The following is a 461,373-nucleotide window of genomic DNA, read 5'->3' on the forward strand; positions in this document are numbered from 1 at the left end:
ATTGCCTCTGTTTATCTATAGCGTGGTTTATTTCGCTCTGGTTATCGGAATTTCGCTATATCCAGGCCGTTTACTGGATACGGTCGGGCATATCCTGGCACCGCTGAAGATTTTGGCGCTGGCGATTCTGGGTATCGCCGCACTGCTTTGGCCAGCAGGCCCATTGATTCCCGCTACGGATGCTTATCAGCAAGTGCCGTTCTCCTCCGGCTTCGTGAATGGTTATCTGACCATGGATACCTTAGGAGCCTTGGTCTTCGGTATTGTTATCGTCAATGCGGCTCGTTCACGTGGCGTGGTTTCCGCCAAGTTGTTGACGCGCTATACCATCTGGGCTGGGTTGATTGCTGGGATCGGTTTGACACTGGTCTATCTGAGCTTGTTTAAGCTGGGTTCCAGCAGTGGTAGTTTGGTGCCAGAGGCACAAAATGGTGCCGTGGTATTACATGCTTACGTGCAGCACACCTTTGGTGGCTTGGGCAGTGTGTTCTTGGCTGCATTGATCTTCATCGCCTGTATGGTGACGGCGGTGGGCCTGACCTGCGCTTGTGCTGAATTCTTTGCCCAATACTTGCCATTATCTTACCGAGCGCTGGTGTTTATCCTCGGTATCTTCTCGATGATGGTCTCGAATCTGGGACTGAGCCATCTGATTCAGATCTCCATTCCGGTACTGACGGCAATTTACCCGCCATGTATCGTGCTAGTGCTGATGAGTTTCACTCTGCGCTGGTGGAATCATGCCTCACGCATTGTGGCTCCAGTGATGTTGGTCAGTTTGTTGTTTGGTATCCTTGATGCCGTGAAAGCCTCCGCTTTTGCACACTTCCTACCCGAATGGACGCAGCATTTGCCGCTGGCAGAGCAAGGTCTGGCGTGGTTATCACCTTCGCTGCTGGTATTCGTCATCGTAGGGTTGTACGATCGCGTCTGTTGTCGTCAGGAAGTTGCTGCCAAGCAATAACGGCACAGCGATAGGATTTTTTAGCCACGGCTCATACCCGTGGCTTTTTGCTGAAAAAAAGACGGGGCTTTGTTCATGGAATTACCAGTCAAAAATAAGCTGAAACGCGGCCTAACGACACGCCATATCCGTTTTATGGCATTGGGGTCAGCAATAGGTACAGGCTTATTCTATGGTTCGGCTGATGCAATAAGAATGGCGGGGCCAAGCGTATTATTGGCATACCTGATTGGTGGTGTGGTGGCATTTATCATCATGCGCGCCTTGGGCGAAATGTCAGTGAATAACCCGCAGGCCAGCTCTTTCTCTCGTTATGCACAAGATTACCTTGGGCCAATGGCGGGTTATATCACCGGCTGGACCTACTGCTTTGAGATTCTGATTGTTGCGATTGCGGATGTGACCGCCTTTGGTATCTATATGGGGGTCTGGTTCCCGCATGTCGATCACTGGGTATGGGTGCTGAGTGTTGTTCTGATCATTGGCGCAGTCAATATGATGAGCGTTAAGGTCTTTGGCGAGCTGGAGTTCTGGTTCTCATTCTTCAAAGTTGCCACCATTATCATCATGATTCTGGCCGGTATCGGCATCATCGTTTGGGGGATTGGCAACGGCGGGCAAGCAACCGGGATTCATAATCTATGGACCCATGGCGGCTTCTTTAGTAATGGTTTTGTCGGCATGATTCTATCATTACAGCTGGTGATGTTTGCTTACGGCGGTATTGAGATTATCGGTATTACTGCGGGTGAAGCTGAGAACCCGAAAAAATCCATCCCGAAAGCGATCAACTCCGTTCCATGGCGTATTTTGGTGTTCTACGTCGGTACTCTGTTCGTCATCATGTCTATTTACCCATGGAATCAAGTTGGCACCAACGGTAGTCCGTTTGTACTGACCTTCCAGCATATGGGGATTACAGTTGCGGCCGGCATTCTGAATTTTGTGGTGATCACCGCGTCGTTATCCGCCATTAACAGTGATGTGTTCGGTGTTGGGCGCATGCTGAACGGCATGGCAGAGCAGGGTCATGCACCAAAAGCCTTTGCCGCGATTTCCAAACGCGGTGTGCCGTGGGTCACGGTGTTAGTGATGATGGGCGCTATGCTGACGGCGGTTTACCTAAACTACATCATGCCGGAAAATGTGTTCTTGGTGATCGCCTCACTCGCGACCTTTGCGACCGTTTGGGTGTGGATTATGATCCTGTTCTCTCAGATTGGTTTCCGTCGCTCGCTGAGCAAAGCGCAAATTAAGGCGCTAGACTTCCCTCTGCGTGGTGGCACTTTCACCTCTGTTCTGGCTATCATTTTCTTGGTGTTTATCATTGGTCTGATTGGTTGGTTCCCAACAACCCGAATTTCACTGTATGTGGGTTTAGTGTGGATTGCGTTGCTGTTGGTGGGCTACTACTTCAAGGTCAACCACCAGAAAAAACAAGCGAAACAGGCGAAACTCGCGGAGTAATGCTGAGTTGAACTGCATATCAAACCGGGCGATGTTATCTCCCGGTTTTTTTATCGGTGCGATTTGCTTAGAACCTCTCTCCGCCCCCGCTCTCATCCCCGATATTTATGCAGATAGATGAGGGTAAGCCTCCCGTAATATGGCATTGTTTATACCGGTTACATTTAACAGGTGAATGTGTCGCGGCGTTAATGTCTGCACCAGATAGCCTTAACAGCAATCGTTTTGGTTAAAGCAGGAGAGTTTTATGCTTAGTGGTTGGCATCTACCGGTCCCGCCGTTTGTCCGTCAGCGGGGCGACGCATTGCACATGACATTTTGGTTAGATGGAGAGTGGTTGCAGGGTGATAAGTTGCCCGCGCAGGTTTTCTTGCGCTGCGAACCAGATAATGAGGAGTGGCTGCTCACTATGGAGGGGGAGCAACGTGATGGTTTCTGGTGTTACCGCGCGACCTTGCCACTGCATGAAGGTCAGCCCACACGGCGCTACTGTTTTAAGTTGCTGTGGGATGACGACCAGCTCTGGTTCGGCCCATTAGGGTTTTCAATTGTTCCTCCGGCGCAGTTGGCCCAATTTGCCATTGATGTGCCGGACAGCGGCCCGGATTGGGTTGCTGACCAAGTTTTCTATCAAATATTCCCTGATCGTTTTGCCAGCAGCCAAGGTGAGCATGGTGTGCAGGATGGCTGTTATATCCACCATGCTGCGGGCCATCCGGTCTCCCGCCGTGAGTGGCAGCAGCCGCTGGATGATGTGAATGCCGCCTCGACATTCTATGGCGGCGATCTGGCGGGTATCACGCAAAAACTCCCCTATTTGCAACAGTTGGGTGTGACTGCGCTGTACCTGAATCCCATTTTCACCGCGCCGAGTGTGCATAAATACGATACGCAAGATTATTATCAGGTCGATCCCTATCTCGGTGGTGAGGGCGCTTTTCTGCAACTACGTGCGGCCACCCGTGATGTGGGCATGAAATTGGTGCTCGATGGGGTGTTTAACCACACGGGTGATTCTCATCACTGGTTTGACCGCCATCAGCAAGGCGCGAACGGCGCTTGTCATCATCCAGATTCACCTTATCGTGGCTGGTTTAACTTCCTCCCCGATGGGCGGGCGCTGGACTGGAAAGGCAATGCCAGTTTGCCAAAACTTAACTTCGCGAATGACGACGTGGTGAATCAAATTTATCGCGGTGATAATAGCGTAGTGCGTTATTGGTTACGGCCGCCCTATAGCATTGATGGCTGGCGGTTGGATGTCGTGCACATGCTGGGGGAACAGGGCGGAGCCAGAGGGAATTTGCGGCATCTGGCCGGTATCTATCAGGCGGCGAAAGAGGAGAATTCACAAGCCTATATGCTGGGTGAACACTTTGGTGACGCGCGCAGTTGGTTACAGGCTGGCGTGGAAGATTCAGCGATGAATTACATGGGTTTTGCCCTGCCAGTGCGCGGCTTTTTGGCGGGTATTGATGTGGCTTATCATCCGATAAAACTCAAGGCCGAAGATTGCGCCTATTGGATGGATGAGTATCGTGCGGGGCTGTCGCATGATCATCAGCTTCGCTTATTTAACCAGTTGGACAGCCATGACACGGCGCGCTTTATCACGCTGCTCAAGGGTGATAAAGCCCGTATGCAAATGGCACTGGTGTGGCTGTTTAGCTGGATTGGTGTGCCTTGCCTATTTTATGGTGATGAAATTGGTCTGGACGGCGGCAATGATCCCTTCTGCCGCAAACCCTTTCCGTGGGATGAGACTCAGTGGGATGGCGAGCTACTGAAACTCTGCCAGCGAATGGCGGCTTTACGCCACAAAAGTATGGCACTGCGCCGTGGCGGCTGTCAGGTGATTCATGCTGATAATGATTCTCTGGTATTCATCCGCAGCTACCAACGCGAGCGGGTGATGGTCGCAATACAGCGTAATCACGATATGAATATCTTATTGTCCGCATCACCTTTGCTCAATGTGGCTGAGTGGCGGTGTCTGGAGGGATTTTCCAAACTGGATGTCATTGCGGCTGGGGTTAATCTTCAATTGCAGGGTGAGAGTGTCACACTATGGCGCAGCCAGTCCTAGTTAAGCACTATAGCGAGCACTAACTTAGCAGTTAGTGCGCAGTAGCAGAAATTAAGGCGGCTAAATGCCGCTTTTTCTTTGGGTGAGATAGTATGTATATAGCGGGTCTACACAGTGGGTAGGCACACTCACCAAAGGGAAAATGATATGAGCACGACTAAAAGACAGGCATTGATTATCGGCGCATCTCGGGGCTTGGGGCTGGGGTTGGTTGATGAACTAAGTCGCCGTGGCTGGTCAGTCACGGCGACGACGCGCGGTGCGGCGAAAGATACCGGTGCACATGCGGCTCATTGGTTAACATTAGATATTAATCAGCCAGAAAGCATCAAGCAGTTCCTGCCGCAGGTACAGGGCCAGAAGTTTGACCTGATATTTGTGAATGCGGGTATTTCGGGGCCAGAGCATCAATCAGCGCTGGATGCGAAACCCGAAGAGATCCTTGAACTGTTCCAAACCAATGCGATTTCACCTATCCGCATTGCTCAGCATCTGTTGGCGCAACGCAATCCTACTCACAGTGTGCTGGCCTTTATGTCCTCTCAATTGGGGAGTTTGGGGCACAATGCTTCTGGGCATAAGCCGTTGTATTCCGCCAGTAAAGCTGCGCTGAATATGATGACTCGCAATCTGGTCGCTGAGGTGGCAGACCCGACACTGACCGTGCTATCCATCCATCCGGGCTGGGTAAAAACAGACATGGGCGGAGATGCCGCACCACTGACGGTCGCGACCAGTGTGAAAGGGGTTGTTGACCAAATTGAACGCGCTTCAGGCAAGGGTGGTCACGGTTTTATCGACTATCAGGGGCATACATTGCCGTGGTGATTTATACCCATCATACTTCAAGCTGCATGTGCGTTGGCTGCTCTTGTTATTCGGCCCATCCATGGGCCTCACCTTGTTGAGGCCGCTGCAAACAGCGTTCAAATCGGTTCCCGACCGATTTGTCACCCGAATCACTTACCTGAGTAAGCTCATCGGGATTCACTCAATTGCCGCCTTCCCGCAACTCGAATTATTTTGGGTATAATTTGGGTATAAATAGACCGATAAATTTCCCCCATCGATCCATTGATGGGGGAGTCATTAATGGCTATCAGTAGCCGATGGCAGCACCCGCTGGGCGACGAACATCATTGGCTCCGTACAGATAACCTTCGCGCACTTTGCCTGAGACGGCAGAGTCATTTCCCGAGTTGGCCGGGCTGACACCGTCAACGCCAGCCAAACCGACCAGAATCAGCTCAGTCGCGCCCCACGGATTCTGCTCAACCATCTTATATCCCATCGTTTTCAGCAGGTTAAGACTATCTGCGGAGACACCACGCTGCTCGTAATAAACTTCGTCGGGCAACCATTGGTGATGAATACGCGGGGCATCCACCGCCTCTTGAGGGGCCATGCCGTGATCAATCACATTCAATGCGGTTTGTAGAGTAATCGTGATGATTCGTGAACCGCCCGGTGAACCTAACACCATAAATGTCTTACCGTCTTTGGTCACTAGTGTCGGGCTCATGGACGATAGTGGGCGCTTACCGGGGGCGATAGCATTCGTCGCTCCCTGAACCAATCCATACATATTTTGCTCACCGACTTTGACAGTGAAATCATCCATTTCATCATTGAGGAAGAAACCCGTGCCAGGGGCTATCACCACCGCACCAAAGCGACCATTCACTGTGTAGGTGGTCGAGACGGCATTGCCTTCATGATCGACGATGGAGTAGTGAGTTGTTTCCGGTTTTTCATGTGGCTGCATACCCGGTTGCACTTCTACCGATGGCGTTGCTCTGTTGGCGACGATCTGCTTGCGAATATCTGCGGCATAACTTTTACTCAGTAGGCGGTCAATCGGGTTTTTAACAAACTCCGGATCACCGAGGAAGGTATTACGGTCCATATAGGCATGGCGCATCGCTTCAGTTAGCGTGTGAATGTAAGCGGCAGAGTTAAAGCCCATACTTTTCAGGTCATAGCCTTCAAGCACATTCAAGGTTTCACATAATGTCACTCCACCTGAGCTAGGCGGAGGGGAGGAGACAAATTTATAACCACGATAGCTACAGGTAATGGGCGCGGTTTCAGTGATTTTATAATTGGCGAAATCAGCTGCCGTTAGAATGCCGCCGCCTTTTTTCGCTGCGTTTTCCACGGCCTGCGGTATTTTGCCCTGATAAAATGCATCCGGCCCCTTCTCAGAGATCGCGGTCAATGTATCAGCTAAATCAGCTTGAATTAGCCGATCTCCCGGTTGCAAGGCTTCGCCATCTTTACGCAGGAAAATACGAGCAGATTCAGGGTCCTGACGGAAGCGTTTAACCGTGGTATCCAGAATATCAGTATCGGCGCGGGTCAATGTAAAGCCTTCGCGGGCCAGCTTGATAGCGGGTGCCATGACTTGCTGGCGGGTCAATTTACCGTATTTCTTTTGTGCGCTGTCCATCCCTAAAACCGTGCCGGGAACACCCGCAGCCAGATAGCCATACAAACTGGCATCTTTGGTCACTTTACCCTCTTTATCCAAATACATATCAGCACTGGCAGCGGCAGGTGCGGTTTCACGGAAATTGATGAATGTATCGGTTCCATCAGCAAGGTGAATGGTCATAAAACCACCGCCCCCAATATTGCCGCAGCATGGATTCACCACCGCTTGTGCATATCCCACGGCGACAGCAGCATCAATGGCGTTTCCCCCCATTTTCAAAATATCGGTCCCTACCTGTGAAGCCAGATATTGGGAAGTCACAACCATGCCATTCTTTGCCTCTACTGCGGGTGTTGAAGCTGCATGCAGCGTACCACTCACCAGTAAAGCCAATATAGCCAAGGGGTTATTCCATGTTTTCAAAAGCATTCTGACTCCTGTTATATCCTGCCCGCCAGGGATTACCCGGTCATTTTTGTCTGGCAACTTAAAATCGCTGCTTATGTAATGTGCAAAACACACACCAGTAATAATTAATAGCAGAATTAATGTTTATTACAGCTAATTAATTGGTGATGGAGGGAGGATTGATGACCTACAGTCAGATTGATAGGTTGTTTTTGTTCGGAGGAGATTAAATTAAGTGAAAACAACTGATTGAAAATAAAGGGATATAACTAAGACGGTTCAACTGGGAATGAGAATTATTATATAGACTCTGCGGCGGGTGCTTGAAGCTGTCTGCTTTAAGTGCTTGCATCAGGCTGAGAGTAGGCAGAGAAAAGCCCCGTATCAATGTTAATCAATACGAGGCCCTCTGTAATGCACGACAACATTACGGTAGCCTTTTACCCGCCGAAAGGCAAGGAGGCTGAAGATGCCCAAAAATACGCTTGTTTTATGTCTGTTAATTGTTTGTATAACAGTGCTGGCATTGACATTAATTACACGTAAATCACTGTGTGAGCTACGTGCGAAAAATGGGAACAAGGAGGTTGCGGCCATTTTAGCTTACGAATCTGAACGGTAAGGCGACCGGGCGGGGAGCAATCCCCGCCTTTCGTTGTCAGGTCACAGCTTTCAAGCACCCATTGAGTTTTTGCGTAGTCAATTCAGGTGATTTGGACATGAAAAAGCCAGTCAGTATGAACTGACTGGCTTGATATCCCTGAGTAAAATCAGGGGTAGCGTAAACTGTGATTACAGTTTAGAGGCGTTTTCAGACAGGTATTTAGCAACGCCATCTGGAGATGCGCCCATACCTGCTTTGCCTTTTTCCCACTGTGCAGGGCAAACGTCACCGTGCTCTTCGTGGAATTGCAGTGCGTCAACCATACGCAGCATTTCGTCGATGTTACGGCCCAGCGGCAGATCGTTAACCACTTGGTGACGAACAACGCCGTTTTTGTCGATCAGGAAAGAGCCGCGCAGCGCAACACCTGCATCTGGGTGCTCAATACCGTAGGCTTTCTGAATTTCACGTTTGATATCAGCAACCATTGGGTACTTAACTTCACCAATACCGCCGTTATCAACCGGGGTTTTACGCCATGCGTTGTGAACAAACTCGGAGTCGAAAGAGACACCAACAACTTCAACGCCACGTTTCTGGAATTCTTCGTAACGGTGGTCGAAAGCGATCAACTCTGAAGGACAAACAAAAGTGAAGTCCATTGGCCAGAAGAACAGGACGGCAGGGCGGCCGTTCAGGTGTTTTTTCAGGTTGAAGTTTTCAACGATTTCGCCGCTACCAAGAACAGCAGCTGCTGTAAAATCAGGGGCTTGACGAGTTACCAGAACCATAAATTACTCCTGTTAATAGGGATGGATTAACCAGTTGTCTTAAAAGTATCGGCACAGCATAGGTATTTAAGCGTTATGAATAAAGGGATAAATACCAATCGCTGTGATAGCTTTTACCTATCGTTACGACGTTTTTAGTTTCGTAGTCTTGTTAAGATACCCATTTTGGTAGAAAGCGCAAGTGACTTAGCACCATATAACCATACCAAAAAAGATGTTTTTAGCTAAATCTGCTGACGTTTCGCCTGCAACATCATTGTGGGATAAAATGCCCAAAACAGCTGTTCTAACGGCTGATAGTGCTGTTCTATGTCGTGAAAAGAACCAGCAAGCGCGGCCAGTTTAGGCCGTCGATTAGCCATACCTTGTAACACATCAGCGATAAAAGGGAGTTCAGCATAGCGCTCCAGCCAACGCTCGGGCCACAAATAGGCGTTGAGGTTCTGAAAACGTTCGGGCGTCTGCTGCAAATGCGGCAAAATCTGGTTTTGCGCATATTGGGTAAAATCGGGCAGCGTAGAGTCGGGCACCAGTTTATCCCAATTGCGGGCAAGAAAATGGTCCCACAGCACATCTAGAGTAATAGGGGCAACCCGACGATAATCGGCACTGAAATAGGTACGCGCCTCTTTGACCAACGGCAAGGTATCCGTCATCACATCAACACGGCGATGCATCATGATGCCCGCGACAATTTCAGGTGTGTACTCACCCTGCGGATTACCTCGGACAAAATCTGCCAGCAGATTACCGAGTAAAGAGCTGTCAGCCAGCGTGGCGAGGTGAAGATGAGCGAGAAAGTTCATGTATCGAGTATAATTCAAATCGCTATCAACTATCCTTATTTCTTGCAGCCAGTCCCTGAGGGTTCTAGACTAGCGGCCTATTTTTGTGTACCCGCCCCCGCATCTCTGTGGGAGCGGGTCTGTGCTGATATGAAGTGGAAAGCCATGCGTGTTGCCGATTTTTCTTTCGAACTGCCGGAATCTCTGATTGCCCATTACCCCCAAGCCCAGCGCAGTGGTTGCCGCTTATTGTCACTGGATGGCCCGACTGGAGCCTTAACGCACGGTATTTTCACTGATTTGCTGGATAAGCTCGAGCCCGGTGACCTGCTGGTATTCAACAATACTCGGGTGATTCCAGCTCGCCTGTTTGGCCGTAAAGCCAGTGGCGGTAAGCTTGAAGTGCTGGTGGAACGTGTTTTGGATGACCACCGCGTTCTGGCCCATGTTAAAGCATCAAAATCACCTAAGCCCGGTACGGAGCTGTTATTAGGCGATGATGAGAGCATCCGGGCCACCATGCTGGCAAGGCATGAAACCCTTTTTGAGCTGCGGTTTGATGATGAGCGGGATGTTTTCACTATTCTGAATGCAGTCGGCCATATGCCTCTACCTCCTTATATTGATCGCCCTGATGAAGACGCTGATCGCGAACTGTATCAAACAGTATACAGTGAGCGCTTGGGGGCGGTGGCTGCGCCAACTGCGGGGCTGCATTTTGACGAGCCAATGCTGGCGGCATTGCGGGAAAAAGGTATTGAGATGGCCTTCGTGACCTTGCATGTCGGTGCAGGGACATTCCAGCCCGTGCGGGTAGACACCATCGAAGAGCATGTCATGCATTCCGAATATGCAGAAGTGCCTCAAGAGGTCGTTGACGCAGTTTTAGCCTGTAAAGCTCGTGGCAAGCGCGTGGTTGCTGTGGGTACAACCTCAGTACGTTCATTGGAGAGTGCGGCTAATGCCACGGAGAAGGGGCTGATTGCCCCCTTCTTTGGTGATACCTGTATATTTATTTATCCGGGCTATGAATACCAAGTAGTGGATGCATTGGTCACCAACTTCCATTTACCTGAGTCAACATTGATAATGCTGGTTTCTGCTTTCGCAGGTTATAAAAACACCATGAATGCATACCAGCAGGCTGTGGCAGAACAATATCGATTTTTCAGTTATGGCGATGCGATGTTCATCACTCGTAATCCACAGGCAGGTATAGAGTTGCCCCCCCTGAATGGGGCGGATAATCAGTAGATCACGTTTCCTTTATGCCTGTCTTTTTCTTGGGATGATATTCCAAAAAACAGCGTATGTGATTAACCCCTGAAACACCCGGAGCCAGAAAGTATCCGTCTCCGGGATAAATTCGGACTAATGGCCCCTGGCCGCCTCTTCAATCAATGCGATGATTTCATTGGGATGGGAGACCAGAGACGCATGGCTGGAGTCCAGACGAATGGTTTTCTTCGGTTTCATCCGTTCGGTAAACCAATGCTGAGTTTCTGGCGGTATCATATTGTCCTGGTTGGAAATCTGGTACCAACTGGGTTTGGTTTTCCACGCCGGTTCTGCCGAGGTATCTTCAAAGCAGTGGCCAGAGGTCGGTTTTTGCGCGATAGCCATCACGATGGATTCGGTTTTTTCTACGTCTTGGCAGAAACTTTCGTGGAATTTGTCCCGCTTAATCCAAAGAAAACCGTCCTGATCTGGAACCAGATTGGCAGCACCGAGAGGGGGATCGCGCAGTTGGAAAATACTGCCAAGACTTTCGCCCTTGTCTGGCGCAAAGGCGGCAACAAAGACCAATCCAACAACATGGGGCAGGTCGCCAAGTTGAGATATCACCATACCCCCATAGGAGTGGCCGACCAAAATGGTGGAACCTTCCAATGAAGCGGCCAGCTTTTTCGTGCGCTCCACGTCATCTGCAAGTGATGTTAACGGATTCTGTACCGCATAGACGGGATAACCCTTGTTATGCAGCGTAGGAATAACATGACGCCAGTGAGAGCCATCGCCCCATGCGCCGTGCACCAATAGGATATTTGGTTTTTTTGTCATTTTATGCCCCGTATCATCAGTAAAGATCATAAAATAGAGTAGTAGGTAGACTGCTATCTGCTATATCACCCATTCCTAAAAGTATAGTTCAGGCATAACTTTCTTGAAGATATCAGTCTATATCCCCAGCGGATAATGTGGCTTGTTGATGATGGAAAAGCGCTGTCGATAAAGTGGCGTGCTAATTTGGTTACCTGAATGATAAATGCCACTTAGGTTGGCTGGCTTGTGTCGCGGGTTCATCAGTTGCTATCATGCGCTCCTTTTTATCAGACATCAGACTGTATCTCTGATGCTGGAGGTTATGTGAAGTACGAATTACAAAAAACTGACGGGCGCGCACGCCGTGGTCGCCTAATATTTGAGCGCGGCGTCGTTGAGACCCCGGCATTTATGCCTGTTGGCACCTACGGCACCGTAAAAGGGATGACGCCGGAAGAGGTCAAAGAGACCGGTGCGCAGATCTTGTTGGGTAATACTTTCCATCTCTGGTTGCGTCCGGGTCAGGAAATCATGAAGTTGCATGGCGATTTGCATGATTTCATGAATTGGCATGGTCCGATTCTGACCGACTCAGGCGGTTTTCAGGTGTTCAGCCTTGGTGCGATGCGCAAAATCAAAGAAGAAGGGGTGACGTTCCAAAACCCGATCAACGGCGATAAAGTGTTCCTCAGCCCAGAAAAATCGATGGAAATACAGAACGATCTTGGCTCCGATATCGTGATGATTTTCGATGAATGTACTCCCTATCCAGCAGACTGGGATTATGCCAAGCGCTCAATGGAAATGTCCTTGCGTTGGGCTGCTCGTAGTCGCCAACGCTTTGATGAACTGAACAATAAAAATGCATTGTTCGGTATTATTCAGGGTGGTGTTTACGAAGATTTACGTGATGTGTCCGTAAAAGGGCTGGTAGATATTGGTTTTGATGGTTACGCTGTGGGCGGTTTGGCGGTAGGCGAGCCAAAAGAAGATATGCACCGCATTTTAGAGCATGTTTGCCCACAGATCCCTGCGGATAAACCACGTTACCTGATGGGTGTGGGGAAACCAGAGGATCTGGTTGAGGGGGTGCGGCGCGGTATCGACATGTTTGACTGTGTGATGCCAACCCGAAATGCGCGTAACGGCCATCTGTTCGTGACTGACGGCGTGGTAAAAATCCGTAACGCCAAGCATAAGAGTGATACTGCTACGCTAGATGAACACTGTGATTGCTACACTTGTCGCAATTATAGCCGCGCCTACTTGCATCATCTTGACCGTTGCAACGAAATACTGGGTGCGCGCCTGAACACGATTCATAACCTACGTTACTACCAGCGCTTAATGGCGGGTTTACGTCAGGCTATTGAAGAGGGTAAATTAGAGAGCTTCGTCGAAGATTTCTATGGTCGGATAGGGAAACCTGTTCCACCATTAAACGTTTGATTTTAAAATTACCATTTTGCATACCCAGAATATTTCAAGATGCAGGTAGGCGGCAAACGCGAGTAGCTAAAACATCGGCGATTTGAAAGATGACGGGTATTTTATAGATTGAACAGTTACGATTTACCGTTACTGATTTTATCGCACTGATTTCACACTATTGATATTGATAACAATGAGGGAATTTTAATGAGTCTTTTCATTTCCGATGCTGTCGCATCCGCTGGGGCTCCGGCTCAGAGCAGCCCGTACTCCCTAGTGATTATGCTGGTGGTATTTGGTCTGATTTTTTACTTCATGATCCTGCGTCCACAGCAAAAACGTGCCAAAGAACACAAAAAACTGATGGACTCTATTGGTAAGGGTGATGAAGTGTTAACCACGGGTGGTTTACTTGGTCGTGTTACTAAAGTTGCGGAAACGGGCTATATCGTAATCGCACTGAACGACACCACTGAAGTGATGATCAAACGTGACTTCGTTGCTGCCGTTTTACCGAAAGGTACTATGAAGGCTCTGTAATTTTCGATTTTCCCGAAGGGAATTGCCGTGTTAAACCGTTATCCTTTGTGGAAGTATCTGATGCTGATCGTCGTGATCTTCATCGGTCTGCTATATGCACTTCCCAACCTTTATGGTGAGGATCCGGCTGTTCAAATCACTGGTGCGCGAGGAATCGCCGCCAGTGAAACAACGCTGGTCCAAGTCCGTGATGTTTTAGAAAAAGACAACATAGCGAGCAAGTCCATTGCACTGGAAAATGGTGCAATCCTGGCTCGCTTTAGAGATCCCGACGTCCAGCTACGTGCCCGTGAGGCGCTGATGGAGGCGATGGGGGACAAATACGTTATCGCACTAAATCTGGCACCAGCAACACCTTCCTGGCTTGCCAAGTTGGGTGCTGAGCCGATGAAGCTGGGTCTTGACCTGCGTGGTGGTGTGCACTTCTTGATGGAAGTGGACATGGATACCGCACTTGGCAAACTGCAAGAGCAAACGATGGATACCCTGCGCACTGATCTGCGTGAGAAAAATATCCCGTATGCGACTGTACGTAAACTCGATAATTACGGTGTTGAAGTCCGTTTTCGCGACGATAAAACCCGTGATGACGCGATTAGCTATCTCTCTTCTCGCCACCGAGATCTGGTGATCGGCTCCAATGGCAGCAATACCTTAAAAGCTGTGATGACTGATGACCGTCTGCGGGAAGCACGCGAATATGCCGTTCAGCAAAACATTACGATCCTGCGTAACCGGGTTAACCAACTAGGTGTAGCCGAACCATTGGTTCAGCGCCAAGGGTCAGATCGTATTGTAGTTGAGTTACCGGGTATCCAAGATACTGCACGTGCCAAAGAAATTCTTGGTGCGACAGCCACGTTGGAATTCCGTCTGGTAAACAGCAATGTTGACGCTTCTGTTGCCGCCACTGGCCGTGTGCCGGGTGACTCAGAAGTCAAAAATACCCGTGAAGGTCGCCCGGTTGTCTTGTACAAGCGCGTTATTCTTACCGGTGACCATATTACCGACTCCACCTCTAGCACCGACGAATATAACCAAGCTCAGGTTAATATCTCGCTCGACAGTGCTGGTGGTTCTTTGATGTCTAATTTTACCAAAGACAATATCGGCAAGCCGATGGCGACTTTGTTCGTAGAATATAAAGACAGCGGTAAAAAAGATGCTAATGGCCGGGCGATTTTGGTTAAGCAGGAAGAAGTCATCAACGTGGCGACCATTCAGTCGCGTTTAGGTAACAGCTTCCGTATTACTGGCATTGATAACCCAGCTGAAGCTCGTCAGCTCTCCCTGTTACTGCGTGCGGGTGCGTTGATTGCTCCAATCCAAATTGTGGAAGAGCGGACTATCGGGCCAACTTTGGGTTCACAAAACATTACCCAAGGTCTGGAAGCCTGTCTGTGGGGCTTGGCTGTCTCAATCCTGTTTATGGTGATTTACTACCGTAAGTTTGGTGTGATTGCCAGTACTGCACTATTGGCTAACCTAGTGTTGATCGTGGGCGTGATGTCCCTACTACCGGGGGCGACACTAACTATGCCGGGTATTGCCGGGATCGTATTGACGCTGGCGGTAGCAGTAGATGCTAACGTACTGATTAACGAGCGAATAAAAGAAGAGTACAGAAACGGGCGGACGATCCAGCAAGCGATTCATGAAGGGTACAAAGGTGCCTTCTCAAGTATCGTCGATGCGAACGTAACGACGCTTATCACAGCGATTATTCTTTACGCTGTGGGTACTGGTTCGATTAAAGGCTTTGCTATTACAACTGCCATTGGTGTTGTAACGTCAATGTTCACCGCGATAGTCGGTACTCGTGCCATCGTCAACCTGCTTTACGGCGGCAAGCGCATTAACAAGCTGTCTATTTGAGGAGTACGTTGTGGCACAGGATTATACTGTTGAACAACTGAACTATGGCCGTAGAGTCTATGACTTTATGCGCTGGGATAACGTTGCTTTCGGCATCTCGTTGCTGCTGTTGGTCGCATCGATTGCCGTGATGTCCACCAAAGGGTTTAACTGGGGTCTTGATTTCACCGGTGGTACGGTGATTGAAATTAACCTAGAAAAGCCTGCTGATCTGGATCAATTGCGCGACACGCTGGAAAAAGCGGGCTTTGAATCGCCAATTCTGCAAAATTTTGGTAGCACCCGTGATGTGATGGTACGTATGCCACCTGCAACCGGGACTGCTGGGCAGGAGCTAGGTAACAAAGTCATATCTGTTATCAATGAGTCAGTTGATAAGAATGCATCGGTAAAACGCATCGAATTCGTCGGGCCAAGTGTGGGCAGTGATTTAGCCCAAGCGGGTGGCATGGCGTTATTGGTGGCGTTGCTCTGTATTCTGATTTACGTCGGTTTCCGTTTTGAATGGCGTTTGGCGCTGGGGGCGGTTATCGCTCTGGCCCATGACGTGGTCATTACCATGGGGATCTTGTCGTTGTTCCATATTGAGATTGACCTAACCATCATTGCTTCATTGATGTCGGTTATCGGTTACTCACTTAACGACAGTATCGTGGTATCAGACCGTATTCGTGAGAACTTCCGCAAGATTCGCCGTGGTACGCCTTACGAAATCATGAACGTGTCGCTGACTCAGACTTTGAGCCGTACTATCATGACATCTGCAACCACGCTGATGGTGGTATTGATGCTGTTTATCTTCGGTGGTGCGATGCTGCAAGGCTTCTCACTGACGATGCTGATCGGTGTTTCCATCGGTACAGTTTCATCCATCTACGTAGCGTCCGCGCTAGCGTTGAAACTGGGGATGAAACGCGAGCATATGTTGCAGCAGAAAGTTGAGAAAGAGGGCGCAGACCAGCCTTCAATTCTGCCGTAATAGCGCGTAAATTGTAGTACAAAATATAAGCCCTGATACTGTCATTGTCGGTATCAGGGCTTTTTTGTGCTAGCACGGGTTGAAACGACTGAACCAAACTAAAGGTCTTGCTTCTACCCTTTGTTGTCGCGGCACTTCGCGGTAAACTATCGATAAGTTTAGGCTCACTCATCAGGAAGCGCTATGCATTGCCCGTTTTGTGCCGCTGTGGATACTAAAGTCATTGACTCCCGTCTGGTGAGCGATGGTTCGCAAGTGCGCCGTCGCCGCCAGTGTTTAGATTGTAATGAACGCTTTACCACGTTTGAAGTTGCTGAGTTGGTTTTGCCGCGTGTGATTAAAAGTGATGATGTCCGTGAACCCTTCAATGAGGATAAATTGCGGCGTGGCATGTTGAAAGCGTTAGAGAAACGGCCTGTCAGTTCTGATGATGTTGAAACCGCGATCAGTCACATCAAATCCCAGTTACGCGCTACGGGTGAGCGTGAAGTGCCCACCAAAATGGTCGGTAATCTGGTGATGGAAGCGCTGAAACGTTTGGATAAAGTGGCTTATATCCGCTTTGCCTCGGTGTATCGCAGCTTTGAGGATATCCGGGAGTTCGGCGAAGAAATTGCTCGTTTGCAGGATTAGTCTGCATGTTACCCGCATCTTTCAGTGCGCGTATTCGGTGTAACGTAAAGCAGCTCCGCATCAAAAATAAGGAAAGCCATGCAGCCCGATGAGTTCTATATGGCTCGCGCCTTCGAATTGGCGCGAATGGGGTGTTTTACCACGCCTCCTAACCCTAACGTCGGCTGTGTGCTGGTTCGTGATGGTGAGATTGTCGGTGAGGGCTATCATTTGCGAGCCGGTGAGCCACATGCCGAAGTTCATGCATTGCGTATGGCTGGTGAGAAAGCGCATGGTGCCACGGCCTATGTCACGCTTGAGCCATGCAGCCACCACGGACGTACGCCGCCGTGCGCGGATGCATTGGTTGCCGCTGGCGTCATACGAGTCGTCGCCGCCATGCAGGACCCCAACCCGCAGGTAGCAGGGCGCGGATTATATAAGTTGAAGCAAGCGGGTATTGCTGTCGATCATGGCTTAATGCTGGCAGAGGCTGAGGCGGTTAATCTTGGATTCCTAAAACGGATGCGCACCGGTTTCCCCTATCTGCAACTGAAAATGGCCGCCTCCTTGGATGGACGAACGGCGATGGCGTCGGGAGAGAGCCAGTGGATTACCTCGCCACAGGCACGGCAAGATGTGCAGCGTTTTCGGGCTGAAAGTGCCGCGATTTTGAGCACCAGTGCCACGGTATTAGCGGATAACCCTTCACTCACGGTGCGCTGGGATGAGTTAGATGCGGAAACCCAAACTTTGTATCCTCGAGCGGCGCTGCGCCAGCCGATACGCATTATACTGGATAGCCAAAACCGTGTGACGCCGCAACATAAAGTGATACAGCAAGATGGCCCATGCTGGCTAGCACGTGTTGATGCAGATGAGCAGCCATGGCCTGAGAATATTGAGCAATTATTGTTACCTCGTCATGGCAACGGTGTGGATTTAGTGTTGTTGATGATGCAACTGGGCAAGCGGCAAATTAATTCAGTTTGGGTTGAGGCGGGGCCGCAACTGGCGGGGGCGCTACTCGAGGCTGGCGTGGTTGATGAGCTCATTTTGTATATTGCCCCCAAACTGCTGGGCAGTGATGCTCGAGGATTATGCGAACTGGCTGGATTAACGAGCTTATCGCAAGCCCCTGAGTTCGTCTTCAGTGATGTACGACAGGTGGGGCCCGATCTCCGCTTGCGCTTGAAACCGAAGTATTAAATGAAATATCCGGTGGCAATTCCCAAAGCTTAATTACCGCCTTGCCCGCGTTTTACAAATGCGCAGGGGCGGGGCGCGAAAGAATATGATAGAATCCGCCCCCCTGCGGGGTATGAACCCATTATTGAGGAAAGCTATGAACGTTATCGAAGGTGTTGTTGCTACTCCTAATGCCCGCGTGGCGATTGCGATTGCGCGTTTTAATAATTTTATCAACAACAGCTTGCTGGAAGGTGCAATCGATGCCCTGAAGCGCGTTGGCCAGGTATCCGATGACAATATTACAGTTGTTTGGGTTCCAGGGGCTTATGAGCTGCCAATGGTTGCTAATGTGTTAGCCAATACAAATCGTTACGATGCAGTCATTGCTCTGGGTACGGTGATCCGTGGGGGGACTGCGCACTTTGAGTATGTTGCTGGTGAAGCGAGTTCTGGTTTAGCCAATGTAGCCATGAACAGCGATATCCCGGTAGCTTTCGGTGTGCTGACCACAGAAAGTATTGAGCAAGCAATTGAGCGTGCCGGTACTAAAGCAGGTAATAAAGGTGCAGAAGCTGCCCTGACCGCGCTTGAAATGATTAATGTAATCAAAGCTATTAAAGGCTGAATTTAGTTAAGTTAAGGGGAATTCCGTGAAACCTGCTGCTCGTCGCCGCGCTCGTGAGTGCGCTGTTCAAGCGATCTACTCTTGGCAGTTGTCTAAAAACGACATCGCTGATGTTGAATTACAGTTCTTGTCGGAGCAGGATGTCAAAGATGTCGACATCGCCTATTTTCGCGAGTTGCTGTCTGGGGTTGCTGTTAATGCCGCATCTCTAGATGCGTTAATGGCACCATTCCTTTCCCGCCAGCTCGAAGAATTAGGTCAGGTTGAGAGAGCGGTTCTGCGTATTGCGCTGTTTGAGCTGAGCAAACGTGAGGATGTCCCTTATAAAGTGGCAATCAATGAAGCGATCGAACTAGCCAAAACTTTCGGTGCGGAAGATAGCCATAAGTTCGTCAACGGAGTGCTGGATAAGGTCGCTCCGACGGTACGTAAGCGAAAGTAACTCGTTACATTAACGACTTGAATTGGGGCCGGTTTCCGGCCTTAATTTATTGATCAGTTAACATTTCTGGAATTGTATTATGGCATGTGGCGAATTTGACCTCATTGCCCGCTACTTTGACCGGTTCAGAAGTAATCGCCGGGATGTAGAGCTGGGTATTGGAGACGACTGCGCACTTCTGACAGTGGCAGATAAACAGCTGTTAGCCATCAGTACGGATACACTGGTGTCTGGCGTTCACTTCCTTGCGGATATCGATCCCGCCGATCTGGGTTATAAATCTTTAGCGGTAAACCTGAGCGATTTAGCTGCGATGGGGGCCGACCCTGCCTGGTTATCTCTTGCTCTGACCCTACCCAATGTTAATGAAGACTGGTTGCAATCCTTCAGTGACAGTTTATTTGATCAGCTTAATTATTACGGCATGCAGTTGATTGGTGGTGATACCACTCGTGGGCCACTGAGTCTGACGCTGACCATCCAAGGTTTGATACCGGAAGGGCGGGCATTGACCCGTGCAGGCGCGCGGATTGGCGATTGGATTTATGTCACCGGGACTCTGGGTGACAGTGCTGCGGGTCTGGCTATCTTGCAAAATGAGCTGCGCGTTGATGATGAAGCTGATCGGGCGGCATTAATTCACCGCCATTTGCGGCCACAACCTCGGGTGTTGCAGGGGCAAGCGCTGCGCTCGCTAGCCAGTTCTGCTATCGATATTTCCGATGGGTTGATTTCTGATCTGCAACATGTCTTGAAAGCCAGTCATTGCGGTGCGCGCATTGAACTGGATCACTTGCCCTATTCTGATGCGCTAAAAAATCAAGTTGATGCAGAACAAGCGCTGCGCTGGGCATTGAGCGGTGGTGAGGATTACGAGCTGTGCTTTACGGTGCCAGAAATAAACCGTGGTGCATTGGATGTTGCGCTCAGTAATACCGGCGCGGACTATACTTGCATTGGTCAGATAGGCCCACAGACGGAAGGGGTTAAATTCTTCCGTGAAGGCAAAGTGGTGGATCTGGATTTCCGTGGTTTTGATCACTTCTCAACGAGCAAACCCCATGGATGAAGCCAAAGGCCGCTTGCGGTTATCTAATCCTTGGCACTTATTGGCAACCGGCTTTGGTAGCGGATTGTCTCCGTGGGCGCCCGGTACCATGGGATCTCTCGCGGCCATTCCATTTTGGCTGTTATTGATTCAACTACCTTGGCAGCTTTACTCCTTGGTGGTGATGTTCAGCATCTGTATTGGTGTGTACATCTGCCATCGGACCGCGAAAGACATGAAAGTTCATGACCACGGCAGCATTGTCTGGGATGAGTTTGTCGGGATGTGGATTACCTTGATGGCATTGCCAGTGAATGATTGGCAATGGGTCGCCGCTGGTTTTGTCGCTTTCCGCATTTTTGATATTTGGAAACCTTGGCCGATTCGTTGGTTTGATCGTAATGTCCACGGTGGGATGGGGATAATGATTGATGACATTATCGCTGGGGTGATTGCCGCCGCGATTATTTTTGTCATTGGACACTATTGGCCAATTGATCTGTTTTACTGACCCCCGCCATTTTTCAAATTGCAGGTGCGTTGGCCGCGCTTAATGGAATAAAGGCATAACCGCGAATGGCTATGCCTTAAATAGTCTTATTACACCAGCCAAGCTTCAATCTGGCGCTGTATGCCTGCAGCGTCTAAACCAAACTCAGCCCGCATCTCATCTTGCTCACCTTGTGGCACGAAATAGTCAGGTAAGCCGATATTCAGCACGGGTACTCGCTGCCGTTTTGCCATCAAAAGTTCATTTACCCCACTGCCTGCGCCACCCATGATGGCGTTCTCTTCCAACGTGACTAAGAACTCATGGCTGGCAGCCATCTTCTGCACCAACTCTTCATCTAATGGCTTCACGAAACGCATATCCACGAGTGTAGCATTCAGGTTATCGGCCACTTGTTGCGCTTGCGCCAGTAGTGTGCCGAAACACAGTATGGCAACCTTTTCACCTTCGCGACGCACGATCCCTTTGCCGATTGGCATGATCACTAATGGCTCAAGCACTGCACCTGTACCACTACCACGCGGGTAGCGCACTGCCGCAGGGCCATTGTGGTGATAACCGGTATGCAGCATTTGGCGGCACTCATTCTCATCACTTGGGGTCATGATGACCATATTGGGGATGCAACGCATGAATGAGAGATCAAACGCGCCCTGATGGGTTTGACCATCTGCGCCCACCAAGCCGCCACGGTCAATCGCAAACAGAACCGGCAAATTCTGGATCGCAACATCATGAATTAACTGATCATATGCTCGTTGCAGGAAAGTCGAGTAGATGGCAACAATGGGTTTGTAGCCACCAATCGCCAAACCTGCGGCAAAGGTCACGGCGTGTTGCTCGGCGATTGCCACATCAAAATATTGCTGCGGATATTCGCGAGAGAAGCGCACCATCCCTGAGCCTTCGCGCATTGCAGGGGTCACCGCCATCAACTGGCTATCTTTGGCGGCTGTTTCGCATAACCAGTCACCAAAAATTTTGGAGTAAGTGGGTAGAGTACCCTGACTCTTCGGTAAAGTGCCCGAAGCGGGATCAAATTTTGGCACGGCATGCCAGCCGATAGGATCTTTTTCCGCCGGGGCGTAGCCTCTGCCTTTTTTGGTCATAATATGGAGCAACTGCGGACCTTTCAGATCACGCATATTTTTTAGCGTCTGCGTCAGTGCCTGCACATCGTGACCATCGACGGGACCAATATAATTAAAACCTAACTCTTCAAATAATGTACTCGGCACGACCATGCCTTTCAGGTGCTCTTCGGTACGTTTCAGCAAATCTTTAATCGGTGGTAAACCGGAAAACGCCTTTTTGCCGCCTTCACGCAGGCTGGCGTACAGTTTCCCAGATAATAGCTGAGCTAAATGATTGTTCAGGCCACCGACGTTTTCGGAGATAGACATTTCGTTATCGTTAAGGATAACCAGCATATCTGAGTGAATATCTCCAGCATGGTTCATGGCTTCGAAAGCCATGCCGGCAGTAATCGCCCCATCACCAATGACACACACGGTACGACGCCCTTTACCCTCTCGCTCAGCGGCGACAGCCATGCCCAAACCGGCACTGATTGAGGTGGAGGAGTGGCCGACAGAAAGTACATCATATTCACTTTCACCGCGCCAAGGGAACGGATGCAAACCATCTTTCTGGCGAATAGTACCAATCTGTTCACGGCGACCAGTCAATATTTTATGGGGATAAGCCTGATGGCCTACGTCCCACACCAGATGATCAAAAGGTGTGTTGTAGACGTAATGTAACGCGACAGTTAGCTCAACCACGCCTAGCCCAGAAGCAAAATGCCCACTGGAGCGGCTGACAGACGCGAGCAAATACTGCCGTAGTTCATCACATAACTTCGGCAGACTATCTTTTGGCAACATGCGCAGTTCTTCAGGGTTCTCCGCAAGTGCCAATGTCGGGTATTTGGCTATATCAAGGCTCATTCGATGCTCATATCAAAAGTGGTATATACCCTTGCTACTTGACGTTGCAGGTGTATTCGCTTGCTGCTGGCCTGCAACGCTAGGTGCTTTGGGTATATCAGGCGTCTATTAACGACCAGTATATTTCTAGTTATCGCGCTCAATAATAAAGCAGGCTAATGCTTGCAAAGGCGCTATGTTGTAGGATTGTGCCGACAGGATATTCAGGGCGCTGAGCGCTTCCTGATACAGATCCATCGCTTTAGCTTTGGCGCAATCTAGCCCCATAAGTGCGGGATAGGTGCTTTTCCCAAGCTGCTGATCTGAACCCTGACGTTTACCAATTGTAGCTGTATCACCAATAACGTCTAAAATATCGTCCTGCACTTGAAAGGCTAGGCCGATCGCTTCGGCGTAGCGGTCAAGAAACGGTAGTGCAGCGCGCCCACGCTCACCGGCTGCCAATGCGCCGAGCCGTACTGCCGCGCGGATTAATGCGCCGGTTTTATGGCGGTGAATCTGTTCAAGATCCGCCAGTGAGATCTGACGAGCCTCGGCTTCCAAATCCAGCGCCTGACCACCACACATCCCTGCGACACCGCTGGCACGGGCTAATTCAGCCACCATCGCCAGACGATCTTTATCTGCCACATCGGACATATCTGCTTCGGCCAAAATAGAAAAGGCCAGTGTTTGCAGTGCATCACCCGCCAGAATGGCGTTGGCTTCGCCAAATTTCACGTGGCAAGTGGGCTGCCCACGGCGTAAGTCATCGTTATCCATCGCCGGTAAATCATCGTGAATCAATGAATAAGCATGGATGCACTCAATTGCCGCCGCAGGGGCATCTAAATTGACCAGCGACAGACCAAACATTTGACCCGTGGCATAGACCAAATAGGGGCGCAACCGCTTGCCGCCGAGCACGGCACCATAACGCATAGCCTCGACCAAATCGCTATCACCAAAGGGCAGGGGGGCGATAAAGTCTAGTAGCGCCTGATTGACTCGCTGCTGATGGGCAGTAAGTTGCTGGCTAAAATCAAGGGATGAGTGGACGTTAGACATAAGACTTACTCAGCATCTGGCGTGAAAGGGGCTAATGGCGCATCAACTTCGTCGCTCAGAAGAACTTGCACGCGCTGCTCGGCTTGTAACAAGGTCTGCTGCCCAAGGCGCGCCAACTGTACGCCCCGTTCAAACTCATTTAGCGCCTCTTCCAGCGGGAGTTCGCCGGACTCCAGACGAGTAACGATTTGTTCCAGTTCGCTGAGCGATGTTTCAAAACTGGCTGCTTTGTTTTCTGGTGATGCGACTTTTTTCGGCATAGTTTTTATTCGACTCATATTTTATGAAACGTAACCTTGATGGCCCGTCACGTTTTCCTGCTGGCTGATAACCACTTTCAGGCGAAAAACTGATTACTGGCTATTCTAGCGGATAATGCAGGGGAAATCGTGACGTTTAAGTCTGGTTTTTAGTACGCAGCAGGGCATCATATAGTGATATACTCCACGGCTTGCATCTTTTTGCTGACGTCTATTGACTGTTGCTACCCATAGCAACGCCATCACTCCATAACCAGACAACTAAAAACCGCCATGAAGTTTATCATCAAATTGTTCCCAGAAATCACCATTAAGAGTCAATCGGTGCGATTGCGCTTTATCAAAATTCTCACCACCAATATCCGCAACGTACTGAAAAACCTTGAGGATGACAGCCTCGCGGTGGTTCGTCATTGGGATCATATTGAAATCCGCACCAAAGATGACAATCTGGGTCCACTGATTTGTGATGCCCTGACTCGTGTACCGGGGATTCACCATATCCTCGAAGTCGAAGATCGCAGCTACACCGATATGCACAATATTTTCGAGCAAACGTTGGAAGCTTACCGCGAAACACTGGTAGGTAAAACGTTCTGTGTGCGGGTGAAACGCCGTGGTAAACATGAGTTTTCGTCTGGTGATGTTGAGCGCTATGTTGGCGGTGGCCTTAATCAGCATATTGACAGTGCCAAAGTCAAACTGACCCACCCACAAGTGACTGTGCATCTGGAAATTGATCAGGACAAACTGACGCTGATTAAGGCGCGTCACGAAGGTCTGGGCGGTTTCCCAATTGGCACGCAGGAAGATGTTTTATCTTTGATTTCAGGCGGTTTTGATTCGGGTGTCTCCAGCTATATGCTGATGCGCCGTGGTTGCCGCGTGCACTACTGCTTCTTTAATCTCGGTGGCTCAGCCCATGAAATTGGGGTTAAGCAAGTCGCACATTACCTGTGGAACCGTTTCGGTAGCTCCCACCGGGTGCGTTTTGTCGCGATCGATTTCGAACCCGTGGTGGGCGAAATTCTTGAAAAAGTCGAAGATGGCCAGATGGGTGTCGTGCTAAAACGCATGATGGTACGTGCGGCGTCGCAGGTGGCAGAACGTTATGGCGTTCAGGCACTGGTCACCGGTGAAGCACTGGGGCAGGTTTCCAGCCAAACACTGACCAACTTGCGCTTAATTGATAATGCCTCCGACACTCTGATTCTGCGCCCGCTGATCTCCCATGATAAAGAGCACATTATCAATCTGGCGCGGAAAATCGGCACGGAAGATTTCGCTAAAACCATGCCGGAATATTGCGGCGTGATCTCAAAAAGCCCGACTGTGAAAGCGGTTAAGGCCAAGATTGAGGAAGAGGAGTCTCACTTTGATTTCTCCATTTTGGATCGGGTGGTCAGCGAAGCCAAAAACGTCGATATCCGTGAGATTGCAGAGCAAAGTCGCGAGCAGGTGGTGGAAGTTGAAACCGTAGCTCAGCTAACTGATAGCGATATATTGCTTGATATCCGTGCGCCAGACGAGCAGGAAGAGAAGCCGCTGACGTTGGATCAGGTGACGGTAAAATCTGTACCATTCTATAAGTTAAGCTCGCAATTCGCCGATCTGGATCAGAGTAAGACTTACCTGTTGTACTGTGATCGTGGAGTGATGAGTCGTTTGCAGGCGCTTTATCTACGTGAGCAGGGGTATAGCAATGTGAAGGTGTACCGCCCTTAAGATGATAAGTTAACGGCTACTGCGCTTTGCCATTCTGGGCTTGCGCAGTACTCGCTGCCGTCACGTACTACGTGTACGCTCCGTTGGCTGTGCGCTGTGCACACCCAGACTGGCTTTGCTCGCTACGCCTTAATCGGGTGAGTAAAAACAGGGTGCTAAATGAATAAGAGATGTGTGGTCAACCCTTCACTCACCGACTCGTCCACCCAATATTATTCTCGATAGTTATAGATCCCCGGCGGTAGTACGAGCTGCCAGGCGATCTCTTCAGCTTTCTCCCTTCCTAGCAGTAAAAACACTATCTTCAGCGCAAAGTCGATAGAGGTTCCCGGCCCTTGGCTGGTGACTAAATTCACTCTCCGATCGTATACCACCCGCTGATCCATCCATTTTGTCGCATTGATTTTATCTTTCAGTGCCGGGAATCCGGTCATATTACCGACAGGGAATAAATTATGATGCTCAAGCACCAATGCGGGTGCGGCGCAAATAGCCGCGACCAAACGGCCCTCATTGTGGGTTTGGCGCACGGTGGCAACTAACAGCGGGCTATCGCGGAAGCACTCCGCACCTTTGATGCCACCGGGAAGCACGACCACATCAAACTTCTGATCGGCCACATCCACTAAACGCGTGTCGGCCAGTAACCGCACCCCGCGCGAGCAAGTAATCTCTAATGCGCCATCACCAGCAACACTCGCTGTCGTGACCTCAATACCTGCGCGCACCAGAATATCAATCGTGGTGACGGCTTCAGTTTCTTCACTACCAGGAGCCAGGCAAACCAGCGCCGATACGCTCATACTCATTTTCCTTACGTTTAATTAAGTCATATAGGCGGGTATTTTCTGGCAATACCATGCCGTGACTGCGCGCACGACGCAATAAATAGCCGGTAATGTAATCTATCTCGGTGTGCCGTTGGCAGCGTAAATCCTGCAACAGTGAAGAGATGTTATCTGCCGTGCTTTGGATGACATTGTTAACATAGCTGAGCAGACTCTCTGTTGAGGTGTGATAGCCCTCCATCTCCATCACACTCGCCACCTCGGCGCATAAGCGCTCGATCAGCTCAGGGTAGCGTTGCAAGTCACCATTGCGACAGTTATACAGGCCAGTCAGCGGATTAATCACGCAATTTACCGCCAGTTTTTGCCAACAGGCGGATGAAATATCGTTATGCCAGGCGACATCGGGCAAAGCCTGATGCAGTACATCGGCCAAATGGCTGATGTCCATCGCCACTGGAGACATCGGGCCAATATGGGTAATGCCGCTGGCGACATGGACAATCGTGTTGCCGTCCCGGCGCGCAGCGTGGGTGGTCACACCGTGCAGGAAAATATGCTCATCCCGAGGTAGTTCCTCCTGTGTGCCCATGCCGTTATGTAACAGTAAAATCTGACATTCAGGGTTAAGCTTAGGGAGTAATGCGCTAACCGCGCTCGACACCTGCCACGCCTTTAAGCAGACAAGCAGTAATTCGCTTTTCGATAAATGCTCTGGGTCGTTAGTCGGGAGATTTTGATTGAATGCCTCACCGCTTAACGTGATGACATTGACTGAACAAAAGGGCTGCGGCACTCGAAGCCAGCCTTGTACATCATGACCTTGCTGGTAGAGTGCTGATAGCCATAACTGCCCTAAAGCTCCGCAACCAAGCACAGTGATTTTCATTGAGACCTCCTTGGTATGAGCGGAAAGCACACTGTTTCTTTCTATGTCTTATGTTTTGATTATAGACTTTTTAGCCGCCAAACGCAGGGTTAGCGGTAACTGAGGGTGAGTTGAGCAATTGTCAGCGGCTTGGCTTTGTCTATGGGGATAAAGCGGTTATTATGCTCGCCATTCATCTTATCAGGAGGAGCGAATATGCCATCTTTCGACATTGTATCTGAAATCGATATGCAGGAAGTGCGTAACGCCGTTGAAAACGCCACCCGTGATCTGGCAAACCGTTGGGATTTCCGTAATATTCCCGCGAGTTTTGAGTTAAATGAGAAGAACGAAAGCATCAAAGTAGCTAGTGAATCTGATTTTCAGGTTGAGCAGTTGCTGGATATTTTACGCGCTCAGTTGAGCAAGCGTGGCATCGAAGGTGCAGCACTGGAGATCCCGGAAGAGATGGATCGCAGTGGTAAAACTTACAGTGTGGAAGCTAAGCTGAAACAAGGCATTGAAAGTGTGCAGGCCAAGAAACTGGTGAAGCTGATTAAAGACAGCAAGCTGAAGGTTCAGGCACAGATTCAAGGTGAGCAAGTTCGAGTCACTGGCAAAGCACGTGATGATTTACAGGGCGTGATGGCGTTGATTCGCGGAGCTGATCTGGGCCAGCCATTCCAGTTCAATAACTTCCGCGACTGATATTAGGCGGGATGCACTGTTAGCTGAATCAGGTACAAAGGTGTTGTACCTGATTCAAGCTTATATCGCGTTGACTAACTGCTCAAGCTGGCTGCGATTAGTTTTTTTTGTATCCACTTTGACATATGCGCTGCGTTCCGCAGTCACCACTACCGCTTCTGTCACGCCTGGCTGAGCTTTGATCCGCTCTTCCAATGCCGAGTCTTTTACCGCCAACTCTGACAACGTAATTCGCAAGCTACTAACATAAGGCGGCTCCTGCATGGTGGCGCTGACAGCAAACCAGATCAGTGAAATCACTGCACCAGCGGCAAACACCATACTTGCCCCTTCCATGCCAAATATCAAACCACCTAAACTCCCGCCGATAGCGACACCAATAAATTGGCTGGTGGAGTAAATCCCCATGGCCGTACCTTTATAACCCGCCGGAGACTCTTTGCTGATGAGTGACGGTAGTATGGCTTCCATCACATTGAAAGCTATAAAGAATAACTGCACCCCCGCAATAATGACCCACAATTGTTGCCCGGCAGACCATAGCACCACTTCTGCGGCAAACAACACGGCCACACAGCCCATAAAGACCTGCTTCATCCGGCGTTTGACTTCAGCATAAATAATAAATGGAACCACGGCGGCGAATGAAACCAGCATGGTGACGAGATAGACAATCCAGTGCTGAGCTGGGGCTAACCCTGCACTAGCCATAATTTGCGGTAATGCCACAAAACTCGACATTAACAAAATATGTAGGCACATAATGCCAAAATTGAGTTTAAGCAGCCGACTGTTGTTGAGCACTTTGCTCACGCTGCCTTTTACGATACTGGATTCACGGTTAAGCACATGGCTATCGGCATCCGGCACCACGGCTAACGTAATGACTATGCCGAGCAGCGCCAGTATGGCAATCGCCCAAAATAGGGCTTGCAGGCCAAAGGCGTGGGTGATGATGGGCCCGAATACCATTGCGATAGCAAAGGTAACGCCAAAGCTGACGCCGATAAACGCCATCGCTTTTGTGCGGTTTTGCTCACGGGTCAGATCCGACAGCAGCGCCATCACTGCTGCGGCGATGGCACCGGAACCCTGTAGTGCGCGACCCAAAATAATGCCCCAGATGGAGTCACTTAATGCGGCAATAATACTGCCGAGAGCAAATATTAACAGGCCACCGACGATCAGGGGCTTACGGCCAATGCGATCGGAAACCAGTCCGAACGGGATCTGGAAAACAGCTTGAGCTAAACCGTAAATACCTATAGCAATCCCAATCAGCGCTTCACTGGCTCCGGAAAGCGCCATACCGTAGGTGGTGAGGACCGGCAAAACCATAAACATGCCCAGCATACGCAGTGAGAATACTGTCCCCAGCCCCCAAGTAGCTCGAAGCTCTTGCGGGGTCATTTTATTATCGTTCATTACCACCTCAAAAAAACAATCTGCGCCATTGTAATGATCTTAGGGCCAATGGGTAAATCTATTGATGTTTAGAATGTATTACAGGCGAGTTTTTAGATAACAGCAGGGGAGAGCAGAAATAAAAAATGGCTGTCAGAAACAGCCATTTTTAGAGCAATACGACCGAATTTACCCGACGTAAGTCAGTAATCCTGCCGAGGATGGGACATTGAAATCAACTGACATCATGACACTCAATGACGTAATGGCAATGATGGAGAATACAAATAGTTTTCTCGCCCACACAATGTCATTAGTTGCTTTGTAACCGCGCAGTGCCATGCCCAACCACCAAACACTCACTGCTGCCGCGACAACCAGATATTTATAACCAGCATAGCCACTCAATGTCAGCATCAGGGTGGCTACCATAAATGCCAGAATATAAAGGGTAATATGGTTTTTGGTGACCGATATTCCTTTTATAACTGGCAGTACCGGAATGTTAGCAGCCTGATAATCCTTAAAGCGGAAAATCGCGATGGCATAAGAGTGCGGCATTTGCCACAGGCTGAAGATCAGCAGCAGTATCAATGCACCCATATCGAACTGCCCGGTAACGGCACAGTAACCAATCACTGGCGGTGCGGCACCTGACAAACTGCCAATCAAGGTGCCGTAGACAGACTTCCGCTTCATGTAGAGGCTATAAACCCCGACATAGATAACGAAACCAATGACTGCTAGCAGCATAGCTAATAGATTGGCGGCAACATAGAGCAACAGCATGCCAGCAATACCCAGCACTGAAGCATAAATCAGGCTCACTTTCGGATCGATAAGCCCTTTTACCAGGACACGATTCTTCGTTCTCTCCATGATACGGTCGATATCACGGTCGATATAGTTGTTAAACACGCACCCGGAGGCAACAACTAACGAGACACCGAACAAGGTGGCGAGAAAAAGGGGGTAATCAATCACGCCTTTGGAAGCGAGGAGAAATCCCCCAACGACAGAAATTAAATTGCCGAAGATAATTCCTGGTTTAGTTACTTGCAGGTATTGCTTAATCATCACATGCAGCTCTTCAGTCAACCATCATATTGATGTTGAGGTTGTACATAATCCAGAGTGAGCCCACAACAACGATTGCAATAATCATAGCGGTGAACAGGAATGCCACCAGATTCCAGCGCTCTTCGGACGATCCGTTCATGTGCAGGAAGTACACTAAGTGTACGATAATCTGCACAACGGCTAAACCAACCACTGTGGCCAGAATAGTGGTGTGAGAGGCAGTGCCGCTCATCACCATAGCAAATGGAATCACTGTCAGAATGACCGACAGAATGAAGCCAATAAGATATGACTTCAAGCTACCGTGGCTGGCTCCACCGTGAGTCGTTGTTGGGTGACTAGATGTTGGATGACTCATTACATAGCTCCTAACAGATAGACAACGGTGAATACGCAGATCCAGACCACATCCAAGAAGTGCCAGAACAAGCTCAGGCACATCAGGCGGGTTCGGTTCATTTCATTCAGGCCGCGTTTTGCAACTTGAATCATCATAATGATGATCCAAACCAGACCCGCGGTAACGTGAATACCATGGGTGGCAACCAGCGCGAAGAAGCTGGACAGGAACGCACTGCGATCCGGACCGTAGCCTTCAGCAATCAGGTGATGGAATTCATAGATTTCCATTGCCACAAAGCCCAGACCGAACAGGAATGTCAGACCCAACCAAGTGTTCACCTGATTTTTGTGGCCTTTATTCATGCCCAGCATCGCGATGCCGTAAGTAATACTACTGAACAGTAACAGGAAGGTTTCGACCAGAACGAAGTTCAAGTCGAAGATATCCTTGCCTGAAGGACCGCCAGCGGTCCCGTTCACCAACACTGCATAGGTCGCGAACAAGGTCGCAAACAAAATACAGTCGCTCATCAGGTAGATCCAGAAGCCGAATACTTTGGTGGCTCCTGCATCGTGATGCCCATGCTCTACATGGGCGACGTTATGGTTAGTCAGAGTTTCAGTTGACATGATTCACGCCTGCTTTGCTGATTTGTTCATGATGAAGATCTTCAATGCGCTCAACTTCTGCAACCGGCACATAGTAATCAACATCCTCGTCGAAGCTTTTCACAATCCAGGTCACAATCATGCCGACGAAGCCAACAATGGCCAGCCACCAGATATACCAGATCATGGCAAAGCCGAAGATCAAGCTGAAGCCAGCAATAATCACACCTGCACCGGTATTTCTCGGCATGTGGATCTCTTCGTATTTCGCCGGGCGTTTATACGCTTCACCTTTCTCTTTCATGTCCCAGAATTCGTCACGGTCAGTCACGACAGGAACAACTGCGAAGTTATAGAACGGCGGTGGAGAAGAGGTAGACCACTCGAGCGTACGACCACCCCATGGGTCACCAGTCAGATCGCGGTTCTGTTCACGGTCACGAATACTGACGAAGACCTGAATAACCTGACACAAGATACCGCAAGCAATCAGTGCTGCACCGCCAGCGGCCACCATTAACATCGGGTGGAATTCTGGATTGATATCTTGGCTTAAGCGACGGGTCATCCCCATAAAGCCCAGCACGTAAAGCGGCATAAAGGCAACGAAGAAACCAATGATCCAGAACCAGAATGCACGGATACCCCATTTCTCATTCAGCGTAAAGCCGAAGGACTTAGGCCACCAGTAAGTCAGGCCAGCGAAGCAACCGAATACGACACCACCGATAATCACGTTATGGAAGTGCGCAATCAGGAACAGGCTGTTATGCAGAACAAAGTTTGCCCCCGGAACGGCCAGCAGAACACCGGTCATCCCACCGATAGAGAAGGTGATGATGAACCCGACAGTCCACAGCATTGCGGAGTTAAGCTGAATACGGCCTTGGTACATGGTGAACAGCCAGTTGAATATTTTCACCCCTGTTGGGATGGATATGATCATCGTGGCAATGCCGAAGAAGGCGTTAACGTTGGCACCGGACCCCATGGTAAAGAAGTGGTGCAGCCAAACAATAAACGACAAAACGGTAATCGCGATGGTTGCCCAAACTAATGAGGTGTAACCAAACAGACGTTTTCTTGAGAAGGTCGCGGTCACTTCGGAGAACACCCCGAATACCGGCAGGACCAGAATGTACACTTCCGGATGGCCCCAGGCCCAAATCAGGTTGATGTACATCATCATGTTGCCACCCATATCATTAGTAAAGAAATGGGTGCCAAGGTAACGATCCAAGGTCAGTAACGCGACGGTGACTGTCAGAATCGGGAAAGAGACGATAATCAAAATGTTGGTGCAAAGTGCAGCCCAGGTGAAGACAGGCATCTTCATCATTGACATGCCCGGTGCACGCATCTTCAAGATAGTGGCGAAGAAGTTAACACCGGTCAGCAAGGTCCCCAAACCGGAAATCTGTAGACTCCAAATCCAGTAATCGACCCCGACACCCGGGTTGTACTCTTTACCTGACAGCGGCGGATAGGCCAGCCAGCCAGTTTGTGCGAATTCACCGACTCCCAGAGAGATGTTGATTAACACCACCCCAACGACGAAGAACCAGAAACTCAGTGAGTTCAGGAACGGGAAGGCAACGTCACGCGCACCGATTTGTAGCGGTACAACCACGTTCATCAAGCCCACAACAAAAGGCATCGCCATGAAGAAAATCATGATAACGCCGTGAGCGGTGAAAATTTGATCATAGTGATGAGGCGGCAGGAATCCTGCCTCACCAGCCGAAGCAAGTGCTTGCTGGCTACGCATCATGATGGCGTCGGCAAAACCACGCAAAAGCATGACCATGGCGACCAGAATGTACATGATACCGATTTTTTTATGGTCAACTGACGTTAGCCATTCGCTCCATAACCACTTCCATTTGCCGAAATAGGTCAGGAGGGCGACAAGCGCCAGCCCACCTAGAACGATTGCAGCAACGGTAACCATAATGATTGGTTCGTGTAGCGGAACCGCATCAAGTGTTAATTTTCCCAACATCGTTTTATTCCTCGGCTCCGGCGTGAGCGGCGTGTTCGCCCATATCCATGCCCTGGCTCATATCCATACCTTTATGGGTATCATCGCCTTTCTTGTGCATGTTCATATCGCCCATAAATTTGCCAATAATTCCTTTAAACAGCTCCGGTTTAACACTGGAGAAATACTCAACCGGGTTATTTTCGCTCGGTTCAGCCAGTTTATTGAAATCGTCAGTGGTATTCAGGGTGTTCGGCGATTTTTTCACCTGTGCGACCCACTGGTTAAACTCTTCCTGCGTCGGTGTTGCTATCGCAGTGAATTTCATACCAGAGAAGCCCTTACCGCTGAAGCTACTAGAAATACCATTGTATTTACCGGCTTCATTGGCAATCAGATGCAGCTTGGTTTGCATCCCGGCCATCGCATAGATCTGCCCGCCTAACTGAGGGATAAAGAACGAGTTCATTACTGAGTTAGAGGTGATTTTAAAATTCACCGGAACATCAGTAGGGAAGGCCAGTTCATTTACTGTAGCAATACCCTGTTCTGGATAGATAAATAGCCATTTCCAGTCAAGGGAAACCACTTCAATGGTAATTGGCTCTTTGCCAGCCACTTCAAGCGGTTTGAACGGGTCAAGTTCGTGAGAGGTTTTCCACGTTATCGTCGCCAAAATAGCGATGATAATGATTGGAACAGCCCACACAACAAGCTCAATTTTGTTGGAATGGGACCAGTTTGGGGTGTAGGTAGCACTTTTGTTGGATGCGCGATACTTCCATGCAAAAGCGAACGCCATAAAAATAACCGGAATCACGACGATCAACATTAAACCGATAGCAGTCAGTATCAGCGTTTTTTGTTCGACTCCGATTGCGCCTTTGGGATTCATCAATACCATATCGCAACCACTAAGCATTACCGTGGCTGCAAATAAAGACAACATACCCATATTTTTAATGTATTTCTTAAGTCTCATCTAACGACCTCAATTACAAAAGGGCTCTATTGTCGTTTCATGTGTGCGGGCATTTTACGGGAAGGTTGCAGGACTGTAAACATGCTTAAGATTGTGTCAGCGGCTTGTTGACACTTTATGTTAAGGGGGTCACAGATGTTGACTCGCGTGACAATTTACTAATAGCAACAATATGTTGGCGATATGGCTTAGCTGATTAACTGGGATGTTAAGGAAAAACAACAATAATTAGGGATTTATTCAGGGGAAATACGCATTCTTAATTCGTACGTAAACTTATTTTGTGTGAAGAATATGTGATGCAAAAGTAAATTAAAATATATCCCGAGGTGACATAAATAGGCACCCCGGAATCATTTAGTTAGAAATTATATTTAATTGAGTAAACGATAGCGTCTTGTAAAAAGTCTTCACCCAACTTGTTATAAGCATAACGGTACTGAATACCGGTGGTAAATTGCTTAATCGGTGTCCACCAAAGTGCAATGGCTCCGTTAACCCCGTTACGTCCACCATTACCTGCGGCATAGCGCTCAGCACGGTTGAATTCCAGCTCATTCCAGTTGGTGATGCTGAATTTCTCATCGAACGCAGTAAAGTCATAACCAGCAACCCAACCCACGACATAGCCGTTATTACCTGAGTAATAGGTCTGATCAACATAGTGCAACGCCACGAAAGGCTTCATCCACACGCCAGCGACGGTGGCGTTATAGCCGATACCATACAGGGTGTTCACTTCGTGGAAATTACTGTAATCGTTACCTTCAGCGCTTGGCAACGAGTAGGTGCCATAGATATGGCCATACAGATTGAAGCCAGTGTCACCTAAGTAGTAGCGACCGGTAGTTTTGAAAGTGTAACGTTGGTTATCACCCGGTTGTGCTGTTTTGGAATTGAACGGGTTTTCTAAATCAAAAAAGCCGTATATCTCGCCCCAGCTATAACCTGCACCACCTTCCAGCTCGATATAGGCAAAGTCATCTTTATGTGAGGAGTTACCTGATTTATGCGTAGTGCTTCGGCTCCAGTCAAGATAGTTCATGCTGATGTTACCGAAACCCCACTGGTATTCAGCTTGTACGGCGGGAGCTAAAGTGACCGTGGTCAGCGCGATAGCACCGATAAGAATTTTACGCATAAATGCCTCTGTGCAGTTGAAAGATGTCAAGGGGAAACAAAAGGACACACTCCTTAACAAAAAGTGCGCACATCATAATCTCACCGCACGAAAGGATAAAGGGCTTGAAGTGATGCTGATCTCATTTTGAGAACAATATTTTGCAACTGTTACTGTAATGTGTGACTTGATTCACTAATTTTGTGAGGTGGTTCCAAAATTGTTTATTGAGTGGGATTGTTTGTCTGGCGGATAAATGCAAAAAGGCCAGCGTAAATGCTGGCCTTTGAGGGTTGGCTTAGGTGATTACGCTAGTTTTTTCCGTTTTAACGCCAGATAATCCAATAGCCCCCCAAGAACCATACCGACCACGCTGAGCTGGATGCCACGCAGTAGCAAGGTATCAGCTACTTGTGGTGCTGCGGTCCAATCCAGTGCGTTGCTGATCAGTAAAATCAGCCATGTGGCTAACAATATGCAGCCAATGGTTAAGAAGCGTAATGCCCAGCGATACGCGGTTTTGAATTCGGTTCGAGGCATAAACTCATCTGTTTTCTGGGTATGCTCTAGAGTGTGACGGCAGATATACAGCAGTAACAAACCGGGAATGGCGGCGGCAATAGAAAACAGGTAGAACAGAGGCCAGCCGTGTGTTTCAACAAACCACCCCGCGATTGGGCCAACATAGACGCGACCCACGGCAGAGAGTGCAGATAACAGCGCAAATTGTGTGGCAGAGAAAGACTTGTTACAGAGCGTCATTAACAGTGCGACAAATGCCGCAGTACCCATGCCTCCACAGAGGTTTTCCAAGAAGATAGCGCTGCCCATGGAAAATATATTCTTATCAGTGATGGATAATAGCCAATAACCGATGTTGGAAATTGCTTGTAAAATACCGAATATCATCAAAGCACGGAATAAACTCAACCGTTGCATCAAAATGCCGCCATAGAGCGCACCAATAATGGTGGCAATCAATCCTAATGTTTTATTGACCAGCCCAACTTCACCGGCATCGAACCCGACGCCACGGATCAGGAAAGTCGTGCTCAGGCTGGCGGCAAAAGCATCGCCCATCTTATACAACACAATAAGCAACAAAATTAGCCACGCATTGTTGCGGCCAAAGAAATCACGTAATGGGGCAACGATCGCCTCTTCCAATGTTTTCGGTGGTGCAATGCGGATGTCAGGTTCAGGAGCAAATAGGGTAGCGAACACCCCAATAAGCATCAATCCGGCCATTAACCAATAAGTGGATTGCCAGCCAAGGTAGCGATCGGCTATCCACAGCGCCAGCCCGCCGGAAACCAACATCGCCAGACGGTAACCCAGCACTGAGACTGCTGCCCCTGTCCCGCGCTCTTCGGCTGTGAGCAAATCGGTTTTATAAGCATCAAAAACAATATCTTGCGACGCGGAACAGAATGCGACCAATACCGCGATAGCCGCCAACCACCATAGATGCTTAGCCGGTTCCATAAAACCCATCGCGATAATAGCGACGATCAATAACAGTTGACTAATCAATAACCAGCCGCGTCGGCGGCCAAGAAACGAGGGGGTGTAGCGGTCCATTAACGGGGACCAGAGAAACTTAAAGACGTAAGCCTGACCCACCAGAGAAAAAATACCAATGGTTTTCAGATCGACGTTTTCAACCGTCATCCACGCTTGCAGCGTACCACCAGTCAGGGCTAAGGGGAGGCCCGAAGCAAACCCCAACAACAGAAGAATAAGGGAGTTGCGCTGGGTAAAAAGGTTTGAATAGCGATTGGGCATGTGAGACCTACATGCTCCACCCGATGAGTAGGGTAGAGCATTCTGTTAAGCAGTAATAATGATGTTAAGCAAACGGCAGATTAGCGAGCATTTTGTTTGATAAAGCTGCTGACACTGGTGTCTTGAGCCATATCTGCAATCACATCGCTTAACACGGTGTTAACGGCATCTGTGATTTTTTCATTAGTCGCAGTAAATGCGCCCTGAACGTTATAGCTAGCGCGGTAATTTTTAACCTGCTTATTGCCATTTTTCGCGGTAGCGGTAATAGAGATATCCGCTTTGGTGGTGATGTTATAGCGCAGATTACCTTCCTGCACATCAGCAAATAGCTGGTTTACAACGATTTGCAAATCAACTGGCGCGCCAGAACCAATCATATAACCACGGGCCGTCATCTGTTTTTCCAACACTTCTTGTAACAAGAAGCGCAGGTCACGGGATGGGGTCAACACGACTAATTGGCCATCGCGGTTGACTTTAGCCAGTGCTGCATCTTGACGCTGATCAGCACCATTAATACTGATGGTAATCCCCATCAGGGTAGGATCTTGTGGCGGCAATACCACTTTTGGCGTGACATTCAACGTGTTGTTGCTGGCAGCACAACCCGCCAGAATAAAAACAGCCAACAGCGGGAAAAGAATTTTCTTTAGCATGTTCACTTTATCTCAATAGTTATGGAATTCTTTAATAATCAGAGCGGGATAGCAGCCATGTTATTTTGCGAGTTTGCAATGGCGACATCATAGCACTGGGATTGGCTGGTGGAAGATCCCGATGTAGAGAATTTCACCAAAAAGAGGATTTTTCCCCGAGTAACTGGCCAATTTGCATAAAGACCTTACAAATTACCTTTTTGCCTGACCATCAGATTAGCCTCATATTTTGAGTGAGCTGAAGGGAGATATTCGGGCTATTTTGTGTCTTAAATGTTATAAAACAGCGAAAATCAACTAATATTGCATTAAGAGAGTGGGCAGTTTTCTGCCTTTGCAGTAAGGAGAACAAGATGATTTTGATTCGAGAACAAATTGAAGAAAAACTAAAAATGGCATTCGAACCGGATCATCTGGAGGTCGTTAATGAAAGTTATCGCCACAATGTTCCGGCCGGTTCTGAAAGCCATTTTAAAATAGTGATCGTCAGCAATAAATTTCAAGATCAACGCTTTCTGAGCCGCCATCGTGCGATTTACAGTGTCTTAGCTGATGAGCTGGCAGCGAGTGTTCATGCGCTGGCTCTGCACACTTATACCTTAAAAGAGTGGGCAGGATTACAAGACACTGTACCGGATTCACCGTCGTGTCGCGGCGCGGGGACATTGGCGTAAACTGCGGGCCTAATCAAAAACAGGCGGGATAACAGTAGTCATTCTGGCCTGATTTAGGGTATTAGTAGATGAGAATTTCGCAAGCGGCCTATGGGCCGCTTGTTTTTCTATGATGTGCGACACCCTCATTTTATGAGTGCGCCGCCGGAGTTTTAGTCGAGGGAACGATACACGCGTGAATTTTACCGCGACAACATTCGCTTGCTTTCCTCGACTCATACTCTGTGCGCCGCTATAATGTCGCGTCTTATTTTTCCGGAATGGTTTCGGGACGCTTCTGACATCTGGGATACTCGGTTCTGTTTAATGCGGCCGTCCCGGTTCTTAGAGGGTGTTTTCAGAGTTCGCATCATTCCTGAAAGGGTAAATGGTGCTGCTTCGTTTGCAGCTTCTGGAGTTGACCGAGCACTGTGATTTTTTTGAGGTAACAAGATGCAAGTTTCTGTTGAAACCACTCAAGGCCTTGGCCGCCGTGTAACAATTACTGTTGCTGCTGACAGCATTGAGAAAGCAGTAAAAAGTGAATTAGTGAAAGCCGCTAAAAGTGTTCGTATCGACGGTTTCCGTAAAGGCCATGTGCCAATGAACATCGTTGAACAGCGCTACGGCGCATCTGTTCGCCAGGATGTACTGGGTGACCTGATGCAACGCAATTTCGTTGACGCGATCATTAAAGAAAAAATCAATCCAGCTGGCGCACCAAACTATGTGCCGGGTGAATACAAGCAGGGTGAAGATTTTACTTATTCTGTTGAGTTCGAAGTGTATCCAGAAGTTGAGCTGAAAGATCTGGAAAGCATTGAAGTAGAAAAGCCAGTTGTTGAAGTTAACGACGCTGACGTTGATACCATGCTGGAAACTCTGCGTAAGCAACAAGCAACCTGGAAAGAGACTGACGCGGCAGCAACTGCTGAAGATCGCGCAACTTTGGATTTCACCGGTTCTATCGACGGCGAAGAGTTTGAAGGTGGCAAAGCGTCTGATTTCGTACTGGCAATGGGTCAGGGTCGCATGATCCCTGGTTTCGAAGAGGGTGTTATCGGTCATAAAGCCGGTGAAGAGTTCACCATCGACGTAAACTTCCCAGAAGATTACCACGCAGAAAACCTGAAAGGTAAATCAGCTAAATTCGACATCGTGTTGAAGAAAGTTGAAGTGCGTGAGCTGCCAGAATTGACTGAAGAGTTCATCAAACGTTTCGGCGTTGCTGATGGTTCAGTTGCCGGTCTGCGTGCTGAAGTGCGTAAAAACATGGAGCGTGAGCTGAAAGGCGCAGTACGTAACCGTGTTAAGACTCAGGCGATTGACGGTCTGGTGAGCGCTAACGAAATCGACGTTCCTGCTGCACTGGTTGAAGGTGAAATTGACGTTCTGCGCCGTCAGGCTGCACAGCGTTTCGGTGGTAATGAGAAGCAAGCTGCTGAACTGCCACGTGAATTGTTCGAAGAACAAGCGAAGCGTCGCGTCGTTGTTGGTTTGCTGTTGGGCGAAGTTATCAGCCAGCACGAACTGAAAGCTGATGAAGCGCGCGTTCAAGAATTGATCGAAGAGATGGCTTCTGCGTACGAAGATCCAAAAGAAGTTATCGAGTTCTACAGCAAAAACAAAGAGCTGATGAACAATATGCGTAGCGTTGCTCTGGAAGAACAAGCGGTGGAAACTCTGCTGGCTAAAGCCAAAGTAACTGAAAAACCAACTACCTTTAGTGAGCTGATGAATCAGACCACGACTGCGTAATGTTTTTAGCGCATTAAACTGGAAATAATCCGTCCTCCAAGAAATTGGAAATGGGATATCCAGTGTTTTGATTGATTAAGCCCGTTGCCCTTGGCCACGGGCTTTTTCTTTTGGTAACAAAAATCACTCAATAGTATGATTAATCTGGCATGTTTCTCTGTAATCTGCGCTATATTTGAAATGTGAAATACGGACAAAAAATTAATTGAGCGTCGGGATTCTGGCCGGGATAGCGAGCGATTGTTAAGCTAAAAAAATGCAGCTGGGGGCTTGAAAAAGAAGATTGATCCCCAATTTACTTAGCAAACGTTCATAAGATGTTGATGAAACACTGGCTGATTACCGCTGTCGAATAGGTCTGGATAACCAGACTGTCTGCACGCACCTTGATGCATGAACATAGTCATCATTACTTATCTCAAGTAGAATCGGTTATGAATGGCGCCAAAGTAAATTCTATTAGGAGACGGTAATGTCATACAGTGGCGAACGAGATCAATTTGCACCTAACATGGCTCTGGTGCCAATGGTGGTTGAGCAGACTTCACGTGGGGAGCGTTCTTACGATATCTTCTCTCGTCTGCTGAAAGAGCGCATTATTTTCCTGACCGGCCAGGTTGAAGACCATATGGCCAACCTGATTACAGCACAGATGCTGTTTCTGGAAGCTGAGAATCCAGAAAAAGACATCTTCCTGTACATCAACTCGCCGGGTGGGGTCATTACGGCTGGCATGTCAATTTATGACACCATGCAATTCATTAAGCCTGATGTCAGCACTATCTGTATGGGGCAGGCGTGTTCAATGGGGGCATTCCTGTTGACGGCTGGCGCTAAAGGTAAACGTTTCTGCTTACCAAACTCACGGGTCATGATTCATCAACCGCTGGGTGGCTTCCAGGGCCAGGCCACAGATATTGAAATTCATGCAAGAGAGATTTTAAAAGTGAAATCGCGCATGAATGAACTGATGGCGCTTCACACGGGAAAATCTCTTGAAGAAATAGAGAGAGACACTGAGCGTGACCGTTTCTTGTCAGCTGAAGAGGCTGTAGGATATGGATTAGTTGATTCCGTGTTCACCCGTCGTGACTAACGACTTATTTCTGTGAGCCGATATACTATAATTGTGTATAAATAGAACAAGTGGTGTATGTCAATTGAACCCATGGTGGTGTCGAACCCGTTCAATTGCGTATCGTTTGTACACTATCCATTATATCGGCTGCCCGTTGTAGGCTAACGTGGCGTCCAGAAATAGCGATAATAGTCTCCCTGCCACCGTGATTTTAGATGTGGCAGATACTGAAAAAGAGGTTTACTGATGACAGATAAGCGCAAAGACGGTTCTGGAAAGCTGCTGTATTGCTCTTTCTGCGGCAAAAGCCAACATGAAGTGCGTAAGCTAATAGCCGGGCCGTCAGTGTATATCTGCGATGAATGTGTCGATTTGTGTAACGACATTATTCGCGAAGAGATCAAAGAAGTTGCCCCACATCGGGAGCGCAGTTCGCTGCCAACACCGCACGAAATTCGTCGCCACCTTGATGATTATGTTATCGGACAGGAACCGGCGAAAAAAGTGCTGGCTGTTGCGGTGTATAACCATTACAAGCGCTTACGCAATGGCGATACCAGCAATGGCATTGAGTTGGGTAAAAGTAATATTCTGCTGATCGGTCCGACGGGTAGCGGTAAGACGCTACTAGCAGAGACATTGGCTCGCTTCTTGGATGTGCCGTTTACTATGGCAGATGCGACCACACTGACTGAAGCGGGTTACGTGGGTGAAGATGTTGAAAACATCATTCAGAAGCTGTTGCAGAAATGTGACTATGACGTCCAAAAAGCGCAACGCGGTATCGTCTATATCGATGAGATTGATAAAATTTCACGTAAATCTGATAACCCGTCGATCACCCGTGATGTTTCAGGCGAAGGTGTGCAGCAGGCCCTGTTGAAATTGATTGAAGGGACAATTGCCGCCGTGCCACCGCAAGGGGGTCGCAAGCATCCGCAACAGGAGTTTTTGCAGGTTGATACCTCCAAAATTCTGTTTATCTGTGGTGGCGCTTTTGCCGGTTTGGACAAAGTGATTGGGCAGCGTATCAACACCGGGACGGGTATTGGTTTCGGCGCCACGGTGAAAGGCAAGTCAGAGAAGGCAACAGAAGGCGAGTTATTAAGCCAAGCTGAACCAGAAGACTTAATTAAATTCGGTTTAATCCCTGAATTTATCGGTCGTCTACCAGTGGTTGCTACCCTGAGCGAATTGAGCGAAGACGCATTGATTCAAATCTTGAAAGAGCCTAAAAACGCGCTGACTAAACAGTATCAAGCGTTGTTTAATCTGGAAGGTGTAGAGCTTGAGTTCCGTGATGAGGCGTTAACTGCCATTGCCAAGAAAGCGATGGCACGTAAAACAGGAGCTCGTGGCTTGCGTTCTATCGTAGAAGGCGCTTTGCTGGATACTATGTATGATTTACCATCAATGGACAGTGTGGAGAAGGTCGTCGTAGATGAGTCAGTTATTGCTGGTCAATCTGCGCCAATGCTGATCTACGGTCAACCGGAAGCACAGGCTTCTGGCGAATAATTAGACAAATAATCCAGATGGTTAGTATGACAATGGGGGATTTTATCCCCCATTTCTTTTTCCTCGCATTGTTATCGTTGAATGTCAGATATTCATCCCCATATACTCAATTACCTATTTAGTGAAATTCGTGATGATTCGCGTTTCACGAGATTTCCAGTAATCTGGCGGAAGCTAAACTAAGAGAGAGCTCTATGAACCCTGAGCGTTCCGAACGCATAGAAATCCCCGTATTGCCTCTGCGCGATGTGGTGGTTTATCCGCATATGGTGATCCCACTATTTGTTGGCCGGGAAAAGTCGATTCGGTGCCTGGAAGCTGCAATGGACCATGATAAGAAAATCATGCTGGTTGCGCAGAAAGAAGCCTCGACGGATGAGCCTGGTATCAATGATCTGTTTTCAGTCGGCACCGTAGCTTCGATTTTGCAAATGCTGAAACTGCCGGATGGCACGGTTAAAGTGCTGGTCGAAGGGTTGCAGCGTGCGCGCATCACAACGCTTTCCGATAGCGGTGAGCATTTTGCTGCTCAGGCGGAATACCTTGAATCGCCTGTGATGGATGATCGTGAACAAGAAGTATTGGTTCGCACAGCCATTAATCAGTTTGAAGGTTATATCAAACTGAACAAAAAAATCCCACCAGAAGTCTTGGCTTCGTTGCACAGCATTGATGATGCAGCACGTCTTGCTGATACTATCGCAGCGCATATGCCATTGAAATTAAACGATAAACAAGCTGTTCTGGAAATGTTCGATGTGACCGAACGTTTGGAATATCTGATGGCGATGATGGAATCAGAAATCGATCTGTTACAGGTCGAAAAACGGATTCGCAATCGCGTCAAACGGCAGATGGAAAAGAGCCAGCGCGAGTACTATCTGAATGAGCAAATGAAGGCTATTCAGAAAGAATTGGGCGAGATGGATGATACGCCTGACGAGCACGAAGCGCTAAAGCGTAAAATCGAAGCGGCTAAAATGCCGAAAGATGCGCGCGAAAAAACCGAAGCCGAACTGCAAAAGCTGAAAATGATGTCGCCGATGTCGGCGGAAGCCACGGTGGTTCGTGGCTATATCGACTGGATGTTGCAGGTTCCGTGGAACAGCCGCAGCAAAGTTAAAAAAGATTTGGTCAAAGCGCAGGAAGTTCTAGATACCGATCACTACGGCTTGGAAAGAGTTAAAGATCGTATCTTAGAATACCTCGCAGTACAGAGCCGAGTCAGCAAAATTAAGGGGCCAATCCTCTGTCTGGTGGGGCCTCCTGGGGTGGGTAAAACCTCTCTGGGGCAATCTATTGCCCGTGCCACAGGTCGTCAATATGTGCGTATGGCATTGGGTGGGGTGCGTGATGAAGCTGAAATCCGTGGTCACCGTCGTACCTATATTGGTTCTATGCCGGGTAAATTGATCCAAAAGATGGCGAAAGTTGGGGTGAAAAACCCGCTCTTCCTGTTGGATGAGATCGATAAGATGGCCTCAGATATGCGCGGTGATCCGGCCTCTGCACTGCTGGAGGTGTTAGATCCGGAACAGAACGTTGCATTTAACGATCACTATCTGGAAGTGGATTATGATCTGTCAGATGTGATGTTTGTTGCGACCTCTAACTCCATGAATATCCCGGCACCTTTGCTGGATCGTATGGAAGTGATTCGTCTGTCAGGTTATACCGAAGATGAGAAACTCAATATTGCTAAGCAGCATCTGTTGCCAAAACAATTTGAGCGCAACGCCATTAAGAAAGGCGAGCTGACCATCGATGACAGCGCTATCATGAGTATTATCCGTTATTACACCCGTGAAGCTGGGGTGCGTAGTCTGGAACGAGAAATATCCAAACTGTGTCGCAAAGCAGTAAAAAATCTGCTTATGGATAAAACGGTTAAGCACATTGAGATCACTGGCGACAATCTGAAAGATTTCTTGGGTGTGCAGAAAGTCGACTATGGCCGTGCTGATACTGAAAACCGTGTCGGTCAAGTGACTGGCTTGGCGTGGACTGAAGTTGGCGGCGATTTGCTGACCATTGAAACTGCCTGCGTTCCGGGTAAAGGGAAGCTGACTTACACCGGTTCTCTGGGTGAAGTGATGCAAGAGTCGATTCAGGCTGCATTAACCGTGGTTCGCGCGCGCGCGGATAAATTAGGGATCAATCCTGATTTCTACGAAAAACGCGATATTCACGTGCATGTGCCTGAAGGGGCGACACCGAAAGATGGTCCGAGCGCAGGTATTGCAATGTGTACCGCACTGGTCTCTTGTTTGACCGGTAATCCGGTTCGTGCTGATGTTGCAATGACTGGTGAAATCACCTTACGTGGCTTAGTTTTGCCCATCGGTGGTTTGAAAGAGAAATTACTGGCCGCTCACCGTGGTGGGATCAAAGTTGTGCTAATTCCAGAGGATAACAAACGTGATTTGGAAGAGATTCCAGACAACGTTATTGCTGATCTGGAAATCCATCCGGTTAAACGGATTGATGATGTTTTAGCCATTGCTTTGCAAAATCCTGCCTTCGGGGCACAGCCAGTAGCGTCAAAATAGTGACGTATCGCAAGAAGTATTGATAAAACTGATGCTGGTAAGTGAAATGCTACTTGCCAGCTATTTTTTGTGCCGCTAAGTTAGTTCGGCTGTCCGGTAAAAGTTTGAGCCTTTGGGCTGCTTGCTAAGGTTGGGCAGGATTGATATAACAGCTGCGCTGTCGTGTTGTCCGTAGGGATTTTCGGCGCGACGATAGAATTCTAAAGGGGATGAAAGAGTGAATAAGTCACAACTGATCGACAAAATTGCCGCAGGTGCTGATATTTCTAAAGCGGCCGCTGGGCGCGCATTAGATGCAATTATTGCTTCTGTTACTGAATCTTTGAAAGAAGGTGATGACGTAGCTCTGGTTGGTTTTGGTACTTTTGCAGTACGTGAGCGTTCTGCACGTACTGGCCGTAACCCTCAGACAGGCAAAGAAATCAGTATTCCAGCGGCTAAAGTACCAGGCTTCCGCGCCGGTAAAGGTCTGAAAGACGCTGTAAATTAATTGCCGCGTCAATTCTCACCTGTGTATTAATTGTTTGATTGTTTGTGTTAAACAATAACCTGACGCAGTTGAGCTGGTAAGGTAAGATACAAGGCGCATCGTTATTGATGCGCTTTTTTTTCGTTTAGGTTGCAGTTTTAACGCGCAGCAGCACGAATGGCTGTCGCAAGGAATGCTGGGTTTATTTAGACCTGCGCAACAGTTTTAATCCATATTACAGCGGAGTATTGTCACATTATGATGGACAATTTACGCGCGGCTGCTAATAACGTCGTGCTCAAAATCCTTCTGGCCCTAATCATGTTGTCCTTTATCCTGACCGGGGTTGGCAGCTATCTGATTGGTGGTTCCAACGACTATGCAGCTAAAGTTAATGGCCAAGAGATTAGCCGTGCTCAGCTAGAACAGGCTGTGCAGAGTGAACGTGGCCGCTTGCAGCAGCAATTAGGTGAACAGTTCTCCGCGCTGGCTGCTAACGAAGGCTACATGCTGCAACTGCGTCAGCAGGTTCTCGGCCAATTGGTCAACAACATGTTGCTTGATCAATACGCTAAAAAACTGGGCCTGACAGCCAGCGATGAACAAGTCAAAGATGCCATTCGTCAGGCACCTTATTTCCAGACCGATAATAAGTTCGATAATAATAAGTATCTCGAGCTGGTTAACCGGATGGGTTACACCCCAGATCAATTCGCGCAATTACAGCGCCAGCAGCTCATTAACCAACAGCTGTTGCAAGCCTTTGGTGATACGGGTTTTGTGCTGCCTATCGAAGCACAGGCCATGTCAGAGCTGATTTTGCAGCAACGTGAAGTTCGTCTGGCAACGGTGGACCTCAAAGCACTTCAGGCGCAGCAGAAAGTCACGGATGAAGAGCTGAAAGCCTATTATGACCAGAACAAAAATAGCTTCATTGCACCGGAACAGATGAAAGTCAGTTTCATTGCGATGGATGCTGCCGCGATGCAGGATAAAATCACCGTCACTGAAGAAGACATCGCCGCCTATTACGATCAGCATAGAAGCAGCTATACCCAACCAGAGCGCCGCAACTACAGTGTTATTCAGTTTAAAACTGAAGCTGAAGCCAAAGTAGCACTGGATGAGCTGAAGAAAGGGGCTGATTTTGCCGCGATGGCAAAAGAGAAATCGACCGATATCATCTCTCGCAAGAATGGCGGGGAGCTGGGTTGGTTGGAACCAGAGACCACGGCTGATGAACTGAAACAGGCGAACCTGAGCGAAAAAGGCCAGTTGTCTGATGTGGTTAAATCTTCTGTTGGCTACTTGATTGTCCGCTTAAATGATATCAAGCCGGAACAGGTTAAGCCGCTGTCAGAAGTGCATGATGCTCTGGCAAAACAGGTTAAACAGGAAAAAGCGGTTGACGCCTATTATGCGTTACAGCAAAAAGTGAGCGAAGCGGCAACCAGCGACAACGAATCTCTGGCTTCGGCTGAAGAGGCTGCTGGCACTAAAGCTAAGCAAACGGATTGGTTTACCCGTGACTCAATACCTACGGAAGTGAATTTCAAACCGGTGGCTCAGGCTATCTTTGATGGTGGTTTGGTCGGTGAAAACGGTGCACCGGGTAGCAACTCAGATGTCATTACTGTTGATGGCGACCGTGCTTTCGTTATCCGAATCGATGGTCACAAGCCTGAAGGCATTGAGCCATTCGACCAAGTTCGCGATCAGGTTGCTGAACTGGTGAAACGTCAGAAAGCAGAACAGCTAGCGCGCGTTGATGGTGAGAAGATCCTGACGGCGCTGAAACAAGGCAAAGGCGAAGAAGCGATGAAAGCCGCGGGTATCAGCTTTGGCGAGAAGAAAACCTTGTCACGCGCACCTGATGATGACCAACTAGTGCAGACTATCTTTACATTACCTCATCCGCAAAAAGATCAGCCTGTCTATGGTTTGTCTCAGGATCGTGAGGACAATATTGTCCTGATCGAACTGCTGTCGGTAACACCGGGTAAATTACCGGAAGGCGAAATGAAGACCTTCATTGCTAAAATGCAGGAAGGATCAAGCGGTGTGACCTTTGATGCACTGATGGCGAACCTGCGCAAACAGGCCACCATCAAGATGGGTCCTGCGGAGCAACAGCAGCCGCAGTAAGGTCATAATCGCAATAGCTCTCGCATTCATTTGCAACTCGATGTAACAACGAAAGGTCGCTTTGGCGACCTTTCGCATATCTGAAATCTGCCCTTTGCGATTAACAAGCGGTTGCGGCAAGGTAGCCATGCTGTCAAACACAAGGAGGATACAGCATGAAATTTATAGGAAAATTGTTCGTGATAACGGCATTGTTGGCCAGTATTAATATCCCGCAGATAGCTTACGCAGTGCCGGTAAACCCAACTCACCCCCCTAAGGATAAAGCTCTCAACCCGTCTGGTGTTGTTTCGAAGCAGAGTCAGGTAAAAGCTGGCGTGCAGACAAATACGGCTGAGAAGATAAGTGGGCAGGCTAGCGCCACTGTCGCTGCCCCTGCTAGCAATCTCGCGGATAACCCACAAGGCCAAGTCAATATTAACAGTGCTAATGTGGAGCAGTTGGCACAACAGCTAAGTGGAATTGGTAAGAAGAAGGCGGAAGCCATTATCACTTATCGTGAGCAGTTCGGCCCTTTCACTGATGTAGAGCAGTTGCTTGAAGTTCCCGGTATTGGCCCCTCATTTTTAGAGCGCAACAGTACCAAACTTAAAATGTAGCCTGAGTTTGTAGAGAATAAACAAGATCGCAGCGAATCAATGAGTTTATAGCGAGTAGATTCAGGTGTCAGGCAAGTACGGGTGAGTATTTGCCTGACCCTTTCGTCGCACAAATAACTCCCAACATCTCATAATGTAAGCCGCCGCTGTAGGGTGAAACTGTGATGTTGATCCAGATTATTGTGATGTTGATCCAAATTATATAGTCAGCACAGCATAAGGTTTTTTTCCTCTGCTAATCTTGCTTTGAGGTCATACCAGTTGTGCTGGTCACCCTATAACTTTTATCACTCGCTGGAGAAGCTCGCCGTCATGCATACACATATTAAAGTCAGGGGTTTCCATATTGATGTTTTTCAACACGTTAATAATGCTCGCTATTTAGAGTTTCTCGAAGAGGCGCGTTGGGAATGGCTGGAAGGAGAGCCAGCAGCACAATGGATGGCAGAGAACCAAATGGCTTTTATCGTGGTTAATATCAATATCAGTTACCGTCGCCCCGCTGTATTGGGTGATCTGTTACGCATTGATAGTCAGCTATTAAGGCTAAACGGTAAAAGTGGCGTCATGAAGCAGACCGTCTCGCTGGAACCAGAGTCTATTCCTGTCGCAGATGCTGAATTGACCTTCGTTTGTATCGACCTGCGTAGCCAGAAAGCGTTGCCAATTGAAGGTGAATTACATGAAAAGTTGCAAGAATTTGTCAACCGAGGCCTTTGATAGGGCTTAAGCTCCGCTGATAGCGGTAGTTCCCTCGCTCTAATAGAGCGAGGCCATAACCTAAAGCACAGCAATGATCAGTGCAGGATAGTGAGTTGGGTAATGAAACCGTCAAACCAGCCCGGTTTTTTGTTTCAGGCTCAATAGCACATTGGGTTTATTGGCTAGATAGAGCTCCAGCCCTTTGGCACGTAAGTGGCAGGCCGCACATTCGCCACAGCCATCACCCTGAATTCCGTTATAGCAGGTAAGGGTATGGTTACGAACAAGGTCGAGTTGCTGATAATAATCCGCTAGCGCCCATGTTTCGGCTTTATCTAGCCACATTAGTGGGGTGATGAACGCAATATCACGGCCAATACCTAAATCGATAGCATGATTAAGTGCCTTAACGAACTCATCGCGGCAATCAGGGTAGCCGGAGAAGTCAGTCTCGCAAACACCGGTGATAACCGCCTGAGCTTGCACCTGATAAGCATAAATCGCAGCTAACGTCAGGAAGAGAATATTACGGCCAGGGACAAAGGTGCTGGGAACCGTATCAGTATCGTCTTCGTTATAAGTCGGCACAGGAATATTATCTCTGGTCAGGCTGCTAACGGCCAATTCGTTGAGCATCCCCACATCCAGCACTTTGTGTGCTTTTGCACCGAGTTGTGTGGCAAGCTCGCGAGCGACGTCTATTTCTGCGCGGTGGCGTTGTCCATAATCGAATGTAATACAGTGGACTTCGTCATATTGCTGTAATGCTTGAATTAAACAGGTTGTGGAGTCTTGCCCACCACTAAAAACAACGACGGCACGTTTCATACTGTGACCTCTCACAGCTGTGGTTTGGAAAGAACAAGCCACAGCAAAAATTAAAAACTGGCCGTATGGTACTCAGTTCGCGCACTAAAAGGTAGCAACCCGCGTTTAGTGGTCAGTATGTAGTAGGTGATCAGCTTGTAGTGGGTGAGCGGTTTATAATTTGTGATCGGTTTATAGTGGATGATCAAGTTGTCGTCGGTGGTAACCATGCTTGGCTGAAGTCGAACCAGCCATATGCGGTCAGAGTCACACCGTTAATTCGTGGTGGAGCATTGACCTGATATTGGTAATTAAATAACGGCAGAATCAAGCCTGACAGCATCAGATCATTGTAATACGCCTGTAATTGGCGAAAGCGCTCTGGAGCCAGTTCAATTTGTTGAATATCAGTCAGTGTCTCTTGCTGCCGTACTAATTGCTCAGGGGAGAGAATTCCGCGCCACAGTGGATCAAGTCGGAGCCAGCTCTCCATTGTGGCTTCCGGTGATTCGCCGACTAGATGGTCAGCTAATAATAAATCGGCTTCTTCAATTTGGTGAGTCCCTTTCCACTGTTTATCGTGACTGGCTCGGATCTCTAATGTGCAACCCTGTGCCGCCAATACGGTTTTTAATTGTTCAGCGACGCTCTTAAGTTCCATTGGCGGCTGATAGGTCAGTATCAGATGGGCGGGTAGGGAGGGATTATCATCAGATGTAAACTGCGGAATTGGCCAGCCGGGCAGCATTTCATGGCTGGGGGTGATCACTTCGCGCCGAATCGACAACTCCTCTAAGATACCGGAAGTTTGTACCAACATCAGTAATTTGGCTGTTTGCTGAGGCGTCATCTTGCTGAGGTGCCGGTTGATGGCCAGATAGCAAAAGCCGAGACTCATACTGCGCTGGACGGGGCGGGCCAACGGGAAATCCTCTTCCTGACCAATGGTGATACGCACCGGGTGTTGACAACTGCCATCAGCAGACTGTGCCACAAGACTTGGCGTTATCCAGTATTCGATGATCTCCAGATAAGGGTGCTGCAAATGGTAAAACTCATGTTGCTCTAGCCGTACCAGATGTTGATCGAAGGTCGCTAACTTAAATGGACCCGCCCCGAGCAACGGATGCTCCGGGTGAAATAGTCGGCAGGGTAAGTCAGCTAATCGATGCGCCAACCAGTAATCAGACTTAATAAGGGTAAATTTCAAGCATAAAGCATGGGGGAGGGTGATAGCTGAAATATTGGCAAAACTGGGTTGGCTGCGCGGATTTTCCCGTAACAACGCCAGCGTTTGCAATAGGTGTTCTCCGCGAATATGTTCGCCGTTATGCCAACGCAACTGGCTGCGTAAGAAAAATTGCCAGGTTAAACCATCATCACTCACTTGCCAGTGATGGGCCAGATCCGGTTTTGGCTGTGGATCACCGGTGTTAAAGCGGGTCAGCCCCGCGTGCAAAGTATAAATCAGATGCTGCTCTGCCCGGCCAGTAACGATCATCGGATTTAGGGGTTCAAGTTCGCGGTAATAAGGAATACGTAGTATTGGGCTGTTTGCTTGCCATTGCCCCCCCATATGAGGGTTCAGTAACGTTTGCAGGCGTTCGGGTTCAAGCTGGGCCAAGGTGAGAGCAGCCTGATGGTCACCTTGTTCAAGGAATATTTTTAGGTAGGTTGCCCGTAGTGCATCAGGGCTTTTCAGGCATTGCAACTGCGCGCGTTTTCCTCGGCCAACTTGTGAATGCCAACTGAGCCAATCGTTCGCCTGTAGTTGCTGGATCAAGGTGCGGGCATGCCTTTCGCTGCAAAATAGCAAGCCTGCCAGTTCACCGACGGTTGTGGTTGCGGGCTGATCGCCAAACTTTTGATACAATCGTTGATATTGGGTAAGCCGGTGTATGATGCGCATAATTAAATCCGGAATAGTTTAAATTATTTGTTCACTATTAGTTCCGTAAATAGTACGCCATAATTTTACTCATACCATCAGTTTTACTCTCAGTGAGGTTTTGAATGTACCGTTTAGCCGCTTTTGATATGGATGGAACCTTACTGATGCGTGACCATAATATTGGCGGCGCGACATTAAATGCGTTGCATCAGTTAGTCGAGAGCGGGGTGATTCTGACGTTCGCGACAGGCCGGCACTATATTGATATGAAAGGGATTCTTTCTCATTCTGGGATTAACGGCTATTTGATTACCGGCAATGGCACGCGGGTCGCTGACTTGGATGGTGTGTCATTATATGGCATGGATTTACCGGCCGAGCTGGTGGAGTTTGTACTGCGAACCCCTTGGCAGACGAATGCCAGTATCCACTTATTCCGCGATGACGGCTGGTTCACTGATTGTAATGATCCCGCTCTGCTAACAGCCCATAAAACCAGTGGATTTCAGTTTCAACTCACCGCATTGGATGCACTACCACTGACCGGTAATCACAAGATCTGCTTTATTGCCTCACATCAAGAGCTAACCGAGCTTAAAACTCAGCTTGAACAGCAGATGGGCGGCCAAGCTGATTTCTGTTTCTCTGCTGCCGAATGTCTCGAAGTGCTACCTCGTGGTTGTAACAAAGGGGCGGCATTGGAACGACTAAGCCATCACCTTGATTTAACTCTGGCAGATTGCATGGCATTTGGTGATGCAATGAATGATAAAGAGATGCTGTCACGGGTGGGGCGCGGGTTGGTGATGGGAAATGCATTGCCGCAATTGAAACAAGAATTACCCCAGTTACAGGTCATTGGTCGCTGCGAGCAACAAGGTGTAGCGCACTATTTGCAACATTGGCTAAGTTCACCACACCTCACCTATTCCCCCGAATTCTGAGGTTTATACCCTGAGTTCTGATGTTACAACATCAATGACTTAGGGTATGGCTATTAGCCAGCCGGATAATCATCCGGTTTTTTTCTTCCTAAAAGGGGGCTGTTCAAGCCCCCTTGATCGGTAAATTACAGGTTATTTAGCTCATTGCGGAATGGGGTTAAATCGCCAATGTTAGCGCTCACCCACTGGGCATCATAATAGGTATCAAGATAGCGCTCGCCGCTGTCACAGAGTAATGTCACAATCGCCCCCGTTTTGCCCTGCTCGCGCATCTGTTTGGCTAATTGTAGTGCGCCCCAGACGTTAGTCCCCGTCGATGCCCCCACTTTCCGCCCCAGAATGCCCTCCAGCCAATGGATGGTTGCCACACTGGCGGCATCCGGTACGCGTAACATACTATCGATCACCTCGGGAATAAATGAAGGTTCAGCCCGTGGGCGGCCTATCCCTTCAATGCGGCTACCACAACTGCCAGTGACTGTGCGATCACGGTTGCAGAAACAGTCATAAAATACCGAGTTTTCCGGATCGACAACCACCAGTTGGGTATCATGTCCTTGATAGCGGATATAGCGCCCTAATGTGGCGGAAGTCCCGCCCGTACCTGCGCTCATCACAATGTAGTTAGGGACAGGAAAAGGTTCGCGAGCCATCTGGCGGAAGATACTGTCGGCAATATTATTATTGCCGCGCCAGTCTGTTGCTCGTTCCGCATAAGTGAACTGATCCATGTAGTGGCCGTTCAGTTCACGCGCTAATTGCTCTGATGCCGCATAGATTTGCCCTGCATGGTCAACAAAATGGCAGCGACCTCCATAGAAAGTGATTTGTTCAACTTTTCGCCTCGCGGTGCAACTCGGCATGACTGCAATAAAGGGCAAGCCAATCAGGCGAGCAAAATAGGCTTCAGATACCGCAGTGCTGCCTGAGGAGGCTTCAATTATTGTGGTTCCTTCGGTAATCCAGCCGTTACATAAGCCATAGAGGAACAACGAGCGGGCCAAACGGTGCTTTAAGCTGCCGGTAGGATGGGTGCTCTCATCTTTCAAATAGAGATAAATGCCGGGAAAAGCAGGCAGATTTAGGCGGATCAGGTGGGTATCAGCGGAGCGTTGAAAATCAGCTTCTATTTCACTGATAGCATTTTTTACCCAGATGTTGGTCATTTGGTGGCCTGCGATATAAATAGTAATCTAATGATTGCTATATTATCGGTTATCAAAGAAAAAAACGTTGCCATTTTTGCTTCTTTATCGCCAAATGGTAGAAAATTATTCTATGGATAATGGTTATGTTAGATAAAACAGACCGCAAGCTACTCTGTATGTTGCAAAAAGATTGCACGCAATCACTGCAAGTCTTGGCTGAGGCAGTCAATTTGACCTCCACGCCCTGCTGGAAACGTCTAAAGCGCCTTGAGGATGAGGGGTTTATTCGTGGGCGAGTGGCGTTACTGGACAGTGAAAAGTTAGGATTAGGGTTGACGGCATTTGTGCTGATCAAGACGCAGCAGCATAATAGCGATTGGTATCAGGCATTCGTCGAGTTCACCAAGAAAATGCCTGAGGTACTGGCGTTCTATCGTATGGCGGGTGAATATGATTATCTGATGCAGGTCGAAGTTGCCGATATGAAAAGTTACGACAGTTTTTACAAACGTATGGTTAATGGTGTGCCGGGATTGATTGATGTGACCTCGAGCTTTGCGATGGAAAAAATCAAATACACAACAATGTTGCCTGTTCCAGAGTAAAAAAGTTTTTTTGAGTAAAAATCATTTTAATGAGGGTATCCTTCTCCCTTATTGATTACGTATAGCAAGAAGCATATTGATGCTATTCAGTGTCAGACCATGGAATAAAACTGCGTGAGATTGTTTGCACAATTAGGCTGGTATTTCCGCCGAGAGTGGCGTCGCTATGTGGGTGCGGTGTTGCTGCTGATCATTATTGCTATCCTGCAATTATTGCCGCCTAAGTTGGTCGGGGTGATTGTGGATGGCATCAGTACAAAGCAGATGTCGACCGACATGCTGCTGGTGTGGATCGCGGTGATGCTGGTGACGGCAATCGTGGTCTACCTGCTGCGCTATGTCTGGCGCGTTTTACTCTTCGGCGCATCCTATCAATTGGCAGTGGAGTTGCGGTCAAACTTTTATCGCCAACTCAGCCGCCAGGCCCCCGGTTTTTACTTACGTCACCGCACCGGTGATTTAATGGCGCGCGCCACAAATGATGTCGATCGCGTGGTTTTTGCCGCAGGCGAGGGCGTTTTGACATTAGTGGATTCGCTGGTGATGGGGTGCGCTGTGCTGATTGTGATGAGCACCCAAATTAGCTGGCAACTGACGCTATTATCACTGTTACCCATGCCGGTGATGGCAATAGTGATCAAATATTATGGCGACCAACTGCATCAGCGCTTTAAATCGGCGCAGGGCGCATTTTCTAACCTTAATAATCAGGCGCAAGAAAGTCTGACCAGCATCCGCATGATTAAAGCCTTTGGTCTGGAAGATAATCAATCGCAGCAATTTGCGCAGGTCGCCGCCGAAGCGGGGGCGAAGAATATGTATGTCGCACGTATTGACGCCCGTTTTGATCCCACCATTTATATTGCTATCGGCATCGCTAATTTATTAGCTATCGGCGGGGGTAGCTGGATGGTGGTTAACCACAGCATTACTTTGGGGCAGTTGACCAGTTTTGTGATGTATCTGGGATTAATGATCTGGCCAATGCTGGCGCTGGCGTGGATGTTTAATATCGTCGAACGTGGCAGTGCAGCTTATAGCCGCATCCGCAGTTTGCTGGAAGAAGCGCCGGTGGTGAAAGATGGTGAGATCGAATTATCTAACGAGCGCAGTACATTAGCGGTAAGTATTCGCCATTTCTATTATCCGGGGGCAGAACAGCCCGCATTGCATGATGTCGCGCTGAAGTTAGCGCCGGGGCAGATGTTGGGGCTGTGTGGGCCAACGGGGTCGGGCAAGAGCACCTTGCTGGCCTTAATTCAGCGGCAATTTGATGTGGATGATGGCGCTATCTGTTATCAGGGACATGTGCTGTCGGATATCCGTCTCCATGACTGGCGCGGGCGTTTATCTGTGGTCAGCCAGACCCCCTTCCTCTTCTCTGACACCGTGGCGGGCAACATTGCGCTGGGTAAACCCGAGGCCACTCAAGAGCAGATTGAGCGGGCCGCGCGTTTAGCCAGTGTGCATGATGATATTTTGCGCCTGCCTCAAGGGTATGACACTGAAGTGGGTGAGCGCGGCGTGATGCTCTCCGGCGGCCAGAAACAGCGGATCTCCATTGCCCGAGCGCTGCTGTTGGAGACTGAAATTCTGATTCTTGATGATGCGCTTTCTGCGGTTGATGGTCAGACCGAACATGAAATCTTAAAAAATCTGCGCCTCTGGGGTGAGCATCGCACAGTGATTATCACCGCACATCGTCTTTCTGCTTTGACGGAAGCGAGCGAGATTCTGGTGATGCAACACGGTAGTGTGATGCAGCGCGGCACACATAATTTATTGGTCAATCAATCGGGTTGGTATCGCGAAATGTACCGCTATCAACAGCTGGAAGCAGCGTTAGATGATGGTGAGCCGGAGGCCAAAAACTGATGAGTAAACCTCAGCAACTTTGGCCAACACTCAAACGCCTGCTCTCTTATGGTTCTCCCTATCGCAAGCCATTAGGGCTGGCGGTGGTGATGCTCTGGGTTGCCGCCGCCGCAGAAGTCAGCGGCCCGCTGCTGATCAGCTATTTTATTGACCATGTCGTGGCGAAAGGGACGTTGCCGCTCGGTTTGGTGAGCGGGCTGGCATTAGCCTATCTGCTGCTGCAATTACTGGCGGCGACCTTGCACTATTTTCAAGCATTGCTGTTTAACCGTGCTGCGGTTGGCGTGGTCCAGCGGCTGCGTATTGAAGTGATGGATGCAGCTTTACGCCAGCCGCTCAGTGCTTTTGATACCCAGCCTGTCGGGCAATTGATCTCCCGCGTCACCAATGACACTGAAGTCATCAAAGACCTCTATGTGATGGTGGTGTCCACGGTGCTAAAAAGTGCCGCGTTAATTGGCGCAATGCTGGTGGCGATGTTCAGTCTGGATTGGCGCATGGCGCTGATTTCAATCTGCATCTTCCCTGCGGTACTGGTCGTCATGGCCATTTACCAGCGCTACAGCACACCCGTGGTGCGGCGGGTTCGGGCCTATCTGGCCGATATCAACGACGGCTTTAATGAAGTGATCAATGGCATGGGTGTCATTCAACAGTTTCGTCAGCAAGCGCGTTTCGGGGAGAGGATGGAGTCTGCCAGCCGCGCGCATTATCGGGCGCGGATGCAAACGCTGCGCTTGGAAGGTTTTCTGTTACGCCCGCTGTTGAGTCTGTTCTCTGCCATGGTGCTATGCGGTTTGTTGCTGCTTTTCGGTTTCAGCCCAGAAGGTTCCGTCGGGGTGGGGGTGTTGTATGCATTCATTAACTATCTGGGGCGCTTAAATGAGCCATTGATTGAGCTAACATCCCAGCAATCCATCCTGCAACAAGCGGTGGTGGCGGGGGAGCGTATTTTCGATCTGATGGATCGCGCTCAGCAAGGCTATGGCACCGATGACCGCCCACTGACCAGTGGCCGTATTCAGGTAAATAATGTCAGCTTTGCTTATCGTCACGATAAAATGGTGCTGCAAAATATCTCGCTTGATGTGCCGTCGCGTGGATTTATCGCCTTGGTCGGGCATACCGGCAGTGGCAAGAGCACGCTGGCTAACCTGCTGATGGGCTACTACCCGGTGCAGCAAGGGGAGGTTCTGCTTGATGGCCGACCGCTGCCAGAGTTATCTCATCAGACACTGCGCCAAGGGGTTGCCATGGTGCAACAAGATCCGGTGGTGTTAGCCGACTCTTTCTTTGCCAATGTGACTTTAGGCCGTGATATCAGTGAACAGCAAGTTTGGGAAGCTTTGGAGACCGTGCAACTTGCGCCATTGGTCCATGCGCTACCTGACGGGCTGCACAGCTTGCTCGGGGAGCAGGGTAATACCTTGTCTGTCGGGCAAAAACAGCTACTGGCGATGGCTCGAGTATTGGTACAAGCACCGCAAATTCTGATTTTGGATGAAGCGACCGCAAATATTGACTCGGGTACTGAACAGGCGATTCAGCGGGCATTGCAGCTCATCCGCAAAAATACCACTCTGGTCGTGATTGCTCACCGCCTCTCAACTATTGTTGATGCTGATAGCATCTTGGTATTGCACCGTGGTGTGGCAGTTGAGCAAGGCAAGCATCAAGAGCTACTCGCCGCCCACGGGCGCTATTATCAGATGTACCAGTTGCAATTAGTCAGCGAAGATTTAGCGGCTATCGACCAAGTGGAGAGTGCGGTGAATTAAGGGATAATCTGCGGGGCCAAGCGGCCTCGCACTATTTCCACCGCTCTTTTCCTGATTAGCCTTTTACCCTAATGACCCATTAACTCCCATCTGCGCATGCGCCCGCACCATAATCTTGCAATGCCACTAGGGGCTGATGCGCTAGTGCACTTTTGTGACGCGTATCGCACTAATTTAGTGCACAAAAAACACTCAACACGATCGATTCAGCCAGATAAGGGCTGACTTGATTATCTCAACCGCCCTCTGTTCGCCATTTTTATATTAAATCTCCGCTATCTTTATTTATGGCATAGCCTTTGCTTTATCTGTTTCGTGGAGACATAAATTCGACTTAATTCGAGAAGGGGCAAATATGAAGCTGGTTACCGTGGTGATAAAACCATTCAAGCTGGAGGATGTGCGTGAAGCCTTGTCCTCTGTGGGTATTCAGGGGCTGACCGTAACCGAAGTAAAAGGATTTGGTCGCCAGAAAGGGCACGCCGAACTCTATCGTGGAGCTGAATACAGCGTCAATTTCTTACCTAAAGTAAAAATAGATATCGCGATTGCCGACGATCAATTAGATGAGGTGATTGACGTGATCAGTAAGGCCGCCTATACCGGAAAAATTGGTGATGGCAAAATTTTCGTTGCTGAATTGCAACGTGTTATTCGCATCCGTACCGGCGAAACAGACGAAGCAGCACTGTAATTTGCAGGCTCAAATTTAGTGAATAGGGATGGGTTGATGATGAAAAAACTTTTATCCGTGTTGGGCCTAAGTTCGGTAGCGATGCTGCCCTCTTTGGCAATGGCTGCTGTACCGGCTGTAGCTGACAAAGCTGATAATGCTTTTATGATGATTTGCACCGCCTTGGTGCTGTTTATGACCGTGCCCGGTATTGCCCTGTTCTACGGCGGCTTGCTGCGTTCCAAAAACGTATTATCGATGATGACTCAGGTCACCGTGACCTTCGCGCTGATCTGTGTGCTGTGGATTCTCTACGGTTATAGTCTGGCTTTCAGTACGGGTAACGCCTTCTTCGGCAGCTTCGATATGGCGATGCTGAAAGGCATTGGCCTAACGAGCTTGAGTGGTACTTTCTACCAATATATCCATGTGGTGTTTCAGGCTTCATTCGCCTGTATCACGGTCGCACTGGTGGTGGGTTCATTCGCCGAACGTATTCGTTTCTCTGCGGTATTAATCTTCGCCGTGCTGTGGTTCACCTTCTCCTACCTGCCAATGGCGCACATGGTATGGGGCGGCGGCTTCCTGGCAATGGACGGCGCGCTGGACTTTGCGGGCGGTACAGTGGTGCATATTAACGCCGCCATTGCAGGTTTAGTTGGTGCTTACTTACTGGGTAAACGCGCTGGCTTTGGCAAAGAAGCCTTCAAACCACACAACTTGCCGATGGTGTTTACCGGTACGGCGATTCTGTATATCGGCTGGTTTGGCTTCAACGCGGGTTCAGCCAGTGCCGCTAACGAAATTGCCGCACTTGCCTTCTTGAATACGGTGGTCGCAACCGCAGGTGCCATTCTCTCTTGGGTCTTTGCTGAGTGGATTTTACGCGGCAAACCCTCCTTACTGGGTGCGTGCTCCGGTTGTATCGCCGGTCTGGTGGCGATTACACCTGCGGCAGGGACTGTCGGTGTGGGGGGCGCATTGATTATCGGTCTGGTCGGCGGTGTGGCGGGTCTGTGGGGGGTGGTACTGCTGAAGAAATGGCTGCGAGTTGATGATACTTGTGACGTGTTCGGTGTCCACGGTGTGTGCGGGATTGTCGGTTGTATCCTGACCGGTGTCTTCACCTCTGCTTCACTGGGCGGCACGGGCTACGCGGCGGGTGTCACCATGGGTCATCAGGTTGGCGTTCAGTTGTTCAGCGTCGGCGTGTGTCTGGTCTGGTCTGGTGTTGTTGCCTTCGTTGCCTTCAAAATTGCTGATCTGGTTGTCGGCCTGCGAGTACCGGAAGAGCAAGAGCGCGAAGGTCTGGATGTTAACAGCCATGGCGAGAATGCTTACAACCAATAAGCTAGATAAGTATAAAACGAGATAAGTAAGGCGTTAAGTGGCCAAAATAGGCTGAGATGTTAGAAAACAAATAATAATGATGATAAGCAGCAGGGGTGATGGAGACATCACCCCTGTTTTATTTTGGAAATGCGTTTGTGGTGATATCACCGATGCAAACGGATAACCCCTTCCTGCACTGTCGATGCTACCAGCACGCCCTGCTGGTTGTAGATCTGCCCACGGACAAAGCCCCGAGCACCTGAAGCAGAGGTGCTTTCTACGGCATACAGCAACCAGTCATCCAGACGGAATGGCCGATGGAACCACATTGAATGGTCAATTGTGGCAATCTGCACACCCGGTTCAAGGAAGCCAATCCCGTGCGGCTGCAAAGCGGTTGGCAGGAAATTGAAGTCGGAAGCATAGCCCAGTAAATATTGGTGGACCCGCAAGTCATCCGGTATTGCGCCATTGGCGCGGAACCAGACATAGCGATTTGGCTCTTCGACCGAACCTTGTAGCGGGTTATGGAATTTCACCGGGCGCATTTCAATGGGCTGGTTGCCAATAAACTTATCTCGCACTTTTTCGGGGATCAAATGTGCGAATTTACGGGCAATCTCCGTTTCTGACATCAATCCATCCGGTGAAGGGACGTCCGGCATGCTGTTTTGGTGCTCAAATCCCTCTTCTTGACTCTGGAACGACGCCGTCATGTAGAAAATGGGTTTACCATTCTGAATGGCGCTGACCCGACGGGCACTGAAACTGGTGCCATCGCGTAATGTTTCGACGTCATAGATAATAGGCTTACTGCTATCCCCTGGGCGCAAAAAATAGCTGTGGAATGAGTGGACGATTCGATCCACGGGGACAGTCTGTTTTGCTGCATAGATAGCCTGACCGACTACCTGCCCCCCAAATACCTGACGCAAGCCCAGATCTTCACTTTGGCCACGAAAGATCCCTTCTTCAATTTTTTCCAGATGGAGTAGATCGAGCAGTTTTTCTAATGGCTGGCTCATGTTGTGGCCCCTGATTGTTGAGTTCACCTACAGTGTGCTGAATCTGTTAGGCAGGCGTCAATCTATTGCTGCAATCCCAGCCGCGCTAATAATCCTATTTTAAGGAATAGTCTGATAAATGGCTGAATCTGGAGGTGAACGAAAAATCTCAGCATATTATGCTATAATTAGCATGCTAGGTGGTTAAAGCCACTTGTTTAAAGCGTGCCTATTCTGTGAATAGTCAGCATCTTAATATTAGGAAGGAGTGCAGCCTATGGAACCTTGGCAATCAATGAAATTTTGGCAAATAGCGGGTGGGGCAGTGTTAATGGCCAGTCTGGCTGGGTGTGCTCACCAAGGGGCTGATGTGCCAACTTCAGGGCCAGCGGGAGTGAGCGCTGCTGTGGCACCTATTGCGCAGCCTGCGGTGCAAGGGACAGTAAACATCCGCGAGCGCATTGCATTACCACCCGATGCCGTTGTTACGGTAACACTATCGGATGCCTCTCTGGCTGATGCGCCATCACGAGTCATTGCTCAGAAAGCGGTACGCACTGAGGGCAAGCAGGCACCATTTACCTTTACCCTGCCGTTTAACCCATCAGATATCCAGCCAAATGCGCGCATCATTGTGAGTGCGGCGATCACCCATAATGGTCAGCTAATGTTTATCACTGATACCATTCAGGAAGTGATCAACCGTGGTGCCGGTACTCAGGCTAATTTACTGCTGGTGCCAGTGACTTCCGTCGCGATAGAGACTGCCCCGACGACGACATCGGGCGCTGCGACTATACAGTAAATAGTCACTATCAAGCCGCCACAGCATAACCGTTATGCTGTGGCGCTTATATTAACGGTACTGCCAACGATATTGCTGTAAATCAATTCTGCCCGTCACATCTATTTCAATCTCTTCTGCTAATAACGCCTTTTTCTGCCTCAGATAATCATCACCAATTAATGATATTTCACCATGGCGATTAATAACCCGATGCCAAGGCAGTGTAGATCCTTCCGGTAATCGCTTCAGAACGCCACCGACTTGCCGTGCTGCTCTAGGGGAACCAATCAGCCGCGCAATATCACCATAAGTCGTGACCTTCCCATAGGGGATAGCGGCCACCACCTGAAAAACCCGCTGGCGAAAACTGTCCACTATGGGCGGACTGTCCTGCTCATCCTGATACTCTGTCGCCGTAGGTTCATCCTGATTTTTGGGGGCGGTTTCTGGTGATGTCACTGCATCCTCTTCTGGCTCTATTATTTGCATTAAGGATAGCGTCGCACGCTATAAATAACATCGTCGATTATTTTTTTGCTCGAGGAAAATAGATTTAGCACTAACCGGAGTCGGTGTGTGCAATAAACCACCGGTTAGCTTGTGTTACCTTGCTATTTGGCGGGGCATGGTCGATAATGCCCACCGCTCCAGAGTACAAGGAGCCGTTAACGTCAATGGAGGTCCTGTTGGTTCTCCCGCAACACTAACTTGTGAACTCGGTCAGGTCCGGAAGGAAGCAGCCGCAGCAGGCGAGGTGTGTGCCGGGATGTAGCTGGCAGGGCCTCCACCATTTCTGATGTAGCGATGTTTTATCTTGTTGAGTTCGTCTGCTTATCCGAAGTCTTTCACCTCCTGATAGCGCTCTGCTTTAAATCTTCGTAGCCAGTCCGTCAGGTATAGCTGCACAGGCTGAGCGTTGAACAGATAAATAAGATTTATCTCGTTTCTCATTAGTCTGAACTTTCTATTTACACATTCAATCTGACATATGATTAATAATGTCATGAAACTATTAGTGGTCAGACAAAATTTTAATAAATAGAGAACTGAATCATTTTTACTTAAATGCTTTTATATAATCCTGATAAATAACAGGATTTCACCTAAGTACTGGTGTGCAATGTCGCGGGATTAAAGTTAGCCTTCAATACCGTCGTTTTATCTAAGAAACTTACCTCAAATTAGCACAGACACAAATCACCTGGCGCATTGAAGCCGATAGCAGTTATCGGCTCAACGTTGTTGTGTCTTAACCAGCGTTAAGCGGACTATTTCACATGCTGCCAAACTGTAGGTGGAATTTTATCATAAAGCTTATTCATTGTGAGTTCAGCCAGGCGATGATCAGCCGCTGAGTAAAATAATTCCAGCTCATCGTCGGAGAGTTCGTATTTATTCTTTTCAATTACACGTTCTAGCGTATCAATAGTCGTACACTTTCTTAAACGCATCAGGTAGTCAGTTTTTGTCATGGTGGTTTTTCTTCTCAATATACAAATTAATATAGGGAAACTATCCCTTAAGTTTTCATCAGGGTACAGATGTATTCTCCTGAGAAAAGTCTGAATAAACGCTCTTTGGTTTTTTGCCAGCGACGCAATTCAGGATCATTGATCCCGTAACTACTAAACAGAGTATATGTATCGTCTAAATATTCTTCCACTAACTCTGAGAAGTCGCCGTCGTCTGGGTATTTTATTTTAAAACTCATCACAAATGAAGCTATATGCTCGATCAAATCGTTGAGTTGCAGATTTACGGCTGCTGTGGGGTCATTGACCCACCCATGGTGGCTATCACCAAGCGTAGCAATGCCTTCATCATACAAACTCTCACAGAGAAACTTCAACTGGGCAATATCATGCCGCTTAGGCGAGTACTCATCCATATCATCCCCTCCGTAAAGTCTTAATTCGGTGTTGATAACACAATGTGAGTAGATTGATAATCATATAAACGCAGAAGCTTATCGTTAACCTAAATAAGCTTTCCTTGCTATGAATATAAATCATTTCTTCGTTCACCGCGCAACTTTATTACTTAATCTTACAATTCGTCAGCGGTTGATGGCCGATCATTGTTAATTATATCAAAAACGATTTTTTCCGGATGTACAATAAATGTTACAGCATTTGTTAGTGACTCTTCAGTATTGATATCCAAGCATGGGTTAAAGATATGCCACTGATAGCAGTAACTCATTGAATAATGGTTGTCTTCCAACTGAAAAATATCAAGGATTTCTAATGAACCCGCTGTGTAGCGGGCATTTTCCGAATAATACATTAAGCCGGAAACCAAACTTCCTTCAATTTCTCGGATATTATTGTCGATTACACTCTTCAGTAATGAAATTGGGTAACACCCTGAGGTGAAGTCGCCAGCTATTTCATTGTTCATTAATTGTCCGCTTATGGTGGTAACATTAATTTATTATTGCATGTTCAGGGGCGCAAAAAATGCGATGCCATTGTGTTTCTACAACTATTCGCATGATTTGAATGAAAAAAACGCACTTAATGCGGTTTTAAACCAATATGACGAGTTAACATGTCGTGAAGTTATTTGGACCATAAAGTTTCAATAACACAATTTGGCAATAAAATAACAACCCTTAACGAGGATTTCTCATATTTAGGATTATTACTTACGATTAATCTAACAACAGTCTATTAATCTAGAATGCTCTTCGGGTTTGATCAAGAGGAGGGCTGCTGTATTACTTGTTTTCTATTGTGTTATTTATCGTTTTGACTGCGTTAACGAGTCATTCTGATACTAGAGTACCAAATCCTAGCCAGCAATCACCAGTAAAGTATCAGTAAGGAAAGTTTAATTTACTGTAACTAATGATGTAAAGACTGCCTGTTTTGACGTCAGCAGAAGGCCTATTTGCGCCTATGGGTTCGCGTTGCTCGGGTATACCGTCAGAATTTGTTATTTTTGATGTCGATTTTGAGGCAGATAAAGCGCAGATGTTTGCTTGAATTCAATATCTATATGTGATGTTATAATATATCACAAAATACATGTGCTCTTCTCTGATATGAATAAATACTCTTTTCTTACCCGGCTGAATCCTTTTCCTGCCTGGACGTTGTTCTCACTCTCTTCACTACAGCGCATCGGCGGGGCTAGCCTGCTTTGCCTATTATTGTGGGGCGCGATTTATTGGGCGAATGTACTGCCATGATAAATCTGAGCAAAGTTGAAATCGGATATGACCGAAATCCACTGACGACGCCGATTGATGGCTGTTTTGCCGCAGGCTCCCTCACTGCCATTATTGGCGCAAATGGGGCCGGTAAATCCACGCTGCTGAAAACATTGGCAGGTTTGCAGCCGGTGGTGGCCGGGCAATTAACCTTCGTCGATGGGCGCACTCCTCAAATGGCCTACCTTCCCCAACAGGCTGAATTAGATAGACAGTTTCCGATCGCGGTTGAGGATCTGGTCGCAATGGGATGCTGGCCGCAAAGTGGGTTACTCGGCAGGATTAATCATCAATCGCGCCAGCGAATAAAACAGGCACTCAATATGGTTGGTATGCAGGACATGGCACGCCAGCCCGTGGGGGAGCTTTCTGGTGGACAGTTGCAAAGAGTGTTGTTTGCCCGTCTTTGGGTGCAGCAAGCACAACTGATTTTGTTGGATGAGCCTTTTACCGGCATCGACAGCCAAACGGTGCAGCTTCTCCTTGAGGTGATTCACCAGTTGCATGATGAGGGCCGAACCATTATTGCGGTCTTGCACGATATGTCGATGGTGGCTGAACACTTCCCCTCTGCATTGTGGCTAACCCCACAGGGGTATTGTTGGCAGCATTCAGAGCACGTTTTAGCCGAATTACATCACTCACACAGTACTTCATGTGCACTTTCCTCTGTGCAGCAACAGCCCGCTCCGCTGAGGATGATCAATCTATGACATTGATCCATTTGCTTTTTGATCCTTTTATGGACTTCGGCTTTATGCGGCGGGCATTAGTGGCTTGTCTGGCGCTCTCGCTCAGCTCGGCCCCTTTAGGCGTTTTCTTATTATTACGGCGAATGAGTCTAGTCGGGGATGCCCTGTCTCACGCGGTATTACCGGGGGCGGCGATAGGTTACTTGATTTCAGGGATGTCACTGGTTGCGATGGGGGTCGGTGGTTTTATTGCTGGGCTGGCGGTTGCCGTGATGTCGGGTTGGGTCAGCCGTCGAACACTGTTAAAAGAAGATGCCAGTTTTGCCGGTTTCTATCTGGGGTCGCTGGCATTAGGGGTCACGCTAGTCTCACTGCGGGGTTCTAGTATGGATCTGCTCCATGTGTTATTCGGTTCTATTTTGGCAGTTGATACCAACGCCATGACCATGGTGGGGGCTATCACTACATTCTCGATGTTGGCTTTAGCGGCCATTTACCGTGCGCTGGTGGTTGAGTCTTTCGATCCCGTCTTTCTACGGGTCAGCATGGGCCGCTGGTTGATGGTAGTTCACGCACTATTTTTATCATTGGTGGTTCTCAATCTGGTGGCGGGTTTTCAGATCCTCGGCACCCTGATGTCGGTCGGGCTGATGATGTTACCTGCTGCCAGCGCCCGTTTTTGGGCCAAGAATCTACCTCAGACACTGGGTATTGCCATGATGATTGGCATGATTGCCAGTCTTGTTGGCTTGCTGTGGTCCTATTACGCCTCGTTACCTGCCGGTCCGGCGATTGTGCTCAGCGCCAGTCTGATTTTCTTTCTGTCTATCTTATTTGGAACGCGGGGTGGCGTTTTAGTCACCGCGCGCCGTTAAGCAGTACCTGTTAATAAAGGAGAGTTAAATGAAGCGTTTATCGATTAGTTTGGCGGTAGCTGCCCTGCTGTCAAGCCCCTTGGCGATGGCTAAAACCGTTGACGTTGTTGCCAGTTTTTCTATTTTGGGTGACATCGTTCAGCAAGTGGGGGGAGAGCATGTCAATGTGGTGACTTTGGTCGGGCCGAATGGTGATCCCCATGGTTTCGAACCCACACCGAAAAATAGTCAGCAGTTGTCCAAAGCCGATATGGTGTTTGTCAGTGGGTTAGGGCTGGAAGGGTGGTTGGAACGGCTGATCAGTGCTTCCGGTTATAAAGGGCAAGTCGTCATCGCTTCCACTGGGGTAGATACCCGTAAAATGGATGAAGAGGGCAAGAGGGTGACAGATCCCCATGCATGGAACAGCATGGCGAATGGTATTAAATATGCTAACAACGTAATGAATGCATTGATTGTTGCTGATCCTGAAGATGCGGATTATTTCCGTAAACGGGGTGGGGAGTATATTCAGCAGTTGGAAAAACTGGATGCTTATGCGAAAGCGCAGTTTGCCGCAATCCCCGTCGGGCAGCGAAAAGTTCTGACCAGTCATGATGCTTTCGGTTATTTTAGCCAAGAGTATGGGGTTAACTTCTTGTCTCCAGTGGGTTTTTCAACCGAGTCTGAAGCCAGTGCCAGCGGTGTGGCGGCGTTGATTAATCAAATCAAGCAAGAGAAAATAAAAACCTACTTTATTGAAAATCAGACGGACCCGCGTTTGGTGAAACAGATTGCCGCCGCCAGTGGCGCGAAAGCGGGGGGAGAACTCTATCCTGAAGCATTGTCTCCAGCCGGTGGCCCAGCAGCGACTTATGCCGACGCTTTCAAACACAATGTCGATACCCTTGTGGGCAGCATGAAATAGTGGCATTGACCCGATAGTGGCAACAAGTACCGCTCAGCCTCTGATTTTTAGTGGAGGTTGAGTTCGCAACTCCTTTTAAGACAGTTTTTCGTCAGCAGAAAAAAAGCCCCGTTGGGCAGCAACGGGGCTTTTAGGAGAGGTGATACCGAACTCATTCTTAACGCTTCTTATGGGTTCCACCTTGAACCGCTTTAAAACGGGGATTGCTTTTACAAATCACATACACCCGACCACGGCGACGGACGATCTTGCAATCTGGATGACGATTTTTTGCTGAACGTAATGAACTCAATACTTGCATGATTAACTCTCAGAATTAGCTGGCTTTTTTGGTCAGGAAACTGCCAAAACGCTGCTGGAAACGTGCGGTACTGCCCTCTTTGGAGAACTCTTTCTGTTTACCGGTGTAATACGGATGCGAAGCCGAAGAGATATCCAGTGTGACATAAGGGTAGGTTTGACCATCGCGTTCAATCGTGCGCGCGGTGGCAATGGTTGAACCTACAGTGAAATAGGTATCTGCACTGGTGTCGTGGAAAACCACGGTCCGATAGTTAGGATGAATGCCAGGTTTCATAGAAGCTCCAATTGTTATGTTATACTATAACAATAATTATGCGCTTTTCATTTTCCTGTTTCAAGATCCGAATGAAGAAAAACTCACCAACCGAAATTAGCGGGTTTTTCATGCGCCATGATCAAAGAGGCGTTTGAGGTTCGCTGGCGGCGTGATTCTATTCTTGACGGGCACGGATGAGTTGTTGCCAGAAGGAGTGGCCGTTTTGGGGCGCAGGTGCAGCGAAGAATTCGCAGACAGTTGCGCCAACATCAGACATCGTTTTGCGGATACCAAGGCGAACAGCTTGCGGCTGTGCATTTGTCACCCCTGCGAGATAAACCAGCAGGGGGACTTGTTCCCGCGTGTGTTTACTGTGGCCGATGGTTGGGTCATTGCCGTGGTCAGCCATGACGACCAGACAATCGCCTGCTGCCATTGCCGCCTGCATCTCGCCTAGCATGTGATCGACCAATTGCAGGCGTTCAGCATAGCGGGCGACATCTTGCCCGTGGCCTGCAAGGTCAGTTTCCTGAATATTGGTACAGATAAAGGCACTGCCAGCGCGTTGGATTTCTGTCAGCGTGATATCAAAAATAGTTTTTGAATCAACTAATTGCTGATAATTTTCCCCTGCGGGGTTCGCCACAATGTCGGCGACTTTACCGACCAGTACGGTTGGGATGTTCACTTTCTCAAGTTGGTGAGGAACCTGCACTTCGGCGTCAACACCATAGCCCAAATGAATAACCTGAAAACCACGGTCGTAAACACCGGATTTTGGGCTATTAATGCCAATGTACTGCTGCTGTTTTACCTCCACCGCATCAATGATGGCTTGGCTATCCGCCAGTTGCCCGCCATAGGCGATAACGCGGTTCACCGCCACACAATGGCGAACTATCCGGCCAATCTTCTCAACCGACGCAAAATCGATGGCACTTAAATTGGCACAAATATTAAAAACTTGGCCTAAATCAGCTTCAAGATTATCACCAATAGCCACCGCGTCATTGACCCAAAGGAGTTGCAGCTCGCTGCTATCGCCAACTGCACTGCGCGGCTCAACCTGATAGCCCTGTTGACGTAATGCATCAGCCACTTGCGATTTTACGGTGGAAAATGGCATCGATAAGGGCGCGCGGGGCAGGGTGCCCATGATCTCCTGATGGCCCATAAAGGTGTCGCCGCCCTCATGCTGTAGCAGGGCAACGCCAAAACTTGCCTGCGTACTCTCTTGCATGATGCTCTCTTTGAAATCCGGCGAGCCGATATGCAGCGCATTGAGCAACCCTAATTTCTCCAGATGGGGTAAATGCATCTCAGGATAAGTTTGCAAAATGTGGGCGCAGGTATTGGCAGTGATATCCTGTGGCCGAACTTCAGCGACATCCGGCATAGCCCCAACACCAAAGCTGTCGATGACCAGTACAATAAACTTACTCATAACCCCTCCTGTCCGGTAGACGCGGGAATGGTATTACCCTGACTATCATAAATTCCGAGTAATCTGGGCTGGCCTGAATGAATCCCTGCAACTAGCGCCACATCACTGCGGGTGGCAAAAATTTGGGTACGAAAACACATCACCACCGCACAACCGACGGCAAAAGGTTCCGTGAGGCTTAGGCAGTAGTCGATGCTGTCAGTGGGGTGATTGAGCACTTTGCTCGAATGCCACTGCTGGTCATACACTAATGCATGGTTCAAATGGCCGCGCCGATAGTATCCGCCACCGTAGCAATAGCTTTTGCCTTGATGTTGATGAGAAATTTCAGTCAGATAGAGCATAGCGACATGCTCAGGCTGGTCCCCAGATTGATTGGATGGCATGGTGCCGGTCAACGAGTGCCCCGGCTCAGCATGGGTCACACCATAGCGCGCGAGCAGCGGAATACTTTCGACACAGGTCGCGGAAGGGCCATTGACCTGCTCCACGCGGATACCTTCCCGCTCAAGAATACCTTTTGCCTCAATCAAGGTATTGAGATTCGGGCTAGGTAGTGTTTTTCCTTTCTCGCTATCAAACAACATGCAAGGGAAGTGTGTCACGCCAACCAAACGGACACCGCCTAATATTTTGATTTCATTGATCACCACGGGAAGTTCATCCAGCGAAAACCCCGCCTCTTGCCCCGGATAGATAAGATCATTGGGGTGCCACACTTTTAACAGTAATGCTTGTTCTGTCTGCTGGCGCAGGGCTGCGGCGGAAATTTCGCGCGCTTTGGCGATGCTGTAGACCGTGATGACTTCTGGCTGGCGAGAAATAACTTCATCCACCATTCCGCTGGGTATTTGCACCAAATGGCCCACGTGGGCGACGGGTAAATTATGTTGATAGAGCTGGCGCGCTTCTTTGTAATCCACGGCCACGATGCCTTGATAGCCACACTCCAGCAGCAGTTTGCAGAGCTGCGGGTTGCGGCCAAACTGTTTGCTCATAAGGTAAAGTGTCATGCCATGGCGAATGGCCGTTTCGAGCAATAAACTTGCATTTTGTCTGACCTGATCGACGTCAATAACATAGCTATCAGGTTTTATCGCCCCTTGCTGCCACAGTAAAAGAGCCGCATCCATCAGTGCTGGATTCTGTTTTTGTAACGCTTTTAGTAGCATTCAAATCCCTTAAATTACGCCATAATTTTCATTTATTTGAATATTTAATTTATGGCAATGCGATCAATATTCCGTTGGCTGAACAAGATACAGAGTTCTATGCTCTCGATTTATCTTCATTTTAATGAATATTTGTATGATAGTAATTTACCGCTGCGCTGCAAATGCGCCAAGAGCTATTTGATAGATTGATCACAATATAATCATATTGACCGAATCAGCTGCTTTACCTTGATGATAAGACCCTGTTTTCTGCTGGCTCAATGCGGGGGGCAGTGGGAGACAAAATAAAAGGCCGCAGCTCATTGTGAGTGCGGCCTTTAAATATCAGATCATTTGTGGCTAATAAGTTTTACTTCGCCTTATGATCAACAGCATGTGCGTGTTCGACATCTTCGTTTCTTCGGCTAAAGCGGCGGCGAACCACCACGAAGAAGACAGGAACGAAGAAGATAGCCAATACGGTTGCGGTGACCATCCCACCCATTACACCCGTACCGACCGCGTTCTGTGCACCAGAACCGGCACCACTACTGATAACCAGCGGCATAACCCCAAGGATAAAGGCCAGTGAGGTCATCAGAATTGGGCGCAGACGCATACGCACCGCTTCCAATGTTGACTCCACTAACCCCTTGCCTTCTTTGTCCATCAAGTCCTTAGCGAACTCAACAATCAAGATGGCGTTTTTGGCCGATAGCCCAATGGTGGTCAACAAGCCAACCTGGAAGTAAACGTCGTTATTCAGGCCGCGCAGTGAGGCTGCCAATAACGCACCAACTACACCCAGTGGTACCACCAACATTACGGAGAATGGAATCGACCAACTTTCATATAGTGCAGCCAGACACAAGAAGACCACAATCAGCGAGATGGCGTACAGTGCGGGTGCTTGGTTACCCGACAGTCGTTCCTGATAGGACATACCCGTCCAGTCATAGCCGATACCGCTTGGTAACTTAGCCGCCAACTCCTGCATCAGATCCATTGCTTCACCGGTACTTTTCCCCGGTGCTGCTTGACCCAGAATCTCCATGGATGGTAAGCCGTTATAACGTTCCAGTCGTGGTGAGCCATATTCCCATTTTGCGCTAGAGAAGGTGGCAAATGAGACCATTTGACCTGCGTTATTACGAACATACCACTTATCAATATCACCCGGCAGCATACGGAATGGTGCACCAGCTTGTACGTAAACTTTCTTCACGCGACCACGGTCGATAAAGTCGTTTACATAGCTGCCGCCCATGGCAGAACCGAGGGTGGTATTGATATCAGAAATTGCGACGCCAAGTGCCTGCGCTTTTTCCTGATCAACTTCCACTTTGAACTGAGGTGTGTCTTCCAGTCCGTTAGGACGCACACCGACCAGCATATCCGGATGTTGCGCTACCATACCAAGCAGTTCGTTACGCGCTGCAGTTAATTTCTGATGCCCCACGTTACCCTGATCAATCAACTGGAAGTCGAAGCCGGTTGCTGTACCCAATTCCACAATCGCTGGCAAGTTAAAGGCGAAAACCAAGCCGTCTTTAATTTGCGAGAAAGCCGCAGATGCGCGACCCACGATCGCAGGAACTTTGTTTTGCTCGCCCGGACGCTCATCCCAGTTTTTCAGACTAACGAATGCCAAACCGGTGTTCTGACCCTGACCACTGAAACCGAAGCCGTTAACGGTAAATACTGAGTTAACCACGTCTTTTTCTTTGTCGAGATAGTAGTCAGTGACCTGATTCAACACTTTCTGCGTACGTTCTTGTGTCGCGCCTGCAGGCATTTGCACCATGGTCAGGAACACGCCCTGATCTTCTTCCGGCAAGAATGAGGAAGGTAAGCGCAAGAACAACACGCCCATACCAATCACAATCACCAGATAGATCACCAGATAACGGCCAGTGCTGCGCAAAATATTGGCAACGCTGTCGGTGTAGTGGTGGGTGCTTTTCTCGAACATGCGGTTAAACCAACCGAAGAAGCCGGTTTTCGGCCCATGTTCGCCTTTGGCGATAGGTTTCAGCATCGTTGCGCACAATGCGGGTGTCAGAATCAATGCCACCAACACCGAGAGCACCATCGCCGAAACGATAGTGATGGAGAACTGACGATAAATCGCCCCCGTAGCGCCGCCGAAGAAGGCCATCGGGATAAATACCGCAGACAGAACCATCGCGATCCCCACCAATGCACCCTGGATCTGCTCCATGGATTTTTTGGTGGCTTCTTTCGGCGGTAGCCCTTCCTCCTGCATAACACGTTCGACGTTCTCGACGACCACAATGGCGTCATCCACCAATAGCCCTATCGCCAACACCATCCCGAACATCGTTAGGGTGTTTATCGAATAGCCAAAGGCCGAGAGAATAGCAAATGTCCCCAGCAACACGACCGGCACTGCAATCGTTGGAATCAACGTTGCACGGAAGTTTTGCAGGAACAGATACATCACCAAGAACACCAAAATAATGGCTTCTACTAGCGTTTTAACCACTTCGTTAATCGAGATTTTAACGAACGGTGTGGTGTCATACGGGTAAACGACTTTCAACCCAGCGGGGAAAAATGGCTGCAATTTTGCCAGCTCAGCTTTTACCGCAGCCGAGGTGTTCAGGGCGTTAGCCCCTGTCGCCAGCTTGATACCGATACCTGCTGCCGGTTTACCGTTATAACGGGCAATGATGTTATAGCTTTCAGCACCCAGTTGAACGATAGCCACATCTTTTAGGCGAACCTGCGAACCATCAGTGTTCACTTTCAGCATGATCTGGCTGAACTCTTCAGCATTGGTCAAACGAGTCTGCGCAATGATGGATGAGTTCAGTTCCTGACCCGGTACAGGAGGTGTCCCGCCCAACTGGCCAGCGGCAACCTGATTGTTTTGTACTTTAATCGCATTGATAACATCAACCGGCGTCAGGTTGTAGTTATTCAGTTTGTGCGGGTCCATCCAGATACGCATCGCATATTGGGAACCAAACAGCTGAACATCACCTACACCCGTGGTACGGCTGATGGGATCTTTAACGTTAGAACCCACATAGTCAGCGATATCTTCTTGCTGCATGGTGCCGTCTTCAGAAATAAAGCCGGCCACCATCAGGAAGCTACTACTGGACTTTTCAACGCTCACACCTTGCTGCTGCACTTCTTGCGGCAGCAACGGCATGGCTAATTGCAGTTTGTTCTGGACCTGAACCTGAGCGATATCCGGGTCAGTGCCTGAGTTAAAGGTCAACGTCAACTGAACATTACCGGAGGAGTCACTGCTGGAAGACATATACAGCAGGTTATCGATACCGTTCATGTTCTGTTCGATAACCTGCGTCACTGTATTCTGAACAGTAGTCGCATCGGCGCCAGGGTAGTTGGCGGAGATTGAAATGGCCGGAGGCGCAATGGTCGGATATTGCGCAACAGGTAATTTCATGATCGCGAGTATACCGGCCAACATCAAAATGATGGCGATAACCCAAGCGAAAATAGGGCGATCTATAAAGAACTTAGCCATGAATTACCGGCTCCTTTTAAGACTTCTTCGCTGTATCAGCTGGGGCTGCTTCTGGTGCTGGAGTAGTAATTTCCTGCACTTTTACCTGTACGCCCGGTCTGATTTTTTGCAAGCCGGAAACAATAAGACGATCGCCTGCTTTCAACCCTTCAGTAACCAACCACTTATCACCAATGGCCTGATTAGCAACCAGCGTACGCAATTCAACTTTGTCATCGGCACCGACAACCATTGCTGTTGCTTCACCACGTGGGTTACGTGTCACACCTTGTTGAGGCACTAACAGTGCGTCAGGTCTAACACCTTCATCCAGACGAGCGCGGACAAACATCCCCGGCAGCAAGGCTTCATTCGGGTTAGGGAAGATGGCACGAATGGTAATCGAACCTGTGGTTTCATCTACGGTTACACCAGAGAATTCCAGCGTACCGGTTTCAGCGTACTCAGTACCGTTTTCCAGTAACAAGCGAACCTTGGCTTTACCGTTTTCTTGTTTGAGCGTGCCATCAGCCAGCTCTTTTTTCAGACGTAAAAACTCATCGCTTGATTGCGTTACGTCGACATACATCGGATCAAGCTGCTGAACCGTGGTCATCGCCGTTGCCTGACCACTGGTGACCAGCGCACCTTCAGTCACTGAAGATTTACCGGTACGGCCACTGATTGGCGAGGTCACTTGAGTGTATGCCAGATTAATACGTGCCGTTTCTACTGCGGCTTTTGCGGCGAGAACCGTCGCATTAGCTTGCATGGCACTCGATACCGCCTGGTCATACTCTTGTTTACTGATGTAGTTAGTACCCAGTAATGGTTTGTAGCGATTCACTGTCAGACGTGCAATTTCAGCGGCAGCTTGTGCTTTGGCTAAATCACCTTTTGCGCTGTCATAAGCGGCCTGATAAGTGGCTGGGTCAATTTGATAAAGTGATGTTCCGGCGGTGACATCACTGCCTTCAACATAGTTACGTTTAAGAATAATTCCGCTAACTTGCGGACGAACTTCTGCAACACGGAATGCGGACGTGCGGCCCGGTAGTTCGGTTGTGATATTTAGTGGTGCCGCTTTCAATGTCACAATGCCGACTTCAGGTGCCTGTTGAGCATGGGCTTGCGCCGCATCTTTGTCATTACATCCTATAAGTACTAAGCTGCCTGAAAGTACCAGAATTGCAGCCAGAGGCATTACCCCTCTGTTTTTGCTCATAGATAAACCTCAAGTGTCCGATTTTTAATTTAATTCAATGGATCACAAGCTTTAAAACCCATTGCTGCGTAAATTATATGTGCGTGCTATGGTACATACATTCGTGAATGTATGTAAATCGCACCCCCTCGAAAAAACAACGCTATGGCACGAAAAACCAAACAGCAAGCCGAAGAGACCCGGCAACAAATTCTAGATGCCGCAGTGCGGGAATTTTCTGCGCATGGCGTTTCCGGCACCTCGCTTACAGATATTGCTGCTGCCGCAGGTGTCACCCGTGGCGCAATTTACTGGCACTTCAAGAATAAGGTAGACCTGTTTAACGAAATTTGGGAGTTATCAGAGTCTAAAATTGATCAGCTCGAATCAGAGTATCAGGTAAAATATCCTGATAATCCACTCCGAATCTTACGTGAAATACTTATCTATGTTCTTGTTTCAACGCGTGAGGATTGTCGACGCCGCGCATTGATGGAAATTGTCTTCCATAAATGTGAGTTTGTCGGTGAAATGTCCTCCGTCCATGATGCACGTAAAGTTCTTGATTTAGCTAGTTATGAGCGAATTGAAGCTGTTTTGCAAGGCTGTATTAATGCGAATCAATTGCCCGTCAATCTTGATACTTGTCGTGCTGCGATTATCATGAGAGCTTATATTACAGGCTTGATGGAAAATTGGCTCTTTATGCCAGAAAGTTTTGATATAAAACAAGAGGCACCGATATTAATTGATGCTTATTTGGACATGCTAGCCCACGGCCTTTCATTGCGTAAAGAGACTAATAGCAAGGTATAGGATTATCTGGAATGGCTTATATGAGGAGTGCGTTATGAGTTCACTGGTTGTGATTGCCAATGGTGCCGCTTATGGTCATGAGTCATTATTTAATGCCCTGCGTCTATCCATTACCCTGAAAGAGCAACAAACCGATCTCGATTTACGCCTATTCTTGATGTCGGATGCTGTTATCGCCGGTATTCACGGGCAACAACCACGAGAAGGTTATCATCTGCAGCAGATGCTGGAAATTCTTACGGCACAAAATGTCCCTGTTAAATTATGCAAAACCTGCGCCGATGCCCGTGGTGTGAGTGGATTAACACTAGTTGATGGTGTGGAAATTGGTACCTTGATAGAGCTGGCGCAGTGGACGCTGGCTGCCGAGAAAGTGCTAACATTCTAAATCACGAGGGTGACAGTGAATTGTCCTCCCAATCAATGTGAATGGCTGGTGGTTACATCCTATTCAATAACAATTGCGTAACTGCCCGCATAATTGCAGCTATTCGCGCGCTGAAAGACTTTTATTATTATGGCCCGAGACTGAACGTGATAGGATTTCAGCCTCTCTGTTGAAATGAAGTTCAATTATGAACAGCAGATTTCGCAATCAATACGCCATACCACTCTCTTTGCCAATGATGGTGCCAGCAGGTCTATTTCTCTTGCGGCTCCGGGCAATGGTGATTCTGCTTATAATTTTGTTGTTATCCTCGCCACTCACGCTGGCATCAAGTATCAACATTGATGTGCCGACTCGCAGTGAAGTGCTCAGTCAGTTGGATGCATTATCAAAACAAAAAATATTGTCACCAGCGGAAAAACTCGCTCAGCAAGATCTGACTAAAACGCTGGAATACCTTGATACGATTGAGCGTACCAAACAGGAAGCTAATCAGCTTAAACAACAATTGGCGCAGGCCCCGGCGAAGTTGCGACAGGCAACCGAAGCACTGGATTCGCTTAAAGACAGTTCAGCAGATACTTTGACCCGCGAGTCACTGGCTAACTACTCATTGCGCCAGTTGGAGTCGCGTCTGAATGAAACGCTGGATGATTTGCAATCCGCGCAGGAAGATCTCTCCGCTTATAACAGCCAGCTTATTTCCCTACAAACACAGCCGGAACGGGTACAGAGTGCGATGTACAACGCTTCGATGCGTTTGATGCAGATTCGCAATCAACTCAATGGGTTATCGCCAAATCAAGACGTTCTGCGCCCAAGTCAGCAGCAAGAGTTATTGACTGAACAGGTGATGCTAAATGCACAGCTGGATTTGCAGCGTAAAAGTCTGGAAGCCAATACTACCCTACAAGATTTGCTGCAAAAACAACGGGATTACACCACTGCGCACATTAACCAACTGGAGCGTTATGTCCAGATACTGCAAGAGGTGGTCAGTGGTAAACGGTTAATTCTCTCAGAGAAAACAGCCAAAGAAGCACAAGCACCTAATGATGCAACGGACATCCAAAATGACCCGTTAGTCAGCCGTGAATTGGCGATTAACAAAGAGCTGAGCCAGCGGTTGATTAATGCCACGAAAGAGGGCAACACGCTGGTACAACAGAATATCAGGGTTAAAAACTGGCTGGACCGTGCTTTGCAATCTGAACGCAATTTAAAAGAGCAGATCACTGTATTACGCGGTAGCCTGCTACTTTCACGTATTCTCTACCAGCAGCAACTCAATTTACCGGCGTCTGGCTTAATGACCAATATGACGTCACGTATTGCTGACTTGCGGCTCGAACAATTTGAAATTAATCAGCAGCGTGACAAGCTATTTCAGGGGGATGACTACATTCAAACCCTGATGAGCGACAGCAAAGAGAAGATCAGTCCTGATGTGGAAGATGCACTCGGGCAAATTGTTGATATCCGGCGTGAACTACTGGACCAATTGAACAAGCAGTTAGGCAACCAACTAACACTGGCTATTAATCTGCAAATCAATCAACAGCAGCTACTCAGCGTCAATGAATCATTGCAACATACACTGACGCAGCAGATCTTTTGGGTTAGCAGTAATAAACCGATGGATTGGTCTTGGCTGAAAGCCTTACCGGGCGCGCTTAAAGCTGAACTAAGCAATTTCCACTTTACCCTGTCACTGGGGGATGTGGTGGCTGGTCTGATCAAATCACTGGTATTTCTGATCCCCATGCTGATTGCGGTGGGGGTGATCCGATCGCGCTATAAAATCATCAACAAACAGCTGGATAAGCTCGCCGCCGATGTCGGGCAATTAAAACACGACAGCCAAATGCATACACCCCATGCCATCATGCTTACTTTGCTGAAGGTGTTACCGGGGAGCTTAATCATCTTAGGCATCGGTTACTGGTGCCTGCGTTCAGACTTCAATCTCAGTGAGTTCTTCTGGAGCTTCTTCCAACGTCTGGCCCTGTTCTGGCTGATATTTGACCTGACTTATCGCATGCTCTCGCCGGGTGGCATCACTGAGCGACATTTTATGATCGCAGCCGATAGATGTGCGCACTATCGCCGTCAAATGGTGCGCTTGGGGGCGGCATTATTGCCAGTGATCTTCTGGTCTGCATTGGGGGAGAAAAGTCCACTTCGGCTGGTCGATGATGTCATCGGGCAGGTTGTCATTGTGATCGCGCTGGCATTGCTGGCCTTGTTTGTCTTTCCATTCTGCCGTAATAGTTGGCGCGAAAAAGATTCCCATGCGGTACGGTTGCTTATTATTACCGCAGTAGCCGCAACCCCTATAATATTGATTGGTTTAATGGTTGCTGGCTATTTCTATACCACACTGCAACTGGCGGGGCGTTGGATTGATAGCCTGTACTTGCTGTTCTTGTGGAATATCGTTTATCTGACGGCGATTCGTGGGTTAGGGGTCGCGGCGCGGCGTCTGGCCTATCGGCGGGCGATAGCACGGCGGCAAAGTTTGGTGAAAGAGGGGGCTGAAGGCGGCGAACCTGTTGAAGAGCCGCCACTGGCTTTGGACCAAATTAACCAACAATCATTGCGTTTGACCACCATGGCGCTGTTCGTGATTTTCGCCACTTGCTTCTACTGGATATGGGCTGACCTGATAACTGTTATCTCCTATCTGGACAGCATTTCGTTGTGGCACTACACCACAACAGTCGCGGGGGCGAGCGTTACACAGGCTGTGACATTGGGGAATATGCTGGTGGCCTTAATGGCATTGGTGGTCGCCTATATTCTGACGCGTAACCTACCCGGTTTGCTGGAAGTGGTGGTGTTGTCGCGTCTACAATTGCGTCAGGGCACCTCCTACGCCATCACCACCATACTGACCTACCTTATTACCGCCATTGGGGGGATAACCGCGCTCAGCTCACTTGGGGTTTCGTGGGATAAACTGCAATGGCTGGTGGCGGCGCTCTCTGTGGGTTTAGGATTTGGTTTACAGGAAATTTTTGCCAACTTTGTCTCCGGCTTGATTATTCTGTTCGAACGCCCTGTGCGTATCGGCGATACCATCACCATTGGTACCTTCTCGGGGAATGTCAGCAAAATACGTATTCGCGCGACAACTATTACTGATTTTGACCGCAAAGAAGTCATTATTCCGAACAAGGCGTTCGTGACTGAGCGGCTGATTAACTGGTCACTGTCAGATACGATTACTCGCATCATCATTAAAGTTGGCGTGGCGTATGGCTCTGATTTAGCGAAAGTAAAAGAGGTGCTCTTACAAGCCGCCCATGAAAATCCAAGGGTAATGACTGACCCTGAACCGCAGGTCTTCTTCCTGGACTTTGGCTCCAGCACTCTTGATCATGAGTTACGCTTGTATGTCCGTGAACTGCGAGATCGCAGCTATACGGTAGATGAGTTGAATCGGGCAATTGATAAATTATGTCGCGAGAATGACATCAATATCGCGTTCAACCAGTTGGAAGTCTATTTGCATCAGCCTAACGGTACGCAAATTCAGGAAGTGAATCGCCCAATTGAAGCGAAAGAGTTACCTGTCGCGCAATCTAAACTGGGGGATACACAACCCGACTTACCTGATATCAATAAGCCACTCGCATGAGACTATCTGGTAGGCGGAGAGAGAGGAGGTACAATGCTTGATTATCTATAGGGTAAATTCTTCATACCCTATAGATTTCAATCTGAGGTTTGATGGCGGAGCTTACGCTGATAATCAAGTTGCACGATCTCTAACGCCTTTAGTGCTGTTTCTGGCGCTATCTCATTGCATTCCAGCAGGTAGATAAGATCTACTGCCAGTTGTAATTCTGGTGACGCTTTTTCAACTGACATAATGTGACCAACACTTGGTTTTCAGTTAATGAGGAAAGTCTGGTGAGAATATCGCTTCGCGACAAAATTCCACCTGACTTGATTCAATCCATCTCGCCAACATGCCTACGATTTGGATGGCGACGGTATAAAACATTATAGAAAACTATTCGCTGTCGAAACCCTAACGATTCAAAAAATGTGACAAATATTCAAAAACCGTTCTCTTTTTTCTCAATACTGCGCTCTATTCTGATCAACGCTTGTCGACAACGCATTAAACGGCCCTCCAGCGCCGCGAGCTCTTTTTGTATCTTTTGCTGCTCGGAGAGCAAGCTTTGTCGACCAAGTTGACTCTCTCTATCCTGAATCATGGCCAGTATACGCCGCTCATAATCCTGATGTTCAGCTAACTTATGATAAGGGTCCAATTTACTGTCTCTGGGTTCAGGATTGGATTTCCTTAACTTTTGAGTCGCCAACTCTCTTTGCAGGGCGGAGATTTGTGCAACCAACTTCTCAGCCAAAAAAGCGACCTGCTGAGTGCGATTCTCTGCCACTACTTGTTTCAGTTGCGCCATGTTTTTGCGCACTTCCTGTAGATAGTCGCGGAAACGGTTACCATGATTGCCAAAGAGATTCAGATCAAAACGGGCCTGCTGAGAGGGGGTGTTAGCTTGAGGGCCAACCTGAGTGGACAACGCTTCAATTTGGCTTTCAAGCACCTGCAATAATTTTTCTGTACTCATGCTGCTGCTCCTGGGCATTTTCCCGTCAGCTTGCCTTCGAATGGTTGCAGTTACAAGTAAGCGGGCGCTTAAATAAAATGGATATACAGAGATTGTGCGCATAATGGCAAGAATATCTGTTGATGATAACCAGTGCATGCGCTAATGATAAGTCATGGTAATGAGTGTTATAGTGTACGCAAAGGGAGTATATGTCTCGTTGGTTATTAATCATTTTAGGGTGGCTAGCGGTGGTATTGGCGACCTTGGGTGTCGTGCTTCCTCTTTTGCCCACTACGCCATTTTTGCTATTGGCCGCGTGGTGTTTTGCACGTTCCTCCCCCCGCTTTCATCATTGGTTGCTCTATCGCTCATGGTTTGGTAGTTATATCCGCACTTGGCAGCAACATCGTGCTTTGCCGCCGGGCGTTAAGTGGAAAGCAATATTAGTTACCGTGCTGACTTTCGCTATCTCACTCTGGTTAGTGAAAATTTGGTGGGTCAGGGGCTTATTACTGGTGATATTAACGGTGCTGTTGACCTTTATGTTGCGGATGCCAGTTATTGACCTATCGCAACAAAATAAGCGCTGAGCCGTTCACACTAGTTGCATTTTAGTGTCAGTTTGCATAGATTTGAGCGTTTTCGTGCGCGGGGTGATCCCTCGTGGCGTCCTTAGGGTTAAGGATGCAGTAACTTGCGCTATCAGGGCATCATCGGTAGATAGAATAAGTTACTCAACTGATGCGATATGAGTATCAGTTGGCCGCGCTTTAGTATGTACAGCAGTTTTATCAGGCACAAATTATGACCGCTACTGCACCTAATACAGCACAACAGCTTAAATATATTAAAGACAGTATCAAAACCATCCCCGATTATCCAAAAGCGGGAATACTGTTTCGTGATGTGACCAGCTTGCTGGAAGATCCGTTAGCCTATGCCTCTAGCATCGAAATGCTGGTTGAGCGCTATCTGGATAAAGGCGTGACCAAAGTAGTGGGTACAGAAGCCCGCGGCTTTTTGTTTGGTGCGCCAGTGGCTTTGGCTCTGGGTGTGGGTTTTGTTCCCGTACGCAAGCCGGGCAAGTTACCCCGTGCAACCATCAGCGAAAGCTATGAATTGGAGTACGGCACTGACAAACTCGAGATCCACACGGACAGCATTCAGCCGGGCGATAAGGTGTTGGTCATCGACGATTTGCTGGCTACCGGCGGAACCATCGAAGCAACGGTTAAGTTGATTCGTCGACTGGGTGGTGAAGTGACTGACGCGGCGTTTGTCATTGATTTGCCTGAACTTGGGGGCGAAGCTCGCCTCACTCAGCAAGGGATTACTTGCTACAGCCTGGTCTCCTTCAGCGGGCATTGATTGTATTGAAAATATCGGCCTCGCCGTCAGTGGCGAGGCTGTGTTAGCATGACCCTCTAGATTATCCAACTTCTCCGGTATTAATGAGCTATCAGGCCCTTGCCCGTAAGTGGCGACCCCAAACGTTTGCAGATGTCGTTGGTCAGGAGCATGTTCTGACGGCGCTAGCCAATAGCCTTTCACTAGGACGAATTCATCACGCCTATCTATTCTCCGGCACCCGTGGTGTTGGTAAGACCTCTATTGCGCGATTATTAGCCAAGGGGCTCAACTGCGAAACAGGCATTACCGCCACACCGTGCGGCACTTGCGCAAACTGCCTTGAGATCGAGCAAGGCCGTTTTGTTGATCTGATTGAGATAGATGCCGCCTCGCGGACGAAAGTCGAAGATACCCGAGAGTTGCTGGATAATGTGCAATATGCCCCCGCCCGTGGCCGCTTCAAGGTCTATTTGATCGATGAAGTACATATGTTGTCGCGCCACAGTTTCAATGCGCTGTTAAAAACGCTTGAAGAGCCGCCAGCACATGTGAAGTTCCTGCTGGCGACAACGGATCCGCAGAAGTTGCCGGTGACTATCCTTTCCCGCTGTCTGCAATTCCACCTCAAAGTGATCGATGTTGAAGTTATCCGTGCGCTGCTAGAAAAGATATTGCAGCTCGAGCACATCAGTAGTGATGCTCGCGCATTGCAATTACTGGCGCGGGCTGCCGATGGCAGTATGCGTGATGCACTTAGCCTGACGGATCAAGCGGTTGCCATGGGTGATGGAAGCATCACGACTGCCACTGTCAGCCAGATGCTCGGCACGTTGGATGATGAGCAACCGTTGGCGATTATCGAAGCTTTGGTCAGCGCTGATGGTGCGCGGGTGATGGCGCAGGTAGAACAAGCGGCATCACGTGGTGTCGATTGGGAAAACTTACTGGTTGAGACCTTAAGTTTGCTTCACCGTATTGCGATGGTGCAGTTGCTGCCATCCATGCTGGATAATCATTACGCGACGATCGAGCCACGTTTACGTGAACTTGCTCGTACATTACCGCCTGCGGACATTCAACTCTATTATCAAACACTGCTAGTGGGCCGCAAAGAGCTGGCCTACGCACCGGATCGCCGCATGGGGGTTGAAATGACCTTATTGCGGGCGCTGGCTTTTCACCCTAAAGCGATCATTGCTGAATCCCAGATTATACCCGCGTCAATGCCAGCAGCCACGGGCAACAGCGTGCCAGCCGCTCAGCGCGATCAAAACAGGCAAACTGTTCAAGCAGAGCCGCAGCAAGATGCCCCTCCACTCGGGGTTGCCGCGACAGTGAGTGCTCAGTTACCCGACTCTACCGCGCAGCTTCTTCAAGCGCGAACGCAGTTGCTGCGACAGTCGGGGACGACCACCACAAAAAAGAGTGAACCGGCGGCGTCAGGAAAAGCGCGGCCGGCAAATTCAGCACTTGAGCGCTTAGCGTCGGTGACTGAGCGTAGCCAGCAGCGGCTGGCCGCCAAATCCACGGAAGAGAAGAAACCCGCGAAGAAAGAAGCTTATCGCTGGGTTGCACAAAATCAGCCTGATGCTGTCGTTGAGCCTGTAGCCACACCTAAGGCTCTGCGTTCGGCGTTAGAACATGAAAAAACGCCAGAGCTTTCGATGAAATTAGCTGAAGAAGCCATGGTGCGGGACCCTTGGGCGGCTGAGATCAATAAGCTACAAATTCCCAAATTGGTGCAGCAACTTGCGCTGAATGCATTTAAAGAAGAAATAGAACCGGGTAATATTTGCCTTCACCTGCGTTCTGCTCAGCGCCACTTAAATTCGCCATCGGCACAAAAGGCGCTGGCGGAGGCACTGAGTGAATTACAAGGCAACACGGTTACACTCACTGTTGTTGAAGATGATAATCCAGCGGAGCGTACCCCGTTGGAGTGGCGGCAGGCCATTTATGAAGAAAAACTGGCGCAAGCGCGTCAGTCAATTATCGCGGATAATAATATTCAGACACTGCGTCGTTTCTTCGACGCCGAGCTGGATGAAGAGAGTATCCGACCAGTTTAACCGCTGCGATAAGTGCATGGTGCACTGACGCGGCCCCTTGCTATGAGAGATGACTATGTTTGGTAAAGGCGGTATTGGCAATTTAATGAAACAAGCCCAGCAGATGCAGGAAAAAATGCAGCAGATGCAGGAAGAAGTCGCCAAATTAGAAGTTACCGGTGAATCTGGCGCGGGCTTGGTAAAAGTGACAATTAATGGGGCGCATAACTGCCGCCGGGTTGAAATCGACCCAAGCCTGTTAGTTGAAGACGATAAAGAGATGCTGGAAGATTTGATTGCCGCCGCATTGAATGATGCCGCGCGTCGTATTGATGAAACGCAAAAAGAGAAAATGGCCTCTGTATCCAGTGGCATGCAATTGCCACCAGGCTTTAAGATGCCGTTCTAATGCAAACCAGTCCACTCCTTGAATCATTAATGGAGGCGTTGCGCTGCTTGCCGGGTGTTGGCCCGAAATCAGCGCAACGTATGGCATTCCAGCTGCTACAGCGTGACCGTAGCGGTGGAATGCGCTTGGCACAGTCTTTGACCCGTGCGATGTCCGAAATCGGCCACTGTGCTGACTGCCGTACATTTACCGAGCAAGACCGCTGCACTATTTGCTCCAATCCTCGTCGTCAGCAAAATGGCCAAATCTGTGTGGTCGAAAGCCCAGCAGATATCCATGCTATCGAACAAACTGGCCAATTTGGTGGGCGCTATTTTGTACTCATGGGGCATTTATCCCCTATGGATGGCATTGGTCCGGGTGATATTGGTTTGGATTTGCTAGAAAAACGGCTTGAATCTGAAACCATTACGGAAGTTATTCTGGCAACCAACCCGACTGTCGAGGGGGATGCCACTGCCAACTATATCGGCCAAATGTGTGGTCAGTATGGGGTATTAGCCAGCCGGATTGCACATGGTGTACCAGTCGGCGGCGAGCTGGAAATGGTTGATGGTACGACACTATCCCATTCATTAGCCGGGCGTAATCCCATTAAGTATTAATCTCATGCCATCGTGCGGGCGATTGTTTTGTTATTGATTATCATATGAATAATTTTATTTGTGATACTCAATGAATCGCCCCTGATTCTCTGTTTTTTCTGTATTGAGACTTGAAACCCCCTCCTATTGGCCCCACTTAATCCTCATTGTTCGATTTTATCTGTACCCGTCATCTTTCAAGTTTGCCGCTCTCCTGCACCTTGAAATCTATTGGGTATGACTATCGGTAATTTGGATTGAGGTAATTAATGAGTATGAAAGGCCAAGAAACCCGTGGATTCCAGTCTGAAGTTAAACAACTTCTCCATTTGATGATTCACTCGCTCTACTCCAATAAAGAAATTTTCTTGCGCGAGCTGATCTCCAATGCCTCTGATGCGGCAGATAAATTGCGTTTCCGCGCGCTGTCTCACCCTGAGTTGTTCGAAGGTGACGGCGAGCTGCGTGTACGTTTATCTTTTGATAAAGAAAAACGGACTTTGACCCTAAGTGATAACGGCATCGGTATGAGCCGTGAAGAAGTCATAGATAATCTCGGTACTATCGCGAAATCAGGGACCAAAGCATTCCTTGAGTCTATTGGTTCAGATCAAGCCAAAGATAGCCAACTCATTGGTCAGTTTGGTGTTGGTTTCTATTCTGCCTTCATCGTGGCGGATAAAGTCACTGTGCGCACCCGGGCTGCCGGTGCCCCAGCGGATGCTGGCGTGTTCTGGGAATCAGAAGGTGAGGGCGATTACACCATTGCCGATATCACCAAAGAGGAGCGTGGTACTGAAATTACCCTGCACCTGCGTGAAGGTGAAGACGAATATCTTGACGATTGGCGTCTGCGTTCTGTTATCAGCAAATACTCAGACCATATTGCGTTACCGGTTGAAGTTCAAAGTGAAAATGAAGAAGACGGCACCATTACCTGGGAGAAAATCAACAAAGCTCAGGCATTGTGGACCTGCAATAAAGCCGATATCACGGACGACGAATACAAAGCATTTTATAAGCATATCGCCCATGACTTTACCGATCCCTTAATCTGGAGCCACAACCGCGTCGAAGGTAAGCAGGAGTACACCAGCTTGTTGTATATCCCGGCACAAGCTCCGTGGGATATGTGGAATCGTGATCACAAGCATGGCTTGAAACTTTACGTTCAGCGCGTATTCATCATGGATGACGCAGAGCAGTTCATGCCGAACTACCTACGGTTTGTTCGTGGCTTAATCGATTCTAATGATCTACCGCTCAACGTCTCGCGAGAGATTCTGCAAGATAGCCGTGTGACTCAGAATCTACGCAGTGCGTTGACCAAACGTGTGCTGCAAATGCTGGAGAAACTGGCTAAAGACGATGCTGAAAAATATCAGCAGTTCTGGCAGCAGTTTGGCATGGCGCTGAAAGAGGGGCCGGCTGAAGACGGTAGCAATAAAGAAACCATCGCCAAGTTACTGCGCTTTGCTTCAACACACACTGACAGCTCAGCACAGACGGTGTCATTGGAAGAGTATGTCAGCCGTATGACCGAAGGGCAGGAGAAGATCTATTACATCACTGCTGACAGCTATGCGGCGGCGAAGAACAGCCCACATTTGGAACTGTTCCGCAAAAAAGGCATTGAAGTTCTACTGCTATCCGATCGTATTGATGAATGGATGATGAGTTACCTGACTGAATTTGACGGCAAGATTTTCCAGTCAGTCAGTAAAGCTGATGATTCGCTGAATAAGCTGGCAGATGAAGAGCGCCCAGAGCAGCAAGAAGCTGACAAAGCACTGGAGCCATTCGTCGAGCGTGTTAAAACCCTGCTGGGTGAGCGAGTGAAGGATGTGCGTCTGACACATCGCCTGACCGATACACCGGCAATTGTCACGACAGACGCCGATGAGATGAGTACGCAGATGGCGAAATTATTCGCCGCTGCGGGTCAGCAAGCGCCTGAAGTGAAGTACATTTTCGAACTGAATCCAGAACATGGCTTAGTAAAACGAGCTGCTGATGTGACGGACGACGCCCAGTTTGCTGAATGGGTAGAGTTATTGCTGGATCAAGCGCTGTTAGCTGAGCGGGGAACACTAGATGACCCTAACCAGTTCATTCGCAGAATGAATCAGTTATTAACGGCTTAATTGCGTCATGAGAACGTCTCTGGCATTTAGTTCGCCAGAGACGTTTTTTTATTTATTTCAGCATCTTATATTATATTATCCACTTGGTGCTACTGAACCCATCCCGCCAATCCACCTCGCACTCCTTGAGCCAACCCCCCTGAAAATGGTATGGTTGTTCGTTTTCCGCATTTTCGTTTTATTTAAGTAAAAACACATAGAAAAACTACATAGCAAGGGGATTTACGCAATGCGTATCATTCTGCTGGGCGCTCCGGGCGCTGGTAAGGGTACTCAGGCTCAATTCATCATGGAGAAATACGGTATTCCGCAAATCTCTACGGGTGACATGTTGCGCGCCGCTGTAAAAGCAGGTTCTGAGTTAGGTCTGAAAGCGAAAGAAATTATGGATGCCGGCAAACTGGTGACTGATGAACTGGTTATCGCATTGGTTAAAGAGCGCATCACACAGGACGATTGTCGTGACGGTTTCCTGTTAGATGGATTCCCGCGTACCATTCCTCAAGCTGATGCCATGAAAGAAGCGGGCATCAAGGTTGATTATGTACTGGAATTTGATGTTCCGGATGAGCTGATTGTCGAACGTATCGTTGGCCGTCGGGTACATGCTGCTTCAGGCCGTGTTTACCACGTTAAATTCAACCCACCTAAAGTTGAAGATAAAGATGACGTGACCGGTGATGAGCTGACGATTCGTAAAGACGATCAGGAAGCCACTGTACGAAAACGTCTGATTGAGTATCATCAACAAACTGCGCCATTGGTCTCTTACTACCGTAAAGAAGCTGATGCGGGTAATACGCAGTACTTTAAACTGGACGGAACCCGCAAAGTAGCAGAAGTCAGTGCTGAACTGGCGACTATTCTCGGTTAATTCTGAATGGTAAGATAGCGAAGGCGGCCTGAGGTCGCCTTTCGTATTTTACGGATCTTATTGAAAGTTTAATGATTAGCTCGAATAATACGCGTGAAAGCCAAACAAGGACTTGTGCATGATGCAAACTAAGCTCGGTGTACTGATGGTCAATCTGGGGACACCAGATGCTCCTACGTCGCAAGCGGTCAAACGCTATCTGGCTGAGTTCCTGAGTGACCGCAGGGTTGTTGACACATCCCCATTGCTTTGGTGGCCTCTATTACGCGGTGTCATTCTGCCAATTCGATCGCCTCGTGTCGCCAAACTCTATCAATCCGTTTGGATGGAAGAGGGTTCACCTTTATTGGTCTATAGCCGGCGGCAACAGAAAGCGTTGGCGGCGCGTATGCCAGATATTCCTGTCGAGTTAGGGATGAGCTACGGCTCGCCAAATCTGCCAGATGCTATTGATAAACTGCTCGCGCAAGGTGTGACTAAATTGGTGGTATTGCCGCTTTATCCGCAATACTCCTGCTCAACCAGCGCCGCTGTTTGGGATGCTGTTGCTCGGATTCTGAAAGGATATCGCCGCTTACCCTCAGTTTCGTTTATTCGCGATTATGCGGAGCACCCAACTTATATTTCAGCATTAAAACAAAGTGTTGAACGCTCTTTTGCACAACATGGTAAGCCAGACCGGTTAGTGATGTCATTTCATGGCATTCCTAAGCGCTATGCCCAATTGGGTGATGACTATCCTATCCGTTGTGAAGAGACCAGCCGCGCGTTACAGGCTGAACTAACACTGCCGCCAGAACAAATCATGATGACATATCAATCTCGATTTGGCCGTGAACCTTGGCTCACCCCCTATACCGACGAAACATTAAAAAACCTGCCTGCTCAGGGAGTTGAACATATTCAACTCATCTGCCCTGGCTTCTCTGCCGATTGTCTAGAAACTCTAGAAGAGATCAAAGAGCAAAATCGCGAAATTTTCTTGCATGCGGGGGGCAAAAAGTTCGAATATATCCCAGCGCTGAATGATGACGTAGGGCATATAGACCTTTTAGAACAATTAGTTAGAGAGTATATGTAGTGTTAATGGTTGGATAATCAAACAGCTACGATATTGATTTTTATTGAAATAATTGCATATGAATAAATGCCCCTCTAATCTAATAAAGTAGAATGATGTTTTTCTATTTTTGAAATCAGAATAAACCGAATTGATATTTTTATAATCTAGTGTAGGAAATTAGTTGTGTATTGAGAAATGTTCAAGAATGATATGTTTCACATTTTTCTTGTAATGATAGGTTATATGTTAGAAAATTAGCCATAATATTAGTACTTAGTAGCTATTTTTGCTTAACTGAAAATGCGGTGAGTTTTTTTCATCTCTTTTGGTCAGGCCAGTAGGTTACATAAATGCAGGTGCTACGTGGTGTTACATGCCTATGTTATTTATCAGTGCATTGGTTACTGCAAGCCAAGGGCGGTAGCATTGCTTTTAATCTAGTGAATTTATCTAGCCATTGATATTTTCGTAACAACTAAGTTTTATAATTAATTTATTTCATTTCACTTTAATCTCAGCTTAAATAATCTATTTTGAGATGATATAAAAACATTCCCCACTAAATCTATTTTAGTCAGGCTTAAAATATGCCCTTCAATATAAAGCTACAACCATCAGGAGTTATTTTTGATGCTGAAGGATCTAAAACGATCTTAGATTCAGCTTTAGAAAATAACATCAATATCGAATATGGTTGCAAAGATGGTACCTGCGGTTCCTGTAAGGCAAAGTTAATTTCTGGTGAAATAGAACAGGATGATAATACGTCTTTGACCAATGAGGATGTTTCTAACGGATTTATTCTTACTTGTTGTTCCAAACCTAAAAGTGATATAGAAATCAATGTAAAATATTATCCAGAGCTAAGTCATATAACGGAAAAAACGTATCCATGTAAACTCGATAATATTGAATTTATTGGCAATGATATAGCCATTCTAACATTACGCTTACCTCCAGCATCTAAGATAGAATATTTGTCAGGTCAATTTATTGATTTAATCATTAATGGTCAGAGACGTAGTTATTCTATTGCTAATGCACCCGATAAAAAAATCGAGTTACATATAAGAAAAGTCCCAAATGGTCTTTTCAGCGAAATCATTTTTAATGAGCTTAAGCTACAGCAGCTTCTTCGCATTGAGGGCCCGCAAGGCACGTTTTTTGTCCGCGATAATAGCCGACCGCTCATCTTCTTAGCGGGAGGGACGGGCTTCGCACCGGTTAAGGCAATGGTTGAGGAACTCATAAGTAAGAATGATAAACGTCCCATTCATATTTACTGGGGAATGCCTGAAAGCAAACTTTTCTATTCTGATATAGCCCAAAAATGGGTGGCAGAATATCCACATATTCAATATGTCCCTGTAGTTTCGGGGGAAGATAGATCTTGGCATGGTCAAACAGGGTTCGTTCATAAGGCTGTTATTAACGATTTCCCTGAGCTAAGTCACTACAGTATTTATGCTTGTGGTTCACTTGCTATGATCTCAGCCGCACATCAGGAATTTATTCAATATGGACTGGCTGAAGACCAATTCTTCTCTGACGCCTTTGTACCATCAAAGTAATTAATATGGAGAGTAAAGTGAAAGCAGTTATTCTTGCCGGTGGTTTAGGTACTCGTCTTAGTGAAGAAACGGTAGTTAAACCGAAACCGATGGTAGAGATCGGTGGGATGCCTATTTTATGGCACATTATGAAACTTTACTCTGCTTATGGGATTAATGATTTTATCATCTGCTGTGGTTACAAAGGCTATGTAATAAAAGAATATTTCGCTAATTACTTTATGCATATGTCCGATATCACTTTCTCTATGCGTGATAATGAAATGAAAGTACATCACAAACGAGTAGAACCGTGGAATGTCACACTTGTTGATACTGGTGAACATTCAATGACCGGTGGTCGTTTGAAGCGTGTCAAGGATTATGTAAAAGATGATGAGGCGTTTTGCTTCACTTATGGTGATGGTGTTAGTGACGTTAATATTGCTGAATTAATTGAATTCCATAAAAACCATGGCAAGCAAGCAACATTAACTGCTACTTATCCACCAGGCCGCTTTGGTGCATTGGATATTCAGAATCAGCAGGTACGTAGCTTTAAAGAAAAACCGAAAGGTGATGGTGCATTGATCAATGGTGGATATTTTGTTTTATCACCTAAAGTAATCGATCTTATTGATGGTGATAAATCAACTTGGGAACAAGAACCATTAATGACGTTAGCTGAACAAGGTGAGTTAATGGCTTTTGAACATACCGGTTTTTGGCAGCCAATGGATACCTTACGCGACAAAGTCTACCTGCATGAATTATGGGAAGCGGGTCGAGCTCCTTGGAAAGTCTGGGAATAAATATCATGATTGATAAACGCTTTTGGCAAGGTAAACGTGTTTTTATTACCGGACACACTGGTTTTAAAGGGGGGTGGTTGAGCCTATGGCTGCAAAACATGGGAGCAACGGTAAAAGGCTATGCTCTGGTTGCACCAACCGAGCCAAGTCTGTTCGAAACCGCACGCATTGCCGATGGTATGATTTCGGAAGTGGGTGATATTCGTAATTATGACCAGCTACTAAAATCAATTAGCGACTTTAAACCTGAAATTGTTTTCCATATGGCCGCGCAACCTTTAGTGCGATTATCCTACTCAGAACCCGTTGAGACATACTCTACTAATGTGATGGGTACTGTTTATCTGCTAGAAGCTCTTCGGCATGTTGGTGGTACCAAAGCCATTATTAATATCACCAGCGATAAATGTTACGACAATAAAGAATGGGTTTGGGGATACCGTGAAAATGAAGCTATGGGAGGATATGATCCCTATTCAAACAGCAAAGGTTGTGCCGAGTTAGTCACATCTTCCTACCGAAACTCCTTCTTTAACCCTGCTAAATACGGGCAGCATGGTACAGCATTAGCAACTGTGCGTGCTGGTAATGTGATTGGTGGCGGAGATTGGGCATTAGATCGTGTCGTCCCTGATATTTTACGTGCATTCGAAAGATCATCGCCGGTTATTATTCGCAACCCACATGCAATTCGCCCATGGCAGCATGTGCTAGAACCCCTATCTGGTTATTTGTTGCTGGCACAAAAAATGTATTGTGAAGGAGCCAAATTTGCTGATGGTTGGAATTTTGGACCTAATGATACCGATGCAACACCAGTACAGAATATCGTAGAGAAAATGGTGTCATTCTGGGGGCAAGATGCCAGTTGGCAGTTAGACGGCAATGAGCATCCTCATGAAGCACACTATTTGAAACTTGATTGTTCTAAAGCAAAAATGCAATTAGGTTGGCACCCTCGATGGAGTCTCGATACAACATTAGCTCGTATTGTTGACTGGCATCAGGCTTGGCTGTCAGATACTGACATGCATGATTACAGTATTAACGAAATTAATAGCTACATGAACACTAAATGATTTGAGGTCATAGATAAATGAGTCAAGAACAATTACGTCAACAGATTGCTGAGTTAGTGGCTCAGTATGCTGAAACGGCTATGGCCCCAAAGCCATTTGAAGCAGGTAAGAGTGTTGTGCCTCCATCAGGCAAAGTTATTGGCGCTAAAGAATTACAACTGATGGTTGAAGCATCCTTGGATGGATGGTTAACCACTGGGCGTTTTAACGATGCTTTCGAAAAGAAATTGGGTGAGTATATTGGCGTCCCTTATGTGTTGACGACCACTTCAGGTTCCTCTGCCAACCTACTTGCACTGACCGCATTAACATCCCCTAAATTAGGAGCTCGTGCTCTCAAGCCTGGTGATGAGGTTATTACTGTTGCTGCGGGATTCCCGACAACAGTAAACCCAACCATTCAAAATGGCTTAATTCCCGTATTTGTTGATGTTGATATTCCAACGTATAACGTCAACGCCAGCCTAATCGAAGCTGCTGTTAGCGATAAAACTAAAGCAATCATGATTGCGCATACTTTAGGCAACTTATTTGATCTGGCTGAAGTTCGTCGAGTAGCAGATAAATATAACCTATGGCTGATTGAAGACTGTTGTGATGCTTTAGGCTCCAAATATGATGGAAAAATGGCCGGAACGTTTGGTGATATCGGTACTGTCAGTTTCTATCCAGCTCACCATATTACAATGGGTGAGGGCGGTGCGGTATTTACAAAATCAGCCGAACTTAAATCTATTATCGAGTCATTCAGGGATTGGGGACGTGACTGTTATTGCGCACCAGGCTGTGATAATACCTGTAAGAAGCGCTTTGGCCAGCAACTAGGTTCTCTACCATTTGGTTATGATCATAAATATACCTATTCACACTTGGGTTATAACTTAAAAATTACCGATATGCAGGCGGCATGTGGTTTGGCTCAACTCGAACGTGTGGAAGAGTTTGTTGAAACACGTAAAGCAAACTTTAAGTATCTCAAAGAAGCACTTCAATCATGTGTAGATTTTATTGAGTTACCTGAAGCCACTGAAAACTCAGATCCATCATGGTTTGGTTTCCCGATAACTCTGAAAGAAGATTGCGGGATTAGCCGTATTGATCTGGTTAAATTCCTTGATGAAGCTAAAGTGGGAACTCGACTACTATTTGCCGGTAACTTAACTCGCCAACCCTATTTCCATGATGTGAAATATCGTGTTGTTGGTGAATTGACAAATACCGATAGAATTATGAATCAAACTTTCTGGATTGGTATCTATCCAGGACTGACACATGATCACTTAGATTATGTAGTGAGTAAGTTTGAAGAGTTCTTTGGTTTGAATTTCTAATTAGGTAAGAGGTATTTAATACCTCATTTTATTATGAAAATTCTTATTACTGGTATTAGTGGCTATTTGGGGAGTCAATTAGCTAATGCTTTAATACAAGAGCATGACGTCACTGGAACAGTACGTTCAGGATCTGTATGTGGACGTATCTCTGATGTCAGAGATATTAATTTTATTAATGTTTCTGATAGTAATTGGTTAGATAAGATTGTATCACTTTCTCCTGATGTAGTTATTAATACCGCCGCATTATATGGACGGAAAGGGGAGCTACTTTCAGAGCTAGTAAATGCTAATATCCAATTTCCATTACGGATACTGGAAGCATTAGTCTCAACAGGAAAATGCCTATTTCTCCAATGCGGAACTTCTCTACCTGCGAATGTTAGTCAATATTCTTTGACTAAGAGCCAATTTAGCATTCTCGCCAAAGAATATTGCAGTAAGTCTAGCTGTAAATTTATAGACTTGAAGTTAGAGCATTTTTTCGGTCCTTTTGATGACTTAACTAAATTTACAACTTATGTCATTAATAGCTGCAGAAATAATGTTGATCTAAAACTAACGACTGGTTTACAGCAGCGTGACTTTATTTATATCACTGATCTTATTAGTGCCTTCAAAACTCTCATTTCAAAATCAGAATATCTCATATCAGGTGAGAGTATTTCTATTGGGTCTGGACAAGCAATAACAATTAGAGAATTCGTTGATACTGTGATTGAAATTACTAATTATCAAGGTGATGTTCAATTTGGCGCAATACCATCTAGAAAGAATGAAATTATGTATAGCTGTGCAACGTTAGAACGGCTGCATGAGCTTGGATGGGAGTGTGAATATTTATTGGATAATGCAATAAAAGATATTTTAATTAAGGAATAAAAATGAAGCTTTTAATCACTGGGGGCTGTGGTTTTCTAGGTAGCAATTTAGCATCACACGCTATCCAATTAGGTATGGAAGTTGTTGTATTTGATAACTTATCACGCCATGGTTCATATGAGAACCTTAGATGGCTAGAGTCTATTGGTAAATTTACACATGTACATGGTGATATTCGTAATAAGAATGATGTAGTTAAATTGATTCAGCAGTATCAACCACATAATATCTTCCATCTAGCTGGCCAAGTTGCAATGACAACATCTATCGATAATCCCCAAAAGGACTTTGATATCAATGTTGGTGGTACATTCAATTTGCTTGAGGCAATACGCTTATTTAATCCAAATTGCGGTGTTATTTATTCTTCAACTAACAAAGTATATGGAGATTTAGAGCAGTTCACATATAGGGAGACAGATACGCGCTATGAATGTATCGAAATGCCTGATGGGTTTGATGAGAATGTCCAGTTAACTTTCCATTCACCTTATGGCTGCTCTAAGGGGGCTGCGGACCAATATATGCTTGATTATGCACGAATATACGGACTTAAAACTGCAGTTTTTCGTCATTCTTCAATGTATGGTGGACGCCAGTTTGCAACAGTAGATCAAGGTTGGGTTGGTTGGTTTTGTCAACAAGCTATAGAGACTTCCAAAAATAATGTAATTACGCCATTTACAATATCAGGCACAGGCAAGCAAGTTAGAGACCTTTTGCATGCGGATGATATGATTAAACTTTATTTCTCAGGGATGAGGAAGATCGATAAAATTTCGGGTGAAGTATTTAATATTGGCGGAGGGATTGTCAATAGCCTGTCACTCTTAGAACTATTTAAGATCTTAGAGAATAATACTAGTACTAAACTGATATATAAAAATTTACCAGCCAGATCAAGTGATCAAAGAGTCTTTGTGGCAAATATACGGAAGGCATCAGAAGCCTTTAATTGGGTACCAACAGTCTCATCCGAAGAAGGAGTAAAGAAAATGTTGGAGTGGTGCAAGAATTGCGCCTAATAAGCGTATGTAACTCCTATGGCTAACTGTACAAACATTGTTCAATGGTGACGTGGTAAAATAATGGAATTATCAATTTGTATTCCGACTTATAATCGAAGTGGTAGCTTAATAAAACAAATTAATTTTGTATTAGAGGATGCTATATCAATAATGTCAGATGATATGTTTGAAATTATTATTTCTGATAATAAATCTGATGACGAACATCATAAGAAAATAATTAAAGAAATAGAGGGGCTCAAACAAAAATACCCTACAGTTAATTTATATTATTTTTCTAATAAAGAAAATGTTGGCTTAGTTAGGAATTTAAAGGTATTGGCAAATATTGCAAAAGGTAAATACATTTGGTTTGTGGGTGATGATGATGAAATCCATAAAGGTATTATTAGTAAAATATTGCCATTATTGAATGAGAATAAAGGGATGGTTTTTATAAACCACAGAGCTGTAGATAAAGATAATAATATTTTAATGGACAAAGCTTTCATTGGAAATAAGCATAAATCATTGTATGAAATATTTAAACATAGCAATACGACGATGATGTTTATAACAGCATGTGTATATAAGAAAGAGTTTGTTGATGAAGTCTTTGAAAATGAAGATAGTCGATTATCACTCCCCTTTTACCTGTCATTTTATTGTTTTGAAAAGTCAGGTGCTACATTAGTTAATGATATTATGATAGATAATTATTGGGGGGACACATCTTGGAGTGATAGTTCTTGGATTGTATTTAATAATCAGATACCAAGGGATATATTTAAGATAATAAAGGAAAGTAAGAATAAAAAAGATGCAGTTTTTGCTTTTTATCCATTTTTGATTAAGACATTTGTGTCGATTGCAAAACATAAAATATTTAAATTTATAAAATTTTTTTTGAAAAAAAATGATAAATAACTCAAATAAAATTGCGCTGCTATCAATAATATCCCAGATAGTGAGAGTGTTTTCTGGCCCTTTAGTTATTATTGTGGTTGCAAAAACTCTCACTACAGGGGAAATGTCCCTGTACTATGCGTTTTTCAATGTTATTGCTCTGCAGCAGATAATGGAAATGGGGATTGGGTTTACAATAAAGCAATATATATCACATTCTTATAAACTCACGGAAAAAAACGAATGGGGCCAAGAATCAAAAGCTAATATAATATCTTATATGAAATTTTCGTTTTTGTGGTATTTGGTTATTTCTCTTTTTATATTTTTTATACTTGGTTATGTTGGTAGTGTATTTTTCAGTAGCTATAAAGGAAGTACAGACTGGAAAGGTGCATGGTGGATGTTGGTATTTATAACTGGATTCTTTACAATAGTAACACCTTTTCAGTTTTTAATTGAGGGATGTCAGCGACAAATCTCAATATATAAGTCCAGACTTCTATCTGGTATATTTTTATCATTAGTTTTAGGTTTAAGCTTATATTATGGTGCGGGATTGTATAGTATTGCGATTGCCGTTTTCATTTCAAATTTAATTTTTTATCTATACTTGTTTAAAACAATTAAGGAATTAGTCAGCGAACTGATTGGTGTTAAAACTAAAAAAAATATAAAAACAACATTTATTGAAGTCTGGGATATGCTTTCTAAAATATCTGTAACATGGATTTTAGGATACTTCTTTTGGAACTCATTTAATCTTATAGCCTTTAAAATGCTCACCAATGACTTAGCAGGTAGATTTGGTTTTACTCTTAGTTTAGTTCGTGCAGGATATTCAATTGCAGAATCTATAGTTGCAAGCCAAACAACTATCTATGCGTCCTATATCAGTGCAGGGGAAGTTAAGCTAGCAAGAAGACAGTTTGAAAAATCAATGTATATATCTATGGCATTACTAATTTCGGGATATTTTTTATATATAGCCGTTTATAAGATATTGCCAGGATTATTTATTTTTGATAAAACGTTAAATTTAACTTATACGATAGAAATGTTTCTATATTTTGTTCTATTGCTACCTGTAACATCTCAGGCTAATTATTGTCGCTGTTTTAAAAATGAGCCATATTTTAAATTATCACTGTTTATGAATATTCAGGTGCCGATAGTTTTTTATCTAACATGTTATTATGTCGGTGAGCCTAACTTCATATATTTACTGCCATTTAGCATGTTGTCACTTATATGGTCTTGCTATATATATTATGATACTGAGAATAGATATAAAATTAAGTGCCGCCAAGAGAATATGAAATGAACGATTTAAAAAAGAGTGTAAGTATAAGTATTTTAATTTGTTGTTATAATAGCGAGTCTAGAATAAAACAAGTATTAAGTTCACTAGAAAAACAAAAAATATCAACGAATCTACTAGAGGTTATTATAATCGATAATGCTTCCTTAGATACGACTTATTCTGTTTCCACATCCTATATTGATAGTTTCCCGTTTAAACTTAGTGTTTTTAAAGAGCCTATTTCAGGATTGATGAATGCAAGAATTAGAGGAATAAAAGAGGCTAAAAATGATTTAATTATATTTGTTGATGATGATAATCTTCTTGATACAGATTACTGTTATAAGGCTCATCAGCTTTTTTCGGAAAAAACAGATATTGCGTTTGCAGGGGGAGAATCAAGGCTTCCACTGTATATATCACCTCCTACGTGGTTTGATAAATATTCTAAATGCTATGCTGTAGGGCCTCAATATAATGAGTCTCGATATCTTTGTGGTGCCGAAATATTATGGGGAGCAGGTTTAATCGTTAGAAGAGAGATGTTACTAACTATTATAAATTATGATTTTAAGTGCGTAGGAAGAAAAGGCAACATCCAATTGTCAGGCGATGATAGTGAGTTATGCTATCTTCTTATATTGAATGGTGGGATCGGATACTATTATTCTGAATTAAAATTACAGCATGCAATAGATACCTCAAGATTTAATATCGATAAGTTGTTGCAAGTTTATCGAGGCTTTGGTCAAAGCTTTCCTATACTAGTAAAATATAGAATGAGAATAGTGACTGGTAATAATCTAGGAAAAATAAAAAATATAATTTATTCAAATCGGAAGCTATTTGTTTTTTATTCATACATTCGCAGGTATGAGGCTATTTGTAGGGGCAATAAACTAATGATTGAATATTGGAATGGGTGCTTAAAAACATTAAATAATTTGCCTAATTAGTGGTGTGCTGATTTATCAAGATGACTTCGATTTCAATATGATTTACTATTAATGAGGCAAAATGGGGCAATCATTTTTTTTTCAAAATTTTAAAATAAGCATAATTACTATTGTATATAATGCGGCATCTGAGTTAAAAGAAACAATTGATTCAGTAAGATCGCAAAAGTATGCAGATATAGAATATGTCGTTATTGATGGTGATTCAAAAGATAATACTATTAAAATAATTCAAGCTAATACAGATATAATAAACATATGGATCAGTGAATCAGATAAAGGCATTTATGATGCAATGAATAAAGGTGTCAAGTTATGTTCGGGAGATTACATCATCTTTATGAATGCGGGCGATACCTTTTATGACCAGAATTCCATTGCAAATGCAATGTCACAGCCTAATATCCATATGTATGATGTAATCTATGGTGATTATAGCGTAATAAATGCATATAGAAGAAATGGACACCGGAAAGCAAAAGATATTAATGAGCTATGGAAGGGTATGCCAACATCTCATCAAGCAATGTTTTTTAAACGATTATCGAACACCCCAGTTATATATAATTTAGAGTCAGGGCTTGCGGCCGATCATGATCTAGTGGTTAGAAAATTCCTAGCTAATGAAAAATTTTTGCGTTTAGATAGTATACTAATTGCAAATTATTCTGGAGGCGGAATTTCCGATAAAAAAAGAACGGATGTGTATCGTTCTTTATATAAAAATTCAAAACTACTTAATAAAAATCACTTTCAACTATCTTCCTATTATGGTTATATGTTTTTAAGAACATTAATAAGAACGACTATTTTAAATGTTTCCCAGTATTTTAAAAGATAAATTCATATGATTAGTTTTGGCTAATGTAGCATCTATTAAACAAAAATAAATTAAAAGTGCCAACTATAATGTCATATAATAAATTTGCTCACATACTGATTTTTATTGGAATAGCGATTACTCCATTACTTAATTCATCAGAAGTAATTGCATTATTTACAAGAAGCAGTTCTAATAATATTAACCTAAATGTAACCATACTAACATCTATTTACTTAAAGATATTTAAGGATATTGTTTTTTCTCTTATATTCGTTGTGTTCTTACTAGCTGTTGCTTATGGGAGAAGTTTAAAAAAATTTCAAATATCCTTCCTTTATATAGTTATTTTCCTTATGGGAGGGGCATTGTTAAACTCCATGTTTTATTATCCCTTTCCCATTTTACTCTCCGGCATCAGATTTCTATTTCCATTGCTTGTTTTCGTTGCCATATATCGTGAAATAGATACTGAAACAATGTTGAATATAACTAACATAATTAATTATGTTTTTATATTTCATTTGGTTATGCAGATTATTGAGTTTTTCTTCTCTGGTGACTACTACGGAATTTTTCTGGGAAGTTATGCATTACGTAATCCTGGTGTGTTTTTAATTCCTTCATCAGGGGCGATATTCTCACTTTGCGCGTATATATTTATGTATTACTTTGGCCAGAGTAATAAGATATTTTTGTTCTCTAGTGTTTTGTTAAGTGTTCTTCTTACAACTAGTGTTACAGGGTTAGGTATTTTTATTTTCATTTCTCTATTCCAGATCTTTCGGCATTTTCGATTTTCACCTTTTCTAGCTTTATCGACAGTTCTTATCATTATTATTATCAGCGCTCCTGCTATATTTGAACTTATCAGGCATTTTGGACGCGGTGATGATTTAATAAAAATATCTGGTGGCACTAGATTAAATATATTTCTGGATGAGTTAAAATTAGAAAACTATATATCTAATAAATTTGGATCTGCAACAAATACTGGTCATTTGGTTGGGTTAGCTTTTGGGCTGAAAGGAACTGAAATTGCGGATTCTACATATGCTAGTATGATTATGAATCTAGGATATATTGCCCTTGTAATTTACACTGGTTTCTTAAGTTACTTAATATATTCAGGTCTTCGATATAAAAATGATTTTTTATTTTTAATTTCAATATTTACTTTCCTGATTTCGTTTTCAACCATATGGCTTGAGTTATATCCAATAAATCTTTTGATTATAATTGCCATCTCGTACTGCTTAAATTATCAACTGTCAGCGGACAACGGTATGGATATAAAATCATCTAATAATAAGTGATAATTATGAAAGTTTGCGTTATTTCGTTTTCAGATAATAGAGGTGGGGCAGCTAAAGCGGCAAATCGTCAAGTTAAGGCAATAAAAAAATACTGTCCTGACTGGTCTGTTAATTTTCTTGTAGCAGAAAAAATCAGTAACGATGATTCGATCATAGGGCCTAATAAACTAGATAAAACAATCCATTTTTTTCTTAGAGTAATGTCATTTTTAATAACAAAGCTACAAATAACTAAAAATAAGTCCAAACACTCATTAAATATCTTTAGTTCTCGACATGTAATTAATTCAATTGATTATAGTTCTGATGTAATCCACCTTCACTGGTTCAATAATGATACTATCTCACTTAGTAAGTTAATGGGAATACTATCTGAATATAAAGGCAAGATTGTAATAACAATGCATGACGATTGGCTATTTTGTGGTTTAGAGCACTCATCTTATGAGAGTGTTAGGTTTATTGATGGCTATCATGCTAACAATAGTGATAATTTACTGCTGGATCTAGATAGAGCTATTTTCAATAAAAAATTAAAAATAAAATCTCTTTTAGAAAGGAAAAAAGTCATTTTAACGACTCCATCTTTATGGATGTTAAAGCGAGCATCTAGTAGCTTATTATTACGTAATGCCAATTTAAAATATGTTCCTAATATTATTGATTGCGACTTATTTAAACCATATCCTAAATTAGGATGTCGCCATAAGTTAGAAATATCAAATGAGAGTTTTGTTATATCCTTCGGTGCTGTTGGTGGAGTGTCAAATCCACTCAAGGGGTATGATCTTTTGATTCGTGTTTTAAATCATCTCAACAAAAACTATACAGAAATGAAATGCGTTGAATTACTTGTTTTTGGTGGAGATACCCAATGCAAAGAAAGCCTTTGTGGTTTCAATATTACTTATACTGGTGTGATTGAGTCGACAGAAGATATGGCAATGCTATATTCATCAGCTGATTTGGTTTTAGTTCCTTCTCTAATCGAATCTTTTGGTCAGGTTGCCGCAGAGAGTTTAGCTTGTGAGACCCCTGTGATTGCATTTGATAATTCTGGAGTCTCGGAGGTTATTAGGGATAATGGTGGTATTATTATAGATGCATTCGATATTGAAGAATTTAGTAAGAGTATATTTTCATTTTACTCATTATCAGAGCTTGAACGTAGATCTATGGGCAGGAAAGGTAGACTGGCAATGATAAAAAAATATAGCCCGGAAACTGTATCTGCAAAATGGAAGGATGTTTACTGTGATGATAACAAATAAATATTAAAATCTGTTGTTAATAAGATTTTTTCAAAACACTACTAATACACTGATGTGTATAGTGCTATTGATTTCCATCAAGTGTGGAATGTGAATTATTGTTGGGTGATTATAACATTATGAAAAAAGCATTAATTACTGGTGTTACCGGTCAAGATGGCTCTTATTTAGTAGAGTTGCTATTGAGCAAAGGATATGAGGTTCATGGTATTAAACGCCGTTCATCTTCTTTTAATACCAGCCGTATTGATCATATTTATCAAGACCGCCATGAAGAAAATCCTCGTTTCTTTTTACATTATGGCGATTTAACTGATACGTCGAATCTAGTTCGACTTATCCAGGAAATTCAACCGGATGAAATTTATAATTTGGGGGCCCAGTCCCATGTGGCAGTTTCATTTGAATCGCCAGAATACACTGCGGATGTTGATGCTATGGGTACACTGCGCTTACTAGAGGCTATTCGTATCAATGGTCTCGAAAAGAAGACTCGTTTCTATCAAGCTTCAACTTCAGAGCTTTATGGTTTAGTGCAAGAAACCCCACAACGTGAAACAACACCATTCTACCCGCGCTCTCCTTATGCTGTGGCTAAAATGTATGCTTACTGGATTACAGTAAACTATCGCGAATCATATGGCATGTATGCTTGTAATGGCATCTTATTTAACCATGAGTCTCCTCGTCGTGGTGAAACATTTGTTACTCGGAAAATTACTCGAGCTGTTGCAAATATTGCATTAGGTCTGGAAAAATGCCTTTATCTAGGCAATATTGACTCACTGCGGGATTGGGGTCATGCAAAAGATTACGTGCGCATGCAATGGATGATGTTGCAACAAGACAAACCAGAAGATTTTGTTATTGCTACTGGCAAGCAAATTACTGTTCGTGAGTTTGTGCGTATGTCGGCGAGAGAAGCTGGGATTGAATTGCAGTTTAGTGGTGAAGGTGTTGAAGAGATTGCTACTGTTGTTGCAGTTAATGGTAGCCATGCATCTTCAGTTAACATTGGGGATGTCATTGTTCGCATAGACCCACGTTATTTCCGTCCTGCTGAAGTTGAAACATTGCTAGGTGATCCAACGAAAGCTAAGAAAATATTGGGTTGGGTGCCTGAAATTACCGTCGAAGAAATGTGCGCAGAAATGGTTGCTAGCGATTTAGAACAAGCTAAGCAATATGCACTGTTAAAAGCTAACGGCTTTGACGTATCCATTTCATTGGAGAGTTAATAACGTGGATAAGAAACGCGTATTTGTCGCTGGGCATCGTGGTATGGTGGGTTCTGCCATTGTACGTCAACTTGAAAAACGCAACGATATTGAATTGATTGTTAGGACTCGAACTGAACTCGAACTCATGTCCCAATCAGCGGTACAAGAATTTTTTGCCTCCGAAAAAATTGATGAAGTCTACTTAGCGGCTGCAAAAGTAGGAGGAATTCAGGCGAATAATAATTATCCGGCAGAGTTTATCTACGAAAATTTAATGATTGAATGTAATATCATTCATGCGGCTCACCTAGCTGACATTCAGAAGCTATTGTTTTTGGGTTCATCCTGCATCTATCCAAAATTTGCTGTACAACCAATGACAGAGGAAACTCTGTTGACCGGTGTTTTGGAACCGACTAATGAACCTTATGCAATTGCTAAAATTGCGGGTATTAAACTGTGTGAATCTTATAATCGACAATATGGCCGCGATTATCGCAGTGTTATGCCAACTAACCTTTATGGTGAAAATGATAATTTTCATCCCGAAAACTCCCATGTTATTCCTGCCTTATTGCGTCGCTTCTATGAAGCTAAAATGCGTGATGATAAAGAAATGGTTGTGTGGGGAACGGGCAAACCAATGCGTGAGTTTCTACATGTAGATGATATGGCTGCTGCCAGTGTGCATGTTATGGAGCTGTCTGATCAAATTTATCAAGCTAATACTCAACCGATGCTTTCTCATATTAACGTTGGTACGGGGGAGGATTGCACCATCCGCGAATTGGCAGAAACTATGGCTAAAGTGATCGGTTTTAGCGGTAATTTAGTCTTTGATTCGACTAAGCCAGACGGAGCTCCTCGAAAACTGATGGACGTAAGCCGTCTGGCTAAGTTGGGCTGGCACTATCAGATCTCGCTTGAGAAAGGTTTAATGATGACTTACCAATGGTTCTTGGAGCATCAGAATAATTTCAGAAAATAATATAGTCTGATATGAATTATCCTTTGGTAACTACTGATAGAGATCTTATTGATCAGTTCCTGGCTATAAGCTAATAATCAGGTCTATTTCAAGTACCAAATTCTATTTTCACGATAGGACGTAATTGCTTATGCTATTACCTGTAATTATGGCTGGAGGTGCTGGTAGCCGTTTATGGCCATTATCCCGAGCTCTTTATCCTAAGCAATTCTTAGCGCTCACATCAGATTCGACGATGCTACAAGAAACCCTATTGCGCTTAGAAGGCCTTCCACATCTTGCACCACTAGTCATTTGCAACGAAGATCATCGCTTCATTATTGCTGAACAGTTACGTCAGAAGGGTCTGGTTCATAGCGGAATAGTACTAGAGCCAGTTGGGCGTAATACTGCGCCAGCTATAGCACTAGCAGCGTTGCATGCAACCATGGATGGAGAAGATCCTCTGTTGCTGGTCTTAGCGGCTGATCACGTAATTCAGGATAAGCCAGCATTTATTCGTGCAGTCCAATGTGCTGAACCGCTTGCAAATGCGGGGAAACTGGTCACTTTTGGTATCGTACCGAATAGCCCAGAAACAGGATATGGATATATTCGTCATGGAGGGCAGGTTGCTGATGGTGCTTATAAGGTTGCTGCTTTTGTTGAAAAGCCTGACCTGACGACAGCAGAACAGTATTTATCTTCGGGCAACTATTATTGGAATAGCGGCATGTTTGTATTTAAAGCATCTCGCTACTTAGAAGAGTTAGGATTGCATCGCCCTGATATTTTGGCTGCCTGTAAGCGAGCAATAGCGGGTCAACATGCAGATTTAGACTTTATCCGTATCAATAAAGAGGCTTTCTCTAGTTGCCCTGACGAGTCTATTGATTATGCTGTGATGGAAAAAACGTGTGATGCAGTCGTAGTCCCAATGGATGCACAATGGAGTGATGTTGGGTGCTGGTCAGCTCTTTGGGAGATTAATGCTAAAGATGATCACGGGAATGTAATACGTGGTGATGTATTAATGGAAGATACGAACAACAGTTACGTATATTCCCAAAATAGACTCGTTGCAACTGTAGGAATTAACGAGTTAGTCATTGTTGAAACTAAAGATGCTATTTTAGTTGCTCATAAAGATAAAGTACAAAACGTCAAAGAGATTGTTGGACAGCTTAAACTTGAATCTCGATGTGAATATCTACAGCACCGAGAAGTGTACCGCCCTTGGGGATCACACGATGCTATAGCTGAGGGGGTTCGTTACCATGTTCAGCATGTAACCGTGAAACCGGGCCAACGGATAGCGACTCAGATTCATTACCACAGAGCTGAACATTGGATTGTAGTTTCTGGTATTGCTAAAGTTCATTATGGTAATGAAACTTATCTCGTTAATGAAAATGAATCTACTTATATACCTGTTGGTGTCGCACACTCTATTGAAAACCCAGGAAAGATTCCTTTGGAAATAATAGAAGTCCATACAGGAAACTACCTTTCAGAGAATGATGTAGAACGAATTGATAATTTAGGTGTAGGGTATTAAGTATGAAAGTAAGCATTATTACCGCTACATATAATAGCGAGAAGACAATATCTGATACTTTATTATCTTTAGAAAATCAAACTTATAGAGATATTGAATATATCATTGTTGATGGTGCATCAAAGGATCGTACATTAACTGTTATTAATCAGGACTCAACACGAGTTACTAAAGTTATTAGTGAGCCTGATGATGGTATTTATGATGCACTGAATAAAGGAATTGATGCCGCAACAGGTGATATTGTTGGTTTTTTACATTCTGATGATTTATTTGCTTATCCAGATGTCTTGACAGATATCGTGGCAATTTTCGAAAAAAAACAATGTGACGCTGTATATGGTGATTTGCAATATGTCGCAAAAAATGATTTAACTAAAGTCATTAGGTGTTGGGAAAGTGGTTTTTTTAACCATAGAAAAATGAAATATGGTTGGATGCCTCCTCATCCTACATTTTATATGAAACGAGACCTTTATGTGAGCTTGGGGGGATTTGATTTGAATTATAAAATATCAGCTGATTATGATTCTCTCACTCGTTATATAATTAATCATCAAATTAAAATATCCTATTTGCCTAAAGTTCTTATTAAGATGAGAGTCGGAGGGATTAGTAATCGTTCATTTAGAAGTATGTTATTAAAGTCTAAAGAAGATATTAAAATAATGAGAGTGCGCGGGCTGTTTTGGCCTGTTTCATTGTTATGCAAGAACTTATCTAAATTCCCCCAGTTTATAAAGTGATAACATGTCTAAACTAACCTGTTTCAAAGCTTATGATATTCGTGGCCGACTAGGTGATGAATTAAATGAAGATATAGCTTATCGTATAGGTCGTGCTTATGGTGAGTTTGCTAAACCTAAGAAGGTTGTAGTTGGTGGTGATGTTAGATTAACTAGTGAAAATCTTAAGTTAGCTTTGAGCAAAGGCTTGCAGGATGCGGGAACTGATGTTTTTGATATTGGTTTATCAGGCACGGAAGAAATGTATTTTGCTACCTTCCATCTTGGAGTTGATGGTGGTATCGAAGTCACTGCTAGCCATAATCCAATAGATTACAACGGAATGAAACTTGTTCGTGAGGATTCTAGGCCCATCAGTGGAGATACAGGATTGCTGGATATTCAATATTTAGCTGAGCAGAATGAATTTCCAATCGTAGATAGTAATAAAATAGGTAGTTATAAAAAGATATCTATTCTTGATGAGTATATCGATCATTTAATTAGTTATATATCTCCACCTAATTTTAAGCCTTTAAAATTAGTGATTAACAGTGGTAATGGTGCTGCTGGTCATGTTATTGATGCATTGGAAAAACGGTTTTCTGAATTAACTATTCCGATAACTTTGATAAAAATAAATCATGAACCAGATGGGACATTCCCTAATGGTATCCCAAATCCATTATTACCTGAGTGTCGGCAAGATACCACTGATGCCGTTTTAGCATATGGCGCGGATATGGGGATTGCTTTTGATGGTGACTTTGATCGTTGTTTTTTCTTTAATAACAAAGGTGAATTTATCGAGGGATACTATATTGTTGGACTTTTAGCCGAGAGCTTTTTGCAGAAAAATGCTGGCGCTAAAATTATTCATGATCCTCGTTTGAGTTGGAATACTATAGATATAGTTAATACCTTAGGTGGGAAACCTATAATGTCCAAAACCGGACATGCGTTTATTAAAGAACGTATGCGAAAAGAAGATGCAGTTTATGGTGGTGAAATGAGTGCTCATCATTATTTTCGCGATTTTTCTTATTGTGACTCAGGAATGATTCCATGGTTGCTTATCTCTGAAATTATATCCGTCAAAGGGAAAAGTCTGGAACAATTAGTTAAAGAGCGTATGCTCGCTTACCCTGCATCTGGAGAAATAAACTCTAAGTTAATCGATCCAATCTCTGCAATAGCAAGAGTTCGTTCTGCATATGAAGATAGAGCTATTAGTATTAATGAAATTGATGGGATTAGTATGGAGTTTTCTGAGTGGCGATTTAATTTGCGCAGCTCAAACACCGAGTCTGTTGTACGATTAAATGTTGAATCAAAGCGTGATAAACAGCTAATGGAAATAGAAACATCGAATATTTTAAGAATATTAAGGAAGTGATTTTTTATAACTATATGACTTAATACAGTACTATCAGAAATGATAGTATAGAAAATACTAGAATAAATTACTTTTAACTTGTCCGGATGTTTTAATAATAGTGTATAGCTGAGTGCTGAGCAAGCCCTAAACTTGCTAAGAGAAAGTTGGGCTGGTAAGCGAAAAAGGATTTATCTGACATACTTCAAAATGCCTGAGATGGTAAAATCTGCATCAGAACAGCTATAACTGATAGCTCTTTCTTCGTAATTAATAGTTACTACTCTAATAGAAATGGATAAAATTGATGAATGGCAGATCTATAGATGATAAGAAGTTATCTTCCTTTGAGCAATATAAGTTATCTTCTAATAAGGATGAAATAGATCTCATAGAACTAGTATCTATTGTGTTAAATTCATATAAGTCAGTTGTTTTTATTACCCTAGCGTTTGTTTTTTTTGGGGGGTGTACTATATTTTTCTCTCCAAAAAACTGGGTCAGTTCTGCGGCTGTTTCTCTCCCTTCCGATCTTCAACTTCAATCTCTAGAAACTGTAAATACCTCACTGTTGTTATTAAATATTGATATTAATATTAGTCAAGAGGATGTTTTTGGGGTATTTAGAAAGTATTACTCATCTCAGGATCTATTTAATAAGTACTTAGATACTCTGAAGGTTAAGCCGGTAGGGAGTGTGTCGGTTACAGGAATTGTTACAGATAAAAATGCTTATATTCTCAGTTACAATTCTAGTATAGATTCTGGTATGAAAGAAATATTGTCTGGCTACATTGATTATGTTAACAGACAAGTGAGTAATAATATAAATTATAATATTGAACTTATATTAGATACTTCCAAAAAAACAGCGAATGAAGAGTATCAGCTTGCTTTACAGCAAGCTGAAAATGAGCAGAAGGTTAAAATACAACGATTGGAATATGCTGCGTTAATAGCTAAAGCCGCTGGATTGCAAAAACCAATTAACAATGAGTTTGAGAGTCTTGATAAAATTTCGAGTTATCCTATTTCATTGGGTTATGATGCATTAGATAAGCAATTAGAAATTGAAAAATCAATATCAGATCTAACGACAATTAATGCTGAGTTACTTAATAAAAAACTCTATCTAGATAAAATTAATGCACTTCAGCCAGTGATCATTCATCTTGATGCATTCGAATATTTACAGTTCCCTTCTGAACCAGTGCAGCAAGATGCTAAAAAGCGTCTTCTCACAATAATTATATTTGGCTTTATTGGCTTTGTTAGTTCTATTGGATTTGTCTTGGTTCGTCATTATATTCGTGAACGACAGGCTGCATTACTTAAATTGCCGAACGAATAATATCTTTGCTTTATCCTCTTCATGATTAGGGCGATGGTGTAGTTTAAGCCATCGCCCTTTCTGTTTTTGTGACCTCTTTGTATTAGTCCTATTCCCCAGAGAACTTCCAACCGATTTTGTAATATTTCCGTTACTGACATACCTCACATTTTGTTTGGAGAGTAGTCAAAAAGACTAAAGCAAACCTCGGTTCTGTGTTCCAAAGATTTCATCCCGCCATATTTCGATTCCAGTTATAGTCACTGGCTTTCGACACACCACTCTCGTAGCAAATATTCCCCCACATGTTAGTCACCTGAAACTTCCTCTAAGGCCGCAGAATATTAATTGTCGTAACACGAAGCTACAGCATAAAACCACTGCTAACTGATTGTATTTTAATCAGGTAATGATGGGGTGTGGTATGGGAAATCTAGGTGAGGCAATAAGTTATGTACAAAATTAGTACAAATAAATGGCGGTTTTTCCATATCTATGATTAGTTAATACTACTAACTAAAGGTAATTTTTGGAAATAACCTGTCGATTTATGAATTTATGGCTAAGCTTTACCTTGTAAAATGTCAGTGCATTGGCTGCTGTGAGCCAAGGGCGGTAGCGTTCTATTAGTCTCCCCAGTGTCAGGATTGTTTGATTTCACTCATAAACGATTGGCACGGTTGTCTAAAATTTTTTGGGGAATTTGACACGACAAAAACGTTCCACACTGTCTCTGGCACAATCCATATCCGTGATTTGATATTATTGTTGCTACAGCACGAGAGCTTCATATCTCATGATGACAATCTCAGAATTTGCCATGAATCTTTTAAGATCAAAGTACGATTGGGACTAAAATGAAAAAAGCGCTAATAACAGGGATTACTGGTCAAGATGGTTCCTACCTTGCTGAATTTTTACTAAGTAAGGGTTATGAAGTTCACGGAATAAAACGCCGAGCATCCTCCTTTAATACCAGTCGTGTTGATCATATTTATCAAGATCGCCACGAAACCAATCCTCGCTTCTTTTTGCACTATGGTGACTTGACTGATAGCTCTAATCTCATTCGGCTAATTAAAGAAATTCAGCCAGATGAAATTTATAATTTAGGCGCTCAGTCCCATGTGGCCGTTTCTTTTGAATCTCCTGAATATACTGCTGATGTTGATGCTATGGGAACGTTACGCCTTCTTGAAGCCATTCGTATTAACGAATTAGAAAAAAAGACGCGTTTCTATCAGGCATCGACATCCGAGCTTTATGGACTAGTACAAGAAATCCCGCAAAAAGAGACTACTCCCTTTTACCCCCGTTCACCTTATGCTGTGGCAAAATTATATGCTTACTGGATTACGGTTAATTATCGTGAGTCCTATGGGATTTATGCATGTAACGGCATTTTATTTAATCATGAGTCACCACGCCGTGGTGAGACTTTTGTTACCCGCAAGATCACTCGTGCTATTGCTAATATTGCACAGGGTTTGGAACACTGTCTCTACTTGGGGAATATCGATTCCCTGCGAGATTGGGGACATGCAAAAGATTATGTGCGGTTGCAATGGATGATGTTGCAGCAGGATCAACCGGAAGATTTTGTTATTGCTACCGGTAAACAAATTACAGTGCGTGAGTTTGTTTGTATGTCTGCCAAAGAAGTTGGTATTGAACTCGAATTCAGTGGTGTTGGCATTAATGAGATTGCTACCGTCAAATCACTTTCAGGTAATCATTCACCGTTTGTAAAAGTAGGGGATATTATTGTTCGTATCGATCCTCGTTATTTTCGTCCAGCTGAAGTTGAAACGTTATTGGGCGATCCATCCAAAGCGAAGTGTAAATTAGGTTGGGTACCAGAGATTACGGTAGAGGAAATGTGTGCGGAAATGGTTGCCAGTGATTTACAACAGGCAAAACAGCATGCTTTGTTGAAAGCCAATGGCTTTGATGTCTCCATATCTTTAGAGAGATAATTGCGATGAATGAAAAATGTTTGTTTGTCTCGGGTCATCATGGAGTGGTAATACCTGCTGTTGTTTGCCGACTAGTCAATGTACAAGATATTTAATAAGTGCTAGCTATATTTCTTCTGGCATCATTCATGTTATTGGTAATGCTGAATTAGCTCCATTTTTGTTTGTGTGTAAGCATTTAAATTAAAATGGTTTTATAGGACTAGAAAAGTCAGGAGTAAGTTTTTAAGCCCTGGGTTTTTTACTGAGTAGGTTTTGAATAAATATAACTATTACTCTTGAGTATTCCTGTTGATGAAACCTATTTCCATAATGTGATTTATTTAATAGGGCGGTTTTATTTAATTATTTCCTATATTCAGACTAAATGTTTGAAGTGCAAACCCTCGACACCAAATATGAATCATTCCAACGAAGACAATAATATCAGTTTTCAAAGCACCGCTGGGTGTCTGATTGGAGTAAACTAAATTGTTTTTATCTCTTTGGCGCCATCGCAGTTTGGTTATTGAACTGACAAAACGAGAGTTTTCCGGAAAATATCGTGGCTCTTTCGGGGGGGCTATTTGGTCTCTGATACAGCCTCTATTTATGCTTGCAGTTTATACCGTTGCCTTTGGTGTTATTCTCAAAGCAAGATGGGGATTTTCTGGTTCGACGGTGGACTATGCCCTTATGCTATTTGCAGGTTTGATTGTTTTTAATCTATTTTCTGAAGTTCTTACTAAATCAACAATGCTGATTGTCGGGCAACCCAACTTTGTCAAAAAGGTGGTTTTTCCTTTGGAGTTGCTGCCCGTAATTACGGTGTTCACAGCATTGGTTCATGCTTTTATTGGTATTGCTGTATGGTTGGTAGGATATCAGTTGCTGATAGGTACACCAAAGCTGACGATACTATATTTCCCTCTGGTTTTATTCTGTTTTTTGCCGGTTTTATTAGGTGTGGGATGGCTACTTTCATCGATTGGAGTGATTTTTCGTGATATTAGCCAGATAACTAGCATGCTTAATCATGTATTACTTTTTTTGACCCCAATTTTTTTTAGTATTGAAGCCGCCCCCCCCTTGTTACAAAAATTTCTGCTGTTAAATCCATTGACCTTTATTGTCGAACAATTCCGCCTGATCTTGTTTTATGGAGAAATACCTATGTTCAATGGCCTGGCTATATATTTTGTGTTGGCAACGCTATTTGCCTGGCTCTCGTTTATGTTGTTCAGACGTTTGCGTCCCAACTTTGCAAACATGGTGTAAATGATGACCAATGTCGCCATTTCAGTTCGTAATGTCAGTAAATGTTACCGTGTATTTGATGATCAACGCTCTCGATTGCTACACGCTATTTGGCCCAAATATGTAAATGGCATGCAAGATGTTTGGGCCTTGAAAGATATTAACTTTGAGGTACAGCGGGGGGAAGCTATTGCGCTTATCGGCCGCAATGGTGGTGGCAAAAGTACTCTGCTTGAAATATTGACAGGCACGCTGACGCCCACGACAGGAGAGGTCAATGTCAACGGCCGCGTCTCCGCCTTGTTGGAACTCGGTAGTGGTTTTAATCCTGAATATTCAGGAAGGGATAACGTCATATTAAATGGTTTGCTATTGGGATTAAGCAAACAGGAAATAGTGGAGCGTTTTGATGAAATTGAGGCTTTTGCAGAAATAGGTACGGCTATTGAACGGCCTGTCAAAACCTATTCCAGTGGCATGATGATGCGTTTGGCTTTCTCGGTACAAGTCCTTTGTGAACCGGATATTCTCATTATTGATGAAGCACTTAGTGTGGGAGATTTTTTCTTTCAGCAAAAGTGTTTTAGCTATATTCGGGGGTTGCGTACTAAAGGCGTTACGCTGCTATTCGTTTCACATGATATGGGTACAGTGCGGGATCTGTGTAGCCATGCACTCTATCTGCAACAAGGGCAGTTGGTGTGGAATGGCGAGGTTAATGCGGCAATTCAGCGCTATCTTGGTGGGGAGTCATCGGTGAAAACGTCGGTGGATACAGTATGTCCCCCAGACAATCTCATATCTGCAAAAGATCTTAGCTCAGAAAACCCATGGGGAAACGTGGCCTTATGGCAGAGAGCAAGAAGGGCGGATCAGATGACACAAATTGTGGCCGTTGTGATAGAGGATATTGTCGGTAATGCCACACAGGTGATACGACTCGGAGAAACACTACGTTTGATAGTGTGGTATCAGGCCAACGAAGTTGGGCCCGTGCATGTTAGCGTGCTGATAAAAAATGCTTATGAACAACTGGTTAATTGCACCAGTTCTTACACGTTAGGCATCCCAATGCTGGCGAGTACTGGCTGTCATCTTGCTACTTTTACGCTTGATCTTGACTTCAATCTTGAGGCTGGACAGTACTCGCTCATGGTCAGTTTAGGGGTGATCGGTGAGCAGCCCAATCAAGGGACGATACTGGATGAAACACCTTATTTGGGACCATTAACTGTCCGTTGGGACTATTCAGTCGATATTCCACCATTTTTAGGCATGTTCGGAGTGCCAGTTCGTGCCAATTCTCCTGTGCTTTACCAAGAAGAGATTTAGTCGTTATGGATATTCCAAAAAATATGGGATTTACATAGTTCTGCTTTTCCAAAATAGTTGGTTTATCTGCGGACATCCTTTTTGCATTATTACCGCCTAAGAGATTCTTAATACCAGATTTTTATCTGGTACGAGAGAGGTTAGTGTAACGCGGAGAAAAATGGAGAGTGTCTTCACGATTTTTTATTGAATAAGTGGTGTAGACTTTGAACTATTATCTAAATATGTGTCAATACTGTCTTTTCCTCGCCACTCACTAATAATCATGTACCCGATGGTCGGTAGAAACTAAAAGGTATATTTAAGAAAATGGAAAATTCTTGGGGGCTCTATGGGAGCGGTAAATTTCTCTATTGATCCAAATTTGGTTAGCATATTAAAGAAGGCAATTCCGCTGGATATTTTTGTCGAAACAGGAACTTTCAAGGGAGATACTATTGAGTCGGTTCGGGATCAGTTCAGCGAGATCTATTCTGTAGAATTATCACGTGAATATTATGATACGGCAGTACAACGTTTTGATGGCGATGTGCACATAAATTTGGTTCATTCGGACTCTCCTTCGGCAATGCAGGTGTGGGGACCAAAATTAAGTGAGCAATCGGTGTTGTATTTTCTTGATGCACATTGGTGCGCTGCAGAAAATACAGCGAGTATCTCGTCTCAGTGCCCATTGCTGGAAGAAATAAAAGCGATTGGCAGACTCAATATTGAAAGTGTTATTGTTATTGACGATGCCCGTTTATTTCTGGCTCCACCATTAGCACCGCACGAAATATCTCAATGGCCTAGTTTTCATCAGATTGTTTCTAGTCTCCTTTCAATGAGTTGCAATCATGAATTAATGGTTGTTAATGATGTCATTGTTTTTTATCCCAAACAGTCCAACATTGCGATGCAAAATTACGCACAAACTTACGGGATCGATTGGCTGATAGCAGCACAAAGTATTCGTAATGAATGGTTGGCAGAGGCTGAGAAAAAGGAGCATGTGATACAGCAACTGAGTCAATCTTTATCTGACAAAGATATTCTGCTTGAAAAGCAATATAAAACAATTCATGCTTATCGTGCTGCATATGGCAGCCTTGCCCTGCTTGGGCCTGTTGCTCGAGTCATTCGTAGACTATATGAAATAGCCAGACCTCGATTAGGTAATCTTAATCAATATGCACCTAGGGAAATGAGTATCGGGCTTTATCAAACAAATAAAAATCTTAATTACTACCCATTAATCTCAATCGTGACACCTTCATACAATCAAGGTGAATTTATTGAGAGAACAATTACCAGCATCCTCGATCAGCAATATCCCAAGTTAGAGTATTACGTTCAGGATGGTGGTTCAACAGACCGTACTGTCGAGGTACTGAAGCAATATCAGGCTAGACTTTCTGGCTGGGCTTCGGAACCAGATAGCGGACAATCGCAAGCCATCAATCGCGGGTTATCGAAAACCAGTGGTGAAATTATGGCTTGGCTCAATTCCGATGATTTACTGTTGCCGGGCGCTTTGCATGTCGTGGCTGATTATTTTAACCGCCATCCAGACATTGATGTTGTATATGGTAACCGATTGCTGATAGACGAAAACGATAAGGAAATTGGCCGCTGGATCCTACCGGGACATAATAATGAAGTCTTATCGTGGACAGATTATGTCCCACAAGAAACCTTATTTTGGCGGCGAAGTATCTGGGAGAAAGCCGGTGGTGAAATTGATGAGTCATTCCGTTTTGCCATGGATTGGGATCTATTAGTGCGCTTTAGGGATGCTGGTGCCCACTTTGGGCATATTGACCAATTCTTGGGCGCATTCAGGATTCATGCATCTCAGAAAACATCATCTGAAATAAATGAAGTCGGTCATCAAGAAATGGACCGAATCCGTATGCGTGTTCTGGGTTCAGTTCCGGATCAGAAAGCGATCCGTAAAGCTATTTTCCCCTACTTGATTAAACACATCGCGATGGATATGAATTACCGAATTAGAACCCGGTTGGGAATGAAAGTATAAAAACAGTTTTCCCTTTTATCGTTGGCACGTTGCAAAACAGAATTAAGGAAAATGCTTATTATGTCTGCTTTCTTATTTACCTTGGGTATTTTTGCCTTCTGGGCGATGCTTGGTTATGCAGTTATTACGGTTTTTCAGCCTCGATTACGCATACTTCAAGGGATATTAATATCACCAGCCGTTGGTATCGCTGTTACCGTACTCGCTGTTTTTTTTATTAATCGGGCTGGAATTCCAGTTAAAGATTTTGGTCGATGGTTACTTATCTCCTTTGCCGTTATTTCAATTATCGTATTCGTTATAAAAAGGCCAATTTTTCCATTTAAAAAATTGCTCCCATTTATTGGCATCCTGTTAGCGGCCCTCATTCTCAATGCCTGGCCGATGTTCAGTTATGGATTCAATTGGGCTAGTTTTGCCAACGATGACATGGCTAATTATGCGCTAGCGGCACAACGTTTCCTCAATCATGGTTTTTTTGAGCAGCCTAACTTTGATGATTTGCTAGCGGGAAAAGATTATTCCTTAATGTACTGGTTTATGCATGTTCGGGATGGTGTCCGCTCAGGTAGTGAATTGATGCTGGCTGTGGTGTGGGCGTTTTCAGGCTTAAATGCACATCAAATCTTTATGCCAGTCATTATGGCTTTGCATCTAGCGCTACTGACGGTAACCGGAGCAATGGTGTCAGGCTGGGGGTACTCCAGAAGAGTGGCCTTGATCGCTGTATCACTGATAGCAATTTCGCCAATGTCATCATTTGGCGCAATTTATCAGTTGATTGGCCAGGAAGGTGGGTTGGTTTTGCTGGGTGCTGCCATCACCCTGATGTGTCGTCCTTACTCGCTCAGGCCGGTCATTACTCGTGCTTGGGGGCTAATTCCTGCTGTTGCAGTCTTTTCAGGGCTATTTGTTTGGTATCCAGAGCTGCTGCCATTTTTAGGTCTGGGATGGATACTCTACACTTACTTGTTACTACGCCGGAGCAAAGAGAAAGCCGTAAAGGTTATTATTCCAGCGATGGTGATTGGCATTTTTGTGCTGATGGTGCTGAACAAATATGTATTAGCGGCCTTAACGTTTATGTTCATACAATCGACCACTGGTATGGCATCGAGTGATCCGAGTGGATTTTCATTCCCTAATTATATGGTTCCTGGCGGTATTGCAGTACTGTGGGGATTAATACCAACTACAAGTATTCTAGAACCTTCTCTCTCCATCGCAATTGCTGGTGGTCTGTTGCTTACCTACTGGATTGTGTGTCGGATCATGCCAAGTCAGATAAAACAGGGAATGGTTCCGGTTAGTTTCTTATCGATTATGGTATTGTTGGGGGGGACCCTGTTCTTCCGTAACAACGATTTTGGTCTTTTTAAATTAGCAATGTATATCCAGCCTTTCTTGGTAGGAGTGGTAGCTATAGCTCTTGCAGCATGGAAATTTAGGAAAACGTCATTTTTGATAATTCCATTTTCAGCAACAATATTTATTTCAATGATGGCTTCCAATATTTACTTTACCAGTAAGAGTACTGGTGAGAATTCAGCAGGGGAATTCATTGAAATACGGAATGTATCCAAGGAAAAGGTTTTTCAGCAACTCCAAACACTATTTAACTCACCGCAGCTGATGGCAGATGAATATATATCTAGTATAGATAATGTTGTATTGGCAAAGCTTATGGTACTGTACTCACAGGGGAGAAGTGTAATTTTTCCGAGCAGAGATTATTTTATCCGCATTATAAATACAAAAAAAGAAGAGAGTGTAAACAAAAAAGAAGCAAAATATGAAAGTGAGCGATTCCGCGAGTATCAAATCGAAACTAATTCAAAAATAAATAGATTCCTTATACCTGCGGGTAATGAGAGGTTACTCTCTAGGCCTTTGATCGCTTCCGCCGCAAAGCAAAACATTTTTAATGGCAGGGATTCAACTGATGGACAGGGCTATTTCGAGCTGATACCTTCTCCTCTGAATTATCTTATATTCATACACTCAGAGCTAGGCAATCACTATTATCATTCAGATGATCGTAAAAAAACAGCGTTTTACACGTTGGAAAATGATCCTATGTTCCCTGGAAGAACATTCTCTGCACTCGGTCAAGACTTATTATTCCTAGCGATAAAACCAACAAAAACTCCGCGAGTCGTTATGGAATTAACTTCGACAATAGTAAAGCAATATGACAGCGAATTACCCACGCCGAAGGTGCAGAATGTTCCGATTGGCTTTGTTGGACGAGGGAGCGGACGTATTTTCTCTGACCCCATTGAGCTGACTGATATAGATGGTATGTCTTTTGTCTCTGTGGATATGGGGCGCGAGGGTAAACAGATGTCAAATTCTCATAAGGGACTTATGTTGTTATATGGTAGAGATGTATCACTTGATTCCCGCTATATCACGACATTTGGGCGAAATATTTCTCTGATCTCTGAAGAGCAGTATCAATTGTTACAGCCGCCGCAGAGTGTCACCCATTTCCCAGCCGATCTGGCGAACCCAAATCTTGAATATTCTGGCATCTATGAAGATGGTTGGATTTCGGAACACTCATTTTTCAAATTTAAAGTTGGGAAAGAAACAGATAAATTTATTGTACGTGGTGTGATTCCACAACTCGGTAAGAGTGCTGATTTTGCGACCGAACTGAAAATTCGTATCAATGGTCAATTGGTCGCCCAACAGAAACTGGGCGTGGGGGCGTTTTCGGTGGAAGTCCCTGTAACTGGTTTAAGCGATAACCCACGTGTTGATCTCGAGTTTACGAATTATCAAAAACTTCCAGGTGATGATGGCCGTATTACCGCAGGCAAGATTGACTTTATAGGATTTAACTAACATGAACCCTACTCATTTGACGTCTCATTACACTCCACAAATATCGCTGATTGTCCCCGTTTATAAAGAAGAGGCCAATATCCGCCCTTTTCTGCAACGAACGGAAGCTGTATTTCTGAAGATGAGCGTAACTTATGAAATCATATTTGCCTTGGACCCGTCGCCGGATAAAACAGAAGAAATTATTCTTGAGGAAATTAATCGCAATTCTAATATTAAGCTGATGGTATTCTCACGCCGTTTTGGTCAACCCGCAGCCACCATGGCAGGTATTCTAAGTTGTATCGGTGAAACCTGTGTGGTGATTGATGTTGACTTGCAGGACCAACCAGAACTGATTGAGCAGATGTTTGCCAAGTTACAAGAAGGGTACGAAGTTGTCTGTGCAAAACGGCGCTCCCGCAAAGGCGAAACGCTGATTAAACGTATTATCGCTCATCTTGGATATGGGTTGATCAATAAGCTGAGCGATGTGGAGATCCCGCGTAACACTGGTGACTTTCGTATTATGACGCGTCGTGTTATTGAGGAGTTACGCCGATTGAACGAATGCCATGGATTTTTACGCGGATTGGTGGCTTATGTTGGCTTTCGGCAGGCATTTATAGAATATGACCGGGATGAGCGATATGCGGGAAAGGGAAATTACAATCGTTTTACTGGTTCATTTAAGATTGGGCTCAATGGATTAATTAGCTTCAGCTCCAAGCCACTATTTGTGATGTCAATTAGTGGTTTTATACTTGCCGGTTTGAGTTTTCTTATTGGTGCATGGTATGTCTTTCAAAAGATGATTGGGATTGATATTACTCCCGGTCTGCCAACGACGGTATTGATCATCAGTTTCTTCGCTGGAGTACAGCTATTGGGACTTGGATTAATCGGTGAATATGTGGGGCGTATATACGATGAGGTCAAGCGTCGACCAATGTATATTTTGGATCGACAGATTAATATGGAGAAATTAAAATGAAGTCCCCATTAAATTTACCAGTACCAGACGGCTATACAGAGTTACCTGAATGGAATATGCGAAGTTTTTCTCGATAGCCAGAATGATTAATCCAAAAATAAGGTGTGATAATGAAAAAGGACAAAGATACTAACCAACAAACGCCAGCTTCAGAAAAAATGAATGCTGATTATTTCTTAACCGGACATTCAGACTATAAGAAACAAATAGAGTCGATTGATACTTATAAGTTTATTTCACAGGCGTTAGATAATAAACTGCATGGCGTTGATAAATTGCTTGATATCGGAAATGGCGGTATCTTTGATTATTCAACTGAGAATATTTCTGAAATATTTGGGTTGGATTTATTTCTGGATAGCATCACAGATGATGTAGTGGTACCTGATAATGTGAGGATGATACAGGGTAGCGCTCTTGATATACCTGAATCATTGAGTAATTTTGATGCCGTCTTAATGGTTATGTTAATTCATCATCTTGTTGGGAAAGATGTTCAATCATGTGTGGATAATGCCCGCAGATCTTTTGAGGAGGCCTATAGAGTAGTTAAGCCCGGTGGTCGGTTGTTAGTTATGGATTCGTGTGTTCCTGCATGGTTTTACGCTATTGAAACTAGATTATTTAAAGCCGCATCTTGGGTTATAGAACGTACAATTAAGCATCCTCCAGTCTTGCAGCATACAAATTCTGGTATCGCCGAACTCATGAAGAATGTGGGTTTTGGTGATATAGAAATAATTATTGTTCCAAAAGGAAAATATATCGTACAGTTTGGTGTAAAAGTGCCTTCTTTTATTACGCCAACACAACCTGTTTTAATCATTGGGCATAAAAATGAGTGAACGCTATGGCCTTCCTTTGATGAAATATTTATTTATAGGAATTCTTAATACACTACTCTTTACGAGCATTTTGTTCAGTCTCCTCAAATATACGTTGTATCCAGAATTCTTTTCTGTTGCTATTGCATTTTCAATATGTATGTGTTTTCAGTATTCGGCTAATAGATTTTTTACGTTTCGTTCTAAGCAATCTATTTCGGTTGAAATACCTAAATACATAAGTGGCGCTGTTCTCAACTACTTAATTGGTGTCGGTGTTGTTATTTTAACAAGAAATTTTTTTGGATTTTCTGATTTATTATGCAGTGTAATTAGTAGTGTAGCTTTGGCATTCTCTGGATTTATTATTTCGTCATTATGGATTTATAGAAGGATAGATTGATGGGCGATTTTATTGTAACTGGCGCAGCAGGTTTCATTGGCAGTAGCCTGATTGATCGATTATTAAATGATGGCCACGAAGTTCGTGGTATAGACAATTTTAGCACGGGTCAGCGCCGCTTTCTTGAAAGTGCTTTGACGAATTCGAATTTTAGCTTAATCGAAGCTGATCTTCTGGATATCGATACAATAACGCCAGCATTCTCAGGAGCTGATATCGTATTCCATCTTGCAGCTAACGCGGATGTTCGATTTGGTACACAGCATCCTCGCAAGGATCTGGAGCAGAATACCATCGTCACCTATAACATACTTGAAGCGATGCGGGCCAATGGAGTCAAAAAAATTGCGTTTTCATCTACTGGGTCGGTATATGGCGAAGCTCCAGTACCAACACCTGAGGATGGACCATTTCCCATTCAAACTTCACTGTATGGTGCTTCTAAAGTTGCTGGTGAAGGCTTAATTTCCGCCTATTGTGAGGGTTTTGGTTTTCAGGCATTTATATTTCGTTTTGTCTCAATTTTGGGAGAGCGTTATACGCACGGTCATATATTCGATTTCTACCAGAAATTGAAGGCTGATCCTACGTGCCTCCCAGTATTAGGGAATGGAAAACAACGAAAATCCTATCTTTATGTACAAGATTGCATTGATGCCATGCTTTTTGCTGTAGATAAAGCTTCTGATAAAGTTAATATTTTCAACCTCGGAGTCGATGGATATTGTGAAGTGAATGACTCTATTGGTTGGATTTGCGATGAGTTGGGTGTTCGTCCGCGTCTGGAGTATTCGGGAGGTGACAGAGGCTGGATTGGAGATAACCCATTTATCTTCTTAGATACGACGAGAATCCGCTCTTTGGGTTGGCGGCCAAAGTTTGATATTCGGGAGGGGGTCATCAAAACCGTGCAGTACCTTCGTGAAAATGAATGGGTATTTGAATCCAGAGGGATGAAATAATCAGAAATTATGCATATGAAACTTATTATTTCTTTTTTGTGGTGAGAGTTAGAAAATATTAGGCTAATTATGGCACAGACTCAACTGTAGATTATATTAGTGCTATAGAAAGTGGTAATGACGATATTAAACTCAAAAATGGTCGATCTGCGCTATCAATTTTCGGCCCAGCCTTATGGGGTTGCAATATAATTATGAGGAAATTAGCTGTAATTACTGGTGCTACAGGTGGGTTAGGTCGAGAGTTGACCCGCAAATTCTGGGATGCTGGATATAGCTTGATTTTAGTTTCAAGGCGAGCTGATGAATTAAATTCTTTATTCCGAACACTGGCTGATAAAGTTAATCAATCAGTTCATTGTGCAACAACTGATCTATCCAACCCTTTACAACTCTCTTTATTATCTGATCTATTAACTAAAAAGCAACCTAATGTATTAATCAACAATGCAGCCATTCAGGGGCCTATTGGTCCGTCATGGGAAAACGACATGACTGAAATTCAATCGACTATTCAGGTGAATCTATTAGCCCCAATTGAATTATGTCGAGCTGTCGTGTCGGGGATGATAGTGAATGGTGGTGGCGCAATTATTAATATATCGGGTGGCGGCGCGACAGCACCTCGCGCTAACTTTACGTCATACGCAACGGCAAAGGCTGGATTAATAAGATATAGCGAAACACTAGCCGTGGAAACCACCGCATATGGCATTAAGGTCAATTGCATCGCACCTGGTGCAATGAGAACAGGCATGTTGGGTGAAATACTCAAGTGTGGTGCCAAGGTGGCAGGTGAACGTGAATTCACTATGGCCAATAAAGTGTTTGCTGAAGGGGGAGCATCGATGGAATCGGTGGCACAGCTAGCTCTATTTTTAACCAGTGAAGCGAGCAATGGTATCACTGGGAAACTGGTCAGCGCCGTTTGGGACGACTGGCCTCACTGGACGGAACATCTGGATGAACTCTCCTCTAGCGATGTTTACACTCTGCGCCGTATTACTGGACGAGATCGTGGCTTTACGTGGGGCGACAAATGACTGAAAACGGGCAGGTATTCGGTGTTGGCATCATTGGCTGTGGGTTGATTGGTAAAAAACGGGCTAAGGCGTTGGGTCAAGCAGGGAAACTTTTGGCTTGTGCTGATATTGATGTGAGCCGAGCAGAAAACTTGGCAAATAGTTACGGCGCCAAAGTGTTCCACGATTGGAGAGAGTTGGTGTTACACCCCGGCGTTGAGGTAGTGATTGTTGCGACGCTCCATGACTCTCTGGCTGAAATCACTCGTGTTGCAATTGAAGCTGGGCGGCATGTATTGGTCGAAAAACCAGCGGCCAGAACAGCAGGCGAATTGAAGCCAGTGATGGCAGCGGCGGCCAAGCACAATGCCAAGGTGCATGTCGGATTTAACCACCGTTATCATCGTTCCTTGCGCAAAGCCCGCGAAATTGTGGATAGCGGCGCACTAGGCGATCTCATGTTCATTCGTGCCCGATATGGGCATGGCGGTCGTATCGGATATGACCAAGAGTGGCGTGCAAATCCTGAGTTATCGGGTGGGGGAGAGTTGATTGATCAAGGACCACATTTGATCGACCTTTCTCGTTGGTTCTTGGGTGATTTTACTGAGGTTCATGGATTTGCGCATACCTATTACTGGGATATGCCTGTTGATGATAACGGATTTATGATGCTCAAGACGGATCAGAAACAAATCGCGTTTTTGCATGCTTCATGCACCGAATGGAAGAATATGTTCTCGCTGGAAATCTACGGCAAGTCAGGCAAATTGGATTTGTCTGGTTTGGGCGGTAGTTACGGTGTAGAAAAAATCACTTGGTACAAAATGTTGCCTGAAATGGGGCCACCAGACACCATTTCATGGGAATTCCCCATGGAAGATGATTCATGGGCTGTAGAGCTTGCCGAATTTTTTGAGGATATCCGACTGGATCGTAAACCCGCAGCAGGATTACGTGATGCACAGGCGGCATTAACAATAGTGGAGTCAATCTATAAGGAGTCTGGCTATGATAATGGCACGTAGTCCATTGCGCATTACCTTGGGCGGTGGAGGTACAGATCTACCCTCATATTATCGAGAACATGAAGGTTTCCTGATTTCCGCAGCTATAGATAAATATGTATACGTGACAGTTATGAGGCCCTTTACCGAAGGTATCTACCTCAAGTATTCACAGCTGGAACATATTAAAAACATTACTGAAGTCAAGCATCCCATCATCAAAGAAGCCTTGCAGATACTCGAGTTCCGAACTCCACAGATTGAGATCACCACACTGGCAGACATTCCCGCTGGTACCGGACTAGGATCTTCGGGCAGCTTCACCACAGCCCTATTGAAAGCACTTTATACCCACCGCAAGCGCCATCTCCACCAGGAGGAACTGGCCGAATTAGCCTGCCATATAGAGATTGATCGTTTAGGTGAACCGATAGGTAAGCAAGATCAGTATATCGCCGCTGTCGGCGGTGTTACCTGCTTTACTTTCCATAAGGACGATAGGGTAACCGCTTCTCCTTTGGGGATATCCATGGACACCATGTTTAGTCTCGAGGACAACCTACTGCTGTTTTTCACGGGTTTTTCGCGCAGTGCAAGCGGGATACTGAAAGACCAAAACGTCAAATCACAGCAAAACGATGTGGAGATGCTCAACAATTTACATTACGTAAAGGAGCTGGGCTATCGCAGTCAGGATGCTTTGGTTCAGGGGCGGTTGGAGCTGTTTGGTGAACTCATGCATGAGCACTGGGAACATAAGAAACGTCGCTCTGGTGGAATGAGTAATCCACAAATTAATGAGTGGTACGAGTTGGGTATGAAGAATGGGGCGGTAGGTGGCAAGTTAGTCGGTGCTGGTGGCGGTGGCTTTCTGATGTTTATGGCCCATGATCGCAGCAAATTACGTGATGCGATGGCAGTGGCAGGTTTGGAAGAGGTGCGTTTCAAATTTGATTTTGAAGGCACGAAAGTTGTGATGTCCCATTGATACTTTGAGCAGGAGGCTTTCATGTTTCCTATTGCAATCTTGGCGGGAGGATTGGCGACCCGTTTGCGCCCCATTACTGAGACGATTCCAAAAGCATTAGTCGATGTGGCGGGTGTACCTTTTATTTATCGACAGCTCAATTACTTACATGAGCAGGGAATTGAAAGGGTTGTACTGTGCATTGGCTACCTTGGTGGAATGATTGAAGCCTTGGTGGGTAATGGCGAGCGATTTGGCTTACAGGTCAGCTATTCATCTGATGGTGCTACTTTGTTGGGAACGGGTGGTGCACTCAGAAAAGCTCTACCACTATTGGGTGAACAATTTTTTGTGCTGTATGGGGACTCTTTTCTGCCGGTAGATTTTTCAGCTGTTCAACGGGCATATGTACGCAGCGGGCAGCAGGGATTGATGACGGTACTGAAAAATAGCGATCGTTGGGATAAGAGCAATGTTTTATTTGTCGATGGGCAGTTGGTTGAATACAACAAGCGAATTCCACGAGCAGAGATGGCCTATATCGATTATGGCTTAGGGGTACTCTCTGCTGGGGTTTTATCTCATCATCCCCCGGATCACTCTTTTGACCTCGCGGATACTTATCACACTTTGTCTGTGAGGGGGCAGCTTGCTGGAATGGAAGTGCAGGAACGTTTCTATGAGATTGGTTCACATAGTGGACTAAAAGAAGCCGAAGAATACTTTTTAGCGAAGGAGTCATCATGAGTTACGCGTTACAGCATTTGAAAGAAACGACAGAGATTATTCAAAGAATGGATATCGATGCGATTGAAAAAATGGCGGACTTATTGGTAACAGTTAAAGCCGATGGGGGGCGGATTTTTTTCCTTGGTGTGGGGGGGAGCGCAGGTAATTGCTCTCATGCGGTTAATGATTTCCGCAAGATTGTGGGTATTGAATGCTACGCGCCAACCGATAATGTTTCGGAATTAACTGCCCGAACCAATGATGATGGCTGGGCGAGTGTATTTGTCGAGTGGCTTAAAATCAGCAAGTTACAGGCTAAAGATCTCTTGTTCATCTTCTCTGTAGGAGGGGGCAATCTTGAAAAAAATATCAGTCCTAACTTGGTTGAAGCCATTAGGCTGGCAAAAACCGTTGATGCTAAGGTCGCCGGAGTGGTAGGTCGGGACGGAGGTTACACAGCTCAGTCAGCTGATGCTTGTGTGATTGTGCCTACAGTGAATCCAGACAACATTACTCCGCACTCAGAGGCATTTCAGGCCGTATTGTGGCATCTGCTGGTTTCCCATCCAAAACTTAAGGTCAATCAAACTAAATGGGAATCTGCGGTTAAATAAGGTAGGTAAATGAATTGCAACCTATGCGAAAGGCCGTTTTTTTGGATAGAGATGGGGTCATTAACCGCGCCCTAGTGCGTGATGGTAAACCTTATCCGCCTGCTGATCTCGCCTCAGTGGAAATACTGCCGGGCGTCGATGTGGCAACGCAAGCACTACACGATGCGGGCTGGTTACTTATTGTGGTAACTAACCAGCCTGATGTTGCCCGGGGCACAACAGCACGTGCTGAAGTAGACGCTATTAATCATTATTTACAGCAAACCCTGCCAATTGATGAGTTTCGTACTTGTTATCACGATTCTGATGATCACTGCGATTGCCGTAAACCATTACCCGGATTGTTATTAGCCGCTGCAAAGATCCACGATATTGACCTTTCCGCCAGTTATATGGTCGGTGATCGCTGGCGCGATATTGAAGCTGGTGAATGTGCCGGATGCAAAAATATTTTTATTGATTATGGCTATGCTGAGAAACAACCCACGATTTTTAACTTTCGCGTTCACTCTCTATTAGAAGCAGCGCGTATTATTTTAGGAATAAGGGCATGAAAAAAATAGAAGATCTTAATATTCAGATTTTTGCTGATGGTGCTGATAAATCTGGCATGTTGGAAATGTATGCCAAACCTTATATAAAAGGATTGACCACCAATCCTACTTTGATGAAAAAAGCGAACATTACTGATTACCGCGTATTTTGCAAAGACATCCTCACCCATATAAAAGACAAGCCTTTGTCGTTCGAAGTTTTTTCTGATGATTTCGCCGAGATGGAACGTCAAGCGATGGAGATTGCCAGTTGGGGCGATAATGTCTATGTCAAAATTCCTGTGACCAATACAAAGGAAGAGACTTGCTACGCATTAGTTAAAAAGCTTGGTGCCCAAAACGTTAAAATGAATATCACTGCCATGATGACGTTAACTCAGGTTCGTGAAGTCGTGGCCTCTCTTAATCCCCATGTTCCCAGTTATGTCTCTGTCTTTGCTGGACGTATTGCCGATACAGGGCGAGATCCCGTTCCAATGATGGCCGCCGCGGTTGAAATGCTTAAAGTTGCACCGGCTGCTGAGTTGATCTGGGCTAGCCCGCGTGAATTGCTCAATATTTTTCAGGCCGACCAAATTGGTTGCCACGTCATTACAGTGACCAACGATATTCTGAAAAAGCTCTCCTTGGTGGGTTATGACCTAAGCGCATATTCGCTAGATACGGTGAAGATGTTCTATAACGATGCTGTAGCTGCCGGATTCAAACTTTGATCAAGGTTCTTTAATCGCAGGAATAATAGGCCAAAATGGCCCTTGTCGTGCTGAATTATTATTCAGTAAGGGTCTTAAATGGCCTGAAATAAAGGCTCCCTCCCATGACTCCACTGGTCACCATTGCTGTTCCATCTTTTAACCAAGGTCAGTTTCTTGACGATGCACTGTCATCCATTTTTCACCAACAGGTTCCTGTCGAGGTGTTTGTTCTGGATGGCGGTTCAACAGATAACTCGGTTGATATTATCCGCAAATGGGATAACCAATTAGCGGGTTGGCGTAGCCGTGCTGATGATGGGCAGGCATCTGCTATTAATGAAGGAATTGCTTTAGGCAGTGCGCCTTTTGTGTGCTGGTTAAACAGTGATGATTGGTTTTTACCTAATGCGTTATCAACATTGCTTAATGAGCTGCAAGCTCATCCTGAAGCACCCGCAGTGTATGGACGTTGCTGGAATGTGGTGCAAAAAACAGGGGAGCAGACGCCGGTATGGGTTGAACCATTTGCGGAGAAGCGACTAGCACTGCGTTGTATTATTTCGCAGCCCGCGACGCTCATTCGCCGTTCTGCATGGGACTCTGTCGGGGGGCTGGACAGCGAGCTGCATTTGGCGATGGATTATGATTTGTGGTGGCGCTTGTACAAACAAATAGGCGCTTTGTATTTTGTGGACGAGTTCGTTGCGACTAATCGGGAGCATGAGGCCACCAAAACTAAAACCTTTCGTTATCGTCACTACCAAGAAGCCATCGCAGTAGTGCGAAAGCACCATGGGCGTGTACCACTCAAGTGGTGGTTAGCTCAACCCTATGCCGTGTGGTTCAAATCAATAGCCGGATAAGCTGAAAATTTTTGGCGGGTATATATGAGAGTTCTTCATTTTTATAAGACGGCATTTCCAGACACTATGGGTGGAGTTGAACAAACTATTGATCAGATAGCCAGAGGGGCTAACAAGTTAGGTATTGAGATTGATGTATTATCACTGACATCGCGGCAAGTGCCTCGGACGATTGAGATTGATGGTTACTTAGCGCATCGGGCCAAGCTAGATTTGCAAATTGCATCAACCGGTTTTTCCATATCCGCTTTCTTGCGTTTTTCTCAGTTGGCAAAGAAAGCAGATATAATCCATTACCATTTTCCCTGGCCATTTATGGATGTCGTGCACTTTGCAACCAGGGTAAAAAAACCTACAGTGGTGACGTATCATTCAGATATTATTCGCCAAAAAAATTTACTCAAAATATATCAGCCGCTTCAGTGGAAGTTTTTAGGCGATGTGGATCGAATCGTTGCTACGTCGCCAAATTATCTTGCAACCAGTAGCATATTGGCAAAGTACAGTCATAAAGTTAGCGTTATTCCTATTGGCTTGGACAAACCGACTTATCCCGTGCCATCTCAGGCAAAATTGGACTATTGGCGTAGAATGGTGGGGGCAAAATTCTTCCTTTTTATTGGCGTCATACGTTACTACAAAGGCTTACATATATTGATGGAGGCTGCGCAGGGAACTGATTATCCCATAGTCATTGTCGGTGCAGGCCCGATTGAGATGGAACTCAAAGCTCAGGCGAATAGGTTGAATTTACGCAATATCTATTTCTTAGGGCAATTACCCGATGAAGACAAGGTTTCATTATTAACGCTTTGCTATGCCATTCTTTTCCCTTCTCATCTACGCTCAGAAGCGTTTGGCATATCTTTATTGGAAGGTGCCATGTACGGTAAGCCGATGATCTCCAGTGAGATTGGAACAGGAACAACATTTATTAATATAGCAAATCAAACCGGATTGGTTATACCGCCTAGCGATCCATTGGCAATGCGTCAGGCAATGAATTACCTATGGGAGCATCCTGAACAGGCTGCTGAAATGGGGCGTCGTGCTGAGGCGCGATATTGGGAGTATTTTACGGCAGATCGGATGGTGGAATCATACATAGATTTGTATGCTGATTTAATTAAGTCAGCGGGCTGTACGGAGAGCGTCATCAACTAATATCGATCACTTTCCTCATCAACAAATATGCTACCATTCCGTTTTCTCATTTCTATACTCCTAGAATCACCACAATGAAATTTCCCGGTAAGCGCAAGTCTAAACACTATTTCCCTGTTAATGCCCGTGATCCATTATTGCAACCGGCGCAGGCTGAAAATGAAGTGAGTACCTCTTATATCGTGGGCATTGATCAGACGCTGGTTGATATTGAAGCGAAGGTCGATGAGGGCTTTATTACACGTTATGGGCTTAGCCAGGGGCACTCTTTAGTCATTGAGGATGATGTGGCTGAGCGCCTTTATCAGGAACTCACACTCAATGGGCTAATTACTCATGAATTTGCGGGTGGCACCATTGGTAATACGTTGCACAACTATTCAGTGTTAGCCGATGATCGTTCCATTCTGTTGGGGACGATGTGCAGCAATATCAAAATTGGTAGCTATGCCTATCGTTATTTGTGTAATACCTCTAGTCGGACTGACCTGAATTATTTGCAGGCCGTCGATGGGGCGATTGGCCGCTGCTTTACCTTGATTACCGATAATGGTGAGCGGACATTCGCGATCAGTCCCGGTCAAATGAATCAACTACGCCCTGAGAGTATTCCTGAAGAGGTGATTGCAGGGGCATCGGCTTTAGTTTTGACAGCTTATCTGGTGCGCTGTAAACCGGGTGAGCCGATGCCAGAAGCCACTATGCAGGCAATCAGTTATGCGAAGAAACATAATGTTCCGGTGGTGATGACGCTAGGCACTAAGTATGTTATTGCAGATAATCCGCAGTGGTGGCGTGATTTCCTTAATGATCATGTCTCTATATTAGCGATGAATGAAGATGAGGCTTATGAGCTGACGGGACTGAATGATCCATTGATGGCCTCAGATATGGCACTGAACTGGGTCGATTTAGTGCTGTGTACCGCAGGTCCTAATGGGCTTTATATGGCGGGTTATACCGAGGAGGCGAACAAGCGTCAGACTCAGCATCCGTTATTGCCTGGGGCGATTGCAGAGTTTAATTTGTATGAATTTAGCAGGGCGATGCGCAAAGAGTATTGTGATCATCCATTCCGTATTTATTCTCACATCGCACCTTATATGGGCGGGCCTGAGAAAATAATGAATACCAATGGGGCAGGGGATGGCGCACTATCCGCTGTACTGCATGATATCGCCGCCAATGGCTATCATCGTAATAATGTGCCTAACTCCAGCAAACATGTCCGTAGCTATCTGAGTTACTCTTCATTGGCCCAAGTGTGCAAATATGCCAATAGGGTCAGTTATCAGGTATTGAATCAGCACTCACCGCGTTTAACGCGTGGTTTGCCTGAGCGGGAAGATAGTTTGGAAGAGTCGTACTGGGAACGATAATATATCCATCATCTTTCAAACTGCAGGTGTGTTGGCTACTCTCGTTACTCAGCCCATCCCTGAGCCTCGCCTCTATGAGGCCGCTGCAAGCAGCGTTCAAATCTGCTCCCGGCAGATTTGTCACCCGAATCACTTACCGATGTAAGCTCATCGGGACTCTCTTGCTTGCCGCCTTCCTGCACCTTGAAATCTATTGGATATAGAACATCGGATATAAACAAACAGGGCCGGCAAATATGCTGGCCCTGTTTGTTTATATAGAGTAATGAATGACAGAAATAGAGCTTAAATTGGGCAGACAGGGCGCTTATCCTCTTCTGTAAGCGTGTCTATTTTCAGCATATTCAGCATACTGTTGGCAATTTCACGTTCGCCCATAACAACCTGATTGGCACCCCGGTCTGAGATATAAACTACTTCATCGTCATAATGGGCGCGGGCAATGATCTCAAGATCGGGCCGTTTAATTCTGGCTGATGCAACAATTTCACCGGCTTCGTAACCATTGGGAATGGTCAGTAATAACCAGCGGGCACAATCCAGACGCGCCAGCGACATAATATCGGCGCTTGCAGCATTGCCTAATACCGCATTAATACCTTGTTCGCGCAGAGCTTCTACTCTTGGGCGGGAATTCTCAATAACGACTAGTGGGATGCCTTCGGCATGAAGTTTTGCCCCTAATAAGCTCCCGACCCGACCATAACCCACCAATAATGCATGGTTGCACAGGTCGACAGGGATCTGTTTTTCCTCTTCGACCGCCTCTTCCAGAATGAGATCTTCCATGGTTTCGTTCTTGGCTAAATAACGATCCAGCAGGGTGAAAAGTAATGGGTTGAGCATAATGGACAGAATCGCCCCTGCCAGAACTAAATTACGACCATGCTCAGACATTAAGCCCAGTGAGATCCCCAGCCCCGCCAGAATAAAGGCGAACTCCCCGATTTGTGCCAAGCTCACAGAGATGGTGAGTGCGGTGCGCTTCGAGTGACCAAACAGCCGCACTAACGCGAAAGCGATGACTGACTTACCGAAGATGATGATCGCTAATGACGCCAGCACAGCGAGGGGCTCATGTAGCAAGATCATCGGATCGAACAGCATACCCACTGACACGAAGAACAGCACCGCGAAGGCGTCGCGTAGCGGTAAGGTATCTTGCGCCGCACGGTGGCTAAGCTCTGATTCATTCAATACCATTCCGGCGAAGAACGCGCCGAGAGCGAAGGAGACATCAAACAGCCCTACAGCCCCGTAGGCAATGCCGAGTGCCAAAACCAGAACGGCCAGTGTAAACAGCTCCCGCGAGCCCGTGCTGGCGGTTTTTGCCAGTATCCATGGCACCAATCGGCGGCCAACAACAATCATCAATGTAATGAATGCGATCACTTTACCAATGGTAATGGCTAATTCGGTGAAGAGTTGGCTCAAACTGGTGGTTTCGTTGCCCATGACACCGGCAAAAGCGGGTAATAACACCAATGTCAGTACCATGGCTAAATCTTCGACAATCAGCCAACCAATGGCAATTTGCCCCCGCTGGCTATCAATCAGTTGCCGCTCTTCCAATGCCCGCAGTAATACCACGGTACTGGCGGTTGACAGACACAGACCGAAGACAAAACCTGTCATCAAATCCCAGCCCAATAAATGCGATAACCCCATCCCTAGCAGAGTGGCGACGGCTATTTGAGCCACGGCTCCGGGGATGGCGATTGATTTTACGGCGAGGAGGTCTTTGAGCGAGAAGTGAAGTCCGACACCAAACATCAACAAAATAACACCGATCTCAGCCAGTTCGGGTGCTAATGAGGTATCAGCGACAAAACCTGGCGTGAATGGCCCGGCGAGCACCCCTGCAGCAAGGTATCCCACCAAGGGTGAGATGCGCAGGCGATGAGCCAGTGTGCCTAAGAGGAAGGCGAGAACTAAGCCTCCGACGATCGTGGTAATTAAGGGTGTTGAGTGGTGCATCCAGACTCCTTCTAATTATTCCCGTCATCTTTCAAGTCGCAGGTGTGTTGGCTGCGCTCAATCACAGCAATAACATCAGTTTATTGCATTTATGCGATCAATGCGCGATAAAAATTCATTTTTTATCGATAAAAGTTAGCTTTGGCATGGAAATTGTTTGAAGTGGTTGTTTGTGAGGGATTTGCTTTTTTTGTCACGACTACACAGGCAGATCTCCCGACTGAAATAGACATCTCAGTCGGGATTATAGGGTTATTACTATTACTTATCTTCTATATTGGGCAGTAAGGCAGTGAATATCCCGAGTAAAGGTAAGAATGCACATATTTGATAAACCAATTCAATACTGGTCAAATCAGCAACATACCCTAGTACAGCCGCACCTAAACCCCCCATACCGAAAGCAAAACCGAAGAATAGGCCGGATACCATCCCCACTTTTCCCGGTATTAGCTCCTGCGCGTAGACCAGTATCGCAGAGAAGGCCGATGCAAGGATGACACCAATGATCACGGTTAAAATACCCATCCAGTACAAGGAAGCGTAGGGTAAAATGAGGGTAAATGGTGCAACACCTAATATAGACCCCCAAATAACATATTTTCGTCCTATTCTGTCCCCAAGAGGGCCGCCAATAATGGTGCCAGCCGCCACGGCAAATAAGAACACAAATAAATGTATTTGCGCATTTTGTACCGAAACGCCGAACTTATGCATCAAATAGAAGGTGTAATAGCTACTGATACTGGTCAAATAGAAGTATTTAGAGAATATCAGCACCATCAAGATAGCTAACGTCTTAATAACAGTCTTTTTGGGCAGCATTTTTGCCGATGAGATTTTTATGGCTTTCCCATGAGTGGCCCTTTGTTGCTGCTGGTACCACTTACTAACTTGCAATAGCACGACAATAGCGAGTAATGCCGCGAGTGAAAACCAGCCGACATTACCTTTACCATAAGGGGCAATCAGGATGGCGGCCAGTAACGGCCCGAGCGCGCTACCGAAGTTGCCCCCGACCTGAAACACGGATTGAGCCATGCCATGACGGCCACCAGATGCCATGCGGGCGACTCGTGATGATTCTGGATGGAACACCGACGAACCCGTCCCCACCAGCGCGGCGGCCAGTAATACCACGGGGAAAGTGGTTGCCACGGCGAGCAGTAAGATACCCGACAAGGTGAATCCCATACCAATCGGCAGGGAGTAGGGTTGCGGGTGCTTGTCGGTATACAGGCCAATCAGCGGCTGTAACATTGAAGCCGTCAGCTGATAAGTCAGTGTGATTAGCCCTATTTGCGCAAAACTCAGTGAAAATTCGGCTTGTAATAGAGGATAAATCGCCAGAATCAACGACTGGATCATATCGTTGAGCAAGTGAGATACGCTAATCGCCCCCAGAATTGAGAAGGATGTCCGTTTTACTGATGCATTGGCGGCTGGGGGAAGTGCGGTATCAGAACGATCGGTCATAGTGAGTATTCGCCTAATAAATTTCACTGTTAATAGTACGTTGGTAATGAATACATACTATGCAGATCGAATGATTTTTACTACAACTGACATAATTTGATATATATTCCAAAGTTCTGAAATGTATCAGTGCGTTACCTCATAGCAATACGAGGCGTGTCACAGTATGGCATTGATTTATCGTGCTATTGCTATGCATTACACCATTTTCACTGATTAAGTTGGCACTTATCGAGCTGGCTTTAACGACAATATGGAGATTTGCCATGCGTTTTTCATTATCGACCACAGCATGTGCCTTGGCTGTGTCGCTGGCGTTTGCACCGGGATGGGCGGCTGCCTGGGAAAAAGATAAAACTTACGATATCACCATACTGCATACCAATGATCACCATGGACACTTCTGGCAAAACGATCACGGCGAGTATGGTCTGGCGGCACAAAAAACGCTGGTAGATAGCATTCGCAAACAAGTTGCCGCAGAAGGTGGGAGCCTGTTACTGCTCTCCGGTGGTGATATTAATACTGGTGTTCCGGAGTCCGATTTACAAGATGCAGAGCCTGACTTTCGTGGTATGAATTTGGTCGGATATGACGCGATGGCTATCGGCAACCATGAGTTTGATAATCCGCTGAGTGTGCTGCGTCAGCAGGAAAAGTGGGCGACCTTCCCACTCTTGTCCGCCAATATCTACCAGAAAAGCACGCAACAGCGGCTCTTTAAGCCTTATGCCCTGTTTGATAAACAGGGGGTGAAAATTGCGGTGCTAGGGTTAACCACTGACGATACCGCTAAAATCGGTAATCCTGAGTATTTTACCGATATTGAATTCCGGCAGCCAGCGGCAGAAGCGAAACAAGTGGTTGAGCAACTGCGGAAAACCGAGAAGCCTGACATCATTATCGCGGCGACCCATATGGGGCATTACGATGATGGCAAGCATGGATCTAATGCACCGGGTGATGTCGAAATGGCCCGCAGCTTACCGGCAGGCTATTTGGATATGATAGTGGGTGGTCACTCACAGGACCCTGTCTGTATGGCCAGCGAGAACCATAAGCAAGCCGATTATGTGCCGGGCACCCCTTGTGCACCGGATCGGCAGAATGGGACTTGGATTGTTCAGGCCCATGAGTGGGGTAAATATGTCGGCCGGGCGGATTTCAAATTCCGCAACGGCGAGTTGAAGTTGGTGAGTTATCAGTTAATCCCGATCAATTTAAAGAAAAAAGTCGAGAAAGCCGATGGCACCAGTGAGCGGGTCTTTTATACGCAAGAGATTGCCGAAGATCCGTCAATGCTGAAACTGCTGACCCCCTTTGAAGAGCAGGGCAAGGCGCAACTGGATGTCAAAGTGGGCAGCGTGAATGGCAAACTTGAGGGCGACCGCAGCAAAGTTCGTTTCGAGCAGACCAATCTGGCGCGTGTGTTATTGGCTGCGCAAATGGAACGAGCGGGAGCTGACTTTGCCGTGATGAGTGGCGGCGGTGTTCGTGACTCTATCGACGCGGGTGATATCACCTATAAAGATGTGCTCAAGGTTCAGCCATTTGGTAATACGCTGGTTTACGCGGATATGAAGGGCAGCGAAGTTGAGAAATATCTGGCGGTGGTAGCCAATAAAAAAGTCGATTCAGGGGCTTATGCGCAGTTTGCCAATGTGAGTCTGATTGCTGATGGCAATGGTGTCAGCGAGGTGAAAATACAGGGTAAACCATTAGATCCGAATAAAACTTATCGTCTGGCGACCTTGAATTTCAATGCGTTAGGCGGGGATGGCTATCCGAAGATTGATACCCTGCCGGGTTATGTCAATACCGGTTTTATCGACGCAGAAGTGCTGAAACAGTATATTGAAAAGCACTCTCCGCTGGATGCCAGCCAGTATCAGCCGAAAGGCGAGATTGTTTATAAGTAGTTGTTATTCGTCGGGATGGAGTGCTTCTGTACTCCGTTTGGATTAATCCCATTCTATTCGCCCACAGCGCTTCTGTGGGCGAATAACGAATAATGTTTTTATTATATAAAAGAATATAGCCATTAAAATTTTCCGTGAATACATTTCTTAAATAGAATCTGGGACAGGCCCCCTGACGTACGGGATTTTTACCATGCACAGTAAAAGATTAATGATGACTCTTATGTCTAACAACCTGCACATGCAGGATTGCAACATAACTCACAGCACCAAGCATCAGGATCATCTTCTGAAGGTGATGGGAACTGAGCATCGCAATTTTTCTTTATTACCTCAACTGTTGTTGCTATCGATGACAAACCATTGGGATTCGTTGGAGCCTTATCTTGACCAAAAGTACAAAATGAAGACAGCATTAATGCAAGAACGAAAATTAGCTTTTTCATAAAACCTCCATAACTCAGTTATAGAATGGTATGAAAACATACGCTAAGCGGTATCAAAAAGCGGAAAAAAACAGTTAAGTCTCAAAAAGAAGAAGATCCGATATTTGGAACCGCTTTGGGGCCTGTCCCAGATTCTATGTCAATGCCCGATTGACCTCTTCGAACATTAAATTGCTTAATAGAACTTAATCATAATATATGTTTATAGGATTGGCGGGCTTATTTTTAAATAATTAACTTATTGTTTTCTGTATACACATGTTATATCCGAACTTGTTGTTGATTATTAAGCTAAAATTTTATGGTAAGTAAAGGCTATACTCACTGCTGTGGAGTTTTACTTATCGCTCTTATCATTATTAAATTTATTATTTTATGAGTTGCATTTACCCTAAATTCAGAGTGAGAAAATAATATTAAATATAAGTATATGTCACATAATAAATAAGAAAATAATTGCGAATGCAATTCTCTCTTATTGTGTGCGATATAGGCCGTGCGCCGCAGAGTTTTTAATTCAATAGATGAATCAATCCCGCTTTGCGATATCGGCAAAGGTGCCTTGCAGTAATCGGCATAAATCGGTTGCGGCCAATTCAATATCCAACCCCCGTTTCCCGCCGGAAACAAAAATAGTGGCATAATCTTGTGCGGGGCAATCAATCACTGTCGGTAAGCGCTTTTTCTGCCCCAATGGGCTGATGCCGCCGACTAGATAGCCGGTGATCCGCTGTGCTAATTGGGGGTCAGCCATTTCTGCCTTTTTGGCTCCGAAGGCGCGTGCGACTTTCTTCAGATCAAGCTGAGTTGCCACTGGCGTGACGGCCACCGCCAGATTTTTTGCGTCACCATTGAGTGCAACCAGCAGTGTTTTATAAACCTGGTCTGCATTTAGCCCCAGTTTTTTAACGGCTTCATCACCAAAGTGGGTTTCTGTTGCATCGTGGTGGTAGGGGTGCAAGGTGAAAGGAACTTTTTGTTTTTCCAGTAAAATGACGGCGGGTGTCATAATAAACGTCCAGCTAAAAATGAAAATTTATTCAGGTGAGTTATCCTACACGTAATTATTGCAGCAGGGGAAATAATTAACCTAATAAAATCAGCATCATGATTTTTAGTTGCGTGAGTATGATGAATGTCAGTTGCTAATCTCATCATCAGGTTGCTAACCTATGCTTGCTGCTCAGACACTCCGCAAGGAGTGAGAGCGCTTAATAACTAAAATAATGAAAATTCCTCTTTGACTGGCCGATAGCGATATCGGCCATTTTTTTACGGCTATTGTTGATGACTGATAGTTGGTTTTAATAGCTCAGGTAGATTTCCCTCGCCGTATAAATGCAACGCACCCACCGCCACCACATAGCGTCCTGACGGTAACTGTTCCAGCAGGTGTTGCCAACGTTTGTTGCGCTGAATCATCAGCACGTCATAGAGGTTTTGGCTAAAGGTGGGGGCCAGCGTCGTCAGATCAGTGGTCGGATGGTGTTCGAGCCACCAGCCAATCATGGTTTGCAGCAGGCGGGCATTGGTGTGCCAATGAGTCAGGGTATCCAGCAGCAAAGACATGCCGTTATCCGGTAGAGTCTCCAGTAGATCAATCTGCATCTGTGCGCCCTCCAGCTCAATAATCTTTTTCTCCTGCGCGGCGGCGGCTTTCAACAATTGATAATCGATGCCATATTCGCCCCGTAATCCCAGCCGTTGTGCCTGACGAGCTTGAAGCATCAATGCCACCTGCCATGCGGGCAAAAATGCCATCGACAGCGGATCATTGTCCAGCTCTTCGCAGCGCTGTAACAACTGCTGATAGTGCTCCTCGGACAAGCGATCGACCAAGGGTTCAGCCAGCGTATCCTGACCCAAAGAGGGGCTGGATTCGGTGATATCCGCTTCGACAATCAGTGCATCAGCCTGATTCAATTTATTCAGCAATTCATGGGGGAGGGGGAACATACCATCGGTTCCCATATGGATACTGCCGACCATATGAAAGTGGCGCTCACCGGGTAAGCTGATATCCAGCGCGGGATAGGGGTAAGTAGCAGGCGTGGTCATCCCGAGGAGTGTGGCAATGCGGCGTAACAATTGGCCCATGTCGTTCCCTTATTAGCATTTCCTCTATGCTAAACGCTAAAGCGCGCACAAGAAAGTGTTGTGCGCGCTCTTCGTCCTTGAAGCCGCAGGGGATTAGCTGCGACGCCAATGACTTTGGGTATCGTTGAGGGATTACTGCTTGGGCTTATAGCGCAGTAAACGGTTGGCGTTACTGACCACGGTGATGGATGACAACGCCATAGCCGCGCCCGCGACAACTGGGCTGAGCAGTGTTCCGGTGAATGGGAACAGGATACCCGCCGCAATAGGAATGCCCAGCACGTTATAGATAAATGCGCCCAGCAGGTTCTGTTTCATATTCCGCAAGGTGGCTTTGGACAACTCCACGGCATCCGCCACCCCATGCAAGCTATGGCGCATCAGGGTAATGGCGGCGGTTTCAATCGCGATATCACTGCCACCCCCCATGGCAATCCCCACATCGGCTTGCGCCAGTGCGGGGGCATCATTGATGCCGTCACCGATCATGGCCACTTTATGTCCTGCCGCTTGTAACTGCTTGATAGCATCCGCTTTACCTTCGGGCAGGACGCCAGCGATGACCTCATCAATCCCGGCTTCCTTGGCGATAGCATTGGCGGTAATCGGGTTGTCTCCGGTTAACATCACCAAGTTGTATCCCAGCTTATGCAGCCGTTGCAGGGCGCTGACACTATCACTGCGCAGCGGGTCGCGAATAGAGAGCAGTGCGGCCGGACTCCCATTCGCGGTCAAGATAACCGGAGTCGCACCACTTTCAGCTTGTTGCTGCATCAGTGATTGCAACTCGTGGGTATCAATCTGTTGCTCTTCCAGCAGGCGATTGTTACCCAATAACAGCGGAACGCCGTCTACTTCACCACTGACCCCCAAGCCGCGCAAGGTGCGGAACTGGTTGACGCTCGCCAGTGTTACTCCCTCGGCGCGCTGCAAAATAGCGCGGGCCAGCGGATGATTAGAGCCAGTTTCCAGTGCGGCGGCCCACGCCAGCGCTTGCTGTTCGCTCACGCCATTGAAGGTGTGGATAGCCACCACCTGTGGATGCCCTTCGGTCAGAGTGCCAGTTTTGTCGAACACCAAAGTGTCGAGGTTGCTGGCTTGCTGCAATGCATCGGCATCACGTACCAAGACACCAAACTCGGCGGCGCGGCCCACGCCGGAGATAATCGACATCGGTGTTGCCAGCCCGAGTGCGCAAGGGCAGGCGATGATCAACACGGTGGTGGCGACCACCAAGGTGTAGACCAATTGTGGTTGCGGGCCGAAGAAGAACCAGATCAGTCCGGAGAACACGGCAATCGCGACTACCGTCGGCACAAAGACCGCCGAGATCCTATCCGCCAACTTACCGATTTCCGGCTTGCTGCTTTGGGCCTGCCGCACCAGCTTGATAATGCGCGCCAAGGTGGTTTGGCTGCCGATCGCATTGGCACGAAACAGCACTGAGCCATCCTGTACTTGAGTCCCGGCGTGTACCACATCACCGGCTGATTTCTGCTGCGGAATAGGTTCACCGGTCAGCATGGCTTCATCCATCCACACCTCCCCTTGCACTATCTCACCATCAACCGGCACACGGTCACCGGTGGTCAGGCGCAAGGTCATGCCCAGTTGGACATCCGCAAGCGGGATCACTTTCTCACCCTCATCCGTCACTAGCCGTGCGGTGGGGGGCGCGAGATCCAGCAACCGCTCTAACGCATTGGATGAGCGCTGTCTGGCCCGTTGCTCCATGGCATGACCGAGGTTAATTAACCCGATAATCATGGCGCTGGCTTCATAATAGAGGTGGCGGGCTTCCATCGGGAAAACATCTGGCCAGATATTCACCGTGATGGAGTACAACCACGCCGCCCCCGTGCCTAACGCCACTAAGGTGTCCATTGTGGCACTGCCATTTTTCAGGCTAACCCAGGCATTACGATAGAAATGGCCGCCAGCCAAGATCATCACCAGCAGGGTGATGACCCCAACAATCAGCCACGGCGTCTGGGTTTCTGGGGTCAGAGTCATGCTGCCGCCAAATAACCCCCAGCCCATCAATGGGATACCTAATAACAGACCCAGTGCCGCTTGCCACTGGAAGCGCTTCATGCTGGCTTGCGACATCTGCTGCTGGCGCTCGCGCCGCTCTGCTTCGTCCTCAATGATCTCCGCGCCATAACCGGCATTTTTGACTGCCGCGATCAGGGCGTCATGACTCGGATTGCCGGTCACCAAGGCGCTGCGCTCCGCCAGATTGACCCGAGCGACCTCGACGCCATCCACACTCTCCAGCGCATGTTGTACTTTGGATACGCAACTGGCGCAGCTCATCCCGTTGAGCAATAACTGAACGCTATCGCTCTCTGTCGCGGGGGGGGCCTGAGTTATCTCTGTCTCGTTCGTATCATTTGCTGCCGGAATGGTTGTTACCGCAGGAATGGTTTTTTTTCCTGTTGGAGTCGTTTTTGTTACCGCCGGAATTGTTGACGAGGCCGCTGCCTGATATTCCGGCTGAGATGGGGCTGAGTGAGTCAGCGGCTCAGTTTTTGGGGATTGCGCCCCTTGCAGTGTGGCGTGATAGCCCGCCTGTTCTACCGCCTCAATCAGTGTTTGCGCATCAACCTTGCCGTAGACTTTGGCACTATCGAGGGTGACTTCTGCGGCAATCACACCGGGAACCGCTTCCAGTGCTTTGCGCGTCGTTTCGGTACAATGCCCGCAACTTAAACCGGAGAGCTGCAACTCGACATCCGGCTCTTGAGCTTCTTGTGCTTGATAACCCGCTTGTTGGACAGCATCAATCAGCGCTTTGGTCTCGGCTTCACCGGTCACTTTGGCGTAGTGAACATTCACTTCTGCATGATGAACATCTTCGCGGCTCTCTAATGCGGTTTTCACGCGTTTGGCACAATTCATACAGGAGAGCCCATTTAAGGCCAGCACTGTGGTTTGCAACATAATTAACTCCTTATCGAGTAGCAACCTATCCGTTAATCTCGTCGGCATAAGTCTAGTCGGTATTCCCAGTCGCCTATCGCGCTCTTCGCAATAATGGACTGAACCCTAACCTTGAACTGTACAGCTTTTATTCCGCTTGACTGACTGCGCCATTCTCACTAATTATGGAGGTTAAACCTTCCAGCAAGGGTAAGGTCAAGGGGGAAATATGAACATTAGTGATGTCGCCAAAAAAACGGGTTTGACCAGCAAAGCCATCCGTTTTTACGAAGAAAAAAAACTGGTGACCCCTCCCATCCGCACTGATAACGGCTATCGCAGCTACAGCGCTAAGCATATTGAAGAGTTAACACTGTTGCGGCAGGCGCGGCAGGTGGGCTTTACACTGGATGAGTGTCGCGAGTTGCTGGCGCTGTTCCATAATCCAGCCCGACACAGTGCGGATGTGAAAGCCGCGACCTTGCTAAAAGTAGCGGAAATCGAGCAACATATTAATGATCTTAATCAGATGCGCTTGCGGTTGTTGGCTTTAGCGGAGGAGTGTCCGGGAGATGATGGGGCTGATTGCCCGATTATCAATAATCTGGCGGGATGTTGCCACGCGAATGATAAGCAGAAAGTGGGGTGATAACAGAGGATAGGGTTGGCTGACATCAGGGTGGAAAGGCGTATTCAGATAAATACGCCTGAGACTGTGATTAAAATTGTGACGGAATAGCAATGGCTAACCGATATCAGTGACGAACTTCTCGCACATGCAAGGTGTTGCCTTCCACTAATATCACTTCAACTTCGGCACCGGCAGTCAAATCGATGGCGCTGTAAATACGCCAACTGCTGTCGCCCACCCGCATACGGCCAAAGCCATCAATGGTGGGTTCCGTCAGTGTTGCCCGTGTCCCCAACAATTGATGGGTACGTTGGTTAAGCATGGCCGGTTGTGGTTTGGTGCGTTTACTCAGCCAATACCACCACAGGAATGCCGCGACCACCGTCAGGACGGCAAACAGCACACCTTGCATCTCCCAGCTAAAGGGAAATAGCCAGACCAACGCGCCCACTACCACGGCAGCAACCCCGCTCCACAGCATATAACCACTGGCACCTAGCATCTCAGCGGCCAGTAATAGCCCGCCGAGAGAGAGCCAAAACCAACTTGGGTTCGCTGCAATTTCCTCCAGCATGGTTATTTACCCCGGCTGTTTTTACTCTCACCAATCAGTTCTGCAATACCGCCGATAGCGCCCATCAAGCTGCTGGCTTCCAGCGGCATCATGATCACTTTGCTGTTATTGGCCGAGCCGATATGTTGCAGTGCGTCGGTATACTTCTGCGCCACAAAGTAGTTAATGGCTTGGATATCACCGGCAGCGATAGCTTCAGAAACCATTCTAGTCGCCTGAGCTTCTGCTTCAGCGCCACGCTCACGGGCTTCCGCCTGTAAGAATGCCGACTGACGCTCACCTTCAGCTTTCAGAATCTGTGATTGTTTCTCACCTTCAGCTCGCAAAATAGCTGCCTGACGAACCCCTTCGGCTTCCAGAATATCAGCACGTTTGGTACGTTCCGCTTTCATCTGCGCATTCATCGCAGAGATCAGTTCAGCGGGTGGACGCACGTCACGAACTTCAATACGCGTCACTTTGATGCCCCACGGGTTAGTGGCTTCATCGACGATATGTAACAGACGACCATTGATGTTGTCGCGTTGGGACAACATTTCATCCAGCTCCATGGAGCCTAAAACGGTACGGAAGTTGGTCATGGTCAGGTTGATGATCGCCGATTCCAAGTTGCTGACTTCATAAGCGGCTTTCACCGGGTCAATAACCTGAATAAAGCAGACGGCATCAATGGCCACGTTGGCGTTATCGCGGGAGATGATCTCTTGGGATGGGATATCCAAGACTTGTTCCATCATATTGATTTTACGACCAACACGATCCATAAATGGCACAACGATATTCAGGCCGGGCATCAATGTTTTGGTGTAACGACCAAAACGCTCGACAGTCCACTGAAAACCTTGTGGGACGATTTTGATTGAGGAGAAGACCACAATCAGGGCAACAACGATAAGAACAGGGATGACTGTAAACATATTTAACTTCCTGTCAGCAATGATTTTTGTTTCTTAATATTACGTGACGGGTTGCTAAATACCTAACTAAAGGCAGGTAAAAGCGTGTAAAGGAGAAAAAACGCGGCTGGAGCAGAACAAAACAGCGCGGGATGGCCCCGCGCAGGAGCAAATAAGGTCATCGCCCCAAAAATGACGGCGATGAACTTTTGCGATCAGTACTGCATTGAATTCGGTGTCGCGATGAATTCAGTACAGCAATGAATTTAGTACAGTAATGAATAAAGCTGACGGCGATATTTGGCGGCCAGTGCATCACCGGTGCCTAATGCGGCCAAAATATCCATTAATGTCTTACGCGCAGTGCCATTGGCGGCGGCCAAATCTTTTTTTAGATGGCCCAGCAACAGTTCCAGTGCCTCTTCATTGCGGCCGACCTGATGCAGTTGCAATGCCAATTGGACCGCCAACTCAACATTCTCTGGCTGCTCTGCCAGTTGTTGCTGTAGTTGTTGGATCTCCGGGGTATCGGCGGCCTGTTTCAACAGCTCAATCTGAGCAATCAGCCCCTGATAGCGGGTATCACGGTCTTGCAGCGGAATCGTCGCCAAAACCGCTTCGGCATCTTCACTGCGATTCAGTTGGATTTGTGCTTCAGCCAGTTGCAGGCCAATTTCACTGTTTTGCCCGCTCAACGACCACGCTTCTTTCAGCAGCGGCAGGGCTTCCTGCACTTTACCTTCGCTCATCAATTGCGCGGCTTCTGCGGCTTTCAACTCTTCGGGTTTGGGTAGCACGCGTTGCAGCAGTTCGCGGATCACCTCTTCTGGTTGTGGCCCTTGGAAGCCATCGACTGGCTGGCCATCCTTAAACAGATAAACCGCCGGAATAGAGCGCAGGCCAAACTGGGAGGCCACCATCTGCTGCGCGTCACAATCGACCCGCGCCAGAATAAATTGCCCGGCATATTCAGCGGCCAGTTTATCCAGCACCGGAGTCAATTGCAGGCAGTGCTGGCTGCGTTCGGACCAAAAGTAGAACAGCACCGGTACCGTCATGGATTGTTCTAAGGTCTGGTGTAGGTTGGCTTCGGTAATATCAATCGTTGTAGGGGTTAGCATAAATTATTTCTCTCGTCCGTTTTAGCAGTAGATGGGGGCAAGTTAGGTAGCTTCAACCCTCATCACTATTATCAAGAATTGCCCCGCAGGACTTTATCTAACATCCGCCCCGGCAATATGCGGCGCAGTAGGGTCAATGCATGGGCGACCAAAGTGACCGGATAGCGCAATTTCGGGCGCGGGCTTTCCAGCGCGTGGCGCAATTTAGGCAGTATAGCTTCCGGTGGCAGTGTAAAACGCTTGGCGATACCGGGATTATTCACCGGCTTATGGGCTTCGGCCTGATTCACATTTTGCGTGAAATGGGTGCTGATGGGGCCGGGTTCAATCAGGCTGACATGAATCCCGCTGTCGTGCAGCTCCATGCGCAGCGCGTCAGACCACGCCTCTAGCGCATATTTACTGGCGGCATAAGCCCCGCGCCCGGCAGTAGAAACCAGCCCCATCACTGAGCTGGTTTGAATGATGCGCCCTTCGCCATGGGGCAGCATGGCTGGCAGTAACAGTTGTGTCAGTTGGTGAGTCCCAAATAGATTGGTGGAGAATTGCTGCTCCAACTGCTGACGGGAGATGGTCTGCAACGGGCCATACAGACCAAAACCACCGTTATTAAACAGTCCATACAAGCGGCCGTCCGTCAGTGCGATAACCTCTGCCGCCGCCCGTTCAACACTGGCACTGTCATCCAAATCCAGCTCAATACCTTCCAGCCCTAACTGTGTCATCTTTGCCACATCATCGGGTTTACGGCAGGCCGCCAGCACGCGGTAGCCGCGGTTTTTCAAGTCTTGCGCCGCGACCAAACCAATGCCACTGGAACAACCGGTAATTAATACTGCTTTTTGCATAACTTTACCTAATGAGTGATTCTATTTGCTTATACAAGTGGTTAACTAACGCATTACTGTACATTAATCACTAACGGCTTGAGTTGTTGTGCCATCCATTCAGCGATAAACGGCTGGGCCTCGGCGTTAGGGTGTAAACCATCATCCTGCATCCACTCGGGCTTGACGGCAACGTGTTCCATAAAGAAAGGTACCAACGGAATACTGAATTGCTCGGCAAGTTGTGGATACAGCGCGGTGAAAGCATCAGTATAGCGGCGGCCATAGTTAGGTGGAATGCGGATTTGCATCAATAAAGGTTGGGCTTTTGCTTTCTGTACCAGATTGATAATTTGTGTCAGATCTCGTTGAATATCCTGCGTTGGAAAACCGCGCAGTCCATCATTCGCGCCCAGCTCAATCAACACCCAGCGTGGCTGATGTTGCTTGAGCAGCGCAGGCAAGCGGGCCAAACCTTGTGCGGCAGTATCGCCACTAATACTGGCGTTGACCACCTTCGGCAATGTGGGGGTCGCCTGCCAGGTTTTATCCAGCCGCGAAGGCCAAGCTTCGGCAATAGGCAAGCGGTAACCGGCGCTCAAACTGTCGCCGAGAATCAAAAGTGTATCGGTTGCGGCGGCACGCAAACTGAATAATCCCAACAGCAATAGGAAGGGAAGATGCCAGCGGAAAACGTTCTTGAAGTTCATCATCTTAATAAACACGTCGGTCAGGGTGAGCAACAGCTCTCCATCCTTACCGGAGTTGAGCTCGTTGTCAAACCCGCTCAGACAATTGCACTGATTGGTGAGTCAGGTTCAGGTAAATCCACTTTGCTGGGGATTCTGGCTGGCTTGGATGATGGCAGCAGTGGCGAGGTGAGTCTGCTCGGCCACTCTTTGACGGCGATGGATGAAGAGGGGCGCGCGCAACTGCGGGCAAAAAATGTCGGCTTTGTCTTTCAATCATTTATGTTGGTGCCGACTCTCAATACGCTGGAAAACGTCCAGCTCCCTGCCTTGCTGCGGGGAGAGAGCGAGCGCGACAGTAAAGCCCATGCCATTGAGCTGTTAACGCTGGTGGGATTGGATAAGCGCCTGCATCATCTTCCGGCGCAACTTTCTGGCGGCGAACAGCAGCGGGTGGCTCTGGCCCGCGCTTTCAGCGGGCGGCCTAAAGTGCTATTTGCCGATGAGCCAACCGGCAATCTTGATCGCCATACGGGTGATCGCATTGCCGACTTGCTGTTCTCCCTGAATCGCGACTACGACACCACCCTCATTTTGGTCACCCATGATGTGCAACTGGCGGGCCGTTGCCAGCGTCGGCTGCGCTTGCAAGACGGTAAATTGTGGGAGGAAGCATGATTTGGCGCTGGTTTTGGCGTGAGTGGCGATCGCCTTCACTGTTAATTGTCTGGCTGGCATTAACACTGGCGGTGGCCTGTGTGCTGGCATTGGGCACTATCAGTGACCGCATGGAGAAAGGGCTGAGCCAGCAGAGCCGCGATTTTCTGGCGGGGGATCGGGTGCTGAGTGCCGCGCATCCGGTGCCTGAAGGCTGGTTGCTGGAGGCGAAAGAGCAGGGGCTGACCGTCAGCCGCCAGCTCTCCTTTATGACCATGACGTTTGCCGGTGATCGCCCGCAGTTGGCAGACGTCAAAGCCACCGATTTGGCCTATCCGCTGTATGGAAAACTGGAAACACTGCCCGCTGGGGCGGCACTTGAGCCGGGCACCGTACTGGTGGCACCACGGCTGTTGTCGCTGCTGGGGGTGAAGGTCGGCGACATATTAGAGGTGGGGGATACCTCGCTGAAAATTGTCGGCGAAGTGATTCAGGAGCCGGATTCTGGCTTTAACCCATTCCAGACCTCGCCACGTATCCTCATTAATCTCGCCGATGTGGAGAAAACCGGCGCGATACAGCCGGGCAGCCGCCTGACTTATCGCTACATGTTTGCCGGTTCACCGGAGGCGGTGGCGCAGTTCAGCGACTGGCTCACCCCGCAATTGAAGCCGGAGCAGCGCTGGTATGGTTTGCAAGAGTCCGGTGGCGCATTGGGGAAATCCCTGCAACGGGCGCAGCAATTCTTGCTGTTATCGGCGCTCTTGACGCTACTGCTCTCGATTGCCGCCGTGGCGGTGGCGATGGGGCACTATTGCCGCAGCCGCTATGATTTGGTGGCGGTGCTGAAAACCTTGGGGGCCGGACGAAATGCACTGCGGCGGCTGATTATCGGCCAGTGGCTATCAGTGCTAGTGCTGGCGGGGCTGTGTGGTAGCCTGATTGGGCTGCTGTTCGAGAAGATACTGGTGCGATTATTATCTCCGGTTTTACCGGCGGCACTGCCCTCCGCGGGTTTATGGCCATGGGTATGGTCAATGGGATCGCTGGTATTGATTTCGTTGCTGGTGGGTATTCGCCCTTATCGGCAACTGTTGGCGACACAGCCACTGCGGGTTTTACGCCGCGATGTGTCGGCGAATGTCTGGCCGCTGCGTTACTTTATTCCCGCGATGATGGTGATCGTGGTGGGGCTGTTGGCACTACTGATGGGCGGCAACGCCCTGCTGTGGGCCATTCTCGGTGGCATGGTGGTGTTGGCGTTACTGCTCGGCGTGATTGGCTGGGGCGGTTTATTGTTGTTGCGCCGTCTGACCGTCACCCGCTTATCACTGCGGTTAGCCATCAATCGCTTGCTACGCCAGCCGTGGATGACACTGACGCAACTGGCCGCATTTTCTTTATCTTTTATGCTGTTGGCGCTGCTATTAGTGTTGCGCGGGGATTTGCTGGATCGCTGGCAACAGCAGCTGCCGCCAGATAGCCCGAACTACTTCTTGCTGAATATGACACCACAACAGGTGCCGCAAGTGACCGAATTCCTGGCGCAGCATCAGATCACCCCTTCGACCTTCTACCCGATTGTTCGGGTGCGATTGAGTGAAATTAACCAGCAACTGGCGACTGAGCGGGTCCATGAAGATGATCCCGGCGGTGAAGCGGTTAACCGTGAATTGAATCTGACTTGGCAGCAGGATTTACCGCCGCACAACATTTTAACTGCGGGTCAGTGGCCACCGAAGGCGGATGAAGTGTCGATGGAGAAGGGGATTGCGGATCGACTGGGGATTAACATCGGCGATAAGCTGACATTCAGTGGCGATACGCAATCATTCGAGGCCATTGTGAGCAGCATTCGTCAGGTGGACTGGGAGAGTCTGCGGCCTAATTTCTACTTTATCTTCCCGCCGGGTGCGCTGGATAAGCAGCCACAAACTTGGCTGACTAGTTTCCGTTATCAGGGGGATGGCGAAGCGCTGACGCAATTGAACCGCCAGTTCCCGACCCTCAGCTTGCTGGATATCGGAGCGATGCTAAAACAGGTCGGGCAGGTGTTACAACAGGTTAGTCGTGCGCTGGAAGTGATGGTGGTGCTGGTGATTATTTGTGGCACTTTGCTGCTATTGGCACAGGTACAGGTAGGAATGCGCCAGCGTCGTCAGGAATTGGTGGTCTACCGCACGCTCGGCGCGAGTAAACGCTTACTTCGAGGCACCTTATGGTGGGAGTTTGCTCTGCTAGGAGGAGTGGCAGGTTTGGCGGCAGCCATCGGCGCGGAAGCGGCGCTTTGGGCATTACAGCGGCTCGTCTTTGACTTCCCATGGCAGCCTAACTGGGTCATGTGGTGGCTATTACCGTTGGCGGCGGCGCTGCTGTTGTCACTCTGTGGCGGCTGGCTGGGGGCGCGGTTGTTGCGGGGCAGGGCTTTGTTCCGCAACTATGAGGGGTAGATTTTATTCGCGGGCAGCATGAGTTGCCCGCGAAATATTTACAGCTTCGTCTGCGCCCAGCGCAGGGCGTTTTGGTACTCCGCAGGCAGCAATGGTGCCAGCTCGGCGAGCGCGGTACTTAATGCTGCGCTATCGGGATCATTCAAATTCAAATGACCCACCTTGCGCCCTTCGCGCACCTCTTTTTCGTACCAGTGCAGATGCACCAAAGGCAGCGACAACCACTGGGTATTGACGGCAGTGCCAATCAGATTGACCATTGCAGATGGGGTGTTCACCACCGGCTTGGGCAGCGGCAAGTCCAAAATGGCGCGCAGATGCAGCTCAAACTGGCTGATGGAGGCACCATTTTGAGTCCAGTGACCACTGTTATGCACTCGTGGCGCTAACTCATTGATCAGCAAACTGTCACCGACGATAAAGCACTCCATCGCCATCACGCCGACATAATTCAACTCATCCATAATGGCCGAGAGCATGGTTTCCGCTTGCTGCTGTAAACGGCTATCTGGCTGGGGGAGTGCGACACTGATGCGCAAGATGCCATCTTCGTGCAAATTGTGAGTCAGCGGGTAAAAAACAGATTTATCCTGATGGCTACGCGCACCAATCAGCGACACTTCGCCAGAGAAATTAATGCCCTGCTCGACAATACACTCGCCGTAAGCATCTGCGGGCAAAGTCTCTTGCTCACCCGAGCGCAAACGCCACTGGCCCCGGCCATCATAGCCGCCGACCCGACGTTTCACGATGGCGAGTTCGCCCAGTGTGGCGAAAACCTGTGGCCATTCGCTGGCACTGGCCAATAACTGCCAAGGGGCTGTTGCCAGATTTAGGCTATCGAGTAACTGTTTTTGGGTCAGGCGATCAGCTAAACGGGGGAAAATATCGCGGTTCACAAACGCGGTATGGGTGGCTAGCTCGCGGGTTAAGGCCGTTTCCGGCCAGCGCTCAATCTCAGCGGTAATCACACTGTGCTGATACGGCACCGCTTCTGGCTCGGCATCCAAACCCACCGGATACACGGCAATGCCCAGTGGTTCGCCAGCTTGGCGCAACATACGCCCTAACTGACCATTACCTAATACGCAAACCGGCTTCATGCTTCCTCCCTCGGATCGGGATTATCTAGCACTTCATCAGTTTGGTTTTGACGCCAGTGAGCCAAACGGCCAGCTAATTCAGGGTCATGCAGCGCCAATATTTGAGCCGCGAGCAGTGCCGCATTCGCCGCGCCTGCTTTGCCAATAGCCAGTGTTCCCACCGGTATACCGCGTGGCATCTGCACAATGGAGTAGAGGCTATCGACGCCACTTAAGGCCGCACTTTGCACCGGTACACCCAAAACCGGCACCAGTGTTTTAGCCGCCAGCATCCCCGGCAAATGAGCAGCACCGCCCGCGCCCGCAATAATGACATGTAAGCCATTGGCGTCCGCTTGTTCGGCAAAACTGAACAGTTTGTCGGGGGTTCTGTGGGCAGAAACCACTTCGACATGAAACGGTACATTGAGCGTGGTGAGCACGTCGGCGGCGAACTGCATGGTGGCCCAGTCACTTTTGGACCCCATTACGATAGCGATTTTAACCCCGGCTGCATAAGCCGAATCGAGGTTGGCTCCCATGAGGGTAAGGCTCCTGTGATTGCGCAAGCGTCGGCCAGAACGAAGGTCGATATCGTGGCTGGCGATGAGGGCGTAGAGCATATCATGAGCCAAAGACGAGGAAAACGGTTGCGTCGCGGCTTTTAGTGGGATTTTGCGGTTTTTTTAGTGGTGCGGTGATGGTAAATCGCGCGGCAATTATTGGCCGCGGGCGGTTAAAACGGAAATTTAATCAACTCAACACTTTCGGCGGTGACTTTTACCATCGAGCCTTCAACATGCCAGGCCCCCAAAACCACCCGATGTGCGGTTGCTGTGGGCAGCTCTACCTGATGAACCGCCGGGCGATGAGTATGCCCATGAATCATCCAACTGACCTGATGGCGCTGAAATGCATCAATAACAGCTTGGGGATTCACATCCATGATGAGTTGCGACTTACCGCTATTATTCTGTTGGCTTTGATTGCGCATATAAGCGGCAATCCGTAAGCGAAAACGCAGCGGGAGCCATAGGAAGAGTTTTTGAATCAGGGGGTTGTGCACTCTGCGGCGAAAATGCTGATAATCGGCATCATCGGTACATAAAGTATCACCATGCAAAATCACTATTCTGCGGCCATACAGCTCAACGACCACTTCTTCCGCGAGTAACGTCATGCCACTTTCAGCTGCAAAGCGTTTGCCGAGCAGAAAATCGCGGTTACCGTGAATAAAATAGCAGGGCACACCCTGTTGCTGGAGTGATTTTAACGCGCTAGCGACTTGCCGATAGAGTGGCTCGGGATCATCATCGCCAATCCAAGACTCGAATAAATCGCCAAGGATATATAAAGCATCAGCATGAATAGCATCGCGCTGTATAAAATGCAGGAAACCGGCAGTAATTGCCGGTTCCTGAACGCTAAGATGCAAATCTGCAATAAAAAGCGTGCTCATTAAGTCGCTATTACTCGCTTACAGTAACGCTTTTAATAATGACGTCTTCTTTTGGCACATCCTGATGCATACCGCTACGGCCTGTCGCGACGTTTTTGATTTTCTCAACCACGTCCAAACCCTCAGTCACTTCAGCAAATACGCAATAACCCCAACCATCTGGGCGCTCTGAACGGAAGTTCAGGAAGTCATTATCTGCGACATTAATAAAGAACTGAGCAGTGGCAGAGTGTGGATCATTGGTACGTGCCATTGCCAGCGTGCCACGGGTGTTTTTCAGACCGTTATTGGCTTCGTTCTTGATAGGAGCATCTGTCTCTTTCTGATTCATGCCCGGCTCGAAACCACCGCCTTGAATCATGAAACCATCAATAACACGGTGGAAAATAGTGTTATCATAGAAACCTTTACGGCAGTAGTTCAGGAAGTTCTCAACGGTAACCGGCGCTTTATCCGCGAAGGTATTGACGACGATATCGCCGTGATTAGTATGAAACGTGACCATAATAATATTCCTGCTAGTGTGTAAATAAGTGTATTCACAAATGGGTCGAAACCCTTTAGACGGCTCTTATATCATATCTCTGAGATTGAGTCAGCACTGGAAACACGGCTTATAGGGGCGAAAAAGTGCTGTATCACGGGCCGATTTACCGCATAATCTGATGATATCTTGTTTATCGATGCGTACCGCAAAATAAAACCACGGAATGTCCCAATGCTAAAGATTTTTAATACACTGAGTCGCCAAAAAGAGGAATTCAAGCCTATCCATGCCGGTAAAGTGGGTATGTATGTATGCGGGATCACTATTTATGACCTGTGTCACATTGGGCATGGGCGCACTTTTGTCGCTTTCGACGTTGTTGCGCGTTATTTGCGTTATTTAGGTTACTCGCTGACGTATGTCCGCAATGTCACTGATGTTGACGATAAAATCATCAAACGTGCGATTGAAAACAGTGAAACCTGCGAGCAGTTGACCACGCGCATGCTGGCGGAGATGCATAAAGACTTCGATGCATTAAATCTCCAACGGCCTGATTTAGAGCCGCGTGCGACCCACCATATTCCTGAAATCATCGAGATGACCGAGCGGTTAATCGCCCGTGATCACGCCTATGTGGCGTCAAATGGCGATGTGATGTTCGCCGTAGACAGTGACCCGGATTACGGCCTGCTGTCTCGTCAGGATCTGGATCAGCTACAGGCCGGTGCGCGAGTTGAGGTGGCTGATGTCAAACGCAATCCGATGGATTTCGTGCTGTGGAAAATGTCTAAACCGGGCGAGCCGAGCTGGCAATCTCCTTGGGGGCCGGGTCGCCCTGGCTGGCATATTGAGTGTTCAGCGATGAACAGTAAGCAGCTCGGTGCGCATTTCGATATCCACGGTGGCGGCTCTGATTTGATGTTCCCACATCACGAAAATGAGATTGCACAATCTACCTGTGCCCATGATGGCCCCTATGTGAATTACTGGATGCATTCCGGTATGGTGATGATTGACAAAGAAAAAATGTCAAAATCGCTGAATAACTTCTTCACTATTCGCGACGTACTGGCCTATTACGATGCTGAAACCGTGCGCTATTTCCTGATGTCTGGGCACTACCGCAGCCAACTGAACTACAGTGAAGAGAATCTCAAACAGGCTCGTGCTTCACTGGAGCGCTTATATACCGCACTACGTGGCACTGACGCGAACGCCACTCCAAAGGGGGGGGCTGAGTTCGAAGCGCGTTTCCGTGCGGCTATGGACGATGATTTCAATACACCAGAGGCATATTCTGTGCTGTTTGACATCGCCCGCGAAGTGAATCGCTTAAAAACTGAAGATATCACTGCGGCAAATGGTTTGGCAGCAGAACTGCGGAAGCTGGCCCATGTGCTGGGCTTGCTGGAACAAGATCCAGAGCTATTTTTGCAAAGTGGTGCGCAGACAGATAATGATGAAGTCGCGAAAATTGAAGCGCTGATTAAGCAGCGCAACGATGCCCGAAGCAGCAAAGATTGGGCGCTGGCCGACTCTGCCCGTGATCAATTGAATGAGCTGGGTATTGTGTTGGAAGATGGCCCACAAGGCACAACATGGCGTCGTAAATAGTACTGAGCTTAGGGGCTAGACAGGGGGGCTGTTTAGCTCACTAAAACTAAAAAATATTGCGGTTCTGGCGCTGACCAGTAACCGCAATTTTTTTGCCAATATCATTGGCATAAGCAAACTAAACTCGTGATTGTCGAGATTATTAGGCTTTAACCTGCACTTTCATGCCTTGAAACTCAACAACTTGGTCAGCAATGATTTTGCAGCGCTTGCGCGTTTCTACATTTCCGTCGACTTTTACCTGACCATCAGCGATGGCGGCTTTTGCTGAGGCACCGCTATCATTCCAGCCTTGCAACTTTAATAAGTCACACAGCTCAACGTGCGGGTGTTTTTCCAAATGAAAAATGTCCATTACTATCCTTTCAATCAATTATCGTTGATGTCGTGATATTCCTCGCAGGCTTGCAAGGTATTTTGTATCAGTGTCGCAACGGTCATTGGCCCAACGCCACCGGGAACCGGTGTAATCCAACCCGCACGTTCAACGGCGACATCAAATTCTACATCACCGACCACTTTACCACTTTCCAGTCGGTTAATGCCGACATCAATTACGATAGCGCCTGGTTTTATCCACTCACCGGGAATAAAACCGGGTTTACCCACCGCAACAACTAATAAGTCAGCATTTTCGACATGCTGGCGCAAATTTTTGGTAAAGCGATGCGTAACGGTCGTGGTGCAGCCAGCCAGCAGTAACTCAAGGCTCATTGGGCGACCCACAATATTGGATGCGCCGACCACGACAGCGTTTAGGCCGTAAGTGGGGATGTTATAGCGATCAAGCAGGGTCACGATACCACGTGGGGTGCAAGGGCGTAGCTTGGGGGCACGTTGGCATAAGCGACCCACGTTGTAAGGATGGAATCCGTCGACATCTTTATCGGGATGAATGCGTTCCAGCACTTTGACATTATCAATGCCAGCAGGCAGTGGTAGTTGTACCAGAATTCCATCGATCTCATTATCGCCATTCAATGAATCAATCAATGCTAGCAGTTCAGCTTCAGTGGTGGTTATCGGGAGGTCATAAGAGCGAGAGATAAAACCGACCTCTTCGCATGCCTTACGTTTGCTGGCGACGTATATTTGTGACGCCGGATTCTCGCCAACCAATACAACAGCAAGGCCGGGAGCTCGCTTACCTGTCGCCAGACGTTTCTGTACTAACGCAGCAACTTCGCTTCTGACCTGCTGCGCAATCGTTTTACCATCAATAATTTTTGCTGACATCAGTGGAGGGGTCCATCAATTGAAAAAAACAGGAATTTACCTATTTTGTCAGAAGCGGGGCGCGCTGTCAGGCGTATAATAACGATTAATTAACGATTAAATAGCCAGTTGATAAACAGTCAGGTGAAAACCCATTGACTCGAAAGCGACGGCCCGTATAATCCAACCCGCAACTGACTACCCACGGCGTTCTATGCTGCGGTGAATATCAAATGCGCCCTTAGCTCAGTTGGATAGAGCAACGGCCTTCTAAGCCGTAGGTCACAGGTTCGAGCCCTGTAGGGCGTACCATTTTCAAGTCAATACACCTCTACTGAATTCTCTTTTTATCCCTTATACTCCCTGAAATTACTGAATTTTTCTGTCACGAGTTCTATCGAAGTCAACTCAGTTATACCTAAATCAAGTGGTATCTGGGGGCCTTTGAGGGGGCTCATCTCGTTCAATGGAAATTAGGGGCCCCTTTATGCCACTAAATGCACGACAGATTGATACTGCAAAACCCAAAGAAAAAGAATATAAGCTCACTGATGGCGGTGGCCTGTATCTGTTAGTAAAGCCTAACGGTGCGAAGTACTGGCGTTTGAAGTATCGTTTTTTGGGTAAAGAAAAAAAGCTCTCTATTGGTGTTTATCCTGATATCTCTTTGGCTGATGCTCGCTTGAAGCGAGAAGAAGCTCGTAAAGTGATCGCTTTAGGTGGAGATCCTGGAGAAGAAAAGAAAGCAGAAAAATTGGCTCAAAAGGCCAATGTCGAAAATACCTTCAAGGCTATCGCCCTGGAATGGCATGAGTACAAGCGGCCTAACTGGTCGAAAGGCTATGCCGAAGATCTGATGGAAGCATTCGAGAACGACATCTTTCCTGATATTGGTAAGCGTCCCATTGCTGAGATCAAACCACTCGAAGTGCTCAGTTCGCTGCGTAAACTTGAAAAGCGGGGTGTGCTCGATAAGCTGCGTAAAATCCGTCAGGCCTGCAATCAGGTATTCCGCTATGCCATCGTCACCGGCAGAGCTGAAACAAACCCTGCCTCTGAACTGGCAAGTGCTTTAACTGCACCTAGATCCACCCATTATCCCCACCTGTTAGCTGATGAACTCCCTGATTTCTTACAGGCTCTTGCCGCGTACTCTGGTAGCCCGATTACCCGACTGGCTACTCGTATTCTGATGTTGACCGGAGTTCGCACCGTCGAACTCCGCCAGGCTGAATGGAAAGAGTTTGATTTCGATAAACGTGTTTGGGAAGTTCCGGTCGAAAGGATGAAGATGCGTCGTCCGCACCTGGTCCCTCTGTCCGATCAAGTTGTGGCAGCACTGCGAGAGATCCAGGCAGTGACGGGCCGTTACAACCTGGTTTTCCCAGGCCGTAACGACATTACGAAACCGATGAGTGAAGCGAGTATCAACCAGGTACTGAAAAGGATTGGTTATCATGGGAAGGCTACGGGGCACGGTTTCCGGCACACGATGAGTACTATCCTGCATGAACAGGGCTATAACACGGCATGGATCGAGTTACAGCTTGCGCATGTGGATAAGAACACCATTCGTGGGACATACAACCATGCGCAGTATCTGGAGCAGCGCAGGGAGATGTTGCAGTGGTATGGGGATTATGTGGATGAGTTGGAAGACAGTGTCCTTTGGGCAGAAAATATTCAAGTGTATAACTAAGAACACTTCATTATGAATATGCTTTAGATAGAGAATTATATTTATTAGTCATTTGATAAAGTTAATCAGTTGAATTGATTATGCATGACTTCCCCGATGAACTGAAATGTGTCGGGGAAGTTAGTTTATTATGATGTGAATATTTTAATATCTATACCCATTTCATCAGCCGTACTTAGCCAATCTTCAATTAATTGGAATGCTTGGATCGTTTCAGATTGCTGGTTGGTTTCCTTAGACATCTCTTCAATAAAATGCTGTTTAGAGAAAGAATTACCCATTACTATCCATATTTCTTTACTGCATAGCGGTGATTTTCTTCTTTCTGAAATCAATTCCCAAGCTTTATCCTTAAGCTTGTTTTTCGCATCTGGAATTATTCCCTTTTTATTGAAAGCAAGCCGAAAACGAGAGTTAAGTTGATGTTTTGCTGTTGGTGAAGGCCATGGCTTATCCCAGATGGAAAAGTTCCCAGGTATATTGTTAGTTGAATGTGAAATTAGGTATAATAAATTTTTCATTGCCTGACTACCGACTTCTGCAATTGCTCCAGCAGATGACTTAGGCGAACTTTGTGAATCCCCACATTTTACATGAATGAAACATAATTTTTCAGCAGACGAAACGATGAAATCACACGGCTCAGTATTCATGTCTGTGCAAATAACAAGGTCGCAATTGGGGATAAACGAATAAAAAGGGCCTAGTTCGATAATGGTAGGATTATCATTAGAATAGTTACTTAATTGATCAATCAAATAAAAAATAGAATCTTTATCAAATTTTGTGCTTGTGGTATTAATATACATATCTTTTTTATCATATTTTCCCTTTTCTTTAAGGCCCTTAGAAAGCAGTGCTGGAATGCTTATAAGTGAGCGTCCTGCCCAACTTTCCTCAGCCGTAACACCTTTTTCACAAGGAAGTGAGAATCTATAAAATTTCGATGCACTGTATGTTGTTCCGTCTAAGAAAAGAATCCTAAAAGAGTCATTGTTTAAATAAGATATTATTTTATTGAAATCATCATTGTTGTTAGTGGTTGTCAAAAAGTAGCTATGTTTCTCTTCTGCATAATTAGTGTGTATTTTAAATGACGTTGAACCAATAAAAAACTCCGCACCTTCATTCTCTGAATATTGAAGGTAATAATAGTCTGGTAGGAAATTCTTTTCGGAAATTAATTCAGTGTCGAAATCTGATAGGTCTAGAATAATTGAAACTATATTGGAATTAGGTTTTTCATTTATAGGTTGTGAGAAGGATTTTATCAATCTGCCATTATTAGTTGCTTCCTTGGCTGTTCCTAAATCTATTTTTTCAATCCATTCAGATAGTTCTTCTATACTAAAATTCCTTTCCATTTGGTCAGAAACTCGACCAGACCTGACTCCTAAATAGAAACTACTATCACTTTTCCCTTGTTCATCCTTATTAACTACTTTCAATGTTGTTAATGTATACATTGCATTACGCTGAGTACTATTTATATTTTCTAGGTTTTTACCTTTTAAGGATATCGCTTCCGGTCTATTCTTTGCAGTACCTATGGCCCTTGAGTGAGCCTCTTTTATTTCACGGGCCTTAGTAACTGCTGCTAATGCTGTTAATCTGTTAATATTTATAGGATTTACAAGGTTTAAGTCGATTCTGTTAGCATACTTGCCACCAGAACTGTCAAATATAGCTATGCTATTAGATAGCTCTTTAATTATTATTATTTCTAATTTAGGTTCAAAAAATAGTTTATCAGAAAGATACCTAGAGCTATTGAATGATATGTATAGATATATGGATACATCATGGTCATTTTCTATTTGTTTAACGAGTGAACCTTGTGTATGCAGTTCCCAATATATCTTATCCAAGAGAAGAGGTGTTGAGTAATTAGGCCCTTTTTCTATAAAACAAACGGATGCCAATGGTATTGAAATATCATTGGCATTTATGGATTGCAAGTCCAATCTTTCTCTGAAACGACTGGAGAAGTAGCTGTATTCAGGGAAGTTATCAAGAAATCCTTTTATTAGGTTAGTTGTGCTTAGCGATTTTATAAATCCTTTTGAACCGCTAGGTGTGGATATGTAGTCATCAAATACGCGGTAACTTTGCCACATTCTTTCATTGGATGAACTAGCTAGATCTATTATCATCGGTTTTATTGAATTGTAATTCCTAACAACTCTCCCAATAGTTTGAACTAATTCTCTACCACTTCCAACTTGATAGGTTAAAACTAGTAATTTTGCTTCAGGAAAATCTACACCTTCATCAAGTTTATGTTGATGAATTAGAACTCTTATGTTGTCAGATTTTAATGCGGAATTTACTGATTTAAACTTACCGCTAGCTTCATCATTTCTAAATGTCTCATGTATACTTGCTGTTTTGAATTTTTTAGAAATTGACTCGTGGTATAGATATATGTCATTAGCATCTTTACATTTTATTATGCATTTTATGTTTTCATTTTTCGCTAGAAAAATCTGTACTTCTTGAAGCATTTTCTCCATTGAATTCACTTGAATGAAATTTGGCTCAGTAATTATTTTATCAGAAATAGCCTGTTTAAATGTAAAGATAAAATAATCATCTAAGTCAACGTTTAATTCGAAAAGATCATTTCTATATGGTGTTGCCGTTATTACAACTTTTATTGCATCTGATTGCCGTACGATTTCTCGCCATACAGGAGATGGTTCAGAATGACCCTCATCAATAATAATAAGATCAAAGAAACTTTGTGTCTTATCTAGGTCTTCTGGTGATAACATTGATAGTTTTTGAAATGTTGATATATATATACCTTCTTCATTTAAATTATTAATGTTTTTAAATGTATTTTTTAATTTTATATCTGGATCGTTTAACGTCACTCTAAAAAATCTACTTGATACTTCTTTATAGAGCTGTTCCTTAACTGCTCTCCTATGACAGATAATTAAAATATTTCTCTCTTTACTTAGATGCGATATTAAACTTATGACACCTGTTTTACCCGCTCCCGTTGGCAAGTTAATTAAGCATGCCTTATCACGAATATTTTTTTTCTTAAATTTAAAGAATTTCTCAACAGCTTCTTCTTGGCATTTTCTTATTTTACCTGTGAAGGATTTTAAGTATTTTAATAAATTTCTTTGCATGTAATCTCCTTTGCATATTTAAAAAAATTCAATAAATTCAATTATGATAAGAGGGTTTATAACCAATCCCCTTGGTCCGCACTGAGATCTTCCCGAATTGCATCTTGTTGATAGCTTGCAGCAATACGGTCTAGGCAAGCTGCCGTACGAGGCCATTCAAATCGAAGATCATCAGCATCTTGTTTATAGCGCTCTACCAGTATTCGTTCTTGCTCCCCTCCATCATGTGGCATACGTATAGTTACGCCACGACGGTTGTAAACCCCAACTTTAAAACCATCGTCCATTGCTCTGCTCCGTGCATACTCAAGAACTTCTCGAACAGGTTCTGGCGGCCATGCTTCATTTTTTGTTCGCTTTGCGGCAGAGAGAATCATGCCTATCTTGTCATCACCAATTTCACCACGACCTGCAGCCTTCAATAATTGACGAGCTTGTTTGACCCATGACATCAACGCAGAAGAGTCAATAGTCCCGTGTTGATCTGTACCAGGTACGATGCTCCAATCATGCAAAACTTGATATGCCTGGCTTGCCATATCACGGGCTTGCTTAGGATTTGTTGGTTCAGGTTCAACCACATCACTATCTTCTTTAGGCAGGTAGAGTAATTTCATTAGGGAAGTAAAAAATACAGGATCTCGGGCTAGAGCCTGATGTAGGTTCCTGGCTGGATGTCGTGAATGGCGTAAGACTTGGAAGTAGATCCATTCTAGCCTCACAATTTCTTCTTTTGAAGTATTTACATCACTCTCCAAATAATCCAAGAGAATACCGATATAATAGCTCGACATCGTATTATCATTATTGAATTTTTCTTTGGCACTTACAGCAGCATGCATTGCTCTAATAATAAGAGAACCATCTGGTTTAATTGTTATATTATTAGAAAGCCACGCAAGGGCATCGTGACTTCTATTTGCCAAAAGTAAATAGTCAATGACATATTTAGCCTCTACATTTCCGGAAACCATAAATACAGGGAGGGTTTCCCAATATATTTTACTAATATTGCCTGGTCTTGACTCAATTTTAAGCCAAAGCGACATTATAGTTGGCAAAACTTGGGCAATGCGTACTTCCGCTAACTCCCCCCAATTCTCAGTTATAGCTTGTTCCCATAATGCTTGAACCCAAGTTTCGCTTTCTGAACCTTTCGTGGCTTTGAGTCCATAAAGAATTCCCAAACCAATATTTGCTATATCTAAATCACCAGACATTAGGGCTTTTTTCATTAGAATATGTTTATGCCCACACTTTGTTGAGGATCGCGCTAAAGCAAGACCAAAATCGTAGTGCTGCGTAATTGTTGAAGAGAAATGAAATATTTGTTCAAATTCAAGTTCTGCAAGTAAGAACTCTACTGCTTCCGATTGTCTCTCTTCGAGCCTATTTCGTTGTGTTTGCCAATCATAATTTTCGCCTAACTCATTGGCCCCCGCACAAAATAGCCAGCGAAAACGCTCCTCGACATTTTCTGGTGTTAGTGAAAGAAATATAGCATCCAATGGTGTTAATTCTTCTTCAGACAGAGCCCATGGAGCATCTTTGAAGCCACGGTTTCTCTGTAAAAAACGCCGTAACTCATTCCACAACCTTTCTTTTTCATCAGTAGATGTGAGGTTAAGGGAGTAATCAGTTAATTGCTTAGCTGCTGAAAATTTCCAGTTTGAATCAAAATTCCCCCAAAGGTGAAAAAGTTCAAACCACCGTTCGGACCTCCCATTTATATACATTAATAATCTGTCACCGATTTCACATGCTGCTGTTGCAACAGAGGACCAGATAATCGACTCCGGCTCATTAGGAGTGAAATCACGCCAATTTGGCATAGAAGAAGGTTCTGAAGTATCGTGTGAACGAGGTGCTAATGCGAGCAATAACTTCCAACCAGCAATTGGATGCAGCGAGATGATCCGATCAATGACCTTAATACGTTGTGATGAATTAGCATAAGTTTGTGGTGACCAACTAACAAAAATCCGCCTTAATGAAACTGCTGGACGGTTTCCCCATCGACCTCCAGGATCAACATCATCTAACCAAGCAAGTAAAAGTGCAGATTGCATTAGATAACGCGGGCTACGCGCTAACATCTCTAATGCCCATAATAAACTTGAAAGATACTCTGTGGGTTGCATTATCCCTTCATCACTTCGGAATAATGACAAAATCTGAGGTGAATCGCCTTCCAACCCAGCTTCTACAGCGTCTAGAAATACCGTCGGGGCAGCTTCTGCAAGATTATGGAAATCCTGAGACAAAGACCACCAAAGTGGCTCAGTTGCATTATTAAGCAACTTATACATCGCACTATTCACATGAGAAGATACATCTGTAATAAGCGTTGCTACCTCAGGGAAAACAGCCAAGGCAATCATCGATTCTGTTAAGCCACGTCTGATGCTACCTGATGGTTTCCCTACGCTATTATCTTCATAGAAGGTATCGGTATTAGGTTGAGTCTCAAAATGGGGATCAATGGCGCTCATCACCGAATGGAACGCATTCTCAAAGCGCTTTAGTTGGTTGGAAGTTAGCTGATTACCTACTTGAGTCCAAAGATCTCGTAATGAAACTACTTTCCAAAGATTACCAGAGCGAATTAATGGACCACCAAAAGTGGATGCTAGCGGTGCCAAGATTTCTTCTACCTGCTCATAAGAGCAACCAGCTAAATCACTAATAATTTTTTGATCTTGAGATGAGGTTTCATCCCAGCCCCCCGCGAACATTGCGGCAATAAGCTCAGATGAAACATGTTCAGCCCATTGTGGTTTATAGTCTGGGGCTATGGGCATTAAACGCCTTAATACCGTAATACTGCGGCCTGATGCGTGTGCATAACGATGAGCATCTTCCTCATTTAATCCAGCATGAGTTAATGCTATTTTTAGCTCAAATCTCCAGGGACGGGGGAGGCGTATTGAATGACCGGATAGATGAGACACATCTGAGCCATAGATAGCGTAGACATGGTGACCATTATTAACAAGAGATTGTGCAATCCCCGGTTCTGAAATAGTGAGAACAATGATTAATGGCATGCCTAAACCAGCTAATTGCCGGGCTGTTGTTGCGTTGTCAACTACGACACATTTACTCCAATAGAACAGCTTATACTCTTCAGGCAGAGGACTTATAGACGCATAAAGAAAAGCTAGTGCTTCATCGGGAGCTTCGGCTTGCACCGAGAGTTGTTGCGGTGAATCTCTTAACCACCTAAGGACTTTTGTTTTTTCTTCATCACGTCCGGCCAAGATAACATCGGGAGTGAGAGGTGTTCTCGTTGCGTGAATCCACTCGCTCCATGACTCTTCAATATTACGTAATCCCTGTGGCCGATGACCTATTTTTACTGACAACCACTGAGCGACCGCAGGGTAGATTTCTAACCAATGGACAAGATCATCAGCGTCAATGGCACAGACATTCAGCCAAATATTGAGAGCTTTTTTCTCCTCTACCCACTTATTTTTACCAGGAAAGCGTTGTGGAGTAACGAATACATACGTTGTTTTGTCTGGACTATACCCGAGTGGATTCCCAGATCTTTTATTAAAATCCTCTTCTGCCTTAGCGCGGATAGAGGTACGTTGAGCACCAATTTCCCAAACAGAATCACCCTCAGGAACAAAGCCCAAACCCAAACTCGTTTTACACTCACCATCCCAACCAGGATATTGCACACTCTCATCTGATGGGAAATGAACTTTTGCGGCAGGACCTACCGTTGCAAAAATTAAGCGTCGTAATAATTCAGGAATACCACTCTGACCATCTCTCCGTTCACCCCACTGTGAAAGGTGAGTTGCATTAATCCAGCGCATCAAAGAGCCAGGTTTTACATTTTCAGGTGGTTGTAACATACCCCTTTCAACTACCCCACCAGCTATAAACTGCAAACCTTCAGCCTCTACACCCTGCCATATTTCTGCGTGATGAGGTGCCGGGGGAGTGCTGGATCACTCTCGTATTAACGAAGCGATCAGCATTGCCACCGGGGAGTATAAGCATGTTCTGGTCAGCCCGACCGATGATGTTCAACTGGCCGCGACTGAGCTGCCCATTGTGGGAGAACTGACGTGGACATGACCGACAGCCAACTATTAATAAACCTCCTGCCGAGTCAAATCATAAATACAAAACCGGGCTTAATGGCCCGGTCTATTTACCTATAATTTGTTAGACAGTATTAGAAGTTATATTTAATTCCTAACATCACTGCAGTATCGCTATAGCCTTTATTACCAATTTGCTGTCCGACATTACCCCAGACATTCACTTTCTTATTTATCTGGCCTTCTACACCCACTTTCAGTTCACCAATATTGGCGGCACCGTCTTGCTTCACGGTTACATTATCCATTGTGGTACCAAAGTCCTTAGTATTGTGGATCCAGTTTGCTTCAATAAACGGCTGGAATTCACGGTCTTTACCCTTATCCAGATCGCTGTAACCATTCATAAAGGCTTTTACACCTAGACGGGTTTGGATATTTCCATCACCTTCACCAAAAACATTAGTGCCGTTGGCTTCTTTATGGTCGTCAGCTTTAACACCCATCCAGGAAACCTGCGCTTTAGGCTGGATAAAGTAGGTGGCATTCTTAGCTGCATTTTCACCCACTTTAAAGGTATAGCCACTTTCAAGAGAGGCAGTCACACCTTTAGATTTGTACTCTTCATTTTCCAAGTTTTGACCGTGAACAGTGTTGTTGAACCAGCTGTATTGCGCAGAGCTGTCCACATATAAGCCAGATTTATCGGCTTCGTTAGCATACCAAGTACCGTATACACCCAAGCTGTAACCATCAGTTGTCCCTTTTGCGTTGTAACCGGACAGTTGTGAAACAGTGGTGCTTTTGCTGTTACCATACCCGGCCATAACGCCCAGGCGGGTACTGTCTTTGTCGTTATTGCTCCATTGGGCAATATCGCCCCCTAGTTGCACGACATAACGATTAGCCTGTGTACTCAGTTGACCCGAAGTATCACGAGAGCGGTTATGACCACCCTCGTTACGTAACCACAGACTGGTCACTTTATGTTCGCCAGTCAATGCATCGATATATTGGGTTTCACCCACACGGTCATGTAAGCTCGTGACAAACATACCATTTGCCGCTGCTAGATTAGCTGTGTAACTGCCAGCTTCCGGACGTTCAATAATTAATGCTGGTTCAACAGGGTTGGTAAGATCAACTGCGTTGGTCAAATACCAGTTACTCGCATTGGTTCCTACCCCGCGAGCCAGAGAGTAATCATACGCACCGGCAACAATACGTCCCTGCTTAACAAACTCACCGTTCGACAGTCCATTCACCTTAATCAACTCAATACCGTTTAATGTCGTCGCGCCACTGCCACCCAAGTTAGTTACAGCCACATGAGTGGTGCCAGCAGTATTACCATTAACGACTAATTTATCAGTAACTGAAGCATCATTATTGAGTGCTGAGTTAAAGTTGAGCAGACCGTCATTGCCGATGTAATCACCGGATACCGTTAGAATCGTACCTGGTGCACCGTTAAGGCTCACAGTACCGCTATTACTTAGACTGTTCAGTGTCTGGTCGAAACCGGCTAAATCCAGTTCCCCCGCAGTCTCGACAATATATTCAGAAGCTGTACTGAAGCTGCTTGCCGCACCAGCCTTTAAGGTGCCAGCATTAACCGTTGTCGTACCACTATAGGTATTTACGCCATTTAATACCGTCATACCACTGTAAACTGCCACTTTACCACTGCCAGCAATGGCAGAATTAAACTGATAATCAGTATCAATATGGTTAAAGACAATTGAGCTATCACCGCTACCTAAGGTGATAAGTGGTGTATTAATATAACCGGCTGATGAAGCAGTATAATTAGCTGCGCTACCAATATTCAGTACTCCGGTTGAAGTTGCATCTTTAGCAATGATTAAATTATCGGTTTTAACAGTCCCACTGTTATTAATAGTCAGTGAGGCGTTACCGCCAAACTCCCCAAAACTAATATCACCTGTATTAACCCAATTGGAATTAACACCAGTGACCAAAACGTCACCTTTTGAGCCAGCGGCATAGCCGACATAGCTACCAGAACTACTGAGATTCCCGCCATCGGAGACGACGACAGAGCCATTTCCATTGTTACCTATAACCAAGCTGTTAGAGTTTTGCCAAGAAGAATCTGTACCTGAGATATTTACTTGGCCAGTGGCATCTTTTCCTGCACCAACATAACCAAAACTATCAGTTACAACACCACCATTAGTGATATTTAGAGTACTATTAGAACCTACTGATGCGTAAAATGAACCAATTTGCAGGGTCTCGGCATTATCCCAACGAGAGTCGGTGCCGGTAATTTCTACCACTCCGATAGAGTCATTAATATTCCCGCTTTGACTGGCTACTACACCACCATCAGAAACAACCATGGTGGCAGGGCCATTTGTTCCTATATCAAGCAATGTACCCACTTGCCAGCGGGAACCTGCACCGCTCACTTCTACATAACCGGTTGAAGTAGTTCCTGCCGCAACGCTTGCTTTCGTTGCCGTGGTAACAATGCCGCCATTGGTGATTTTAAGACTGCCATCACCTTCATGGCCGATGAACATACGATTACCAGCATTCCAGATTGAGCCTAGACCTGTGACTTCAACGCTACCGGTTGAACCTGGGCGATACGCAATATCAGCATCATTTTGGTTGGTGACTACAGCACCATCGGTAATTCGCATCATGCCATTACTATCATTTTCGCCACCAATGCGTAACTCACCTCCGTTGGTTAGTTGTGAACCAGTTCCACTGACTTCAAGATAACCAACAGCCCCAACACCAAAACCAACATGTGTCGCGTTAACAGGGTTATTTACAACTCCACCATCCGATATCTGTAATGTGCCGTTACCGTTATAACCAACAAAGAGCACTCCGTTATTTATCCACTTAGAGTCAGAGCCAGTAATAACTACCTCACCGGTAGCTGTAGAACTATAGCCAATATAGCTCCATAGCCCAGCGGCTACGTTTCCGCTGGTCAACGTTCCACCATTTCCGCTGTTCAACGGTCCACCATTGAAAATCTCCATAGCACCAAATGACGTATTACCAACAATTATTACCCCTGGAATATCCCAATCAGGGTTGTCAGGTATTACATCACCTGTAAAACCGATGTCAGCATAAGAAGTTGTGGTATTAATCGCAGATATAATAGTTAAGGCGATACAAGATAATTTGTAGTTAAATAATTTCATTTTAAGTAATAACCCTGATATAAAATATGATAAAAAGAATGAATTTATTAATATGAATTCTCGTTTACTTTTTAAAATACATATGAGCATCAAACTTATTACTACAACGATAATTCATGAACTCACAATAACGTGATCCGGATCAAAAAATAATCAGACACTAGGGGTGGTTTTGTAGGAATTTTCCTGTTTTTCGTTTAAGTATCTCAATTTATGTATCCAGATAATCAGTTTAAAATAATATTTATATTAATAATTGCATTAATTTTTCATCAATGTGGTTGGGTGCTGAACCGACTTTATGGAGAGATGAACCTACCGAATCGACCACTTTCTGGTTATATATAGAGAAATTTTAATTGCCATTATGAACCCATAATAAATTGTTAAATTGATGGTAAAATAACAACCATGCGATGATATTAAATCATTCTAATAGCAAATGTCGTCTTTCACGATTCTTGGTATTTTTAATTATACAGGTTTGGGGAGGGAAGGTTATTTGGGGGTGTCTTGAAAATTTAACTTATTTAACAGTATATCACACGTTTAATTTAATTCCTTTAGGACCATTAAAATCAATGAGTACCCTCGATTTACCCTCTAATTATCAGCAACCTTTTTCAAAAATGCCAAATTAGTGACATTAATCCCCATAACATCATCAATTTTACGTGCATGCTCAGTTAAATTATTTGGCGACAAGTGGACATACCGGCGCACCATTTCTATGCTTTCCCATCCGCCCATTTTTGTGGTTGCCAGTCTGGTCTCGTAATAACCGGCATTCGGTGTCGTTGAGAGCCATTGTCACAACGGCTCTCTTGATATCATTGAAAATTAATAATCCTTACGGATATTTATACGCACTGGAAGGTAAGACGAGCAACGCCATTAACGAGTAAATGAGTATCTATATCAGTCTTCACTTCTTTCATGGCTTTATTTTGTGTCCTACAAAAATCTGACGCTTTTTTGCTGGCTGTGCCAATAGCACCTTTAATTCGACCTGCAGCAGGGGCAGCCTCAACTTCTGTGAAGTAGTCGCCGTTATCTAGCTTTTTGATATCTGACTGATATGTCAAGCCTATGCCGTGAAGCTGTGTTTTGTCATTTTGTACGGCACATCCACTTAAAATGGCACTGAATATAACGGTTGCTGCAATGATTGAAATTTTCAAATGAAAAGGTTCCTTTATATGTCTAGTGGGCCTTTATTTTACAATAAGTGATGAAACAATAATTAAACCAATGATAAGTTACTAATTGGCTATCTTTTTTTTGCATTGAAATTTATGGTTTTTTTCAGGTTAAGGTATTGGTTAATCAGCGCGTCGAGCTGTCTTGATGTATCAGCGTATAATCTTTATCAGTTACAGACAGCATAAATGTAATGCATTACCAATGAAGATAATAATTATTATCAATAGTAGTTAAACAAACCAACTTATTTGATTGATTAGTAGGTGTGATGAATTAATGATTAGGGTGGCTATTGCAAGTGACTAAAAGCAATAGTCGAATCGTCCGTCACTTTAGGCGGTTAATCATGGAGGAAGTTACGATGAAAGATATGTTAAAAGGCTTACTGTTAGTTGGTATTATGTCGGTATCTGCGGGTGCTATGGCTGAAGAATGCAATCCATCCAGCAAGTGGTGGCCGTATTGTAATGATCCCGCAACGGGGCCAGATGTCGGCACTCCAGAACATGAACACTGCCAAGCTAACGGTGGATGCACAAATAATTAAATAGCACGAAGATTCCCTATATCGGGCGTCACATGTTATGTATTAAATATTATTATCAAGCCGCCTACGGGCGGTTTTTTATTATCAGGTTTAGCACCATCATCTGGATTCCTCACACTTCTTTCTTAAGTCATCAACAGCAGCTTGCGGCATTGGCGCTGTCATCATTACGCGGTACTGCATACACTCCTTCGTTTCTTCATGTTTGCTAGGGGTAGCGCAGCTAACGGTAGACAGTGCGATGGTGATAATTATCGGGCGTAACAGTTCCATGAACCAATCTCCTCTGAGTGAAAACAGAGTTTAACAGATTGACCTGCTCCCAGTATTTGGTTAGTCAGCAGCAACGGTAAAGGCATTAATGTCAGTCCTGTCTCAGGGGACATGAAAAAGATGAAGAAAGTCAACATATAGGCATGCAGGAAATCCAAAGCGTCCATTAATTCAACGCCATCACCCAGACTATGGAGACAATATTATTCGCAGAATGAAGCACTATCGGCATTAGCAGGCTGCCGGTTCTTATTCTGACCTCACAAAGGATCGCAGAAAAAATAAACAGCGAAATAAATGTCGTCGGAAATAGATATTGAGTGTGTACCAGTGCGAACAGCAGAGAGGTGATCACTATCGCCAACTGCCGACCTCTAAGGCCAAACCCCATCCCTGTATTCAGTAAGAACCCACGGAAGATAATCTCCTCCGAAACCGGGGCTAACACGCAAAGGGTTATTACTAACAGGATTTGGGTGAAGATTGATGGCTGCAACAAGCTTTCTATCCATGGCTCCGGCTGGCCAAAAAACTGGAAAATTGCTGTTAATCCTAGCAGCGCAAGACCCGGGATCAACATATCCCGCAGGGCTATTTTCCCCAGCGGCATCAAGCCAAACGACTTCTGATAGTGCTTCCACGCCAGCAATGCAAAGGGGAACCAGAAAATGATGTACAACAGAGGTGTGGCCATGCCAGAGCGATACATTCTTACATGGTCTGGAAACAGCAACAGGGAAAATGAAAGCGCAAACCATCCTCCCCAGACAGAAACACAAGTCAGGGCATGTGTGATCCGATCAATTTTTGCATTCATCATTATATTCCGTTAATTCAATCCAGACAGTTGGCAATCTATTTTATTTTCATGATGTTATCTTGGCATTGATAATGCATTCTGTCACGTCACTCTCAACCTGATCCAGATTAGCTATTACAGCCAGTTGAGTATCCATCAATATAATGGTGGGCTGTCATTCAATGAAACAGAATGATTATTTTGGGAAACTCTAAAACCGTGGCCTGTTTTTGTTGACCACTACGATGGATACCTATTGTAAAAATTAGATTTTCTATTGCCTGCTCGTTTTTTGCTCAAATCACACTCAAATAAACTAAAGTTAATACAGGCATTGCACTGACTGTGGAGCCTACTATGTACCATAAAATCAATGGCAGTGAATACCGACGTATTTTTGTTGTCGGTGATATTCATGGCTGCTATAAAAAACTGATGGATGCTTTGGAGCGTGTGCAGTTTGAGCGCGCGGTTGATTTACTGGTCTCTGTCGGGGATTTAGCGGATCGCGGCCCACAGAATATTGAATGTTATGAACTAATCAATGCCAATTGGTTTCGTGCTGTCCGTGGCAATCATGAGCAAATGGCGATTGAGGTGCTGGCAGGGGGCGAAGCTGATACTTGGATGGCAAATGGCGGGCGCTGGTTTTTCTTACTGGACGATAGCAAGAGATCTCAAGTTGAAGAGCTTATTAAGCGGGCTGGGCAGTTGCCGCTAGTGCTAGAGATTACGACAGATCGCGGCAAATATGTTATCGCCCATGCAGATTATCCTTCGAATGAATATGTGTACGGCAGGCCTATCAATGAGCATTTAGTGGTATGGAACCGCAAGCGCCTTAATGCTGCCATGAAGGGGGAGAGCGAGGAAATTACGGGCGCAGATAAATTTATTTTCGGCCATACACCACTGGTGAAACCATTGCTGTTTAAAAATCAACTTTATATCGATACCGGTGCGGTGTTTGGTAATACGCTAACCCTGATCCAGATTCAATAAATAAGCAAAGTGCTAAGCTCCCTTGCTTGCTGGGCACTGATAGCCCCACTTAATGCAGAGGCTATCAGATAACATCTATTAAAATGAGATAAATCGTGATGTATATTTATTGAGTAATAGGAGCCTTGATAACAGTACCGAAGCGGCAAATACGGATAGCAAGAGTGTAAATCTCAATGTGACATCTGATAAGTTATATGCACTGGAAATAAAATAGAAAATCCCATCATGTAATATATAGACCCCGATCATTGAAGGGCTGATATAGGCTAATGTTTTCTTTATCCACTCGTGCTTAGTATTAAAGTTATCAAATATGACAAATAAGCATAAACTTAGAATTAAAACGTGCAAATTATCGAGGAAATAGCCCGCATTCACTGTTTTGTAGACATGTATCGACATAAAACTTTCATAATAATACATAGAAATAGCTGTCGGGATGAGCAGTACTTTAGCAATGAAACGTATTCTCGGCAGCTTTGTTATTTTTTGGCATATCCTCGAGCACAAAAATCTACCGGTCATATAATAGAAAATCCAGGTCCATAACCTGAAATATTGTGGGAAGTCAATTAGGTAGGGTCTTTCAGTCAATGCACTGATTAGGTCGATAGTCACAGAGAAGATAACCAAGCATGAAAGGGTGATTATTGCAGTTCTGTTACTTTTTAAGACTTTAGAGATTATCGGATTAATCAGATAAATAATAGCAATGCTGAATAATAGCCAACTTTGCAGGAAATAGCCCCGCTTGAAACCATCCTCATTGATAAAGTAGAAGAGGACGTTCCAGAAGATAATAATGGTGATGATAGACTTTAACTTTCTAAGGATATCTTGTTGATCTATCTCATCATTGGAGTCGATATAACCAATAATCATGAAGAACAAAGGGGTCGCGATGATCGACAAGAAGTAAAGAACACTCATCACTTCACCACCTAAAAAACACTGTTCAGTACAGGTTTTACTGGCGGAATAGAAAGTCACAGCAGAAAAGCAGCTTAACGTTTTTAGGGCATGTAAACCGACGTTTCTCATAAAGTAGCTTGACCTACTAATAAGGTTAGATGAGAAAGCAGCGTCATAGGGTATCTGGTTTGCATTGGGACTTTCCTATTCAGACTACTAATTTTTCTATATTTTTGCATACAATCTGAAAGCTGTCACGCCCAGTGAAATTTATCATAAGCAAATAACCAAGAAATATTTTCCATAGAAAAAGACATTTCCTACACCTTCCGGTGTTGACATCCTATTTATCTCCTGCCCCCCCTATGGTTTACTGAGCAAACAGAGGTGTGTCCTGGGTTATCTTTATAATTTTTAATGATATTTCCTTCATTATAAACAGGTCTGAGTTAATGATTTAAGGGGTGCTTAGGCACTAACGGGTGTGGCCAATATGATAAGCTGTATGATAGTCGATAACGATAAATATCAAACACTGGGTATGGTGGCTATCGTAAAAAAAATATTCACATCGTTAGGGTTTAAGAAAGAGATTAAATTCTATCGGAAATCATTCTATTCAGCCGATATCATTTTTATTGGCGTTGATGAATTTAGTTTTTTCGATGCACTAAAAAGTTTGGATAGATCACCTTCAGAAGCAGATGTTTTTTTGATTTGCGATGCTAGATTAAATAGTTTTCTACAGGGAATTCCACGATTCAGTAATGTGACGATGATCTTCAGAGAAGACTCACTCGAAGCCGTCACCAATAAAATAGCGACTGTGTTTAAACGCAAGCTTCGTGGGCTTAAAGAAAACTTAACCGAGCGAAAAAGTACTCATGTATTAAGTCTGGCGTCATCAGAGCGTCAGTATTTGACTCCCAATGAAAATATTGTGCTGAAGTTATTTAATGAAGGTTTTTCAGGCGGTGATATCGCCAGAATTCTGAAAAAGAGTGAGAAGACAGTGAGCGGGCAAAAACGCTCAGCGATGAAAAAACTGGGTGCCCGTACTGACGTTGAATTAATTAAAATGTTTATGTTCAAATAGTTAATATGAAGAATGGACTGGATTTTTTTGTTACTTTTAGCGTCAACACCAGAGAATATCAAAGGGATGTTTTATTATCGCCGGCAGGGATGCCAGCATCAAAACTTCGGAGCAACTCGGGTGGCCCCAAAAGCGATTTAGGGCCATTTATGGGAGTGGATATCCACAGTCTCAATAGAAAACAATTTCAGTAGAAAATCGTCTCAGTAGAGAATAGTCAGCATTAAATACACTTCAACTTAGCAACCGTACTCTCAATATCGACTTCATGCTCTGAAAATGTATAAGTGACATTTTGAAATGTGGTTATCGACAACATTTTCAGTGGTACCATTTTTTCTGCAATATCCTCTTCCTGCGGCCGGATTTTATTCATCAGTAAATTTACTGAGAGGACGGTATTCGCTTTGTCGACTTCAGCCTGCGCAGGAACTTCTTTAGTGAAAGTATTGAATGACTTAATGCTGGTGAGTTTGATTCTCTCGTTGGCGATGAATATATATTTACTCTCAATAGCCACTTTGACTGCAAATGCGGACAATCCTTTGGTATTGGTTGTCGGCTCAAAAGTGACCTCTGCCCCTTTTTTGATCATCTCGGGATTAGCAACTTTAATAACGTGAAAATAACGGTTATCTCCGTTCTCATCGGTGATAAAACCAAAGCCTTTATCTTCAAAAAAAGTTGTTATTCTACCGTTCATCATGCATCTCATATTAGCGTATCCAATGGGTAAGTATAATACAGGGGAATAGCTTTCAGATACAGTCTGGCGGTTTTATGGCGGGTTTTTAGACCCAGTTAAGGTGAGCTGAAAAAGCAAAAAATGCGGTTTTCTGTGCTAAAAATGAGCATTAAAAGGTGGGGTTTTCTCTTTTTATCTCTTTTTTGTGATCTCTGCTGTGGACAAGAATCGGTTCTATTGCTGTACTGTATCTGACACACATTTTGTGTCCAACATTCCACGTAAAGGTAAGTTTGATGTCTAAGATTAAAGGTAGCGTTAAGTGGTTCAATGAGTCCAAAGGTTTCGGCTTCATTACCCCAGAAGATGGCAGCAAGGACGTTTTCGTTCATTTCTCAGCCATCGCTAGCAACGGTTTCAAAACTCTTGCTGAAGGCCAGCGTGTAGAATTTGAAATCACGAACGGTGCCAAAGGGCCATCTGCTGCTAATGTTATCGCTATCTAAGTAGCCCATATCTCTTAAAACCCGCCTCAATAGGCGGGTTTTTTATGAGCAGTGCTTTTTTATGGGTAGCACTGTATCGCGAAAGAAATGGCACTTGCTAAAAGAGATATATTTTTAAAAAAAGCACGGTGATAAACAGGCAGAAAATCACTGTTATCCACTCAATCCGCGTTTTAGGTAATCCAAACATAGCCATATCCAGCACTTCAGCTACCACCATCGGTTAACTGTTCTCTACACCATGATTATCGGGCTCGTAGATTAAGAAAACATTAAGACGGTGCAACTCGTGGTATTACTGCCCTGTGAAGTGATTGACCAACAGAAAGGCCAACATGGTCATAGCAAGTGAACCCGCCAGATTCAGTAGGACCGTACCTGCGGCCCAGGCCAGTTTACCATCCTGAATTAAATAGACCACTTCGACAGAGAAGGTGGAAAACGTAGTTAAGCCACCACAGAAACCGGTGGTAATCAGTAACTTCCAAACGGGATCAATATGTGTAAGTCGGGTAAAAAGTGCCAATGTCAGGCCAATAATAAAGGCCCCAATCAGGTTTACCACCAGTGTCCCTACCGGGATATTGTGCGATAGACTGTTTAGCTTCATGCTGACCAACCAGCGGGCTACACTGCCGACACCACCACCAATAAATACTGCAAGTAATGTATTAAACATAAATACCTTTCTTTATGAATACCTGCTGTGCGGGTACTTTGTCGTTATAGAGGCTTTCAGAAAGGCTTAGGCGTAACGCTACGGCCTTAGTGAAAAGGTTACGTAGACATCATCAGCCTTGATGGGCGATGTCATCTCCAGCATTTAAAGGTCAATGCTTGAAAGCTAATAATACACTGAGTGAATGCTAATTTGTAGCCCGCAACTTAGCTCGCCAATTCAATACGATTACGGCCATTATCTTTTGCCAGATACAGTGCGGAGTCGGCGGCTTTCAGCCATTGCTGATAGTTAATCATGTCATGCCGATAATCAGCGATACCGGCGCTAACTCTCAATTGCAGGGATGGCGCTTGTGCAAAAACCAAATCGGCCAGCTTCTCCTGAATTCGTGTTAATACTTCCCGTGTCTGTTCTGCCGTTGTATTGGGCAAAATAGCGCCAAACTCATCTCCACCATAGCGGCCAACAATATCAATGGCCCTCAACCCCAGTAATAACTCTTCGGCAAGGACGGTTATCGCATCGTCGCCGACAGCATGACCAAAAGTGTCATTAATAGATTTGAAGTTGTCAATATCAAGTAAAATCAGAGTGGCGCCATGCTGATAACGTCGACAACTGTCAAATTGATTATGTAACTGATGCTCCCAATGCCTGCGGTTATATAACCCAGTCAATCCATCTCTGACGCTGATGCGTAACAGCTCTTCTTTATTTTCGGCCAGACGTTTTGCTGTTCGATAGGTCACTAATCCCAGTAGGGAAGGGTAGACGATGATCATTGGTAGGCAGGCATAGACCTGAAGTGGTGAGGTTTCAGGTTTAAAAGGTAAATTAAATATCCATGCGGTCAATAAGCTACAGGCAATTTGTAATGCCAGCCCTTTGCAAAACACGTTTTTGCCGCCTGAAGCAATATTATTCATACTCATCATTGATAAAATGACAACGGATGGCAGAGCATTGAACGACATTATCGCCACCCAGACCCCACCGAGGGCTGAGTCTATTTTCATGTTGAGTATTTCTTGCTCAAATGGTTCTTCAGAGCGCGAAGCTAGCAGGAATGCGATGTGTGGCCAGACTAACCCGTTGAGTGTGAGCGCTATCCATAACCACAGCGGTGCATTCTGAGTGTAGAGCACGGAGCTAACACATAACATGCCAATACCTAAGCCAAATGCTCGAGGTAAATAAGTCCTTTTAGCGAAACTTAATCCCGATCGACGGGTGTTTATTCTGGTTGAATAAGGCAATTGGCGGTTCCCTCGTTTTTTACTTTGGGGGGATGTTAACGGCAATGTCTCATCCGGAATGAGTCAAAATGAGCGAGAATAGACTCTTGAGTAAATCATAGTTCACTAACGAAATCTGTTACATATTACTCTTGTTTTAATCGGAAATTTATTCGTAAATAGCCCATGATTTAATGAACAGAACTCATCAAGAAGGTATATATGGAAGGTATCAGCATCACCAAATTGTTGGTTGTTGGCATACTGATTGTGTTGTTGTTTGGGACGAGTAAATTACGCACGCTGGGTGCGGATTTGGGCGCAGCTTTAAAAGGCTTCAAAAAAGCCATGGGTAATGATGATGCGCCAGCAGCGGGTTCTACCGCTGAGTCTAAAGCCGCAACTGAAACCAAAACAACACCGCCGATCGAGCACAAAGACTGATTGTTGCCGCAGGTTTAGTGGTTTTTTGAGCTAACAGGGCAGCGCGATCATACATTTGCGACATTATTATCGGCATTAATATTATGCCTGATGACAAAAAACGGATCTCCATTGGAAATCCGTTTTTGGTTGTCTGCAGTATAAGGTGTAATAAATTATTTCAGTCATATCGGGCCTGAATGGATGTTCAGGCCCGATATGCTTATTTGACTTCCAAACCTTTTGCTTGCAGGTCAGCGTGGTAAGAGGAGCGAACAAACGGGCCGCAAGCTGCATGGGTAAAGCCCATCGCCATAGCTTCCGCTTTCATTTCATCAAACTCAGCCGGGCTGACATAACGCTGTACTGGCAAATGGTGACGGCTAGGCTGCAAGTATTGGCCTAGCGTTAACATGGTTACCCCGTGACGGCGTAAATCACGCATAACTTCAACGATTTCAGCATTTGTTTCACCCAGACCGACCATCAAACCAGACTTGGTTGGGATATCAGGATGCGCTTCTTTAAAGCGTTCCAATAATTTGAGCGACCACTCGTAGTTAGCGCCGGGGCGCACTTGGCGATAGACCCGTGGAACGTTTTCCAGATTGTGGTTAAATACATCGGGTGGTGTGGCGGTCAAAATATCTAATGCGCGATCCATACGGCCACGGAAATCAGGCACCAGCGTTTCAATCTTAATGGTTGGATTCTTGGCACGAATCGCGGAGATACAATCAGCAAAATGCTGAGCACCGCCATCACGCAGGTCATCACGGTCAACTGAGGTGATCACAACATAGCGCAGGCCCATATCTTGAATGGTCTGCCCCAGTTTTTCTGGCTCATTGGCATCCGGTGTGACCGGGCGGCCATGTGCTACATCACAGAATGGACAACGGCGAGTACAAATTGCGCCGAGGATCATAAAGGTCGCCGTGCCGTGGTTAAAACACTCAGAGAGGTTAGGGCAGGAGGCTTCTTCGCAAACCGAATGCAGACCGTTTTTACGCAGTGCGGCCTTGATGCCCTGAATACGACCGGAGTCGGCAGGGAGTTTGATCTTCATCCATTCGGGCTTACGCAGCAGCTCCTGACGTTCGGTAACCACGGTTTTAATCGGGATTAACGCCATTTTATCTGCGTCACGGTATTTTACGCCGCGTTCCATCTGAATCGGTTTACTCATAATCGTGCAGGTTCCAGTTCTGAATCTCTCAATTTGAGATTTTTCATTGAATTCAACGTGATGCAGCTTTCGTTAAAAAATATTTGAAAATTGTATAAAATCATAACATCTTTACCCCACCGCATTCAGCCCCAATTTACGCTTCTTAACTCGAAGCTGTCATGGTATCTGTTGGGTCACTTGTAATGCGTCAGAGGATAAATAATCAGTCAATGACCAAGGGTAAAGCTCTGCGTCTGGGTAACCTAGCTGGCGGGTGAATTCGCGCACTAATATCGGCTGGATATCCGCTACGGTTGTAGCCGCTTTCAACGCACTGACTTGGGTCATTTGCATCCCCGCATAGCCACAGGGATTAATGCGCTGGAAAGGTTCCAGATCCATAGCGATATTTAATGCCAGACCATGAAACGAGCAGCCTCTGCGGATACGTAGCCCCAGTGAGCATATCTTCTGCTGACCAACGTAGACGCCGGGCGCATCCGGCCGGGCCTGTGAATCAATGTCAAAAGAGGCCAGTGTTTGTATCACCGTATTCTCAATCGCCGTCACTAGCTGTCGCACGCCCATTTTGGCGCGTTTGAGATCAATCATGATATACATCACCTGCTGTCCGGGACCGTGGTAGGTGACTTGGCCGCCCCTATCACTTTGGATTACCGGAATATCACCGGGCATCAAGAGATGTTCAGCTTTTCCTGCCTGACCCTGAGTGAAGACTTGCTGATGCTCAACCAGCCAGATTTCATCCGCTGTAGTATCAGTGCGGAACTCAGTGAAGTTATGCATAGCTTGGGATACGGGGGCATAAGGTTGTAACCCCAGCTGACGTAAAATGATCTTGTGTTGTTGCAAGCGAGGCATCATCTGGTTACAGAAATGGTGGCGTCAGTATACCAGCCCAGTGGTGTGGAGCCACTATTTTGGCATGTAAAAACAGATTTGATAATTATAAAAGCAGGCTTGATGGTGCGACAATTGAGTTAATGGGTAAAAAATAAAGCCCGGAGTGGTCATCCCAGTCCGGGCATTATAGGTTTAGATTGGATAGTTTACCTGTAGCAGTCCGTGTCGATTACAGTACCATCCGCACCAATTCAAGCTTACCTAACTCTTCGTACAGCGTTTCCACCTGATCAATATGGGTCGCGGTGATGGTGATTGAAACGGAGTGATAGTTGCCTTTGCTGCTCGGTTTTACCTGCGGGGTGTAGTCACCCGGAGCATGGCGCTGTACCACTTCAACCACCTGAGTAACCAATCGAGGCTCAGCAATGCCCATTACCTTGTAGGTAAAAGAACAAGGGAACTCAAGCAGTTCGTGCAGTTTAGTTTTCATGTGCGCTCCTGGGTTGTATCACTGAATGACAAAATGTATTCAGCTACAAAATTATAACTCCCGCCGGAGCGGGAGTTTTATATTATTTATAATGTGGGGGCAATTTTCTGGCTTTCAAGCACTCAGTGCTCTCAGTACCAAATGATTAGCCGAACCAGCGGTGGAACATCAATTTGATGTAATCCACCATGCGGCTAAAGATTCCGCCCTCTTTCACTTCATTCATTACCACCAGTGGGCGCTGGTCGATAGTTTTGCCATCCAACTGGAAGTTAATCATCCCGACAACCTGATTTTTTGCCAGTGGGGCATGAATTTCAGGTGTATTCAGCACATAGCTGGCTTTCAGATCTTTCATGCGACCACGTGGAATCGTCAGGTATACGTCTTTATCAACGCCCAACTGCACGCGATCACTGTCACCAAACCAGACTGGCTCTGAAGCAAACTCTTTACCGACTTTCAGTGGTGCCACGGTTTCAAAGAAACGGAAGCCCCATGTTAGCAATTTCTTGCTTTCAGTTTCGCGGCCTTTATAAGTGCGCCCACCCAGCACGGCAGAAATCAAACGCATTTGCCCATCAGTGGCTGAGGCCACCAAATTATAGCCAGCAGAGGCAGTATGGCCGGTTTTGATGCCATCAACATTCAAGCTGGTATCCCACAGTAAACCGTTACGGTTCATCTGACGGATATTGTTGAATGTGAACTCTTTCTCTTTGTAGATGGTGTACTCATCCGGTACATCACGAATCAGCGCTTGACCAATCAGTGCCATATCACGCGCAGAGCTGAATTGACCATCAGCATCTAAGCCGTGCACGGTTTTGAAATGGGTATTTTGCAAGCCCAGCGCGTTAACGTAGTTATTCATCAGGTTAACGAATGAGTCTTGGCTGCCAGCGACGTAATCGGCCATCGCCACACAAGCATCGTTACCCGATTGCAGGTTGATACCCCGGGTCAGTTTTGAGACCGGGACGCGGTCACCGGGTTTCAGGAACATCAACGAGGAGCCTTGGAATTCCGGATTGCCGGTCGCCCAAGCATCTTTACCCACGGTAACCATATCTTCCGGCCCGATTTTGCCCGCTTTAATCGCCTGACCGATAACATAACTGGTCATCATTTTGGTCAAGCTGGCTGGGTTACGGCGTGCATCAGCATTCATTTCTGCCAATACTTTGCCTGAGTTGTAATCAATCAGAATATAGGCTTCCGCGTCGATCTGTGGCACGCCGGGGATCATGGTTTTCAGATTGACGTCATCAGCGTTTGCAGCAGAAGCTGCGCTCATAACAATAACAGTGCCGAGCGCCAGGCTCTTGATAATGCGAGAAGTAGTTACATATTTCATGATCAGGACAACAACATCCGTGGGAGTAAGTTAAGAACGTGCCACACTATAACATACCCTGCTTAATTGGCGTTGCAGCTGTGTTAGCCGCTCTTGCTGGCTAAAGGCAACACCAATTGATTTGGGTAATGTACTTATGCGGCGTTTATATATTTGCACTGGAGGTTATCACCCCCAGTGACTGTTATGGCCTCAACCGTAACATCCTGTTTGTACAGTCGGTTACGGTTATTTTTATCTGCTCAGCCTTAAATTGCTACAAGGCGTGTCCGGCTTAAGGTGCCGCAACCACAAATGACTGTTGCTGTGCTTCGCTCGACAGGCGCTGTTGCAGTTCAACGGCCTGCTGACGGCTACTAAACGGCCCAAGTTGGACACGGTGTACGCTGCCATTGGTGGCTACTTTGCCCGGTACACCGAAACGTTGACTCAGGCTTTGCTGCCAAGTTTGCGCCCGCTGAGCATCACTCAATGCCCCGACCTGAACCACATAGCCATAACCGCCTGACGTTGCTGCGCCAGTTGATGCTGAGGCGACTGAGGATGTGACGGGGCCTGGATTGGCGACAACCGGTGGCGTGACGGGTGCTGAACTCATTGCTGAAGATGACACCGTGGCAGGTTCTGAACCTTCCAGCACGCCGACTGGCACTGGGGTCGATGCACGCAGGAAGCCGCTGCTTTGTGGCGCGACAGGCTGCGTGGCATCAGCGCCAGACAAATGACTATTATCGATAGGGAGTACCGGCGCACTGACTGCAGGGGCATCCTGCTGTATTGGTGTCCCCATCCCGCTGGAGCCTAAATCGGGACGGCTCGGTAACGCATAACTCTGTTTGGCGATGGTGGTTCCCACCATGCCGGGGCCAGATAGTGAACCATCGGGTGCGACATTGATAAAATCAATCTTCACCTTGGTATTATTTGAGATATTAAGGCGATCGGCAGCCGCTTTGGATAAATCAATCACCCGCCCTGAGGTGTATGGGCCACGATCATTCACGCGTACCACAATCTGGCGACCATTGCTGACGTTGGTGACCCGTACATAACTTGGAATGGGTAACGTCGGGTGGGCGGCGGTTAATGCATTGGGATCAAAGGTTTCACCGGTCGCTGTCGTGTTGCCGTTAGCCTCTTCACCATACCAAGCCGCCAAGCCTATCTGGGAGAAGTTTTGTGGGTCTTTGACGATGCTATAGGATTGACCATTAACCTTATAATCCTGATTGAAACTAGGATTGAAAGGTTCGTAGCGCGGTTCTGCGCCACCAATCTCGACAACTGGGCCATTGTACGTCTGCTGTACTTGTTGTTGTGGTGCTGGGGGCTGACTGGTACATGCCGATAACAGCACGCCTGCGATGCCGATCCAAAGCCATTCCTTACGCATTGCTCACCTCTATAAATTCTTAGATAACATTTTTCGATGAGTATGTATCGACATCACGATACCAAACCCGGCCATCAGAACTATCAGCGCCGAGCCTCCGTAGCTGACCAAAGGCAAAGGTACGCCAACCACAGGCAAAATTCCACTGACCATGCCTACGTTAACAAACACATAAACAAAGAGTATCAGCATTAATCCCCCGACCATAACCCGGCCAAAGGTAGTTTGTGCATGGGCAGCAATCACCAAACCGCGCATGATCAGACACAGATAAAGCCCCAACAGCGCCAAAAAGCCAATTAATCCCAGTTCCTCTGCCAGCACGGCAAAGATGAAGTCAGTATGGCGCTCTGGTAGGAATTCCAACTGCGACTGAGTGCCATGCAGCCAGCCTTTGCCTGATAATCCACCTGAGCCAATCGCAATTTTAGATTGAATAATATGATAACCCGCACCGAGTGGATCACTTTCTGGGTCCAGTAGCATCATCACGCGATCCTGCTGATATCCATGCATCAGGAAGAACCACAAAATAGGAATAAACCCCGCGACCAAGACGGCGGCAATAGCGATTAAACGCCAGCTCATTCCCGAAAGGAATAGGACAAACAGACCCGAGGCAGCAATCAGAATCGAGGTGCCAAGGTCGGGCTGAGCGGCCACTAATAAGGTCGGCATAAAGATTAAAATCAGCGCGATGCCAGTATTTTTTAGTGAAGGTGGGCAGACGTCACGGTTCATAAATCGTGCAACCATTAACGGCACTGCAATTTTAGCAATTTCAGAGGGTTGGAAGCGGATAAAGCCCAAATCTAACCAGCGCTGTGCCCCTTTACTGATTTGACCAAAAACATCAACCAGAACCAGTAAAATCACGCAAACAAAATAGAGGTAGGGTGCCCAGCTTTCATAGACGCGTGGCGGTATCTGTGCCATCACCAACATGACAACCAGACCCATGGCAATTTGGCCGACCTTGCGCTCCATCATGCCAATGTCTTGCCCGCTCGCACTCCACATCACGAAGGCGCTATAAGCCAGCAGCGCCAGGACGCAAAGCAGAAACGGCAGGTCAATGTGCATTTTGTACCACAAAGAGCCTTTTTGTTGATTATCAGTCATGAGTTACCTTAATCCACTTCAGCTAGTCTGCTTCTACACCCGGAGGAAGAGGGGCCGCATCCGGTAATTCAGTATTGTTATCACCTAACAGGATATGGTCGAGGATTTGGCGAGTAATGGTACCCACCGCAGGTCCCGCGCCGCCATTTTCCAGAATCATAGCAACAGACACTGTTGGGTTTTCGTAGGGGGCAAAGGCAACCATCAATTTGTGGTCACGCAAATGCTCCGCGACTTTGTGCGCATTATAGGTTTCATAGCTGTAAACCTGTGCCGTCCCTGATTTTGCCGCAGCCTTATACGGCGTGCCTTCAAAGAACTTACGGCCTGTCCCGTTAGGGCGGTTGGCGACACCATACATGCCATCTTTGGCGATTTCCCAATAGCCAGAATGAATATCACCAATTTGCGTGGTATCTTCTTGTTTATACGGTACTAATACGCCATCAATTCGTGTGCTTTGCAGCAGGTGGGGTGTTTTAACCGCGCCATCATTAATCAGTGTCATCAATGCTTTTGCCATCTGAATTGGCGTGGCTGTCCAGTAACCCTGGCCGATGCCTACTGGGATAGTATCCCCTTGATACCACGGTTTTTTGTGGCGTTTTTGTTTCCATTCCCGCGTTGGCATCAGACCAGCCCGCTCTTCGGAGAGATCAATGCCAGTATATTCACCGTAACCAAACTTGGTCATCCATGCGGATAAGCGGTCAATTCCCATGTCATAAGCAACCTGATAGAAGAAGGTATCCGCCGACTCCTCCAATGCTTTGGTGACATTCAACCGACCATGGCCCCATTTTTTCCAGTCGCGGAAACGTTTTTCCGAGCCGGGAAGTTGCCACCAGCCGGGGTCAAACAGGCTAGTACTTTTGGTGATGACGCCAGCACTCAGTGCAGAAACCGCGATATAGGGTTTTACCGTCGATGCAGGAGGATAAACACCTTGAGTGGCGCGGTTAATCAGTGGACGGTTAGGATCATTTAGCAGCCCCTGATAATCCTTGTTGGTGATGCCATCGACAAACAGATTTGGGTCATAGCTTGGATTCGACACCAAGGCCAATATGCCACCCGTGCGTGGGTCCGTGACCACTACCGCAGCACGACTTCCGCTAAGTAGTTGTTCAATATAAGTTTGCAGGTGTAAATCGAGCGTCAGATAGATATCTTTACCGGCTTGCGGTGGTTGCTCATGCAACTGGCGAATCACTCGGCCACGGTTATTCACTTCAACTTCTTCATAACCGGTTTTGCCGTGCAATACAGATTCATAGTAACGCTCAATACCCAGTTTGCCGATATCGTGGGTTGCGGCATAGTTAGCAAGAATGCCCTCTTTATCCAACCGTTCGACATCTTTATCATTGATCTTGGAAACATACCCGATAACGTGGGTCAGGGCAGAGCCATAGGGGTAGAAGCGGCGCTGATAGCCTTTGACTTCAATTCCGGGGAAGCGGAATTGGTTAACGGCGAAGCGGGCGACCTGAACCTCGGTGAGCGGTGTTTTAACCGCAATAGAGGTAAAACGGCGTGAGCGCTTACGCTCTTTTTCAAAATTGGCGATATCCTCATCCGTCAAATCCACTATCGGGCGTAGTGCATTGAGTGTGGCGGGGAGGTCTTCGATTTTTTCCGGCATCAATTCTAGCTGATAAATAGTGCGATTCATCGCCAGTGGGGTGCCGTTGCGGTCAAATATCATGCCACGGCTCGGGGCGATAGGAACCAGCTTGATGCGGTTTTCATTGGAACGGGTGCGATAGTCTTCGAAACGCACTATCTGCAAATTGTACATGTTAGCGACCAATACCCCGCTTAGCAGCAGGATACCGAGGAAAGCCACCAAGGCACGGCGGACAAACAGGGCTGACTCAGCCGAATAGTCGCGAAAAGAGTTAGGTTCTTTTTTCATCCCGCAGCTACTTCATGTTGTCCAAAACCCACATTTTTCCCAAAACCAGCACATCACTTAAAGCCATCATTTTACTCAGGTTCATCGCCCGCTTATTCCCGGTGATAGGGGTGATTGGTCGTAATACTCCAGGCGCGGTAGAGACTCTCGGCCACTAAAACACGCACTAAAGGATGGGGTAGCGTTAGCGGAGAGAGCGACCAGCTCTGCTCTGCGGCAGCTTTACAGGCCGGGGCTAATCCCTCAGGCCCGCCAATCAACAGACTGACATCACGGCCATCCTGCTTCCAGCGTTCTAATTGCTGAGCTAATTGCGGGGTCTCCCAGGGAGTGCCTGGGATATCCAGCGTGACAATGCGGTTGTTCTTGCCAACCGCCGCCAGCATTAGCTCGCCCTCTTTTTCCAAAATGCGTTTGATATCCGCATTCTTGCCCCGCTTACCTGCCGGTATCTCTACCAACTCGAAGGGCATATCTTTGGGAAAGCGGCGCAGGTAATCGATAAAACCTGTCTGCACCCAGTCTGGCATTTTAGTGCCGACGGCTACCAGTTGCAGTTTCACCGCTTAGCTCCAGAGTTTTTCCAATTCGTACAGACGGCGACTCTCTTCTTGCATCACATGGACAATGACTTCGCCCAGATCAACCACAACCCAGTCAGAGACACCCTGACCTTCAACGCCCAGTGGGATCATGCCTGCAACACGGGATTCCTGTACCAGATTGTCTGCCAGCGCCATAACATGGCGGGTGGACGTACCGGTACAAATGATCATGCAATCAGTGATACTGGACTTACCTTGAACATCCAAAGCAATAATGTCCTGGCCTTTCAAATCATCGAGCTTGTCGATAACAAATTCTTGGAGCGCTTTACCTTGCAAAGGTTCCCCCTAGGGTAATACCTGAAATTTAGCGGCGGAGTATAACATGGGTCAATGTCTCGGGATATAAACCCTCGGCTCTCAGCCGCGATACAGACCTTGTAACTCAATATATCGCTGAACAGCACGCGGTAACAGATCATCACAACTTTCACCATGATGGCGGCGACGGCGAATATCGGTCGCAGAAATATCTAACAGCGGCGTATCTGCCAGATAGATTGTTCCCTGTGGTCGCTGGCTCAACAGGTGTGGATCAAAGACCCGGTGTTCGTCGAGCCACTGCTGTAACTCTGGTGTTTCCAGTGTTTGGGCGTAACCAGGACGGGCACAAACTAACAGATGGCACACATCCAACAGTGATTCCCAGCGATGCCATTTATGCAGTGATAATAATGAGTCCTGCCCAATAATAAACGCTAAAGGCCGTTCAGCACCACGTTCTTTACGCAGGGATTCCAGTGTCTCGATGGTGAATGATGGCGCGTCACGTAATAACTCTCGCGAATCAACGCTGAACAGCGGATTGCCAGCAACCGCCAACTCAACCATTTTTAGCCGCTGCTGTGCATTGGCCTCAGGTTGGGGACGATGGGGCGGTACATTATTGGGCAGTAAAATGATGTGTTGTAGGCCAACTTGCTGAGCCAAGGCTTCAACTGGCTTCAAATGGCCATAATGGATTGGATCAAAAGTACCGCCGAACAGGGCATGTAGTGTGCGAGTCGGGGAGTTATTGGGCATCAAAAAAGCTCTCAGGTAATATTTTGCCACACATCAGCATAGACAGCGTTTCTAACTCAGGCCAGATGGATTGACCATAATCCTGCTTCAGGCGAATTTCCATTTGTGTCAACAAATGAACGGCTTGATGCAGTTGCTGCATGGAGAGACGTTGCAGTGCTTGAGTCATCATCGGTCGGCGGTTCTGCCACACTTTGAATTGATCAAACAGAGTTCGTAGTGGCACCTGATCCATACGGCGCTTGAGCGTTAACAACTGCAATAATTCACGTTGTAGGGTGCGCAGCAAAATAATGGGTTCGCTATCTTCCTGCTGTAACTGTTGCAGGATATGCCATGCCCGTTTGCTTTTACCGGCGAGTAAGGCATCCAGCCAGTGATACGGCGTAAAATGCGCAGCATCATTGACCGCTTGCTCGACTTTTGGCAGTGTCAATTTGCCATCGGGATAGAGCAGGGAGAGGCGTTCTAATGCTTGCGATAGCGCCAGCAAATTGCCTTCGTAGCAGTAACACAGCAGTTGAATGGCGGCATCATCAACATCCAGACTCAAGCTCTTGGCACGTGTGCTGACCCACCGTGGAAGCTGTGCCTGTTCGGGTGTTTGGCAACTAACAAAAACACCGTTCTTGCTGAGAGCCTTAAACCAGGGGCTGTTTTCTTGTGCTTTGGTGAGCTTGTTTGCCCGCAATATCAGCAAAATATCGGGGTGTAGTAGCCCGGATAATTTGACCAATTGCTCGTTCATTGGTGCAGTCAACCCACTGTCAGGGAAACTCAAAAGCAGTGTCTGACGGCTGGCGAATAGACTCAGCGCCTGACAGAGGCTAAAGATGCTGTCCCATTCGGTGTGGGCATCCAGTGCAAAACTGAAATGCTCGGTGAAGTCGTGTTGGGCTGCCACTCGACGAATATGGTCCTGACTCTCCTGTAACAGTAATGGCTCATTGCCACATAACAGGTAGCAAGCGCGCAGCCCCTCATGGAGCTGCGCGACAAGTTGTTCAGGATAGACTCGGATCATTGGGCAGGGGTACTGACTGCAGGTTTGCCGATATTAATCTCTTTGACCGGGGCTGTTTTAGCGGTGCCGGTTGTATTGCTATTGCTAACCGATTTATCACCATTTTCCTGTGCGTTTTTGATTTCCGCAGCATGTACGGTCAGGAGCTGCCGCACTAACTGCTGAGCCGCCTGATCGCGCATCTCTTGGCGAAGAACCTCAGCTTCAGCATCTTTTGCCAGCGCAGTCAGCGGGTTATCGAAGAAGGAGCGGAAGATATTAACTCGTAGCGGGTAAATATCATGACCCGGTATCAATACCTGCGCCTGCACATGCAACACTAACTGGTACTCAGCCGTCACGCCGTTTCGGAAGATTGACACGGTATCCTGATTTTCGGATGAGCCAATTATCCGCAAGGCCGGTAGGTCTTTGCGCATTGGGTCATCAACAATGGTGACGTTGCTTAAACGCAATTGTTGACGTACTGCACGGGTTAGCGGGCCATAAGGATCGCCACTTTCCAGCAATAATTTTTGCAGTTCAGGTGGCACCTGAGTGGTGCCCCGCAGATTAAAGCCACAGCCAGCGGTGACCAGCACCGCTAACCCCAGCAACAGCGTCAGAATAGGATGTCGCACAACTCCTCCTTGTCTTAACCCACAACCAGGTTAAGCAGTTTGCCAGGGACATAGATGACTTTACGCACAGTAACCCCATCTAGGTATTTAGCCACCAAGTGCTCTTGACCAGCACGTTCGCGAACTTGCTCTTCAGTGGCATCGGCAGGCACAGTAATTCTGCCACGCACTTTACCATTAACCTGTACGACAACTAACTTAGAGTCTTCGACCATCGCCTGTTCATCAGCAATTGGCCATGGTGCAGTATCGATATCACCTTCGCCACCCAGTGCTTGCCACAAGGTGAAGCAGACGTGAGGGGTGAAGGGATAAAGCATCCGAACCACTGCCAGTAATGCTTCTTGCAGCAGAGCGCGATCTTGCTCAGTTTCCTGAGGTGAGCGGCCTAACTTGTTCATCAACTCCATCACCGCAGCGATAGCGGTGTTGAAGGTTTGACGGCGACCCACATCATCAGTGACTTTAGCTATAGTCTTGTGCAGATCGCGACGCAGAGATTTCTGTTCGTCCGTCAGGCTGGCGATATCCAGCGGAGCAGTGGCCCCTTTTGCTGTGTGATCAAAGACCAGACGCCAGACACGTTTCAGGAAGCGGTTAGCCCCTTCAACGCCAGACTCTTGCCATTCCAAGGTCATTTCTGCCGGGGAAGCAAACATCATAAACAGACGTACGGTATCAGCACCGTATTTCTCTACCATAACCTGCGGGTCGATACCGTTATTTTTCGATTTCGACATTTTGCTCATACCGGCATACACCAGTTCATGGCCTTCAGCATCGGTCGCTTTAATAATACGGCCTTTATCATCACGTTCGACGATAGCATCAACCGGCGAAACCCAAATACGTTCACCGCCAGTACCGGTGTAGTAGAAGGCATCTGCCAATACCATGCCCTGACACAGCAGACGTTTGGCTGGTTCATCGGAGTCCACCAGACCTGCGTCACGCAGCAGTTTGTGGAAGAAGCGGAAGTACATCAGGTGCATGATGGCATGTTCGATACCACCGACATACTGATCGACTGGCAGCCAGTAGTTGGCGGCGGCCGGGTCCAGCATACCTTCATCATATTGCGGACAGGTGTAGCGCGCGTAATACCAAGATGACTCCATAAAGGTATCAAAGGTATCGGTTTCACGCAGACCCGGCATCCCATTCACCGTGGTTTTAGCCCACTCAGGATCTGCCTTGATTGGGCTGGAAATACCGTCCATCACCACATCTTCTGGCAGGATAACCGGCAGTTGATCTTCTGGCGTCGGTACTACAGTACCGTCTTCCAGTGTCACCATCGGGATTGGGGCACCCCAATAACGCTGGCGGGAGACACCCCAGTCACGTAAGCGGTAATTGACTTTGCGCTGACCCACGCCGAGCGCGACCAGTTTGTCGGCGATGGCATTAAAGCCCTCTTCGTAATCCAAACCATCAAACTCGCCAGAGTTGAACAGGACGCCTTTCTCGGTCAGGGCTTCTTTCGTGACATCAGGTTCGCTACCGTCTGCGGCCAAAATAACCGGTTTGATTGGTAGGTTGTATTTGGTGGCGAACTCCCAGTCACGAGCATCGTGGCCTGGAACGGCCATGACCGCACCAGTACCGTAATCCATCAAGACAAAGTTAGCGGCCCAGATAGCTAATTTCTCGCCAGTTAGCGGATGGATGGCATACAGACCTGTCGCCATGCCTTTTTTCTCCATGGTGGCCATTTCAGCTTCGGCAACCTTGGTATTACGGCATTCTGCAACAAAATCGGCCAGTGCAGGGTTGGTTTCAGCCGCTTGCAGTGACAGAGGATGACCTGCAGCAACCGCCACATAGGTCACGCCCATAAAGGTATCTGGACGGGTGGTATAAACAGACAGTTTATCTTCGCTATCCGCGACATCGAAAACGATATCAACCCCTTCGGAGCGGCCAATCCAGTTGCGCTGCATGGTTTTCACCTGCTCAGGCCAGCTTTCCAGCGTGTCCAGATCATTAAGCAACTGATCAGCGTAATCGGTGATTTTGATAAACCACTGCGGGATCTCTTTACGTTCAACTTTGGTATCACAGCGCCAGCAGCAACCGTCGATCACCTGCTCGTTCGCCAGCACGGTCAGATCGTGTGGACACCAGTTAACCGCAGAGGTCTTTTTGTAGACCATGCCTTTTTCGTACAACTTGGTGAAGAACCACTGTTCCCAACGGTAGTAGTCAGGTTTACAGGTGGCAATTTCACGATCCCAGTCATAGCCGAAGCCCAGTAGTTTTAACTGGTTCTTCATGTATTCGATATTGTCGTAGGTCCAGGGAGCGGGGGCGGTATTATTTTTTACCGCAGCGCCTTCAGCAGGTAGGCCAAATGCATCCCAGCCAATCGGTTGTAACACGTTCTTGCCCAGCATACGTTGGTAGCGGGAGATAACATCACCAATAGTGTAGTTACGAACGTGCCCCATATGTAGGCGCCCTGAAGGGTACGGCAGCATAGATAGGCAGTAATATTTTTCTTTGCTAGCGTCTTCAGTGACTTTAAACGTCTGCTTCTCTTGCCAGTGAAGCTGTACTTGCGTTTCGATATCTTCTGGGCGGTATTGCTCTTGCATGGCGGCCGGTGGTCCTATAGTGAAAAACAGCTACGCCTGTAGCATCATCTGTTTCATATCATAAAGAGAGATCCGCATAGCATAGCCGATAAGCGGCAGCGGCAACAACACTCAGCACCCTACAGGCGGCTTTTTCTGCGTAGTGGGTGGCAGAAATTGCCAAAGTGAGGGGGAAACACCCTGATGATGCAGTGACTTCAGTCATTTACGACTAAAATTATTAACGTTAACTTTATTATCTGAGTAAGTGGCTTTAAACCCAGGAGCCAGATAATCGCCAGCGGGTAAGAATTTGCCTGTTGATTTTTGTGCTTCATCACAACTTTGCTTTATCACAAACCGTCGATCGAGGAGAGATTATGAACAAGGTAGCTCAATATTATCGTGAGTTAGTGACATCACTGACTGAACGCTTGAAAAATGGTGAACGTGATATCGATAAGCTGGTGGACAGCGCTGAACAGCGGCTGGATGCTGTAGAGGAGTTAACCCGCAGTGAAGTTGAGCAAATCATTCAGGCGGTGCGCCGTGATCTGGAAGAGTTTGCGCGTAGCTACGAAGAGAGTAAGGATGAATTCACTGACAGTGTATTTATGCGGGTGATAAAAGAGAGTTTATGGCAGGAGTTGGCCGATATCACCGATAAAACCCAGCTAGAATGGCGCGAGGTGTTTAAAGATGTTAGTCATCATGGGGTTTATCACAGTGGTGAGGTTGTCGGGCTAGGGAATCTGGTCTGCGAAAAGTGCCATCATCATCTCGCCTTCTATACCCCGGAAGTGCTACCACTCTGCCCAAAATGTGGTCATGACCAATTCAATCGCCGGCCATTCCAGCCTTAGCCCTGTGAAGTAGGATTTGCCCCTCTCTATTGAGGGAGGGGCGATGTAATAATCTAATGTTAGTGCAGATTAATGCAGGATTTTTGCCAGGAAGTCTTTGGCGCGGTCAGATTTAGGATTGTTAAAGAAATCATCTTTGTTGCTGTCTTCGACGATTTTCCCTTCATCCATAAAGATAACCCGGTTAGCCACTTTGCGGGCAAAACCCATTTCGTGGGTCACCACCATCATGGTCATCCCCTCCAGTGCCAGTTTGACCATCACATCCAACACTTCATTGATCATTTCCGGATCAAGGGCTGACGTGGGTTCGTCAAACAGCATCGCGATGGGGTCCATGCAGAGTGCACGAGCAATCGCCACTCGTTGCTGCTGGCCGCCAGATAACTGCGAAGGGAATTTATCGGCGTGGGTTGTCAGACCGACACGCTCCAACAGTTTCAAGCCCTTTTCGCGCGCGGCGGCTTTATCGCGCCCCAACACTTTGATTTGCGCCAGTGTCAGGTTTTCAATGATCGACAGGTGTGGGAAGAGTTCGAAGTGCTGGAACACCATCCCTACTTTGGAACGCAACTGCGCCAAATTGGTCCCTTTATCATTAACACCAATACCATTAACCGTAATGCTGCCTTTTTGAATAGGTTCCAGCCCGTTGACAGTTTTGATTAAGGTTGATTTACCTGAGCCGGAAGGGCCGCAGACCACCACGACCTCACCTTTTTTAACTTCGGTGGTGCAGTCAGACAGCACCTGAAAGTGGCCGTACCACTTAGAAACATTTTTCAGGGAAATCATCAAACAGTCCTTTTCTTCAAATAGTTAACCAGCATCGACGCGGCAATACTGATAACGAAATAAACTAAACCGGCAAACAGCACCATTTCGACCCGAGTGCCGTCCCGCTCGCCAATGTTGGTGGCGGTGCGGAAAAAATCGGCCAGACTAAGGACATACACCAGTGATGTATCCTGAAATAACACTATTCCCTGAGTTAACAGCAGCGGCACCATGGCGCGGAAAGCTTGTGGCAGGATAACCAATCTCATCGACTGGCCCTGTGTCATGCCCAACGCTAAGGCGGCGGAGGATTGCCCACGGGAGATACTTTGAATCCCGGCGCGAATAATCTCTGAGTAGTAGGCCGCTTCAAACAGCGAAAAGGCTACCATGGCAGAGATTAACCGAATATCAGTTTTTGGTGATAAGCCCAGCACATTTTGTAATAAGCTCGGGACCACCAGATAAAACCATAACAGCACCATGACCAACGGAATAGAGCGGAACACGTTGACATAGACGGTCGCAAACCAGCTGATAGCTTTAATCGGTGACAGGCGCATCACCGCCAGAACGGTTCCCCAGATAATCCCAAACACGATAGCGGTGATAGTTATCTTGGCGGTCACCACCAAGCCTTGCAGCAGGTAAGGAATGCTTGGGCCGATAGAACTCCAATCAAATTCGTACATTATTTACTCCCCAGATTGCCGGGTAACTGCACTTTCTTCTCAACTAATCGCATCACCAGCATGATCACGGCATTGATCAGCACATAACCAAGGGTGATGGCGGTGAAGGACTCATAAGCGTGAGCTGAATAATCCAGCAATTTACCCGCTTGTGCCGCCATATCCACCAGACCGATTGTTGAGGCAATCGCTGAGTTTTTAACCAGATTAACCATTTCTGAGGTCATCGGGGGAATAATCACCCGGTAAGCATTCGGCAGTAAAACATAGCGATAAGTCTGTGGCAGGGTTAACCCCATTGCTAGACCCGCCGCTTTCTGACCACGAGGCAGAGATTGAATCCCGGCGCGTACCTGCTCGCAAACCCGTGCTGCGGTGAATAAGCCAAGGCAAATCACGGAGGAGAGGAAAAACTGGATGTTCGGGTCTAGCTCGCTTTTAAACCACATGCCAATATCAACTGGCAACAGTTCAGGGACCACCAGATACCAAGTAAAAAATTGCACAATCAGGGGGACGTTACGAAATAACTCAACGTAACAGGTGCCGATTCCTGACAGAATTCGATTGGGCACGGTTCTTAAAATGCCAAACAGTGAACCAATGAAGAAGGCGATCACCCATGCGCACAGTGATAACGCAATGGTGACTTGAAAGCCGGACCAAATCCAGCCGAGATAGGTGGTATTGCCGAAAGGGGCAGCTTGCAAGAAAATGCCCCAGTTCCAGTCTATTGACATAACGAACTCCCTTAAAAGGATGGATAAGCCATCCTGATGACTGATGATTCAATGCGTTGCGGCCTCCCGAGGGTTAACAAAAAAATGCGGAGTGGGGAACGGCCACCCCGCATCAAGTAACCCAATCGGTCCATCATCAATCAGTAGGGCAGGCAGTGCCCGCCCTGATTATTATTGTTAGTTCAATGCTTTATCGTTAGGTGCTTTGAACAGCGCCTTCATTTCATCAGACAGTGAGAAATTCAGGTTAAGATTTTTAGGTGGAATTGGGTTTTTGAACCAGCGATCAAATGACTTCTCAGCCACACCTGAGGTTTGTGCGGTGGCGATGGTCTCATCCAATAGCGCTTTGAAAGCAGGGTCATTTTTACGCAGCATACAGCCGTAAGCTTCCTGAGACTGCGCCGTACCGACGATATCCCATTGATCTGGTTTCTTCGCTTTTGCACGTTCGCCAGCCAACAGCGCATCATCCATCATAAAGGCGACAGCACGACCACTTTCCAGTGTGCGGAAAGAGTCACCATGGTCTTTGGCGCTGATGATGCGCATATTCAAGTTATCTTTTTCATTCAGCTTATTCAGCAGAACTTCGGATGTGGTACCGGATGTTACAACGACAGTCTTACCAGCCAAGTCTTTGAAATCTTTAACTTCAGAACCTTTTTTGGTCAACAAGCGGGTGCCGACAACAAAAATGGTGTTAGAGAACGAGGCTTGTTGCTGACGTTCCAGATTATTGGTGGTAGAGCCACACTCGAAATCAAAAGTGCCATTTTGCAGCAGTGGAATACGGTTTTGTGAGGTGATCGGAATCAGTTTTACCTGCAAATCAGGTGCGTTAAGTTTTTTCTTAACCGCATCAACGATCAGATCAGAATAATCTTGTGCATAACCCACCACTTTCTGCTGATTATCATAATAAGAGAATGGAACGGAAGACTCACGGTGGCCCACAACGATAACGCCACTGTCTTTAATTTTCTTCAGAGTATCAACGGAGGCTTCCGCTTTCGCTGCGGGTTGCGCTGCCGCTTCTTCTGCTTGGGCTACGCTACTTGCCATCCCAGCTAACAGTAGCGCTAACGCCAATTTACGCATATGCATGGTCCAACTCCTTTGCTGTTGTTTTATTACTTAATGTTGTGTTTAAAAACAATGTCGTACAAAAAACGGTGTGCAGCTAAATGTTGTTAGGCGAGAAATCGTTTTATTTCGTTTTGGTGTCACAACCACCGATGTTTTGTTCGCTAACACTGAATTTTCGCTGTTACTTGTATCAGATTATCTGTAAAAAATAGCAAATTGTTATGCAATTGATGAATAAATGTTTGTTTTTTGAGACGCGAATCGCACCAAATAGAGGCAACAAAAGCCTACTGCACTTCTGTGGTGCGTGATGCGCCCCATAAATGTGCGGGCGAAAAAACGCCACCCTTCATTCGAAACTACCCTTTGCGTGCCGACTGCGGCAATACCCTACAATGACTAAATGCTTGGCGGGTATTCGCGGACAGTTAACACATTATGATTAGAATCAATGCAAGGTCTGTGCCAGTCGCGGGGAGACGAGGGGGATAAAGCCCTGCTGATTGAGGGCTATCGGCGAGAAATGGGGGCAGCTACCCAGCGGTTGCTTTTAACAGCGGGTCAGCTTAATTGATGATTATTGAGTGCCAGATGGGCCTTAAACACGTCCAGTGCCGTCGGAACATCTTCTTTTCCCACATGTTTTTTAGGATTCCACAGGTCGGCAAAGGTAATCGCACGGCCGCAGTGAATGAATACTTCATCCACTTCAATCACTAATATACTGAGGGCAGGGTGGCCATTTTGGCTGAAACGCGCACAAAGCTCAGGATCAACCGAAATTTTTGCGCGACCATTCACCCGAAAACCTTCAGTCCAGCCGGGGATCAGGAACAAAATACCGACAAATGGGTTATGCAGTAGATTGCGGATACCATCAAGGCGATTATTCCCTGGACGGTCTGGTAGCATTAAGGTTTTGCTGTCCTGCACATGGATAAAACCTGGCTCTCCGCCTTTTGGCGAGCAATCTATCCCGTTAACACCCAGTGTGCCCAACACGGCAAAAGGCGCTGCGGCGATCAGCTTTTTAGCATAATCATCAATGTGATCTATCTGTTTCTTCATTACATTTTTGTTAGGCGGGGAGTAATGTTCGTTTAATTGCGCTTCGGTGGTGAGGATAAATTCAGGATTCAGTGACATAAGGCTCTCAAATTGCAAATCATGCTAATTATTTGTACTAAGCGGCAAGATAACAGCCGTGATAACGATTCGCAATACCGATAGTGGGGGAATAAAGTGAGGCTGCGAGCATGTTGATGGCATGCCCGCAGAGAGGGTTATTTTTTGTCAGCACGGCAGCGTACGGCATGGTACAGCGTTAATGCCCCAAGAACCCATGTGATAATCCACATCGGCCATGAGCCAAAACGGGCGTAAGGTGTGACACCGGTTGTTGGCGTGACTTTAACTTCCAGCACCTGCTGAGTGAATTGCGGGATCTGCGCCAGCACTTCACCACTCGGGCCAACTGCCGCAGTAATACCATTGTTGGTGCTGCGCAGCAAAGGACGGCCCAATTCAAGGGCGCGCATCCGTGCCATCTGGAAATGCTGCCATGGCCCGATAGAGTGACCGAACCAAGCATCGTTTGAGATAGTCAGCAGGAAATTGGTATCAGGGTTAAAGTTATCCCTCACCTGTTGACCCAGCACAATTTCATAGCAGATGGCGGCAGTCAGGTTAAATCCGGCGACCTTGAGCTGGGGTTGTACATAACCCCCTCGGCTGAATGATGACATTGGTAAATCAAAGAAGGGAGCCAGCGGGCGCAGCAGAGACTCTAGCGGCACAAACTCACCAAAGGGAACCAGATGATGTTTGCTATAACGATTTTGGGTCGGATACTGATAGGGCTCTTTGCCCCCCAACACAATGATGCTGTTGAAGAAGTGGTAGTCTTTGCCCTCAGGGCGACGCTGAGCATCAACAATCCCGGTAATTAGGCTGCTGTGGTTGGCCCGCATCAGGTCATCAACCATCGTCAGGAAAGGAGCCTGATCGGTTTCAATATCAGGAATAGCAGATTCCGGCCAGATGATAATGGGGGCTTTCCCCATGAATGGGCGGGTTTCATCCAGATAGATTTGTAGTGTGCTTAGCAGGACTTTGGGGTCCCACTTCATTGACTGAGCGATATTACCTTGCACCATTGCGATATTAACTGCGCGTTCAGGCTCTGGCGTGAACCAATGCCACTGGCGCAGTGGCATTGGCAGCAATAGCAGTGCCAATGCTACAACCGCAGCCGTTACTCGGCGCTGATAGCAGGCGTAAACCAGCAACCCACTGATTGACATCAACATAAAGGTGATGCCATCAACACCAAGAATCGGTGCGATACCTTGCAATGGGCCATTAATCTGGCTGTAACCAAATTGCAGCCACGGGAAGCCGGTCAACACCCAGCCGCGTAGGAACTCAGTCAGTTGCCACACGACCGGTGCGGCAATAGCCAGCCGCCACCACGTCGTTTTCGGGCAGATTCGAGCCAATAGACCGGCGAACAGTAGGGTATAGAGCGACAGATATGCCGCCAGTAACACTACTAGGAAGATGTTGATTGCCGTCGGCATCCCGCCAAATTCGGAAATACTGACATACACCCAGTTAATACCAGTGCCGAACTGCCCCATCCCCCAACAAAAGCCAATAAACGCGGCTTGTTTGGTGCTGCGATTCAGTGTCAGGCTGAGTAAGCCAAAGAGCGAAACGATAGCCGCGGGCCAGTGATCGAATGGCGAATAGGCCAGCGTGCCGCAGGCGCCAAAAAATAGCGCCAGTAGGGCGCGAACCCACTGGCGTTGAAGGTATGAAGCGATAGGCATCGAGAATTTATTCTTCCAGTTTGGGTTGCGGGGCATCATCCGGGATTTTTACGTGAACTTGAATGATACGTCGGCTATCCGCCATAGCAACTTTAAATAGGTAACCTTCAATTTCAATGGTTTCACCTCGGGAAGGTAAGTGGCCAAAAGCTTGCATGACCAAACCGCCAATGGTGTCCACTTCATCGTCGCTGAAATGGGTGTTGAAAACTTCATTGAAATCTTCAATTTGGGTCAGCGCACGAATGGTATAGGTGTGCCGACTGAGTTGACGGACATCTCTGTCTTCTTCATCGTCATACTCATCTTCTATCTCGCCAACGATCAGCTCAAGAATATCTTCAATGGTCACCAGCCCTGAAACACCGCCAAACTCATCAATGACAATGGCCATGTGATAGCGCTGAGAACGGAACTCCTTCAGCATCCGATCGACACGCTTACTTTCTGGCACTACAATCGCCGGCCGTAAGACTTTATCAATGCTGAATGGCTCGGAGTCTGTGCGCATAAACGGCAACAGATCCTTAGCCATCAGGATACCTTCAATGTGATCTTTATCTTCACTGATCACCGGAAAGCGGGAGTGAGCAGATTCAATAATCACATCCAGACACTCATCCAGCGTTTGATTACGCTTTAATGTGACCATCTGAGAGCGGGGGATCATGATGTCCCGCACACGCTGTTCGGCGATATCCATCACGCCCTCTAGCATGTCTCGGGTATCAGGATCGATCAGATCGTTCTGCTCAGAATCACGGATAAGCTCTACCAAATCACCACGGTTTTTAGGTTCACCGTGGAATAACTGGTTAAGGATGAGAGTAAAGAACCCTTTCTTGGGACTGGGGCTATCATTGTTTTGTGAGTGGTCGTCGCTCATGGCGTTTTAGTTAAGTTTACCCATATTAGTGATCATTATTTCAGCAGCGGTAAATTCACACTGCTGACGGTTTATTCGGGGTCTTTCTCTGAAATATAGGGATCTGGATAACCCAGACTCTGCATGATTTCAGTCTCAATCGACTCCATTTCTTCTGCTTCATCGTCAACGATATGGTCATACCCTAGCAGATGGAGACTGCCGTGAACAACCATATGCGCCCAATGCGCAAATAGTGCTTTCTCTTGCTCGACAGCTTCTTGTTCAACAACCTGACGACAAATGATTAAATCACCCAATAACGGCAGTTCAATTTCAGGTGGCGCCTCAAAAGGGAAAGACAACACATTGGTTGATTTATCTTTACCACGATAGGTCAGGTTCAACTCATGGCTTTCCGCTTCATCCACCAAGCGGATGGTGACCTCAGAGACAGCTTGAAATTGAGGTAACACTGCTTCTAGCCACCGCTGAAAATCAGCTTCTGTCGGTAAACCCTGACTATCGGCGCAGGCAATTTGTAAATCGAGTATAACTTGGCTCACGGAGCCTCCTGCTCAGACGGGGTATGATTTTCCCGCTTACGTTGTTCGGCAATAGCCTCTTTGCGTTTTTGTTCTGCCGCTTCCCAAGCTTCATAGGCGATAACCACCTGTGCGACCACCGGGTGGCGGACCACATCTTCGCTATGGAAGAAATTAAAGCTCAGCTCTTCTACTCCAGACAACACTTCAATGGCGTGGCTTAAGCCAGATTTTTGGTGACGTGGTAAGTCAGTTTGCGTGATGTCACCGGTAATCACCGCCTTGGAGTTGAAGCCCATGCGCGTCAGGAACATTTTCATCTGTTCGATAGTGGTGTTCTGGCTCTCATCCAAAATGATAAACGCATCATTCAGAGTACGGCCCCGCATGTAGGCCAGAGGGGCGACTTCAATCACATTGCGCTCAATCAGTTTTTCAACCCGTTCGAAGCCTAGCATTTCAAACAGGGCGTCATACAGTGGGCGCAGATAAGGGTCCACTTTCTGGTTCAGGTCACCGGGCAAGAAGCCGAGTTTTTCACCCGCTTCAACCGCCGGGCGGGTCAGCAAGATACGCCGCACATTCTGGCGCTCCAGTGCATCGACTGCGGCGGCAACCGCCAGATAGGTTTTCCCCGTACCGGCTGGACCAATGCCGAAAGTAATATCGTGATCGAGAATATTGGCGATGTACTGGGCTTGATTGGGTGTGCGGGGTTTGACCATCCCTCGTTTGGTTCGGATATTCACGGCTTTACCGTAATCCGGCACACTCTCAGCGGTTTGCTCCAGCACGCGGCTCTCTTTTACCGCGAGGTGGATATCTTCTGGCGAGATATCTGGGATCACACCCCGAATTGGGGCGGTATCAACATACAGATGGCGCAGGATATCTGCCGCTGCAACCACGCAGATATTCTTACCGACTAACTTAAAACGGTTATCACGGCGATTAATTTCGATGCCTAATCGGCGCTCCAACTGTTTAATGTTGTCATCAAAAGGACCACACAGGCTCAGCAAGCGCTGATTATCGGCGGGTTCCAGTAAGATTTCTTGTGTCACTACGTGCAAACTGTTTCTCTGAGTCACTGCGTTCCTCTGGGTATATCATTCATCGATATAACGTCAATCATACATGTCATTTGAGAATTATTCATGGTACACGACACAGACGCAAGTTTACGTCTTTCTGTGCCTATTCAAATAGTGGTTGCTGTGCGGTGCAACTTAAACAGTCTGAATCTGCGCAGCGTCACACTAAAATAAAATAGGCACTGACAATGCAGCGCCTACTTAATGCGAGTTAACTCGCAGAATCAGGTGTTAGGGAATTCGGTATCAGGGGTGATACTGACCCACGCTGATCTCATTCTCTTTACGCGTGCGGGCAATGACCGATTGCGGTGATTCATGTACTCGCAGATCCATTTGGTCTTCAGTCCGAAGCAAAATACCGCGCAGTGAGCTGGCATAAACATCAATAATTTCCACATCAACGAACTGGCCAATCATGCTTGGTACTCCTTCAAAATTCACCACCCGGTTATTTTCAGTGCGCCCGGCCAGCTCCATGGCATTTTTGCGGGAGGGGCCTTCCACCAGAATACGCTGCACACTGCCAATCATCTTACGGCTGATTTCCATGGCCTGTTGAGTAATGCGCTGTTGCAAAATATGTAGCCGCTGCTTTTTCTCCTCTTCCGACACATCGTCTGGCAGATCCGCCGCAGGTGTACCGGGGCGTGAAGAGTAGATAAAGCTGTAGCTGGTATCAAAATGGATATCCGCCACCAGTTTCAGGGTTTGCTCAAAATCATGCTGAGTCTCACCGGGGAAACCGATAATAAAATCAGAGCTAATTTGGATGTCGGGCCGCGCTTGGCGCAGTTTGCGGATGATAGCTTTGTATTCCAGCGCGGTGTGGGCGCGTTTCATCATGGTTAAAATGCGGTCAGAACCACTTTGTACTGGCAGATGCAGGAAGCTCACCAACTCAGGAGTATCACGATAAACATCAATGATATCGTCGGTAAACTCAATGGGGTGGCTGGTGGTAAAGCGCAGACGGTCAATGCCGTCAATGGCGGCAACCAAGCGCAATAATTCGGCAAAACTACAGATATCGCCATCATAGGTAGGGCCACGATAAGCATTCACATTCTGACCAAGCAGATTTACTTCCCGCACACCCTGAGCTGCTAACTGTGCGATTTCAAAGAGAATATCGTCACTTGGACGGCTGACTTCTTCGCCACGGGTATAAGGCACCACGCAGAAAGTACAGTATTTATTGCAGCCTTCCATGATAGAGACAAATGCAGTCGGGCCTTCAGCGCGAGGCTCCGGCAGGCGGTCAAATTTTTCTATTTCAGGGAAACTGATATCCACCACCGAGCTGTGTGAGCCTTGTACGTGGTTAATCATTTCCGGCAAGCGATGCAGGGTTTGTGGCCCGAAAATAATATCGACGCAGGGTGCGCGCTGGCGCAAATGTTCTCCTTCCTGCGAGGCCACACAGCCGCCGACACCAATGATCAGCTCGGGATTTTTCTCTTTCAGTGATTTCCAGTGGCCCAACAGACTGAACACCTTCTCTTGGGCTTTTTCGCGAATAGAGCAGGTATTGAGCAGCAGTAAATCAGCGTCTTCAGGGGTCTCTGTCAACTGGTAGCCATGGGTACTGGCCAACAAATCAGCCATTTTAGATGAATCATATTCATTCATCTGGCAGCCCCAAGTTTTGATGTGCAGTTTTTTAGTCATTGGATTATTCATCATAAAAATCACATCGCGCGGCATTTCGTGCGGTGTTTTGCAAGCGAGAGTGGTGCCCCGCAATTGAACGGTAGTTAGCGTAAAGTCTAAGTCATTGAGGGGTATTGTAGTCATTTGCTGGTGCGATGACCACCGTATAACGGCTTACTTATTCTGATGCAGGATGAAAAATCCGGTACACTTATGCCAAACAAAATACTTGTCTATGCAAGTGTTATTTTAACTTTTTAAAGCATAACTAAAATGAATAAATCGCAACCAAATTATGATGTTGTGGTCGTCGGCGGTGGCATGGTTGGCGCTGCTGCTGCATTAGGGCTGGCACAAACAGGCTGGTCCGTGGCGTTACTAGAGCATGAGGCTCCGGCTCCGTTTGAGACCAATAGCGTGCCGGATTTACGGGTTTCCGCCATTGGTTGTACTTCGGTGACATTGCTAAAGCAGCTTGGGGCTTGGTCAAAGGTCCAGCAGATGCGCTATGCACCTTATCGTCGATTGGAGACTTGGGAACAGCCTGGCTCGCAGGTTATCTTTGATGCAGCATCACTTTCGCTGCCTGAACTGGGTTTTATGGTTGAAAATCGAGTTTTGCAGTTAGCACTGTGGCAACAGATGGCAGAGTGCCAAAATTTGACGTTGCTGTGCCCGTCACGGCTGCAAAGTATGGTTAGAGTAGACGACTACTGGAAAATTACGTTAGATGCGCAGCAAGAGATACAGGGCCATTTAGTGGTAGGTGCGGATGGTGCGAACTCTCTGGTGCGGCGTTTGGCAAGTATTGGCACCAGTGGCTGGCAGTATCGCCAGTCTTGCATGTTAATCACGGTAGAAACCGATACCGCTCAACAAGATACCACTTGGCAGCAGTTCTTCCCCTCTGGGCCACGTGCTTTTCTACCGCTGTTTGATCACTGGGCATCTCTGGTCTGGTACGACAGCCCACAGCGTATCCGCCAGCTTCAGGCGATGCCGATGACACAATTGAATCAGGAGATCGCGGCAGCCTTTCCGTCCCGTCTGGGGGAGGTAAAGGCGATAGCTGCTGGTTCTTTCCCGCTAGTCCGTCGCCATGCGCAGCAATATGTACAGCCCGGGCTAGTGTTGCTTGGGGATGCGGCCCACACCATTAATCCTTTAGCAGGGCAGGGCGTTAATTTGGGGTATCGGGATGTTGACGCGTTGCTTAATGTGTTGAATCAGGCCCGTGAACTGGCTGAACCTTGGTACAGTGAGCAGGTACTACTGCGTTATCAGCGCCGTCGCCGTACCGATAATCTGGTGATGCAAAGTGGTATGGATCTGTTCTACACCGCCTTCAGCAATGACTTACCGCCCGTGAGATTTGTGCGTAATTTAGCGCTGATGGCTGCGCAGCGTGCCGGTAAGCTTAAAGAGCAAGCATTGAAGTATGCGCTGGGGTTGTAGGGGGATTGGGTTAGGTTAGGTGTCAGGTTCGGTTGATTACCGAGCTAATTCACCTAATCAATAACTCACAGATACTTTCCCAATTCACTATAGAGCTCAGCGGATTGTGAAATTCTAAAATGCAAAAAGCCCGCCGAAGCGAGCTTTTCTAAATTTGGCTGGGGTACGAGGATTCGAACCTCGGAATGCTGGAATCAGAATCCAGTGCCTTACCGCTTGGCGATACCCCAAAAGATGGTGGCTACGACGGGAATCGAACCTGTGACCCCAGCATTATGAGTGCTGTGCTCTAACCAGCTGAGCTACGTAGCCATCCTAAAATCTTTATTTTTGAGAAATTGTATGGCTGGGATACCAGGATTCGAACCTGGGAATGCCAGGATCAAAACCTGGTGCCTTACCGCTTGGCGATATCCCAACTGAAATACAATTTTTTTTGTTACACCACAACTTTGCTGTCTTACAACTCACCATCAAAAAGATGGCTGGGATACCAGGATTCGAACCTGGGAATGCCAGGATCAAAACCTGGTGCCTTACCGCTTGGCGATATCCCATCCGCTGTGACAAACCGATGAACGAATAATGGTGCGGGAGGCGAGACTTGAACTCGCACACCTTGCGGCGCTAGAACCTAAATCTAGTGCGTCTACCAATTTCGCCACTCCCGCAAAAAGATGGTGGCTACGACGGGAATCGAACCTGTGACCCCAGCATTATGAGTGCTGTGCTCTAACCAGCTGAGCTACGTAGCCATCTTTTTCCGCATTACCTTCATCGGCGTTGCGGGGCGCATTATGCGTATATGGCCGAATTGCGTCAACTAATTTTTTCCCGAAAAAGCGCTGAAAGGGTTCGTTTGTTTGGCTTGTGAACAGTCTGATGATTAAATGAACGATAATAGGAATTAATTATTGAATTTGCCCGCAAAAGGAATCATTGGCGAGATCCTGAATCCCTGACCGGAGGCGGGTTATTCCAGATAAAAAACAAGGCCGCCAAAGCGACCTTGATAGCAGGATGTTGAACACGGATGGATTGATTATCCGCATTCGAATTCAGTTATTTATAAGCGTCCTGATGGACCCCTACCGCACGACCTGATGGATCGTCCATATTTTTGAATGATTCATCCCACTCGATAGCTTTAGCTGATGAACATGCGACTGAAGGGCCGCCAGGTACGCATTCAGCCGCACTTGGTAGCGGGAACAGCTCTTCAAAAATTTCGCGATACAAGTAGCCCTCTTTTGAGGATGGCGTGTTGTATGGGAAGCGGAAGTGAGCTGTTTCCATTTGTTGATCAGTGACTTGCTCGGCGGCTTTCTCTTTTAGTGTATCAATCCAGCTATATCCCACGCCATCAGAGAATTGTTCTTTCTGACGCCATGCAACGCTGTGCGGCAAGTAGGATTCAAAACATTCACGCAGGACATGTTTTTCCATTTTGCCATTACCGCACATTTTGTCCTGCGGATTGATACGCATCGCGACATCAAGGAAGTTTTTATCCAAGAACGGCACGCGGGCTTCAACGCCCCAAGCGGACATCGCTTTGTTGGCGCGGGCGCAGTCAAACATATGCAGGGCTAGCAACTTACGCACGGTTTCTTCATGCAACTCTTTGGCGTTTGGTGCTTTGTGGAAGTAGAGGTAGCCCCCGAATACTTCGTCAGAACCCTCGCCTGATAGCACCATTTTGATACCCATCGCCTTGATTTTACGTGACATCAGATACATGGGTGTCGAGGCGCGGATAGTGGTGACATCATAGGTTTCAATGTGATAAATCACATCGCGGATAGCATCCAGACCTTCCTGCACGGTGAAATGAATTTCATGGTGTACCGTGCCTAAGTGGTTAGCTACTTCTTTCGCAGCACGCAAATCGGGTGAGCCAATCAAGCCTACGGCGAAGGAGTGCAGCTGTGGCCACCAAGCTTCACTGCGCTCATCGTCTTCGACTCGACGGGCAGCAAATTTTTTGGTGATGGCAGAGATCACGGAGGAGTCCAGACCGCCAGACAGCAACACGCCGTAAGGAACATCCGACATCAGGTGGCTTTTCACCGCTTCTTCTAATGCGTTAGCCAGTTGTACTTTATCGGTAACATTGTCTTTGACGTTATCGAAATCAAACCAATCGCGATGATAATACTCGCGAATTTCGCCATCTTGACTCCATAGGTAGCTGCCCGCAGGGAACTCTTTGATGGTGCGGCAAACAGGGACCAGTGCTTTCATTTCAGAGGCGACATACATGTTGCCGTGTTCGTCGTGGCCCATATACAGCGGGATAATCCCCAGATGGTCACGGCCAATCAGGTAAGCGTCTTTTTCAGTGTCGTATAGGACGAAAGCGAACATGCCTTGCAGATCATCAAGGAATTCAGGCCCTTTCTCCTGATATAGCGCCAAAATAACTTCACAATCGGAGCCCGTTTGGAATGCGTATTTGTCGCCATATTGCTGACGCAAGGCTTGATGGTTATAGATTTCACCGTTAACCGCCAGAATATGGGTGCGAGCCTCATTCAGCAGAGGTTGGGCACCGGTATTGACGTCAACAATGGATAGGCGTTCGTGGGCGAGAATGGCTTTATCATTTGCCCACACACCAGACCAATCCGGCCCACGGTGGCGCATTAAACGTGACATTTCCAGCGCTTTTTTGCGCAGTTCAATGGGGTCGGTTTTAAGGTCGAGGACCCCGAAAATAGAACACATATTTATCTCCCTAACTTCTCTGCTTTGGCGGTGATGATGTTGAATTTGAGTCGTTCATCGCTGGAACTTTTTTTCGTACATTGGCTTGTGATTGATGCAAGCTATGCCCCATGACGATGCAGTCATCCGAATAATATTAAGCTGTATGTAAGAATTATATGCAAAAAACACGCCAATTTACCGAGCTGAGCTTTTGGCGCGATAGCTGATTCGGCGGCAAAAGCTTCTACTCAAAGCACTTGGCGTTGCAGCTAGGCCGCAAGCTCATTGGGTGAGTGTGCGTAGTTAGCAACCCTGCCACTTCAAAGACGAAGGGGACAAAGAGAAAATGCGCCAAAATAGGGAGGAATGGCAAGAAACTTTGGTGCATTGCACTAAAAAAGGGAGTGAGACCTAAAAAAGGCGTGGCGGCCATTGCCGCCAGCAGGGATTAGATAATATCGATTTCGGCAACAGAGGGGTAAACGTAACTCGGGCGGAATGGCATGGCTTCTATATCTGGCAATGTTGAAACGCCGGACAGGACCAAAATCGTCTCAAGGCCCGCCTGAAAACCGGCCAAAATATCGGTACGCAAGTTATCACCCACAATGACCGTGCTTTCTGAATGTGCCTGCATTTTATTCAGCGCGGCGCGGATGATCCACGGGCTGGGTTTGCCCACATAAAATGGCTTGCGACCGGAGATTTTCTCAATCGGGGCGCAGAGCGCACCACAGGCGGGCGAAAAGCCGTGACCGTGGCTATCTGGATTGGTGGCAATGAAGCGTGCGCCATTGGCGACAAAATAGGCGGCTTTATGCATCATGTCCCAGTTATAAGAGCGAGTTTCACCGACAATCACAAAGTCAGGATTGATGTCAGTGATGGTAAATCCCGCTTTATACAATTCGTGAACCAATGCGCCTTCGCCTACTACATAGGCTTTTTTACCATCCTGACGGCGCAGGAAATCAGCGGTTGCCATGGCTGAGGTGTAAAATGCACTTTCCGGCACATCAAGCCCGGCGGTGATAAAACGGTTAGCCAGATCTTGTGCTGTTTGTGACGGGTAGTTGGTCAAAATAACCAGTGGCATTCCGGCGTTTTGCACACGGGCCAAGAAATCATTGGCACCCGGAATTGCTTTATTGTCATGCAGTAATACACCATCGATGTCACATATAACGCTTTTAATTGTCATTGTTTAAATTACTCTTTTAGCGCGGTAATGAGCCACTATAACATGGTCGATTAGGGGATAGACCATGCAACTTCCTTATCAGCAGCTTAGTTTTCTAACAAGCGCTGCAACAAAACACCATTCAACATGGCGCGTTTCGCCAAGGCAAAAGCCCCGATTGCGGATTGGTGATCGAGCTGCGAAGTGACGATTGGCAAATTTTGGCGGAAATTTTTGAGCACTTGGGTGTTAATACAACCTTGAATGGCAGGAAGCAGGATTTTCTCGGCTTCAATGATTTCACCGGCAATGACAACTTTTTGCGGGTTAAATAAGTTGATGGCGATAGAGATGGCTTTGCCCAAGTAGCGGCCCACATGCTCAATCACTTCACTCGCCAGCAAGTCACCCCGATTAGCCGCTTTGCAGATAGCGCCAATATGACAATCATCCAGTGTTAGCTTGCTCGGATAGCCCTGCGAGAGCAGGTGCCGCACGCGGTTTTCAATCGCAGCATTGGAGGCGACGGTTTCCAGACAACCAAAGTTGCCGCAATAACAGCGCTCACCTAAGGGGTCAATCTGAATGTGGCCGATTTCGCCTACGTTGCCGTTACTGCCTAAGAATATCTGGCTGTTGACGATGATACCGGCCCCCGTCCCTCGGTGCAGGCGAACCAATATGGAGTCTTCGCAATCACGGGTTGCACCAAAATAGTGCTCAGCCAGCGCCAGACTACGAATATCGTGGCCGACAAAGCTGGTGACATTGAACCGATTTTGCAGGTTTTCGACTAATGGCCAGTTGCTGACACTGATATGTGGCATGTAGCGCACAATGCCTTTGTGCGGCTCGACTAAGCCTGGGAGGATAACAGCAATGGCAATCAGTTCACGTAATTTGCGCTGATAAGTATCGATAAACTGGCTGATAATATTAAACAGCGCATGTTCCAGTGTTTCTTGGGTGCGCTCGGGCAGCGAATAGTGCTCTTCACCCAGCGACTTACCACTCATATCAAACAGGGTAATGGTGGCATCATGACGGCCAAGACGGACGGCAATGGTGTGGAACTGGCGATTTTCTGTCACGATGGAGATTGCACGGCGACCCCCGGTGGAGGCTTGCTGATCGACTTCTTTGATCAGCCCGCGCTCCAACAGTTGACGGGTGATTTTAGTGACACTGGCGGGGGCTAGCTGGCTGAGATCGGCAATCTGAATGCGCGAAATCGGGCCTTGCTGATCAATAAGCCGATAAACTACGGCACCATTGAGTTGCTTCACAAGATCCACATTACCAATTTGTGACTGTCCGCCGGTGCTCATCAATAAAATTACTCGCTTATTTTAAAACCTCGTTACCGTTAACGATGGTTTTAGTGATTTTATAATCACGGGTAAAGGCAGTCAGGTTGGCTACTTTGCCGACTTCAATACTCCCTAACTGCTTATCCACGCCAATGGCGCGGGCCGCATACAGTGTCGCCATACGCAAGACTTCGTCCAGTGCAATGCCAACATGTTCAACACTGTTTTGTACTGCCTCGATCATCGTCAGTGCTGAACCGCTTAGTGTGCCATTCTCATCCACACATAAGCCATCGCGATAGTATATTGTTTTGCCAGCAAAAATAAATTGATCAATTTCAGCGCCTGCCGGTGCGGTGGCATCAGTGACCAAAACCAGTTTGTCGCCTTTTAGGCGTTTGGCATTGCGGATATTGGCCCAATCGACATGCAGACCGTCAGCAATGACACCCGTGTAAACTTCTGGTGTATCGAAAATAGCCCCAATCAGGCCGGGTTCCCGCCCTGAAATGTAAGGCATTGCATTATAAAGGTGCGTGGCGAAGCGGATACCGGCGGTAAACCCTTTGCGGGCTTGCGGGTAAGTGGCGTTCGAGTGACCCGCAGAGACCAGAATGCCGGCTTCAGTCAGTTGACGAATATATTTAGCATCAACCATTTCTGGTGCAAGGGTAACTTTGGTGATCACATCAGCATTGGCACACAGAAAATCAATCATCTCAGCGCTGGGTTTGCGAATAAAAGCAGGGTTATGGGTGCCTTTCTTCAGCGGGTTGAGATATGGCCCTTCCAGATGCAGACCCAGTGCTTTATGCTGATTTTTTTGCAAATATGAGCGCATGACATTGACTGCATGCTTCATGAACTCATCACTTGAGGTGATCATGGTTGGCAGGAAGCTGGTGCAACCTGATTTTTCATTAGCGCGTTGCATGATATCCAATGTTTCTTCTGAGATAGCCTCAAGAGAGTCATTGAATTGCACGCCGCCGCAACCATTCAACTGAACATCAATAAAACCGGGGGCCAGAATGGCACCACCCAAATCACGTATCTCAATACCAGCCGGTAGTTCATCGACAGGACAGATACGTTCGATCAATCCATCAGCCACGACAACAGCATGATTCTCCAATACTTCATGGCTGGTATAGATACGGCCGTGAGTTAAAGCGTACATCTTAGCCCCCTGATAACAATTAAAGATTTTTGACGTTTTCAGCTTCTAATTCGCGGAAATATTTTACAGTTTTGACCTTCAATTCCATCGTGGACGGCTCATCACACACCATAATGGCTTTAGCATGCAGTTGCAGGCAACTGATGGTCCACATGTGGTTGATGCTACCTTCAACAGCGGCCTGTAGAGCTTGAGCTTTGCCGTGTCCCGTCACCAGAATCATCACTTCTTCTGCATCCAACAATGTACCCACACCTACTGTAAGTGCATATTTCGGCACGAGGTTTGCATCACCACCAAAGAAACGTGAGTTAGCGATACGGGTTTCTTGGGTCAGGGTTTTGATACGGGTACGGGAAGCCAAAGAGGAAGCCGGTTCATTAAAGGCGATGTGACCGTCAACGCCTACGCCACCCATGAACAGGTTAATTTTACCGTAAGACTTAATTTTTTCTTCGTAACGGCGACACTCTTCATCGATATCCGGCGCGTTACCATTCAACAGATTAATATTCTCGGCAGGGATATCAACGTGATCGAAGAAGTTAGTGTGCATGAAGGTGTAGTAGCTTTCCGGGTGTTCTTGCGGCAAGCCGACATACTCATCCATGTTGAAGGTGACCACATTTTTAAAGCTGATTTCACCGGCTTTGTGCAGCGCAACCAAATGTTTGTAAGCTTCCATAGGCGTTCCACCGGTTGGCAGGCCCAGAACAAACGGGCGCTCAGCAGTGGGTTTGAACGCATTAATGCGATTTACGATATGACGTGCTGCCCATTTACCAACTTCGGTGGTGTTTTTCAGTGGGATAAGTCTCATCTTGCACCTCTTAGGATTGCGAATAGTGGCTATACTCTACGCGGTTTGAATCATTCAGCTAAGCGTAACTCAGATTTTGACTCATGCGTTGGTACAATGCTTCGTTCATTTTTCGAATGATAAAATAAGTTTTGTATCATGGCTAGTGTGTTGGTGCTTTTTCACTGGTTTTTGGTGACATTTATCACAAAGTAGGGGGTTTTAATTTGCGTTACGAAATAATTTTTTTACACTCCACAATGAGTCATGCGTGCTGTAAATAAATATCGTGCTGTGAATAAATATAAAGTGTGCAATGCGTTTTTCTAAAAGGTAGTGAGTCAAAATAAATAAACTACTTAAAGGGTCCGATATCGGACGAATAGGGGGAAAGGTGAATATTCTTAGTTATTTGCAAAAAGTGGGTCGGGCTTTGATGGTCCCTGTGGCCACACTGCCTGCTGCCGCAATATTGATGGGTGTAGGTTATTGGATCGACCCCGTTAGCTGGGGGGGTGATAATGCGCTAGCGGCATTATTTATCAAATCCGGTGCCGCCATTATCGACAACATGTCCGTGCTGTTCGCCATTGGTGTGGCTTACGGCATGTCAAAAGACAAAGACGGTGCTGCTGCACTGACCGGCTTTGTGGGCTTCTTGGTATTAACCACGCTCTGCTCGCCAGCTGCGGTTTCGATGATTCAAAAGATTCCGGTTGATCAGGTTCCAGCCGCCTTCGGCAAAATCAACAACCAGTTCGTGGGTATCTTGGTGGGTATCATCTCCGCTGAGTTGTACAACCGCTTCAGCAGTGTTGAATTGCCAAAAGCACTCTCCTTCTTCAGCGGTCGCCGTCTGGTTCCCATTCTGACGTCTTTCTTGATGATCGTGGTTGCTTTCATCCTGATGTACGTTTGGCCGCTGATTTATAATGCATTGGTGACCTTTGGCGAATACATCAAAGATATGGGTTCTGTTGGCGCAGGTATCTATGCCTTCTTCAACCGCTTACTGATCCCCGTCGGTCTGCATCATGCTCTGAACTCCGTGTTCTGGTTTGACGTGGCCGGCATTAACGATATTCCTAATTTCTTGGGTGGCCAACAGTCTATCGACGCCGGTAAAGCCGTTGTGGGTATCACTGGCCGATATCAGGCAGGTTTCTTCCCGATTATGATGTTCGGTTTACCGGGTGCGGCATTGGCGATTTATCACTGTGCACGTCCGGAAAATAGAGCGAAAGTGGCCGGTATCATGTTGGCGGGGGCATTTGCCGCCTTCTTCACCGGTATCACTGAACCGCTTGAATTCTCCTTCATGTTCGTCGCACCAGTGCTGTATTTCATTCACGCCGTGCTGACCGGTATTTCCGTGTTCATCGCTGCGAGTATGCATTGGATCGCGGGCTTTGGTTTCAGCGCCGGTTTGGTGGATATGGTGCTCTCTTCCCGTAACCCGCTGGCGACTCACTGGTACATGCTGATCCCACAAGGTCTGGTGTTCTTCGCCATTTACTACGTGGTGTTCCGTTTCACTATCCAGAAATTCAACTTGCTCACTCCAGGCCGTGAACTGGCTGTTGAAGGTAGCGAAGAAGATGGTTACGACGTAAACGTGAACAACACGCCAGCCGTCAATGAAAGTGAAATCAATGGCTTGGCCCGTCGCTATATTGGTGCTATTGGGGGGTCAGATAACCTAACTGGTATCGACGCCTGTATTACCCGCCTGCGTTTGAACGTGAAAGATTCTGCATTGGTTAATGACAATGTGGCGAAGCGTTTAGGGGCATCAGGGGTGATTCGCCTGAACAAACAGAGTGTGCAAGTGATTGTCGGTACGCGTGCTGAGCTGATTGCTTCGGCGATGCGCGCAGTATTAGCAGGTGGCCCGGTTCCAGCGGCAAGCACCACTGCTGCACCGGCTGCGGCCCAGCCGCAAGCTGTGATTAACAGCGCCAAAACAGCTTCATTAGTCTTGGTGTCGCCGATTACCGGTGATGTTGTGGCACTGGAGCAGGTTCCTGATGAAGCCTTTGCCAGCAAAGCGGTCGGTGAGGGTGTTGCCATCCGTCCTACCGATAAAACGGTGGTTTCTCCGGCCAACGGCACCATCGTTAAAATCTTCAATACTGACCATGCATTCTGTCTGGAAACTGAAACCGGTGCTGAAATTGTGGTTCATATCGGGATTGATACGGTGAAACTGAATGGTCAGGGCTTTACCCGCTTGGTTGAAGAGGGGGCCACTGTGGTCGCCGGTCAACCTGTTCTGGAGCTGGATCTGGCTTACTTGAATGCTAATGCGCACTCAATGATTAGCCCAGTTGTGGTTAGCAACATTGAGGATTATGCCGGTATCTCGCTGTTGGCAGGTGACTCTGTGGTCGCCGGTCAAAGCCAATTGTTTGAGATTCGTGGCAAATAATCAGTTTAGATAGGGACTGAAGTCCTGAATACCTGACCTGAGTTTTCAGCAAACTAGCGGGAAGAGAGCGATCTCTTCCCGTTTTTTTGTTTTGTTTAGGGTAACAAACGGTTGTTTCCGGGCCGGGCTTGTTGGATTATATGCGGTTATATTTGTTGCGTTTGCATTGAGGAATAGAACAATGAGTGAGGCAGAAGCCCGCCCGAGTAATTTTATCCGTCAGATCATTGACGAAGATTTAGCCAGCGGCAAACACACGTCGGTTCATACCCGCTTCCCGCCGGAGCCAAACGGTTACCTGCATATTGGACATGCGAAATCCATTTGCCTGAATTTTGGCATCGCCCAAGATTATAACGGCCAATGCAATCTGCGTTTTGACGACACCAATCCGGTGAAAGAAGACGTCGAGTTCGTTGAGTCAATTAAGCACGACGTAGAGTGGTTAGGCTTCACCTGGAGCGGTGATGTACGTTACTCCTCAGACTATTTTGACCAACTGTACCAGTACGCGATAGAGCTGATTAACAAGGGGCTGGCGTATGTGGATGAGTTAACGGCAGAGCAAATGCGCGAATATCGCGGCACACTGACTGCGCCGGGTAAAAACAGCCCATATCGCGACCGCAGTGTGGAAGAGAACTTGGCGCTGTTTGAAAAAATGCGCGCCGGGGGCTTTGCTGAAGGCACCGCTTGCCTGCGTGCCAAAATCGACATGGCGTCACCTTTCATTGTGATGCGTGATCCGGTGCTGTACCGCATTAAATTTGCTGAACACCATCAGTCTGGTAACAAGTGGTGCATCTACCCGATGTATGACTTTACCCATTGTATTTCTGATGCGATTGAAGGGATCACCCATTCACTCTGTACTTTGGAGTTCCAGGATAACCGTCGTTTGTATGATTGGGTGCTGGATAATATCTCCATTGAATGTCATCCGCGCCAGTATGAGTTCTCCCGCCTGAATCTCGAATACGCCATTATGTCTAAGCGTAAGCTGAACCAACTGGTGACTGAGAAGGTGGTAGAGGGCTGGGATGACCCACGTATGCCAACCATCTCTGGCTTGCGTCGCCGTGGCTACACCGCCGCCTCTATCCGTGAATTCTGCCGTCGTATTGGTGTTACCAAGCAGGATAACCACGTTGAAATGATGTCACTGGAGTCATGCATCCGTGATGATTTGAACGAAAATGCCCCTCGGGCGATGGCGGTTCTTGACCCGATCAAAGTGATTATCGAAAATCACGTGGCTGGGGAAGAGTGGCTGACGATGCCCAATCATCCGAATAATCCGGATATGGGTACCCGTCAGGTTCCATTTGATCGCGAAATTTACATCGATCGCGCTGACTTCCGCGAAGAAGCCAATAAGCAGTACAAGCGCTTGGTGCTGGGCAAAGAAGTGCGCCTGCGCAATGCTTACGTGATCAAAGCTGAACGTGTCGAGAAAGACGCTGAAGGTAATATCACGACGCTTTATTGCAGCTATGACGCCGAAACATTAAACAAAGATCCCGCAGATGGCCGCAAAGTGAAAGGCGTTATTCACTGGGTTTCTGTTAAACATGCCCTGCCAGCAGAAATTCGTTTATACGATCGTCTGTTTAGTGTGGCAAACCCAGCCGCAGCGGAAGACTTCCTGTCGACGATTAACCCTGAGTCTTTGGTTATCCGCCAAGGCTTCGTTGAGCCGAGCTTGGCTGATGCGGTGCCAGAGAGAACCTATCAGTTTGAACGTGAAGGTTATTTCTGTGCCGATAGCCGCTACTCTCGCCCTGATGCGCTGGTCTTTAACCGCACAGTTGGCTTGCGTGATACTTGGACTGCAAAAGCAATAAACTAAGCTTTTGCACTCAAATTCAACTTCATTGGCGTGGCTGAGTCCACGCCTTTTTTATACTTAAAAATCCCATTTGTTTAATTTGTTAAACATGAATGCCCGCCTCTTCAATTTCCTCCTTTCTGCTTTTTCTTTTGGTCAATATCGACTGATTGCCCATTTTTTCCATGATGATACAGCGAACTGTAAGTCATTCTTAAATATTCGCTTTACGAATTAACTGAGTGAAAAGTCCGATTTACCTCAGGGATATTCCCTGTTTTATTGTGTTTGCTGAAACCATTCAATATGTCAATGAGAGACGATTTCTGAGTTCACAGATGGCCTTATGCATTGTTTTTAAAGCTTTTGTGAACTTAGTAATAATTTTTCACAGTTATGTGCTCATTGTCATACTTTGAATAATTATCGACTTTTTTAATTGATAATTCGCGTCACGAAAAATAGTCTGTACTCCAGCAGCAATCTTTAGAGCGTTTATCGAAAGAGACGTTTTTTTAAATTCAGTATCGGTGGATGGAGATTTCTCCTTCGCCAAATTTTACCCACTTAGGGTTTTTTTGAGGCTAAACCTGTGAGCTGTGGTGGACACAGGCAACGCACTTTAAATGTGATGTCAAAGAGGAATTTTTTCTTATGGTTACGCACGATGCTAAACGTAAAACGTTAGTGCTCGCCGTCGCGGGTGCATTGTTAGGAACGGGGTTTATGGTAACCCCAGAGGCCAAGGCAGAAGGCTTTGTTGATGATTCGTCACTGACCGGCGGTATTTATTATTGGCAGCGCCAGCGTGATCGTAAGGATTTAACTCCCGGCAGTGCAGAGTACGGCAAATATGTCGCTAACCTGCATCACTCCACCTTTAACGCCAATCTGGACTTCTCATCCGGTTACGCGGCTGACATGTTTGGTATCGACTTAGCGGCTTTCGGTGCCGTTGAAATGACTAACAGTGGCCCGGCTGCCCCTAACGAAATTGGTTTCAGTGATGCTAAAACTCGTTGGGATGAAAAATGGACTGGCGATAAGAGCGGTGTTAGCGTTTATAAAGCGGCAGCCAAGTTTAAATTGGGTGATTTCTGGGCGCGTGGGGGGTATATCCAGCCCACGGGGCAGACACTGTTAGCGCCACACTGGAGCTTCATGCCGGGGACTTATCGTGGTGCTGAAGGCGGCGCGAAATTCGATTTTGATACGGCAGGCGCACTGTCCATGTCTTACATGTGGACTGATGAATATAAAGCACCGTGGTATCAAAATATGTACAACTTCCGCCAAGCTGATGGTCTGACGGGCGTGAGTTACTTGCATTCAATCGGTGCCAAATACGACTTCAAAAATAAGTTGGTGATGGAAGCGGCATTCGGCCAAGCCAAAGACTACATGGATCAGTACTTTGCCAAAGCGTCTTACGCCTTCCCAGTTGCGGGCAATGATCTGCGTACCTCTTACCAATTCTACGGCGCGAAAGACAAAGTTGATGGCGGCGCCAGCAATGTGAATGACGTCTATGACGGCTTAGCGTGGTTGCAAGCATTGACGTTGGGTTACACCACGGGGCCATTTGACCTGCGTTTGGAAGGGACATGGGCCAAAGCTGAGGGTAACCAAGGCTACTTCCTGCAACGTATGACCCCCGGTTATGCGTCCTCGAATGGCCGTTTGGATGTTTGGTGGGACTCCCGCTCTGACTTCAACGCCAACGGTGAAAAAGCGCTGTTTGGTGGCGTGATGTATGACCTGAAAAATTGGAATATGGCGGGTTGGTCGGTAGGGACTTCCTATGCGTATGGCTGGGATGCGAAGCCAAGCAGCAATCCAAAATTTGATCAGAATACGCGCTTGAAAGAGTCCGCATGGAACTTTGACGTGCTCTACACCCTGCAAGAGGGCCGGGCGAAAGGCACTTTATTCAAACTGCACTACACCATGTACGACAACCATACCAATATCCCAAGCTATGGTGGCGGTTTCGGCAACGTGTTCCAGGATGAGAAAGACGTGAAATTCATCGTAATCGCGCCATTTACGATCTTCTGATAGTAGCAATTAAGCTAACAATAATTCAGCCAGCAGCAATACTTCCAGTAGTGACTCTGGCTGCAATTATTAATTACGGATGAGGTTAGTGATGAACAAATTCAAATTAAATACGTTAGCGGCGATCACCGCGACCTTTGGCTTGATGGGGGCCGCCAATGCCGACACCGCCAATCAACAGATTGTAGACCAGCTCAGTACCTTGAAAGTGAACTATAAAGTGTTGGATAACCGTGCTGGCGAGAATGGGGTTGATTGTGCCAAGTTGGGAGCTGACTGGGCATCGTGCAATAGAGTCATGATTACGCTGACCAACACTGGGGATGAGATCAAAGGCCAGGATTGGGCCATTTACTTCCACAGCATTCGCCAAATTCTGACGGTAGATAATGATCAGTTTAAAATCACTCACCTGACCGGTGACCTGCATAAAATTGAACCTACGGCTAAATTCGCCGGTTTCCCTGCCAATCAGGCGGTTGAAATCCCGATAACCGGTGAGTATTGGCAGCTATTTGCCACTGACTTTATGCCGCGCTGGTATGCCACATCGGGCGATGCGAAACCCAAGGTGCTAAAAAGTACCGACACTGAAGATATCAACGAATATCTAACCCAATTTACGGGCGATCAGTGGAAACGCACCAAAGACGATAATAATGTGCTGATGACGCCGGAATCCCGTTTCGTCAAAAATGACGCGGTGAAAACATTAACGGCGACGAACTTACGCGGGCAGATTATTCCGACCCCAATGGCGGTCGAGATTCACTCGCAAGATGTGAATTTGAGCCAAGGTGTGGCACTGGACCTGAGCGCCTTGCCTAAACCGGCTGCCGAGGTGGTACAGCAGCGTTTCGAATTGCTCGGCCTGAAGCTGAATGCTGCGGGTTTCCCGATAAAAACCTCGATCCAACCGGCTGCGTTTAAGGGCGATTTAGCGGTCTCTGGTGCCTATGAGCTGAAAATCGGCGAGAAGGGCGCACAGGTTATTGGCTTTGATCCCACAGGCGTCTTCTATGGTCTGCAATCTATTCTCTCTTTGGTGCCCACTGACGGTAGCCAGAAAATAGCGACATTGGACGCAAAAGATGCGCCGCGCTTTGAATATCGTGGCGTCTTCCTTGATGTCGGCCGTAACTTCAAAACCAAAGATGCCGTGTTGCGTTTACTGGATCAGATGGCCGCTTACAAGCTGAACAAATTCCATTTCCATCTGAGCGACGATGAGGGCTGGCGTATTGAGATCCCCGGCCTGCCAGAGCTGACTGATGTGGGCAGTAAACGTTGCCACGATTTGACTGAAAACAGCTGTTTGTTGCCGCAGTTGGGGTCTGGCCCGGATAGCAATAATCTGGGGAGTGGTCACTTCACCCGCGATGATTACATCGAAATTCTGAAATACGCCAAAGCGCGCCAGATTGATGTCATTCCTGAAATCGACATGCCCGCCCATGCTCGTGCGGCGGTGGTCTCCATGGAGGCCCGTTACAACAATCTGATGAAGCAGGGTAAAGAGCAAGAGGCCAATGAGTTCCGCCTGCTTGACCCGACAGATGACTCCAATACTACCTCCGTGCAGTTCTATGAGCGCAAAAGCTACCTGAACCCTTGTCTGGACTCCTCTAAGCGCTTCGTTGATAAAGTGATCGGCGAAATGGCTCAGATGCACAAAGAGGCGGGGATGCCGCTGACCACTTGGCACTTTGGCGGTGATGAGGCGAAAAATATCCGTCTGGGGGCCGGTTTCCAAGACAAAAATGGCCCGATTGAGCCGGGTAAAGGCATCATTGATAAGAGTGTTGAAGATAAGCCATGGGCCAAGTCGCAGGTATGTCAGGAGATGGTCAAGCAAGGCAAAGTTCAGGACGTGGAGCATCTCTCCAGCCACTTCGCCATTGAAGTGAGCAAATTGGTGAATGCCCATGGCATCGAAAAAATGCAAGCTTGGCAGGATGGCCTGAAAGATGCCAAAGGCGCGAAAGACTTTGCGACTCAACGTGTTGGTGTCAACTTCTGGGACACCTTGTTCTGGGGCGGCGCTGATTCAATCAACGATTGGGCCAATAAAGGCTACGAAGTGGTAGCCTCCAACCCGGATTATGTCTACTTCGACATGCCGTATGAAGTTAACCCGAATGAACGAGGCTACTACTGGGCCACCCGTTTTAACGACGAGGCTAAAGTCTTCAGCTTCGCGCCAGATAACATGCCGCAAAACGCCGAAACCTCTGTCGATCGCGATGGCAATCACTTCAGCGCGAAGAGTGATAAGCCGTGGCCGGGCGTACACGGTATTTCCGGTCAGTCGTGGAATGAAACCGTCCGCACTGATGAGCAGATGGAGTACATGATCTTCCCGCGCGTCTTACCACTGGCGGAACGTGCCTGGCATCGCGCGTCATGGGAGCAAGATTATAAAGCGGGCCGCGAGTACAAAGGCGGTGAGACGCATTGGGTTGATACCAAGGCGCTGGACACCGATTGGCAGCGTTTTGCCAATATTATGGGCCAACGTGAACTGGCGAAATTGGATAAAGCGGGCATTGCTTACCGCCTACCAGTACCTGGAGCACGGGTGGTTGCGGGTCAATTAGAGGCCAATATCTCATTGCCGGGCTTGATCATCCAGTACTCCACTGATGGCGGTAAGCAATGGCAGCAATATGATGCCAAAGCGCAACCTAAAGTCAGCGGTGATGTGATGATCCGTTCAACCAGCCCGGATGGTAAACGTAGTAGTCGGGCCGAGCCGGTTAAAGTGTGATGATGAGTTTCAAAACGCTGTGTCTGCTGTTTTCTTTATTTTGCGATAAACAAAATTAAGTGAAGTTGAGTTGATGGTTTTTCCCCCGGCTTGCCGGGGTTTTTTTACGTCAAAATTCATGCAGGCAGCCTAATCACTGAGTCATGATAAACAGCGAAAATATGTCATGTAAGATTAGGGGATGACGGGATATCAATAAGAGTGACCACCCGGCTCCCGCTGAGGTGAGCGTACGGGAAAGGTGGCCATTTTGCTGGGACTTATGTTAACCCGATAATTAAATAGCACTATCAGGGCCAAAAATAAACCTAACGTGATTCAGTGCTTAAAATCTTTATAAGATCAGCGCGATAACGCGGCATTATCTTTTATCGTGTGCAGACTCATTTTCACGGCAGTCGCCGGATTCACAGTGGCCATACAAATACAGGCTGTGATTGGTCAGCTTGATACCGTGTTGCTTAGATATTTCACGTTGAAGAGTTTCAATCGCTTCATTGCTAAACTCGATCACTTTACCGCAATCCAGACAAATCAGGTGATCGTGATGATGCTGCTGCGTCAACTCAAAGACTGATTTACCGCCTTCGAAATTGTGGCGGGTCACAATACCGGCATCGTCAAATTGATTCAGTACGCGGTAAACCGTCGCCAGACCAATCTCTTCACCGATATCGATCAGCTTTTTATAAAGATCTTCCGCGCTGACGTGGTGGCACGCCGGATCTTGCAACACTTCCAGAATCTTCAGCCGGGGCAGTGTTACTTTAAGGCCAGCGTTTTTTAAGGCTTTGTTGTTGTCAGTCATGCGGATTCAGTCCTGTTACTATCGATTCAAATTAAGGCTGTTCAGCCTATGACATCCGTGGCGCAATAATTACAATTGCGTCTCATTATAGAACTGCTAGCCCCAAATGAAAACCGTGGTTGTTAACAAAGATATAATTGCACACTTTGCCAGATTAATCATGCAGTGTATTGATGAATGGGGATGTAGCATCATTTTAGTCTATATCCGCTACGCATAACGTTACAAATTTGTAGCGACTTATTTTTATTATTCACTAATGAAGATGTGGAATTGTGGGCTGCTTAACAGAGAAGGGTGAAAGGGGTGAAAAGCAGCGGAGACGCCCGACGATAATAATACGCCATTGCGCCTCCACAGTAACAAATTAGCCGGTGATCTCAGACAGATTCATCTCTTCACTGATCTGTTTTACCCAAGCATCAACACGTTCATTCGTCAGTTCTGGTTGGCGATCTTCATCGATAGCTAAACCGATAAAGTGATCGTCATCAGCCAAACCTTTGGAGGCTTCGAAGTGGTAGCCTGCGGTTGGCCAGTGACCGACAATCGCGGCACCTCGTGGCTCGATGATGTCACGCACGGTGCCCATCGCATCGCAGAAATACTCCGCGTAGTCTTCCTGATCGCCGCAACCAAATAGGGCAACCAGTTTGCCGTTGAAATCGATCTCTTCCAGTGTCGGGAAGAAATCATCCCAGTCACACTGTGCTTCGCCGTAATACCAAGTTGGGATACCGATCAGCAGGATATCGAAGGCTTCTAAGTCTTCTTTGCTGCTTTTGGCAATGTCGTGAACCTCAGCAACCTCTTTGCCCAGTTGCTTTTGGATCATCTTGGCAATGTTTTCGGTATTGCCAGTATCGCTGCCAAAGAAAATGCCTACAGTTGCCATATAACTTAATACCTTATAAATTCAAATAGTTATGCAGATTATCGCGCTTTCTGCCCAATAATATAACACATTTCATAGGGCGGCATAATGCCAGAAAACCCCGTCAGACGGGTATCAAGTTTATGCGATATTAAATTTTTGTGAGTTGCTCAACCTTATAACGTCATTGCCGATAACCGTTGTGTAACTGAAAGGTTGCAATTAGCGGTGCCAGGGGGAAACCGTCAGATGAAAATTTGCCGGAAAGGAGTTGTCGTTAGCTGTATGGAACGTCCTTTATTGCTTTTCGGTCATCAAATAACACCTGAGTCTCTAACGGTAACCATCCGATATATAAGGGGAACGAACATGCAGTTTTTAAAAAATATTACTATCAGAGCCGCGCTACTTTGGGTGCTTGGTGCCTTTTGCCTGCTCTGGGGCGGCGTCTCTGCTTATACATTGTTATCACTGAATCAACTTACACAATCGTCTAACGCGAACAGTGTGCTGGTTGATAACATGACTTTAGTTAATCAGGGGACGGATCAATATTTCCGCATGGTGACACGTCTTGCCCGCGCAGTAGATTATCGTCAGAGCGGCAACATCGCGGATGCAGACAAAGAACTCAAATCGTCCAATATTGCACTGGAAAATCTGAAGAAACGACTCGCGGAATTTAAGGCCATCGACCACGCACAGATTGATCCCGCTTTAGTCTCTAGGGTGATTGATGGGTGGAGTGGATTGATTGAGCAGGGGGTGACACCGCTTTATCAGGCGGCAATGGATAACAATACGGCCGCTTATCAAGAACTGGCGAAAAAAACGGTACCCGCATTAAGCCGCCAATATGGCTCGGTTGCCGAGGGGTTTAATCAGGCCGCCTCAAAGGCCATTGGCGTAGCAAAAGAGCAATTCTCGCAACTGACGAAAGTGAGCAGTATTACGCTTATCTCTGCGTTGGTGGCCGGTCTGGTGATTTTACTGGCAACTGATCGCTATTTGTTGGCCAATCTGGTGCGCCCGTTGGATGATATCCGTGCACATTTTCGGGTGATTGCTTCTGGTCAACTGGGGCAGCCTATCGTCGATTTTGGGCGTAACTGTGTTGGGCAGCTCTTCCCGTTATTACGCGATGTACAAACCAGTTTGGTCAATACCGTCGAGGCTATTCGTAGCAGCACTGATGGGATTTATCACGGCGCGGCCGAAATTTCTGCGGGCAATACCGATTTATCCTCCCGCACTGAGCAGCAGGCCGCCGCGCTGGAAGAGACCGCAGCCAGCATGGAGCAGCTAACCGCAACAGTAAAACACAATGCTGATAATGCGCACCATGCTAGCCAATTGGCGGCGAATGCTTCCATAACGGCGAAAAAAGGGGGGGCGCTGGTGGCTGACGTGGTTCACACCATGGATGAGATCTCAGCCAGTTCGCGCAAAATTGCGGATATCACCACTGTGATTAACAGTATTGCTTTCCAGACCAATATTCTGGCGCTGAATGCTGCGGTGGAAGCGGCCAGAGCGGGTGAACAGGGGCGTGGTTTTGCGGTGGTCGCCAGTGAAGTGCGAAATCTGGCACAGCGCAGTGCACAGGCGGCGAAGGAGATTGATGGTTTGATAACTGAGTCGGTCAACCGAGTCAAAAGTGGCTCGGCATTGGTGGAAAGTGCGGGCATCACCATGGATGAAATCGTTCGTTCCATTACTAATGTCACGGATTTGATGGGGGAGATCGCCTCGGCTTCTGATGAGCAAAGTAAAGGTATCAGTCAGGTTGGGCAAGCGGTGGCAGAGATGGACAGTGTGACCCAGCAAAATGCGGCGTTGGTGCAGGAGGCCTCGCGTGCTGCGGCCTCGCTGGAAGAGCAGGCGACACAGTTAAACCGAGCGGTGGCGGTATTTAAATTACAATCGGATGATGCACGGGCAAAACCGGCGATGAAACCTCGGGCGAATCCATTAACTTTGACTCCGGTCGCTACCAAGGCGGACAGCAACGCCAACTGGGAAACCTTCTAGCCAGATATTTCAAATACGAAGGGAATAAAGAAATAACGGCGTGGCGTAAGTATTTACGCCACGCCGTCGTGGAAGCTGATGGGGTTAAAACCCGTCTTGATCGTGGGCTAATTGAGCAAGTAACATCTGTTCAATCAATTCACTGCGGCTGATGTTGCGCTGCTCAGCAAGACTGTTGAGAGCATCGACGGCATCGGCATTAATCTTCAGTTCCACGCGTCGTAAGCCACGTACTTTATCGCGCCGTAGTTGATTTCGCTTATTAATTCTAAGCTGTTCATCACGGGATAATGGGTTTGTTTTCGGGCGCCCCGGACGGCGTTCATCTGCGAACAGATCCAGCGTCGTGCGATCCGTTTGTTCTTTTGCCATAGGTAGCGGTACTACAAGGGAGTTACATCAGAAAGCGTAACATAGCCTTTCTCGATGATTTGGTTGACACATTCCAAGCTTATAACAGAGATAGAACGCATTAAATAACCTCTCTGCCAGCCGCTTGAATTTGCATTTGCTACCCAACACCGCAGCAAATTTATAGCGCGCCATAATACCCCAGCCAACCGAGCAACGACAATGCTTTACTGTGATTAGATTGGGCTAATTCACTCTTTTTTGCACAATTTTTCCACAGGAAATACATTTCTTTTCCCCAAGGTATAATTTTTAATCAACATCCATGGCGCGCTCTGTTTTATTTAATCAGTATGCTTTTTCACTCGTGGATTTTTCATCGATAAAACGATGGATAGCCCGCAAGACAGAATCTGGTTTTTCAGCATGTACCCAGTGGCCAGTTCCAGCAACAACATGGGCGCGGGCTTGCGGGAATTGGCGGGCAATATCATCGCGGTAGCTATCTTGGATATAGGGCGATAACTCACCACGGATAAACAAAATAGGGTGGGGCCAAGGGGGAATGGGCTGCCAACCGACAATATTTTCATATTGATCCCACAGCGCAGGCACGTTAAAGCGCCATTCGCCATTTTGAAATGACTTTAGTAAGAACTGGATTACGCCCTCTTCCTTTATTGAGTCACGCATCAGTTGGGCCGCTTCTTGACGCTGAGTCACCCCTGCGGCACTCACTGCATTGAGCGCGGTAAAAATGGCGTCGTGGCGGCGGACCTGATAATCGACCGGAGCAACATCAATGGCGACCACTTTTTCAATGCGGTCCGGTGCCATTGCCGTCAGCGCCATGGCCACTTTTCCGCCCATCGAATGGCCGATAATGATCGCTCTCTCTATCGCCAACTGGTCCATTAACTCCAGCACATCTTGCGCCATATCGGGGTAATTCACTTGTGGCGAACGGGGCGATAAACCGTGATCACGCAAATCAACCTGAATCACGTTATGCTCTTTTTGCAGGTCACGGGCCAGTACACCCAGATTATCGAGATTACCGAATAACCCATGGAGCAGAATGATGGGCAGTGATGGCGTGGGAGAAAGTGCGTTTTGTAAGCGGAAGTTTAATTTCATGGCGAAGTTCATGCTGAGAGATATTCTGGTTAGGGTATCATGACTGGGCGAAAGAGTGCTGCGTCACGATTTTATCAGGCATCGATTTATCAGGTCTATGTGGATTGTTGAATAGCGGCTGTTAGTGCCCGTTATTATCCTGATAAAACCATGATAAAGGTACTCGTTAGCGTGCTTTAACTTTATAATCCTTGGATATGCATAAGAAAGTAGAAACCCGTACTGGATAATGATGAAAACTATTGAACTCGACGAAGAGCTTTATCGCTATATTGCCAGTCATACGCAACACATTGGTGAAAGCGCGTCCGACATTTTGCGGCGTATGCTGAAATTTACTGCGGGTCAGCCGGTAGCCACTACAGCTACCCGCCATGATGCGGAGAAAGTGGTGGTGGCTCCGGCACCACGAGATCGGGTTCGTGCGGTGCGCGAATTACTGCTGTCCGATGAATATGCGGAGCAAAGCAGGGCGGTTAACCGCTTTATGCTGGTGCTATCAACACTCTACACGCTGGATGCTCAAGCATTTACCGAGGCGACAGAATCATTACATGGCCGCACTCGGGTCTATTTTGCTGGAGATCAACAAACGCTATTGCAAAATGGGACACATACCAAGCCCAAACATGTCCCCGGTACGCCATACTGGGTAATTACCAATACCAATACCGAGCGTAAGCGCAGCATGGTGCAACACATCATGTTGGCAATGCAGTTCCCGCCGGATTTGACTGACAAAGTGTGCGGAACTATCTAATTTCGTTGAAACTGTGCCCAATCGATTTCAAGATGCAGGAAGGCCGTGAACAAGCGCGGCCAAAATCTCCGCAACTTGGAAGATAACGGGTATATAGGGAGTAGTTATTGTGGCTAACCACCCTCGTGCTGGGCAAGCAGCTCAGCAAAGCGATTTGATTAATGTTGCTCAGTTGACATCGCAATACTATGTATTGCAGCCAGAGGCAGAAAACCCAGCCCATGCCGTCAAATTTGGGACGTCTGGGCACCGTGGCAGTTCATTACGCCACAGCTTTAATGAAGCACACATTCTGGCTATCGCACAGGCGATCGCGGAAGTTCGCCATCAACACGGTATTACTGGCCCGTGTTATGTGGGCAAAGATACCCACGCCCTGTCTGAACCGGCCTTTATTTCGGTGTTAGAAGTGCTGACGGCGAATGGCGTAGATGTCGTGGTGCAACAAGATAATGGTTTCACCCCGACCCCCGCTATCTCACATGCCATTCTGTGCCATAACGTGCAGGGTAAAGCTTTGGCTGACGGCATTGTGATCACGCCGTCCCACAATCCCCCTGAAGATGGTGGCATCAAGTACAACCCACCCAATGGCGGCCCAGCGGACACCAATCTCACCTCGGTGATTGAAAAGCGCGCCAACCAGCTACTCGGCCTGAAATTACAGGGCGTGAAGCGCCAAACGCTGGATAAAGCCTGGCGCGGCAATCATCTGTGTGAACAAGATTTGATTCAGCCGTATGTGGAAGGCTTGGTCGATGTGGTGGATATCCCCGCGATTCAGGGCGCAGGTTTGAAATTAGGGGTCGATCCGCTCGGTGGCTCAGGGATTGCTTACTGGCAACGCATTGGTGAGCACTATAAATTGGACCTGACACTGGTCAACGATTCTATCGATCAAACCTTCCGCTTTATGCATCTTGACCACGATGGAGTGATCCGTATGGATTGCTCATCAGAATCGGCGATGGCGGGGCTGTTGGCGCTGCGCGACAAGTTTGATCTGGCCTTTGCCAACGATCCCGACTATGACCGCCATGGCATTGTGACACCCGCCGGATTGATGAACCCGAATCATTACCTTGCTGTCTCGATCAACTACCTGTTCCAGCATCGCCCACAATGGGGTGCCGATGTGGCGGTGGGTAAAACACTGGTTTCCAGCGCGATGATCGACCGCGTAGTGGCAGATTTGGGTCGTAAGTTGGTGGAAGTGCCGGTTGGCTTTAAATGGTTTGTCGATGGGTTGCATGATGGCAGCTTTGGTTTTGGCGGCGAAGAGAGTGCGGGTGCATCCTTCCTGCGCTTTGACGGCACCCCTTGGTCCACCGACAAAGACGGCATCATCATGTGCTTACTGGCGGCAGAGATTACAGCCGTGACCGGTAAAAACCCGCAGCATCACTACGATGATTTAGCACAACGTTTTGGTGCACCAAGCTATAACCGCATTCAGGCTCCGGCCACGCAAGCACAGAAAAACGCATTGTCTAAGCTGTCACCTGAAATGGTCAACGCGAGTATGTTGGCAGGTGACCCCATCACCGCACGCTTAACCACTGCACCGGGCAATGGTGCATCCATTGGCGGGCTAAAGGTGATGACGGACAACGGTTGGTTTGCTGCCCGCCCATCCGGCACAGAAGAGGCTTATAAAATTTACTGTGAAAGCTTCCTTGGCGCAGAACACCGCGAAAAGATAGAGCAGGAAGCGGTCAATATTGTCAGTGACGTGCTGGCTGGCGCGAAATAGCTGGCGGTAAGCAGGCATTGAAGGCAGCTCAGTGCTGCCTTCAATGCCCCATCACCCCAATGCCACCATCAAAGCTCCGGCGGTAATCAAGGCGACCCCCAATCCTGCCACCAGCGATATTTTCTCGCCAAACAGAATAAAGGCCAGAATGACGGCGAAAACGACGCTGAGCTTATCAATGGGTGCGACTTGGGAAACATTACCGTTTTTAATGGCCATAAAGTAAAACAGCCAAGACAAAGCCCCGGCGACACCACTCAGCACCACAAACAGCAGCGCCTTTTTATCTGCCAAAACGGCACCGACCAGATTAAATTTCCCCTGAACTACCACCACACCCACCAAAAACAGCGCCATCACCACGGCACGGACGGCGGTTGCGGTATTGGCATCTAAATGTTGCAGACCAATTTTACCGAAGATTGCCACCAAAGAGGCGGTGAGGGCAGACAGCAGGGCGTAAATTAGCCATGTACTCATCACGAATAAGACCTATTTTTATAGCAAAAATACGATGTTACGCCCTGAGGTATCCTTTGCCTACCTTATTTTCATCCATGAATTTGGTGTATTATAACTTAATCAATGAAGTAATTAAGTTTGCTACATTTTTGGGTATAAACTCATGGCCAGAATAACCGGCTAGTGCCCATGCTTCTTGCAATGATATTGCGTCTACCAGCATGGCTAAATTCTCCTCAGTATTGCTCCCCGTCATGATGGGATTAAAAATAGATGAGACTTTGTTAATTCTATAAGCGCGTTCATGCTTTAACATATCACCAATATCATGGTCTTCAATTTCACCTAAATCAGGAGTGCGCTCGCCGAAGATATTGGGTAGTTGTATCCTAAATTCAGATTCTGCTCTACCTGGCGGCGATTTTGTTATTAGCCACTTAATTTTAGGCCCATTATTACTTATCTGATCTTTGACTAAAACCCGCAGGTTATCGCCTGTTTTTTTGCTGGTGATTAATAGATTGGTATTATGTCGTGTCATTTTTAGCTCGAGGAGTAAATGGTCATTAAAAATAACAGCATTACTGTTTTCCGAGATTTCATTTATTATATTTGCGCCATCACCAAAAGAGAAATGATAGTGATCATCCCCTTCTCCACCATCCAGAAAATCCTTTCCTTTACCCGGAATGATAACGTCATTTCCTTTGTTACCCCATAAATGGTCACTGCCGATATTATTTTTATGTTCTGGCTCTGGATAGTAAGATTCGCCATCGCCCTCTATTAGATCATCGCCATCACCACCGAATATCAGGTCATCATTATTACCACCAAATAGAAAATCATTATCAGCATCTCCAGAAATATAATCATTACCGGCGTTACCCTCGATATAATCTTTTTGATTCCCGCCTTGTATCATGTCAGCGCCCATCCCACCGGCAATGGCGTCAGCACCATCATCACCATTAATCGCATCATTACCCTCGCCACCGAATAAGTGGTCACCTCCGTTGCCACCAGAAATGAAATCGTCACCAGTACCCGCTTTAATGATATCCCAGCCATTGCCACCGTTTATATCATCATTACCACCATGGCCATAGATAATATCGTCTTGATTGCTTCCTAGAATTATGTTGTCATGGTTGCTTCCAATGACTTTCATTTTACTGATATAACAGTTGAGATCGATGTGTCGTTTTTTTTTGTTGAGTACGACTACTCGTAAACTATCTCTTATCTTGGTTGCGGAACCAATAAATACGAATAATATATCTTCTATTTTCATGTTCTTATTTGTCACGATTTTACTTAAATCAATTGTATCAACGAAGTATCTCGCTTTGTACTTATAACTATCTTTAATACCAATGATATACTTATGGTTTACTTTTTTAATAAATAGCTCATAGGGTTCTATGTTGTGAAATGTCAGTGAGACGTTACCGTGTTTATCAATTTTTTCTGTTATTTTTCTATACTTATCATTACGGTGACTTGAACTTCTCTCATATACTAATTTTGTCTGCACTATAGTTTTCATGATATTCTCCTTTGAGTGTCTCATAAATAATGATAGTTTTCTTTTTTCATTTTATAAACTGATTTTTATTATGAATGTTTATAGTGAATATGCCGTGATGTGTTATTTATAAGTCTAAGAAATATCTATTTTAATACAGATAAGGTGATGGGTTTTCTGATTAAAGAATAAATCGATAGCCGACTCCGGTCTCAGTCAGAAGGTGTTTTGGACGAGTGGGGTCAGTTTCTAGTTTCTGGCGTAAGTGGCCCATATAAATGCGCAGGTAGTGGCTGTGCTCGACATAATTTGGCCCCCAGACTTGGGTAAGTAACTGGCGTTGGGTGATCACCTTGCCCGCATTCGCCAGCAAGGCTGAGAGCAAGCGAAACTCAATCGGCGTCAGGTGCAAATTTTCACCTGCACGGGTGACTTGGCGGTTGATTAAATCCACACTGATATCAGCAAAATTCACCAACGGGCTTTCCGCGCTGCCACCGCTATGGCGGCGCAATGCCACCCGCACCCGAGCCAGTAGCTCACTGATACCAAAGGGCTTACTCAGGTAATCATCCGCCCCGGCATCCAATGCGGCCACTTTATCTTCTTCGCTGTTACGGGCTGACAGCACAATAATGGGGATAGCACTCCACTGGCGGAGATCCTGAATATAGGTCAGGCCATCGCCATCAGGTAGCCCTAAATCCAAAATGATCAGATCCGGCTTACGGGTGCCCGCTTCAATCAGGCCCCGTTGCAGAGTATCACTCTCAAATACCCGCCAGCCCTCACTCTCCAGCGCAATGCGCACAAAGCGGCGGATCTCTTTTTCATCTTCAACAATCAGGATGTTCGTGGTGGTACTAGAGATAGTTAACTCTCCTTTCGCCGACATCATTAGGCTATTTTATTTGCCATTTTGAACTAGGGCAGTGCTCAGAATCCTCACGTACTTCGTGTACGCTCCGGTTCTTCCGCGCTGTCCATGTTCAAACTGCCTGCAACAATTACGCCTAATGAGATAGGCTCTTTGCGCCTACATAGCAGGCTATTTTATTTGCCGTCATTCATTGTATCAATGTACTCGATATCAACGTTATCGGCATCAATATCCGGTGCGGCTTCCAAAGGTAAAGTAAAGTGGAAGCGAGCGCCGCCATCTTGGCTCTTTTCTACCCAGATTCGCCCACCATGGACATCGATAATGGCACGACAAATGGCTAAACCTAAGCCGACGCCAGGAATGGCTGACTCTTTGTTTCCACGAGAGAATTTATCAAAAATAAGCTGCTCTTGCCCCAGGGTGACACCGGGGCCGTTATCCCACACTTCTACATTTAGCCACTCACCTTGCACCGTCGCCCTGATCCCCAGTAACGCCTCATGACCGGCGTATTTATGGGCATTCTCTAGCAGGTTGATAAACACTCGCTCCAGCAAGCTGCCGTCACAGTTGATGAGCACCATTTCATCCGGCAGCTCGACACGAATCTGATGGTGGCTCAGGGTGGTCTCCAGCATATGTAGCGCGCTGCCGACTATCTCCTCTAGTGACTGCCACTCTTTGCGCAGGTTAAAACCGCCAGACTGAATGCGCGCCATATCCAGCAAATTATTGACCAGTCGGGTGGTACTCAGCACTTGTTGGCGAATTTGATTAGCCTGTGGGGCGTGGCGTGAACCCTCGGCGGCCAAGTCCAGCGTCAGTATTTCCGCCTGACCAAATAGCACGGTGAGTGGGGTGCGCAGATCATGTGACAGCGCGGCGAGCAGTGAGTTACGCAGTTGCTCCCGCTCCGCATCCAACTTGGCCAGTTCCGCACTGCGCGCCAGATGAAGCCTCTCCAGCGCGTTGGCAATCAGGCTGGTAAAGGTTTGCAGCAACCGCTGTTGCTCCGGCACCATCAATTGGCGCAAGTTAGCTGGCTCAATCGCCAGTACCCCAAATGTCTGTTTGGACGCCGTGAGCGGCAATAATTGATAAGGCACTCCCGGCAGGGTATCTGTCCCCGCACCAGCAGGTGCCCCTTTGTCAAAACTCCAACGGGCGATGGCTTCGTCAACGGAAAGAGATCCGCCCTCATCAGTGGCGATTTGCTGTAAACGGCCATCTTCTTGTGGCAGTAACAGATCTGTTTTGGCCTGAAAACTGCTGGAGAGGAAATGGCGGCTGGTTTTGGCAATATCCGCAGGGGTGAGGGCGCGGCTTAATCCACGCGACATTTCGTAGAGATGGCGGGCGCGTTGCTCTCGATAACGGGCAATTCTGGCTTGATAGCGCACGCCTGCGGTCAGATTACCCACCACGATCCCTACTATCAGCATTACGCCAAAAGTCACCAAATATTGCACATCAGTGACCGCCAGTGACCCGTGTGGCTGGACAAAAAAGAGATCGAAGCTGACGACATTAATCACTGCCGCCAATACCGAGGGCCAGCGACCATAGAACAGCGCAATAATGACCACACCGAGTAAGTAAACCATCACCAGATTAGCTTGGTCGAAACCGGGGATTAGCCACTGTGATAAAACTGTGATCAGGGCACATAAGCCGATGGCGGCGAGACAGCCACGCAATTGCATCCGCCACTTCTCGGCGAAGGTGCGCGCGTCACTCTCTTTTGCGACACTGGCGGCACGATCCTCTTCCAGCGCGATAATCACCAGATCCAGATCCGGCCCCAATTTACCGAGGCGATCAGCAAAGCTGCCGCGCAGTTTCCACTGTTTTTCTACCCGACGGCCAATAATGATTTTGCCCAGATTATGTTCTCGGGCGTAGCGCAGTACCGCTTTCTCTTCACTGGGTTCGGACAGCGTGGCCGTCTCCGCCCCCAGCTCTTGTGCCAGTTTTAGCACCCGCAAGATAGCCCGACGCCGGGCTTCCGGCAGACCATGTAGGCGCGGGGTCTCCACATAGACCGCGTGCCAGATACAGCCTAATCGGGCTGCCAGTCGAGCGGCGGTGCGCACCAGTTTTTCGTTACCGCTGTTGTGGCCGATACAGAGTAAAATAGCGTCACGAGTATGCCAGACGCGTTCGCGCCCCTGAGTATCACGGAAGGCGCGCATCTGGTCATCAACCCGATCGGCAGTGCGGCGTAGGGCCAGTTCGCGCAGGGCGATTAAATTGCCTTTGCGGAAGAAGTGCTCGATGGCCCGCTCTGCTTGACCAGAGATATAGACTTTGCCCTCATTCAGGCGCTGGCGCAGGTCGTCCGGGGGGAGGTCAACCAACACCACTTCCGTGGCCTCATCAAACATATGGTCGGGCACGGTTTCCCGCACTCGAATGCCCGTCACGCCACCGACCACATCATTCAAGCTTTCCAAGTGCTGCACATTGATGGTGGTGAGCACATCAATACCGGCATCCAACAGCTCTTCCACATCTTGCCAGCGCTTAGGATGGCGCGAGCCGTGGGCATTGCTGTGCGCCAGTTCATCTATCAGAATCAGCGCCGGATGGCGGGCCAGTGCGGCATCCAGATCAAACTCTCGCACTTGGCGATTGCGGTGAGAGATGCGCTTTTGTGGCAGGATTGTCAGCCCTTCGAGCAAGGCAGCGGTTTCACTCCTCCCGTGGGTCTCGACCACGCCCACCAACACATCCAAGCCCTGCGCCCGCAGGCGCTGAGCTTCTTGCAGCATGGCGTAAGTTTTCCCCACCCCCGCACAGGCACCAAAAAAGACTTTCAGCCGACCACGGGGCTTTTCATTGGCGACCGCAAGTAGGCTGTCGGGGTCTGGGCGGGTTGGTTCTGCATCCACCATCATATGTCCTTAAGGTTTTGCCGGGCTGGCGGGTACTGTCACGTGACTTTGGGCATCCAGTGCCATATTCAGGTTCAGCACATTGACGACGGATTCACCGAAGAAATTAGGTATCGCTTTCTCTATGTTGTTATCAATCAATTGTTTCACCTCAGACAGCGGCATTTGGCGCACGCTGGCAATGCGAGGCGCTTGATAATACGCGGCTTCCAGCGAAATACTCGGGTCCAGACCACTGCCGGACGCGGTCACCAGATCCACCGGAACCGGGCCAGTTTGCGTCGGATTGGCCTGACGCTGCAATTTAACCCGCTCACTGATCGCCTGATCCAGTGCCGGATTGCTGATCGCCAAATTACTGCCGCCTGAAGCCATCGGATTATAAGGCATATCTGCCGTGACGGAGGGACGACCCGTAAAATAACCCGGCTGGGTAAAGTTCTGGCCGATTAAACGGGAGCCGACCACCTCATCACCCAACATGACCAGCGAACCTTTAGCTTGCTGGGAAAACAGTAATTTTGCTAGCCCAGTGGTGAGCAGGGGATAGGCGATTCCGGTGATTAGCGTCAGTAATATCAGTAGCACCAAGGCGGGCCGTAGGTATGACTGGCGAGTGGTGGTGGAGATAGGGGTAGTCGATGACATTTTTATTCCCTCAATTTGGCTCTTAAAATGGGTCACGGCGCAAGTTTGTCGTGACCCTGACAGATGATTGATGCGGCTAGCCCAGATTTAACGCCGTAAGTACCAAGTCGATCAGTTTGATGCCGACAAAGGGCACCAGCAGGCCGCCTAAGCCGTAGATCCACAGATTGCGGCGCAGCAGGGCGGCGGCACTCATCGCCTTATAACTGACCCCTTTTAGCGCCAGCGGGATCAGGAACACAATCACCAGCGCGTTAAAGATGACCGCCGACAGGATTGCCGAGGCGGGGGAGTGCAACTGCATCACGTTTAGGGCATTAAGCTGCGGGTAGGTCGCCGCAAAAGCCGCTGGAATGATGGCGAAATACTTGGCGACGTCATTGGCGATACTGAAGGTGGTCAGTGAGCCACGGGTCATCAGCATCTGTTTGCCGATATGCACCACTTCAATCAACTTGGTGGGGTTGGAGTCCAGATCCACCATGTTGCCCGCTTCTTTAGCGGCCTGAGTTCCCGAGTTCATCGCCACCGCCACATCCGCCTGTGCCAGTGCGGGCGCGTCGTTGGTGCCGTCGCCAGTCATCGCCACCAAGCGGCCCTCTGCCTGATACTGGCGAATCAATGCCAGCTTAGCTTCAGGGGTGGCTTCCGCCAGAAAATCATCCACGCCCGCTTCAGCGGCAATGGCGGCAGCGGTCAGGCGGTTATCCCCGGTGATCATCACGGTTTTAATGCCCATTTTGCGCAGTTCAGCAAAACGCTCTTTAATGCCGCCTTTCACGATATCTTTCAGCGCCACCACACCCAACACCCGCGGCCCATCCGCCACCACCAGCGGTGTGCCGCCCGTGCGGGCAACACTCTCGACCGCATCATCCACGGCACGCGGGAAGTGACCCTGATTGGACTCCACATGGCGGCGGATAGCATCGACCGCGCCTTTGCGGATCATCCGCTCCTGCACATTGACGCCGCTCATGCGGGTTTGCGCCGAGAAGGGCACAAAGGTGGCATTCAGGCTGTGCAAATCCCGCTCACGCAAGTTAAACCGCTGTTTCGCCAGCACCACGATGCTGCGGCCTTCCGGTGTTTCGTCAGCCAGCGAAGAGAGCTGCGCGGCATCCGCCAGTTGTTGCTCGGTGACCCCCGGAGCCGGCAAGAACTCAGATGCTTGGCGATTCCCCAGTGTGATGGTGCCGGTTTTATCCAGTAGCAACACATCTACGTCACCCGCTGCTTCTACTGCGCGCCCACTGGTGGCGATCACATTGGCCCCCAACATGCGGCTCATCCCCGCCACACCAATGGCGGATAACAAGCCGCCGATGGTGGTAGGGATCAAGCAAACCAACAGCGCCACCAGCACGGTGATTGTGACTGGACTGCCCGCTTGGTTCGCCTCGACGCTGAACACGGAGAACGGATAGAGTGTTGCCGTCGCCAATAAAAAGACGATGGTCAGCGCGATCAACAAGATGGTCAGCGCCACTTCGTTTGGCGTCTTGCGCCGTTTCGCCCCTTCAACCATGGCTATCATGCGATCGAGGAAGGTTTCACCCGGATTCGCACTGCACTCAACCACCAGCCAGTCGGAGAGCACGCGGGTGCCGCCCGTGACCGAGGAGAAGTCGCCGCCCGATTCACGGATAACCGGGGCGGATTCCCCGGTAATGGCGCTCTCATCAACGGATGCGCCCCCTTCCAGCACTTCGCCATCGCAAGGCACGGTGTCGCCCGCCTCAATCAGCACCCAATCGCCTTTACGCAGACTGTCGGCGGAGACTCTCTCTTGCGGCGCATCAACGCGGGCGGCGGAGAGTTTCTTGGCCCAACTGGTTTTTTTCACTCCGCGCAGACTCTCGGCCTGCGCTTTACTGCGCCCCTCAGCCAGTGCTTCGGCAAAGTTGGCAAACAGCACGGTAAACCACAACCACAAGGCGACACTGCCGGTAAAAGTGGCACTCCCGGCGGTTTGCCCGCTTAAAATAGCCAGCCAGATCAGGGTGGTCAGCCCACTGCCCAGATAGACCACGAACATCACCGGATTACGCCACTGGACGCGCGGGTCCAGTTTCTTCATTGCATCAAGCAGCGCTGTGCGAACCAGTGCTGGCTCAAAAATCGCGCGTTGTTTGTGAGTCATCATTATTCTCTCTTAGCAATACTCTTTGTTCTTGACGTCGCAGGGGTATGAGCTGCGACGTCAATGACGTTGGGTGAAACACTCAGCGTGCTAACCAAATTTGCAGGTGCTCAGCGACCGGGCCTAAGGCCAGTGCGGGGATAAAGGTCAATGCGCCGACCAATAACACCGTGCCGACCAGTAAGCCGATAAACAGGGGGCCGGAGGTGGGCAGGGTGCCGTTACCCGCAGGCTGGCGCTTCTTCGCCACCAATGAACTGGCAATCGCCAATACCGGCAGAATGACCCCAAATCGCCCCAAGAACATCGCCGCTGCCAACAGCAGGTTATAAAACGGGGTGTTAACACTCAGGCCCGCAAAGGCACTGCCGTTGTTATTGGCCGCCGAGGAGAGGGCGTAGAGCACCTCGCTAAAACCGTGCGCGCCGGGGTTGAGAATCCCCGCTCGGCCCGCATCAGTGCAGAGCGCCAGAGCGGTGCCCAGCAGCACCACCGCTGGGGTAACCAGAATCGCCAGCGCAGTCATTTTCATGTCAAAAACGTCAATTTTCTTGCCGAGATATTCAGGGGTGCGGCCAATCATCAATCCGGCAATAAATACGGTCAGCAGCACGAATAGCAACATGCCGTACAGACCTGAACCGACGCCGCCGAACACCACTTCGCCAATCTGCATCAGCCACATCGGCACCATGCCACCGAGCGCAGTAAAGGAGTCGTGCATAGCGTTCACCGCACCGCAAGAGGCGGCGGTGGTGACCACGGCATACATGCTGGTGGCGAGAATGCCGAAGCGAGACTCTTTGCCTTCCATATTGATATTGCTGTCAGCACCCAATTGGGTTAAATGCGGGTTCCCAGCCAACTCGGCGAACATCACCACCACCACCGAGACGACAAAAATCAGTAACATCGCCCAGATCAGTGCATGGCCTTGGCGGTTGTCCCCGACCACTTGGCCGAAAGCGAAGCAGAGTGCGCAGGGGATGAGGAAAATCGCCAGCATCTGCACAAAGTTGCTGAAGGCGGTTGGATTCTCAAACGGATGCGCTGAGTTGGCACCAAAGAAGCCGCCACCGTTGGTGCCCAGCATCTTGATCGCCTCCTGTGATGCCACCGGCCCCATGGGTAAGGTCTGCTTGACCCCTTCCAGAGTGGTGATGTGCAGGTAGCTATCCAGATTTTGTAACACGCCCTGGCTGACAAAAATCAGCGCGATAAGCAGCGCAATCGGCAGCAAGACATATAAAGTGATGCGCACCAGATCGACCCAAGCATTGCCGAGTGTGGCCGCAGAGTGGCGAGCAAAGGCGCGGATCAGTGCAAATGCCACGGCAATACCGGTGGCCGCCGAGAGGAAGTTTTGTACCGTCAGCCCGGCCATTTGGCTTAAATAACTGAGGGTATTCTCTCCGCTATAGGCTTGCCAGTTGGTGTTAGTGACGAAGCTGACCGCTGTGTTCAGTGCCAGATGCCATGACATGCCCGGCATATTTTCAAGGTTCAGCGGCAGTGCGCCTTGCGCCATTAACAGGGCAAAGAGCAGCACAATACCCAGCAGGTTAAAGCTGAGGATCGCCAGCGCATATTGCCAGCCGTTCATCTCTACATTTTTGACGCCACTACAGCGCCATAAACCCGCCTCGATTTTTTGTAATGGCGCAAAAGGCTCGCCTTCGATGATTCGCGCTAAGAAGCTCCCCAACGGACGGGACAGCACCAACAGCACCAGCATGAAACTGGCGATAAGCAGAAATCCTGACGCTGCCATTTAAAAGTCCTCCGCGTTAAACAGGGCATAAACCAGATAGCCCAACAGCAGCAGAACCAGCAGCGCACCACCCAAGATGCTGAAACTCACAATACACCTCCACAGCGTATGTTTTTTGATAACCCAGTGTTGGGTAACAGATGATTTGATAACAGCAGCTTAGGAAGTTGAACGAAAAGTTCCTGATAAAAAAGCGTGAAAGAGTGTAAAAAAAGTATAAAAACGGTCAAAAAAACGACACAAAGTGGGTGTAACTTATTCAGCTTACGATGCGCGATAGCAAACCTAATCCGCTGAACGGATATTTACTGGGCGAATGCCTGTAGTTTTCTCATTGCTAGATAGCGCATAACGGTGATGTAACCAATGAGTGGCTTTAAGTTAACTTCTATGTAACAAAATTACAGAATCGACAGTTTCTGTCGTAATTTGTGCAATATAAGTGGTCGGATGAGTGGTAAAGTTTCAATCAATGCGGTAAAATTTTGTCCAGTTTCCAATTATCTTATTTTACTTTCAGCGCCACGCGGTAAATTGGCCTACCGAACACTCGGGCGGCCACCCACGACACGAAGGCGTTTTTATAGGAGGATCGTTATGTCCATGTACAACGCATACCCATTACATCAGGTTCTCTTGCGCCGCAGCGCAGTGATTCTGGTCGGTTTACTGGCACTGCCAGTGATGCTTTTCCGTAAAGATCGCGCCCGCTTTTACAGCTATCTGCACCGTGTTTGGGCGAAAACCAGTGATAAACCGGTCTGGTTGGCACAGTCTGAAATGGCGGCTCAAGATTTTTATTGATCAGTGAACCTTCTGGTTTTACGCACATAAACAGATTGTAAAACCGATGGCCCGTGAGTTAACGCTTGCGGGCTTTTTTGTTGCCTGTAGTAGGGAACTGATAAATAAAGAGATCGCGCCATATCCTGCTTCTTCGGCTACACCTGTTATGATGAAATAAGTGATGTGATGTTCAACACAGTCAAAGCAGAGGGAGACGAAAATGTCGCAAAGTCATCAGGTGATACACAGTCGTGAATATTGCCATGCCCGCGATGAACTCGATGCATTGTGTGCAGCGGGGGTCACGCGGGGGGGATTGATGGCGTTTCATAGCGGCTACAAGTTGGTGTTGCTGGCGCATTCACAACCGGAATACCGCGAAATTGGTCCTTTTATTGCTGAAATGGATAAATGGCCTTCGCTGATTGATTTCACCGCTGAGTATCGCCAGCGTTTACTGCATTTACTCTCTCATCAGCCCACGGCGGCAAATCACACCAATGTATTGATGCATGTGCAGGGCTATTTCCGGCCCTACCTCAATTCAGTCCAGCGTCAGGCGCTGGCGCAGTTGATTGACCAATATCGGCTGGGTGAATTGCCTCTGAGTACACCTATCGCCCAGATAATGGCTTATTTGATTGAGTTCCCGAATGATTATCTCTCTGGGCAGCACTACTTTACCTTCTACTCACCGCAAGGATAGAGCATGGCTACACATTTAGTTTGGTTCCGCCATGATTTACGCATCACCGATAATCTGGCCCTGCATGCGGCCTGTCAGGATGAGCAAGCTAAGGTGATGGCGGTGTTTATTGCCACGCCGAAGCAGTGGGCGGCCCATGATATGGCCCCGCGACAGGCGGCATTTTTGCGGCAAAATCTGCACCTTTTACAGGCGGCACTCGCGGATCGCGGGATACCCCTGCACTATCATCAGTGTGCTGATTTTCAGGATTCCATTCTCTGGCTGGCGGATTTTTGCCAACAACAGCAAGTTGATGCGCTGTTTTACAATCAGCAATATGAGCTGAACGAGATGCGACGTGATGAAGCATTCACCGTTCAACTTAATCGCCGATCAATTGCCTGTCATAGCTTCCATGACAGTGTGTTATTGCCGCCGGGGAGTGTCCAGACTGGCAACAATGAGATGTACAAAATATTTACCCCGTTCCGCCGAGCCTTTATTCAGCGCTTGATGATGAGTGATTGCCGCTCTGTACCTGCCCCCAAAGCGCGCCAAAATGCGGGCGCTATCACATTAACACCACTCGAACCTTTTGATTATCCTCAACAATCTGTCGACAGCCAGTTATTTCCGGCAGGTGAAGAGGCGGCATTGCAGCGCCTGCGCAGCTTCTGCCGTGAGCAAGTTCAGGACTACCTGCAACAGCGTGATCTGCCCGCCGTCGCGGGGACCAGTGGCTTATCACCCTATCTGGCGTTGGGAATACTTTCACCCCGTCAATGCTTTAACCGCCTGCGTGCAGAGTGTCCGGATCTGTTGGAGAGCAGTGATTCAGGGGCCTTTACTTGGCTGAATGAGTTGATCTGGCGTGAGTTTTATCGTCACTTATTAGTGGCCTATCCCCGTTTATGCCAGCATCATCCCTTTATGGGCTGGACTGATGCGGTAAGATGGAATCACTCAGAACCGCAATTAATCGCCTGGCAGCAGGGGCTGACGGGGTATCCTATTGTCGATGCTGCGATGCGGCAACTGAATGAAACTGGTTGGATGCATAACCGTCTGCGAATGATTACCGCCAGCTTTTTGGTGAAAGACTTACTGATCGATTGGCGGTTGGGCGAGCGCTATTTTATGTCCCAATTACTGGATGGTGATTTAGCGGCCAATAATGGCGGCTGGCAGTGGGCGGCCTCGACGGGCACGGATGCGGCACCCTATTTTCGTATTTTCAATCCCACTACGCAGGGAGAGCGTTTTGATAAAGAGGGGACTTTTATTCGCCGTTGGCTGCCGGAACTGGCCGCCGTGCCAGACCGTGACATTCATCAGCCCTGGCGTTGGGCGCAGCAGCAACAGCAACATCTGAATTACCCGCCACCCCTGGTGGATCACAAGCTGGCCAGATTGGCGACACTTGCGGCATTTGACGCCGCTAAGCGGGATGGCAGCAAGGACCCCTAATCATAAGGAGCCTTCATGTTTTTGATATACTCTTCGGCTAACCCCGTGTTACGTACTCGTCATTTGGCGAGAAAAACGCTGAACGCGGGGCTGATTTTATCGTTTAGTCTCTACAGCTCACTGGTCGCAGCGGGTTTTGAAGTGGTGGCGCTTGGCGTGGATGGCGGCGTCAGTGATGGCAACCTGACCTCTTATCTGATTCGTGATGATAGCCAGCCGGTCTATTTGGCGCTGGATGCCGGTTCAGTGTTGCCGGGCATTACCAAGGCGCTGGAAAAGGGCAGTTTCCCCGAGATTACCGATGAAATTGCCGCGCCGCTGACTCGGCAGGGTTATATCTTCCGCCAGCGCATTAACAGTTATTTCATCAGCCACGCCCATCTTGACCATGTATCCGGCCTGATTATCGGTTCACCGGAAGACAGCAAAAAAACTATTTATGCGTCGGCTTCGACCATTGATGTGCTGAGAAACTACTATTTTAACTGGCGCGTCTGGCCCAATTTTACCGACAGTGGCAGTGGCACTCGTCTGGGCACTTACCGGATGCAAATGGTGCGGCCAGCCCAGCCGTTGAGCCTCGGGTTAACGCGCCTAACGGGCGAGATGTTCCCACTCAGCCATGATAAATTGCCTTCGTCGATGCTGCTGATCACCAGTAATAATGCTGCTTTTGCTTATTTTGGCGATACCGGCCCGGATGAGATAGAGAAGTCAAAAAATCTCGATACGGTGTGGCGCAAGTTAGCTGAAAAGGTCAAACAGCAGCAGTTAAAGGGGATGATTATTGAAGTCTCCTACCCGAACGCGGTCAGTGACGGTAAGCTGAATGGCCATATGACCCCAAAATGGCTGCTGAAAGAGTTGAAAAATCTGGAAAAACAGAGTGGCGAAGGCCAGCCGTTAAAAGGTCTGCCAGTGGTGATTAGCCATATCAAACCGTCACTCCAGCAGGGGCAGGATGTGCGCAAAACCATTGCGGCTGAGTTACAGCAAGGTAATGACATGGGGGTGAATTTTATCCTGATGGATCAGGGTGATAGCCAGAAATTCTGATGGTATCAGGCTGCGTATTTGATTTTGATAACAACACTGATTGATGGGACAGACACCATGCGTAATACAGAATTAGAAACTTTACTTAATAATCAACTCAATACTGCGGCTTTTCAAGACTATGCGCCCAATGGTTTGCAGGTTGAAGGAAGAGCGGAGGTAAAGCGCATTGTGACTGGCGTCACCGCCAGTCAGGCATTGCTGGATGCGGCGGTAGAGCAACAGGCGGATGCTATTTTGGTGCACCACGGCTACTTCTGGAAGAACGAGCCGGTGGTAGTGCGCGGAATGAAACGTAACCGACTGAAAACATTGCTTACCCACGACATCAATCTGTATGGCTACCATTTGCCGCTGGATGCACACGCTGAATTGGGTAACAACGCCCAACTGGCGAAGTTGTTTGGCATTCGGGTGTTAGGTGAAATTGACTCTCTGTTGCCTTATGGTGAGTTTGATACGCCGCTAAATGCGGTGATTTTACGTGAGCGTCTGGAAAAAGTGCTGGGTCGCGAGGTGCTGCATTGTGGCGATCAGGCTCCGGCAGAGATCCGCCGCATTGCCTGGTGTAGTGGTGGCGGGCAGGGCTATATTCAGCAAGCCGCTGATTTTGGTGTAGATGCCTTTATCACGGGCGAAGTTTCTGAGCAAACCATTCACATTGCCCGTGAGATGGGGGTGAATTTTTATGCGGCAGGACACCACGCCACTGAACGCTATGGCATCAAGGCGCTGGGTGAATGGTTAGCCTCAGAGCATCAGTTTGACGTTATCTTTATTGATATCCCCAACCCCGCTTGATCCCCGTTTTGCACAGTTTATGCAGTAGGCACTGATGGTTTTCATCAGTGCATTGCTGCTATCCAAGCATTTATCCCCATTTTGAGAGTAGTTAACCCTTCATAAATCAAGGTTATATGCTGATTAAGAGTGCCAGAAACAGTCATCTCGTCATGGATGAAGGATAAGCCTACAATTTTTAAGAATATTTCCTTGCTGAACACTGATTATAAATAAGAAAAAAATCGATTGTAGCCGTCTATTCACCTCAAAAAACCGTAAATAATACCGTTTACAGTGATTCATTTTGGTCTTTACGCCGAATTTAGTGATTCTTCTTCCCTATCAGTTAATTCAGTTCTATTGACAGCGGCTAGGTGCTAACGCATAAATATGTCCTTATAACTGTTAGTTATCCAATTAAAACGTAATCAGGGGGACGTGAGTGCAACGAGCTCGATGCTATTTACTGGGAGAGAGTGCAGTGGTTCTGGAGCTGGAGCCGCCAGTCACATTAGCAAGTCAGCAACGTATTTGGGGCTTGGCTGATCGCCTGATCCATCATCCCGACGTCCTTGAGGCGATCCCCGGCATGAATAACCTCACCTTATTGCTAGTCGATCCGCAAAATACCGCGCTGGACGCCATTGAAAAGCTCCAGCGCTGGTGGGAAGAGAGTGAGTCATTAGTCCCTGATTCCCGTGATATCACTATTCCGGTGATTTATGGCGGCGAATCTGGCCCTGATCTGGCTGAAGTGGCGCGTCATACTGGCATGACTGAGCGGCAGGTGGTCGAGTGCCATGCGGGGGCGAGCTATATCGTCTATTTCCTCGGTTTCCAACCGGGCTTCTCCTATCTGGGCGGTATGCCGGAACAGCTTGCCACTCCACGGCGCGCAGAGCCACGTTTGGTGGTCGCCCCCGGCTCGGTTGGGATTGGTGGCAGCCAAACCGGTATCTATCCGCTGGCTACCCCCGGCGGCTGGCAGCTCATTGGCCGCACCTCACTGGCGCTGTTTAACCCGCTGGAGATGCCGCCTACCTTGCTACGGCCTGGTGACAATGTGCGCTTTCTACCTTTAAAGGAGGGCGTATGCTGAAAATTATTCGTTCAGGTATTTACACCACGGTGCAGGACAGCGGCCGTGGCGGTTTCCGCCGTTTAGGCATCAGTCAGGGCGGGGCGCTCGATTTGCCCGCATTAAAAATGGCCAATATGTTGGTGGGTAATGAGGCCGATGCCGCCGGGCTGGAGATCACGCTGGGCCAATTTACCGCTGAATTTACCCAGCCGGGTTGGATCGCGGTGACTGGTGCCGGGTGTGATGCCAAGCTGGATAATCAACTGCTGTGGACCGGCTGGCGCTATCCGGTCAAGCCGGGGCAGCAGCTTAAACTCAGTGTGCCACACCGTGGGATGCGCAGCTATCTGGCGATCTCTGGTGGTATTGATGTGCCAGAGATGTTGGGGTCACGCAGCACTGATCTGAAAGCGGGTTTTGGTGGCTATCAGGGGCGGCTGATCAAAGAGGGCGATGCTCTGCCACTGGGCAGACCCACTCGATTGCCGCGTGAATCGGTGGGCATCAAACAGCTACTGTTCGGTAACCGGGTTCGCGCAGTGCCGGGGCCGGAATATCATGAATTTGACGATATTGCGCAGGGGGCTTTCTGGCGCGAAGCTTGGCAGCTTAGCCCGCAAAGTAATCGGATGGGCTATCGTCTGACGGGGCGTGAGTTAACCCGTACCACCTCGCGCGAAATGTTATCCCACGGCCTATTGCCCGGTGTGGTGCAGGTGCCGCATAACGGCCAGCCGATTGTGCTGATGGCGGATGCGCAGACTACCGGGGGTTACCCGCGTATTGCCTGCGTGATTGAAGCTGATCTCTACCATTTGGCGCAAATTAGACTCGGTGAACCGGTACATTTTGTTCCCTGTACTGTCGAAGAGGCGCTCCGCGCCAAATCAGAACAGCAGCACTTCCTGCAACAGATTGAGTGGGGCTTACAGAAGGGTTTCGTCGCCACGGAGGCCAAATGAAGATTGATTTAAATGCCGATTTAGGTGAAGGCTGCGCCAATGATCAGGCGCTTTTGCAGTTGGTCAGTTCAGCCAATATTGCCTGTGGTTTTCATGCCGGTGACGCGCAGACCATGCGCCAGTCGGTGCGTTGGGCCATTGAGTATGGTGTGGCGATTGGTGCGCACCCGAGCTTCCCTGATCGCGAGAATTTCGGTCGCACCGCGATGCAACTCCCCCCCGAAACCGTCTATGCCCAAGTGATTTATCAGTTGGGGGCGCTGGCGGCTATCGTCAAAGCAGAAGGGGGCGTGATGCAGCATGTGAAACCTCACGGCATGTTGTACAACCAAGCTGCGGTCGATCCGGTGCTGGCGGAGGCCATTGCGCAGGCGGTTAACGCCGTCGATCCGGCTTTGCACCTCGTCGGGCTGGCGGGCAGTGAGTTGATCCGTGCGGGCCAACGGGTCGGTTTAGTGACGCGGCAGGAGGTATTTGCCGATCGCCGCTACCAACCCGATGGCACCTTAGTGCCGCGCAGTCAGCCCGATGCCCTGATTGAAAGTGATGAGCTGGCGCTGTCACAAACCTTAGCCATGGTACAGCGTCATCAGGTTCAGGCCCGTGATGGCAGTTGGGTTGCGGTGCAGGCAGACACGGTTTGTGTACATGGCGATGGTGCCCATGCCTTGGAGTTTGCCCGCCGTTTACGCCATAGCTTTCAGCAGGAAAATATCGTGGTAACAGCGCAATAGTTAGGTCATTAGCGCGTCATCGTTGGGCAGTCACAATCATAACCGTCTGGCCCTGACGGAATCGTTTCACATTAAATTGACTTCAGGACAGGAGAATCACCTTGGAACAAACTGTAAATCTTTGGCCGCTGATAGGTATCGCGGCGATCGTCATCGGCTTTTTACTGCGTATCAACGCAGTGCTCGTGGTGATTACCGCTGGGATCATCACTGGTGTGGCGGCATTGATGCCTATCGCCACCATTTTGGAAAAACTGGGCGAAGGATTTCTCAATACCCGTAACCTGCCGCTGATTTTGCTGTTGCCACTGGCCGTTATCGGCTTGCTTGAGCGTCACGGCTTGAAAGAGCGCGCGCAGGCGTGGATTTCGCAAATTAAAAGTGCCACTTCTGGCCGCCTACTGATTGTCTACCTGTTTGTGCGTGAAGCTACGGCAGCACTGGGTTTAACCAGCCTTGGTGGTCACCCGCAAATGGTGCGGCCATTACTGGCACCGATGGCGGAAGGTGCAGCGGAGACCCGTTACGGCGAGTTGCCAGAGAAAGTGCGTTACCGTCTGCGCGCGATGTCTGCCGCCACAGATAACGTCGGCCTGTTCTTTGGCGAAGATATTTTTGTCGCCTTTGGTGCCATTATCTTTATGCACAACTTTATGTTGGAGTCGGGCGGCATTCAGACCGAGCCGCTACACATCGCGCTGTGGGGGATTCCGACCGCGATTTGTGCTTTCTTGATCCATGCTTACCGCCTGCAACGTCTAGATAAACAACTCGCCGCTGAATTAACCGCACTGAATCAGACTGCGTTGGCCGCCAAGGGAGACGCCAAATGATTTTCCAACAACAATATTTGTACTGGCTGGCTGGTGCCGTTTTACTGATTGTCGCGTTCATGTCATTTCGTGATAAAGCCAACCCGCGCCGCATCACGACCGGCCTGTTCTGGGGGTTGTACGGTCTAATTTTTCTGGTGGGCGATTGGACCTACCGTTTGGCAAGTATGCTGGGAGGCGACGGGCCGGATGAGAAGCGCATCCTGAACATTACGGTCGGTGTGGTGGTGGTCGTGATGGCACTCATTGCGGGTTTTGGTGGCGTAAAGCTGGGCAGTTATCATCAGCGTACACCGCAAGAGCGTGAAGTAAGCGCTAAGCGATTGGGTAACCGACTGTTTATTCCCGCACTGGCGATTCCGGTGGTGACGGTGATTGGCGTGTTACTGTTCAATAATATTCCAGCACTGGATCAATGGCTGTTTGGCACCGGTAATCATGCCACCTTGGTTACTCTGTTCTCGATGACCGTCGGCTGTGTGATCGGCTTGATTATTGCCGTCGTCATGACCCACGAAACAGCAGCACAGCCAGTACAGGAAGCGCGTCGCCTGCTGGACTCCATTGGCTGGGCATTTATCTTGCCGCAAATTTTGGCCACACTGGGCTTGCTGTTTACCACCGCGGGTGTCGGTACCGCTATTGCCCATTTGACTCAAGAGTATCTGGCGGTTGATCATCGCTTTGTTGCTGTGGCGGTCTATGCGATTGGTATGGCAGTATTAACCATGATTATGGGTAATGCTTTTGCTGCCTTCCCCATTGTCACTGCCGGTATCGGTATCCCTATTTTGGTGTTGCAACACGGCGGCAATCCGGCGGTGATGGCGGCGATTGGGATGTTCTCCGGCTATTGCGGTACATTGATGACACCAATGGCAGCCAACTTTAACATTGTTCCCGCAGCCTTATTGGAGCTGCCGGACAAAAATGCGGTGATCAAAGCACAAATTCCAACCGGCGTGACTCTGTTGATAGTTAACGTATTTTTACTCTATTTCCTGATGTTCCTCTAGGAGAGGCAATGAAAAGCGTACTCATTACCGGATTTGAACCCTTTGGCGGGGAGCGAATTAATCCCTCGTGGGAAGTGGTTAAGCAGCTGAATGATCTCATGCTGAGTGGGGTTAGAGTGGTGGCCCGTCAGTTACCTTGTGCCTTTGGTGAAGCACTTACTGCGCTGAATGCCGCAATAGATGATATTCAGCCAGTATTGGTGTTAGCCGTAGGGCAAGCGGGAGGGCGTGCTGATATCTCCCTCGAACGAGTGGCGATTAACGTCGATGATGCGCGAATTCCCGATAATTTGGGCAACCAACCGGTCGATCAACCTATCGTTGAGGGGGGGCCAGCGGCCTATTTTACCCGTTTGCCAATTAAGGCGATGGTACAGGGGATGCGTGAGGCGGGTATTCCGGCTTCGGTTTCCCAAACGGCAGGAACCTATGTCTGCAACCATGTGATGTATGGCTTATTGCATCGGTTAAATCAGTTGAATACTGAGGTAAAAGGGGGATTTATCCATATCCCTTATCTGCCTGAGCAGGCGGTGGCTCACCCCGGAGCGCCGAGTATGTCGACACACTCGGTGTTGATTGCCTTGGAGTTAGCGATTTCGATCGCGTTGCAGATTGAACATGATTTGCATATTGCCGGTGGGGCCATTCACTGATTTTTCTTGTCACATCCGCGAGTTAGGAATAAAAAAAAACGCCACGTTAACCTGTGGCGTTTTTTATTGAGCAGAAATGTGAGTCAGCTTATTTATTCAGCTGGCTTTTAAAATCACGCTCGGCATAACCGGTATAAAGCTGACGCGGACGGGCGATTTTGATGCCGTCATCGTGCATCTCATTCCAGTGAGCAATCCAGCCGATAGTACGAGCGATCGCGAACATCACCGTAAACATGGAAGAGGGAATTCCCATCGCTTTCAGGATGATACCTGAATAGAAGTCCACGTTCGGATAGAGTTTTTTCTCAATGAAGTACGGGTCGTTCAGTGCGATACGTTCCAACTCCATCGCGACTTCCAGCAGGTTGTCGTTCAGATTCAGTTCTTTGAGCACTTCATGACAGGTTTCGCGCATCACGGTAGCGCGCGGGTCGTGGTTTTTATACACACGGTGACCAAAGCCCATCAGGCGGAATGAGTCATTTTTATCTTTCGCACGACGGATAAATTCAGGAATGTGCTCGACGGTTTTGATCTCTTCCAGCATCTTCAGGCAAGCTTCGTTCGCGCCACCGTGAGCAGGCCCCCACAGGGAGGCGATACCTGCGGCGATACAGGCAAACGGGTTAGCGCCAGAAGAGCCAGCGGTACGGACCGTCGAAGTCGAGGCGTTTTGTTCATGGTCGGCGTGCAGGATGAAAATGCGATCCATAGCGCGCTCAAGCACGGGGTTAACTTCATACTTTTCACAAGGCGTGGAGAACATCATGTGCAGGAAGTTACCGGCGTAAGAGAGGTCATTGCGCGGATAAACAAAAGGCTGGCCCAGTGAGTATTTGTAGCACATCGCGGCGACGGTCGGCATTTTGGACAGCAGACGGAAGGCGGTGATTTCACGATGGCGCTCATTATTTACATCCAGCGCATCATGGTAGAAAGCAGCCAGTGCGCCCGTGACCCCACACAATACGGCCATTGGGTGTGAATCGCGGCGGAAACCGTGGAACAGACGGGTGATCTGCTCATGAATCATAGTATGGCGGGTGACCGTGGTTCTGAAGGTTTCATACTCTTCTGCGGTGGGCGTTTCGCCATACAGCAGAATGTAGCAAACTTCCAAATAGGTAGACTCTTTTGCCAGTTGGGCAATCGGGAAGCCACGGTGCAGCAGAATACCTTCATCACCATCAATATAAGTGATTTTTGATTCGCAGGATGCGGTAGAGGTAAAACCGGGGTCAAAGGTAAAATACCCTTTAGAACCTAAGGTACGGACGTCAATAACGTCAGTACCGAGGGTTGGGGATAGCACGCCCAGTTCGATCGCAGCTTCGCCTTCCAGATTCAGCGTCGCCTTTTTGTTAGCCATTTACAGTCTCCTTAGCGCTTATTTTAAAACCTCTAACAACTAAAATAGCTTACATGCCTGTGAGGCAGCACTGCTCTGTTTTATTCATCGTTTATCCTTCTGACTTGATGTTGTTGCGTCGTCAAGTTCTTGGGATATAGAACGCGATTTAGGGTACAGAGTATATTGCCAATGCGGCCCGTGATCCGACTCGCTGGATCAACATGGGTGTTATAAAGTTGTTAACGATTTGTCAGGTTCTTATCTTTTATATTTCATTGCCTACGATTTGTATGGGGATATTCACTCATCACACTGTTACATAACTCGCGCTTATGGGGAAGTGTATACGCAGACATTTGGTGAATGATATGGCTTATTCCTACTTTAGTTGTAATTTAAATGTTTATTCTTTGTCAAATCAGATAATTAATTTTATGTAAATTATGTAAATCGTGATCGTAATCACTGTTCAGGGGAAATGTTCCCAATCAGATTGTGTGGGAATTGTAATAAGAATGTGAACCCCCTATACTGCCGCCAGGTCTCCGGATTACCCTGAAGTAGGAGCACCCAGCGTTATAAAGAGCACACCTTTTAAGCATTCAGGATGTGATGTCTAAATGGGTGATGTGAAGGGTTTAAACCCTTAACGCTGTCTGATTCCCACTAAGGCCCGGAGGATGGAAATTAATAAGAGCTGTGTGGGCAAAAACGTGAAAAAACAAAGACCTGTCAATTTGGATCTGCAAACGATCCGATTTCCTGTTACTGCGATAGCGTCCATTTTACACCGCGTCTCTGGCGTAATGACTTTCGTTGCCGTGGGTATCCTCCTTTGGCTGTTAGGTTTGTCAGTTTCCTCGCAAGATGGATTCATGCAAGCTGCGGCGATCATGAATAGCTTTATTGTTAAATTCATCTTCTGGGGAATACTCACTGCGCTGGCCTATCACGTTTGCGGTGGCATTCGCCACTTGCTGATGGATTTCGGCTATATCGAAGAGAGCTTGGCTGCGGGGACCCGCTCCGCCCAAGTTGCAATGGTGTTAACCTTGGTGCTGTCAGTTTTAGCTGGAGTCCTCGTATGGTAAGCAATGCTTCTGCGTTAGGGCGTAATGGAGTACACGACTGGCTGTTACTGCGTGCTTCTGCAATCGTCATCACTCTATATATTCTTTATATTCTGGGCTTCGTGGTTATCGTCCCAGATATCACCTATGAAATCTGGCGTGGCTTCTTTGCCTCGCACATCACAAAAGTGTTTACCCTGCTGACTCTGCTGTCGATTCTGGTTCACGCCTGGATTGGCCTGTGGCAGGTATTAACGGACTATATTAAGCCGCTAGCGATCCGACTGGTGTTACAGCTTGCCGTCGTGATTACGCTGCTGGTTTATCTCTTATATGGAACTATTGTGGTGTGGGGTGCTTAAATGAAACTGCCGGTCAGAGAGTTTGATGCTGTTGTTGTCGGTGCGGGTGGTGCAGGTATGCGCGCCGCGCTGCAAATTTCACAAATGGGGCTATCTTGCGCCCTGATATCAAAAGTTTTCCCCACTCGTTCCCATACTGTGTCTGCGCAGGGCGGTATTACCGTCGCGCTGGGTAATACCCACGAAGACAACTGGGAATGGCATATGTATGACACGGTAAAAGGCTCCGATTATATCGGTGACCAAGATGCCATCGAATATATGTGCAAAACCGGTCCAGAAGCGGTTCTGGAACTGGAACATATGGGTTTACCGTTCTCCCGTTTAGAAGATGGCAGCATTTATCAGCGGCCATTCGGTGGGCAGTCGCTGAACTTCGGCGGTGGGCAAGCGGCGCGTACAGCGGCGGCGGCTGACCGTACTGGACATGCGCTGTTGCACACCCTTTATCAACAAAACCTGAAAAACCACACCACCATCTTCTCCGAATGGTATGCGTTGGATTTAGTGAAGAATCAGGATGGCGCTTTTGTTGGTTGTACTGCTATCTGCATCGAAACCGGTGAAGTGGTCTATTTCAAAGCACGGGCAACGATATTAGCCACTGGCGGGGCTGGGCGTATTTATCAATCCACCACCAATGCGCACATTAATACCGGTGACGGCGTTGGCATGGCTCTGCGCGCCGGAGTCCCAGTGCAGGACATGGAAATGTGGCAGTTCCACCCGACGGGTATCGCCGGAGCGGGGGTGCTGGTGACAGAAGGTTGCCGTGGTGAAGGCGGCTATCTGCTGAACAAACATGGCGAGCGCTTTATGGAACGTTATGCCCCGAATGCCAAAGATTTGGCGGGTCGTGACGTCGTGGCGCGTTCCATTATGATCGAAATCCGTGAAGGCCGTGGCTGTGAGGGTCCGTGGGGGCCACATGCCAAACTGAAACTGGATCACTTGGGTAAAGATGTATTGGAGTCCCGTCTGCCGGGTATTCTTGAGTTATCACGTACCTTTGCTCACGTCGATCCGATCAAAGAACCTATCCCAGTCATCCCAACTTGCCACTACATGATGGGCGGAATTCCGACCAAAGTGACGGGTCAGGCGATCACAGTCAATGAAAAGGGCGAAGATGTCGTCATCCCAGGCCTGTTTGCTGTCGGTGAAATTGCCTGTGTTTCTGTCCATGGCGCAAACCGTCTGGGCGGTAACTCATTACTGGACTTGGTGGTCTTTGGTCGCGCAGCCGGTATGCATCTGCAAGAGTCATTGATGGAGCAGGGGGCTAGCCGCGATGCCAGCGATTCGGATATTGAAGCCTCACTGGAGCGCATGAATCGTTGGAACAATACCCGTTCAGGTGAAGACCCGGTTGAGATCCGCAAAGCATTACAAGCTTGTATGCAGAATAACTTCTCGGTCTTCCGTGAAGGTGATGCCATGGCAAACGGCTTGGAAGAACTAAAAACTATCCGCGAACGTCTGCAAAATGCCCGTCTGGATGACACTTCTAGCGAGTTCAATACCCAACGTATTGAATGTCTGGAGTTGGATAACTTGATGGAAACTGCGTTTTCCACCGCCGTGTCAGCAAACTTCCGTACTGAAAGTCGTGGTGCACATAGCCGCTTCGACTTCCCAGAACGTGATGATGCGAACTGGCTGTGTCACTCGCTGTATTTGCCAGACACTGAAAGCATGACCCGCCGTGAGGTAAACATGCAACCTAAGTTACGCGCGGCTTTCCCGCCGAAAGTGCGTTCTTATTAATGCATGTGTTGTGTTGATAGGGTTAAACCCTAATCCGTTGCGGAGGAATAGATCATGAAGCTTGAGTTTTCAATTTATCGCTACAACCCGGACGTCGATGACGCGCCGCACATGCAAGAGTATACGCTGGAAGCGGAAGAGGGTCGGGACATGATGTTGCTGGATGCACTTATCCAGTTGAAAGAAAAGGATCCGACACTGTCGTTTCGCCGTTCATGCCGTGAAGGTGTTTGTGGTTCTGATGGCCTGAATATGAATGGCAAAAACGGCTTGGCTTGCATCACGCCGATTTCAGCTTTGCAAAAGGGCAATAAGAAGATTGTGATTCGCCCATTGCCGGGGTTGCCGGTGGTGCGGGATTTAGTCGTCGATATGGGGCAGTTTTATACTCAGTACGAGAAAATTAAACCTTACCTATTAAATGACGGCAAAAATCCACCCGCACGTGAGCATTTGCAGTCGCCAGAACAGCGCGAGAAGCTGGATGGTCTGTACGAGTGCATCATGTGTGCTTGCTGCTCAACCTCTTGCCCGTCATTCTGGTGGAATCCAGATAAGTTTGTCGGTCCAGCAGGGTTACTGGCTGCCTACCGCTTCCTGATAGATAGCCGTGACACTGAAACAACAGCACGTTTGGATGATCTGGACGACGCTTTTAGTGTTTTCCGCTGCCATAGCATCATGAATTGTGTCAGTGTTTGTCCTAAGGGCCTTAACCCGACCCAAGCGATTGGTCACATCAAATCTATGTTATTGCAGCGTAGTGCATGATAGTTGCAGCGTAGTGCATGATAGTCAAAGCGTTGCGAATAGAATGATAGTTGCAACGCAGTGCATGATGTGAGTTTATTAACCTGGGGAATGGTTCCCCAGGTCGCTTTAAGGTAGGGAATCTCTAAAAGCGGGCGCGCTGTCCATTTTTAGAGGTTCCTTGAACGGGACCGTTAAGGTCCATAACAGAACGTGCATTGAGCATGTCGAGTGAACCGTTTTTACGGCAAACCGTTGATATTACGGTGTATATGTTAACCACGGCGAAAACTGAAGCTTCAAAGCTTAAGGGATCATGATGCAGAACGGCGCAATGAAGGCCTGGCTGGATTCCTCCTATCTGGCGGGCGCGAACCAGTCCTACATAGAGCAGCTCTATGAAGACTTTTTAACTGATCCTGGTTCCGTTGATGATAGTTGGCGTTCAATTTTTCAACAACTACCAATGACGGGTGTAAAACCTGATCAGTTCCACTCTCAAACGCGTGAGTATTTCCGTCGCTTGGCGAAGGACCCCTCGCGTTATAACTCATCCATCAGCGATCCTGAAAATGATGCCAAGCAAGTCAAGGTGTTGCAGTTAATCAACGCCTTCCGCTTCCGTGGCCATCAACATGCCAATCTTGACCCACTCGGTTTGTGGAAGCAGGAGTCTGTTCCAGACCTCGAGCCTTCCTACCACAACCTGACTGAGGCCGATTTCCAGAACACCTTCAATGTAGGCTCTTTTGCTATTGGCAAAGAGACCATGAAGCTGTCTGATCTGTATGCAGCCCTGAAGCAGACCTACTGCGGCTCTATTGGCGCTGAATACATGCACATCACTAACACTGAAGAGAAACGCTGGATTCAACAGCGGATTGAGTCGGTGGTTGGGAAACCGACATTCAGCGAAGAAGAGAAGCGCCGCTTCCTGAGCGAACTGACTGCCGCTGAAGGTCTGGAACGTTATCTCGGGGCCAAATTCCCCGGCGCTAAGCGCTTCTCGTTGGAGGGCGGCGATTCGCTGGTCACCATGCTCAAAGAGATGATTCGCCATGCCGGTAAGAATGGCACACGTGAAGTGGTGCTGGGGATGGCTCACCGTGGCCGCCTGAACGTATTGATTAACGTGTTGGGTAAGAAACCGGAAGATCTGTTTGATGAGTTTGCCGGTAAGCATAAAGAGCATCTGGGCACCGGTGACGTTAAATACCATCAGGGCTTCTCATCTGATGTGGAGACCGAAGGCGGCCTAGTTCACTTGGCGCTGGCCTTTAACCCATCCCATCTGGAGATTGTTAGCCCGGTGGTGATCGGATCTGTGCGCGCACGTCGTGACCGTTTGGATGAGGCCCGTAGCAACATGGTCTTGCCAATCACCATTCATGGTGATGCGGCGATTACCGGTCAGGGTGTCGTGCAAGAGACCTTGAACATGTCACAAGCTCGCGGCTATGAAGTCGGCGGAACTGTGCGCATTGTTATCAACAACCAGATTGGGTTTACCACCTCGAATCCGCTGGATGCACGTTCTACTCAGTACTGTACTGATATTGCCAAAATGGTACAGGCACCGATTTTCCACGTGAATGCTGATGATCCTGAAGCTGTGGCGTTTGTGACTCGTCTGGCGTTGGATTTCCGTAACACCTTTAAACGTGACGTGATGATTGATCTGGTGTGTTACCGCCGCCATGGGCATAACGAAGCTGATGAGCCAAGTGCAACACAGCCCGTGATGTATCAGAAGATCAAAAAACACCCGACACCACGCAAAATCTATGCTGACAAGCTGACCGAGCAACAGATCGCGACCTTGGAAGATGCCACGGAGATGGTCAATCTGTACCGTGATGCATTGGATGGCGGCGAATGTGTGGTGGAAGAGTGGCGTCCGATGAATCTGCAATCCTTCACATGGTCGCCGTATCTGAACCATGAATGGGATGAAGAATATCCAAGCAAAGTTGAAATGAAACGCCTGCAAGATTTGGCGCGTCGAATCAGCCATGCGCCAGACGCCATTGAAATGCAATCCCGTGTCGCTAAGATTTATAGCGATCGCGCCTTGATGGCAAGCGGCGAGAAGCCATTCGACTGGGGTGGGGCTGAAACACTGGCCTACGCCACACTGGTCGATGAAGGTATTCCGATTCGCCTGTCGGGCGAAGATGCGGGGCGCGGAACCTTCTTCCATCGTCATGCGGTGATCCATAATCAGAAAAATGGTTCTGTTTATGTGCCACTGTCGAATGTGCACAGCGGGCAGGGCGATTTCCAAGTTTGGGACTCCGTGCTGTCGGAAGAGGCGGTCTTGGCATTCGAATATGGCTACGCCACCGCAGAACCCCGCACCCTGACTATCTGGGAAGCTCAGTTTGGTGACTTTGCCAACGGGGCTCAGGTGGTTATCGATCAGTTCATCAGCTCCGGTGAGCAGAAATGGGGTCGGATGTGTGGTCTGGTGATGCTGCTGCCACATGGCTACGAAGGCCAAGGGCCAGAGCACTCCTCTGCGCGGTTGGAACGCTACTTGCAACTTTGTGCTGAGCAAAATATGCAAGTGTGTATTCCATCAACGCCAGCACAGGTTTACCACATGATTCGCCGTCAGGCGCTACGTGGTATGCGCCGTCCGCTGGTAGTGATGTCACCGAAGTCATTATTGCGCCATCCGTTAGCCATATCCTCTCTGGACGAATTGGCGAATGGCAGCTTCTTGCCTGCTATCGGTGAAGTTGACGAAATGGACCCGAAAGGCGTTAAGCGTGTCGTGATGTGTTCTGGCAAGGTCTATTATGATCTGTTGGAACAGCGCCGCAAGAATGGGCAAACCGATGTCGCTATCGTGCGTATCGAGCAGCTTTATCCGTTCCCGCACCACGCCGTTCAAGCTGTATTGGAGCAATTTGCTCACGTGCATGATTTCGTCTGGTGTCAGGAAGAGCCACTTAATCAGGGTGCATGGTATTGCAGCCAACACAACTTCCGCGAAGTGATTCCATTTGGTGCTTCCTTGCGTTATGCAGGCCGCCCGGCATCCGCTTCACCGGCAGTTGGATACATTTCCGTACACCAGAAACAACAACAAGCTCTGGTTAATGACGCGCTGACCGTTGAATAGCGAATCGGTTAACACATAAAGGATAGAGAATGAGTAGCGTAGATATTAATGTTCCTGACCTCCCTGAGTCTGTTGCCGATGGCTCTGTTGCCACCTGGCACAAAAAACCGGGTGACATCGTTAAGCGTGATGAAGTACTGGTTGAGATTGAAACAGACAAAGTGATTCTGGAAGTGCCGGCCAGTCAGGACGGTATTTTGGATGCCATTTTGGAAGATGAAGGCGCGACAGTCACTTCACGTCAAGTTTTGGGCCGCATTCGTCCAAGTGATAGTTCAGGCAAGCCGACAGAAGAAAAGAGCCAGAGCACGGAGTCCACTCCTGCTCAGCGCCAGACGGCTAGCTTGGAAGAAGAGAGCAACGATAGCCTCAGCCCGGCGATTCGTCGCCTGATTGCTGAACATGACCTTGATGCTACCGCCATTAAAGGCAGCGGTGTGGGTGGTCGAATCACACGTGAAGATGTGGATAGCCATTTGGCAAATCGCAAAGCTGCGCCAGCCGCCGTTGAAGCGAAAGTTGAAGCCGCAGCGCCAGCCGCATTGGCGGGCCGCAGTGAAAAACGCGTGCCAATGACTCGCCTGCGTAAACGTGTTGCTGAGCGCCTGTTGGAAGCTAAAAATAGCACCGCGATGTTGACCACGTTTAACGAAATCAACATGAAGCCAATCATGGATCTGCGTAAGCAGTACGGTGATGCTTTCGAGAAACGCCACGGTGTCCGCTTGGGCTTTATGTCCTTCTATATCAAAGCGGTTGTTGAAGCACTGAAACGCTATCCTGAAGTGAATGCTTCCCTCGATGGCGAAGACGTGGTTTACCACAACTACTTTGATATCAGCATTGCTGTATCTACCCCGCGCGGTCTGGTGACCCCAGTTTTGCGTGATGTCGATACTATGGGCATGGCGGATATTGAGAAGAAAATCAAAGAATTGGCTGTCAAAGGCCGTGACGGCAAACTGAAAGTTGAAGAGCTGACTGGCGGTAATTTCACTATTACTAATGGCGGTGTTTTTGGCTCACTAATGTCGACGCCGATCATTAACCCACCACAGAGCGCGATCCTTGGGATGCATGCCATCAAAGATCGCCCAATGGCGGTCAATGGTCAGGTAGTGATTCTGCCAATGATGTATCTGGCACTCTCCTACGATCACCGCTTAATCGATGGCCGCGAGTCCGTGGGTTATCTGGTGACAGTGAAGGAGATGCTGGAAGATCCAGCTCGCTTGCTGCTCGACGTATAAAAAAGATAAATGACAAGGTTAGCCTGATTGCAAGGTGTTGATTACCTGCCTCCGCGCAATCAGGTTGCTTAAAAGGCTTCGGCCCATCTCAGACCTTATATGGATAGAACATCATGAATTTACACGAATATCAGGCAAAACAACTGTTTGCTCGGTATGGTATGCCAGCACCAACTGGCTATGCCTGTAGCACACCGCGTGAAGCAGAAGAAGCCGCATCTAAAATCGGTACTGGCCCGTGGGTGGTAAAATGTCAGGTTCATGCGGGCGGTCGCGGTAAAGCGGGCGGCGTGAAACTGGTTAACAGCAAAGAAGATATTCGTGCTTTCGCTGAACAGTGGTTAGGTAAAAAACTGGTGACTTACCAGACAGATGCGAATGGTCAGCCGGTTCACCAGATTCTGGTTGAAGCAGCGACTGATATCGACAAAGAGCTGTATCTGGGCGCGGTTATTGATCGTAGCTCCCGTCGCGTGGTGTTTATGGCATCCACCGAAGGCGGCGTTGAAATTGAGAAAGTGGCCGAAGAGACGCCAGAACTGATTCATAAGATTGCACTGGACCCGTTGACTGGCCCGCAGCCTTATCAGGGGCGCGAATTGGCCTTCAAACTGGGCTTGAGCGGTAAGCAAGTGGCTCAGTTCACCAAGATCTTTATGGGTCTGGCAACGCTGTTCCTAGAGCGTGATCTGGCAATGGTTGAGATCAACCCGCTGGTGATCACTAAACAGGGCGATCTAGTCTGCCTGGATGGCAAATTGGGCGCGGACGGCAATGCGCTGTTCCGTCAACCAGAACTGCGCGAAATGCGCGACCAGTCGCAAGAAGATGCCCGCGAAGCGCAAGCTGCACAGTGGGAACTGAACTATGTGGCGCTGGATGGCAACATTGGTTGTATGGTGAACGGTGCTGGTCTGGCAATGGGCACCATGGACATCGTGAAATTGCACGGTGGCGAGCCCGCTAACTTCCTTGATGTGGGCGGTGGTGCAACCAAAGAGCGCGTGACTGAAGCTTTCAAAATCATTTTGTCTGACGATAAAGTGAAAGCGGTTTTCGTCAACATCTTCGGCGGCATTGTGCGTTGTGACCTGATCGCTGACGGCATTATTGGCGCAGTGGAAGAGGTGGGCGTCAGTGTGCCAGTCGTGGTTCGTTTGGAAGGGAATAACGCCGAACTGGGTGCCAAAAAACTGGCAGACAGCGGTTTGAATATCATTGCTGCGACCAGCCTGACAGATGCGGCTCAGCAAGTTGTAGCGGCAGTGGGGGCTAAATAATGTCTATTTTAATTAATAAAAACACCAAAGTTATTTGCCAAGGTTTTACGGGTAGCCAAGGGACTTTCCACTCTGAACAAGCTATCGCCTATGGCACAAAAATGGTTGGCGGTGTTACGCCGGGTAAAGGCGGAACTCAGCATTTGGGCCTGCCCGTTTTTAATACTGTGCGTGAAGCGGTAGAAACCACTGGCGCGACGGCATCCGTTATCTATGTGCCAGCGCCGTTCTGCAAAGACTCGATTCTGGAAGCCATCGACGCCGGTATCAAACTGATTATCTGTATTACTGAAGGCATTCCAACACTGGATATGCTGGTGGTAAAAGTCAGGTTAGAACAGTCTGATGCGCGCATGATTGGCCCGAACTGCCCAGGTGTGATCACCCCTGGCGAATGTAAGATTGGTATCATGCCTGGCCATATCCATTTGCCGGGTAAAGTCGGTATCGTCTCTCGTTCAGGCACATTGACCTATGAAGCGGTAAAACAGACCACTGATATTGGTTTTGGTCAATCGACCTGTGTCGGTATTGGCGGCGACCCAATCCCAGGTTCTAACTTTATTGATATTCTGAAGTTGTTCCAAGAGGATCCACAGACTGAAGTCATCGTGATGATCGGTGAAATCGGCGGTAACGCAGAAGAAGAAGCGGCGGCTTATATCAAAGATCACGTGACTAAACCTGTTGTCGGTTACATCGCGGGCGTCACTGCACCAAAAGGCAAACGTATGGGCCATGCTGGTGCCATCATTGCTGGCGGTAAAGGTACGGCAGATGACAAATTCGCCGCACTGGAAGCCGCAGGTGTGAAAACAGTACGTAGTCTGGCTGAAATTGGGAATGCGGTTAAAGCGATATTGCCGCAGTAATCAATAAAACCGTAGTCTGAGGCCACCTTCCGGTGGCCTCAGACTGATGACAAACCCCGATGACTCGATCGGAAACGGTGAGGACAGACGGAAGAGTAAAGCGTCCGCGCCATGGATGGCGCGGCTCGAGCCATCAGGGACGATTTTACGGCGTCTTTACGATCCGCCTGTTCTCTCCGCCACTGGCACTTTGTCAACAACCTCAGGCCACCTTTCGGTGGCCTTTTTAATACTCGATCAGAACTTATTCAACGCGGTAATTAATACAATATCTGTTTGGGCCTGTTGCTTAGCCTGCTCATTGCTAGCGCTGGCGACCTGCTGCTGCAAGGTGGCGAGTGCGGCATCGCGACTGGCTTTATCCTTAAATAACTTATCTTTGATATTGATTGACGCAATATTGGTATAACGACCATCAGCCGTCGTCGGGACTGAAATAGTGCCATTGTTAATCAGATGTTTAACGATTTCTCGTTCTTTTTCATAACCTTCCAATCCAACCAGCTGCCAGCGTTGCTGAGGTTTACCCTCATATTTCCCTGCCTTAACGTCAGTTAAATAGCGTATGGTGAGATTACGGATCGTGCCTGTCTCTTCACCGAATTCGGCTTTACTGTCAGACAATATCGGGAATGTCTGCCCTTCGAGTACGCCCCCTTTTTGTGTGAGATGGCCCATGCGGTAGCTGTTCATGCCCAGATGAATTGGCGTGATATCAATCACTGGTGTGCCGTCATTGAGGCGTAAGTCGGTGATCCTCGACCCCGCTGGTTGACGCAAATCAATGGTGTAGGTCACGCCATCAAAGAAGTCATTGGTTGAATATTTGGAGGCACGGCGCTGCGGATTAAAACTGTAAGTGACATCGCCCGGCTTAACTTGATTAAAGTAGTCAGCCGACCACTCCATATACTGTTTTAATTCTTTGCCCGTCAGGGCGTAAACCGTGATTTCGCCACCGGCATATTGATAGTTAAATGCAATGTCTTTCGCGGTGATATCACCCACATTTAACTTCGGGCGGTCATTATCAATCTGTAGGGCGATGATTTGGGCCTGAGGCGCGTAATAATGCGCGGCTTCTTGATACAGTGCGCTGATACCGGTGTCTTGCACATGAACTTGAGGAATACCCTTAATCTCATCTGCCGGCACCAGATTCACGCCGCTCAATTTAGCAATCACCCGGTTTGCATTGGCGCGCAAAATATCGTGGTAAGGCTGATAAATAGCTTCCAGCTTCTTATCTGACGCGACCTCTTTGATTGTGTAGGTGTAGCTGTCTTTATCGATTAGGTGATATTGACCATCACGCTGTTCAAATTTCAGATCAATACGGGACAGGGCGCGGCCATACTTATCCGGCTCAGTGATAATGACACCGTTAACTACCGCTTTACCAATCTTCACATGCATATGACCGGCGACGATAGCCGCCAACTCTGGATTGGCCTTGGCGATATCCCCTACGCCCGTTCCAGGCCGCTGGTTTTCATTATCGATCCCCATATGTGCGACCAGTACAATAGCGTCAACTTGCGGCTGGATTTGCTGAATGACTTTTTTCACTTCCTGCACCGGATCAGTGAAATGGATGCCGTTAATACGATCAGTGCCCTGAGCGAATTCCGCCGTCATGGGGGTATCCATCCCAATAATGCCGATTTTAACGCCCTGACGCTCGATGATCTTATAAGAGGGCAGGTAAGGTTTACCTGAGTCCCAGAAAATATTGCCTGCCAGTGCGGTGCCGTTAAATTGCTTTAATGAAGTGCCCAGCGCTTTCAGACCGAAATCAAACTCGTGATTACCCATCACCCAAGCATCATATTTCAAGGCATTAAAGCCGAGGATCATCGGGCTAATCGGCTCATTTTTAAAGGTTTCAACAAAGTTGCCTTGAAGGGTATCACCGGCGTCCACCAAAATGATATTCGGCTGCTCGGCACGTATTTTCTGCACTTGGGTGGCTATTTGGCTCAGGCTACCGGCTAAATTTTCACTGTCGCTGGCATAGTCCCAAGGCACAAAAGTACCATGAAGATCAGAGGTGCCAAGGATAGTGACATTAACTTGTTGCGCGGCAAGGGAAGCGGTACTGACACAGAGTAATGTGGTGATAGCTATTTTTTTCATTGAGAGGATTCAATATTTTATCGAGTGATAGCATTTTATCATGCAACAAAATAGCAACACTTGCGAACGCTTCTCTCAGGATAGACTAATATATTTATATAAAACTCGAAATTGTGATTTAACTCACTCTGAATCTAACTATTTTAAAAGTTAATCTAGATCGCATAATAACGAAGTAATAACGCATTAAATAAACCATAAAATTACATTTTATTAACAGTTCGGGATTATATAAAAACAATCGAACTTTTAATTAACATGAAAAATAATTAATTGTGCTAAATCAACTTTTGAATATGGCAATAATGTTCTTATACGCTTAAATTGTTCTAGATCAAACTACGGCATAATGGGCAAATGGCCTATTTGTTGACCTGTATCCAGAACTCAACGCTGGGTCACGTAAAATCCTATTTATTGTGTGGGATTAGAAGCGTACTATTACCACGGTGTAATACTGGGTAGTTGATATTGTTATTTTTGTTGTGTTTTTTTGGGCATTCACTGCGGGGTTTTATGAGACTTCCGGCCTATAGGGAAGTTGAGTTGCCGCAAGTCGGAGTCTTCCTGCGAGGAGCAAGGAGTCAAGATGTTTGATATTGTCGAACTGTCACGGTTACAGTTTGCCTTAACGGCAATGTACCATTTCTTATTTGTCCCACTAACGCTGGGTATGGCGTTTTTGTTGGCAATTATGGAATCGGTTTATGTGCTGTCCGGTAAACAAATCTATAAAGATATGACCAAATTCTGGGGCAAGTTATTTGCTATTAACTTTGCGCTAGGGGTTGCTACTGGTTTGACTATGGAGTTCCAGTTCGGGACTAACTGGTCATATTTCTCACATTACGTCGGCGATATTTTCGGTGCCCCACTGGCAATCGAAGGTTTAATGGCGTTCTTCCTGGAATCTACTTTCGTCGGTCTGTTCTTCTTCGGTTGGGATCGTCTGAGTAAACACCAACATTTGGCCGTAACTTGGCTGGTTGCATTAGGTTCTAACTTCTCTGCGCTGTGGATCTTGGTTGCCAACGGTTGGATGCAAAACCCGATTGCCTCTGATTTCAACTTTGAAACCATGCGTATGGAAATGCTGAGCTTCTCAGAACTGGTTCTGAACCCTGTTGCTCAGGTGAAATTCGTTCACACTGTGGCGGCAGGTTATGTTACCGGTGCGATGTTTGTTCTGGGTATCAGCTCCTACTATCTGTTGAAAGGCCGTGATATTCCGTTCGCCAAGCGCTCTTTCGCGATTGCTGCGAGCTTTGGTATGGCTGCCGTGCTGTCTGTTATCGTGCTGGGTGATGAATCCGGTTATGAGATGGGTGACGTGCAGAAAACCAAACTGGCTGCCATTGAAGCAGAATGGGAAACCCAACCGCCTCCAGCTGCTTTTACGCTGTTTGCGATCCCTAATCAGGAGACGATGGAGAACCGCTTTGCTGTTCAGATTCCATTCGCGCTGGGCATTATCGCGACCCGTTCACTGGACACCCCAGTTATCGGCTTGCGTGATTTGATGTCTCAACATGAAGTGCGTATCCGCAATGGCATTCAGGCTTATAGCCTGTTAGAAAAATTACGTGCCGGTAATACGGATCCTGCTGTGCGTGAAGCCTTCAGTAAAGCTAAGCAAGATCTGGGCTACGGTTTATTACTAAAACGCTATACGGAAAATGTGACTGATGCGACTGAAGAGCAAATTCAGTTAGCAGCACAAGACTCCATTCCACGCGTTCTGCCGCTCTACTTTGCCTTCCGCATCATGGTTGCCTGTGGCTTCCTGATGTTAATTATCATCGGCCTGTCCTTCTATAATGTGGTTCGTGGTCGGATTGGTGAGAAAAAATGGTTACTGCGTGCCGCATTATTCGGTATTCCGTTGCCGTGGATTGCAGTAGAAGCAGGTTGGTTTGTGGCGGAGTATGGCCGTCAACCATGGGCCATCGGTGAAGTGCTACCAACAGCGATTGCAAACTCATCCGTGACTGCTGGGGATATCCTATTCTCAATGGGGCTGATTTGCGGTCTGTACACGCTGTTCCTGGTTGCAGAAATGTACCTGATGTTCAAATTTGCGCGCCTTGGGCCTAGCAGCCTGAAAACGGGCCGCTATCATTTTGAACAGCCGACTGCACCAGTGCAGGAAGCACGGTAAACAGGAGTCCACTTATGTTTGATTATGAAGTATTACGATTTATCTGGTGGCTGCTGATCGGTGTGCTGCTGATTGGTTTCGCAGTTACCGATGGTTTCGATATGGGTGTCGGTATCCTGCTGCGTATCATCGGTAAAAATGATACAGAACGTCGTATTATGATTAACTCGATTGCCCCTCACTGGGACGGTAATCAGGTTTGGTTGATCACTGCGGGTGGGGCGCTGTTTGCGGCCTGGCCAATGGTGTATGCCGCCGCATTCTCCGGCTTCTATATCGCGATGATTCTGGTGTTGGCTGCCTTATTCTTCCGTCCGGTCGGTTTCGACTACCGCTCCAAGCTGGAAGATAACCGCTGGCGCAACATGTGGGATTGGGGCATTTTTGTGGGCAGCTTCGTGCCTGCTGTGGTGTTCGGTGTGGCGTTCGGTAACTTGCTACAAGGCGTGCCGTTCCACATGGATAGCTACATGCGCCTGTTCTACACTGGGAGCTTCTTCCAGTTGCTGAACCCGTTTGGCCTACTGGCTGGTGTTGTCAGCTTAACCATGCTGGTCACGCAAGGGGCAACTTACCTGCAAATGCGTACCCGTGGTGAGTTGCATCTGCGCTCTCGTGCTGCGGCGCAGATTTCAGCCTTGGTGATGGCAATTGCCTTCCTGTTGGCCGGGATCTGGTTAGTTAATGGCATTGATGGTTTTGTTATTACCTCAGCGCTGGATACAGCTGCTCAATCTAACCCGATGCGCAAAGAAGTTGCACATCAGGCAGGGGCATGGTTGATTAACTTCAACAAGTACCCAAGCCTGTGGGCGCTGCCGGCTCTTGGGGTAATTCTGCCACTGTTTACTGTCTTGCTGTCGCGCTTTGAAAAAGGGGCTTGGGCCTTCCTGTTCTCATCACTGACTATTGCCTGTGTGATTTTGACTGCTGGGGTCACCATGTTCCCGTTCGTTATGCCGTCAAGCACAGTACCTAATGTCAGCCTGACAATGTGGGATGCGACATCTAGCCTGTTGACGCTGAAAGTGATGACCATTGTTGCGATCATCTTTGTTCCGCTCATCTTGCTGTACACCAGTTGGTGCTACTACAAAATGTTCGGGCGCATTGATAAAGACTTTATCGAAAACAACAAGCATTCACTGTACTAAGGAGCATAAAGCATGTGGTATTTTGCCTGGATTCTAGGGACACTTCTGGCCTGCTCCTTTGGTATCATTACTGCTCTGGCGCTGGAGCAGAGTGAAGCCAATGCAGCAGCAAAAGCTGCTAATAATGGCGAAGATGATGTTGTCCGATAAGTTATACGCGTTAATGGATAAGGGCCCGCTCAGGGCTCTTTCACTGCTGCTCGCATTTGCTGTGGCTTTTTGTGTGTTTTGGGACCCTTCGCGTTTCGCGGCGGCTACCAGCTCACTTGAAGTCTGGCAAGAGGTGTTTATCGTGTGGGCAGTGTGTACTGGTGTGATTCATGGCGTCGGTTTTCGCCCTAAGCGGGTGTGGTTACGCGCTTTTTTCTCACCACTTCCAGCAATTGTGATCTTGGGCGCGGGATTATTCTACTTTTTCGCTTAATCTGAATCTATATCGCCTAATCTGCACAAAATCTCTCCTTATGGGCCTCCCGGCCCATAATTATTTTCGTTCTATTCTCGCAAGTGATTCCAAAGCGTAACGCTCTTCAGTATAGTGTCTCCGTTAATTGCATTACTGGGAAGTAGAGTGAGTAATACGTTGTTTCGATGGCCGGTACGTGTCTATTTTGAAGACACCGATGCTGGTGGCGTGGTTTACCATGCACGCTACGTTGCCTTTTACGAAAGGGCGCGCACAGAAATGTTGCGCCAACGCAATTTCCACCAGCAGCAATTGCTCAGTGAGCATGTCGCTTTCGCTGTCCGCCGCATGACGGTAGAATATCTGGCTCCTGCACGTCTAGATGATATGCTGGAAGTTCAGAGTGAAATTACCGCAATGCGTGGGGCTTCTCTCACGTTTGCTCAACGAATTCTCGACTCACATGGCAATCTTCTGAGTAGTGCAGAAGTATTGATCGCATGTATCGATCCACACCAAATGAAGCCAAGAGCGCTTCCTAAGTCTATTGTCGCGGAGTTTAAGTAGTGGCTGACATGAACATTCTGGATTTATTCCTGCAGGCAAGCCTATTTGTTAAGCTTATCATGCTGGTTCTGATGGGCTTTTCTATTGCTTCATGGGCGATCATCATTCAACGAACGCGTATTCTGAATGCTGCTACCCGCGATGCAGAAGCTTTCGAAGATAAATTTTGGTCCGGCATTGAGTTGTCTCGCCTGTATCAGGAAAGTCAGGCCCGCCGCGATACACTTGGCGGCTCCGAGCAGATCTTCCATTCTGGTTTTAAAGAGTTCGCCCGTTTGCATCGTGCAAACAGTCATGCACCTGAGGCCGTGATTGACGGCGCTTCCCGTGCGATGCGCATCTCAATGAACCGCGAATTAGAAGCGCTGGAAACCCATATTCCTTTCCTCGGTACTGTCGGTTCCATCAGCCCGTATATCGGCCTGTTTGGTACAGTATGGGGGATTATGCACGCCTTTATTTCTCTGGGTGCAGTAAAGCAGGCAACATTGCAGATGGTCGCACCAGGTATTGCTGAAGCACTAATTGCTACGGCGATCGGTCTGTTTGCGGCAATCCCTGCTGTTATGGCATATAACCGTCTGAATCAGCGCGTGAATAAACTTGAACAAAACTATGACAACTTCATGGAAGAGTTCATCGCTATTCTGCATCGTCAGGCTTTTGCCAGCGCCGATAGCAAATAAGTAGGGGGTTGTATGGCGCGAGTACGTGGTCGTAAACGTCGCGAGCTTAAGTCTGAAATTAACATTGTTCCCTTGCTTGACGTGTTGCTGGTGCTATTGCTGATTTTTATGGCGACAGCGCCGATTATCACGCAAAGCGTTGAAGTGGACCTCCCTGATGCGACGGATTCAAAAACTGTCTCTAGCGATGATAATCCACCCGTGATTGTCGAAGTGTCAGGTGTAGGGCAATATTCGCTGGTTATTGATCACCAGCGGATGGAGCAACTGCCCTCAGAACAAGTGGTGGCAGAGGCTCAGGCAAGATTGAAATCGAATCCGAAAACCGTATTCCTGATTGGCGGCGCGAAAGAGGTTCCCTATGATGAGATCATCAAGGCGCTGAATATGCTGCATCAGGCTGGCGTTACGTCGGTGGGCTTAATGACTCAACCGATATAAATTTGCGTTGATATTGGCGGGATTGATAGTGAATCCAGTCAGTAGATACCCTGTTTTTAGCAGTTCCGTTTTTTAGAAATAGAGCGCGGACATCGAGTGTGGAAATCGAGCGTGGGTAAGGCAACCGAGCAAAATGATAAGCTGAATCGCGCCATTATAGTTTCGGTGGTTCTACATATCGTATTGATTGCCCTGTTGATTTGGGGCTCTCTGACGCAGACGACTGAAATGGGCGGCGGCGGTGCTGGCGGCGAAGTTATCGACGCCGTCATGGTCGATCCGGGCGCGGTAACAGAACAGTATAACCGTCAGCAACAGCAGCAGACGGATGCTAAACGCGCAGAGCAGCAACGCCAGAAGAAAGCCGAGCAACAAGCGGAAGAGTTACAACAAAAACAGGCTACAGAGCAGCAGCGCCTGAAAGAATTGGAAAAAGAACGTCTGCAAGCGCAAGAAGATGCGAAACAGGCGACTGAAGAACAGAAAAAACAAGCAGCTGAACAGCAAAAACAGGCCGCCGAGCAACAGAAAGTTGCTGCCGCCGCTGCTGCAAAAGCGAAAGAAGAACAGAAACAAGCTGAGGCTGCCGCTGCTCAAGCCAAAGCAGAAGCGGACAAAATCGTGAAAGCGCAGGCTGACGCGCAGAAAAAAGCGGAAGCTGAAGCCAAAAAAGAGGCTGCTGTAGCGGCTGCGGCGAAGAAGCAAGCCGATGCGGATGCGAAGAAAGCCGCAGAAGCTGCTGAGAAAGCGGCAACCGATGCGGCAGAAAAGAAAGCTGCCGCAGATGCTGAGAAAAAGGCCGCCGCTGATGCTAAAAAAGCGGCTGCTGCGGATGCTAAGAAAAAAGCCGCCGCAGAAGCTGCCGCTGCTGCAACAGACGTAGATGATTTGTTTGGCGGTTTAGCTAACTCCAAAAATGCACCAAAAAGTGGTTCTGGTGCAGGTGCCGCCGCCGCGGGTAAAGGCGGAGGTAAGAAGAGTGGGGCGTCAGCGGGTGATATCAGCGGCTATCTGGGCCAGGTCACTGCTGCCATCCAAAGTAAATTTTACGATGCGGATCTTTACAAAGGCCGTACCTGTAATCTGCGAATTAAATTAGCACCAGATGGTCTATTAATTGATGTTAAAGAGGAAGGCGGCGACCCAGCACTCTGTCAGGCTGCGATTGCTGCTGCAAAACTGGCTAAAATACCTAAACCTCCAAGTTCGGATGTTTATGAGGTGTTTAAGAATGCTCCGCTTGTATTTAAGCCTCAATAAGGTTTGATTGACTGGGGTATAACTTTGTTAATCGACCATGGATTATGTAGTTTTGTTTGCATTGGTTTGTTAAAATTCTGCTAATTATCGCGGGCATCCCGCTCGGGTAAGGGAGACAAGATGAAGCAGGCATTTCGAGTAGCGCTAGGCTTTTTAGTTTTATGGGCGTCGGTATTACACGCAGAAGTTCGAATTGAGATTACCCAAGGGGTAGACTCTGCGCGTCCAATTGGGGTCGTTCCATTCAAATGGATGGGGCCGGGCACACCACCGGAAGAGATTGGCGCTATTGTTGGCGCAGATTTACGTAACAGTGGCAAGTTTAACCCGATTGACGCAGCTCGCATGCCACAGCAGCCTTCTACTGCGGCTGAAGTCACACCTGCGGCTTGGACTGCATTGGGTATTGATGCTGTTGTTGTTGGTCAGGTTCAACCGAGTGCCGATGGCAGTTATGTCGTTTCTTACCAGTTAGTCGATACTTCTGGTGCTGCAGGTAGCGTTTTGGCGCAAAATCAGTATAAAGTAACCAAACAATGGTTACGTTATGCAGCGCATACTGCCAGCGATGAAGTCTTTGAAAAACTGACCGGGATTAAAGGTGCTTTCCGTACCCGTATTGCTTATGTCGTGCAAACGAATGGCGGCAAGTTCCCACACGAATTGCGGGTTTCTGATTACGATGGCTACAACCAGTTTGTGGTTCACCGTTCTCCTCAACCTTTGATGTCACCAGCCTGGTCTCCAGATGGTAGCAAAATTGCTTATGTAACATTCGAGAGTGGCAAATCAGCACTGGTTATTCAGACGCTGGCTAATGGTGCAATTAGACAAGTGGCTTCATTCCCACGTCATAACGGTGCACCAGCCTTCTCACCGGACGGGACTAAGTTGGCCTTCGCTTTATCTAAAAGCGGTAGCCTGAACTTGTATGTTATGGACTTAGGTTCTGGCCAAATCAGTCAGGTTACTGATGGCCGTAGCAATAACACTGAACCAAGCTGGTTCCCGGATAGCCAAAATCTGGCTTATACCTCGGATCAGGGCGGTCGTCCACAAGTGTATAAAGTGAATATTAATGGCGGTGCGCCACAGCGAATCACGTGGGAAGGTTCTCAGAACCAGAACGCAGATGTGAGTCCTGATGGTAAGTTCCTGGTATTGGTTAGTTCCAATGGTGGGGCGCAACACATCGCCAAACAGGATCTAGTAACGGGAGCCGTTCAAGTCTTAACGGACACGTTCCTGGATGAAACGCCTAGTATCGCGCCTAACGGCACCATGGTTATCTATAGCTCGACACAAGGGCTGGGAGCCGTGTTACAGCTGGTCTCGACTGATGGGCGTTTCAAAGCGCGTCTTCCGGCAACTGATGGACAGGTCAAATTTCCTGCCTGGTCGCCGTATCTGTGATGCATGTGTAAATACGTATGTATGGCAAACTATAAAAGGATCAAAGAGATGCAACTGAACAAAGTGCTAAAAGGGCTAATGTTGGCTTTGCCAGTTCTGGCTGTAGCTGCGTGTAGTTCTAACAAAAGCGCAAATAATGACCAATCTGGCATGGGCGCTGGCACTGGTACAGAAAATGGCAGCAACCTGTCTTCCGAAGAGCAAGCGCGTCTTCAGATGCAAGAACTGCAAAAGAACAATATCGTTTACTTCGGTTTCGATAAATACGATATCGGTTCTGACTTCGCTCAAATGCTGGATGCACACGCTGCATTCCTGCGTAGCAACCCATCTTACAAAGTTGTTGTTGAAGGCCACGCGGATGAACGCGGTACGCCAGAATACAACATCGCGTTGGGCGAGCGTCGTGCTAATGCAGTGAAGATGTATCTGCAAGGTAAAGGCGTTTCTGCTGACCAGATCTCTATCGTTTCTTACGGTAAAGAGAAACCAGCAGTACTGGGCCATGACGAAGCAGCGTTCGCTAAAAACCGTCGTGCAGTTCTGGTTTACTAAGAGAATCGCATGAACAGTAACTTCAGACGTCACTTGGTGGGTCTGTCGTTACTGGTTGGCGTAGCGGTCCCATGGGCCGCTACTGCCCAAGCGCCAATCAGTAATGTCGGCTCCGGCTCGGTAGAAGATCGGGTCACTCAACTTGAGCGTATTTCTAACGCTCACAGCCAACTATTAACTCAACTTCAGCAACAACTGTCTGATTCGCAACGCGATGTTGATAGTTTACGCGGTCAGATCCAAGAAAATCAGTACCAGCTCAATCAAATTGTTGAGCGGCAGAAACAGATCTACCAGCAGATGGATAGTCTGAGTGGTGGTCAGGGGGCTTCAACAGCAGCTCCTGCGGCTGATGCAGCTGCGTCAGCGAATGCAGCAGCTGGAAGCTCTGATACTGCCACCGCAGCGGCTACAGCAGCTCCTGCGGCCAGTACTGGTGATGAAAACAGCGATTACAATGCAGCTGTTTCTTTGGCTCTTGAGAAAAAACAGTATGATCAAGCGATCACTGCTTTCCAAGGTTTTGTGAAACAGTACCCAAAGTCGACTTACCAGCCTAATGCCAACTATTGGCTAGGGCAGTTGTATTACAACAAAGGTAAGAAAGACGATGCTGCATATTATTACGCTGTTGTAGTAAAAAATTATCCAAAGTCTCCAAAAAGTTCAGAAGCGATGTTTAAAGTTGGGGTGATCATGCAGGATAAAGGCCAAAGCGATAAAGCGAAGGCGGTTTATCAGCAAGTGATCAAGCAATATCCTAATACTGATGCTGCTAAACAGGCACAGAAACGTTTATCTGCTCTTTAGCCTTTTTCGAGTCCAGGAATTGGTCATATTGACTAATTCCTGGGCTTTGGCGAGCGAAGAACAAGCAGTTAAACGCTTCAACAGAAATTTAAGTTGCACTGTGAAGATAAATTAGTAATATATGCCGCCGTTGCCAAGACAACTTGTAAAACGTTAAAGCAGCAGGAAATTATCGTCAGTAGTACCGGTAATGGGTCGTTAGCTCAGTTGGTAGAGCAGTTGACTTTTAATCAATTGGTCGCAGGTTCGAATCCCGCACGACCCACCATTACCTTTGCAAGACGAGCAGTTCCGCACGACAGACTCCGCGTTGTCATCAAGTAATAATACATAATGGGTCGTTAGCTCAGTTGGTAGAGCAGTTGACTTTTAATCAATTGGTCGCAGGTTCGAATCCCGCACGACCCACCATTATGTCGCACCACAGTTATTCCGCACCACGAACACCGAATTACCATTAAGCAGTAAATACATAATGGGTCGTTAGCTCAGTTGGTAGAGCAGTTGACTTTTAATCAATTGGTCGCAGGTTCGAATCCCGCACGACCCACCATTATGTCGCACCACAGTTATCCCGCACGACGAACACCGAATTGTCATTAAGCAGTAAATACATAATGGGTCGTTAGCTCAGTTGGTAGAGCAGTTGACTTTTAATCAATTGGTCGCAGGTTCGAATCCCGCACGACCCACCATTATGTCCCACTGCAGCAATCCCTCATGAAGAACACCAAATCATCATTAAGCAGTAAACTCAAAATGAGCTGTTAGCTCAATTGGTAAAGCAGTTGGCTTTTAATCAATTGGTCGCAGGTTCGAGCCGAGCGAAGCGAGACAGCAACGCGTTAGCGTTGACCCGAAGGGCGAGTCCGCAGGACGAGTCATCCCGCACGACCCACCATTATGTTCATATCCCCCGATATTTCTCCTAATCATAATTTTCTCAAACCCTAGTCGCTATTCTTACTACCAACACCCAAACATCACCTCTATAATATTTTTCCCTCTCTTCAAACATTCCATTTCCCTCCTCGTTTTTAACTCTATTAAACATTTTTGCCATTATCAGACAATATTGGGCGACTTTTCGCTAAATATTGGTTATTTTGTTTAGGATAAAAAACAAACCAATTCTGCTGGCAGCTAACAATGGTTGGTCGCGTCGAGATGATTGGCAACAGAGATGTGAGTGATGAGCGAAATTTTTGATGTGAATGCGGCTATTTACCCTTTCCCTCCACGGCCAGTCCCTCTGGATGCGGATGAAAAAGCCTTTTACCGTGAGAAAATCAAAACACTGCTGAAGCAACGCGATGCGGTGTTAGTCGCTCACTATTATACCGATCCCGAAATTCAAGCACTGGCAGAAGAGACCGGTGGTTGTGTCGCGGATTCCCTCGAAATGGCGCGATTTGGTAATACCCATCCGGCCTCGACCTTACTGGTCGCGGGCGTGCGCTTTATGGGTGAGACCGCCAAAATTCTCAACCCAGAAAAGCAAGTATTAATGCCAACCCTGAATGCAGAGTGCTCGCTGGATTTAGGTTGCCCGATTGATGAGTTTACCGCCTTCTGTGATAGCCACCCAGACCGTACTGTGGTGGTCTACGCTAATACGTCTGCGGCCGTAAAAGCCCGAGCTGACTGGGTAGTCACCTCCAGTATTGCTGTTGAGTTAATCGAGCACCTCGATAGCTTGGGTGAGAAGATCATCTGGGCACCGGATCGCCATTTGGGCAACTATGTGCAGAAGAAGAGCGGTGCAGATATCTTGTGCTGGCAAGGGGCTTGTATCGTCCATGACGAGTTTAAAACTCAGGCACTGGCCCGCATGAAAGCACTGCATCCTGACGCGGCGGTGCTGGTCCACCCAGAGTCGCCTCAGGCGATCGTCGATATGGCTGATGCTGTTGGCTCAACCAGCCAACTGATTCAGGCGGCAAAAACCTTGCCACAGCAGAAACTGATCGTGGCGACGGATCGCGGTATTTTTTACAAGATGCAGCAGGCTTGCCCGGATAAAGAGCTATTCGAAGCGCCGACCGCAGGTGAAGGCGCGACATGTAGAACATGTGCCCATTGTCCGTGGATGGCGATGAATGGCCTCAGAGCCATTGCTGAAGGGCTGGAGCAGGGCGGGGTGATGCATGAGATACATGTTGATGAAGAGTTGCGTCAGCAGGCGCTGATACCGCTAAATCGCATGTTAGATTTTGCTAATCAGTTGAAGTTGCAGATCAAAGGCAATGCCTGAGTTGTGAATTCAATTTAATAGCCTTAACACTTATTCTAAGGATGCCAAATGGACTTCTTCAGTACAGGCAACATATTGGTGCACATTCCGCTGGGTGCCGGCGGTTATGACCTTTCATGGATAGAGGCGATTGGGACGCTGTTTGGCCTGCTGTGTATCTGGTTTGCCAGCAAAGAGAAAATCATCAACTATCTGTTTGGGTTGATTAACGTGACACTGTTCGCGGTGATTTTCTTCCAGATTCAGCTCTATGCCAGTTTACTCTTACAACTGTTTTTCTTCGTCGCCAATATTTATGGTTGGTACGCCTGGAGCAAGCAGACGCCCGATAATCAGGCAGAGTTGAAGATTCGTTGGTTATCTTTGCCCAAGGCGTTAGGCTGGGCGTTAGTCTGTGTGGTCGGTATCGCCTTGATGACACTGCATATTGACAGTGTATTTGCTTGGTTGACCCGTGTGGCGGTGACAGTGATGCAGAGTCTAGGCGCGAATGTACAAATGCCTGAGTTGCAGCCTGATGCCTTCCCATTCTGGGACTCTACCATGATGGTCTTGTCCATTGTAGCGATGATCCTGATGACCCGTAAGTACGTTGAAAACTGGTTGATTTGGGTCGTGATTGACGTGATCAGTGTCGCGATATTCGCCTATCAAGGGGTATACGCCATGGCGCTGGAGTACGTGATACTGACGCTGATTGCCCTGAATGGTTCGTGGTTGTGGATTAAGAGTGCGGCGCGAAATCATTCACGTCCGCTGTCAGTCCAAGGTGAGTAATATTTCAGTTCACTAGTGTTAGTTAGCAGCATAAATCAGGCCGTCGGTATCTCAGTGTGGAACCTGCGGCCTGACTATTTTTTGTCAGTGATGATGGTGGTGATGCTCTCCTACTGGGGCGGCCTGATTAATCGAGCAATCGGGTGTTGCGCAGCCTTGATATTCCATTTGAATGGTGGCATGACCAATATTGTAGTGATGCAATAAATGGTGCTGAATACGTTGCAGCAATTCATCATTATCCCTCGGGGGGATCACCTGCACATGGAGTGTCATAAGGCGCTGGTCACCCACTTGCCATAGGTGAACGTGATGGACATCCCTCACTTCATAGATATCAGCACATAAATCTTTGCGCAGTTTCGCGATATCAATCTCCTGCGGTGCGCCTTCCAGCAATTCGTGGAAGCTCTCCTCCAGCAGCCGCCAAGCGCTGCGTAAGACCAATGCCGACACCAATACAGACAAAATAGGATCAATTGGCGTCCAGCCCGTGGTCAGAATGACGATAGCAGCCACGATAGCCCCGACTGAACCCAATAAATCGCCCAACACATGTAAAGCCGCAGCTCGCACATTGATATTTTTATCTTCCCCGCCCCGATGCAGTATCCAGAAGCAGAAGATATTCGCCAATAGCCCGGCGATGGCGATGATTAACATTGGCCCGCCCATGACTTCATGGGGGGAGACGAAGCGTTGGACCGCCTCCCAGACAATCAATATGACGATCAAGACCAATGCGGCTGCGTTCACAAACGCGGCCAAGGTGGTGAGCCGCAAATAGCCAAAAGTGTGGCGAGAGTCCGGTTTTCGCTGCGAAAAATGGACTGCCATCAACGCGATGAATAATGCGGCCGAGTCAGTCAGCATATGCCCCGCATCCGCCAAGAGCGCCAGCGAACCGGATAGCCAGCCACCAATGGCTTCTAGCACCATAAACAGGGTGGTCACTACGAAGGCGATCAGCAGCCGTTTGCTATTGCTGTCTTGTGGGAAAAGTGAAGATGCCGCCATGGTTATCCTTTGATCATGATGAAATGTGCGCCAGAACAGCTTTTTATGTTAACTCCGGCAGGATTTGATTCAAGCCGTGAATTAACTGCACTGATAAAATTTGCAGTTGAGTATAGGTCTTAGGAGCGAGTTTGGTTAACTGGCTTTAAGCAAGGTTAATCTGTGTTCAACATGTAAAGCGACAAAGTAGATTTACAGCGTTCAATTCAGCAGCTAAATTGGTCCAACTATATTGGTACAGATAGACGTTGTGCGATGATCGTCACAAGACTTAATGGAAGAGCTATGAATTACCTGAATGATGACCTACGGATTAATGAAATTAAGGAACTCCTGCCCCCTGTTGCCCTGTTAGAGAAGTTTCCTGCCAGCAAAAATGCAGCTGAAACCGTATCCAAGACCCGCACAGCGATTCACAATATCTTGCGTGCTAATGATGACCGCCTCTTGGTGGTGATTGGCCCATGCTCGATTCATGATACTCAGGCAGCAAAAGAGTATGCGACCCGTTTGCTGGCGCTGCGTGAAGAGCTGGAAGGCGAGCTGGAAGTGGTGATGCGGGTCTATTTTGAAAAACCGCGTACCACGGTGGGCTGGAAAGGTCTGATTAACGATCCGCACATGGATGGTAGCTACGACATTAATGACGGTTTGCGTATCGCGCGTAAGTTGCTGCTGGATATTAACGATAGCGGCTTACCGGCAGCGGGTGAGTTTCTGGATATGATCACCCCGCAGTATTTGGCCGACCTGATGAGCTGGGGAGCTATTGGCGCACGTACCACGGAATCTCAGGTTCACCGTGAGCTGGCTTCTGGCCTCTCTTGTCCGGTTGGATTTAAGAATGGCACGGATGGCACGATTAAAGTTGCCATTGATGCAATCAATGCCGCCAGTGCGCCACACTGCTTCCTGTCAGTGACCAAATGGGGTCACTCAGCCATTGTGAATACTGCCGGTAACGACGATTGCCATATCATTTTGCGTGGCGGTAAAGAGCCAAACTACAGCAGCGCCCATGTTGCCGAAGTTAAAGAAGGGCTAAGCAAAGCGGGCCTCGAACCACAGATAATGATTGATTTCAGCCATGCTAACAGCAGCAAACAATTCAAAAAGCAGATGGAAGTCGGTACTGACGTCTGCCGTCAGATTGCTCAGGGTGAAAAATCCATCATGGGCGTGATGATTGAGAGCCATTTGGTGGAAGGGAATCAGAATCTGGAGAGTGGCGAACCACTGACTTACGGCAAAAGTGTCACTGATGCCTGTATTGGCTGGGAAGATACGGAAGTTTTACTGCGTCAGTTGGCTAACGCGGTGAAGGCTCGTCGTCAGTAAGCGCAACTGCATCCAAACAAATTGCCTGCGCAGATGATGAGCAGCAGGCAAATAAAAACCCCCGGCATCCATGATGAACGGGGGTTTTTTATGGTGCTAATCAGGGAGGATTACTTGGCTTTACCCTGATTGGCAACCGCAGCGGCTTTAGCCGCGATCTCTTCAGCGTTGCCCAGATAGTAGTGTTTGATAGGTTTGAAGTTTTCATCAAACTCATACACTAATGGCACGCCTGTTGGGATGTTCAGCTCAAGAATCTCTTCTTCATTCAGATCATCCAGATATTTTACCAAAGCACGCAGAGAGTTACCGTGGGCCGCGATGATAACGCGCTCACCGCTGGCAATACGTGGTTTGATAACCTCTTCCCAGTAAGGGATAACGCGGTCGATGGTCAGTGCCAAACTTTCAGTGGTTGGCAGCTCAGCATCGGTTAATTTTGCATAACGTGGGTCATGGCCAGGGAAGCGCTCATCACTTTTGTCCAGTGCTGGAGGCGTGATAGCAAAGCCGCGACGCCACAATTTAACTTGGTCATCGCCGTATTTAGCCGCAGTTTCTGATTTATCCAAACCTTGCAGCGCGCCGTAATGACGCTCATTCAGCTTCCAGGTTTTTTCTGTTGGCAGCCAAGCTTGATCCAACTCATCCAGAATGCTCCACAAAGTGTGGATAGCGCGTTTAAGCACTGAGGTGTAAGCGAAATCAAAAGCGAAGCCTTCGTCTTTTAACAGCTTGCCCGCTGCTTTTGCTTCAGTACGGCCTTTCTCTGACAAATCAACGTCATACCAACCGGTGAAACGGTTTTCGTTGTTCCATTGACTTTCGCCGTGACGTACCAGAACCAGCTTTGTTACTGCCATAGTTCGAACTCCTCAAATGATTCAATGATAACTATTATCATCATTATATTGCCGGATTGCCGCTAACAGCAATCGTTTGTGTTTAACCATAACCAATTTTTTACGTTAACGTAAGACCATGAGTTGAATCGATTCGGCGAAATCTATCACCCACTCATTTATGCGGGCATTTATCCCCCCTTCGGCCTGATGGAAGAAGGGGGTTAGAAAGTGTTATCTGAGGGGGAGATTAGGCCGCTTTCTTCAGGCAAGCGCTCATAAAGGTTTTGCGCTCATCGCCTTTTAACGCCTTGGTTGCGGCATCGGCATTACAGCTTTTCATCTTCTGCTGTTGTGGCGTCAGTGCTTTTTTATCCGGCACAGGTTTCGCTTTCAGGCATTGGCTCATAAACGTCTTTCGCTCATCCCCTTTCAGTGATTTCGTCGCTGCCTGCTGATTACAATCGGTCATTTTTTGCTGTTGCGCAGCTTGAGCGGGTGAGGGCGTTTTAGCCGTATCTGCCGCCATCACATTGGCACTCAGCAATAAGCTTGCGGAGATCAACCATAAGGTAGTTAGACGCATATGAGTTCCCTTTATTTAAGCGCTGATAAAAAATGTGGAGGTCTGAAAGGGCGGGCAGCAGCGCAGTACGGCCGCCAGACAGATGCCATTAAGCGTAGTCGGCGGCCGCCTATAAAAAAAGTTACAAGGCGATAAAATGATAAACGGTGGTGGCGCGATAGGTTTTCCCCGGTTTTAACCAGCAATCAGGTTGTGGCCATTCGGGGTGATTCGGGCTATCCGGCAGGAATTCACTTTCCAGTGCAACACCGGTATAGCTGGCATAGGTTCCGCCATTTCGCGATGGCGTTCCACCCAAGAAATTGCCGCTATACAGCTGCAAGGCCGGTGCTGTGGTATAGACACTCATTTGTACCCGATTGTCGGATGACCACAAATGTGCCGCTGGGCTTTCCGTGGCACCACAGGTCCGATGCAGCAAATAAGCATGGTCATAACCCTTTACCCGCTGTTGGCAGCGGTCTTGCAGGAAGTCGCGCGCCAGTGTCTTCGGCTGACGGAAGTCCATGCCGGTTTTCTCAACGTTCGCCAGCCCGCTGGTGGGGATGCCATCACTATCGACCGGCAAGTAGCGGTCCGCAAATAGCTGTAAACGATGTGCCCGAACATCACGCCCTTCGCCATCCAGATTGAAGTAAGCATGATTGGTCAGATTCACGGGGCAGGTTTTATCCACTTGCGCCTGATAGTGAATCTCTAACCGATTATCTTCGGTTAACAGATATTGCACTTCAGCAGTCAGATTGCCGGGAAAACCCTGATCACCCTCCGGCGAATACAGTTGGTAGGTTACCCGCTTTTCATCCTGCTTAACTTTTTGCCAGCGACGGGCATGAAACCCTTCTGGGCCTCCATGGAGCTGGTGAGGGCCTTGATTGGGTATCAATTGGATCGTTTCACCCTCCACCTTAATTTGCGCGTTAGCAATACGATTCGCGTAGCGGCCAACCGTGGCTCCAAGGTAAGCCCCTTGATGCAGGTAGTCAGCGGGGGTTTGGCAGCCCAGCAGCAACTCACGCTTTTCGCCCCCTTGCAGCGGCAGTATTGCCGAAAGCCAAGTCGCGCCCCAATCCATCAGTGTCACACTCATGCCTGATTTATTGTGCAATTCGGTCAATTCAAAGGGCTGACCATCCGGTGCTAACTGGTTAACACTGCTGGGTGATGCAGCGTCGTTTTTCAGCATAAACCCGCTCCTTGTGAAGCCTGACATACGTAGAAAGTTTCTGTCCTGCCGCCGCTATGTGCCGGATACTCCCGCGCGACGGTGGCTCGAACTTGCTCGACCAGCGAGGTGGGCATCAGCGCGACAATACAGCCACCAAAGCCACCGCCAGTCATACGAACACCACCTTGCTCCCCAATCACTGATTTAACAATATCCACCAAGCTATCGATCGGCGGAACTGTGATCTCGAAATCATCACGCATCGAAATGTGAGACTCCTGCATCAATTGCCCCATCAACTTCAAATCGCCGCAGGCTAGCGCATCAGCAGCCGCTAGTGTGCGCTCATTTTCAGTAATCACATGGCGAGCGCGTTTTGCCACCACCGGGTCTAGCTCATCCTGAATGGAGAAGAACAGGTTAGGATCGACGTCACGTAGCGCTTTGACCCCAAAGAAGCGGGCGGCGGTTTCACACTGCTGGCGGCGCGTGTTGTATTCGCTATCCACCAACCCCCGCTTCACATTGGAGTTGATAATCACTACCGCGACCTTGTCTGGCATCGACACCGCGCGGGTTTCCAGAGTGCGGCAATCGATCAACAGCGCATGATCTTGCTGGCCCAGTGCGGAGATCAACTGATCCATAATGCCGCAGTTACAGCCGACAAACTGGTTCTCTGCCTCTTGCCCATTCAGGGCCAGCTCTACGCCACTGAGCGGCAACTGGTAGAGTGATTGCAGCGCCTGACCGACCGCCACTTCCAATGACGCCGATGAGCTGAGGCCCGCGCCCTGTGGCACATTGCCACTGATAACCAAATCTGCGCCACCGAAATTGGTATCGCGTAGTTGCAGATGTTTCACTACGCCGCGCACGTAATCTGCCCAGCGGTATTCAGGGTGTGGGACGATGGGGGCATCCAGCGAGAAAATATCCTGCTGGTTGTCATAATCAGCCGCAATCACCCGAATTTGACGATCATCGCGCTTACCGCAACTGATCACGGTTTCATAATCAATGGCGCAGGGCAGCACAAAACCGTCGTTATAATCGGTGTGTTCGCCAATGAGATTGACGCGGCCCGGCGCTTTGATAGTGATGTCCGCGTCGCGGTTAAACTGTTGGCGGAAAATAGCCTGGGTATGCTGTTTTAAACTCATTATTTGACTCCGGCTTCACGATAATGAACATCACTGACTGCCCGCAGGAGTTCAGCCGCCTGCTCTGCTGTCAGGTCGCGCTGGGTTTCGGCCAGCATCTCATAACCCACCATAAATTTACGTACCGACGCCGAGCGCAGTAATGGTGGGTAAAAGTGAGCATGCAACTGCCAATGCGCGCTGTTTTCTCTATTACTGTTTTCTGCATCATAGGGCGCGCCATGCCACCCCATTGAATACGGGAAGGAGCACGAGAATAGATTGTCGTAGCGGCTGGTCAGTTTTTTCAGCGCGATAGCCAGATCGGTGCGCTGTGCCGCCGAGATATCGTCTAAGCGCAATATCTGTGCTTTTGGCAGCAACAAGGTTTCAAAGGGCCATGCCGCCCAGTAGGGCACAACGGCTAACCAGTGCTCGGTTTCAACCACGGTTCTGCTGCCGTCACGGCGCTCACGCTCGGCATAGTCGAGTAGCATCGGCGACTGATGCTGCTGAAAGTAGTCCCGCTGTAGGCGGTCTTCCCGTGCGGCTTCATTCGGCAAGAAGCTATTGGCCCAAATCTGCCCGTGGGGATGGGGATTCGAGCAGCCCATTGCCGCGCCTTTATTCTCAAACACTTGAACCCACGGGTAAATTTTACCCAACTCGGTACTCTGTTGTTGCCAAGTCTGAATCACGTCCTCCAGCGCGGGCAGTGTCAGTTGTGGCAGTGTTTTACTGTGATCCGGTGAGAAGCAGATGACCCGGCTGGTGCCACGGGCGCTTTGGCTGCGCATCAGCGGGTCTTCGCTCTGCGGCGCATCGGGGGTATCGGGCATCAGTGCGGCAAAGTCATTGGTAAACACATAGGTGGAGGGGTAGTCAGGATTGACGTCGCCCGTCACCCGCGTGTTGCCGGGGCATAAGAAGCAATCAGGATCGTGCGCTGGTAAGCTCTCAGTCGCGGGGGCTTCTTGCTGGCCTTGCCACGGGCGCTTGGCCCTGTGGGGCGATACCAACACCCACTGATCACTCAGTGGGTTATATCTGCGATGTGGATGATCCACAGGGTTAAAATCAGTCATAACAATACCTTAATCGGGATAGCCCTGCGGATTGTTGGATTGCCAGCGCCAAGTGTCGGCTGCCATTTCGTCCAGTGAGCGGCTGGTGCGCCAGCCCAACTCTGCTGCTGCTTTGGTCGAGTCTGCCCAGTAAGCGGGTAAATCGCCCTCGCGACGGGGAGCAAAATGGTAGGCCAGCGGTTTGCCACAGGCTTTGCTGAACGCCTCAACCACTTGTAAAACACTGCTGCCGATACCGGCACCCAGATTGAAAATATGCACGCCGGGCTGATTGTGCAGTTTTTTCATCGCCGCCACATGGCCATCGGCTAAATCGACCACATGAATGTAATCCCGCACCCCGGTGCCATCGGCGGTGGGGTAGTCATTACCAAATATCGCCAGTGATTCACGGCGGCCCACGGCCACCTGAGCAATAAATGGCATCAGGTTATTCGGGATGCCTTGTGGGTCTTCACCCATCAGCCCTGACGGATGGGCACCAACCGGATTGAAATAGCGCAGAATCGTCATATTCCATTGTGGATCAGCCAGTTGCACATCTCGCAGGATCTGCTCAACCATCAATTTACTCTGGCCATAGGGGCTGGAGGGGGAGCCAGTTGGGAAGCTTTCGACGTAAGGAATTTTCGGCTGGTCGCCATAGACAGTGGCGGATGAGCTGAAGATAAAGTTTTTGACCTGCGCCTCGCGCATCGCCTCCAGCAAGACTAAGGTGCCATAGACATTATTATCGTAATATTCCAATGGCTTACTGACCGACTCACCCACGGCTTTCAGGCCTGCAAAATGAATAACGGCATGAATAGGATGAGCCGCAAAGATTTTGTCGAGCAGTGCGCGATCACGGACGTCACCCTGATACAGTTCAGGGGTGTAGCCGGTCAGGCTGTTTATCCGAGCTAATACGCTGGATTTGCTGTTACAAAGGTTGTCGAGGATGACTGGCTTATAGCCTGCTTCAATCAATTGCACACAGGTATGGCTACCAATGTAACCGCTACCACCTGTTACCAGAACGTACATAAAAGACTCCTCGAATGACTTTGGTCTAAGAAAGATAGCACGCCATTATCGGCAAAAAGGTGATCTGCGCTCAATAATGGAATCGTTTACACTCAATTTTATCCAAGCTTATTCTCTGTCGGAGCATAAAAACAGCGGAATGAACAAGGATAGGCAAAAAATCACAAAAATCTCGGTCGTGACAATGATAACTGAAGTGGTAGCGTTCCCATCCATCAATTCAGCAGGAATGTCCTGCTCGGATGTCGTGACCCGATGCGGCAGCGAAAGCTCGCATCGGGTCAGGGGAAACGCCGCCAATAGAGGTTAGTGCGGCAGATAAAGTGGATAGGTGAAGAACAATAAATGCAGCAAATTAAACGCGAAATGAAATGCCACTGCCACCCATAAACGACCGCTCCACAGCCATGCCAAGCCGTAAATCAGCCCTGCTAGTGTGGCGAATACCATCAAGAGTGGGCCACCCGCAAAATGTGCCGCACCAAAGAGCAGGGCGGTGAGAATCAGTGCCGGATAGCTCCCCAACCACTGGCTCAAACGCTGCTGCAAATAGCCACGGAACAGCGCTTCTTCAGCCAAACAGACAAAAAAGACATTGGCGATGATAAAGGAGCCAATCCATGCCGGGGTGTGCAACTCAATCTTCAGGCCACCCAAGGCGGTGGCGAGCAGCAGCAGTGCGGGCATACTGACAATCAATACAACCCAGCCCATTCGGCCCATGGAGGGATGTTTTTTGGCGACAAACAGGGTGGGTAGGCAAGCCAGCAAGATAAAGGGGAGTAACGCCTTATCGAGGTTGTAGTACATGCTGAAAGGTGCGCTGAGCGGCCCTACCGTGACTTTATCCAGCACTTTCAGATTGTTAAAACCGGGCACCAGATGCAGGAACAGCGCGATGGAGGCCAATACCAGCATAATTTCCAGCCCGATAGCCAACCATTTATGCGAACGATATTTATTCAGCAGCAGCGCAACGATCAGGGTCACCAACAAGAAGGCGGCTGAGGGCAGTGTCAGAACACCGTGATAAAAGGCCATCGACAGTGAAGTGGCCAAGAGAAACAGGGCCAGCCCCCGGTTAATGGATAGAAAAAGCAGCGACGCCGCAAGTACACCCCACATAAATAATCCCTTTATAGTTGAATGATGTTCAACCGAAAAATAGTCCGTTCTCCACCGTTAGCGTGGATGATCGCTGACGGTGGGAAATGGCTGAAGGTGGGAATGGTAACATAGGCGATTTAGCGGGGTAAAATCTCCTGACGATAGTGATAAATATCGCCATCGGGAATAAAGGTCAAACGGTGGGTAATGCACTCTGGTGCATCCTCCGCGTGGTGAGAGACGAACAGGAGTTGTGTCTCCCCCTCGCCGATCATCACATCAATAAAACGGCGGACTAACAGGCGGTTAAGCGGATCTAAACCCTGCAATGGCTCATCAAGAATCAGCAGCGCCGGATGTTTAACCAGCGCCCGCGCAATCAATGCCAGCCGTTGTTGTCCCCAAGATAAACTGTGGAAGGGCTGATTGGCGGCGGTGGCAGAGAAGCCCAACAGGGCCAGCCATTCATCAGCTAACTGTTGTTGGCGATCAGATACGGCCTGATAAATACCAATAGAATCGAAAAAGCCGGACAAAATGACATTACGCAAGCTGGAGCTGACTCGATAGTCCAAGTGCAGGCTGCTGCTGACATAGCCAATATGGCGCTTGATATCCCAGATGGTTTCGCCACTGCCTCGGCGGCGGCCAAACAGTGTCAAATCATTGCTGTAGCCTTGCGGGTGATCGCCGGTGATCAGGCTGAGCAGGGTGGATTTTCCCGCGCCGTTCTGGCCGATAATTTGCCAGTGCTCGCCGGGATTCACCTGCCAACTCAGGTTGTGCAGAATAGGGCGGTCATTGTACTCCACCACCCCATTGCGCAAGATAATCAGCGGCTTATCTCTCGGTAATGTTATCTGTTGCTGCGGATGTTCTGTTTCGGGGAGTGACAAGCCATCCAGATTTTCACTGTGTGCCAGTTGAGCAATCAGGGCTTCGGACAAAATCTGTTGGCGTGGGCCGGTATGGGTCAGATGGCAGTCCGCCAGCACGCCGACATACTGCACAAAATCAGGGATATCATCGAAGCGATTCAGGACCAAAACCAGTGTGACACCTTGCGCAGCAAGGGTGGATAACCTGCCCGCGAGCTGTGCACGGGCGGCAACATCCAGCCCATCGAAGGGTTCATCCAGAATCAGCAGATCCGGTTGTGACATGAGTGCGCGACACAACAGCGTTTTGCGGGTTTCGCCGGTCGAGAGGTATTTAAAGCGGCGCGAGAGTAGTTGGCTAATACCAAATTGCTCGGCTAACTGCTGGCAGCGCTGCGGATCGCGGTGCTCTTCCTGAATGATTTCAGCGGTGGTGCGCCCGGTATCATCCTCATCCGCGCTGAGCAGGTCGGTGTTATTGCGCTGCCACTCTTCGCTGACGAGCTGCTGGAGCTGTTCGAATGACAAGCGTACGGTATGCTGAAAATCACTCTGACGGCTGCCGCTTAATAGGGTCAGTTCTCCGGATAATGCTTTAGCCAGTGCTGATTTTCCGCTGCCATTGGCCCCGACAAATGCCCAGCTATTACCGGATTGCGGCGGGTCTCCCGGCAACCTTGCATCAGTAAAAGAGAGAGATAACTCTGGCACGATGAGTGTCCGGGTGTCACTCAGGCGAAAACAACCTTGCGATATATGCAACTCAGACATCACCCTTCCCACATTTTGCAACACAATAAGAGTGTTAGGGATAAGCGGAAAGGGCAGTAATGTCAATAAGCGATGCTAGGCTAACAGTTAATCACTGAACTAAATTATTCAGCAAAGTGTCGCGATAATGACGCGATCAGCATTGAACTGAGCAATAACAGGGCTACCCATGCGTAAATTCAATTGGTGTAATTCGCTGTTGTTTTGCGTCGAACAGAGGCTGGCTCCGCCCGTTAAAGTCACCATCACTTCGCTATGATCATGACCCGGTTCGATACTGGCAACCGTGCCTGCGAGCGAGTTATCTGCTGCCCCGGCCAGTGCCTGGTCGGTGACCAGCTTTACCCACGGCGCTTTTATCAGCGCCAACACCTCTTTGCCCGCTGACAGTTGCAGCCGATCGGCACTCTGTTGGGTGACGGCTGCGGATAACCGGGTCTTGCCATCTGACAGCAGGATATTGACGTGTTGTTGAACCTGCTGGTGGTCGCGCTCAATCACGGTGCCGAAAAATTGGTTACGGGCGCTGGTTTGCAGCGAGAAACGGGAGATGGCGGCCAGTAAACTATCGAGTGGCATCGAATCTTCTTTCAGCGTATCGAACGCTTTTTGTTGAATTTTCGCCAATAAATCATAAAGTTGGATTAAGCGCTCACCATAACGGGTCAGATGTGCACCGCCGCCGCCTTTGCCGCCCGTTGCCCGCTCCACCAGTATTTCTTCAGCCAAGGTATTCATCTCATTGATGGCATCCCAAGCACTTTTATAGCTAATACCGGCGAGTTTGGCTCCCTGACTGATAGAGCCTGTGTGCTGTATCTGCTTTAGCAATGCAATGCGGCGGGGATCAGCAAACAGCCGTTGCTGAAGTTTTAAGGTAAGTAGGATTTCTGCCTGCATATTTTTTGCTCCAGCGGGAAAGGCGTATCGTGCTCTAACTAACTGTTTATAGACAGATCGCACGTTTGGCAGGTTACAATTTTTTACGGTTAGTTAAAATAACAGGATTCATTCATTGCTGATATGATTTACAGTAAATGATAGATGGTGGTTCTTGTGGTAACCTAGGTTATCGCTCAATAAGCAGTAATGAGAGGCTGGCATGTTAGAACTATTGAAAAGTCTGGTCTTTGCCGTGGTCATGGTGCCCGTGGTGATGGCAGTGATTTTGGGTATGATCTATGGGCTGGGCGAGGTGTTTAATATCATCTCCAAAACTGGCCACACCAAAGAACGCTCTTAATCTGATTTCTGAATTTAAATGCCCGGCGCTTAACTGCTGGGCATTTTCGTCTTTACTCTTCGCTTCATCTCTTCCCGATGGTCACAACTCAAGTTACCTCACATCTTGCCGATAAATTGCATGACCTGCTTAGGATGTTACGTTATATTTCAATTTATATAACGGGCTTATTAATGCGGAGAACAACATGAAAAATCAATATGGTAAAGTGAGTAAATTGGTCGCGAGCGCGGCACTGCTGGCCGCGTTTTCCAGTACCACCTTTGCCGCAGACAACATCACTGTTTTTGCGGCCGCCTCGCTGACCAATGCGCTGCAAGATATTGCCGCGCAGTATAAAAAAGAGAAGCAGGTGGAGGTAGTCGCCTCTTTTGCCTCATCATCCACCTTGGCACGCCAGATTGAACAGGGCGCACCGGCTGATCTCTTTATTTCTGCGGATCAGCAATGGATGGATTATGCGATTGATAAACAGCAAATTGTTGCTAATACTCGTTACACTTTATTAGGTAATGAGCTGGTATTAATCGCGCCACAAGAGAGCAAAATTGATAAAGTTGTCATTGATAAAAAAACCGACTGGAAAAAATTGCTGGATGGTGGCCGTTTAGCGGTAGGCGATCCTGATCATGTTCCTGCCGGGATTTATGCCAAAGAGTCACTGGAGAATTTAGGTGCCTGGTCAACTTTAGCCCCAGAAATGGCGCGTGCAAACAACGTGCGTAGCGCGATGGCGCTGGTCGAGCGGGCGGAAGCGCCGCTGGGTATTGTCTATGGCTCCGATGCGATAGCCAGTAAAAAAGTTAAAGTTGTGGGGATATTCCCGGAAGCAAGCCATAAGCCGGTTGAATACCCAATGGCGATTGTTAAAGGCCATGAAAATCCGACCGTCAGTGCTTTTTATGATTACCTGAAAAGCCCTGCTGCTGCGGCTATTTTCAAAAATTATGGATTTACCCCACGCTAATGATTTTGAGTGAGTATGAATGGCAGGCAATTATTCTCAGCCTGAAGGTTTCTGGAGTGGCGGTGGTGTGCAGTTTGCCATTAGGTATTTTAATGGCATGGATTTTAGTGCGCTGCCGTTTCCCCGGTAAATCGTTGTTAGATAGCGTTATTCACTTGCCACTGGTGTTGCCGCCAGTGGTGATTGGTTATTTGCTGCTGATCAGCATGGGCCGGCGCGGTTTTATTGGCGAATGGCTCTATAGCTGGTTTGGCATTAATTTCAGCTTCAGTTGGCGCGGCGCGGCATTGGCCTCGGCAGTGGTGGCTTTCCCGCTGATGGTCAGGGCTATCCGGCTGGCGCTGGAGGCAGTTGATACTCGTCTGGAACTGGCAGCCCGAACTTTAGGCGCGAACCCGTGGCGAGTATTCTTCACCATTACACTGCCGCTCTCTTTACCGGGCGTGATTGCTGGCACTGTGCTCTCTTTTGCCCGCTCTCTGGGCGAGTTCGGCGCGACTATCACTTTCGTTTCCAATATTCCCGGCGAAACCCGCACCATCCCGCTGGCGATGTACACGCTGATTGAGACCCCCGGTGCGGAAGCGGCGGCGGCGCGGCTGTGTGTGATCGCCATTATTTTGTCCTTGGTTTCACTGTTGCTCTCCGAGTGGCTGGCCCGTTGGGGTAAAAAGCGCATGGGGGTCCCATGTTAGAGCTGGATTTCAGTCAACAACTAGGTGAGTTGCATTTGCAGGTTGCCACGGATTTACCGGCGCAGGGCATCACCGCCATTTTTGGCTTGTCCGGTGCGGGTAAAACCTCGCTGATCAATGTGATTGGTGGCCTGACGCGCCCGCAACAAGGCAAAGTGGTGCTTAATGGCCGGGTGCTGGTGGATGTGGCGCAGCAAATTTATCTGCCGCCAGAGAAGCGCCGTGTGGGCTATGTTTTTCAGGATGCGCGTCTGTTTCCCCATTATCGGGTGCGAGGTAACTTGCAGTACGGCATGGCCGCCTCGATGAGCGGGCAGTTTGATACCATTGTCGCGCTGCTGGGCATCGAGCCATTGCTGGACCGTTTTCCGTTGACACTGTCCGGTGGTGAGAAGCAGCGGGTCGCCATTGGTCGCGCATTGCTCACCGCCCCAGAATTGCTGCTGATGGATGAGCCATTGGCCTCGCTGGATCTGCCGCGCAAACGTGAGCTGCTGCCCTATCTGGAGCGGTTGGCGCAAGATGTGAATATCCCCATTTTGTATGTCAGCCATAGCATGGATGAAATCTTGCGGCTGGCGGATCAAGTGGTGGTGATGGATGCCGGTAAAGTTCGCGCCGTTGGCGGGCTGGAGGAAGTGTGGGCCAGCAGCGCATTGCGCCCTTGGTTGCAGCGGGAAGAGCCGAGCAGCATATTGCGGGTGAGTGTGATTGGTCATCATGAGCGCTATGCCATGACCGCACTGGCGCTAGCGGATCAGCGCTTGTGGGTCGGCAAGCTGGATGCACCAGAGGGTAGCTCCATGCGGATTCGCATCAATGCCGCAGATGTCTCGTTGGTGTTGCAGCCGCCGCAAAACAGCAGTATCCGTAACATCTTGCCGGTCAAAATCGCTGAATGTCTGGAGGTTGATGGGCAGATTGATGTCAAACTGGCGATGGGTGATCAATGGTTATGGGCGCGGATTACCCCTTGGGCGCGTGACGAGCTGGGGCTGAAACCGGGTCAATGGGTGTATGCGCAGATAAAAAGTGTGTCGTTCAATCGTAAAGAGTAACTGCCCCAACAGTAATGGCGACAAACAGAACGGCCCCCCAATAGAGGATAGTCACCTAATATTGGGGGGCCGTTTTTTAGTCTGCATCTCACTGATTATCTGACAATAATACCCAGTAAAATACCCAAAGCACCGAAGTCAGCATCGCTGAAGGTGGTATTGGCAAAACCGATATCACCCAGCACTGGCAGCAGGAACACGGGCAGGAAGGTAATTAACAAACCTTGAGCGAAGGCACCTAAAATCGCACCACGGCGTCCACCAGTGGCATTACCAAACACCCCTGCGGCAGCGCCGACGAAGAAGTGAGGCACTACACCGGGGATAATCACGGTCATATTCATCAAATAGAGCGCGAACATCCCGATGAGGCCAGCGGCAAAGCTGCTCAGGAAACCGACCAGTACGGCATTGGGCGCGTAGGGGAAGACCACTGGGCAATCCAGCGCAGGTTTCGCATTAGGCACTAATTTGTCGGAGATCCCCTTAAAGGCTGGGACAATCTCGGCAATCACCATCCGCACACCTTGCAGGATGATGTACACGCCCGCAGCAAAGGTAATGGATTGCATCAGCGAGAACATAAACCAGTTTTTGCCGCCGCTCAGGCTTTTCACCACTTCCGGCCCAGCGAACAGGCAGGTGACGACGAAAATGATACACATGGTGAAGGAGATAGCGACCGGTGTATCACGCAGGAACAGCAGGCTTTTCGGTACATTCATGTCTTCGGTTGAATGCTCTTTATTGCCGAATTTGCTGCCGATAAAACCGGCTAAAACATAGGAGAGGGTAGAGAAGTGGCCGATAGCCACGTCATCCGAACCGGTGACCTTTTTCATGTAAGGGTGGGCAATGGCGGGGAAGAATACCATCGCAACCCCCACCACCAGCGAACCGATCACAATCAGTGTGACACCGCTAATCCCAGCGGTTGCCAGAATAACCGCCACCATCATCGACATAAACAGGGTGTGGTGACCCGTCAGGAAGATGAATTTCCACGGCGTAAAGCGAGCAATCAGGATATTGATCACCATAGCGAAGAACATAATCATCGCCATCTCTTTACCGAAACTCTTCTGCGCCACAGACACAATGGCTTCGTTATTGGGCACGACACCCTGAATACCGAAAGCGTGCTGGAAGATATTGGCAAAATCACCCAGAGATGACACCACCAGACCCGCACCTGCGCCTAAAATCACAAAACCCATGATGGTTTTCACGGTGCCTTTAATACACTCGGTCACCGGCTTTTTCTGGGCAATCAACCCGATTAACGCGATCAAACCGACCAGCACGGCCGGTTCGGAGAGAACATCACTCATTAAAAAACGAAAGAAATCCATGCCAGCCTCCAGTTACAGCGCGCCTAATTCGGTTAATGCCACAGACAAACGTTCTTTCATGGCTTTCTTATCGATCATGTTATCGAGCGCAACGATTTTGCCGCCCACGGCTTGTGCCACTAATTGCTCGGCAATGTCTTTGGTGCCGATGAAGATATCACTTGGCGTCCCTTTGGCTGAACCCAGATCGACATGATCCACTTCCGCGCTGACGGCCAGCTCTTTCAGAATGCTTTTGATGCTGATTTCCATCATCAGGCTGGTGCCTAAACCGTTACCGCAAACCACTGTAATTTTCATTTTCTTTCCCCTTAAAATAAGTATCCGAACCCAATGCTGAGATTAGTAACGCGCAATGACGGACAAAATATCCTGCTGCGTTTTGGCATTAAGTAAGGCTTGTACATCATTATCGTTATCGAACAACTGAGCGAGTTGAGAAATAGCCTCAATATGGCTAGTACTGTCTGTCGCGGCTAACACTATGAGCAGTTTGACCGGGTCGTTACCTTCAGCATTGAAAGTGACCCCCTCGGTAATGACGGTTAATGCCAGAGAGAGCTTATTCGCCCCCTCTTCCGGGCGGGCATGTGGCATGGCAATCCCCGGCCCGACCACGTAATACGGGCCGATGGCTTCATGGGAGCGGTAAATCGCCTCAACATAACGTGCTTCAATTGAGCCATTATCAATCAGCGGCTGACATGAAATCGCGATGGCATCACGCCAATCTTTGGCTTGGCTGACCACCTGAATGACGTCTGGCGTTAACAGTGTTTTTAACATGATATTGATGACTCCCGATGACTGTTAACGTGAGAGTAGATTTTTATCACTGCCATTAATGTGATGGATCTCGCAATTGATAGCGCTACCTGATAGCGCTATCAAAATTTGTGATAGCGCTATCATTTGTTACTTTTTGGCCTTTGGCTATCTCCGAATAAGCCATATACAATGCAATGTATTGTCGAAGCCAGTCAGGAAGGGCTTGTTTTAATCCGACAAGACATTTTAATCAGGCAGGAAATCAGCATGGAAAAAACGCGCAAGCGCCGTAATACCGGGCGAGTCACGCTACAGGAAGTGGCGAACTACGCCGGAGTAGGGTCGATGACTGTTTCCAGAGCGCTGCGAACGCCGGAGCAGGTTTCAGATAAGTTACGTGAAAAAATAGAGCAAGCGGTTGAAACTCTTGGTTATATTCCCAATCGTGCTGCGGGCGCATTGGCATCAGGGCACAGCGACACTGTCGCGGTTTTAATTCCGTCATTAACCGATAAAGCCAGTTCTCGTTTTATGCAGGCGCTGCAACAAATTCTCAATAAAAATGAGTTTCAGCTACTGCTGGGCTGCCATGAATATAACCAGCGCAAAGAAGCGGAAATATTGATGACGCTGCTGCAAAGTAATCCGGCGGCCGTGGTGATATTTGGCTCCCAGCTAGCCGAGAAAACCTATCAACTGCTCGAACGGGCGAATATTCCAACGGTCAATGTGGTCGGCTCCTATTTCAAAGGGGCCAAAATTACCCTTGAGGCGGCTTTTTTTGAGTCCGCCTATGAGCTAAGCCGCCATTTGCTTGAGCGCGGTTATCACCATATTGGGTATATCGGCGCGCATATGGATAACCGCTTACAGCGCCAGCAGCTCAATGGGTGGCACAAGGCGATGCTGGAGCACTATAAGAATGCGGATCAAACCGTCACCACACCTGAGGCGGCCAGCTTGCAGTTTGGCCGCTATGCCTTGACGGAAATGCTGTTGCGCCAACCTGAATTGGATGCAGTGATATGTAGTCACGAAGATATTGCGCTCGGCGTGCTCTTTGAGTGTCAGCGGCGGCTACTGAAAATCCCAAGTGGCATCGCGGTGGCCTGTCTGGATGGCTCGGACAGCTGTGATCAAACCCATCCGACCCTAACCTCAATGCGCATTGACTACAAAAAGATGGGCAAAGAAGCCGGTAAGATGCTGATTGATCTGCTGGATAATGATGAAGATAGCGAAGAGGGTGAACCTCTTAGCCAGAGTTTCAGCTATAAATTCGAACTGCGGCAAAGCACCTGAATCTAGGCTTTTCTCTCCCGACGCCAAATAAAAACGCCAGCACGAAGCTGGCGTTTTTTGTACCACTGGCACACTCAATCGTAAGATTAAGAGGCGGCGTCAGCCTGTGCAGACTGGATCGCGGTTAGTGCCACGGTATAGACGATATCGTCAACCAATGCACCACGGGACAAGTCGTTAACTGGCTTACGCATGCCTTGCAGCATCGGCCCGATCGAGATCAGGTCAGCAGAACGTTGTACCGCTTTATAGGTGGTGTTACCGGTGTTCAGATCTGGGAAGATGAACACGGTGGCTTTACCCGCAACCGGTGAGTTTGGCGCTTTGGATTTAGCCACATCCGCCATGATTGCCGCGTCATACTGCAACGGGCCATCAATGATCAGATCAGGGCGTTTTTCCTGTGCCAAACGGGTCGCTTCGCGCACTTTCTCGACATCACTACCCGCACCGGAATTACCGGTAGAGTAAGAGATCATCGCCACACGCGGTTCGATACCGAATGCGGCCGCAGAATCAGCAGACTGAATCGCAATCTCAGAGAGTTGCTCAGCGGTTGGGTCTGGGTTGATCGCGCAGTCGCCGTAAACCAGAACTTGGTCAGGCAACAGCATGAAGAACACGGAAGAGACCAGTGAGCTGCCCGGAGCGGTTTTGATCAACTGCAACGGTGGGCGGATGGTGTTTGCGGTGGTATGAACGGCACCGGAAACCAGACCGTCAACTTCGCCTTTCTCCAGCATCAGGGTGCCGAGAACCACGTTGTCTTCCAACTGTTCGCGGGCGACCACTTCGGTCATGCCTTTGCTCTTACGCAGCTCCACCAGACGCGGAACGTACTGCTCACGCACGGCAACCGGATCGATGATTTCAACGCCTTTACCCAGCTCAACACCTTGAGCCGCAGCAACACGTTGGATCTCTTCTGGGTTACCCAGCAGTACACAAGTCGCGATACCGCGCTCAGCACAGATAGACGCGGCTTTAACGGTGCGTGGCTCATCGCCTTCTGGCAGCACGATACGCTTGCCAGCTTTACGCGCCAACTCGGTCAGCTCATAACGGAATGCTGGTGGAGACAGGCGACGTGAGCGCTCAGAGGTGGCGCTCAGAGAGTCGATCCACTCGCTGCTGATATGGCTGGCAACGTAGTTTTGCAGCTTCTCAACACGCTCATGGTCGTCAGCAGGCACTTCCAAATTGAAGCTTTGCAGGCTCAGAGAAGTCTGCCAGGTGTTGGTATCAACCATAAATACCGGCAAGCCAGTCTGGAAGGCACGTGCACACAGGCTATTGATGCGATCATCAATGTCATAACCGCCGGTCAGCAGGATGGCACCGATTTCAACACCATTCATGGCAGCCAGACAGGCCGAAACCAGCACGTCTGGGCGGTCTGCGGAGGTCACCAGCAGAGAACCCGGACGGAAGTGCTCCAGCATGTGCGGAATACTGCGGGCGCAGAACGTCACAGACTTAACGCGGCGAGTGTTGATATCACCTTCGTTAATGATGCGTGCGTTCAAATGCTTAGCCATATCGATAGCACGAGTGGCGATCAGCTCAAAGCTCCATGGCACACAACCCAGAACAGGGAGCGGGCTATTGGCAAACAACTGCTTTGGATCGATATTCGCAACACTGGCCTTAGTGGAATCATCAAAGATTTCAGACAGGTCAGGGCGGGTACGGCCTTGTTCATCTACCGGGGCATTCAGTTTGTTAATGATAACGCCGGTGATATTTTTGTTTTTGCTGCCACCGAAGCTGGAGCGAGCCAGTTCGATACGCTCTTTCAATTGGTCTGGTGAATCATTACCCAGCGCAATAACAAACACGATTTCTGCATTCAGGGTCTTGGCGATTTCATAGTTCAGCGCATTGGCAAACTGATGTTTGCGCGTTGGCACTAAACCTTCAACCAGCACCACTTCGGCATCTTTGGTGTTTTCGTGATAACGGGCAACAATCTCTTCCATCAACACGTCTTGCTGGTTAGAGCTCAGCAAGGTTTCCACATAACCCATGTTCAGCGGCTCAGCAGCAGTGATACTGGAGTTTGCGCGAATGATGGTGGTGGTTTGGTCAGGTGCATCGCCGCCAGCACGTGGCTGCGCGATGGGCTTGAATACGCTCAGGCGTACACCTTTTTGCTCCATGGAGCGGATGACACCCAAGCTGACGCTGGTTAAACCAACGCTGGTGCCGGTAGGGATCAACATTATTGTACGGGACACGGCTAAACCTCTTCGGTTATGCCCTTCGTCCTTGAAGCCGCAGGGTTGTTGGCTACACTCATGCATTCGAATCACTGACCTGAGTCAGCTCATCGGGATTTATTCGCTTGCCGCCTACCTGCAACTCCAATGACTTTGGGTATATGTCAAAAATTCTTACGCGGTCAGACGGGCTGCGTCTTGTGCGATAACCAACTCTTCGTTGGTTGGGATAACCAGAGCCAGACGGCTGCCATCTTTGGTGATGGTGCCTGATTTACCAAAGCGTGCTGCCAGATTACGTTCGTGGTCAATTTCAAAGCCCAGCAGGCCCAGTTTGTCCAGCGTCAGTTCACGGACCATGGCTGCATTCTCACCGATACCACCAGTGAAGATAACCGCATCCAGACGGCCATCCATCAGCGCGGTATAAGCACCGATGTATTTTGCCAGACGGTGGCAGAACACATCCATTGCGCGGCGTGCATCGGCTTTGGTTTCATAGTTGTCTTCAACATAACGGCAGTCACTGGTGACTTCAGTCAGACCCAACAGGCCAGACTCTTTGGTCAGCAGCTTGTTGATTTGATCAACACTCATCCCCATTGAGTCATGCAGGTGGAAAATGATTGCCGGGTCGATATCACCGCTACGGGTACCCATAACCAGACCTTCCAGTGGCGTCAGGCCCATAGAAGTATCAACACATTTACCGTTACGTACTGCTGTTACTGAACCGCCGTTACCCAAATGGCAGGTAATAACGTTCAGTTCTTCCAGTGGTTTGTTCAGGGTTTTAGCGGCTTCCTGGCTCACATAGAAGTGGCTGGTGCCGTGTGCGCCATAGCGACGGATGCCGTGATCTTTGTATAAGCTGTACGGCAGGGCGTAGAGGTAAGACTCTTCCGGCATGGTCTGATGGAAAGCGGTGTCAAAGACAGCGACATTTTTATTCGTCAGATTTGGGAAGGATTTCAATGCCTCAGCGATACCGATCAGGTGAGCTGGGTTATGCAGTGGTGCAAACGGGATAGAATCTTTGATACCCTGAATAACTTCGTCGGTAACGATAGCTGATGCGGTGAATTTCTCGCCGCCATGAACAATGCGGTGACCGATAGCGGTCAGTTGAGCAGAAAGCTCTGGTTTTTGTGCCAGAATAGTATTAACAATGAAATTCAGTGCTTCGCTGTGTGCTGCACCAGCACCCAATGCTGCTTCCTGTTTGCCACCATCAATTTTCCATTTGATGCGGGCTTCCGGCAGATGGAAGCATTCGGCTAAACCAGAGAGGTGTTCTTCACCATTGGTCGCGTCGATGATAGCAAATTTTAGGGAAGAGCTACCGCAGTTAAGAACCAGTACTAGCTTACTCGACATGGAAGTACCTATTTATAGACGTGTTCGACATCTGTTTTTAAAAAAACAGCGAAAAACACGTGGTTAATAAAACGTCAATCTGTCCAAAAGCGTAGCGCAAATTGGTGTCGACATTAATGATTAACATCATGCGATAGCAAAAAAGGCATGATGATGGAAAAATCGCGTATTAAACGTTAAGTGGAAACGTTAACGCCTGGTGGTCAATACTGGTGCGATTTAACAAAAATGATTTAAATGCTGCAAAAAGTTGACATATTTTCCGTCATCTTCTAGCGGCCAAAAGGCCGAGCTAGGATACCGATAGCGTCGCCTAAAAACAAAATATATTTAACAGACTAATTTTTAGTTTGTGGATTACAAAAATAATTTTAATTTTTGCTTGTGAAGTTGAGGTGAGCCATGACAACAAAACCCTCTGATACCCTAGGTTGGTTTCAGGTACTCCAGCGCGGTCAGCACTATATGAAGACTTGGCCTGCTGACAAACGCCTTGCGCCGATGTTCCCGGAGAACCGTGTGGTCACCGCGACACGTTTTGGCATTCGCTTTATGCCGCCACTGGCCATTTTTACCCTGACATGGCAGATAGCGCTCGGCGGCCAACTAGGCCCGGCCATCGCCACGGCGCTGTTCGCCTGCGGTCTGCCACTGCAAGGGTTATGGTGGTTAGGTAAACGTGCGATTACGCCGCTGCCGCCCACGCTATTACAGTGGTTCCACGAGGTGCGTAATAAGCTGGCTGAAGCAGGACAGGCCGTCTCGCCCGTTGAGCAAACGCCAACCTATCAGTCGCTGGCCGATGTCCTGAAGCGCGCATTCAAGCAACTGGATAAAACGTTTCTCGATGATCTCTAACCTCAAAGGATTAGCTGCGCAAAATCCCCTGTCAAATCAAAGTATGGGCTAAGCCTGTGTGCGATGATTTCCTCATTATTTATGTCTTAGGAGTTTAGTGATGGATATGACCAACGCCCAACGATTGATTCTGTCGAATCAGTACAAGATGATGACCATGCTGGACCCAGAAAACGCTGAGCGCTATCGCCGCCAGCAAACAATAGTCGAACGTGGCTTTGGTTTGCAGATGCGTGAACTGGACCGCGATTTTGGTGAAATGAGCGAAGAGACTTGCCGTACCATCATTAATATCATGGAGATGCACCACGCGCTGCAAGTCTCTTGCGGTAACCTGAAAGACAAACAGGATTTGGATGAGCGCCGTATCGCCTTCCTCGGTTTTGATGCTGCCACCGAATCTCGCTACCTGAGTTATGTGCGCTTTATGGTCAACACTGAAGGGCGCTATACCCACTTTGACTCCGGCACCCACGGTTTTAACTCCCAAACCCCAATGTGGGACAAATATCAGCGCATGTTGGCTATTTGGCAATCATGCCCGCGCCAATATCATTTGAGTGCCGTTGAGATTTCGCAAATTATTAATGCCTGATTGGGCTGACTGAGGCGATTGATTTATAAAGCTGATTCATAAAAAGTGGTTTACAGACGAGGATGTGCTTGTGGAGTGTAAAGGTTTTCTTTTTGATTTGGACGGGACTCTGGTCGATTCATTACCTGCTGTTGAACGAGCTTGGATTGGTTGGGCGCAAAGTCGCGGTATCAATCCAGCGGAAGTGCTCGATTTTATCCACGGCAAACAAGCCATTACCTCTCTTCGCCATTTTATGCCGGGTGCCAGTGATGCTGAACTTCAGGCGGAGTTTTTGGCATTAGAGCGCATTGAAGCCAACGACACTGATGGTGTGACCGCATTGCCGGGCGCAGTCGCACTCTTGAATCGGCTGAACAGCCTGTCGATTCCGTGGGCGATTGTGACATCAGGCTCGGTGCCAGTGGCCTCAGCGCGCCGTGCTGCGGGCCATTTGCCAGAACCCAAAGTGTTTGTGACGGCCGAACAAGTGAAGCACGGGAAACCCATGCCTGATGCCTATCTGCTGGGAGCAGAAAGTTTAGGGCTGGCACCGGAAGATTGCATCGTGGTAGAAGATGCTCCGGCGGGTATTTTGTCAGGGCTAGCGGCGGGCTGCAAAGTGATTGCGGTGAATGCCCCCGCTGACACGCCAAAGCTCGATCAGGTTGATTTGGTGCTAAATTCACTTGAGCAAATCACAGTAGACGCCACCGCCAATGGTGCTGTGGTCCGGATGAAATAGCGCCGCTCACTCTACCGGAGCGCTTCGGGCCACGGGAATTATTCGCAAAAAGGTGCCTTGATGGCACCTTTTTTATGTTGTTAAAGGAACAATTTATTTTGTTAGCCGAAGCTGAAAGCTTTCTTTGCAGAATATCTTGCTATTAATATCGTTCTGGGATGGTAAGCGCATAAATTAGCAGTCATTATTGATCTCGGACAGCGGCTATTGCTGAATTTAATGCTTTACTGCCAAAGCTGGATATTTCCTTTCACTTTTTGCCAACGAGGCCATTTTGAACAGCGAACTATTGTGGGTGTTGACGCTACTTCTGATAGCTATTGTGCTGTTTACCACCAATAAGTTGCGAATGGATGTCGTGGCATTGTTGGTGATTATTGCCTTTGTGATGAGTGGCACTTTGTCTCTTGCTGAGGCCACCAGCGGATTTAGCGACCCGAACGTAATATTGATCGCGGCGTTGTTTGTCATTGGTGATGGGCTAGTCAGAACCGGTGTCGCCTACCAGGTCGGGGATTGGCTGGTCAAAGTGGCGGGTCACAGTGAAACCAAAATGTTGGCGTTATTGATGGTGACCGTCGCCGGATTGGGCGCTTTTATGAGCTCGACGGGTGTGGTGGCGATATTTATCCCGGTAGTACTGAGTGTTGCCAGCCGGATGAAAATTTCTCCGGGGCGGTTAATGATGCCACTGAGCTTTGCTGGCCTGATCAGCGGCATGATGACACTGGTTGCGACACCGCCAAACATGGTGGTGAACAGCGAATTGCTGCGTGAAGGCATTAAAGGGTTTGGATTCTTTGGCGTCACCCCGATTGGCATCATCATTTTGTTGATGGGTGTCGCTTATATGTTAGTGGCCCGCCGCTGGCTGGGGGGCAAGCAAGAGCATTCAGAAAAAGATCAGTGGAAGCGCCGCACCTTCCGTGATCTTATCCGCGATTACAAGCTCACTGGCCGCGCTCGCCGCTTGGCTATCCGTCACAACTCCCCACTGATTGGTCGCTCGCTTGATGAGCTGCATCTGCGTGCTCGCTATGGTGCAAATGTGGTTGGGATTGAGCGTTGGAAGCGTTTCCGTCGTGTGATGGTCAGCGCGACCAGTTCATCTGAGCTGCATGAAAACGACGTGCTGCTGATTGACATGTCCGATTGCGACATCGATTTACGCGAGTTTTGTACTGATCAAATGCTAGAGCCGCTGGTGCTGCGCGGTGAATACTTCTCCGAACAAGCGCGCAATGTCGGGATGGCTGAGGTTTCACTGATCCCTGACTCTGCCTTATTGGGCAAGAGCTTACGTGAGGTCACTTTCCGTACCCGCTATGGCCTGAATGTGGTCGGTATCCGCCGCAACGGTAAGACGCTGGAAGGCAAACTGGTTGATGAAAAGTTACAGTTTGGCGATATCTTACTGGTCATTGGCGACTGGAAACTGATCCGCCAGTTGCAGCAAAAAACGCGCGATTTTATCGTGCTGAATCTGCCCGCTGAAGTGGATGAAGTGGCACCCGCCATCTCACAAGCGCCCCATGCTCTGTTCTGTCTGGCATTGATGGTGGCGATGATGCTGACGGATGAAGTGCCCAATGTGATTGCGGCGCTGGTGGCCTGTTTGCTGATGGGGCAGTTCCGTTGCATTGATATGGAAAGTGCTTACCGCTCGATCCATTGGCCGAGTTTAATTTTGATTATCGGGATGATGCCTTTTGCGCAGGCATTACAGAAAACCGGCGGGGTAGATTTGATTGTGCAGGGGCTAATGGATGTGGCTGGCGGGATGGGGCCGCGCGTGATGCTGCTGTGCTTGTTTGTGCTCTGCGCCACGATTGGGCTGTTTATCTCTAATACGGCAACGGCGGTTCTGATGGCTCCGATTGCCATTGCGGCGGCCCGAGAGATGTCCCTTTCCCCGTATCCATTCGCGATGATTATTGGTATTGCCGCGTCGGCGGCATTTATGACGCCTGTATCTTCGCCGGTCAATACACTGGTTTTAGGTCCCGGCGGCTATAAATTTGGTGATTTTGTCCGCATGGGGGTGCCATTTACTGTGCTGGTGATGATTGTGAGTGTGATGGTGGTGCCAGTGCTGTTTCCGTTTTAATTATCCTTCGTCCTTGGCGCTACAGGGTTGTTAGCTGCGCTCGCGCACCCGAATCACTGACGAGGGTCAGCTCATCGGGATGTGCTCACTGGCTGCCTACCTGTAACCCCAATGACTTTGGCTAATATTGGGTTCTGCCGGATTTCCCTGGCTTCATTCTTCACTCGGCAGCTCAAATGTGCTTTGAAAATCAACTTCAACTTCAACTTCAACTTCAACTTCAACTTCAACTTCAACTTCAACTTCAACAGCAAAAGTAAATGCAAAATTAGTCTAGTGAGTCGAGGCTGATTTCGTCGAGTGAGAGGCTGAAGCTGGGGACAAAGACTTCCATAAAGTAATCCATCTCTGGGCTTTGGCGCAGGGCGAGTGTTTTCTCTAACCGCGCTTTGGCTTGGATGAATTCGTTATTTCCTGCGGATAACTCCTCCAGACATTTGAGGTAAGCGCACAGGGCATCGGCTTGTTTAACCAGTGCTTTCTCCTCCTCGCTGTAATAATTCTCATCTAGCAGGCAGCGAAAATCGTGCTGCAACTCTTTTGGCAGCATTTCGATCAGTTTCTGCTGCGCCACTTTTTCTATTTTTTTGTATTCATGGGCAATTTGCGGATTGTAATACTTGATAGGCGTGGGTAAATCCCCAGTAATGACTTCGCTGGCATCGTGGTACATCGCCAACAGCGCGATACGATCGGCATTGAGATTGCCATTAAATTTACGATTTTTAATGATGGCTAATGCATGAGCGACGAATGCCACCTGCAAACTGTGCTCAGAAACATTTTCAGTGCGGACATTGCGCATCAGCGGCCAGCGGTTGATGAGTTTCAGGCGGGATAGGTGGGCGAAGAAGTGACTCATAATTTTCTCTCTTTTTTACTTTTTAAAGTAGCACTGGGGATAGCATATCAGATTGGGTTTTGGTTGATGTTTGATTTAATCGGATCGGATCAGGTTTCGGTTGATATTGGTTCAATGTTCACCTGAACCCCGTGGCCTCAACCGAGCAGGAGGGCAGGCCGGCCCTCCTGCACCTGCGGCTTGCGCGAAATATGACTGCTGTCGCAGTGCCCTCCGGCAGCTTGCCGGCTAATCGAACCGGGGCTGACTCGCTCCCAGCTCGACAGCCCCTTTCGCGGGATATTCGTCCCATCCATGGGACTCACCCCTTTGGGGCCGCTGCAAGCAGCGTTCAAATCTGCTCCCGGCAGATTTGTCCATGCGGCTCATTCGGCCTGCAATCTTTGTCGGTAATATTCCCAATTGCGCTCAAGGTCAAAAGAGAAAGGCAAAACTAGGGTTTTGACCTTGAAGTTAAAAGCACATTTGAGCTGCCGAGCGAAGAGAGAAGGTAGGACGCGAGGCATGGATGCCGAGCGAGCCGTGCTTGAGCAGGAGCGAATCACGGCGGTCCGTCAGCCGGAACGATGAGGGAGGGGACCCACGAAGTGGGCAAGCGATTCGTGCGCAAGCGCGGGATTGCACAAGGGGGCCGCTGCCCCCTTTGCCGGTTGGTTCATCGGAGGCTAGGTGAGTCGTGAAGCTATGACAACCGAACCCGATCACCATCAACCGAAACCAGATCCGGCCTGTTTGCATTTACTGATGGTAGGTCTCCAAAAACCGCCCCAGCTTCCTCACTGCCATCTCCAACTCATCCACGCGCGGCAACGTCACGATCCGCACGTGATCCGGATATGGCCAGTTAAAGGCGCTACCTTGTACCAGCAACACTTTTTCCTGCAACAGCAGATCCAACACCAGTTTCTGGTCATCTTTCAGGTTAAAACGCTTCTGATCGATACGCGGGAACATATACAGCGCGCCCTGAGGTTTCACGCAGGAAACACCGGGGATTTGGTTGATTAATTCCCAAGCGCGGTCACGTTGTTCATACAAACGTCCTCCCGGTTGGATAAACTCACTGATGCTCTGATAGCCGCCCAGCGCTGTTTGAATCGCATGTTGCATCGGTACGTTGGCACACAACCGCATTGAGGCCAGCATCTCCAAGCCTTCGATATAACCTTTGGCATGCTTTTTCGGCCCGTTCAGCACCATCCATCCCTGACGGAAACCGGCAACACGGTAGGTCTTGGACAAACCATTAAAGGTGACAGTCAGTAAATCGGGGGCCAGAGCGGCAATAGAGTGATGCTGGGCTTCGTCATATAAAATCTTATCGTAGATCTCATCGGCGAAAATAATCAGGTCATTCTGGCGGGCAATTTCGACAATCTCCAGTAGCAGCTCTTTGCTGTAGACCGCGCCCGTCGGGTTATTTGGGTTGATAATCACAATCCCACGGGTACGCGGGGTGATCTTGCTGCGGATATCATCCAAATCAGGGAACCAGCCTGATTCTTCATCACACATATAGTGCACGGCTTTACCGCTTGAAAGCGAAACTGCCGCCGTCCATAACGGATAATCTGGTGCTGGCACTAGCATTTCATCGCCGATGTTCAGCAATGCCTGCATGGATTGCACAATTAGCTCAGAAACACCGTTCCCAATGTAGATATCCTCGACTGTCAGGTCGCGCATATCGCGGGCCTGATAGTGCTGCATAATGGCTTTGCGCGCCGAAAACAGGCCTTTGGAGTCGCAATAGCCTTGTGCCGTTGGCAAATTACGGATCACATCCACCAGAATTTCATCCGGTGCATCGAAACCAAACGGGGCAGGGTTGCCGATGTTCAGTTTCAGAACCTTGTTACCTTCTTCTTCAAGACGCTTAGCTTCTTTTAGCACTGGGCCACGAATGTCGTAACAAACGTTGTCCAGTTTGCTGGATTTCTCAATGGGGGACATAAAAAATTGAGCCTTTTGCTGGTAAAAGCGTGTCCTCAGCGTGGAACACTGCAAGGCATCCAATGTACTCCGACGCCGCTGCTTTTTGAAGTTCTATACACATCTTTAGTGTGGATGCCGGTTTTTAATTCAAATACCCATCGGCTGAAAGTGGGGAGTGACATTAAGGCTGTTTTGCGGTTAAGCCCTTATCAGATATGTGTGATTGATGAATTTGTCTGAAGTTTTATTCGGAAAAATTTTGATATACACAATCATGAGCAAAAAAATAGATCACCATAAGGTGAGGTAAATTTCCTACACGGCGAAGATTTGCCGTGATGGCTATGAGATCATTCTCAATGAGATTGCATTTTAAGGGTGAGGATCTGAATGAAACAGCTTATATCATCATACATATTATGGACGTGTGGGACAGTATGAATTTGTAAATAGGAAAACTATTAAGAATAATTAATGTTAACTCTCGGATTCTTAATGATTACTAAGCGTTACTGATTGAATTATCACAGTAAGATAAAAAAATCTCAGAGTAATACATTGATGTTTTTTGATATTACTTCCGTTCAAGAGCCTGGGTTTTTTAATTAAAATGGGCTTCCAACTCTTATAATCAGTCACGAAAAGTGAGATAACAGAAGTCTAAAAATCTTCATTAATCGAAGATTTAGCCGTTTTGTATGACCGTATTCACAAATAACACTATCGTTCAGCCAATAGAATTTTATAAAAAGAGATAGCGGTAACGAAATATAAGTAAATTTTTTGCCCTACTCTAATGAGTGGGGTACTGTCATACTTAGCGTTGTCCCTTATTGATGGCGCTAATACATAAACACCAGGGTAGTTTGTAATTAGAATTCAAAAAAGTGAAGAATACACTATGACAAATGCAAATCGTCCGATAATTAATCTCGACCTCGATCTGCTTAGAACCTTTGTAGCTGTTGCTGACTTGAATACTTTTGCCTCCGCTGCCGCAGCGGTTTGTCGAACACAGTCAGCGGTTAGCCAACAAATGCAACGGTTAGAACAGTTAGTGGGTAAGGAGTTGTTCGCCCGTCATGGGCGTAACAAATTACTCACTGAACATGGTCTCCAGTTACTTGGCTATGCCAGAAAAATTTTACGTTTTAACGATGAAGCCTGTACGTCACTCATGTACAGCAATATAGAAGGGTCGCTCGTTATTGGTGCATCTGATGATACTGCCGATACGTTGCTGCCTTTCTTGCTGAACCGGGTGGCGACACTATATCCTCGGCTGGCGATAGATGTGCGGGTAAAACGTAGCCCACTTATCACCGATATGCTGAGCAGTAGTGAGGTGAATCTGGCTATTACCACAGCCAAAGTTGACGCTCATCCTCATGTGATTTTAAGAACATCACCCACACTTTGGTACTGTTCTGCCGACTATCAGTTCCTGCCCGGCGAGGCCGTTCCGTTAGTGGTGATGGATGAGCCAAGTCCATTCCGTAATATGGCGATAGAGCATCTCACCAAAGCCGGTATTGCATGGCGTATCGCCTATGTGGCCTCTTCACTTTCTGCCATTCGAGCGGCAGTGAGGGCAGGGCTGGGTGTGACTGCCAGACCGATTGAGATGATGAGTCCTGATTTACGGGTGCTGGGTGAAACAGAAGGGCTACCTCGCCTGCCTGAAACGCACTATTCACTCTGTAAAAGTAGCCAGTGTGACAATGAATTGGCGCTAGCCATTTTCGACACCATGCAGGCGGGTCATCAACATGGTTTGCAATCTGACTCAGGTCTGGTTCTGGATTCTGATTACCTAATAGATGATGTAAATTAAGAATTCAACGCAAATAACATATCATAAGCCCCTAATTTCAGGGGCTTTTTGTTTTATTTTTTCGACAAAAATTCGATTTATTTCTATTTCAAATTAATCTTATGCTCAAAACGTCATTTTATTTTATTTACATCTATTTATCGGCATTCGGAAAATTATGTTAGCCAAATAGAAATGTAATTAATATTCATTCTCATTTAATAATGAAATGGCTTTATCAAAACGCCGTTTCATTTTTAATAAATAATTAAGTGCAACTTTTCATACCGAATATTTATTAAATAACACCCAAAACGTGTTCTGGATCAAAAAAATACCCCTAGCTAGTGAGTGGAAGAACCGGTTATTCCTGAGACAATGGTATAGTTAATACGAACTATACTGGTTGGTTTATATGTGTATGTTCTGACTTAACAAATTACTGACTCGATTTAGCTTACGCGTCCGCACCAAATGTTAAGTAAGATCGTGCACTTGTAAATTAATCTTTAGTTACTTTTGTCTAAGTTGACAAAAGGTTACTGAAAGGAGTAAAAAGCCCACAGTAAAACACTGGCTAAACAGTTGTAAAGACAGTGTGTTTTGTGTGGTTTTTATCCTTCCCTTTGAATCGATGTGGTGCACTAACTGCCAATACAAGAGCAGGATGTTCGACACCACTTTTGATGAGTAAGCAATGCGTATGTCAACAACCACTGAAGTTATCGCTCATCATTGGGCGTTCGCTGTATTCCTGATCGGCGCAATCGGACTATGCGGTTTGATGCTCTTAGGTGCGTTCTTCCTGGGTGGGAGAGCTCGGGCCCGTGCCAAAAACGTCCCCTATGAGTCTGGTATTGACTCGGTAGGTTCGGCGCGTATGCGCTTATCCGCCAAGTTTTACCTGGTCGCTATGTTTTTCGTTATTTTCGATGTTGAAGCCCTGTACCTCTATGCGTGGTCAATCTCTATTCGTGAGAGTGGCTGGGTAGGCTTTATCGAAGCAACCATTTTCATTTTGGTGCTTTTGGCTGGTTTGGTTTATCTGGTGCGCATCGGCGCTCTGGATTGGACTCCTGTGCGTTCTAATCGCCGCGTGAGCAAACCGAGCATAGTTAAATACGCCAGCAGTCATCCGCAAGCGCAAGATAACCGCCAATAAATACAGCGAGGCATTAACATGGACTATACGCTCACCCGCATAGACCCTAACGGTGAGAACGACCGTTACCCCCTGCAAACTCAGGAAACCGTCAGCGGCGATCCTCTCGAGCAACATGTCCATCGTAGTGTTTACATGGGTAAACTTGAGAACGCCATGCACGACATGGTGAACTGGGGGCGTAAGAACTCCCTTTGGCCGTATAACTTCGGCCTTTCTTGTTGTTATGTAGAGATGGTGACTTCGTTCACTGCCGTACATGACGTCGCGCGTTTTGGTGCAGAAGTACTGCGTGCTTCTCCGCGTCAGGCCGATTTCATGGTCGTGGCCGGTACTTGCTTCACCAAAATGGCCCCGGTGATTCAGCGTCTGTATGAACAAATGCTCGAACCTAAATGGGTTATCTCCATGGGCGCCTGTGCCAACTCAGGCGGCATGTACGATATCTATTCCGTGGTGCAAGGCGTGGATAAATTCCTTCCCGTAGACGTGTATATTCCTGGCTGTCCACCGCGCCCGGAAGCTTATATGCAAGCACTGTTGCTGCTACAGGAATCTATCGGTAAAGAGCGCCGTCCTCTCTCTTGGGTTGTGGGTGATCAAGGTGTTTACCGCGCCAATATGCAGCCAGAAAGAGAACGTAAGCATGCTGAACGAATTGCAGTAACTAACTTGCGGACACCTGACGAGATCTAACCCGACTTTCGGCGTTGGATTTTTGTGCGTAAGTGATTTGTTTTTGGATGGAATTGTTTTTATCCAGAACATGTGTGCGGCAAATGACCACAAAATGACACATTCAGTGTGGTGAAAAAACAGTGTGGTGAATAAATAATGACCGATTTAACGACGTCCGACAGCACCCAGCCTGCATGGCAGACCCGTGATCATCTCGATGATCCGGTGATTGGTGAACTGTCGAACCGTTTTGGGCCTGAGGCCTTTGTTGTTCAAGCGACCCGTACCGGGATGCCCGTGGTATGGGTGAAGCGTGAACAATTGCTAGAAATAATGTCGTTCTTAAGAAAACAGCCTAAACCTTACGTCATGCTTTTTGATTTGCATGGTGTGGATGAGCGCCTTCGTACTCACCGCCAGGGGCTTCCTGAAGCGGATTTTTCTGTTTTCTATCATCTGCTCTCCATCGAACGCAACCGCGATATCATGCTGAAAGTGGCACTGTCTGAAAAAGACTTACATGTGCCCACAGCGACCAAAATTTTCCCGAATGCCAACTGGTATGAGCGGGAAACGTGGGAGATGTTCGGTATCACCTTTGATGGTCACCCCCATCTGACGCGCATCATGATGCCGCAGAGTTGGGAAGGCCACCCGCTGCGGAAAGACTATCCAGCGCGAGCCACAGAGTTCGATCCCTTTGTGCTGACCAAGCAGAAAGAGGATCTGGAGATGGAATCGCTGACCTTCAAACCTGAAGATTGGGGCATGAAGCGTGGGACCGAAAACGAGGACTTTATGTTCCTTAACCTCGGCCCGAACCATCCCTCTTCACACGGTGCATTCCGTATCGTGTTGCAGCTTGATGGTGAAGAGATTGTCGATTGCGTGCCGGATGTGGGCTATCACCACCGTGGTGCGGAAAAGATGGGCGAGCGCCAATCTTGGCACAGCTACATTCCTTACACCGACCGTATCGAGTACCTCGGCGGTTGCGTCAACGAAATGCCTTACGTGTTAGCGGTTGAAAAACTGGCCGGTATCAAAGTGCCTGCGCGAGTCGATACCATCCGCGTCATGTTGTCCGAACTCTTCCGCATCAACAGCCACTTGCTCTACATCAGTACCTTTATCCAAGACGTTGGCGCAATGACGCCGGTGTTCTTCGCCTTTACCGACCGTCAGAAAGTCTACGATCTGGTTGAAGCGATCACCGGTTTCCGTATGCACCCGGCTTGGTTCCGTATTGGTGGCGTTGCCCACGACCTGCCGCGTGGCTGGGATCGTCTGCTGCGTGACTTCCTCGACTGGATGCCAAAACGTCTGGATTCCTACGTCAAAGCGGCATTGCAGAACAGCATCCTCAAAGGGCGTTCTGTTGGGGTGGCTGCCTATAATTCCAAAGAAGCATTGGAGTGGGGTGTCACTGGTGCTGGCTTGCGTGCGACGGGAGTTGAGTTTGACGTGCGGAAATGGCGTCCCTATTCCGGTTATGAAAACTTTGATTTTGAAGTGCCTATCGGTAACAACGGCGACTGTTATGACCGCGTGATGCTGAAAGTGGAAGAGTTGCGTCAAAGCCTGCGCATTCTGGAGCAATGTTATAAAAACATGCCAGAAGGGCCATTCAAGGCAGACCACCCACTGACCACACCGCCGCCGAAAGAACGCACGCTTCAACATATCGAAACGCTGATCACCCACTTCCTGCAAGTGTCATGGGGTCCGGTGATGCCAGCTAACGAATCATTCCAGATGGTTGAAGCGACCAAAGGGATCAACAGTTACTATCTGACCAGTGACGCCAGCACCATGAGCTATCGCACTCGGATACGTACCCCAAGCTATGCCCATTTACAGCAGATCCCATCGGTTATCCGTGGCAGCCTGGTATCTGACCTGATTGTCTATCTGGGCAGTATCGATTTTGTAATGTCTGATGTGGACCGCTAATTATGAGTGATCAAAAAGAGACTCAGGATCATAAAGAGAGCCAACGTGTGGTGGACCTGGCAGTCAATGCGGCTGAATCGGCGACCACAACTGACGTTTTCGAGTTGAGTGCTGAAGAACGTGATGCTATCGAGCATGAAAAGCACCATTACGAAGATGCCCGCGCCGCGTCAATCGAAGCACTGAAAATCGTGCAGAAGCAACGTGGCTGGGTGCCGGATGGGGCAATTCACGCCATTGCTGACGTGCTGGGTATCCCGGCCAGTGATGTTGAAGGGGTAGCCACATTCTACAGCCAGATCTTCCGCCAACCGGTAGGGCGTCATGTGATCCGCTACTGTGACAGCGTGGTGTGCCATATCACCGGTTATCAGGGGATTCAGGCCGCAATTTCGAAGAAACTCAGTATTCAGCCGGGCCAAACCACCTTTGATGGCCGCTTTACCCTGCTGCCGACTTGCTGCTTAGGGAATTGTGATCGTGGCCCGACCATGATGATCGACGACGATACCCACAGCTACCTGAAACCTGAAGATATCGAGAAGTTACTGGAGCAATATCCATGACAACTAACTCAGGTTTTACCAAAGAGGTTATCCGTACCCCGGAAATGCACCCGCTGACTTGGCGCTTGCGCGATGACAAACAGCCCGTGTGGCTGGATGAATATCGCAGTAAAACCGGTTATCTGGGCGCTGAAAAAGCCTTAAAAGGCATGGCACCCCCTGATGTTGTTAGCTTAGTCAAAGACGCGGGCCTGAAAGGCCGTGGCGGTGCAGGTTTCTCCACTGGGTTGAAGTGGAGCCTGATGCCGAAAGACGAAAGCATGAACATCCGCTATCTGCTGTGTAACGCCGATGAGATGGAACCGGGCACCTACAAAGACCGCCTGTTGATGGAGCAATTGCCGCATCTGCTGGTGGAAGGGATGCTGATCAGTGCCTTTGCGCTGAAAGCTTACCGTGGCTACATCTTCCTGCGTGGCGAATATATTGAAGCGGCGGTTAACTTGCGCCGTGCGATTGCCGAGGCCACCGAAGCGGGCCTGCTGGGCAAAAATATCATGGGCAGCGGCTTTGATTTTGAGCTGATTGTCCATACCGGTGCGGGTCGTTACATCTGTGGTGAAGAGACCGCACTGATTAACTCGCTGGAAGGCCGCCGCGCCAACCCACGTTCCAAGCCGCCTTTCCCCGCCTCTTCGGGTGTTTGGGGTAAGCCGACCTGCGTGAATAACGTGGAAACTCTGTGCAACGTGCCTGCCATTCTTGAGCATGGCGTGGAGTGGTATCAGGGGATTACGGCCGGTAAGAGTAACGACGCCGGGACCAAACTGATGGGCTTCTCTGGCCGGGTGAAAAATCCGGGTTTGTGGGAGCTGCCGTTTGGCATCACTGCCCGTGAAATTCTGGAAGATTACGCCGGTGGCATGCGCGATGGCTTGAAATTCAAAGCGTGGCAGCCGGGCGGTGCAGGGACTGACTTCCTGACCGCCGACCATCTGGATCTGCCGATGGACTTCGAGAATATCGCCAAAGCAGGCAGCCGTTTAGGGACTGCACTGGCGATGGCGGTAGACCACGAAATTGGCATGGTGCCGCTGGTGCGCAATCTGGAAGAGTTCTTTGCCCGTGAATCCTGTGGCTGGTGTACGCCTTGCCGCGATGGTTTGCCTTGGAGCGTGAAGATCCTACGTGCACTGGAGCGCGGCGAAGGTCAGCCGGGCGACATTGAGACGCTGGAGCAACTGTGCCGTTTCTTAGGGCCGGGCAAAACCTTCTGTGCTCACGCGCCGGGCGCGGTTGAACCCCTACAAAGTGCGATCAAATATTTCCGGGAAGAGTTCGAAGCCGGGATCGCCGCTAAAGACTATGGTAACACCCGAACCATAGCTGGTATTCAACCAAACCTGTTAAAAGCGCGCTGGTAGCAGCATTAATGCTCTTACTGTTTTCAGTAAGAGCCAGAATTTTTGATTAACGCTTGTAAAACGAACCGTTTCAAGGTCGCCGTAACAGCCAATAAACGTGTTCAATTACAAGCCACTTGGAAGCATGCTGATATGGCTACGATACATGTAGACGGCAAAGAATACGACGTAAACGGGGCCGACAACCTGTTACAGGCTTGTCTCTCCCTGGGACTCGATATTCCTTACTTTTGCTGGCATCCGGCGCTGGGAAGCGTCGGCGCTTGCCGCCAATGTGCGGTAAAGCAATACCAAAACGCCGATGACACCCGTGGGCGTTTGGTCATGTCCTGTATGACCCCGGCCACTGATGGAACCTTTATTTCCATTGATGACGGTGAAGCCAAAGATTTCCGTGCGAGTGTGGTTGAATGGTTGATGACAAACCACCCACACGATTGCCCGGTCTGTGAAGAGGGGGGGAATTGTCATCTGCAAGATATGACAGTGATGACCGGACACAGTTTCCGCCGCTATCGCTTCAGTAAACGTACTCACCAGAATCAGGATCTCGGCCCGTTCATCTCCCATGAAATGAACCGCTGTATCGCCTGTTATCGCTGCGTGCGCTACTACAAAGATTATGCTGATGGCACTGATTTAGGTGTCTACGGTGCGCACGATAACGTCTACTTTGGTCGTACTGAGAGCGGCACGCTGGAAAGCGAGTTCTCCGGTAACTTGGTCGAAGTGTGCCCGACCGGCGTATTCACCGATAAAACCCATTCCGAGCGCTATAACCGTAAATGGGATATGCAGTTCGCACCGAGTATCTGCCAGCAGTGCAGTGTGGGGTGTAACACTAGCCCAGGCGAGCGCTATGGTGAATTGCGTCGGATTGAAAACCGCTATAACGGCACCGTGAACCACTACTTTATGTGTGACCGTGGTCGCTTTGGTTATGGCTACGTCAACCGCAAAGACCGCCCACGTCAGCCGCAGCAACTGCGTGGCAACGACTGGATTCACCTTAACGCCGAACAGGCGATGCAAGGTGCGGCGGATGTTTTGCGTCAGGCGAAGAAAACCATCGGTATCGGCTCACCGCGCGCCAGTTTGGAAAGCAACTTTGCGCTGCGTGAATTGGTCGGTGCGGAAAACTTCTACACCGGTATTGCGGCAGGTGAGCAACAACGCCTGCAACTGATGCTGAAAGTGCTGCGCGAAGGCGGAGTTTATACGCCGTCGCTGCGCGAAATTGAGAGCTACGATGCGGTGCTGATTCTGGGTGAGGACTTGACCCAGACTGGCGCGCGTATTGCGCTCTCGGTTCGTCAGGCGGTGAAAGGCAAAGCCCGCGAAATGGCCGCAGCACAAAAAGTGGCTGATTGGCAGATTGCCGCCATCATGAACATTGGTCAGCACGCGAAACATCCGCTGTTTATCACCAATGTGGATAATACCCGCATGGATGATATCGCGGCGTGGAACTACCGTGCGCCAGTGGATGATCAAGCCCGTTTAGGCTTCGCCATCGCCCACGCGCTGGATGAATCTGCACCAGCGGTTGATGATTTGGCGAAAGAGCTGAAAGGCAAAGTGGATATCATCGTGCAGGCGTTGGCTGGTGCGAGAAAACCACTGATCATTACCGGCAGCAGTGCGGGCAGCGATGCCATCATTGAAGCCGCAGCCAACGTGGCGAAAGCCCTAAAAGGCCGTGGCGCAGACGTCGGCATCACCTTTGTTGCCAGTGCAGCCAATAGCATGGGCTTGACCATGATTGGCGGCGGTTCACTGGATCAAGCGCTGGCGCAGTTGTCCAGCGGTGAAGCAGATACTGCTATCGTGATGGAGAATGACCTCTATCGCCATGCGACGAAAGATAAGGTTGATACCGCGCTGGAGAGAGCCGCTAACCTGATTGTGGTGGATCATCAACGCACCGCGATTATGGATAAAGCCAGCTTGATCCTGTCGGCTGCCAGCTTTGCTGAAAGTGACGGTACACTGGTCAATCAGGAGGGCCGCGCTCAGCGCTTCTTCCAAGTCTATGACCCAACCTATTACGACGACCCGAAAAAGCCGGAAAACCACAGCATCATGCTGGAGAGCTGGCGTTGGTTGCACTCCCTGCACTCAACTTACACCAGTCGCCATGTGGACTGGACCCAGTTAGATCACGTGATTCAAGCTTGTGTCGCGGCTTTGCCACAGCTGGAAGGTATTGTTGAAGCGGCACCGGATGCCACTTTCCGCATTCGTGGGCAGAAACTGGCACGTTCGCCTATCCGCTACAGTGGTCGTACCGCGATGCGCGCTGATATCAGTGTGCACGAACCGCGTCAGCCGCAAGATATCGACACGCCGTTTGCCTTCTCGATGGAAGGGAACAACAGCCCACTGGCCGATCGTCAGCAGATTCCATTTGCTTGGGCGCCGGGCTGGAACTCACCGCAAGCTTGGAACAAATTCCAAGCCGAAGTGGGGGGGAACCTGCGCTTTGGTGATCCGGGTGTGCGTCTGATTGAAGCAGGGGAGGGAACGCTCGGTTACTTTGATTCTGTTCCCGCCGCCTTTAGCGCGACCGCTGAAAGCTGGCAGATTGCCCCTTACTACCATCTGTTTGGTAGCGAAGAGATGTCCCAACGCGCTGATGTGATCCAACAACGGATGCCAGAGCCTTATGTGATGGTCAACCCAGCCGATGCAGCGCAGTTAGGGGTTAACCTCGGTACGCTGGTGGAGTTCAACTGTGCGGGTCAAACTTTACGTTTGCCAGTGCGCTTGAGTGAAACCTTGGCTCAAGGTCAGGTCGGCTTGCCGCTTGGCTTACCGGGGATTCCACCGATTCTGGTGGGTGCGCGCGTTGAGAATCTGCGGGAGGCAGGACTATGAGCTGGTTTACCCCTGAATTGATTGAGATTTTAATCTCAGTCCTGAAAGCGGTGGTGATTCTGTTGGTGGTTGTCACCTGTGGCGCATTTATGAGCTTCGGTGAACGTCGCCTGCTGGGCCTGTTCCAGAACCGTTATGGACCAAACCGCGTGGGTTGGGGCGGGTCATTGCAGCTGGTCGCTGACATGATCAAAATGTTCTTCAAAGAGGACTGGGTACCGAAGTTCTCTGACCGGGCTATCTTTACGCTGGCCCCGGTTATTGCCTTTACCTCGCTGCTGCTCTCTTTCGCCATTGTCCCGGTCAGCCCGACCTGGGCGGTTGCGGATCTCAATATCGGCATCTTATTCTTCCTGATGATGGCGGGGCTGGCGGTTTACGCCGTGCTGTTCGCCGGTTGGTCCAGTAATAACAAATACTCTCTGTTAGGGGCGATGCGTGCTTCAGCGCAAACCCTGAGCTACGAAGTGTTCCTCGGCCTATCTTTGATGGGCGTGGTAGCACAGGCGGGTTCATTTAACATGCAGGATATTGTTAACTCTCAGGAGCACGTCTGGAATGTGATCCCGCAATTCTTTGGTTTCTTAACCTTTGCTATTGCAGGCGTTGCAGTTTGTCACCGTCATCCCTTTGACCAGCCAGAAGCTGAACAAGAGTTGGCCGATGGTTACCACATTGAATATTCCGGCATGAAATTCGGTCTGTTCTTCGTCGGTGAATACATTGGTATCGTGACCGTCTCTGCTCTGATCGTCACCTTGTTCTTCGGGGGTTGGCAAGGTCCGTTCCTGCCGCCATTTATCTGGTTTGCGCTGAAAACGGCTTTCTTCATGGTGATGTTCATTCTGATCCGTGCGTCCTTGCCGCGCCCACGTTATGACCAAGTGATGTCATTCGGCTGGAAAGTTTGCCTGCCGTTGACCCTGCTGAATCTGCTGGCGACTGCCGCGGTCATTTTGTACAACGCTCAATAAGGGGTGAATGAACCATGACGTTGAAAGAGTTAGTGGTTGGTTTCGGCACCCAAGTGCGCAGCCTGTGGATGATTGGCCTTCATGCCTTCCACAAGCGCGAAACCCAAATGTATCCGGAAGAGCCGGTTTACCTGCCGCCGCGCTACCGTGGCCGTATTGTGCTGACGCGCGATCCGGACGGTGAAGAGCGCTGCGTGGCCTGTAACTTGTGTGCCGTCGCTTGCCCTGTGGGCTGTATCTCTCTGCAAAAAGCAGAGCAGAAAGATGGCCGCTGGTATCCGGAGTTCTTCCGCATCAACTTCTCCCGCTGCATTTTCTGTGGTTTGTGTGAAGAGGCTTGCCCGACAACCGCTATCCAGCTAACGCCGGATTTCGAAATGGGTGAGTTTAAGCGTCAAGATCTGGTGTATGAGAAAGAAGATCTGTTGATCTCGGGTCCGGGTAAATATCCGGAATATAACTTCTACCGGATGTCCGGTATGGCGGTTGACGGCAAGCCGAAAGGCGAAGCCGAAAATGAAGCCAAACCGATTGACGTTAAAGGTCTGATGCCTTAGGAGCCAGCTTCCATGGAATTTGCATTTTATATTGCAGCATTGGTGGCAGTGGTGGCGACTATTCGCGTTATCACCCACACCAACCCGGTACATGCGCTGCTGTACCTGATTATTTCGTTGTTAGCTATCTCTGCGGTGTTCTTCTCGCTGGGGGCTTACTTTGCCGGTGCGCTGGAGATCATCGTTTACGCGGGGGCCATTATGGTGCTGTTCGTGTTTGTGGTGATGATGCTGAACTTGGGCAATGTCGAGCAACAAGAGCGCGATTGGCTGAAACCGACCCTGTGGATCGGCCCCGGCTTACTGGCGCTGGTGCTGCTGTCGGTACTGATTTACGCCATTAGCTCGGTAACGGATTCCGGGATCAGCGGCGAAATGGTCGATGCCAAAGCGGTCGGTATTAGCCTGTTTGGCCCTTATGTGCTGGCGGTTGAACTGGCGTCAATGCTGCTGTTGGCCGGTCTGGTGGTTGCCTTCCATATCGGGCGCGAGCATAAGCCGGGCGACGTGCTGGGCGCGAGCGATTCAGCGAAAAGAAAAACGGAGGAACAAGCATGATCCCTCTACAACATGGCCTGATTCTGGCGGCCATCCTGTTTGTGCTAGGGCTGACGGGGTTGCTGATTCGTCGCAATCTGCTGTTTATGCTGATAAGCCTTGAGGTGATGATCAACGCAGCGGCGCTCGCTTTTGTAGTGGCGGGCAGTTATTGGGGTCAGGCTGACGGTCAGGTGATGTATATCCTGGCGATCACGCTGGCGGCAGCGGAGGCCAGTATTGGTCTGGCACTGCTGTTACAGCTCTATCGTCGCCGCCATACTCTGAATATCGATACAGTCAGTGAGATGCGCGGATGAATCTATTATATTTAACAATTCTGCTGCCACTGCTGGGCTTCTTGCTGTTGGCATTCTCCCGTGGGCGCTGGTCTGAAAATACCGCCGCCACTGTCGGGGTGGGATCGATTGGTCTGACTGCGCTGGTGACACTCTATGTCGCAGTGGACTTCCTCAGTCAAAAGGCGACCGGGGTTCAGGTGTTTAACCAAACACTGTGGAACTGGATGTCTGTTGGCACCTTCAACATTCCGTTGACCCTGACACTGGATGGCTTGTCGCTGACCATGCTGTCAGTGGTGACTGGCGTGGGCTTCCTGATCCACATGTATGCCTCATGGTATATGCGTGGGGAAGAGGGCTACTCCCGCTTCTTCGCCTACACCAACCTGTTTATCGCGAGCATGGTGGTTCTGGTGCTGGCGGATAACCTGATGCTGATGTATCTCGGCTGGGAAGGCGTGGGCTTGTGCAGTTACCTGCTGATTGGTTTCTACTACACCAATCCGGCTAACGGCGCAGCGGCGATGAAAGCCTTTATCGTGACCCGCGTGGGTGACGTGTTCTTGGCAATCGCACTGTTCATCCTCTACCAAGAGCTGGGCACACTGAACATCCGTGAGCTGATGGTGTTGGCACCGCAGCAACTGGAGATGGGTTCAACCGCCATAACTTGGGCGACGCTGATGCTTCTCGGTGGTGCGGTCGGTAAATCGGCACAGTTACCACTACAGACGTGGTTGGCTGATGCGATGGCTGGCCCGACACCGGTTTCCGCGCTGATCCATGCGGCGACCATGGTGACGGCGGGTGTCTATCTGATTGCCCGTACTCACGGTCTGTTCTTGATGGCACCTGAAGTGCTGCATCTGGTGGGGATTATCGGCGCAGTCACCTTGGTGCTGGCGGGTTTTGCGGCACTGGTGCAAACCGATATCAAACGGGTGTTGGCCTACTCCACCATGAGCCAAATTGGCTACATGTTCTTGGCGCTGGGCGTTCAGGCGTGGGATGCGGCTATCTTCCACCTGATGACTCATGCCTTCTTTAAAGCGTTACTGTTCCTCTCCTCCGGTTCAGTGATTCTGGCCTGTCACCACGAGCAAAATATTTTCAAAATGGGCGGTTTGCGTAAAACCATTCCATTGGTCTATATCTGCTTCTTGGTGGGCGGTGCGGCGTTGGCAGCACTGCCAGTGGTCACCGCAGGCTTCTACAGTAAAGACGAAATTCTGTGGGGCGCATTGGCCAGTGGCCATATCAATCTGATGGTCGCCGGGCTGGTTGGGGCATTCCTCACCGCGCTCTACACCTTCCGTATGATTTTCATTGTGTTCCACGGCGAGCCAAAAACCAAAGCGCATCCGGTCAAAGGGATCACCCACAGCCTGCCACTGATTGTGTTGCTGGTGCTGTCGACCTTTGTTGGCGCACTGATAACCCCTCCACTGGCGGGCGTATTGCCAGAGCTTCACTTTGGTGAAGAGGGCAAAATGCCGCTGGAAATCTTCTCCGGCGTGTTGGTGGTAATCGGTATTGCGCTGGCCGCATTCCTGTATCTGGGCAAACGTCAACTGGTCAACAGCATTGCGCAAAGTGCGCCGGGCCGCTTCTTTACGGTCTGGTGGTTCCATGCGTGGGGCTTCGACTGGCTCTACCATAAGGTGTTTGTCCGCCCCTATCTGTGGATTGCAAAACTGATACAGCGTGATCCGCTGAACTCACTGATGAATACCCCGGCGATACTTTCGCGCTGGAGTAATCGCGGTCTGACCGTCAGTGAAAATGGACAGGTGCGTTGGTATGTCGCGTCTATGGGTTTGGGTGCAGTCGTCGTACTGGCTCTGTTGCTTTTCGTTTAATTAGGGACACAAAACGCCATGCTATTACCTTGGCTAATTCTTATCCCCTTTATCGGCGGCTTACTGTCTTGGCAGTGTGATCGCTTCGGTACAAAAGTACCGCGTTGGATAGCGCTATTCGCGATGGGGCTGACACTGGTGCTCTCCCTGATTCTCTGGGGGCAGGGCAACTACTCACTGATGAATCCGGCGGGGATTCCGCAATGGCAGTCAGAATTCACCTTGCCGTGGATACCACGGTTCGGCATTGAATTCCATCTGGCACTGGATGGCTTATCACTGCTGATGGTGGTGCTGACTGGCCTGCTGGGTGTGCTGGCTATCCTCTGTTCGTGGCGTGAAATTCAGCGCAATCAGGGCTTCTTCTACCTGAATCTGTTGTGGATTCTGGGTGGGGTTATCGGCGTGTTCCTCGCCATCGACATGTTCCTGTTCTTCTTCTTCTGGGAAATGATGTTGGTGCCGATGTACTTCCTGATTGCCTTATGGGGCCACAAAGCATCAGACGGTAAAACGCGCATCGCGGCGGCAACCAAGTTCTTCATCTATACCCAGGCCAGCGGCCTGATTATGTTGATTGCCATTCTGGGGCTGGTGTTTGTGCACTACAAAGCCACCGGCGTCTGGACATTCAACTACGAAAATCTGCTGAAAACGCCGATGTCCCACAATGTGGAATATCTGCTGATGCTGGGCTTCTTTATCGCCTTCGCGGTAAAAATGCCAGTGGTGCCTTTGCACGGCTGGTTGCCCGATGCACACAGTCAGGCACCAACAGCGGGTTCGGTTGACTTAGCTGGGATTTTGCTGAAAACGGCGGCCTACGGTCTGCTGCGTTTCAGCCTGCCACTGTTCCCGAACGCCTCCCATGAGTTCGCGCCTATTGCCATGTGGCTAGGTGTCGTCGGCATCTTCTACGGTGCATGGATGGCCTTCTGCCAGACTGATATTAAGCGCCTGATTGCTTACACCAGTGTGTCACACATGGGCTTCGTGCTGATTGCCATCTACACCGGCAGCCAACTGGCCTACCAAGGTGCGGTTATCCAGATGATTGCCCACGGCTTGTCAGCCGCCGGTATGTTCATCATCTGTGGCCAGTTGTATGAACGCCTGCATACTCGTGATATGCGCCAGATGGGCGGCCTGTGGGGGCGAATTAAATACTTGCCTGCGCTGTCGCTGTTCTTCGCGGTAGCGACATTGGGGATGCCGGGGACCGGTAACTTCGTCGGCGAATTTATGATCCTGTTCGGCAGCTTCCAAGTCGTTCCGGTGATTACCGTGATCTCGACGTTTGGGCTGGTTTTTGCTTCGGTTTACTCGCTGATTATGATGCAACGTGCCTATTACGGTGCGCCAAAATCAGAAGAGGCGCTACCGGGCATGAGTGCAAGGGAACTGTCTATCATCCTGCTGTTAGTGGTGCTGTTGGTGTTGCTCGGGGTTTACCCGCAGCCAATTCTCGACACCTCCCATGCGGCGATGAGTAATGTACAGCAGTGGTTCAATGCTTCATCTATTCCAACAACAAGGCCGTAATTCGCCATGACAATAACTCCTCAACAACTGATCGCAATGCTACCGCTGTTGATCGTCGGATTGACGGTGGTGGTTGTGATGCTGTCCATTGCGTGGCGACGCGATCATTTTATCAACGCCACTCTGACGGTTATCGGGCTTAACCTGGCGCTGCTTTCCCTCTATTTCGTTGGGCAAGTCGGGCCAATGGATGTCACTCCGCTGATGCGGGTTGACGGCTATGCCATGTTCTACACTGGGCTGGTGATTGTTGCCAGTCTGGCAACCAGCACCTTTGCTTATCCTTGGCTCAATGGCTATCCCGATAACCGCGAAGAGTTCTATCTGCTGGTGCTGATTGCCACCATGGGTGGCATTTTGCTGGCGAGTGCCAATCATCTGGCGTCGCTGTTCTTGGGTATTGAGCTTATCTCTCTGCCGCTGTTCGGCCTGATTGGCTATGCCTATCGCCAGAAGCGCTCACTGGAAGCCAGTATCAAATACATGCTGCTGTCAGCGGCGGCGTCGTCATTCCTGCTGTTTGGGATGGCGCTGCTGTATGCCGAGTCCGGTAGCTTGTCTTTCGCGGGTTTGGGCAAGAGCCTGAGCGACTCCGTGATTCACCAGCCGCTGATTTTGGCGGGTTTGGGGATGATGATTGTCGGCTTGGGCTTTAAGCTGTCGCTGGTGCCATTCCAACTCTGGACGCCAGATGTGTATCAGGGCGCACCTGCTCCGGTATCCACCTTCTTGGCTACCGCCAGCAAGATTGCCATCTTTGCCGTGGTGATGCGTCTGTTCCTGTACGCGCCAGCCGCCGACAGTGAAGCCGTGCGATTAGTGCTCTCCCTGATTGCCGTGGCCTCGATTCTGTTCGGTAACTTGATGGCGATCAGCCAGACCAACATCAAGCGTCTGCTGGGTTACTCCTCTATCGCGCACCTTGGCTACTTGCTGATTGCGTTGGTGGCGGTGCAAACTCACCAGTTGGCACTGGAAACCGTCGGCGTCTATCTGGCGGGTTACCTGTTCAGCAGCTTGGGCGCTTTCGGTGTCGTCAGCCTGATGTCCAGCCCGTACAAAGGCCCAGATGCAGAGTCCCTGTTCTCTTATCGCGGGCTGTTCTGGCATAAGCCGATTCTGTCTGCGGTGATGACAGTGATGATGCTGTCATTGGCGGGTATCCCAATGACACTGGGCTTTATCGGCAAGTTCTTCGTGGTGGCAATGGGTGTCAGCGCCAACCTGTGGTGGCTGACCGGTGCCGTCGTCTTGGGCAGTGCGATTGGCCTCTATTACTATCTACGTGTGACGGTGAGCCTGTTCCTCAGTGCGCCGGAAACCTTGGTGCGTGATACACCAAACAACTGGGCACTAACTGCCGGTGGTGTGGTGGTACTGATTTCTGCGATTCTGGTGCTGTTCTTGGGTGTCTACCCACAGCCGTTGATTTCGCTGGTTCAGTTGGCACAACCACTGATGTAATTCATCGTTAACGCGGTGATTCCAACCCCCTGTGAGCTTCGGCTGACAGGGGGTTTTGTTTTATGGGCTATTTAATGTTGCTTGATTTGATGTGGGGTAAAGACCTGAATGTAAAATATGTTTTATCTGGATATATTGATTACTTATTCATTGGGTCAATATTTAAGGGTATATATGTCATGTTTTGGTCTTTCCTCGCCGGCACGGAGTGCTGGCGATGTGCATAAAAAAACAGCTCTTCTGAGTTCCGGTCAATTGATATCTGGTGAGGTTCCGATATTCTCTGATAGTGTTTTTTTTGGCGATAAAATAACCACCAATTCTTCTCTCGATAAAAGTAAAGAAGATGAAGAGTTCAATATGCATATGATTGAAAATGCCTATTATATTAAAAATAGAAATTACTCTTACACAAGCAGTCCGATCATCAATCAGAAGGATAAAGCTAATATCACGGCTTTGATATACGCACCAGAGTTACAAGAAAGAATAAATAAAGAATATAGTGACTTGAAAGAAAATACAGTAATGCATAAAAGTGATTATCAAATAAAAGGTAATTTAATCCTCACCGAATTAATTGCAAAAGAGTTTACTGCCGTAGCATCATCAGACATCAATAGTGGTCAATGGGCTAATGAAAACCCGTTAACCAGTGCAATGCTTGCTTGTATTAAAGATAAGCATGAACAACCTGATATTAACGCCATCGTTTCAGATCGAGCTATTCGATTTCTTTGTACTAAAGTGCCCCATGTGATGGATGAAATATTCTCTTTGGATGGATTTATTGCAGCATGTATTGAAGAGATTACTCAATATCTCTTTTTACCTGAAGGAAATAAGGTGACATTCCCAGACGATATTGCGGCGAGTATTAAACGAAAAGTGGAAAGAATGGCGAGTGAAATTCGCATGCATCCAGAGGTAAAAATTGAAGAACTTAGGGAGCTTGACGAATTTATAAAACAATTCCCCCAATCTTTATCGAATGAATAAAATATTGTTCAAAATAAAAATAGCCCAGTCAATATTTTACTCAACAGTAGATTAATTATAAGCGAAGGTACTATGAAAACTAACGGCCATTTTTTTAAAAACTTAATGAGTAATTTTACGAAATCGTCACATTTTTCTCATGAGAAAAAAACAATCAAAAACAATCAAATACAGAAAACAGATTTCAACTGTTTTGAAGAATGTAAGTTAAGTAACCTTATTTCTGAATTGGAGAAGGACTTTGATTACAATTATGGCTATGATAAGACATTCCCTATTTATATGCAGATCTGGGACGAAATAAATAAAAGTGACGATCATCGCAATTATGTACTAATGGAAGCTCAAGCCAATAAAGGTAAACGCAGCGATGCGCTATGCTGTTTTTTGGTGGAACAAGGGTGGTTGGTTGAGCATACTAATATCGAATTCCCATCCCAAAGCCGCGTATTGGATGATTTAAGGAGTGATGCCCTTTGCCAGCAGGCTATCAGAAAATTGATAGTTAAAGGCGTGCAAGAAAATATACAATCTATTGTTAATGGGAAAAGTTCTCCGTCGAAGGAGTGGGCAAAAAAAGAGCATGAAAAACAGGAAAGTATTCTTTCGATAGTTTGTCATGTCTTAGGATTAACTGCCGATAAAAAAAATGGTGCCAAAAATCGCCTGGGTCAAGATCCTATTTCTAATGTTGTATCCAGCATTACGAACAAGGCACATGATTTTATTAAGAAAAATATTGATGGTGAGAATCCGGATGCAATAGTAACGCGCAAAATTGTTGATGCTTATTATAGATGCTATAGTAACAAAGAAGAATTACCAAGTGCTGAAATTATTGATAAAGTAAAAGATGAAATAATTAATACCGTCCTCATTAGCAGTAATCCTCATAATGAGAATTATCATACACTTTTAGATGATTGTAAGAGACCGCTTAGTATAGAAGCGAGCGCCTATAGGATTATATCTAAAGTATTACTTCATCCTGTTATCAGTGAAAAATACTTTAACCATATGGAGGCCATAATAAAATCAGGATCTTTCCTTCAGCCTAATGGAGAGAAGAAAGAATCTATACGTATAGAAAAAAAATATTTAGCGACAGATGAAACTTATCATATCAAGAGCAGCCAGTTTTATAAAGATATTGAGAGTCATTTATTGAGTATTAATAAAAATCTTACTGAGAATGACATTTTATTGTGCAGTATGGATTATCACCAGTATTTCTGTCAGCAGTTTGACCTTGACGTTCCTAGTCTAGCGGCTCTGGAGCCTTTTCAGCCGTTAACCATTGAGTCAAATAAGCGTGGGGCAGTGCATATCGAGTAGAAATAACATGGTAATAAAGTGATTTAAATCACATAATTAATGTAACAGCGGCAAGATAATATTTATTTATGTGACGTGAACACATGAAATTATCCTCAATTCAGGTAAACTGCGCGACTTTCACTCAATGCACGTTTCGTTTAACACTTTCGCGCAGGTAAATCTTGATGAACATTATTCTGATGATTGCCATCACCACTGGTATTCTCTCAGGTGTCTGGGGCTGGGTTGCCGTCAGCTTAGGGCTGATCAGTTGGGCGGGTTTTCTGGGGTGTACCGCCTACTTTGCCTGCCCCCAAGGTGGGGTGAAAGGGTTGCTAATTACCCTGCTAACCTGCCTGAGCGGGGTATTTTGGGCGATGATGATTATTCAGGGTAGCGCCTTGCAGCCGGAGTGGGCCATCTTGGGTTATGTCTTGACGGGTATTGTGGCGTTTTTGATGTGCATTCAGGCCTGTCAGCAGTGGTTATCCTTTGTCCCCGGTACTTTTATTGGCGCCTGCGCAACCTTTGCTGGCAATGGCGACTGGAAGTTAGTGATCGCCTCGCTGCTGGTTGGCGTAGTGTTCGGTTATGCGATGAAAAACAGTGGGTTGTGGTTGGCGGCGAGGCAGAGCCGCCAGGGGGAGCATCCCTTGGAACCTTCGGTAGGGATGGATGCTGATCCGAAATCTATCAACCGAAACCTGCTCCCCCAGCCACAACTGAACCTATCAACAAATCCATCTGAACCGGAATGAAGAATCACAAAAGGTGATTCGCCACCTTAACCACAATCTTACGTAATGGAGCCACTTCCCCAAGTGTCCCCATCGGGCGATGCAACTCACCGGGGAACAGCAGGGCGATATCACCCGGTGCCAGTGTCAATAACGTTTCGCTGGTGATGCCCTCAAACAACCCATAATCCCGCTCAGTATCAAAATCCATGGTCGGGCGCTGGCCCTGCGCGGAGGGCGAAGCCCCAATCACCTCACTGCCTTCCAGCAGAATATGGATATCAATATAGTAACGGTGTAATTCCGGAGCTTGCTCATATAAAGGTTTGGTGGCGGCAATAATATGATTCAGGTAAATTTCACGCCCTTCAATCTCTTGCTCACCGGCGGGCAAATTGACTAAATCCATTTGGCTAATGGTCGCCAGCGTCCGGCGGATCACCTCGGGATACCACGGGTTATTCACCGCGCTTTTAAGTTCATCAAGTATCATAACTATTCCTATATGCTCGTGTGGCCCGCGCTTATGCGCAATGACTCACGCTATTTTCAGATTCCAGTGCGGCAATACAGAGTTCAACAACACCGGCCACATCAGGCGAAATATCGATTTTAATGACGTCCGGCTCGCTGGCTCCGGGGGCCTCTAATGTTGCGAACTGGCTCTTTAATAGGCTCTCAGGCATAAAATGCCCAGCGCGTTGCTGCATTCTGTGCAGCACTAAATCGTAATCACCGGTCAACCACAAAAAACGGATACCGTGGTTCCCCTCACGCAGACGGTCGCGGTACTGCTTTTTCAGTGCCGAGCAGACTAAAAAACCCACTTCATTCTTCTGTTGCAGGCTATAGGCCACATCACTGAGCCGCTCAAGCCAAGGGGCGCGGTCTTGATCATTCAGTGGCTGACCTGATGCCATTTTTTGAATATTGGCGCGAGGGTGTAGATCGTCACCATCAATAAATTTGGCGTTAAGTGCCTGCGCCAGTACTTGACCGACACAAGACTTGCCCGTGCCGGAAACACCCATGACAATAATGCATTTACCAGACATATCATTCCTCTGTATTTATCAGACTGCGACCAACATGCCGCCATCAACAAACAGCAGATGACCATTGACGAAATCAGAGGCTTTGGACGACAGATAAACCGCAGCCCCAATCAGCTCTTCCGGGTCTCCCCAGCGGGCGGCGGGCGTGCGTTTACACAACCAATCGGTGAAGGCTTTATCGTCAACCAGCGCTTTTGTCATATCGGTTTTGAAATAACCAGGGGCGATACCATTGACCTGAATGTTGTAACGGGCCAGCTCGACACACATGCCGCGCGTCAACATTTTGACCGCACCTTTAGAGGCGGCATAAGGTGTAATAGTGTCGCGACCTAATTCACTCTGCATGGAACAAATATTGATAATTTTCCCGCGTTGGCGTTTAACCATATAACGGGAGACGGCTTGTGAAACTAAGAATACGGATTTCTGGTTGACGGCGATAACATCGTCCCAATCTTTTTCTGGGAATTCGGTAAAAGCATGGCGACGTTGAATACCGGCATTATTAATTAAGATATCAATCGCACCAATGCTGCTCTCTATTTGTTCGATAGCCTCATTGACCGCATCATGGTCGGTCACATTAAAGGCTGCGGCATGAGCAACAAACCCGTTGGCGCGCAATTCAGCAACGGCTTTTTCTGCCCGCTCGGCGGTAATATCATTAATAATGATCTCCGCACCAAATTCAGCCAAACCTTTTGCTAATAGGAATCCGATACCTTGTGCGGAACCCGTAATTAATACTTTGCGTTTTTCTAGCGAAAATAGATTCTTCATTGTGAATTCCTAATGGCGCAATCGAGCGACATATAAAATAGATGTTATGAGTGAACACTGTCGAATTAATACAGTCATCGTTTAAATTTAGGCAATAAAATCACGAATAATAAAGTCTTTATTATTTCCCAATATTGCTTTAAAACAGATGGAAATCCGATTCACGGTAGCGGTATTTCCATTAAACTGGGCCGTCTGAAAACATGTCTCTATCAGACCGTTTTCTGCCTTATCAAACTGTGATGCAGATCACTTTAAATCATGTTACGACAAGCTGTTACCGCTTACGTGAGCGGTGTCGCCTTGAGGATAGAAAAAGAGTCTGGTTAGCAGGGGCTTTGCCCATTTCATTAACAGATTGCAGATTAACCTATTGATAATAAAATAACTTAATAATGATCAGCATGGCTGTTATAGCATATTTAACCCGTAACATGCTTTTCATTACACAAGTTAACAGTGCATAATCAGTTTACCCCTCTCGCACTCTTGTTCCAGGTATTTGCCATGAAAAACCAGCGTGTTACGTTACAGGATATCGCGTTACTTGCCGGCGTGACCAAAATGACCGTCAGCCGCTATTTGCGCACGCCGGAAAAAGTGGCACCAGAAACCGGTGAGCGCATTGCTCAGGTGATGGCTGAAGTTAATTATAGTGCTGATTCTGAAGGGGAAACGGGGCTTAATCAAAAAAGTCCGCGTATAGGAATCTTGGTGCCCTCTTTTAATAACCAGATTTTCTCCGATCTATTGGCGGGTATTGAGTCAGTGACTGCCGCCAGTGGATACCAAACGCTGGTAGTCAATTATAACTACAGTAAAGAGCGCGAAGAGGAGCAGATCATTAATCTGCTCTCCTGCCAGATCTCCGGGTTGATACTCACAGACTCCGAACATACCTTACGTGCTGATAAATATCTGAATGCCTCCGAAATTCCAATCGCCCAAGTGATGGATCTGGAGCCGCAATTTAATCGTATCACGGTCGGATTCAATAATTATCAGGCCGCCTATGACATGACGGCAACCCTACTCGCCAGTGGAAAACAGAATATTGTCTATTTCGGTTCCATGTCTGATGTGCGGGATCGCAAACGTTATCAAGGTTATAGTCAGGCAATGAGTGATGCTAATTTCACGCCATTACATATTACGCCGAATAAAGTCTCTTCCGTTTCTATTGGTGCCGGGATGTTGGCATTGGCACGACAAATGTATCCGCAGGTTGATGCTATTTTCTGTACCAATGATGATATGGCCGTGGGGGTGTTACAAGAGTGCTTGAAGCTGGGCATGGCGATACCCGCTGAAATGGCTATTTCCGGTTTTCATGGGCTGGATATTGGTCAGGCAACCACGCCGGTGCTGGCCAGTGTTACCACGCCACGTTTTGAAATGGGTAAAGTTGCCGCTGAGATTTTGATTAAAAAAATCAAAAAAATCCCGACAATTGAGCAGGTTGACCTACATTATCGGATTTCACTCGGTGGGACGATTTAAGGTTCCAGCCATTTCTGTAGGGATGCTCGTCTCTTATTTTCTGCCATTGTGCTGTGCAATGGCAGCCACTCACTTTCCTCTGTCTCCCTTGCTTATGTTTTATTCCCGCCATAACAAATGACCGCTATCGATAACATTTCAATTAATGCCTTACATGAATTTTTAACGCGTACCTGATTAGCTGAAACAATTCAGCCTTGGCAATGATAGCTGGGTCACGTTACCGGTAACATGTTTTCTTAACATGATTTACAGTGACCCACATCACAAAATAAAACATTGAAAACAGGTCTCATAACGACATTCGCTGAATGGCTACATCATCCGATGATTCCCTGTCGCCATTCTGGTTTCTTTGATTTATTGACATGGTCAGGTACTCATAATGAAAAACAGTACGCAATCTGTATTAATTATCGCCCCGGTAATGGACTATTTGACGGAGAAATTGGAACAAAACTTTACTGTTCACAAACTCTTCCAGATAGCGGATCACGCGGAGTTTCTGGCTGAGCAGGGCAAGAATATTAAAGGTATTGTGACTCGTGGTGATATTGGCGTGACCAACGAAGTGTTGGCGTTATTACCTGAAGTAGAGATTATCTCAATCTTCGGCGTTGGGACGGATGCTGTCGATCTGGATTATACCCGTGAGCGTAAGATCATTGTGACTACCACGCCGGGTGTGCTGACAGACGATGTGGCTGATACCGCGCTGGGGCTCATTATTGCCACCTCTCGCCGCTTATGTCAGGCCGATAAATTCCTGCGTGCCGGTCAGTGGCCGCATAGCAGCTTACCTCTATCGTCCAAAGTGACTGGAAAACGTCTGGGCGTATTTGGGATGGGCCGCATTGGTCAAGCCATTGCCCGCCGTGCTGCGGGTTTCGATATGCAAATTGCCTACACTGATACAGTGCATATCGAAAGCCTGCCATACCAATATGTGCCTGATTTAATCAGCCTCGCGCAACAGAGCGATATTCTGGTGGTGGCTATCTCTGGTGGGAAAGACAGTGCGGGCCTGATTGATAAAACCGTTTTTGCCGCGCTGCCCAATCATGCGATTCTGATCAATATTGCCCGTGGCAGCATGGTTAATCAGGATGATTTAATTCATGCGCTGCAACAGCAAGATATTGGCGGTGCGGGTCTGGATGTCTTTGCTGATGAGCCTAATGTGCCACAAGCATTAATCGAAATGGAAAATGTGGTACTGCTGCCGCATATTGCCAGCGCCACCCAAGAGACCCGTATTCAAATGAGCGATATTGTTTTTGCTAATATCCTCGCCCATTTCTCCGGAGAGGAAGCACCAACGGCCATTCATTATTAATACCCGTCATCTTTCAATTTGTAGGTGTGTTAGCTGCGTTCAATAACCCGAATTACTTACTGATGTAAGCTCATCGGGATTATCTCGCTTGCCGCCTTCCTACATCTTGAAATTTATTTGGTATATAAATGATGCAAAAAACATTTCTTTTAATTTAATTAAAAACTGCAAATATTCCCTATTTGCTTTCGGTATTCCCTGCATCTTTATGCATGATGCAGGGTAATACTTGGCTATTATCATGAGGCGTATATATATGGACAGTAAGATCCCTAATGCCCGTTGGTTCCGCGTTATTGTGCCAATAATGATTGCTTGTATTATTTCTTTTATGGACCGGGTCAATATTAGTTTTGCGCTACCGGGCGGTATGGAGAGTGATCTGGCGATTACCAGCCAAATGGCCGGTTTAGCGGGCGGTATCTTCTTTATTGGTTATCTCTTTTTACAAGTCCCTGGTGGCCGTATTGCGGTACATGGCAGCGGCAGAAAATTCATTGCTTATTCACTGGCGGTTTGGGCCGTCGTCTCAATTCTGACCGGTTTTGTCACCAATCATTATCAACTTTTATTCTTGCGCTTTGTGCTGGGGGTGTCTGAGGGCGGTATGCTACCGGTGGTTTTGACCATGGTGAGCAACTGGTTCCCGGAACGCGAAATCGGCCGCGCCAATGCTTTTGTCATGATGTTCGCGCCCATTGGCGGCATGTTCACCGCACCTCTGTCTGGCTTTATTATCAATGCGCTCGACTGGCGCTGGCTCTTCTTCCTCGAAGGTTCTCTCTCCGCCGTGGTGCTGATTATGTGGTGGTTTGTTATCAGTGACCGCCCTGAAGAGGCTAAATGGCTATCGGTAAAAGAGCGCGACTATCTGGTCACTGAACTGTCACGGGAACGGGCTGAGCGGATGCTCGATGCGCCTGTGACCAATGCCCCATTGAAAGCCGTGTTCCTGAATAAAGGGCTGATGAAACTGGTGGCGCTGAACTTCTTTTATCAAACCGGGGATTATGGCTACACCCTATGGCTACCCACCATTTTGAAAAATCTGACCGGCGGTAATATGGCCTCGGTCGGCATTCTGGCAATCCTGCCGTTTATCGCCACCACCGCCGGTATTTATGCCATCTCTACCCTGTCGGATAGAACCGGCAAACGCCGTCTGTTGATTATGATTTCACTGTTCTGCTTCGCCGCCGGGCTGGTGACCTCGGTGATTTTCCGCCACGACGTGTTGATCTCCTATCTGGCCCTGGTGGTGTGCGGATTCTTCCTCAAAGCCGCCACCAGTCCATTCTGGTCAATTCCGGGCCGCATTGCCGTGCCGGAAGTGGCGGGGGGCGCACGTGGTGTCATCAATGGTTTAGGGAATCTGGGCGGATTCTGCGGGCCGTATCTGGTCGGCGTGATGATCTTCTTCTACGGCCAAAGTGCGGCAGTCTGCATGTTAGCTGGCTCATTGATTATCGCCGGGTTGATTACACTGACCCTACCGAAAGAGTGCGATGTTGAAGTCAACACGCAGGCGAAAGGTGCCGTAGGCAAAGGTGTGATCAAGGTTAAACGCGCTTAAATCCGGTAGGGGGTAGCGGCTGGAAACAGTGACACCCCCTGCTGTTTATCACCGGAGAATGTCATGAATTTACAGCAGCAACTCACTTACTGCCAACAGCACCAACAACTTTTGCAACTGATGCACTTTGATCACGACATCGCCTGGCAGTTAGGTGAAAAAATTAAGCGGCAAGCTGAACAACAAGGGGCGGCATTGGCTATCGATATTACTGTCAATCGCCAAAGCGTATTCAGTTATGCCATGCCCGGCACCAGTGCCGAAAATCAGGATTGGTTGCGGCGTAAACGTAATGTGGTGGAGCTATTGAATACCAGCTCTTATGCTGCGGGATTGATGCTACAACAGCGCCAAACCTCTCTGGAAGCGCGCTATGGAGTGAGTCTGCGCGACTACGCCGCATTGGGTGGTGGCTTCCCACTCCAGATTAAACATACGGGGATTATTGGCAGCGTTAATGTTTCCGGTGCGCCACATCTGGATGATCATAATTTGCTGTTACAGGTACTGGCGGACTTCATCGGCCTACCTGTGGGCAGCATTGAGCTTTTGGCTCCCCTGAGCGAATAAGGAATGGCGATGAACCCGACTCTCACCCGCGTCACGCAGCGTATTACGGCGCGATCTGCGGCGACCCGCACGGCCTACCTGCAACGTATCAGTGCGGCGAAAGAAAATACCGTTCACCGCTCACAACTGGCCTGCGGCAATTTGGCGCACGGTTTCGCCGCGTGTCAGCCGGAGGATAAAGCCTCGCTAAAGAATATGGTGCGCAGTGATATCGCTATCATAACGTCCTATAACGACATGCTATCCGCTCATCAGCCTTATGAATCTTACCCGCAACAACTGAAAGCAGCACTGCATGAAGTCGGTGCTGTCGGGCAGGTGGCAGGGGGCGTTCCTGCCATGTGTGATGGCGTGACACAAGGGCAGGATGGGATGGAGTTGTCGCTGATGAGCCGCGATGTGATTGCCATGTCAGCGGCGATCGGCCTGTCACACAATATGTTTGATGGCGCACTCTATCTTGGGGTATGCGACAAAATTGTGCCGGGATTGTTGATGGCTGCCCTCTCATTCGGCCACTTACCGGCGGTTTTTGTCCCCGCAGGGCCAATGGCAACCGGCCTCTCCAATAAAGAGAAAGTGCGAGTTCGCCAACTGTTTGCGGAGGGCAAAGTTGACCGAAATGCCCTGTTGGAGGCGGAGTCTGCCTCTTATCACAGCGCGGGCACCTGCACTTTTTACGGCACTGCCAACTCCAATCAGATGGTGATGGAGGTGATGGGGCTGCACTTGCCCGGCTCCTCCTTTATCCAACCCAATACCCCATTGCGGGATGCACTCACCGCCGCTGCTGCGCGTCAGGTCACTCGTCTGACGGAGAACAGCGGGCACTATCTGCCTATTGGTCAGTTGGTGGATGAAAAAGTGGTGGTCAACGGCATTGTGGCGCTACTGGCAACGGGTGGCTCGACGAATCACACCATGCATCTGGTGGCGATGGCGCGTTCAGCGGGCATTATGATCGATTGGGATGATTTTTCCGAGTTGTCAGAGGTGGTGCCGCAGTTATGTCGCATCTACCCCAATGGCCCTGCGGATATCAACTATTTTCAGGCGGCAGGCGGGGTCGCCTTGCTAATAAAAGAGCTGCTGGAAGGCGGTTTAGTGCATGAAGATGTCCACACTGTGGCAGGATTTGGTCTGCATCGTTATACACAAGAGCCGTATTTGGAGGAGGGGCAACTGCAATGGCGGCGTGGCCCACAGCACTCACTGGATGACGCGGTTATTGCCAGTATCGCCCAGCCTTTCTCGCCTCACGGCGGCACCAAAGTCTTGAGTGGTAATCTGGGGCGGGCAGTGATGAAAACCTCGGCCGTTCCTCGTGATCATCAAATTATTGAGGGGCCAGCGGTGGTGTTTGAAAGCCAGCATGACGTCGGGGCTGCCTTTGACTCTGGCGAGCTAAACCGCGACTGTGTGGTGGTGGTGCGCTATCAAGGGCCACGGGCCATTGGTATGCCGGAGTTACATAAATTGATGCCACCACTGGGGGTATTATTGGATCGCGGCTTTAAGGTGGCGCTGGTCACTGATGGCCGCCTGTCCGGCGCGTCAGGTAAGGTGCCCTCGGCTATCCATGTGACCCCCGAAGCCTATTGCGGCGGCCTATTGGCAAAAATTCGCAATGGTGATCGGGTGCGAGTTGATGGTGTCAGTGGTGAGCTTTTGCTGCTGGTGGATGAAGCGGAGTTGGCAGCACGCCAGCCAACATTGCCGGATATCTCGGCATTCCATGTAGGATGCGGCCGTGAGCTGTTTGGCGCACTACGTGAACAATTGACTGGGGCGGAGCAGGGAGCATGCTGCATTCGTTTTTAGTGATACATTTTTTTTGTAATAAATGTGTGGCAGAGGGCGATGAACTCGTCTTTTGCCCTACAGATTAATCCTGAAAAAACCCATCCCCGCTTATTCCAGCTATTTTCGACTATCCTTATGAGATGCTCTTTTTTCACTCATGGAGAACGTATATGAATCGAGATAAAGAACAGCAAACCTCGCTGGAAGATGATCTGACGATGCTGACGGATACTCTGGAGGAGGTATTGCGCTTCGCCGGCAAGATGACCGATGAAAGCTATCAGGAAATCAAAGACCGAGCGGAGAAAGCATTAAAGGAGGTACAGAACCGTTTGAGTGGCCGCAGTGAATGCTATATCAAACGGGCCAAGGCATTGGCGTGCTGTACTGATGATTATGTCCGCGAAAAACCTTGGTGTAGTGTGGGAATCGGCGCGACTGTCGGGTTGGTGGTCGGATTATTACTGGCGCGGCGCTAAACTATGTTCGTTCAATAATAACTATTATTGACTATTTAAGTGAAATTATTTAAATATTATCATCGGCCCTTAATTGGGCCGTTTTTTATTGTTAAGAACTAATTAAGAAGTGTAAATTTCCTCATGCAATGCTCTGGTAAAGTTGACATGGAGTTTTTTTTGTACATAATTTAACCCCGCAATTTATTAATCTTGATTTATTTCTTTATTCCACTTAATTGTTGTTTTTTATTTGTTTCATTTATTACATTTAGGATAACTCATTTTTAATAAAATGCTAATAGAGGTATTTGTGTGATATTTATATAGTGGGAGTTTATATATATGCATCATTGGCAATGTGCATCTACATTATTCCGTCCATTACTTTTATCCACCATCATCAGTAATCTATTCTGGTCTGGGTTTAGTGTTGCAGAAGATCGTAAGCTGACTTATTCATCTACCATTACTGACCCATCATCAATTGCATTGTCTGATGCTATCAAAGGAGATGGTAATTATAACGCCACTGTTAATGTCGATAACCCCAATGGTTCACTTGAGGTGTATATCGGCCAAACAGAAACTAACAACAAAACCTATGATGTCGGGGACTACTCCGTTAATATTCAAGGGCAGAATAATACAGCGGCTAGTCCATACACGGCATTCTTTGGTTTGGCTGCCGATAGAAATAACACTGTTTCATTAAATAGCTTCAGTTTTAATAATAACCTGATGGTGGGTGATGCTCATCACCATAATAGCACGGCGCTGATTGCCTCTAACGGCTCTAAGGTGACCATCAACGGCAAAGTTTATATTAATTCACTTGTCGAAATGGAGACCAGTGGGGCAAGTAGCGCAACAGCGGCAAATAATGGTCTGTATGCCACGGGGGCTGGCTCGACGATTACCGCGAATAGTGGTGATGTCTATATTAATACCTACGGCAAAAACTTTTTCGAAGTATTGACTCAAAATGGCACTTACCCCAGTGGCAGTTCGAAAAGTGATGCCGTTAGCGGTAAACATGGGGGTCAGGTCACCATTAACCAAACCGGTAATTATCAGGTTAACTTGCTGGGTAATCTGGACCTCGGTGATGATTTTGTTAATCGCGGTAGCATTACCGCGCTATTAAACGGCGCAAACTCCTATTGGCATGGTACGGAAGTCAATACTTATGATGCCGCCAATAATCTCTGGGCGGGTAATCTGGATGTGACGTTAATGAATAAAGCCCAGTGGATACCCGATGCGGTTAATGCCGAGATCAGTGCATTGAACCTGCAAAAAGAGGGTGTCGTCAATTTACATGGTCTGAATCTTCATACCCAGAAAAGTCAGAATGAAAGTGTCAAAATTTATGACTTAAAAGGGAGTGAAGGCATTTTCTTGATTGATGTCAATACCAGTAAAACCGATGACCAACACAAAAATGGCAGTGACTTTATTGAGGTGGTCAGCAGCAGTACCGGCGGGACTCACTATATTGAGGCATTGAACGTTAATAAGCTGGCGGGTCTGAGTGACGATATTTGGGTGGCCGATGCTGCCAATAATGTCAGCTTTAAAGCTTACGATCAGATAGATGCTAACAATGAATATGTGTATGACTACACCCCTATTCTCCGCTCTGATATTAAAGAGGGGGACCCGGCCAGCCAATATGGCACTAACTGGTATATCACTGGCGTCGAAACTCAGCTCAGTGCCGGGGGGGATACCGCAATGGCGAATGCCAGCCTTAATTATGCGACGGCCACTGCGCGCCTTGAAATTGATAGCCTCAACAAGCGCTTGGGTGAATTGCGGAGTGACCAACAGGAGAATGGACTGTGGTTGCGCTATAAAGGCGGTGAGATGAAAAGTGACGAGGGGAGCTACTTTAAAAACCGCTACAATTTCTATCAGCTAGGTTATGACCACAAAGATGAATATGAGAATGGCATCTGGACTACAGGTTTCGCTGCTCATTATCTGAAGGGGAAATCAACCTTTGATAGTGGCTCCGGTGATAATAAAAGCTATGGCGCAAGCCTTTATGGTTCATGGAATCGACCAGAGAAGCAGGACTATGTAGATTTGGTATTGAAATATAGCCATCTGAAGAGCAATTTCGATTACCAAAATAGGCTGGGCACTGTGGGTCATGGGGGCGTGAGTAATGGGGCTTGGAGCGCCAGTGCAGAATATGGTCGTGAGTTCTCTATCGGAAACAATAATTTCATCGAACCACAGGGCCAGTTGGTTTACACACATATTGATCAGGCCGGCTACACAACCAGCAGTGGGCTACAGGTCCTGCAGGATAATATCAACAGTGTGATTGGTCGTGCCGGGGTACGTGTTGGCCATCGGTTCGAGGAAAATAGCAATAATGATATTTATCTGAAAGCCGATTTACTGCATGAGTTTGCTGGGGATCGTCATATCACTCTCCAAGGGAAGGATGCCATGCTGGTCTCTCAGCAAGAGGGGAAAGATAGCTGGATAACTTACGGTGTCGGGGCCAATATCCAGTTAACCGAGGAGAACAACTCTCGGTTCTACCTTGATGTCGAAAAATCTTCTGGCGGCGACATTAATACCCAATGGCAAGTGAATGCGGGTCTGCGTTGGGAGTTCTAACTCAAGTTCAGTACGCGAACTCTACTTCAAGTACGCTAAATCTACTGAGGGCAGGGTTATCCTTGCCCTTTCTCCTGTTTTTTATATATCAAAAAATATCGGCCCTTAAGTGGGCCGTTGTTATATTAATAATACGATGAGCGTTTAATTTAATATAATAGTGAAAATCATATTATAATTAATTGTTTTTAATTAATGTATATATTATTGTTTTGTTTAAATGAAACAAATGTAATAGATAATTAAATTTCGTGATGCAAATCACGCATCTAATAATATTGCCCCTCATAAACAATACTTAATTCTTTATGTTCTATCATATTTAGACAGCAGTAATCATAAGTGCTCTTATTTGTATCACGTCAGCTAATTTTTGTTTTCAATAACTTAGCTAATTTAGTGCTTAATGGAATGTCTCTGCTGTGACGATATAATACTGTTTTTACTCAGTAACTACTTTCACTCGGAAAATAGAGGTTCATTATCGAATGATAAATGAATCGGTACCCTGCTGTCTTAATTAAATGTGTTTCAATATAGTTAATATGAACATAATGAGGAGTCTATCATGAGTAATACACTCGATCTCTCTAACTATTCATCGAATGGTACGCCCTATCAAGTCAAGTTTATTAATCAGTCACCCTCGGCATGGATTGTTTATTTATATCAAAAAATGCCTAACCAGCCCTCAGACGTATTTTCTCTCGCCTGGCAGGCATCCCCCTTTAAAGTTGCACCCAATAGCTTTTTCACTTTCAAGTGGTCAATTGACTACTCATTTATATGGGGCAGAACGGGGGCGCTAACGGATGGGGTGGTCTTTGAGGCTGGCGCGGTATTAGATGCTGATCCCGCAGGAAATAATCAGGTGACATTTGACACGGCAAATAACACACCGGCGTTTAGTAATTTGTCGAGTGGTGGGCAAGCGGGCAAGTTGACGATTATGGAGGGTAGCCACATGCCAAATAATGTCTATTCCACGGGGATTGGGATGTCAGGGCAGGGGACTTTTGTGCAGCAAGTCTTAACCAATACCACTCAGCTTTATACCCCTGAACCCCTTTATTACATTGCCGCCGGGCAGGGGGTTCAAATGGGGCAGGTATTAGCCCAAACAGTGACCAATGCCAGTGAGTTAAAATACACAGGGAACGTCTATTCACTGGTGGCAACACTGACCGAAACGCAACAATGGAGTATTGTTCCAGCATAATGTTGATATATGACTAATATGATAAATATCACGGAGACGATCTAAATCTTCGTGGTATTTCTGGCTGCTAGTGACACAAGGTGTCGGTGATACCGCCATTTCCGCAGCACCGGAGCTTTATCGGGTGGTTCATCATGCCCTGAGCATAAATCGCCCACTATTCGTGGTCGCCAGATACCCCTTGTTGAGTATATAAAAACATCAATATCAAATATTAGTGTGATAACGAACAATAACTATTGAATCAGACTTTTATTATTATTCACGGCCCGTATAATCCCACTCTTTATGTTGATTTGCCGAGGTGGTCGTGAAACAACTTTCTGGTTTGTTGGGCGAATTACGGCAAAAGTTACGTGCCGGTTTCCCTGACCAGGCAGGTATTCGGCAAATTATCTTGCCCGCATCGGGTCAGGTGGGGAGTCAATTGCTGGAGTGGCTGGCTGCACAATGCCATTTTCCTCAATTTTATTGGCATCACCGTGAAGGCCATGAAGAGGCCGCCGTCTGTGGTCAAACCCGCCAATTTAACGATGTGCAATCGGCGGATGCCTTTATCCAGCAGCATGAGCTGATAAAGCAAAATAGTGATGCCAGTGGGCTACGGATTTGGGGGCTAAATGCCTTCGAGCCGGTGAGCTTGGTTGTCCCCTCCGCTGACACCGACGCTTGCGCCGTGCAACAGACGCAGACCAGTTTTCTGTTTCTCCCCCGCATTGAGATTTTGCGCCGTGGTCATCAAACCTACGTGACCCTCAATCTGGCGAGTGATTTCTCCCTACAGCAAGATGCGTTGCTGGCTATCGCCTTTATTGACCAACTGGTCGCCGCCAAGCCACTCCCTGTTCTTGATGTTCAGGTCCAAAATGCCAGCCATATGCCGGAATATCCGCAATGGTGCCATCTGATTCAGCAGGCACTGGGCAACATTGAACAGCAGACCATGGAAAAGGTGGTTCTGGCGCGTTCGACCCGCTTAACACTCGATAAACCCTTGTCTTGTAGCGCCTTTATGGCGGCCAGCCGTCAGGTCAACCACCACTGTTTCCACTTTATGCTGCGCTTTGATGCCTTGCGGGCCTTTTTAGGCTCCAGCCCTGAGCGTCTCTATTTGCGCCAGAAACGGCACTTGGAAACAGAAGCTTTAGCGGGCACGACCTCTAATGATGATGACCATCAGCAAGCCCGCGTGCTGGCTGATTGGTTGATGCAGGATGAAAAAAATCTGCGCGAGAATTTGCTAGTAGTGGATGACATTTGCCAGCGCCTACAAGGCGGTGTCGCGGCGGTGGATGTCATGCCGCCCGAAATCATTCGCTTGCGTAAAGTGCAGCATCTGCGCCGCCGCATTCACGCCCAGCTCAATCGTGCCAGTGACACCGAGTGCCTGCAACGGCTGCAACCCACGGCGGCGGTAGCGGGTTTACCGCGCAATATCGCCCGCCAGTTTATTGCCGAAAATGAGCCTTTTCCCCGTGGCTGGTATGCGGGTTCTGCGGGCTACCTTTCACTGCAACAGTCGGAATTCAGTGTCACGCTGCGCTCGGCATGGGTAGAGGATAAATGGGTCAATCTGTATGCCGGAGCCGGTATCGTGGCCGGATCGGACCCTGAGCTGGAGTGGCAAGAAATTAACCATAAATCAGCGGGATTACGCACCTTGCTGGACTCTCACCCACAAGCGCATAATCAGTAACAGGTGCAATTAACCGCACTTGTTATGTGGGCGATTGTGGCACCCCAGTGGCAGGTGTAAACTGGGATTCATCGGCTATTCAGAGCACTTTTCTGGTATAGAACGGTAGAAGTATAGAGAGATAGAAAGAGAGATAGAATTTTAACCACTACTCAGCCACTCCGGGCTTTTTCAGAGGATAGATGGCGTTCCTCATGCTGACTGTCGGGGTCGAAGTGTCTGTTAACTGACTTTTGGGCGAACCATGTCGATAAGTGTTTTTAACCGTCGTTGGGCGGCATTGCTACTCGAGGCGTTAACGCGCCACAGTGTGCGTCATATCTGTATTGCGCCCGGCTCCCGCTCGACACCGTTAACCTTAGCGGCGGCGGCGAATCCGTCGCTGGTTTGCCATACTCACTTTGATGAGCGCGGTCTGGGCCATTTGGCGCTCGGATTAGCGAAAGCCTCCAGTGAACCCGTGGCGGTGATTGTGACCTCCGGCACGGCCGCCGCCAATCTCTATCCGGCCCTGATCGAAGCGGGGCTGACCGGCGAGCGGCTGATCTTCCTGACCGCTGATCGCCCGCCGGAGCTGATCGACTGCGGAGCCAATCAGGCTATCCGCCAGCAAGGGCTGTTTGCCAGCCACCCCACCGTCAGCATCAATCTGCCTCGGCCCACGCCGGATATTCCTGCCCGTTGGCTGGTGGCGACCCTCGATAGCGCGATGGCGCAATTAGATCATGGTGGCTTGCACATTAACTGCCCCTTTGCCGAACCGCTCTATGGCGGCGATGAAGAGTGCTATGCCGACTGGTCTGCCTCCTTGGGCGACTGGTGGCAAGACAGTCACCCGTGGCTACGCCAATCAGGTTATCAACCACCGATGCCGCAGCCGGATTGGTTTTTCTGGCGGCAAAAACGCGGGGTGGTGATCGCCGGGCGCATGACGGCAGAAGAGGGGGCACAACTGGCGCAATGGGCAGAACTGCTGGGCTGGCCACTGATTGGCGATGTGTTATCGCAAACCGGGCAACCGCTGCCTTGCGCTGATTTATGGCTGGGGCGTCCAGAGGCACAGCAGGTGCTGAGTCAGGCACAGGTGGTGGTGCAATTGGGCAGCAGCCTCACGGGCAAACGGCTGTTGCAGTGGCAGGCAGAGTGCCAGCCACAAGAGTATTGGCTGGTGGATAACTTACCGGGCCGCCTTGATCCGGCCAATCACCGTGGCCGCAGAATAATATCATCGGTGAATGCGTGGTTGGAGCAGCACCCCGCGCAGCGCCGTGCTCCTTGGGCCGCTGAACTCATTGAGTGGTCGCAAAAAGCACAATTTCATGTGGCTGAAACCCTCAACGACCAGTTCAGCGAAGCCGCAGTGGCGCACCAATTGGCGGCACTGTTGCCCGATAACGGCCAGCTCTTTGTCGGCAACAGTTTGATTGTTCGCCTAATTGATGCTCTGGGCCAACTGCCCGTGGGGTATCCGGTTTACAGCAACCGTGGTGCCAGCGGCATTGATGGCCTGTTATCGACGGCGGCGGGGGTTCAACGCGCCACCGCCAAACCGACGTTGGCGATTGTCGGTGATCTCTCCGCCCTGTATGACCTGAATGCACTGGCGTTATTGCGCCAAAGCTCAGCTCCGATGGTGCTGCTGGTGGTGAACAACAATGGCGGGCAGATCTTCTCTCTGCTGCCGACACCCGAAGCCGATCGTCAGCGCTTCTACTGTATGCCGCAAAATGTCAATTTTGAACATGCCGCCGCCATGTTCAACCTAAACTATGCTCGCCCTGAGAGCTGGCTCGCGCTACAGCAGCGGGTCGAGCAGTGCTGGTTACAAGGTGGCGTGACACTGATCGAGATAGCAGTGCCGCCCAGTCAGGGGGCCGAAACACTGCAACAGTTGGTACAACAGGTGGGCCAATTATGACGCTGGCGTGTCGTAAACTCGTCGCCAATCCCCAATCTTCCGCGCAGCCACCAGCGGGGCCGTGGCTGGTGTGGTTGCATGGCCTGCTGGGAAGTGGCGAGGATTGGCTGCCGGTGGCCGAATTGTGTGGTGACTACCCCTCGCTGCTGGTTGACCTACCGGGTCACGGTAAATCTGCCCACCTGACTACCCTCGGTTTTGCTGATGTCAGCCGCCAGTTAGCACAAACATTGCAGGCTAACGGCATTCGCGAATATTGGCTGGCAGGCTACTCTTTAGGCGGCAGAATTGCGATGTATCACGCCTGTCATGGTCGCCATCCTGGCTTGCAGGGATTACTGATCGAAGGGGGGAACCTCGGCTTGGAGAGTGATGAGTTACGCCGTCAGCGTCTACAAAATGACCAGCAATGGGCGCAGCGTTTTCGCCTCGAACCGCTGCCACAAGTGCTGGCCGACTGGTATCAACAAGCCGTATTTGCTGACTTGGATGCCCCCCAACGCGAGCAGTTAGTCTCATTGCGTGCCGACAATATCGGCTCCGCCGTGGCGGATATGCTCGAAGCAACCTCATTGGGGCATCAGCCATGGCTCTTGCCCGCCTTGCAGCGGCTCCGCGTTCCTTACACCTATCTGTGCGGCGAGCGCGATCATAAATTCCAGCAACTGGCGAAACAGCATCAGTTGCCGCTACGCACACTGGCCCGTGCCGGACACAATGCTCACCGTGCTAACCCCGGTGCATTTGCCGCGCAAGTGCTTTCATTTCTATCTCAGTCCACATTTTCACCACCCTCCCGTTAAAGGAATGCTTACTATGCTTTATCCGAGCGAAGAACAACTGTACGCCGCCATTGATTGGCAAGATTGCTCCGCCGGGTTTGAAGATATTCGCTATCACAAATCCAGCGATGGTATCGCCAAGATCACCATTAACCGCCCTCATGTGCGTAACGCATTCCGCCCGCTGACGGTGAAAGAGATGATTCAGGCGCTGGCTGATGCTCGCTATGATGACAATATCGGCGTGATCATTTTGACCGGCGAGGGCGACAAAGCATTCTGTTCCGGCGGCGATCAGAAAGTCCGTGGCGACTACGGCGGCTATCAGGATGCTACCGGGACTCACCATCTGAATGTGCTGGATTTCCAGCGCCAAATCCGTACTTGCCCGAAACCGATTGTCGCCATGGTGGCGGGCTATTCCATTGGTGGCGGTCATGTATTGCACATGATGTGCGACCTGACTGTCGCGGCAGATAATGCCATCTTCGGCCAAACTGGGCCAAAAGTGGGTTCCTTCGACGGCGGCTGGGGTGCAGCTTATATGGCGCGCATTGTCGGCCAGAAAAAAGCGCGCGAAATCTGGTTCTTGTGCCGCCAGTATGATGCCAAACAAGCGCTGGATATGGGGCTGGTCAACACCGTGGTGCCGATCGCTGATCTGGAAAAAGAGACCGTGCGCTGGTGCCGTGAAATGCTGGAAAACAGCCCAATGGCACTGCGCTGCCTGAAAGCGGCACTGAATGCGGATTGCGATGGTCAAGCGGGCCTGCAAGAGCTGGCGGGTAACGCCACCATGCTGTTCTATATGACCGAAGAGGGTCAGGAGGGGCGCAATGCATTCAATGAAAAACGCCAGCCGGACTTCAGCAAATTCAAGCGTAATCCGTAATGCGCGCGGCCACACTGTATCGCTACAGCATACCGATGGACGCGGGGGTCATCCTGCGCCATCAGCGGCTGAAAAATCGCGACGGATTGTTGGTGAAGTTGCAGCAGGGCGAGCAATCCGGCTGGGGGGAGATTGCCCCCTTACCGGAGTTCAGTCAGGAAACTTTGGCTGAAGCACAAACGGCGGCGACGAGCTGGCTGCAAAGTTGGGTGAAGGGCGAATCAGCGGATCTCGGTGCGCTGCCTTCCGTGGCTTTCGGCCTGAGCTGCGCACTGGCGGAGCTTGATCACAGCTTGCCGCTGGCGGCGGATTACCGCAAAGCCCCACTCTGTACTGGTGATCCCGATGAGCTGTTCGCGGTGCTACAGGCGCTGCCGGGTGAGAAAGTCGCTAAGGTAAAAGTGGGGCTGTATGAGGCGGTGCGCGACGGTATGATCGTCAATGTGCTGTTGGAGGCCTTGCCCGATTTGACACTGCGGCTGGATGCGAATCGCAGTTGGACGCGCGCCAAAGCGGATGGTTTCGCCAAATATGTCAATCCTGAGCTGCGCTCACGCATTGCGTTTCTGGAAGAGCCGTGCAAAACCCGTGCGGAGTCCCGCGAATTTGCTCGCGACACGGGGATCGCTATTGCGTGGGATGAGAGTGTGCGCGAAGCTGATTTTCAGGTTGAAGCTGAGCCGGGTGTCGCCGCGATTGTGATCAAGCCGATGCTGGTGGGGAGTATTGCCCGCTGCCAGCAGTTGGTGCAACAAGCGCATCACGCGGGTTTGGTCGCGGTGATCAGCTCCAGTATCGAGTCGAGTCTGGGCCTGACCCAACTGGCGCGTTTAGCTCATTGGCTGACGCCATCAACCGTGCCGGGGCTGGATACACTGGATTTGATGCAGGCACAGCTATTGCGCCCATGGCCGGAGAGCACTTTGCCGCTAGTGACAGCGGATCAACTGGATGTGCTATGGCGCAGCTGAATGATTGGCTGGGTCAGCATTCATCTCCATGGCGGCATTGGGCCAATCTACAGCCCCACGCGATAGCTATTCGTGCGGGGTCGCAACCGATCAGTTGGCAACAACTGGTGGCTGATATTGATGATCTGGCATCCGGTTTTCAGCAACAAGGCGTCACCCCCGGCAGTGGGGTGGTGCTGCGCGGTAAAAACAGTTATTCGCTGTTGCTGGCCTATCTGGCCGCATTGCAGTGCGCCGCCCGTGTGCTGCCGCTCAATCCGCAACTGCCCGACGCGCTGCTGGCACAGCTTCTACCTCAGCTAAATATCGATTTTATGCTGAATCTGGCCGCCCCCTTACCGCCGCACTGCGCTTTTCCCCCACTGGCACTGAGCAGGGATAATCCGACAGCGCTCACGTCAACATGGGATAACCAACGGCTGGCGACCCTGACCCTCACCTCCGGCTCATCGGGCTTGCCCAAAGCGGCAGTGCATACCGTGGCTGCCCATTTAGCCAGTGCGGATGGCGTGTTACAGCTGATGAGTTTCGGCGCAACAGATAGCTGGTTGTTATCGTTACCGCTGTTTCATGTCTCAGGCCAGGGTATTGTCTGGCGCTGGTTAAGTGTCGGTGCCACCTTGGCGGTGCAAGAGGGGGTGCCGCTGGCGGAAGCATTAACCGGATGCAGCCACGCCTCGCTGGTCCCCACCCAGTTATGGCGATTATTGGCAAGTGAGGGCGCGAGATTAACCCTGAAAGAGGTGCTGTTGGGCGGGGCGATGATCCCAACTGAGCTGACAGAAAAGGCGGAGGCTCGTGGTATCCGCTGCTGGTGCGGTTATGGCTTGACTGAAGCTGCGTCAACAGTGTGTGCCAAACGCGCTGATGACCTGCCCGGTGTCGGTGTGGCACTCGCGCGCCGTGAGGTCAAATTGGTGGAGAGTGAAGTGTGGGTAAAAGCGGATTGCCTCGCGGCGGGCTATTGGCAGCAGGGGCAGTTACGACCCATATGCGATGATGATGGTTGGTTCCATACCCGCGACCGTGGTGAATGGCAGCAAGGCGAGCTGCGTATTCTCGGGCGGCTCGATAATCTCTTTTTCAGTGGTGGCGAGGGGATTCAGCCGGAGGATATCGAGCGGATTTTGTTGCAGTATCCAGGAGTGCAGCAAGCATTTGTTGTCCCGGCTGCTGACACTGAATTCGGCCACCGCCCAGTGGCGGTTATCGACGCGGATGAAACCGTAAACGAGGCGGCATTAGCGGATTGGTTAGCGCCACAACTGGCAATATTCCAACGGCCCGTGGCGTTTTATCGTCTGCCGGAAGCGCTCAAAGGGGAGGGGATTAAGGTATCGAGGCGGCGAGTTATTGATTTTGTGGCAAATATTTAATTCAATTCAATTTATGATCGGATCAGGTTTCGGTTGATATTCGACTCGATGATCGGTTCGGTTGACATAAGCTCGATGCTCACTTGGTCTCCTATGCCCCAACCGCCAAAGAGGTCACAAGCGCGTGACCCCTTTGGAATCCCCGCGCTTGCGCACGTATCGCTTGCCCACTTCGTGGGTACCCTCGCTCATCGTTTCGGCTGACGGACGGCTTTATTCGCATCCCTGCTCATGACGCCTAAAACGGGCGTCCTGCCCGTTTTCCTTGCCTTCTCTCTTCACTTGGCAGCTCAAATGTGCTTTTAACACCAAAGTCAAAACCACGGTTTTTGGCTTTTGATGTTAAGCGCAATCAGGAATATTGCCGACGAGGATGGAGGGTAGAGTGAGCGGGCATGGACGCCCGCGAAAAGCGCGCTTGGGCAAGGATGCCCAAGCGCGCTGACTCGTCAGCCCGAAAGACGTGGGAGGTTTACCCGCAGGGCAATATTTCGCGCAAGGCGCGGGTGTTGGGCCGCCGCCCTGCGGCCCGACTCGGTTGAGGCTGGGGAGGTCAAGTGAGCACCGAGCGAATATCAACCGAAACCAGCTCCGATCAAATATCAACCGAACCAATCACTGATCCCCTTGAACTAAAATAACTTTTTAAAAAAATAAGCCCCTCATTTGAGGGGCCATAAACATAAGCAAAAATTTAATTTAATCCAAGCGCCTTCCTCACCCCATCACCATAATCTGGATGCACTTGACTAAACAACGCCACCTGACGGCGCTGAATCTCCTCCGGAACCTGTGACAGTTCACCCGCAATACGGGCAAACATCCGCTGATGCTCTTCAGCACTCAGCAAATTAAACAGCGCCCGTGGCTGGGAAAAGTAATCGGTATCTTCGCGGTGATTCCAGTGATCAGCCGCACCTTCCAGTGTTAATGGTGGCTCGCTGAAATCAGGTTGTTCTTGGAACAGACCAAAACTGTTTGGCCCGTAAGTGGCTGTATTGCCGCTGTTACCATCAACGCGCATTGCACCGTCACGATGATAATTATGGAACGGGCATTTAGCACTGTTCACCGGGATCTGATGATGGTTCACCCCTAAACGATAACGCGCAGCATCACCGTAAGAGAACAGACGGCCTTGTAACATGCGGTCAGGGGAGAAACTCACGCCGGGCACCACGTTGGCGGGGTTGAATGAAGATTGCTCAACTTCGGCAAAGTAGTTTTCCGGGTTGCGGTTTAGCTCGAAGAAACCGACGTCAATCAGCGGGTAATCACCGTGTGGCCACACTTTGGTCAGATCGAATGGGTTATACGGAGTTTGGGAGGCTTCATGTTCTGGCATCACCTGAATTTGTAGCTTCCAGCGCGGGAAATCACCGCGCTCGATGGCTTCGTACAGATCACGCTGAGAACTTTCTCGGTCACTCCCGACCAGTTTTTCAGCCTCGTCATCCATAAGATTTTCAATGCCTTGCTGGCAGCGGAAATGGAATTTAACCCAAAAACGCTCATTGTTAGCATTGATAAAGCTGAAGGTATGGCTGCCGAAGCCGTGCATATGACGATATGATTTTGGCAGGCCACGGTCGCTGAAATCGATCGTAAGCTGATGTAGCGACTCGGGCAATTGGGAGAAGAAATCCCACTTATAGGTAGGGTTACGCAGGTTGGTGCGCGGATCACGTTTAACGACGTGGTTCAGGTCAGGGAATTTCAGCGGGTCGCGTAAATAGAACACCGGGGTGTCATTGCCGACCAAATCCCAGTTCCCCTCCTCAGTATAATATTTCATGGCGAAGCCACGAATATCACGTTCAGCATCGGCGGCACCACGCTCACCAGCTACCGTTGAGAAGCGGACAAACATCTCGGTTTGCTTGCCAATCTCAGCGAAAATTTTTGCGCGGGTATATTGGGTAATATCGTGGGTGACAGTAAATGTGCCGTAAGCACCGGAGCCTTTGGCATGCATACGGCGCTCAGGGATCACTTCACGATCGAAATGGGCCAGTTTTTCCAAGAACCACACATCTTGCAGTAGCATCGGGCCACGTCGGCCAGCAGTAACAACATTATTATTATCAACAACGGGCGCGCCCGCCGCAGTGGTTAATCCTTTCTTTTTGCTCATCATTCTCTCCATTATTGCTATTGAATTGACTGATTTCTCGGGTGTTTAAAAGCATTACATTTCGCCAAAAGCCTGATTGACAAGATAATAATTTAAACAACAACAGGGGGTCATTCGTTGATCTCCACACTAGTTGTAGCCTTATTGGCTGCTTTCAGCAAATAGGTACGCCTTATCATTACCATTGCTAACATAAAGAGCCTCAATCGAATAGATATTTACAATCATTTGAAATGCTGTGTTATTTAATCGTTTTTTACGTGTGTTTATGATCTTTCTTTCGGTTAAACTCGACGCAGGGAAACCTGTTTGCCGCAATCTGCTCACGGGTGACATCACGAATAATGAGAGAAAAATATGAATAAGCATTTGATCGCGTGTGCAGCGAGCCTGTTGTTTGTGGCCGGTTCTGCCAGCGCAGTGAGTTTTAACGCCGAAACTGGGCGTGATTACACCAACTTAGGGTTTGGTATGGGCACCAACACCGGCGGATTAGCGATCAGTGGTAACTGGGCGCGCAGTGATCACGACGGTGATATCTATGGGCTGGGGCTGGGTTTCAATCTCCCGCTGGGTCCGCTGATGGCAACCGTAGGCGGTAAAGGCATCTATATGTCACCGGAAGACGGTAGCAGTGGCGGTGCGGTGGCGATTGGTGGCGGGTTAACTTACCCCATCAACAAATCATTCACCCTGTACGGTGAGGGCTATTTTGCCCCTGAAGAGCTGACCAGCGGCATGAAATCTTATAGCGAAGCCAACGGCGGCCTGCGCTGGAATGTCTTCCGCCCACTGACCGTGGATGTCGGCTATCGTTACATCAATATGGAAGGTAAAGAAGGGAAGCGGGATAATCGCGTAGCGGATGGGGTGTATATCGGCGCGGGTTTGAATTTCTAATTATCCTGCGTCCTTGGCGCTACAGCGTTGTTGGCTGCACTCGTTTACCCGAATCACTGACTTGAGTCAGCTCATCGGGGTGCTCTCGTTTGCCGCCTAGCTGTAGCACCAATGACTTTGGCTAATATCTTTTATTCTTGGCGCTACAGCGTTGTTGGCTGCACTCGTTTACCCGAATCACTGACTTGAGTCAGCTCATCGGGATGCACTCTTTTGCCGCCTAGCTGTAGCACCAATGACTTTGGCTAATATCTTTTATTCTTGGCGCTACAGCGTTGTTGGCTGCATTCGTTTACCCGAATCACTGACTTGAGTCAGCTCATCGGGGTGCTCTCGTTTGCCGCCTAGCTGTAGCACCAATGACTTTGGCTAATATATTGGTAATACTTGCTTAAATAAAAGGGCGCACTCCTTGCTGGATATGCGCCCTTATTGTATTTGTGGCTTGAATTATCCGACGGCGGGTAATACGCCTGTGACAATCCCTACCTGAATACCAATCACCACCACGCCGCAGGCAAATACCGCCGCCAGTGCGGGTTTCCCACCCCAAACCCGATAGCTTCCCTGATGGATATTACGCGCTTTCCACGCCAGCATGGCAGGCAGAATTAAGGCCAATACCGACAATGCGACGGCGGCAAAACCCAGCGCCATAATAAAACCTCGAGGGTAAAATAGCGCGAACAGCAAAGGTGGCGTAAAGGTAATTGCGCCAGTTTGCAGGCGGCCACGGACTGAATTACGGCGCTTAAACAGATCGGCCAGATAATCAAACAGCCCTAACGCCACCCCGAGGAAGGAGGTGGCCAGCGCTAAGTCAGCAAACAGATGGACCGCCAGTTCCACGTGCGGTGAGGCGACAACATCGCGCACCGCTTGTAATAAACCATTCAATCCGGCTTGTTGCGCCAGAATACCGACAAAAGTCTGGGACGAAATAGCCCCGAGAGTGGTCAACTGCCAGAAGATATAAGCAATCAGCGGAATAGCACTGCCGATAATAAATACCCAACGCAGCTTACGAATATTGCCACCCATATAATTGACGATGCTCGGCACACTGCCGTGGAAGCCAAATGAGGTGAAAATCACCGGAATCGCAGAGAGCGCCAGCCCCTGTTCCAGTGGTAACGTCAATAAGTTGGTTTTTTCGATATGCGGCATCATCAGTGCCAGCATCACAATTAAAAAGATAATTTTGGCACTAAATAAGATGCGATTGAATAGATCGACTGAATGGGTGCCGATACAAACGACACCACCGGCAACTAACGTGAACAGCAATACGCCAAGGGAAGTGGGAAACGACTGTTGGGTCCATTGGCTGATACTGGTGGCGAGCAACTCGCCAGCTCCGCTGATATAAGCCGCAGTCAGCGCATACATCAAAAACATCATGCTAAAACCAGTGAGCCATTGCCCCCGATGACCCAGATAGCGCTTAGCTAAGGTTCCCAGTCCGGTATCTGCCGCTTCGTGTTGATAAACCTCAACTAACAGCAGGGCGGTGTAACACATTAATACCCAAAGGGAAATTAGCAAGGCAAGGGTGACAGCAAAACCCACCCCGGCCGCCGCCAGTGGCATTGCCAACATGCCTGCACCAATAGTGGTCCCTGCAACGATAAATATACTGCCCAGAGTGCGATTCTTCACGCTTTCCTCTACTACATGACAATTTATTGGAATTATTGAGTGCAGCAGGGTAGTAGATTGGCCTGTTTGTGTCAAATCGACGTTACGATAGATGTAAATAAATCATTACAATAATGCGGCGCACGAAAAGCGCGCTTTATTGCAGTTATTTATCCTCTTTGAGGGAAATGATTGTGTTTAAGTGATGGGATTACATAAAGTAACGATAATGGTGACCAATCCATGAGCACCAACGGAGAGTAAAATGATCAGAGTTGAGATGTTGAGCACTGGGGATGAAGTGCTGCATGGGCAGATTATTGATACCAACGCGGCTTGGCTGGCGGATTATTTTTTTAATCAAGGTTTGCCCATCAGCAGCAGGGAAACTGTCGGTGACTCACTCTCGGCACTTATCGAAGTGCTGACGGAGCGAAGCGAAGTTGCGGATGTGCTGATTGTGAACGGTGGGCTTGGGCCAACCAGTGATGATTTGAGCGCCTTAGCCGCCGCACGTGCCGCTGGCACGGAGCTGATCGAGCACCCGGAATGGATTGCGCGCATGGAGGCCTTCTTTCATGAGCGTGGCCGGGTGATGTCAGCAACCAACCGCAAACAGGCGCAAATTCCGGCCAATGCAGAGATGCTGGACAACCCGGTCGGCACGGCTTGTGGTTTTGCGTTGCGGCTGAATAAGTGTCTGATGTTTTTCACCCCCGGTGTGCCGTCAGAATTTAAAGTGATGGTAGAACAGCAGATTATGCCGCGTTTACGTCAACATTTTGATGTCGCCGAACCGCCATTGTGCTTGCGAATGACCACCTTTGGCCGCTCAGAGAGTGATTTGGCGTTAGAGCTGGACCCGCTGCCACTACCGGAGGGCGTGGTGCTGGGTTATCGCTCCTCCGCACCCATTATTGAATTGAAGTTGACCGGACCAGCATCTGCGCGTTCGGCGATGGAACCTATCTGGCAGCAGGTCAGGGCGGTGGCGGGGGATAGCACGATATTTGAAGGTACTCAGGGCTTACCGGCCTTGCTGGCCGAACAATTGACGCAACGCGGCTTATTGCTGGCGGTCAGCGAGCAATTTACCGGCGGGTTGATGCACTGGCAGTTGCAGAGCGCTGCTGCACCGCTGGTGGGCGGTGAGCTGCTGCCGGCGCATTGTCAGGAGCCATTAGCTGATGTTGCCAGCCGCGCGCAGTCATTGTCTATGCTGTGCGGCGCTCAGGTGGTATTGGCGGTGAGTGCGATGCAAAATGATTGCTTGAGCATTGCGCTGCATACCCCTGAGGGGACATTCGCCCAGACGGTGCGTTATCAAGCTAGCCGTCATGGTCTGCGGACTCGTCAGGAGAGCAGCGCCATGCTGGCACTCGATATGCTGCGCCGCTGGCTGAAAGGCAGGCCGATTTGCGGTCAACATGGTTGGCTGGAATTGGTTGAGATCTTGTAACTAAAAAATAACTCTCCCCGAATGCCAAGACGCCGAGTTTAAATGGCGTCTTTTATTAACCTATACATAAATCAAATAAATCTATTTAATTATTTATCGGCTGTATTTTTTTGTTTTCATATTGGCTGTTTTTTATATTAACGGCTAACTGCTCACGTCTTGTACTGCTTTTATTTCTACGATACATTTTTGTTTTAAACAAAGGTGTGACTATGCTTAATGTATTATTCTGCTGTTATTTTAACTTTAAATATTTATTTTATTCATTAGTGTTGGCCATTATTCTGTTTTTATTGTTCTCACTGAACTCAATGGCTGATAATAGACCGGGATTTGTCTGCGGTAAATTTAATGGTCATGTGATGGAAGTGCCTGATAACTATATTATCTACTGGGCGGAGTATGAGGGGAAAAGCTCTTGGACGCCGGGATTTACGCAGAATAAAAAAGGGTGTGATGCTAATTTTGTGGTATTGCCGATGATAGCCAGTTGGCCGGAGATGCAGCCTGGGGATCAATCAAAGTGGTATAAGCAACAACTGAAGTTTGAGGGGTTAACTATCAGTGTCGAACCATTAAGAAGACCTGATAAAGATATTACCTATATGCGTGATGCCTATCTTAGAGCAGAGAAAGATAAAAAATTTGATCCGGTTATCTATCTTGATGAATTAGAATTGTTTTTCGTTAAGGCAACCAGAAAATTATACCGTTCTAAACGTCCAGATAAAAGTGATCCTTACTGGCCCTATTGGTTTGATGAAGATATTAATGGTTATTATTGGTCCGAAATTAATGGGAGGATACCAGTGATATTCGATTGCAGTTGGCTCCCATTGGAGAAGAGATACTTTATATGTGAGGCCATTTTTGTGATGCCAGAAATAGGCGCGCTTGTTGAAGTTATGTTTACACCAGAAAAATTACCGCAATGGAAAATCATTGTGAATAGCACTCAGGAGTTTCTGTTATCGCATATTAAAAATTAAGGAGGATAATTATGCTACAACAAAATAGAAATGCAGGTGAGTTGCAACTCAATGCGGCCGATCTGGCTTGCGCCAGACAATTATTAGAATCTCACCAGGAGAGTAAAGACCCCGGCCCGATGTATGACTTTTTGATCTCTAAAGAGGATCGCTATGCCACCTTGGCGAATGGTGTCGCGAGGGGCAACTCCATCGCGGGGGGAATGGCGATTCACTATTTGGAGAGTGTTGCCGCCAGCCACAATCAGCCGATAACTGAAGGGCAACTTAATGATATTCGTTTTGCTATGGCACGCGGATATCTTGATATGCAACAAGGCAGATTGGATAAGAGTGGAGACACTATTTATGGTGATATTAATCATAAGCAAGCCGCATTGTTTCACAAAAAAGTATTTGAAAAGTTTAGGTTACCGCCGGAAGCCTGGACATTAGATCCGGTATTTAAAGCTATCGACGAAAAAAGTCGGCCAGTGTATTGGGAGCAGGTGTTAAATGCGGCGGGCAAGCCAGTGGAAGAGCTAAAGCTCTCTGTTGATACCTACCAAAAGATGGCATTATCCTCAAAGCTTGCCCCTGATGAGATCCAAAAATCCTCTCAAGAGTGGTTTGCAAGAGTCGATTCCCCTTCTGGCTACTGGGCGCTAGGAAAAAGTACCACCAGCCAACTCTTTACCACCCCCGACGAAACTCCCATCGCCATTCCGCAGTGCAATATTGACATCAACATTACCCCCACTCCGCAAGCGACACAGCGCATTACCGATGAAGATCAAGTACAGCGGGATGTGACTAATGGCTATTTGGTCAATAAGCCCACACACCGTTTATCTTTTACCGATGGCTCACTGGATAAAACCGACTTTGCCTCGGTACAGATGGGGAGTATCGCCTCGGGTGGCATTCGTCCGGGGGAGATTCAGTTAGATCCCAATATTCAGCCCAGCCGCTATTTATCCGAATATTATCTTGAGCGCCCCCGCTATATCTTACCGGAGAGCGGCTTATTTGATGCGGCCACTCTTAATGGGTTATCAGCACAAGCCACCATTAATACTTATGTGGATCCGCTATTACTGGATTTAACCGGCAGTGGCGTGAAGATGACGGGTCTGAGGGAGGGCGTATTATTTGATACCGATAACAGCGGCACCTTAAAACGCACCGGTTGGGCAGGGCCAAATACAGGTATGTTGGTCATCGATAATGGCAGTGGCAAAATTGAAAATATCAGTCAGATGTATTCGGAATATTATGTGGGTGCGGCGGGTGTCGAGGGGCAGCCGGGGGAGAAACGTTATCAGGATGGTTTTGCCGCACTGGCAAGTGAAGACCGTGATAGTAATGGCGTGATCGATATTGATGATCCTATTTGGCACAAGTTACGTATTTGGCATGACTATTCACCTAACGGTATCGTCGATCCGGGGGAGCTAAAGCGTCTGGATAGCTGGCGTATTTCGCAAATTAATCTCAAAGCCACTGCTGCTGGTCATGATGATCGTCACGGTAATAGGGTCATGGCCCGCAGCATTTTTATGATGAATGGCAAGCTACGCGAGGTGCTGGCGGTGAATTTTGTCAGCTCACCCGTGAGCAATACTATTATCAAGCGTGATGATAATGGTGCATTCATCCGTTCTGTCTTGGGGGAAGTGGCGACCACGGCCTATATTCAGCTTGGTAATAAAAAGGCCAGCCTCTCTGCCGATGAGCTGGCAGTGAATAATATTTATGGCGGCAATCAGGATGACACCTTAACCGCCAGTAAGGCGGGCAGTTGGCTGGCCGGGCGCGGCGGCAGTAATACTTATAAAGGGGGGGCGGGTAATGATGTCTTTGTTATCAGCGCCAGTGATGTGCCTAGTCACATCCAAGGGAATGGCGGAAGAGATACCGTCCTGATCAGCGGTGATAAAGGAGTTGCACTGAATATGGCGCGCAGTGGTATCACCCTTGCTCAGGGCGGAGACGGCGATGACATCATTGTGAGTGGGGGCGATCGCGGCGTGTTTATTAAGGGCGGCAACGGCAACAGTACACTGGTCGGCGGGGGCGGTAATGATGTGCTGAGCGGCGGTCGGGGCAAGAATCATATTGTGGGCGGCAGTGGCAAAGCGGTGATCTATGCTGGGCCACAAGGGGACAACATTTATGCCTCCGAACAAGGCAGCATTATCCACGCGGGTGGAGGGGTTGATCGTATTTTTGGCAATAAGCGCAATGATGTGATCGTGGCGGGAAAAGGGGATGCGCTGATTGATGGCGGTGGCGGCATCAATGTGGTGGTACTGCACGGCAGTTATGCGGATTACACCCTTACCCGCACGGAAAACGGCTATCAGGTGAAAGATAAGGTGGCGGGCCGTGACGGCACACTGACACTGAAGAATATTCAAAAACTGGATTTTGCCGATATTTCAGCGGTAGATCTGGGGGCGAACACGATTATCCCGCTCAATGATATTTTAATCTATGGCGATGGTTCACCCATTAGCCGCTCCCAGAATACGCGTATTCCGGCGCAAGCCGTGCTGGGCAATGATTTTCGTTTTAACACTGAGGCGCAGCTTGTCATCGCCAATGTGAGTGACGCCATCGGTGGCACTGTTCAGCTTAAGGATGAGGGTGATGTGCTATTCATACCGGATAGCACATTCACAGGAGTGATGAGTTTTAACTATGAAGTGAAGAGTGTGGAGGGGGATTCCGCCCTGTCTGTATTGGATCTATCCAGCGGAGAGTCGGCGATAATGCGGGCAACCGTGGTGATGCGAAGTGCCGATATCCCTCATGACCCCCTGTTTACCCAGCAAACTTATCTCAACGACATCAATGTGATTCCGGTTTGGCGGGATTATACCGGCAAAGGGGTGCGTATGGGCCAGTTTGAACCGGGAGGCGAATTTGCCACAGCACCAGAAATTTTTGATATTCAGCATCCCGACTTAGTCGCGAATGTCGATCCCCACTGGCTGGCCTCACAGAAGAAAACGGGCGAGTTGCCTGATGAAATCTCAAATCATGCCTCTATGGTCGCGGGTGTGATGGTCGCTGCTAAAAATCAGGTGGGGGGCGTTGGGGTCGCTTATGAGGCGCAACTGGGCGGTCACTATCTGAGCAATGATGGTGCGGATCTCACCACGCTGGGTAAGATGTCCAGTTATGACGTCGTGAATCACAGCTGGGGCTTCAAACATGAGTTTGCCATCAGTAATCTCTCTAGTGGCATGATTAATCTCGCCATTATGCTCAATCTGACGTTGCACTACGCGGCAGCGAATGGTCGTGGCGGATTGGGTACCATTATTGTGACCACGGGCGGCAATCAACGTAAACAGGGCGGCAGCACCCAAGGGTCGCTGATGAGCAACTCTCGTTTTGCTATTCAGGTGGCGGCAATGAACTCAAAAGGGGACCTTTCCACTCTCCAGACGAACACGACACCATTCTCCAACCGGGGAGCCAGTTTGCTGGTTTCAGCACCGGGCAGTCACATTCTCTCCAGCAGTCAGCAGATCACCGCTGAGCGTGGGGCGGTATTTGGTGCGCAATACAGTCGCCAGCAAGGGACCAGTTTTGCCGCGCCAATCGTCTCAGGTATTACGGCGCTGATGTTGCAGGCCAATCCGAATCTTGGCTATCGGGATGTACAACAAATCCTCGCGCTATCGGCCCGTCGGGTTAGCGACCCCTCCACTCAGTGGCGGACCAATAGTGCCAAAAACTGGAATGGCGGGGGGATGCATGTGAGCCATGACTATGGTTTTGGTGCGGTGGATGCGCGGGCTGCGGTGCGTCTGGCGGAGAGCTGGACGGGTCAGAAAACTGATGCAAACCAGCAGGTTTTGGCGGCAAACCATCAGTTTTCGGCAGGGAAACCGCTATCTGGTGGTGAGACAAGAGCCGCATCCCTCTTTCTGAGGGGCGATCTTGATGTTGAACAGGTTGAAGTTGATTTTAGTGCCCATGTGGGCCGTTTGGGGGATCTGACCCTCACACTCACCTCCCCGAATGGCACCAAAAGTATTCTGCTTGATCGTACAGGAAAAAAAGCGACCAACAGCAGTGATCAACAGGATACCGGCAGCCAGATCAGCGGCGATTTTAACCATACTTTTATGTCGACCCTTCAACGGGGCGAAAACTCGGGTGGGATGTGGCGATTGGTGGTCAAGAGTGCCGAAAATGGTCTGCCTATTGAGCTTAAAAATTGGTCAGTACGGCTATTTGGCAATCCAGTGAGCCGTGATGATACCTACTTTTATACCGATGAATTTGCCACGTTGGTGAAAAAATCTCCCACGCGGGCCTCTCTCCATGATGCCATCGATGGGGTTGCCGGTGGGCGTAACACGCTGAATATGGCAGCAATCTCTGGCGATGTGAGGGCCAACTTGCTCACAGGAAAGGCGAGTCTGGGGGGCGAGCTACTGACTCTTCATTCCCCTGAGAGTATTCATAATCTGATCAGTGGTGATGGCAACGATATTTTAACTGCGGGTCGGGAAAGCAGCGTGCTTGATGGCGGACGTGGGCTAAACGTATTGGAAGGCGGGTCAGGAAACGAGGTTTTTGTGGTGCGTAAGCGCGCGGACGGCATTGATTGGATTGCGAATTTTGATGCCGATAAAAGGGAAGTCATTCAATTGGTGGGGTTCGCGGAGAAGAGATTTGGTGCCTTGCAGTTGAAACAAGAAGGGAAGGATGTGAGGGTACAACTGGTTGACAATCAACATATTCTTATCAAAGGGAGGCAGGTTGCGGCGCTGAAGGATCACCATTTCCACTTTGAGGATACCTTTACACCTCCTGTTGGCTATTTTGACAGCAACATGAGGATAACTACTCCCGCATTGAAGAAGCCAACTGTGCAGGACAAACCCACGGCACCGAAGCAAACAAAGATTATGCTTAATGGCGGTGGGTGCGGTGTCAGCTTTTCTTTCGTTGATAATAAAATGGCCGCTTCATTGGCGGGGAAGGTATATCAGCGGGAAAACGCCAAACCCGCTCTGTTTGTCGTCATGCCACAAGAGGGGAGAGCAGAATATGGCAATGCTATTCGGGGATTCCGCCACGGTATTGATAAAATTGATTTAAGCGCCGTGGCGATTCGTCATTTTAGTGAGTTAACTCTGATTAAGCGGAGGTCGATGATTATTAATGGGTTGGTTCTTATTCAAGGGGTAGATATCAACTCAGCAGCGCAAGGCCCTGAAGGTAAGAATATCGAATTTGTCTATCTGGATGGGTTGGATGTCGAACGTCTCAATGCGGGAGATTTTATTTTTGCGGATGCAGAAGTGATGTTATCAGATAGTCCACCGAGTAATAACGATATTGAGCAACTGATTAATATTACGCCAGATTTTGATCACTCGGCCCGTGACTATGAGACGGTTTTTTCGCTCCCCAAGGTACCACAACTCCTTACCCATACATTGACGGCAAGCCCATGTTGATCATCGTCCATTTTATGCGGCTATTTATTCTGTCTGGTAACAGCCCGTTTTAATACCCACTCAGTTGAATGGGTATTTCTCATTCAGCATGACAGAATGACTCTGCGGAGGAGTTACTTCACCTGCGCGTTTCTCACTTCTTCACCAGCTTGCCAAATCCGATATTTTACATCTACGCCTTGTGGCACATAAACGACAATCGGCAGGCGGCTGTTATAGCGCTGCATAGCGGCGTCACCCAGATTGGCGACTACAAATTGTGGATGACGGCTATTATCTGGGCAGGCCATCATAGTGGAGGCGGGGCCCGAGATTTTTTCCATCACCAGATAGTCAAAGCCCCAACCCGACAGGGTTCTGGTTTCCAGATTACCGCCAAGCATATGGTGGTTGCAGTCAACCTCCAGCGTTTTGCCGATCAGTAATTCCACTTTGAAGTTTGATTCATCTTTTTGTGGCTCAAGGTAAATCACTTGCCGTGTCATGCCAGTTTCAGCGGCTGGATAAGGGGCGATTTTTTCTAATGGTTGTTGTTGATCAAGCGGCTGTGGGGTCTCCGCCATTGCACTAGCCGATGTTGCCATTAATAAGCAGGCTACCATGATTCTACTGTTGTTCATCTTTTATCCCTATGATTTTTCAGGTAATGCCGTGGATAAAGTAGCATATAACCTAGAGTTTTATTATAGGTGGAATCCGAAGTATTCCCATGAGGAATCATCCAAGCTTATGTTTTGAGCGCACAATCGGCAAGTGGAATGGTCAAGATGTCGCCCATAAAAAGGCTTAGCGGATTAACGAAAAAGGCCCGTAAGGACCTTAGTGTTAAAGCTCTATTTCAATATCACCCAGCGGCTGGCAGCAGCAGGGGAGAATCTCGTTGGGCTGAATAAAGGCCAGTGGCGGCTGTGAATAGCAAACTTCGCCTTTGAGTAAGCGCAGGCGGCAAGAGCCGCAATAGCCAGAGCGGCACTGGTACTCAATCTGTACCTGATGGTGTTCGAGTGTTTCCAGCAAATTGCGGCTATCAGCAGGGCGGTGAAGCTGGGCACCGGTGGTGCTCAACTTCACGGTATAGCTGTCAGTTTTCATCAATTACAGCTCGAAATCACTCAGGTCGTCAGCACTGATTTCGGAATCAATCTGACCGACCAGATATGAGCTGACCTCAACTTCTTGCGGGGCCACTTGCACGTTATCGGAGACTAACCAAGAGTTGATCCAAGGAATCGGGTTAGTACGAGTATTAAACGGTACACCCAAACCCACTGCTTGCATACGGATATTGGTAATATATTCAACGTATTGGCACAGAATTTCTTTGTTCAGGCCGATCATGGAACCGTCACGGAACAGGTACTCTGCCCACTCTTTCTCTTGCTGTGCGGCCAAAACGAACAGGTCATAGCACTGTTGCTGACACTCTTCAGCAATTTCAGCCATTTCTGGATCATCTTCACCAGAGCGCATCAAATTAATAATGTGTTGGGTGCCCGTTAGGTGCAGTGCTTCATCGCGGGCAATCATTTTTATGATTTTGGCGTTGCCCTCCATCAGTTCGCGCTCAGCGAACGCAAATGAACAAGCAAAGCTGACATAGAAACGGATCGCTTCCAACGCATTCACGCTCATCAGGCACAGATAGAGCTGTTTCTTCAGTTCACGCAGGTTGACTACCACGGTTTTGCCGTTGACCTGATGACTGCCTTCGCCCAGCAGATGGTAGTAGCTGGTCATTTCAATCAGATCGTCATAATACGCCGAGATATCTTTCGCGCGTTTGAGGATCTCTTCATTGGTCACGATATCATCGAAAACAATCGCCGGGTCGTTAACGATATTGCGGATGATATGCGTGTAAGAGCGGGAGTGAATGGTTTCAGAGAAGGACCAGGTTTCTACCCAGGTTTCCAGCTCAGGGATGGAGATCAGCGGCAACAAGGCGACGTTAGGGCTGCGGCCCTGAATGGAGTCCAGCAAAGTTTGGTATTTCAGGTTGCTGATAAAAATGTGTTTTTCATGATCGGGCAACGCATTGTAATCGATGCGATCGCGTGAGACGTCGATCTCTTCTGGACGCCAGAAGAAAGAGAGCTGTTTCTCAATCAGTTTTTCGAAAATAGCGTGTTTTTGCTGATCGAAACGCGCCACGTTGACGCATTGGCCAAAGAACATCGGTTCGAGTAACTGATTGTTTTTGTTTTGTGAAAAAGTGGTATAGGCCATGATTTCCTCAGGGGAGAAGCAAAGGGCAAATGAAGATAGGCCCGTGATGATCTCCTTAAGGGATCATCACGGGCCTGAATTCAAAATCAGATCTTACATGCACCGCCTTCGCAGTCGTCATCACCCGGCTGGCTTTGAATATCTTCCTGCACATCATCAGCACCGTCACGGGTGTTTTGATAGTAAAGGGTCTTCACACCAAATTTGTAGGTGGTCAGCAAATCTTTCAGCAACTGCTTCATCGGCACTTTACCTGATGGGAAGCGCGTTGGATCGTAATTGGTGTTCGCTGATATCGCCTGATCGACGAATTTCTGCATCAAACCAACCAGTTGCAGGTAACCGTCGTTATTCGGCATGTCCCACAGCAGCTCGTAAGCCTCTTTCAGGCGCTCATACTCAGGTACAACCTGACGCAGAATACCATCTTTAGAAGCCTTGATGCTGACGTAACCACGCGGTGGCTCAATACCATTGGTGGCATTGGAAATTTGCGATGATGTCTCGGAAGGCATCAGTGCAGACAGCGTGGAGTTACGCAGGCCGTGAGTCTGAATCTCTTTACGCAGTGTTTCCCAGTCGTAATGCAAAGGTTCGTCGCTGATCGCATCCAAATCTTTCTTATAGGTATCGATCGGCAAAATACCCTGCGAATAGGTGGTTTCGTTGAACCACTGGCAAGCACCTTGCTCTTTGGCCAGCGCGTTTGAGGCTTTCAACAGGTAGTACTGAATAGCTTCAAAAGTGCGGTGAGTCAGGTTGTTCGCGCTGCCATCCGAGTAACGCACGCCATTCTTCGCCAGATAATAAGCAAAGTTAATCACACCAATACCCAAGGTACGACGGCCCATGGCACCACGTTGCGCCGCAGCAATCGGGTAATCTTGATAATCGAGCAAGGCATCCAGCGCACGCACAGCCAGCACCGCCAAGTCTTCTAAATCATCAAGGCTATCAATGGCACCCAAGTTGAACGCCGACAATGTACAAAGTGCGATCTCACCATTTTCGTCATTGATGTCATTCAACGGCTTGGTAGGCAAAGCAATTTCCAGACAGAGGTTTGACTGACGTACTGGTGCAATTTTCGGGTCAAATGGGCTGTGTGTGTTGCAGTGATCCACGTTCTGAATATAGATACGGCCAGTAGAAGCACGTTCTTGCATCATCAGAGAGAATAGCTCAACGGCTTTAACTCGCTGCTTACGGATGCTGCTGTCTTGCTCATATTTGACATAAAGGCGCTCAAATTCATCCTGATCGGCGAAGAATGCGTCATACAGCCCCGGCACATCGGATGGGCTGAACAGGGTGATGTCTTCACCTTTCAGCAGGCGCTGATACATCAGTTTGTTGATTTGCACGCCGTAATCCATATGACGCACGCGGTTGCCTTCAACGCCACGGTTGTTTTTCAGCACCAGCAGGCTTTCAACTTCCAAATGCCACATTGGGTAGAATAAGGTGGCCGCGCCGCCCCGTACGCCGCCCTGCGAGCAGGATTTCACAGCGGTCTGGAAGTGTTTGTAGAACGGAATACAACCGGTGTGGAAGGCTTCGCCGCCACGAATTGGGCTACCCAGTGCACGGATGCGGCCCGCATTGATACCGATACCGGCACGTTGCGAGACATATTTCACAATGGCGCTGGAGGTAGCATTGATAGAGTCCAAGCTGTCACCGCACTCGATCAACACGCAAGAGCTAAATTGGCGCGTTGGGGTACGAACACCGGACATAATGGGCGTTGGCAGCGAGATTTTAAAGGTCGAAATAGCATCATAGAAACGCTTGATGTAATCCATCCGCGTTTCGCGCGGGTAGTTAGAGAACAGGCAAGCGGAAACCAGCATGTACAGGAATTGGGCACTTTCATAGATCTCACCGCTCACGCGGTTCTGCACCAGATATTTACCTTCCAACTGCTTAACCGCTGCATAGGAGAAGTTCATATCGCGCCAATGGTCGATGAAAGTGTCCATCTGTTCGAACTCTTCTGCGGTGTAATCTTCCAGCAGATGTTTGTCGTATTTACCCATATCCACCATCTTCGTCACATGCGCGAAGAGTTTTGGTGGTTCAAACTGGCCGTAGGCTTTTTTACGCAGGTGGAAAATCGCCAGACGGGCAGCCAAATATTGATAGTCTGGTGCATCACGGGAGATAAGATCCGCTGCAGCTTTGATGATAGTTTCATGGATATCGGCGGTCCGGATACCATCATAAAACTGAATGTGTGAACGCAACTCTACTTGAGATACCGAGACGTTATGTAAACCTTCTGCGGCCCAGTCGATGACCCGGTGGATTTTATCCAGATTGATGCGTTCTTTGCTGCCATCGCGTTTAGTAACAAGTAGGCTTTGGTTCATGTGATCTTTTACCTTCCGTGTGTTTATATTCTGTAAGCCAAGCAAACGCCACGCTGCATTTTCAGGCAGCGAGTAGTGCCATTGTTCAGTATGTAAACACAATATATAGGGGGTGGGTGTTGGTTAGATAACAAGATAGTGAGTATTACGTCTTTTAGCAAGTGAACAAGATCGTGCAATTGTGTGGATAACTTGGGGGTGAATTGTTACAAAAGGCCCCAAGGCTGCGTTATTACTGGGGCTTACCTACTGCCCATCTAGGGGATAAGATTTTACTGAAAATCTTAAAAATTTGATCGTTTGCCGGTTTATTAAACATTAGAAAAATCCCCTTCATCTTTCACGCCGTAGCGGTGTTGGCTACCCTAACTCACCCCAGTCACTTAGTTAGCTAAGCTCCTAGGGATTCGTTATGTTGCCGCTTTGCTACAACGCGAAATATATCGGGTATTGTTTGATTTTTATCTCTCAGACGTGAGTGCTGTTGTCTTCCCTTTGAGTATGCACCATATAATTGACATCAACATTGCGACCCAACTTGAAGTGGTCTGTTATCGGATTGTAATGTAGCCCAATAATGTGGCGTTCCCGCAATGGGGTTTGATCGACCCAGCCGATAAGTTCTGATGGGCGAATAAACTTTTTCGAATCATGGGTGCCTTTCGGAACCATTTTCAGCACGTATTCAGCGCCGACCACGGCCATCAACCAAGATTTGGTATTGCGATTAATGGTTGAGAAGAAAACATGCCCACCGGGTTTGACCAATTGTGCACAGGCGCGGATCACCGAGGCAGGGTCAGGAACGTGTTCGAGCATCTCCATGCAGGTCACTACATCGTAATGTTGTGGGAACTTTTGCGCATGGCTTTCAACCGTTTCCTGCACATAATCCAGTTTGACACCCGTTTCCAGCGCATGCAGCCGCGCCACTTGTAGCGGCTCATAACCCATATCCAACCCGGTGACGTGCGCGCCTTCATGTGCCATGCTTTCAGCAAGAATGCCGCCGCCGCAACCGACGTCCAGCACGTTTTTATCGAAAATGCCGCCTGAGCGCTGCAAAATATAATCGAGGCGCAGGGGATTAATGCGATGGAGAGGCTTAAATTCACCTTCCCAATCCCACCAGCGGGAGGCAACCGCTTCAAATTTAGCGATTTCTTGCTCGTCGACATTATGTTGGGGAGCTGTGGTATCTGCACGCATGAAGAGTTCTCACTGTTCTGTTTCTTTGCGCGGATTATACATGTTCCCCATCAATTGGCGCACTTTTGTGTCTAAGACGTCAGCGCAATGTAGTTTCGCCAAAATTGGGGTTTTGTGATATAGTTTCGTACCTTTAAATCCGGTAATTAGTAGAGGGATAGCGGCTCAATGAGCGACCTTGCCAGAGAAATAACACCGGTCAACATCGAGGAAGAGCTGAAAAGCTCCTATCTGGATTATGCGATGTCCGTTATTGTCGGACGTGCTTTACCAGATGTCCGAGATGGACTGAAGCCGGTTCACCGTCGCGTACTGTTTGCGATGAATGTACTGGGCAATGACTGGAATAAACCATACAAAAAATCGGCCCGTGTAGTTGGGGACGTTATCGGTAAATATCACCCGCATGGTGACAGCGCGGTCTACGACACAATAGTGCGTATGGCCCAGCCGTTCTCACTGCGCTATATGCTGGTGGATGGGCAGGGTAACTTCGGTTCCGTTGATGGCGACTCCGCCGCAGCGATGCGTTATACCGAAATCCGTATGTCTAAAATTGCTCACGAATTGTTAGCGGATTTAGAAAAAGATACCGTCGACTTCGTGCCGAACTATGATGGCACCGAGCAGATCCCAGCGGTCATGCCTACCCGAATCCCTAACCTGCTGGTTAACGGTTCGTCAGGTATCGCCGTCGGGATGGCAACCAATATTCCGCCACATAACCTTTCTGAGGTTATTGATGGCTGTTTGGCCTATATCGAAGATGAAAACATCAGCATCGAAGGGCTGATGGAATATATTCCGGGGCCGGACTTCCCAACAGCCGCGATTATCAATGGTCGCCGTGGTATTGAAGAAGCTTATCGTACTGGCCGTGGCAAGGTGTATATCCGTGCGCGCGGTGAAGTGGAAGCTGATGCGAAAACGGGCCGCGAAACCATTATTATTCACGAGATTCCGTATCAGGTGAATAAGGCACGGTTGATTGAAAAAATCGCCGAGCTGGTGAAAGAGAAACGTGTCGAAGGTATCAGCGCGTTGCGTGATGAGTCTGATAAAGACGGCATGCGTATCGTGATTGAAATCAAGCGTGATGCGGTCGGTGAAGTGGTGCTAAACAACCTCTACTCATTGACGCAATTACAGGTGACTTTCGGTATCAATATGGTGGCCCTGTCCCAAGGTCAGCCTAAATTGCTGAACCTGAAAGACATTCTGGTTGCCTTTGTGCGCCACCGCCGTGAAGTGGTGACGCGCCGGACCATTTTTGAGCTGCGTAAAGCACGTGACCGCGCACACATCCTTGAAGCGCTGGCCATTGCATTGGCTAACATCGATCCCATTATCGAATTGATTCGCCGTGCTGCCACCCCTGCGGAAGCGAAAGCCGGCTTAATTGCCAGCCCGTGGGAGTTAGGTAACGTTGCGGCCATGCTGGAACGTGCCGGTGGTGATGCTGCCCGCCCTGAATGGCTGGAAGCAGAGTTCGGTATCCGTGACGGTAAGTATTACCTCACCGAGCAGCAAGCTCAGGCTATCTTGGATCTGCGTTTGCAGAAACTGACCGGTCTGGAGCACGAAAAGCTGCTGGATGAGTATAAAGAGCTGCTGACAGCAATTGCTGAGCTGATCTTTATTCTGGAAAACCCAGAGCGCCTGATGGAAGTGATCCGTGAAGAGTTGGTGGCGATTAAAGAGCAATATAACGACGCTCGTCGTACTGAAATCACGGCCAACACCTCTGATATCAATATCGAAGATCTGATTAATCAGGAAGATGTGGTTGTGACGCTCTCCCATCAGGGCTACGTCAAGTATCAACCGCTGACAGATTATGAAGCTCAGCGCCGTGGGGGCAAAGGTAAGTCGGCTGCACGTATCAAAGAAGAGGACTTCATTGATCGCCTGCTGGTTGCCAATACCCACGATACGATTTTGTGCTTCTCCAGCCGTGGCCGTCTCTACTGGATGAAGGTCTATCAGTTGCCAGAAGCCAGCCGTGGGGCACGTGGTCGTCCGATCGTCAACTTGTTGCCGCTTGAGCCGAATGAGCGTATTACCGCCATTCTGCCGGTGCGGGAATATGAAGAGGGCCGCCACATCTTCATGGCAACCGCGAGCGGTACCGTGAAGAAAACCGCATTGACCGAGTTCAGTCGCCCACGCAGTGCCGGTATTATTGCCGTCAATCTGAATGAAGGCGATGAGCTGATTGGTGTCGATCTGACGGATGGCAGCAATGAAGTGATGCTATTCTCCGCATTGGGTAAAGTGGTTCGCTTCCCAGAAACGCAGGTCCGTTCAATGGGCCGTACTGCGACCGGTGTACGTGGTATCAACCTCAATGGTGATGATCGGGTTATCTCGCTGATTATCCCTCGTGGTGATGGCGAAATCCTGACGGTGACTGAAAACGGTTACGGTAAACGTACCGCAGTGGAAGAGTATCCAACCAAGTCCCGTGCGACTCAGGGGGTTATCTCTATTAAAGTCAGTGAGCGTAATGGTAAGGTTGTCGGTGCCGTTCAGGTTGCACCAACCGATCAAATCATGATGATTACTGATGCGGGTACTTTGGTGCGTACCCGTGTTTCAGAAGTGAGCGTTGTGGGTCGTAACACTCAGGGCGTGACACTGATTCGTACTGCTGAAGATGAGCACGTAGTCGGTCTGCAACGTGTTGCAGAGCCGGAAGAGGATGATGACATCCTTGATGGCGAGTCATTAGAAGGTGAAGAGGGCGGCGATGAAAACGCAGCACTGAATGCACCGGAAGATACTACTGAAGACGACGCGGCAGATGATGAAGCTGAAGACGATGATGTAGAAGACGAGAACGCATAATGCGCTGATGAGTGCCTACGGGAGCGGTTGATTGCTCCCGTGAGCCTATCAGCCGCCGCGCAACTCGATGAAAATAAAAGCCAGCCTAGGTGCTGGCTTTTTTATGTGTTATTGGTAGTGTATTCTGTTGCTCACGCAGCCTCTCCGGCGATTGTTTTACCAGGTATCAGATTGAAATATCTTTCTTCATTTCGCACGACACTGAAAATATCCCGCTACCTGTTTCGGGTATTGGCCGTCATGTTATGGTCACTCGGCGCATTGCTGACGACGTTTTATATCCTGAACATTCTTAATGAGAAAAAATCCGATATTCGTCAGGAATATAATACCAACTTTGAGCAGGCGCAGAGTTACATCCGCCACTCCTCCGATATTATTCGCGATATCAAATACATGGCGGAAAATAGGTTAAATCATAATTCGGCAAGCAGCGATATTGCCGCAGGCGCATTCATTAAAAACAAGACGCCACCCAAATATTATCCCCTCAATCCAGATGCAGATTGCGCTGCGCTTAACTCGAGCCGCAATTCGTCACTGAATTCGCTCAGTAACCTAATCCTCTACTGGAAAGAGAATTTCGCCGCCGCGTATGACCTTAATCGCATCTTCTTTATCGGCAGCGACACCTTGTGCATGGTGGATTTTGATATTCGTAATACGCCAATGGATCAGGAGAACCTACTTAAGTCGCTGAATGAGCAAGTGTTAAAATACCGTGATGCCAATGGTCAGGATAAAGATAGTGCGCTGTATTGGGTAGTCCCTGGTGTGCGCCCAGAGATTGGCACTTTATATGTGCTTAGCCCACTCTATGTGGGCAATAGGTTAGAAGCTTTGGTTGGTACTGAGCAAACGATTCGTCTGGAGGATTTTATCTCTTCAGGGCCACTGCCGATTGGAGTGACCTTGTTGGATCAGGATAATGAGCCGGTATTACGGCTGGCAACTGGGGAGCGTCATGCTTCGATGCTGGATAACTACCCTGACTCCCCCTCTTATTTCGGTTATGTCGATGATTATAATAGCCTTCTCCTGAAAAAGAATTTACTGCCATCGACCCTCAATATTGCTTATTCCTTGCCCGTTAGAACGATAATAGAAACATTTAAATTATTGATCTTTAATGCGTTACTGCTGAACATCCTCTCTGCGGTGGTGATATTTACCTTGGCCTGGTTGTTTGAACGAAAAATGTTCCACCCGGCTGAAGATAATGCCCTGAGACTGGAAGAGCATGAGCAGTTCAACCGCAAAATTGTCGCCTCTGCGCCAGTGGGCATCTCCATCCTGCGCATCAGTGATGGGACCAATATCCTCAGTAACGAACTAGCACATAACTATATTAATTTGCTGACGAATGAAGACCGCGAGCGCATTACACGCATTATCTGTGAGCAACAGGCGAACTTTGTCGATGTGATGACCAGTAATAATAATAATCTGCAAATTAGCTTTGTTCACTCTCGTTACCGTAATGAAGATGTGGCTATTTGCGTGCTGGTGGATGTCAGCTCGCGGGTGAAAATGGAGGAGTCTCTGCAAGAGATGGCCGCCGCAGCGGAGCAGGCCAGCCAATCAAAATCGATGTTTTTGGCCACCGTCAGCCATGAGCTGCGCACTCCTCTGTATGGGATTATTGGTAACCTCGATCTATTGCAAACCAAAGAGTTGCCCCAAGGTGTTGACCGCTTAGTGACGGCGATGAACAACTCGTCTGGGTTATTACTCAAAATTATCAGTGACATACTCGATTTTTCTAAAATCGAATCTGAACAACTGAAAATTGAGCCAAGTGAGTTCTCTACCGTGGAGGTGATCACGCATATCTCCGCGAACTATCTGCCGCTGGTGGTTAAAAAACGGTTAGGTCTGTACTGCTTTATTGAGCCAAATGTCCCGCGAGTGATGATGGGAGACTCAGTTCGCCTGCAACAAGTGATCTCTAATTTATTGAATAATGCTATTAAATTCACCGATACCGGCTGCATCATCTTGCAAGTTCGGGTTCGTGGCGACTATCTAGAGTTCCGAGTTCGCGATACCGGTGTCGGCATTAATTCACGTGAGATAAACCAGCTCTTTGATCCTTTCTTCCAGATAGGCACGGGTGTGCAGCGCCATTTTCAGGGAACGGGTTTAGGTTTGGCTATCTGCGAGAAGTTGGTCAACCTGATGGACGGGGATGTTGAGGTGATCTCTGAGCTGGGGATGGGCAGTATTTTTGCTATCCGCATTCCACTCTATCTGGCCGAAAACAGGCATGAAGCCAATAATACTGTGCTGCCACAAAGCGATCGCTGGCAGGGAAAAACGCTGTGGTTGGATATTCGCAATGCACGTCTGGAGCGCTATTTACTTGATCTTCTGGGGAATTTTGGTGCCACTGCTCGGCGTTATACCCTCGATCAGCCTCTGCATGATCAAGTGCTGATTTGTGATTATTTGCCACAAATCAGTGCGCCGCTATCGACTTGGATCCAACTCTCGATCGAACATATCGGTTTGCCGCATGAAACATGCCCAGGTTATTGGTTGTTGAGTACATCGACTCTGCTAGAGATTATCCCGCTATTGGATCGGATATTGCTGGAGCCTCCGTCGGTGGCCGACAATACGCCATTACAGCTACCTGCACCGAAAGCCAATCAGGATGATAATGCTGACATGCAAATTCTGGTTGTGGATGACCATCCGATCAACCGCCGACTATTGGCTGATCAGCTTAGCGCGTTGGGTTATCAGGTGATAACGGCAAACGATGGACTGGATGCTCTGGCGGTGTTGAGTGCCAATAATGTCGATATCGTGCTGACCGACGTCAATATGCCAAACATGGATGGCTATCGTTTAACTCAGCGTTTACGGCAGTTGAATCATCACTTCCCGGTCATTGGCGTGACCGCGAATGCACTGGCTGAAAGCAAGCAGCGCTGTATTGAGGCAGGGATGGATAACTGTTTATCTAAGCCAGTCACATTGGATACATTGCGGCAGATGTTGCGGTATTACAGTGATAAGGTGCGAACCCTTCGTCATTGACGCTAAACCCTTCGTCCTTGACGCTACAGCAGTGTTGGCTACGTTCACTTATCCGAATCACTTACTTGAGTAAGCTCATCGGGATGCGCTCACTTGCCGCCTTGCTGTAACGCCAATGACTTTGGGTTTAAGTTTGGCCTTGACGCTACAGCGGTGTTGGCTACGTTCACTTACCCGAATCACTTACTTGAGTAAGCTCATCGGGATGCGCTCACTTGCCGCCTTGCTGTAACGCCAATGACTTTGGGTTTAAGTTTGGCCTTGACGCTACAGCGGTGTTGGCTACGTTCACTTATCCGAATCACTTACTTGAGTAAGCTCATCGGGATGCGTTCACTTGCCGCCTTGCTGTAACGCCAATGACTTTGGGTTACTAAGTTTTGGCATTGGCGCTCACGCGATATGGTGTTAGCGGCTTTGGGTTTAAGTTTGGAATAGAGGCGATTAATTAATAATCTGAATGGGTGGGAGAGGAAATAAATAAACCCGGTGCTGCTGAGCAATACCGGGCTTGGAAACGACTATTCTTCTTCTTTATTGACCTGACTGATAGTGACAGAAGAGAGGTAGTTCAGTAGGGCGATATCATTATCCACGCCCAGTTTCAGCATCGCCGACTTCTTCTGGCTGCTGATCGTTTTAATGCTGCGATTAAGTTTTCTGGCGATCTCTGTCACCAAGAAACCTTCAGCAAATAACCGCAAAACTTCACTCTCTTTCGGTGACAAACGCTTATCACCGTAACCATTGGCACTGATTTTTTCCAGCAATTTAGCGACACTTTCAGGGGTGAATTTCTTCCCTTTTTGTAATGCAGCCAATGCCTTAGGCAGGTCGGCTGGTGCGCCTTGCTTTAAGACGATCCCGTCAATATCCAAGTCCAAAACAGAACTGAGAATAGCCGGGTTATTATTCATTGTTAGAACAATTATGGCTAAGTCAGGGTAATGACGTTTTATATATTTTATCAGCGTGATGCCATCACCATACTTGTCTCCCGGCATAGAGAGGTCAGTAATTAGCACGTTGGCATCTAGTTTAGACAAATTATTAATAAGCGAGGTTGAGTCTTCAAATTCCCCAACAACGTTTACCCATTCAATTTGTTCAAGCGATTTTCTGATGCCAAACAAAACAATTGGATGGTCATCAGCAATAATTACATTAAGGTTGTTCATGGTTATGGGTTACCTTGCTGCAGCAGTCTGGTGACGAAAGAATCAATTTGACTGATGCTATTTTCGATCTTCAACCGATCGCCATTTGCGATATGCTGTTCTAATGTTTCACAAAGCTGCTTGCCGAGCACCAGGTTCAACATAGCAAATACGCCTTTCAATCGATGTGCAGTCTGCGAAAGCGATATGAAATCACGTTGCTGAAGTTCAGTATACAGTTTCTTCAGATCTATCGGTACTGTCTCAACGAATAACGAATAATAGTCGCTGGATTTGAGTTGTTGTTCATAGGTACTTATATCATCTTCGGCAATAGATTCAGACTCTTCTTTTGATTCATCTGATAAGATCCGTTGTTCAATTAATAATAGTATCGCGTCAATAACGGCACTGCCTAAATTGTAATTTACCCGGATATAGTTACCCTGCAATTGTTGTAATCCCACCTCGTCTGAAGTCAATAATAAGGTAAAATTATCATAGTGTTGAGGATTATCAGTTAACGTAACGTCGTAATCTCGGCCCGGTAGGCGATCATCGGCAATAATGCAGTTTGCACCGAATGAACCTAGCAATGTCGTGATGATTGAACGTACTTCTTCCGAGGTTATATCTAATAAAGCGGTCACTCCATCTAATAATTTTTCTTGCTCTTCTTGTTGCTCATTTTCGATAGCCATAGTTACACGGATAGTATAACGAGTACCTATATCGATTTTGCTACGAATCTCTAATTGGCCATTTAATTTTCTACATAATTGGTTACATAAAAAGAAGGTTAACCCTGATCCGTGATTGTATCTGTCGGCCAATGTTTGACTGAGGAAAGGATAATTAAGATTACTGATCTCTTCATCCGATATACCGACACCGGTATCGGTTATCTGAATAATGAGTTGTTCTGGATGGCCCGGCTCGTGGTCAACGTTGAGTGTGATTTTGCCGTAATCCGTTGTGACGATGGAATAGTGCAGTAGCAGCGAAAGTATTTTACGTAATACATTTTCATCACCTGTGTAATTTTGATCAATATCGGCACGGTAGTGATTAAACAGAGTTAAACCTTTCTGATTAATGGCGGGTAGAACCTCCAACAGCAGCGCATCGATTAATGCCGACAGTGAGAAGTGGCGCTGCTCTGGCTGCCAATCTTGTGTTTCCAGACGGGTGAGTAGGGTGATGTTCTCAATCAGTTCAATAATGGCATCTGATTGCTTAATCACTTTCGCTGTCAGATCTTGTTGCTGTTGCAAGTCAGTTGCGTTCTGTAACTCATGGGCAAGTTGATTCAGAGTGTTGACGGGTTGATTCAGCTCAATCCCCAGATTGTGCAGCATCAGTTTACGTGCTTGCAGGCTCTTGTCGTATTCACGCCTTGCCTGCTGCAACTTTTTATTCACCAACACTTCTTTATCCTGATCATGGAGCAGGAAGAGGTAGGTTTCAGGTGAAATTTGGCTGCGGAACATGCGAATTTCGTACACTTCATTATTCACCGTGCCTTGAATCACCCCGTGATGCTGCTCCGCCATATGCGCAATTTTCTGCATATTCAGGTGTGGCATCAGGTTATCGGCAATCTGGTTGCTGGCGACGACCGTGTTATTGCTGAAGTTATAGACCAACAACCCTTGGGGTAGGTTAGTCATAATTTCCTGACTCAGCGATTTCTGCGCTTCTAACTTTTCGACCACATCAGCACTGGGGTGGACGTATTGGCGACGAACGAAATAGATGCCTAGCACCGCAAGTACCAGCAGCAAGATATTGCTAACAATCAGCCAGAAATTATTTCTCAGAAAATCAATTGCTAACAGGTTAATCGGGACACGATAGACAATTTTTAATGTGGCGTTCGCTAAGGGTGCGGAGAACTCAACCCAGTAGCCATTGAGTGTCACACTGGCGGCGACGACATCTTCCGGGGCCATACCTTCATTAATCGGTGTTCTATCTTTTTGCAGCAAGAAGTTAGAGCGTGCCATGTTCGGCGGGATTAAGTCATTAATCGGTAAATCAAATGCGATGACCGTCGCCAGATGTCCGGGATGGTTAAAGGTGGTTCTCAGGGTGAAATAGTAGGCGTTTTGGAAACGTAATTTGCGCAGTGGCGAGAAACTCTCGCGCTCATCCAAGGTATTGGCCTGTTGCAGCATCTCTGCACGTCGGGATTCTGCCGCGACAGTCAGGTAGCTCTCTTTGAAACGTGAAGTGACCTCTTTCAGAGCCTGAGTGGTGATCAGTGTCAGGCTATTATCCTGACCGTTCAGATAATACATCGAGTAGGTATCATTCTGTGACCCCCAATGGCTATCAAGATAGTCAGACATCTGCAATGCCATTGCTAAGGTTGCTGACTCGTGATTGCCAAAAATGACCGTATCCGTCTTTCTACGCGGCTTCTCAATGTAGTAAATATCAGGGCGTAGACGCACTTCTTGCGCGGAGAGAATCACTTTCTCCGCGAGATCTGGGCTATTCGCTAAATCATAGAGTTGGTAAGTGTGATAGCGATAATCATCGATACGTTGTTGCAAGCCGCTGGCGATATAGGTCAATGCATGTTTTTTTTCTGTTAGATAAGCATTGGTATAGTTGTAGCCATACAGCCCGATGGTGATGAGCAGTAAGACGATAAACAGCCAGAAGCAGCGGGTAATTTTAGCTGGACTGGTAGATAACGAGTTATTTTGCATAAAAAGACGGCATATTCCTGGGTTAACGCGTGACGGCTCTGGCGCTGGCGGTGACGGCCAGTAACAGCAGCGCGACGCAGCCAAAAGCGACCGATAAATTACTGAGTTGTGCGACGAAACCAATGGCCGCAGGGCCAGCCAGAATTCCGGCGTAACCGATGGTAGTAATGGATGCCACCGCCAGATTGGCGGGCATCACGGTTTGGTTGCCAGCGGCGGTGAACAGAATCGGTACCACATTTGATGCACCTAGCCCCACCAGCATAAAACCCATAATAGCGGCAATGGAGCTATCAACACTGATCGCGATAACAATCCCCATCGCGGCGCACAGACTGCCGCCTAATACTACCTTGTATCGGCCCAAGGCGTTGACAATCCGATCACCATTTAAGCGGCCCAGCGTCATGGCGATTGCAAATACGGCATAGCCCATTCCCGCTTGTGAAGGTTCCATGCCTCGCAGTGAGGTCAGGAAGAGCGCGCTCCAGTCAAGCATTGAGCCTTCGGCGAGAAACATCACAAAACATAAAAAACCGATGAACATGACCCAACCACGCGGCCAAACAAATAGCGGGCCATCATGAGGCTCACCGCTGCCCTGTAACAGGTTTTTATTGGCAGTCAGCAGTAGGATTATCATTAATACTACCGTCGCGATAATCGCCATCAGCGGTGTAAGGCCGAGCCACAGTAAGGCGCTCACACCACCCGCACCGGCAATCCCGCCGACACTGAACAGCCCGTGGAAACCGGACATCATGGCACGGCCACTGGCTTTTTCAACAATGACGGCCTGAATATTCATCGCGACATCGATTATGCCCATGGCTGCACCGAAAACGAGTAGCGCGAGGGCCATGGTCAGCGGGGTATTCATCAGCACCAGCAGCGGGAGGTCGAGACACAATATTGCGCCCGCCAGTAAAATCACTGCCCGGCAACCCCATTTTGCCGTGAGGATGCCGGTCAGGGGCATCGCCATCATTGAGCCGATACCAATGCACAACAGCAGTAAGCCCAGTGAAGCATCATTAAGACCAATACGTTCCTTGGCAAAAGGTACCAGAGGAGCCCAAGCGGCCATGCCCAATCCGGCGATAAAGAAAGCCAGTCGGGTCGAGACTTGTTGTGCAACGCCGGGTTGCTTGAGGGGTTGGCCTAGGGTTTGTTGACGTATTTCGGTGTTCATGAGGTATTAGCGTCTGTGATTAATATGAACGATCAATATAGACAGACGTTTCTATCACAAAGCGAAATGCGGGTCGAAGGGATTTATCTGATTAGCAGAATAATTGGCGGCCTAATTCAACATCTCGCCTCCTCTAATGTTGCTTTAGATTGAAAATTGTACAGGTGATAATTCAAGCTAGAATCATTCAGAAGCCTAAAGTATGCTGAGGCAATGTCGCCTAATGTTACTGAATTGTAACTCCAAATCATTAGTTTTAATTAAGTCTAGGGTTGTTGGGTGAATGTGGCTGTTTTGATGAGCGCACTCAGTGATACTGGGTACTGAAACGATTAATTAATCTATTTATCAGTTTATTATCAACTTGGCATTTTGTTGTATCCTTCGCTTTTAATCGGCACTTTCTCATTTGTATCCTTAATGTTTGTAACTTAAATGAAAAATTTTATTGTACAGTTTTTAAAATATCTACTTATATGTAAGTAGTGATTCGCCAATGTATTGTTCGAGATCACATTAAAAAATAAATATAAAAATTGAATGTATTGAAAGCGCTGATCCCTTTGCGGTTGTTAACCACACCAGAAACAAGCTTAAACCCTCTTTTGTGAGGCGTTTATTTACCCTCCTGCGTCCGACTTATCGGGAATCCTCCCCCGGTCTGTTCTTACGTGGAGACAGTGACTTGCTTGATTTTTGAGGTTAACCATGGCGAATCCAACCAATGCATCCATTGATATTATCTCTCGCCGAAATGGGGCGATGATCTCACATGTGGCTGGCAATCAGCAGGTTGTGGCACTGAACGAGTTGAGCATTGTGCGTATCCATGGCACACCGGCAATGGTGGCAAGCTACGAGCGTCAGGGCAGTGACCTGATTTTGCATATGAAAGATGGCTCTACAGTGCGCTATCAGCGCTTTTTCACCACCGACGGTGAGGGCAATTACAGCGAGTTGGTGTTTGATGATGGCGTCAGCCCGCCCGTGCAGGCCACTTTCCCTGCCGCGATGGGGGCTACCTTGGGCGGTGATGCCCTGTTGGTGCCGGAATTCACCTCCATCGACAGTGTGGCGGGCTTGGCGTTAGGCAGCAGTGCCAGCTCGGCGGGGCTACTAGCTGGGGCGCTGGGTTTTCTAGCGATAGCGGGCGGCATCGGCATCGCGGCGTCACAAAGTGGCGGTAACAGCTCAAACGGCGGCAGTTCCGGCGGCGGCTCAAATGGGGGCAACAATGGCGGAAACAATGGTGGAAACAATGGCGGCAACTCCGCACCGACATTAACCATCAACCCCTTGGGCGGCGATAACCGCCTTAATAGCAGCGAAGTAAGTGTCAGCCAAACATTGAGCGGCACCACCACCGGCATTGCGGCGGGGCAACAGGTCGATATCAAAATCAATGGCGTCACCTACACCGCGACGGTGGCCGCTGATGGTTCATGGACACTGCCGCTACCGCCTTCAATGCTGCAAGGGTTGCATGATGGCAGCTATCCCGTCGTGGTCTCGGTCAGTAATGGCAGTGGGCAAACGGTAGAGAAAACCCTGGCTCTGGTGGTCGATACCAGCAAACCCACCCTGACTCTCTCTCCGGTCGCTGGGGACGGCATTATCAATGGGGATGAGTCTCACGCGACTGTGGTCATCAAAGGCACCTCATCGGCCGTGGGATCGACCGTCACAGTGATGTTCCACGGCCAACCCTATACTGGCAAAGTACAGAGTGATGGCAGTTGGTCGGTGGATGTTCCCGCCAGTGCGCTGGTTGGGGTGAAAGATGGTTCACAGTCGATAACCGCCACCGTCACTAACAGCACCGGCAACAGTGCGACTACCAGCGGTAACGTCTTGATTGATGCCGATCCGCTCAATTTCCCCTCTCTATTCGTCAAGCCCTTTGCCAATGACAATAATCTTAACGGGGCCGAGCAGAAGGTCAGCCAAACATTGAGCGGTGAAACCACACATGTCGAAGCGGGACAGACGGTTTTCATCACATTGAATAATAAGAACTATAGCGCGACCGTCGGGTCTGATGGCAAATGGAGCACTCAGGTTCCGGCAGCAGATTTGGCGATGATTGCCAATGGCACCACCCAACTCCACGCCACGGTTAAGAATACCGCAGGTAATTCGGGCAGTGCGGACAGCACCCTCACCGTAGACAATACTCAGGCCGGGCTAGGGGTTAACCCCGTGGCGGGCGATAATCTAATTAATCTCGCCGAATCGGCGCTCGGTATTACCGTCAGTGGCACCTCGACGGGCCTGCCGCTCTCCACTCAGGTGACCGTCACACTCAATAATGTTCCTTATACCGGGACGACGGACAGTAACGGCAACTGGAGTGTCACTATCCCCAGCGGGGATTTAACCTCACTGCCTGATGGGCCGATCACCCTCAACGTGCAAGCGCCGGGCGTCACCGACGTCAATGTTCCGCTGGGTATCTATATCCATGATGTTCCCATCGCCACCATCAATACGCCTTTTGGGGATGGGACACTCAACGGCGCTGAAGCCCAGAGTGACCAAACGATCACCGGTTCGACCGGAGCTAGCGGTGCGGGTCAGACCCTGACGGTCAGTTTTAATGGCGTCACCTATCATCCCACGGTGGCGCTAGATGGCAGTTGGTCGCTGACACTGCCGACCGCCACATTGCAGGCGCTAGGGCAAGGGGCCATAGCACTGAGTGTGACTGCCAGTGATGTGGCCGGTAACAGCAGTTACACCACACTGATAGTGAAGGTCGATACTCAGCCCCCCACACTTTTGGTCGATCCTGTTGCCGGGGACGGCATTATCAATGCCATCGAAGCGGCCTTGCCTGTTGCCATCAGTGGTCGCAGTGGTGATATTGGGGCCACGGTGAAGGTCAATTATGGGGGTAAAGACTACAGCGCGCTGGTGACGAGCAGTGGGACGTGGCGGGTGGATATTCCTGCGGCGGATCTCGCGGCCTTGGCGGACGGCAGCTACCCCTTAACCGTCACTGTCACGGATGCGGCCAAAAACAGCACCAGTGTGACCTCAAACGTCCAGCTAGACGCGAGTCCTGCCAATTTCCCGACACTGACCATTAATGCCTTTGCCAGCAACAATATCCTTGATGGGGCGGAGCAGCGGGTGGATCAAATCATCAGCGGCACCACCACCAAAGTGGAGGCGGGCCGTGTCGTGAGCATTATGCTCAACGGCAAAACCTACAGCGCCACGGTCGGGGCGGATGGCCGTTGGAGTACCCAAGTCAGCGCCGCCGATCTGGCCTTGCTGGCAAACGGTAGCACCAATATTACCGCCACGGTCAGCGATTTGAGCGGCAATCCGGTCACCGAAACTCACACCATCACCGTCAATAACCTGCTGGCGGGGCTGGGGATCACGCCGCTCACGGGCGATAATCTGATCAATGCTGCCGAAGCGGCTGCGGGTGTGACGGTGAGTGGGACATCGGCCAATGTGAATGTCGGCCAAATGATCACGCTGACACTCAATAATAAAGTCTATACCGCGATCGTCGGCGCAGGGGGCCGTTGGAGCACCCAGATCCCGGCGGCGGATCTGGCGAAATTGGCTGAGGGCAATGCGACACTCTTGGCCTTCACCACCGATGCGGCGGGGAATCCGGTCAGCAGCACCGCCACACTGGGGATCTATACCCATGCACTGCCGACGGTCAGCCTGACACCGCCTTTTGTCGATGGCACTCTGAATCGCGCCGAAGCCGCCACCAACCAAACGTTGAGTGGCAGCACAGGCGTGACGGGCAGTGGTCAGCAGGTCAGCGTGAAACTGGCGGGCGTCACCTATGCGGCTACTGTCGCCGCAGATGGCAGTTGGTCACTGCTGCTGCCCACTGCTGTGCTGCAAGGGTTAGGGCAAGGTAACCAGCCGCTAGTGATTACCGCCAGTGATGCGGCGGGCAACACCAATACACTCAATAGCCAATTCAATGTTGATACATTGGCTCCCGGATTGACTGTCGGCCCCATCGCCACGGATAACATCATTAATGGCACAGAGGCGGCGGCCAGCATTGCCATTAATGGCACCAGCACTGAAATCGGTGCGGTGGTGAAGGTCACGGTTGGGGGACAGACCTACACCGGGGTAGTGCAGCCCAATGGCAGTTGGAGCCTGAATATTCCGGCGGGGGCGTTGGCGTCACTCAGTGATGGCACTTATGGGGTCACCACCCAGATTCAAGATGCGGCGGGCAATCAGACCACGGTGAACCAAAATGTGGTTTTGGATGCCGACCCGCGTCTGTTGCCGACCCTGACCATTAGCGCCTTTGCTGGTAACAATATTCTGGATGGTGCGGAGCAGCAGGTGAACCAGACCGTCAGTGGCACCACCACCGGGGTCGAAACCGGGCGGCTGGTCACTATCTCCCTCAATGGCCGCACCTACAGCGCGTCCGTCGATTCATCAGGCCATTGGAGCGCCCAAATTCCTGTCAGTGATTTGGCCTTGCTGGCGAATGGCGCGATCAACATTACCGCCACCGTCAGTGATGCCAATGGTAATGGGGCCAATGACAGCCACGGCATTGTGGTCAATAACGTGCAGAGCGGCATCGGCATCAGCCCGCTGACGGGCGACAATCTCATTAATGCGCTGGAGGCCGCCGCCGATATCAAGGTGAGTGGCACCTCCAGCAATGTGAGCCTCAACCAAAGCATCACCATCACACTGAACGGAAAAAACTACACCGCCACTGTCGGCGCGGGGGGCAGTTGGAGTGTCAGTCTGCCCAAAGCGGATCTGGCACTGTTACTGGACGGCAAAGCCACCCTCACGGCCAGCGCCACTGACAGCAATGGCAATCCGGTCTCCACCAGCAGCGAACTGGGGATCTATATCCATAATCTGCCGAATGTCACCCTGAATGGGCCATTCGGCGATAGCATACTGAGCAAAGCCGAAGCGGGGATTAGTCAGAGTCTGAGCGGCACCACCGGGATTACCGGTTCCGGCCAAACCGTGATAGTGACCCTTGGCGGCAAAACCTATCCGGCGCTGGTGGGGAGTGATGGTAACTGGTCACTAACCCTGCCCACCAGCGTATTGCAGGGCTTGGCGCAAGGCCCGCAGTCGATTACCGTGCAAGTGACGGACGGGGGCGGCAACACCAGCAGCAAAGTCACCCCGATTACGGTGGATACAGTGGCACCAGAATTGTCGGTGGGGCCGATCTCTAGCGACGGCGTGATCAATGCCACGGAAGCGGCCGCCAAGATCCCGGTATTTGGCACCTCCAATGAGGTGGGGGCCACCGTGAATGTCATCGTCAACGGCCAAACCTACAGCACCACCGTCAGTAATACCGGCAGTTGGAGTATCGATATTCCCGCTAACACCCTGAATTTGCTGGCTGATGGCACCTATCCTGTCACCATTTCGATTCAAGACGCCAATGGCAACACCACCACGGCGACCCAAGATATCAAGCTGGTCACCCACGCGGTTCCGGCCCCTTCACTGAACACCCCCTTTGTCGATGGCTACCTGAGTGCCGCTGAAGTGACCAGCAGCCAAACATTGACTGGCTCGACAGGCATCAGCGGCGCAGGGCAAAAAGTGGTGGTGACGGTGGGCGGTGTGGTGCATAACCTGACCGCCGACAATAACGGCAACTGGCAACTCACCTTGCAGCCGACAGAGTTACAGAGTCTGCCGAACGGCAATCTGGTAATTTCGGTCACGGCGACCGACAGTGCGGGTAACAGCGCGACCTTGACGGGCAGCGCGACGGTGGACAAAGTGGCCCCTGATTTAGTGATCGCGCCAATTGGTGACGACAATATCATCAACGCCCTTGAGGTATTGGGCACGGTCAATGTCACCGGCACCGCGCCGCTGTCAGAGGCGGGGCAAACCGTCTCGGTGCGGCTCAACGGCGTGACCTACAGCACGCTAGTGCAACCGGATGGCAGTTGGACTATTCCGCTCAGCGCCACCGTGCTACAGAATTTGCCTGATGGCAGCTACCCGATTCAGGTCACGCTCAGTGATAGCGCGGGCAACCAAACGACGATTGATCGCACACTGACACTGGATGCCAACCCCGCGAATCTTCCGACCCTGACCCTCAGTTCGGTGTCCGGTGACAACTTTATCAGCCGGATTGAGTTTACGCAGGATGCGGTGATCAAAGGCGTGTCCACCCATGTGGAGATGGGGCGCACCGTCACCGTCACCCTCAACGGCAAAACCTATACCGGGCAGGTCCAAAGTGACGGTAGCTGGCAAGTGACCGTGCCAGCGGCGGATGTCAGCCTGTTGCCGGAAGGGGCATCGACGGCAGAGGCCAAAGTGACTGACCTGAGTGGTAACCCGGCGACGGGTAGCCATCAGGTAACCGTGATCGCCTCACTGGCGGATCAGCCATTGTTGACCATCGCCACCGTGACCAGCGACGACATCATCAATTATCAGGAGAGTCAGTCAGCCCTCACCATTCATGGCAACAGTCAGCGGGTACCCGCAGGCCAATCGGTGAGTGTCAGCTTGCAGGGTAAGATCTACAGTGGCTTGGTGCAGGCCGATGGCAGTTGGAGTGTTTCCGTGCCCGCAGGGGAGGTGCAGAAGTTACCGCAGGGCAATAACCTGATTAGCGCCACGGTCAATGATGCCGCGCAAAACCCCGCCAGCAGTAGCCATAATGTGACAGTGGATACGCAAGTCCCACTCCTGACGGTGGAGGTACAAACCCACCTCGACAATGTGCTGAATCTGGCTGATGCCTTACTGGGCTTGGTGGTCAAAGGCACCTGTGCGGGGGATGCCGGATTGACGGTGACCGTCACACTCAATGGTCACGATTATCAAACTAAAGTGCTCAGTAATGGCAGTTGGAGCCTAACTATCCCTTCTGGCGACTTGCTGCTACTGGGGGATGGCCCGTTAGTGGGGGGCGTGAAGGTCAGTGTCACCGATGCGGCCAATAATGAGAGCCATGATGTCACCAATCTCAGTGTCGCCATTCATAATGTGCCGACACTGACTTTAGCGCCGCTGTTTACCGATAACATATTGAGTGTTAACGAGATTAGCGCAAATGCGACTTTAACCGGCGGCTGCACTAATCTAGCCGTCGGGACGGCGGTGGTGGTGTCGATCAATGGCGCGAGCTATAACGGCAGTGTGACGGCCGCTGGCGTCTGGTCGGTCAATATCAGTGCCGTGGATCTGCAAAAACTGAGCGACGGCATGGCGAAAGTGACCGTAAGCGCCACCGATGCTGGCTCTGGCAACAACGCCTCAGCCAGTGCCAACCTCGATATTTTGATCCATAACGTGCCGCACATTACCTTGCCGGCCTTGCCGTTTGGTGATGGCTACCTCAATAAGCTGGAAGCTGCCGCTGACCAAGTTCTAACGGGCAGTACTGGGGCTACGGGTAGCGGCCAAACCATCACCTTGACCATCGATAACATCCCTTATCTTGCCACTGTTGCACTGGATGGCAGTTGGATTTGCACGCTACCCGCAGGGACGCTAAGCGCATTGCTGGATGGGAAGCACAGTATCTCCATCACAGTGACGGACAGGGTGGGCAACACTGATACTGAGGTGTTTGAGTTCAACTCTCTGCTGACCCTCAACCCCCTCCCGACCTTTGATGCCGGGCCGATTATTGGCGGTTTTCTTAATGCCGTAGAGGCCGCCGCAGGCCAGCAGCTCACCGGAACCACGGGGATCACGGGCGATAACCAGCAAGTGACGGTCTACATCAACGGCAGCGGCTACCCCGCCACAGTGACCGCCGACGGCAAGTGGACACTGAACTTACCCTCTGGCGTGCTAAAAGCGCTGCCAGATGGGACATGGGATATCACGGTGAGCGCCAAAGATGCGGCGGGCAATGTGGGTTCTTTGACCGATCACGTTGAGGTGCTGACCCATAACTTGCCGCACCCGACCCTGACACTGCCCTTTGGCGATGGCACCTTAAACCATGCCGAGGCGCTATTGGGGCAGACGCTCACTGGCAGCACGGGCGCGACAGGCAGTGGGCAGAGTGTCGCCATCTCCATTGATGGCAATGTGATACAAACCGTCACGGCGGGTACAGATGGCAGTTGGTCACTGCCGCTATTGACGGCGCTATTAACCGGATTGACCTCCGGCCCGCACACCATTGGTGTCACGGTCACGGATCGCGGCGGCAATGTGGTGAATATCCTGCCGGACCAACCGATCACCTTTATCTCGCAGCAAGTGCTGCCACCGCCGCAGATCGATCTGCCCTCTTTTGGCCTGAGCATCAACATTGCTGAAGCGGCGGGGATCGCTACCATTACGGGTAAAACCGGGATCACCGGCAGCAACCAGAATGTGCAACTGAAAATTGATGTCGGTGGGGTAAGCTACCCCGGTGTGGTTGACGCCAATACCGGCAACTGGACCGTCACACTGCCCGCCGGAGCCTTAAATGGCCTGACCAATGGGGTGCATCAAATCAATGTCACGGTCACGGATGCGGTGGGAAACAGCAACGCCTCCTCACTGAATTTTGAGAGTTTCCTGACACCACCACTGCCCACTATTAGCACGCTGCCTTTTGGCGCAGTGCTGAATTTGCTTGAGGCGGGTTCAGATCAAACATTGACTGGCACCACCGGGCTGCTCAATACCCCACAGGGGGTAAAAGTGACCCTGAACGGCAAGCAATATACCGCCGATGTGGATACCGTGACCGGCATTTGGACCCTTGTCGTCCCGACGGCCGATCTGAAACTCATCCCGGATGGCTCGCCATCAATCAAAGTGGATGTATTGGATGGCGGGGGTAACAGCGGCAGCAGTTCGCTCACCATTGGGGTGGTGACCCATAATTTACCGACAGTCACCGTCGACACGCCGCCATTTGGCTTGGTGCTGGATTTTGCGAGCAGCAAAATCTCCCAAATCCTCACCGGCAGTACCACCAATATGGCCACTGGCAGTCAGGTCAATATTGCCTTTGGCAGCTTGAATCTCACCGCCACTGTGGGGAGCGACGGCAAATGGTCAGCCACCGTCAGCAGTGCTCAATTGGGATCACTCGCCTCCGGCAATGCCGCTATCACGGCGACGGTGACGGATAGCGCGGGGAATACCGGGCAAACCACCCACCCGATCGACGTGAATGTCAATATCGTCGCTCCGCCGGTGGTGCTCACCATCGATCCAATCGAAACCAGCAATATCATCAATGTGCTCAATGATCCGCTCACTATCACGATTGGTGGGAAAGTCACCAACACTATCACTGGGACAGTGAAACTCACCTTTAGCGGCGGCATTGGCGAGCAGATAGCCGTGGTTGGATTGGACGGTAGCTGGTCAGTGACACTGCCCAAGATACTTCTCCCGGATGGCAATTATCAGGTGAAAGCCGAGTTGGTGGGCGGCGGGAGCACGGCTTCCGAAACCGTCGGACTGCTGGTGGACCGCACACCGCCGACCTTGACGGTGCTGCCTTTGGCTTTCGATAACACCCTCAATGCCCTTGAGTCCAAGCTGCCACAACTGCTCAGTGGCACGGCGTCATTGAGTGATATTGGCCGCACGGTGACGGTGACACTGAACGGCAAAACCTATTCGGCACTGATCGTGGCGGGCGGGCTATGGAGTGTCACTATTCCGGCGGCGGACCTACAGGGGCTACCGCAAGGCGATAATACCCTCACCGCCAAGCTCACGGATTTGGCGGGTAACAGCTTTACCCAAACGCCGACGATTCATGTTGATACCCTCCCGGCGCTGATCACGCTGGATGTCAGTGCGCTGGTATTAAACAGCAATATCAATGGAACGGTGCTGTTGGGGACGGCGCTGGGGGCGGAAGGTCAAACCCTCACCCTGACCTTGGGGGGGCTGACACTCAACGCCTTGGTGGGCAGTGACGGCAAGTGGAGCATTAAGGTGTTGCCGGGGCAACTGACGGGCATCGCCGATGGCCCACTGGTGGCGGGGCTGAGTGTGACGGACAGGGCGGGCAACCCCAGCAGCATCAATGCAACAGTGAATGTCGCGCTCAATCCGGGATTGGCCGTAACGGTTGATCCGCTGTTTAACGGCGGTTATCTCAATGCTGTGGGGGCCACGCTGGATCAAGTGTTGTCCGGCACCACACTCAATGCGGGCTTGGGTGCTAAAGTGAATCTCACCCTGAATGGCGTGCCACTGAGTGCCGATGTGGGGGCCAATGGTAAATGGACACTCACACTGCCCGCGGCGCAGTTGGCGCTCCTCGGTGATGGCCCGCTGGCACTGAATGTCACGGTCACCGATGCTAATAACAATGTGGTGAAGGTGGATACCGCACCGGTGCTGAATGTGCTGACCCACAATCTGCCGGTTTTCGGGGCGCTAGACCCGCTGTTCGGCAGTGATGGCGTGCTCAATGCGCTGGAGTCGACCACCACCCAGACGCTGAAAGGGGTGATCAGCAATGTGGCTCCGGGGGCGACAGTGACAGTCACCATTGGCACCAACGTGCTCACCACGCAAGTGCAAGCGGGGGGTGTGTGGCAGGTCGATCTGCTGCCTTCGCTCTTGGGCGGATTGCAGGATGGCAACTTGTCGGTGGGGATCTCGGTGAAAGATGTGGCGGGTAACATCGTCAACACGCAGTTGGGGATTGGCGTGCTAACCCACAACCTGCCAGTGGTCACCCTCAATCCGATCTTTGGTGATGGCATCCTGAATGCGAATGATCTGTTGTCCTCTCAGGTCATTGGCGGGACAGTGAAAAACCTGCCGTCTGGTGCTACGGTCACCCTCAAACTGGGGTCGTTGACACTCACCCCGACCCTCGACAGTAACGGCGCTTTCAGTGTGACGCTCGACAGCACCACATTGAGTGGCTTGCTGGCGGGTTCGTTCAGTGTCACAGCCTCGGTGACAGACTCCGCAGGTAACAGCAATACCGCCACGCGCCCACTGCTGGTGGATGTGACCCCGCCAGTCATCACGCTAAACCCTATTTTTGGTGACGGGAAACTCAGTCTGGCGGATACCGCCATTGGGCAACTCATTGGCGGCACCGTCAGTGGCGTGGCGACCGGAACACAGGTCAGCATCACACTGGGTGGTAAAACCTTCTTCGGCACCACGGCGGCCAATGGCTCTTTCAACATTACCCTGCAACCGGCCGATCTGACCGCACTCACCAATGGCAGCTTGACGGTGGGGGCTTCGGTCACGGATCTGGCGGGCAATACCGGGACGGCATCCGGCTCGGTTAACGTCATTATTAGCAATCTGCCGAAGCTGGTGCTGGACCCTATTTTTGGTGACGGGCTGCTGAGTATCCTCGACAGCCAAACCCCACAAACCCTTAGCGGGACAGTACTGAATGGCACACTGGGGGCGCAGGTGCTGGTGCAAGTCGGTAGCAGCCAACTGAGTACCACCGTGGGGGCAAATGGGGTCTGGAGCCTCTTGGTGCCGACCAATGTCTTGAGCGGATTGCTGGATGGCAGCCAAACCATTAGCGCATCACTGGTGGATGGCGCGGGCAACAGCACCACGGCCAGTGGCGTGGTTAATGTGCTGATTCATGCTCAGCCGACACTGTCAGTCAATCCTATTTTCGGCGATGGCATCCTCAGTGTGGCGGATTTGCTGGTGGCGCAGACCATCAGCGGTAGCAGCACCAATGTGGCATTGGGCACGCAAATTAATGTGCTGCTCAATGGCAAGACCTATACCACCACTGTGGGGGCGGGCGGCAACTGGAGTGTGCTGGTTCAGCCGATTGATCTCAAAACGCTGACCGTCGATACCAATTTGACGGTGAATGTCTCGCTGCAAGATGCGGTGGGTAACGCCGCCAGCAAATCTGGTGTCCTGAGTGTGATCGCCAATGGGATACCGACACTCACCGTGGACTCTATTTTCGGTGACGGCCTACTCAATGCCGCTGATGCTCTGTTAACCCAAACTATCACGGGCCACTCGACCTTTGCAGCGGGTTCCACCCTGAATATCACGGTCGGTAATCTGGCGCTGAGCACCACCGTGAAAGCGGATGGCACTTGGAGCATTTCGGTTCCCCCAGCGGCGCTGGCGACTCTGACTGACGGCAGTGTGACCGCCCATGCCACTCTGACCAATGCCGCCGGACACAGCGCGACGGCCAATGCACCGGTCTCTGTTGGCATTAATGTGCCTACACTGACGATAAACCCGTTCTTTGCCAGCGACCACTATCTCAGCGGCGCAGAATCAACAACAGCACAAGTGATTTCCGGCACCAGCACCCATGCCGCTGGACTGCAAATTAAGGTCACGGTGGGCGGGGCTAACTTGACTGCAACCATTGCGAACGACGGCAGTTGGAGTGTGCCGATTACGACTTCAGCGCTAACGGGATTGCTGGACGGTTCAGCCAAAATTGGCGTCTCGGTGACGGATGCGGTGGGCAACAGTGCCGCGATTAACACTGATTTCACGGTGAAAACGCATGCTCTGCCGCTACTGGGGGTCGATGTGCTGGGTAATGTCGGCAATCTGCTACTCCTGCCGACCAACGGGTTGACGATCTCCGGTAGCAGCTTAAATGTGCTGCCTAACACCAAGGTGACGGTGGTATTGCTCGGTCACTCTCTCGAGGGCACCGTAGACACTCACGGCAACTGGAGCGTTAAGTTCTACGGCTCTTTCTTGGCTGGACTGAATCTCTTAACCACCCAAGTAGCCGTTGATGTCACTGACGAAGCGGGTAACCACAAAGGGATTTCGGTGGGGTTGCTCTCCGGTTCCGGTGTCCAGCTATTGGCGGCCACCAGTGACATGCAAGCTGACAGCGCGATGGTAGCCAACGACGGTGACACCGCCCATGCCGCCAGTGTGATCACGCCGACGGCACTCTCCAGCAGTGAACCTATCGACAGCACTCTCACCACTACGGTGACAGAGGGCGGCTACCGCATTGGCGGGGTCACCCTGAATTTAGCCGATGGCACGGTGATGTCCGGTGATGCACTGACGGGCAGCAGTGGCAATGACATCTTCACGGTCAACGCGCTGAACTTCACCCATCTCGACGGCGGCTTGGGCATGGACACCTTGCTGTTGAGCGGCAGCCATCAGGCACTGGATCTGACCAGTTTGGGGCTGAAAGTCGAGCATATCGACATCATTGATTTAGGCAAGAGTGGCACCAATAGCATCACGCTGGATCTGCACGAAGCCTTGACGCTCACGGACAAACCGCAGGATGACTTGCTGATCAAAGGGGCGCAGGGCGGGCAGGTCACCCTCAGTAATACACCAGAGGGGGTCTGGAGCAGTGTCGGCCAGCGCAGTGTGGATGGGCAGACATTCGACGTCTACCACAACTCTTCGTTGGAGAGCAGCAACACATTGGGCGATGTGCTGATTCAGCAAGGCTTACAGGTACATTTGGTGTGACGACACCGACTTGGCTTGGTTTGGCCTAAACGCAAAAAAACGCCAAAGGCCCATAAAAAATGATCGGCGCAGGAGTAGGTCGGCGATGAAGAGAACAACAAGGCGAGTGAGTGGCCGGGGTGTGTCCGGCGCATTGTGGGGAGTGGTGCTGTTCTCGGCGCTGGGGGGGATATCGGCAGGGGCCGCTGAAACTCCACCGGTGGCGGTGTTTAACTGGCAATCAGCTCCCAGTGAGGAGCAGTTGGCAGAGCTAAGTCTGCGCGAGGCGATTTTACGGGCGTTTGCCCGTAATCCACAAATTGCGCAGGCAGCGGCACAAATCAGAGTGGGGCAAGGGGATTTGGATGTCGTCGAAAGTGGCTGGTATCCCCAAATTGCCTTGCAGGGAACGGCGGGGCGATCTCACCAAACCGATTCGGCGGGCAGCCTGAACAGTAATGCCTCCGCTGGGGTGCAACTGAGTCAGTTGCTGTATGACTTTGGAAAAACTGGCGGCAGCATTGACGAGCAGCACTATCTGTCGGATGCCTACCGCTATGATCTCTTTAGCACCATGACGGCGGTAGGACTCAGCACGGTGCAGTCCTATTTGCAGGTGAAGCGCTATCAGGCATTGAGTTTGGCGGCTCGTGACAACCTCGCCTCGCTGGAGAAGGTGAAAGAGACGGCCCAACTCAGAGCCGACGCGGGCCTCAGCTCGCAATCGGATGTGTTACAAGCGGAAACCCGCATTGCGGGCATGGTGGCTACGTTGGAACAATATCGCGCCCAGCAGCGCTCAGCTCAGGCCCAACTGACGGTGTTGACGGGAGTGGTCTCCGATAACTTGCCGGATCTGCCCAAAGATCTGCTCAAGCAAAAAATCACGCTAAATGCCATTCCCTATGATGCCAGCAGCGCGGTGCGTAGTGCCGAAGCTAAACAGCAGGCGGCAAGAGAGCGGGTGCGGCAGAGTCAGGCCCAGCACTGGCCCACCTTAAAGATTCAGGCGGGCCGGACGCGCTACGAAAATGATGCCCGATCTTACTGGGATGATCAGGTGCAACTGGCAGTCGAAGCCCCGGTTTATCAGGGAGGCGCAGTGAGTGCCAAGGTGCGTGCCGCAGAAGGTGCGCGCTCAGCGGCGCAAGCGGAAGTGGAAAAAGCCAAGCTGGATGTGAACCAAAAAGCCGCAATGGCCTACGCCGATATGATTGGTGCGGTACAGCGGCAGCAGGCGGGTGAGCAGCAATTGGTCAGCGCCCAGCATACCCGCAGCGTTTATCAGGATGAATATAAGTTAAGCAAACGCAGCCTGAATGACTTACTGAGTGTCGAGCAGGATGTGTTGCAGGCCGACTCCATGCGGTTAATGGCGCTGTATGACGGCTGGGATGCCACCGCGCGCTATGCTTCTGCCGTCGATAATTTGGTGGATATGCTCGGCATTGATCGTGTCGCCCAGAGCGGTGAAAGACTGCCCACGCTCTGATAACAGAGACTTTTCCGCCGCCAGAGGGTAAGTGCGCGGTGCGTCATTGACGGAATAACGCGTGTGCGACAGGGGTAACATGACAACGCAATCGACACAAACAGAAGTCTGGATAGCCGCGATGGCAAGGGTTGCCAGCCGTTATGGCAAACCTGCGGATGTCAATTTTCTTGCTCAGCAAATGCGCTGGTTCGAGCAGCTTAGTGGCTTGCGCCAACTGGAGCGCCTCGGCGGTTTACTGGGCTTGCAAGTGAATGTGGTGCCACTGAAAAAAGTGCAATGGCGCAATGCATTACTGCCGGTCTTACTGGAGTTGGAACCGGGCAGTGTGGCGGTGGTCGAGCGCATCAGCGACGAGGGCTTGGTCAATTACTGGCTCAGTGATGGCGGTGATGTAGTGCGTGAAACAAACCTGCAAACGCTATTGGATAGCAGCCAAGGGCAGGTGGTGATGGTCGGCATCGCCAACCGTGGCCGCGACCAGCGGATTGATGAGTTTGTCCAGCCCTACCGCAAGTACTGGTTTTGGCAAAACTTTCGTGGTGCGGGGCGTAAAATCGCCGAAATCTCACTTGCCTCGGTACTGGGTAATATCTTGGCTTTGGGCGGGATACTCTTCTCCATGCAGGTCTACGATAGGGTGATTCCGGCGCAGTCATTCACCACGCTATGGGTATTGTTCTTTGGCGTGTTATTGGCTGCGGTGATGGAATATATCATTCGCCTGACCCGCACCCAGATCTCTGACTTGATGGGCAAGAAAATTGATCTGAATGTCTCGTCGATGCTGTTTGTCCGCGCGATGTCGATCAAAAACGAAGCGCGGCCCAAATCCACCGGATCATTTATCTCCCAATTACGAGAGATTGATCAGGTGCGCGAGCTGCTGACCTCCACTACCGTGGGGGCGGCGGCGGATATGCCCTTTGTCCTACTGTTTCTGGCGATCATGGCCTTTATCGGTGGCCCGCTGGTGGTGATCCCGCTTTTGGCTATCCCGCTGATTGTTATCCCCGGTTTATTGATTCAATTTCCGATGGCGAAGCTGGCGAAAGAGGGGATGCGCGAAAGTGCGCTGCGCAACGCGATCTTGGTCGAAACCATTGAGGGCATTGAGGATATCAAAGCGCTACAGGCCGAGCCTTACTTCCAGCGCCAATGGGAGCAAACGCACGAAGTCAGTGCCGCCGTTGGCATGAAACAGCGCCTATGGGGTGCGCGCCTCAGCGGCTGGTCCTCGACGGTTTCGCAACTCACCTATGCGGGCATGTTGGTGTTCGGCACCTATCTGGTCTTGGGCGGTGAAATTACCACCGGTACGCTGGTCGCCAGCAGCTTGCTCTCGTCGAGAACCATCGCACCGCTGATGCAACTGACCTTGGTTTTCTCCCGCTGGCAACATGCAAAAAGCGCCATGGCGGGTCTCAATGAGCTGCTCAAAAAACCCTTGGATCGCCCGGAAGAGGGGGAGATGGCCCACTGCCCAATACTCAATGGACACTATCAACTGCGCAACCTGCAATATACCTATGACGAGGAGAAGGGGCAAAACGTCATCACCATTGGCTCTCTGGAGCTAAAACCCGGCGAAAAAGTGGCGATCCTCGGCAGAGTCGGGGCCGGTAAATCGACCTTGCTGAAGCTGCTCGCGGGTCAGGCCAGCGCCACCCAAGGCAAAGTGATTATTGACGGTGTGGATATCAAACAGATCGAACCGGCTGATTTACGGCGTCAATTGGGCTTCTTATCGCAGGACTCCCGCTTATTCTTTGGCTCTCTACGGCAAAACCTGATGCTGGGGCACCCCCATGCCACCGAACAGGAGATGCTACAGGCGCTGCGCATTAGCGGTGCAATCACCTTGGTGCAGCAAGATGCCGCCAGTCTGGATCGCATTATTAATGAAGGCGGGCAAGGGTTGTCTGGTGGGCAGCGGCAAATGGTATTGCTGAGCCGAATGATTTTACGTAATCCGCAGGTGGTGTTGATGGATGAGCCGACCGCCTCCATGGATGAGCAGTTGGAGGAGTCTGTCATTCGCCAGATGCACACTTGGCTTGAGGGCCGCATGTTGGTGCTGGTGACCCATCGGCCTGCGCTATTAAAGCTGGTAGATCGCATAATTGTGATGGATAACGGCCGCGTGGTAGCTGATGGTCCACGGGACCACATCCTCAATACGATTGCCCATAAATCTCAGCAAGGTGCCGCTTAATAGGAGTGGGTCATGAGCAATCTCAGTCTGCAACAAGAAAGGGCGCACCAAGAGCAGCGGATGTCACTGATTGTCTGGCTAACGCTGGTGGGGATGATAGTGATGTTTGTATGGGCTTACTTCGCCATCTTGGATGAAGTCACGGTCGGTACAGGAAAAGTCACGCCGTCGAGCCGTGCACAACTGATCGAGAGCCTTGATGGTGGGATTATCAATGAGTTACTGGTGCATGAAGGGGCGATCATCAATAAAGGGCAGATACTGGCGCGCCTCGATCCCACCCGTTTTCAATCTAATTACGGCGAAGCCGCCGCCCGAGTGCGCACCTTGCGCGCCTCTTCCGAACGTCTACGCGCTGAGTTAACTGGCGCTGCACTCGCTTTCGGCGCTGATACCTTAAAAGAACCCGAGCTGGTGGCACGCGAGACGCAATTTTATCTCTCCCGACGGCAAAACCTAAATGAGACCGTCAGCAATTTGCAGCAATCGCTGAAGCTGGTGCAGCAGGAGCTGCGAATGACGGAGCCGCTGGTGGCGAAAGGGGCAGCCAGTCAGGTTGAAGTGATTCGCCTACAGCGCCAGATCAGTGATCTGCGCGGTAAAATTGATGAAGCGCGCAACCAGTATGCCGTCAGGGCCAGAGAGGAGCAGGTGAAAAATAATGCCGATTTGGACGCGCAGTTACAGGTGGTTTCCGGTAAACAGGATCAACTCACCCGTACCACGCTGATTTCACCAGTGCGCGGCATCGTCAAGGACATTCAAGTTTCCACGGTCGGAGGGGTTCTGCAACCCGGCGGTAAGCTGATGGAGATCGTGCCTATCGAAGAGCAGCTATTGATTGAGACGCGAATTAATCCGCGTGATATTGCCTACATCCGGCCCGGATTAGCGGCAACAGTCAAGATAACGGCTTATGATTCATCTATTTATGGCAATCTGACTGGGGTGGTAGAGACGGTATCACCGGACACGCTGCAAGATGAGATTAAGCGCGACCAATTCTACTATCGTATCTACATTCGCACGGATAGGGCTGAGCTGATAAATAAAGCCGGTAAATCATTTCCAATATTACCGGGCATGGTCGCTAGCGTCGAAATTAAAACCGGCCAGAAAACGGTTTTGGATTACCTGATAAAACCGCTGAATAAAGTGAAGGAATCACTGCGCGAGCGCTAATATTATCCGCCCATACTCTGCCGCTGTGGCACTCGGTCATTGGCGGCAGAGTGCGCATTATTGACAAATAAATACAAATCAAAACAAATAAATAGCAGGGCAAGAGTTAACCGATCAGGCCAATTATTGCTCTCGCTGTTGAACTATTCGTGCTGAAATATAATACTGAAACTATATTATTTAATTATTATTTCATTTTGTTAATATGCCAAACACTATAAATATACTTTGCTATCTATATCGCAAGCAATAAAAAAGCCGGTCAAAAGACCGGCCGTCAACTAACGAATTATCTGGCTGCGAAAGCCACAATGAGAATAATATAAAAAATAATGATGATAGCAGAGCTATTATAGCTCTAGGGTTCAGTATATTACTTATCAATTTGTGCTATGCAAGTTTTTTGGTATACATCTGATTTGTATCATTATATTATTTGTCTTTGACAATTGGTGCTATATTTTACGTGTTTCTTGTTTTTGTGAAAGTTCGCGCACATTTACATTTGGAAATACTTTATGGGGTATATGAAACATTATCTCCAACTTGGTAGCATTTTCTGTATGGATTAATCCAAATATTATTACCACAATAGAATAACCCCGTTGGGATTATATGCTCGAAAGAGCAGTGGCATAGTTAATCTAATAATAGAGGATAATAACGATGAAACTTCGAGTTCTTTCCCTGCTTGTTCCCGCTTTATTAGTTGCAGGTAGTGCAGGCGCGGCTGAAATTTACAACAAAGACGGTAACAAACTGGATCTGTACGGCAAAGTCGATGGTTTACATTATTTCTCTGATGATAAGAGCAAAGATGGCGATCAGTCCTATATGCGTTTTGGCCTGAAAGGCGAAACACAAATCAGTGACCAACTGACTGGCTACGGTCAGTGGGAATATCAGGCAAACCTAAATAAAGCAGAGAGCCAAGACCAAGGTAACTTTACCCGTGTTGGTTTCGCTGGTTTGAAATTTGCTGATTACGGCTCTTTTGATTACGGCCGTAACTACGGTGTGCTGTACGACGTAACTTCATGGACTGACGTACTGCCAGAGTTTGGTGGTGATACCTACGGCGCGGATAACTTCATGTCGCAGCGTGCTAACGGTTTAGCTACTTACCGTAACACCAACTTCTTTGGTTTAGTTGATGGCCTGAACTTCGCTCTGCAATATCAGGGCAAAAATGGCAGCGCGACCGAAAGCAACAATGGCCGTGATGTACAGGGTCAGAATGGCGACGGTTATGGTATGTCCCTGTCTTATGATCTGGGCTGGGGTGTGAGCGCGTCTGCGGCGATGGCTAGCTCTAAACGGACTACTGAGCAGAATACTACCCCAGGTATTTATGGTAACGGCGATCGTGCTGATGCCTACACTGGTGGCTTGAAATATGATGCCAACAATGTGTATCTGGCCGCTAACTACACCCAGACTTACAACATGACTCGCTTTGGTGATTTCAGCAAAACTGGCCCAGATGCCATTTTCGGTTTTGCTAACAAAGCACAAAATATTGAGTTAGTCGCTCAGTATCAATTTGATTTCGGCCTGCGCCCATCCGTGGCTTACCTGCAATCTAAAGGTAAAGACATTGGCAACGGCTATGGTGATCAAGATCTGGTCAAATACGTTGATGTCGGTGCCACTTACTTCTTCAACAAAAACATGTCCACCTACGTTGATTACAAAATCAACCTGTTGGATGAGAATAACTTCACCAAAAACGCCGGTATCAACACTGATGATATCGTAGCAGTTGGTTTGGTTTACCAGTTCTAATTCTGATTACAGGATCGGTTCTGAGACAAAACGCGGTCATTTGGCCGCGTTTTTTTGTAGCGTTGTATTCTCTATCCCACGCCCATGATGACGTAAAACTCATTCTCACCCGACCAAACCGTACTGCTACAGAGCTAACTCAATCAACACCAGCAATGCAGCGGTCCCTCCCCACTCTTTAGGGGCTTGATGGAAAGCCAACACATCGGGATGCTGTGCCAACCACAACGGCGTTTGTTGCTTCAGAACATGCTTGCCATGACCATGCATGACGCAGGCGCAATGCACATGCTCACGTTTGCAAGCGGCAATCAACGCACCCAGCTCTTGTTTGGCCTGTAGTTGAGTTAAACCGTGCAAATCCAAAAACATATCGGGCGAGTAATCGCCACGTCGCAATTTTTTAACTTCAAAATGGTCTACACCCGGTCGCACATAGCGGGTCGGGCCTTCCATATCGAGCTGCGGCTGGAATTCATCAGAGAAATAGTAGGTAGCATCAACCTGCTCTTGGAGTAATCGCTCCGGAGCGATTTTTTTACCTAATTTAGGCGGCTCACGGTGGAGAATCGTGTCTTGCTTCAGCTTTTTTGCCCCCGCTATCGACTCTTTAAATAGCTGCAATTCATCGGGTGTCAGGTGATATTTATTTTTCATTATTAGTTCATTGGCCTATTTCAATTGCCATTAGTTTACCTGCTGAGTGCCATCTGTCTAAACAAAAGCGATGCTGGATTAATGGCTTTAATGCGCTCTTGATTATTTGGTTATCATTCATCTGATGTATTGCTGCTGATTTGTCGCGGGCTTCATGGCAAACTAGGGGGATAGAGAATGATTTTACGCACGAGTTGGAGATGACCTTGGACAAGATTTTCGTCGATGAAGCAGTAAATGAGCTGCACACCATTCAAGATATGCTGCGCTGGGCAGTCAGCCGGTTTAATGCGGCCAATATTTTTTATGGTCACGGTACTGATAATCCGTGGGACGAAGCGGTGCAACTGGTTTTCCCAAGCCTGTATTTACCGATTGATATTCCAGAAGATATGCGCAGCGCACGGCTGACCTCCAGTGAGCGTCACCGCATTGTTGAGCGGGTCATCCGTCGGGTTAACGAACGTATTCCGGTGGCTTATCTGACCAATAAAGCCTGGTTCTGTGACATGGAATATTATGTTGATGAGCGCGTGCTGGTGCCTCGTTCACCGATTGGTGAGTTGATCAATAACCGCTTTGATGGACTGATTCGCCATCAACCGAAACATATTCTGGATATGTGCACGGGCAGCGGCTGCATTGCCATTGCCTGTGCCTATGCTTTCCCGGAAGCCGAAGTGGATGCGGTGGATATCTCCAACGACGTATTGGCGGTGACTGAGCACAATATCGAGCAGCATTCAATGGAGCATCAGGTTACGCCGATTCGCTCTGATCTGTTCCGCGATTTGCCCCCAATCAAATATGATTTGATTGTCACTAACCCGCCCTATGTCGATGCTGAAGATATGGCCGACTTACCGCAGGAGTTCCGCTTTGAGCCTGAACTGGGGCTGGCTGCGGGCAGCGATGGTCTGGATCTGGCCCGCCGTATTCTGGCCTGTGCGCCGGACTTCTTGCAAGATGACGGCGTGCTGATTTGCGAAGTGGGCAACAGCATGGTGCATTTGATGGATCAATATCCAGATGTGCCGTTCACTTGGTTAGAGTTTGATCATGGCGGTGATGGCGTCTTTATGCTGACCAAACAGCAACTGATTGACTGCGCACCCCATTTTAGTCAGTACCGCGATTAATTATTCACTTATCAATCTGTCAGTGCGAGAGGCTCGGGCTGGCCGTTTTTTATGACTCAAAGGAGCCGTGATGGCTGGGAACAGTATTGGGCAGTTTTTCCGCGTCACCACTTTTGGTGAATCTCACGGCATCGCCTTGGGGTGTATTATTGATGGCGTTCCGCCGGGTATTCCCATCACTGAAGCGGATATTCAGTTAGATCTTGACCGTCGTCGTCCGGGCACCTCTCGTTACACCACGCAACGCCGCGAGCCGGATGAAGTGCGCATTTTATCTGGCGTGTTCGAGGGGCTAACTACCGGGACCAGTATCGGGCTGATGATTGAAAACACTGATCAGCGATCGCAAGATTACAGCGCGATTAAAGATGTGTTTCGCCCCGGCCATGCTGATTACACCTACGAACAGAAGTACGGTGTGCGTGATTACCGTGGTGGTGGCCGCTCTTCCGCGCGTGAAACCGCGATGCGCGTGGCGGCGGGTGCCATCGCCAAAAAATATTTGGCGCAGAAATTCGGTGTACAGGTGAGGGGCTATTTGGCACAAATTGGTGATATCAGCTGTGATTTGATTGACTGGGATTTGGTCGAACAGAATCCGTTCTTCTGCCCTGATGCCAGTAAATTGGAGCCGCTGGATGCGCTAATGCGCGAGCTGAAAAAAGCGGGCGACTCGATTGGGGCCAAAATTACCGTGGTGGCTGAGCATGTCCCCGTGGGGTTGGGTGAGCCGGTATTTGACCGCTTGGATGCGGATCTGGCCCATGCGCTGATGAGTATCAATGCGGTGAAAGGGGTGGAAATTGGCGATGGTTTTGCGGTCGTCACCAAACGCGGCAGCGAAAACCGCGATGAAATTACGCCGCAAGGTTTCCAGAGCAACCATGCGGGCGGTATTTTGGGCGGCATCAGTAGTGGTCAACCGGTCGTGGCGCATATCGCGTTGAAACCTACATCCAGCATTATGGTTCCGGGGCAAACCATTAATCGGCAGGGTGAAGCGGTTGAGATGGTCACTCGTGGTCGCCATGACCCTTGTGTCGGCATCCGTGCTGTCCCCATTGCTGAAGCGATGATGGCTATTGTGTTAATGGATCACCTGTTGCGCCAACGTGCACAGTGCGGTGATGTGATTTCAGACGTTCCGCGCTGGTAGGCACTATGAATAACGCGCTGGTAGGCACTATGAATAAATGGATTTCAGCCATTGTGGCGTTGACAGGTACAGTGGCGTTTCCGCGTATCGCGGCACTGGTCGGCATGGTGGCATTGACTGCCACCGCACCCGCCATCGCCGCGACGCCGTGGCAACAGATTGTGAATCCGGTGGCGGGATCGCCACAGTCGATTGGTGGCTTTGCCAACGGCTGTGTGATTGGTGCCATGCCGCTGCCGCTTCAGTCGGCAGATTATCAGGTGATGCGACCGGATCAGCGCCGCTATTTCGGCCACCCTGATTTATTGAATTTTATCCACCGCTTGAGTACTCAGGCTGAGCAGCATCGGCTGGGGACAATATTGATTGGTGATATGGCAATGCCCGCCGGTGGTCGTTTTAGCAGCGGTCATGCCAGCCATCAGTCAGGTCTGGACGTCGACATTTGGCTACAGTTGCCGCAACAGCGCTGGAGCCAACAGCAATTGCTCAAACCACAACCGATTGATTTAGTGGCCGCTGACGGCAAACGAGTGGTGTCTGCACTTTGGCAGCCGCAAGTGGAAAGTTTGATTAAGTTGGCGGCTAACGATAGCGAAGTGACCCGCATCTTCGTCAATCCGGCAATTAAAAAGCAGCTCTGTCTGGATGCAGGTGCGGATCGCAATTGGCTGCATAAAGTACGTCCGTGGTTTGGTCATCGTGCCCATATGCACGTGCGCTTACGCTGTCCGGCCGATAGTCTGGAGTGTTTGGAACAAGAGTCGCCGCCTGCGGGTGATGGCTGCGGTGCCGAACTCGAGAGCTGGTTCCAGCCTTATCAGCCCAATACTAAACCGGGTAAAACCTTACCCCCGCCATTACCGCCTTCATGTCAGGCGCTACTGGATAACCATTTCGCTGCGGAATAAATCATGGATTGGTTTACCCTTGGTCCTGCGGTTCTGGGGATATTATTTGTCGTTGCATTATTGGCCGGATTTATTGACTCCATCGCCGGTGGCGGCGGTTTACTGACTGTTCCGACCCTGCTGGCGGTGGGTTTACCCCCCGCGCAGGCATTAGCGACCAATAAACTGCAATCTGTTGGTGGTTCGTTCTCCGCCAGCCTCTATTTTATCCGCCGTGGTGCGGTTAATCTCAAGGATCAAAAGCTCACCATTGCGCTGACCTTGGTGGGGTCGATGCTGGGTGCGATTTTGGTTCAGCATATGCGGGCGGATATTCTGCGGCAAATCCTACCATTGCTGGTGATCGGCATCGGCGTCTATTTTCTGGTGACGCCTAAGTTAGGTGAGTTTGACCAAAAGCGCCGTTTGTCTGCACTGCCCTTTGCCTTGATAGCCGGTGGCGGTGTCGGTTTTTACGACGGTTTCTTTGGTCCCGGCGCGGGTTCTTTCTATGCGCTGGCCTTTGTCACCTTGTGCGGCTTCAATCTGGCGAAATCCACCGCTCATGCCAAAGTCCTGAATTTCACCTCTAATGTGGGCGGTCTGATCTTCTTCATTGTCGGCGGCAAAGTGGTGTGGAGTATTGGGCTGGTGATGCTGGTTGGGCAAGTGCTGGGTGCGCGGCTAGGGGCGCATATGGTGCTGACCAAGGGGCAGAAATTAATTCGCCCAATGATTGTCGTGGTGTCATTCGTCATGAGCTGCAAGCTGCTGTATGACAGCCACGGTGCCGAGATCACCTCCTGGCTGGGATTACACGTTTTCGCATAACTTTAAGGTATCCACCCTCAGGGCCACCCTGTAGGTCACGAATGATACCGCTCTTACGGACTCAAGCATGACGCACCATTATCAGCAGTTGATCGACGTTTTTAATGCCAGTTTTAGCGACCCATTTAACACCCAATTGGTCAAAGGTGACGATGAACCCATCTACCTGCCCGCCGACGATGAATTCCCTTACCATCGGGTGGTTTTTGCCCATGGTTATTACGCCAGCGCGATGCATGAAATCTCCCATTGGTGCATTGCGGGTGAAGAGCGGCGCAAGTTGGTGGATTTTGGCTATTGGTACTGCCCGGATGGGCGAGATGCGCTGACTCAGAGCCAGTTTGAAGCGGTCGAGATCAAACCACAGGCGCTGGAGTGGATGTTTTGTGTGGCGGCAGGTTTCCCTTTCAATGTCAGTTGCGACAATCTGGAAGGGGATTGTGAGCCAGACCGCATAACATTCCAGCGTAAAGTGCGCGAACAGGTGTTATGGCATCTGGAAAACGGAATATCCCCACGACCTGCGGGCTTTATTCAGGCGCTACAATCGTTTTACAATACGCCGCCGCTGGCCCCAGAACATTTTCCCTACCCGGAAGATTGAGTTTAGTGCCATTGCAGCACACATTATTTCAGCTAGCGCATGTCATTTCGGCTAGCAAGTTGTAGCCAACACACTTGCCGTTTGAAAGAGGGCGGGTTTTTGAGGAAGAGTGATGATCGCAGAATTTGAAACACACATCTTGGCGCAGATAGACGACATGGTAGAGCACGCCAGTGATGATGATTTATTTGCCGGTGGTTACCTGCGCGGTCATCTGACATTGGCGGTGGCTGAATCGGAAGAGTTTGGTGAACACACGGCGGAGCAGTTACATGCTCGCGTGCAAACCAGTCTGGAGAAAGCTATCAAAGCTGGCGAGCTATCCCCACCGGATCAGGTTTTGGTGTTGGGGCTATGGGATCGTTTACTCGAGCAAGCTCAAAATCCCCTTCGTCCTTGAAGCCGCAGGGGTGTTCGCTGCGTTCACGAACCCGAATCACTTACTGATGTAAGCTCATCGGGATTCGTTCGCTTGCTGCCTACCTGCGACTCCAATGACTTTGGGGATTGGCAGCCTACTGATGTGAACCGAACGGTGCAGTCGCCCCGCGAGTCTCGGGCTAAGATTAGACCGAAGCGCAATGTTGCACCGGTCTGCCTTTCAGTAATTTTCGAATCCAGAAGCGGTTAGGATTCAATGCCGCCAGTGTCGAGGCATCCAAGGGCAGAGGCTCCCCAAACATTTGTGCTGCCAGAATTTCAGCCACTAACGGCGCACTGCATAAACCTCGTGACCCCAATGCCCCCACCATAAATAACTCCGGCCACACTGGCGCTAGGGCTATCTCGTCACCGCGCTGAATTTGGCGTGGTAGATCCTGATATTGCGCCAGTGTGGCAGCATAATCCGGCACGGCACCGACCATCGGTAAATGGTCGCGGATAGCACAGCGCACCCCACAACGGGCCTGATTGTCACTGATATCAACCTCTTGCGGCCAACTCACCTGCGGCAAACAACGCAACAATCGATCTCGATTCTCCTGCTGTTCATCAGTGCGAAAATCAGTGGCGACATCGCCGCGCTGATAGCTGGCTCCGATACAGTGGTGCTGATTGGCGGGGTTCACGGGCGTCAGGTAGCCGTCATAGCACAACACTTGTCGCAACTGGCCGAGTACCGCCGTGGTGGGAATATGGGAGACCTGACCGCGCACGGCGGACAGGGGGAGATGGCGGGTTTGTTCCCACTCGGGTAAGCGGTGGCCTGTTGCGAGTATCACGGTGGCATGCTGTTTGGCGGCAGACGGTGCAACAAAGGTCAACTGCCACTGCCCGTTAATGCGCGCTAACTGCTGCAATTCATGCTGATAATGGCAAACCATGCCATTTTGTTGTGCCAGCGCCATGAGCGCGGTGGTCAAATCAGATGGGCAGAGCCACCCCCCAGCGGGATAGTGTATGCCATCATGGGCGCAATCCAATCCCGCTAGCGCACTGAGTTGTTCGCGGCTCATCCCTTGGGCGAGGGCTTCCGGCCACTCTGTTTGCAGCATCTTATCAATCTTGCCACGGCTTTTTCCATCAAACGCCAATTGGCTGACGCCACACCACTGGTGATCAAACTGAATCCCTTGCTCAATAAATTGGTCATACTGACGGCGGGCAAAGGTAAAGGCACTAGTAAAAAAGGTTTCCAGTGCATCATTTTTGCCATTCAGTAGCGGGTAGAGTGCCCCTTGCCGATTACCCGATGCACCCTGCGCGGGTTGGGCGTCGGCGCAGTAAAGTGTGACCTTCGCCCCACGGCGCTGCAAGGCCAAGGCGGTCAATGCCGTGACAATGCCGCCACCGATAATCGCGATATCATCACAATCGGTAGCCGCAGGGCGGTGATACCAAGGGGCGGATTGCGCCTCAAGGCGTTGTGGTAAGGAACCGGTCAGCATTTCACGCTTTTGCCCGAAACCTTTCACTTTCGTGACTTCAAACCCCGCCTGTTGCAACCCACGGCGGACAAATCCGGCGGCAGTAAAGGTCGCAAAAGTGCCCCCCGGCCTCGCCATACGCGCCATTGCACTGAACAGGGTGTCATTCCACATATCAGGGTTTTTAGCCGGGGCGAAACCATCGAGAAACCAGGCATCTACCTGATGATTCAAGCTGGCATCCAGCTTTGGCAGCAAGGTATTGACATCACCAAACCATAAATCCAGTGTGATGGCCCCCTCAGCAAGCAAAATACGGTGGCAGCCCGCAAGGGGTAGGGGCCACTGTGCTCGCAATGACTCGGCGAAAGCCGCCAGTTCCGGCCAGCGCTCATGGGCAGCGGCTAAATCGGCACTCTGAAGCGGGTACTTTTCGAAGCTGATATAGTGCAAACGCTGGAGTTTAGCGCAAGGATTTTGCTGCTTAAATTGGGCAAAGTCGCGCCATAATGTCAGAAAATTCAACCCAGTACCGAAACCTGTTTCGGCAAAAATACAATTATCCCGTGGGTGTTGCTCAAAACGGGCTGGAAAGCCATTCCCCTTGAGAAAAACGTGGTGCGTCTCTTCCAGCCCATCTTCATTGGAAAAATAGATGTCACCAAACTGTTCCGATACAGGTGTACCCTGTTCGTTCCAGCTTAATGTTGCAGTTTGGATTGGCGCTTGGCTCACGTTAAAAGACTCGTATCTCAAGGGGTAGGGCGATTCTAACTATGTGACCCGCCGCGTGCAAATTGTAAAATTATCTGGGTATATTACGCTGATCGGACTTGTTCGGCGTACAACTGTACGCTAAAGTGCGTTGCAAAATCCCGAATGTAAAATCAGTGGAAGAGGTATTGAATGAAGCGTGCAGTCATTACTGGCATGGGTATTGTCTCCAGCATTGGTAATAACCAGCAGGAAGTTCTGGCATCTTTGCAGGAAGGCCGCTCTGGCATTACTTTTGCTCAGGAATTTAAAGACGCAGGCATGCGCAGCCATGTATGGGGTGCAGTAAAGCTTGCATCTGAGCCAAAAGATCTCATTGACCGCAAAGTATTGCGTTTTATGAGCGATGCCTCGATTTATGCGTATCTTGCGATGCAAGAAGCGATTGCAGACTCTGGTTTGTCTGATGAGCAGGTCTCTAATTTCCGCAGTGGGCTGGTTGTCGGTTCCGGTGGTGGTTCACCCCGCAATCAGGTTGCCGGCTCCGATGCGATGCGTACCCCGCGCGGCCTGAAAGGCGTTGGCCCTTATATGGTGACGAAAGCGATGGCATCCGGTGTCTCCGCTTGTCTGGCAACACCATTTAAAATCAAAGGCGTTAACTACTCCATCAGTTCAGCTTGTGCCACATCCGCACACTGTATTGGCCATGCATTGGAGCTGATCCAACTGGGCAAACAGGACGTGGTTTTTGCGGGTGGCGGTGAAGAACTGTGCTGGGAAATGTCCTGTGAGTTTGACGCGATGGGCGCATTGTCGACCAAATACAATGACACACCGACTAAAGCTTCCCGCACATACGACAAAGACCGCGATGGTTTCGTGATTGCAGGTGGTGGTGGTATGGTCGTGGTTGAAGAGCTGGAACACGCTCTGGCCCGTGGTGCACATATTTATGCTGAGATTGTGGGCTATGGTGCCACTTCTGACGGTGCTGATATGGTTGCTCCATCAGGTGAAGGCGCTGTTCGCTGCATGCAGATGGCGATGCAAGGTGTGGATACACCTATTGACTACATGAATGTCCACGGCACTTCGACACCGGTCGGTGATGTGAAAGAGCTGGGTGCCATCCGTGAAGTCTTTGGCGATAACACTCCTGCTATCTCCTCAACCAAAGCGATGACCGGTCACTCTCTGGGTGCGGCGGGTGTACATGAAGCGATCTTCAGCCTGTTGATGGTTGAGCACGGCTTTATCGCACCAAGTATCAATATTGATAATCTGGATGAGCAAGCGGCGGGAATGAACATTGTCACTGAGCCGACTCAACGCGAACTGACCACTGTGATGTCTAACAGCTTCGGTTTTGGTGGAACTAACGCCACCTTAGTTATGCGTAAATACCAGAAATAAGGTCAGTCGCAGATACTTCTGCTAATATGATCTTTAATTATTAGGGCCTGCGAGTGATCGTGGGCCTTTTTTGTGGAAAAGAAGGTGAGTTGATCACTTTTTATTCATAAAAATATCTTATACTAAATAATTGAAGGGAATAACATTATAAAAAGTAGGTGGTTGAATGCTAACGTATTAAGCTAAACTTCATTGGTTTTTAATCTGTTCTTACTCTTTTAAAGCCAAATTTAACGTTAAAAAATCCTTGCCTGCCTAAAAACGTTAATTCACAATATTAAAACAATAATTAAACAAATCTATTTTGCCTTTTAATTTACCAACACAGCAGGGTGGTTCAATGAGCCAGAGTCAAAGTGATCAGAGGCTAAAGATTGCCGATTTAAACGAGCGCGTTGTTCATGAAATACTGGAAGTAATAAGTGATGGTATCTGGGATTGGAATGCAAACAGCGGATTTGTTTACCGTAATTCTGGCTGGTATGAAATGCTGGGATATCCAATCCATGCATTTGAAAATACAGTGCATACGTGGGAAAAAATTATCCATCCAGATGATTTTGATCGAGTCATGTTTCAGTTCGACGCCTATATTAATAATCAGTCCGAAAAATACCAGATAGAATATCGATGCTTGGCCCATGATGGCGGCTATCTCTGGATTGAGGATCGCGGCAAAGTAATTGAACGTAACAGTGATGGTACTGTATCCAGAATGATAGGCGCTCACCGCAATATTCATGATAGAAAACATCGCCTTGAAAAATTAGAGCTAAAGACTAAAACGTTGGAAGCATTAGTTGAGGAGCGGACGGCAGAGTTACGTGAAACCAATTATCAACTACAGCAGCAATTAGATATCAAAAAAAGTCTATCAGAAACCGATGTATTAACCTCAGCCGCTAATCGCTATTTACTTGAAAAAGTACTGAAGCATGAATATAACCGTGCTAAGCGTTTTTGCCAGCCACTGTCATTACTTTCGCTGGATTTAGATAATTTCAAATTTATTAATGACAAATACGGCCATTCTGTCGGTGACTTAACCTTGACACATATTGTTGATGTGATTAGGAATAATATTAGAGAAATAGACATTTTGGGGCGCTGGGGAGGCGATGAATTTATGATTGTCTTACCGAACACGCAGTTAATCGAGGCTAAAAGTATTGCTGAGAAAATCAGGCAGCTCATTGAGACTATGCCGGTAGATGGCAATATTCATGTGACAATGAGTTTAGGCGTGGTTGAATTGGCACAAAACGAAGCTCAGGAACAACTATTAATCCGTGCGGATAAAATGCTTTATAACGCCAAGGCTGCGGGGAAAAATGTCATTAGAGGCTGATTTTTTCTTAGATACTGATGTTATTTGTACTTGCCGTTGCTATCTTGCCGCAACGGCAATCACTTTGGTACGAAATAACCACTAGCGTTTCAGCGCATATTCTGCGGCGGCTATGGCATGTATTGCCGTGGTATCAAAAACTGGCACATGGGCATCCTGTGCATTCACCAACAAGGTAATCTCAGTGCAGCCAAAGATAATCCCTTGCACACCTTGTTGCTCTAATTTGCCCATAATTCGGCGATACTCTTGGCGCGAGCTATCATTAATCACTCCCAGACACAGTTCTTCATAAATAATGCGGTTAATGATCTCACGATCGGCACTGTCTGGTGTAATGACATCAATATCGTGTTTTTCAGTTAAACGACCACGATAGAAATCTTGCTCCATGGTATAGCGGGTGCCCAATAGGCCTATTTTATTGATTCCTTGCTGCTTAATTTGTGCGGCAGTGGCATCGGCAATATGCAATAACGGTAATCCACTGGCGGCTTCAATATCATCGGCCACTTTGTGCATGGTATTAGTGCATACCACCACCACCTCAGCCCCCGCGAGCTTTAATGATACGGCAGCATCAGACAGCACTTTCGCGGCAGTCTGCCAGTCACCTTTTGCCTGAAGCTGCTCAATTTCATGAAAATCCACACTGTAGAGAATAATTTTTGCGCTGTGCAATCCGCCTAATTGCGCTTTAACTTGCTGATTAATCATCCGGTAATAAGGAATGGTTGATTCCCAACTCATTCCGCCAATAAGGCCCAAAATTTTCATCGTGATATTCCTGTCAGCGTCGGTAGAGAACAATTAACAAAACTGTGAGATGACTCCGCCTTTGCGGGTTATCTATGACTATGATGTTGTTTGTAACAAATCTGTAGCAATCGGAAAGTTCGATTAACTCTTATACCATCAACTGGATGACGGAGCTTGGGATGATAAAAATAAAGACGGCAGCGACCCTGACCTTATTAGCGATACTCTTACCTGCTTCTGCTCAGGTCGTGGCACAGGATAAAAACGACAATTATAAACTTGAGCAAGTGCTAGTGATGAGCCGACATGGTATACGTGCGCCGTTGGTGAATTATGGCGATATGCTCTCCAGTGCAACACCGGATAAATGGCCACAATGGGATACCCCCGGAGGTTACCTGACACCGAAAGGGGCAGAGATCGAGGCCCTATTTGGGGGGTATTTCCGCCTATGGTTAGCCGATGCCAAATTACTGAAAGCGACGGGATGCCCAGCGGATAATACGGTATTTACTTATGCCAACAGTTTGCCAAGAACCATTGGCACCGCGCAGCATTTCCTATTTGGTGCCTTCCCTGGGTGTAATGTTCCGGTGGCTCACCAAAAAGATATCGGCAAAATGGACCCAGTATTTAACCCCATCATCACGTTGGATGTGACGCCAGAATTCAAAGAAAAAGCGCTGGCTTCTATTAATCAACATGCGGGACCGGGTGGGGTAGAGGGGTTGAATCAGCGCTTGCAGCCTAATTACGATCTGTTATCCCGCGTGCTGGACTATAAAAATTCACCCGCTTGTCTGGTGGATAAAAAATGTGACTGGAGCACCCAACCGACCACGATTGTCTTAACGCAGAATAAAGAGCCGGGTATTACTGGGCCGCTAAAATTAGGCACCGGCGCATCAGATGCTTTTATGCTGCAATATTACGAAGGTTTTCCGTTGAAAGAGGTGGCTTGGGGGCGAATCCAGTCATCGGAAGAGTGGCGCAAATTAATTGATATTAAAAATCTCTACCATGAGACGTTATTCGGCTCGCCCGCTATCGCGGATAATGCTGCTGAGAAATTGGTGAGTTTTATCAGTGCCGCACTTGATCCTGTTGGTGAAAAAACGCCGAATGAATTAGCCGCGCAAAAAGCTAAATTGGCGGTGCTGGTGGGGCATGACTCCAATATTGCATCATTATTAGCTGCCCTTAAAACCAAAGAGTATCAACTGCCCGACCAATATGAGAAAACGCCCATCAGCGGTAAAGTGGTCTTTGAGCGCTGGAAAGATATTAAACAAAACAAAGATATGATGAAGATTGAATATATCTATCTATCGACTGAGCAAATTCGTCATAAAACACCGCTGAGTCTTCAGGCACCGCCAAAACGTGTGACGTTAGAAATTGAAGGCTGCCCGATTGATGCCAAGGGATTCTGTTCAATGGATGACTTTAGAAAAGCCATCAAGCACAACACGCAGATGTAAGTTAAACGACCAGTTTATTAAGTTTGCTGGCCGATAGATGCTTTGATGGACAATAGATGTTTTGACGGCGGATAGAATAGGGGCTGGCAAAAAACAGGAGGCTGCGTTAACGTGACTTTCTTTGTCAGCCCTTAGTTATTAGCGATCTCCTGATGACACTTTTTACTGCTACACCACTCGTTATCAAGACAGTTTTCAGACCTTTTTTGAAAGACCGTCTGCTACAGTTTTTATTACTTATGGGGATCGGATTAACGGCACTAATGCCCGCTAAAATCACCGCCTTCCCGCAGTTTATCGACTGGACCACCATTGTCACGTTATTGGGATTAATGTTACTGACGAAAGGGGTTGAGGTCAGCGGTTATTTCGATTTTATCGGTCGGAAGATTGTTAATACATTACACACCGAGCGGCATTTGGCACTATTTTTGGTGTCATCTGCGGCGGTGTTATCCTCTTTTCTCACCAATGATGTTGCCCTGTTTATCATTGTCCCATTGATCTTGACGTTGAAAAAGATATCGTCTTTGCCGATTTCTCGGCTGATTATTTTTTCTGCGTTGGCGGTGAATGCCGGCTCGCTATTAACGCCGATCGGTAATCCACAAAATATCTTGCTATGGAGTCGTTCCGAGCTCTCATTTATCGGATTTACCCGTCAGATGTTGCCTTTGGCTGCGGCGATTTTCGTGACGTTACTGGCGGTCACTTGGTGGCGCTTCCCGGCCCGTAAAATAAGTAAGCAGACCTCCAGCCCGATATATCCCTACCAATTTCGCTTGTTGCTCAGTTGTCTGGCGCTGTATGTGATTTTTATTATCTGCGTAGATCTGGGCTTAGCCGGATATGGGCTACTGGTTGTTTTTGCTGGCTTATTGCTACTGGCTCGGCGGGTGTTATTGGCAATTGATTGGAGTTTGATTGTGGTCTTTATGGCGATGTTTATTGATGTGCGCCTACTGACTGAATTACCGGCATTACAATCGTTGTTTGGCGAAATTAAGACCCTCTCTGCAGCCGCCGCTTATCTATTAGGTATCGGCCTATCTCAAGTGATCAGTAATGTTCCTGCCACAATTCTCTTGCTGAATTACCTGCCATCCAGTGCGCTGGTGGCTTATGCGGTCAATATTGGTGGCTTTGGTTTTGCCTTGGGGTCGATGGCCAATTTAATTGCGCTTAGAATGGCGGGCGAACCGGCCATTTGGCTGAAATTCCATGCATACTCGCTGCCATTTTTATTATGGAGTGCGCTGGTTGGCTGGGGCTTATTAGTGTGGTGAGTGGGTGAGATGAGTGGCTCAGGCCGGAATAACCTGAGCTGCTATTGATGGCGCTTAAAGGAATATTGCCAGTAATAAAGCGATCACTATCACGACCGTGACAATCACTAGTGACGGCTTTTGCAGCACATTTTGCAATGATTGCGGTAATGCGATAATCATCGGGTTAATTATCGGCTGTAGGATTTTTTGATCCTCGGCTAAATGCTGTGCCGCATTGGCCCGGTCTAATCGGGCGGCAAACAGTACATTAATAATATCGTTCAGTTGTGCTTGAGTCAGTGGCGTCGTGGGGCTAGCCTGAAAACGATTCTGGCTATAATCAGTCAATAACTGCTGTTCTTGCGCATTGACGGGCTGTTTTAACGCCGTTTGCAGGTTAACCAGCGTCGGCGCTGTTTGCTGACTAAGCAGCACTTTAGTCTGCAAAAACTGGCTGAGTATCTGGAAGTGACGCGCTGGCAGCGGATCACTGCTTTTCACTCCTACCATATCAAATAGCGCTTGCCATATTTTCGCGGGTTGTTCACCGGTGGCTGCACTGAGTTTTGCCACCAGTGATTGAATATTTTGCTGTTCCGCCGGTAACAGTGGTCGATCAGTTATTGTGGTCAACTGGGGCTGCGGAATATTCAGCGTGCCGGATTGCAGCAGCACTAATACTTGCTGTAATTCTGAATGGCTCAACTGGCTCAATACCGTGTGACCAAAATTCTGGCGAATAAAGTCACTCACCGCCTGTCGATTATTACCTTGGGGCAGTAATTCGGTCAGTTGTTGGCGCAACTGATGATTGGCGTGATTTTCCTGTACTTGCGACAAGCGAGTTTGCAGCAGTTGTTCCGCAGGCTGGAAGTGGCGAGCGAGCAAATCACTGGTGCTGCTAAGGGACAAGTCGTGGCGCAGAGCGGCCCAGATCTCGGCTGATTTAATCGGGCTGAGGGCCATAATCCGCACAATCAGTTTTTCCAGCGTCGTGCGTTGAGCAGGAGTCAGTGCCTGATCGTCCACTTGGCCCTGAGGGGAGATCTTAGTCGGTGCGACATTACGATCACTGGCAAGGGGTGCACTTGGGCCGTTCAAAGGTTGCATATAACCGGTCCTTCGCTGTGGTGGCGATACGATGGAAAATAGTGGGATTAGCCCGCGATAGGCGTAGGCCGCCAACATAATACCTGTAAATGTGTCGGCTACATTACATTTTTTAAGTAAATGCCTTTGTCATTAACTGTAACCTTGAGTGATTGTTTAGGTTCAGACATTGATAATCTTGATTATGCCGCTAAGATGGGCGCTCATCCTGAATGGGACTGATTCAATAATTTTTGAGACGAATAGCACGGAACATGGTTAAACGACAACGCGCCGCTAAGTGGTTCCTCTGTCTGGCTTGCTTGGTCATACTGGTCTGTATGACGCAACGCATCGCCAGCCTGCACGCGTTGGAAAAAAACAGCCTTCCGGTATTGTCGTCACAAACCCTTGCACCATCAGAAAATCTTGCTGACGCAAATGAAGCGCCAACCCCTTGTGAGCTGAGCGCCAAATCCCTATTGGCCTCACCGCCCGTGCTGTTCGAATTAGTTATTTTCTCTCTGGGTCTATTACTGCTGCTGTTAATGCCGATCGCGCCAGCCAGCATGAGATTCCCGCCGCCCAGAGTCATCTCACCCAGTGGTTTGAGGGTGCATCTGCAATTATGCATTTTCCGAGAGTAGAGACGTTTTTGACGTCATGACAGCAACGCAATGGTTGCTGTGATTCATCTATTTTTGGAGAAAAACAATGTTTAATTTAAGCAAGACAGCCCTGTTCTGTCTGTTGCTGCTATGGATGCCCACCCTTTGGGCGGCAGATAGCGGCTGGCTGGTCAGTCCGCAAAATGACCATGCCAAAGTTCGGCTACGTGCCGAGCCATCCACGGAGGGTGAAACCCGCCTGTTACTCGCCGTTCAACTGGAGAAGGGCTGGAAAACCTACTGGCGCTCGCCGGGAGAAGGGGGGATTGCGCCCACTATCGCGTGGGAGTCGCCCCTTAGCGCAGTGAAATGGTTCTGGCCGGTGCCGCAACGCTTTGATGTCTCGGGGATTTCGACTCAGGGCTATCATGATCAGGTGATGCTGCCGATCGTGATCTCCGGCACGCGACCCAAGATGCTGAGTGGGACACTGACTCTATCGACCTGTAGCAATGTCTGCATTTTGACCGACTACCCCTTTAGCCTCAATCTCTCTTCGCCAGTAAGCGCGGAAAACCAACAGCAATTTGCACACGATTTTGCGCAGGCGATGGGGCAAGTGCCGATTGCTAATGCGTTGACCAAACAGATTCAGGTGGGCTATGGCAACGGCGAAGTGCAAATTCAGGCGCTGCGTGATGAGGGTTGGCAGCAACCTGCGTTGTTCTTCGATAGCTTGGAGGATGCGGAGTTGGGTAAACCCATCGTCAGTGTGCAAGGCAACCAACTGTCGGTGCGAGTGCCCGCCACTGATGGCTGGGGCGAAGGGGCGGCGGATCTGCGCGGTAAGCCGCTGACTATGGTGATTACCGATGCGGGTTTGGCGCAAGAAACCACACTCACCATCGGGCAGGCGCTCACCTTGCCAGAGTCATCCACCGCCTTTTGGCCTTGGGTATTGATGGCGCTGGCCGGCGGGTTGATTCTGAATCTGATGCCCTGTGTGTTGCCAGTTTTGGCGATGAAATTAGGATCGATTCTGCATACCGAGCACCAAACTCGCCGTCAGGTGCGTGGGCAATTTCTAGCCTCCTCGGCGGGGATCATCAGCTCATTTTGGTTGCTGGCCCTGCTGATGACCGCCTTACGTTTGGGTAATCATGCCCTTGGCTGGGGGATTCAGTTCCAGAACCCCTGGTTTATCGGTTTTATGGTGCTGGTCACCGCGCTTTTTACGGCCAATTTGTTTGGCCTGTTCGAGATCCAGCTCTCTTCGTCACTGAATACCCGCATGGCTGCGCCCCGTGTTGGAAAATCGGGCGCGCGTGGCATGGCGGGTCACTTTGGGCAGGGCGCGCTGGCGACCTTGCTGGCAACCCCTTGTTCTGCGCCCTTCCTCGGCACGGCAGTGGCTTTTGCACTGGCGGCCCCGCTGCCTGCGTTGTGGGGGATATTCACCGCGCTGGGGGTCGGTATGAGCTTGCCGTGGCTGGCGGTGGCCGCGTGGCCGACATTGGCACTCTGTCTACCACGCCCCGGCCGCTGGATGAGCCACCTGCGAATCGCCATGGGCGTGCTGATGCTGGCGTCCAGCCTCTGGTTGCTCAGTCTGATGGTCAGCCATATTGGTCTGCCAGCGGTGATGATCACGGCTGGTGTGCTGCTACTGGCGCTGTTGCTCACCATTGGCTGGCGTTATGGCACACGTGTTGCCGCTATAGTCAGCCTAATTAGTGTGCTGATGATGGGCGCTCTGTTGCTGGCCGCTTCACTGACGGCTGATCTGTGGCGCAAGCCGCTACAGGACAATATCCGCTGGCAACCGTTAAGCGAATCGGCCATTAAACAGGCACTTCGCGAGCATAAACGGGTGTTTGTCGATGTTACGGCCGATTGGTGTGTGACCTGCAAAGTCAACAAGCTACATGTGTTGATGCGCGATGATGTGCAGCAGGCGCTGCAAGCGCCGGACGTAGTGGCGCTACGGGGTGATTGGACGCGGCCTTCTGCTGATATCACCCAATTCTTACGCGAACGCGGCAGTGTGGCTGTTCCGTTCAACCAGATCTATGGGCCACAGCAGCCACAGGGGACGGTGCTCTCCCCGCTACTGGATGCAGAGGTTTTATTGAACGTTTTGGCCCATGCAAAAGGAGATAAAGAATGAAAATGTTAATGGTGCTGTTATTCGCGCTGATCGCCACGCCACTCTGGGCGGCCGAGCCTTTCACATCTGCGCAAGAAGTGCGCATCAAAGAGTTGATCCGCGAAACATTGGTCGCGAATCCCGATATTTTGGAGCAATCGGCCAATGCTTGGCAGCAACAAGCCAATGCGGCGCAGGAGCAGCAACTGAGTCAGTTTATCGCCGCCAATAAGGCTGCGTTGTATAAGGACCCCGGTAGCCCACGATTCGGCGCGGCCAGACCCGCACTGACCTTGGTGTCATTCACCGATTACAACTGCCCATTCTGCAAAACATTTGATCCGTTGCTGGAAAAAATAGTGCAGGAGTACCCACAGGTGGCGGTGGTGATCAAACCGTTGCCGTTTAAGGGCGAAAGCTCAGTGACCAGCGCCCGACTGGCACTGACCCTGTGGCAACAGCACCCGTATCAATTTATGGCATTTCATCAGCGGTTAATGGCGAAAAAAGGGTTCCATGATGCCAGCAGCATTGCTGCCGCGCAGAAAAAAACCGGCGTCAAGCCCGTGGAACCGAGTGAGCAAAGTCTGAATGTGCTGCGCAGTAATCTAAAATTGGCCGACCAACTGGGCATTCAGGGCACACCCGCGACCTTGATTGGCAATCAAATGGTACCGGGTGCGATCACCTACGAACAGTTGGAGGCAATCGTGAAACAGCAACTGGCTCAGGCGGGTCAATGAGTCGCTTAACGCGCTGGGGCAAAGAACTGGCGCTTTTAGTGCTGCTGGTGGCGGTGGTTTCGCTGGGCATGGATTGGCTACGTAGCCCGCAGCTACCGCCTGAGGGGGCTGATACGGCATGGCAAACGCTGGCGGGGGAGGCGGTCTCTTTGCAGGCGATGAGCCAAGACAAACCGCTGCTGATCTATTTCTGGGCGACATGGTGCGGGGTGTGCAAATTCACCAGCCCCAGTGTCAATCAGTTGGTTCAGGAGGGCGAGAATGTGCTGACCGTGGCGTTGCGCTCTGGAGATGCGCCGCAAGTTGAGCGCTGGTTGAGCAAAAAAGGCTACCAACTGCCGGTGGTTAATGATCCGAACGGCCAGTTATCTGCTCAATGGCAAGTCAGTGTGACGCCGACTCTGGTGATTCTTTATCAGGGGAAGATGGTGCAACACACCAGCGGCTGGACCAGTTATTGGGGCATGAAACTGCGCCTCTGGTGGGCATCCTTATGATTTAATATAGTTTTTTCACCATAAAACCAAAAACGGCACCCGCTAAAGGTGCCGTTTTTAGGATTGATTGCATGACTCGCTGTTTAAAAGTACACTTGGGAAGTACATTTCAAAAGTGCATTTAAAAGGGCATAACATGCGTACCTATACTTCAACCCAAGCCAGAGCCAATATTTCAGAAGTGCTTGATGCGGCAACTCACGGTGAGCCGATTGAGATCACGCGTAGAGATGGCAGTGCTGCGGTGGTCATTAGCAAAGCTGAATTCGAAGCGTATCAGAATGCCAAATTGGACGCAGAATTTGATCTGATGATGCAGCGTCACGGTCATACTCTCGCGGCGTTGACTGATCGATGATGTGGATAAGCGCACAGGAAGTCATCGCTTTCCATGATCGCATATTGCAATGCTTTCCCGGTGTCGCGGGTATTCCCGAGCCAGGTAGAGCTGAAGCTTTGATTTATCGGGTGCAAAACCGGGCTCACTATGAAGGCGTTACCGACATTTTTGAGTTAGCCGCCACCTATTGGGTCGCCATTGCTCGTGGGCATATATTTAATGATGGCAATAAGCGTACTGCGTTTTTTGTCACTATGACCTTCCTCTACCGTAATGGTCTCCATATTCGTAATAATGACGAGGCACTCGAAAATTTGACGGTAGAAGCTGCCACGGGCGAGAAAACCGTGGCGCAACTGGCGCACTATTTACGAGAATCAGTTGATGACATTGCCCCACGTCGTTAAGCCGCCAAAGTTAATATCCCATCAGCAAAACACAGTATGAGGGAGTCACCCATCATCAACGTCACTCCCTCACGATTTCTGTTGTGTGGCTTTTCTGCGTAACGGCATCCGCAGGCGCTGGGCCAGTACCACACCGGCGAGGGTGATACCGCCGCCAATCAGATGGTAACTGTGCAATTGCTCATGGAGGAAGGTCACAGCAATGATGGCCGTAAATACGGGCGTCAGATTCATAAATATCGACGCGGTGTTCGCGCCAAGGCGCATGACGCCGTGAATCCATAAATAGGGCGCAATAATAGAGGCGGGAATACCGGCGAATAACACCAGCGGGATATTTTGCGCGGTTAATTGGACATCCGGGGCCAGCAGGAAATTAGGGAGTAATAGCAGGACGCCAAAGGCGATTTGCATATAAAGGGATTGCCAATTCGGCAACTGAATCGCCCAGCGTTTGGTTAACACCCCATAGAGGGCATAGGATGCCGATGCGCCTAACATCATCAATTCCCCTTTGCCGATGCCATGTTGCAGCAACTCTGCGGGGTTGCCCGCACTGACTAGCCACACCAATCCGCCCAGTGACAGCACACTACCCAGCGCTATCCCGACAGTCGGGGCCACCCGTAGCAGCACAATGCTGATCAGCACCGTCAGCAGCGGAATCAACGAACTGAGTATGCCCATAAACAGAGCGCTCACACTGTGGGCTGCGTAGTAAGCCAGACTTTGGTAGAGCACCATGCCCAGTAGCCCCAAAATCATCAGTTTCCACCAATAGATGCGGATCGCCGACCAGTTGCGGATGACACCCAGCAGTAAAAATGGGGTTAATGTCAGTAGCGCCAAAATCCAGCGGTAGAAAGAGATCGCGGCGGGATCAATAGCGGTAGCGGATACTTTGCTGACAACAGCATTGATTGACCAAATAATCACGGCAAACAGGGGGAATAACACATTCATGCTAATAATTCTCATCCATACACTTATGCGGTGCAGTTTACCCCTGTCTGGTTTATTCTATATAGCGATAACCAGACAATAATCGTTGTGATCAGGACAATTTAAGCCGCAAGAATGGAGCTGGCAGGAGTCAATACATCATGAGCGAACCCTCTTTTCCCGTAGTCGCCACTGTTGAGCCACAGAGTTTGTCCTTCCGCTGTGAGATATATCATGCCAATACAGAATTCTTGCCGCATACCCATTCGTATGGGCAATTAATTTGCGTTAAATCAGGGGTATTGGCGATGAATATCGGTGGTCAGCGCTTTTTGGCCCCGCCTGAATTCAGTGTCTGGGTTCCTGCTGGCGTGGAGCACTCCAGCTTTAACCGCAAATCGATGCATTTTCGCGCCATTGATATCGCCCTCGATCTCTGTGATGAGTTGCCCGACTCGGCTTGTTTGATGAATGTCAGCCCGATCGCGAGCGCTATCGTGGAGGATTGCTTCTCCCGTGGCTTATTGATGCCGGAAAGTGAGCAAGATAGGCGATTAGCCCGCGTATTCATTGATCAGCTTCGGGTGTCACCCGTGCAGCGCACCTATCTGCCCACGTCGCAAGATAAGCTCTTGTCGCCTATCTTAGCGGCGCTGGAGCGCTGCCCAGCGGATAACACCTCGCTGGCGCTATGGGCCAAGCGGGTCTATACCACCGAGCGGACCTTATCGCGCCGTTGCCAGCAAGAGTTGGGGATGGCATTTAGCGAATGGCGGCAGCGACTGCGTTTTCTTCATGCTATCTCATTGTTGGAGCAAGGAAAAACGGTACAAAGTGTGGCGCTGGATGTCGGTTACAGTTCGGCATCGGCGTTTATTGCCATGTTTCAGCAAGTGGCAGGGAGTACACCGGAGCGTTTCCGCCGCGCCAATCCCCTGCGTATTTGAAGCCGCAGGGGTGTTAGCTGCGCTCACTTACCCGAATCACTGACTTGGGTCAGTTCATCGGGATGCGTTTGCTGGCTGCCTACCTGCGACTCCAACGACTTTGGGGATTGTTTGTGTATTTGAAGCCGCAGGGGTGTTAGCTGCGCTCACTTACCCGAATCACTGACTTGGGTCAGTTCATCGGGATGCGTTTGCTGGCTGCCTACCTGCAACTCCAACGACTTTGGGGATTGTTTATGTATTTGAAGCCGCAGGGGGTTAGCTGCGACTCCACGGTTTTGGGTATATACTAAGCCCCTGTTTTTCATCTGTCGGGCAGTGAGCTGCCGGAGAACAACGTGAAGATTCTGGTTGATGAGAATATGCCTTACGCGGAGGCCCTGTTTCGGCGTTTAGGTGATGTGCAGGTAGTGCCGGGGCGGCCTATCCCCCGAGAAGCACTGGCTGACGCCGATGCGCTGATGGTGCGCTCGGTCACCAAAGTTAATGAAGCCCTGCTGCAAGGCACCTCAATTGGCTTTGTGGGCACGGCGACGGCGGGTACAGACCATGTTGATGATAACTGGCTGCGCCAGCAGGGGATTGGTTTCTCCGCCGCCCCAGGGTGTAACGCGATCGCGGTGGTGGAGTATGTTTTTTCCGCGCTGATGATGATGGCCGAACGTGATGGCTTCCAACTGCGTGATAAAACGGTCGGTATTGTTGGGGTGGGCAATGTGGGTTCGCGGCTCAATGCCCGCCTGCAAGCCCTTGGCGTGCGCACGCTGCTCTGTGATCCTCCTCGTGCGGATCAGGGCGATAACGACACATTTTGGCCACTGGAAAAACTGGTGCGCGAAGCCGATGTCCTCACCTTCCATACGCCACTGAATAAAACCGGTGCTTATCAAAGTCTGCACATGGTGGACGATGAGCTACTGGCCGCACTGCCAGATGGCCGCATACTGATCAATGCCTGCCGAGGCGCGGTGGTAGATAACGCCGCACTGCTCCGTGCGCTAGAGAAAGGTAAAAAACTCAGCGTGGTATTGGATGTCTGGGAGCCGGAACCTGAGCTGTCACTACCGCTACTGGCCCGCGTTGATATTGGCACGCCACACATCGCCGGATACACCTTAGAAGGCAAAGCGCGCGGCACCACGCAAGTGTTCGAAGCTTTCAGTCAGCATCTAGGGCAGCCGCAATCAGTTGAACTCGCCACATTACTCCCGCAGCCAGAGTTCAGTCACTTACAACTGAATGGCGCGCTGGACGAAGGCAAATTAAAACGATTGATGCACTTAGTGTATGATGTGCGCCGCGATGATGCGCCGCTGCGCCGTGTTGCTGGTCTGCCAGGCGAATTTGACCGCCTGCGTAAGCACTATCAGGAGCGGCGCGAATGGTCATCACTTTGTGTGCAGTGCGATGATGCTGCCAGTGCCGAGCTGTTGCAGAAATTAGGATTTAGCACAAATATCCTTCGTCCTTAAAGCTGCAGGGGTGTTCGCTTGCTGCCCACCTGCAACTCCAATGACTTTGGGTATTATAGCGTCATCCTGAGTTAATTCGGGAGTCAATTGAACATCCCTGTATTTGTCTAATTCCTTGTTATTTAATGAACGTTAGTGGAGAAAACCAACATGTCTGACGGCTGGAATATTGCTCTGTTAGGAGCGACGGGCGCAGTAGGTGAAGCTTTGCTGGAGTTGCTCAATGAGCGCCAGTTCCCGGTTGGTGAATTGTATCCGCTGGCCAGTGAGCGTAGTGCGGGCGCGACTGTGCGCTTTAACGGCAAAAGTTTGCTGGTTGAAAATGTCGCTGAATTTGACTGGTCTCAGGCGCAGTTGGCATTCTTTGTTGCTGGCCCTGAAGCCTCGCAGCAATATGCGGAAGAGGCGGGTAATGCGGGTTGTCTGGTGATCGACAGCAGCGGCCTGTTTGCGATGGAGCATGATGTGCCGCTGGTGGTGCCGAGTGTGAACCCTCAAGTGCTGGCTGATTACCGCAACCGCAATATTGTTGCGGTCGCCGACAGTCTGACCAGCCAGTTGCTGACCGCAATCAAACCGCTGACGGAGCAAGCGGGCCTGTCTCGTTTGCATGTCACCGCGCTGATCTCTGCCTCGGCCCATGGCAAAGTTGCGGTGGACGATCTGGCGGGGCAAAGTGCCAAGCTGCTCAATGGTATCCCTGCGGAGCCGGGTTTCTTCGCCAAACAGTTGGCGTTTAACGTCTTACCGCTGCTGGCCGATGAAGAGGGCAGTGTACGCCAAGAGCGCCGCTTGGTGGATCAGGTGCGCAAAGTGCTACAAGACGAAGGTTTGCCTATCTCGGTCACCTGCATTCAGTCGCCGGTATTCTACGGTCAGGCGCAAGTGGTGCATCTGGAAGCGCTGCGTCCAATCTCTTCGGATGAAGCGCGTAGCGAACTGGAAAATTGCGAAGATATCCAATTATCTGAAGAAGATGATTACCCCACGCAGGTGAGTGATGCCTCTGGCAGTGATGCGCTGAGCATTGGTTGTGTGCGCAATGACTATGGTATTCCCGAAGTATTACAGTTCTGGTCGGTGGCCGACAACATTCGTTTTGGTGGCGCATTAATGGCGATTGAAACGGCGGAGCGCCTGTTGCAGGAGCAACTTTACTGATGTCCGAACTTGAGTTGGCTCAGCAAAAAACAGCAGCTCAGCAAGACGCCACAGTGGCGGAGGCTGTCAGCTTAAAAATTGCGCTGGGCATCGAATATAACGGCAGTCGCTATTTTGGCTGGCAACGTCAGCAAGAGGTCACCAGCGTGCAGGCGTGTCTGGAGGCGGCCCTCTCGAAAGTCGCCAATGCGCCTATCGGCGTATTCTGTGCTGGGCGGACGGATGCTGGCGTGCATGCGACAGGGCAGGTGGTGCATTTTGTCACTACCGCCGTGCGCAAAGATGCCGCTTGGACGATGGGGGTCAATAGCCATCTGCCCCCAGATATTGCGGTGCGCTGGGTCAAAACTGTTGATGATGATTTCCACGCCCGCTTCAGCGCCACGGCCCGTCGCTACCGCTATATTATTTTTAACCATCGCTATCGTCCGGCAGTATTGGCGCAAGGGGTCACCCACTGTCACATGCCGCTGGATGCCGAAAGAATGGAGCAGGCGGCGCAGTGTCTGCTTGGCGAGAATGATTTTACCTCATTCCGCGCCGTGCAATGCCAGTCCCGCACGCCATGGCGAAATGTAAAACATGTCAAAGTGACCCGACACGGCGCGTATATCGTGGTAGATATCAAGGCCAACGCTTTTGTTCACCACATGGTGCGCAATATTGTTGGTAGCCTGATCGAGATTGGTTGCGGGAATCAGGATGTAAACTGGATGGCTGAGTTGCTGGCGCTAAAAGATCGCGCTCGAGCGGCGGCAACCGCAAAAGCCGAGGGGCTATATTTGGTCTCCGTTGACTACCCCGAGCACTTTGGTTTACCCGCAGCGCCGATGGGGCCGCTTTTTTTGGCGGATGATTGATTAGGATAAAATGATGGATGTTTGGCTGAACACGACCTTGAGCTAAGGAATACTTAAGGAAGTTCAGCTAGTCTCAATCACAGTTTAAGCTCGCTTACCACTCGAGAGTATTTATGGAATTTATACGTTTCATTATTGATTTTATTTTGCATATTGATGTTCATTTGGCGGAGTTGGTGGCGCAGTATGGGGTTTGGGTTTATGCCATTCTATTCCTGATTTTATTCTGTGAAACCGGTCTGGTGGTGACGCCATTCCTGCCGGGTGACTCTTTGCTGTTTGTGGCGGGCGCACTGGCAGCATTGCCATCCAATGATATTAATGTGCATATCATGGTGGCCTTGATGGTAACGGCGGCTATTTTGGGGGATGCCATCAACTACACCATTGGTCGGGTGTTTGGTGAAAAGCTCTTTAGCAATCCAGATTCCAAAATTTTCCGCCGTAGCTATCTGGATAAAACCCATCAGTTCTACGAGAAGCACGGTGGAAAAGCGATTGTTCTGGCGCGATTTGTACCGATCATTCGTACTTTTGCGCCGTTTGTCGCTGGAATGGGCAAAATGTCCTATCGCCATTTTGCAGCGTATAACGTGATTGGGGCGTTGGTATGGGTGCTGCTATTCACCTATGCTGGCTACCTATTTGGTAATGTGCCTATCGTGCAGAACAATCTGAAATTGCTGATTGTCGCCATTATTGTGGTGTCAATCTTGCCCGGTGTATTTGAGGTTTGGCGGCATCGGCGCGCGGCGGCACGTCAGAAAAATCAGTAAAAACGTTACCTAAGCCAAGGGTTCGACCAGTTTTTTATCTACACTGTCGAGCCAATATGGTTTAATGAGTGACATTTATGGTCTGTTCCTGCGGACACCCCGAATCTCGGTGCCTTAGTCATGCTGTATTGGCGTGTATCTCAGGCATTTTTTATTGGGATGTTTTCAGGGAGATGGTTAAAGCATGAACAGCGAACTGGCAACGGCCAGGTTCAAACAGAAAGGTCATCGATGAGCTGGATTGAACGAATTCTTAACAAAAGCAATATTACACAAACCCGTAAAGCGAGTATTCCTGAAGGGGTGTGGACGAAATGTGACAGTTGTGGTCAGGTACTTTACCGTGCCGAGTTAGAGCGCAATCTGGAAGTTTGTCCTAAGTGTGATCACCATATGCGTATGTCAGCCCGTGCACGGTTACATATGCTGTTGGATGCAGGCAGTGAAGTTGAATTGGGTAGCGAGCTGGAGCCGAAGGACATCCTGAAATTCAAGGATTCCAAAAAGTATAAAGATCGTATTTCTGCCGCACAAAAAGAGACCGGCGAGAAAGATGCTTTGGTTGCCATGAAAGGCACCTTACAGGGCATGCCTGTGGTTGCCGCCGCATTTGAATTTGCCTTTATGGGCGGTTCGATGGCGTCAGTCGTGGGGGCGCGTTTCGTTCGTGCCGTTGAGCAGGCACTGGAAGACAATTGTCCGCTGGTGTGCTTCTCCTCCAGCGGCGGTGCCCGTATGCAGGAAGCATTGATGTCACTGATGCAGATGGCAAAAACCAGTGCTGCTCTGGCGAAAATGCAAGAGCGCGGTTTGCCCTACATTTCTGTGCTGACAGACCCTACCATGGGGGGCGTTTCTGCCAGTCTGGCGATGTTGGGTGATATCAATATCGGTGAGCCTAAAGCCTTGATCGGTTTCGCTGGCCCACGGGTTATCGAGCAAACCGTCCGAGAAAAACTGCCGCCGGGCTTCCAGCGCAGTGAATTCTTGATTGAAAAAGGCGCTATCGACATGATCGTGCGCCGTCCGGTTATGCGCCAGACGATTGCCAGCATCCTGTCTAAATTGACTCATCAGCCACAGCCAAGTGTGGTTGACGCCAAAGATACTGCTGCAACGGATACTCAGGCAGAAGCCTGATGCTCCCAACGGGCACCCCCTGATAAGGTGGTGCCCGGTTATTGTGTATAAAGGCCAGTGGTGGGACCCATGGACAATCATCAAATTCCCCAAGCCACGTCGCCTTTGGCCGCGTGGCTTGACTACCTTGAGCGCTTGCATTCTCAACCTATTGAGTTGGGTCTGGAGCGTGTTAAACAGGTTGCTGAGCATCTTGATCTGCTTAAACCTGCCCCGAAAGTATTTACCGTTGCCGGCACCAATGGCAAAGGCACCACCTGCTGTACCCTAGAATCAATTTTACTGGCAGCGGGTCTGCGGGTAGGGGTTTACAGCTCACCTCATCTTTTGCGTTACACCGAGCGAGTCCGTATTCAGGGGCAAGAACTGTCTGAGGCCGAACATAGCCACTCTTTCGCCCAAATTGAAGCTGGACGTGAAGGCATCTCGCTGACTTACTTCGAATTTGGCACCTTATCGGCACTGCAATTATTTAAGCAGGCTAAGCTTGATGTGGTGATTCTGGAAGTGGGTCTCGGTGGGCGGTTGGACGCGACCAATATTGTTGATTCTGATGTTGCGGCGATCACCAGTATCGCGATAGATCATACTGACTGGTTGGGTTTTGACCGGGAGAGCATTGGGCGTGAAAAAGCCGGTGTGTTCCGCGCAGGAAAACCTGCGGTGGTGGGGGAGCCAGATATGCCGCTCTCCATTGCCGATGTTGCCGCGAAACTCGGTGCGCAGCTCTATCAGCGTGATAAGGCGTGGCAGTTCAGTCAGCAAGAGCAAAGCTGGTGCTGGCAGTGCGACGATCGTCAGTGGGCTGATTTGCCACTACCTAATGTGCCGTTGGCGAATGCGGCCACTGCGTTAGCCGTGCTGCACTATTCGAAATTACCCTTGAGTGAAGCGGCTATTCACCAAGGCTTGCAAGCTGCCCGTTTGCCGGGGCGTTTCCAGCGAGTCAGTGAGCAACCCTTGCTGATTTTGGATGTTGCCCATAATCCACATGCCGCACGTTATTTGACCGATCGACTAGCTCAGTTGCCGAAACAGGGTAAAGTACGGGCAGTGGTGGGGATGTTATCCGATAAAGATATTGCGGGGACATTGGCATGTCTGGCTGAACAGGTCGACGAATGGTACTGCGCACCGCTAGAGGGGCCGCGTGGGGCCACTGCGGCGCAACTGGCTGAACATCTCAGTCTCTCCCGCCAGTTTGGCGATGTTGAAACAGCTTGGCGTCAGGCTATGCAGGATGCAGAACCACAGGATGTGGTCATTGTCTGTGGCTCTTTCCATACTGTCGCCCATGTGATGGCAGCATTGAATCTATGACAGTATCGAGTTTATAACCGCTTGAATTTATAAACGAATGAATGTGGGGAGTGCGAGTGGCAAGTAAGTTCCAGAACCGTTTAGTCGGGACCATAATTCTGGTGGCATTGGGCGTGATTTTACTGCCGGGGCTACTGGATGGCAAAAAAAAGCATTATGAGGATGAGTTTGCAGCTATCCCCTTAGTGCCAAAACCCGGCGATAGTCAGGAAATTGACGCGGTTCCGCCGGTCAGTCAACCTTTGCCTATCGCGCCACCGGAAGGTGCGGCGCAAGCCGTGGAAGTCCCCAAAGATGACTCCGTTTCTCAGGCCGCGAATGATGCCGGTAACCTGCCATCTGAACCGACAATCGTCACACCGCCACCAATACGAAATAAGCCGGTTGAGGTGAAACCTGTTGAGAAGAAATCGGTCGAAATCAAACCGATACCGGTAGAGAAAAAACCGCAGGAGGTCAAACCTAAACCTGAGGTTAAGCCGGAAGCTAAACCAGAAGTTAAACCAGAAATTCAGCCGGAGAGCAAACCGGCGACAGAAGAAAAGGCACCGGTAGGACAGGCTTATGTCGTCCAACTGGGGGCGCTAAAAAATGCGGCTAAAGTGAATGAAGTTGTCGCCACACTGCGCCTGTCAGGTCATCGGGCATTTACCGTGCCTGCGACCCCGGTTCAGGGCCAGATAACCCGAGTATTTGTCGGGCCGGATGCGTCAAAGCAAAAATTGCAATCTGCCTTACCGGAGCTTAATTCATTAAGTGGCCTGAATGGACAGGTTCGGCCCTACAGCACAGGGCGGTGAGATTTAACTGTGCGGCTAGAGGTCAGGGCGCACGGGGTTTGTGAGCTAAGTTTGTGCGACGATTGTTGTTTTTAAAATCGTCGCACTTTAATTTGTCATGGGGTCAGAAACCCCTACGCAAACGTTTTCTTTTTCTGTTAGAATTCGCCGCGAACAGGATGCAGCGGCGATTTCGTCATTGGAATAGTCATGGTCTGGATTGATTACGTCATTATAGGGATTATCGGATTTTCTGCGTTAGTCAGCTTAATTCGGGGATTTGTCCGTGAAGCATTGTCACTTGTAACATGGGGATGCGCGTTTTTTGTCGCCAGCCATTTTTACACTTACCTTGCTATCTACTTCACTCGCTTTGAAGATGAAGTAGTGCGTAACGGAATTGCCATCGGCATTTTGTTCATCGCGACATTGATCGTCGGGGCTATTGTTAACTACGTGATTGGCTCACTGGTTGAACGTACCGGGTTATCAGGAACAGACAGGGTATTGGGGATCTGTTTTGGGGCGCTGCGAGGTGTTCTGATTGTCTCAGCCATGTTGTTCTTTCTCGATACATTCACCGGCTTTTCACAAAGTGAAGACTGGAAGCAGTCACAATTAATCCCGCAGTTCAGTTATATCATCAGGTGGTTCTTTGACTACCTGCAGAGCACGTCGAGTTTCTTACCGAATCAATTACCGATTCGGAGCGGCTTATGAGGAAAAGACAACATGTGCGGTATTGTCGGTATCGCCGGTTTTTCACCGGTAAACCAGTCGATTTATGATGCGCTGACGGTGCTCCAGCACCGAGGCCAGGATGCTGCGGGCATCGTTACCATTGATGCCCATAATGGGTTCCGGCTGCGTAAAGCAAACGGCTTGGTGAAGGATGTATTTGAAACCCGGCATATGCTGCGCTTACAGGGGAATATGGGTATTGGCCATGTTCGTTACCCGACAGCAGGTAGCTCCAGTGCTTCAGAGGCTCAGCCCTTCTACGTTAACTCACCGTTTGGCATCACCTTGGCTCATAACGGTAATCTGACTAACGCTCACCAACTGAGAAAGAAATTATTCGAAGTTTCTCGCCGTCATGTGAACACCACGTCTGACTCAGAAATTCTGCTGAATATTTTTGCCAGTGAATTGGACCGTTTCCAACATTACCCGTTGGAGTCTGACAACATTTTTGCCGCTGTTGCCGCAACGCATCAGCTGATTCGTGGTGCCTATGCTTGCGTCGCGATGATTATCGGCCATGGCATGGTCGCCTTCCGTGACCCTAACGGTATCCGTCCGTTGGTGATTGGTAAACGCACCTTGGTTGATGGCCGCAATGAGTACATGGTCGCTTCTGAAAGTGTGGCACTCGATACCCTTGGCTTCGAATTCCTGCGCGATGTTGCGCCGGGCGAAGCGGTGTATATCACCGAAAAAGGCCAGTTGTTCACTCGCCAGTGTGCTGAAAATCCAAAATACAACCCGTGCTTGTTTGAATATGTCTATTTTGCCCGTCCAGACTCCTTTATGGACAAAATTTCGGTTTACAGTGCGCGCGTGCGCATGGGCCAGAAATTGGGCGCAAAAATTGCCAAACAGTGGGAAGACTTGGATATTGATGTGGTTATCCCTATCCCTGAAACCTCCTGCGATATCGCGCTGGAAATTGCCCGTATTCTGGATAAGCCGTACCGCCAGGGGTTTGTGAAAAACCGCTATGTCGGCCGTACCTTCATCATGCCGGGCCAGCAAGAGCGTCGTAAATCAGTGCGCCGCAAACTGAACGCCAACCGTGCCGAGTTCCGTGATAAGAACGTATTATTGGTGGATGACTCTATCGTACGGGGTACGACATCAGAACAAATCGTCGAGATGGCACGTGAAGCTGGGGCGAAGAAAGTCTATTTTGCTTCTGCCGCTCCTGAAATTCGCTTCCCGAATGTGTACGGCATCGACATGCCTAGCGCCAATGAATTGATTGCGCATGGCCGTGAGGTGGATGAGATTCGCCAGTTGATTGGTGCCGATGCACTGATTTTCCAGGATCTTCCCGACCTGATCGAAGCCGTGCGCGAAGATAACCCCGATATTACTCAGTTTGAGTGCTCAGTCTTTAATGGCGTTTACGTCACTAAAGATGTTGATCAGAGCTATCTGGAGTATCTGGAGTCGTTACGTAACGATGATGCGCAGGCATTACGTAATCATAACGAAGCGGAAAATCTTGAGATGCATAACGAAGGGTAATACACCGTCGTTTTACTGATAGATAAAGATGAATCAAAAAGGTGCAATCCGCTTTTAAACGCGGTGCACCTTTTTTTATTTTAGGATGCGGGGTTTTGAGATGTGGATAGCATCACTTGCTAATCCATGCCTGATACGGCAAAGTTTGCCCCTATTTGTTTATGTTATGCTTAATTTAGTAGCATAACGTCAGTGTGAGGCAGTTTTCCATGAAACGACTTATTATCGGTATCAGTGGGGCCAGCGGGGCCATTTATGGCGTGCGGCTGTTACAGGTGCTGCAACATGTCGAGGGCGTGGAAACACATTTGATCATCACTAATGCTGCCCGCCAGACGCTGGCACTGGAAACGGCGTTCAGTGTCAAAGAGGTACAGGCGTTGGCAGATGTGGTGCATGATTCACGTGACATTGCCGCTTGCATCTCCTCTGGCTCATTCAAAACCCACGGCATGGTCATTTTGCCTTGTTCAATCAAAACCTTATCTGGCATTGTCCATAGTTATACCGACGGGTTATTGACCCGTGCCGCTGATGTCATCTTGAAAGAGCGCCGCCCATTGGTGCTCTGTGTTCGCGAAACCCCACTGCATTTAGGTCATTTACGGCTGATGGTGCAGGCTGCTGAATTGGGGGCGGTTATCATGCCACCGATGCCTGCATTTTATCATCGCCCACAAACCATTCAGGATATTGTTGATCAGACGGTGAATCGAATTATCGATCAATTTGATATTGAGTTGCCTGAAGATCTTTTTGTTCGTTGGCAAGGTACAAATTAACATTCCTCACTTAATTGATACATTTGTGCAACATCGCACTGAAATGGAGCGGATTATGCACCACAATGATCCTGTTGCACGATGTGTGCTGTGGCATGAATTGCGTATTTGATTTCTGTTCATGACCTGATGCCTTAATTTAGTGGCGATCGTGCTAAGAGAGTCATGACGGAACTTGCTCTCCCTCCAGATGATTACTGGCACGATTACTGCTAATTGATTTATGACAGCGATTAATTTATGAAAGCTCTGGGTTGTACAGAAATCTAACGCGCTCTATGGCATCAAAAATCAATTTGAGGGTAATGTATGAATAAGAAGATGTTGGTTCTTCCTTTAGTCTTAGCATTGGCTGCCGCTAGCAGTGCTTTTGCAGCGATTCCTAAAGACGTCAAAATTGGTACTGATCCCACTTATGCCCCGTTTGAATCTAAAAATGCCAGTGGTGAACTGGTCGGTTTTGATATCGATATAGCAAAAGAGTTATGTAAACGCATTGATACTAAATGTACTTTTGTTGAAAGCGACTTTGATGCATTAATACCTTCGCTTAAAGCTAAAAAAATCGATGCTATTATCTCCTCGCTCTCCATTACTGAAAAACGCCAAAAAGAGATTGCCTTCACCGATAAACTCTTTGCGGCCAATTCTCGTTTAATTGCTGCAAAAGGTAGCACTATTGAACCGACACTGGTGGCTTTGAAAGGCAAACGTGTTGGGGTGCTGCAAGGCTCAACTCAGGAAGCCTTTGCTAATGCCGAGTGGCAGCCAAAAGGCATTGATATTGTTGCCTATCAAAACCAAGACTTAATCTATGCTGACTTAGCTTCAGGTCGTATTGATGCGGCTTTTCAGGATGAAGTTGCTGCTAGTGAAGGTTTCCTGAAGCAAGCGATAGGTAAAGATTATATCTTCGCCGGACCGTCAGTTAAGAATGATCAATTCTTTGGTGTCGGGACGGGGATGGGCTTGCGTAAAGATGATACAGAATTGAAAGCCGCGTTGGATAAAGCCTTTGCAGAAATGCGCAAAGATGGCACCTACGACACTCTCGCGAAAAAATATTTCGACTTTGATGTTTACGGCGGTTAATTCTCTTACCGTCATGGCCTCTGTCGATTTAGGCAGAGGCTGCTATTTTAGGGTAATTAACAATAGTCATTTACCAGACTCCTTACTCAGTAAAACAGGATAACCCAGATGCTGGATGGATATTCGAAACTGATATTTGAGGGTGCGCTGGTAACGCTGGAGTTAGCATTGTGTTCAGTGCTGCTATCAGTGATTATCGGCCTGATGGGTGCCGGTGGAAAGTTATCATCGAATCGGCTGTTATCTGGCTTATTTGAGTGCTACACCACGCTTATTCGCGGTGTACCGGATTTAGTTTTAATGCTGCTTATCTTCTACGGTTTGCAGATAGCCCTAAATAGCATTACTGAATCGATCGGCTTTGAACAAATTAATATTGACCCTCTCTCAGCCGGGATTATTACTCTGGGCTTTATCTATGGTGCTTATTTCACCGAAACCTTCCGTGGTGCTTATATGGCGGTTCCTGCCGGCCAAATTGAAGCTGCCAGAGCATTTGGTTTTACCTCTAGCCAGATTTTTCGCCGAATCCTATTTCCGGCCATGATGCGCTACGCACTGCCGGGTATTGGTAATAATTGGCAAGTTATACTCAAGGCAACCGCATTGGTCTCTATTTTGGGATTAAATGATGTGGTTAAAGCGACACAGTTGGCGGGCAAGGGCACATATCAACCCTTCTTCTTTGCTTTGGTGGCGGGTGCGGTTTATCTGATCTTCACCACGATATCAAATGGTGTATTGCTGTGGCTGGAACGGCGCTATTCCCATGGGGTGAAGAGGGCTGAACTATGATTGAAATCCTGCATCAATATTGGCAAGCATTGCTCTGGAGTGATGGCTATCGGTTTACCGGAATGGCGATCACTTTATGGCTATTAATATCCTCAGTCGTGATCGGCGGGCTGCTTGCTATTCCGTTGGCGGTGGCGCGAGTGGCAGAACGGCGCTGGATTCGCTTTCCTGTCTGGATTTTTACCTATATCTTCCGTGGCACGCCACTGTATGTCCAATTATTGGTATTCTATTCTGGTATGTACAGTTTGGAGATTATCCGAGGCAATGATCTGCTTAATGCGTTCTTTCGCAGCGGGTTGAATTGCACTATTTTAGCGCTGACACTTAATACCTGTGCCTATACTACCGAGATTTTCGCCGGTGCCATTCGTTCGGTGCCACATGGCGAAATAGAAGCGGCCAGAGCTTATGGTTTCTCGCGCTTTAAAATGTATCGTTGTATTATTTTACCTTCTGCACTGCGTATTGCCTTACCGGCCTACAGTAATGAAGTGATTTTAATGCTGCACTCTACTGCGCTGGCTTTTACGGCTACAGTGCCGGATATACTGAAAATAGCGCGTGATATTAACGCCGCAACTTATCAGCCGTTTTATGCTTTTGGTATTGCTGCCGTACTTTATCTGATCATCTCCTTTACGCTAATTAGCCTGTTCCGCCAGGCAGAGAAACGTTGGTTGGCTCATATAAAACCGCAGGCATCGCATTAAGTACGGAGAAACCATGATGGACACATTAGACACTATAACTGGCACAGCAGAAACTATGACTGAAACATCAAAAACTAAAATAGCTGAAACCAAACTCGCCGTGACAGAGTTGCATAAGCATTATGGTGAACACGAGGTTTTAAAAGGCGTTTCCCTCTCGGCCAAAGCAGGGGATGTCATCTCTATTATTGGCTCTTCTGGTTCGGGGAAAAGTACTTTTTTACGCTGCATCAACTTTCTGGAAAAACCCAGCGAAGGCACGATCAGCGTCAATAATCAAAATATCCGCTTAGTACGGGATAAAGATGGGCAATTAAAAGTTTTCGATAAAAAAGAGCTGCAATTATTGCGCACCCGACTAACGATGGTATTCCAGCACTTTAATTTATGGAGCCATATGACAGTGCTGGAAAATGTCATGGAAGCGCCGATTCAAGTTTTGGGCCTGAGTAAATCAGTGGCGAAAGAGCGGGCAATCCGTTATTTGGATAAAGTCGGGATTGATGAGCGGGCGCGGGCAAAATATCCGGTGCATCTTTCTGGTGGTCAGCAGCAACGTGTCTCTATTGCACGGGCACTGGCGATGGAGCCGGATGTATTGCTGTTTGATGAGCCGACGTCGGCGCTGGACCCTGAGCTGGTCGGCGAAGTGCTGCGTATTATGCAAAAATTGGCAGAAGAGGGGAAAACCATGGTGGTGGTGACCCACGAAATGGAGTTTGCCCGCCATGTTTCCAGCCATGTCATCTTCTTGCACAAAGGGGTCATTGAAGAGGAAGGTCCGCCAGCCGAGCTTTTTGGTAACCCTAAAAGTACCCGCTTGCAGCAGTTTCTCTCTGGTGCGCTGAAATAACGGATGACTTAGCGGGATAGTGATTCATCTATCCCGCGACAAATCTATTCCGCTACAAACCTATCCCGCTACAAACCCATCCGCCACAACTTATGCCGCAGGCTTTTTCAATACATTGCGCAGCGCTTCTTCCAGTTCGAAATAGCGAAAACCAAAACCCGCCTCTTCCAACCGTTTTGGCACCGCCCGCTGCCCACCGAGCACTAATGCCGCCGATTCACCCAGCAACAAACGAATAGCTGCCGCAGGAGTACGAATCACAGCCGGTCTATCCAGCACCTCAGCCAGTGTGGCAATAAATTGTTCGTTATGCACCGGATAAGGGGAGACCATATTGAATGGGCCGTTTAGGCCATCAGTGGTCAGTAAGAAATAGATGCCATGAACCATATCATCGATATGTATCCATGGTAGATATTGGCGACCATCACCTATTGGCCCACCCAACCCAAGGCGCAATAGCGGTATCATTTTGGCTAATGCACCACCATGGGGAGCTAATACGATACCGGTACGCAATAGGCAAACGCGGGTATGGGTGCTCTCAGCGGCGCGAGCCAGACTCTCCCAACGCTCACACAACTGATAAGTAAATTCATCATGTGGCGTCTCCTCTTCTGTGACCAATGCTTGCCCTTGGTCGCCATAAAAACCCACCGCAGATGCTGAAATAAACACCGTCGGCGGCTCACTACTGGCTTTGATTAAGGCGGTCAGTTTTTCGGTTATTTGCCAGCGACTTTGGCAAAGAATCTCTTTTTGCTGTGGGGTCCAACGTTTTTCAGCAATGGGTTCACCTGCGAGATTGATCACCGCATCAAACTCATTCAGGTCATGCTTATCATCCAGTGTTGACCAACAGGTGACTTGCGAACCCAGTACATGATCTGCCCGCCGTGGATCACGGGTGAGTGCGGTAACTTGATGTGCTTGCGACAAAAGGAAGGCGGTCAGACTGCGCCCGATGAGCCCTGTCGCTCCAGTGATTAAAATACGCATAGCCCATCTCCATTTATGCTCGTCATTGCCTGTTGTTCTTTCAGCTTATGTTTATCTTGCAGCATAGGTTTCTCTTTCAGCATAGATGATTCCAGACTCTTCTCCTACGATGCTGAGCACATCCTGAGATTAATCTAAAGATAGAATCCCGCCAACCGTTGGTTTTTAGAAAATAAAAAAATAATAACTAAACAAATCGGGGGTTCTGTCCGATTAATACAATATTGGTCCGCAGGGACTCCCTGTTTACTCGTGGCGTGGTTGCCTGTATACCTTGTTGTTTTTGAATGTTAAAAATATGTATAAGCCATACTCAAACGACTTTTAAATACTGAATGGATGAATGTCTGCTAGAGTGAGCATACTCATTTGAATGGAAGGCCGCTGATCACTTGCGAAATTGGCTGTTTTATCAATGTCGGGTATTTTATAAAAGTTAGCCGTGGCTTATAAATCCTCCGGCTGAGGTCAGGTTGTGATCTCATTGTTGCCTATACACTTTTCAGGTGCGCATGAAGCTAAATATCGAAGTTAATTGTTCTTACGTATGTGAGCCCATACATAAGCAAGACGGTAGCTTATTAGCAGTCGAGCTATTAAGCCGATTTTCAGCTAAGTCGGTCGATTTATCCATTGACGTCGAACAGTTTATTAAAGAGCTCGGTGTCGATGGAAAGACTGAACTATTCCAGGACCAGTTACGAGCAGTGAAAGCCTATAGCGATTGGTTTATTGCTAACAAAGTTCTACTGTCGATTAATATCGATTTTGACTTGGCAAGCGTGATTGTTAGCGATGAATCAACTCGGCAGATGTTGGATGAAATGCCTTTCCTGCGGTTGGAAATAATGGAAACTTTCTCCAATTTATCCGATGGCATGAATAACCCATTGTTACGCGAGTTGGCTGAGCGTTATCCGCTATGGTTGGATGACTTAGGCAGCGGCGGTTCCACCTTAAATGCGGTCACCGCCAATATTTTTGAATATGTGAAGATAGATAAGCATTTCTTTTGGCAACACAACAAACATACCTTCCCGATATTGATCAATAACATCAAAAAATATTGTCTTGGGATCATTGTGGTTGGCGTTGAAAATCAAGATGAGTCGGAACAACTTAAGGGCACGAATATTGACGCAATGCAGGGCTATTTATTCCATCCCCTGACATTGGATGAGTTGGTATCGCTACACTCGCGATAATGGCTTCCCCTTTTTTTATTTCAAATCGCGCTAGCATGGTTTTGTGCTGTGAGCGCGATTTTTTGCGATAAAACATAGCGGTTATTATCGGATTAATCAGACGGATTGGATGATAGAATAGTGTCACTTTTAGCGCTCATTAAGTGCCACGGCACTCTCTGCCGCCTGATTTACTGAGATTATGACTAGAGAAGACGATGTTATGAAGTTAATGTTCGCTTCTGACCTGCATGGTTCACTGCCAGCGACCGAAAAGGTGCTGGAGATTTTTGTCCGCAGTAAAGCGCAATGGCTGGTGCTGTTGGGCGATTTACTCAATCATGGCCCGCGTAATGCGCTACCGGTGGGGTATCAACCGGCAGCCGTCGCAGAGTGCCTGAATCTCCATAAAAACCACATTATCGCCGTGCGCGGCAACTGCGACAGCGAAGTCGATCAAATGCTTTTGCAGTTCCCTATCATGGCCAGTTGGCAGCAGATTATTATGCCGGAAACGCGTCTATTTTTGACGCATGGTCACCTTTATCATCCCGCCGCACTTCCTCCGTTGCGTAATGGGGATATCTTGGTCTATGGTCATACTCATCTGCCTCAGGCAGAGTGGCAGGATGAGGTGATTTGCTTTAATCCCGGCTCCGTCAGCATCCCGAAAGGGGGATATCCGGCGAGCTATGGCATGTTGGACTGCGGCGTTTTACAGGTTCTGACCCTACAAAATGACGAGCCTGTCGCCCAGTTGGCATTGAAAAAATAAATAATATAAATCGTTATTTACCCCCAATCAGGGTGCCGCTGACCAGACTGCGGCCTCAAGAAACAAGGGTAAACTCTTGATTAACAATTGCGCGCGTCTCGTCGCGCCTAGATAGAAGGTTTTAGAGGATGGTGGATCAAAATCCAGCAGCAGTCATCGAGTGGGTTGATATAGTTGATGAGCAAAATGACGTTATTGCTCAATCCAGCCGTCAACAAATGAGAGCTCAACGACTACGCCACCGTGCGACCTATATTGTGGTGCATGATGGAATGGGCAAAATTCTGGTACAACGCCGTACTGAGAGCAAAGATTTCTATCCCGGCAAGCTGGATGCAACTGCCGGTGGTGTGGTGCAAAGTGGCGAAAACTACCTTGAATCTGCCCGGCGCGAAGCGGAAGAGGAGCTGGGTATTGCGGGTGTTCCCTTTGCTGAACATGGCCTGTTCTATTTTGAGGAGGAGTGCTGCCGTGTGTGGGGCGGATTATTCAGTTGTGTCTCTCATGGCCCGTTTGCCTTGCAGGCTGAGGAGATCGACGAGGTATGCTGGATGGTGCCGGAAGAGATCACCGCGCGTTGCGATGAGTTTACCCCAGACTCGCTGAAAGCCCTGTCACTGTGGCTGACCCGTAACAACGAACAAGATTACGGCAAAATTACGCCGCGCGAAGATTGATTTTAAATTGAAATACCCTCCCGGCCGACTGGCTGGGAGGGTGAATGGACTGCTCTGTGGCGCGATCCATTCAACTCAATTATCAGGCCAGAACATGCTGGCGAATGACGGCGGCGATACCCGGCTGTTCATTGTCGGCAATAACTAAATCAGCCCGTTGCTTGATGGCATCAGCGCTGTTCCCCATTGCTACACCCAGACCGGCGCTCTCCAGCATACTCAAGTCGTTAAAGTTGTCGCCGAAAGCCACCACCTCACTCATGCTCATGCCCTGAGACTCAACCCATTGCTGCAAGCGCATACCTTTACTGTTGCCCGCTTGCGCGATATCCACTTGATCATGCCATGACCATTCACAGGCCAGCCCCATCTCATCTTCAACCATGGTAGCAAAGGCTTTCAACTGCTCAGTATCGGCGTGAGAAGTGGCGAACTTCCAGATGGCGGTGGCGCTGTGGGCAGCATCTAATAAGCTATCGACATGGAGCAGTGTCGGGCGCTGGGCAGCAGGTAATGACTCGGCCCAACTTAGCGAACGGGTGACGTGCCCGCTGGTTTGCTGATAGAGCATGGCATCATCGACATACATCAGCCCGTGGATGTGGGTTTGCTCTAGCAACTGCAATACCTGAACCGCTTGTTTAGGCTGCAATGGATTTGAATCCAGCACTTTTTTACCATGGTAATCATAAATATAGGTGCCGTTACAGCAAATAGCGGGGGTATCTAGCTCTAGCGCCTGATAAAACGGATGAATCGCCACATGATGACGGCCCGTTACCACCACCACTTTAACGCCTTCAGCACGTGCCTGTGCCAGTACGGATAAGGATTCAGGCAAAATACGTTTTTTGTGATCCAGTAGCGTTCCATCCAGATCCAGTGCAATTATGCGATAGGTCATAGCAGTCCCAGACTCATTTAAGGGGCGAGTGAAATAGTATGTTTCGATATGATTTTCTGATAGTACACCGGATAAGCGACTGATTAAACCCGACTCTATATCAGCTAAGAATCAGCGGGGTAAGTTTGAGCGACACAACGCCAGACTGTTGTTATGCCCACCCAGTCAGGTAAGCTAGGCTAAAATAGTGTGTTAATCATTGATATTTGGCTAAACAGGTTACCCAATGGGTTCGACTCAGCGCCCAACAGGCTCGACTAAGGAGTAGAGATGAAGCAAGTGGTTTACGTGGCAAGCCCAGACAGTCAACAGATCCATGTCTGGCAATTAGATTCCGCCGGTGCATTAACTCTGCTGCAAACAGTGGACGTGCCGGGCCAAGTGCAACCGATGGCAATCAACCCGAATCAGCGCCATCTGTATGTTGGGGTGCGCCCTGACTTTGGTATTGTCAGCTACAACATTGCCGACGATGGCACCTTAACTGCCGCTGGTGTGGCACCCCTCCCTGGTAGCCCGACCCATATTGGCACCGATTTACAGGGGCGCTTCCTGTTCTCTGCTTCCTACAGCTTCAACTGTGTCAGCATCAGTCCTATTGATGAGCATGGCGTGGTTCAGGCACCTATTCAGCAGTTGGATGATTTACCCGCACCACACTCAGCGAATATTGACCCAACCAATCAAATCCTGCTGGTCCCTTGCCTGAAAGAGGATAAAGTGCGGCTGTTTGATTTGAGCGCAGAGGGCAAGTTAACGCCACACGCACAGGCGGATATCCCAGTTGCTGCTGGCGCGGGGCCGCGCCATATGGCCTTCCATCCGAATCAGCACGTCGCCTATTGTGTGAATGAACTCAATAGCTCCGTGGATGTGTACCAAATCAGCGATAATGGGCAGGAGTACCAGCTCATTCAGACACTGGATGCCATGCCGTCTGACTTTACTGGCACCCGCTGGGCCGCTGATATTCATATCACGCCAAACGGCCGCCATCTGTATATCAGTGACCGAACTGCCAGCTTGCTGGGTATTTTCAGCGTCTCTGAAGATGGCCGTAAAATTTCACTGGTCGGGCATCACCTGACGGAAGCACAGCCGCGCGGTTTCAATATTGACCATAGCGGCCATTTCCTGATTGCTTCCGGTCAGAAATCGGATCATATCGAAGTGTATCGTATCGATCAGAGCAGCGGTGAGCTGACAACACTGAGCCGTTATGCGGTGGGTAAAGGCCCAATGTGGGTGAGTATCTTGGCGCAATAGGGCTATTTTACTTGCCACGTTGAACTGCCCGAAAGGGCCGTTCAAGATGATGACAAACCCTCGATGACTCGATCTGACACGGTGAGGACAGGCGGAAGAGTAAAGCGTCCGCGCCAGGGATGGCGCGGCTCGAGCCTTCAGGGATGCTTATTTTTACAAAGGGAAGACGGCGTCTTTACGATCCGCCTGTTCTCTCCGCCGCTGGCACTTTGTCTCTCACTTTAACGGCCTGAAAGGGCCGTTTTCATCTATTATTATTGGCTTAGCACGTATTGGCTCAGCACGAATGACTACTCTCCACCGCACTTGCCACGGCATCCGTGAGTCGGGTCAAGGCCTCTGGCGAGATAATATAAGGCGGCATCAGGTAAATAAGTTTACCAAAGGGCCGAATCCACACCCCGTGTTCGACAAATCCCCGTTGCAGCCGGGCGACATTAACTGGCTCTTTCATCTCCACCACGCCAATTGCCCCCAGCACCCTCACATCCTCCACGGCGTGATGCTCTGCCAGCGGCAGTAATGCTTCCCTCAATTGACTCTCTATAGCGCTAACCTGCTGCTGCCAATGATTCTCCGCCAACAGATTCAGACTGGCGGAAGCCACCGCGCAAGCCAAAGGATTCGCCATAAAGGTTGGCCCATGCATAAAGCACCCGGCATCACCATTACTGATGGTTTCAGCCACCTGACGGGTGGTCAGTGTGGCCGATAAGGTCAGATAACCACCGGTTAGCGCCTTACCCAAACAGAGAATATCGGGTGTGATCTGCGCGTGTTCACAGGCAAAAAGCTTACCGGTACGGCCAAAGCCAGTGGCAATTTCATCGGCAATCAACAAAATCTGATGCTGATCGCACAGCGCTCTCACCTCGCGCAGATAAGCAGGATGATAAATACGCATCCCCCCCGCACCTTGCACTATCGGCTCCAGAATCACCGCCGCAATCTCGCTGGAGTGCTTGTCCATCATTGCGGCGAAATCCGTGATCTCCTCGGGGTTCCACTCTCCGTCGAAACGGCATTGTGGCGCGGTGACAAACAGATTCTCGGCTAAATAACCCTGATACAAACTGTGCATGGAATTCTGCGGATCACAAACTGACATCGCGCCAAAAGTATCGCCGTGGTAGCCATGACGCAGGGTCAACAGCCGCTGACGGCGCTCCCCTTTGGCCTGCCAGTATTGCAAGGCCATCTTCAGTGCCACCTCGACCGCCACCGAACCCGAATCGGCTAAAAACACACACTCCAACGCCGAGGGGGTCATGGCGACCAACTGCCTGCAAAGTTCTACGGCGGGAGGATGGGTAATGCCGCCAAACATCACGTGCGACATCTTGTCCAACTGCTGATGCGCGGCTTGATTCAGAGCTGGATGATTATAGCCGTGAATGGCTGACCACCATGAGGACATGCCATCAATCAATCGCCGACCATCTGCCAGTTGTAGCTCAACTCCCTCGGCGGCAACCACCGGATAACAGGGTAGGGGGTCGGTCATTGAGGTGTAGGGATGCCAGATATGGCGCTGATCAAAAGCTAGGTCAGAGGGTGTCATGGGAGTTTGTTGTAAACCAATTTGTCACAAGAATGGTTGACAGTATATCGAGTTTATTTACACTGACGACACTTTTTTCTCTTCTTTGGAGAAGCCGTAATGGCAAATTATACTCGCTGGACAGTCGGGCAAGCCCAAGCCCTGTTTGAAAAACCGCTGCTGGATTTACTGTTTGAAGCTCAGCAGATTCATCGTCAACACTTTGATCCCCGCCAAGTCCAAGTCAGTACCTTGCTCTCGATTAAAACCGGTGCCTGCCCTGAAGATTGCAAATATTGCCCGCAAAGCTCGCGCTACAAAACCGGGCTTGAGAGCGAACGCCTGATGCAAGTCGAGCAAGTATTAGAGTCGGCTAAAAAAGCCAAAGCGGCTGGCTCCACCCGCTTCTGTATGGGGGCGGCGTGGAAAAATCCCCATGAGCGCGACATGCCCTATCTGGAACAGATGGTCGAAGGCGTCAAGGCGATGGGGATGGAAACCTGCATGACGCTCGGCACGCTGGATAAGCAGCAAGCTCATCGTCTGGCAGACGCAGGGCTGGATTACTACAACCACAATCTGGATACCTCGCCGGAATTCTACGGCAGCATTATCACCACCCGCAGCTACCAAGAGCGGCTGGATACTCTCAGCGAAGTGCGCGATGCCGGTATCAAAGTCTGTTCTGGCGGCATCGTCGGGCTAGGAGAAACCGTCCGTGACCGCGCCGGGCTGCTGGTACAACTGGCGAATCTGCCCAAACCGCCAGAAAGTGTGCCAATCAATATGCTGGTCAAAGTGAAGGGCACCCCGCTGGAAAATAACGACGATGTCGACGCCTTTGAGTTTATCCGCACTATTGCAGTGGCCCGCATCATGATGCCCAGCTCTTACGTGCGACTCTCCGCGGGTCGCGAGCAGATGAACGAACAAACTCAGGCGATGTGCTTTATGGCGGGGGCTAACTCCATTTTCTACGGCTGCAAATTGCTCACCACCCCCAATCCCGAAGAGGATAAAGATTTGCAACTGTTCCGCAAATTAGGGCTGAACCCGCAACAGACCGCCACTGAACAAGGGGATCGCGAGCAGCAGCAACACTTGACCGAGCAGTTGTTGCACGGGGATTCTTCGCCCGAAGATCGCGTCCAATTTTATAACGCGGCGGTGTAATGAGCTGGCAAAGCAAGATAGAAAGCGGGCTGCAACAGCGGCGCGATGCAGCGGCCTACCGCACTCGTCAGGTCAATGAGGGGGCCAACGGGCGCGGGTTACAGGCCGATGGGCGGCACTATCTCAACTTCGCCAGTAATGACTATCTGGGATTAAGCCAAGATGCCGCCGTGATAGCGGCTTGGCAACAGGGCGCGCAGCGCTACGGTGTTGGCAGTGGCGGCTCCGGGCATGTGACCGGTTACAGCCAGCCCCATGCCCAATTGGAGCAGCAACTGGCCGATTGGCTTGGCTACCCGCGAGCACTGCTGTTTATCTCCGGCTATGCGGCGAATCAGGCGGTGCTGGCGGCGTTAATGGGCGCGGATGACCGCATACTGGCCGATAAACTCAGCCATGCCTCTTTATTGGAGGCGGCGGCACACTCGCCAGCGCAATTGCGGCGCTTTGCGCATAATCAGCCGGATTCGCTGCAAAAGTTGCTGGGCAGGCCCTGTTCCGGCCAAACCTTGGTGGTCACCGAAGGCGTTTTTAGCATGGACGGTGACTGCGCACCGCTGGCTGCTTTACAGCAACACACCACGGCGGCAGGGGGCTGGTTGATGGTGGATGATGCACACGGCATTGGTGTGCAGGGTGAAGGAGGGCGCGGTAGCTGCGCGTTACAAGGAGTAAAACCTGAGCTGCTGGTGGTGACCTTCGGCAAGGCATTTGGCCTCAGTGGCGCGGCGGTGCTATGTCAAGATCCAGTGGCTGAATACCTGCTGCAATATGCTCGCCACCTGATTTACAGCACGGCGATGCCGCCTGCACAGGCCATTGCGCTGCAAACCGCACTGTTACGCATTCAGCAAGCGGATGATCTACGTCAACAGCTTCAGCAACGTATCGCGCAATTTCGTCGTGGTGCGGCGGATTTACCCTTGTCATTAGGGGGATCAGAAACTGCCATCCAGCCGCTGCTAGTGGGGGATAACGCGCAAACTCTGGCACTGGCAGAGCAACTGCGTGCGGCGGGGTTATGGGTGACAGCAATCCGCCCCCCGACTGTCCCACCGGGCGGAGCCAGATTACGCATTACCCTCAGCGCCGCGCATCAGCCGGAGGATATCGATAGATTACTGGAGGGGCTGTATGGCGCTTGTCACTGAACCTATGCCGCCAGTATCAGTGGATAAATCCGCGATTGCGGCGGCTTTTAGCCGGGCAGCGGGCAGCTACGATACGGCGGCAGATTTACAGCGAAAAACCGGGGAGACGTTGCTGGCGCTGGGTCATCAGCATCCCGGCGTTTCAGTGCTGGATGCGGGCTGTGGCACCGGGTATTTCAGTCGCCGCTGGCGGGAGCTGGGCAAGCAAGTCACTGCGCTAGATCTTGCGGTGGGTATGCTGGACTACGCGCGCCAACAGCAGGCCGCTGATGACTATTTGCTGGCAGACATCGAACAGATTCCGCTGTCAGATCACTCAGTTGATATCTGCTTTAGCAATCTGGCGGTGCAGTGGTGCGCGGATTTACCTGCGGCCTTAGCCGAGCTGTATCGCGTGACGCGCCGTGGCGGCCTTATCCTTTTCTCCACGTTGGCAGAAGGCTCGCTTGATGAGCTGGGGCAGGCGTGGCAGCAAGTTGATGGCAAGCGCCATGTCAATGATTTCCTGCCTTTTCAGCAGATTAGCAGCGCCTGTCAGGGCTATCGCCACCAACTGACACCGCAGCACTATCAGCAACAATTTCCCGATGTGATAGCCCTTATGCGCTCGCTACAGGGCATTGGTGCCACGCATTTACATCGGGGCCGTCAGGCTGGCTTGGGGGGGCGTCAACGTCTGCTGGGGCTGCAACGCGCTTATAACCGGCAAGCGGGTCACTACCCGCTGAGTTACCACTTAGTTTATGGGGTTATTTATCGTGATTAACCGTTGGTTTATCACTGGCACGGATACCGATGTCGGTAAAACCGTCGCCAGTTGTGCATTATTACAAGCCGCCGCTCATCTGGGCTATCGGACTGCGGGTTATAAGCCCGTCGCCTCTGGCAGCCAGATGACGGCCGATGGCCTGCGCAACAGTGATGCTTTGGCGCTACAGGCCAACAGCAGTGAGGCGCTCGATTATGCCCAAGTAAATCCGCTGACACTGCTGGAAGCGACCTCGCCACATATTGCTAGCGAAAGTGAAGGCCGCGAGATCCATTTATCGGCCCTATCACAAGGCTTGCGGCAGCTTGAGCAATCCGCTGACTGGATACTGGTCGAAGGGGCTGGCGGCTGGTTTACCCCACTCTCCCCGCAAGCGACTTTTGCTGATTGGGTAGAGCAGGAACAGTTGCCAGTCATTCTGGTGGTGGGGGTCAAGTTGGGGTGCATCAATCATGCATTATTGACCGCGCTGGCGATTCGACACGCGGGATTGACACTGGCTGGTTGGGTGGCAAATGAAGTCATTCCAACCGGGGGGCGGCAAGCGGAGTATCTGGCGACATTGACGCGGATGATTGATGCACCGCTATTGGGGGTTATTCCTCATCTGACTGATCTCACTCAGCATCCCGCCACTGAACGCCGTGATCTTGGCGGCTATCTGGATCTACGGCGGCTGTCGGGCGAATAGAAAATCGAGGGCCAATCGGTATGATTAGCCCTTTTATCTCTTGGCGGAGGCCCGCGATACCTAAGCCACATCAACTGGCTAAATGCTCAATAATCATATCTTCATCCAATTGATCCAGTGTCCCTTGTGCCACGTTTCTGCCGCCCGCCATCAGGCAAAATCGATCGGCAACATGCTGAATTAGCGGCAAACGATGCTCCACCAATAACACCGTCAAACCCAAGCTACGACTAAGTTGATGCAGGATATTGCCGATATCCTCACTCAACGGGGGTAAGGTGCCGTTCCCCGGTTCGTCGAGAATCAGCAACTCCGGCTCTGCCACCAGCGCTCTGGCGATGGCTAACTGCTGCTGTTGATTGCGACTTAGCTCGCCCCCACGCTGGCTGCGTTTATCATGTAGTTGGGGGAACAAATCAAAAATCCAACCGGGAATGGGGTGCGACTTATGACGGCCCGCCAACACGGCGATCAGCATGTTCTCTTCGACACTCAGTTGAGAGAAAATCTGCTGCCCTTGTGGGACATAGCCGATGCCCAGCGCGGTGCGTCCCTCGACGGGTTGCTGTAGCAAGTTTTGTGGCGGCTGGTGGTGGGGTTGCCAAGTCATGGTGCCACTTTTAATCGGCAAATGACCCATGATGCAATTAATTAGCGTGGTCTTCCCGACGCCGTTGCGCCCAATCAAACAGGTGCACTGGCCACGGGGAAGCTCCAGATTGATATCCCAAAGGATATGAGTCTGGCCATAGTATTGATTTACAGCGGTTAAACTCAGCATCAGTGCTTCTCCTCAGTCGATCTCAGTAGTTCACAGGTGGCCCGGAGTTCTGTAACGGCTAGCGAAGGATTAACCAGCAAATTTGCATACTTGATAGCGGCAGATCAGCATAAAACACCACACTTATGCTGTGTGGTTGTGCATGTAAACTCTCTGTTTCACAGAGATATGAAGCAACTCTCGGGCCAAGTTACTGTGGGCAGCGGTAAAACTTGTATGTTAACGGGCTGTAAATGGTTTTAACGCGGGGGTTAGGCATGAAAATGCCAGTGCCAGCGGGGGAAAGAGTGGTGAATGATGGATTCCTTGCACTCAAGCGGTGCTCTGGTGGAGAAAATGGTGCAGAAAAACAGATCGGCGATAATGATTGGATCAGAGGGTAACAAGGTGAAAAATGTAGAATTAGCAAGTCGGGTAGTTAGTACGAATTGAAATATATGCTGAAATAAAAATGTAAAAAAAACACTAAAAAAGCTAATTAGTCCCTAATTCATCGCCAAGCTTTGCTTTTCGCCAACTCCCAGCCCCTATGGGGTTGAATGAGTTATCCACCATTCCTGTGGATAACCTTGTGCATTAGCCATAGAAAACTGATGGCAAGCGAGAGCCGGCGCGGCTTCTGACCCTGTTGTCCGGATTCTCTACTTTTAATAAATAACATTTATTTTCAGTAAGTTAATTAAAATCAAGTGTCGTCAATTATAATTGAGGTCAATGGATAATCCTTAATCAATTAACTATCACTAGTGTGTTTATGTTAATCGTTGGGGATAAAATACCTTTACAGTGCAACGAGCCTCTGAGTGTCACTGTCACGAAGCAACGCCGCCGTGTTTAAAGAAATTCCTACACTTTGGTGCTTGAAGCTGGTTTTATATCCAGTATCATAGGGGTGGTAAAATTTTATGGGGCTTTCATAATTAGCCTCCTGATAGTGTGTTTCTCCGGCGGGTAGCAAATTCATGAGTAAAGCATTCAAACTACATTCTGAGTTTAAACCAGCGGGCGATCAGCCTGATGCCATCCGTAAACTGGAGGAGGGGCTGGAGAATGGTCTGGCTCACCAGACGCTATTAGGGGTGACGGGATCAGGTAAAACCTTTACGGTCGCCAATGTCATTGCTGACTTAAATCGGCCGACCATGGTATTGGCGCCAAATAAGACCTTGGCCGCCCAGCTTTATGGCGAGATGAAAGAGTTTTTTCCTGATAACGCGGTCGAGTATTTCGTCTCCTACTATGACTACTATCAGCCCGAAGCCTACGTCCCCAGCTCCGATACCTTTATCGAAAAAGACGCCTCGGTAAACGAACACATCGAACAAATGCGGCTCTCCGCCACCAAAGCCTTGCTGGAGCGGCGGGATGTGATCGTGGTGGCCTCGGTCTCCGCGATTTATGGTTTGGGTGACCCCGACTTATACCTGAAAATGATGCTGCATCTGACCAAGGGCATGATCATTGATCAGCGCTCAATTTTGCGTCGTTTGTCAGAGTTGCAATACAGCCGTAATGATCAGGTATTTCAGCGGGGGACTTTTCGAGTACGCGGTGAGGTGATCGACATCTTCCCTGCTGAGTCCGATGAGTGGGCGCTGCGGGTTGAATTGTTCGATGACGAGGTTGAGCGGCTCTCGATATTTGATCCACTGACAGGCCAGCTACAGCACGAAGTACCCCGTTTTACGGTTTACCCGAAAACGCACTACGTTACCCCAAGGGAGCGTATTTTACAGGCGATGGAAGAGATCAAAGTCGAACTGGCTGATCGACGTAAGGTGCTGTTAGAAAACAACAAACTGTTGGAAGAACAGCGCATTGCTCAGCGAACCCAATTTGACCTCGAAATGATGAATGAACTGGGCTATTGCTCTGGCATTGAAAACTACTCCCGCTACCTTTCGGGCCGTGGGCCGGGCGAGCCACCGCCGACGCTATTCGACTATCTGCCCGCCGATGGTTTGCTGATTGTCGATGAGTCCCACGTCACGATCCCGCAGATTGGCGGCATGTACAAAGGCGACCGTTCACGTAAAGAGACGTTGGTGGAGTATGGTTTCCGGCTGCCATCGGCACTGGATAACCGCCCGATGCGTTTTGAAGAATTTGAAGCGTCGGCACCACAAACCATCTATGTCTCGGCCACGCCGGGCAAATACGAACTGGAGAAATCCGGTGGCGATATCATTGAGCAAGTGGTGCGGCCTACGGGCTTGCTTGACCCACTGATTGAAGTGCGGCCTGTCGCCACACAGGTCGATGACCTGTTATCAGAAATTCGTATCCGTGCTGCGATTAACGAGCGGGTGCTAGTGACCACCTTGACCAAACGTATGGCCGAGGATCTCACCGAGTATCTCGTGGAGCATGGCGCACGGGTACGCTACCTGCATTCGGACATTGATACCGTTGAGCGGGTTGAGATTATTCGCGATTTACGTCTGGGTGAGTTTGATGTGCTGGTGGGCATCAACTTGCTGCGGGAAGGTTTGGATATGCCGGAGGTTTCGCTGGTTGCCATTCTGGATGCCGATAAAGAAGGTTTTCTGCGCTCTGAGCGCTCCTTAATCCAGACCATTGGCCGTGCGGCACGTAACCTCAACGGCAAAGCTATTCTTTATGGCGACCGAATTACGGCTTCAATGGAAAAAGCCATTGGTGAAACCGAACGGCGAAGAGCCAAACAGCAAGCTTACAACGAAGAACGTGGCATAACTCCGCAAGGGCTTAACAAGAAAATTGGTGATCTTCTGCAACTGGGCCAACCGTCTACCCGTGGTAAAGGGAAAGGGCGGGGGGGCAAAGTGGCCGATCCCGATAACTACCTCTCCTTGCCACCGAAAGCGCTGGATCAGAAAATCCGTGAGCTGGAAGCCAAAATGTACACTTACGCGCAAAATCTGGAGTTTGAACAGGCGGCAGAATTGCGTGACCAAGTTCATCAGTTGCGCCAGCAGTTTATCGCCATCTCCTGATGGATAGGGGTTGCCGAGGAGGCCGCTGGTGCTCATCAGGTGATAAATCGGCAATTTTGCTTGTCGCATCAGCCAATCCTGATTAATGTGTGCGGCTGATAAAATTGTCACCTAATAAAGCGCGAGATAAATAATGAGTGAACACTTATCCAAAGATCCGCTGCACGGCATTACGCTGGAGCAATTGCTGACCAAACTGGTGGAGCACTATGGTTGGGAAGAGCTGGGATACCGTATCCAGATCAACTGTTTCACCAGTGATCCCAGCATTAAATCTAGCCTGAAGTTTTTGCGCCGCACCCCGTGGGCAAGGGCTAAAGTAGAAGCGCTCTATATCCACATGATCGATAACGCAGCATTACAGGCTAAATCCAAGGAGCCACGCCCCTAGTTCGCTTACGCGGAAGCCGCGCCACCCAACTGTTGCAAGGTCGCTTCCAGTGCCAGTCGCAATAGCTCACGGTCGTGGCGGTAAGGGATATCTTTGGCTTCCAGAGGTTGCTGCACAATAATTCGATCTTTCACGCCACTAATATCAATCCGTGGGCTGACAATAGCCGCATCAATAATTTTGCGGCCAATTTTGCTCTCCATGATGGCCAGTTTTTCTTGCAGCGAGAGCGCGGCGGCCGCGACACTCAGCTCACGCCCCAGATTGCCAATATAGATCATGCTGGCAGAGCTACGCCGTAAAGCTTGGGTTAAATCATCCAGCAGCAGCAGTGGCATCAAGCTGGTTAAAAAGCTACCGGGGCCGATCAGAATAACATCTGCCTGCCCTATGGCCTCGATCGCCTCCCGTGTCGCATGGACGTGGGGTGACAGCAACATCTCTTGTGGCATCTGTGCCAGTTGATCGATATTTACCTCACCATAAACCGGGTGCCCTTCACTGTCGATCGCCAGCAAATCGACGGGGTGCTCAGACATGGGAATAAGCCAGGCCTCCACTTTCAGTAAACTGCGCACCAGATTGATGGCTTCAATAGGGCGGATGCTGAGGTGATCCAACGCCTTAAGCATCAAATTCCCCAGATTGTGGCCCGCCAATTCGCCATTGCCCGTAAAACGGTACTCAAACATCGCAGACGCCACACTTGGCTCAGTAATCAATTGATTGAGGCAATTTCGGGTATCGCCCCACGCAATTCCACCTTCTGAACGACGTATGCGCCCAGTTGAGCCGCCATTATCGGTGGTGGTGACAATACCTGTCAGGCGCGAGCCTAAAGGGGAAAGGGCTGACATCACTCGGCCGAGTCCATGGCCGCCGCCTAATGCCACCACCCGATCGAGATCCGCTAAGGTGCGATTTCGCATATTTTTCCTGTCTAAATAGGGGTGCCTAACTCTAATAGCGTATACCCGTCATCTTTTAAATTGTAGGTGCCTTTGTGCACCTTGAAATCATTTGGGTATCGCTAAGGGTGAAATTGCTGCATAAGTTAACGGATTTGTCGCTAAAACGCGATAAAAGCCATGGTTTTCGTGATTTTAAACAGGGTATTAGCGGGCAGCTAAGCTACCATCAATGACGGTGAGTTGTGTCAGCTAAGTCGTTGTATATAAAAATATATAGCGAAAAACTGCGATTGGCTATCCTGTCGTTTTAGCGTTAGAATCTTTAGGAAAAGTAGGGTTTTTAGCGCTTTGTTGCTGTTGGCTTTACTTTTTAAACCATGGTTCAGAAGCGGTGCGTAAACTGTGACTGAACATAAACTCCTAGCCTTGGTGCCTACGTTGTCCCGAGCCGCGAATATGCGTTTCGTTTATGGACAATAGGGTGCTCTGGCCGTGGCTTTAAGCCACCAGGGTGCGAGGTAGAAATGCCTGCATCTCCCGTATTTGGAAAGGTGTTATGGTACAACTGACTGACGCATTTGCGCGCAAGTTCTATTACTTGCGCCTATCGATCACCGATGTGTGCAACTTTCGCTGCACCTACTGTCTGCCGGATGGCTATCGGCCCGATGGACTAAAAAGCTTTCTGAGCCTCGACGAAATAAGCCGCGTTAGCCGCGCCTTTGCCCTGTTAGGTACTGAAAAAATCCGCCTGACGGGCGGTGAACCCTCTATGCGGCGTGATTTCACCGACATCATCGCCACCATTCGGCAAAATCCCGCGATCCGCACATTGGCGGTGACCACCAATGGTTACCGTTTAGCGCGTGATGCAGCACAATGGCGGGAGGCTGGGCTGACGGCGATTAATGTCAGTGTCGATAGTCTGGACCCACGACAATTTCATGCTATCACCGGGCAAGATAAATTCCATCAAGTGATGCAAGGTATTGATGCCGCTTTTGAGGCCGGTTTTGATAAAGTCAAAATCAATGCCGTGCTGATGCGCGATGTCAACGACCGCCATCTGAGCGCCTTCCTTAATTGGATAAAACTCCGCCCCATCCAACTGCGATTCATTGAACTGATGGAGACGGGCGAGGGCGGCCATCTGTTCCGCAAGCATCATGTCTCCGGCGGTATCATCCGCCAGCAACTACTCCAGCAAGGTTGGCAGCAACAAGAGCGCGCGCGCAGTGATGGCCCCGCTCAGGTGTTCCATCATCCTGATTATTTGGGCGAAGTGGGGCTGATCATGCCCTACGAAAAAGACTTTTGCGCCAGTTGTAACCGCTTACGTGTTTCAGCGCTGGGAAATCTGCATCTATGCTTATTTGGCGAACAGGGCATTACGCTACGTGACCTGCTGGGCAGTGACGACCAGCAAGATGAGCTGATGGCGCGGATTCAGAGTGCACTGCAAACCAAAAAGCAGACCCATTTCCTGCATCAGGGCAACAGTGGCATTACACAGAATTTATCGTTTATTGGCGGCTGATGCCCTGCGAGTGAACGCCGCTAATTAGGAATATTTATGACTCAACTGACTCACATTAATGCCGCAGGCGAAGCCCACATGGTGGATGTTTCTGCCAAAGCTGACACCGTGCGCGAAGCGCGGGCAGAGGCTTTTGTTGAAATGCAGGCCGCGACACTGGCTATGATTATTGAGGGCAGCCACCACAAAGGCGACGTCTTTGCCACGGCGCGCATTGCTGGCATTCAAGCTGCTAAGCGCACTTGGGAGCTGATCCCATTGTGTCACCCGCTACTGCTGACCAAAGTGGAAGTTCAATTGGAAGCCCAGCCGGAGCACAACCGAGTGCGCATTGAGTCCTGCTGCCGCTTGACCGGCAAAACTGGCGTCGAAATGGAAGCCCTGACGGCGGCTTCGGTTGCGGCTCTGACGATTTATGATATGTGTAAAGCAGTACAAAAAGACATGATTATTGGCCCGGTACGTCTGCTTGCGAAAAGTGGCGGGAAATCCGGCGATTTTAAGGTGAACCCATGATTCAGATTCTCTTTTTTGCTCAAGTGCGTGAATTGGTGGGAATTGACCGCCTACAACTGGCGGCGGAGTTTCCCACGGTCGAGGCACTGCGACAGTCATTGTGCCAACGGGGGGAGCGCTGGCAGTTAGCGCTTGAAGAGGGCAAATTGCTCACGGCGGTGAACCAATCGTTGGTGAGTGCTCAGCACCCACTGGTTGCGGGTGACGAAGTGGCTTTCTTCCCTCCGGTGACAGGGGGTTGATAATGGAGCACACCCGAATCCACGTCGGACCTGAAACCTTCAATGTCGGTGATGAGTATCATTGGCTAGCGCAGTGTGACCAAGATGGCGCGGTGGTGACCTTTACCGGCAAAGTCCGCAACCACAATCTGGGCGAAAGTGTCAGTGCGCTGACACTGGAACACTACCCCGGCATGACAGAGAAAGCGCTGGCTGACATTATTGCTGAAGCGCGCAGCCGTTGGCCTCTACAGCGAGTCGCCGTGATTCACCGAGTCGGGCCAATGTTCCCCGGTGATGAGATCGTGTTTGTCGGCGTGACCAGCGCTCACCGTGGTATGGCGTTCGATGCGGCTGAATTTATTATGGATTATCTCAAAACGCGTGCGCCTTTCTGGAAACGGGAAGCGACAGCGGATGGCGAACGTTGGGTTGAATCGCGGGACAGCGATCATGCGGCCGCCAGACGCTGGTAAATCGTACGTAAACCCATGTAAAGATCGGTGCTAAATACCTATTTTTACTCCCTTGTTTGGGGTACTTCTGTGGTAATCTAACAGAGTCGGTGGGCTGTCAGTTGATAGCCTGTTTCATTATTTATATGCATAAGGTAACTACCATGGATCGCTATCCACGCTCTAATGGTTCTATTGTCGAACGTGCCAATACTGGCATTCAGGCATATATGGCGCAGGTATACGGCTGGATGACCTGTGGTCTGTTATTAACGGCGGTTGTCGCCTGGTACGCAGCGAATACCCCTTCAATCGTTATCGCTTTACAATCAAATCAAATACTATTTTTTGGGTTGATTATCGCGCAGTTGGGTTTGGTATTTGTTATTTCGGGCATGATTAATCGCCTGAGCGGTACAGCTGCAACTTCGCTGTTTATGCTGTACTCTGCGCTAACAGGTCTTACCCTTTCCAGTATATTAATGATGTATACTGGGGCTTCGATCGCCAGCACCTTTATCATCTGTGCCGGTATGTTTGGCGCAATGAGCTTCTACGGCTACACCACCAAACGCGATTTGAGTGGTATGGGCAGTATGCTGTTTATGGGCCTAATCGGTATCGTATTAGCATCGATTGTTAATATCTGGCTGAAAAGCCCAGCATTAATGTGGGCTGTGACCTATATCGGCGTGTTGGTGTTTGTGGGCTTGACGGCTTACGACACTCAGAAGTTGAAGAATATGGGCGCACAGTTGGATGCCAATGATAAAGATAGTTTCCGTAAATACTCTATCGTGGGCGCATTGACTCTATATCTTGATTTCATCAACTTGTTCCTGATGTTGTTGCGGATTTTCGGCAACCGCCGTTAATGCGTTTTCACCAGCTTGGCTGGTGGGATGAGATTTTGATGAAGGACACCAGATTGGTGTCCTTTTTGTTTTATGGGGGGAGTCGATCTCATTTCGGTTGATATTCGGTTGGGTGATTGGTTCGGTTGACATGAGATCGGTGCTCACTTGGCCTCCGAGGTAGATCGGATCTGGTTTCGGTTGATATTCGGTTCAGTGTTCCGGTTCGGTTGACATGAGATCGGTGCTCACTTGGCCTCCGAGGTAGATCGGATCTGGTTTCGGTTGATATTCGGTTGAGTGTTCCGGTTCGGTTGACATAAGATCGGTGCTCACTTGGCCTCCGATGCCCCAACCGCCAAAGAGGTCACAAGCGCGTGACCCCTTTGGAATCCCCGCGCTAGCGCACGTATCGCTTGCCCACTGCGTGGGTGCCTTCACTCATCGTTTCGGCTGACGGACCGGGCCGATTCACTCCTGTTCAAGCGGCCCTCGCTCGGCATCCATGCCTCGCGTCCTACCTACTCTCTTCACTCGGCAGCTCAAATGTGCTTTTAACATCAAGGTCAAAACCACGGTTTTTGGCTTTTGATGTTGAGCGCAATCAGAGATATTGCCGACGAGGATGGAGGGTAGAGTGAGCGGGCAGGACGCCCGCGAAAAGCGCGCTTGAGCATGGATGCGAATCGCGCTGGCTCGTCAGCCCGAAAGACGTGGGAGGTTTACCCGCAGGGCAATATTTCGCGCAAGGCGCGGGTGTTGGGCCGCCGCCCTGCGGCCCGACTCGGTTGAGGCTGCTGAGATCAGGTGAACACTGAACGATTATCAACCGAAACCTGATCCGATCAAATCTACCTGATCCGCTTTCACCCCGATCCCCCCACTAACTATACCCCTCCCCTTTAGGCTATTTTCCGCCTAAACATCCCATACGCTGCACTCCCCGTGGTGGCGGTGATCACCAACAACGGCCACAAACTGTGCCAGATAATATCGAAACTGGCATCCTTGAGATAAATCTGTTTGGTGATGTCAGTAAAGTGGCGAATAGGATTGATCCAGGTGATATTTTGCAGCCAGATGGGCATGTTCTCCACTGGCGAGACATAACCCGAAAGCAGAATTGCGGGCATCATAAACACAAACACGCCGATAAACGCCTGCTGCTGGGTAGAACACAACGAAGAGATCAGCAAACCAAAACCGACTAGCGATAAACCATAGAGCAGCATGGTGCCGTAAAATAGCGCCAATGAACCGGCAAAGGGGATTTGGTAGAAAAAGATGCCAATAAACAACACGATACTGGCTTGAAAAGCAGCGACAATCAGCGCTGGGACGGCTTTGCCGATAAAAATCTGCCAAGTGGTGAGGGGGGAAACCAGCAATTGCTCTAAGGTGCCTTGCTCGCGCTCGCGCGCCACCGAGAGGGCAGTCACAATCAGTACGCCGATGGTGGTAATCATCGCAATCAATGACGGAACCACAAACCATTTGTAGTCCAGATTTGGGTTATACCAATTTCGAATCACTAACTCGCTGTTATTCGGTTTAATTTGACCTTCAGTTAGCTCCAACTGGTATTCCCGCACGATTTGCTGAATATAGTTCGCCGCAATCTGAGCACTGTTGGAGTTACGCCCATCCAGCACCAACTGTAACTGAGTGGTTTTGCCGTTCGCCAAATCGGCGCTGAATTGTTCCGGGAAGCGGATCAGCAGCAGCGCTTTCTGGTTATCGATCACCGGTTGGATCTCTTGTGGGCTGTGCAACAGCAACACATGGGAAAACGCTTCGGCTTTTGCAAAGCGCTGGGTAAGCTCCACCGAGGCTTTGCCACTGTCTTCGCTGTAAATGGCGATAGTGGCGTTGGTCACCTCCAAGGTGGCGGCGAACGGGAATAAAATCACCTGTAATATCACTGGCATAATTAATATCGCGCGGGTTTGCGGCTCGCGTAACAGCGACTGCAACTCTTTAATAATCAATGTGTAGAGGCGATGAAACATAGTTTTGCTTCCTTCTTGTCATCTCACCGAGACTTAATTCATTCAATGCTTAATCTAACCTGCGCTGCGTTTTCCATGCTGTCAGGCCAATAAAGACTGCCGCCGAAGCGACCAAGAACAGCAGATTAACCACCAACACGGTGCCGATATTTCCCGCCAAGAATAGGGTTTGCAAGCTGCTGACAAAGTAGCGGGCCGGAATGATATAGGTAACAGCGCGGACGATGGCGGGCATGCTGTCAATTTCGAAAATAAAGCCCGAAAGCATGATCGCGGGCAGAAATGCGGCGTTTAGTGCCACCATGGCAGCATTGAATTGGTTGCGAGTGATGGTCGAAATCAGCAGACCCATCCCTAGCGTGCTGGCTAAAAACAGGGTGGTCATCACGAATAATATCCACAGCGAGCCGCGATAAGGCACGCCAAGAATAAACACCGCCACCACCATGCAAAGTGTCATGGCTATCATGCCGAGGACGTAGTAGGGGATCAGCTTCGACAGCAGTAATTCGCTGCGCGTGACTTGAGTCGAGAGCAGCGCCTCCATGGTGCCGCGCTCCCATTCACGGGCGATCACCAGTGAGGTCAGAATGGCCCCAATCACCGTCATGATAATGGTAATCGCGCCGGGAATAATGAAGTGTCGGCTGATGGCGGCGGGGTTAAACCAATAACGCACCTGCACCTCAATCAGCGGATCATTCTTTTGCCCCAAATTCTGCGCCTGCTGTTGCTGCCAGAGTTGCCACACGCCCTGCGCGTAGCCTTGCACAAAGTTGGCGGTGTTTGGCTCGCTGCCATCGGTAATCACCTGAATCGGCGCTTTGCTCTCTGGGCGGGCCAGTTGCTCAGCAAAATCATTGGGAATCACAATTAAGCCGCGAATTTTGCCCGCTTGCATCGCCTGAATCAGCGCCTGACGATTATCACTAATTTGCGGCATGATATAGGGCGAACTGGCAAAGGCGTTCGCCAGATCCTGCGCGGGTTTGCTTTGCTGCTCCATTAAAATGCCAACATGCAGTTTGCTGGAGTCCAGATTGATGCCATAACCAAAAATAAACAGCAGCAGCAGTGGGATGACGAAGGCAATCAGCCCGCTACTGGGGTCGCGCAAGATTTGGCGAGTCTCTTTCCGGCATAAGGCACGCAGGCGACGCCAGGAAAAACCAGTCTCCTGATAGGTTTCGCCCTCATTTCTCGGCTGTTTATTTTCTGGCTCTTTAGGTGCCGACTCGCTATTTATCGATAAAAGATGTGGCTCAGTCATGGCTGCTGCTCCTTATCATTCTGCTGGTCATAGCGCTGAACCAACCCGATAAATGCCTCTTCCATTGAGGGGTTAAGAATGTCATCGGTGGCCACTTGCTGCTTTAGCTCATCCGGTGTGCCCGCCGCAATAATTTTGCCACGGTAAACTAGCCCGATACGATCGCAATACTCCGCTTCATCCATAAAGTGGGTGGTGACCATGACGGTCACCCCTTTATCAACCATGCCATTGATATGCAACCAAAACTCACGGCGAGTCAGCGGATCGACGCCTGAGGTTGGCTCATCAAGGAACAAGATATCCGGCTCATGCATCAATGCGCAGGCCAGCGCTAGCCGCTGCTTAAATCCGAGCGGCAGCGAGTCCGGCGTCTGCTTCAGAATCGGCGTAAAATTAAAGGCTGACGTCATATCGGCTATTTTATCGCGCTGTGTTTTGCCTCGTAGGCCATAAACGCCAGAGAAAAATTTTAAGTTCTGTTCCACCGTAAGATTGCCGTACAGCGAGAATTTTTGCGCCATATAGCCCAAATGTTGCCGCGCCTTACCTGAGCTGGTTTTCAGATCCATTCCCAACACCAAGGCATTACCAGAACTTGGCACCAGCAGGCCGCACATCATTTTAAAGGTGGTTGATTTACCGGCCCCATTTGGCCCGAGCAAGCCAAAAATCTCACCGCGCTTCACCTTAAAATTCACATGGTCAGTCGCGGCGAAATCACCAAATTTTTTGGTTAACTCTTGGGCTTCAATCACCGTCTCATCATGGCTGCCCTCCACTTTGGGCATAATTTTCGCCAGTGCTGATTCGCTGGCTGGGCCACCGCCCAACAAGTCGATAAAGGCATCTTCAAAGCGGGGTTCAGCCTCCAGTAGTTCGGCGTTGGGCTGATTGAGCAGCGGCAGTAGTTGGCGGTGATCGACCTCCGGCTTGAGGATCAGCCGCACATATCTCCCCTGAATCACCCCGTCACTGACCTGCGGTAAGGTGAGGGCATGTTGCAGCAGTTTGCGGTGAGTTCCGGTTTGGGCGGCCACCAGAATTGTCCGGCCACTCATGCGCTGTGTGAGGTGCTGCGGCGCGCCGCTATAGAGCAATTGACCCTCATTCAGCAGCAAGACTTCGCGGCATTGCTCAGCTTCATCCAAATAGGAGGTGCTCCATAAGATGAGCATACCGTCGCTCGCCAACTCATGCACCATTCGCCATAACTCACGGCGTGAGATGGGATCGACCCCGACCCCCGGCTCATCAAGCAGTAACACTTTAGGCTGACCGACCAGCGTACAGGCCAAGCCCAGTTTCTGTTTCATGCCGCCGGACAGTTTGCCCGCTAAGCGTTCAGTAAAACGGGTCAAATCAGTAAAGGTCAGCAGGCGTTCAAATGTCTGGCGGCGCAGTTCGCCGGTCACCCCACGCAGATCGGCATACAGCGTCAGGTTCTCCATCACCGTCAGATCTTCATATAAGCCAAATTTCTGCGGCATATAGCCGAGAATGGAGTGTAACTGGCGATCGTTTTCTAGCGGGTCAAGACCCACGACCGTCATTTTACCTTGGCTGGGTTTGAGCAAGCCGGCCAACATGCGCAGCAGGGTGGTTTTACCGGCCCCGTCCGGCCCGACTAAACCGGTGACTGCGCCACTGCGGATCTCGGTGGTCAGGCTGGCGACGGCGGGGTGATCCAGTCCGGGGAAGCGCTTCTCAACGCCCTCCAGAGTAATCAGGTGCTGGACTCCATTCATAGCTTATGCCGCCTTAAGGTTGTGCAAAACGGACAGTGACCGGCATACCTTGGCGTAGCGACTCATCAGCGTCTGTGATGATAATCCGCAAGCGATAAACCAGGTCGGTGCGCAGCTCCGGCGTTTCGACACTTTTCGGGGTAAATTCGGCGGTCGGCGACACAAAACCTATCTTGCCGTGATAAGGCTTATCCGGGCGGCCATCGGTGAATACTTCCACCTGTGTGCCGGGAATGGCTTTATCTAAGTTGCACTCACTGACATAGGCCCGCACCCAGACAGGATCGGTCAGTGAGAGGGTAAAGACGGTATTACTGGCGGATAAAATCGTCCCCGGTTCAACCGCGCGGGTCAACACGGTGCCTGCCGATGGGGAGAGCAGGGTGGTGTCTTGCAGATTGAGCTGAGCTTGGGCCAGTTCAGCTTCGGCCTGAGCCAGATTGGCCTCGGCCTGTGCAATCTCTTGCGGGCGGTTGCCACTTAAATATTGAGCGAGCTTATCTTTCGACGCTTGCAGATTGGCCTGCGCCTGATTTCGCGCGGTGCGGGCATTTTCCAGTTCGTTGGCGGAGGTGGCTTTGCTGGCCCACAAACCCTGTTGCCGTTTCAGGAAGCTATCGGCGTAACTGAATGCGGCTTCGCGTTGGGAAACCTCAGATTTTACCTGTGCTATCTCTTCATCGCGGTAGCCCGCTTTCAGTAACGCCAGTTGTGCCTGCGCACTTTGCACATTGGCTTGTGCCTGTTTGAGCGCATTGAGATAGGGGCCATCATCCAGTTTACCCAACTGTTGCCCCGGCTGGATATCATCCCCCTCATCCACCGCCAGTGATGCCAGACGGCCACCGACGCGAAAGCCCAGATTCACCGTGCGGATATCCACATTGCCATATAACGTCAATGCTGAGTCGTGCTGCTGACGATAATAACTCCATCCGTAACCCATCGCCGCCAGCAGGGCGACAATCACCACGGCCACTATAATCTTCTTGCGATTCATAATGCTCCCTATCTGTTACTGATTTTTATCACCATGATGCCTTGGCCCGCAGCCCGTAAAGAAGCAGGTCAATATGTTCGATAAGTACCTGATTTATCATTTCAATCTCAGGCTGACCAATGTCCAACCAACCCGCTTGTCGGCGAATCGTCTCGCGGCCCATACGAAAAGCCAAAACCTCACCTATCAATGCATGGGTATGAAGAATAGTTTTAGTCGCACTCGCGTCAGCACCTATGAATGCGGCCAGTAACAGGTTCAGTTTTTGGTGCAATGGCGCAATAGCCTGAGCATGAATAAGGGGGTAGGCGTCACTGGGCGAGAGTTGTTCGCGCGCCATGATTTTGCTCATATTTAAGGTTTCTGGCTGTGTCATTAAATGACTGAACTCCAGTAACCCACGGCGAATAAAGTGTAACTGCTGCTCGGCCGTTTGCTCCTGAACAGGTCGCTGAAGGAATTGGTCAATCTCCTGCGCCAGCGGCGAAAAGGCGTGCTGGATAAAATCAGCAATTTGCTGCGCCACCGCCAGATACAACCCCTCTTTGGAGCTGAAATAGTAGGTGATGGCGGCAATATTCTGGCCTGCCCGCTGCGCAATATCTCGGGTCGTCGCGCCTTTCAGGCCCAATTCACCGAATAATTCGGTGGCTGCTTGAATCAATTGTTGACGTGCCTGCTCACCACGGGGGGTCACGGGTAAGGATGGCGTTAAGGCATGAGGTGTGGAATGGGACATAGGCTCCCTACTCAATCAACCGATTTTATCTCAATTTCATTTGCGCCAATGATAATTTATGGTCAAACAATAAATCAATCATATGATTAACTTTAGGCGCACCCTGTGAGTCTGTAAAGTTATCGTCCGTGAAAGCCCTATTTTTGTGAAATAAGTGAGATTAATAGCCGGTAACAAGTCAGTTTTTCAGATGTGTGTCGCAATAAAAAACTGAATAATCGTGTAAATATCCCTTTTATTGCGAAACATCTGTTATAATCAGCCGCAATGGTGCACTGCAGTTTGTGCCAATCCTCGTGGTAATGCCTCAATTCATGCCTCGTCTGATAATCTCCCCTTGAAACTGCACCTGACGATATCGCCAGGATTGGGGAGATCTGGAGCTTCTCGTAATATGTCATTTGATTCTCTCGGCCTAAACGCCGACATCCTGCGTGCTGTTGAAGAGCAGGGCTACCTCGTGCCGACGCCAATACAGCGTCAGGCGATCCCTGTGGTACTGGAAGGCCGTGATTTAATGGCTAGCGCACAAACCGGTACCGGTAAAACAGCGGGCTTCACCTTGCCGCTGTTACAACTGCTTAACCAGAACCAAGAACCAATTAAGGGTCGTCGCCCGGTGCGCGCGTTGATTTTAACGCCAACCCGTGAACTGGCTGCGCAGATTGACGAAAACGTACAGAGTTACAGCAAATACCTGAAGCTGCGTTCGCTGGTGGTATTTGGTGGCGTTAGCATTAACCCACAGATGATGAAATTGCGTGGTGGCGTCGATATTTTAGTCGCCACCCCAGGCCGCTTACTGGATCTGGAACATCAGAACGCGGTTGACCTCTCCAAAATTGAGATTTTGGTGTTGGACGAAGCTGACCGTATGCTGGATATGGGCTTTATTCACGATATCCGCCGTGTATTGGCTAAATTACCCGCTAAACGCCAGAACCTGCTGTTCTCTGCCACTTTCTCTGATGAGATTAAAGGGTTAGCCAGCAAGTTGCTGCACAATCCGGTTTCAGTTGAAGTCGCTCGCCGTAATACGGCGTCTGAGCAAATCACCCAAAGCGTTCATTTTGTAGATAAAAACCGCAAACGCGAGTTGTTATCTCAGATGATTGGCGAAGGTAACTGGCAGCAAGTGTTAGTGTTTAACCGCACTAAACATGGCGCGAACCATTTGGCTGAGCAGCTGAATAAAGACGGCATCACTGCCGCCGCGATTCACGGTAATAAGAGCCAAGGCGCACGTACTCGCGCACTGGCTGATTTTAAAGATGGCAAAATCCGTGTGCTGGTCGCGACTGATATTGCTGCACGTGGTCTGGATATCGATCAGTTACCCCATGTGGTTAACTATGAGTTGCCGAACGTACCAGAAGATTACGTGCATCGTATTGGTCGTACTGGCCGTGCAGAGCGCACTGGTGAAGCGATTTCACTGGTTTGCGTTGATGAGCACAAACTGCTGCGTGATATCGAACGTTTACTGAAACGTGAAATTCCACGTATTGCGCTGGAAGGCTATGAGCCGGATCCAAGCATTAAAGCTGATCCGATTCAAAATGGCCGTCAGGGCCGTGGCGCGCAACGTCCAGGAATGGGTCGTGGCAGCAGCGCAGGTCGTCCACAAAATGGCGGTGGTGCAGCAGGTCGCGGTGACAGCCGTAACAGCCGTCCTCGTAGCCAAGCGGATGGTCAACGCCGTCCAGCAGGCCCGTCCTCTCGTGGGCGTAGCCGTAATCCGGGCGAATAAGCTGTAAATGCTGTTTGCTGATAAAACCGCTTCATGGAGGCGGTTTTTTTTCATCTCAATGGCAGCGACGAGAGGGGAACCCCTTGTTTTACGCCTCGCTTCCCCCGTATTATTGCCGATCTTTTTTACGGTTATACTGAGTGGAATTTACAGTCGGGGCCGATAAGTATCATGGTGCGGATAAGGGTTCAGGATAATTAGCATGCGGGTAATACTGGCACCGATGGAAGGTGTATTAGACTCACTGGTGCGCCAATTACTCAGTGAAGTGAATGATTATGACCTTTGTATCACCGAGTTCTTGCGGGTGGTCGATCAGCTCTTGCCAGCGAAATCCTTCTATCGCCTGTGTCCTGAGTTGCATAATCAAAGCCGCACTCAGTCGGGGACACTCGTTCGTCTCCAATTGTTGGGTCAGTACCCGGAGTGGCTGGCGGAAAACGCGGCTCGTGCAGTGGAACTGGGATCATATGGTGTTGACCTCAATTGTGGTTGCCCTTCAAAACTGGTTAACGGTAGTGGCGGAGGGGCCACGTTGCTGAAAGATCCTGAGCTGATTTATCAGGGGGCAAAAGCGATGCGTGAAGCCGTGCCTGAGCATTTACCGGTCACAGTCAAAATCCGTTTAGGTTGGGATTCTGGTGATCGTCAGTTTGAGATTGCCGACGCGGTGCAGCAAGCCGGTGCGACCGAGCTGGCAGTACATGGGCGCACCAAAGAAGATGGCTATCAGGCTGAACGGATCAACTGGCAGGCGATTGGCGAAATCCGTCAGCGCCTCACTATTCCGGTGATCGCCAACGGTGAAATCTGGGATTACCAGAGTGCGCAAGAGTGCATGAAGGTCACGGGCTGTGATGCGGTGATGCTTGGGCGCGGTGCGTTGAATATCCCTAATCTGAGCCGAGTCGTGAAGTATAACGAGCCGCGTATGCCGTGGCCGGAAGTGGTAAAACTGCTGCAAAAATATGTGCAGTTGGAAAAGCAAGGCGATACCGGACTGTATCATGTGGCCCGCATCAAACAGTGGTTAGGTTATCTGCGTAAAGAATATACTGAAGCGACGGATTTATTCAGTGAAATCCGCGCATTAAAAACCTCAAAAGATATTGCTCTGACTATTCAACGTATTTGATTTTCAGGTATTTATTAAATTAAAATTTCTAAAATAGAATAATTAATTTTCTCAGTATGGGCAGATAGATAAATAAAAACATGTGCTGTCGCAAACGAGTCAAGGATGGGGGGTTGCAACAGCCGTGATTTATGACTCCTAATAACCTTTATGCTGCATTTTTTTAAGTATCTTTCCGAAGCTAACCGTTTTACTCCCCACCTTTTTCATTCCATCCTCTGGAAGGTAGCTGAACTTAACATACATCACTTTACCTTCCGCTTTCTCTTTATGGCTTAACTGCTTAATAACCTCATACATCTCTTTTATATCAGTAGGCATACCTGCTGCATCGGTTAAAATAGTCCCTACCGGAACAAACTTTAACGCCTGATCGACCGTTTTACTTAATAGGTCCTGTAGTGGGAATAAACCGCTAAAGCGTTTACGCGGTACATAATTTGTGATGCCTATATAGATATCAGGCAGATCATTAATATGATTTTCGATGCCACGAGTCTCATTTTTAATCAAAAACTCTGAGATCTCTATGGGAGTTCCTATGAGCACTAACGGCTTGATACC

The 461,373-nt window shown here is 48.7% G+C and carries 386 protein-coding genes, 11 tRNA genes, 2 other RNA genes, 2 pseudogenes, 1 riboswitch and 1 other annotated feature (2 of these 403 running past the window's edge); of the genes and pseudogenes, 246 read left to right on the forward strand and 155 right to left on the reverse strand.

All coding sequences use genetic code 11. The annotated features are described in order from the left end of the window. From brnQ to HRD69_RS10450, 4 genes are all read left to right on the forward strand, one after another. Positions 1–964 carry the 3' portion of a branched-chain amino acid transport system II carrier protein gene (gene brnQ, locus HRD69_RS10435; RefSeq protein WP_004873485.1) on the forward strand. Its footprint begins 356 nt before the window's first position, so 964 of the gene's 1,320 nt are visible here — the last part of the coding sequence; its start codon lies beyond the left edge, outside the window; the stop codon is at positions 962–964. Between the two features lie 75 nt (positions 965–1,039). Then, positions 1,040–2,431, forward strand: a complete 1,392-nt coding sequence (gene proY, locus HRD69_RS10440; RefSeq protein WP_004873484.1) for a proline-specific permease ProY — start codon at positions 1,040–1,042, stop codon at positions 2,429–2,431. A gap of 247 nt (positions 2,432–2,678) precedes the next feature. Then, entirely contained in the window at positions 2,679–4,517 is a 1,839-nt protein-coding gene (gene malZ / locus HRD69_RS10445; protein WP_032812983.1) for a maltodextrin glucosidase, read from the forward strand. 147 nt (positions 4,518–4,664) lie between these two features. Continuing rightward, a complete protein-coding gene (locus HRD69_RS10450) occupies positions 4,665–5,345 on the forward strand; it encodes an SDR family oxidoreductase (RefSeq protein ID WP_004873482.1) in 681 nt (226 codons plus the stop codon). A 271-nt stretch (positions 5,346–5,616) separates the two neighbouring features. Here the strand turns inward: HRD69_RS10450 and ggt are convergent, their stop codons facing one another. Beyond that, entirely contained in the window at positions 5,617–7,380 is a 1,764-nt protein-coding gene (gene ggt, locus HRD69_RS10455; protein WP_004873481.1) for a gamma-glutamyltransferase, read from the reverse strand. A gap of 442 nt (positions 7,381–7,822) precedes the next feature. On the opposite strand from ggt, the gene HRD69_RS10460 reads away from it, so the two are divergent. After that, complete coding sequence (locus HRD69_RS10460; RefSeq protein WP_032812982.1) at positions 7,823–7,981, forward strand: type I toxin-antitoxin system Hok family toxin; 159 nt, start codon at positions 7,823–7,825, stop codon at positions 7,979–7,981. A gap of 170 nt (positions 7,982–8,151) precedes the next feature. On the opposite strand, the gene HRD69_RS10465 is transcribed toward HRD69_RS10460, so the two are convergent. Then, complete coding sequence (locus HRD69_RS10465; RefSeq protein WP_004873480.1) at positions 8,152–8,754, reverse strand: peroxiredoxin C; 603 nt, start codon at positions 8,752–8,754, stop codon at positions 8,152–8,154. A 224-nt stretch (positions 8,755–8,978) separates the two neighbouring features. Further along, positions 8,979–9,560 carry an acyl carrier protein phosphodiesterase gene (locus HRD69_RS10470; RefSeq protein ID WP_004873479.1) on the reverse strand — a complete coding sequence of 194 codons (582 nt, stop codon included), beginning with the start codon at positions 9,558–9,560 and terminating at the stop codon, positions 8,979–8,981. 144 nt (positions 9,561–9,704) lie between these two features. On the opposite strand from HRD69_RS10470, the gene queA reads away from it, so the two are divergent. Continuing rightward, positions 9,705–10,793, forward strand: coding sequence for a tRNA preQ1(34) S-adenosylmethionine ribosyltransferase-isomerase QueA (queA, locus tag HRD69_RS10475; protein WP_032812981.1), 1,089 nt, complete (start codon positions 9,705–9,707; stop codon positions 10,791–10,793). Between the two features lie 117 nt (positions 10,794–10,910). On the opposite strand, the gene HRD69_RS10480 is transcribed toward queA, so the two are convergent. Further along, positions 10,911–11,600, reverse strand: coding sequence for an alpha/beta hydrolase (locus tag HRD69_RS10480; RefSeq protein WP_032812980.1), 690 nt, complete (start codon positions 11,598–11,600; stop codon positions 10,911–10,913). A gap of 306 nt (positions 11,601–11,906) precedes the next feature. Between HRD69_RS10480 and tgt the strand changes: the two genes are divergently transcribed. From tgt to pgpA, 10 genes are all read left to right on the forward strand, one after another. After that, positions 11,907–13,031 (forward strand): tRNA guanosine(34) transglycosylase Tgt, encoded by a 1,125-nt coding sequence (gene tgt, locus HRD69_RS10485; protein WP_004873475.1) that lies wholly within the window; start codon positions 11,907–11,909, stop codon positions 13,029–13,031. Between the two features lie 189 nt (positions 13,032–13,220). Continuing rightward, the gene (gene yajC / locus HRD69_RS10490) at positions 13,221–13,553 is read left to right on the forward strand and encodes a preprotein translocase subunit YajC (protein WP_005166605.1); all 333 of its coding nucleotides are present in this window, start codon (positions 13,221–13,223) and stop codon (positions 13,551–13,553) included. A 27-nt stretch (positions 13,554–13,580) separates the two neighbouring features. Next, positions 13,581–15,428 carry a protein translocase subunit SecD gene (gene secD, locus HRD69_RS10495; RefSeq protein ID WP_071984803.1) on the forward strand — a complete coding sequence of 616 codons (1,848 nt, stop codon included), beginning with the start codon at positions 13,581–13,583 and terminating at the stop codon, positions 15,426–15,428. Between the two features lie 10 nt (positions 15,429–15,438). Then, complete coding sequence (gene secF, locus HRD69_RS10500; RefSeq protein ID WP_004873473.1) at positions 15,439–16,407, forward strand: protein translocase subunit SecF; 969 nt, start codon at positions 15,439–15,441, stop codon at positions 16,405–16,407. A gap of 183 nt (positions 16,408–16,590) precedes the next feature. Continuing rightward, entirely contained in the window at positions 16,591–17,040 is a 450-nt protein-coding gene (gene nrdR / locus HRD69_RS10505) for a transcriptional regulator NrdR (RefSeq protein ID WP_004707531.1), read from the forward strand. 78 nt (positions 17,041–17,118) lie between these two features. Beyond that, positions 17,119–18,228: a bifunctional diaminohydroxyphosphoribosylaminopyrimidine deaminase/5-amino-6-(5-phosphoribosylamino)uracil reductase RibD gene (gene ribD, locus HRD69_RS10510; protein ID WP_004873471.1), complete on the forward strand. Its 1,110-nt coding sequence runs from the start codon at positions 17,119–17,121 to the stop codon at positions 18,226–18,228. 136 nt (positions 18,229–18,364) lie between these two features. Further along, entirely contained in the window at positions 18,365–18,835 is a 471-nt protein-coding gene (gene ribH / locus HRD69_RS10515) for a 6,7-dimethyl-8-ribityllumazine synthase (RefSeq protein WP_004873470.1), read from the forward strand. 25 nt (positions 18,836–18,860) lie between these two features. Further along, positions 18,861–19,277: a transcription antitermination factor NusB gene (nusB, locus tag HRD69_RS10520; protein ID WP_004873469.1), complete on the forward strand. Its 417-nt coding sequence runs from the start codon at positions 18,861–18,863 to the stop codon at positions 19,275–19,277. Positions 19,278–19,356: 79 nt separating this feature from the next. Further along, positions 19,357–20,346, forward strand: coding sequence for a thiamine-phosphate kinase (gene thiL, locus HRD69_RS10525; RefSeq protein WP_032812978.1), 990 nt, complete (start codon positions 19,357–19,359; stop codon positions 20,344–20,346). Continuing rightward, positions 20,339–20,836, forward strand: coding sequence for a phosphatidylglycerophosphatase A (gene pgpA, locus HRD69_RS10530; protein ID WP_032812977.1), 498 nt, complete (start codon positions 20,339–20,341; stop codon positions 20,834–20,836). The genes thiL and pgpA overlap by 8 nt, the downstream gene beginning before the upstream one ends. 89 nt (positions 20,837–20,925) lie before the next feature. On the opposite strand, the gene dxs is transcribed toward pgpA, so the two are convergent. The 3 genes from dxs to xseB all read right to left on the reverse strand — a co-directional run bounded on the left by dxs (position 20,926) and on the right by xseB (position 24,092). Next, positions 20,926–22,785 (reverse strand): 1-deoxy-D-xylulose-5-phosphate synthase, encoded by a 1,860-nt coding sequence (dxs, locus tag HRD69_RS10535; protein WP_004873466.1) that lies wholly within the window; start codon positions 22,783–22,785, stop codon positions 20,926–20,928. Positions 22,786–22,911: 126 nt separating this feature from the next. Further along, on the reverse strand, positions 22,912–23,832 hold the full coding sequence (gene ispA, locus HRD69_RS10540) for a (2E,6E)-farnesyl diphosphate synthase (protein ID WP_004873465.1): 921 nt from the start codon (positions 23,830–23,832) through the stop codon (positions 22,912–22,914). Positions 23,833–23,837: 5 nt separating this feature from the next. Continuing rightward, positions 23,838–24,092: an exodeoxyribonuclease VII small subunit gene (gene xseB / locus HRD69_RS10545; protein ID WP_004873464.1), complete on the reverse strand. Its 255-nt coding sequence runs from the start codon at positions 24,090–24,092 to the stop codon at positions 23,838–23,840. A gap of 273 nt (positions 24,093–24,365) precedes the next feature. Between xseB and thiI the strand changes: the two genes are divergently transcribed. Continuing rightward, positions 24,366–25,817 (forward strand): tRNA uracil 4-sulfurtransferase ThiI, encoded by a 1,452-nt coding sequence (thiI, locus tag HRD69_RS10550; protein ID WP_004873463.1) that lies wholly within the window; start codon positions 24,366–24,368, stop codon positions 25,815–25,817. Between the two features lie 212 nt (positions 25,818–26,029). Here the strand turns inward: thiI and yajL are convergent, their stop codons facing one another. Together yajL and panE are read right to left on the reverse strand one after the other, a co-directional pair. Next, entirely contained in the window at positions 26,030–26,620 is a 591-nt protein-coding gene (yajL, locus tag HRD69_RS10555) for a protein deglycase YajL (protein WP_032812976.1), read from the reverse strand. Further along, the gene (gene panE / locus HRD69_RS10560; RefSeq protein WP_032812975.1) at positions 26,583–27,494 is read right to left on the reverse strand and encodes a 2-dehydropantoate 2-reductase; all 912 of its coding nucleotides are present in this window, start codon (positions 27,492–27,494) and stop codon (positions 26,583–26,585) included. Before panE ends, yajL begins: the two co-directional genes overlap by 38 nt. Before the next feature lie 195 nt (positions 27,495–27,689). On the opposite strand from panE, the gene HRD69_RS10565 reads away from it, so the two are divergent. Continuing rightward, positions 27,690–28,181 carry a YajQ family cyclic di-GMP-binding protein gene (locus tag HRD69_RS10565; RefSeq protein ID WP_032812974.1) on the forward strand — a complete coding sequence of 164 codons (492 nt, stop codon included), beginning with the start codon at positions 27,690–27,692 and terminating at the stop codon, positions 28,179–28,181. A gap of 60 nt (positions 28,182–28,241) precedes the next feature. Here the strand turns inward: HRD69_RS10565 and HRD69_RS10570 are convergent, their stop codons facing one another. The 9 genes from HRD69_RS10570 to HRD69_RS10610 all read right to left on the reverse strand — a co-directional run bounded on the left by HRD69_RS10570 (position 28,242) and on the right by HRD69_RS10610 (position 38,143). Further along, the gene (locus tag HRD69_RS10570; RefSeq protein ID WP_004873458.1) at positions 28,242–29,606 is read right to left on the reverse strand and encodes an MFS transporter; all 1,365 of its coding nucleotides are present in this window, start codon (positions 29,604–29,606) and stop codon (positions 28,242–28,244) included. A gap of 168 nt (positions 29,607–29,774) precedes the next feature. After that, positions 29,775–30,662 carry a heme o synthase gene (gene cyoE / locus HRD69_RS10575; protein ID WP_004873457.1) on the reverse strand — a complete coding sequence of 296 codons (888 nt, stop codon included), beginning with the start codon at positions 30,660–30,662 and terminating at the stop codon, positions 29,775–29,777. Between the two features lie 13 nt (positions 30,663–30,675). Then, positions 30,676–31,023, reverse strand: a complete 348-nt coding sequence (locus HRD69_RS10580; RefSeq protein ID WP_032812973.1) for a cytochrome o ubiquinol oxidase subunit IV — start codon at positions 31,021–31,023, stop codon at positions 30,676–30,678. Next, positions 31,023–31,637 carry a cytochrome o ubiquinol oxidase subunit III gene (locus HRD69_RS10585; RefSeq protein ID WP_032812971.1) on the reverse strand — a complete coding sequence of 205 codons (615 nt, stop codon included), beginning with the start codon at positions 31,635–31,637 and terminating at the stop codon, positions 31,023–31,025. Before HRD69_RS10585 ends, HRD69_RS10580 begins: the two co-directional genes overlap by 1 nt. After that, a complete protein-coding gene (gene cyoB, locus HRD69_RS10590) occupies positions 31,627–33,618 on the reverse strand; it encodes a cytochrome o ubiquinol oxidase subunit I (protein ID WP_004873454.1) in 1,992 nt (663 codons plus the stop codon). The genes HRD69_RS10585 and cyoB overlap by 11 nt, the downstream gene beginning before the upstream one ends. A 4-nt stretch (positions 33,619–33,622) precedes the next feature. Beyond that, a complete protein-coding gene (cyoA, locus tag HRD69_RS10595) occupies positions 33,623–34,579 on the reverse strand; it encodes a cytochrome o ubiquinol oxidase subunit II (protein WP_032812970.1) in 957 nt (318 codons plus the stop codon). A 361-nt stretch (positions 34,580–34,940) separates the two neighbouring features. Further along, positions 34,941–35,720, reverse strand: a complete 780-nt coding sequence (locus tag HRD69_RS10600; RefSeq protein WP_004873452.1) for a nucleoside-specific channel-forming Tsx family protein — start codon at positions 35,718–35,720, stop codon at positions 34,941–34,943. A gap of 285 nt (positions 35,721–36,005) precedes the next feature. Then, on the reverse strand, positions 36,006–37,484 hold the full coding sequence (gene ampG / locus HRD69_RS10605; protein ID WP_004873451.1) for a muropeptide MFS transporter AmpG: 1,479 nt from the start codon (positions 37,482–37,484) through the stop codon (positions 36,006–36,008). 80 nt (positions 37,485–37,564) lie between these two features. Then, positions 37,565–38,143 (reverse strand): lipoprotein, encoded by a 579-nt coding sequence (locus HRD69_RS10610; protein ID WP_004873450.1) that lies wholly within the window; start codon positions 38,141–38,143, stop codon positions 37,565–37,567. 353 nt (positions 38,144–38,496) lie between these two features. Here HRD69_RS10610 and bolA point away from each other — a divergent pair, with 353 nt between their 5' ends. From bolA to HRD69_RS10655, 9 genes are all read left to right on the forward strand, one after another. Continuing rightward, a complete protein-coding gene (gene bolA / locus HRD69_RS10615) occupies positions 38,497–38,817 on the forward strand; it encodes a transcriptional regulator BolA (RefSeq protein WP_004873449.1) in 321 nt (106 codons plus the stop codon). A 432-nt stretch (positions 38,818–39,249) separates the two neighbouring features. Next, positions 39,250–40,554, forward strand: coding sequence for a trigger factor (gene tig / locus HRD69_RS10620; protein ID WP_004873448.1), 1,305 nt, complete (start codon positions 39,250–39,252; stop codon positions 40,552–40,554). 472 nt (positions 40,555–41,026) lie between these two features. Next, entirely contained in the window at positions 41,027–41,650 is a 624-nt protein-coding gene (gene clpP / locus HRD69_RS10625) for an ATP-dependent Clp endopeptidase proteolytic subunit ClpP (protein ID WP_005272733.1), read from the forward strand. A 228-nt stretch (positions 41,651–41,878) separates the two neighbouring features. Then, entirely contained in the window at positions 41,879–43,150 is a 1,272-nt protein-coding gene (clpX, locus tag HRD69_RS10630; RefSeq protein ID WP_004714578.1) for an ATP-dependent protease ATP-binding subunit ClpX, read from the forward strand. 194 nt (positions 43,151–43,344) lie between these two features. Next, positions 43,345–45,699, forward strand: coding sequence for an endopeptidase La (lon, locus tag HRD69_RS10635; RefSeq protein WP_004873446.1), 2,355 nt, complete (start codon positions 43,345–43,347; stop codon positions 45,697–45,699). A gap of 217 nt (positions 45,700–45,916) precedes the next feature. After that, positions 45,917–46,189 (forward strand): nucleoid-associated protein HU-beta, encoded by a 273-nt coding sequence (gene hupB, locus HRD69_RS10640; protein WP_004392663.1) that lies wholly within the window; start codon positions 45,917–45,919, stop codon positions 46,187–46,189. Between the two features lie 237 nt (positions 46,190–46,426). Next, positions 46,427–48,313 carry a peptidylprolyl isomerase gene (ppiD, locus tag HRD69_RS10645; protein ID WP_004873445.1) on the forward strand — a complete coding sequence of 629 codons (1,887 nt, stop codon included), beginning with the start codon at positions 46,427–46,429 and terminating at the stop codon, positions 48,311–48,313. 155 nt (positions 48,314–48,468) lie between these two features. Further along, on the forward strand, positions 48,469–48,912 hold the full coding sequence (locus tag HRD69_RS10650) for a ComEA family DNA-binding protein (RefSeq protein WP_004873444.1): 444 nt from the start codon (positions 48,469–48,471) through the stop codon (positions 48,910–48,912). Between the two features lie 312 nt (positions 48,913–49,224). After that, entirely contained in the window at positions 49,225–49,632 is a 408-nt protein-coding gene (locus HRD69_RS10655; protein ID WP_032812969.1) for an acyl-CoA thioesterase, read from the forward strand. Between the two features lie 111 nt (positions 49,633–49,743). Here HRD69_RS10655 and queC read toward each other — a convergent pair whose 3' ends face one another. Continuing rightward, a complete protein-coding gene (gene queC / locus HRD69_RS10660) occupies positions 49,744–50,442 on the reverse strand; it encodes a 7-cyano-7-deazaguanine synthase QueC (RefSeq protein ID WP_004873442.1) in 699 nt (232 codons plus the stop codon). 184 nt (positions 50,443–50,626) lie between these two features. Next, complete coding sequence (locus HRD69_RS10665) at positions 50,627–52,330, reverse strand: SgrR family transcriptional regulator (protein ID WP_032812968.1); 1,704 nt, start codon at positions 52,328–52,330, stop codon at positions 50,627–50,629. 104 nt (positions 52,331–52,434) lie between these two features. On the opposite strand from HRD69_RS10665, the gene cof reads away from it, so the two are divergent. Further along, positions 52,435–53,256 carry an HMP-PP phosphatase gene (gene cof / locus HRD69_RS10670; RefSeq protein WP_004873440.1) on the forward strand — a complete coding sequence of 274 codons (822 nt, stop codon included), beginning with the start codon at positions 52,435–52,437 and terminating at the stop codon, positions 53,254–53,256. Between the two features lie 125 nt (positions 53,257–53,381). On the opposite strand, the gene HRD69_RS10675 is transcribed toward cof, so the two are convergent. Beyond that, on the reverse strand, positions 53,382–54,422 hold the full coding sequence (locus HRD69_RS10675) for a PLP-dependent cysteine synthase family protein (protein ID WP_004873439.1): 1,041 nt from the start codon (positions 54,420–54,422) through the stop codon (positions 53,382–53,384). Positions 54,423–54,547: 125 nt separating this feature from the next. Between HRD69_RS10675 and HRD69_RS10680 the strand changes: the two genes are divergently transcribed. The 5 genes from HRD69_RS10680 (at position 54,548) to amtB (ending at position 60,685) form a co-directional block, all read left to right on the forward strand. Continuing rightward, the gene (locus tag HRD69_RS10680; protein ID WP_004873437.1) at positions 54,548–55,009 is read left to right on the forward strand and encodes an Lrp/AsnC family transcriptional regulator; all 462 of its coding nucleotides are present in this window, start codon (positions 54,548–54,550) and stop codon (positions 55,007–55,009) included. Between the two features lie 114 nt (positions 55,010–55,123). Next, positions 55,124–56,884 carry a SmdA family multidrug ABC transporter permease/ATP-binding protein gene (locus HRD69_RS10685; protein ID WP_032812966.1) on the forward strand — a complete coding sequence of 587 codons (1,761 nt, stop codon included), beginning with the start codon at positions 55,124–55,126 and terminating at the stop codon, positions 56,882–56,884. Then, complete coding sequence (locus tag HRD69_RS10690; protein ID WP_004873436.1) at positions 56,884–58,662, forward strand: SmdB family multidrug efflux ABC transporter permease/ATP-binding protein; 1,779 nt, start codon at positions 56,884–56,886, stop codon at positions 58,660–58,662. Before HRD69_RS10685 ends, HRD69_RS10690 begins: the two co-directional genes overlap by 1 nt. A gap of 355 nt (positions 58,663–59,017) precedes the next feature. Beyond that, entirely contained in the window at positions 59,018–59,356 is a 339-nt protein-coding gene (glnK, locus tag HRD69_RS10695) for a P-II family nitrogen regulator (RefSeq protein ID WP_002208627.1), read from the forward strand. A 39-nt stretch (positions 59,357–59,395) separates the two neighbouring features. Then, positions 59,396–60,685, forward strand: a complete 1,290-nt coding sequence (amtB, locus tag HRD69_RS10700) for an ammonium transporter AmtB (protein WP_032813019.1) — start codon at positions 59,396–59,398, stop codon at positions 60,683–60,685. A gap of 146 nt (positions 60,686–60,831) precedes the next feature. On the opposite strand, the gene tesB is transcribed toward amtB, so the two are convergent. Further along, on the reverse strand, positions 60,832–61,692 hold the full coding sequence (gene tesB, locus HRD69_RS10705) for an acyl-CoA thioesterase II (RefSeq protein ID WP_004873434.1): 861 nt from the start codon (positions 61,690–61,692) through the stop codon (positions 60,832–60,834). A gap of 256 nt (positions 61,693–61,948) precedes the next feature. Between tesB and HRD69_RS10710 the strand changes: the two genes are divergently transcribed. After that, positions 61,949–62,476, forward strand: coding sequence for a YbaY family lipoprotein (locus tag HRD69_RS10710; RefSeq protein WP_004873433.1), 528 nt, complete (start codon positions 61,949–61,951; stop codon positions 62,474–62,476). 51 nt (positions 62,477–62,527) lie between these two features. Here the strand turns inward: HRD69_RS10710 and HRD69_RS10715 are convergent, their stop codons facing one another. Next, positions 62,528–62,947 (reverse strand): MGMT family protein, encoded by a 420-nt coding sequence (locus tag HRD69_RS10715; protein WP_004873432.1) that lies wholly within the window; start codon positions 62,945–62,947, stop codon positions 62,528–62,530. Between the two features lie 195 nt (positions 62,948–63,142). Between HRD69_RS10715 and ffs the strand changes: the two genes are divergently transcribed. After that, positions 63,143–63,239, forward strand: an RNA gene (ffs, locus tag HRD69_RS10720) — signal recognition particle sRNA small type. 487 nt (positions 63,240–63,726) lie between these two features. Here the strand turns inward: ffs and ymoA are convergent. The 3 genes from ymoA to HRD69_RS10735 all read right to left on the reverse strand — a co-directional run bounded on the left by ymoA (position 63,727) and on the right by HRD69_RS10735 (position 64,858). Next, complete coding sequence (ymoA, locus tag HRD69_RS10725; protein WP_002208622.1) at positions 63,727–63,930, reverse strand: expression modulating protein YmoA; 204 nt, start codon at positions 63,928–63,930, stop codon at positions 63,727–63,729. A gap of 47 nt (positions 63,931–63,977) precedes the next feature. Continuing rightward, positions 63,978–64,346 (reverse strand): Hha toxicity modulator TomB, encoded by a 369-nt coding sequence (tomB, locus tag HRD69_RS10730; protein WP_004873431.1) that lies wholly within the window; start codon positions 64,344–64,346, stop codon positions 63,978–63,980. Between the two features lie 158 nt (positions 64,347–64,504). After that, on the reverse strand, positions 64,505–64,858 hold the full coding sequence (locus tag HRD69_RS10735; RefSeq protein ID WP_032812960.1) for a hypothetical protein: 354 nt from the start codon (positions 64,856–64,858) through the stop codon (positions 64,505–64,507). A 789-nt stretch (positions 64,859–65,647) separates the two neighbouring features. Here HRD69_RS10735 and HRD69_RS10740 point away from each other — a divergent pair. From HRD69_RS10740 to HRD69_RS10750, 3 genes are read left to right on the forward strand one after another with little or no spacing between them, the layout of a single operon-like run. Then, on the forward strand, positions 65,648–66,385 hold the full coding sequence (locus HRD69_RS10740) for a metal ABC transporter ATP-binding protein (protein ID WP_050413161.1): 738 nt from the start codon (positions 65,648–65,650) through the stop codon (positions 66,383–66,385). After that, positions 66,382–67,239 (forward strand): metal ABC transporter permease, encoded by an 858-nt coding sequence (locus HRD69_RS10745; RefSeq protein WP_032812959.1) that lies wholly within the window; start codon positions 66,382–66,384, stop codon positions 67,237–67,239. The genes HRD69_RS10740 and HRD69_RS10745 overlap by 4 nt, the downstream gene beginning before the upstream one ends. A 28-nt stretch (positions 67,240–67,267) precedes the next feature. Beyond that, positions 67,268–68,146 carry a metal ABC transporter substrate-binding protein gene (locus HRD69_RS10750; RefSeq protein ID WP_004873426.1) on the forward strand — a complete coding sequence of 293 codons (879 nt, stop codon included), beginning with the start codon at positions 67,268–67,270 and terminating at the stop codon, positions 68,144–68,146. A gap of 157 nt (positions 68,147–68,303) precedes the next feature. Here HRD69_RS10750 and ykgO read toward each other — a convergent pair whose 3' ends face one another. From ykgO to acrA, 6 genes are all read right to left on the reverse strand, one after another. Next, a complete protein-coding gene (ykgO, locus tag HRD69_RS10755; protein WP_002208618.1) occupies positions 68,304–68,447 on the reverse strand; it encodes a type B 50S ribosomal protein L36 in 144 nt (47 codons plus the stop codon). Positions 68,448–68,462: 15 nt separating this feature from the next. After that, on the reverse strand, positions 68,463–68,723 hold the full coding sequence (locus tag HRD69_RS10760; protein ID WP_032812957.1) for a type B 50S ribosomal protein L31: 261 nt from the start codon (positions 68,721–68,723) through the stop codon (positions 68,463–68,465). A 157-nt stretch (positions 68,724–68,880) separates the two neighbouring features. Further along, entirely contained in the window at positions 68,881–70,149 is a 1,269-nt protein-coding gene (locus HRD69_RS10765) for a phosphopentomutase (protein ID WP_032812956.1), read from the reverse strand. Further along, complete coding sequence (locus HRD69_RS10770; RefSeq protein ID WP_032812955.1) at positions 70,146–71,321, reverse strand: YhfX family PLP-dependent enzyme; 1,176 nt, start codon at positions 71,319–71,321, stop codon at positions 70,146–70,148. Before HRD69_RS10770 ends, HRD69_RS10765 begins: the two co-directional genes overlap by 4 nt. A 352-nt stretch (positions 71,322–71,673) precedes the next feature. Next, on the reverse strand, positions 71,674–74,826 hold the full coding sequence (gene acrB / locus HRD69_RS10775; protein WP_004873421.1) for an efflux RND transporter permease AcrB: 3,153 nt from the start codon (positions 74,824–74,826) through the stop codon (positions 71,674–71,676). Positions 74,827–74,842: 16 nt separating this feature from the next. Next, positions 74,843–76,030 carry an efflux RND transporter adaptor subunit AcrA gene (acrA, locus tag HRD69_RS10780; protein WP_032812954.1) on the reverse strand — a complete coding sequence of 396 codons (1,188 nt, stop codon included), beginning with the start codon at positions 76,028–76,030 and terminating at the stop codon, positions 74,843–74,845. Between the two features lie 144 nt (positions 76,031–76,174). On the opposite strand from acrA, the gene acrR reads away from it, so the two are divergent. From acrR to mscK, 3 genes are all read left to right on the forward strand, one after another. After that, entirely contained in the window at positions 76,175–76,825 is a 651-nt protein-coding gene (gene acrR / locus HRD69_RS10785; protein ID WP_004873419.1) for a multidrug efflux transporter transcriptional repressor AcrR, read from the forward strand. 34 nt (positions 76,826–76,859) lie between these two features. After that, positions 76,860–77,213 (forward strand): DsrE/DsrF/TusD sulfur relay family protein, encoded by a 354-nt coding sequence (locus HRD69_RS10790; protein ID WP_004873418.1) that lies wholly within the window; start codon positions 76,860–76,862, stop codon positions 77,211–77,213. Positions 77,214–77,400: 187 nt separating this feature from the next. Further along, on the forward strand, positions 77,401–80,853 hold the full coding sequence (mscK, locus tag HRD69_RS10795) for a mechanosensitive channel MscK (protein ID WP_032812953.1): 3,453 nt from the start codon (positions 77,401–77,403) through the stop codon (positions 80,851–80,853). A 77-nt stretch (positions 80,854–80,930) separates the two neighbouring features. On the opposite strand, the gene rsmS is transcribed toward mscK, so the two are convergent. Both rsmS and priC read right to left on the reverse strand, forming a co-directional pair. After that, complete coding sequence (gene rsmS, locus HRD69_RS10800) at positions 80,931–81,086, reverse strand: pleiotropic regulatory protein RsmS (RefSeq protein WP_004873416.1); 156 nt, start codon at positions 81,084–81,086, stop codon at positions 80,931–80,933. A gap of 191 nt (positions 81,087–81,277) precedes the next feature. Next, positions 81,278–81,814, reverse strand: a complete 537-nt coding sequence (gene priC, locus HRD69_RS10805) for a primosomal replication protein PriC (RefSeq protein ID WP_004873415.1) — start codon at positions 81,812–81,814, stop codon at positions 81,278–81,280. A gap of 191 nt (positions 81,815–82,005) precedes the next feature. Here priC and HRD69_RS10810 point away from each other — a divergent pair, with 191 nt between their 5' ends. From HRD69_RS10810 to HRD69_RS11030, 45 genes are all read left to right on the forward strand, one after another. Further along, complete coding sequence (locus HRD69_RS10810; protein WP_004873414.1) at positions 82,006–82,386, forward strand: DUF454 family protein; 381 nt, start codon at positions 82,006–82,008, stop codon at positions 82,384–82,386. A 214-nt stretch (positions 82,387–82,600) separates the two neighbouring features. Beyond that, positions 82,601–83,164, forward strand: a complete 564-nt coding sequence (apt, locus tag HRD69_RS10815; RefSeq protein ID WP_004873413.1) for an adenine phosphoribosyltransferase — start codon at positions 82,601–82,603, stop codon at positions 83,162–83,164. 83 nt (positions 83,165–83,247) lie between these two features. Then, positions 83,248–85,215 (forward strand): DNA polymerase III subunit gamma/tau, encoded by a 1,968-nt coding sequence (dnaX, locus tag HRD69_RS10820; protein ID WP_004873412.1) that lies wholly within the window; start codon positions 83,248–83,250, stop codon positions 85,213–85,215. Beyond that, positions 84,545–84,609: a sequence feature (DnaX frameshifting element), on the forward strand. It overlaps the preceding gene by 65 nt. Before the next feature lie 55 nt (positions 85,216–85,270). Further along, a complete protein-coding gene (locus HRD69_RS10825; protein ID WP_004718772.1) occupies positions 85,271–85,603 on the forward strand; it encodes a YbaB/EbfC family nucleoid-associated protein in 333 nt (110 codons plus the stop codon). Then, positions 85,603–86,208, forward strand: a complete 606-nt coding sequence (gene recR / locus HRD69_RS10830) for a recombination mediator RecR (protein ID WP_032812952.1) — start codon at positions 85,603–85,605, stop codon at positions 86,206–86,208. Before HRD69_RS10825 ends, recR begins: the two co-directional genes overlap by 1 nt. A gap of 254 nt (positions 86,209–86,462) precedes the next feature. Beyond that, positions 86,463–88,331, forward strand: a complete 1,869-nt coding sequence (gene htpG / locus HRD69_RS10835; RefSeq protein ID WP_004873410.1) for a molecular chaperone HtpG — start codon at positions 86,463–86,465, stop codon at positions 88,329–88,331. A 229-nt stretch (positions 88,332–88,560) separates the two neighbouring features. Next, positions 88,561–89,205: an adenylate kinase gene (gene adk, locus HRD69_RS10840; protein ID WP_004873409.1), complete on the forward strand. Its 645-nt coding sequence runs from the start codon at positions 88,561–88,563 to the stop codon at positions 89,203–89,205. Positions 89,206–89,323: 118 nt separating this feature from the next. Next, on the forward strand, positions 89,324–90,286 hold the full coding sequence (gene hemH / locus HRD69_RS10845) for a ferrochelatase (protein WP_004873408.1): 963 nt from the start codon (positions 89,324–89,326) through the stop codon (positions 90,284–90,286). A gap of 569 nt (positions 90,287–90,855) precedes the next feature. Then, entirely contained in the window at positions 90,856–91,839 is a 984-nt protein-coding gene (locus tag HRD69_RS10850; RefSeq protein WP_004873407.1) for a CDP-6-deoxy-delta-3,4-glucoseen reductase, read from the forward strand. A 17-nt stretch (positions 91,840–91,856) separates the two neighbouring features. Next, positions 91,857–92,630 carry a glucose-1-phosphate cytidylyltransferase gene (gene rfbF, locus HRD69_RS10855; protein ID WP_032812951.1) on the forward strand — a complete coding sequence of 258 codons (774 nt, stop codon included), beginning with the start codon at positions 91,857–91,859 and terminating at the stop codon, positions 92,628–92,630. A 5-nt stretch (positions 92,631–92,635) separates the two neighbouring features. Further along, the gene (rfbG, locus tag HRD69_RS10860; RefSeq protein WP_004873405.1) at positions 92,636–93,709 is read left to right on the forward strand and encodes a CDP-glucose 4,6-dehydratase; all 1,074 of its coding nucleotides are present in this window, start codon (positions 92,636–92,638) and stop codon (positions 93,707–93,709) included. A gap of 17 nt (positions 93,710–93,726) precedes the next feature. Then, on the forward strand, positions 93,727–95,040 hold the full coding sequence (gene rfbH / locus HRD69_RS10865; protein WP_004873404.1) for a lipopolysaccharide biosynthesis protein RfbH: 1,314 nt from the start codon (positions 93,727–93,729) through the stop codon (positions 95,038–95,040). A 33-nt stretch (positions 95,041–95,073) separates the two neighbouring features. Continuing rightward, a complete protein-coding gene (locus HRD69_RS10870; RefSeq protein WP_004873403.1) occupies positions 95,074–95,925 on the forward strand; it encodes an NAD-dependent epimerase/dehydratase family protein in 852 nt (283 codons plus the stop codon). Positions 95,926–95,927: 2 nt separating this feature from the next. Then, on the forward strand, positions 95,928–96,950 hold the full coding sequence (locus HRD69_RS10875; RefSeq protein ID WP_004873402.1) for an NAD-dependent epimerase/dehydratase family protein: 1,023 nt from the start codon (positions 95,928–95,930) through the stop codon (positions 96,948–96,950). Positions 96,951–97,013: 63 nt separating this feature from the next. Further along, positions 97,014–97,859, forward strand: a complete 846-nt coding sequence (locus tag HRD69_RS10880) for a glycosyltransferase family 2 protein (protein ID WP_071984802.1) — start codon at positions 97,014–97,016, stop codon at positions 97,857–97,859. Next, complete coding sequence (locus tag HRD69_RS10885) at positions 97,849–99,162, forward strand: MATE family efflux transporter (protein ID WP_152412070.1); 1,314 nt, start codon at positions 97,849–97,851, stop codon at positions 99,160–99,162. The genes HRD69_RS10880 and HRD69_RS10885 overlap by 11 nt, the downstream gene beginning before the upstream one ends. Beyond that, entirely contained in the window at positions 99,159–100,097 is a 939-nt protein-coding gene (locus tag HRD69_RS10890) for a glycosyltransferase (RefSeq protein ID WP_032812950.1), read from the forward strand. Before HRD69_RS10885 ends, HRD69_RS10890 begins: the two co-directional genes overlap by 4 nt. A gap of 61 nt (positions 100,098–100,158) precedes the next feature. After that, on the forward strand, positions 100,159–100,938 hold the full coding sequence (locus HRD69_RS10895; RefSeq protein ID WP_004873398.1) for a glycosyltransferase family 2 protein: 780 nt from the start codon (positions 100,159–100,161) through the stop codon (positions 100,936–100,938). 68 nt (positions 100,939–101,006) lie between these two features. Continuing rightward, positions 101,007–102,233, forward strand: coding sequence for a hypothetical protein (locus tag HRD69_RS10900; RefSeq protein ID WP_004873397.1), 1,227 nt, complete (start codon positions 101,007–101,009; stop codon positions 102,231–102,233). A 5-nt stretch (positions 102,234–102,238) separates the two neighbouring features. Then, positions 102,239–103,504, forward strand: coding sequence for a glycosyltransferase (locus HRD69_RS10905; RefSeq protein ID WP_004873396.1), 1,266 nt, complete (start codon positions 102,239–102,241; stop codon positions 103,502–103,504). Between the two features lie 119 nt (positions 103,505–103,623). Beyond that, the gene (gene gmd / locus HRD69_RS10910; RefSeq protein WP_049608463.1) at positions 103,624–104,742 is read left to right on the forward strand and encodes a GDP-mannose 4,6-dehydratase; all 1,119 of its coding nucleotides are present in this window, start codon (positions 103,624–103,626) and stop codon (positions 104,740–104,742) included. Positions 104,743–104,746: 4 nt separating this feature from the next. Further along, on the forward strand, positions 104,747–105,712 hold the full coding sequence (fcl, locus tag HRD69_RS10915; protein ID WP_004873393.1) for a GDP-L-fucose synthase: 966 nt from the start codon (positions 104,747–104,749) through the stop codon (positions 105,710–105,712). A 130-nt stretch (positions 105,713–105,842) separates the two neighbouring features. After that, a complete protein-coding gene (locus HRD69_RS10920) occupies positions 105,843–107,249 on the forward strand; it encodes a mannose-1-phosphate guanylyltransferase/mannose-6-phosphate isomerase (protein ID WP_004873392.1) in 1,407 nt (468 codons plus the stop codon). Between the two features lie 2 nt (positions 107,250–107,251). Further along, positions 107,252–107,995 carry a glycosyltransferase family 2 protein gene (locus tag HRD69_RS10925; RefSeq protein ID WP_004873391.1) on the forward strand — a complete coding sequence of 248 codons (744 nt, stop codon included), beginning with the start codon at positions 107,252–107,254 and terminating at the stop codon, positions 107,993–107,995. Positions 107,996–107,999: 4 nt separating this feature from the next. Then, the gene (gene cpsG, locus HRD69_RS10930) at positions 108,000–109,370 is read left to right on the forward strand and encodes a phosphomannomutase CpsG (RefSeq protein WP_004873390.1); all 1,371 of its coding nucleotides are present in this window, start codon (positions 108,000–108,002) and stop codon (positions 109,368–109,370) included. A 286-nt stretch (positions 109,371–109,656) separates the two neighbouring features. Continuing rightward, the gene (locus tag HRD69_RS10935) at positions 109,657–110,700 is read left to right on the forward strand and encodes a Wzz/FepE/Etk N-terminal domain-containing protein (protein WP_032812949.1); all 1,044 of its coding nucleotides are present in this window, start codon (positions 109,657–109,659) and stop codon (positions 110,698–110,700) included. 836 nt (positions 110,701–111,536) lie between these two features. Next, positions 111,537–112,655, forward strand: coding sequence for a GDP-mannose 4,6-dehydratase (gmd, locus tag HRD69_RS10940; RefSeq protein ID WP_004873388.1), 1,119 nt, complete (start codon positions 111,537–111,539; stop codon positions 112,653–112,655). 471 nt (positions 112,656–113,126) lie between these two features. Further along, a complete protein-coding gene (locus HRD69_RS10945; RefSeq protein WP_004873387.1) occupies positions 113,127–113,912 on the forward strand; it encodes an ABC transporter permease in 786 nt (261 codons plus the stop codon). After that, positions 113,913–115,223: an ABC transporter ATP-binding protein gene (locus HRD69_RS10950; RefSeq protein ID WP_004873386.1), complete on the forward strand. Its 1,311-nt coding sequence runs from the start codon at positions 113,913–113,915 to the stop codon at positions 115,221–115,223. A gap of 331 nt (positions 115,224–115,554) precedes the next feature. After that, complete coding sequence (locus HRD69_RS10955) at positions 115,555–117,240, forward strand: glycosyltransferase family 2 protein (RefSeq protein WP_004873385.1); 1,686 nt, start codon at positions 115,555–115,557, stop codon at positions 117,238–117,240. 60 nt (positions 117,241–117,300) lie between these two features. Further along, positions 117,301–120,090 (forward strand): hypothetical protein, encoded by a 2,790-nt coding sequence (locus tag HRD69_RS10960; protein WP_032812948.1) that lies wholly within the window; start codon positions 117,301–117,303, stop codon positions 120,088–120,090. Between the two features lies 1 nt (position 120,091). Then, complete coding sequence (locus tag HRD69_RS10965; RefSeq protein ID WP_004873383.1) at positions 120,092–121,063, forward strand: glycosyltransferase family 2 protein; 972 nt, start codon at positions 120,092–120,094, stop codon at positions 121,061–121,063. A gap of 110 nt (positions 121,064–121,173) precedes the next feature. After that, positions 121,174–121,908, forward strand: a complete 735-nt coding sequence (locus tag HRD69_RS10970) for a class I SAM-dependent methyltransferase (protein WP_004873382.1) — start codon at positions 121,174–121,176, stop codon at positions 121,906–121,908. Continuing rightward, positions 121,901–122,290, forward strand: coding sequence for a GtrA family protein (locus tag HRD69_RS10975; protein WP_071984801.1), 390 nt, complete (start codon positions 121,901–121,903; stop codon positions 122,288–122,290). The genes HRD69_RS10970 and HRD69_RS10975 overlap by 8 nt, the downstream gene beginning before the upstream one ends. Then, positions 122,290–123,252 carry an NAD-dependent epimerase/dehydratase family protein gene (locus HRD69_RS10980; protein ID WP_004873381.1) on the forward strand — a complete coding sequence of 321 codons (963 nt, stop codon included), beginning with the start codon at positions 122,290–122,292 and terminating at the stop codon, positions 123,250–123,252. Before HRD69_RS10975 ends, HRD69_RS10980 begins: the two co-directional genes overlap by 1 nt. 194 nt (positions 123,253–123,446) lie before the next feature. After that, positions 123,447–124,295 carry an SDR family oxidoreductase gene (locus HRD69_RS10985; protein ID WP_004873380.1) on the forward strand — a complete coding sequence of 283 codons (849 nt, stop codon included), beginning with the start codon at positions 123,447–123,449 and terminating at the stop codon, positions 124,293–124,295. Further along, entirely contained in the window at positions 124,292–125,302 is a 1,011-nt protein-coding gene (locus tag HRD69_RS10990) for a Gfo/Idh/MocA family protein (RefSeq protein ID WP_032812947.1), read from the forward strand. Before HRD69_RS10985 ends, HRD69_RS10990 begins: the two co-directional genes overlap by 4 nt. After that, positions 125,286–126,269: a GHMP family kinase ATP-binding protein gene (locus tag HRD69_RS10995; RefSeq protein ID WP_032812946.1), complete on the forward strand. Its 984-nt coding sequence runs from the start codon at positions 125,286–125,288 to the stop codon at positions 126,267–126,269. Before HRD69_RS10990 ends, HRD69_RS10995 begins: the two co-directional genes overlap by 17 nt. Positions 126,270–126,290: 21 nt before the next feature. Continuing rightward, positions 126,291–126,995: a nucleotidyltransferase family protein gene (locus tag HRD69_RS11000; RefSeq protein ID WP_004873377.1), complete on the forward strand. Its 705-nt coding sequence runs from the start codon at positions 126,291–126,293 to the stop codon at positions 126,993–126,995. Then, positions 126,992–127,591, forward strand: coding sequence for an SIS domain-containing protein (locus tag HRD69_RS11005; RefSeq protein WP_032812945.1), 600 nt, complete (start codon positions 126,992–126,994; stop codon positions 127,589–127,591). The genes HRD69_RS11000 and HRD69_RS11005 overlap by 4 nt, the downstream gene beginning before the upstream one ends. 23 nt (positions 127,592–127,614) lie before the next feature. Further along, positions 127,615–128,145 carry a D-glycero-alpha-D-manno-heptose-1,7-bisphosphate 7-phosphatase gene (locus HRD69_RS11010; RefSeq protein ID WP_004873375.1) on the forward strand — a complete coding sequence of 177 codons (531 nt, stop codon included), beginning with the start codon at positions 127,615–127,617 and terminating at the stop codon, positions 128,143–128,145. Next, entirely contained in the window at positions 128,142–128,858 is a 717-nt protein-coding gene (locus HRD69_RS11015; protein ID WP_032812944.1) for a transaldolase, read from the forward strand. Before HRD69_RS11010 ends, HRD69_RS11015 begins: the two co-directional genes overlap by 4 nt. A 104-nt stretch (positions 128,859–128,962) precedes the next feature. Then, positions 128,963–129,703 carry a glycosyltransferase family 2 protein gene (locus HRD69_RS11020; RefSeq protein WP_004873373.1) on the forward strand — a complete coding sequence of 247 codons (741 nt, stop codon included), beginning with the start codon at positions 128,963–128,965 and terminating at the stop codon, positions 129,701–129,703. 24 nt (positions 129,704–129,727) lie between these two features. Continuing rightward, on the forward strand, positions 129,728–130,867 hold the full coding sequence (locus HRD69_RS11025; RefSeq protein WP_004873372.1) for a glycosyltransferase family 4 protein: 1,140 nt from the start codon (positions 129,728–129,730) through the stop codon (positions 130,865–130,867). Positions 130,868–130,941: 74 nt separating this feature from the next. After that, entirely contained in the window at positions 130,942–132,246 is a 1,305-nt protein-coding gene (locus HRD69_RS11030; protein WP_004873371.1) for an inosine/guanosine kinase, read from the forward strand. A 285-nt stretch (positions 132,247–132,531) separates the two neighbouring features. Here HRD69_RS11030 and ybaL read toward each other — a convergent pair whose 3' ends face one another. Together ybaL and rosA are read right to left on the reverse strand one after the other, a co-directional pair. Next, on the reverse strand, positions 132,532–134,223 hold the full coding sequence (gene ybaL, locus HRD69_RS11035) for a YbaL family putative K(+) efflux transporter (protein WP_004873370.1): 1,692 nt from the start codon (positions 134,221–134,223) through the stop codon (positions 132,532–132,534). 261 nt (positions 134,224–134,484) lie between these two features. Next, positions 134,485–135,699, reverse strand: coding sequence for an MFS transporter RosA (gene rosA / locus HRD69_RS11040; protein WP_004873368.1), 1,215 nt, complete (start codon positions 135,697–135,699; stop codon positions 134,485–134,487). Positions 135,700–135,965: 266 nt separating this feature from the next. Here rosA and ushA point away from each other — a divergent pair, with 266 nt between their 5' ends. Next, entirely contained in the window at positions 135,966–137,618 is a 1,653-nt protein-coding gene (gene ushA / locus HRD69_RS11045) for a bifunctional UDP-sugar hydrolase/5'-nucleotidase UshA (protein ID WP_032812942.1), read from the forward strand. A 227-nt stretch (positions 137,619–137,845) separates the two neighbouring features. On the opposite strand, the gene HRD69_RS11050 is transcribed toward ushA, so the two are convergent. From HRD69_RS11050 to copA, 4 genes are all read right to left on the reverse strand, one after another. Then, positions 137,846–138,064 (reverse strand): ST-I family heat-stable enterotoxin, encoded by a 219-nt coding sequence (locus tag HRD69_RS11050; RefSeq protein WP_071984799.1) that lies wholly within the window; start codon positions 138,062–138,064, stop codon positions 137,846–137,848. Between the two features lie 529 nt (positions 138,065–138,593). Beyond that, the gene (gene ybaK / locus HRD69_RS11055; RefSeq protein ID WP_004873365.1) at positions 138,594–139,073 is read right to left on the reverse strand and encodes a Cys-tRNA(Pro)/Cys-tRNA(Cys) deacylase YbaK; all 480 of its coding nucleotides are present in this window, start codon (positions 139,071–139,073) and stop codon (positions 138,594–138,596) included. Positions 139,074–139,342: 269 nt separating this feature from the next. Next, entirely contained in the window at positions 139,343–140,161 is an 819-nt protein-coding gene (locus tag HRD69_RS11060; protein ID WP_004873364.1) for a TraB/GumN family protein, read from the reverse strand. A 132-nt stretch (positions 140,162–140,293) separates the two neighbouring features. Further along, complete coding sequence (gene copA / locus HRD69_RS11065) at positions 140,294–143,104, reverse strand: copper-exporting P-type ATPase CopA (protein WP_172984614.1); 2,811 nt, start codon at positions 143,102–143,104, stop codon at positions 140,294–140,296. 208 nt (positions 143,105–143,312) lie between these two features. Here copA and cueR point away from each other — a divergent pair, with 208 nt between their 5' ends. Continuing rightward, entirely contained in the window at positions 143,313–143,732 is a 420-nt protein-coding gene (gene cueR, locus HRD69_RS11070; protein WP_004873361.1) for a Cu(I)-responsive transcriptional regulator, read from the forward strand. 106 nt (positions 143,733–143,838) lie between these two features. On the opposite strand, the gene HRD69_RS11075 is transcribed toward cueR, so the two are convergent. From HRD69_RS11075 to tesA, 5 genes are all read right to left on the reverse strand, one after another. Beyond that, a complete protein-coding gene (locus HRD69_RS11075) occupies positions 143,839–144,288 on the reverse strand; it encodes an NfeD family protein (RefSeq protein ID WP_004873360.1) in 450 nt (149 codons plus the stop codon). Between the two features lie 2 nt (positions 144,289–144,290). Then, on the reverse strand, positions 144,291–145,205 hold the full coding sequence (locus tag HRD69_RS11080; protein WP_004704953.1) for an SPFH domain-containing protein: 915 nt from the start codon (positions 145,203–145,205) through the stop codon (positions 144,291–144,293). Between the two features lie 245 nt (positions 145,206–145,450). Then, entirely contained in the window at positions 145,451–146,305 is an 855-nt protein-coding gene (locus HRD69_RS11085) for a co-chaperone YbbN (RefSeq protein WP_004873359.1), read from the reverse strand. Positions 146,306–146,376: 71 nt separating this feature from the next. Continuing rightward, complete coding sequence (locus tag HRD69_RS11090; protein WP_004873358.1) at positions 146,377–147,153, reverse strand: SDR family oxidoreductase; 777 nt, start codon at positions 147,151–147,153, stop codon at positions 146,377–146,379. A gap of 53 nt (positions 147,154–147,206) precedes the next feature. Further along, positions 147,207–147,842, reverse strand: coding sequence for a multifunctional acyl-CoA thioesterase I/protease I/lysophospholipase L1 (gene tesA, locus HRD69_RS11095; RefSeq protein WP_032813011.1), 636 nt, complete (start codon positions 147,840–147,842; stop codon positions 147,207–147,209). On the opposite strand from tesA, the gene ybbA reads away from it, so the two are divergent. Continuing rightward, positions 147,813–148,499 (forward strand): putative ABC transporter ATP-binding protein YbbA, encoded by a 687-nt coding sequence (gene ybbA, locus HRD69_RS11100; RefSeq protein WP_004873356.1) that lies wholly within the window; start codon positions 147,813–147,815, stop codon positions 148,497–148,499. The genes tesA and ybbA overlap by 30 nt on opposite strands. Then, complete coding sequence (gene ybbP / locus HRD69_RS11105) at positions 148,496–150,928, forward strand: putative ABC transporter permease subunit YbbP (RefSeq protein ID WP_032812939.1); 2,433 nt, start codon at positions 148,496–148,498, stop codon at positions 150,926–150,928. Before ybbA ends, ybbP begins: the two co-directional genes overlap by 4 nt. 38 nt (positions 150,929–150,966) lie before the next feature. Here the strand turns inward: ybbP and purK are convergent, their stop codons facing one another. The 4 genes from purK to ppiB form a co-directional block, all read right to left on the reverse strand. Beyond that, complete coding sequence (gene purK / locus HRD69_RS11110) at positions 150,967–152,031, reverse strand: 5-(carboxyamino)imidazole ribonucleotide synthase (RefSeq protein ID WP_032812936.1); 1,065 nt, start codon at positions 152,029–152,031, stop codon at positions 150,967–150,969. Further along, positions 152,028–152,552 (reverse strand): 5-(carboxyamino)imidazole ribonucleotide mutase, encoded by a 525-nt coding sequence (purE, locus tag HRD69_RS11115; RefSeq protein WP_004873353.1) that lies wholly within the window; start codon positions 152,550–152,552, stop codon positions 152,028–152,030. Before purE ends, purK begins: the two co-directional genes overlap by 4 nt. 194 nt (positions 152,553–152,746) lie before the next feature. Continuing rightward, positions 152,747–153,469, reverse strand: coding sequence for a UDP-2,3-diacylglucosamine diphosphatase (locus HRD69_RS11120; RefSeq protein ID WP_004873352.1), 723 nt, complete (start codon positions 153,467–153,469; stop codon positions 152,747–152,749). Between the two features lie 10 nt (positions 153,470–153,479). Continuing rightward, complete coding sequence (gene ppiB, locus HRD69_RS11125) at positions 153,480–153,974, reverse strand: peptidylprolyl isomerase B (protein ID WP_004873351.1); 495 nt, start codon at positions 153,972–153,974, stop codon at positions 153,480–153,482. A 213-nt stretch (positions 153,975–154,187) separates the two neighbouring features. On the opposite strand from ppiB, the gene cysS reads away from it, so the two are divergent. Then, entirely contained in the window at positions 154,188–155,573 is a 1,386-nt protein-coding gene (gene cysS / locus HRD69_RS11130) for a cysteine--tRNA ligase (protein ID WP_004873350.1), read from the forward strand. A gap of 142 nt (positions 155,574–155,715) precedes the next feature. Here cysS and ybcJ read toward each other — a convergent pair whose 3' ends face one another. Beyond that, a complete protein-coding gene (gene ybcJ / locus HRD69_RS11135; RefSeq protein ID WP_004873349.1) occupies positions 155,716–155,928 on the reverse strand; it encodes a ribosome-associated protein YbcJ in 213 nt (70 codons plus the stop codon). Between the two features lie 14 nt (positions 155,929–155,942). After that, positions 155,943–156,809 (reverse strand): bifunctional methylenetetrahydrofolate dehydrogenase/methenyltetrahydrofolate cyclohydrolase FolD, encoded by an 867-nt coding sequence (folD, locus tag HRD69_RS11140; protein ID WP_004873348.1) that lies wholly within the window; start codon positions 156,807–156,809, stop codon positions 155,943–155,945. Positions 156,810–157,023: 214 nt separating this feature from the next. Between folD and HRD69_RS11145 the strand changes: the two genes are divergently transcribed. Next, a tRNA-Arg gene (locus HRD69_RS11145) sits at positions 157,024–157,100 on the forward strand. A gap of 175 nt (positions 157,101–157,275) precedes the next feature. After that, the gene (locus HRD69_RS11150) at positions 157,276–158,487 is read left to right on the forward strand and encodes a tyrosine-type recombinase/integrase (protein ID WP_004873347.1); all 1,212 of its coding nucleotides are present in this window, start codon (positions 157,276–157,278) and stop codon (positions 158,485–158,487) included. A 128-nt stretch (positions 158,488–158,615) separates the two neighbouring features. Here HRD69_RS11150 and HRD69_RS11155 read toward each other — a convergent pair whose 3' ends face one another. Both HRD69_RS11155 and HRD69_RS11160 read right to left on the reverse strand, forming a co-directional pair. Further along, a complete protein-coding gene (locus tag HRD69_RS11155) occupies positions 158,616–161,630 on the reverse strand; it encodes a DEAD/DEAH box helicase (protein ID WP_172984615.1) in 3,015 nt (1,004 codons plus the stop codon). Between the two features lie 56 nt (positions 161,631–161,686). Then, positions 161,687–165,499, reverse strand: coding sequence for a hypothetical protein (locus HRD69_RS11160; RefSeq protein ID WP_004873344.1), 3,813 nt, complete (start codon positions 165,497–165,499; stop codon positions 161,687–161,689). Between the two features lie 88 nt (positions 165,500–165,587). Here HRD69_RS11160 and HRD69_RS11165 point away from each other — a divergent pair, with 88 nt between their 5' ends. Next, complete coding sequence (locus HRD69_RS11165) at positions 165,588–165,725, forward strand: hypothetical protein (RefSeq protein ID WP_004873343.1); 138 nt, start codon at positions 165,588–165,590, stop codon at positions 165,723–165,725. Positions 165,726–165,825: 100 nt separating this feature from the next. Here HRD69_RS11165 and HRD69_RS11170 read toward each other — a convergent pair whose 3' ends face one another. From HRD69_RS11170 to HRD69_RS11180, 3 genes and pseudogenes are all read right to left on the reverse strand, one after another. Then, positions 165,826–168,885 carry an autotransporter outer membrane beta-barrel domain-containing protein gene (locus HRD69_RS11170; RefSeq protein WP_004873342.1) on the reverse strand — a complete coding sequence of 1,020 codons (3,060 nt, stop codon included), beginning with the start codon at positions 168,883–168,885 and terminating at the stop codon, positions 165,826–165,828. Positions 168,886–169,488: 603 nt separating this feature from the next. After that, a pseudogene (locus tag HRD69_RS11175) lies at positions 169,489–169,638 on the reverse strand (integrase); the annotation flags it as partial. Between the two features lie 107 nt (positions 169,639–169,745). Continuing rightward, positions 169,746–170,066, reverse strand: coding sequence for a hypothetical protein (locus tag HRD69_RS11180; RefSeq protein ID WP_032812935.1), 321 nt, complete (start codon positions 170,064–170,066; stop codon positions 169,746–169,748). Between the two features lie 383 nt (positions 170,067–170,449). Here HRD69_RS11180 and HRD69_RS11185 point away from each other — a divergent pair, with 383 nt between their 5' ends. Beyond that, positions 170,450–170,635 (forward strand): hypothetical protein, encoded by a 186-nt coding sequence (locus HRD69_RS11185; RefSeq protein WP_032812934.1) that lies wholly within the window; start codon positions 170,450–170,452, stop codon positions 170,633–170,635. Positions 170,636–171,074: 439 nt separating this feature from the next. On the opposite strand, the gene HRD69_RS11190 is transcribed toward HRD69_RS11185, so the two are convergent. Next, positions 171,075–171,725: a CPBP family intramembrane glutamic endopeptidase gene (locus HRD69_RS11190; protein WP_032812933.1), complete on the reverse strand. Its 651-nt coding sequence runs from the start codon at positions 171,723–171,725 to the stop codon at positions 171,075–171,077. A gap of 339 nt (positions 171,726–172,064) precedes the next feature. On the opposite strand from HRD69_RS11190, the gene HRD69_RS11195 reads away from it, so the two are divergent. Next, positions 172,065–172,709, forward strand: a complete 645-nt coding sequence (locus HRD69_RS11195) for a metallophosphoesterase (RefSeq protein WP_004873336.1) — start codon at positions 172,065–172,067, stop codon at positions 172,707–172,709. 78 nt (positions 172,710–172,787) lie between these two features. On the opposite strand, the gene HRD69_RS11200 is transcribed toward HRD69_RS11195, so the two are convergent. Next, positions 172,788–173,753, reverse strand: a complete 966-nt coding sequence (locus HRD69_RS11200) for an acyltransferase (RefSeq protein WP_004873335.1) — start codon at positions 173,751–173,753, stop codon at positions 172,788–172,790. Between the two features lie 376 nt (positions 173,754–174,129). On the opposite strand from HRD69_RS11200, the gene HRD69_RS11205 reads away from it, so the two are divergent. Next, a complete protein-coding gene (locus tag HRD69_RS11205; protein ID WP_032812932.1) occupies positions 174,130–174,720 on the forward strand; it encodes a helix-turn-helix transcriptional regulator in 591 nt (196 codons plus the stop codon). Positions 174,721–174,943: 223 nt separating this feature from the next. Here the strand turns inward: HRD69_RS11205 and HRD69_RS11210 are convergent, their stop codons facing one another. Then, a complete protein-coding gene (locus tag HRD69_RS11210; protein ID WP_032812931.1) occupies positions 174,944–175,423 on the reverse strand; it encodes a cold-shock protein in 480 nt (159 codons plus the stop codon). 278 nt (positions 175,424–175,701) lie between these two features. On the opposite strand from HRD69_RS11210, the gene cspE reads away from it, so the two are divergent. Then, entirely contained in the window at positions 175,702–175,911 is a 210-nt protein-coding gene (cspE, locus tag HRD69_RS11215) for a transcription antiterminator/RNA stability regulator CspE (protein ID WP_002210315.1), read from the forward strand. 295 nt (positions 175,912–176,206) lie between these two features. On the opposite strand, the gene crcB is transcribed toward cspE, so the two are convergent. Next, positions 176,207–176,590, reverse strand: a complete 384-nt coding sequence (gene crcB / locus HRD69_RS11220) for a fluoride efflux transporter CrcB (protein WP_004873330.1) — start codon at positions 176,588–176,590, stop codon at positions 176,207–176,209. 206 nt (positions 176,591–176,796) lie between these two features. Next, positions 176,797–177,756, reverse strand: a complete 960-nt coding sequence (locus HRD69_RS11225) for a diguanylate cyclase (RefSeq protein ID WP_425330487.1) — start codon at positions 177,754–177,756, stop codon at positions 176,797–176,799. Between the two features lie 294 nt (positions 177,757–178,050). Between HRD69_RS11225 and tatA the strand changes: the two genes are divergently transcribed. Beyond that, entirely contained in the window at positions 178,051–178,272 is a 222-nt protein-coding gene (gene tatA, locus HRD69_RS11230; RefSeq protein WP_004873328.1) for a Sec-independent protein translocase subunit TatA, read from the forward strand. 202 nt (positions 178,273–178,474) lie between these two features. On the opposite strand, the gene lipA is transcribed toward tatA, so the two are convergent. From lipA to leuS, 13 genes are all read right to left on the reverse strand, one after another. After that, the gene (lipA, locus tag HRD69_RS11235; RefSeq protein WP_004873327.1) at positions 178,475–179,440 is read right to left on the reverse strand and encodes a lipoyl synthase; all 966 of its coding nucleotides are present in this window, start codon (positions 179,438–179,440) and stop codon (positions 178,475–178,477) included. A gap of 159 nt (positions 179,441–179,599) precedes the next feature. Next, the gene (gene lipB, locus HRD69_RS11240) at positions 179,600–180,307 is read right to left on the reverse strand and encodes a lipoyl(octanoyl) transferase LipB (protein WP_004873326.1); all 708 of its coding nucleotides are present in this window, start codon (positions 180,305–180,307) and stop codon (positions 179,600–179,602) included. Between the two features lie 208 nt (positions 180,308–180,515). After that, positions 180,516–180,779 (reverse strand): DUF493 family protein YbeD, encoded by a 264-nt coding sequence (gene ybeD, locus HRD69_RS11245; RefSeq protein ID WP_032812927.1) that lies wholly within the window; start codon positions 180,777–180,779, stop codon positions 180,516–180,518. A gap of 145 nt (positions 180,780–180,924) precedes the next feature. Continuing rightward, complete coding sequence (gene dacA, locus HRD69_RS11250; protein WP_032812925.1) at positions 180,925–182,136, reverse strand: D-alanyl-D-alanine carboxypeptidase DacA; 1,212 nt, start codon at positions 182,134–182,136, stop codon at positions 180,925–180,927. A 274-nt stretch (positions 182,137–182,410) separates the two neighbouring features. After that, the gene (gene rlpA, locus HRD69_RS11255; RefSeq protein WP_004873323.1) at positions 182,411–183,529 is read right to left on the reverse strand and encodes an endolytic peptidoglycan transglycosylase RlpA; all 1,119 of its coding nucleotides are present in this window, start codon (positions 183,527–183,529) and stop codon (positions 182,411–182,413) included. Between the two features lie 9 nt (positions 183,530–183,538). Then, a complete protein-coding gene (gene mrdB / locus HRD69_RS11260) occupies positions 183,539–184,651 on the reverse strand; it encodes a peptidoglycan glycosyltransferase MrdB (protein ID WP_004873322.1) in 1,113 nt (370 codons plus the stop codon). A gap of 22 nt (positions 184,652–184,673) precedes the next feature. Further along, entirely contained in the window at positions 184,674–186,569 is a 1,896-nt protein-coding gene (gene mrdA / locus HRD69_RS11265) for a peptidoglycan DD-transpeptidase MrdA (RefSeq protein WP_004873321.1), read from the reverse strand. A gap of 92 nt (positions 186,570–186,661) precedes the next feature. Then, entirely contained in the window at positions 186,662–187,132 is a 471-nt protein-coding gene (gene rlmH, locus HRD69_RS11270; protein WP_004390602.1) for a 23S rRNA (pseudouridine(1915)-N(3))-methyltransferase RlmH, read from the reverse strand. Between the two features lie 3 nt (positions 187,133–187,135). Beyond that, on the reverse strand, positions 187,136–187,453 hold the full coding sequence (gene rsfS / locus HRD69_RS11275) for a ribosome silencing factor (RefSeq protein WP_004873320.1): 318 nt from the start codon (positions 187,451–187,453) through the stop codon (positions 187,136–187,138). An 81-nt stretch (positions 187,454–187,534) separates the two neighbouring features. Next, complete coding sequence (gene nadD, locus HRD69_RS11280) at positions 187,535–188,197, reverse strand: nicotinate-nucleotide adenylyltransferase (protein ID WP_032812919.1); 663 nt, start codon at positions 188,195–188,197, stop codon at positions 187,535–187,537. Further along, on the reverse strand, positions 188,187–189,221 hold the full coding sequence (gene holA / locus HRD69_RS11285; protein WP_032812918.1) for a DNA polymerase III subunit delta: 1,035 nt from the start codon (positions 189,219–189,221) through the stop codon (positions 188,187–188,189). Before holA ends, nadD begins: the two co-directional genes overlap by 11 nt. After that, positions 189,218–189,841: an LPS assembly lipoprotein LptE gene (lptE, locus tag HRD69_RS11290; RefSeq protein WP_004873317.1), complete on the reverse strand. Its 624-nt coding sequence runs from the start codon at positions 189,839–189,841 to the stop codon at positions 189,218–189,220. The genes holA and lptE overlap by 4 nt, the downstream gene beginning before the upstream one ends. 14 nt (positions 189,842–189,855) lie before the next feature. After that, positions 189,856–192,438, reverse strand: a complete 2,583-nt coding sequence (gene leuS / locus HRD69_RS11295; RefSeq protein WP_004873316.1) for a leucine--tRNA ligase — start codon at positions 192,436–192,438, stop codon at positions 189,856–189,858. A gap of 359 nt (positions 192,439–192,797) precedes the next feature. On the opposite strand from leuS, the gene HRD69_RS11300 reads away from it, so the two are divergent. Then, positions 192,798–193,280 carry a zinc ribbon-containing protein gene (locus HRD69_RS11300; RefSeq protein ID WP_032812917.1) on the forward strand — a complete coding sequence of 161 codons (483 nt, stop codon included), beginning with the start codon at positions 192,798–192,800 and terminating at the stop codon, positions 193,278–193,280. Positions 193,281–193,349: 69 nt separating this feature from the next. On the opposite strand, the gene HRD69_RS11305 is transcribed toward HRD69_RS11300, so the two are convergent. The 10 genes from HRD69_RS11305 to miaB form a co-directional block, all read right to left on the reverse strand. Then, positions 193,350–194,075: an amino acid ABC transporter ATP-binding protein gene (locus HRD69_RS11305; RefSeq protein WP_004873313.1), complete on the reverse strand. Its 726-nt coding sequence runs from the start codon at positions 194,073–194,075 to the stop codon at positions 193,350–193,352. After that, entirely contained in the window at positions 194,075–194,749 is a 675-nt protein-coding gene (gltK, locus tag HRD69_RS11310) for a glutamate/aspartate ABC transporter permease GltK (RefSeq protein WP_032812915.1), read from the reverse strand. Before gltK ends, HRD69_RS11305 begins: the two co-directional genes overlap by 1 nt. After that, positions 194,749–195,489, reverse strand: coding sequence for an amino acid ABC transporter permease (locus HRD69_RS11315; RefSeq protein WP_004873312.1), 741 nt, complete (start codon positions 195,487–195,489; stop codon positions 194,749–194,751). The genes gltK and HRD69_RS11315 overlap by 1 nt, the downstream gene beginning before the upstream one ends. Positions 195,490–195,666: 177 nt before the next feature. Further along, complete coding sequence (locus tag HRD69_RS11320; RefSeq protein ID WP_004873311.1) at positions 195,667–196,596, reverse strand: glutamate/aspartate ABC transporter substrate-binding protein; 930 nt, start codon at positions 196,594–196,596, stop codon at positions 195,667–195,669. Positions 196,597–197,139: 543 nt separating this feature from the next. Further along, a complete protein-coding gene (locus tag HRD69_RS11325) occupies positions 197,140–197,724 on the reverse strand; it encodes an MSMEG_1061 family FMN-dependent PPOX-type flavoprotein (protein ID WP_004873309.1) in 585 nt (194 codons plus the stop codon). A 137-nt stretch (positions 197,725–197,861) separates the two neighbouring features. Next, positions 197,862–199,409 carry an apolipoprotein N-acyltransferase gene (gene lnt / locus HRD69_RS11330; protein WP_004873308.1) on the reverse strand — a complete coding sequence of 516 codons (1,548 nt, stop codon included), beginning with the start codon at positions 199,407–199,409 and terminating at the stop codon, positions 197,862–197,864. Between the two features lie 7 nt (positions 199,410–199,416). Further along, a complete protein-coding gene (corC, locus tag HRD69_RS11335; protein WP_004873307.1) occupies positions 199,417–200,295 on the reverse strand; it encodes a CNNM family magnesium/cobalt transport protein CorC in 879 nt (292 codons plus the stop codon). 71 nt (positions 200,296–200,366) lie between these two features. Continuing rightward, entirely contained in the window at positions 200,367–200,840 is a 474-nt protein-coding gene (gene ybeY / locus HRD69_RS11340) for an rRNA maturation RNase YbeY (RefSeq protein ID WP_032812914.1), read from the reverse strand. After that, the gene (locus HRD69_RS11345) at positions 200,837–201,910 is read right to left on the reverse strand and encodes a PhoH family protein (protein ID WP_172984616.1); all 1,074 of its coding nucleotides are present in this window, start codon (positions 201,908–201,910) and stop codon (positions 200,837–200,839) included. Before HRD69_RS11345 ends, ybeY begins: the two co-directional genes overlap by 4 nt. A gap of 249 nt (positions 201,911–202,159) precedes the next feature. Continuing rightward, positions 202,160–203,584 (reverse strand): tRNA (N6-isopentenyl adenosine(37)-C2)-methylthiotransferase MiaB, encoded by a 1,425-nt coding sequence (gene miaB / locus HRD69_RS11350; protein ID WP_032813006.1) that lies wholly within the window; start codon positions 203,582–203,584, stop codon positions 202,160–202,162. A 255-nt stretch (positions 203,585–203,839) separates the two neighbouring features. Between miaB and ubiF the strand changes: the two genes are divergently transcribed. Then, positions 203,840–205,021, forward strand: coding sequence for a 3-demethoxyubiquinol 3-hydroxylase (ubiF, locus tag HRD69_RS11355; RefSeq protein WP_004873303.1), 1,182 nt, complete (start codon positions 203,840–203,842; stop codon positions 205,019–205,021). Between the two features lie 155 nt (positions 205,022–205,176). Here ubiF and HRD69_RS11360 read toward each other — a convergent pair. From HRD69_RS11360 to nagB, 11 genes are all read right to left on the reverse strand, one after another. Then, a tRNA-Gln gene (locus tag HRD69_RS11360) sits at positions 205,177–205,251 on the reverse strand. Between the two features lie 5 nt (positions 205,252–205,256). Beyond that, positions 205,257–205,333: transfer RNA gene (locus tag HRD69_RS11365), tRNA-Met, on the reverse strand. Positions 205,334–205,364: 31 nt separating this feature from the next. Continuing rightward, a tRNA-Gln gene (locus tag HRD69_RS11370) sits at positions 205,365–205,439 on the reverse strand. A gap of 64 nt (positions 205,440–205,503) precedes the next feature. After that, positions 205,504–205,578 (reverse strand) — tRNA-Gln (locus HRD69_RS11375). 29 nt (positions 205,579–205,607) lie between these two features. Continuing rightward, a tRNA-Leu gene (locus tag HRD69_RS11380) sits at positions 205,608–205,692 on the reverse strand. 7 nt (positions 205,693–205,699) lie between these two features. Next, a tRNA-Met gene (locus HRD69_RS11385) sits at positions 205,700–205,776 on the reverse strand. A 307-nt stretch (positions 205,777–206,083) separates the two neighbouring features. Beyond that, positions 206,084–207,748, reverse strand: coding sequence for an asparagine synthase B (gene asnB, locus HRD69_RS11390; protein ID WP_004875631.1), 1,665 nt, complete (start codon positions 207,746–207,748; stop codon positions 206,084–206,086). 430 nt (positions 207,749–208,178) lie between these two features. Then, positions 208,179–208,931 carry an HAD-IIA family hydrolase gene (locus HRD69_RS11395; RefSeq protein ID WP_004875630.1) on the reverse strand — a complete coding sequence of 251 codons (753 nt, stop codon included), beginning with the start codon at positions 208,929–208,931 and terminating at the stop codon, positions 208,179–208,181. Between the two features lie 86 nt (positions 208,932–209,017). Then, positions 209,018–210,238, reverse strand: coding sequence for a DNA-binding transcriptional regulator NagC (nagC, locus tag HRD69_RS11400; protein WP_032814753.1), 1,221 nt, complete (start codon positions 210,236–210,238; stop codon positions 209,018–209,020). Between the two features lie 16 nt (positions 210,239–210,254). Next, positions 210,255–211,400 (reverse strand): N-acetylglucosamine-6-phosphate deacetylase, encoded by a 1,146-nt coding sequence (gene nagA, locus HRD69_RS11405; protein WP_004875628.1) that lies wholly within the window; start codon positions 211,398–211,400, stop codon positions 210,255–210,257. Positions 211,401–211,419: 19 nt separating this feature from the next. Then, on the reverse strand, positions 211,420–212,220 hold the full coding sequence (gene nagB / locus HRD69_RS11410; protein WP_004875627.1) for a glucosamine-6-phosphate deaminase: 801 nt from the start codon (positions 212,218–212,220) through the stop codon (positions 211,420–211,422). Between the two features lie 373 nt (positions 212,221–212,593). On the opposite strand from nagB, the gene nagE reads away from it, so the two are divergent. From nagE to HRD69_RS11430, 4 genes are all read left to right on the forward strand, one after another. After that, on the forward strand, positions 212,594–214,627 hold the full coding sequence (gene nagE, locus HRD69_RS11415; protein WP_032814751.1) for an N-acetylglucosamine-specific PTS transporter subunit IIBC: 2,034 nt from the start codon (positions 212,594–212,596) through the stop codon (positions 214,625–214,627). 181 nt (positions 214,628–214,808) lie between these two features. After that, positions 214,809–216,476: a glutamine--tRNA ligase gene (gene glnS, locus HRD69_RS11420; RefSeq protein ID WP_004875625.1), complete on the forward strand. Its 1,668-nt coding sequence runs from the start codon at positions 214,809–214,811 to the stop codon at positions 216,474–216,476. A gap of 633 nt (positions 216,477–217,109) precedes the next feature. After that, positions 217,110–218,513 (forward strand): chitoporin ChiP, encoded by a 1,404-nt coding sequence (chiP, locus tag HRD69_RS11425; RefSeq protein ID WP_004875624.1) that lies wholly within the window; start codon positions 217,110–217,112, stop codon positions 218,511–218,513. Between the two features lie 91 nt (positions 218,514–218,604). Further along, positions 218,605–221,280: a beta-N-acetylhexosaminidase gene (locus HRD69_RS11430; protein WP_032814750.1), complete on the forward strand. Its 2,676-nt coding sequence runs from the start codon at positions 218,605–218,607 to the stop codon at positions 221,278–221,280. A 361-nt stretch (positions 221,281–221,641) separates the two neighbouring features. Here the strand turns inward: HRD69_RS11430 and fur are convergent, their stop codons facing one another. Further along, complete coding sequence (fur, locus tag HRD69_RS11435) at positions 221,642–222,088, reverse strand: ferric iron uptake transcriptional regulator (RefSeq protein ID WP_004875622.1); 447 nt, start codon at positions 222,086–222,088, stop codon at positions 221,642–221,644. A 367-nt stretch (positions 222,089–222,455) separates the two neighbouring features. After that, positions 222,456–222,983, reverse strand: coding sequence for a flavodoxin FldA (gene fldA, locus HRD69_RS11440; RefSeq protein ID WP_004875620.1), 528 nt, complete (start codon positions 222,981–222,983; stop codon positions 222,456–222,458). Between the two features lie 348 nt (positions 222,984–223,331). Here fldA and HRD69_RS11445 point away from each other — a divergent pair, with 348 nt between their 5' ends. Next, on the forward strand, positions 223,332–224,993 hold the full coding sequence (locus HRD69_RS11445; RefSeq protein ID WP_004875619.1) for a methyl-accepting chemotaxis protein: 1,662 nt from the start codon (positions 223,332–223,334) through the stop codon (positions 224,991–224,993). Positions 224,994–225,077: 84 nt separating this feature from the next. Here HRD69_RS11445 and ybfE read toward each other — a convergent pair whose 3' ends face one another. Both ybfE and ybfF read right to left on the reverse strand, forming a co-directional pair. After that, positions 225,078–225,365: a LexA regulated protein gene (gene ybfE, locus HRD69_RS11450; RefSeq protein WP_004875618.1), complete on the reverse strand. Its 288-nt coding sequence runs from the start codon at positions 225,363–225,365 to the stop codon at positions 225,078–225,080. 327 nt (positions 225,366–225,692) lie between these two features. Next, complete coding sequence (ybfF, locus tag HRD69_RS11455) at positions 225,693–226,481, reverse strand: esterase (protein WP_032814748.1); 789 nt, start codon at positions 226,479–226,481, stop codon at positions 225,693–225,695. Between the two features lie 232 nt (positions 226,482–226,713). On the opposite strand from ybfF, the gene seqA reads away from it, so the two are divergent. Beyond that, entirely contained in the window at positions 226,714–227,241 is a 528-nt protein-coding gene (gene seqA, locus HRD69_RS11460) for a replication initiation negative regulator SeqA (protein ID WP_032814747.1), read from the forward strand. 109 nt (positions 227,242–227,350) lie between these two features. Beyond that, the gene (gene pgm, locus HRD69_RS11465; protein ID WP_004875615.1) at positions 227,351–228,994 is read left to right on the forward strand and encodes a phosphoglucomutase (alpha-D-glucose-1,6-bisphosphate-dependent); all 1,644 of its coding nucleotides are present in this window, start codon (positions 227,351–227,353) and stop codon (positions 228,992–228,994) included. A 51-nt stretch (positions 228,995–229,045) separates the two neighbouring features. Here the strand turns inward: pgm and HRD69_RS11470 are convergent, their stop codons facing one another. The 8 genes from HRD69_RS11470 to HRD69_RS11505 form a co-directional block, all read right to left on the reverse strand. After that, positions 229,046–229,474: an EamA family transporter gene (locus HRD69_RS11470; RefSeq protein WP_004875614.1), complete on the reverse strand. Its 429-nt coding sequence runs from the start codon at positions 229,472–229,474 to the stop codon at positions 229,046–229,048. Positions 229,475–229,565: 91 nt separating this feature from the next. Then, positions 229,566–231,005, reverse strand: coding sequence for a calcium-binding protein (locus HRD69_RS11475; RefSeq protein WP_050413207.1), 1,440 nt, complete (start codon positions 231,003–231,005; stop codon positions 229,566–229,568). 160 nt (positions 231,006–231,165) lie between these two features. Beyond that, a complete protein-coding gene (gene kdpE, locus HRD69_RS11480; protein WP_004875611.1) occupies positions 231,166–231,882 on the reverse strand; it encodes a two-component system response regulator KdpE in 717 nt (238 codons plus the stop codon). 155 nt (positions 231,883–232,037) lie between these two features. Next, positions 232,038–234,761, reverse strand: a complete 2,724-nt coding sequence (kdpD, locus tag HRD69_RS11485) for a two-component system sensor histidine kinase KdpD (protein ID WP_032814745.1) — start codon at positions 234,759–234,761, stop codon at positions 232,038–232,040. 9 nt (positions 234,762–234,770) lie between these two features. Next, complete coding sequence (gene kdpC, locus HRD69_RS11490) at positions 234,771–235,409, reverse strand: potassium-transporting ATPase subunit KdpC (RefSeq protein ID WP_032814744.1); 639 nt, start codon at positions 235,407–235,409, stop codon at positions 234,771–234,773. Between the two features lie 76 nt (positions 235,410–235,485). After that, on the reverse strand, positions 235,486–237,552 hold the full coding sequence (kdpB, locus tag HRD69_RS11495) for a potassium-transporting ATPase subunit KdpB (RefSeq protein ID WP_032814758.1): 2,067 nt from the start codon (positions 237,550–237,552) through the stop codon (positions 235,486–235,488). Positions 237,553–237,634: 82 nt separating this feature from the next. After that, positions 237,635–239,323 (reverse strand): potassium-transporting ATPase subunit KdpA, encoded by a 1,689-nt coding sequence (gene kdpA, locus HRD69_RS11500; protein WP_004875607.1) that lies wholly within the window; start codon positions 239,321–239,323, stop codon positions 237,635–237,637. Next, the gene (locus HRD69_RS11505) at positions 239,324–239,413 is read right to left on the reverse strand and encodes a K(+)-transporting ATPase subunit F (RefSeq protein ID WP_032814743.1); all 90 of its coding nucleotides are present in this window, start codon (positions 239,411–239,413) and stop codon (positions 239,324–239,326) included. It abuts the gene before it with no gap. Positions 239,414–239,920: 507 nt separating this feature from the next. Between HRD69_RS11505 and HRD69_RS11510 the strand changes: the two genes are divergently transcribed. From HRD69_RS11510 to pcp, 11 genes are all read left to right on the forward strand, one after another. Then, on the forward strand, positions 239,921–240,127 hold the full coding sequence (locus tag HRD69_RS11510; RefSeq protein ID WP_032814742.1) for a YbfA family protein: 207 nt from the start codon (positions 239,921–239,923) through the stop codon (positions 240,125–240,127). A gap of 202 nt (positions 240,128–240,329) precedes the next feature. Next, a complete protein-coding gene (locus tag HRD69_RS11515; RefSeq protein ID WP_004875604.1) occupies positions 240,330–240,815 on the forward strand; it encodes a YbgA family protein in 486 nt (161 codons plus the stop codon). A gap of 3 nt (positions 240,816–240,818) precedes the next feature. Then, a complete protein-coding gene (phrB, locus tag HRD69_RS11520; protein WP_004875603.1) occupies positions 240,819–242,264 on the forward strand; it encodes a deoxyribodipyrimidine photo-lyase in 1,446 nt (481 codons plus the stop codon). Positions 242,265–242,279: 15 nt separating this feature from the next. Beyond that, positions 242,280–243,320 carry an MBL fold metallo-hydrolase gene (locus HRD69_RS11525; RefSeq protein ID WP_032814741.1) on the forward strand — a complete coding sequence of 347 codons (1,041 nt, stop codon included), beginning with the start codon at positions 242,280–242,282 and terminating at the stop codon, positions 243,318–243,320. Between the two features lie 57 nt (positions 243,321–243,377). Beyond that, entirely contained in the window at positions 243,378–244,121 is a 744-nt protein-coding gene (locus HRD69_RS11530; RefSeq protein ID WP_032814739.1) for a type 2 GTP cyclohydrolase I, read from the forward strand. Between the two features lie 424 nt (positions 244,122–244,545). Then, positions 244,546–245,202, forward strand: coding sequence for a 5-oxoprolinase subunit PxpB (gene pxpB, locus HRD69_RS11535; RefSeq protein ID WP_050413206.1), 657 nt, complete (start codon positions 244,546–244,548; stop codon positions 245,200–245,202). Beyond that, positions 245,196–246,146, forward strand: a complete 951-nt coding sequence (gene pxpC, locus HRD69_RS11540; RefSeq protein WP_032814737.1) for a 5-oxoprolinase subunit PxpC — start codon at positions 245,196–245,198, stop codon at positions 246,144–246,146. Before pxpB ends, pxpC begins: the two co-directional genes overlap by 7 nt. Next, positions 246,143–246,880: a 5-oxoprolinase subunit PxpA gene (gene pxpA, locus HRD69_RS11545; RefSeq protein ID WP_032814735.1), complete on the forward strand. Its 738-nt coding sequence runs from the start codon at positions 246,143–246,145 to the stop codon at positions 246,878–246,880. Before pxpC ends, pxpA begins: the two co-directional genes overlap by 4 nt. Positions 246,881–246,981: 101 nt before the next feature. Continuing rightward, complete coding sequence (locus HRD69_RS11550) at positions 246,982–247,713, forward strand: DUF969 domain-containing protein (RefSeq protein ID WP_004875597.1); 732 nt, start codon at positions 246,982–246,984, stop codon at positions 247,711–247,713. Next, entirely contained in the window at positions 247,710–248,729 is a 1,020-nt protein-coding gene (locus tag HRD69_RS11555) for a DUF979 domain-containing protein (protein ID WP_032814734.1), read from the forward strand. The genes HRD69_RS11550 and HRD69_RS11555 overlap by 4 nt, the downstream gene beginning before the upstream one ends. An 8-nt stretch (positions 248,730–248,737) precedes the next feature. After that, the gene (gene pcp / locus HRD69_RS11560) at positions 248,738–249,385 is read left to right on the forward strand and encodes a pyroglutamyl-peptidase I (RefSeq protein WP_004875595.1); all 648 of its coding nucleotides are present in this window, start codon (positions 248,738–248,740) and stop codon (positions 249,383–249,385) included. Between the two features lie 88 nt (positions 249,386–249,473). Here pcp and HRD69_RS11565 read toward each other — a convergent pair whose 3' ends face one another. After that, a complete protein-coding gene (locus HRD69_RS11565) occupies positions 249,474–250,757 on the reverse strand; it encodes a citrate synthase (RefSeq protein ID WP_004875594.1) in 1,284 nt (427 codons plus the stop codon). Positions 250,758–251,419: 662 nt separating this feature from the next. On the opposite strand from HRD69_RS11565, the gene sdhC reads away from it, so the two are divergent. From sdhC to sucD, 8 genes are all read left to right on the forward strand, one after another. Next, positions 251,420–251,830 (forward strand): succinate dehydrogenase cytochrome b556 subunit, encoded by a 411-nt coding sequence (gene sdhC / locus HRD69_RS11570; RefSeq protein WP_172666803.1) that lies wholly within the window; start codon positions 251,420–251,422, stop codon positions 251,828–251,830. Next, positions 251,824–252,171 carry a succinate dehydrogenase membrane anchor subunit gene (gene sdhD / locus HRD69_RS11575; protein WP_032814733.1) on the forward strand — a complete coding sequence of 116 codons (348 nt, stop codon included), beginning with the start codon at positions 251,824–251,826 and terminating at the stop codon, positions 252,169–252,171. Before sdhC ends, sdhD begins: the two co-directional genes overlap by 7 nt. Next, positions 252,172–253,938: a succinate dehydrogenase flavoprotein subunit gene (sdhA, locus tag HRD69_RS11580; protein WP_004875591.1), complete on the forward strand. Its 1,767-nt coding sequence runs from the start codon at positions 252,172–252,174 to the stop codon at positions 253,936–253,938. A 54-nt stretch (positions 253,939–253,992) separates the two neighbouring features. Beyond that, positions 253,993–254,709, forward strand: a complete 717-nt coding sequence (locus HRD69_RS11585; RefSeq protein ID WP_004875590.1) for a succinate dehydrogenase iron-sulfur subunit — start codon at positions 253,993–253,995, stop codon at positions 254,707–254,709. 298 nt (positions 254,710–255,007) lie between these two features. Further along, on the forward strand, positions 255,008–257,815 hold the full coding sequence (gene sucA / locus HRD69_RS11590) for a 2-oxoglutarate dehydrogenase E1 component (protein WP_032814731.1): 2,808 nt from the start codon (positions 255,008–255,010) through the stop codon (positions 257,813–257,815). Between the two features lie 29 nt (positions 257,816–257,844). Beyond that, positions 257,845–259,065, forward strand: a complete 1,221-nt coding sequence (gene odhB, locus HRD69_RS11595) for a 2-oxoglutarate dehydrogenase complex dihydrolipoyllysine-residue succinyltransferase (protein WP_004875588.1) — start codon at positions 257,845–257,847, stop codon at positions 259,063–259,065. Positions 259,066–259,178: 113 nt separating this feature from the next. Then, positions 259,179–260,345 carry an ADP-forming succinate--CoA ligase subunit beta gene (sucC, locus tag HRD69_RS11600; RefSeq protein ID WP_004875587.1) on the forward strand — a complete coding sequence of 389 codons (1,167 nt, stop codon included), beginning with the start codon at positions 259,179–259,181 and terminating at the stop codon, positions 260,343–260,345. Continuing rightward, entirely contained in the window at positions 260,345–261,217 is an 873-nt protein-coding gene (sucD, locus tag HRD69_RS11605) for a succinate--CoA ligase subunit alpha (protein WP_032814729.1), read from the forward strand. Before sucC ends, sucD begins: the two co-directional genes overlap by 1 nt. Before the next feature lie 237 nt (positions 261,218–261,454). Here the strand turns inward: sucD and HRD69_RS11610 are convergent, their stop codons facing one another. Next, on the reverse strand, positions 261,455–263,353 hold the full coding sequence (locus HRD69_RS11610) for a bifunctional metallophosphatase/5'-nucleotidase (RefSeq protein ID WP_004875586.1): 1,899 nt from the start codon (positions 263,351–263,353) through the stop codon (positions 261,455–261,457). Between the two features lie 589 nt (positions 263,354–263,942). On the opposite strand from HRD69_RS11610, the gene cydA reads away from it, so the two are divergent. The 18 genes from cydA to pnuC all read left to right on the forward strand — a co-directional run bounded on the left by cydA (position 263,943) and on the right by pnuC (position 275,834). Next, positions 263,943–265,511, forward strand: a complete 1,569-nt coding sequence (cydA, locus tag HRD69_RS11615; protein WP_004875585.1) for a cytochrome ubiquinol oxidase subunit I — start codon at positions 263,943–263,945, stop codon at positions 265,509–265,511. 14 nt (positions 265,512–265,525) lie between these two features. Then, positions 265,526–266,665, forward strand: coding sequence for a cytochrome d ubiquinol oxidase subunit II (cydB, locus tag HRD69_RS11620; protein WP_004875584.1), 1,140 nt, complete (start codon positions 265,526–265,528; stop codon positions 266,663–266,665). A 12-nt stretch (positions 266,666–266,677) separates the two neighbouring features. Beyond that, positions 266,678–266,815 carry a cytochrome bd-I oxidase subunit CydX gene (gene cydX / locus HRD69_RS11625; RefSeq protein WP_004393309.1) on the forward strand — a complete coding sequence of 46 codons (138 nt, stop codon included), beginning with the start codon at positions 266,678–266,680 and terminating at the stop codon, positions 266,813–266,815. Further along, positions 266,802–267,089 (forward strand): cyd operon protein YbgE, encoded by a 288-nt coding sequence (ybgE, locus tag HRD69_RS11630; RefSeq protein WP_172666808.1) that lies wholly within the window; start codon positions 266,802–266,804, stop codon positions 267,087–267,089. The genes cydX and ybgE overlap by 14 nt, the downstream gene beginning before the upstream one ends. 147 nt (positions 267,090–267,236) lie before the next feature. Further along, positions 267,237–267,638, forward strand: a complete 402-nt coding sequence (gene ybgC / locus HRD69_RS11635; RefSeq protein ID WP_005165498.1) for a tol-pal system-associated acyl-CoA thioesterase — start codon at positions 267,237–267,239, stop codon at positions 267,636–267,638. Continuing rightward, positions 267,638–268,324: a Tol-Pal system protein TolQ gene (gene tolQ / locus HRD69_RS11640; RefSeq protein ID WP_004715787.1), complete on the forward strand. Its 687-nt coding sequence runs from the start codon at positions 267,638–267,640 to the stop codon at positions 268,322–268,324. Before ybgC ends, tolQ begins: the two co-directional genes overlap by 1 nt. A 12-nt stretch (positions 268,325–268,336) precedes the next feature. Next, positions 268,337–268,765, forward strand: coding sequence for a colicin uptake protein TolR (gene tolR, locus HRD69_RS11645; RefSeq protein ID WP_004393306.1), 429 nt, complete (start codon positions 268,337–268,339; stop codon positions 268,763–268,765). Between the two features lie 111 nt (positions 268,766–268,876). Beyond that, complete coding sequence (gene tolA, locus HRD69_RS11650; protein ID WP_004875582.1) at positions 268,877–270,025, forward strand: cell envelope integrity protein TolA; 1,149 nt, start codon at positions 268,877–268,879, stop codon at positions 270,023–270,025. Positions 270,026–270,145: 120 nt separating this feature from the next. After that, positions 270,146–271,438 (forward strand): Tol-Pal system beta propeller repeat protein TolB, encoded by a 1,293-nt coding sequence (tolB, locus tag HRD69_RS11655; RefSeq protein WP_032814727.1) that lies wholly within the window; start codon positions 270,146–270,148, stop codon positions 271,436–271,438. A 48-nt stretch (positions 271,439–271,486) separates the two neighbouring features. Further along, on the forward strand, positions 271,487–271,993 hold the full coding sequence (gene pal / locus HRD69_RS11660) for a peptidoglycan-associated lipoprotein Pal (protein ID WP_005278500.1): 507 nt from the start codon (positions 271,487–271,489) through the stop codon (positions 271,991–271,993). Positions 271,994–272,002: 9 nt separating this feature from the next. Then, positions 272,003–272,803 (forward strand): cell division protein CpoB, encoded by an 801-nt coding sequence (gene cpoB, locus HRD69_RS11665; protein WP_032814724.1) that lies wholly within the window; start codon positions 272,003–272,005, stop codon positions 272,801–272,803. Between the two features lie 192 nt (positions 272,804–272,995). Further along, positions 272,996–273,071, forward strand: a tRNA-Lys gene (locus HRD69_RS11670). A 67-nt stretch (positions 273,072–273,138) separates the two neighbouring features. Beyond that, positions 273,139–273,214 (forward strand) — tRNA-Lys (locus HRD69_RS11675). Between the two features lie 66 nt (positions 273,215–273,280). Continuing rightward, positions 273,281–273,356, forward strand: a tRNA-Lys gene (locus HRD69_RS11680). Positions 273,357–273,422: 66 nt separating this feature from the next. Beyond that, positions 273,423–273,498, forward strand: a tRNA-Lys gene (locus HRD69_RS11685). Between the two features lie 76 nt (positions 273,499–273,574). Beyond that, a non-coding RNA gene (locus tag HRD69_RS11690) (RtT sRNA) lies at positions 273,575–273,704 on the forward strand. Between the two features lie 291 nt (positions 273,705–273,995). After that, entirely contained in the window at positions 273,996–275,057 is a 1,062-nt protein-coding gene (gene nadA / locus HRD69_RS11695; protein WP_004877290.1) for a quinolinate synthase NadA, read from the forward strand. A 48-nt stretch (positions 275,058–275,105) separates the two neighbouring features. After that, on the forward strand, positions 275,106–275,834 hold the full coding sequence (gene pnuC / locus HRD69_RS11700) for a nicotinamide riboside transporter PnuC (RefSeq protein WP_004877289.1): 729 nt from the start codon (positions 275,106–275,108) through the stop codon (positions 275,832–275,834). Positions 275,835–275,918: 84 nt separating this feature from the next. Here the strand turns inward: pnuC and zitB are convergent, their stop codons facing one another. Then, positions 275,919–276,851, reverse strand: a complete 933-nt coding sequence (gene zitB / locus HRD69_RS11705; RefSeq protein WP_004877286.1) for a CDF family zinc transporter ZitB — start codon at positions 276,849–276,851, stop codon at positions 275,919–275,921. Between the two features lie 285 nt (positions 276,852–277,136). On the opposite strand from zitB, the gene aroG reads away from it, so the two are divergent. Next, entirely contained in the window at positions 277,137–278,189 is a 1,053-nt protein-coding gene (gene aroG, locus HRD69_RS11710) for a 3-deoxy-7-phosphoheptulonate synthase AroG (RefSeq protein ID WP_004877284.1), read from the forward strand. A 110-nt stretch (positions 278,190–278,299) separates the two neighbouring features. Here aroG and gpmA read toward each other — a convergent pair whose 3' ends face one another. From gpmA to modE, 9 genes are all read right to left on the reverse strand, one after another. Next, positions 278,300–279,052, reverse strand: a complete 753-nt coding sequence (gpmA, locus tag HRD69_RS11715; RefSeq protein WP_004877283.1) for a 2,3-diphosphoglycerate-dependent phosphoglycerate mutase — start codon at positions 279,050–279,052, stop codon at positions 278,300–278,302. A gap of 229 nt (positions 279,053–279,281) precedes the next feature. Next, entirely contained in the window at positions 279,282–279,617 is a 336-nt protein-coding gene (locus HRD69_RS11720) for a PsiF family protein (protein ID WP_032815397.1), read from the reverse strand. Positions 279,618–279,738: 121 nt separating this feature from the next. Next, the gene (galM, locus tag HRD69_RS11725; protein ID WP_032815396.1) at positions 279,739–280,803 is read right to left on the reverse strand and encodes a galactose-1-epimerase; all 1,065 of its coding nucleotides are present in this window, start codon (positions 280,801–280,803) and stop codon (positions 279,739–279,741) included. Further along, complete coding sequence (gene galK / locus HRD69_RS11730) at positions 280,797–281,948, reverse strand: galactokinase (protein WP_004877276.1); 1,152 nt, start codon at positions 281,946–281,948, stop codon at positions 280,797–280,799. The genes galM and galK overlap by 7 nt, the downstream gene beginning before the upstream one ends. Then, entirely contained in the window at positions 281,948–283,012 is a 1,065-nt protein-coding gene (galT, locus tag HRD69_RS11735; RefSeq protein WP_032815395.1) for a galactose-1-phosphate uridylyltransferase, read from the reverse strand. Before galT ends, galK begins: the two co-directional genes overlap by 1 nt. A 9-nt stretch (positions 283,013–283,021) precedes the next feature. Further along, the gene (gene galE / locus HRD69_RS11740; RefSeq protein ID WP_004877274.1) at positions 283,022–284,038 is read right to left on the reverse strand and encodes a UDP-glucose 4-epimerase GalE; all 1,017 of its coding nucleotides are present in this window, start codon (positions 284,036–284,038) and stop codon (positions 283,022–283,024) included. Positions 284,039–284,344: 306 nt separating this feature from the next. After that, positions 284,345–285,163, reverse strand: a complete 819-nt coding sequence (locus HRD69_RS11745) for a CPBP family intramembrane glutamic endopeptidase (RefSeq protein WP_004877272.1) — start codon at positions 285,161–285,163, stop codon at positions 284,345–284,347. Between the two features lie 119 nt (positions 285,164–285,282). Further along, complete coding sequence (gene modF, locus HRD69_RS11750) at positions 285,283–286,794, reverse strand: molybdate ABC transporter ATP-binding protein ModF (protein WP_032815393.1); 1,512 nt, start codon at positions 286,792–286,794, stop codon at positions 285,283–285,285. A gap of 108 nt (positions 286,795–286,902) precedes the next feature. Then, positions 286,903–287,694: a molybdenum-dependent transcriptional regulator gene (modE, locus tag HRD69_RS11755; protein WP_004877267.1), complete on the reverse strand. Its 792-nt coding sequence runs from the start codon at positions 287,692–287,694 to the stop codon at positions 286,903–286,905. Between the two features lie 202 nt (positions 287,695–287,896). On the opposite strand from modE, the gene HRD69_RS11760 reads away from it, so the two are divergent. From HRD69_RS11760 to modC, 4 genes are all read left to right on the forward strand, one after another. After that, complete coding sequence (locus HRD69_RS11760) at positions 287,897–288,037, forward strand: AcrZ family multidrug efflux pump-associated protein (protein ID WP_004877266.1); 141 nt, start codon at positions 287,897–287,899, stop codon at positions 288,035–288,037. A 187-nt stretch (positions 288,038–288,224) separates the two neighbouring features. After that, positions 288,225–289,004 (forward strand): molybdate ABC transporter substrate-binding protein, encoded by a 780-nt coding sequence (modA, locus tag HRD69_RS11765; RefSeq protein ID WP_004877264.1) that lies wholly within the window; start codon positions 288,225–288,227, stop codon positions 289,002–289,004. Next, positions 289,004–289,699 (forward strand): molybdate ABC transporter permease subunit, encoded by a 696-nt coding sequence (modB, locus tag HRD69_RS11770; protein ID WP_032815392.1) that lies wholly within the window; start codon positions 289,004–289,006, stop codon positions 289,697–289,699. The genes modA and modB overlap by 1 nt, the downstream gene beginning before the upstream one ends. Continuing rightward, positions 289,693–290,757: a molybdenum ABC transporter ATP-binding protein ModC gene (gene modC / locus HRD69_RS11775; RefSeq protein WP_032815391.1), complete on the forward strand. Its 1,065-nt coding sequence runs from the start codon at positions 289,693–289,695 to the stop codon at positions 290,755–290,757. Before modB ends, modC begins: the two co-directional genes overlap by 7 nt. Positions 290,758–290,852: 95 nt before the next feature. Here modC and HRD69_RS11780 read toward each other — a convergent pair whose 3' ends face one another. Genes HRD69_RS11780 through HRD69_RS11790 form a run of 3 tightly spaced genes read right to left on the reverse strand, consistent with a single transcriptional unit; the run spans position 290,853 to position 292,895 of the window. Further along, positions 290,853–292,109: a PTS ascorbate transporter subunit IIC gene (locus tag HRD69_RS11780; protein WP_004391628.1), complete on the reverse strand. Its 1,257-nt coding sequence runs from the start codon at positions 292,107–292,109 to the stop codon at positions 290,853–290,855. Positions 292,110–292,121: 12 nt separating this feature from the next. Then, positions 292,122–292,409 (reverse strand): PTS sugar transporter subunit IIB, encoded by a 288-nt coding sequence (locus tag HRD69_RS11785; protein WP_004877260.1) that lies wholly within the window; start codon positions 292,407–292,409, stop codon positions 292,122–292,124. Positions 292,410–292,451: 42 nt separating this feature from the next. Further along, entirely contained in the window at positions 292,452–292,895 is a 444-nt protein-coding gene (locus tag HRD69_RS11790) for a PTS sugar transporter subunit IIA (RefSeq protein ID WP_004391631.1), read from the reverse strand. 249 nt (positions 292,896–293,144) lie between these two features. On the opposite strand from HRD69_RS11790, the gene HRD69_RS11795 reads away from it, so the two are divergent. Further along, positions 293,145–294,179: a LacI family DNA-binding transcriptional regulator gene (locus HRD69_RS11795; protein WP_032815389.1), complete on the forward strand. Its 1,035-nt coding sequence runs from the start codon at positions 293,145–293,147 to the stop codon at positions 294,177–294,179. Between the two features lie 86 nt (positions 294,180–294,265). Here the strand turns inward: HRD69_RS11795 and pta are convergent, their stop codons facing one another. Then, positions 294,266–296,401, reverse strand: coding sequence for a phosphate acetyltransferase (pta, locus tag HRD69_RS11800; protein ID WP_004877255.1), 2,136 nt, complete (start codon positions 296,399–296,401; stop codon positions 294,266–294,268). Between the two features lie 171 nt (positions 296,402–296,572). Further along, positions 296,573–297,775 carry an acetate kinase gene (ackA, locus tag HRD69_RS11805; RefSeq protein WP_004878179.1) on the reverse strand — a complete coding sequence of 401 codons (1,203 nt, stop codon included), beginning with the start codon at positions 297,773–297,775 and terminating at the stop codon, positions 296,573–296,575. Positions 297,776–298,177: 402 nt separating this feature from the next. Between ackA and yfbV the strand changes: the two genes are divergently transcribed. The 4 genes from yfbV to HRD69_RS11825 all read left to right on the forward strand — a co-directional run bounded on the left by yfbV (position 298,178) and on the right by HRD69_RS11825 (position 302,059). After that, entirely contained in the window at positions 298,178–298,633 is a 456-nt protein-coding gene (gene yfbV, locus HRD69_RS11810; RefSeq protein ID WP_004878177.1) for a terminus macrodomain insulation protein YfbV, read from the forward strand. Positions 298,634–298,733: 100 nt separating this feature from the next. Continuing rightward, a complete protein-coding gene (locus HRD69_RS11815) occupies positions 298,734–299,228 on the forward strand; it encodes a YfbU family protein (RefSeq protein WP_004708806.1) in 495 nt (164 codons plus the stop codon). A gap of 70 nt (positions 299,229–299,298) precedes the next feature. Further along, positions 299,299–299,952 carry a sugar phosphatase gene (locus HRD69_RS11820; RefSeq protein WP_004878175.1) on the forward strand — a complete coding sequence of 218 codons (654 nt, stop codon included), beginning with the start codon at positions 299,299–299,301 and terminating at the stop codon, positions 299,950–299,952. 274 nt (positions 299,953–300,226) lie between these two features. Continuing rightward, the gene (locus HRD69_RS11825; protein ID WP_032815634.1) at positions 300,227–302,059 is read left to right on the forward strand and encodes an SLC13 family permease; all 1,833 of its coding nucleotides are present in this window, start codon (positions 300,227–300,229) and stop codon (positions 302,057–302,059) included. A 268-nt stretch (positions 302,060–302,327) separates the two neighbouring features. Here HRD69_RS11825 and yfbR read toward each other — a convergent pair whose 3' ends face one another. Beyond that, complete coding sequence (gene yfbR, locus HRD69_RS11830) at positions 302,328–302,921, reverse strand: 5'-deoxynucleotidase (protein WP_032815632.1); 594 nt, start codon at positions 302,919–302,921, stop codon at positions 302,328–302,330. Positions 302,922–303,659: 738 nt separating this feature from the next. Next, positions 303,660–304,874, reverse strand: a complete 1,215-nt coding sequence (locus tag HRD69_RS11835) for a pyridoxal phosphate-dependent aminotransferase (RefSeq protein WP_004876225.1) — start codon at positions 304,872–304,874, stop codon at positions 303,660–303,662. An 883-nt stretch (positions 304,875–305,757) separates the two neighbouring features. Here HRD69_RS11835 and rovM point away from each other — a divergent pair. The 17 genes and pseudogenes from rovM to HRD69_RS11920 form a co-directional block, all read left to right on the forward strand. Continuing rightward, positions 305,758–306,690, forward strand: coding sequence for a virulence transcriptional regulator RovM (rovM, locus tag HRD69_RS11840; protein ID WP_004876227.1), 933 nt, complete (start codon positions 305,758–305,760; stop codon positions 306,688–306,690). Positions 306,691–307,366: 676 nt separating this feature from the next. Beyond that, a complete protein-coding gene (gene nuoA, locus HRD69_RS11845; RefSeq protein ID WP_032815099.1) occupies positions 307,367–307,831 on the forward strand; it encodes an NADH-quinone oxidoreductase subunit NuoA in 465 nt (154 codons plus the stop codon). Positions 307,832–307,849: 18 nt separating this feature from the next. Continuing rightward, positions 307,850–308,527, forward strand: a complete 678-nt coding sequence (locus HRD69_RS11850; RefSeq protein ID WP_002210278.1) for a NuoB/complex I 20 kDa subunit family protein — start codon at positions 307,850–307,852, stop codon at positions 308,525–308,527. A gap of 138 nt (positions 308,528–308,665) precedes the next feature. Continuing rightward, the gene (gene nuoC, locus HRD69_RS11855; protein WP_004876229.1) at positions 308,666–310,462 is read left to right on the forward strand and encodes an NADH-quinone oxidoreductase subunit C/D; all 1,797 of its coding nucleotides are present in this window, start codon (positions 308,666–308,668) and stop codon (positions 310,460–310,462) included. A gap of 2 nt (positions 310,463–310,464) precedes the next feature. Next, a complete protein-coding gene (gene nuoE / locus HRD69_RS11860) occupies positions 310,465–311,028 on the forward strand; it encodes an NADH-quinone oxidoreductase subunit NuoE (protein ID WP_004876230.1) in 564 nt (187 codons plus the stop codon). After that, positions 311,025–312,392, forward strand: coding sequence for an NADH-quinone oxidoreductase subunit NuoF (gene nuoF, locus HRD69_RS11865; protein WP_032815100.1), 1,368 nt, complete (start codon positions 311,025–311,027; stop codon positions 312,390–312,392). The genes nuoE and nuoF overlap by 4 nt, the downstream gene beginning before the upstream one ends. A 132-nt stretch (positions 312,393–312,524) precedes the next feature. Further along, complete coding sequence (gene nuoG / locus HRD69_RS11870) at positions 312,525–315,269, forward strand: NADH-quinone oxidoreductase subunit NuoG (protein ID WP_032815109.1); 2,745 nt, start codon at positions 312,525–312,527, stop codon at positions 315,267–315,269. Further along, positions 315,266–316,243, forward strand: coding sequence for an NADH-quinone oxidoreductase subunit NuoH (gene nuoH / locus HRD69_RS11875; protein ID WP_032815101.1), 978 nt, complete (start codon positions 315,266–315,268; stop codon positions 316,241–316,243). The genes nuoG and nuoH overlap by 4 nt, the downstream gene beginning before the upstream one ends. Positions 316,244–316,257: 14 nt before the next feature. Next, positions 316,258–316,800 carry an NADH-quinone oxidoreductase subunit NuoI gene (gene nuoI, locus HRD69_RS11880; protein WP_004876234.1) on the forward strand — a complete coding sequence of 181 codons (543 nt, stop codon included), beginning with the start codon at positions 316,258–316,260 and terminating at the stop codon, positions 316,798–316,800. A 12-nt stretch (positions 316,801–316,812) separates the two neighbouring features. Further along, the gene (nuoJ, locus tag HRD69_RS11885) at positions 316,813–317,358 is read left to right on the forward strand and encodes an NADH-quinone oxidoreductase subunit J (protein WP_004876235.1); all 546 of its coding nucleotides are present in this window, start codon (positions 316,813–316,815) and stop codon (positions 317,356–317,358) included. Beyond that, the gene (nuoK, locus tag HRD69_RS11890; RefSeq protein ID WP_032815102.1) at positions 317,355–317,657 is read left to right on the forward strand and encodes an NADH-quinone oxidoreductase subunit NuoK; all 303 of its coding nucleotides are present in this window, start codon (positions 317,355–317,357) and stop codon (positions 317,655–317,657) included. Before nuoJ ends, nuoK begins: the two co-directional genes overlap by 4 nt. Continuing rightward, positions 317,654–319,498 carry an NADH-quinone oxidoreductase subunit L gene (nuoL, locus tag HRD69_RS11895; protein WP_032815103.1) on the forward strand — a complete coding sequence of 615 codons (1,845 nt, stop codon included), beginning with the start codon at positions 317,654–317,656 and terminating at the stop codon, positions 319,496–319,498. The genes nuoK and nuoL overlap by 4 nt, the downstream gene beginning before the upstream one ends. An 18-nt stretch (positions 319,499–319,516) precedes the next feature. Continuing rightward, entirely contained in the window at positions 319,517–321,040 is a 1,524-nt protein-coding gene (nuoM, locus tag HRD69_RS11900) for an NADH-quinone oxidoreductase subunit M (protein WP_004876237.1), read from the forward strand. A gap of 6 nt (positions 321,041–321,046) precedes the next feature. Further along, entirely contained in the window at positions 321,047–322,504 is a 1,458-nt protein-coding gene (gene nuoN / locus HRD69_RS11905) for an NADH-quinone oxidoreductase subunit NuoN (RefSeq protein WP_004876238.1), read from the forward strand. Positions 322,505–322,723: 219 nt separating this feature from the next. Beyond that, complete coding sequence (locus HRD69_RS11910) at positions 322,724–323,503, forward strand: hypothetical protein (RefSeq protein ID WP_004876239.1); 780 nt, start codon at positions 322,724–322,726, stop codon at positions 323,501–323,503. Between the two features lie 72 nt (positions 323,504–323,575). Next, a complete protein-coding gene (locus tag HRD69_RS11915; protein ID WP_004876240.1) occupies positions 323,576–324,838 on the forward strand; it encodes a hypothetical protein in 1,263 nt (420 codons plus the stop codon). A gap of 167 nt (positions 324,839–325,005) precedes the next feature. Next, positions 325,006–325,497: pseudogene (locus tag HRD69_RS11920) on the forward strand (DUF1097 domain-containing protein); the annotation flags it as partial. A gap of 85 nt (positions 325,498–325,582) precedes the next feature. On the opposite strand, the gene HRD69_RS11925 reads toward HRD69_RS11920, so the two are convergent. Genes HRD69_RS11925 through idnO form a run of 3 tightly spaced genes read right to left on the reverse strand, consistent with a single transcriptional unit; the run spans position 325,583 to position 327,395 of the window. Next, positions 325,583–326,050 carry a NanQ anomerase/TabA/YiaL family protein gene (locus HRD69_RS11925; protein WP_004876242.1) on the reverse strand — a complete coding sequence of 156 codons (468 nt, stop codon included), beginning with the start codon at positions 326,048–326,050 and terminating at the stop codon, positions 325,583–325,585. A gap of 31 nt (positions 326,051–326,081) precedes the next feature. Further along, a complete protein-coding gene (locus HRD69_RS11930; RefSeq protein WP_004876243.1) occupies positions 326,082–326,612 on the reverse strand; it encodes a gluconokinase in 531 nt (176 codons plus the stop codon). 18 nt (positions 326,613–326,630) lie between these two features. Beyond that, positions 326,631–327,395, reverse strand: coding sequence for a gluconate 5-dehydrogenase (gene idnO / locus HRD69_RS11935; protein ID WP_004876244.1), 765 nt, complete (start codon positions 327,393–327,395; stop codon positions 326,631–326,633). A gap of 507 nt (positions 327,396–327,902) precedes the next feature. On the opposite strand from idnO, the gene HRD69_RS11940 reads away from it, so the two are divergent. The 15 genes from HRD69_RS11940 (at position 327,903) to HRD69_RS12010 (ending at position 346,668) form a co-directional block, all read left to right on the forward strand. After that, positions 327,903–328,895 carry a substrate-binding domain-containing protein gene (locus tag HRD69_RS11940; RefSeq protein WP_050538843.1) on the forward strand — a complete coding sequence of 331 codons (993 nt, stop codon included), beginning with the start codon at positions 327,903–327,905 and terminating at the stop codon, positions 328,893–328,895. A 385-nt stretch (positions 328,896–329,280) separates the two neighbouring features. Further along, positions 329,281–330,231, forward strand: a complete 951-nt coding sequence (locus HRD69_RS11945; RefSeq protein WP_004876246.1) for a 2-hydroxyacid dehydrogenase — start codon at positions 329,281–329,283, stop codon at positions 330,229–330,231. A 256-nt stretch (positions 330,232–330,487) separates the two neighbouring features. Further along, the gene (locus HRD69_RS11950) at positions 330,488–331,804 is read left to right on the forward strand and encodes an MFS transporter (protein ID WP_004876248.1); all 1,317 of its coding nucleotides are present in this window, start codon (positions 330,488–330,490) and stop codon (positions 331,802–331,804) included. Between the two features lie 63 nt (positions 331,805–331,867). Continuing rightward, on the forward strand, positions 331,868–332,374 hold the full coding sequence (locus HRD69_RS11955) for a heme-degrading domain-containing protein (RefSeq protein ID WP_004876249.1): 507 nt from the start codon (positions 331,868–331,870) through the stop codon (positions 332,372–332,374). 9 nt (positions 332,375–332,383) lie between these two features. Next, positions 332,384–334,195, forward strand: coding sequence for a phosphogluconate dehydratase (edd, locus tag HRD69_RS11960; protein ID WP_032815104.1), 1,812 nt, complete (start codon positions 332,384–332,386; stop codon positions 334,193–334,195). Positions 334,196–334,347: 152 nt separating this feature from the next. Further along, positions 334,348–334,656, forward strand: coding sequence for a DUF883 family protein (locus tag HRD69_RS11965; protein ID WP_004876253.1), 309 nt, complete (start codon positions 334,348–334,350; stop codon positions 334,654–334,656). A gap of 324 nt (positions 334,657–334,980) precedes the next feature. Continuing rightward, the gene (locus HRD69_RS11970; protein ID WP_004876255.1) at positions 334,981–337,272 is read left to right on the forward strand and encodes an autotransporter family protein; all 2,292 of its coding nucleotides are present in this window, start codon (positions 334,981–334,983) and stop codon (positions 337,270–337,272) included. Between the two features lie 568 nt (positions 337,273–337,840). Next, positions 337,841–338,491, forward strand: coding sequence for a hypothetical protein (locus HRD69_RS11975; RefSeq protein WP_004876257.1), 651 nt, complete (start codon positions 337,841–337,843; stop codon positions 338,489–338,491). Between the two features lie 310 nt (positions 338,492–338,801). Further along, positions 338,802–340,187 (forward strand): isochorismate synthase MenF, encoded by a 1,386-nt coding sequence (gene menF, locus HRD69_RS11980; protein ID WP_004876260.1) that lies wholly within the window; start codon positions 338,802–338,804, stop codon positions 340,185–340,187. A 244-nt stretch (positions 340,188–340,431) separates the two neighbouring features. Then, positions 340,432–342,105, forward strand: coding sequence for a 2-succinyl-5-enolpyruvyl-6-hydroxy-3-cyclohexene-1-carboxylic-acid synthase (gene menD / locus HRD69_RS11985; RefSeq protein WP_004876262.1), 1,674 nt, complete (start codon positions 340,432–340,434; stop codon positions 342,103–342,105). After that, positions 342,099–342,908, forward strand: coding sequence for a 2-succinyl-6-hydroxy-2,4-cyclohexadiene-1-carboxylate synthase (menH, locus tag HRD69_RS11990; RefSeq protein WP_152412110.1), 810 nt, complete (start codon positions 342,099–342,101; stop codon positions 342,906–342,908). The genes menD and menH overlap by 7 nt, the downstream gene beginning before the upstream one ends. Positions 342,909–342,921: 13 nt before the next feature. Then, on the forward strand, positions 342,922–343,779 hold the full coding sequence (gene menB / locus HRD69_RS11995) for a 1,4-dihydroxy-2-naphthoyl-CoA synthase (protein ID WP_032815107.1): 858 nt from the start codon (positions 342,922–342,924) through the stop codon (positions 343,777–343,779). Next, the gene (menC, locus tag HRD69_RS12000) at positions 343,779–344,750 is read left to right on the forward strand and encodes an o-succinylbenzoate synthase (protein WP_004876264.1); all 972 of its coding nucleotides are present in this window, start codon (positions 343,779–343,781) and stop codon (positions 344,748–344,750) included. The genes menB and menC overlap by 1 nt, the downstream gene beginning before the upstream one ends. Next, positions 344,738–346,126, forward strand: coding sequence for an o-succinylbenzoate--CoA ligase (gene menE, locus HRD69_RS12005; RefSeq protein ID WP_032815108.1), 1,389 nt, complete (start codon positions 344,738–344,740; stop codon positions 346,124–346,126). Before menC ends, menE begins: the two co-directional genes overlap by 13 nt. A gap of 395 nt (positions 346,127–346,521) precedes the next feature. Continuing rightward, the gene (locus tag HRD69_RS12010; RefSeq protein WP_172984581.1) at positions 346,522–346,668 is read left to right on the forward strand and encodes a hypothetical protein; all 147 of its coding nucleotides are present in this window, start codon (positions 346,522–346,524) and stop codon (positions 346,666–346,668) included. A 152-nt stretch (positions 346,669–346,820) separates the two neighbouring features. Here the strand turns inward: HRD69_RS12010 and HRD69_RS12015 are convergent, their stop codons facing one another. Beyond that, complete coding sequence (locus tag HRD69_RS12015) at positions 346,821–348,260, reverse strand: catalase (RefSeq protein WP_172984644.1); 1,440 nt, start codon at positions 348,258–348,260, stop codon at positions 346,821–346,823. 357 nt (positions 348,261–348,617) lie between these two features. Here HRD69_RS12015 and HRD69_RS12020 point away from each other — a divergent pair, with 357 nt between their 5' ends. Continuing rightward, entirely contained in the window at positions 348,618–349,160 is a 543-nt protein-coding gene (locus HRD69_RS12020) for a YfaZ family protein (protein WP_032815672.1), read from the forward strand. A 450-nt stretch (positions 349,161–349,610) separates the two neighbouring features. Here the strand turns inward: HRD69_RS12020 and tyrP are convergent, their stop codons facing one another. Next, positions 349,611–350,819 (reverse strand): tyrosine transporter TyrP, encoded by a 1,209-nt coding sequence (gene tyrP, locus HRD69_RS12025; RefSeq protein ID WP_004875331.1) that lies wholly within the window; start codon positions 350,817–350,819, stop codon positions 349,611–349,613. 244 nt (positions 350,820–351,063) lie between these two features. Between tyrP and HRD69_RS12030 the strand changes: the two genes are divergently transcribed. The 3 genes from HRD69_RS12030 to HRD69_RS12040 all read left to right on the forward strand — a co-directional run bounded on the left by HRD69_RS12030 (position 351,064) and on the right by HRD69_RS12040 (position 358,711). Next, positions 351,064–352,257: a nicotinamide mononucleotide deamidase-related protein YfaY gene (locus tag HRD69_RS12030; protein WP_004875330.1), complete on the forward strand. Its 1,194-nt coding sequence runs from the start codon at positions 351,064–351,066 to the stop codon at positions 352,255–352,257. 311 nt (positions 352,258–352,568) lie between these two features. Beyond that, positions 352,569–353,246 (forward strand): hypothetical protein, encoded by a 678-nt coding sequence (locus tag HRD69_RS12035; RefSeq protein WP_244262993.1) that lies wholly within the window; start codon positions 352,569–352,571, stop codon positions 353,244–353,246. 11 nt (positions 353,247–353,257) lie between these two features. Continuing rightward, a complete protein-coding gene (locus HRD69_RS12040; protein WP_004875327.1) occupies positions 353,258–358,711 on the forward strand; it encodes a S8 family serine peptidase in 5,454 nt (1,817 codons plus the stop codon). Between the two features lie 113 nt (positions 358,712–358,824). On the opposite strand, the gene eco is transcribed toward HRD69_RS12040, so the two are convergent. From eco to ubiG, 5 genes are all read right to left on the reverse strand, one after another. Further along, positions 358,825–359,331, reverse strand: a complete 507-nt coding sequence (gene eco / locus HRD69_RS12045; protein WP_032814519.1) for a serine protease inhibitor ecotin — start codon at positions 359,329–359,331, stop codon at positions 358,825–358,827. Positions 359,332–359,536: 205 nt separating this feature from the next. Further along, positions 359,537–359,803, reverse strand: a complete 267-nt coding sequence (gene yfaE, locus HRD69_RS12050; protein WP_004875325.1) for a class I ribonucleotide reductase maintenance protein YfaE — start codon at positions 359,801–359,803, stop codon at positions 359,537–359,539. A 3-nt stretch (positions 359,804–359,806) separates the two neighbouring features. Further along, positions 359,807–360,937, reverse strand: a complete 1,131-nt coding sequence (nrdB, locus tag HRD69_RS12055) for a class Ia ribonucleoside-diphosphate reductase subunit beta (protein WP_004875324.1) — start codon at positions 360,935–360,937, stop codon at positions 359,807–359,809. A gap of 86 nt (positions 360,938–361,023) precedes the next feature. After that, positions 361,024–363,309 carry a class 1a ribonucleoside-diphosphate reductase subunit alpha gene (nrdA, locus tag HRD69_RS12060; protein WP_004875323.1) on the reverse strand — a complete coding sequence of 762 codons (2,286 nt, stop codon included), beginning with the start codon at positions 363,307–363,309 and terminating at the stop codon, positions 361,024–361,026. Positions 363,310–363,777: 468 nt separating this feature from the next. Continuing rightward, the gene (gene ubiG / locus HRD69_RS12065) at positions 363,778–364,518 is read right to left on the reverse strand and encodes a bifunctional 2-polyprenyl-6-hydroxyphenol methylase/3-demethylubiquinol 3-O-methyltransferase UbiG (protein WP_004875322.1); all 741 of its coding nucleotides are present in this window, start codon (positions 364,516–364,518) and stop codon (positions 363,778–363,780) included. A 168-nt stretch (positions 364,519–364,686) separates the two neighbouring features. Here ubiG and gyrA point away from each other — a divergent pair, with 168 nt between their 5' ends. Both gyrA and rcsC read left to right on the forward strand, forming a co-directional pair. Then, positions 364,687–367,365 (forward strand): DNA topoisomerase (ATP-hydrolyzing) subunit A, encoded by a 2,679-nt coding sequence (gene gyrA / locus HRD69_RS12070; RefSeq protein ID WP_004875321.1) that lies wholly within the window; start codon positions 364,687–364,689, stop codon positions 367,363–367,365. 171 nt (positions 367,366–367,536) lie between these two features. Next, positions 367,537–370,410 carry a two-component system sensor histidine kinase RcsC gene (gene rcsC / locus HRD69_RS12075; protein WP_032814543.1) on the forward strand — a complete coding sequence of 958 codons (2,874 nt, stop codon included), beginning with the start codon at positions 367,537–367,539 and terminating at the stop codon, positions 370,408–370,410. A 521-nt stretch (positions 370,411–370,931) separates the two neighbouring features. On the opposite strand, the gene rcsB is transcribed toward rcsC, so the two are convergent. The 3 genes from rcsB to HRD69_RS12090 are packed head-to-tail and all read right to left on the reverse strand — an operon-like array spanning position 370,932 to position 375,476. Beyond that, complete coding sequence (gene rcsB / locus HRD69_RS12080; RefSeq protein ID WP_004875319.1) at positions 370,932–371,588, reverse strand: response regulator transcription factor RcsB; 657 nt, start codon at positions 371,586–371,588, stop codon at positions 370,932–370,934. 2 nt (positions 371,589–371,590) lie between these two features. Beyond that, positions 371,591–374,284: a phosphotransferase RcsD gene (gene rcsD / locus HRD69_RS12085; protein WP_004875318.1), complete on the reverse strand. Its 2,694-nt coding sequence runs from the start codon at positions 374,282–374,284 to the stop codon at positions 371,591–371,593. Between the two features lie 22 nt (positions 374,285–374,306). Next, on the reverse strand, positions 374,307–375,476 hold the full coding sequence (locus HRD69_RS12090; protein WP_004875317.1) for an MFS transporter: 1,170 nt from the start codon (positions 375,474–375,476) through the stop codon (positions 374,307–374,309). 708 nt (positions 375,477–376,184) lie between these two features. On the opposite strand from HRD69_RS12090, the gene HRD69_RS12095 reads away from it, so the two are divergent. The 5 genes from HRD69_RS12095 to HRD69_RS12115 all read left to right on the forward strand — a co-directional run bounded on the left by HRD69_RS12095 (position 376,185) and on the right by HRD69_RS12115 (position 395,545). Then, positions 376,185–388,892, forward strand: coding sequence for an Ig-like domain-containing protein (locus HRD69_RS12095; protein ID WP_004875316.1), 12,708 nt, complete (start codon positions 376,185–376,187; stop codon positions 388,890–388,892). Between the two features lie 85 nt (positions 388,893–388,977). Next, positions 388,978–390,363 (forward strand): TolC family outer membrane protein, encoded by a 1,386-nt coding sequence (locus HRD69_RS12100; protein WP_032814517.1) that lies wholly within the window; start codon positions 388,978–388,980, stop codon positions 390,361–390,363. A 79-nt stretch (positions 390,364–390,442) separates the two neighbouring features. After that, positions 390,443–392,578, forward strand: coding sequence for a type I secretion system permease/ATPase (locus HRD69_RS12105; RefSeq protein WP_004875314.1), 2,136 nt, complete (start codon positions 390,443–390,445; stop codon positions 392,576–392,578). Positions 392,579–392,590: 12 nt separating this feature from the next. Further along, entirely contained in the window at positions 392,591–393,760 is a 1,170-nt protein-coding gene (locus HRD69_RS12110; RefSeq protein WP_004875313.1) for a beta-barrel domain-containing protein, read from the forward strand. A 666-nt stretch (positions 393,761–394,426) separates the two neighbouring features. After that, complete coding sequence (locus tag HRD69_RS12115; protein ID WP_004875312.1) at positions 394,427–395,545, forward strand: porin OmpC; 1,119 nt, start codon at positions 394,427–394,429, stop codon at positions 395,543–395,545. Between the two features lie 126 nt (positions 395,546–395,671). Here the strand turns inward: HRD69_RS12115 and smrB are convergent, their stop codons facing one another. After that, a complete protein-coding gene (smrB, locus tag HRD69_RS12120; protein WP_004875311.1) occupies positions 395,672–396,202 on the reverse strand; it encodes an endonuclease SmrB in 531 nt (176 codons plus the stop codon). Between the two features lie 206 nt (positions 396,203–396,408). On the opposite strand from smrB, the gene prmB reads away from it, so the two are divergent. The 6 genes from prmB (at position 396,409) to HRD69_RS12150 (ending at position 401,222) form a co-directional block, all read left to right on the forward strand. After that, positions 396,409–397,341 (forward strand): 50S ribosomal protein L3 N(5)-glutamine methyltransferase, encoded by a 933-nt coding sequence (gene prmB / locus HRD69_RS12125; protein ID WP_032814540.1) that lies wholly within the window; start codon positions 396,409–396,411, stop codon positions 397,339–397,341. A 70-nt stretch (positions 397,342–397,411) separates the two neighbouring features. Continuing rightward, positions 397,412–398,497 (forward strand): chorismate synthase, encoded by a 1,086-nt coding sequence (gene aroC / locus HRD69_RS12130; RefSeq protein ID WP_004875309.1) that lies wholly within the window; start codon positions 397,412–397,414, stop codon positions 398,495–398,497. Between the two features lie 104 nt (positions 398,498–398,601). Beyond that, the gene (gene mepA / locus HRD69_RS12135) at positions 398,602–399,408 is read left to right on the forward strand and encodes a penicillin-insensitive murein endopeptidase (RefSeq protein WP_032814538.1); all 807 of its coding nucleotides are present in this window, start codon (positions 398,602–398,604) and stop codon (positions 399,406–399,408) included. A 3-nt stretch (positions 399,409–399,411) separates the two neighbouring features. After that, positions 399,412–400,218, forward strand: coding sequence for a sulfite exporter TauE/SafE family protein (locus HRD69_RS12140; RefSeq protein ID WP_004875307.1), 807 nt, complete (start codon positions 399,412–399,414; stop codon positions 400,216–400,218). A 67-nt stretch (positions 400,219–400,285) separates the two neighbouring features. Next, positions 400,286–400,822, forward strand: coding sequence for an elongation factor P hydroxylase (locus HRD69_RS12145; RefSeq protein WP_004875306.1), 537 nt, complete (start codon positions 400,286–400,288; stop codon positions 400,820–400,822). A gap of 112 nt (positions 400,823–400,934) precedes the next feature. Further along, positions 400,935–401,222 (forward strand): YfcL family protein, encoded by a 288-nt coding sequence (locus HRD69_RS12150; protein WP_004875305.1) that lies wholly within the window; start codon positions 400,935–400,937, stop codon positions 401,220–401,222. A gap of 166 nt (positions 401,223–401,388) precedes the next feature. Here the strand turns inward: HRD69_RS12150 and mnmC are convergent, their stop codons facing one another. After that, positions 401,389–403,425 carry a bifunctional tRNA (5-methylaminomethyl-2-thiouridine)(34)-methyltransferase MnmC2/FAD-dependent 5-carboxymethylaminomethyl-2-thiouridine(34) oxidoreductase MnmC1 gene (mnmC, locus tag HRD69_RS12155; protein ID WP_004875304.1) on the reverse strand — a complete coding sequence of 679 codons (2,037 nt, stop codon included), beginning with the start codon at positions 403,423–403,425 and terminating at the stop codon, positions 401,389–401,391. A gap of 171 nt (positions 403,426–403,596) precedes the next feature. Between mnmC and fabB the strand changes: the two genes are divergently transcribed. Continuing rightward, positions 403,597–404,820 (forward strand): beta-ketoacyl-ACP synthase I, encoded by a 1,224-nt coding sequence (gene fabB / locus HRD69_RS12160; protein ID WP_004875303.1) that lies wholly within the window; start codon positions 403,597–403,599, stop codon positions 404,818–404,820. Between the two features lie 340 nt (positions 404,821–405,160). After that, complete coding sequence (locus tag HRD69_RS12165; protein WP_004875302.1) at positions 405,161–406,168, forward strand: sensor domain-containing diguanylate cyclase; 1,008 nt, start codon at positions 405,161–405,163, stop codon at positions 406,166–406,168. Positions 406,169–406,249: 81 nt separating this feature from the next. Here HRD69_RS12165 and HRD69_RS12170 read toward each other — a convergent pair whose 3' ends face one another. Then, a complete protein-coding gene (locus tag HRD69_RS12170; protein WP_004875301.1) occupies positions 406,250–406,945 on the reverse strand; it encodes an aspartate/glutamate racemase family protein in 696 nt (231 codons plus the stop codon). Between the two features lie 161 nt (positions 406,946–407,106). Here HRD69_RS12170 and agp point away from each other — a divergent pair, with 161 nt between their 5' ends. Beyond that, complete coding sequence (gene agp / locus HRD69_RS12175) at positions 407,107–408,408, forward strand: bifunctional glucose-1-phosphatase/inositol phosphatase (protein WP_004875300.1); 1,302 nt, start codon at positions 407,107–407,109, stop codon at positions 408,406–408,408. 152 nt (positions 408,409–408,560) lie between these two features. After that, entirely contained in the window at positions 408,561–409,694 is a 1,134-nt protein-coding gene (locus HRD69_RS12180; protein WP_032814515.1) for an SLC13 family permease, read from the forward strand. A gap of 54 nt (positions 409,695–409,748) precedes the next feature. Here HRD69_RS12180 and flk read toward each other — a convergent pair whose 3' ends face one another. Beyond that, positions 409,749–410,786: a flagella biosynthesis regulator Flk gene (flk, locus tag HRD69_RS12185; RefSeq protein ID WP_032814513.1), complete on the reverse strand. Its 1,038-nt coding sequence runs from the start codon at positions 410,784–410,786 to the stop codon at positions 409,749–409,751. A 254-nt stretch (positions 410,787–411,040) separates the two neighbouring features. Between flk and HRD69_RS12190 the strand changes: the two genes are divergently transcribed. The 6 genes from HRD69_RS12190 to HRD69_RS12215 all read left to right on the forward strand — a co-directional run bounded on the left by HRD69_RS12190 (position 411,041) and on the right by HRD69_RS12215 (position 415,506). Further along, positions 411,041–411,412, forward strand: a complete 372-nt coding sequence (locus HRD69_RS12190; protein ID WP_032814511.1) for a hypothetical protein — start codon at positions 411,041–411,043, stop codon at positions 411,410–411,412. Between the two features lie 67 nt (positions 411,413–411,479). After that, entirely contained in the window at positions 411,480–413,540 is a 2,061-nt protein-coding gene (locus HRD69_RS12195; protein WP_004875296.1) for a protein-disulfide reductase DsbD family protein, read from the forward strand. Beyond that, entirely contained in the window at positions 413,537–414,262 is a 726-nt protein-coding gene (locus tag HRD69_RS12200; RefSeq protein ID WP_032814508.1) for a DsbA family protein, read from the forward strand. Before HRD69_RS12195 ends, HRD69_RS12200 begins: the two co-directional genes overlap by 4 nt. Beyond that, positions 414,259–414,759, forward strand: a complete 501-nt coding sequence (locus HRD69_RS12205) for a protein disulfide oxidoreductase (RefSeq protein WP_032814506.1) — start codon at positions 414,259–414,261, stop codon at positions 414,757–414,759. The genes HRD69_RS12200 and HRD69_RS12205 overlap by 4 nt, the downstream gene beginning before the upstream one ends. Before the next feature lie 136 nt (positions 414,760–414,895). Continuing rightward, positions 414,896–415,117: a type II toxin-antitoxin system Phd/YefM family antitoxin gene (locus HRD69_RS12210; protein WP_032814504.1), complete on the forward strand. Its 222-nt coding sequence runs from the start codon at positions 414,896–414,898 to the stop codon at positions 415,115–415,117. Next, positions 415,114–415,506: a type II toxin-antitoxin system death-on-curing family toxin gene (locus HRD69_RS12215; RefSeq protein WP_032814502.1), complete on the forward strand. Its 393-nt coding sequence runs from the start codon at positions 415,114–415,116 to the stop codon at positions 415,504–415,506. Before HRD69_RS12210 ends, HRD69_RS12215 begins: the two co-directional genes overlap by 4 nt. A 69-nt stretch (positions 415,507–415,575) precedes the next feature. On the opposite strand, the gene HRD69_RS12220 is transcribed toward HRD69_RS12215, so the two are convergent. Continuing rightward, the gene (locus tag HRD69_RS12220; protein ID WP_004875292.1) at positions 415,576–416,469 is read right to left on the reverse strand and encodes a DMT family transporter; all 894 of its coding nucleotides are present in this window, start codon (positions 416,467–416,469) and stop codon (positions 415,576–415,578) included. 140 nt (positions 416,470–416,609) lie between these two features. On the opposite strand from HRD69_RS12220, the gene HRD69_RS12225 reads away from it, so the two are divergent. The 15 genes from HRD69_RS12225 to hisP all read left to right on the forward strand — a co-directional run bounded on the left by HRD69_RS12225 (position 416,610) and on the right by hisP (position 431,388). Continuing rightward, positions 416,610–417,395 carry an AraC family transcriptional regulator gene (locus tag HRD69_RS12225; protein WP_004875291.1) on the forward strand — a complete coding sequence of 262 codons (786 nt, stop codon included), beginning with the start codon at positions 416,610–416,612 and terminating at the stop codon, positions 417,393–417,395. A gap of 338 nt (positions 417,396–417,733) precedes the next feature. Next, on the forward strand, positions 417,734–418,867 hold the full coding sequence (gene pdxB / locus HRD69_RS12230; protein ID WP_004875290.1) for a 4-phosphoerythronate dehydrogenase PdxB: 1,134 nt from the start codon (positions 417,734–417,736) through the stop codon (positions 418,865–418,867). 150 nt (positions 418,868–419,017) lie between these two features. Next, positions 419,018–420,028, forward strand: coding sequence for an aspartate-semialdehyde dehydrogenase (locus tag HRD69_RS12235; RefSeq protein WP_032814500.1), 1,011 nt, complete (start codon positions 419,018–419,020; stop codon positions 420,026–420,028). Then, complete coding sequence (gene truA, locus HRD69_RS12240; protein WP_050413203.1) at positions 420,028–420,888, forward strand: tRNA pseudouridine(38-40) synthase TruA; 861 nt, start codon at positions 420,028–420,030, stop codon at positions 420,886–420,888. Before HRD69_RS12235 ends, truA begins: the two co-directional genes overlap by 1 nt. A 113-nt stretch (positions 420,889–421,001) precedes the next feature. Further along, positions 421,002–421,664, forward strand: coding sequence for a DedA family protein (locus HRD69_RS12245; protein WP_004875288.1), 663 nt, complete (start codon positions 421,002–421,004; stop codon positions 421,662–421,664). A 231-nt stretch (positions 421,665–421,895) separates the two neighbouring features. Continuing rightward, a complete protein-coding gene (gene accD, locus HRD69_RS12250; RefSeq protein ID WP_004875287.1) occupies positions 421,896–422,804 on the forward strand; it encodes an acetyl-CoA carboxylase, carboxyltransferase subunit beta in 909 nt (302 codons plus the stop codon). A 69-nt stretch (positions 422,805–422,873) separates the two neighbouring features. Further along, complete coding sequence (gene folC, locus HRD69_RS12255; protein ID WP_004875286.1) at positions 422,874–424,124, forward strand: bifunctional tetrahydrofolate synthase/dihydrofolate synthase; 1,251 nt, start codon at positions 422,874–422,876, stop codon at positions 424,122–424,124. Positions 424,125–424,180: 56 nt separating this feature from the next. After that, positions 424,181–424,924, forward strand: coding sequence for a cell division protein DedD (dedD, locus tag HRD69_RS12260; RefSeq protein ID WP_032814533.1), 744 nt, complete (start codon positions 424,181–424,183; stop codon positions 424,922–424,924). Between the two features lie 189 nt (positions 424,925–425,113). Continuing rightward, a complete protein-coding gene (gene cvpA, locus HRD69_RS12265; protein ID WP_004875284.1) occupies positions 425,114–425,623 on the forward strand; it encodes a colicin V production protein in 510 nt (169 codons plus the stop codon). Between the two features lie 12 nt (positions 425,624–425,635). Beyond that, a complete protein-coding gene (gene purF, locus HRD69_RS12270) occupies positions 425,636–427,153 on the forward strand; it encodes an amidophosphoribosyltransferase (protein ID WP_004875283.1) in 1,518 nt (505 codons plus the stop codon). Between the two features lie 209 nt (positions 427,154–427,362). Further along, positions 427,363–427,935 (forward strand): UbiX family flavin prenyltransferase, encoded by a 573-nt coding sequence (locus HRD69_RS12275; RefSeq protein ID WP_004875282.1) that lies wholly within the window; start codon positions 427,363–427,365, stop codon positions 427,933–427,935. A 309-nt stretch (positions 427,936–428,244) separates the two neighbouring features. Beyond that, positions 428,245–429,027 (forward strand): histidine ABC transporter substrate-binding protein HisJ, encoded by a 783-nt coding sequence (gene hisJ, locus HRD69_RS12280; protein ID WP_004875281.1) that lies wholly within the window; start codon positions 428,245–428,247, stop codon positions 429,025–429,027. A 108-nt stretch (positions 429,028–429,135) separates the two neighbouring features. Further along, entirely contained in the window at positions 429,136–429,822 is a 687-nt protein-coding gene (locus HRD69_RS12285; protein WP_004875280.1) for a histidine ABC transporter permease HisQ, read from the forward strand. Continuing rightward, a complete protein-coding gene (locus tag HRD69_RS12290; protein ID WP_032814497.1) occupies positions 429,819–430,535 on the forward strand; it encodes an ABC transporter permease in 717 nt (238 codons plus the stop codon). Before HRD69_RS12285 ends, HRD69_RS12290 begins: the two co-directional genes overlap by 4 nt. A 55-nt stretch (positions 430,536–430,590) precedes the next feature. Further along, the gene (gene hisP / locus HRD69_RS12295) at positions 430,591–431,388 is read left to right on the forward strand and encodes a histidine ABC transporter ATP-binding protein HisP (RefSeq protein ID WP_072099539.1); all 798 of its coding nucleotides are present in this window, start codon (positions 430,591–430,593) and stop codon (positions 431,386–431,388) included. A gap of 90 nt (positions 431,389–431,478) precedes the next feature. Here the strand turns inward: hisP and HRD69_RS12300 are convergent, their stop codons facing one another. Beyond that, a complete protein-coding gene (locus HRD69_RS12300; RefSeq protein ID WP_004875277.1) occupies positions 431,479–432,387 on the reverse strand; it encodes a TIGR01777 family oxidoreductase in 909 nt (302 codons plus the stop codon). Positions 432,388–432,899: 512 nt separating this feature from the next. Here HRD69_RS12300 and HRD69_RS12305 point away from each other — a divergent pair. From HRD69_RS12305 to yfcD, 3 genes are all read left to right on the forward strand, one after another. Continuing rightward, positions 432,900–433,592 carry an EAL domain-containing protein gene (locus HRD69_RS12305; protein ID WP_032814494.1) on the forward strand — a complete coding sequence of 231 codons (693 nt, stop codon included), beginning with the start codon at positions 432,900–432,902 and terminating at the stop codon, positions 433,590–433,592. Positions 433,593–433,794: 202 nt separating this feature from the next. After that, positions 433,795–434,346 (forward strand): phosphodiesterase, encoded by a 552-nt coding sequence (gene yfcE, locus HRD69_RS12310; RefSeq protein WP_032814492.1) that lies wholly within the window; start codon positions 433,795–433,797, stop codon positions 434,344–434,346. 128 nt (positions 434,347–434,474) lie between these two features. Continuing rightward, on the forward strand, positions 434,475–435,023 hold the full coding sequence (yfcD, locus tag HRD69_RS12315; protein WP_004875274.1) for an NUDIX hydrolase YfcD: 549 nt from the start codon (positions 434,475–434,477) through the stop codon (positions 435,021–435,023). 82 nt (positions 435,024–435,105) lie between these two features. Here yfcD and HRD69_RS12320 read toward each other — a convergent pair whose 3' ends face one another. Then, a complete protein-coding gene (locus tag HRD69_RS12320) occupies positions 435,106–435,927 on the reverse strand; it encodes a pyridoxal phosphatase (protein WP_004875273.1) in 822 nt (273 codons plus the stop codon). Between the two features lie 270 nt (positions 435,928–436,197). Between HRD69_RS12320 and pgl the strand changes: the two genes are divergently transcribed. Continuing rightward, a complete protein-coding gene (pgl, locus tag HRD69_RS12325) occupies positions 436,198–437,193 on the forward strand; it encodes a 6-phosphogluconolactonase (RefSeq protein ID WP_004875272.1) in 996 nt (331 codons plus the stop codon). Between the two features lie 277 nt (positions 437,194–437,470). On the opposite strand, the gene bioA is transcribed toward pgl, so the two are convergent. Further along, on the reverse strand, positions 437,471–438,754 hold the full coding sequence (gene bioA / locus HRD69_RS12330) for an adenosylmethionine--8-amino-7-oxononanoate transaminase (protein ID WP_004877853.1): 1,284 nt from the start codon (positions 438,752–438,754) through the stop codon (positions 437,471–437,473). A gap of 99 nt (positions 438,755–438,853) precedes the next feature. Here bioA and bioB point away from each other — a divergent pair, with 99 nt between their 5' ends. Genes bioB through bioD form a run of 4 tightly spaced genes read left to right on the forward strand, consistent with a single transcriptional unit; the run spans position 438,854 to position 442,517 of the window. Further along, positions 438,854–439,906 (forward strand): biotin synthase BioB, encoded by a 1,053-nt coding sequence (gene bioB, locus HRD69_RS12335; RefSeq protein WP_032815545.1) that lies wholly within the window; start codon positions 438,854–438,856, stop codon positions 439,904–439,906. Beyond that, positions 439,906–441,057: an 8-amino-7-oxononanoate synthase gene (bioF, locus tag HRD69_RS12340; RefSeq protein WP_004877851.1), complete on the forward strand. Its 1,152-nt coding sequence runs from the start codon at positions 439,906–439,908 to the stop codon at positions 441,055–441,057. The genes bioB and bioF overlap by 1 nt, the downstream gene beginning before the upstream one ends. After that, positions 441,041–441,823: a malonyl-ACP O-methyltransferase BioC gene (gene bioC / locus HRD69_RS12345; protein ID WP_032815543.1), complete on the forward strand. Its 783-nt coding sequence runs from the start codon at positions 441,041–441,043 to the stop codon at positions 441,821–441,823. The genes bioF and bioC overlap by 17 nt, the downstream gene beginning before the upstream one ends. Then, positions 441,816–442,517 (forward strand): dethiobiotin synthase, encoded by a 702-nt coding sequence (gene bioD, locus HRD69_RS12350; RefSeq protein WP_086020027.1) that lies wholly within the window; start codon positions 441,816–441,818, stop codon positions 442,515–442,517. Before bioC ends, bioD begins: the two co-directional genes overlap by 8 nt. 70 nt (positions 442,518–442,587) lie before the next feature. Here the strand turns inward: bioD and HRD69_RS12355 are convergent, their stop codons facing one another. Further along, positions 442,588–443,298 (reverse strand): branched-chain amino acid ABC transporter ATP-binding protein, encoded by a 711-nt coding sequence (locus HRD69_RS12355; protein WP_004877847.1) that lies wholly within the window; start codon positions 443,296–443,298, stop codon positions 442,588–442,590. A gap of 962 nt (positions 443,299–444,260) precedes the next feature. On the opposite strand from HRD69_RS12355, the gene uvrB reads away from it, so the two are divergent. Further along, positions 444,261–446,273 (forward strand): excinuclease ABC subunit UvrB, encoded by a 2,013-nt coding sequence (gene uvrB / locus HRD69_RS12360; RefSeq protein ID WP_004877845.1) that lies wholly within the window; start codon positions 444,261–444,263, stop codon positions 446,271–446,273. A gap of 133 nt (positions 446,274–446,406) precedes the next feature. Further along, entirely contained in the window at positions 446,407–446,664 is a 258-nt protein-coding gene (locus HRD69_RS12365; RefSeq protein WP_004877843.1) for a VF530 family protein, read from the forward strand. A 5-nt stretch (positions 446,665–446,669) separates the two neighbouring features. On the opposite strand, the gene yvcK is transcribed toward HRD69_RS12365, so the two are convergent. After that, complete coding sequence (gene yvcK / locus HRD69_RS12370) at positions 446,670–447,593, reverse strand: uridine diphosphate-N-acetylglucosamine-binding protein YvcK (RefSeq protein ID WP_004877841.1); 924 nt, start codon at positions 447,591–447,593, stop codon at positions 446,670–446,672. A gap of 387 nt (positions 447,594–447,980) precedes the next feature. Further along, a riboswitch (molybdenum cofactor riboswitch) is annotated at positions 447,981–448,145 on the forward strand. Here yvcK and moaA point away from each other — a divergent pair. The 5 genes from moaA to HRD69_RS12395 all read left to right on the forward strand — a co-directional run bounded on the left by moaA (position 448,132) and on the right by HRD69_RS12395 (position 451,179). Then, on the forward strand, positions 448,132–449,112 hold the full coding sequence (gene moaA / locus HRD69_RS12375) for a GTP 3',8-cyclase MoaA (protein ID WP_004877837.1): 981 nt from the start codon (positions 448,132–448,134) through the stop codon (positions 449,110–449,112). Its footprint overlaps the riboswitch before it by 14 nt. A gap of 36 nt (positions 449,113–449,148) precedes the next feature. Further along, entirely contained in the window at positions 449,149–449,628 is a 480-nt protein-coding gene (gene moaC, locus HRD69_RS12380; protein WP_004877834.1) for a cyclic pyranopterin monophosphate synthase MoaC, read from the forward strand. Further along, positions 449,625–449,870, forward strand: a complete 246-nt coding sequence (gene moaD, locus HRD69_RS12385; RefSeq protein ID WP_032815540.1) for a molybdopterin synthase sulfur carrier subunit — start codon at positions 449,625–449,627, stop codon at positions 449,868–449,870. The genes moaC and moaD overlap by 4 nt, the downstream gene beginning before the upstream one ends. 2 nt (positions 449,871–449,872) lie before the next feature. Further along, positions 449,873–450,325 (forward strand): molybdopterin synthase catalytic subunit MoaE, encoded by a 453-nt coding sequence (gene moaE, locus HRD69_RS12390; RefSeq protein WP_004877830.1) that lies wholly within the window; start codon positions 449,873–449,875, stop codon positions 450,323–450,325. A 143-nt stretch (positions 450,326–450,468) separates the two neighbouring features. Further along, positions 450,469–451,179 carry a Bax inhibitor-1/YccA family protein gene (locus tag HRD69_RS12395; RefSeq protein ID WP_004877828.1) on the forward strand — a complete coding sequence of 237 codons (711 nt, stop codon included), beginning with the start codon at positions 450,469–450,471 and terminating at the stop codon, positions 451,177–451,179. Between the two features lie 881 nt (positions 451,180–452,060). Here the strand turns inward: HRD69_RS12395 and HRD69_RS12400 are convergent. From HRD69_RS12400 to HRD69_RS12420, 5 genes are read right to left on the reverse strand one after another with little or no spacing between them, the layout of a single operon-like run. Then, a complete protein-coding gene (locus HRD69_RS12400) occupies positions 452,061–453,167 on the reverse strand; it encodes an ABC transporter permease (RefSeq protein WP_004877152.1) in 1,107 nt (368 codons plus the stop codon). A 49-nt stretch (positions 453,168–453,216) separates the two neighbouring features. Continuing rightward, positions 453,217–454,437, reverse strand: a complete 1,221-nt coding sequence (locus HRD69_RS12405) for an ABC transporter permease (protein WP_032815364.1) — start codon at positions 454,435–454,437, stop codon at positions 453,217–453,219. After that, the gene (locus HRD69_RS12410; RefSeq protein WP_004877148.1) at positions 454,434–456,185 is read right to left on the reverse strand and encodes an ATP-binding cassette domain-containing protein; all 1,752 of its coding nucleotides are present in this window, start codon (positions 456,183–456,185) and stop codon (positions 454,434–454,436) included. The genes HRD69_RS12405 and HRD69_RS12410 overlap by 4 nt, the downstream gene beginning before the upstream one ends. Before the next feature lie 13 nt (positions 456,186–456,198). Next, on the reverse strand, positions 456,199–457,185 hold the full coding sequence (gene hlyD / locus HRD69_RS12415; RefSeq protein ID WP_032815363.1) for a secretion protein HlyD: 987 nt from the start codon (positions 457,183–457,185) through the stop codon (positions 456,199–456,201). Positions 457,186–457,213: 28 nt separating this feature from the next. Further along, positions 457,214–457,924 (reverse strand): transcriptional regulator, encoded by a 711-nt coding sequence (locus HRD69_RS12420; RefSeq protein WP_032815362.1) that lies wholly within the window; start codon positions 457,922–457,924, stop codon positions 457,214–457,216. Between the two features lie 394 nt (positions 457,925–458,318). Between HRD69_RS12420 and rhlE the strand changes: the two genes are divergently transcribed. Both rhlE and dusC read left to right on the forward strand, forming a co-directional pair. Beyond that, entirely contained in the window at positions 458,319–459,674 is a 1,356-nt protein-coding gene (gene rhlE / locus HRD69_RS12425; RefSeq protein WP_004877142.1) for an ATP-dependent RNA helicase RhlE, read from the forward strand. Positions 459,675–459,876: 202 nt separating this feature from the next. Beyond that, entirely contained in the window at positions 459,877–460,809 is a 933-nt protein-coding gene (gene dusC, locus HRD69_RS12430) for a tRNA dihydrouridine(16) synthase DusC (protein WP_004877140.1), read from the forward strand. 138 nt (positions 460,810–460,947) lie between these two features. Here the strand turns inward: dusC and HRD69_RS12435 are convergent, their stop codons facing one another. Next, positions 460,948–461,373: the 3' portion of a hypothetical protein gene (locus HRD69_RS12435; protein WP_032815361.1), read on the reverse strand. 207 nt of this gene lie beyond the right edge of the window; 426 of the gene's 633 nt are visible here — the last part of the coding sequence; its start codon lies beyond the right edge, outside the window; its stop codon occupies positions 460,948–460,950.

The sequence above is a fragment of the Yersinia mollaretii ATCC 43969 genome (assembly GCF_013282725.1).
GTDB classification, from domain to species: domain Bacteria; phylum Pseudomonadota; class Gammaproteobacteria; order Enterobacterales; family Enterobacteriaceae; genus Yersinia; species Yersinia mollaretii.

Bases quoted from the DNA above. Each gene is read 5' to 3' on its own strand.
- proY (WP_004873484.1), top strand. From the start codon at position 1,040: ATGGAATTACCAGTCAAAAATAAGCTGAAACGCGGCCTAACGACACGC.
- malZ (WP_032812983.1), top strand. From the start codon at position 2,679: ATGCTTAGTGGTTGGCATCTACCGGTCCCGCCGTTTGTCCGTCAGCGG.
- HRD69_RS10450 (WP_004873482.1), top strand. From the start codon at position 4,665: ATGAGCACGACTAAAAGACAGGCATTGATTATCGGCGCATCTCGGGGC.
- ggt (WP_004873481.1), bottom strand. From the start codon at position 7,380: ATGCTTTTGAAAACATGGAATAACCCCTTGGCTATATTGGCTTTACTG.
- HRD69_RS10465 (WP_004873480.1), bottom strand. From the start codon at position 8,754: ATGGTTCTGGTAACTCGTCAAGCCCCTGATTTTACAGCAGCTGCTGTT.
- HRD69_RS10470 (WP_004873479.1), bottom strand. From the start codon at position 9,560: ATGAACTTTCTCGCTCATCTTCACCTCGCCACGCTGGCTGACAGCTCT.
- queA (WP_032812981.1), top strand. From the start codon at position 9,705: ATGCGTGTTGCCGATTTTTCTTTCGAACTGCCGGAATCTCTGATTGCC.
- HRD69_RS10480 (WP_032812980.1), bottom strand. From the start codon at position 11,600: ATGACAAAAAAACCAAATATCCTATTGGTGCACGGCGCATGGGGCGAT.
- yajC (WP_005166605.1), top strand. From the start codon at position 13,221: ATGAGTCTTTTCATTTCCGATGCTGTCGCATCCGCTGGGGCTCCGGCT.
- nrdR (WP_004707531.1), top strand. From the start codon at position 16,591: ATGCATTGCCCGTTTTGTGCCGCTGTGGATACTAAAGTCATTGACTCC.
- ribD (WP_004873471.1), top strand. From the start codon at position 17,119: ATGCAGCCCGATGAGTTCTATATGGCTCGCGCCTTCGAATTGGCGCGA.
- ribH (WP_004873470.1), top strand. From the start codon at position 18,365: ATGAACGTTATCGAAGGTGTTGTTGCTACTCCTAATGCCCGCGTGGCG.
- thiL (WP_032812978.1), top strand. From the start codon at position 19,357: ATGGCATGTGGCGAATTTGACCTCATTGCCCGCTACTTTGACCGGTTC.
- pgpA (WP_032812977.1), top strand. From the start codon at position 20,339: ATGGATGAAGCCAAAGGCCGCTTGCGGTTATCTAATCCTTGGCACTTA.
- dxs (WP_004873466.1), bottom strand. From the start codon at position 22,785: ATGAGCCTTGATATAGCCAAATACCCGACATTGGCACTTGCGGAGAAC.
- ispA (WP_004873465.1), bottom strand. From the start codon at position 23,832: ATGTCTAACGTCCACTCATCCCTTGATTTTAGCCAGCAACTTACTGCC.
- xseB (WP_004873464.1), bottom strand. From the start codon at position 24,092: ATGCCGAAAAAAGTCGCATCACCAGAAAACAAAGCAGCCAGTTTTGAA.
- thiI (WP_004873463.1), top strand. From the start codon at position 24,366: ATGAAGTTTATCATCAAATTGTTCCCAGAAATCACCATTAAGAGTCAA.
- yajL (WP_032812976.1), bottom strand. From the start codon at position 26,620: ATGAGCGTATCGGCGCTGGTTTGCCTGGCTCCTGGTAGTGAAGAAACT.
- panE (WP_032812975.1), bottom strand. From the start codon at position 27,494: ATGAAAATCACTGTGCTTGGTTGCGGAGCTTTAGGGCAGTTATGGCTA.
- HRD69_RS10565 (WP_032812974.1), top strand. From the start codon at position 27,690: ATGCCATCTTTCGACATTGTATCTGAAATCGATATGCAGGAAGTGCGT.
- HRD69_RS10570 (WP_004873458.1), bottom strand. From the start codon at position 29,606: ATGAACGATAATAAAATGACCCCGCAAGAGCTTCGAGCTACTTGGGGG.
- cyoE (WP_004873457.1), bottom strand. From the start codon at position 30,662: ATGATTAAGCAATACCTGCAAGTAACTAAACCAGGAATTATCTTCGGC.
- HRD69_RS10580 (WP_032812973.1), bottom strand. From the start codon at position 31,023: ATGAGTCATCCAACATCTAGTCACCCAACAACGACTCACGGTGGAGCC.
- HRD69_RS10585 (WP_032812971.1), bottom strand. From the start codon at position 31,637: ATGTCAACTGAAACTCTGACTAACCATAACGTCGCCCATGTAGAGCAT.
- cyoB (WP_004873454.1), bottom strand. From the start codon at position 33,618: ATGTTGGGAAAATTAACACTTGATGCGGTTCCGCTACACGAACCAATC.
- cyoA (WP_032812970.1), bottom strand. From the start codon at position 34,579: ATGAGACTTAAGAAATACATTAAAAATATGGGTATGTTGTCTTTATTT.
- HRD69_RS10600 (WP_004873452.1), bottom strand. From the start codon at position 35,720: ATGCGTAAAATTCTTATCGGTGCTATCGCGCTGACCACGGTCACTTTA.
- ampG (WP_004873451.1), bottom strand. From the start codon at position 37,484: ATGCCCAATCGCTATTCAAACCTTTTTACCCAGCGCAACTCCCTTATT.
- HRD69_RS10610 (WP_004873450.1), bottom strand. From the start codon at position 38,143: ATGCTAAAGAAAATTCTTTTCCCGCTGTTGGCTGTTTTTATTCTGGCG.
- bolA (WP_004873449.1), top strand. From the start codon at position 38,497: ATGATTTTGATTCGAGAACAAATTGAAGAAAAACTAAAAATGGCATTC.
- tig (WP_004873448.1), top strand. From the start codon at position 39,250: ATGCAAGTTTCTGTTGAAACCACTCAAGGCCTTGGCCGCCGTGTAACA.
- clpP (WP_005272733.1), top strand. From the start codon at position 41,027: ATGTCATACAGTGGCGAACGAGATCAATTTGCACCTAACATGGCTCTG.
- clpX (WP_004714578.1), top strand. From the start codon at position 41,879: ATGACAGATAAGCGCAAAGACGGTTCTGGAAAGCTGCTGTATTGCTCT.
- lon (WP_004873446.1), top strand. From the start codon at position 43,345: ATGAACCCTGAGCGTTCCGAACGCATAGAAATCCCCGTATTGCCTCTG.
- ppiD (WP_004873445.1), top strand. From the start codon at position 46,427: ATGATGGACAATTTACGCGCGGCTGCTAATAACGTCGTGCTCAAAATC.
- HRD69_RS10650 (WP_004873444.1), top strand. From the start codon at position 48,469: ATGAAATTTATAGGAAAATTGTTCGTGATAACGGCATTGTTGGCCAGT.
- HRD69_RS10655 (WP_032812969.1), top strand. From the start codon at position 49,225: ATGCATACACATATTAAAGTCAGGGGTTTCCATATTGATGTTTTTCAA.
- queC (WP_004873442.1), bottom strand. From the start codon at position 50,442: ATGAAACGTGCCGTCGTTGTTTTTAGTGGTGGGCAAGACTCCACAACC.
- HRD69_RS10665 (WP_032812968.1), bottom strand. From the start codon at position 52,330: ATGCGCATCATACACCGGCTTACCCAATATCAACGATTGTATCAAAAG.
- cof (WP_004873440.1), top strand. From the start codon at position 52,435: ATGTACCGTTTAGCCGCTTTTGATATGGATGGAACCTTACTGATGCGT.
- HRD69_RS10675 (WP_004873439.1), bottom strand. From the start codon at position 54,422: ATGACCAACATCTGGGTAAAAAATGCTATCAGTGAAATAGAAGCTGAT.
- HRD69_RS10680 (WP_004873437.1), top strand. From the start codon at position 54,548: ATGTTAGATAAAACAGACCGCAAGCTACTCTGTATGTTGCAAAAAGAT.
- HRD69_RS10690 (WP_004873436.1), top strand. From the start codon at position 56,884: ATGAGTAAACCTCAGCAACTTTGGCCAACACTCAAACGCCTGCTCTCT.
- glnK (WP_002208627.1), top strand. From the start codon at position 59,018: ATGAAGCTGGTTACCGTGGTGATAAAACCATTCAAGCTGGAGGATGTG.
- amtB (WP_032813019.1), top strand. From the start codon at position 59,396: ATGAAAAAACTTTTATCCGTGTTGGGCCTAAGTTCGGTAGCGATGCTG.
- tesB (WP_004873434.1), bottom strand. From the start codon at position 61,692: ATGAGCCAGCCATTAGAAAAACTGCTCGATCTACTCCATCTGGAAAAA.
- HRD69_RS10710 (WP_004873433.1), top strand. From the start codon at position 61,949: ATGGAACCTTGGCAATCAATGAAATTTTGGCAAATAGCGGGTGGGGCA.
- HRD69_RS10715 (WP_004873432.1), bottom strand. From the start codon at position 62,947: ATGCAAATAATAGAGCCAGAAGAGGATGCAGTGACATCACCAGAAACC.
- ymoA (WP_002208622.1), bottom strand. From the start codon at position 63,930: ATGACAAAAACTGACTACCTGATGCGTTTAAGAAAGTGTACGACTATT.
- tomB (WP_004873431.1), bottom strand. From the start codon at position 64,346: ATGGATGAGTACTCGCCTAAGCGGCATGATATTGCCCAGTTGAAGTTT.
- HRD69_RS10735 (WP_032812960.1), bottom strand. From the start codon at position 64,858: ATGAACAATGAAATAGCTGGCGACTTCACCTCAGGGTGTTACCCAATT.
- HRD69_RS10740 (WP_050413161.1), top strand. From the start codon at position 65,648: ATGATAAATCTGAGCAAAGTTGAAATCGGATATGACCGAAATCCACTG.
- HRD69_RS10745 (WP_032812959.1), top strand. From the start codon at position 66,382: ATGACATTGATCCATTTGCTTTTTGATCCTTTTATGGACTTCGGCTTT.
- HRD69_RS10750 (WP_004873426.1), top strand. From the start codon at position 67,268: ATGAAGCGTTTATCGATTAGTTTGGCGGTAGCTGCCCTGCTGTCAAGC.
- ykgO (WP_002208618.1), bottom strand. From the start codon at position 68,447: ATGCAAGTATTGAGTTCATTACGTTCAGCAAAAAATCGTCATCCAGAT.
- HRD69_RS10760 (WP_032812957.1), bottom strand. From the start codon at position 68,723: ATGAAACCTGGCATTCATCCTAACTATCGGACCGTGGTTTTCCACGAC.
- HRD69_RS10765 (WP_032812956.1), bottom strand. From the start codon at position 70,149: ATGAGTAAGTTTATTGTACTGGTCATCGACAGCTTTGGTGTTGGGGCT.
- HRD69_RS10770 (WP_032812955.1), bottom strand. From the start codon at position 71,321: ATGCTACTAAAAGCGTTACAAAAACAGAATCCAGCACTGATGGATGCG.
- acrB (WP_004873421.1), bottom strand. From the start codon at position 74,826: ATGGCTAAGTTCTTTATAGATCGCCCTATTTTCGCTTGGGTTATCGCC.
- acrA (WP_032812954.1), bottom strand. From the start codon at position 76,030: ATGAGCAAAAACAGAGGGGTAATGCCTCTGGCTGCAATTCTGGTACTT.
- acrR (WP_004873419.1), top strand. From the start codon at position 76,175: ATGGCACGAAAAACCAAACAGCAAGCCGAAGAGACCCGGCAACAAATT.
- HRD69_RS10790 (WP_004873418.1), top strand. From the start codon at position 76,860: ATGAGTTCACTGGTTGTGATTGCCAATGGTGCCGCTTATGGTCATGAG.
- mscK (WP_032812953.1), top strand. From the start codon at position 77,401: ATGAACAGCAGATTTCGCAATCAATACGCCATACCACTCTCTTTGCCA.
- rsmS (WP_004873416.1), bottom strand. From the start codon at position 81,086: ATGTCAGTTGAAAAAGCGTCACCAGAATTACAACTGGCAGTAGATCTT.
- priC (WP_004873415.1), bottom strand. From the start codon at position 81,814: ATGAGTACAGAAAAATTATTGCAGGTGCTTGAAAGCCAAATTGAAGCG.
- HRD69_RS10810 (WP_004873414.1), top strand. From the start codon at position 82,006: ATGTCTCGTTGGTTATTAATCATTTTAGGGTGGCTAGCGGTGGTATTG.
- apt (WP_004873413.1), top strand. From the start codon at position 82,601: ATGACCGCTACTGCACCTAATACAGCACAACAGCTTAAATATATTAAA.
- dnaX (WP_004873412.1), top strand. From the start codon at position 83,248: ATGAGCTATCAGGCCCTTGCCCGTAAGTGGCGACCCCAAACGTTTGCA.
- HRD69_RS10825 (WP_004718772.1), top strand. From the start codon at position 85,271: ATGTTTGGTAAAGGCGGTATTGGCAATTTAATGAAACAAGCCCAGCAG.
- recR (WP_032812952.1), top strand. From the start codon at position 85,603: ATGCAAACCAGTCCACTCCTTGAATCATTAATGGAGGCGTTGCGCTGC.
- htpG (WP_004873410.1), top strand. From the start codon at position 86,463: ATGAAAGGCCAAGAAACCCGTGGATTCCAGTCTGAAGTTAAACAACTT.
- adk (WP_004873409.1), top strand. From the start codon at position 88,561: ATGCGTATCATTCTGCTGGGCGCTCCGGGCGCTGGTAAGGGTACTCAG.
- hemH (WP_004873408.1), top strand. From the start codon at position 89,324: ATGATGCAAACTAAGCTCGGTGTACTGATGGTCAATCTGGGGACACCA.
- HRD69_RS10850 (WP_004873407.1), top strand. From the start codon at position 90,856: ATGCCCTTCAATATAAAGCTACAACCATCAGGAGTTATTTTTGATGCT.
- rfbG (WP_004873405.1), top strand. From the start codon at position 92,636: ATGATTGATAAACGCTTTTGGCAAGGTAAACGTGTTTTTATTACCGGA.
- rfbH (WP_004873404.1), top strand. From the start codon at position 93,727: ATGAGTCAAGAACAATTACGTCAACAGATTGCTGAGTTAGTGGCTCAG.
- HRD69_RS10870 (WP_004873403.1), top strand. From the start codon at position 95,074: ATGAAAATTCTTATTACTGGTATTAGTGGCTATTTGGGGAGTCAATTA.
- HRD69_RS10875 (WP_004873402.1), top strand. From the start codon at position 95,928: ATGAAGCTTTTAATCACTGGGGGCTGTGGTTTTCTAGGTAGCAATTTA.
- HRD69_RS10880 (WP_071984802.1), top strand. From the start codon at position 97,014: ATGGAATTATCAATTTGTATTCCGACTTATAATCGAAGTGGTAGCTTA.
- HRD69_RS10885 (WP_152412070.1), top strand. From the start codon at position 97,849: ATGATAAATAACTCAAATAAAATTGCGCTGCTATCAATAATATCCCAG.
- HRD69_RS10890 (WP_032812950.1), top strand. From the start codon at position 99,159: ATGAACGATTTAAAAAAGAGTGTAAGTATAAGTATTTTAATTTGTTGT.
- HRD69_RS10895 (WP_004873398.1), top strand. From the start codon at position 100,159: ATGGGGCAATCATTTTTTTTTCAAAATTTTAAAATAAGCATAATTACT.
- HRD69_RS10900 (WP_004873397.1), top strand. From the start codon at position 101,007: ATGTCATATAATAAATTTGCTCACATACTGATTTTTATTGGAATAGCG.
- HRD69_RS10905 (WP_004873396.1), top strand. From the start codon at position 102,239: ATGAAAGTTTGCGTTATTTCGTTTTCAGATAATAGAGGTGGGGCAGCT.
- gmd (WP_049608463.1), top strand. From the start codon at position 103,624: ATGAAAAAAGCATTAATTACTGGTGTTACCGGTCAAGATGGCTCTTAT.
- HRD69_RS10920 (WP_004873392.1), top strand. From the start codon at position 105,843: ATGCTATTACCTGTAATTATGGCTGGAGGTGCTGGTAGCCGTTTATGG.
- HRD69_RS10925 (WP_004873391.1), top strand. From the start codon at position 107,252: ATGAAAGTAAGCATTATTACCGCTACATATAATAGCGAGAAGACAATA.
- cpsG (WP_004873390.1), top strand. From the start codon at position 108,000: ATGTCTAAACTAACCTGTTTCAAAGCTTATGATATTCGTGGCCGACTA.
- HRD69_RS10935 (WP_032812949.1), top strand. From the start codon at position 109,657: ATGAATGGCAGATCTATAGATGATAAGAAGTTATCTTCCTTTGAGCAA.
- gmd (WP_004873388.1), top strand. From the start codon at position 111,537: ATGAAAAAAGCGCTAATAACAGGGATTACTGGTCAAGATGGTTCCTAC.
- HRD69_RS10950 (WP_004873386.1), top strand. From the start codon at position 113,913: ATGATGACCAATGTCGCCATTTCAGTTCGTAATGTCAGTAAATGTTAC.
- HRD69_RS10955 (WP_004873385.1), top strand. From the start codon at position 115,555: ATGGGAGCGGTAAATTTCTCTATTGATCCAAATTTGGTTAGCATATTA.
- HRD69_RS10960 (WP_032812948.1), top strand. From the start codon at position 117,301: ATGTCTGCTTTCTTATTTACCTTGGGTATTTTTGCCTTCTGGGCGATG.
- HRD69_RS10965 (WP_004873383.1), top strand. From the start codon at position 120,092: ATGAACCCTACTCATTTGACGTCTCATTACACTCCACAAATATCGCTG.
- HRD69_RS10970 (WP_004873382.1), top strand. From the start codon at position 121,174: ATGAAAAAGGACAAAGATACTAACCAACAAACGCCAGCTTCAGAAAAA.
- HRD69_RS10975 (WP_071984801.1), top strand. From the start codon at position 121,901: ATGAGTGAACGCTATGGCCTTCCTTTGATGAAATATTTATTTATAGGA.
- HRD69_RS10980 (WP_004873381.1), top strand. From the start codon at position 122,290: ATGGGCGATTTTATTGTAACTGGCGCAGCAGGTTTCATTGGCAGTAGC.
- HRD69_RS10985 (WP_004873380.1), top strand. From the start codon at position 123,447: ATGAGGAAATTAGCTGTAATTACTGGTGCTACAGGTGGGTTAGGTCGA.
- HRD69_RS10990 (WP_032812947.1), top strand. From the start codon at position 124,292: ATGACTGAAAACGGGCAGGTATTCGGTGTTGGCATCATTGGCTGTGGG.
- HRD69_RS10995 (WP_032812946.1), top strand. From the start codon at position 125,286: ATGATAATGGCACGTAGTCCATTGCGCATTACCTTGGGCGGTGGAGGT.
- HRD69_RS11000 (WP_004873377.1), top strand. From the start codon at position 126,291: ATGTTTCCTATTGCAATCTTGGCGGGAGGATTGGCGACCCGTTTGCGC.
- HRD69_RS11005 (WP_032812945.1), top strand. From the start codon at position 126,992: ATGAGTTACGCGTTACAGCATTTGAAAGAAACGACAGAGATTATTCAA.
- HRD69_RS11010 (WP_004873375.1), top strand. From the start codon at position 127,615: ATGCGAAAGGCCGTTTTTTTGGATAGAGATGGGGTCATTAACCGCGCC.
- HRD69_RS11015 (WP_032812944.1), top strand. From the start codon at position 128,142: ATGAAAAAAATAGAAGATCTTAATATTCAGATTTTTGCTGATGGTGCT.
- HRD69_RS11020 (WP_004873373.1), top strand. From the start codon at position 128,963: ATGACTCCACTGGTCACCATTGCTGTTCCATCTTTTAACCAAGGTCAG.
- HRD69_RS11025 (WP_004873372.1), top strand. From the start codon at position 129,728: ATGAGAGTTCTTCATTTTTATAAGACGGCATTTCCAGACACTATGGGT.
- HRD69_RS11030 (WP_004873371.1), top strand. From the start codon at position 130,942: ATGAAATTTCCCGGTAAGCGCAAGTCTAAACACTATTTCCCTGTTAAT.
- ybaL (WP_004873370.1), bottom strand. From the start codon at position 134,223: ATGCACCACTCAACACCCTTAATTACCACGATCGTCGGAGGCTTAGTT.
- rosA (WP_004873368.1), bottom strand. From the start codon at position 135,699: ATGACCGATCGTTCTGATACCGCACTTCCCCCAGCCGCCAATGCATCA.
- ushA (WP_032812942.1), top strand. From the start codon at position 135,966: ATGCGTTTTTCATTATCGACCACAGCATGTGCCTTGGCTGTGTCGCTG.
- HRD69_RS11050 (WP_071984799.1), bottom strand. From the start codon at position 138,064: ATGAAAAAGCTAATTTTCGTTCTTGCATTAATGCTGTCTTCATTTTGT.
- ybaK (WP_004873365.1), bottom strand. From the start codon at position 139,073: ATGACACCCGCCGTCATTTTACTGGAAAAACAAAAAGTTCCTTTCACC.
- HRD69_RS11060 (WP_004873364.1), bottom strand. From the start codon at position 140,161: ATGGGCCAATTGTTACGCCGCATTGCCACACTCCTCGGGATGACCACG.
- copA (WP_172984614.1), bottom strand. From the start codon at position 143,104: ATGTTGCAAACCACAGTGCTGGCCTTAAATGGGCTCTCCTGTATGAAT.
- cueR (WP_004873361.1), top strand. From the start codon at position 143,313: ATGAACATTAGTGATGTCGCCAAAAAAACGGGTTTGACCAGCAAAGCC.
- HRD69_RS11075 (WP_004873360.1), bottom strand. From the start codon at position 144,288: ATGCTGGAGGAAATTGCAGCGAACCCAAGTTGGTTTTGGCTCTCTCTC.
- HRD69_RS11080 (WP_004704953.1), bottom strand. From the start codon at position 145,205: ATGTTTACAGTCATCCCTGTTCTTATCGTTGTTGCCCTGATTGTGGTC.
- HRD69_RS11085 (WP_004873359.1), bottom strand. From the start codon at position 146,305: ATGCTAACCCCTACAACGATTGATATTACCGAAGCCAACCTACACCAG.
- HRD69_RS11090 (WP_004873358.1), bottom strand. From the start codon at position 147,153: ATGCAAAAAGCAGTATTAATTACCGGTTGTTCCAGTGGCATTGGTTTG.
- ybbA (WP_004873356.1), top strand. From the start codon at position 147,813: ATGCCAGCGGAAAACGTTCTTGAAGTTCATCATCTTAATAAACACGTC.
- tesA (WP_032813011.1), bottom strand. From the start codon at position 147,842: ATGAACTTCAAGAACGTTTTCCGCTGGCATCTTCCCTTCCTATTGCTG.
- ybbP (WP_032812939.1), top strand. From the start codon at position 148,496: ATGATTTGGCGCTGGTTTTGGCGTGAGTGGCGATCGCCTTCACTGTTA.
- purK (WP_032812936.1), bottom strand. From the start codon at position 152,031: ATGAAGCCGGTTTGCGTATTAGGTAATGGTCAGTTAGGGCGTATGTTG.
- purE (WP_004873353.1), bottom strand. From the start codon at position 152,552: ATGGGAGCCAACCTCGATTCGGCTTATGCAGCCGGGGTTAAAATCGCT.
- HRD69_RS11120 (WP_004873352.1), bottom strand. From the start codon at position 153,469: ATGAGCACGCTTTTTATTGCAGATTTGCATCTTAGCGTTCAGGAACCG.
- ppiB (WP_004873351.1), bottom strand. From the start codon at position 153,974: ATGGTCACGTTTCATACTAATCACGGCGATATCGTCGTCAATACCTTC.
- cysS (WP_004873350.1), top strand. From the start codon at position 154,188: ATGCTAAAGATTTTTAATACACTGAGTCGCCAAAAAGAGGAATTCAAG.
- ybcJ (WP_004873349.1), bottom strand. From the start codon at position 155,928: ATGGACATTTTTCATTTGGAAAAACACCCGCACGTTGAGCTGTGTGAC.
- folD (WP_004873348.1), bottom strand. From the start codon at position 156,809: ATGTCAGCAAAAATTATTGATGGTAAAACGATTGCGCAGCAGGTCAGA.
- HRD69_RS11150 (WP_004873347.1), top strand. From the start codon at position 157,276: ATGCCACTAAATGCACGACAGATTGATACTGCAAAACCCAAAGAAAAA.
- HRD69_RS11155 (WP_172984615.1), bottom strand. From the start codon at position 161,630: ATGCAAAGAAATTTATTAAAATACTTAAAATCCTTCACAGGTAAAATA.
- HRD69_RS11160 (WP_004873344.1), bottom strand. From the start codon at position 165,499: ATGTTACAACCACCTGAAAATGTAAAACCTGGCTCTTTGATGCGCTGG.
- HRD69_RS11170 (WP_004873342.1), bottom strand. From the start codon at position 168,885: ATGAAATTATTTAACTACAAATTATCTTGTATCGCCTTAACTATTATA.
- HRD69_RS11185 (WP_032812934.1), top strand. From the start codon at position 170,450: ATGAAAGATATGTTAAAAGGCTTACTGTTAGTTGGTATTATGTCGGTA.
- HRD69_RS11190 (WP_032812933.1), bottom strand. From the start codon at position 171,725: ATGAATGCAAAAATTGATCGGATCACACATGCCCTGACTTGTGTTTCT.
- HRD69_RS11195 (WP_004873336.1), top strand. From the start codon at position 172,065: ATGTACCATAAAATCAATGGCAGTGAATACCGACGTATTTTTGTTGTC.
- HRD69_RS11200 (WP_004873335.1), bottom strand. From the start codon at position 173,753: ATGAGAAACGTCGGTTTACATGCCCTAAAAACGTTAAGCTGCTTTTCT.
- HRD69_RS11205 (WP_032812932.1), top strand. From the start codon at position 174,130: ATGATAGTCGATAACGATAAATATCAAACACTGGGTATGGTGGCTATC.
- HRD69_RS11210 (WP_032812931.1), bottom strand. From the start codon at position 175,423: ATGAACGGTAGAATAACAACTTTTTTTGAAGATAAAGGCTTTGGTTTT.
- cspE (WP_002210315.1), top strand. From the start codon at position 175,702: ATGTCTAAGATTAAAGGTAGCGTTAAGTGGTTCAATGAGTCCAAAGGT.
- crcB (WP_004873330.1), bottom strand. From the start codon at position 176,590: ATGTTTAATACATTACTTGCAGTATTTATTGGTGGTGGTGTCGGCAGT.
- HRD69_RS11225 (WP_425330487.1), bottom strand. From the start codon at position 177,756: ATGTTATGTGTTAGCTCCGTGCTCTACACTCAGAATGCACCGCTGTGG.
- tatA (WP_004873328.1), top strand. From the start codon at position 178,051: ATGGAAGGTATCAGCATCACCAAATTGTTGGTTGTTGGCATACTGATT.
- lipA (WP_004873327.1), bottom strand. From the start codon at position 179,440: ATGAGTAAACCGATTCAGATGGAACGCGGCGTAAAATACCGTGACGCA.
- lipB (WP_004873326.1), bottom strand. From the start codon at position 180,307: ATGATGCCTCGCTTGCAACAACACAAGATCATTTTACGTCAGCTGGGG.
- ybeD (WP_032812927.1), bottom strand. From the start codon at position 180,779: ATGAAAACTAAACTGCACGAACTGCTTGAGTTCCCTTGTTCTTTTACC.
- dacA (WP_032812925.1), bottom strand. From the start codon at position 182,136: ATGAAATATGTAACTACTTCTCGCATTATCAAGAGCCTGGCGCTCGGC.
- rlpA (WP_004873323.1), bottom strand. From the start codon at position 183,529: ATGCGTAAGGAATGGCTTTGGATCGGCATCGCAGGCGTGCTGTTATCG.
- mrdB (WP_004873322.1), bottom strand. From the start codon at position 184,651: ATGACTGATAATCAACAAAAAGGCTCTTTGTGGTACAAAATGCACATT.
- mrdA (WP_004873321.1), bottom strand. From the start codon at position 186,569: ATGAAAAAAGAACCTAACTCTTTTCGCGACTATTCGGCTGAGTCAGCC.
- nadD (WP_032812919.1), bottom strand. From the start codon at position 188,197: ATGCCCAATAACTCCCCGACTCGCACACTACATGCCCTGTTCGGCGGT.
- holA (WP_032812918.1), bottom strand. From the start codon at position 189,221: ATGATCCGAGTCTATCCTGAACAACTTGTCGCGCAGCTCCATGAGGGG.
- leuS (WP_004873316.1), bottom strand. From the start codon at position 192,438: ATGCAAGAGCAATACCGCCCAGAAGATATCGAAACGCAAGTACAGCTT.
- HRD69_RS11300 (WP_032812917.1), top strand. From the start codon at position 192,798: ATGAACAAGGTAGCTCAATATTATCGTGAGTTAGTGACATCACTGACT.
- HRD69_RS11305 (WP_004873313.1), bottom strand. From the start codon at position 194,075: ATGATTTCCCTGAAAAATGTTTCTAAGTGGTACGGCCACTTTCAGGTG.
- gltK (WP_032812915.1), bottom strand. From the start codon at position 194,749: ATGTACGAATTTGATTGGAGTTCTATCGGCCCAAGCATTCCTTACCTG.
- HRD69_RS11315 (WP_004873312.1), bottom strand. From the start codon at position 195,489: ATGTCAATAGACTGGAACTGGGGCATTTTCTTGCAAGCTGCCCCTTTC.
- HRD69_RS11320 (WP_004873311.1), bottom strand. From the start codon at position 196,596: ATGCATATGCGTAAATTGGCGTTAGCGCTACTGTTAGCTGGGATGGCA.
- HRD69_RS11325 (WP_004873309.1), bottom strand. From the start codon at position 197,724: ATGTCACTGAATCCTGAATTTATCCTCACCACCGAAGCGCAATTAAAC.
- lnt (WP_004873308.1), bottom strand. From the start codon at position 199,409: ATGCCTATCGCTTCATACCTTCAACGCCAGTGGGTTCGCGCCCTACTG.
- corC (WP_004873307.1), bottom strand. From the start codon at position 200,295: ATGAGCGACGACCACTCACAAAACAATGATAGCCCCAGTCCCAAGAAA.
- miaB (WP_032813006.1), bottom strand. From the start codon at position 203,584: ATGACTAAAAAACTGCACATCAAAACTTGGGGCTGCCAGATGAATGAA.
- ubiF (WP_004873303.1), top strand. From the start codon at position 203,840: ATGAATAAATCGCAACCAAATTATGATGTTGTGGTCGTCGGCGGTGGC.
- asnB (WP_004875631.1), bottom strand. From the start codon at position 207,748: ATGTGTTCTATTTTCGGGGTCCTCGACCTTAAAACCGACCCCATTGAA.
- HRD69_RS11395 (WP_004875630.1), bottom strand. From the start codon at position 208,931: ATGACAATTAAAAGCGTTATATGTGACATCGATGGTGTATTACTGCAT.
- nagC (WP_032814753.1), bottom strand. From the start codon at position 210,238: ATGAGCACCGGCGGACAGTCACAAATTGGTAATGTGGATCTTGTGAAG.
- nagA (WP_004875628.1), bottom strand. From the start codon at position 211,400: ATGTACGCTTTAACTCACGGCCGTATCTATACCAGCCATGAAGTATTG.
- nagB (WP_004875627.1), bottom strand. From the start codon at position 212,220: ATGAGACTTATCCCACTGAAAAACACCACCGAAGTTGGTAAATGGGCA.
- glnS (WP_004875625.1), top strand. From the start codon at position 214,809: ATGAGTGAGGCAGAAGCCCGCCCGAGTAATTTTATCCGTCAGATCATT.
- chiP (WP_004875624.1), top strand. From the start codon at position 217,110: ATGGTTACGCACGATGCTAAACGTAAAACGTTAGTGCTCGCCGTCGCG.
- HRD69_RS11430 (WP_032814750.1), top strand. From the start codon at position 218,605: ATGAACAAATTCAAATTAAATACGTTAGCGGCGATCACCGCGACCTTT.
- fur (WP_004875622.1), bottom strand. From the start codon at position 222,088: ATGACTGACAACAACAAAGCCTTAAAAAACGCTGGCCTTAAAGTAACA.
- fldA (WP_004875620.1), bottom strand. From the start codon at position 222,983: ATGGCAACTGTAGGCATTTTCTTTGGCAGCGATACTGGCAATACCGAA.
- HRD69_RS11445 (WP_004875619.1), top strand. From the start codon at position 223,332: ATGCAGTTTTTAAAAAATATTACTATCAGAGCCGCGCTACTTTGGGTG.
- ybfE (WP_004875618.1), bottom strand. From the start codon at position 225,365: ATGGCAAAAGAACAAACGGATCGCACGACGCTGGATCTGTTCGCAGAT.
- ybfF (WP_032814748.1), bottom strand. From the start codon at position 226,481: ATGAAATTAAACTTCCGCTTACAAAACGCACTTTCTCCCACGCCATCA.
- seqA (WP_032814747.1), top strand. From the start codon at position 226,714: ATGAAAACTATTGAACTCGACGAAGAGCTTTATCGCTATATTGCCAGT.
- HRD69_RS11470 (WP_004875614.1), bottom strand. From the start codon at position 229,474: ATGAGTACATGGCTAATTTACGCCCTGCTGTCTGCCCTCACCGCCTCT.
- HRD69_RS11475 (WP_050413207.1), bottom strand. From the start codon at position 231,005: ATGAAAACTATAGTGCAGACAAAATTAGTATATGAGAGAAGTTCAAGT.
- kdpE (WP_004875611.1), bottom strand. From the start codon at position 231,882: ATGATGTCGGCGAAAGGAGAGTTAACTATCTCTAGTACCACCACGAAC.
- kdpD (WP_032814745.1), bottom strand. From the start codon at position 234,761: ATGGTGGATGCAGAACCAACCCGCCCAGACCCCGACAGCCTACTTGCG.
- kdpC (WP_032814744.1), bottom strand. From the start codon at position 235,409: ATGTCATCGACTACCCCTATCTCCACCACCACTCGCCAGTCATACCTA.
- kdpB (WP_032814758.1), bottom strand. From the start codon at position 237,552: ATGACTCACAAACAACGCGCGATTTTTGAGCCAGCACTGGTTCGCACA.
- kdpA (WP_004875607.1), bottom strand. From the start codon at position 239,323: ATGGCAGCGTCAGGATTTCTGCTTATCGCCAGTTTCATGCTGGTGCTG.
- HRD69_RS11510 (WP_032814742.1), top strand. From the start codon at position 239,921: ATGTCCATGTACAACGCATACCCATTACATCAGGTTCTCTTGCGCCGC.
- HRD69_RS11515 (WP_004875604.1), top strand. From the start codon at position 240,330: ATGTCGCAAAGTCATCAGGTGATACACAGTCGTGAATATTGCCATGCC.
- phrB (WP_004875603.1), top strand. From the start codon at position 240,819: ATGGCTACACATTTAGTTTGGTTCCGCCATGATTTACGCATCACCGAT.
- HRD69_RS11525 (WP_032814741.1), top strand. From the start codon at position 242,280: ATGTTTTTGATATACTCTTCGGCTAACCCCGTGTTACGTACTCGTCAT.
- HRD69_RS11530 (WP_032814739.1), top strand. From the start codon at position 243,378: ATGCGTAATACAGAATTAGAAACTTTACTTAATAATCAACTCAATACT.
- pxpC (WP_032814737.1), top strand. From the start codon at position 245,196: ATGCTGAAAATTATTCGTTCAGGTATTTACACCACGGTGCAGGACAGC.
- pxpA (WP_032814735.1), top strand. From the start codon at position 246,143: ATGAAGATTGATTTAAATGCCGATTTAGGTGAAGGCTGCGCCAATGAT.
- HRD69_RS11555 (WP_032814734.1), top strand. From the start codon at position 247,710: ATGATTTTCCAACAACAATATTTGTACTGGCTGGCTGGTGCCGTTTTA.
- pcp (WP_004875595.1), top strand. From the start codon at position 248,738: ATGAAAAGCGTACTCATTACCGGATTTGAACCCTTTGGCGGGGAGCGA.
- HRD69_RS11565 (WP_004875594.1), bottom strand. From the start codon at position 250,757: ATGGCTAACAAAAAGGCGACGCTGAATCTGGAAGGCGAAGCTGCGATC.
- sdhC (WP_172666803.1), top strand. From the start codon at position 251,420: ATGGAAATTAATAAGAGCTGTGTGGGCAAAAACGTGAAAAAACAAAGA.
- sdhD (WP_032814733.1), top strand. From the start codon at position 251,824: ATGGTAAGCAATGCTTCTGCGTTAGGGCGTAATGGAGTACACGACTGG.
- sdhA (WP_004875591.1), top strand. From the start codon at position 252,172: ATGAAACTGCCGGTCAGAGAGTTTGATGCTGTTGTTGTCGGTGCGGGT.
- HRD69_RS11585 (WP_004875590.1), top strand. From the start codon at position 253,993: ATGAAGCTTGAGTTTTCAATTTATCGCTACAACCCGGACGTCGATGAC.
- sucA (WP_032814731.1), top strand. From the start codon at position 255,008: ATGCAGAACGGCGCAATGAAGGCCTGGCTGGATTCCTCCTATCTGGCG.
- odhB (WP_004875588.1), top strand. From the start codon at position 257,845: ATGAGTAGCGTAGATATTAATGTTCCTGACCTCCCTGAGTCTGTTGCC.
- sucC (WP_004875587.1), top strand. From the start codon at position 259,179: ATGAATTTACACGAATATCAGGCAAAACAACTGTTTGCTCGGTATGGT.
- sucD (WP_032814729.1), top strand. From the start codon at position 260,345: ATGTCTATTTTAATTAATAAAAACACCAAAGTTATTTGCCAAGGTTTT.
- HRD69_RS11610 (WP_004875586.1), bottom strand. From the start codon at position 263,353: ATGAAAAAAATAGCTATCACCACATTACTCTGTGTCAGTACCGCTTCC.
- cydA (WP_004875585.1), top strand. From the start codon at position 263,943: ATGTTTGATATTGTCGAACTGTCACGGTTACAGTTTGCCTTAACGGCA.
- cydB (WP_004875584.1), top strand. From the start codon at position 265,526: ATGTTTGATTATGAAGTATTACGATTTATCTGGTGGCTGCTGATCGGT.
- cydX (WP_004393309.1), top strand. From the start codon at position 266,678: ATGTGGTATTTTGCCTGGATTCTAGGGACACTTCTGGCCTGCTCCTTT.
- ybgE (WP_172666808.1), top strand. From the start codon at position 266,802: ATGTTGTCCGATAAGTTATACGCGTTAATGGATAAGGGCCCGCTCAGG.
- tolR (WP_004393306.1), top strand. From the start codon at position 268,337: ATGGCGCGAGTACGTGGTCGTAAACGTCGCGAGCTTAAGTCTGAAATT.
- tolB (WP_032814727.1), top strand. From the start codon at position 270,146: ATGAAGCAGGCATTTCGAGTAGCGCTAGGCTTTTTAGTTTTATGGGCG.
- pal (WP_005278500.1), top strand. From the start codon at position 271,487: ATGCAACTGAACAAAGTGCTAAAAGGGCTAATGTTGGCTTTGCCAGTT.
- cpoB (WP_032814724.1), top strand. From the start codon at position 272,003: ATGAACAGTAACTTCAGACGTCACTTGGTGGGTCTGTCGTTACTGGTT.
- nadA (WP_004877290.1), top strand. From the start codon at position 273,996: ATGAGCGAAATTTTTGATGTGAATGCGGCTATTTACCCTTTCCCTCCA.
- pnuC (WP_004877289.1), top strand. From the start codon at position 275,106: ATGGACTTCTTCAGTACAGGCAACATATTGGTGCACATTCCGCTGGGT.
- zitB (WP_004877286.1), bottom strand. From the start codon at position 276,851: ATGGCGGCATCTTCACTTTTCCCACAAGACAGCAATAGCAAACGGCTG.
- aroG (WP_004877284.1), top strand. From the start codon at position 277,137: ATGAATTACCTGAATGATGACCTACGGATTAATGAAATTAAGGAACTC.
- gpmA (WP_004877283.1), bottom strand. From the start codon at position 279,052: ATGGCAGTAACAAAGCTGGTTCTGGTACGTCACGGCGAAAGTCAATGG.
- HRD69_RS11720 (WP_032815397.1), bottom strand. From the start codon at position 279,617: ATGCGTCTAACTACCTTATGGTTGATCTCCGCAAGCTTATTGCTGAGT.
- galM (WP_032815396.1), bottom strand. From the start codon at position 280,803: ATGCTGAAAAACGACGCTGCATCACCCAGCAGTGTTAACCAGTTAGCA.
- galK (WP_004877276.1), bottom strand. From the start codon at position 281,948: ATGAGTTTAAAACAGCATACCCAGGCTATTTTCCGCCAACAGTTTAAC.
- galT (WP_032815395.1), bottom strand. From the start codon at position 283,012: ATGACTGATTTTAACCCTGTGGATCATCCACATCGCAGATATAACCCA.
- galE (WP_004877274.1), bottom strand. From the start codon at position 284,038: ATGTACGTTCTGGTAACAGGTGGTAGCGGTTACATTGGTAGCCATACC.
- HRD69_RS11745 (WP_004877272.1), bottom strand. From the start codon at position 285,163: ATGTGGGGTGTACTTGCGGCGTCGCTGCTTTTTCTATCCATTAACCGG.
- modF (WP_032815393.1), bottom strand. From the start codon at position 286,794: ATGTCTGAGTTGCATATATCGCAAGGTTGTTTTCGCCTGAGTGACACC.
- modE (WP_004877267.1), bottom strand. From the start codon at position 287,694: ATGCAGGCAGAAATCCTACTTACCTTAAAACTTCAGCAACGGCTGTTT.
- HRD69_RS11760 (WP_004877266.1), top strand. From the start codon at position 287,897: ATGTTAGAACTATTGAAAAGTCTGGTCTTTGCCGTGGTCATGGTGCCC.
- modA (WP_004877264.1), top strand. From the start codon at position 288,225: ATGAAAAATCAATATGGTAAAGTGAGTAAATTGGTCGCGAGCGCGGCA.
- modB (WP_032815392.1), top strand. From the start codon at position 289,004: ATGATTTTGAGTGAGTATGAATGGCAGGCAATTATTCTCAGCCTGAAG.
- modC (WP_032815391.1), top strand. From the start codon at position 289,693: ATGTTAGAGCTGGATTTCAGTCAACAACTAGGTGAGTTGCATTTGCAG.
- HRD69_RS11780 (WP_004391628.1), bottom strand. From the start codon at position 292,109: ATGGATTTCTTTCGTTTTTTAATGAGTGATGTTCTCTCCGAACCGGCC.
- HRD69_RS11785 (WP_004877260.1), bottom strand. From the start codon at position 292,409: ATGAAAATTACAGTGGTTTGCGGTAACGGTTTAGGCACCAGCCTGATG.
- HRD69_RS11790 (WP_004391631.1), bottom strand. From the start codon at position 292,895: ATGTTAAAAACACTGTTAACGCCAGACGTCATTCAGGTGGTCAGCCAA.
- HRD69_RS11795 (WP_032815389.1), top strand. From the start codon at position 293,145: ATGGAAAAAACGCGCAAGCGCCGTAATACCGGGCGAGTCACGCTACAG.
- pta (WP_004877255.1), bottom strand. From the start codon at position 296,401: ATGTTGATCCCTACCGGCACCAGCGTTGGTTTAACCAGCGTCAGCTTG.
- ackA (WP_004878179.1), bottom strand. From the start codon at position 297,775: ATGTCGAGTAAGCTAGTACTGGTTCTTAACTGCGGTAGCTCTTCCCTA.
- yfbV (WP_004878177.1), top strand. From the start codon at position 298,178: ATGACAACAAAACCCTCTGATACCCTAGGTTGGTTTCAGGTACTCCAG.
- HRD69_RS11815 (WP_004708806.1), top strand. From the start codon at position 298,734: ATGGATATGACCAACGCCCAACGATTGATTCTGTCGAATCAGTACAAG.
- yfbR (WP_032815632.1), bottom strand. From the start codon at position 302,921: ATGAGTCACTTCTTCGCCCACCTATCCCGCCTGAAACTCATCAACCGC.
- HRD69_RS11835 (WP_004876225.1), bottom strand. From the start codon at position 304,874: ATGTCCCCCATTGAGAAATCCAGCAAACTGGACAACGTTTGTTACGAC.
- rovM (WP_004876227.1), top strand. From the start codon at position 305,758: ATGACAAATGCAAATCGTCCGATAATTAATCTCGACCTCGATCTGCTT.
- nuoA (WP_032815099.1), top strand. From the start codon at position 307,367: ATGCGTATGTCAACAACCACTGAAGTTATCGCTCATCATTGGGCGTTC.
- HRD69_RS11850 (WP_002210278.1), top strand. From the start codon at position 307,850: ATGGACTATACGCTCACCCGCATAGACCCTAACGGTGAGAACGACCGT.
- nuoC (WP_004876229.1), top strand. From the start codon at position 308,666: ATGACCGATTTAACGACGTCCGACAGCACCCAGCCTGCATGGCAGACC.
- nuoE (WP_004876230.1), top strand. From the start codon at position 310,465: ATGAGTGATCAAAAAGAGACTCAGGATCATAAAGAGAGCCAACGTGTG.
- nuoF (WP_032815100.1), top strand. From the start codon at position 311,025: ATGACAACTAACTCAGGTTTTACCAAAGAGGTTATCCGTACCCCGGAA.
- nuoG (WP_032815109.1), top strand. From the start codon at position 312,525: ATGGCTACGATACATGTAGACGGCAAAGAATACGACGTAAACGGGGCC.
- nuoH (WP_032815101.1), top strand. From the start codon at position 315,266: ATGAGCTGGTTTACCCCTGAATTGATTGAGATTTTAATCTCAGTCCTG.
- nuoI (WP_004876234.1), top strand. From the start codon at position 316,258: ATGACGTTGAAAGAGTTAGTGGTTGGTTTCGGCACCCAAGTGCGCAGC.
- nuoJ (WP_004876235.1), top strand. From the start codon at position 316,813: ATGGAATTTGCATTTTATATTGCAGCATTGGTGGCAGTGGTGGCGACT.
- nuoK (WP_032815102.1), top strand. From the start codon at position 317,355: ATGATCCCTCTACAACATGGCCTGATTCTGGCGGCCATCCTGTTTGTG.
- nuoL (WP_032815103.1), top strand. From the start codon at position 317,654: ATGAATCTATTATATTTAACAATTCTGCTGCCACTGCTGGGCTTCTTG.
- nuoM (WP_004876237.1), top strand. From the start codon at position 319,517: ATGCTATTACCTTGGCTAATTCTTATCCCCTTTATCGGCGGCTTACTG.
- nuoN (WP_004876238.1), top strand. From the start codon at position 321,047: ATGACAATAACTCCTCAACAACTGATCGCAATGCTACCGCTGTTGATC.
- HRD69_RS11915 (WP_004876240.1), top strand. From the start codon at position 323,576: ATGAAAACTAACGGCCATTTTTTTAAAAACTTAATGAGTAATTTTACG.
- HRD69_RS11925 (WP_004876242.1), bottom strand. From the start codon at position 326,050: ATGATACTTGATGAACTTAAAAGCGCGGTGAATAACCCGTGGTATCCC.
- HRD69_RS11930 (WP_004876243.1), bottom strand. From the start codon at position 326,612: ATGTCTGGTAAATGCATTATTGTCATGGGTGTTTCCGGCACGGGCAAG.
- idnO (WP_004876244.1), bottom strand. From the start codon at position 327,395: ATGAAGAATCTATTTTCGCTAGAAAAACGCAAAGTATTAATTACGGGT.
- HRD69_RS11940 (WP_050538843.1), top strand. From the start codon at position 327,903: ATGAAAAACCAGCGTGTTACGTTACAGGATATCGCGTTACTTGCCGGC.
- HRD69_RS11945 (WP_004876246.1), top strand. From the start codon at position 329,281: ATGAAAAACAGTACGCAATCTGTATTAATTATCGCCCCGGTAATGGAC.
- HRD69_RS11950 (WP_004876248.1), top strand. From the start codon at position 330,488: ATGGACAGTAAGATCCCTAATGCCCGTTGGTTCCGCGTTATTGTGCCA.
- HRD69_RS11955 (WP_004876249.1), top strand. From the start codon at position 331,868: ATGAATTTACAGCAGCAACTCACTTACTGCCAACAGCACCAACAACTT.
- edd (WP_032815104.1), top strand. From the start codon at position 332,384: ATGAACCCGACTCTCACCCGCGTCACGCAGCGTATTACGGCGCGATCT.
- HRD69_RS11965 (WP_004876253.1), top strand. From the start codon at position 334,348: ATGAATCGAGATAAAGAACAGCAAACCTCGCTGGAAGATGATCTGACG.
- HRD69_RS11970 (WP_004876255.1), top strand. From the start codon at position 334,981: ATGCATCATTGGCAATGTGCATCTACATTATTCCGTCCATTACTTTTA.
- HRD69_RS11975 (WP_004876257.1), top strand. From the start codon at position 337,841: ATGAGTAATACACTCGATCTCTCTAACTATTCATCGAATGGTACGCCC.
- menD (WP_004876262.1), top strand. From the start codon at position 340,432: ATGTCGATAAGTGTTTTTAACCGTCGTTGGGCGGCATTGCTACTCGAG.
- menB (WP_032815107.1), top strand. From the start codon at position 342,922: ATGCTTTATCCGAGCGAAGAACAACTGTACGCCGCCATTGATTGGCAA.
- menC (WP_004876264.1), top strand. From the start codon at position 343,779: ATGCGCGCGGCCACACTGTATCGCTACAGCATACCGATGGACGCGGGG.
- menE (WP_032815108.1), top strand. From the start codon at position 344,738: ATGGCGCAGCTGAATGATTGGCTGGGTCAGCATTCATCTCCATGGCGG.
- HRD69_RS12010 (WP_172984581.1), top strand. From the start codon at position 346,522: ATGGACGCCCGCGAAAAGCGCGCTTGGGCAAGGATGCCCAAGCGCGCT.
- HRD69_RS12015 (WP_172984644.1), bottom strand. From the start codon at position 348,260: ATGAGCAAAAAGAAAGGATTAACCACTGCGGCGGGCGCGCCCGTTGTT.
- HRD69_RS12020 (WP_032815672.1), top strand. From the start codon at position 348,618: ATGAATAAGCATTTGATCGCGTGTGCAGCGAGCCTGTTGTTTGTGGCC.
- HRD69_RS12030 (WP_004875330.1), top strand. From the start codon at position 351,064: ATGATCAGAGTTGAGATGTTGAGCACTGGGGATGAAGTGCTGCATGGG.
- HRD69_RS12035 (WP_244262993.1), top strand. From the start codon at position 352,569: ATGGCTGATAATAGACCGGGATTTGTCTGCGGTAAATTTAATGGTCAT.
- HRD69_RS12040 (WP_004875327.1), top strand. From the start codon at position 353,258: ATGCTACAACAAAATAGAAATGCAGGTGAGTTGCAACTCAATGCGGCC.
- eco (WP_032814519.1), bottom strand. From the start codon at position 359,331: ATGAACAACAGTAGAATCATGGTAGCCTGCTTATTAATGGCAACATCG.
- yfaE (WP_004875325.1), bottom strand. From the start codon at position 359,803: ATGAAAACTGACAGCTATACCGTGAAGTTGAGCACCACCGGTGCCCAG.
- nrdB (WP_004875324.1), bottom strand. From the start codon at position 360,937: ATGGCCTATACCACTTTTTCACAAAACAAAAACAATCAGTTACTCGAA.
- nrdA (WP_004875323.1), bottom strand. From the start codon at position 363,309: ATGAACCAAAGCCTACTTGTTACTAAACGCGATGGCAGCAAAGAACGC.
- ubiG (WP_004875322.1), bottom strand. From the start codon at position 364,518: ATGCGTGCAGATACCACAGCTCCCCAACATAATGTCGACGAGCAAGAA.
- gyrA (WP_004875321.1), top strand. From the start codon at position 364,687: ATGAGCGACCTTGCCAGAGAAATAACACCGGTCAACATCGAGGAAGAG.
- rcsB (WP_004875319.1), bottom strand. From the start codon at position 371,588: ATGAACAACCTTAATGTAATTATTGCTGATGACCATCCAATTGTTTTG.
- rcsD (WP_004875318.1), bottom strand. From the start codon at position 374,284: ATGCAAAATAACTCGTTATCTACCAGTCCAGCTAAAATTACCCGCTGC.
- HRD69_RS12090 (WP_004875317.1), bottom strand. From the start codon at position 375,476: ATGAACACCGAAATACGTCAACAAACCCTAGGCCAACCCCTCAAGCAA.
- HRD69_RS12095 (WP_004875316.1), top strand. From the start codon at position 376,185: ATGGCGAATCCAACCAATGCATCCATTGATATTATCTCTCGCCGAAAT.
- HRD69_RS12100 (WP_032814517.1), top strand. From the start codon at position 388,978: ATGAAGAGAACAACAAGGCGAGTGAGTGGCCGGGGTGTGTCCGGCGCA.
- HRD69_RS12105 (WP_004875314.1), top strand. From the start codon at position 390,443: ATGACAACGCAATCGACACAAACAGAAGTCTGGATAGCCGCGATGGCA.
- HRD69_RS12110 (WP_004875313.1), top strand. From the start codon at position 392,591: ATGAGCAATCTCAGTCTGCAACAAGAAAGGGCGCACCAAGAGCAGCGG.
- HRD69_RS12115 (WP_004875312.1), top strand. From the start codon at position 394,427: ATGAAACTTCGAGTTCTTTCCCTGCTTGTTCCCGCTTTATTAGTTGCA.
- smrB (WP_004875311.1), bottom strand. From the start codon at position 396,202: ATGAAAAATAAATATCACCTGACACCCGATGAATTGCAGCTATTTAAA.
- aroC (WP_004875309.1), top strand. From the start codon at position 397,412: ATGGCTGGGAACAGTATTGGGCAGTTTTTCCGCGTCACCACTTTTGGT.
- mepA (WP_032814538.1), top strand. From the start codon at position 398,602: ATGGTGGCATTGACTGCCACCGCACCCGCCATCGCCGCGACGCCGTGG.
- HRD69_RS12140 (WP_004875307.1), top strand. From the start codon at position 399,412: ATGGATTGGTTTACCCTTGGTCCTGCGGTTCTGGGGATATTATTTGTC.
- HRD69_RS12145 (WP_004875306.1), top strand. From the start codon at position 400,286: ATGACGCACCATTATCAGCAGTTGATCGACGTTTTTAATGCCAGTTTT.
- HRD69_RS12150 (WP_004875305.1), top strand. From the start codon at position 400,935: ATGATCGCAGAATTTGAAACACACATCTTGGCGCAGATAGACGACATG.
- fabB (WP_004875303.1), top strand. From the start codon at position 403,597: ATGAAGCGTGCAGTCATTACTGGCATGGGTATTGTCTCCAGCATTGGT.
- HRD69_RS12165 (WP_004875302.1), top strand. From the start codon at position 405,161: ATGAGCCAGAGTCAAAGTGATCAGAGGCTAAAGATTGCCGATTTAAAC.
- HRD69_RS12170 (WP_004875301.1), bottom strand. From the start codon at position 406,945: ATGAAAATTTTGGGCCTTATTGGCGGAATGAGTTGGGAATCAACCATT.
- agp (WP_004875300.1), top strand. From the start codon at position 407,107: ATGATAAAAATAAAGACGGCAGCGACCCTGACCTTATTAGCGATACTC.
- HRD69_RS12180 (WP_032814515.1), top strand. From the start codon at position 408,561: ATGACACTTTTTACTGCTACACCACTCGTTATCAAGACAGTTTTCAGA.
- flk (WP_032814513.1), bottom strand. From the start codon at position 410,786: ATGCAACCTTTGAACGGCCCAAGTGCACCCCTTGCCAGTGATCGTAAT.
- HRD69_RS12190 (WP_032814511.1), top strand. From the start codon at position 411,041: ATGGTTAAACGACAACGCGCCGCTAAGTGGTTCCTCTGTCTGGCTTGC.
- HRD69_RS12195 (WP_004875296.1), top strand. From the start codon at position 411,480: ATGTTTAATTTAAGCAAGACAGCCCTGTTCTGTCTGTTGCTGCTATGG.
- HRD69_RS12200 (WP_032814508.1), top strand. From the start codon at position 413,537: ATGAAAATGTTAATGGTGCTGTTATTCGCGCTGATCGCCACGCCACTC.
- HRD69_RS12205 (WP_032814506.1), top strand. From the start codon at position 414,259: ATGAGTCGCTTAACGCGCTGGGGCAAAGAACTGGCGCTTTTAGTGCTG.
- HRD69_RS12210 (WP_032814504.1), top strand. From the start codon at position 414,896: ATGCGTACCTATACTTCAACCCAAGCCAGAGCCAATATTTCAGAAGTG.
- HRD69_RS12215 (WP_032814502.1), top strand. From the start codon at position 415,114: ATGATGTGGATAAGCGCACAGGAAGTCATCGCTTTCCATGATCGCATA.
- HRD69_RS12220 (WP_004875292.1), bottom strand. From the start codon at position 416,469: ATGAATGTGTTATTCCCCCTGTTTGCCGTGATTATTTGGTCAATCAAT.
- HRD69_RS12225 (WP_004875291.1), top strand. From the start codon at position 416,610: ATGAGCGAACCCTCTTTTCCCGTAGTCGCCACTGTTGAGCCACAGAGT.
- HRD69_RS12235 (WP_032814500.1), top strand. From the start codon at position 419,018: ATGTCTGACGGCTGGAATATTGCTCTGTTAGGAGCGACGGGCGCAGTA.
- truA (WP_050413203.1), top strand. From the start codon at position 420,028: ATGTCCGAACTTGAGTTGGCTCAGCAAAAAACAGCAGCTCAGCAAGAC.
- HRD69_RS12245 (WP_004875288.1), top strand. From the start codon at position 421,002: ATGGAATTTATACGTTTCATTATTGATTTTATTTTGCATATTGATGTT.
- accD (WP_004875287.1), top strand. From the start codon at position 421,896: ATGAGCTGGATTGAACGAATTCTTAACAAAAGCAATATTACACAAACC.
- folC (WP_004875286.1), top strand. From the start codon at position 422,874: ATGGACAATCATCAAATTCCCCAAGCCACGTCGCCTTTGGCCGCGTGG.
- cvpA (WP_004875284.1), top strand. From the start codon at position 425,114: ATGGTCTGGATTGATTACGTCATTATAGGGATTATCGGATTTTCTGCG.
- purF (WP_004875283.1), top strand. From the start codon at position 425,636: ATGTGCGGTATTGTCGGTATCGCCGGTTTTTCACCGGTAAACCAGTCG.
- HRD69_RS12275 (WP_004875282.1), top strand. From the start codon at position 427,363: ATGAAACGACTTATTATCGGTATCAGTGGGGCCAGCGGGGCCATTTAT.
- hisJ (WP_004875281.1), top strand. From the start codon at position 428,245: ATGAATAAGAAGATGTTGGTTCTTCCTTTAGTCTTAGCATTGGCTGCC.
- HRD69_RS12285 (WP_004875280.1), top strand. From the start codon at position 429,136: ATGCTGGATGGATATTCGAAACTGATATTTGAGGGTGCGCTGGTAACG.
- HRD69_RS12290 (WP_032814497.1), top strand. From the start codon at position 429,819: ATGATTGAAATCCTGCATCAATATTGGCAAGCATTGCTCTGGAGTGAT.
- hisP (WP_072099539.1), top strand. From the start codon at position 430,591: ATGACTGAAACATCAAAAACTAAAATAGCTGAAACCAAACTCGCCGTG.
- HRD69_RS12300 (WP_004875277.1), bottom strand. From the start codon at position 432,387: ATGCGTATTTTAATCACTGGAGCGACAGGGCTCATCGGGCGCAGTCTG.
- HRD69_RS12305 (WP_032814494.1), top strand. From the start codon at position 432,900: ATGAAGCTAAATATCGAAGTTAATTGTTCTTACGTATGTGAGCCCATA.
- yfcE (WP_032814492.1), top strand. From the start codon at position 433,795: ATGAAGTTAATGTTCGCTTCTGACCTGCATGGTTCACTGCCAGCGACC.
- yfcD (WP_004875274.1), top strand. From the start codon at position 434,475: ATGGTGGATCAAAATCCAGCAGCAGTCATCGAGTGGGTTGATATAGTT.
- HRD69_RS12320 (WP_004875273.1), bottom strand. From the start codon at position 435,927: ATGACCTATCGCATAATTGCACTGGATCTGGATGGAACGCTACTGGAT.
- pgl (WP_004875272.1), top strand. From the start codon at position 436,198: ATGAAGCAAGTGGTTTACGTGGCAAGCCCAGACAGTCAACAGATCCAT.
- bioA (WP_004877853.1), bottom strand. From the start codon at position 438,754: ATGACACCCTCTGACCTAGCTTTTGATCAGCGCCATATCTGGCATCCC.
- bioB (WP_032815545.1), top strand. From the start codon at position 438,854: ATGGCAAATTATACTCGCTGGACAGTCGGGCAAGCCCAAGCCCTGTTT.
- bioF (WP_004877851.1), top strand. From the start codon at position 439,906: ATGAGCTGGCAAAGCAAGATAGAAAGCGGGCTGCAACAGCGGCGCGAT.
- bioC (WP_032815543.1), top strand. From the start codon at position 441,041: ATGGCGCTTGTCACTGAACCTATGCCGCCAGTATCAGTGGATAAATCC.
- HRD69_RS12355 (WP_004877847.1), bottom strand. From the start codon at position 443,298: ATGCTGAGTTTAACCGCTGTAAATCAATACTATGGCCAGACTCATATC.
- uvrB (WP_004877845.1), top strand. From the start codon at position 444,261: ATGAGTAAAGCATTCAAACTACATTCTGAGTTTAAACCAGCGGGCGAT.
- HRD69_RS12365 (WP_004877843.1), top strand. From the start codon at position 446,407: ATGAGTGAACACTTATCCAAAGATCCGCTGCACGGCATTACGCTGGAG.
- yvcK (WP_004877841.1), bottom strand. From the start codon at position 447,593: ATGCGAAATCGCACCTTAGCGGATCTCGATCGGGTGGTGGCATTAGGC.
- moaA (WP_004877837.1), top strand. From the start codon at position 448,132: ATGGTACAACTGACTGACGCATTTGCGCGCAAGTTCTATTACTTGCGC.
- moaC (WP_004877834.1), top strand. From the start codon at position 449,149: ATGACTCAACTGACTCACATTAATGCCGCAGGCGAAGCCCACATGGTG.
- moaD (WP_032815540.1), top strand. From the start codon at position 449,625: ATGATTCAGATTCTCTTTTTTGCTCAAGTGCGTGAATTGGTGGGAATT.
- moaE (WP_004877830.1), top strand. From the start codon at position 449,873: ATGGAGCACACCCGAATCCACGTCGGACCTGAAACCTTCAATGTCGGT.
- HRD69_RS12395 (WP_004877828.1), top strand. From the start codon at position 450,469: ATGGATCGCTATCCACGCTCTAATGGTTCTATTGTCGAACGTGCCAAT.
- HRD69_RS12400 (WP_004877152.1), bottom strand. From the start codon at position 453,167: ATGTTTCATCGCCTCTACACATTGATTATTAAAGAGTTGCAGTCGCTG.
- HRD69_RS12405 (WP_032815364.1), bottom strand. From the start codon at position 454,437: ATGACTGAGCCACATCTTTTATCGATAAATAGCGAGTCGGCACCTAAA.
- HRD69_RS12410 (WP_004877148.1), bottom strand. From the start codon at position 456,185: ATGAATGGAGTCCAGCACCTGATTACTCTGGAGGGCGTTGAGAAGCGC.
- hlyD (WP_032815363.1), bottom strand. From the start codon at position 457,185: ATGAATCGCAAGAAGATTATAGTGGCCGTGGTGATTGTCGCCCTGCTG.
- HRD69_RS12420 (WP_032815362.1), bottom strand. From the start codon at position 457,924: ATGTCCCATTCCACACCTCATGCCTTAACGCCATCCTTACCCGTGACC.
- rhlE (WP_004877142.1), top strand. From the start codon at position 458,319: ATGTCATTTGATTCTCTCGGCCTAAACGCCGACATCCTGCGTGCTGTT.
- dusC (WP_004877140.1), top strand. From the start codon at position 459,877: ATGCGGGTAATACTGGCACCGATGGAAGGTGTATTAGACTCACTGGTG.